The sequence below is a fragment of the Streptomyces sp. WMMC500 genome (assembly GCF_027497195.1).
Lineage (GTDB): Bacteria > Actinomycetota > Actinomycetes > Streptomycetales > Streptomycetaceae > Streptomyces.
In genome coordinates, this window is record NZ_CP114905.1 from 1,497,460 (window position 1) to 1,958,832 (window position 461,373).

At 74.1% G+C, this 461,373-nt stretch carries 391 protein-coding genes and 4 pseudogenes (2 of these 395 cut by a window edge); 173 read left to right on the forward strand and 222 right to left on the reverse strand.

Annotated features, from left to right (window positions below):
* Positions 1-472, forward strand: the 3' portion of a protein-coding gene (locus tag O7599_RS05995) for a tyrosine-protein phosphatase (protein WP_281621049.1). Its footprint begins 254 nt before the window's first position; only the last 472 of its 726 coding nucleotides appear in the window; its start codon lies off the left edge, out of view; it ends in the stop codon at positions 470-472.
* 30 nt (positions 473-502) lie between these two features.
* Here the strand turns inward: O7599_RS05995 and O7599_RS06000 are convergent, their stop codons facing one another.
* Positions 503-811 carry a 4a-hydroxytetrahydrobiopterin dehydratase gene (locus O7599_RS06000; RefSeq protein ID WP_281621050.1) on the reverse strand — a complete coding sequence of 103 codons (309 nt, stop codon included), beginning with the start codon at positions 809-811 and terminating at the stop codon, positions 503-505.
* Positions 812-884: 73 nt separating this feature from the next.
* Between O7599_RS06000 and O7599_RS06005 the strand changes: the two are divergent.
* From O7599_RS06005 to O7599_RS06020, 4 genes and pseudogenes are all read left to right on the forward strand, one after another.
* Positions 885-1,728: pseudogene (locus O7599_RS06005) on the forward strand (helix-turn-helix transcriptional regulator).
* 129 nt (positions 1,729-1,857) lie between these two features.
* Complete coding sequence (locus O7599_RS06010) at positions 1,858-3,288, forward strand: SWIM zinc finger family protein (protein WP_281621051.1); 1,431 nt, start codon at positions 1,858-1,860, stop codon at positions 3,286-3,288.
* A gap of 85 nt (positions 3,289-3,373) precedes the next feature.
* A complete protein-coding gene (locus tag O7599_RS06015; RefSeq protein ID WP_281621052.1) occupies positions 3,374-5,809 on the forward strand; it encodes a DUF6493 family protein in 2,436 nt (811 codons plus the stop codon).
* 166 nt (positions 5,810-5,975) lie between these two features.
* Positions 5,976-8,087 (forward strand): sulfatase-like hydrolase/transferase, encoded by a 2,112-nt coding sequence (locus tag O7599_RS06020; RefSeq protein WP_281621053.1) that lies wholly within the window; start codon positions 5,976-5,978, stop codon positions 8,085-8,087.
* Positions 8,088-8,147: 60 nt separating this feature from the next.
* Here the strand turns inward: O7599_RS06020 and O7599_RS06025 are convergent, their stop codons facing one another.
* The gene (locus tag O7599_RS06025; protein WP_281621054.1) at positions 8,148-8,573 is read right to left on the reverse strand and encodes a hypothetical protein; all 426 of its coding nucleotides are present in this window, start codon (positions 8,571-8,573) and stop codon (positions 8,148-8,150) included.
* A 251-nt stretch (positions 8,574-8,824) separates the two neighbouring features.
* Between O7599_RS06025 and O7599_RS06030 the strand changes: the two genes are divergently transcribed.
* Positions 8,825-9,781: a LysR family transcriptional regulator gene (locus tag O7599_RS06030; RefSeq protein WP_281621055.1), complete on the forward strand. Its 957-nt coding sequence runs from the start codon at positions 8,825-8,827 to the stop codon at positions 9,779-9,781.
* 18 nt (positions 9,782-9,799) lie between these two features.
* Here the strand turns inward: O7599_RS06030 and O7599_RS06035 are convergent, their stop codons facing one another.
* The gene (locus O7599_RS06035) at positions 9,800-12,244 is read right to left on the reverse strand and encodes a phage holin family protein (RefSeq protein ID WP_281621056.1); all 2,445 of its coding nucleotides are present in this window, start codon (positions 12,242-12,244) and stop codon (positions 9,800-9,802) included.
* A 146-nt stretch (positions 12,245-12,390) separates the two neighbouring features.
* On the opposite strand from O7599_RS06035, the gene O7599_RS06040 reads away from it, so the two are divergent.
* Both O7599_RS06040 and O7599_RS06045 read left to right on the forward strand, forming a co-directional pair.
* The gene (locus O7599_RS06040) at positions 12,391-13,173 is read left to right on the forward strand and encodes an MBL fold metallo-hydrolase (RefSeq protein ID WP_281621057.1); all 783 of its coding nucleotides are present in this window, start codon (positions 12,391-12,393) and stop codon (positions 13,171-13,173) included.
* 2 nt (positions 13,174-13,175) lie between these two features.
* Entirely contained in the window at positions 13,176-13,817 is a 642-nt protein-coding gene (locus O7599_RS06045) for a VTT domain-containing protein (RefSeq protein WP_281623286.1), read from the forward strand.
* A gap of 73 nt (positions 13,818-13,890) precedes the next feature.
* Here the strand turns inward: O7599_RS06045 and O7599_RS06050 are convergent, their stop codons facing one another.
* The 3 genes from O7599_RS06050 to O7599_RS06060 all read right to left on the reverse strand — a co-directional run bounded on the left by O7599_RS06050 (position 13,891) and on the right by O7599_RS06060 (position 16,679).
* Positions 13,891-14,922, reverse strand: coding sequence for an MBL fold metallo-hydrolase (locus tag O7599_RS06050; RefSeq protein WP_281621058.1), 1,032 nt, complete (start codon positions 14,920-14,922; stop codon positions 13,891-13,893).
* Positions 14,919-16,226 (reverse strand): aminotransferase class I/II-fold pyridoxal phosphate-dependent enzyme, encoded by a 1,308-nt coding sequence (locus O7599_RS06055; protein WP_281621059.1) that lies wholly within the window; start codon positions 16,224-16,226, stop codon positions 14,919-14,921. The genes O7599_RS06050 and O7599_RS06055 overlap by 4 nt, the downstream gene beginning before the upstream one ends.
* 210 nt (positions 16,227-16,436) lie before the next feature.
* Positions 16,437-16,679: a DUF6158 family protein gene (locus O7599_RS06060; protein ID WP_281621060.1), complete on the reverse strand. Its 243-nt coding sequence runs from the start codon at positions 16,677-16,679 to the stop codon at positions 16,437-16,439.
* A gap of 162 nt (positions 16,680-16,841) precedes the next feature.
* On the opposite strand from O7599_RS06060, the gene O7599_RS06065 reads away from it, so the two are divergent.
* Positions 16,842-17,642 (forward strand): methyltransferase domain-containing protein, encoded by an 801-nt coding sequence (locus O7599_RS06065; RefSeq protein ID WP_281621061.1) that lies wholly within the window; start codon positions 16,842-16,844, stop codon positions 17,640-17,642.
* 78 nt (positions 17,643-17,720) lie between these two features.
* The gene (locus O7599_RS06070; protein ID WP_281621062.1) at positions 17,721-18,068 is read left to right on the forward strand and encodes a VOC family protein; all 348 of its coding nucleotides are present in this window, start codon (positions 17,721-17,723) and stop codon (positions 18,066-18,068) included.
* 21 nt (positions 18,069-18,089) lie between these two features.
* Here the strand turns inward: O7599_RS06070 and O7599_RS06075 are convergent, their stop codons facing one another.
* The 8 genes from O7599_RS06075 to O7599_RS06115 form a co-directional block, all read right to left on the reverse strand.
* Positions 18,090-18,644 carry a GNAT family protein gene (locus O7599_RS06075; RefSeq protein WP_281621063.1) on the reverse strand — a complete coding sequence of 185 codons (555 nt, stop codon included), beginning with the start codon at positions 18,642-18,644 and terminating at the stop codon, positions 18,090-18,092.
* 25 nt (positions 18,645-18,669) lie between these two features.
* A complete protein-coding gene (locus tag O7599_RS06080; protein ID WP_281621064.1) occupies positions 18,670-19,041 on the reverse strand; it encodes a glyoxalase superfamily protein in 372 nt (123 codons plus the stop codon).
* A 7-nt stretch (positions 19,042-19,048) separates the two neighbouring features.
* Positions 19,049-19,621, reverse strand: a complete 573-nt coding sequence (locus O7599_RS06085) for an endonuclease domain-containing protein (protein ID WP_281621065.1) — start codon at positions 19,619-19,621, stop codon at positions 19,049-19,051.
* A 51-nt stretch (positions 19,622-19,672) separates the two neighbouring features.
* Positions 19,673-19,900, reverse strand: coding sequence for a LapA family protein (locus tag O7599_RS06090; RefSeq protein WP_281621066.1), 228 nt, complete (start codon positions 19,898-19,900; stop codon positions 19,673-19,675).
* A gap of 67 nt (positions 19,901-19,967) precedes the next feature.
* Entirely contained in the window at positions 19,968-22,964 is a 2,997-nt protein-coding gene (locus O7599_RS06100) for a prolyl oligopeptidase family serine peptidase (protein WP_348652590.1), read from the reverse strand.
* A gap of 103 nt (positions 22,965-23,067) precedes the next feature.
* The gene (locus O7599_RS06105; protein WP_281621067.1) at positions 23,068-24,474 is read right to left on the reverse strand and encodes a M20/M25/M40 family metallo-hydrolase; all 1,407 of its coding nucleotides are present in this window, start codon (positions 24,472-24,474) and stop codon (positions 23,068-23,070) included.
* On the reverse strand, positions 24,467-25,300 hold the full coding sequence (locus O7599_RS06110) for a M55 family metallopeptidase (protein ID WP_281621068.1): 834 nt from the start codon (positions 25,298-25,300) through the stop codon (positions 24,467-24,469). The genes O7599_RS06105 and O7599_RS06110 overlap by 8 nt, the downstream gene beginning before the upstream one ends.
* 214 nt (positions 25,301-25,514) lie before the next feature.
* Positions 25,515-28,016 (reverse strand): MFS transporter, encoded by a 2,502-nt coding sequence (locus O7599_RS06115; protein ID WP_281621069.1) that lies wholly within the window; start codon positions 28,014-28,016, stop codon positions 25,515-25,517.
* 309 nt (positions 28,017-28,325) lie between these two features.
* Between O7599_RS06115 and O7599_RS06120 the strand changes: the two genes are divergently transcribed.
* Positions 28,326-29,384, forward strand: a complete 1,059-nt coding sequence (locus O7599_RS06120; protein ID WP_281621070.1) for an Rv2578c family radical SAM protein — start codon at positions 28,326-28,328, stop codon at positions 29,382-29,384.
* Positions 29,385-29,466: 82 nt separating this feature from the next.
* Here the strand turns inward: O7599_RS06120 and O7599_RS06125 are convergent, their stop codons facing one another.
* Positions 29,467-30,078 carry a HEAT repeat domain-containing protein gene (locus tag O7599_RS06125; RefSeq protein WP_281621071.1) on the reverse strand — a complete coding sequence of 204 codons (612 nt, stop codon included), beginning with the start codon at positions 30,076-30,078 and terminating at the stop codon, positions 29,467-29,469.
* 506 nt (positions 30,079-30,584) lie between these two features.
* Between O7599_RS06125 and O7599_RS06130 the strand changes: the two genes are divergently transcribed.
* The 9 genes from O7599_RS06130 (at position 30,585) to pssA (ending at position 41,639) form a co-directional block, all read left to right on the forward strand.
* On the forward strand, positions 30,585-32,330 hold the full coding sequence (locus tag O7599_RS06130) for a 3-hydroxybutyryl-CoA dehydrogenase (RefSeq protein ID WP_281623288.1): 1,746 nt from the start codon (positions 30,585-30,587) through the stop codon (positions 32,328-32,330).
* Between the two features lie 80 nt (positions 32,331-32,410).
* Positions 32,411-33,208: a TetR family transcriptional regulator gene (locus tag O7599_RS06135; RefSeq protein ID WP_281621072.1), complete on the forward strand. Its 798-nt coding sequence runs from the start codon at positions 32,411-32,413 to the stop codon at positions 33,206-33,208.
* Between the two features lie 383 nt (positions 33,209-33,591).
* Positions 33,592-35,019, forward strand: a complete 1,428-nt coding sequence (ccrA, locus tag O7599_RS06140) for a crotonyl-CoA carboxylase/reductase (RefSeq protein WP_281621073.1) — start codon at positions 33,592-33,594, stop codon at positions 35,017-35,019.
* Positions 35,019-37,049, forward strand: coding sequence for a protein meaA (locus O7599_RS06145; RefSeq protein ID WP_281621074.1), 2,031 nt, complete (start codon positions 35,019-35,021; stop codon positions 37,047-37,049). Before ccrA ends, O7599_RS06145 begins: the two co-directional genes overlap by 1 nt.
* Before the next feature lie 223 nt (positions 37,050-37,272).
* Positions 37,273-38,247, forward strand: coding sequence for a CoA ester lyase (locus O7599_RS06150; protein ID WP_281621075.1), 975 nt, complete (start codon positions 37,273-37,275; stop codon positions 38,245-38,247).
* A gap of 1 nt (position 38,248) precedes the next feature.
* Complete coding sequence (locus O7599_RS06155) at positions 38,249-38,767, forward strand: MaoC family dehydratase (RefSeq protein ID WP_281621076.1); 519 nt, start codon at positions 38,249-38,251, stop codon at positions 38,765-38,767.
* Positions 38,767-39,984, forward strand: coding sequence for an acyl-CoA dehydrogenase family protein (locus tag O7599_RS06160; protein WP_281621077.1), 1,218 nt, complete (start codon positions 38,767-38,769; stop codon positions 39,982-39,984). Before O7599_RS06155 ends, O7599_RS06160 begins: the two co-directional genes overlap by 1 nt.
* 166 nt (positions 39,985-40,150) lie before the next feature.
* A complete protein-coding gene (locus tag O7599_RS06165; protein ID WP_281621078.1) occupies positions 40,151-40,804 on the forward strand; it encodes a phosphatidylserine decarboxylase in 654 nt (217 codons plus the stop codon).
* Positions 40,791-41,639, forward strand: coding sequence for a CDP-diacylglycerol--serine O-phosphatidyltransferase (gene pssA / locus O7599_RS06170; RefSeq protein ID WP_281621079.1), 849 nt, complete (start codon positions 40,791-40,793; stop codon positions 41,637-41,639). Before O7599_RS06165 ends, pssA begins: the two co-directional genes overlap by 14 nt.
* 85 nt (positions 41,640-41,724) lie before the next feature.
* Here the strand turns inward: pssA and O7599_RS06175 are convergent, their stop codons facing one another.
* Positions 41,725-43,434 carry a M4 family metallopeptidase gene (locus O7599_RS06175; RefSeq protein ID WP_281621080.1) on the reverse strand — a complete coding sequence of 570 codons (1,710 nt, stop codon included), beginning with the start codon at positions 43,432-43,434 and terminating at the stop codon, positions 41,725-41,727.
* A 376-nt stretch (positions 43,435-43,810) separates the two neighbouring features.
* Here O7599_RS06175 and O7599_RS06180 point away from each other — a divergent pair, with 376 nt between their 5' ends.
* On the forward strand, positions 43,811-44,770 hold the full coding sequence (locus O7599_RS06180) for a LysR family transcriptional regulator (protein WP_281621081.1): 960 nt from the start codon (positions 43,811-43,813) through the stop codon (positions 44,768-44,770).
* A 90-nt stretch (positions 44,771-44,860) separates the two neighbouring features.
* On the opposite strand, the gene O7599_RS06185 is transcribed toward O7599_RS06180, so the two are convergent.
* From O7599_RS06185 to O7599_RS06205, 5 genes are all read right to left on the reverse strand, one after another.
* Complete coding sequence (locus O7599_RS06185) at positions 44,861-46,105, reverse strand: ABC transporter substrate-binding protein (protein WP_281621082.1); 1,245 nt, start codon at positions 46,103-46,105, stop codon at positions 44,861-44,863.
* Between the two features lie 37 nt (positions 46,106-46,142).
* On the reverse strand, positions 46,143-47,228 hold the full coding sequence (locus O7599_RS06190) for a branched-chain amino acid ABC transporter permease (RefSeq protein WP_281623289.1): 1,086 nt from the start codon (positions 47,226-47,228) through the stop codon (positions 46,143-46,145).
* Positions 47,229-47,253: 25 nt separating this feature from the next.
* Entirely contained in the window at positions 47,254-48,144 is an 891-nt protein-coding gene (locus O7599_RS06195; protein ID WP_281621083.1) for a branched-chain amino acid ABC transporter permease, read from the reverse strand.
* Positions 48,141-48,959: an ABC transporter ATP-binding protein gene (locus O7599_RS06200; RefSeq protein ID WP_281623290.1), complete on the reverse strand. Its 819-nt coding sequence runs from the start codon at positions 48,957-48,959 to the stop codon at positions 48,141-48,143. The genes O7599_RS06195 and O7599_RS06200 overlap by 4 nt, the downstream gene beginning before the upstream one ends.
* A gap of 122 nt (positions 48,960-49,081) precedes the next feature.
* Positions 49,082-49,936: an ABC transporter ATP-binding protein gene (locus O7599_RS06205; RefSeq protein ID WP_281621084.1), complete on the reverse strand. Its 855-nt coding sequence runs from the start codon at positions 49,934-49,936 to the stop codon at positions 49,082-49,084.
* Between the two features lie 141 nt (positions 49,937-50,077).
* Between O7599_RS06205 and O7599_RS06210 the strand changes: the two genes are divergently transcribed.
* Entirely contained in the window at positions 50,078-51,271 is a 1,194-nt protein-coding gene (locus tag O7599_RS06210) for a helix-turn-helix domain-containing protein (protein ID WP_281621085.1), read from the forward strand.
* Positions 51,272-51,280: 9 nt separating this feature from the next.
* Here O7599_RS06210 and O7599_RS06215 read toward each other — a convergent pair whose 3' ends face one another.
* The 5 genes from O7599_RS06215 to O7599_RS06235 form a co-directional block, all read right to left on the reverse strand.
* A complete protein-coding gene (locus O7599_RS06215; protein ID WP_281623291.1) occupies positions 51,281-52,408 on the reverse strand; it encodes a glycerate kinase in 1,128 nt (375 codons plus the stop codon).
* A 156-nt stretch (positions 52,409-52,564) separates the two neighbouring features.
* A complete protein-coding gene (locus tag O7599_RS06220; RefSeq protein ID WP_281621086.1) occupies positions 52,565-53,050 on the reverse strand; it encodes a methylated-DNA--[protein]-cysteine S-methyltransferase in 486 nt (161 codons plus the stop codon).
* 5 nt (positions 53,051-53,055) lie between these two features.
* The gene (locus tag O7599_RS06225) at positions 53,056-54,555 is read right to left on the reverse strand and encodes an AlkA N-terminal domain-containing protein (RefSeq protein WP_281621087.1); all 1,500 of its coding nucleotides are present in this window, start codon (positions 54,553-54,555) and stop codon (positions 53,056-53,058) included.
* Between the two features lie 348 nt (positions 54,556-54,903).
* Positions 54,904-56,319: an NAD(P)/FAD-dependent oxidoreductase gene (locus O7599_RS06230; protein WP_281621088.1), complete on the reverse strand. Its 1,416-nt coding sequence runs from the start codon at positions 56,317-56,319 to the stop codon at positions 54,904-54,906.
* 32 nt (positions 56,320-56,351) lie between these two features.
* On the reverse strand, positions 56,352-57,212 hold the full coding sequence (locus tag O7599_RS06235; protein WP_281621089.1) for an inositol monophosphatase family protein: 861 nt from the start codon (positions 57,210-57,212) through the stop codon (positions 56,352-56,354).
* A 178-nt stretch (positions 57,213-57,390) separates the two neighbouring features.
* Between O7599_RS06235 and O7599_RS06240 the strand changes: the two genes are divergently transcribed.
* From O7599_RS06240 to O7599_RS06255, 4 genes and pseudogenes are all read left to right on the forward strand, one after another.
* Positions 57,391-58,239, forward strand: coding sequence for a helix-turn-helix transcriptional regulator (locus O7599_RS06240; RefSeq protein ID WP_281621090.1), 849 nt, complete (start codon positions 57,391-57,393; stop codon positions 58,237-58,239).
* Positions 58,223-58,447: a DUF397 domain-containing protein gene (locus O7599_RS06245; protein WP_281621091.1), complete on the forward strand. Its 225-nt coding sequence runs from the start codon at positions 58,223-58,225 to the stop codon at positions 58,445-58,447. The genes O7599_RS06240 and O7599_RS06245 overlap by 17 nt, the downstream gene beginning before the upstream one ends.
* 158 nt (positions 58,448-58,605) lie before the next feature.
* Positions 58,606-59,364: a Sir2 family NAD-dependent protein deacetylase gene (locus tag O7599_RS06250; RefSeq protein WP_281621092.1), complete on the forward strand. Its 759-nt coding sequence runs from the start codon at positions 58,606-58,608 to the stop codon at positions 59,362-59,364.
* A gap of 73 nt (positions 59,365-59,437) precedes the next feature.
* Positions 59,438-60,276 (forward strand): annotated as a pseudogene (locus tag O7599_RS06255) (IS5 family transposase).
* Here the strand turns inward: O7599_RS06255 and O7599_RS06260 are convergent.
* Together O7599_RS06260 and O7599_RS06265 are read right to left on the reverse strand one after the other, a co-directional pair.
* Positions 60,257-60,979 carry a methyltransferase gene (locus O7599_RS06260; protein WP_281621093.1) on the reverse strand — a complete coding sequence of 241 codons (723 nt, stop codon included), beginning with the start codon at positions 60,977-60,979 and terminating at the stop codon, positions 60,257-60,259. The pseudogene O7599_RS06255 and the gene O7599_RS06260 overlap by 20 nt on opposite strands.
* Before the next feature lie 275 nt (positions 60,980-61,254).
* Entirely contained in the window at positions 61,255-61,926 is a 672-nt protein-coding gene (locus O7599_RS06265) for a hypothetical protein (RefSeq protein ID WP_281621094.1), read from the reverse strand.
* 565 nt (positions 61,927-62,491) lie between these two features.
* Between O7599_RS06265 and O7599_RS06270 the strand changes: the two genes are divergently transcribed.
* Positions 62,492-63,214 (forward strand): Sir2 family NAD-dependent protein deacetylase, encoded by a 723-nt coding sequence (locus tag O7599_RS06270; RefSeq protein WP_281621095.1) that lies wholly within the window; start codon positions 62,492-62,494, stop codon positions 63,212-63,214.
* On the opposite strand, the gene O7599_RS06275 is transcribed toward O7599_RS06270, so the two are convergent.
* The 3 genes from O7599_RS06275 to hydA are packed head-to-tail and all read right to left on the reverse strand — an operon-like array spanning position 63,168 to position 67,217.
* On the reverse strand, positions 63,168-64,736 hold the full coding sequence (locus tag O7599_RS06275; RefSeq protein ID WP_281621096.1) for an NCS1 family nucleobase:cation symporter-1: 1,569 nt from the start codon (positions 64,734-64,736) through the stop codon (positions 63,168-63,170). The genes O7599_RS06270 and O7599_RS06275 overlap by 47 nt on opposite strands.
* 10 nt (positions 64,737-64,746) lie before the next feature.
* Entirely contained in the window at positions 64,747-65,766 is a 1,020-nt protein-coding gene (locus O7599_RS06280) for a TIGR03842 family LLM class F420-dependent oxidoreductase (protein ID WP_281621097.1), read from the reverse strand.
* 50 nt (positions 65,767-65,816) lie between these two features.
* The gene (hydA, locus tag O7599_RS06285) at positions 65,817-67,217 is read right to left on the reverse strand and encodes a dihydropyrimidinase (RefSeq protein ID WP_281621098.1); all 1,401 of its coding nucleotides are present in this window, start codon (positions 67,215-67,217) and stop codon (positions 65,817-65,819) included.
* Positions 67,218-67,496: 279 nt separating this feature from the next.
* Here hydA and lanKC point away from each other — a divergent pair, with 279 nt between their 5' ends.
* The 5 genes from lanKC to O7599_RS06310 all read left to right on the forward strand — a co-directional run bounded on the left by lanKC (position 67,497) and on the right by O7599_RS06310 (position 74,806).
* Positions 67,497-70,220, forward strand: a complete 2,724-nt coding sequence (gene lanKC / locus O7599_RS06290) for a class III lanthionine synthetase LanKC (RefSeq protein ID WP_281621099.1) — start codon at positions 67,497-67,499, stop codon at positions 70,218-70,220.
* Positions 70,221-70,242: 22 nt separating this feature from the next.
* Positions 70,243-70,359 carry a SapB/AmfS family lanthipeptide gene (locus O7599_RS06295; protein WP_281621100.1) on the forward strand — a complete coding sequence of 39 codons (117 nt, stop codon included), beginning with the start codon at positions 70,243-70,245 and terminating at the stop codon, positions 70,357-70,359.
* A gap of 470 nt (positions 70,360-70,829) precedes the next feature.
* The gene (locus tag O7599_RS06300; RefSeq protein ID WP_281623292.1) at positions 70,830-72,548 is read left to right on the forward strand and encodes an ABC transporter ATP-binding protein; all 1,719 of its coding nucleotides are present in this window, start codon (positions 70,830-70,832) and stop codon (positions 72,546-72,548) included.
* Positions 72,541-72,708, forward strand: a complete 168-nt coding sequence (locus O7599_RS06305) for a hypothetical protein (RefSeq protein WP_281621101.1) — start codon at positions 72,541-72,543, stop codon at positions 72,706-72,708. The genes O7599_RS06300 and O7599_RS06305 overlap by 8 nt, the downstream gene beginning before the upstream one ends.
* Positions 72,709-72,805: 97 nt before the next feature.
* Complete coding sequence (locus O7599_RS06310) at positions 72,806-74,806, forward strand: ABC transporter ATP-binding protein (RefSeq protein WP_281623293.1); 2,001 nt, start codon at positions 72,806-72,808, stop codon at positions 74,804-74,806.
* An 82-nt stretch (positions 74,807-74,888) separates the two neighbouring features.
* On the opposite strand, the gene O7599_RS06315 is transcribed toward O7599_RS06310, so the two are convergent.
* From O7599_RS06315 to O7599_RS06330, 4 genes are all read right to left on the reverse strand, one after another.
* Positions 74,889-75,464, reverse strand: a complete 576-nt coding sequence (locus tag O7599_RS06315) for a response regulator transcription factor (RefSeq protein ID WP_281621102.1) — start codon at positions 75,462-75,464, stop codon at positions 74,889-74,891.
* Between the two features lie 245 nt (positions 75,465-75,709).
* Positions 75,710-76,939: an aspartate aminotransferase family protein gene (locus O7599_RS06320; protein WP_281623294.1), complete on the reverse strand. Its 1,230-nt coding sequence runs from the start codon at positions 76,937-76,939 to the stop codon at positions 75,710-75,712.
* Between the two features lie 80 nt (positions 76,940-77,019).
* Entirely contained in the window at positions 77,020-77,862 is an 843-nt protein-coding gene (locus tag O7599_RS06325) for a nitrilase-related carbon-nitrogen hydrolase (RefSeq protein WP_281621103.1), read from the reverse strand.
* 130 nt (positions 77,863-77,992) lie between these two features.
* Positions 77,993-79,504 carry a hypothetical protein gene (locus O7599_RS06330; RefSeq protein WP_281621104.1) on the reverse strand — a complete coding sequence of 504 codons (1,512 nt, stop codon included), beginning with the start codon at positions 79,502-79,504 and terminating at the stop codon, positions 77,993-77,995.
* 122 nt (positions 79,505-79,626) lie between these two features.
* Here O7599_RS06330 and O7599_RS06335 point away from each other — a divergent pair, with 122 nt between their 5' ends.
* A complete protein-coding gene (locus O7599_RS06335) occupies positions 79,627-80,370 on the forward strand; it encodes a hypothetical protein (RefSeq protein ID WP_281621105.1) in 744 nt (247 codons plus the stop codon).
* A 144-nt stretch (positions 80,371-80,514) separates the two neighbouring features.
* The gene (locus O7599_RS06340; protein WP_281621106.1) at positions 80,515-81,261 is read left to right on the forward strand and encodes a GntR family transcriptional regulator; all 747 of its coding nucleotides are present in this window, start codon (positions 80,515-80,517) and stop codon (positions 81,259-81,261) included.
* A gap of 18 nt (positions 81,262-81,279) precedes the next feature.
* On the opposite strand, the gene O7599_RS06345 is transcribed toward O7599_RS06340, so the two are convergent.
* Positions 81,280-81,726: a DUF6278 family protein gene (locus O7599_RS06345; protein ID WP_281621107.1), complete on the reverse strand. Its 447-nt coding sequence runs from the start codon at positions 81,724-81,726 to the stop codon at positions 81,280-81,282.
* A 177-nt stretch (positions 81,727-81,903) separates the two neighbouring features.
* Between O7599_RS06345 and O7599_RS06350 the strand changes: the two genes are divergently transcribed.
* Positions 81,904-83,724 (forward strand): SGNH/GDSL hydrolase family protein, encoded by a 1,821-nt coding sequence (locus O7599_RS06350; protein WP_281621108.1) that lies wholly within the window; start codon positions 81,904-81,906, stop codon positions 83,722-83,724.
* A 3-nt stretch (positions 83,725-83,727) separates the two neighbouring features.
* On the opposite strand, the gene O7599_RS06355 is transcribed toward O7599_RS06350, so the two are convergent.
* The 8 genes from O7599_RS06355 to O7599_RS06390 form a co-directional block, all read right to left on the reverse strand.
* The gene (locus O7599_RS06355) at positions 83,728-84,519 is read right to left on the reverse strand and encodes an exodeoxyribonuclease III (protein WP_281623295.1); all 792 of its coding nucleotides are present in this window, start codon (positions 84,517-84,519) and stop codon (positions 83,728-83,730) included.
* Positions 84,520-84,603: 84 nt separating this feature from the next.
* The gene (locus tag O7599_RS06360; protein WP_281621109.1) at positions 84,604-85,248 is read right to left on the reverse strand and encodes an MBL fold metallo-hydrolase; all 645 of its coding nucleotides are present in this window, start codon (positions 85,246-85,248) and stop codon (positions 84,604-84,606) included.
* A 21-nt stretch (positions 85,249-85,269) separates the two neighbouring features.
* Positions 85,270-85,812: a hypothetical protein gene (locus O7599_RS06365; protein ID WP_281621110.1), complete on the reverse strand. Its 543-nt coding sequence runs from the start codon at positions 85,810-85,812 to the stop codon at positions 85,270-85,272.
* Between the two features lie 65 nt (positions 85,813-85,877).
* Positions 85,878-87,002, reverse strand: coding sequence for an ROK family glucokinase (locus O7599_RS06370; RefSeq protein ID WP_281621111.1), 1,125 nt, complete (start codon positions 87,000-87,002; stop codon positions 85,878-85,880).
* Between the two features lie 304 nt (positions 87,003-87,306).
* A complete protein-coding gene (locus tag O7599_RS06375; RefSeq protein ID WP_281621112.1) occupies positions 87,307-88,158 on the reverse strand; it encodes an ATP-binding cassette domain-containing protein in 852 nt (283 codons plus the stop codon).
* Positions 88,155-89,201 carry an ABC transporter permease gene (locus O7599_RS06380; protein WP_281621113.1) on the reverse strand — a complete coding sequence of 349 codons (1,047 nt, stop codon included), beginning with the start codon at positions 89,199-89,201 and terminating at the stop codon, positions 88,155-88,157. The genes O7599_RS06375 and O7599_RS06380 overlap by 4 nt, the downstream gene beginning before the upstream one ends.
* Positions 89,198-90,199 carry a sugar ABC transporter substrate-binding protein gene (locus tag O7599_RS06385; protein WP_281621114.1) on the reverse strand — a complete coding sequence of 334 codons (1,002 nt, stop codon included), beginning with the start codon at positions 90,197-90,199 and terminating at the stop codon, positions 89,198-89,200. Before O7599_RS06385 ends, O7599_RS06380 begins: the two co-directional genes overlap by 4 nt.
* 164 nt (positions 90,200-90,363) lie before the next feature.
* On the reverse strand, positions 90,364-91,128 hold the full coding sequence (locus O7599_RS06390) for a GntR family transcriptional regulator (protein ID WP_281621115.1): 765 nt from the start codon (positions 91,126-91,128) through the stop codon (positions 90,364-90,366).
* 98 nt (positions 91,129-91,226) lie between these two features.
* On the opposite strand from O7599_RS06390, the gene O7599_RS06395 reads away from it, so the two are divergent.
* Positions 91,227-92,234 carry a Gfo/Idh/MocA family oxidoreductase gene (locus O7599_RS06395; protein ID WP_281621116.1) on the forward strand — a complete coding sequence of 336 codons (1,008 nt, stop codon included), beginning with the start codon at positions 91,227-91,229 and terminating at the stop codon, positions 92,232-92,234.
* A 14-nt stretch (positions 92,235-92,248) separates the two neighbouring features.
* On the opposite strand, the gene O7599_RS06400 is transcribed toward O7599_RS06395, so the two are convergent.
* From O7599_RS06400 to O7599_RS06410, 3 genes are all read right to left on the reverse strand, one after another.
* Positions 92,249-93,253, reverse strand: coding sequence for a hypothetical protein (locus O7599_RS06400; RefSeq protein WP_281621117.1), 1,005 nt, complete (start codon positions 93,251-93,253; stop codon positions 92,249-92,251).
* Positions 93,254-93,259: 6 nt separating this feature from the next.
* Positions 93,260-93,880 (reverse strand): 2-dehydro-3-deoxyphosphogluconate aldolase, encoded by a 621-nt coding sequence (locus tag O7599_RS06405; protein ID WP_281621118.1) that lies wholly within the window; start codon positions 93,878-93,880, stop codon positions 93,260-93,262.
* Positions 93,881-93,962: 82 nt separating this feature from the next.
* Complete coding sequence (locus O7599_RS06410) at positions 93,963-94,934, reverse strand: sugar kinase (protein WP_281621119.1); 972 nt, start codon at positions 94,932-94,934, stop codon at positions 93,963-93,965.
* Between the two features lie 247 nt (positions 94,935-95,181).
* Between O7599_RS06410 and O7599_RS06415 the strand changes: the two genes are divergently transcribed.
* On the forward strand, positions 95,182-97,890 hold the full coding sequence (locus tag O7599_RS06415; RefSeq protein WP_281621120.1) for a beta-N-acetylglucosaminidase domain-containing protein: 2,709 nt from the start codon (positions 95,182-95,184) through the stop codon (positions 97,888-97,890).
* Positions 97,891-98,142: 252 nt separating this feature from the next.
* On the opposite strand, the gene alc is transcribed toward O7599_RS06415, so the two are convergent.
* Positions 98,143-99,237, reverse strand: coding sequence for an allantoicase (alc, locus tag O7599_RS06420; protein ID WP_281621121.1), 1,095 nt, complete (start codon positions 99,235-99,237; stop codon positions 98,143-98,145).
* On the reverse strand, positions 99,234-100,619 hold the full coding sequence (gene allB, locus O7599_RS06425) for an allantoinase AllB (protein ID WP_281621122.1): 1,386 nt from the start codon (positions 100,617-100,619) through the stop codon (positions 99,234-99,236). Before allB ends, alc begins: the two co-directional genes overlap by 4 nt.
* A gap of 151 nt (positions 100,620-100,770) precedes the next feature.
* Here allB and O7599_RS06430 point away from each other — a divergent pair, with 151 nt between their 5' ends.
* The 4 genes from O7599_RS06430 to O7599_RS06445 all read left to right on the forward strand — a co-directional run bounded on the left by O7599_RS06430 (position 100,771) and on the right by O7599_RS06445 (position 104,915).
* A complete protein-coding gene (locus O7599_RS06430) occupies positions 100,771-101,568 on the forward strand; it encodes an IclR family transcriptional regulator (protein WP_281621123.1) in 798 nt (265 codons plus the stop codon).
* Positions 101,569-101,631: 63 nt separating this feature from the next.
* Positions 101,632-102,324, forward strand: a complete 693-nt coding sequence (locus O7599_RS06435) for a nucleotidyltransferase family protein (protein ID WP_281621124.1) — start codon at positions 101,632-101,634, stop codon at positions 102,322-102,324.
* A 166-nt stretch (positions 102,325-102,490) separates the two neighbouring features.
* Positions 102,491-104,092, forward strand: coding sequence for a malate synthase A (gene aceB, locus O7599_RS06440; protein ID WP_281621125.1), 1,602 nt, complete (start codon positions 102,491-102,493; stop codon positions 104,090-104,092).
* Positions 104,093-104,156: 64 nt separating this feature from the next.
* A complete protein-coding gene (locus tag O7599_RS06445) occupies positions 104,157-104,915 on the forward strand; it encodes a sugar isomerase domain-containing protein (RefSeq protein WP_281621126.1) in 759 nt (252 codons plus the stop codon).
* Positions 104,916-104,993: 78 nt separating this feature from the next.
* Here the strand turns inward: O7599_RS06445 and O7599_RS06450 are convergent, their stop codons facing one another.
* From O7599_RS06450 to O7599_RS06475, 6 genes are read right to left on the reverse strand one after another with little or no spacing between them, the layout of a single operon-like run.
* A complete protein-coding gene (locus tag O7599_RS06450) occupies positions 104,994-106,370 on the reverse strand; it encodes an 8-oxoguanine deaminase (RefSeq protein WP_281621127.1) in 1,377 nt (458 codons plus the stop codon).
* 41 nt (positions 106,371-106,411) lie between these two features.
* Complete coding sequence (gene pucL, locus O7599_RS06455) at positions 106,412-107,374, reverse strand: factor-independent urate hydroxylase (protein ID WP_281621128.1); 963 nt, start codon at positions 107,372-107,374, stop codon at positions 106,412-106,414.
* Positions 107,375-107,377: 3 nt separating this feature from the next.
* The gene (gene uraH / locus O7599_RS06460) at positions 107,378-107,785 is read right to left on the reverse strand and encodes a hydroxyisourate hydrolase (RefSeq protein ID WP_281621129.1); all 408 of its coding nucleotides are present in this window, start codon (positions 107,783-107,785) and stop codon (positions 107,378-107,380) included.
* A 2-nt stretch (positions 107,786-107,787) separates the two neighbouring features.
* Positions 107,788-108,300, reverse strand: a complete 513-nt coding sequence (gene uraD, locus O7599_RS06465) for a 2-oxo-4-hydroxy-4-carboxy-5-ureidoimidazoline decarboxylase (RefSeq protein WP_281621130.1) — start codon at positions 108,298-108,300, stop codon at positions 107,788-107,790.
* 55 nt (positions 108,301-108,355) lie between these two features.
* Positions 108,356-108,745 carry a helix-turn-helix domain-containing protein gene (locus tag O7599_RS06470; RefSeq protein WP_281621131.1) on the reverse strand — a complete coding sequence of 130 codons (390 nt, stop codon included), beginning with the start codon at positions 108,743-108,745 and terminating at the stop codon, positions 108,356-108,358.
* Positions 108,742-109,014: a hypothetical protein gene (locus O7599_RS06475; protein WP_281621132.1), complete on the reverse strand. Its 273-nt coding sequence runs from the start codon at positions 109,012-109,014 to the stop codon at positions 108,742-108,744. Before O7599_RS06475 ends, O7599_RS06470 begins: the two co-directional genes overlap by 4 nt.
* 121 nt (positions 109,015-109,135) lie before the next feature.
* On the opposite strand from O7599_RS06475, the gene O7599_RS06480 reads away from it, so the two are divergent.
* Both O7599_RS06480 and O7599_RS06485 read left to right on the forward strand, forming a co-directional pair.
* Entirely contained in the window at positions 109,136-110,257 is a 1,122-nt protein-coding gene (locus tag O7599_RS06480; protein WP_281621133.1) for an FAD-dependent monooxygenase, read from the forward strand.
* Between the two features lie 383 nt (positions 110,258-110,640).
* On the forward strand, positions 110,641-111,309 hold the full coding sequence (locus O7599_RS06485; protein ID WP_281621134.1) for a response regulator transcription factor: 669 nt from the start codon (positions 110,641-110,643) through the stop codon (positions 111,307-111,309).
* Positions 111,310-111,426: 117 nt separating this feature from the next.
* On the opposite strand, the gene O7599_RS06490 is transcribed toward O7599_RS06485, so the two are convergent.
* The 3 genes from O7599_RS06490 to O7599_RS06500 all read right to left on the reverse strand — a co-directional run bounded on the left by O7599_RS06490 (position 111,427) and on the right by O7599_RS06500 (position 114,382).
* Entirely contained in the window at positions 111,427-112,089 is a 663-nt protein-coding gene (locus O7599_RS06490; RefSeq protein WP_281621135.1) for a response regulator transcription factor, read from the reverse strand.
* Positions 112,086-113,087, reverse strand: coding sequence for a sensor histidine kinase (locus O7599_RS06495; RefSeq protein ID WP_281621136.1), 1,002 nt, complete (start codon positions 113,085-113,087; stop codon positions 112,086-112,088). Before O7599_RS06495 ends, O7599_RS06490 begins: the two co-directional genes overlap by 4 nt.
* 62 nt (positions 113,088-113,149) lie before the next feature.
* Positions 113,150-114,382: a sensor histidine kinase gene (locus O7599_RS06500; RefSeq protein WP_281621137.1), complete on the reverse strand. Its 1,233-nt coding sequence runs from the start codon at positions 114,380-114,382 to the stop codon at positions 113,150-113,152.
* Positions 114,383-114,576: 194 nt separating this feature from the next.
* Here O7599_RS06500 and O7599_RS06505 point away from each other — a divergent pair, with 194 nt between their 5' ends.
* The 4 genes and pseudogenes from O7599_RS06505 (at position 114,577) to O7599_RS06520 (ending at position 117,475) form a co-directional block, all read left to right on the forward strand.
* Entirely contained in the window at positions 114,577-115,398 is an 822-nt protein-coding gene (locus O7599_RS06505) for a TIM barrel protein (RefSeq protein ID WP_281621138.1), read from the forward strand.
* A 48-nt stretch (positions 115,399-115,446) separates the two neighbouring features.
* The gene (locus O7599_RS06510; protein WP_281621139.1) at positions 115,447-116,370 is read left to right on the forward strand and encodes a 2-hydroxy-3-oxopropionate reductase; all 924 of its coding nucleotides are present in this window, start codon (positions 115,447-115,449) and stop codon (positions 116,368-116,370) included.
* 97 nt (positions 116,371-116,467) lie between these two features.
* Entirely contained in the window at positions 116,468-116,773 is a 306-nt protein-coding gene (locus O7599_RS06515; RefSeq protein ID WP_281621140.1) for a hypothetical protein, read from the forward strand.
* 94 nt (positions 116,774-116,867) lie between these two features.
* A pseudogene (locus O7599_RS06520) lies at positions 116,868-117,475 on the forward strand (alcohol dehydrogenase catalytic domain-containing protein).
* 70 nt (positions 117,476-117,545) lie between these two features.
* Here O7599_RS06520 and gcl read toward each other — a convergent pair.
* Positions 117,546-119,333, reverse strand: coding sequence for a glyoxylate carboligase (gene gcl, locus O7599_RS06525; protein WP_281621141.1), 1,788 nt, complete (start codon positions 119,331-119,333; stop codon positions 117,546-117,548).
* 159 nt (positions 119,334-119,492) lie between these two features.
* Between gcl and O7599_RS06530 the strand changes: the two genes are divergently transcribed.
* The 4 genes from O7599_RS06530 (at position 119,493) to O7599_RS06545 (ending at position 123,732) form a co-directional block, all read left to right on the forward strand.
* The gene (locus O7599_RS06530) at positions 119,493-120,302 is read left to right on the forward strand and encodes a hypothetical protein (RefSeq protein WP_281621142.1); all 810 of its coding nucleotides are present in this window, start codon (positions 119,493-119,495) and stop codon (positions 120,300-120,302) included.
* A 161-nt stretch (positions 120,303-120,463) separates the two neighbouring features.
* The gene (locus tag O7599_RS06535; protein WP_281621143.1) at positions 120,464-121,969 is read left to right on the forward strand and encodes a histidine kinase; all 1,506 of its coding nucleotides are present in this window, start codon (positions 120,464-120,466) and stop codon (positions 121,967-121,969) included.
* A gap of 32 nt (positions 121,970-122,001) precedes the next feature.
* Complete coding sequence (locus O7599_RS06540; RefSeq protein WP_281621144.1) at positions 122,002-122,703, forward strand: response regulator transcription factor; 702 nt, start codon at positions 122,002-122,004, stop codon at positions 122,701-122,703.
* Between the two features lie 24 nt (positions 122,704-122,727).
* Positions 122,728-123,732 (forward strand): MsnO8 family LLM class oxidoreductase, encoded by a 1,005-nt coding sequence (locus O7599_RS06545; protein WP_281621145.1) that lies wholly within the window; start codon positions 122,728-122,730, stop codon positions 123,730-123,732.
* A gap of 8 nt (positions 123,733-123,740) precedes the next feature.
* Here the strand turns inward: O7599_RS06545 and O7599_RS06550 are convergent, their stop codons facing one another.
* From O7599_RS06550 to O7599_RS06560, 3 genes are read right to left on the reverse strand one after another with little or no spacing between them, the layout of a single operon-like run.
* A complete protein-coding gene (locus O7599_RS06550) occupies positions 123,741-124,466 on the reverse strand; it encodes an MBL fold metallo-hydrolase (RefSeq protein ID WP_281621146.1) in 726 nt (241 codons plus the stop codon).
* Positions 124,467-124,494: 28 nt separating this feature from the next.
* Positions 124,495-126,111, reverse strand: coding sequence for an AMP-binding protein (locus O7599_RS06555; RefSeq protein ID WP_281621147.1), 1,617 nt, complete (start codon positions 126,109-126,111; stop codon positions 124,495-124,497).
* On the reverse strand, positions 126,108-127,808 hold the full coding sequence (locus O7599_RS06560; RefSeq protein WP_281621148.1) for an AMP-binding protein: 1,701 nt from the start codon (positions 127,806-127,808) through the stop codon (positions 126,108-126,110). The genes O7599_RS06555 and O7599_RS06560 overlap by 4 nt, the downstream gene beginning before the upstream one ends.
* Before the next feature lie 131 nt (positions 127,809-127,939).
* On the opposite strand from O7599_RS06560, the gene O7599_RS06565 reads away from it, so the two are divergent.
* The gene (locus tag O7599_RS06565) at positions 127,940-128,794 is read left to right on the forward strand and encodes a helix-turn-helix transcriptional regulator (RefSeq protein ID WP_281621149.1); all 855 of its coding nucleotides are present in this window, start codon (positions 127,940-127,942) and stop codon (positions 128,792-128,794) included.
* 37 nt (positions 128,795-128,831) lie between these two features.
* Here the strand turns inward: O7599_RS06565 and O7599_RS06570 are convergent, their stop codons facing one another.
* Entirely contained in the window at positions 128,832-129,182 is a 351-nt protein-coding gene (locus O7599_RS06570) for a VOC family protein (protein WP_281621150.1), read from the reverse strand.
* Positions 129,183-129,428: 246 nt separating this feature from the next.
* Here O7599_RS06570 and O7599_RS06575 point away from each other — a divergent pair, with 246 nt between their 5' ends.
* Positions 129,429-130,595, forward strand: coding sequence for a class I SAM-dependent methyltransferase (locus tag O7599_RS06575; RefSeq protein ID WP_281621151.1), 1,167 nt, complete (start codon positions 129,429-129,431; stop codon positions 130,593-130,595).
* 279 nt (positions 130,596-130,874) lie between these two features.
* Entirely contained in the window at positions 130,875-131,249 is a 375-nt protein-coding gene (locus tag O7599_RS06580) for an SAV_915 family protein (RefSeq protein ID WP_281621152.1), read from the forward strand.
* A 9-nt stretch (positions 131,250-131,258) separates the two neighbouring features.
* Here O7599_RS06580 and O7599_RS06585 read toward each other — a convergent pair whose 3' ends face one another.
* A complete protein-coding gene (locus tag O7599_RS06585) occupies positions 131,259-132,374 on the reverse strand; it encodes a winged helix DNA-binding domain-containing protein (protein WP_281621153.1) in 1,116 nt (371 codons plus the stop codon).
* 124 nt (positions 132,375-132,498) lie between these two features.
* Here O7599_RS06585 and O7599_RS06590 point away from each other — a divergent pair, with 124 nt between their 5' ends.
* Both O7599_RS06590 and O7599_RS06595 read left to right on the forward strand, forming a co-directional pair.
* Positions 132,499-133,593: an endonuclease/exonuclease/phosphatase family protein gene (locus O7599_RS06590; RefSeq protein WP_281621154.1), complete on the forward strand. Its 1,095-nt coding sequence runs from the start codon at positions 132,499-132,501 to the stop codon at positions 133,591-133,593.
* A gap of 22 nt (positions 133,594-133,615) precedes the next feature.
* On the forward strand, positions 133,616-134,155 hold the full coding sequence (locus O7599_RS06595) for a methyltransferase domain-containing protein (RefSeq protein WP_281621155.1): 540 nt from the start codon (positions 133,616-133,618) through the stop codon (positions 134,153-134,155).
* A gap of 7 nt (positions 134,156-134,162) precedes the next feature.
* Here the strand turns inward: O7599_RS06595 and O7599_RS06600 are convergent, their stop codons facing one another.
* The 5 genes from O7599_RS06600 to O7599_RS06620 all read right to left on the reverse strand — a co-directional run bounded on the left by O7599_RS06600 (position 134,163) and on the right by O7599_RS06620 (position 140,739).
* A complete protein-coding gene (locus O7599_RS06600; protein WP_281621156.1) occupies positions 134,163-135,335 on the reverse strand; it encodes an XdhC/CoxI family protein in 1,173 nt (390 codons plus the stop codon).
* Between the two features lie 30 nt (positions 135,336-135,365).
* A complete protein-coding gene (locus tag O7599_RS06605) occupies positions 135,366-136,835 on the reverse strand; it encodes an NCS2 family permease (protein ID WP_281621157.1) in 1,470 nt (489 codons plus the stop codon).
* 135 nt (positions 136,836-136,970) lie between these two features.
* Complete coding sequence (gene pucD / locus O7599_RS06610; protein WP_281621158.1) at positions 136,971-139,361, reverse strand: xanthine dehydrogenase subunit D; 2,391 nt, start codon at positions 139,359-139,361, stop codon at positions 136,971-136,973.
* Positions 139,361-139,840: a (2Fe-2S)-binding protein gene (locus O7599_RS06615; RefSeq protein WP_281621159.1), complete on the reverse strand. Its 480-nt coding sequence runs from the start codon at positions 139,838-139,840 to the stop codon at positions 139,361-139,363. The genes pucD and O7599_RS06615 overlap by 1 nt, the downstream gene beginning before the upstream one ends.
* A complete protein-coding gene (locus O7599_RS06620; RefSeq protein ID WP_281621160.1) occupies positions 139,840-140,739 on the reverse strand; it encodes an FAD binding domain-containing protein in 900 nt (299 codons plus the stop codon). Before O7599_RS06620 ends, O7599_RS06615 begins: the two co-directional genes overlap by 1 nt.
* Positions 140,740-141,012: 273 nt before the next feature.
* Between O7599_RS06620 and O7599_RS06625 the strand changes: the two genes are divergently transcribed.
* Positions 141,013-142,830, forward strand: coding sequence for a PucR family transcriptional regulator (locus O7599_RS06625; RefSeq protein WP_281621161.1), 1,818 nt, complete (start codon positions 141,013-141,015; stop codon positions 142,828-142,830).
* 194 nt (positions 142,831-143,024) lie between these two features.
* Positions 143,025-143,807, forward strand: a complete 783-nt coding sequence (locus O7599_RS06630; RefSeq protein WP_281621162.1) for a hypothetical protein — start codon at positions 143,025-143,027, stop codon at positions 143,805-143,807.
* Between the two features lie 147 nt (positions 143,808-143,954).
* On the opposite strand, the gene O7599_RS06635 is transcribed toward O7599_RS06630, so the two are convergent.
* Positions 143,955-144,857 carry an EamA family transporter gene (locus O7599_RS06635; protein ID WP_281621163.1) on the reverse strand — a complete coding sequence of 301 codons (903 nt, stop codon included), beginning with the start codon at positions 144,855-144,857 and terminating at the stop codon, positions 143,955-143,957.
* 115 nt (positions 144,858-144,972) lie between these two features.
* On the opposite strand from O7599_RS06635, the gene O7599_RS06640 reads away from it, so the two are divergent.
* Complete coding sequence (locus tag O7599_RS06640) at positions 144,973-145,455, forward strand: Lrp/AsnC family transcriptional regulator (protein WP_281621164.1); 483 nt, start codon at positions 144,973-144,975, stop codon at positions 145,453-145,455.
* An 11-nt stretch (positions 145,456-145,466) separates the two neighbouring features.
* The gene (locus O7599_RS06645; protein ID WP_281621165.1) at positions 145,467-146,405 is read left to right on the forward strand and encodes a LysR family transcriptional regulator; all 939 of its coding nucleotides are present in this window, start codon (positions 145,467-145,469) and stop codon (positions 146,403-146,405) included.
* 28 nt (positions 146,406-146,433) lie between these two features.
* Here O7599_RS06645 and O7599_RS06650 read toward each other — a convergent pair whose 3' ends face one another.
* The 3 genes from O7599_RS06650 to O7599_RS06660 are packed head-to-tail and all read right to left on the reverse strand — an operon-like array spanning position 146,434 to position 150,353.
* Entirely contained in the window at positions 146,434-148,452 is a 2,019-nt protein-coding gene (locus tag O7599_RS06650; protein WP_281621166.1) for an FAD-dependent oxidoreductase, read from the reverse strand.
* A 33-nt stretch (positions 148,453-148,485) separates the two neighbouring features.
* Positions 148,486-149,595 carry a Gfo/Idh/MocA family oxidoreductase gene (locus O7599_RS06655; protein WP_281621167.1) on the reverse strand — a complete coding sequence of 370 codons (1,110 nt, stop codon included), beginning with the start codon at positions 149,593-149,595 and terminating at the stop codon, positions 148,486-148,488.
* A complete protein-coding gene (locus O7599_RS06660; protein WP_281621168.1) occupies positions 149,592-150,353 on the reverse strand; it encodes a TIM barrel protein in 762 nt (253 codons plus the stop codon). The genes O7599_RS06655 and O7599_RS06660 overlap by 4 nt, the downstream gene beginning before the upstream one ends.
* A gap of 145 nt (positions 150,354-150,498) precedes the next feature.
* Here O7599_RS06660 and O7599_RS06665 point away from each other — a divergent pair, with 145 nt between their 5' ends.
* Positions 150,499-151,497 (forward strand): LacI family DNA-binding transcriptional regulator, encoded by a 999-nt coding sequence (locus O7599_RS06665; protein ID WP_281621169.1) that lies wholly within the window; start codon positions 150,499-150,501, stop codon positions 151,495-151,497.
* A gap of 155 nt (positions 151,498-151,652) precedes the next feature.
* Positions 151,653-152,624, forward strand: a complete 972-nt coding sequence (locus tag O7599_RS06670; RefSeq protein WP_281621170.1) for an acetylxylan esterase — start codon at positions 151,653-151,655, stop codon at positions 152,622-152,624.
* 8 nt (positions 152,625-152,632) lie between these two features.
* Here O7599_RS06670 and O7599_RS06675 read toward each other — a convergent pair whose 3' ends face one another.
* The gene (locus O7599_RS06675) at positions 152,633-153,223 is read right to left on the reverse strand and encodes a GntR family transcriptional regulator (protein WP_281621171.1); all 591 of its coding nucleotides are present in this window, start codon (positions 153,221-153,223) and stop codon (positions 152,633-152,635) included.
* Between the two features lie 175 nt (positions 153,224-153,398).
* Here O7599_RS06675 and O7599_RS06680 point away from each other — a divergent pair, with 175 nt between their 5' ends.
* The 3 genes from O7599_RS06680 (at position 153,399) to O7599_RS06690 (ending at position 158,675) form a co-directional block, all read left to right on the forward strand.
* Positions 153,399-154,298, forward strand: a complete 900-nt coding sequence (locus tag O7599_RS06680) for a (2Fe-2S)-binding protein (protein ID WP_281621172.1) — start codon at positions 153,399-153,401, stop codon at positions 154,296-154,298.
* A 112-nt stretch (positions 154,299-154,410) separates the two neighbouring features.
* Positions 154,411-155,439 (forward strand): DUF2637 domain-containing protein, encoded by a 1,029-nt coding sequence (locus O7599_RS06685; RefSeq protein WP_281621173.1) that lies wholly within the window; start codon positions 154,411-154,413, stop codon positions 155,437-155,439.
* 92 nt (positions 155,440-155,531) lie between these two features.
* Positions 155,532-158,675 (forward strand): glycoside hydrolase family 38 C-terminal domain-containing protein, encoded by a 3,144-nt coding sequence (locus O7599_RS06690; protein ID WP_281621174.1) that lies wholly within the window; start codon positions 155,532-155,534, stop codon positions 158,673-158,675.
* A 34-nt stretch (positions 158,676-158,709) separates the two neighbouring features.
* Here the strand turns inward: O7599_RS06690 and O7599_RS06695 are convergent, their stop codons facing one another.
* Complete coding sequence (locus O7599_RS06695) at positions 158,710-161,049, reverse strand: protein phosphatase 2C domain-containing protein (protein ID WP_281621175.1); 2,340 nt, start codon at positions 161,047-161,049, stop codon at positions 158,710-158,712.
* A gap of 100 nt (positions 161,050-161,149) precedes the next feature.
* Between O7599_RS06695 and O7599_RS06700 the strand changes: the two genes are divergently transcribed.
* Positions 161,150-162,154 carry a LuxR family transcriptional regulator gene (locus O7599_RS06700; protein ID WP_281623296.1) on the forward strand — a complete coding sequence of 335 codons (1,005 nt, stop codon included), beginning with the start codon at positions 161,150-161,152 and terminating at the stop codon, positions 162,152-162,154.
* A gap of 40 nt (positions 162,155-162,194) precedes the next feature.
* Here the strand turns inward: O7599_RS06700 and rsgA are convergent, their stop codons facing one another.
* Positions 162,195-163,313: a ribosome small subunit-dependent GTPase A gene (gene rsgA, locus O7599_RS06705; RefSeq protein ID WP_281621176.1), complete on the reverse strand. Its 1,119-nt coding sequence runs from the start codon at positions 163,311-163,313 to the stop codon at positions 162,195-162,197.
* 214 nt (positions 163,314-163,527) lie between these two features.
* Between rsgA and polX the strand changes: the two genes are divergently transcribed.
* Entirely contained in the window at positions 163,528-165,360 is a 1,833-nt protein-coding gene (gene polX, locus O7599_RS06710) for a DNA polymerase/3'-5' exonuclease PolX (protein ID WP_281621177.1), read from the forward strand.
* 369 nt (positions 165,361-165,729) lie between these two features.
* Here polX and O7599_RS06715 read toward each other — a convergent pair.
* A pseudogene (locus tag O7599_RS06715) lies at positions 165,730-166,887 on the reverse strand (YihY/virulence factor BrkB family protein); the annotation flags it as partial.
* Between O7599_RS06715 and O7599_RS06720 the strand changes: the two are divergent.
* The 3 genes from O7599_RS06720 (at position 166,870) to O7599_RS06730 (ending at position 171,288) form a co-directional block, all read left to right on the forward strand.
* Positions 166,870-168,531 (forward strand): acyl-CoA dehydrogenase family protein, encoded by a 1,662-nt coding sequence (locus tag O7599_RS06720; protein WP_281621179.1) that lies wholly within the window; start codon positions 166,870-166,872, stop codon positions 168,529-168,531. The pseudogene O7599_RS06715 and the gene O7599_RS06720 overlap by 18 nt on opposite strands.
* A gap of 351 nt (positions 168,532-168,882) precedes the next feature.
* Positions 168,883-170,202, forward strand: coding sequence for a helix-turn-helix domain-containing protein (locus O7599_RS06725; RefSeq protein ID WP_281621180.1), 1,320 nt, complete (start codon positions 168,883-168,885; stop codon positions 170,200-170,202).
* Between the two features lie 54 nt (positions 170,203-170,256).
* Positions 170,257-171,288, forward strand: coding sequence for a peptidylglycine alpha-amidating monooxygenase (locus O7599_RS06730; protein WP_281621181.1), 1,032 nt, complete (start codon positions 170,257-170,259; stop codon positions 171,286-171,288).
* 115 nt (positions 171,289-171,403) lie between these two features.
* Here O7599_RS06730 and O7599_RS06735 read toward each other — a convergent pair whose 3' ends face one another.
* The 3 genes from O7599_RS06735 to O7599_RS06745 all read right to left on the reverse strand — a co-directional run bounded on the left by O7599_RS06735 (position 171,404) and on the right by O7599_RS06745 (position 174,211).
* Entirely contained in the window at positions 171,404-172,213 is an 810-nt protein-coding gene (locus tag O7599_RS06735; protein ID WP_281621182.1) for an ABC transporter ATP-binding protein, read from the reverse strand.
* A 3-nt stretch (positions 172,214-172,216) separates the two neighbouring features.
* The gene (locus O7599_RS06740; protein WP_281621183.1) at positions 172,217-173,236 is read right to left on the reverse strand and encodes an ABC transporter substrate-binding protein; all 1,020 of its coding nucleotides are present in this window, start codon (positions 173,234-173,236) and stop codon (positions 172,217-172,219) included.
* A 93-nt stretch (positions 173,237-173,329) separates the two neighbouring features.
* Positions 173,330-174,211 carry an ABC transporter permease gene (locus O7599_RS06745; RefSeq protein WP_281621184.1) on the reverse strand — a complete coding sequence of 294 codons (882 nt, stop codon included), beginning with the start codon at positions 174,209-174,211 and terminating at the stop codon, positions 173,330-173,332.
* Between the two features lie 330 nt (positions 174,212-174,541).
* On the opposite strand from O7599_RS06745, the gene O7599_RS06750 reads away from it, so the two are divergent.
* From O7599_RS06750 to O7599_RS06770, 5 genes are all read left to right on the forward strand, one after another.
* Positions 174,542-175,102, forward strand: a complete 561-nt coding sequence (locus tag O7599_RS06750; RefSeq protein ID WP_281621185.1) for a GNAT family N-acetyltransferase — start codon at positions 174,542-174,544, stop codon at positions 175,100-175,102.
* A 345-nt stretch (positions 175,103-175,447) separates the two neighbouring features.
* Positions 175,448-177,142, forward strand: a complete 1,695-nt coding sequence (locus O7599_RS06755) for a nitrite/sulfite reductase (protein ID WP_281621186.1) — start codon at positions 175,448-175,450, stop codon at positions 177,140-177,142.
* Positions 177,139-177,321: a hypothetical protein gene (locus tag O7599_RS06760; RefSeq protein WP_281621187.1), complete on the forward strand. Its 183-nt coding sequence runs from the start codon at positions 177,139-177,141 to the stop codon at positions 177,319-177,321. The genes O7599_RS06755 and O7599_RS06760 overlap by 4 nt, the downstream gene beginning before the upstream one ends.
* Positions 177,318-178,022, forward strand: a complete 705-nt coding sequence (locus tag O7599_RS06765; protein ID WP_281621188.1) for a phosphoadenylyl-sulfate reductase — start codon at positions 177,318-177,320, stop codon at positions 178,020-178,022. Before O7599_RS06760 ends, O7599_RS06765 begins: the two co-directional genes overlap by 4 nt.
* Before the next feature lie 64 nt (positions 178,023-178,086).
* Entirely contained in the window at positions 178,087-178,842 is a 756-nt protein-coding gene (locus O7599_RS06770) for a sirohydrochlorin chelatase (RefSeq protein WP_281621189.1), read from the forward strand.
* Positions 178,843-178,863: 21 nt separating this feature from the next.
* Here the strand turns inward: O7599_RS06770 and O7599_RS06775 are convergent, their stop codons facing one another.
* The gene (locus tag O7599_RS06775; protein ID WP_281621190.1) at positions 178,864-179,667 is read right to left on the reverse strand and encodes a pectate lyase; all 804 of its coding nucleotides are present in this window, start codon (positions 179,665-179,667) and stop codon (positions 178,864-178,866) included.
* 365 nt (positions 179,668-180,032) lie between these two features.
* Between O7599_RS06775 and O7599_RS06780 the strand changes: the two genes are divergently transcribed.
* From O7599_RS06780 to O7599_RS06810, 7 genes are all read left to right on the forward strand, one after another.
* Positions 180,033-180,536: a cysteine dioxygenase family protein gene (locus tag O7599_RS06780; protein WP_281621191.1), complete on the forward strand. Its 504-nt coding sequence runs from the start codon at positions 180,033-180,035 to the stop codon at positions 180,534-180,536.
* Positions 180,536-180,943, forward strand: coding sequence for a rhodanese-like domain-containing protein (locus O7599_RS06785; protein ID WP_281621192.1), 408 nt, complete (start codon positions 180,536-180,538; stop codon positions 180,941-180,943). Before O7599_RS06780 ends, O7599_RS06785 begins: the two co-directional genes overlap by 1 nt.
* A 195-nt stretch (positions 180,944-181,138) precedes the next feature.
* Positions 181,139-182,257, forward strand: coding sequence for an ABC transporter substrate-binding protein (locus tag O7599_RS06790; RefSeq protein WP_281621193.1), 1,119 nt, complete (start codon positions 181,139-181,141; stop codon positions 182,255-182,257).
* Between the two features lie 33 nt (positions 182,258-182,290).
* Positions 182,291-183,094 (forward strand): ABC transporter ATP-binding protein, encoded by an 804-nt coding sequence (locus O7599_RS06795; RefSeq protein ID WP_281621194.1) that lies wholly within the window; start codon positions 182,291-182,293, stop codon positions 183,092-183,094.
* Entirely contained in the window at positions 183,081-183,998 is a 918-nt protein-coding gene (locus O7599_RS06800; protein WP_281621195.1) for an ABC transporter permease, read from the forward strand. The genes O7599_RS06795 and O7599_RS06800 overlap by 14 nt, the downstream gene beginning before the upstream one ends.
* Before the next feature lie 250 nt (positions 183,999-184,248).
* Positions 184,249-186,543: an MMPL family transporter gene (locus tag O7599_RS06805; RefSeq protein ID WP_281621196.1), complete on the forward strand. Its 2,295-nt coding sequence runs from the start codon at positions 184,249-184,251 to the stop codon at positions 186,541-186,543.
* Complete coding sequence (locus tag O7599_RS06810) at positions 186,540-187,709, forward strand: lactate 2-monooxygenase (protein WP_281621197.1); 1,170 nt, start codon at positions 186,540-186,542, stop codon at positions 187,707-187,709. The genes O7599_RS06805 and O7599_RS06810 overlap by 4 nt, the downstream gene beginning before the upstream one ends.
* Here the strand turns inward: O7599_RS06810 and O7599_RS06815 are convergent.
* On the reverse strand, positions 187,636-188,559 hold the full coding sequence (locus O7599_RS06815) for a bile acid:sodium symporter family protein (RefSeq protein WP_281621198.1): 924 nt from the start codon (positions 188,557-188,559) through the stop codon (positions 187,636-187,638). The genes O7599_RS06810 and O7599_RS06815 overlap by 74 nt on opposite strands.
* 99 nt (positions 188,560-188,658) lie before the next feature.
* Here O7599_RS06815 and O7599_RS06820 point away from each other — a divergent pair, with 99 nt between their 5' ends.
* The 3 genes from O7599_RS06820 to O7599_RS06830 all read left to right on the forward strand — a co-directional run bounded on the left by O7599_RS06820 (position 188,659) and on the right by O7599_RS06830 (position 191,550).
* Positions 188,659-189,279, forward strand: coding sequence for a LysE family translocator (locus O7599_RS06820; protein ID WP_281621199.1), 621 nt, complete (start codon positions 188,659-188,661; stop codon positions 189,277-189,279).
* A 91-nt stretch (positions 189,280-189,370) separates the two neighbouring features.
* Positions 189,371-190,843 (forward strand): VCBS repeat-containing protein, encoded by a 1,473-nt coding sequence (locus tag O7599_RS06825; protein WP_281621200.1) that lies wholly within the window; start codon positions 189,371-189,373, stop codon positions 190,841-190,843.
* 170 nt (positions 190,844-191,013) lie between these two features.
* Positions 191,014-191,550 carry a DUF1707 and FHA domain-containing protein gene (locus O7599_RS06830; RefSeq protein WP_348652624.1) on the forward strand — a complete coding sequence of 179 codons (537 nt, stop codon included), beginning with the start codon at positions 191,014-191,016 and terminating at the stop codon, positions 191,548-191,550.
* A 108-nt stretch (positions 191,551-191,658) separates the two neighbouring features.
* Here the strand turns inward: O7599_RS06830 and O7599_RS06835 are convergent, their stop codons facing one another.
* Complete coding sequence (locus tag O7599_RS06835; RefSeq protein WP_281621202.1) at positions 191,659-193,260, reverse strand: penicillin-binding transpeptidase domain-containing protein; 1,602 nt, start codon at positions 193,258-193,260, stop codon at positions 191,659-191,661.
* A 156-nt stretch (positions 193,261-193,416) separates the two neighbouring features.
* Between O7599_RS06835 and O7599_RS06840 the strand changes: the two genes are divergently transcribed.
* Complete coding sequence (locus tag O7599_RS06840; RefSeq protein WP_281621203.1) at positions 193,417-195,381, forward strand: ABC transporter ATP-binding protein; 1,965 nt, start codon at positions 193,417-193,419, stop codon at positions 195,379-195,381.
* Between the two features lie 93 nt (positions 195,382-195,474).
* Here the strand turns inward: O7599_RS06840 and O7599_RS06845 are convergent, their stop codons facing one another.
* Together O7599_RS06845 and O7599_RS06850 are read right to left on the reverse strand one after the other, a co-directional pair.
* On the reverse strand, positions 195,475-196,740 hold the full coding sequence (locus O7599_RS06845; RefSeq protein ID WP_281621204.1) for an MFS transporter: 1,266 nt from the start codon (positions 196,738-196,740) through the stop codon (positions 195,475-195,477).
* 69 nt (positions 196,741-196,809) lie between these two features.
* Positions 196,810-197,571, reverse strand: coding sequence for a nucleotidyltransferase domain-containing protein (locus tag O7599_RS06850; protein WP_281621205.1), 762 nt, complete (start codon positions 197,569-197,571; stop codon positions 196,810-196,812).
* A gap of 481 nt (positions 197,572-198,052) precedes the next feature.
* On the opposite strand from O7599_RS06850, the gene erm reads away from it, so the two are divergent.
* Positions 198,053-198,964 carry an ErmE/ErmH/ErmO/ErmR family 23S rRNA (adenine(2058)-N(6))-methyltransferase gene (gene erm / locus O7599_RS06855; protein WP_281621206.1) on the forward strand — a complete coding sequence of 304 codons (912 nt, stop codon included), beginning with the start codon at positions 198,053-198,055 and terminating at the stop codon, positions 198,962-198,964.
* Positions 198,965-199,262: 298 nt separating this feature from the next.
* Here the strand turns inward: erm and O7599_RS06860 are convergent, their stop codons facing one another.
* From O7599_RS06860 to O7599_RS06870, 3 genes are all read right to left on the reverse strand, one after another.
* Positions 199,263-200,027: an exonuclease domain-containing protein gene (locus tag O7599_RS06860; RefSeq protein WP_281621207.1), complete on the reverse strand. Its 765-nt coding sequence runs from the start codon at positions 200,025-200,027 to the stop codon at positions 199,263-199,265.
* A gap of 179 nt (positions 200,028-200,206) precedes the next feature.
* On the reverse strand, positions 200,207-201,469 hold the full coding sequence (locus O7599_RS06865; protein WP_281623297.1) for an SAV2148 family HEPN domain-containing protein: 1,263 nt from the start codon (positions 201,467-201,469) through the stop codon (positions 200,207-200,209).
* Positions 201,470-201,607: 138 nt separating this feature from the next.
* Entirely contained in the window at positions 201,608-202,174 is a 567-nt protein-coding gene (locus tag O7599_RS06870; RefSeq protein WP_281621208.1) for a 3'-5' exonuclease, read from the reverse strand.
* Positions 202,175-202,499: 325 nt separating this feature from the next.
* On the opposite strand from O7599_RS06870, the gene O7599_RS06875 reads away from it, so the two are divergent.
* The 3 genes from O7599_RS06875 to O7599_RS06885 all read left to right on the forward strand — a co-directional run bounded on the left by O7599_RS06875 (position 202,500) and on the right by O7599_RS06885 (position 204,669).
* Positions 202,500-203,150 carry a trypsin-like serine protease gene (locus tag O7599_RS06875; RefSeq protein WP_281623298.1) on the forward strand — a complete coding sequence of 217 codons (651 nt, stop codon included), beginning with the start codon at positions 202,500-202,502 and terminating at the stop codon, positions 203,148-203,150.
* A 283-nt stretch (positions 203,151-203,433) separates the two neighbouring features.
* Positions 203,434-203,658: a DUF397 domain-containing protein gene (locus O7599_RS06880; protein WP_281621209.1), complete on the forward strand. Its 225-nt coding sequence runs from the start codon at positions 203,434-203,436 to the stop codon at positions 203,656-203,658.
* Between the two features lie 60 nt (positions 203,659-203,718).
* Entirely contained in the window at positions 203,719-204,669 is a 951-nt protein-coding gene (locus tag O7599_RS06885) for an aminoglycoside phosphotransferase family protein (RefSeq protein ID WP_281621210.1), read from the forward strand.
* Between the two features lie 84 nt (positions 204,670-204,753).
* On the opposite strand, the gene prcB is transcribed toward O7599_RS06885, so the two are convergent.
* Positions 204,754-205,617, reverse strand: a complete 864-nt coding sequence (prcB, locus tag O7599_RS06890) for a proteasome subunit beta (RefSeq protein ID WP_281623299.1) — start codon at positions 205,615-205,617, stop codon at positions 204,754-204,756.
* Between the two features lie 319 nt (positions 205,618-205,936).
* On the opposite strand from prcB, the gene O7599_RS06895 reads away from it, so the two are divergent.
* The 5 genes from O7599_RS06895 (at position 205,937) to O7599_RS06915 (ending at position 212,425) form a co-directional block, all read left to right on the forward strand.
* Positions 205,937-207,142 (forward strand): hypothetical protein, encoded by a 1,206-nt coding sequence (locus O7599_RS06895; protein WP_281621211.1) that lies wholly within the window; start codon positions 205,937-205,939, stop codon positions 207,140-207,142.
* Positions 207,139-209,202, forward strand: coding sequence for a polysaccharide pyruvyl transferase family protein (locus O7599_RS06900; protein ID WP_281621212.1), 2,064 nt, complete (start codon positions 207,139-207,141; stop codon positions 209,200-209,202). Before O7599_RS06895 ends, O7599_RS06900 begins: the two co-directional genes overlap by 4 nt.
* 205 nt (positions 209,203-209,407) lie before the next feature.
* The gene (locus tag O7599_RS06905; protein WP_281623300.1) at positions 209,408-209,863 is read left to right on the forward strand and encodes a GNAT family N-acetyltransferase; all 456 of its coding nucleotides are present in this window, start codon (positions 209,408-209,410) and stop codon (positions 209,861-209,863) included.
* Between the two features lie 115 nt (positions 209,864-209,978).
* On the forward strand, positions 209,979-211,175 hold the full coding sequence (locus tag O7599_RS06910) for a globin domain-containing protein (RefSeq protein ID WP_281621213.1): 1,197 nt from the start codon (positions 209,979-209,981) through the stop codon (positions 211,173-211,175).
* 707 nt (positions 211,176-211,882) lie between these two features.
* Entirely contained in the window at positions 211,883-212,425 is a 543-nt protein-coding gene (locus O7599_RS06915; RefSeq protein WP_281621214.1) for a DUF5709 domain-containing protein, read from the forward strand.
* A gap of 126 nt (positions 212,426-212,551) precedes the next feature.
* Here the strand turns inward: O7599_RS06915 and O7599_RS06920 are convergent, their stop codons facing one another.
* Positions 212,552-213,328, reverse strand: a complete 777-nt coding sequence (locus tag O7599_RS06920; RefSeq protein ID WP_281623301.1) for a DeoR/GlpR family DNA-binding transcription regulator — start codon at positions 213,326-213,328, stop codon at positions 212,552-212,554.
* A gap of 416 nt (positions 213,329-213,744) precedes the next feature.
* On the opposite strand from O7599_RS06920, the gene O7599_RS06925 reads away from it, so the two are divergent.
* From O7599_RS06925 to O7599_RS06960, 8 genes are all read left to right on the forward strand, one after another.
* Complete coding sequence (locus O7599_RS06925; RefSeq protein ID WP_281621215.1) at positions 213,745-214,821, forward strand: sugar ABC transporter substrate-binding protein; 1,077 nt, start codon at positions 213,745-213,747, stop codon at positions 214,819-214,821.
* A 92-nt stretch (positions 214,822-214,913) separates the two neighbouring features.
* Complete coding sequence (locus O7599_RS06930; RefSeq protein ID WP_281621216.1) at positions 214,914-215,762, forward strand: ATP-binding cassette domain-containing protein; 849 nt, start codon at positions 214,914-214,916, stop codon at positions 215,760-215,762.
* On the forward strand, positions 215,759-217,009 hold the full coding sequence (locus O7599_RS06935) for a sugar ABC transporter permease (RefSeq protein ID WP_281621217.1): 1,251 nt from the start codon (positions 215,759-215,761) through the stop codon (positions 217,007-217,009). The genes O7599_RS06930 and O7599_RS06935 overlap by 4 nt, the downstream gene beginning before the upstream one ends.
* A gap of 4 nt (positions 217,010-217,013) precedes the next feature.
* Entirely contained in the window at positions 217,014-218,576 is a 1,563-nt protein-coding gene (locus O7599_RS06940; RefSeq protein ID WP_281621218.1) for an FGGY-family carbohydrate kinase, read from the forward strand.
* The gene (locus tag O7599_RS06945; RefSeq protein ID WP_281621219.1) at positions 218,573-220,114 is read left to right on the forward strand and encodes an FGGY family carbohydrate kinase; all 1,542 of its coding nucleotides are present in this window, start codon (positions 218,573-218,575) and stop codon (positions 220,112-220,114) included. The genes O7599_RS06940 and O7599_RS06945 overlap by 4 nt, the downstream gene beginning before the upstream one ends.
* A complete protein-coding gene (locus O7599_RS06950; RefSeq protein ID WP_281621220.1) occupies positions 220,111-220,767 on the forward strand; it encodes a histidine phosphatase family protein in 657 nt (218 codons plus the stop codon). Before O7599_RS06945 ends, O7599_RS06950 begins: the two co-directional genes overlap by 4 nt.
* Positions 220,764-221,792: a 2-hydroxyacid dehydrogenase gene (locus tag O7599_RS06955; protein ID WP_281621221.1), complete on the forward strand. Its 1,029-nt coding sequence runs from the start codon at positions 220,764-220,766 to the stop codon at positions 221,790-221,792. Before O7599_RS06950 ends, O7599_RS06955 begins: the two co-directional genes overlap by 4 nt.
* Before the next feature lie 20 nt (positions 221,793-221,812).
* The gene (locus tag O7599_RS06960; protein WP_281621222.1) at positions 221,813-223,006 is read left to right on the forward strand and encodes a hypothetical protein; all 1,194 of its coding nucleotides are present in this window, start codon (positions 221,813-221,815) and stop codon (positions 223,004-223,006) included.
* Between the two features lie 66 nt (positions 223,007-223,072).
* Here the strand turns inward: O7599_RS06960 and msrB are convergent, their stop codons facing one another.
* From msrB to O7599_RS06980, 4 genes are all read right to left on the reverse strand, one after another.
* Positions 223,073-223,492 (reverse strand): peptide-methionine (R)-S-oxide reductase MsrB, encoded by a 420-nt coding sequence (gene msrB, locus O7599_RS06965; RefSeq protein WP_281621223.1) that lies wholly within the window; start codon positions 223,490-223,492, stop codon positions 223,073-223,075.
* 1 nt (position 223,493) lies between these two features.
* Entirely contained in the window at positions 223,494-224,903 is a 1,410-nt protein-coding gene (gene murC / locus O7599_RS06970; RefSeq protein WP_281621224.1) for a UDP-N-acetylmuramate--L-alanine ligase, read from the reverse strand.
* Between the two features lie 129 nt (positions 224,904-225,032).
* Entirely contained in the window at positions 225,033-225,500 is a 468-nt protein-coding gene (locus tag O7599_RS06975) for an indole-3-glycerol phosphate synthase (protein WP_281621225.1), read from the reverse strand.
* A gap of 106 nt (positions 225,501-225,606) precedes the next feature.
* On the reverse strand, positions 225,607-226,374 hold the full coding sequence (locus O7599_RS06980) for a dihydrofolate reductase family protein (protein WP_281621226.1): 768 nt from the start codon (positions 226,372-226,374) through the stop codon (positions 225,607-225,609).
* Between the two features lie 65 nt (positions 226,375-226,439).
* Here O7599_RS06980 and zapE point away from each other — a divergent pair, with 65 nt between their 5' ends.
* From zapE to O7599_RS06995, 3 genes are all read left to right on the forward strand, one after another.
* Positions 226,440-227,594, forward strand: coding sequence for a cell division protein ZapE (gene zapE / locus O7599_RS06985; protein WP_281621227.1), 1,155 nt, complete (start codon positions 226,440-226,442; stop codon positions 227,592-227,594).
* A gap of 103 nt (positions 227,595-227,697) precedes the next feature.
* Positions 227,698-229,059 (forward strand): alkaline phosphatase PhoX, encoded by a 1,362-nt coding sequence (locus tag O7599_RS06990; RefSeq protein WP_281621228.1) that lies wholly within the window; start codon positions 227,698-227,700, stop codon positions 229,057-229,059.
* A gap of 168 nt (positions 229,060-229,227) precedes the next feature.
* A complete protein-coding gene (locus tag O7599_RS06995) occupies positions 229,228-230,136 on the forward strand; it encodes a polysaccharide deacetylase family protein (protein ID WP_281621229.1) in 909 nt (302 codons plus the stop codon).
* Between the two features lie 79 nt (positions 230,137-230,215).
* On the opposite strand, the gene O7599_RS07000 is transcribed toward O7599_RS06995, so the two are convergent.
* Positions 230,216-230,893 carry an AIM24 family protein gene (locus O7599_RS07000; RefSeq protein WP_281621230.1) on the reverse strand — a complete coding sequence of 226 codons (678 nt, stop codon included), beginning with the start codon at positions 230,891-230,893 and terminating at the stop codon, positions 230,216-230,218.
* A gap of 66 nt (positions 230,894-230,959) precedes the next feature.
* Here O7599_RS07000 and O7599_RS07005 point away from each other — a divergent pair, with 66 nt between their 5' ends.
* Positions 230,960-231,733, forward strand: coding sequence for a peptidyl-tRNA hydrolase (locus O7599_RS07005; protein ID WP_281621231.1), 774 nt, complete (start codon positions 230,960-230,962; stop codon positions 231,731-231,733).
* A 44-nt stretch (positions 231,734-231,777) separates the two neighbouring features.
* Here O7599_RS07005 and O7599_RS07010 read toward each other — a convergent pair whose 3' ends face one another.
* Both O7599_RS07010 and O7599_RS07015 read right to left on the reverse strand, forming a co-directional pair.
* Entirely contained in the window at positions 231,778-233,184 is a 1,407-nt protein-coding gene (locus tag O7599_RS07010) for an FAD-dependent oxidoreductase (RefSeq protein WP_281621232.1), read from the reverse strand.
* Positions 233,185-233,225: 41 nt separating this feature from the next.
* The gene (locus O7599_RS07015) at positions 233,226-234,194 is read right to left on the reverse strand and encodes a DUF4349 domain-containing protein (protein ID WP_281621233.1); all 969 of its coding nucleotides are present in this window, start codon (positions 234,192-234,194) and stop codon (positions 233,226-233,228) included.
* Positions 234,195-234,491: 297 nt separating this feature from the next.
* Between O7599_RS07015 and hemG the strand changes: the two genes are divergently transcribed.
* On the forward strand, positions 234,492-236,042 hold the full coding sequence (hemG, locus tag O7599_RS07020) for a protoporphyrinogen oxidase (RefSeq protein WP_281621234.1): 1,551 nt from the start codon (positions 234,492-234,494) through the stop codon (positions 236,040-236,042).
* A complete protein-coding gene (gene hemQ / locus O7599_RS07025; protein WP_281621235.1) occupies positions 236,039-236,785 on the forward strand; it encodes a hydrogen peroxide-dependent heme synthase in 747 nt (248 codons plus the stop codon). Before hemG ends, hemQ begins: the two co-directional genes overlap by 4 nt.
* 19 nt (positions 236,786-236,804) lie before the next feature.
* Here hemQ and O7599_RS07030 read toward each other — a convergent pair whose 3' ends face one another.
* From O7599_RS07030 to hemE, 3 genes are all read right to left on the reverse strand, one after another.
* Entirely contained in the window at positions 236,805-238,430 is a 1,626-nt protein-coding gene (locus tag O7599_RS07030) for an alpha/beta hydrolase (RefSeq protein WP_281621236.1), read from the reverse strand.
* Positions 238,431-238,572: 142 nt separating this feature from the next.
* Entirely contained in the window at positions 238,573-239,307 is a 735-nt protein-coding gene (locus tag O7599_RS07035; RefSeq protein ID WP_281621237.1) for a TIGR04222 domain-containing membrane protein, read from the reverse strand.
* A 112-nt stretch (positions 239,308-239,419) separates the two neighbouring features.
* Entirely contained in the window at positions 239,420-240,427 is a 1,008-nt protein-coding gene (hemE, locus tag O7599_RS07040; RefSeq protein WP_281623302.1) for a uroporphyrinogen decarboxylase, read from the reverse strand.
* A 227-nt stretch (positions 240,428-240,654) separates the two neighbouring features.
* On the opposite strand from hemE, the gene O7599_RS07045 reads away from it, so the two are divergent.
* The 6 genes from O7599_RS07045 to O7599_RS07070 all read left to right on the forward strand — a co-directional run bounded on the left by O7599_RS07045 (position 240,655) and on the right by O7599_RS07070 (position 247,732).
* Positions 240,655-241,350: a DUF3000 domain-containing protein gene (locus O7599_RS07045; protein WP_281621238.1), complete on the forward strand. Its 696-nt coding sequence runs from the start codon at positions 240,655-240,657 to the stop codon at positions 241,348-241,350.
* 175 nt (positions 241,351-241,525) lie between these two features.
* Positions 241,526-242,218 carry a response regulator transcription factor gene (locus O7599_RS07050; protein ID WP_047018647.1) on the forward strand — a complete coding sequence of 231 codons (693 nt, stop codon included), beginning with the start codon at positions 241,526-241,528 and terminating at the stop codon, positions 242,216-242,218.
* A 104-nt stretch (positions 242,219-242,322) separates the two neighbouring features.
* Positions 242,323-243,582: a ribonuclease D gene (locus O7599_RS07055; protein WP_281621239.1), complete on the forward strand. Its 1,260-nt coding sequence runs from the start codon at positions 242,323-242,325 to the stop codon at positions 243,580-243,582.
* A 330-nt stretch (positions 243,583-243,912) separates the two neighbouring features.
* On the forward strand, positions 243,913-245,133 hold the full coding sequence (locus tag O7599_RS07060) for an acetyl-CoA C-acyltransferase (RefSeq protein WP_281621240.1): 1,221 nt from the start codon (positions 243,913-243,915) through the stop codon (positions 245,131-245,133).
* Positions 245,130-247,262, forward strand: a complete 2,133-nt coding sequence (locus O7599_RS07065) for a 3-hydroxyacyl-CoA dehydrogenase NAD-binding domain-containing protein (protein ID WP_281621241.1) — start codon at positions 245,130-245,132, stop codon at positions 247,260-247,262. The genes O7599_RS07060 and O7599_RS07065 overlap by 4 nt, the downstream gene beginning before the upstream one ends.
* Before the next feature lie 77 nt (positions 247,263-247,339).
* Complete coding sequence (locus O7599_RS07070) at positions 247,340-247,732, forward strand: NTP pyrophosphohydrolase (RefSeq protein ID WP_281621242.1); 393 nt, start codon at positions 247,340-247,342, stop codon at positions 247,730-247,732.
* 79 nt (positions 247,733-247,811) lie between these two features.
* Here O7599_RS07070 and O7599_RS07075 read toward each other — a convergent pair whose 3' ends face one another.
* From O7599_RS07075 to O7599_RS07110, 8 genes are all read right to left on the reverse strand, one after another.
* A complete protein-coding gene (locus O7599_RS07075; protein ID WP_281621243.1) occupies positions 247,812-248,597 on the reverse strand; it encodes a hypothetical protein in 786 nt (261 codons plus the stop codon).
* On the reverse strand, positions 248,594-248,932 hold the full coding sequence (locus O7599_RS07080) for a PadR family transcriptional regulator (RefSeq protein ID WP_281621244.1): 339 nt from the start codon (positions 248,930-248,932) through the stop codon (positions 248,594-248,596). The genes O7599_RS07075 and O7599_RS07080 overlap by 4 nt, the downstream gene beginning before the upstream one ends.
* Positions 248,929-249,669: a CPBP family glutamic-type intramembrane protease gene (locus O7599_RS07085; RefSeq protein WP_281621245.1), complete on the reverse strand. Its 741-nt coding sequence runs from the start codon at positions 249,667-249,669 to the stop codon at positions 248,929-248,931. Before O7599_RS07085 ends, O7599_RS07080 begins: the two co-directional genes overlap by 4 nt.
* 168 nt (positions 249,670-249,837) lie before the next feature.
* Positions 249,838-251,793, reverse strand: coding sequence for a 1-deoxy-D-xylulose-5-phosphate synthase (gene dxs / locus O7599_RS07090; protein WP_281621246.1), 1,956 nt, complete (start codon positions 251,791-251,793; stop codon positions 249,838-249,840).
* A 217-nt stretch (positions 251,794-252,010) separates the two neighbouring features.
* Positions 252,011-253,330 (reverse strand): sugar ABC transporter permease, encoded by a 1,320-nt coding sequence (locus tag O7599_RS07095; protein WP_281621247.1) that lies wholly within the window; start codon positions 253,328-253,330, stop codon positions 252,011-252,013.
* On the reverse strand, positions 253,327-254,118 hold the full coding sequence (locus O7599_RS07100; protein WP_281621248.1) for an ATP-binding cassette domain-containing protein: 792 nt from the start codon (positions 254,116-254,118) through the stop codon (positions 253,327-253,329). The genes O7599_RS07095 and O7599_RS07100 overlap by 4 nt, the downstream gene beginning before the upstream one ends.
* A 121-nt stretch (positions 254,119-254,239) precedes the next feature.
* Entirely contained in the window at positions 254,240-255,349 is a 1,110-nt protein-coding gene (locus tag O7599_RS07105) for a sugar ABC transporter substrate-binding protein (protein WP_281621249.1), read from the reverse strand.
* Between the two features lie 130 nt (positions 255,350-255,479).
* A complete protein-coding gene (locus O7599_RS07110) occupies positions 255,480-256,685 on the reverse strand; it encodes an ROK family transcriptional regulator (protein ID WP_281623303.1) in 1,206 nt (401 codons plus the stop codon).
* Between the two features lie 454 nt (positions 256,686-257,139).
* On the opposite strand from O7599_RS07110, the gene O7599_RS07115 reads away from it, so the two are divergent.
* Together O7599_RS07115 and O7599_RS07120 are read left to right on the forward strand one after the other, a co-directional pair.
* Positions 257,140-257,784: a hypothetical protein gene (locus O7599_RS07115; RefSeq protein ID WP_281621250.1), complete on the forward strand. Its 645-nt coding sequence runs from the start codon at positions 257,140-257,142 to the stop codon at positions 257,782-257,784.
* Positions 257,775-258,791, forward strand: coding sequence for a hypothetical protein (locus O7599_RS07120; protein WP_281621251.1), 1,017 nt, complete (start codon positions 257,775-257,777; stop codon positions 258,789-258,791). Before O7599_RS07115 ends, O7599_RS07120 begins: the two co-directional genes overlap by 10 nt.
* A 69-nt stretch (positions 258,792-258,860) precedes the next feature.
* On the opposite strand, the gene O7599_RS07125 is transcribed toward O7599_RS07120, so the two are convergent.
* The 8 genes from O7599_RS07125 to O7599_RS07160 form a co-directional block, all read right to left on the reverse strand.
* Positions 258,861-259,790 (reverse strand): carbohydrate ABC transporter permease, encoded by a 930-nt coding sequence (locus O7599_RS07125; RefSeq protein ID WP_281621252.1) that lies wholly within the window; start codon positions 259,788-259,790, stop codon positions 258,861-258,863.
* Positions 259,791-259,854: 64 nt separating this feature from the next.
* Positions 259,855-260,886: a sugar ABC transporter permease gene (locus O7599_RS07130; protein WP_281621253.1), complete on the reverse strand. Its 1,032-nt coding sequence runs from the start codon at positions 260,884-260,886 to the stop codon at positions 259,855-259,857.
* 44 nt (positions 260,887-260,930) lie between these two features.
* Complete coding sequence (ngcE, locus tag O7599_RS07135; RefSeq protein WP_281621254.1) at positions 260,931-262,352, reverse strand: N-acetylglucosamine/diacetylchitobiose ABC transporter substrate-binding protein; 1,422 nt, start codon at positions 262,350-262,352, stop codon at positions 260,931-260,933.
* A 499-nt stretch (positions 262,353-262,851) separates the two neighbouring features.
* Positions 262,852-263,001: a hypothetical protein gene (locus tag O7599_RS07140; RefSeq protein WP_281621255.1), complete on the reverse strand. Its 150-nt coding sequence runs from the start codon at positions 262,999-263,001 to the stop codon at positions 262,852-262,854.
* A 166-nt stretch (positions 263,002-263,167) separates the two neighbouring features.
* On the reverse strand, positions 263,168-263,326 hold the full coding sequence (locus O7599_RS07145) for a hypothetical protein (protein WP_281621256.1): 159 nt from the start codon (positions 263,324-263,326) through the stop codon (positions 263,168-263,170).
* A gap of 135 nt (positions 263,327-263,461) precedes the next feature.
* A complete protein-coding gene (locus O7599_RS07150) occupies positions 263,462-263,716 on the reverse strand; it encodes a hypothetical protein (RefSeq protein ID WP_281621257.1) in 255 nt (84 codons plus the stop codon).
* Positions 263,717-263,807: 91 nt separating this feature from the next.
* Positions 263,808-264,461: a sulfotransferase family protein gene (locus O7599_RS07155; protein WP_281621258.1), complete on the reverse strand. Its 654-nt coding sequence runs from the start codon at positions 264,459-264,461 to the stop codon at positions 263,808-263,810.
* Between the two features lie 43 nt (positions 264,462-264,504).
* On the reverse strand, positions 264,505-264,864 hold the full coding sequence (locus tag O7599_RS07160) for a 3-oxoacyl-[acyl-carrier-protein] synthase III C-terminal domain-containing protein (RefSeq protein ID WP_281621259.1): 360 nt from the start codon (positions 264,862-264,864) through the stop codon (positions 264,505-264,507).
* A gap of 134 nt (positions 264,865-264,998) precedes the next feature.
* Between O7599_RS07160 and O7599_RS07165 the strand changes: the two genes are divergently transcribed.
* Complete coding sequence (locus O7599_RS07165) at positions 264,999-265,388, forward strand: nuclear transport factor 2 family protein (RefSeq protein WP_281621260.1); 390 nt, start codon at positions 264,999-265,001, stop codon at positions 265,386-265,388.
* A 25-nt stretch (positions 265,389-265,413) separates the two neighbouring features.
* Here O7599_RS07165 and acnA read toward each other — a convergent pair whose 3' ends face one another.
* A complete protein-coding gene (acnA, locus tag O7599_RS07170; RefSeq protein ID WP_281623304.1) occupies positions 265,414-268,128 on the reverse strand; it encodes an aconitate hydratase AcnA in 2,715 nt (904 codons plus the stop codon).
* A 417-nt stretch (positions 268,129-268,545) separates the two neighbouring features.
* On the opposite strand from acnA, the gene O7599_RS07175 reads away from it, so the two are divergent.
* Positions 268,546-268,677, forward strand: coding sequence for a hypothetical protein (locus O7599_RS07175; protein WP_281621261.1), 132 nt, complete (start codon positions 268,546-268,548; stop codon positions 268,675-268,677).
* Positions 268,678-268,742: 65 nt separating this feature from the next.
* Here the strand turns inward: O7599_RS07175 and O7599_RS07180 are convergent, their stop codons facing one another.
* From O7599_RS07180 to O7599_RS07205, 6 genes are all read right to left on the reverse strand, one after another.
* Positions 268,743-269,567, reverse strand: a complete 825-nt coding sequence (locus O7599_RS07180; RefSeq protein ID WP_281621262.1) for an SAM-dependent methyltransferase — start codon at positions 269,565-269,567, stop codon at positions 268,743-268,745.
* Between the two features lie 151 nt (positions 269,568-269,718).
* A complete protein-coding gene (locus O7599_RS07185) occupies positions 269,719-271,344 on the reverse strand; it encodes a hypothetical protein (RefSeq protein WP_281621263.1) in 1,626 nt (541 codons plus the stop codon).
* Positions 271,331-273,373 carry an ATP-binding protein gene (locus O7599_RS07190; RefSeq protein WP_281621264.1) on the reverse strand — a complete coding sequence of 681 codons (2,043 nt, stop codon included), beginning with the start codon at positions 273,371-273,373 and terminating at the stop codon, positions 271,331-271,333. The genes O7599_RS07185 and O7599_RS07190 overlap by 14 nt, the downstream gene beginning before the upstream one ends.
* A 36-nt stretch (positions 273,374-273,409) precedes the next feature.
* Entirely contained in the window at positions 273,410-274,306 is an 897-nt protein-coding gene (locus tag O7599_RS07195; protein ID WP_281621265.1) for a hypothetical protein, read from the reverse strand.
* A 176-nt stretch (positions 274,307-274,482) separates the two neighbouring features.
* The gene (locus O7599_RS07200) at positions 274,483-274,881 is read right to left on the reverse strand and encodes a RidA family protein (RefSeq protein WP_281621266.1); all 399 of its coding nucleotides are present in this window, start codon (positions 274,879-274,881) and stop codon (positions 274,483-274,485) included.
* Between the two features lie 59 nt (positions 274,882-274,940).
* Entirely contained in the window at positions 274,941-276,209 is a 1,269-nt protein-coding gene (locus tag O7599_RS07205) for an acyl-CoA dehydrogenase family protein (protein WP_281621267.1), read from the reverse strand.
* 210 nt (positions 276,210-276,419) lie between these two features.
* On the opposite strand from O7599_RS07205, the gene O7599_RS07210 reads away from it, so the two are divergent.
* Positions 276,420-278,057, forward strand: coding sequence for an AMP-binding protein (locus tag O7599_RS07210; RefSeq protein ID WP_281621268.1), 1,638 nt, complete (start codon positions 276,420-276,422; stop codon positions 278,055-278,057).
* Positions 278,058-278,066: 9 nt separating this feature from the next.
* Positions 278,067-278,906: a PaaX family transcriptional regulator C-terminal domain-containing protein gene (locus O7599_RS07215; protein ID WP_281621269.1), complete on the forward strand. Its 840-nt coding sequence runs from the start codon at positions 278,067-278,069 to the stop codon at positions 278,904-278,906.
* Between the two features lie 62 nt (positions 278,907-278,968).
* Here the strand turns inward: O7599_RS07215 and O7599_RS07220 are convergent, their stop codons facing one another.
* Positions 278,969-280,240, reverse strand: coding sequence for a sigma-70 family RNA polymerase sigma factor (locus O7599_RS07220; protein WP_281621270.1), 1,272 nt, complete (start codon positions 280,238-280,240; stop codon positions 278,969-278,971).
* 7 nt (positions 280,241-280,247) lie between these two features.
* Positions 280,248-280,604 carry a YciI family protein gene (locus O7599_RS07225; RefSeq protein WP_281621271.1) on the reverse strand — a complete coding sequence of 119 codons (357 nt, stop codon included), beginning with the start codon at positions 280,602-280,604 and terminating at the stop codon, positions 280,248-280,250.
* 292 nt (positions 280,605-280,896) lie between these two features.
* Here O7599_RS07225 and O7599_RS07230 point away from each other — a divergent pair, with 292 nt between their 5' ends.
* Complete coding sequence (locus O7599_RS07230; RefSeq protein WP_281621272.1) at positions 280,897-281,724, forward strand: alpha/beta hydrolase; 828 nt, start codon at positions 280,897-280,899, stop codon at positions 281,722-281,724.
* Between the two features lie 68 nt (positions 281,725-281,792).
* Positions 281,793-283,244, forward strand: coding sequence for a catalase (locus tag O7599_RS07235; RefSeq protein ID WP_281621273.1), 1,452 nt, complete (start codon positions 281,793-281,795; stop codon positions 283,242-283,244).
* Positions 283,245-283,301: 57 nt separating this feature from the next.
* On the opposite strand, the gene O7599_RS07240 is transcribed toward O7599_RS07235, so the two are convergent.
* The 10 genes from O7599_RS07240 to O7599_RS07285 all read right to left on the reverse strand — a co-directional run bounded on the left by O7599_RS07240 (position 283,302) and on the right by O7599_RS07285 (position 296,578).
* The gene (locus O7599_RS07240; RefSeq protein ID WP_281623305.1) at positions 283,302-285,611 is read right to left on the reverse strand and encodes a bifunctional salicylyl-CoA 5-hydroxylase/oxidoreductase; all 2,310 of its coding nucleotides are present in this window, start codon (positions 285,609-285,611) and stop codon (positions 283,302-283,304) included.
* Positions 285,612-285,616: 5 nt separating this feature from the next.
* Entirely contained in the window at positions 285,617-286,444 is an 828-nt protein-coding gene (locus O7599_RS07245) for an enoyl-CoA hydratase family protein (protein ID WP_281621274.1), read from the reverse strand.
* A gap of 169 nt (positions 286,445-286,613) precedes the next feature.
* Positions 286,614-287,612, reverse strand: coding sequence for an ornithine carbamoyltransferase (gene argF / locus O7599_RS07250; RefSeq protein WP_281621275.1), 999 nt, complete (start codon positions 287,610-287,612; stop codon positions 286,614-286,616).
* Between the two features lie 40 nt (positions 287,613-287,652).
* On the reverse strand, positions 287,653-288,930 hold the full coding sequence (locus tag O7599_RS07255) for an arginine deiminase (protein WP_281621276.1): 1,278 nt from the start codon (positions 288,928-288,930) through the stop codon (positions 287,653-287,655).
* Between the two features lie 163 nt (positions 288,931-289,093).
* Positions 289,094-291,787 (reverse strand): polynucleotide kinase-phosphatase, encoded by a 2,694-nt coding sequence (locus tag O7599_RS07260; protein WP_281621277.1) that lies wholly within the window; start codon positions 291,785-291,787, stop codon positions 289,094-289,096.
* The gene (locus O7599_RS07265; RefSeq protein WP_281621278.1) at positions 291,787-293,298 is read right to left on the reverse strand and encodes a 3' terminal RNA ribose 2'-O-methyltransferase Hen1; all 1,512 of its coding nucleotides are present in this window, start codon (positions 293,296-293,298) and stop codon (positions 291,787-291,789) included. Before O7599_RS07265 ends, O7599_RS07260 begins: the two co-directional genes overlap by 1 nt.
* Positions 293,299-293,459: 161 nt before the next feature.
* A complete protein-coding gene (mmuM, locus tag O7599_RS07270; RefSeq protein WP_281621279.1) occupies positions 293,460-294,386 on the reverse strand; it encodes a homocysteine S-methyltransferase in 927 nt (308 codons plus the stop codon).
* 8 nt (positions 294,387-294,394) lie between these two features.
* Entirely contained in the window at positions 294,395-294,763 is a 369-nt protein-coding gene (locus O7599_RS07275; protein ID WP_281621280.1) for a nucleotide pyrophosphohydrolase, read from the reverse strand.
* 22 nt (positions 294,764-294,785) lie between these two features.
* Positions 294,786-295,580, reverse strand: coding sequence for an SDR family oxidoreductase (locus O7599_RS07280; protein WP_281621281.1), 795 nt, complete (start codon positions 295,578-295,580; stop codon positions 294,786-294,788).
* 59 nt (positions 295,581-295,639) lie between these two features.
* Entirely contained in the window at positions 295,640-296,578 is a 939-nt protein-coding gene (locus O7599_RS07285; protein ID WP_281621282.1) for a GNAT family N-acetyltransferase, read from the reverse strand.
* Between O7599_RS07285 and O7599_RS07290 the strand changes: the two genes are divergently transcribed.
* Entirely contained in the window at positions 296,577-296,699 is a 123-nt protein-coding gene (locus O7599_RS07290; protein WP_281621283.1) for a hypothetical protein, read from the forward strand. The two genes, O7599_RS07285 and O7599_RS07290, sit on opposite strands and share 2 nt — an antisense overlap.
* A gap of 52 nt (positions 296,700-296,751) precedes the next feature.
* Here the strand turns inward: O7599_RS07290 and O7599_RS07295 are convergent, their stop codons facing one another.
* The 5 genes from O7599_RS07295 to O7599_RS07315 all read right to left on the reverse strand — a co-directional run bounded on the left by O7599_RS07295 (position 296,752) and on the right by O7599_RS07315 (position 302,180).
* Positions 296,752-298,023, reverse strand: coding sequence for an ATP-binding protein (locus O7599_RS07295; RefSeq protein ID WP_281621284.1), 1,272 nt, complete (start codon positions 298,021-298,023; stop codon positions 296,752-296,754).
* 191 nt (positions 298,024-298,214) lie between these two features.
* Complete coding sequence (locus tag O7599_RS07300; RefSeq protein ID WP_281621285.1) at positions 298,215-298,586, reverse strand: cell division protein SepF; 372 nt, start codon at positions 298,584-298,586, stop codon at positions 298,215-298,217.
* Between the two features lie 317 nt (positions 298,587-298,903).
* A complete protein-coding gene (locus O7599_RS07305; RefSeq protein WP_281621286.1) occupies positions 298,904-300,469 on the reverse strand; it encodes an alkaline phosphatase D family protein in 1,566 nt (521 codons plus the stop codon).
* A complete protein-coding gene (locus O7599_RS07310) occupies positions 300,466-301,047 on the reverse strand; it encodes a phosphoesterase (RefSeq protein WP_281621287.1) in 582 nt (193 codons plus the stop codon). The genes O7599_RS07305 and O7599_RS07310 overlap by 4 nt, the downstream gene beginning before the upstream one ends.
* Positions 301,048-301,184: 137 nt before the next feature.
* Positions 301,185-302,180, reverse strand: coding sequence for a helix-turn-helix domain-containing protein (locus O7599_RS07315; protein WP_281621288.1), 996 nt, complete (start codon positions 302,178-302,180; stop codon positions 301,185-301,187).
* A gap of 195 nt (positions 302,181-302,375) precedes the next feature.
* Between O7599_RS07315 and O7599_RS07320 the strand changes: the two genes are divergently transcribed.
* Positions 302,376-303,650: a hypothetical protein gene (locus O7599_RS07320; RefSeq protein ID WP_281621289.1), complete on the forward strand. Its 1,275-nt coding sequence runs from the start codon at positions 302,376-302,378 to the stop codon at positions 303,648-303,650.
* A 46-nt stretch (positions 303,651-303,696) separates the two neighbouring features.
* Positions 303,697-304,521 (forward strand): peptidoglycan DD-metalloendopeptidase family protein, encoded by an 825-nt coding sequence (locus tag O7599_RS07325; RefSeq protein WP_281621290.1) that lies wholly within the window; start codon positions 303,697-303,699, stop codon positions 304,519-304,521.
* A gap of 58 nt (positions 304,522-304,579) precedes the next feature.
* Here O7599_RS07325 and O7599_RS07330 read toward each other — a convergent pair whose 3' ends face one another.
* From O7599_RS07330 to O7599_RS07340, 3 genes are all read right to left on the reverse strand, one after another.
* Positions 304,580-305,326: a hypothetical protein gene (locus tag O7599_RS07330; RefSeq protein ID WP_281621291.1), complete on the reverse strand. Its 747-nt coding sequence runs from the start codon at positions 305,324-305,326 to the stop codon at positions 304,580-304,582.
* Positions 305,327-305,503: 177 nt separating this feature from the next.
* Positions 305,504-306,646: an abortive phage infection protein gene (locus O7599_RS07335; protein ID WP_281621292.1), complete on the reverse strand. Its 1,143-nt coding sequence runs from the start codon at positions 306,644-306,646 to the stop codon at positions 305,504-305,506.
* A gap of 219 nt (positions 306,647-306,865) precedes the next feature.
* The gene (locus tag O7599_RS07340) at positions 306,866-308,269 is read right to left on the reverse strand and encodes a glycerophosphodiester phosphodiesterase family protein (protein ID WP_281621293.1); all 1,404 of its coding nucleotides are present in this window, start codon (positions 308,267-308,269) and stop codon (positions 306,866-306,868) included.
* A gap of 717 nt (positions 308,270-308,986) precedes the next feature.
* On the opposite strand from O7599_RS07340, the gene O7599_RS07345 reads away from it, so the two are divergent.
* The gene (locus O7599_RS07345; protein WP_281621294.1) at positions 308,987-309,376 is read left to right on the forward strand and encodes a hypothetical protein; all 390 of its coding nucleotides are present in this window, start codon (positions 308,987-308,989) and stop codon (positions 309,374-309,376) included.
* A 966-nt stretch (positions 309,377-310,342) separates the two neighbouring features.
* Here O7599_RS07345 and O7599_RS07350 read toward each other — a convergent pair.
* A complete protein-coding gene (locus O7599_RS07350; protein ID WP_281621295.1) occupies positions 310,343-310,948 on the reverse strand; it encodes a TetR/AcrR family transcriptional regulator in 606 nt (201 codons plus the stop codon).
* A 95-nt stretch (positions 310,949-311,043) separates the two neighbouring features.
* Between O7599_RS07350 and O7599_RS07355 the strand changes: the two genes are divergently transcribed.
* Positions 311,044-312,255, forward strand: a complete 1,212-nt coding sequence (locus O7599_RS07355; protein WP_281621296.1) for an MFS transporter — start codon at positions 311,044-311,046, stop codon at positions 312,253-312,255.
* A gap of 37 nt (positions 312,256-312,292) precedes the next feature.
* Here the strand turns inward: O7599_RS07355 and O7599_RS07360 are convergent, their stop codons facing one another.
* The 5 genes from O7599_RS07360 to O7599_RS07380 all read right to left on the reverse strand — a co-directional run bounded on the left by O7599_RS07360 (position 312,293) and on the right by O7599_RS07380 (position 315,546).
* On the reverse strand, positions 312,293-312,730 hold the full coding sequence (locus tag O7599_RS07360; protein WP_281621297.1) for a cupin domain-containing protein: 438 nt from the start codon (positions 312,728-312,730) through the stop codon (positions 312,293-312,295).
* Positions 312,727-313,455 carry a cytidylate kinase family protein gene (locus O7599_RS07365; RefSeq protein WP_281621298.1) on the reverse strand — a complete coding sequence of 243 codons (729 nt, stop codon included), beginning with the start codon at positions 313,453-313,455 and terminating at the stop codon, positions 312,727-312,729. The genes O7599_RS07360 and O7599_RS07365 overlap by 4 nt, the downstream gene beginning before the upstream one ends.
* Before the next feature lie 92 nt (positions 313,456-313,547).
* The gene (locus O7599_RS07370; protein ID WP_281621299.1) at positions 313,548-313,739 is read right to left on the reverse strand and encodes a DUF397 domain-containing protein; all 192 of its coding nucleotides are present in this window, start codon (positions 313,737-313,739) and stop codon (positions 313,548-313,550) included.
* The gene (locus O7599_RS07375) at positions 313,736-314,584 is read right to left on the reverse strand and encodes a helix-turn-helix transcriptional regulator (protein WP_281621300.1); all 849 of its coding nucleotides are present in this window, start codon (positions 314,582-314,584) and stop codon (positions 313,736-313,738) included. Before O7599_RS07375 ends, O7599_RS07370 begins: the two co-directional genes overlap by 4 nt.
* Before the next feature lie 116 nt (positions 314,585-314,700).
* A complete protein-coding gene (locus O7599_RS07380) occupies positions 314,701-315,546 on the reverse strand; it encodes an NAD(P)H-binding protein (protein WP_281621301.1) in 846 nt (281 codons plus the stop codon).
* A gap of 109 nt (positions 315,547-315,655) precedes the next feature.
* Between O7599_RS07380 and O7599_RS07385 the strand changes: the two genes are divergently transcribed.
* Positions 315,656-316,057, forward strand: coding sequence for a helix-turn-helix domain-containing protein (locus tag O7599_RS07385; RefSeq protein WP_281621302.1), 402 nt, complete (start codon positions 315,656-315,658; stop codon positions 316,055-316,057).
* A 181-nt stretch (positions 316,058-316,238) separates the two neighbouring features.
* Here the strand turns inward: O7599_RS07385 and O7599_RS07390 are convergent, their stop codons facing one another.
* The 4 genes from O7599_RS07390 to O7599_RS07405 form a co-directional block, all read right to left on the reverse strand.
* The gene (locus O7599_RS07390) at positions 316,239-317,249 is read right to left on the reverse strand and encodes an alpha/beta hydrolase family protein (protein ID WP_281621303.1); all 1,011 of its coding nucleotides are present in this window, start codon (positions 317,247-317,249) and stop codon (positions 316,239-316,241) included.
* Between the two features lie 103 nt (positions 317,250-317,352).
* Positions 317,353-318,978 (reverse strand): phosphodiester glycosidase family protein, encoded by a 1,626-nt coding sequence (locus O7599_RS07395; RefSeq protein ID WP_281621304.1) that lies wholly within the window; start codon positions 318,976-318,978, stop codon positions 317,353-317,355.
* Between the two features lie 146 nt (positions 318,979-319,124).
* A complete protein-coding gene (locus tag O7599_RS07400) occupies positions 319,125-321,530 on the reverse strand; it encodes a family 43 glycosylhydrolase (protein ID WP_281621305.1) in 2,406 nt (801 codons plus the stop codon).
* A complete protein-coding gene (locus O7599_RS07405) occupies positions 321,527-322,996 on the reverse strand; it encodes a sulfatase-like hydrolase/transferase (protein WP_281621306.1) in 1,470 nt (489 codons plus the stop codon). The genes O7599_RS07400 and O7599_RS07405 overlap by 4 nt, the downstream gene beginning before the upstream one ends.
* 128 nt (positions 322,997-323,124) lie before the next feature.
* Here O7599_RS07405 and O7599_RS07410 point away from each other — a divergent pair, with 128 nt between their 5' ends.
* Positions 323,125-324,282, forward strand: a complete 1,158-nt coding sequence (locus O7599_RS07410; RefSeq protein WP_281621307.1) for a transposase — start codon at positions 323,125-323,127, stop codon at positions 324,280-324,282.
* Between the two features lie 103 nt (positions 324,283-324,385).
* On the opposite strand, the gene O7599_RS07415 is transcribed toward O7599_RS07410, so the two are convergent.
* From O7599_RS07415 to O7599_RS07430, 4 genes are all read right to left on the reverse strand, one after another.
* Positions 324,386-325,393, reverse strand: a complete 1,008-nt coding sequence (locus O7599_RS07415; protein WP_281621308.1) for an aliphatic sulfonate ABC transporter substrate-binding protein — start codon at positions 325,391-325,393, stop codon at positions 324,386-324,388.
* A gap of 102 nt (positions 325,394-325,495) precedes the next feature.
* Entirely contained in the window at positions 325,496-326,284 is a 789-nt protein-coding gene (locus tag O7599_RS07420) for an ABC transporter ATP-binding protein (protein ID WP_281621309.1), read from the reverse strand.
* The gene (locus O7599_RS07425) at positions 326,281-327,093 is read right to left on the reverse strand and encodes an ABC transporter permease (RefSeq protein WP_281621310.1); all 813 of its coding nucleotides are present in this window, start codon (positions 327,091-327,093) and stop codon (positions 326,281-326,283) included. Before O7599_RS07425 ends, O7599_RS07420 begins: the two co-directional genes overlap by 4 nt.
* A 16-nt stretch (positions 327,094-327,109) precedes the next feature.
* Positions 327,110-328,321 (reverse strand): ROK family protein, encoded by a 1,212-nt coding sequence (locus tag O7599_RS07430; protein ID WP_281621311.1) that lies wholly within the window; start codon positions 328,319-328,321, stop codon positions 327,110-327,112.
* A gap of 270 nt (positions 328,322-328,591) precedes the next feature.
* Between O7599_RS07430 and O7599_RS07435 the strand changes: the two genes are divergently transcribed.
* The 3 genes from O7599_RS07435 to katG all read left to right on the forward strand — a co-directional run bounded on the left by O7599_RS07435 (position 328,592) and on the right by katG (position 333,769).
* The gene (locus tag O7599_RS07435) at positions 328,592-329,950 is read left to right on the forward strand and encodes a family 43 glycosylhydrolase (RefSeq protein WP_281621312.1); all 1,359 of its coding nucleotides are present in this window, start codon (positions 328,592-328,594) and stop codon (positions 329,948-329,950) included.
* Between the two features lie 110 nt (positions 329,951-330,060).
* Positions 330,061-331,143 carry a magnesium and cobalt transport protein CorA gene (locus O7599_RS07440; protein ID WP_281623306.1) on the forward strand — a complete coding sequence of 361 codons (1,083 nt, stop codon included), beginning with the start codon at positions 330,061-330,063 and terminating at the stop codon, positions 331,141-331,143.
* Positions 331,144-331,540: 397 nt separating this feature from the next.
* Positions 331,541-333,769 (forward strand): catalase/peroxidase HPI, encoded by a 2,229-nt coding sequence (gene katG / locus O7599_RS07445; protein ID WP_281621313.1) that lies wholly within the window; start codon positions 331,541-331,543, stop codon positions 333,767-333,769.
* Between the two features lie 177 nt (positions 333,770-333,946).
* Here the strand turns inward: katG and O7599_RS07450 are convergent, their stop codons facing one another.
* Together O7599_RS07450 and O7599_RS07455 are read right to left on the reverse strand one after the other, a co-directional pair.
* Positions 333,947-335,116 (reverse strand): hypothetical protein, encoded by a 1,170-nt coding sequence (locus O7599_RS07450; protein WP_281621314.1) that lies wholly within the window; start codon positions 335,114-335,116, stop codon positions 333,947-333,949.
* Entirely contained in the window at positions 335,113-335,661 is a 549-nt protein-coding gene (locus tag O7599_RS07455; RefSeq protein WP_281621315.1) for a SigE family RNA polymerase sigma factor, read from the reverse strand. Before O7599_RS07455 ends, O7599_RS07450 begins: the two co-directional genes overlap by 4 nt.
* A gap of 126 nt (positions 335,662-335,787) precedes the next feature.
* Here O7599_RS07455 and O7599_RS07460 point away from each other — a divergent pair, with 126 nt between their 5' ends.
* Positions 335,788-336,324, forward strand: coding sequence for a hypothetical protein (locus O7599_RS07460; protein ID WP_281621316.1), 537 nt, complete (start codon positions 335,788-335,790; stop codon positions 336,322-336,324).
* Between the two features lie 20 nt (positions 336,325-336,344).
* Here O7599_RS07460 and O7599_RS07465 read toward each other — a convergent pair whose 3' ends face one another.
* Both O7599_RS07465 and O7599_RS07470 read right to left on the reverse strand, forming a co-directional pair.
* Complete coding sequence (locus tag O7599_RS07465) at positions 336,345-336,818, reverse strand: hypothetical protein (RefSeq protein ID WP_281621317.1); 474 nt, start codon at positions 336,816-336,818, stop codon at positions 336,345-336,347.
* A gap of 208 nt (positions 336,819-337,026) precedes the next feature.
* Positions 337,027-337,713, reverse strand: a complete 687-nt coding sequence (locus O7599_RS07470; protein WP_281621318.1) for an SDR family NAD(P)-dependent oxidoreductase — start codon at positions 337,711-337,713, stop codon at positions 337,027-337,029.
* A gap of 104 nt (positions 337,714-337,817) precedes the next feature.
* On the opposite strand from O7599_RS07470, the gene O7599_RS07475 reads away from it, so the two are divergent.
* Together O7599_RS07475 and O7599_RS07480 are read left to right on the forward strand one after the other, a co-directional pair.
* Positions 337,818-338,426, forward strand: coding sequence for a TetR/AcrR family transcriptional regulator (locus tag O7599_RS07475; protein WP_281621319.1), 609 nt, complete (start codon positions 337,818-337,820; stop codon positions 338,424-338,426).
* Between the two features lie 73 nt (positions 338,427-338,499).
* Positions 338,500-338,862 carry a VOC family protein gene (locus tag O7599_RS07480; protein WP_281621320.1) on the forward strand — a complete coding sequence of 121 codons (363 nt, stop codon included), beginning with the start codon at positions 338,500-338,502 and terminating at the stop codon, positions 338,860-338,862.
* A 174-nt stretch (positions 338,863-339,036) separates the two neighbouring features.
* Here O7599_RS07480 and O7599_RS07485 read toward each other — a convergent pair whose 3' ends face one another.
* The 4 genes from O7599_RS07485 to O7599_RS07500 form a co-directional block, all read right to left on the reverse strand.
* Positions 339,037-339,609: a dihydrofolate reductase family protein gene (locus O7599_RS07485; RefSeq protein ID WP_281621321.1), complete on the reverse strand. Its 573-nt coding sequence runs from the start codon at positions 339,607-339,609 to the stop codon at positions 339,037-339,039.
* A gap of 128 nt (positions 339,610-339,737) precedes the next feature.
* A complete protein-coding gene (locus tag O7599_RS07490) occupies positions 339,738-340,835 on the reverse strand; it encodes a chemotaxis protein (protein ID WP_281621322.1) in 1,098 nt (365 codons plus the stop codon).
* Between the two features lie 124 nt (positions 340,836-340,959).
* Complete coding sequence (locus O7599_RS07495) at positions 340,960-341,844, reverse strand: universal stress protein (protein ID WP_281621323.1); 885 nt, start codon at positions 341,842-341,844, stop codon at positions 340,960-340,962.
* Between the two features lie 223 nt (positions 341,845-342,067).
* Complete coding sequence (locus tag O7599_RS07500) at positions 342,068-343,528, reverse strand: glycoside hydrolase family 76 protein (RefSeq protein ID WP_281621324.1); 1,461 nt, start codon at positions 343,526-343,528, stop codon at positions 342,068-342,070.
* Positions 343,529-343,659: 131 nt separating this feature from the next.
* On the opposite strand from O7599_RS07500, the gene O7599_RS07505 reads away from it, so the two are divergent.
* Positions 343,660-345,987 carry an AbfB domain-containing protein gene (locus tag O7599_RS07505; RefSeq protein ID WP_348652591.1) on the forward strand — a complete coding sequence of 776 codons (2,328 nt, stop codon included), beginning with the start codon at positions 343,660-343,662 and terminating at the stop codon, positions 345,985-345,987.
* Between the two features lie 62 nt (positions 345,988-346,049).
* Here O7599_RS07505 and O7599_RS07510 read toward each other — a convergent pair whose 3' ends face one another.
* On the reverse strand, positions 346,050-347,501 hold the full coding sequence (locus O7599_RS07510) for a multicopper oxidase domain-containing protein (protein WP_281621325.1): 1,452 nt from the start codon (positions 347,499-347,501) through the stop codon (positions 346,050-346,052).
* Positions 347,502-348,087: 586 nt separating this feature from the next.
* Positions 348,088-349,017, reverse strand: a complete 930-nt coding sequence (locus O7599_RS07515; protein WP_281621326.1) for a LysR family transcriptional regulator — start codon at positions 349,015-349,017, stop codon at positions 348,088-348,090.
* A 102-nt stretch (positions 349,018-349,119) separates the two neighbouring features.
* Between O7599_RS07515 and O7599_RS07520 the strand changes: the two genes are divergently transcribed.
* Both O7599_RS07520 and O7599_RS07525 read left to right on the forward strand, forming a co-directional pair.
* Positions 349,120-350,271 carry an aldo/keto reductase gene (locus O7599_RS07520; protein WP_281621327.1) on the forward strand — a complete coding sequence of 384 codons (1,152 nt, stop codon included), beginning with the start codon at positions 349,120-349,122 and terminating at the stop codon, positions 350,269-350,271.
* A 254-nt stretch (positions 350,272-350,525) separates the two neighbouring features.
* Positions 350,526-351,200 carry a hypothetical protein gene (locus tag O7599_RS07525; protein ID WP_281621328.1) on the forward strand — a complete coding sequence of 225 codons (675 nt, stop codon included), beginning with the start codon at positions 350,526-350,528 and terminating at the stop codon, positions 351,198-351,200.
* Positions 351,201-351,291: 91 nt separating this feature from the next.
* Here O7599_RS07525 and O7599_RS07530 read toward each other — a convergent pair whose 3' ends face one another.
* Positions 351,292-352,407 carry an N-acetylmuramoyl-L-alanine amidase gene (locus O7599_RS07530; RefSeq protein WP_281621329.1) on the reverse strand — a complete coding sequence of 372 codons (1,116 nt, stop codon included), beginning with the start codon at positions 352,405-352,407 and terminating at the stop codon, positions 351,292-351,294.
* 227 nt (positions 352,408-352,634) lie between these two features.
* On the opposite strand from O7599_RS07530, the gene O7599_RS07535 reads away from it, so the two are divergent.
* The 5 genes from O7599_RS07535 (at position 352,635) to O7599_RS07555 (ending at position 357,411) form a co-directional block, all read left to right on the forward strand.
* Positions 352,635-353,270 (forward strand): XRE family transcriptional regulator, encoded by a 636-nt coding sequence (locus O7599_RS07535; protein WP_281621330.1) that lies wholly within the window; start codon positions 352,635-352,637, stop codon positions 353,268-353,270.
* Between the two features lie 64 nt (positions 353,271-353,334).
* The gene (locus O7599_RS07540) at positions 353,335-354,531 is read left to right on the forward strand and encodes an FAD-binding oxidoreductase (protein WP_281621331.1); all 1,197 of its coding nucleotides are present in this window, start codon (positions 353,335-353,337) and stop codon (positions 354,529-354,531) included.
* On the forward strand, positions 354,518-354,904 hold the full coding sequence (locus O7599_RS07545) for a (2Fe-2S)-binding protein (RefSeq protein WP_348652592.1): 387 nt from the start codon (positions 354,518-354,520) through the stop codon (positions 354,902-354,904). The genes O7599_RS07540 and O7599_RS07545 overlap by 14 nt, the downstream gene beginning before the upstream one ends.
* A gap of 68 nt (positions 354,905-354,972) precedes the next feature.
* Positions 354,973-356,310 (forward strand): FAD-dependent oxidoreductase, encoded by a 1,338-nt coding sequence (locus O7599_RS07550; protein WP_281623308.1) that lies wholly within the window; start codon positions 354,973-354,975, stop codon positions 356,308-356,310.
* Positions 356,311-356,406: 96 nt separating this feature from the next.
* Complete coding sequence (locus O7599_RS07555) at positions 356,407-357,411, forward strand: proline racemase family protein (protein ID WP_281621333.1); 1,005 nt, start codon at positions 356,407-356,409, stop codon at positions 357,409-357,411.
* 64 nt (positions 357,412-357,475) lie between these two features.
* Here the strand turns inward: O7599_RS07555 and O7599_RS07560 are convergent, their stop codons facing one another.
* Positions 357,476-358,063, reverse strand: a complete 588-nt coding sequence (locus tag O7599_RS07560; RefSeq protein WP_281621334.1) for a peptidase inhibitor family I36 protein — start codon at positions 358,061-358,063, stop codon at positions 357,476-357,478.
* A gap of 195 nt (positions 358,064-358,258) precedes the next feature.
* Here O7599_RS07560 and O7599_RS07565 point away from each other — a divergent pair, with 195 nt between their 5' ends.
* The 3 genes from O7599_RS07565 (at position 358,259) to O7599_RS07575 (ending at position 361,223) form a co-directional block, all read left to right on the forward strand.
* Positions 358,259-358,531, forward strand: a complete 273-nt coding sequence (locus O7599_RS07565; RefSeq protein ID WP_281621335.1) for a hypothetical protein — start codon at positions 358,259-358,261, stop codon at positions 358,529-358,531.
* Between the two features lie 82 nt (positions 358,532-358,613).
* On the forward strand, positions 358,614-360,449 hold the full coding sequence (gene recQ / locus O7599_RS07570; protein ID WP_281621336.1) for a DNA helicase RecQ: 1,836 nt from the start codon (positions 358,614-358,616) through the stop codon (positions 360,447-360,449).
* A gap of 96 nt (positions 360,450-360,545) precedes the next feature.
* Positions 360,546-361,223, forward strand: coding sequence for a DUF5666 domain-containing protein (locus O7599_RS07575; RefSeq protein ID WP_281621337.1), 678 nt, complete (start codon positions 360,546-360,548; stop codon positions 361,221-361,223).
* Here the strand turns inward: O7599_RS07575 and O7599_RS07580 are convergent.
* From O7599_RS07580 to O7599_RS07670, 19 genes are all read right to left on the reverse strand, one after another.
* Positions 361,156-362,469 carry a HAMP domain-containing sensor histidine kinase gene (locus tag O7599_RS07580; protein WP_281621338.1) on the reverse strand — a complete coding sequence of 438 codons (1,314 nt, stop codon included), beginning with the start codon at positions 362,467-362,469 and terminating at the stop codon, positions 361,156-361,158. The genes O7599_RS07575 and O7599_RS07580 overlap by 68 nt on opposite strands.
* 19 nt (positions 362,470-362,488) lie before the next feature.
* A complete protein-coding gene (locus O7599_RS07585) occupies positions 362,489-363,148 on the reverse strand; it encodes a response regulator transcription factor (protein WP_281621339.1) in 660 nt (219 codons plus the stop codon).
* Between the two features lie 130 nt (positions 363,149-363,278).
* Entirely contained in the window at positions 363,279-364,214 is a 936-nt protein-coding gene (locus tag O7599_RS07590; RefSeq protein WP_281621340.1) for an aryldialkylphosphatase, read from the reverse strand.
* Positions 364,211-365,146, reverse strand: coding sequence for a shikimate dehydrogenase (locus tag O7599_RS07595; protein WP_281621341.1), 936 nt, complete (start codon positions 365,144-365,146; stop codon positions 364,211-364,213). Before O7599_RS07595 ends, O7599_RS07590 begins: the two co-directional genes overlap by 4 nt.
* Positions 365,143-365,904, reverse strand: coding sequence for a bifunctional 4-hydroxy-2-oxoglutarate aldolase/2-dehydro-3-deoxy-phosphogluconate aldolase (locus tag O7599_RS07600; protein ID WP_281621342.1), 762 nt, complete (start codon positions 365,902-365,904; stop codon positions 365,143-365,145). The genes O7599_RS07595 and O7599_RS07600 overlap by 4 nt, the downstream gene beginning before the upstream one ends.
* Positions 365,901-366,917 (reverse strand): NAD(P)-dependent oxidoreductase, encoded by a 1,017-nt coding sequence (locus tag O7599_RS07605; protein WP_281621343.1) that lies wholly within the window; start codon positions 366,915-366,917, stop codon positions 365,901-365,903. Before O7599_RS07605 ends, O7599_RS07600 begins: the two co-directional genes overlap by 4 nt.
* On the reverse strand, positions 366,914-368,404 hold the full coding sequence (locus tag O7599_RS07610) for an FGGY-family carbohydrate kinase (RefSeq protein ID WP_281621344.1): 1,491 nt from the start codon (positions 368,402-368,404) through the stop codon (positions 366,914-366,916). The genes O7599_RS07605 and O7599_RS07610 overlap by 4 nt, the downstream gene beginning before the upstream one ends.
* A complete protein-coding gene (locus O7599_RS07615) occupies positions 368,401-369,576 on the reverse strand; it encodes an ABC transporter permease (protein ID WP_281621345.1) in 1,176 nt (391 codons plus the stop codon). Before O7599_RS07615 ends, O7599_RS07610 begins: the two co-directional genes overlap by 4 nt.
* Positions 369,573-371,189 carry a sugar ABC transporter ATP-binding protein gene (locus O7599_RS07620; protein ID WP_281621346.1) on the reverse strand — a complete coding sequence of 539 codons (1,617 nt, stop codon included), beginning with the start codon at positions 371,187-371,189 and terminating at the stop codon, positions 369,573-369,575. Before O7599_RS07620 ends, O7599_RS07615 begins: the two co-directional genes overlap by 4 nt.
* 10 nt (positions 371,190-371,199) lie before the next feature.
* On the reverse strand, positions 371,200-372,228 hold the full coding sequence (locus tag O7599_RS07625; RefSeq protein ID WP_281621347.1) for an ABC transporter substrate-binding protein: 1,029 nt from the start codon (positions 372,226-372,228) through the stop codon (positions 371,200-371,202).
* A gap of 2 nt (positions 372,229-372,230) precedes the next feature.
* Positions 372,231-372,854 carry a glucose-6-phosphate isomerase family protein gene (locus tag O7599_RS07630; protein WP_281621348.1) on the reverse strand — a complete coding sequence of 208 codons (624 nt, stop codon included), beginning with the start codon at positions 372,852-372,854 and terminating at the stop codon, positions 372,231-372,233.
* A 214-nt stretch (positions 372,855-373,068) separates the two neighbouring features.
* On the reverse strand, positions 373,069-373,848 hold the full coding sequence (locus O7599_RS07635) for a GntR family transcriptional regulator (protein WP_281621349.1): 780 nt from the start codon (positions 373,846-373,848) through the stop codon (positions 373,069-373,071).
* A gap of 63 nt (positions 373,849-373,911) precedes the next feature.
* Entirely contained in the window at positions 373,912-375,348 is a 1,437-nt protein-coding gene (locus O7599_RS07640; protein WP_281621350.1) for a mucin-5B, read from the reverse strand.
* Positions 375,348-376,316, reverse strand: a complete 969-nt coding sequence (locus tag O7599_RS07645; protein WP_281621351.1) for a substrate-binding domain-containing protein — start codon at positions 376,314-376,316, stop codon at positions 375,348-375,350. Before O7599_RS07645 ends, O7599_RS07640 begins: the two co-directional genes overlap by 1 nt.
* Positions 376,313-377,437, reverse strand: coding sequence for an ABC transporter permease (locus tag O7599_RS07650; RefSeq protein ID WP_281621352.1), 1,125 nt, complete (start codon positions 377,435-377,437; stop codon positions 376,313-376,315). The genes O7599_RS07645 and O7599_RS07650 overlap by 4 nt, the downstream gene beginning before the upstream one ends.
* Positions 377,434-378,981, reverse strand: coding sequence for a sugar ABC transporter ATP-binding protein (locus O7599_RS07655; RefSeq protein ID WP_281621353.1), 1,548 nt, complete (start codon positions 378,979-378,981; stop codon positions 377,434-377,436). Before O7599_RS07655 ends, O7599_RS07650 begins: the two co-directional genes overlap by 4 nt.
* Positions 378,978-380,369, reverse strand: a complete 1,392-nt coding sequence (locus tag O7599_RS07660) for an aldehyde dehydrogenase family protein (RefSeq protein ID WP_281621354.1) — start codon at positions 380,367-380,369, stop codon at positions 378,978-378,980. The genes O7599_RS07655 and O7599_RS07660 overlap by 4 nt, the downstream gene beginning before the upstream one ends.
* Before the next feature lie 597 nt (positions 380,370-380,966).
* A complete protein-coding gene (locus tag O7599_RS07665; RefSeq protein ID WP_281621355.1) occupies positions 380,967-381,404 on the reverse strand; it encodes a TIGR02611 family protein in 438 nt (145 codons plus the stop codon).
* Between the two features lie 448 nt (positions 381,405-381,852).
* On the reverse strand, positions 381,853-383,445 hold the full coding sequence (locus O7599_RS07670; RefSeq protein ID WP_281621356.1) for a helix-turn-helix domain-containing protein: 1,593 nt from the start codon (positions 383,443-383,445) through the stop codon (positions 381,853-381,855).
* A 394-nt stretch (positions 383,446-383,839) separates the two neighbouring features.
* On the opposite strand from O7599_RS07670, the gene O7599_RS07675 reads away from it, so the two are divergent.
* On the forward strand, positions 383,840-384,835 hold the full coding sequence (locus O7599_RS07675; protein WP_281621357.1) for a hypothetical protein: 996 nt from the start codon (positions 383,840-383,842) through the stop codon (positions 384,833-384,835).
* Between the two features lie 60 nt (positions 384,836-384,895).
* Positions 384,896-386,407: a PQQ-dependent sugar dehydrogenase gene (locus O7599_RS07680; RefSeq protein WP_281621358.1), complete on the forward strand. Its 1,512-nt coding sequence runs from the start codon at positions 384,896-384,898 to the stop codon at positions 386,405-386,407.
* Between the two features lie 37 nt (positions 386,408-386,444).
* Here the strand turns inward: O7599_RS07680 and O7599_RS07685 are convergent, their stop codons facing one another.
* Positions 386,445-387,407 carry a hypothetical protein gene (locus tag O7599_RS07685; RefSeq protein ID WP_281621359.1) on the reverse strand — a complete coding sequence of 321 codons (963 nt, stop codon included), beginning with the start codon at positions 387,405-387,407 and terminating at the stop codon, positions 386,445-386,447.
* Positions 387,408-387,744: 337 nt separating this feature from the next.
* Between O7599_RS07685 and O7599_RS07690 the strand changes: the two genes are divergently transcribed.
* A complete protein-coding gene (locus O7599_RS07690) occupies positions 387,745-389,232 on the forward strand; it encodes a vanadium-dependent haloperoxidase (protein ID WP_281621360.1) in 1,488 nt (495 codons plus the stop codon).
* 144 nt (positions 389,233-389,376) lie between these two features.
* On the opposite strand, the gene O7599_RS07695 is transcribed toward O7599_RS07690, so the two are convergent.
* The 11 genes from O7599_RS07695 to O7599_RS07745 all read right to left on the reverse strand — a co-directional run bounded on the left by O7599_RS07695 (position 389,377) and on the right by O7599_RS07745 (position 401,584).
* On the reverse strand, positions 389,377-390,984 hold the full coding sequence (locus O7599_RS07695) for an FAD-dependent monooxygenase (protein WP_281621361.1): 1,608 nt from the start codon (positions 390,982-390,984) through the stop codon (positions 389,377-389,379).
* An 80-nt stretch (positions 390,985-391,064) separates the two neighbouring features.
* Complete coding sequence (locus O7599_RS07700) at positions 391,065-392,828, reverse strand: Na+:solute symporter (protein WP_281621362.1); 1,764 nt, start codon at positions 392,826-392,828, stop codon at positions 391,065-391,067.
* Positions 392,825-393,160, reverse strand: a complete 336-nt coding sequence (locus tag O7599_RS07705; RefSeq protein ID WP_281621363.1) for a DUF485 domain-containing protein — start codon at positions 393,158-393,160, stop codon at positions 392,825-392,827. Before O7599_RS07705 ends, O7599_RS07700 begins: the two co-directional genes overlap by 4 nt.
* 187 nt (positions 393,161-393,347) lie before the next feature.
* Complete coding sequence (locus O7599_RS07710) at positions 393,348-394,049, reverse strand: SDR family oxidoreductase (protein WP_281621364.1); 702 nt, start codon at positions 394,047-394,049, stop codon at positions 393,348-393,350.
* A gap of 45 nt (positions 394,050-394,094) precedes the next feature.
* Positions 394,095-394,880 (reverse strand): 2,3-dihydro-2,3-dihydroxybenzoate dehydrogenase, encoded by a 786-nt coding sequence (locus tag O7599_RS07715; protein ID WP_281623309.1) that lies wholly within the window; start codon positions 394,878-394,880, stop codon positions 394,095-394,097.
* Positions 394,880-396,085 (reverse strand): FAD-dependent monooxygenase, encoded by a 1,206-nt coding sequence (locus O7599_RS07720; protein WP_281621365.1) that lies wholly within the window; start codon positions 396,083-396,085, stop codon positions 394,880-394,882. The genes O7599_RS07715 and O7599_RS07720 overlap by 1 nt, the downstream gene beginning before the upstream one ends.
* Before the next feature lie 10 nt (positions 396,086-396,095).
* Positions 396,096-397,415 (reverse strand): AMP-binding protein, encoded by a 1,320-nt coding sequence (locus O7599_RS07725; protein WP_281621366.1) that lies wholly within the window; start codon positions 397,413-397,415, stop codon positions 396,096-396,098.
* Complete coding sequence (locus tag O7599_RS07730; protein WP_281621367.1) at positions 397,412-398,212, reverse strand: amidohydrolase family protein; 801 nt, start codon at positions 398,210-398,212, stop codon at positions 397,412-397,414. The genes O7599_RS07725 and O7599_RS07730 overlap by 4 nt, the downstream gene beginning before the upstream one ends.
* 11 nt (positions 398,213-398,223) lie before the next feature.
* Complete coding sequence (locus O7599_RS07735) at positions 398,224-399,327, reverse strand: 3-dehydroquinate synthase II (protein WP_281621368.1); 1,104 nt, start codon at positions 399,325-399,327, stop codon at positions 398,224-398,226.
* Between the two features lie 69 nt (positions 399,328-399,396).
* Entirely contained in the window at positions 399,397-400,260 is an 864-nt protein-coding gene (locus O7599_RS07740; RefSeq protein WP_281621369.1) for a 2-amino-3,7-dideoxy-D-threo-hept-6-ulosonate synthase, read from the reverse strand.
* A gap of 16 nt (positions 400,261-400,276) precedes the next feature.
* Positions 400,277-401,584 carry an aspartate kinase gene (locus tag O7599_RS07745; protein WP_348652593.1) on the reverse strand — a complete coding sequence of 436 codons (1,308 nt, stop codon included), beginning with the start codon at positions 401,582-401,584 and terminating at the stop codon, positions 400,277-400,279.
* Between the two features lie 252 nt (positions 401,585-401,836).
* Here O7599_RS07745 and O7599_RS07750 point away from each other — a divergent pair, with 252 nt between their 5' ends.
* Complete coding sequence (locus O7599_RS07750) at positions 401,837-402,967, forward strand: histidine kinase (RefSeq protein ID WP_281621371.1); 1,131 nt, start codon at positions 401,837-401,839, stop codon at positions 402,965-402,967.
* Entirely contained in the window at positions 402,964-403,629 is a 666-nt protein-coding gene (locus O7599_RS07755) for a response regulator transcription factor (RefSeq protein WP_281621372.1), read from the forward strand. Before O7599_RS07750 ends, O7599_RS07755 begins: the two co-directional genes overlap by 4 nt.
* Positions 403,630-403,647: 18 nt before the next feature.
* Here O7599_RS07755 and O7599_RS07760 read toward each other — a convergent pair whose 3' ends face one another.
* Complete coding sequence (locus O7599_RS07760; RefSeq protein ID WP_281621373.1) at positions 403,648-404,538, reverse strand: aromatic prenyltransferase; 891 nt, start codon at positions 404,536-404,538, stop codon at positions 403,648-403,650.
* 243 nt (positions 404,539-404,781) lie between these two features.
* Here O7599_RS07760 and O7599_RS07765 point away from each other — a divergent pair, with 243 nt between their 5' ends.
* A complete protein-coding gene (locus tag O7599_RS07765; protein WP_281621374.1) occupies positions 404,782-407,394 on the forward strand; it encodes a LuxR family transcriptional regulator in 2,613 nt (870 codons plus the stop codon).
* Here the strand turns inward: O7599_RS07765 and O7599_RS07770 are convergent.
* The 4 genes from O7599_RS07770 to O7599_RS07785 all read right to left on the reverse strand — a co-directional run bounded on the left by O7599_RS07770 (position 407,340) and on the right by O7599_RS07785 (position 413,060).
* Complete coding sequence (locus O7599_RS07770; protein ID WP_281621375.1) at positions 407,340-409,430, reverse strand: LuxR family transcriptional regulator; 2,091 nt, start codon at positions 409,428-409,430, stop codon at positions 407,340-407,342. The genes O7599_RS07765 and O7599_RS07770 overlap by 55 nt on opposite strands.
* A 248-nt stretch (positions 409,431-409,678) precedes the next feature.
* Positions 409,679-411,883, reverse strand: coding sequence for an MMPL family transporter (locus tag O7599_RS07775; RefSeq protein ID WP_281621376.1), 2,205 nt, complete (start codon positions 411,881-411,883; stop codon positions 409,679-409,681).
* A gap of 139 nt (positions 411,884-412,022) precedes the next feature.
* A complete protein-coding gene (locus tag O7599_RS07780) occupies positions 412,023-412,499 on the reverse strand; it encodes a DUF6069 family protein (protein ID WP_281621377.1) in 477 nt (158 codons plus the stop codon).
* Positions 412,500-412,661: 162 nt separating this feature from the next.
* On the reverse strand, positions 412,662-413,060 hold the full coding sequence (locus O7599_RS07785) for a DUF6223 family protein (protein ID WP_281621378.1): 399 nt from the start codon (positions 413,058-413,060) through the stop codon (positions 412,662-412,664).
* A 249-nt stretch (positions 413,061-413,309) separates the two neighbouring features.
* On the opposite strand from O7599_RS07785, the gene O7599_RS07790 reads away from it, so the two are divergent.
* A complete protein-coding gene (locus O7599_RS07790) occupies positions 413,310-414,578 on the forward strand; it encodes an MFS transporter (RefSeq protein WP_281621379.1) in 1,269 nt (422 codons plus the stop codon).
* Positions 414,579-414,671: 93 nt separating this feature from the next.
* Here the strand turns inward: O7599_RS07790 and O7599_RS07795 are convergent, their stop codons facing one another.
* Positions 414,672-415,412: a DUF6081 family protein gene (locus O7599_RS07795; RefSeq protein ID WP_281621380.1), complete on the reverse strand. Its 741-nt coding sequence runs from the start codon at positions 415,410-415,412 to the stop codon at positions 414,672-414,674.
* A 189-nt stretch (positions 415,413-415,601) separates the two neighbouring features.
* On the opposite strand from O7599_RS07795, the gene O7599_RS07800 reads away from it, so the two are divergent.
* Entirely contained in the window at positions 415,602-417,083 is a 1,482-nt protein-coding gene (locus tag O7599_RS07800) for an aminopeptidase P family protein (protein WP_281621381.1), read from the forward strand.
* 28 nt (positions 417,084-417,111) lie between these two features.
* Here the strand turns inward: O7599_RS07800 and O7599_RS07805 are convergent, their stop codons facing one another.
* Positions 417,112-417,510: a MerR family transcriptional regulator gene (locus O7599_RS07805; RefSeq protein WP_281621382.1), complete on the reverse strand. Its 399-nt coding sequence runs from the start codon at positions 417,508-417,510 to the stop codon at positions 417,112-417,114.
* A gap of 114 nt (positions 417,511-417,624) precedes the next feature.
* On the opposite strand from O7599_RS07805, the gene O7599_RS07810 reads away from it, so the two are divergent.
* Positions 417,625-417,945 (forward strand): multidrug efflux SMR transporter, encoded by a 321-nt coding sequence (locus tag O7599_RS07810; protein ID WP_281621383.1) that lies wholly within the window; start codon positions 417,625-417,627, stop codon positions 417,943-417,945.
* A gap of 62 nt (positions 417,946-418,007) precedes the next feature.
* Positions 418,008-418,439, forward strand: coding sequence for a multidrug efflux SMR transporter (locus O7599_RS07815; RefSeq protein WP_281621384.1), 432 nt, complete (start codon positions 418,008-418,010; stop codon positions 418,437-418,439).
* On the opposite strand, the gene O7599_RS07820 is transcribed toward O7599_RS07815, so the two are convergent.
* Together O7599_RS07820 and O7599_RS07825 are read right to left on the reverse strand one after the other, a co-directional pair.
* Complete coding sequence (locus tag O7599_RS07820) at positions 418,425-419,159, reverse strand: GntR family transcriptional regulator (RefSeq protein WP_281621385.1); 735 nt, start codon at positions 419,157-419,159, stop codon at positions 418,425-418,427. The two genes, O7599_RS07815 and O7599_RS07820, sit on opposite strands and share 15 nt — an antisense overlap.
* Before the next feature lie 129 nt (positions 419,160-419,288).
* The gene (locus O7599_RS07825; protein ID WP_281623310.1) at positions 419,289-420,152 is read right to left on the reverse strand and encodes a dihydrodipicolinate synthase family protein; all 864 of its coding nucleotides are present in this window, start codon (positions 420,150-420,152) and stop codon (positions 419,289-419,291) included.
* A 390-nt stretch (positions 420,153-420,542) separates the two neighbouring features.
* Between O7599_RS07825 and O7599_RS07830 the strand changes: the two genes are divergently transcribed.
* The gene (locus O7599_RS07830; RefSeq protein WP_281621386.1) at positions 420,543-421,205 is read left to right on the forward strand and encodes an HNH endonuclease family protein; all 663 of its coding nucleotides are present in this window, start codon (positions 420,543-420,545) and stop codon (positions 421,203-421,205) included.
* A gap of 375 nt (positions 421,206-421,580) precedes the next feature.
* Here the strand turns inward: O7599_RS07830 and O7599_RS07835 are convergent, their stop codons facing one another.
* The 4 genes from O7599_RS07835 to O7599_RS07850 form a co-directional block, all read right to left on the reverse strand.
* Entirely contained in the window at positions 421,581-422,126 is a 546-nt protein-coding gene (locus O7599_RS07835; protein WP_281621387.1) for a GNAT family N-acetyltransferase, read from the reverse strand.
* Between the two features lie 91 nt (positions 422,127-422,217).
* Entirely contained in the window at positions 422,218-422,880 is a 663-nt protein-coding gene (locus tag O7599_RS07840) for a response regulator transcription factor (protein WP_281621388.1), read from the reverse strand.
* Positions 422,877-424,325, reverse strand: a complete 1,449-nt coding sequence (locus O7599_RS07845; RefSeq protein ID WP_281621389.1) for a histidine kinase — start codon at positions 424,323-424,325, stop codon at positions 422,877-422,879. Before O7599_RS07845 ends, O7599_RS07840 begins: the two co-directional genes overlap by 4 nt.
* A gap of 68 nt (positions 424,326-424,393) precedes the next feature.
* Entirely contained in the window at positions 424,394-425,893 is a 1,500-nt protein-coding gene (locus O7599_RS07850; protein ID WP_281621390.1) for a glycosyltransferase family 39 protein, read from the reverse strand.
* Positions 425,894-426,309: 416 nt separating this feature from the next.
* Between O7599_RS07850 and O7599_RS07855 the strand changes: the two genes are divergently transcribed.
* From O7599_RS07855 to O7599_RS07870, 4 genes are read left to right on the forward strand one after another with little or no spacing between them, the layout of a single operon-like run.
* Entirely contained in the window at positions 426,310-427,434 is a 1,125-nt protein-coding gene (locus O7599_RS07855; RefSeq protein WP_281621391.1) for a 2-keto-3-deoxygluconate permease, read from the forward strand.
* Positions 427,431-428,705: a four-carbon acid sugar kinase family protein gene (locus tag O7599_RS07860; protein ID WP_281621392.1), complete on the forward strand. Its 1,275-nt coding sequence runs from the start codon at positions 427,431-427,433 to the stop codon at positions 428,703-428,705. The genes O7599_RS07855 and O7599_RS07860 overlap by 4 nt, the downstream gene beginning before the upstream one ends.
* On the forward strand, positions 428,702-429,781 hold the full coding sequence (pdxA, locus tag O7599_RS07865) for a 4-hydroxythreonine-4-phosphate dehydrogenase PdxA (protein WP_281621393.1): 1,080 nt from the start codon (positions 428,702-428,704) through the stop codon (positions 429,779-429,781). The genes O7599_RS07860 and pdxA overlap by 4 nt, the downstream gene beginning before the upstream one ends.
* Positions 429,782-429,790: 9 nt before the next feature.
* On the forward strand, positions 429,791-430,663 hold the full coding sequence (locus tag O7599_RS07870; RefSeq protein ID WP_281621394.1) for a GntR family transcriptional regulator: 873 nt from the start codon (positions 429,791-429,793) through the stop codon (positions 430,661-430,663).
* Positions 430,664-430,686: 23 nt separating this feature from the next.
* Here O7599_RS07870 and O7599_RS07875 read toward each other — a convergent pair whose 3' ends face one another.
* Complete coding sequence (locus O7599_RS07875; protein WP_281621395.1) at positions 430,687-432,042, reverse strand: glutamine synthetase family protein; 1,356 nt, start codon at positions 432,040-432,042, stop codon at positions 430,687-430,689.
* Between the two features lie 209 nt (positions 432,043-432,251).
* On the opposite strand from O7599_RS07875, the gene O7599_RS07880 reads away from it, so the two are divergent.
* From O7599_RS07880 to O7599_RS07895, 4 genes are read left to right on the forward strand one after another with little or no spacing between them, the layout of a single operon-like run.
* A complete protein-coding gene (locus O7599_RS07880; protein WP_281621396.1) occupies positions 432,252-432,656 on the forward strand; it encodes a CU044_2847 family protein in 405 nt (134 codons plus the stop codon).
* On the forward strand, positions 432,653-434,797 hold the full coding sequence (locus O7599_RS07885; protein WP_281621397.1) for a trypsin-like peptidase domain-containing protein: 2,145 nt from the start codon (positions 432,653-432,655) through the stop codon (positions 434,795-434,797). The genes O7599_RS07880 and O7599_RS07885 overlap by 4 nt, the downstream gene beginning before the upstream one ends.
* The gene (locus O7599_RS07890) at positions 434,794-435,744 is read left to right on the forward strand and encodes a MoxR family ATPase (RefSeq protein WP_281621398.1); all 951 of its coding nucleotides are present in this window, start codon (positions 434,794-434,796) and stop codon (positions 435,742-435,744) included. The genes O7599_RS07885 and O7599_RS07890 overlap by 4 nt, the downstream gene beginning before the upstream one ends.
* A gap of 2 nt (positions 435,745-435,746) precedes the next feature.
* Positions 435,747-439,103: an SAV_2336 N-terminal domain-related protein gene (locus O7599_RS07895; RefSeq protein ID WP_281621399.1), complete on the forward strand. Its 3,357-nt coding sequence runs from the start codon at positions 435,747-435,749 to the stop codon at positions 439,101-439,103.
* A gap of 130 nt (positions 439,104-439,233) precedes the next feature.
* Here the strand turns inward: O7599_RS07895 and O7599_RS07900 are convergent, their stop codons facing one another.
* The 4 genes from O7599_RS07900 to O7599_RS07915 all read right to left on the reverse strand — a co-directional run bounded on the left by O7599_RS07900 (position 439,234) and on the right by O7599_RS07915 (position 445,959).
* Positions 439,234-439,977 (reverse strand): chitinase, encoded by a 744-nt coding sequence (locus O7599_RS07900; protein WP_281621400.1) that lies wholly within the window; start codon positions 439,975-439,977, stop codon positions 439,234-439,236.
* Between the two features lie 139 nt (positions 439,978-440,116).
* Entirely contained in the window at positions 440,117-440,839 is a 723-nt protein-coding gene (locus tag O7599_RS07905) for a hypothetical protein (RefSeq protein ID WP_281621401.1), read from the reverse strand.
* Between the two features lie 39 nt (positions 440,840-440,878).
* Positions 440,879-443,125 (reverse strand): hypothetical protein, encoded by a 2,247-nt coding sequence (locus O7599_RS07910; protein ID WP_281621402.1) that lies wholly within the window; start codon positions 443,123-443,125, stop codon positions 440,879-440,881.
* Positions 443,122-445,959 (reverse strand): glycoside hydrolase family 95-like protein, encoded by a 2,838-nt coding sequence (locus O7599_RS07915; protein ID WP_348652594.1) that lies wholly within the window; start codon positions 445,957-445,959, stop codon positions 443,122-443,124. Before O7599_RS07915 ends, O7599_RS07910 begins: the two co-directional genes overlap by 4 nt.
* 405 nt (positions 445,960-446,364) lie before the next feature.
* Between O7599_RS07915 and O7599_RS07920 the strand changes: the two genes are divergently transcribed.
* The gene (locus O7599_RS07920; RefSeq protein ID WP_281621404.1) at positions 446,365-449,655 is read left to right on the forward strand and encodes a S8 family serine peptidase; all 3,291 of its coding nucleotides are present in this window, start codon (positions 446,365-446,367) and stop codon (positions 449,653-449,655) included.
* 79 nt (positions 449,656-449,734) lie between these two features.
* Here O7599_RS07920 and O7599_RS07925 read toward each other — a convergent pair whose 3' ends face one another.
* Positions 449,735-450,847: an ROK family protein gene (locus tag O7599_RS07925; protein WP_281621405.1), complete on the reverse strand. Its 1,113-nt coding sequence runs from the start codon at positions 450,845-450,847 to the stop codon at positions 449,735-449,737.
* A 141-nt stretch (positions 450,848-450,988) separates the two neighbouring features.
* Between O7599_RS07925 and O7599_RS07930 the strand changes: the two genes are divergently transcribed.
* From O7599_RS07930 to O7599_RS07955, 6 genes are all read left to right on the forward strand, one after another.
* Complete coding sequence (locus O7599_RS07930) at positions 450,989-452,287, forward strand: extracellular solute-binding protein (RefSeq protein ID WP_281621406.1); 1,299 nt, start codon at positions 450,989-450,991, stop codon at positions 452,285-452,287.
* A gap of 19 nt (positions 452,288-452,306) precedes the next feature.
* Entirely contained in the window at positions 452,307-453,281 is a 975-nt protein-coding gene (locus O7599_RS07935; RefSeq protein ID WP_281621407.1) for a sugar ABC transporter permease, read from the forward strand.
* Positions 453,281-454,111, forward strand: coding sequence for a carbohydrate ABC transporter permease (locus O7599_RS07940; protein ID WP_281621408.1), 831 nt, complete (start codon positions 453,281-453,283; stop codon positions 454,109-454,111). Before O7599_RS07935 ends, O7599_RS07940 begins: the two co-directional genes overlap by 1 nt.
* A complete protein-coding gene (locus O7599_RS07945; RefSeq protein WP_281621409.1) occupies positions 454,108-455,481 on the forward strand; it encodes a Gfo/Idh/MocA family oxidoreductase in 1,374 nt (457 codons plus the stop codon). The genes O7599_RS07940 and O7599_RS07945 overlap by 4 nt, the downstream gene beginning before the upstream one ends.
* On the forward strand, positions 455,478-458,282 hold the full coding sequence (locus O7599_RS07950; protein ID WP_281621410.1) for a discoidin domain-containing protein: 2,805 nt from the start codon (positions 455,478-455,480) through the stop codon (positions 458,280-458,282). Before O7599_RS07945 ends, O7599_RS07950 begins: the two co-directional genes overlap by 4 nt.
* Before the next feature lie 73 nt (positions 458,283-458,355).
* On the forward strand, positions 458,356-459,540 hold the full coding sequence (locus O7599_RS07955; RefSeq protein WP_281621411.1) for an RICIN domain-containing protein: 1,185 nt from the start codon (positions 458,356-458,358) through the stop codon (positions 459,538-459,540).
* Between the two features lie 86 nt (positions 459,541-459,626).
* Here the strand turns inward: O7599_RS07955 and O7599_RS07960 are convergent, their stop codons facing one another.
* The 3 genes in view from O7599_RS07960 to O7599_RS07970 are tightly spaced (at most 2 nt apart) and all read right to left on the reverse strand, a layout consistent with a single transcriptional unit that may run on beyond the window.
* Entirely contained in the window at positions 459,627-460,352 is a 726-nt protein-coding gene (locus O7599_RS07960) for a DUF2306 domain-containing protein (RefSeq protein WP_281621412.1), read from the reverse strand.
* 2 nt (positions 460,353-460,354) lie between these two features.
* Positions 460,355-461,155 (reverse strand): ABC transporter permease, encoded by an 801-nt coding sequence (locus O7599_RS07965; RefSeq protein ID WP_281621413.1) that lies wholly within the window; start codon positions 461,153-461,155, stop codon positions 460,355-460,357.
* A protein-coding gene (locus O7599_RS07970) for an ATP-binding cassette domain-containing protein (protein ID WP_281621414.1) crosses the window boundary here: on the reverse strand, positions 461,152-461,373 show its final stretch. The gene runs 786 nt beyond the window's last position; only the last 222 of its 1,008 coding nucleotides appear in the window; its start codon lies off the right edge, out of view; the stop codon is at positions 461,152-461,154. Before O7599_RS07970 ends, O7599_RS07965 begins: the two co-directional genes overlap by 4 nt.

Consider the following 461,373-nt stretch of genomic DNA (forward strand, 5'->3'; position numbering starts at 1 on the left):
GCCGGTGGACGAGCTGGCGGGCGACGAGCGGTGGTTCCGGGAGTGGGGGGACGTCGAGGGGACGCCGCTGACCTTCGCCGCGTACCTGGAGCATTTCCCGGAGGTGCCGGCGGCGATCGTCGCCGCGGTCGCCGCGGCGCCGCCCGGCGGCGTCGTGGTGCACTGCGCGGCGGGCCGGGACCGTACCGGCTTCGCGTCGTTCCTGCTGCTGGCGCTCGCCGGCGTGTCCGCGGCGGACATCGCCGCCGACTACCTGCTCAGCGGGCCCAACCACCGGCGCGCCGCGGCGGCGCTCGGGCTCGCCGACGACACGGCGGAGACGGCCGGGATCCAGGCCCGCTCGGGCCGGACCGCCGCGCAGGTCATCGCCGAGACACACGCCGGCTTCGACCCGGCCGCTTATCTGGCCGCGGCCGGTGTGCCGGACGCGACGGTCGCGGCGGCGCGGGAGCGGCTGCTCGCCACGGCGTGAGCCGGCCGGCGGCGGGGCTCCCGGGTCTGCTCAGCTCGCGCCGTGCTCCGGTGCGACCGCCTCCACCCGGCGGGCGAGGTCGAAGTCCAGCTCGGTGACCCGGCCGCCCACGCTGTGGGTGTTGACCGAGAGATCGAGGGTGTTGTAGCCGAGCGTGAGCATCGCGTGGTGCCCGAGTTCCTCCTGGATCCGGGAGACCTCCGCGACCATCGCGGCGGCGGCCGGATGCGAGTCGAAGCGGTACGTACGCGTCAGCAGCTCGCCCTCGGCCACCGACCAGCCCGGCAGCCGGGCCAGCCGGTCCTGGGTGTCCTCGGGGGAAAGCGGTTCGACGGCCATGCGAGGTGCTCCCTTCGCGGCGGGGCGGTTCCCGCCCGACGGTACTCCGCGGCCCTCGGTTACCGTCGATGACATGACGATCCCCGGCCCGCCCGTCACCCCCGCCGCCGACGGCACGCCCCGCACCGGCGACCCGGCCGGCGCCCTGCTGCGAAGCTGGCGGGAGCGCCGCGGGCTGAGCCAACTGGAGCTGGCGCTGCGCGCGGACTCCTCGGCGCGCCACATCAGCTTCGTCGAGACCGGCCGGTCGCGGCCGAGCCGGGCGATGGTGCTCAAGCTCGCCGAGCACCTGGACATGCCGGTACGCGAGCGCAACGCGTTGCTCCTCGCCGCCGGCTACGCGCCGGCCTACCCCGAGACGCCGCTGGACGACCCGGCGCTGGCCGAGCTGCGCCAGGGCGTCGAACAGCTCGTCGCCGCACGAGCCGTTCCCGGCGGTGGTCGTGGACGGGGCGTACAACGTGGTGGCCGCCAACCGCGGCATCCTGCTGGTCCTCGACGAGGTGGCGGAGGAGCTGCTGCGCCCGCCCCTGAACGCGATGCGGCTGACGCTGCACCCCGACGGGCTGGCGAAGAAGATCCTCAACCTGCCGCAGTGGCGGGCCCATCTGCTGCACCAGATGGACCGTCAGCTCTCACTGGTCCGCTCGCCCGCGCTGAAGGAGCTGTACGACGAGGTGGCGGCCTATCCGCTCGCGCCGGAGGCGGGCGCCGAGGAGGTCGAGGAGGTCGGCGGGCGGGCCCCGTTCGCGCTGCCGCTGCGGGTCGCGCACGACGGGCACGTGCTGTCCTTCGTCTCCACCATCTCCACGTTCAACACGCCCATGGACGTGACGGTCTCGGAGCTTGCGCTCGAGACGCTGCTGCCCGCGGACCCGGAGACGACGAAGTACCTGCGCCAGCAGCTCGGCTCCTGACCCGCCGGCCCGCCCCGCCCCGGCGGCACGCCCCCGCGGCACGCACGGCGGGCCCCGGCCGCGGCGGGGGCAGGAGGCGGTGGCCGCGGGCGACGGGAGTGTCAGCCCCCGGGTCTAGAGTTCCGTCCCATGCCCTCAGCCACCGCGACGTACGCCTACCGCGACTCGTCCGCCTTCGACGCCGCCGTGCGCGCCCTCGCCCTGCAGACGAGCGGGGGACGCACCCCGGCCGGAGATGCCGCCCACCCCCGCTTCTTCGACGGGAACCTCACCGAACCCGGGGCCTCCGCCGCCGCGCTGCTCGCCGTCGCCGACGTGGCGGCCGCCCGCTACTACGACCCCCGGCGCACCGGGTCCGCGAGCCTCGATCCCGTGGTCACCGCCGGGGGCGGCGGGCTGCGGTTCGAGTCGTTCTCGGGCTGCTGCGGCGTGCACGCCCGGCTCGACGTGCCCCCGGCCGGACTGGACGGCGGGGACGTCGGCCGCGGCACCACGAACGTCGACGTCAACCTCCCGCTGCGGGACGCCCTCGGGCGGCTGACCGGAGGGGAGCCGCTCGGCCTCACCGTCGGGCCCGACGCGCTCGCCGTCCGGACGGGCGGCGGCCGGATCGTCGAGAAGAAGGTCCCGCTGCCCGACCGCTGGATCCGCGGCTTCGCCGAAACACCGCTGCTCACCTCCCGGTTCGACCTCCGCGCCGAGGTGACCGCGGCCGAGACGCTCCGCTTCCTGCGCACCCTGCCGCGGGCCGGTGCCGGCAACGCCGCCCGCGGCGCGGAGTGGGTCGTCGCCCACGGCGGGCGCCTGCGCAGCACGTCCCGGCCCGCGCCGGGGGCCGTGTGCCTGCCGGGGCCGCAGCGCCTCACCGCGCTGCGCCGCGTGCTGCGGCACGCCCGCGGCCTCCGCCTCTACGGGCCGCCGGTCACCGCCCGCAGCGGCACGCAGGCCGCGGCGTGGGAGATATCCCTCGCGGCCGGCCTGCGGCTGACGCTGACCCTGTCGCCCGAGACGGGCCGGGGGTTCTCCGGCGAGGGGGCGGTGCTGGACGATCTCGCCGGGCCCGACGTCGAGGCCGATGCCGAGCTGCTGTCCGTCCTCCTCGCCTGGGACTCCCAAATCGACACCGCCGGGCTGGCCGCCGAGGCGGGGCTGACGGTCGAGCGGACCCGCGCCGCGCTCACCCGCCTCGGGGTGGACGGCCGGGTGGGCTACGACGCCGCCACGGCCGCGTACTTCCACCGTGAGCTGCCGTTCGTCCCCGGCCGGGCCGAGGACCACAACCCGCGGCTGCGGACCGCGCGCGCGATCGTCGCCGCCGGCGGGGTGCGCCGCCTGGGCCCGGGCCTCGCGGAGGTCACGACCACCGACGGGCGCACGCACCGGGTGCGCGCCGACGCCGGAACCACCCGGGCGGCATCAGCGTGTACCTGCCAGTGGTGGGCCGAGCACCGGGGCCGCCGCGGGCCCTGCAGTCACGCCCTGGCCGTGCGCATCGCCCCGGACGACTCGGTGACCGGAGCGAACACCCCGGACAACACCGAAGCGGGCCACGGCCGCTGACCACCCGACACCTCCGCCCGACACCCCCCGCATCGACCCGCACCATGCACCGACTGCACCGCCGCACAAAGGAGTGCCGCCCCACATGTCCGACCACCCGCTGTTCACGCTCATCGACAGCGGGGACTACCTCGCTGTCCCCGATGCCCTGGCCGCCATGACCGCGGACGAGCGCCGCGCCGCCGTTCCCGAGCTGAAGGCCGCCCGCGCGTCACTCAGCAGGATCAGCCTGTGGACCTACGACGAACCGCGTCGCATCGCCGTCCAGCTCGCCGGCGCCGGGTGCCTCGAGAGCGTCCCGGCCGTCGCCGAGTGGCTGCTCAAGGGCAAGACCCGGGTCGCCTCCATACCGGGCTGGCGGCCCGACGAAGCCCTCGTCGCCTGTCTGTTCGCCGACGGGCCCGGCACCCGCGACACCGACTTCCAGGCCGAGTTGGTCCGCCGGATCGCCGACGGCCGCCTGGACGAGGGCACACTGCCGTACTACCGCCTGGCCGTCGAACTCATCCGGCGCTCCGGCTGCCCCGTCCCGGTCACCGACGCGTTCGTCCTCACGTGGGCACGGAAGGCGGCCAGCCGCTACAACCTGGACACCACTCCGCCGACCTGGGACGAGCGCCCGCTCGCCGTCATCCTCGGGGAAGACCGGTTCCTGCAGCACCTCACCCACCGGCTGTTCGAGATCGACGGGGTGCCGGGCTACGCGAACTCGGGCCCGTACGAGCGCGACGACCCGGACTACTCCTGGCCCGCCGCGCTCGCGGCGCTCGCCGCCGACGGCACCCTCGACGCCGGCCGCCTCCACGACGCCGTGCTCGCTTCGCTGGTCCGGGGCACCGGAGCCGCCGTGGACGTGCGGTTCCGGCTGTGGACGCTGGAGAAGCTCGCACCTTCGGCGGAGGAGTGCGCGCCGTACACGGACGACTACGTCCGTCTGCTGCTCGACGGCCCGTCCACCGTCGCCGCCCACGCCCAGCAGGTGCTCCGCGGGATCCTGGCGCCCGCCGCGGTCGTGGACGTGTCGCGCGACGCGCTGCTGCGCCCCGAGAAGAAGCTGGTCCGGGCCCAACTGGCCTGGCTGGACCAGGTCGTCCGGCGGGAGCCCGCGACCGCGGGCGCCGTGGTCGAGGTACTGACCGAGGCACGGGACTCGCTGGCGGACGCGGCGCTGCGGGAGCGGGTCGAGCGGCTGATCGCCCGTCACCTGCCGCGGAACGCCGAGGCTCCCGCGGCGGCCGCGGTCCCGGAGCGCGAACCCGACGTCGTCCCGCCCCCGCCGCCGAAGGCGGCGCGGCTGGACCGCCCGGTGGCCGACACCCCGGAGGACGTCGCGGCGGAGCTGCGCGTCTGGTGGCGCCGCCACCAGGACGACGGCCCGTTCGAGGACGCCCTGCTGGACCGCCTGGTCCGCCACGCCCACCGGGACCACGGGCAACTCGCGGCGGCGCTGCGGGAGGGGGTCGCCGATCTCCTCGACTGGTTCTCCCAGGCCGGGCACGAGCCGTGGAACCTCCTGGGGGTGGCCGCGGCCGTCTGCGGGGTGCCGTATCCGGGCACCGGGTCGGCGTTCGACACCATGGTGGAAATCCGCGGGCGGGAGCTGGTCGACCGGCTCCGAAACGGCGTCACGACCCCGTTCCTCCTGGCCACCGCCACCCACGACGACGGCACGATAGACCCGGCCGAACTCGTCGCGCGGATCGCCGAGTACGAGCGGCTGGGCGCCGAGCCGGGGCCGGTGGATCTGGCGCAGGCGCTGCTGCGGGCCGTACCGGAGGGCGGTGCGGACGCGCGCGCCGCCGCCGGGTCGCTCGCCTCGCCCGCGGGGCGCCGCCTCGCCGACCGGCTCCGGACGGGCGGAGGGAGCGCGGATCCGGCCGCCTACCCCGAGCCGTTCGCCACCCTGCTGGCCGGGCCCGGCCCCACGGAGGGACGCAGCCCGGTCCACGGGCGGTCGGTGTTCCCCTGCCGTCCGGAGGACCTCCCGTGCGACCCGGACGTCCAGGCCGACTGGGCGTGGTATCTCACGCGCCGCAGCGGGGCCCGCATGGACTGCCGGACCCTGGAGCGGCTTGCGGCGCTGCCCGGCCACAAGGGCGAGGCGATGCACCGCGCCCTGGCCGAGGGACTGAACGAGGACCGCCGTGAGGACCGGGCCGCCGCGGTGGACGCGGTGGTCGTCATGGTCTCGCGCGGGGAGTTGGACCCGGCGGGGCTTGCCGCGGCCCTCGGTGAGCTGACGGTGCCGATGGCCTCTCGCCTCGCGTCCGCGCTCGGCGACGCCTCGGCGGCGGTGGGCGCCAGGGCGGTGTGGCCCGTGGTCTCGGGGCTCCTGCCGCGGCTGCTGCCGTCCGGCGCGGGTCTCCGCGGCCTGAGCGATCTGCTGGCGCTGGCAACGGACCTCGCCCCCCGCGCCGGCGCGGAGGGCGGGATACCCGGCCTGGCGGAGGTGGCGTCCCGGCCGCCGAAGTCCCGCCTGGTGAAGGAGGCACGCCGGCTGCACGGCGTCCTGCCCGGCTGACGCCGGGCCGGGGGCACCGCGGTGCCCCCGGCCGGCGCCCGTGATTACTCCCGTACGCCTTCATATACCTGTCATGCGCCATTGTTTGACGCAGGTATCGCCGGAGTCCGAGGATCAGCGGCATCTGCCGGTCTCCCGATGTGCCGGCGTCCGAAGGGAGTCCGCCTTGGTCGGCCGCCGCGACGTCCTCGCAGGATCGGCACTCACGCTCGGTGCCGGCGCGTTATCGGTCTCGGTCGGCGGGACCCACCCGCGGTCGGCGGCCGCACAGCCCGCCCGGCCCCCGGGCGGCGCCCCGAACGTCATCGTGATCCTCATGGACGACCTGGGCTACGGCGACCTCGGCTGCTACGGCCACCCGCTGATCCGCACCCCGCATCTGGACCGGCTCGCCCGCCAGGGCACCCGCTTCACCCAGGGCTACAGCGGCGCCCCCGTGTGCAGCCCGTCGCGCGCCGCGCTGCTCACCGGCCGCGTGCCCCCGCGCACGGGCATCCCCGACGTGCTGAGCCGGGACGACCCGCACGGGCTGGCCACGCGGGAGCGGACCCTCCCCGAGTACCTGCGCTCCGCGGGTTACGTGACCGCGGCGATCGGCAAGTGGCACCTCGGCCGGCTCGACGAACACCACCCGGCGCGGCACGGCTTCGACTCCTTCTTCGGCGTCGACGCGATGTACACGGCGGACACGTACCCCACCGAGGTCTGGCGCGACGGGGAACCCGTGGAGATCCTGCGCAGCGACGCCGACCTGGCGACGCTCACCCGGCGCTTCACCGACGAGGCCGTCGACGTGATCGACCGCGCCGGGAACCGGCCGTTCTTCCTCTACCTCACCGAGACCATGCCCCACCTGCCGCTCGCCGTCGAGCCGGAGTTCGCGGGCCGCTCCCGCGGCGGCCTCTACGGCGACGCCGTCGAGTCCGTCGACCACCACCTGGGCCGCCTCTTCGACGCGCTGGCCGACCGCGGCCTCGACCGGGACACCCTGATCATCGTGACCAGCGACAACGGCCCCTGGTTCGAGGGCTCGTCCGGCGGGCTGCGCTCGCGGAAGTTCGAGGTCTTCGAGGGCGGCGTGCGGGTGCCGTTCCTCGCCCGCTGGACGGGCACCGTGCCGCGCGGCCGGGAGTCGGACGACGTGGTCTCGTTCCTCGACCTGCTGCCGACCGTGTGCTCCCTCGCCGGCGTCGAACCGGAGCCGGGCGTGGCGCTGGACGGCACCGACCTCACGGCGACGCTGCGCGGCGCCCGGCTGCGGGAGCGCGCGCCGGTGCCGTTCTTCCTCGGCGCGCGGGCCGCGGCCGTACGCGACGGACGGTGGAAGCTGCACGTCCGCCGGCGCGGCTCGGACCAGCGCTATCTGCCGGAGCTGTACGACCTCGACGCGGACCCGCGGGAGTCGGTGAACCTGACGGCCCGGCAGCCGGAAGTGACCGCGCGGCTGCGGGAGTTCCTGACGGCGCTGGAGGAGGACATCGCGCGCGAGCAGCGCCCGCCGGTGGCGCTCGCCGCAGACCTGCCGCTGTTGGCCGGCCGCCCCGCCACCGTACGGGTACGGCTGACACGCGCGCTGCGCCCCGGCGGCGAGCCCGTCGCGGAGGTCACGGTCTCGCTGACGGCGCCCGACGGCTGGGCCACGACGACCGTGCGGCAGGTCGTGGACCTCGACACCGAGCCGGTGCTCGACGTCGAGGTCACCCCGCCCGCCGCGGTCGGCGCCCCCGCGGGGCGGCTGGCGACGTACGAACTGACGCCGCGCGCCGAGGTCGACGGGCGGACGGTGCCGGGCGAGCCGGTGCGGGTGTACGCCGTGCCGCACGGCGACGACGTCGCCCTCGCGCTCGACGCCGGCCCGGCCGGTTCCCCGGTCACCCCCTCCTACCGCGCGCTGACCCCGGACTCCTCCTGGGCGGAGACCGCCGGCTACGGCTGGGCGGGCGGGACCCCGGCGCCCCTGTCCCGCGACCGCGGCGCCCCGGACGTGCTGCGCCGCGACATGGTCAACAACCAGCCGGCGGCGCTGCTCCGGCTGCGCCTGCCCGCGGGCCCGCGCACGATCTCCGTGCTGCGCGGCGACGACGGGTACGCCACCCCCGGGATCGTCGTCGCGGCGGACGGGACCGAGGTGATCGCGCCCGGCCCGCAGGTGCCGGCGGGCGCGTACCAGTGGGAGGAGTTCACCCTCGACGGCGGCGACTCGGGCCGGGTGACCGAACTGCGCGTCAGCGCGCCGGACACTGCGAACTGGAAGATCGTGGCGCTGCTGGTGCGCTGACGGCGCTACGGGCCGCCGCCCCGGCGAGCACCGGGGCGGCGGCCCGTACGTCCTGGGCGGTCAGCGCCCGGACGCGGCCCGTACGCCGCGGAGCAGCCCGTACTGCACGACCGCGAAGCCCAGCACCACCGCGGCCTGCAGCGGGATCCACACGTACCCCGCGGTCGTCGGGTCGAGGACGCCGGCGACGAGGACGACGACGCTCGCCACCGCCCACGCGACGTTGACGTCGACGACCAGCGCCACCAGCCCCGCGGGCGGCACGGGCTTGCGGGCGATCCAGGCGACGTCGAGGGCGTAGACGACGAGCGCCGCGCCGAGTACGAGCAGCAGCCCGCGGTCCACGCCGAGCAGGTCGGAGACGGGGCCGGAGAGCGCCAGGTACACCAGCCCGTTGGCGCCGGTGACGACGGAGTCGAGCCCCAGGCAGCGGCGGAGCGTGATCTGCGGGGCGGTGGCGGCGGTCGGGGAGACGGCTGCGGACATGACGGATCACCCTCCGAACGACATCGAGACAGGTCAGTGCCGGAACTGAGCCGGAACCCGGGCCGGAGTGCGCCGGTCCGGGCCCCGCTACCCCCACGGTGCCCGCCCCGGCCCGCGGCGTCGATTACCACCGGGGTAATGCGGCCGTGCGCGGCGGGCGCGGGCGTCCGACCTGCGGGGCTATTGCGGTGTCGCGTCCCTGGCTCTACGTTTCCCGAAGCGGCCCGCGCCGGGCCGGAGACGAGACGGCGATGGAACTGGAACTGCGGCATCTCAAGCTCGTGCGCACCATCGCCGAGACGGGGAGCCTCACGCGGGCCGGCGGCCGGCTCGGTCTTGCGCAGTCGGCGATCAGCGCGCAGCTCAAGCGCATCGAACGGGCCCTGGGCGGTCCGCTGTTCGTACGCGACCGGGCGGGGGCCCGGCCCACCGCGCTCGGGGAGTTGGTGCTCGACCGGGCGCAGGTGCTGCTGCCCGCGGTGCGGGAGTTGCAGGAGGAGGCGGTGCGGTTCGCCAACGCCTGGGAGGACCTGCACCGGTTCCGGCTCGGGGGTACGCACGGCCCGCTGCTGGGTGCGCTGGTGGACCGGCTGGCGGCGCTGCATCCGGACGAGCCGGTGAGCACGTACACCTCGTGGTCGGTGCAGGAGATCAGCGAGATGGCGTCTTCGGGCCGGCTGGACTTCGCGCTGATCGGGGTCTGCGGCGAGAGCCCGCCGCCGGCCTCGGAGCTCCAGTGGCGGCTCGTGGGCACGGACCCGGTGTACTTCATGCTGGCCGAGGACCACCCGGCGGCGGACGAACCGGAGCTGGAGCTGGGCCGGTTCCGCACGGAGCGGTGGACGACGGTGCCCGGCGAGGGGTGCTTCGGGGACTGCTTCTCCGCGGCGTGTGCGCGGGCCGGGTTCACGCCGACGCCGATCCTGGAGACCGACACCGTCTCGTGCGCCCACCTGGTGCAGGTCGGCCGCGCGGTGGGGCTGTGCCGGGCGACCATGCCGCCGACGCCGGGGATCACCACCGTGCCGATCTCGGGGACGCCGCTGAGCTGGCGGCACCTCATCGGCTGGCACCCGGAGTCGCCGGCGGCGGGCACCGCGCCCGCGGTGGTGATGTACGCGCGGGCGGCGCACGCGGAGGCGGCGCGGCGCAACCCGGTCTACGCGAAGTGGCTGGCCGCGAACCCCGCGTACGGCACCGCCGGCTGACCGGCCGCGCGGCCCGGTTCACCCCGCCTGCCGGCTCCCCGCCACCTGGTCGGCGCGCACCTCGGCCGCCGCCCGGCGCACGACCGGCCCACCGCACTCGCCGATCCACCGGCGCAGCACCCGGTGCACCGACTCCGCGCCCGCCAGTGTCTCCCCCGCCGGCACCGGCGGCGTCAGTCCCTCGGGCCAGAACAGGAACGCCCGGCTCTGCTCGCCGCCGAGGCCGCCGTGCGAGCCGATCTGGTCCTCGAAGGCGTGCACGGTGCCGGTCGCCGGGTCGTACGAGGAGTTGACCATGATGTCCGGAGCGTGCCGGAAGCGGGCGGTGCGCAGCACCGTCTCGGCGGCGCCCGGACCGAAGGGCAGCAGCGGGTCGATGCCGATGACCTTGCCGGTCTCCAGGTGGTGCTCCGCGCCGTCCGCGCCGAGGACCACCGGCCCGTGCTCCTCGGAGCGCACCAGCACGAAGCCCACCCCGGGGTGCTCCGTCAGCGCCGGCAGCAGCGCCGGGTGGCGACGCTCGATCGTCTCCCGGCCGGCGACGCCGGGCAGTTCGGGGAAGGACACCAGCCCCAGGTTCCCGGAGCCGAGCACCACCGGCTCCAGGCCGCGCCGCTCCCTGCCGTCGTGCACGTCCTCGGAGCGCTCCGGCCGGCGCAGCGCGGCACGGGCGGCGGTGCGCGCCTCGGCGCCGCTCCTGGTCCTGCCGGCCCGCCGCGAGACCGGGAGGCCGCAGCCGGCGCGTACCAGATCCTGGAGCGTGAGGCCGTACGTGTCGGCGAACGTGGGGCCGTGGCTCTGGCCGTGGTCCGACAGCAGCACGATGCGGTACGGGCGCGGGGCGTGCTCGGCGGCCTTGGCGACGAGCGCGATCGAGCGGTCGATGCGGCGCAGCACCTGCTGGGCGTCGCGGTGGTGCGGCCCCGTGTAGTGGGCCACTTCGTCGTACGCGACGAGGTCGGCGTACACCGCCGTGCGCCCCGCGAGCATGTCCCCTATGACGGCGGCCACGACGACGTCCCGGGAGACGACGGTGGCGAAGGCGCGGATGAAGGGGTACAGCCCGCCCCGGCCGACCCGCGGAGTCTCCCGGCGCAGCCGGGAGCGCAGCGACTGGAACACCTCGCGGCCGGCCTCGGCGACGAAGGAGGCGAAGGTGCGGGAGGCGTTGGCGGGGTCGGAGAAGTAGGCGAAGTACCCGGCGCGGGAGCGGGTCTTCTTCTTCCGCCGGACCGCCACCGACAGCACCAGGGCGAGTTGCGTGGCGCCGCCGGTGAACAGGTTGCCGCGGCTGGCGGTGTCGCCGGGCGCGCCGGTGGCCAGCAGCCCGCCGGGCACGGCCGGGTCCGAGGCGGCGCGGGCGGCGGCCCGGCGCTCCAGCTCCAGCGCGGTGGAGGGGTGGCTGCAGACCTTCACCTCGCCGGTCTCCTTCTCGTACCAGCGGAAGGCGGGGACGTCCTCGTTGGTGCCGTGCAGGATGCCGAGCTGGCTGGCGCCGGTCTGGCTGGACCAGTCGGTGCGCCAGGGGATGAGCCGGTGGCTGGTGCCGTGCCAGGAGGCGACGGTCTCCATCACCGGCGGCAGCCGGTGCGCGAGCAGCCGCTGGCCGCCGAGGCTGCGCCCGCCGGCGCGCTCGCGCTCCTGCAGCGCGTCGTGCAGCACGTCGTGGCCGACGCCGTCGAGCTGGAGGAAGACGATGCCGGGGGCGGCGTCCGGGGACACCGCAGGGGCACCGCGGCGGTACGCGAGCCGGGCGAGCCGGCGGCGGTAGGCGCCGTCGTCGCGGACGGTGAGCGCGGTGCTGGTGGCCGAGGACGCGGCGGACATCACCGCGGCGACGACGACGGCGGTCTCCGGGTTGGCCTCGCCGCTGCCGGTGGGGTTGAGGCTGAGGGCGATCAGCAGCAGGGAGCCGTTGAGGAAGAAGACGAGCAGGCCGAGCACGAACGCGGGCACCAGCAGCAGGGCCCGCACGAGCACGGGCCACACCAGCGCGGAGAGCACGCCGAAGACGCCGGCGCCGACGGCGGCGGTGACGGCGATGCGGGTGGCGCTGTCGCCGTCGGGCGACTGGAGCCGGAAGTCGGGCAGGGCGCCGGCGAGGATGAGCATGGTGACCGTGCCGACGGCCCACACGACGACGATCCGGCCGAGGCCGCGGGCGGCGGCGCGCCTGCCCTTGCGCGTGGTCGCGGCCCGCAGGGCCGTGAGGCCCGCGCGCGGGTCGGGGTCGGGGTCGGGACCGGGTTCCGGTTCCGTACGGTCCTCGCGATCCGGTTCGGTGCGGTCCGCCCGGTCCCATTCGGTGCGGAAGCGGGCGTCCGCGTCCGTACGCTCCCCGGCGTGCGGCGGCCCGGACCGCGCGTCCGGGCCGGGCCCCGTCCCCTCCCCGGCGTCCTCCCCGGACCCGGGCTCCTCCCCCTGCCCGGTGCCCTCGCCGGGCGCCTTCCGCGGCTCCGCCATGCGCTCTCTCACCTCCGCTCCTGTCGTACCAGCCTTCCACAGCCGGACGGCAGGCGACTTCGCCCGGCCCCGCGGCACCGTACGAGGCACGTGCGACGCCGTACCCTCGGTGGGGCCGGGGCAGGTGGTGGCGGAGGGAGCGGGCGTTGCCGGTGGAGATCACGTGGTGGGGACATGCCACCGCGACCGTGCGGGACTCGGGGGTGCGGGTGCTGACCGACCCGCTGTTCGTACCGCGGCTGATGCACCTGCGGCGGCGCCGCGGCGCGCTGCCGCCGCCCGCGGCCGCCATCGCCGACGTCGTGGTCGTGTCCCACCTGCACTCCGACCACCTCCACCTGCCGTCCCTGGCCCGGCTCGCGCCCGGCACCCGGCTCGTGGTGCCGCACGGGGCGCGGGCCGCCGTGCCCGGTCTCGGGCGGCTCGCCACCTCCCGCGGGCTGCCGGTGACCGAGGTGCGCCCGGGGGACGAGGTCGCCGCGGGGGCGCTGACGATCCGCGCCGTGCCCGCCGCGCACGACGGCCGCCGCTGGCCGTACGGGCCCCGCACCGCGCCCGCGCTGGGCTACGTGATCGAGGGCGAGGCCCGCACCTACTTCGCCGGCGACACCGGGCTCTTCGACGGCATGTCCCGCGCGGTGGGCGCGTGCGACGTGGCGATGCTGCCCGTCGGCGGCTGGGGTCCGTTCCTCGGCCACGGCCACCTCGACCCCGGCCGCGCCGCCGAGGCGCTGGCGGAGCTGGCGCCGCGCGCGGCGGTGCCGGTGCACTACGGCACGTACTGGCCGATCGGCATGGACGCCGTCCGCCCGCACGAGTTCCACGCCCCCGGCCACGACTTCGTCCGGCGGGCGGCGGCGCTGGCACCGCAGGTGGCCGTGCACCGGCTGGGGCACGGCGAGGGCATGCGGCTGGAGGCGGCCCGTTGAGGCTGCCCAACGCGCCGCCCGCGCTGCTCGCCGCCGCCCGGGACGTGGCCCCCGCGCAGCAGGCGGTGGGCTACCCGTCGCTGTTCCTGCTGGTGCTCGTGGGCTCGCTGGTGCCCGTGGTGCCGACGGGCGCCGTGGTCAGCTCCGCCGCCGTCGTCGCGTTCCACCACGAGGCCGCGTACGCGCTGCTGCTGGTGTTCGCCACCGCCTCGATCGCCGCCTTCTTCGGCGACGTCACCCTGTACTGGCTGGGGCAGCGCGGGGTGCGCTCGCGCAACGGCTCGCGCTGGCTCGACCGGCTGCGCGACCGCGTCGCGCCGGAGCAACTGGCGAACGCGCAGCGGAAGCTGGAACGGCACCGGATCTCGGTGCTGGTGCTGTCGCGGCTGCTGCCGGCCGGGCGGATCCCGGTGATGCTGGCGTGCCTGCTGGCGCGGATGCCGCTGCGCACGTTCGTGCGCGGCAACTTCCCCGCCTGTCTGGCGTGGGCGGCCACGTACCAGTTGATCGGCATCCTCGGCGGCTCGCTGTTTCCCGAGCCCTGGCAGGGGGTGGCGGCGGCGGTGCTGCTGACGGTGGTGATCAGCCTGGCGCCGCCGGTGTGGCGCCGGGTGCGCGGCGACGGCCGGGGGCGGGAGGCGTAGCCGGTCGCAGTCGGTACGGCGCCACGCGCCGCGCGCCCGTACTGCCTTCCCGGTTTCCGGCACCCGACCGCCGTCACAGCACCCGCGACGCCCCCACCGGCAGGTCCCACAGCTCGGCCCGCGGCCGGCCGGTGCGCTCCCACGCCGCCCGCACCCGCCGCAGCGGCTCCAGCGGCGGCTCGGCCGACAGCAGGAACGTGCCGAAGTGCATCGGCGCCATCCGCCGCGCGCCGACGTCCCCGCAGGCGCGCACCGCCTCCTCGGGGTCCATGTGCACCGGCCCCAGCATCCAGCGCGGCGAGTACGCGCCGATCGGCAGCAGCGCGAGGGCGATGCCGGGCAGGCGCAGGCCGATCTCCTCGAAGAAGTGGCCGTAGCCGGTGTCGCCGGCGAAGTAGAGGCGCCGGCCCGCGCCGTCGGTGAGGACCCAGCCGCCCCACAGCGAGCGGCAGGTGTCGGTCAGCGTGCGCTTGCTCCAGTGGTGGGCCGGTACGAAGTCGAAGCGCACGGGCCCGCCGGGCGCGGGCAGCTCCGCGGCCTCCCACCAGTCCAGCTCGGTGACCCGGGTGAAGCCGCGGCGGCGGCACCAGCGGGCGAGCCCGGCGGGCACGAACAGCGGGGTGGTGCGGGGCAGTCGCTTCAGGGTGGGGCGGTCGAGGTGGTCGTAGTGGTTGTGGGAGAGGACGACGGCGTCGACGGGCGGCAGGTCCTCCCAGCGCACGCCGACGGGGGTGACGCGGGCGGGGGTGCCGAGGATCCGCCGGGACCACAGCGGGTCGGTGAGGACGGTCAGGCCGCCGATCCGCAGGACCCAACTGGCGTGCCCGGCCCAGGTGACGGCGACGGTGCCGGGGCCCGCCGCGGGCAGCGGCCCGGGCGCGTAGGGCAGGCGGGGGATCTCCCGGAGCGCCCGGGGCGTGGGGCGGAACTGGCGGGTGCGGGCCAGCCGGGTGAGCATGCCGATGCCGGGCAGGGGGGCGTTGAGCCGGTCGGTGAAGGACCGCGGCCAGCGGCGGAGCTCGCCGAGGGGACGCGGTTTCGTGGCGGAGTGCTCGGTCGGCGCGGCGGGACCGGCGGCTCCCGTCCGCTGTGACGGGCTGGTCAACGGCGGCCTCCTGTCAGCTCGGTGAGGGCCGATCCGAGGGATCTCAGCGCGTCGGCCACCTGCGGCCACTCCGCGGGTGCGGGCTCCCGCGGCTCGGCTCCCGGGGCCGTGGGGGTGGCCGGGGCTCCGGGGGCGGGCGCGGCGGGGGTCAGGGTGGTCGCGGCGGCGGCGGGCGGGCGGGCGCGGGCCGAGGCGAGGGCGGCGGCGTGGGCGCCGCCGCCCTCGCCGAGGAGCGGCGCCGTGGCCACCCGCAGCCGCAGCGCGGTCAGGTCGTCGCCGAAGCGCTGCGCGCCGCCGACCGCGCGGGCGCGGGCGCCGGGGCCCAGGGCGCGGACGACGGCGTCCTCCAGGTCCACGGCGTCCACGACGCCGCGGCGGGCCAGCTCCGGGCGCAGTGCTTCGAGGTCCGCGTAGACGTGGTAGCCGGCCTGCGGCGGGCGGACCAGCGCGCCCGCGGCGATCAGCACGTCACGTACGGCCGCGGTGAGCGCCGCGTGCAGCCGGACGCCGGCGGCCAGCCGGCCGGTGACGGCGGGCGGCTCGGCGAGGGCCGCCGCGGCGGCGGCCTCGACGGGCGGGGGCAGGGGCGGCACGGCGGTGCCGAGCACGGCCAGCGCGGTGTCGTGCAGCATGGCGCCCGTGCGCGTGGCGGGAAAGCGGGCGACGGCGGCGGGCCAGCCGGGCGGGGTGAGTGAGCCGCCGAGGTCGGCGAGCACCACGACGTCGTCGGGCAGCATCTCGGCGGGGCTGACGAGCACCGTGGCGTGCGGGTCGTGCAGCGTGTCGCGGTACGTCTCGTCGCTGACGACGAGGAGCCCCTCCCCGGCCGCCGCCTCGCACACCTCGTGCACCAGCTCCGGCGGCGGCACCGTGCCGGTGGGGTCGTCGGCGACGGAGAGGACCAGCAGGCGCGGGTCGCCGCCCTCGGCCCGTACCCGGCGCACGGTCTCCAGCAGCGCCACCGGGTCGGGGGCGCCGCCGGACTCGGCGGTGGTGGGCACGCGGTGCACGGCGTGGCCGAGGATCACCGGCTGCGCCGCGTACCAGGAAGCCGACGGGCGGGGCAGCAGCACCTCGCCGCCGACCGCGGCGACCAGCGCGAGCAGCAGCGCGGGGCCGCCGGGTGCGGCGGTGGTCTGCCCGGGGTCGGTGGCCAGGCCGCGGCGGTGCCAGTAGCCCGCGGCGGCGGCGCGCAGCTCCGGGCCGCCGCCGGGCGGCCCGGGTGCGGCGGCGGCGGAGCGGGCGAAGTCGTCGACGAGTTCCGCGGGAGGTGGCAGACCGGCGTCCGGGACGGCATGCCGCATGCGCCACCTCCCGCCGTCGCGCGCCCGTCGGGCGCTCACAAGAGTGCGAATCCCTCCCACTGTCCCAGATCGCGCGGCGCCCGGGGCGGTGCGCTGCGCGCCTGGTCAGGTGAGGTGTGGTCGGGGCGGGCGCAGGGCGCGCGGTGCGCGCACGGGTTCCGCGGCCGGTCCGTACGGCACGGTCACGCCGCCACCCGTCCGCGGGGTCCCTCAGCCGCGCTCCCGCGCGCCCTCGCGGGTGCGGCCGAGCGCGACGGAGCGCTCGGGGTGCCGGCTCAGGTACTCGCCTTCGAGCTGCGCCATGCGGGTGTTGTGCACGGCGAGCGCCGCCGCCGAGCCGTGCAGCAGCGTGTCGTGGCGGGTGCGGTGGATGTTCTCCAGCTCCTTTATCAGTTGCTGGTCGGTCAGCCGCGCGGGGGCGATTCCGCCCCGGCGCCGGTCGCTCTCGCCCATTTGCGGCTCTCCTTCGGGCCGGCTGTCTCCGTCTCCAGGATCGGGCAATCCCGTTCCCGCTGCTACCCGGGACACGCGCGTACAGTCGTGGAGCCTCCCCGTCCTGTTCGTATTCCGAGACGATACTTCTCGTCATACGAGACCCTGGCTACGCTGCCGCCCATGGCCGTTTACACGCATGGACACCACGACTCGGTGCTGCGCTCGCACCGCTGGCGCACGGCCGCCAACTCGGCGGCGTACCTGACCGGCGAGCTGCGACCCGAGATGCACATCCTCGACCTCGGCTGCGGCCCCGGCACGATCACCGCCGACCTCGCCGGTCTCGTGCCCCGGGGCCGGGTGACGGCCGTGGATGCGCAGGAGGGGATCCTGGCGCAGGCGCGCGCGGCGGCGGCCGACCGGGGCGTGACGAACGCCGAGTTCGCCGTCGCCGACGCCGAGGCGCTGGACTTCCCGGACGACTCGTTCGACGTGGTCCACGCCCACCAGGTGCTCCAGCATCTCGCGCACCCGGTGCGGGCGCTGGCCGAGATGCGCCGGGTGTGCCGCCCCGGCGGGCTCGTCGCCGCCCGGGACGCGGACTACGCCGCCATGACGTGGCACCCCGCCGTACCCGCCCTGGACGACTGGCTGGACACCTACCGCCGCGTGGCCCGCGCCTCGGGCGGCGAGCCGGACGCGGGGCGGCGGCTGCTCGGCTGGGCCCGGGAGGCGGGGTTCGCGGACGTCACGGCCTCGGCGAGCGCGTGGTGCTTCGCGGCGGCGGCGGAGCGCGCGTGGTGGAGCGAGTCGTGGGCGGACCGCACGACGGCGTCGTCGTACGCCCGTCTCGCGGTCGACGGCGGGCATGCGGACGCGGCGGCCCTGGCGCGGATCGCGGCCGGCTGGCGGGAGTGGGGTGTGGCGGACGGCGCGTGGTTCGCGGTGCTGCACGGCGAGGTGCTCTGCCGGGTGCCGTGACGGCGCGGGGGCGCCGGTCCGTACCCGCGCCAACGGCCCCGCGTCGCAACCGGCTTCGCCGCCCCTAGACTCTCCCCCATGGAGATCCTCGGCACCTCACTGCGCATCTGCGTGGACGACCTGGAGTCCGCCGTCGACACGTACGAGAGGCTGACCGGCGAACAGGCGCAGCGCTTCTCGCAGGCGGGCGTCTCCGTCGCCGCCGTCGGCTGCTTCCTGCTGATGACCGGCCCGCCGCAGACCCTCGACGTGCTCCGCAGAATCACCGCGACGCTGGCGGTCAAGGACGTCGCCGAGGCGTACGCGACGCTCCGCTCGGTCGGCGCCGAGATCGTCGCGGGCCCCTCGGAGACGCCGATCGGGCGCAACATGGTCGCGCGCCACCCCGACGGCAGCATCTTCGAGTACGTCGACCGCCGCCGCTGACCGCCGCCCCTTCCGCTTCCGCTACCGCGGGGCGCCCGGGAGGTCGGTCATCTCGGCGGTCAGCGCCCAGCGTTCGTGGTCGCGCCAGGCGCCGTCGATGAACAGGTAGTCGGGCGAGAAGCCCTCCAGCCGGAAGCCCGCGCGCTTGGCCAGCGCGATGGACGCGGCGTTGCCCGGCTGGACGTTGATCTCCAGGCGGTGCAGGCCGAGGTGGGTGAAGGCGTGCCGGACGACGAGGCCGATGCCCTCGGACATGTGGCCGCGGCCGGCGTACGGGACGAAGGCCGCGTACCCGAGGGCGCCGGAGAGGAAGGCGCGGCGCACGATGGCGTTGATGTTGACGAAGCCGGCGAGGGCGCCGGACTCCCGCTCGCAGACGAGGAACCCCTCGGTCTGCGGCTCGGTGAGCCGCTCCAGGTAGGCGCGGTAGTCGGCGGGGGTGGTGGGCGCGGAGAGCCACGGGCGGTGGAGCTCGGCGCTGGCCCGCGCGCGGGCGAGGAACTCCCCCTCGTCCGCGGGGCGCGGGGTGCGGATCGCGGTGCGGGCGCCGGCCGCGATGACATCGTTCTCGGGCACCGGGCGAGTCTACGCCCGGCGCTGGTCAGGGATTCGGCTGGACGAACCGCAGCCTGTTGCCGAAGGGGTCGGTGAGCTCCAGGACCGTGCCGATTTCGGCGTCCTCCTCGAGCCCGGGCTTCAGGTACGGGTAGTCCTTGGCCTTGAGCTCGGCGTGCAGTTCGCCGGCGCCGTCGACCTCCACGTAGGCGGTGGCGCCGGGGCTGGCGTCGCCGTGGTGCTCGCTCAGGTGGAGGGTGAGGTCGCCGCGGGAGACCTGCATGTAGAGCGGGAGGCCGTCGGCGAACCTGTGCTCCCAGTCGACCGTGAAGCCCAGGTAGTCGACGTAGAACTCGCGGGCCTTGGCGATGTCGAAGATGCGGAGGACCGGTACGGTGCGCCGGAAGAGGACAGTCATGTCACCACTATGCCTCCGCCGCCAGCCGGTCGGCGAGACGGCGCATCTCGTCCCCCACCAGGTAGTGGCCGGGCAGCCCGGGGATCTCGACCGGGCGTCCGGTGGGGCGCCGGGGCGGGTGGCGTATGAGGTGGTCGAGGACGCGGGCGGCGAGCGCGGGGTCGTCGGGCGGGTCGCCGAGGACGTAGTGGTAGGCGTTCGGGCGCCAGTGGGGGTAGCGCTCGGTGAGTCCGACGATCAGCGCGGGCGGGCGGCGGCGGTACGAGGCGTACGGCTCGGCGTAGGACGAGGTGCGGCGGCCCTCGGCGACGTTGCACGACTCGCAGAGCAGGCCGCGCACCAGCCCGGAGACGTGGTGGTGGTCGATGACGAGCCGGGCCGGGCTCAGCCCGCAGACCGCGCAGCGGCCGGCCTGCCACCGCCGTATCGCCGCGAGCGCGCCGCCCGCGCCGGCGGAGCGCACCGCGGCGGGTGCGGCGGATGCCGCGGCGGGTGCGGCGGCCCCGCAGGACGGCGCGGCCGGCGGCGTCCACTCGTGACAGGCGGGGACCTCGCGGCCCGGCGGTGGCGTGCTGCTCATGCCCCCGACGCTACGGCCCGGCACTGACATCGGCGGCGCGGACCGCCGGCGTCACCTGCGGCGCTGGAGCGTCCACCCCACGATCATGCCGATCACCGTGACCGCCAGCAGGGCCAGCCACAGCGGCGTGGTGACCTCCCAGAACAGCAGTTGGATACGGGTGCGCCGGGTGTTCTGGAAGATGAAGGCCAGGCCGAGGGCGGCCAGCACGATCGCGACCACCCTGCGGGGCGTCAGCGCGTGCCGGGGGCCGCCCGTACGTACCGAGGTGTGCGCCATGAGCCCAGCCTGTGCCCGCGGGCGCGCGGGCGCCCGGCGGCCGGGGCGTTCGGGCGAACGTTCACTCTCACGCGAGCCCCGGGGTGTCGAGGGTGAGGGTGGCGGCGTCCGCGTCGAGCACGGCGGGGACGCCGAGGGGGACGGTGAGGGCCGGGGCACCGTGGCCGAAGTCCAGGCCCTCCAGCACCGGCACGCCGAGGTCGCCGAGCCGGTCGGCGAGCACGGCGCGGATGTCGTCGTACGGGCCGCAGTCCGCCCACGTGCCGCAGACGACGCCGGCGACGCCGGTCAGCCAGCCGCTGCGGCGGAGCTGGGTGAGGATGCGGTCGAGTCGGTAGTCCGTCTCGTCGGTGTCCTCGATGAGCAGGATGCCGCCGGCGGCGCCGGCGCGGGCGCCGGGGGTGCCGAGGCCGGCGGCCAGCAGGCTGACGCAGCCGCCGAGGGTGACGCCGCGGGCCCGGCCGGGGACGAGGGCGCGGGCGCCGGGGCTGGTCAGGCGCTGCACGGTGGCCGGCTCGAAGAGGGTGCGGCGCAGGTGGTCGCGGGTGGTGTCGTCCGCGGTGAACGTGGTCCACGCGGGCATCGGCCCGTGCAGGGTGGCCACGCCGAGGTGGGTGGCGACGGCCTCGTGGAGGGCGGTGGCGTCGCTGAAGCCGACGTAGACCTTCGGTCCCGCGGCCCGCAGGGCGGCCCAGTCGACGTGGTCGAGCATGCGGTGGGCGCCGTAGCCGCCCCTGCCGGAGAAGACGGCGGCGACCTCCGGGTCGCACCAGGCGCGCGCGAAGTCGCGGGCGCGGGCGGCGTCGTCGGCGGCGAGGTAGGACAGCGCGTCGTGCTCGCCGTACGCGGTGGGGTGGACGTCGACGTCCAGGCCCCAGCCGCGCAGCACCTCGACGCCGGCGTCCAGCTCCTTGCGCGGGAACCCGCCGCTGGGGGCGACGACCGCGACCCGGTCGCCGGGGCGCAGCCGGCGGGGGCGGACGAGCGCGACGGCGGACCCGGTGCCCGGGGCGGACGCGCCGCCCGGGCGGGACGCGCGCCCGGCCGCGGCGGCCGGGGGCACGGGCGCGCCCAGGTCCACGACCTGCACGTCCGGCACCGCGAAGCCGAACGTCTGCGCGTACAGCGACAGCTCGGCCTCCAGCGCCCGCGTCAGGGTGTCGGCGCGCCGGAAGCCGTGGCCCTCGCCCTCGAAGGTGAGGTACGCGTGCGGGACGCCACGGCCCGCGACCGCCTGGAGGAACCGCTCGGCCTGCACCGGCGGGCAGATCACGTCGTCGAGCCCCTGGAGCAGCAGGAACGGCGCGGCGACCCGGTCGGCGTGGTGCACCGGGGAGCGCTCGCGGTAGCGCTGGGGCACCTCGGCGAGCGGGCCGACCAGCGACTCCAGGTAGCGCGACTCGAAGTCGTGCGTTTCGTCCGTGGCCCAGCCGGCGAGATCGAGGATGGGGTAGACGATCGTGCCGCACGCGTACAGCCCTTCGGCGAGCGGCGAGGTGAGGGACGCGGCGGTGGTCCAGCCGCCGGCGCTGCCGCCGCGGATCGCCAGCCGGGCGGGGTCGGCGGTGCCCTCGTCGGCCAGCGCGCGGGCGACGGCGGCGCAGTCCTCGACGTCCACGACGCCCCACTGTTCGCGCAGCCGCTCGCGGTAGGCGCGGCCGTAGCCGGTGGAGCCGCCGTAGTTGACCTCGGCGACGCCGATGCCGCGGGAGGTGAAGTAGGCGATCTCCAGGTCGAGCACGAGCGGTACGTGCCCGGTGGGTCCGCCGTGCGCCCAGATCACGTACGGCGGCAGCTCGCCCTCGGGGCCGGTCAGCTCCGGGTGGCGCGGCGGGTAGACGTGGGCGTGCACCTCGCGGCCCCCGGGTCCCGCGAAGGTGCGGGACACCGGCTCCGGCAGGTAGGCCGGGGCGACGGCGTCCCGGTGGACGTTGCCCGCGACGTGGGCGTACCCCGTGGCGGTGTCCAGCTCGACGACCTCGTACCCGGTGACGGGGCTCGCGGCCAGGCCGAAGACCCGTTCGCCGGCGACGGCGAGCGCCGGCGCCCAGTTCGACCAGGGGCCCGGCACGTCGGCCAGCTCGCCGGTGGCGGGGTCGAGGACGCCGAGGCGGGTGCCGCCGGTGCCGTGCAGGGTGACGACGAGGCCGCTGCCGAGGACCGCGAACCAGCGCAGCCCGACCTTCCACAGCGCGTCGGCGAACTCCTCGGGCAGCGGGCAGAGTTCGACGGCCACCTCGGTGGCCGGGTCGACCCGGTGCAGGTTCCACCAGCCGCTGCGGTCCGTGGCGGCGACGAGGGTGCCGTCCGGCAGCCACTCGGCCTGCGCGACGGACTCCGCCTCGGAGCCCCGCTGGGCGCCGAGCACCGTCGTCACCCCGGCCAGCCGGCCGTCGCCGGTGACGTCCGCGACGCGCAGCTCCGTCCCGTCCCAGGGCATCTGCGGGTGGTCCCAGGCGATCCAGGCGGCCTGCCGGCCGTCCGGGGAGAGCCGGGGGCCGGTGACGAAGCGGTGCCGGTCGTCGGTCAGTTCGCGCACGGCGGCGCGGTCGGCGGACGCCGAGCCGTCCAGGGGCACGGCGGCGAGCACGCGGCGTACGTCGGTGGGAGCCTGCCCGGTGAACTCCTCCAGCACGCACCACACCTCGCCGCGCTCGGGCAGCACGACCGCGTCGCACCAGCGCAGCCCGCCGCCGACGGCGGAGACGGGCGTCAGCGGGCGGGGCTCGCCGCCGCCGTCCGGCTCGTACGCGTACAGCCGCTGGTCGGTGAAGTGGGTGAAGACGATCAGCGGCCCGCCGGTGGCGCGCGGCGCGCCTGCCCAGGGCCTGCCGCCGTACTCGATGACCCGGTTGCGCACGTTCCACGGCGGAGGCAGCACCGACTCCTCGGTGCCGTCCGGGCGCAGCCGCACCAGCGCCCGGCGCCCGCCCTCGCGCGGGCGGGGGGCGGTCCACCACACCTCGTCACCGACGGCGTCCAGATACTCCGGGCGGCCGTCGTGGGTCGCGGCGAGGGCGGCGGTCAGGGGGGAGGGCCAGGTGCCGTACGGGGCGGTGGTCACGGGCGGCGTCGTCTCTTTCCGCTGGTGGTCGAGTGCCGGCGGGCTGGCCGGCGCGCTCGCTGGTCGTTGCTTGCTTCCGCGCGGTGTCCGGGGGTGTGGGCCGTCAGGCCGATCTGAGGAAGTCGTCCAGCACACGCACGCCGAAGTGCAGCGCCTCGACCGGCACCCGCTCGTCCACGCCGTGGAACAGCTCCTGGTAGTCGAAGCCGGCGGGGAGCTTCAGCGGCGAGAAGCCGTAGCCGGTGATGCCGAGGCGGGAGAACTGCTTGGCGTCGGTGCCCCCCGACATGCAGTACGGCACGACGTGCGCGCCGGGGTCGAAGCGCTCCAGGGAGGCGCGCATCGCGGCGTAGACGGGAGCGTCGACGGGGGCGGTGAGCGGCACCTCGCGGTGGCTGAACTCCCAGTCGACGTACGGCCCGGTCAGCTCGTCGAGCGTGCGGGTGAACTCCTCCTCGCCGCCCGCCACCATCCGGCCGTCGACCTGGGCGGTGGCGCTGCCGGGGATGACGTTCACCTTGTAGCCGGCGTCGAGGACGGTGGGGTTGGAGCTGTTGTGCACCGTGGGGGCGACGAGGGCGGCGGCGGGGCCGAGCTTGGCGAGCAGCGCGTCGATGTCGAAGCCCGGGGTGTCCAGCTCGCCGGGCGCGACCTCGATGCCGTACACCGCGGCCGTCTCGACGAGCGCCGCGCGGACGGTGGGGGTCAGCCGGACGGGCCAGCGGTGCTCGCCGATGCGGCCGACGGCGGCGGCCAGCCGGGAGACGGCGTTGTCGGCGTTGACCTTCGAGCCGTGCCCGGCGCGGCCCCGTGCGGTCAGCCGCAGCCAGGCCGTGCCGCGCTCGCCGGCCGCGACGGGGTAGAGGCGCAGGCCGTCGCCGGCGTGGAAGGTGAAGGCGCCGGACTCGCTGATGCCCTCGGTGCAGCCGTCGAAGAGGGCGGCGTGCTCCTCGGCCAGATAACCGGAGCCGTACTCGGCGCTGGCCTCCTCGTCGGCGGTGAAGGCGAGCACGATGTCGCGGCGGGGGCGGACGCCGGCGCGGGCCCAGGCCCGTACGACCGCGAGGACCATGGCGTCCATGTTCTTCATGTCGATGGCGCCGCGGCCCCAGACCACGCCGTCGCGCACCTCGCCGGAGAACGGGTGGACGCTCCAGTCGGCGGGCTCCGCGGGCACCACGTCGAGGTGGCCGTGGACGAGCAGGGCGGCGGCGCCGGGGTCGGTGCCCTCGATGCGGGCCACGACGTTCGTCCGGTCGGGGGCCTTCTCCAGCAGCGTGGGCTCGATGCCGGCGCCGGCGAGCCGCTCCGCGACGTACTCCGCGGCCTGGCGTTCCACGCCGTCGCCGCCGCCGTGGTTCGTGGTGTCGATGCGGATCAGGTCGGAGGTGAAGCGCACCACCTCGTCCAGCGCCGCGTCGTCCGGCCCGTCCGGGCCGGGTCCCCGGGCGGCCGAGCCCTGGGCGGCCGGGGCGTGCGGGGTCGGGGCGTGCGGGGCCGGATCAGCCATACTGCTCCTCCACGGCGGCCGAGACGATCGTGGTGACCGCCTTGAAGCAGCGGATGCCGTCGTACATGGTCTCCGTCGTGTACGCCACGCGCCGCTCGCCGGCCGGTGCCACGCCCGGCACGACGGTGGCCGCGCCGGCCAGATGCTCGGCGTCGAACTCCAGCTCCACCGTGAACGGCCCGCCGCGCACCGGCTCCGTCCGCACCGCGAGCGCCGCGGCCTCGGTGGCCGCCGCCCGGATGTCCGCCGCGGTACGGGCCGGGGTGCGGCACACCGCGGCGTACCGCGAGACGTAGTCCTTGACGGCGACGCCGCGGGCCGCGGGCGCGTACCCCCCGGCGTCCTCGACGGTCTTGTCGTCGCCGGTGACGAGCACCACCGGGACCCCGAACTCGGCGACCACGTGGGCGTTCAGCAGGCCCTCGCTGGCCCGCACGCCGTTGAGCCAGACGCCGGTGAGGGAGTTGGCCAGGTAGGTGTGCGCGAGGACCCCCTCGGCGCCGGCACCCGTGTGATACCCCACGAAGGCGATGCCGTCGACGTCGCCGTGCTGGACGCCCTCGACCATGGACAGCGACTTGTGCCGTCCGGTGAGCATCTGGGCGCGGTCGTCGAGCCGCTCCAGCAGCAGATTGCGCATCGTCCAATGCGCCTCGTTGACCAGCACCTCGTCGGCGCCGCCGGCGAAGAAGCCCTCGATGGCGGCGTTGACGTCGGAGGTGAACATGGGCCGGCAGCGCTCCCACTGCGGGCCGCCGGGCAGCACGTCGGCGGGCCACGTGACGCCGGTGGCCCCCTCCATGTCGGCGCTGATCAAGACCTTCATGCCGAGCCACGGTACGCGGTCGGACGAAGCGGTGAAACCCCTGTGGATACGTACAGAGGTATAGACCACCCCAACTCCCCCGGAACACCCCGCGACCAGCCACTTCGACGGCGGCACCGGCTCTGCGCCGTCCGGTGCAAGCGCGGTCGCGACGACCGGCGCCGAGGCTCCGGCGAGTGGCCCCCGAGCGGTCGCCCGAGCGCCGCGACAGGTCCTAGTCGCCGTGCCCGAGCAGGAGGTCCCGTTCGGTACGGCCGCCGCCCTCCACGCGCAGCACCGTGGCCACCGGCGGGTACCCCGCGGCGATGACGGTGTACTCGCCGGCCGACAGGTCGACGAAGCGGAAGGCGCCGTCCGGTCCTGTGGTTCCGGTGTCGACGACGTTGCCGGCGGCGTCCAGCAGGGTGACCCGGGCCTCCTCCACCGGCCGGCCGCCGTACGCGCGGACCGTGCCGCGCAGCACCGCGCCGCCGGCCAGCTCGACGTCCTGCCGGGTCTCGCGCGCCGCCTGCACGGAGACCGGCAGCGCCGCGGGCCGGAAGCCGTGGGCGGTGGCCGCGAGGGTGTACTCGCCGGCGACCAGCTCGCCGATGGCGTACACGCCGTCGTGGCCGCTGCGCGCGGAGGCGACGACCTCGCCGCGCGCGTCGGTGAGCGTCACGACGACGTTCCCCAGCGGCGTGCCGTCGGCCGCTGCCACGGTGCCGCAGATGCGTCCCGCGCCGCCGAGCACGAGGTCCAGCTCGACCGGCCGGTCCCCGACGGTGACCGTCACGGCCTGCGGCTGGTGTCCGCCGGCGGCGGCCACCAGGACGTACGAGCCGGCGCCCGGCGTGGGCAGCATGTACCGGCCGTCGTCGCGGCTGGCGTCGCGGCCCACCTGGCGGCCGGCGCCGTCGATGAGCGTGAGCGCCGCGCGGGGCACGGTGGTGCCGTCCTGGTGCTGCACGCTGCCGCACACCGGCACGCCGGCGCCCGCCGGGGCGGCGCCCCGGGCCGCGGGCACGGCGTCCACCACCGGGTACTCGTCCGTGGCGGGGCCCGGCCCCGGGAGGTTCTGGGACACCAGTGGTCTCTCCTTCAGCAGGAACGCGAAGACCACGCCGAGGACGAGCACGGGCACCAGGTACAGGAAGATGCCCGGCATCGCCTCGGCGTAGGCGCGGATGTAGCCGTCGCGCAGCTCGGCGTCGAGCGCGTGGACGGCCTCGGGGGTGATCGACTCCGCCTCCGGCAGCTCGGCACCCGGGGGCGGCGGGGGCACGGTGCCTGCCAGTTCACGGGCGAGGCGGTCGAAGAAGACGGTGCCGAAGACGGCCGTGCCGACGGAGCCGCCGATCTGCCGGAAGTAGTTGTGCGCGCTGGTGGCGACGCCGAGGTCGGCGGGGCGCACCGCGTTCTGCACGGCCAGGATGAGCACGGGCAGGACGAGTCCGAGGCCGACGCCGAGGACGCCCATCCAGATGCTGTACGACACCTGCGTGGTGTGCTCGTCCAGGCGGGAGAGCAGCCACATGCCGACCGTGGCGATGGCGCAGCCGAGCACCGGGTAGAGGCGGTAGCGGCCGGTGCGGGTGATGAGCTGGCCGGAGACGATCGAGGCGACGACGGTGCCGATCATCATCGGCAGCATCAGCAGCCCGGACTCGGTGGCGCTGGCGCCGTCGACCATCTGCAGGAAGGTCGGCAGGTAGCTCGCCGCGGCGAACATCGCCACCCCGGTCACCACTCCGACCAGAGAGGTGATGTTGAAGATGCTGTCGCGGAAGAGCCGCAGCGGCAGTACGGGTTCGACGGCGAAGTGCTCGACGACGAGCAGCAGGACGGTGGCGCCGACGGCGCCCGCGCCGAGCGCGAGGATGACGTCGGAGGTCCAGGCGTACTCCAGGCCGCCCCAACTGGTCAGCAGCACCAGGCAGGTGGAGGCGGCGGCGAGGAACAGGGCGCCGAGGACGTCGAGGCGGGGCCGGGCGGTGGGCTTGGGCAGCTTCAGCACCAGGCCGGTCACCAGCAGGGTGACCAGGCCGAAGGGCACGTTGAAGTAGAAGCACCAGCGCCAGGACAGCTCGTCGGTGAAGAACCCGCCGAGCAGCGGTCCGGCGACCGAGGCGAGACCGAAGACGGCGCCGAGCAGGCCCATGTACCGGCCGCGTTCGCGGGAGGGGACGATGTCCGCGATGATCGCCTGCACGCCGATCATGAGGCCGCCCGCGCCCATGCCCTGGACGGCGCGGAACGCGATGAGCTGGTCCATGCTGCGCGAGGCCCCGGCGAGAGCGGAACCGATGACGAACACCACGATGGCGAACTGGAAGACGCCCTTGCGGCCGAAGAGGTCGCCGAGCTTGCCGTAGATGGGCAGCCCGACGGTGGAGGTGAGCAGGTAGGCGGTGATCGCCCAGGACATCCGGTCCAGGCCGTGCAGGTCGCCGACGATCTTCGGCAGGGCGGTGGCGACGATCATCTGCTCCAGCGCGGCGAGGAGCAGCGCGAGCATCAGGGCGAGGAAGACCAGCCGGAGGCGGCGGGGGCTCAGCCCGCCGTGGCCGGCGTCGCCGCGGTGGCCGTCCGGCGTGCCGGGGCCGGCCGGGGGCCGGCCCTTTCCGGTACGTCCCGGCGGCTGCGCCGGCTCCACCGGTCCCGCCGCCCGGCCGGCCGCGGGCACGATGACCGGCTCGTCGTTCACCAGGGTCGTCCCCACGTGCCAGCTCCCCATCGTCCGCCTGCGCCGGACCATTCTCCGCACCGCCCCAGATCCCGGGGCAAATGCGATTCACTCCCCCGCACGGGCGCGCGGCGGCGCGTCAACTCGGCCGCCCCGAGCGCCTGTCGGGCGCTCATCAGCGGCTTTCGCGACGTCCTGGCGGAGCCGGGGGCGTACGGGCGCGGCGCGGAAGACCACTCGAACCGGTGAGGGCGCACGGCGGCCGGTCCGGCGAGGCGCCGATCGGGTCACCCGATCGAGGGACTCGACGCGAAGGGAACATGTGTTCTATTCTCGGTTGCAGATCAACGGGAGGTGCCGATGCGCTGGGACAATCTGACCGATGAGGCCGCCGACGGCGGCGCGGCCGCGGGGGCCGCGCCGCCCGCCCTCTTCGGCACGGCCGCCGTCGTCACCCGCACGTTCGACACCCCGGAGTTCCGCGGCATCACGTTCCACGAGGTGCGGGCGCGCTCGATCGTCAACAGGGTGCCCGGGGCGTCGCGGATGGCCTTCGACTGGACCGTGAACCCGTACCGGGGGTGCAGCCACGCCTGCGTCTACTGCTTCGCGAGGAAGACGCACAGCTATCTGGACCTCGACACCGGCCAGGGCTTCGACTCGCAGATCGTGGTGAAGGTCAACGCCCCGGAGCTGCTGCGCCGCGAGCTGGCGAGCCGCCGGTGGCGCGGGGAGCACATCGCCATGGGCACCAACGTCGACTGCTACCAGCGGGCGGAGGGGCGTTACCGCCTGATGCCCGGCATCCTCGCCGCGCTGCGCGACTTCGCCAACCCGTACTCGATCCTCACCAAGGGCACGCTCATCCTCCGCGACCTGCCGCTGCTCAAGCAGTCCGCCGAGGTCACCCAGGTCGGGGTCGCGGTCTCCGTGGGCTTCCTGGACGACGAGCTGTGGCGGACCGTCGAGCCGGGCACGCCCGCGCCGCAGCGCCGGCTCGACGTGGTGCGCACGCTCGCGGAGCACGGCATCGGCTGCGGGGTGCTGATGGCGCCGGTGATCCCGTTCCTCAGCGACGCACCCGAGCAACTGCGCGCCACGGTGCGGGCGGTGGCGGAGGCGGGCGCCACGTCGGTGACGCCGCTGGTGCTGCATCTGCGCCCGGGCGCGCGCGAGTGGTTCATGGCCTGGCTGGAGCGGCACCACCCGCACCTGGTCCGCCGGTACCGCACGATGTACGCGGGCGGGTCGTACGCGCCGAAGTGGTATCAGCGCCAGATCACCCGGCAGGTGCACGAGTACGCGACGGAGCTGGGCATAGGCCCGTCGGCCCCCGGCATCGCGCGCCGCATCGAGCCGGAGGAGGAGCCGGGCGCGGGGCCGGAGGGCCCGCAGAACACGCAGTTGACGCTGCTCTGAGACCCGGTCGGCGGTGGTACGCCCGGGGCCACGGCCCGCACCGCCGCGCCCGCGGCCGGGTCCGCCCCCGGCGGGCGGCTCCTCACTGCGACGGGGTGCGCGGGCCGATGCGGGTGATCGCCGCCGTGGCCGCGCGCCACAACTGCGGGAAGCCCAGCGCCTCGGAGAGCGCCGGGATCGCGCCCGGGTCGCCCAGCTCGCCCAGCCCTTCCACGCAGGCGATGGCGATCGGCCAGTGGTGCTGCGGCTCGCGCACCAGCCGTTGCAGCGTGCTGATCAACGCGGGCGCCGACTCCGGCGCGCGCAGCCGGACCAGCAGCCGGATGGCGTGCAGCGCGTACGCGGTGCGCAGCGGATTCGTCGCCAGGGCCGCCGCCGCGCGCGCGGTGCGCGGGTCGCCGAGCCGGGCCAGCGCACACGCCGCGCTCTCCGCCCGTACCGGATCGCGGTAGTTGAGCAACAGCACCAGCGTCTCGAACGCCCGCCGGTCCCCCGCCGTGCCCAGCGCGAAGGCCGCCAGCTCCCGGGCCCACAGCGGCTCGCCCGGCAGCTCCAGCACGCGCGCCAGCTCCTCGTGGGCGGTGGTCGTGCGCTGCCGCGCGAGCGCGGTCATGTGCTCGAACCGCGCCCGCGCCGGCGGGTCCTCCAGCCTGCCGCGGATCCGTTCGGTGAGCGCCAGATACTCCTGGTCCATGCCTCGGCCCCCTGCCTCGCCGGCACTCAGGGTACGTGTCCCGCCACCGGTCGGTGACGGGCTCGTGGATCGGGGTTCACTCCATGTGTGCCCCTGCTGCTGGGTACATTCCCTGATTCGCCCCCTGGCGCCCATGGTTACTCACGAGTTAAGCTCGGGGGACGAGCAGCACCCCTGCTCGGGCGGTCTGGTGACGCAGCCGCCGAGAGCTGAAGTCGGTTCGGCAACTGACAGCACGCGCGACGGGCGCCCCGGTGCCCGTGGCGAGGACGCCCGGCCCCGGGACAGGGCCGGCCGCGCCCCGCCGCCGCGCGCCTCCGCCGCCCCGTGCGGCGTCCGCCGCGAGCCGCCCCGTGCCCCGGCCCCGCCGCCGCGCGCGCCCGGCCCTCTCTCCCGCGTCACGACTGGAGTCCCCGATGGACCGCAGCCCTGTCCCCCAGTCCCCCGAGTTCCCCGAGTCCCCCTCTGTTCCCTTCCCCACGGTGGCCGTCGTCGGCCTCGGCACGATGGGCACCGGCCTGTGCGAGGTGCTGGCCCGCGCCGGGCGCGAGGTCGTCGGCATCGACGTCAGCGAGGCCGCCGCCCGCGCCTGCGTCGCCGCGCTGGAGCGCGCCACGGATCGCGCCGTCGCCCGCGGCAAGCTCACCCGGGACGACCGCGCGGGCGTCCTGGCCCGGCTGCGCACGTTCCCCGACCTGCGCGCCGCCGCCGACGCGGACCTGGTCATCGAGGTGGTGCCCGAGTCGTACGAGATCAAGCAGCAGGTCTTCGCGGCGCTGGACGGGATCGTCCGCCCCGACGCGGTGCTCGCCACCGGCACCAACGCGCTGTCCGTCACCCGCCTCGCCGCCTCCTCCGCCCGCCCCGAGCGCGTCCTCGGCCTGCACTTCTTCACCCCGGTCCAGGCGATGCGGCTGGTCGAGGTCGTCTCCTCCGTGCTCACCGAGCCGCCCGCGGTCCAGCGGGTCACCGCGCTGGTGCGGGAGCTGGGCAAGGAGCCCGTCGCGGTGGGCGACCGGCCCGGGTTCATCGCCGACGGCCTGCTCTTCGGCTATCTCAACCAGGCGGCGGCGATGTACGAGTCGCGGTACGCCACCCGCGAGGACATCGACGCGGCGATGAAGCTCGGCTGCGGGCTGCCGATGGGCCCGCTGGAGCTGCTCGACCTGATCGGCGTCGACACCGCGCGTACGGTGCTGGAGGCGATGTACACCGCGTCGCAGGACCGGCTGCACGCCCCCGCGCCCGTCCTCGGCCAGTTGACCGCCGCGGGCCTGACCGGCCGCAAGGCGGGCCGCGGCTTCTACGCGTACGAGGCCCCCGGCAGCGGCACCGTCGTGCCGGACGCCGCCCCGAGCGCGGCCGGCGCGGCGCGGGGCGTGCCGCCGCGGCCGGTCGAGGAGATAGGGATCGCCGGCTCGGGCACGATGGCGAGCGGCATCGCGGAGGTCTGCGCCCGGGCGGGCTACGCGGTCACGCTCGCCGCCCGCGGCGCGGAGAAGGCGGCTGCGGCCAAGGCCCGCGTCGCCGCGTCGCTGGCCCGCTCCGTCGCCAAGGGCCGCCTCGCCGCGGCGGACCGCGACGCCGCGCTGGCCCGGATCTCCGCCGCCGGCGACCTGGGGGCGCTGGCCGGCGCCGGCCTGGTCGTGGAGGCGGTCGCCGAGGACCTGGCGGTCAAGCGGCGGGTGTTCGCCTGCCTGGACGAGGTGGCCCGGCCCGGCGCGGTGCTGGCGACCACCACGTCCTCGCTGCCCGTCATCGCCTGCGCCGCCGCCACCTCGCGCCCCGAGGACGTGGTCGGCATGCACTTCTTCAACCCGGCGCAGGTGATGCGGCTCGTCGAGGTGGTGCGCACGGTCCGTACCGCGGACGACGCGCACGCCACCGTCCGCGAGGTCTGCGCCCAACTGGGCAAGCACGCGGTGGACTGCGGCGACCGGGCCGGCTTCATCGTCAACGCGCTGCTGTTCCCGTACCTGAACAACGCGGTGAAGATGGTCCAGGAGCACTACGCCTCGCTCGACGACATCGACGCCGCGATGAAGCTCGGCGGCGGCTATCCCATGGGCCCGTTCGAGCTGCTGGACGTCGTCGGCCTGGACGTCTCGCTGGCCATCGAGCGGGTGCTGCACCGCGAGTTCCGCGACCCCGGCCTGGCGCCCGCGCCGCTGCTGGAGCACCTGGTCGCCGCGGGCTGTCTCGGCCGCAAGACGGGCCGCGGCTTCCGCGAGTACGCCGCCGCCCGGCGCTGAGCCCCCGCCGGCCGCCCGGGGCCCGCCCTCTCCCCCGAATCGGCGGCGATCGGGGGCCACGCATGGAGTACGTTCCTTACATGTCTCAGCCTGCGAAGCCCAGCCGTTCGAACTCCACCACCCAGCGCCTGAAGATGCGCCGCGACATCGCGGCCGCCGCGATGGAGCTGTTCGCGACCAAGGGCTACGAGGAGACGACGGTCGACGAGATCGCAGCCGCGGCGGGCGTCGCCCGCCGCACCTTCTTCCGGCACTTCCGCTCCAAGGAAGAGGCGATCTTCCCCGACCACGACGACACGCTGGAGCGCGTGAAGGCCGTGCTGGACGCGGCGCCGCCGCACGAGTACCCGCTGGACACCATCTGCCGCGGCATCCGGGAGGTCATGCGGATGTACGCGGCCCAGCCCGCGGTCTCCGTCGAGCGCTACCGCCTGACCCGGGAGGTGCCGACGCTGCGCGAGCGCGAGATCGCCTCGGTCTCCCGCTACGAGCGGCTGTTCACCCGCTATCTCCTGGGCCACTTCGACGAGGGCGCCCACCAGGACGGCGACGACGGCCCGCTGCTCGCCGAGGTGGCGGCCTCCGCGGTGGTCACCGCGCACAACCACGTGCTGCGCCGCTGGCTGCGCGCGGGCGCCGAGGGCGACGTGGAGGGCCAGCTCGACCGGGCCTTCGCGGTGGTACGGGCCCGGTTCACCGGCGTCGGCCAGCCGCACGGGCCGGCGGGCCCGGGCGGCGCGCACGCGGGCGCCGCGGGTGCTCCGGCGGCCCTCACGGCCGGGGGCGACGGCTCGGACGTCCTGGTCGCGGTGGCCCGTACGGACGCGCCGCTGAGCGAGGTCATGCGCACCATCGAGAAGGCGCTGAAGAAGGGCTGACAGGGGTGTAACCCCCCGCCACGGGCTCCCCGTGCCGCCGTCGGCCGGGGAGCCTTCGCGCGTCCTCCACCGCTCATCCGTGCACTCGCTCTGACATCTGAGACAAGTTTTTGGCACCGAGTGCCTTGCGGATAGGCACGCCGTGCCATACGGTACGGGACATCCGGGTGACCGGCGCACGACATCCGAGCGCGCGCCGGCTGTCCCCGCAAGCCCCGGCTCGCGCACCCGGCCCGCGCCTCGTCACAGGCGCCGGGCGCCACCGCGCCCGTACCGCGCACACCGGCGTCACCGCCGGAGCCGAACCGCCGCACGCACACCGCACGGCTCTCACCCCCGACGTCCCTCAAGCGTCCCCGACACGCTTCGCCGGAGGCAGCACCATGAACGAGATACTCGCCGCGATTCAGGCACCCGACAGCACGGCCGCCGACTTCGCCTCCCTGCCCCTGCCCGAGTCCTACCGGGCCGTGACGGTGCACAAGGACGAGACGGAGATGTTCGACGGCCTCACCACCCGGCAGAAGGACCCGCGCAGGTCGCTGCACCTGGACGAGGTCCCGGTGCCGGAACTCGGCCCCGGCGAGGCGCTGGTGGCGGTCATGGCCAGCTCCGTGAACTACAACTCGGTGTGGACGTCGATCTTCGAGCCGCTGTCCACCTTCGCCTTCCTGGAGCGCTACGGCCGCCTCTCCCCGCTCGCCCGCCGCCACGACCTGCCGTACCACGTCATCGGCTCCGACCTCGCCGGCGTGGTGCTGCGCACCGGACCCGGCGTCGCCGCCTGGGCGCCGGGCGACGAGGTGGTGGCGCACTGCCTGTCGGTGGAGCTGGAGAGCGCCGACGGCCACGACGACACGATGCTCGACCCCGAGCAGCGCATCTGGGGCTTCGAGACCAACTTCGGCGGCCTGGCGGAGATCGCGCTGGTGAAGTCCAACCAGCTCATGCCCAAGCCGGCCCACCTGTCCTGGGAGGAGGCCGCGGCGCCCGGGCTGGTCAACTCCACCGCGTACCGCCAGCTCGTCTCCCGCAACGGCGCCGCCATGAAGCAGGGCGACAACGTGCTCATCTGGGGCGCGAGCGGCGGACTCGGCTCGTACGCCACCCAGTTCGCCCTCGCCGGCGGCGCGACGCCGATCTGCGTGGTCTCCAGCCCCGAGAAGGCGGAGATCTGCCGCCGGATGGGCGCCGAGGCGATCATCGACCGCCGCGGCGAGGACTTCCGCTTCTGGCGGGACGAGCACGAGCAGGACCCGCGGGAGTGGAAGCGCTTCGGCAAGCGCATCCGCGAGCTGACCGGCGGCGAGGACGTCGACATCGTCTTCGAGCACCCCGGCCGGGAGACGTTCGGCGCGTCGGTCTACGTCACCCGGAAGGGCGGCACCATCGTCACCTGCGCCTCCACCTCGGGCTTCGTGCACGAGTACGACAACCGCTACCTGTGGATGTCGCTGAAGCGGATCATCGGCTCGCACTTCGCCAACTACCGCGAGGCGTGGGAGGCCAACCGCCTCGTCGACAAGGGCAGGATCCACCCCACCCTGTCCCGGACCTACCCGCTGCACGAGACCGGCCAGGCGGCGTACGACGTGCACCGGAACCTGCACCAGGGCAAGGTCGGCGTGCTGTGCCTGGCTCCCGCCGAGGGCCTGGGCGTCCGCGACGAGGAGAAGCGCGCCGCACACATCGACGCGATCCAGCTCTTCCGCGGCGACCCCCCGCCCGGGCCGCAGCCGCCCGCAGGACGCGGCGGACCCGGCGGGGTGCGCGCGCCGGAGCGTGTCGTCGAGCACGCCGGGAACGTGTGATGGCGGCCAAGGACCGGCCCTGGCTGATGCGCACCTACGCCGGGCACTCCACCGCCGAGGCGTCCAACGAGCTGTACCGGCGCAACCTCGCCAAGGGCCAGACCGGCCTGTCGGTCGCCTTCGACCTGCCCACCCAGACGGGCTACGACCCCGACCACGTCCTCGCCCGCGGCGAGGTCGGCCGCGTCGGGGTGCCCGTCTCGCACCTGGGCGACATGCGCCGGCTCTTCGCGGGCATCCCGCTGGAGCGGACCAACACGTCGATGACCATCAACGCCACCGCGATGTGGCTGCTGGCGCTCTACCAGGTGGTCGCCGAGGAACAGGGCCTGGACGAGGCGGGCGTCGCGCGGCTCGCGGGCACCACGCAGAACGACATCGTCAAGGAGTACCTCTCCCGGGGCACGTACGTCTTCCCGCCCGGTCCTTCACTGCGGCTGACGACCGACACCATCGCGTACACCGTCGACCGGATGCCGAAGTGGAACCCGATCAACATCTGCAGCTACCACCTCCAGGAGGCGGGCGCGACGCCGGTGCAGGAGATCGCGTACGCGATGTCCACCGCGACCGCCGTCCTGGACGCGGTCCGCGACTCCGGCCAGGTGCCGGCGGACAGGATGGGCGACGTCGTCGGCCGGATCTCCTTCTTCGTCAACGCCGGGGTCAGGTTCGTCGAGGAGATGTGCAAGATGCGGGCGTTCACCCGTATCTGGGACACCCTCACCCGCGAGCGCTACGGCATCGAGGACCCCCGGCAGCGCCGCTTCCGCTACGGTGTGCAGGTCAACTCCCTCGGGCTGACGGAGGCCCAGCCGGAGAACAACGTCCAGCGCATCGTGCTGGAGATGCTGGCCGTGACGCTGTCGAAGGACGCCCGGGCCCGCGCCGTGCAGTTGCCCGCCTGGAACGAGGCGCTGGGCCTGCCGCGCCCGTGGGACCAGCAGTGGAGCCTGCGCATCCAGCAGGTGCTGGCGTACGAGAGCGACCTGCTGGAGCACGCGGACCTGTTCGACGGCAGCCACGTGGTGGAGGCGCGGGTGGCCGAGCTGGTGGAGGGCGCGACGGCCGAGATGGCGCACATCGCGCAACTCGGGGGCGCCGTCGCGGCCGTGGAGTCCGGCTATCTCAAGGCGCAGCTCGTGGCCTCGCACGCGGAGCGGCGCGCCCGGATCGAGTCGGGCGAGGAGAAGATCGTCGGCGTCAACTGCCATACGGAGACGGAGCCCAGCCCGCTCACCGCGGACCTGGACACCGCGATCCTGACCGTCGACGCGGACGTCGAGGCACGCGTCGCCGCCGCCCTGCACGAGTGGCGGCTGTCCCGCGACGAGCCGCGCGCGCAGCGGGCGCTGACGGCCCTGAAGGCCGCCGCGGCGGGCACGGCCAACCTCATGCCCGCGTCGCTGGAGTGCGCCCGCGCGGGCGTCACCACCGGGGAGTGGGCGTGGGCGCTGCGCGACGTCTTCGGCGAGTTCCGCGCCCCCACGGGCGTCGGCGGCGCGCCGGTCGCCGTCGCGGCGACCGCGCAGGGCACGGACGGCGAAGCCGCGCTGACCGCCGTACGGGCCCGGGCCGCCGGCACCGCCGCGGAGCTGGGCACCGGCCGGCTGCGGCTGCTCGTCGGCAAGCCGGGCCTCGACGGGCACAGCAACGGCGCCGAGCAGATCGCCGTACGCGCGCGGGACGCCGGCTTCGAAGTCGTCTACCAGGGCATCAGGCTGACGCCCGAGCAGATCGCCACCGCCGCGGTCGCCGAGGACGTGCACTGCGTCGGCCTGTCCATCCTCTCCGGCTCGCACGCCGAACTCGTCCCGGACGTCCTGGACCGGCTGCGCCGGGCGGGCGCCGGAGACGTGCCCGTCGTCGTCGGCGGCATCATCCCGTCGGCGGACGCCGAGGCGCTGCGCGCGGCGGGGGTGGCAGCCGTGTTCACCCCGAAGGACTTCGGGATCACGCAGATCATCGGCCGTATCGTCGGGGAGATCCGGCGTGCGAACAAGCTCGACCCCCAGGAGGTCCCCGCATGAGCCCCGCCCCCAGCCGGCGACCACGGCGCTCGCGCCGCACCGTCCCGGGACCCGCCCGTCCGTCCCCGGAAAGGGCACGGGGCCTGCCGGCCGGCGGGAGGTTCCGGGAACTCACGGACGCCCGCGCGCCGCTGGCAGAGCCGCACGCGCCCCGCGCGGCGGGCCTTCGTATCGTCGGGGAGATCCGGCGTGCGAACAAGCTCGACCCGCAGGAGGTCCCCGCATGAGCCCCGCCCCCAGCCAGTCCGACCGCCTGCGGCCGCGGCGTTCCTGTCTCGCCGTCCCGGGATCCAACCCTCGGTTCCTGGAGAAGGCGCAGGGGCTGCCGGCCGACCAGGTGTTCCTGGACCTGGAGGACGCCTGCGCGCCGCTGGCGAAGCCGGACGCGCGGCACACCGTCGTGAAGTTCCTCAACGAGGGCGACTGGAGCGGCAAGACGCGGGTGGTCCGGGTCAACGACTGGACGACGCACTGGACGTACCGGGACGTCATCACCGTCGTCGAGGGCGCGGGGCCGAACCTGGACTGCGTCATGCTGCCGAAGGTGCAGGACGCCGAGCAGGTCAAGGCCCTCGACCTGCTGCTCACCCAGATCGAGAAGACGATGGGCTTCGAGGTGGGCCGCATCGGCATCGAGGCGCAGATCGAGAACGCCAGGGGGCTGGTGAACGTCGACGACATCGCCGCCGCCTCGCCGCGGCTGGAGACGATCGTCTTCGGGCCCGCCGACTTCATGGCCTCGATCAACATGAAGTCCCTGGTCGTCGGCGAGCAGCCGCCCGGCTACCCGGCCGACGCCTACCACTACATCCTCATGCGGATCCTCATGGCCGCGCGCAGCCACGACCTCCAGGCGATCGACGGCCCGTACCTCCAGATCCGCGACGTCGACGGCTTCCGCGAGGTGGCCGGCCGGGCCGCCGCGCTCGGCTTCGACGGCAAGTGGGTGCTGCACCCGGGCCAGGTGGAGGCCGCCAACGAGATCTTCTCGCCGTCCCAGGAGGACTACGACCACGCCGAGCTGATCCTCGACGCGTACGAGTTCTTCACCTCCGAGGAGGGCGGCAGGAAGGGCTCGGCGATGCTCGGCGACGAGATGATCGACGAGGCGAGCCGCAAGATGGCGCTCGTGGTCTCGGGCAAGGGCCGCGCCGCCGGGATGACCCGCACCACCGTCTTCACCCCGCCGGAGGGCTGACATGCAGTTCGGACGGACCTACGAGGAGTTCGAGCCGGGCGCGGTGTACAAGCACTGGCCGGGCAAGACGGTCACCGAGTACGACGACCATCTCTTCTGCCTGCTGACCATGAACCACCACCCGCTGCACCTCGACGCGCACTACGCCGGCGAGACCACCGACTTCGGTCGCAACGTCGTCGTCGGCAACTACGTGTACTCCCTGCTGCTCGGCATGTCCGTGCCGGACGTCTCGGGCAAGGCGATCGCCAACCTGGAGGTCGAGTCTCTGAAGCACGTCGCGCCCACCTTCCACGGCGACACCGTCTACGGCGAGACGACCGTGCTGGCCAAGTGGCCGTCGAAGTCGAAGGACGACCGCGGCATCGTGCACGTCGAGACCCGCGGCCACAAACAGGACGGCACCCTGGTCTGCGTCTTCCGGCGCAAGGTGATGGTGCCCACGGCGGCGTACGTCCGGGCGCGCGGCGGCGAGCAGCCGGGCCGCCCGGAGCCGGCCGAGCGCGGCGGGGAGCGGTGATGGGGCGGCTGGCGCAGACGGAGGGGCTGACGGAGGTCCAGCGGGAGATCGTCGCCACCGTGCGCGACTTCACCGACAAGGAGATCCTGCCGGTGGCCACGGAGCTGGAGCACCGGGACGAGTATCCCGCGCGGATCGTCGAGGGCCTGAAGGAACTGGGTGTTTTCGGCCTCATGATCCCGGAGGAGTACGGCGGGCTCGGCGAGTCACTGCTCACGTACGCGCTGTGCGTGGAGGAGATCGCCCGCGGCTGGATGAGCGTGTCGGGGATCATCAACACCCACTTCATCGTGGCGTACATGATCAAGCAGCACGGCACTGCGGAGCAGCGGGAGCACTTCCTGCCCCTGATGGCCGCGGGCGAGGTGCGCGGCGCCTTCTCGATGTCGGAGCCCGGGCTCGGCTCGGACGTGGCGGCGATCACGTCCAAGGGCGTACGGGACGGCGAGAGCGGCGACTACCTGCTCACCGGCCAGAAGATGTGGCTGACCAACGGCGGCACGTCGTCGCTGGTCGCGGTGCTCTGCCGGACGGACGAGGGCCTGGGTCCCGACGCGCCCGGGCACCGGTCGATGACGACGTTCCTGGTGGAGAAGGAGCCGGGGTTCGGCACGGTGAACCCGGGCCTGACCATTCCCGGCAAGATCGACAAGATGGGCTACAAGGGCGTCGACACCACCGAGATGATCATGGACGGGCTGCGCGTACCGGCCGACCGGGTGCTCGGCGGCCCGTCGGCGGCGGGCCGGGGCTTCTACCAGATGATGGACGGGGTCGAGGTGGGCCGCGTGAACGTCGCCGCACGGGGCTGCGGCGTCGCCCAGCGCGCCTTCGAGCTGGGCGTCGGCTACGCCCAGCAGCGGCGGACCTTCGGCCGGCAGATCGCCCGCCACCAGGCGATCCAGTTCAAACTGGCCGAGATGGCTACCAAGGTCGAGGCCGCGCATGCGATGATGGTGCGAGCGGCACGCAAAAAGGACACCGGAGAACGTAACGACCTCGAAGCGGGCATGGCGAAATATCTCGCTTCGGAGTACTGCAAGGAAGTCGTGGAAGACGCGTTCCGCATCCACGGCGGCTACGGCTTCTCCAAGGAGTACGAGATCGAGCGCCTCTACCGGGAGGCGCCGATGCTTCTCATTGGTGAAGGCACCGCCGAGATCCAGAAAATGATCATTGGACGGCGACTACTCGAGGAGTACGGGTCCCAGGGTTGACGGACTGCTTCCGGGGCAGGCGGCAGGGGTGGCGTGGCAGCCGGCCACGGGTACCGGCGGGCGAAAGTCCGCTTCGGCTTGCCGAGTTGCCGGTGCCAACCGATAGCATCCCCGACAAGCCGCCGTCCCCCATCACCGCGGCCCCCTCCCGCTACGAAGGTCAAACATGCCCCACAGCCCAGATAACGTTCCGCGCCGCCGGGTCCGTCTGGCGCGCGGCGCATCGCCGTGGCTCCTGCCGACCTTGGCCAGCGCCGCCGTCGGCGTCGCCCGCGCCCGCCGCACCGGGCGCTGGCCCGACCGGCTGGCCGCCGTGCCCCCCGCCGCGCTGGCGGCGGGCATGCTGTGGTTCTTCCGCGACCCCGACCGCGAGATCGCCGAGGGCCGGGTCCTCTCCCCGGCCGACGGCGTGGTGCAGAGCATCATGCCGTGGCCCGACGGACGCACCCGCGTCGCGATCTTCATGAGCCCGCTGAACGTCCACGTGAACCGCGCGCCGCTGGCCGGCACCGTCACCTCCGTGGAGCACGTGCCCGGCGGCTACGTCCCCGCGTTCAACAAGGAGAGCGAGAACAACGAGCGCGTCGTGTGGCATCTGGACACCGAGCTCGGCGACGTCGAGATGGTCCAGATCGCCGGCGCGGTCGCCCGCCGCATCGTGCCGTACGTGACCGGCGGCACCAAGGTCGAGCAGGGCGAGCGCGTGGGGCTGATCCGGTTCGGCTCCCGCGTCGACGTGTACCTGCCGCAGGGCGTGGCGGCCGGCGTGGACGTCGGCCAGGCCACCACGGCGGGGGTGACGCGCCTTGACCGTGACTGATCCGGAGACGAAGGCCGGCTGGGTCCCCGAGGTCGACGAGGACGACGACGACATGCCGCTGTCGACGCGGCTGTCGATCGCCGACACCCTCACGCTGGCCAACGCGACCTGCGGCTTCCTCGCCGTCTACTTCACCACCACCGGCGTGCTCGTCCCGCACCTCATGGGCGAGGACGACGGCGGCATCGCCCGGCACAGCGCCGCCACCGCCGTGATCATGATGCTGCTCGCCTCGGTCTTCGACCTCTTCGACGGCCTGGTGGCGCGCAAGCTGCGCAGCTCGGCGATGGGCGCGGAGCTGGACAACCTCTCCGACCTGATCAGCTTCGGGCTGGCGCCCGCGTACTTCGTGCTGGTCTACGGGATGGTCGCCGACGACGCGCACCAGCGGGTCTCCACGGTGGCCGCGGTCGCGGTGGTGCTGGCGGTGGTGCTGCGGCTTGCCCGGTTCTCCTGCGTCACCGTGCGAGACGGCGTCTTCCAGGGCATGCCGAGCCCCTTCGGGGCGCTCACGGTGATCTCGGTGGTGCTGCTGGAGCTGCCGTTCGTGCCCACGCTGCTGGCGATCGTCGGGGTGGCCTGGCTGATGGTGAGCCGGGTGGAGTACCCCAAGCCGCGCGGCCGGCTCGCGGTGGCCACGCTCGTGTGGATCTTCGTCAGCATGACCTGCCTGGGCGCCTGGGCCTTCGACGCGCCGAACGGGCAACTGCTGCTCCAGACGGGCTGCGCGCTGCAGATAGTGACGGCCGCGACGATCCCGCTCTTCGCCACCGCCCGCCGCGTGAACACCTTCCGCGTCGGCCGCCGCGATGCGCGCGCCGCCGCACAGGGCTGAGCCGCAGACCGGACCGCACCGTCGCGCCCGGGGGGAGGATCCCCCGGGCGCGGCGGCTTTTCCGGCCTGCCCGCCCTGATCGGGGTCAGACGGGCTGCCAGAGCGCGGGGACGTTCGGCGGCTCCCAGCCGGGCAGGGCCGTGTGGGCCTGGCGGCACCGGTAGGTCACGCCGTCGTACGTGACGGTGTCACCGGCCTGGTACGACGCGCCGGCCGCCCAGGTGCCGCCGGGGGCGGAGCCGACGGTCAGGGTGTACGTCACGGTGTGGGCGGTGCTGCCGGTGCCGGTGACCGTGATCGGGTACGTGCCGTCGGCGGTCCCGGCGGCGGCGTCGAGCTTCATGGTCGCCGAGCCGCCGGAGGTCACCGTCGCCGGCGAGAAGGACACCGTGACCCCCTCGGGTGCGCCGGCGGCGGTGAGCGCGACGCTCTGCGGCTCGCCGCCGGTGGTCGTGGTGCTCACCGTGGCCGTGGTGGAGCCGCCGCCCGCCTCCACGCCGCCGGAGGCAGGTGTCAGCGCGAGGGAGAAGTCGGGTGTCTGGCTGCCGCCGCAGTCGGCCTCGCCGGCCGCCGCGGGCACGGCGACGGCGCTCCAGGCGGCCTTGACGGCGTTGCACTCGGCGGCGCCGTAGGTGGTCCTGGCGGCGGTGACGGTCGCCGCGCGGGCGGCCCGGTGGTTCCAGTCGGAGGTCTTCATCAGCAGCCCGCCCATGAAGACCTTCGCGGCCTTCTGGACGCCGATGCCGGTGACGGAGGCGGGGCCGCCGGAGCAGATGGGGCTGTCCGGCTTGCCGCCGCCGGGGCTGGAGCCCTCGGCGAGGAGGTAGAACCAGTGGTTCTGCGGGCCGGCCGCGGCGTGCACCTCGGTGCCGGGGCCGAGCTGGGTGTAGCAGTCGGGGTCGTTGTTGACCAGCGACGGGTGGTACATGTTGCGGATGGGGCGGCTGTCGCCGAAGAAGCCGGCCTTCTCGCCGACGGTGTAGTCGGGCGGGTCGTTCGGGCTGTTGACGTACGCCTCGGTGACGGCGCCGAAGATGTCGCCGGTGGACTCGTTCATGCCGCCGTTCTCGCTGCCCGAGCCGGCGCCGCCGGGCGTGCGGTGGAAGATCTCGTGCCCGTACTCGTGCGCGACGACGTCGATGGACGTGAGCTGGTTGGTGCCGGTCTGGTTGCGGCCGTAGGTGGTCTTGGAGCCGTCGTAGTAGGCGTTGACGACGCTGAGGCCGGCCCGGGCGGGAACGAGGCCGCCGCGGCCGTTCTGGCCGTCGTAGCCGAGCCACTCGTTCAGCATGTCGAACTCCTGCTGGGCCGCGTACATGATGTCGACGCAGGCCGTCTCCAGGTCGTTGGCGCCGCCGTTGCCCCACGGCGGGCTGGTGTACGGGGCGCCGTTCTGGCCGCCGCACTGGAAGCCGCTGCGGTTGGGGTCGGTCATGGCGCTTGCGGCGGTGTCGATCTCGACGGTGCCGTTGTGGTAGCCGTGCCCGGAGGCGTCGCGGACCTGCTCGCGGGTCTCGACGACCGCGCCGGTGCCGGCGTCGACGTAGACCTCGCGCACGCTGGGGGCCCCGGCGGCGGTGCTGCCGGTGACGGTGGACTGCCAGGTCAGCACGCCCTTGCCGCCCTTGATGAGGACGCCGAGCTCGGGTGCCGTGGCCTTCTCCGGCCGGGCGACGCGCGCGATGGCGGTCCGCTCGGCGGCGGCGGCGGAGATCCGGGCGCGCGGGGAGAGCGACAGCTCGGGCGCGGGCGCGGCGGACACGTCGAGGACGCGCCCGCGGCTGTCGGCGAGCACGGTTCTGCCGTATCGGTGCGACGGTGGCGCAGAGTGCTGATACGATTACACCCGTTCCGTCCAGGAGTCCTTGGAAGGCACGAAGCGGGGATTCATCCTGTGGACACGGTTGTTGTTGGCGCTGATCGGACGGACGTCGCCGGGCTCGCACCGGCGTGGGGCCCTGTCAACGGTCCCGCACCGCAGGATCTGCGGTGGATGCGACTTCGGGCGCGGAAGCCAGCCGCGCAGGAGAGCGCGAATCGGTGTGGACGACTGAGTCAACAGACTCGGGTGGTTACGACCGAAAAGTTGACGTCTGTTGCTCCCCCCGGGGAAGTTGTGCCGGTTCGGGGATATCCCACCGGCCCTCATATCCGGGTTATACGCTGCTGGAATGGAGCTGGAGCTGCGGCACCTGCAGGCTGTCTGCCGGATCGCAGAGGCCGGCAGCCTCGCGCGCGCCGCCCGCCTCCTCGGCGTCTCCCAGCCGGCGCTGTCGGCTCAGCTCCGCCGCATCGAGCGGGTGGCCGGCGGCGAGCTGTTCACCCGCACCCCGCGGGGCGTTCTGCCCACGCCGCTGGGCGAGTTCGTCCTGTCCAAGGCGCACCGGGTGCTCGGCGAGATGGAGGCGCTCGCGGCCGGCGCCCGAGCCGCGGCGGCGGCGGGGCCGCTGCGGCTGGGCAGCATCGTGCTCGTGATGCTCGGCGCGCTGGTGCAGGAGCTGGAGGAACTGCTGCCGGGCCGGCAGACGACGGTCGACAGCGAGGACTCGGTCACGGCCCTGACGCGGCTCCTGGGCTCCGGCCACTACGACGCGATCCTCTACGGCGAGGTCAACGACCACCGCACCCCGCTCCCGGCGGGCGTCACGGCCCGCACGCTGGTCGCCGGCGAGCCGTTCTGGATCGCCCTGTCGGCCCGGCACCGGCTCGCGGACCGGGAGCGGCTGGAGCTGGGCGAGCTGGCGGGCGAGCAGTGGATGGCGATGACGAGCCAGGACGACGGCGGCCCCGAGGCCCTGCTGACGGCGTGCGCGGGTGCGGGCTTCACGCCGTCGCTGCGCTACCGCATCGGCGACACGGCGCTGAACCGCCGGCTGATCGCGGCGGGCCGCGCGGTGGCGGTCTTCCAGCCCACGGCCCCCGCGACCGCGGGCGTGGTGCTGCGCCCGCTGGCGGGGGACCCGATCAGGGGCCGCCTGACCCTGGCGTGGCAGCGCCGGGCCGTACCGGTCGAGCAGGCGGGGGTGCTGTACCGGGCGGCGGCGCGGGCGTACGCGGCGGGACTGGCGAACAACCCGCGGTACGGGGCGTGGTGGGCGGAGCACCCGGAGGTGCATCCGGAGCGGACGTGAGCGCCGGCTCCGGATGCGCGGCGGCCGGGCGTCGGCCCGGATGCGCCGTAGCCGGGTGCGGCCGCCGGGGCGCGCGCCCCGCGGCCCGGCTCAGCCTCCGGCGCCCTCCGCGGCATAGTCGGCCGCCGCCGCGGCCGTGAAGGCCTCCTTCGCCACGACCATCCCGCCCTTGGCCTCGTCGTCCGGCCGCAGGATGAAGCTCTCCCGGGTCGACGGCTCGGCCGGGTCGGAGAAGTCGTGGGTGATGCCTAAGCCGGTGTCCATCGAGTCGATGGACAGCAGCGCCTCCGTGACGCCCTCGCGGGTCAGGTTCTTCGCCTCGCAGGCCCGCTTCAGTGCCTCGCCGAACAGGTCGGCCGCGGCCCAGCCGGCGATGACGCCGGTGTCGAGCAGCTCGCCCGGGTACTCCTTCTCGTACGCCGCCGACAGCTCCGCGGGCCCCGGCTCCGCCGAGCCGATGGGCAGGGTGGAGGTGGAGACGTAGAAGTTCTTGAGCAACGCGGGCCCGGCGGCGGTCTCCAGCAACTGCGGGGCGAACGTCGGGTTGGAGCCCACGACCGGCACGTCGAGCCCGGAGGCCGCCGCCACGCCCGCCAGCGACGCGGACTGCCGTGGCCCGGCGCTCATCAGGATCGCCGAGACCTCCGCCTTCGCGAGTGAGGTGACCTGGGCCGTCATGTCCTGGTCGGTCGCCTTGATCTTCTTGCCCACGACGGTGAGCCCGGCCGCCCCGGCCGCGTGCTCGGAGCCGGCCAGCGCGTTCTCGCCGTAGTCGCCCTCGAAGTACACGTGGCCGATCTTGTCGCCCTTATCGACGAACCCCTCCTGGACCAGGAAGTCCACGGCGTTGATCATCTCCACGTCGTACGTGGCGCCGATCTGCCGGATGTTCTCGCTGCCCAGCAGCGTGGCCGACCACGCCTGCGGGATGACCAGCCCCTTGTCCTGGGTGTCGATGCGGTCCTTCACCGCGGCGACGTAGGGCGAGCCGATGAACTGCGGGAAGCCCAGTACCTCCGGCTCCAGCTCGGTGTACGCGGAGACGGCCTTCTGCGGGTCGTAGCCGTGGTCCCGCACGGTCAGCTCCACCTCGCGGCCGCAGACGCCGCCGGCGGCGTTGAGCTCGTCGAAATAGAGCTGCTGCGCCTGCGTCACGCTCTTGCCGAGGGTGGCGTAGACGCCCGTCATGTCGGTGAGCACGCCGAGCGGGATGGTGGTCGCCGTCACACCGTCGTCGACGCGCAGCTCCGAGCCGCCCCCGCCGCCGCCCTCATCCTCGTCGTTCGCCTTGCTGCTGCAGCCCGCCGCGATGAGCGCCAGGGTCGCCGCGATCACGGCGACCGCGGCGGCCGCGGCCGAATGCCGTCGGTGTCTACGTACTGTGCGGTGTGGGTACGGCGTCTTCGGCATCAGAGGGTTCCTTCTTCTCGGGAGTTCTGCGGCGAGGGGCGAGCCGGACCAGGCCGCCGGGCAGGAAGAGCACGACCGCGACGACGGCGGCCCCGTACAGGTAGCGGGACGCCTCTCCGGGGGCGACGCCGCCGCCGGTGGCGGAGACCAGCGGCAGCGACTCGCTGTAGCGGATGAAGACCTGGGGCAGCAGGGAGACGAAGGCGGCGCCCATGACCGCGCCGGCGACCGAGCCGAGCCCGCCGATCACGATCATCGCCAGGTACTCCAGGGAGAGCACGAAGCCGAAGTACTCCGGCACCGTGCGCTGGAAGACCAGCGCAAGCAGCACCCCGGCAAGACCGGCGTACATGGACGACAGCACGAACACCCCGGCGCGCAGCCGCGCCACCGGCACGCCCATGACGCCCGCGGCGATCCGGTGGTCGCGCAGGGCGTTCATCGCCCGCCCGGGCCGGCCGCGCAGCACACCGCGGGCGAAGAGCGCGCCGGCGACGAGCAGGGCGAGGCCCACGTACCACAGCTTCTCGGCGGACTCGAACGGCACGCCCAGCAGCACGTCCTCGTTGTCGTCGAAGCGGTAGCCGAACAGCTCCAGCGGCGGCACGGCACGGCCGTTGTAGCCGCCGGTCACGTCGTCGGCGTTGAACAGCAGGTGCTGCCCGATGAAGATCAGCGCGAGCGTGGCGATGCCGAGGTACGCGCCGCTGAGCCGCCCCGCGATCGGACTCAGCAGCCCGCCGGCGAGCCCCGCGAGCACCACCGCGCCGGCCGCCGCGACCGCGGTGGGCAGCCCGAGGCCCGTGAGCCCCTCCTCGCCGCCGCCGGAGAGCGCGCAGTAGCCGTACGCGCCGACGGCGAGGAAGAAGGCGTGGCCGAGGGAGAGCTGCCCGGTGGCGCCGGTGAGCAGGTTGAGGCCGATGGCGCCGATGGCGGCGGCCATGGCGAACAGCCCGGCCTGGAGCCAGAACCGGTCGAGGTAGAACGGCAGCGCCAGCGCCACGAGCAGGCCGGCGCCGGCCGCGGCGGTCGGCGCATACCGCGGCAACCCGGTGCGCCGGGCGGGGAGCGGCTCAGACACGGGTCAGCTCCCTCGTCCCGAAGAGCCCGGCGGGCCGCGCCAGCAGGACGAGCAGCATCACCAGGTACGGGGCCACGTCGCCGATGCCGCGGCCGAGGAACGACAGCTCGGCCTGATAGCCGGTGGCCATCGCCTCGGTGACGCCGACGATCAGCCCGCCGGCCAGCGCGCCCCCGGTGGAGTCGAGGCCGCCGATGATCGCGGCCGGGAACGCCTTGAACGCGGCGAAGGACGTGCTGCGTTCCAGCCCCGGGGTGGGGAAGACGGTGAGGAAGAGCGCGGCGACGGCGGCCAGCGCGCCGGCCACCGCCCAGGCGGAGAGCGACACGCGCCCGAGCCGTACGCCCATCAGCGCCGCGGCCTCCCGATTCTCGGCGGCGGCCCGCATCGCCACGCCCCAGGAGGTGAAGCGGAAGGCGAGCAGGAAGGCCGTGATGAGCAGGGCGGCGGCGGCCAGCGCGGCGATGCGGGTCTGCGGCACGGTCACCGAGCCGAAGGTGAGAACCGCGTCGCCCCACGGGTCGCCGAGAGTCAGTACGTCGGTGCCGATGAGCCGGGTGAACTCGGTGAGCAGGACGATGTCGACGCCGATGGTGGCGATGGCGAGCACGCTGTGCTCACCGCCGCGGTAGCGGCGGATGACCAGGAACTCCACCAGCGCGCCGACGGTCGCGGCGCTCGCGACGCCGACGGCGAGAGCGGGCCAGAAGCCGATGTGCTCGCTGAGCCGGGCGGCGACGTAGCCGCCGGCGAGAAGGAGGGAGGCGTGGGCGAAGTTGACGACCTCGGTGGCCTTGAAGATGACGACGAAGCCGAGGGCGATGAGGGCGTAGACCGAGCCCGTGGAGAGCCCGCCGATGAGCAGTTCGACGAACGTGCTCATGGGCGCGCCCCCCCGGCGGTCCCGGGCCGCGCCCGCGTTCCGGAGACGCCGCCGTCCTCCGGGGCCGCCTGGCCGAGGTACGCGCGCACCACGTCGGGGTCGCGCTGCACCGCCGCGGGCGTGCCGCCCGCGATGCGGCGGCCGAAGTCGAGCACGGTCACCTCGTCGGCGAGCCGCATGACCACCCCCATGTCGTGTTCCACCAGGACGATCGAGATGCCGAGGCTTTCGCGGATCCCCGCGACCAGCGCGGCGGTGCGCCGCCGTTCCGCCGACGTCATGCCGGCCACCGGCTCGTCGAGTAACAGCAGCCGCGGCTCGGTGCACAGGGCCCGGCCCAGCTCGACGAGCTTCTGCAGCCCGTACGGCAGCGCCCCGGCCGGGTGGTCGAGGTACGGCTCCAGGCCGGTGAACGCGGCGATCTCCCGCACCCGTGCGCCGTGCCGCGCCTCCTCGCGCGCGGCGGACGGCAGCCGCAGCCCGGTGGCGAGGAAGCCGGACTTCGTCAGCCGGTGCCGGCCGAGCATGAGGGTGTCGGAGACGGTGGCGTACGGGGGCAGGGCGAGGTTCTGGAAGGTGCGGGCCACGCCGAAGCCGGCGATGCGGTGCGGGGGGACGCCGGTCAGCTCGTGGCCGCCGAGGCGGACGCTGCCGGAGGTGGCGCGGTAGACGCCGGAGAGCACGTTGAAGCAGGTGGACTTGCCGGCGCCGTTGGGCCCGATGACGGCGTGCACGCTGCCGGCCGGCACGGTGAACGACACGTCGTCCAGCGCGGTGAGCCCGGCGAACCGCACGGTCAGCCCGGTCACGCGCAACTCGGGGACGCCGGGCGCCGCCGGGACCGTGCCGGCCGCGTCCGCCGCAGGCCCGTCGGACCCGAACGGTGGCTCCGGGTGCCGGGAGCCCGGCGGTGGCCTGCGGGATCGGGGAGTCCCCCTCACTCCGGCCACCTCCCCAGCCGCGGTACGGAAGCACTCACGGACTCCGCGTCCTGCGCCGCGGTCTCGTCCACCACGCCCAGGTACCGCCGCCGCACCTCGTCCGACACCGCCAGCTCCGCCGCGGGCCCGCTCAGCGCCACCCGGCCGGTCTCCAGCACGTACGCCGACGACGCCAGCTTCAGGGCGACCGCCGCGTTCTGCTCGACCAGCAGCACCGAGGTGCCCTGCGCGTTGATCTCCCGGATGGTGTCCGCGATCCGGGCCGCGGCCATGGGCGCCAGCCCGAGCGTCGGCTCGTCGAGCAGCAGCAGCCGCGGCTCGGCCATCAGCGCCCGGCCGAGCGCAAGCATCTGCTGCTCGCCGCCCGACAGCAGCCCCGCGCGCTGCTGCGCCCGCTCGCGCAGCACCGGAAAGAGCCCGTGCACACGGGCGAGTGCCGCGGCCCGGCGGTGCGCCCGGGCCCGCGCCCCGTCCCGCTCCGCGCCGCGGGTGCGGCCCCGCGCGCCCCCGCGGGCGCCGAGCGCCCCGGCACGCAGGTTGTCCGCCACCGTCATCCGCGCGAACACCTGCCGTCCCTCGGGCACCTGCACCACCCCGGCCGCGACCACCTCCGCCGCCGCGAGGCCGTCGAGCCGCCGCCGGCCGAACGACACCGACCCGCCCCGCACCGCGCCGCCGTGGAAGGCCAGCGTGCGCGAGACGGCCCGCAGCAGCGTGGACTTGCCCGCGCCGTTGCCGCCCAGCACCGCGACCACGGCGCCCTCCGGCACGTCGACCGAGACGTCGCCCAGTGCCCGCACCGGCCCGTAGCCGGCCGTCACGCCGTCGACCCGAAGGGACGCAGCCGTCATCGGCACCCCTCTCCCTGGAATAGGCGTTACGACAGCACCGGCGCCCGCCGCCGTCCACGTCGGACGGCAGAATCGCTGCCGATGACCACCGGGTATGCCGCCCCGTTGTGCACCGGCACAACGCGCTGCCATCGTGAGCGGATGGCTGCCCGCAGAGCGCGTTCGGACCATGACTGGGCGGTGCTCGCCAGCGCCTCGCAGGCGCTGACGGACCGCGTGCCGCTGCTCGCCGACCGGCTGCTCGACGAACTGGCGGAGAACTCGCCGCACTACGACCTGGCCGTGCCGCGCGACGAGCACTGGGAGCAGATCTGTGTCGCCCTGCGCTACGGCATCGAGGCCATCGCCGCCTCCCGCTCCGCGCCCCGCCGCGACCTCGCGTACGCGCGGGAGCTGGGCCGGCGCCGGGCGGAGCAGGGGCTACCGCTGGAGCTGCTGCACCAGGCGTACCGGCAGGCGGCGTATCTGGTCTGGGACGAGATGCTCGACGTCGTCGCCGGCGACGACCCGGACTCGCTGCCGGTGCTGCTGCGCACGGCCACGCAGATGTGGTCGGGGGTGGACCGGCAGACGGAGACGCTGACCGTCGCCTACCGCGCGACGGAGCGGGAGCTGCAGCGCCGCACGGACGGTCGCGGGCAGGCGCTGCTGGACGCTCTGCTCGACGCGGGCGACGGCGACGCGGACCCGGGCCTGGTGCAGCGCGCGGCGGCGGCGCTGGACCTGCCGGAGACGGGGCGCTACGCGGTGGTGGTGCTGCGCTCGGAACACCACGGCCCGGGCGTGCCGGTGGAGCCCGGCGGCATGCGGTTCTTATGGCGGATGCGTACGGACGTGGAGCTGGCCGTCGTCGACCTCGGCGCCACCGCCTCCCCGACGGATCTCCAGACCGCCCTGCGCGCCCGCTGCCCCGGCCCGGGCGGCATCAGTCCCGTCGTCGGCAGCCTGGCGAAGCTCGGCCACGCCCGCCGCCTGGCGGAGCTCGCCCTCAGCACGGTGAGCCCGGGCGGCGCGGGCGCCATCGTCCGCCTGGCCGAGCGCCTGCCGGCGGCCCTCGTGGTCAGCCGCCCGGAGCTGGCCGCCCTGCTCGTCGCGGAGGTCTTCGGCGAGTTGCTCCGCCTGGAGGCGCCGGACCGGGCGATGCTCCTGGAGACCCTGGAGGCGTGGCTCTCCTGCGGCGGCTCCGCGGGCCGCGCGGCGACGCGGCTCTACTGCCACCGCAACACGGTCTTCAACCGCCTGCGGCGCCTGGAGCAGCTCACGTCGCGCTCGCTGTCACGCCCGCGGGACCTGATCGAGCTGATGCTGGCGCTGGAGGCGTACCGGCGCGGATAGGCCCACGGGTCAGAGACAGTCGCGCGCCAGGGTCTCCGACACCGACTCCAGCAACGGACCCGCATTGCGCATCGACACGCCCAGGTCCGGCTCCAGCGCCGACAGCGCGTACGCCCGCTCGATCCCCGCCGCCCGCAGCGCCGCCTCGTCGATCGACAGCCCGCCGCACACCGCCACCACCCGCTTCCCCGCCGTCCGGGCCGCGGCCGCCACGCCCGCCGGCGCCTTGCCGTGCAGGGTCTGCCGGTCCAGCGACCCCTCCCCCGTGATCACGAGGTCCGCCCGCGCGAGGGCCGCTTCGAAGCCGAGGACGTCGAGCAGCACCTCGATCCCGGGCCGGAAGACCGCGCCGAGGCCGAGGAGCGCGCCGTAGCCGATGCCGCCCGCCGCGCCGGCGCCCGGCTGCCCGGCCAGCTCCACCGCCCGCGGTCCCACGGCCTTGGCCAGCACCCGCACGTAGTTCGCCAGCGCGGAGTCCAGCGCGGCGACGTCCGCGGCGGTCGCGCCCTTCTGCGGGCCGTAGACGGCGGGCGCACCGGTGGGTCCGGTGAGGGGGTTGTCGACGTCGCTGGCGAGGATCAGCTCGACGTCCGCGAACCGGGGGTCGACGCCGCTCAGGTCGGCCCGGGCAAGGCTGGCCAGCGGCCCGCCCCCCGGCCCGACCGCGGCCCCGTCCGCATCGAGGAAGACCGCGCCGAGCGCCGCGAGCATGCCGGCGCCGCCGTCCGTGGTCGCGCTGCCGCCGACGCCGAAGACGACGGTCCGCGCCCCGCCGTCGAGCGCCGCGCGCAGGAGTTCGCCGCTGCCGTACGTGGTGGCGGTGCGCGGCGCGAAGCGGCCGGGGGGCAGCAGTTGCAGTCCGGACGCCTCGGCCATCTCGACGACGGCGGTGCCGTCACGCAGCGCGTACGCCGCGGTGACGGGTTCGCCGAGCGGCCCCGTGACCCGCGCCTCGCGGCGTTCGAAACCGGCGGCCAGCGCCGCGGCCACCGTGCCGTCGCCGCCGTCCGCGACGGGCAGGGCCTCGACGGCGAGGCCCGGCGCGACCCTGCGCAGGCCGGCGGTCACCCGCTGGGCGACCTGTTCCGCGGTGAGCGAGCCCTTGAACTTGTCGGCCGCGATCAGCACCCGGGTCACTGCTCCGTGCGTCACTTGTCACCCCTCGCTCTGGTCCTGGTCACGCCGGTGCGACCCTATCCGGACGGCCGCCGCCTTGCCCATCGCCTGCGTCACCGCGGCCGGGGCCCGGGGCCGGCGCGGCCGACGTCCCCGGGCCCGTACGGCGGCGGGCTCTCAGCCCTCCCGCCGCTCCAGCGCCAGCAACTGCTTCTTGCGGTCGATCCCGCCCCCGTACCCGGTGAGGCTGCCGTCGGCGCCGACGACGCGGTGGCAGGGGACGATGATCCCGACCGGGTTGCGCCCGTTGGCCATGCCGACCGCGCGGGAGGCGGCGGGGTTGCCGACGCGCTCGGCGAGTTCGCCGTAGGAGATCGTCTGCCCGTACGGGATCTGCCGCAGTTGTTCCCACACCCGCTGCTGGAACGGCGTGCCGGCCAGCCGCAGCGGCAGGTCGAAGTCGGTGCGTTCGCCCGCGAAGTACGCCGTGAGCTGCACGTTCGCCGCGGCGAACGGCGCATCCGCGGGGTCGGCGGGGGTGCCGAAGGTCTCTTCTGCGGGCCGGTGGCGCTGGTCTGTCATGTAGAGCCCGGCGAGGTCGTCGTCCTCGGCGACGAGGGTGAGCGGTCCTACGGGGCTGTCGACGGTGGTGTGGGTTCGCATGTCCTTCACTCCGTGGGCATCAGGTTGATCGGGTGGTCACCGGCGGGCGGAGCCGCCCAGAGGTACTGCACGGCGTACGCCCGCCAGGGCCGCCAGGCGGCCGAGTGGCGGACGAGGGCCGCGGGGCTGCCCGGCAGGCCGAGGCCGGCGGCGGCCTTGCGGACGCCGAGGTCGGTGGCCGGGAAGGCGTCGGGGTCGCCGAGGGCGCGCATGGCGACGACCTCGACGGTCCACGGGCCGATGCCGGGCAGTTCGGCGAGCTGCCGGCGGGCCTGTTCCCAGTCGCTGCCGCCGCCGAGGTCGAGGTCGCCGGCGGCGAGGGCGGCGACGAGCGCGGTGAGGGTGGTGCGCCGGGTCTGCGGCATGGCCAGGGCGGCGGGGTCGAGCCCGGCGAGGGCGCCGGGTTCGGGGAAGAGGTGGGTGAGGCCGCCTTCCGCGTCCTCGATCCCGGTCCCGTACGCGGTGACCAGCCGTCCCGCGTGCGTGCGGGCGGCGGCCGTGGAGACCTGCTGGCCGAGCACGGCCCGTACGGCGAACTCGGCGCCGTCCGTGGTACGCGGCACCCGCCGTCCCGGCGCCTTGCGGATCAGCTCGGCGAGCTGGGGGTCGCGGGCGAGCTGCTCGTCGACGGCGACGGGGTCGGCGTCGAGGTCGAGCAGCCGGCGGCAGCGGCTGATGGCGATGGCCAGGTCACGCTGGTCGGTGAGGGCGAGCCGGGCGGAGATGTGGGCCTGCGGACCCGGCTTCGGCGTGAGCGAGGCGATGCCGTGCCCGTACGGGAGCCGCAGCGTGCGCCGGTACGCACCGCCGCGCCACTCCTCGACGCCGGGCACGGCGGTGGCGACGAGGTGGCCGAAGAGGTTGTCGGGTGTCAGCGGCTGCCGGAAGGGCAGCCGGAGGCTGATCACGCCGGGGGCGGTGGTGCCGCCGCCGGCGCGGCTGCGGGCGGCGCGGCGGCGCAGCTCGGTGGGGGCGAGGGCGAAGACCTCCTGGACGGTGTCGTTGAAGGTGCGGATGGAGGAGAAGCCGGCCGCAAAGGCGACGTCGGCCATGGGCAGCGGCGAGGTCTCGATGAGGACGCGCGCGGTCTGCGCGCGCTGGGCGCGGGCGAGCGCGAGCGGCCCGGCGCCGAGCTCGGCCCGGAGCTGCCGTTCGATCTGGCGGGTGCTGTAGCCGAGCCGGGCGGCGAGGCCCGCGACGCCGTCGCGGTCGACGACGCCGTCGGCGATGAGCCGCATGGCGCGGGCGGTCAGATCGGCCCGGTGGTTCCACTCCGGGGAGCCGGGGCTGGTGTCGGGGCGGCACCGCTTGCAGGCGCGGAAGCCGGCTTGCTGGGCGGCGGCGGCGCTGGGGTAGAACCGCATGTTCTGCGGCTTGGGCGGGACGACGGGGCAACTGGGCCGGCAGTAGATGCCGGTGGTCAGCACCCCGGTGAAGAACCAGCCGTCGAAGCGGGCGTCCTTGGACTGGACGGCCCGTACGCAGCGCTCCGTGTCGGTGAACATGACTCCAGAGTGGGGCACCGCGAGCGCGCATGCTAGCGAGAATCCGACATGACCCTACGGCTGCGCTGCGGCCTTGCGGCTTGCCGGTCGCAGGACCCGCGGGACCGGACCCCCGTCAGCGGGACCGCGTCAGCAAGGTCTCACCGCCGGGGGCAGGAACCACGCGGACAACCCTCGCGACCGGCATCCCGTCAGCGGGACCGCGTCAGCACAACCCCACCCGTGCACCACGCACGGACCGGCCAGACCCGCACGACGAGCCACGCGGTCCGCTCGTCCTCGATCTCACGAAAGGTCCCACCGCCGGGGGCAGGAGCTAGGCGGACAACCCCCGCGACCGGTGTCCCGTCAGCGGGATCGCGTCAACGTGCGGAAGACCGCGCGGGCCGCGTTGTGGCCGCCCATCCCGTGCACGCCGGGCCCGGGGTACGTGGACGAGGAGCACAGGAAGACGCGGGGGTGGACCGTGGCCCACGGTACCCGGGCCAGGCGGGGCCGCATCAGGGTCTGCATGCCGGAGAACGCGCCCGCGGCGATGTCGCCGCCGACGTAGTTGGCGTTGCGCGCGGCCAGTTGGGGCGGTCCCGCGGTGGCGCGGGCCAGCACCAGGTCACGGAAGCCGGGCGCGAAGCGCTCCAGTTGCCGTTCGATGACGTCGGTGGCGTCGCCGTCCCAGCCGTTGGGGACGTGCCCGTAGACCCAGAAGGTGTGTTTGCCCTCGGGTGCGCGGGTGCGGTCGACGATGGTGGGCTGGCAGGTGATGAGGAACGGCACGGAGGGGTCGACGCCGTGCACGGCGGCGTCGAGGGCCGCGCCGATCTCGCCCTCGGTGGGTCCGATGTGCACGGTCGTGGCGCGCCGCGCCTCCTCGGAGGTCCACGGCATCGGCCCGTCCAGGGCGTAGTCGATCTTGAACACGGACGGCCCGTAACGGAAGCCGTCGTACGCGCCGCCCAGCCCGGCGATGCGCGCCAGCGCGGTCGGCGAGGTGTCGAAGACGTACGCGCGCGCCGGCGGCAGCTCGTCCAGCCGCTTGACCTCGATCCCGGTGTGGATCTCGCCGCCCAGCTCGCGCAGGTACGCCGCGAGGGCGTCGGAGATGGCCTGCGAGCCGCCGCGGGCCACCGGCCAGCCGACCGCGTGTCCGGCGAGCGCGAACGTGAGCGCCATGGCGGCGGTGATCGGCGTGTGCAGCGGGGCGATGGCGTGCGCGGCGAGGCCCGCGATCATGCCGCGGGCGTGCTCGCCGTGGAAGCGGCGGTTCAGCAGCGACGCGGGCATGGCGAGCTGGCCGAGCCGCAGCAGGGTGACGGGGTCGCGGGGCACCGAGCGCAGCGAGGCGGTGAAGAAGTCCCACGACAGCGTCTCCCACTTGCCGAGGAACGGCTCGACCAGCCGGCGGTAGACGCCCGCGTCGCGGGTGCCGAGCGACGTCGCCGTCTCGCCCACGGAGCGGGAGAGGACCGCCGCGGAGCCGTCGGGGAACGGATGCGCCATGGCCAGTTCGCCGTGCACCCACGTCAGGCCGTGCTCGGCCAGCGGGAGTTCGCCGAAGACCGGGGAGCCGATGCCGAAGGGGTGGGCGGCGGAGCAGGGGTCGTGCCGGAAGCCCGGCAGGGTCAGCTCGGCGGTGCTCGCCCCGCCGCCGATGGTGTCGCGGGCCTCGAAGACCTCGACCGTGAAGCCGCGTCGGGCGAGTTCGACGGCGGCGGTCAGCCCGTTGGGCCCCGCGCCTACGACCACCACGTCGACCAGCGTCGTCATCCGTCTCGCCACTCCCGTCGTCGCTGACTGGGTCAAGGGGCCGCCCCGGGTACGCCTCGGCCTGGTCCGGCCAGCAGGGCAAGGATATGACGCGCCGTCTCCGCGTCCCGCGCCGCGGTGAAGGGAAGGGCGTTGCCGCCGGCCACGCGGAACGGCTCTCCCGCGACCGTGCCGCTGGTGCCGCCCGCCTCGGCGACGAGCAGCAGGCCCGCGGCGTGGTCCCAGGGCTTCTCCCAGGAGAACGCCACTGCGTCGATCTCCCCGCGGGCCACCGACAGGTAGTCGTGGCCGGCGGAGCCGCAGGCCCTGGCCCGTACCCCGGGAACGTCGAGACGGGCCAGGGCGCGCTTCTCGGCGTCGGTGGTGAAGTCGTGGTGGGAGACGGCGACCAGCAGCTCGTGCCCGGGATCGGGCACGCCGGTGTGCAGCTCCTCGCCGCCGACGACGCGCGCGCCGGATCCGCGGCGCGCGACGGCCATGACGTCCTTGGCGGGCAGGTACGTCCAGGAGGCCAGCACCTCACCGCGGTGCGCGAGGGCGACGAGCATGCAGAAACCCGGCTCGCCGTAGACGAACTGCCGGGTGCCGTCGACGGGGTCCACGATCCACACGGGCGCCTCGCCGCGCAGGGCGGCGAGCCGGCCGGGGTCGGCGTGCGCGCCCTCCTCGCCGACGAGCACGGAGCCGGGCAGCAGCGCGGTCAGGTTGCGCTCCAGGTGCAGCTCGGCCTGCCGGTCGGCGACGGTGACCAGGTCGTGCGGGCCGTCCTTCTGCGCGATCTCGTCCGCGCCGAGCTGCCGGAACCGGGGCATGACCTCCTCGGCCGCCGCCTTGCGCACGGCGTCCTCGACCCGGTCGAGGGCGTCGGCGGAGGCCAGGAAATCGTCGATCATATGTCCATCGAACCACGAGCCCGCCTCCGGCGGCGGGGCGGAGCGCTCGGCCGCCTCGGCGCGGTACCCGCGGCACCCGCCTCAGGATGGATAACTGAACGTAGCTGTTCGAGTACATGACGTGTTTACATCGGATAGTCTCGGCACGTCCGCACCAAGGGACCCAGGGGGTAGCACCGTGCCGCAACCGCCACGCGAACTGACGCCGTTTCGCTCGAACAGGGACTTCTACGGAGCCGAGCTGCGACGCCTCCGTACCGAGACCCGCTTATCCCTCGAAGAGCTGTCCGGGCAGGTTCCGGCCAGCCGCGCCCACCTCTCCCGGGTCGAGACCGCCCAGGTGCTGCCGCCGCCCGGACTCTCGGCGTCGCTGGACCAGTTCTTCGACACCGGGGGCCACTTCGCCCGGCTGGACGAACTGGTGCGCCAGTCGCTGGAGATCCACCCCGCACAGTTCCGGCGGCGGATGGAGCTGGAGCGCAGGGCGCGCCTCATCCGGCAGTACGCGGGGATGATCGTGCCTGGCCTGCTGCAGACCGCCGCCTACGCCCGGGCGATCTTCCGCGCCTACAGCCCGGACGCCGCGCCGGAGGAGATCGAGGACAAGGTGGCGGCGCGGCTGAGCCGCCAGGCGCTGCTGCACGCCGATACCCCGCCCGACTACGCGTGCGTCATCGACGAGGCGGTGCTGGTGCGCCCGGTCGGTGGACCCGCCGTGATGCGCGAGCAACTGGCCCGTCTCGCGGACGCCGTGGACACTCCGTCGACCACGGTCCAACTGCTCCCGGGCGCACACGGGGAGCACGCCCTGATGGGCGGCGGGCTCACGCTGCTGACCCTCGACACCGGCCTTCTGGTCGCGTACGAGGAAGGCATCGAAATCGGGACACTGTTCGAAGGCCCGGCGGGCGTCACCGCCCGCCAGCGGGCATACGATCTGGTGAGATCTTACGCGCTGTCTCCCAGTCAGACAGCGGCGTTCATGCGATCGGCGATGGAGGAACTGCCGAATGACCACCACTCCTGACCTCTCCCACGCGGAGTGGGTCAAGTCCAGCTACAGCAACGGTGCCGGGGGCGACTGCGTCGAGTGGGCACCGGCCACCGCGGCCGCCACCGGCGCCGTCCCCGTCCGCGACAGCAAGGACCCGCAGGGGCCCGCGCTCGTCTTCCCGGCGGACGCCTGGACTTCGTTCGTGAACGCGGTCAGGTCCGGCGAACTCCGGCCCGCCTGACGGGACCCGCCTGACGAGGGGCGACACCCAGCGCGGTGGCGTCGTCTCCGCCGCGGGAGGCGCCGTCGCCGCGTCCGGGACCCGCGCACGCACCGGCTGCGGGCGGCACCGGGGAGAACTCGCCGGCCCGGACCGGGTCACCGGCTACCCTGTGCCCCATGGCCACGGCAGCGGAGGGTGACGGGCGGCGTCCGCTGGTGGCGATCCTCAGCGGGGCCGGGATCTCCACCGATTCCGGGATCCCCGACTACCGCGGTCCGAACGGGCTGTGGAGGCGGGACCCCGACGCCGAGAAGCTCGTGACGTACGAGTACTACATGGGTGATCCGGAAATCCGGCGGCGCTCATGGCAGATGCGGCGTAAGAATCGCACGCTCATGGCCCGGCCGAACGCCGCGCACCTGGCCATCGCCGACCTGGAGCGCGCCGGCACCCCCGTGCGTGTCATCACGCAGAACGTGGACGGACTGCACCAGCTCGCCGGGGTGCCGGAGCGCAAAGTGCTGGAGCTGCACGGCTCCGCCCGCAGCGTCGAGTGCACGAACTGCCGTGCCCGCGGCCCCATGGCGGACGCCCTTGCCCGCGTCGAGGCCGGCGAGGAAGATCCGGCGTGCCTGGAGTGCGGCGGTGTCCTCAAGTCCGCCACCGTGATGTTCGGTGAGTCGCTCGACCCCGCGGTTCTCGGAGAGGCCCTCGCCATCGCCAAGGCATCGCAGGTGTTCCTCGCCGTCGGTACCAGTCTTCAGGTCCAGCCGGCCGCCGGCCTCGCGGGAGTCGCCGCCGACCACGGCGCTCGACTCATCATGGTCAACGCCGAGCCCACGCCGTACGACCACCTCGCGGCCGAGGTCGTACGTGAGCCTATCGGCACCGCGCTCCCCAAGCTGTTGGCCAGCTTCGCCAATCCAAGCGCATAACAGCGGCTAACACAATGAGGTGGATTGGGTCTGGTGGCCGTGTCCAGGGCGGGAGTTGAGCGTTCGGTGCGGTGTGGGGACATCGCCGTGGATCGTGTCGGATGAGCTGTGGGGTCGTGTTGAGCCGTTGCTGCCGCAGCGGGCACGGCGCTTACGGTACCCGGGTCGCAGGCCGTTGCCGGACCGGGAGGTGCTGTGCGGGATCCTGTACGTGCTGCACACCGGGATCCAGTGGGAGTACCTGCCGAAGGAGTTGGGCTTCGGCTCGGGTATGACCTGCTGGCGCCGACTGCGGGACTGGAACGAGGCGGGCGTGTGGCAACGGCTACACGAAGTGCTGCTGGCCGAGCTGAACGCGGCCTAGCGGCTGGAATGGTTTCGCTGCGTGGTCGACTCTTCGCACGTCAGGGCGTTAAAAGGGGGAGCCATACGAGCCCCTCCCCGGTCGACCGGGGCCGGGCTGGCTCCAAGAACCACCTGATCACCGACGGGCACGGCACGCCGCTCGCAGTCATTCTCACCGGCGGCAACCGCAACGACGTCACCCAACTGCTGCCGCTACTCGATACGATCCCGCCGGTCCGCGGCCGGGTCGGTCGTCCCCGGCGCAAGCCCGACTCGCTGTTCGCCGACCGCGGCTACGACCACGACGTCTACCGCGACCAGGGCGGTGCCCGCGGCGTCGTGCCGGCCATCGCGCGCCGCGGCACCCGGCACGGCACAGGACTGGGCACCTACCGCTGGGTGGTCGAGCGGACATTCGCCTGGCTACACGGCTTCCGCCGCCTGCGTATCCGCTGGGAACGAAGGGCCGACATCCACGAGGCGTTCCTCAAGCTCGCCTGCTGCCTCATCGCCCATCGTCAGCTCGGCTCGTTGGGTGCCAGCCGTTTCAGGTCAGGCGGAAGGTGAAGTAGTCGACCTGCCAGCCGTCCTTCGTCAATTCCTGTCGGGCGACGATATCCGCCTTGAATTCCTCTTCGGCAATTAGCCGCTTCAAGTAGCCCAGGTCTCCGGAGCTTCCAAAGAAGATCAACATCCGGCCTGTGTTGGTGAGGTGCTGTCTGGCGTTACGGAAGAACGTGGTCATCGCGCGGTAGTTCTCGTCCGTGATGGCGGCCTCAAGCAGGTCTCGCGGAGCGAACCAGCGGAACGGCGGGTCGAAGACAATGAGGTCGAATTTGCCGTAGACATGACTGAATACATCGCTTTGTCGTACTTCAATGCGGTCTGACACGCCGTTGCGCTCGGCGTTTTGCCTTGCTGCCTCGACGGCGATGGGGTTGATGTCGACCGCGACGACGTCTCTGGCTGTCGCCGCGGCCAGGATCGCGTTGACACCACTTCCTGTCCCCATGTCGAGCACCCGGTCTGCTTTACGGACCTCGGCCGTGACGGCCTCGCCCAGGAGATGGGACATGCCGGTGATCGGCTGCACCTCGGGTGGCACCACCAAGATCTTGCCGAGATATTCGAACCTCCTGCCGGAAATCGCCTCGGTCTTCGCTGCCGCGTAGGCGTTCTCATGCCACTGACGGATGTGATCTGCGTGCTCCGCGGTGATTGTGGGAGTGTAGTCGCCAGGCGTGCTGGGACTGCTGTTGACCTGAGCCATGACGGGACCCTATTCGCCTGCCCAACGAGAGAACAGTGAATTGTTCTGCTTCCCTGCCGCCGCGCACGGAAGGCGGCGCAGCTGCCAGCGCGCCGACCCGCTCCAGGACACCCGCCCTCAGATACGCCCCCGGTGCTGGCCGTGCGCTGCCTCAGACACGCAGGGCTGAGCGGACCTGCACATCTCATTGTGTTAGCACCTGTTAGCAGGTGACGAAAATCCCTTGATCACGCTGCGTGGTCAGCGCCTCCCATGTCAAGGGGTGGCCGCGGAACTTACGCAGGAGTTCCTATCGTATACCCCCTAACTCTGTCCCCACACAGGACCATCACCCACTTTAGGGCAAGTGAGTATCGATGTTTCGGATTTCCCTCGACCGTGTAATCGATCCATGCCCGATTTATCACACCGCCGCGGTGGTCCACCTTGACGACGAATAGTAGCTCGGTAAAGCCGTGATCGCCCTTCCCCGATTCACTGCAAGGGCGCGTGATGCGCAGACCCGGCTGGAAGCTTTTATACGAGCCTTCCATGCGGAGGCTGGAACCATTGTCCGGATCGATAAATTTCGGTGGCGAACCTTGTGAGGAAATTATGCCGCTCGTGTTTTCGTTCACCTCCCGCAGCTTGAGGTTGACATCGAGCGGACGCACCGGCGTTTCGTAGCGAATTCGTTGGACAGCTACTTCGCGCCCAGAGGTCGTACACAGGAAGTAGGAGCCGAATGAGCCCACCCAAGGAGATTGCTTCGGTTCCGCTATGGTGATGAGGCCGCCACCAGTCTGGGCACTGAGGATGCCGGTCCCGGAAGGGTACCGCTTAGCGTCGGCAGCCGCAGAAAAGATCACCACAGCGGACAGCGCCACAACTAGCACTCGCCCAACTGGATGGGTGGCCCGCCAATGACGCACCTGAGACACGTATTGACGGGCCATCACATCAATCACCTACCGGTCGTCACAAGCTATCGGGGGATACCCATGCAGACACGACATGGTATGCTACTCATGGAACACACTTCAGCCGGGCGAACTGGTGGAAGTCCGCCTTTACAAAACAGGCCAGGTTTCTCTCCGTGCCACGCTCCCTCGGGACGGTCTAGGCTCCATCCTCGACCCCAACGTCCTACCCCAGCAGATCTCCGACCTACTCAGATTCGTGGGTGCTCTGAGAATCGTCCAACACGACAGCGTTGTTGTGGCCGCTGGCGTGTCAGACCCCGCAATGACCAGCGTCGACACTTTCCACCCACAGCAGTCGCGGCAGAGTGCCCAGATGGCTGGCTACGCCCAACCAAATCTTATCCTGCGGACCCAACCGGACGAGTCCGTCACCCTAGCCGTCCTGGGAACCGGGGCTGACGAGGTCGCGGGCTATCTTGCTCAAGCCCTGATCGCCCAGCACCCCTCCACCAAGTGACGTTCGTGCGTGATTGGACGTGCGCGGTCCAGCACCGGACCGTCGATCAGGATCTGTGGTGGCCGACGGAAGTCCGCAGCGAACAGAGTGCTCATGTGCAGGATGGTCGATGTGTTACATCTGCCAATCGCTTGCAATTCCGGGATCCCTGGTTATCGCGGTCGGAACGGGCTGTGGCGGCGGGACCCCGAAGCCGAGAAGCTTGTGACGTACGAGTACTACATGGGTGATCCGGAAATCCAGCGGCGCTCGTGGCAGATGCGGGGTAAGAATCGCACGCTCATGGCCCGGCCCAACGCCGCGCACCGGGCCGTCGCCGAACTCGCCCGCTCCGGCACCCCGGTGCGGGTGGTCACGCAGAACGTCGACGGGCTGCACCAGCGCGCGGGGCTGCCCGACCGCAAGGTGCTGGAGCTGCACGGCTCGTCCCGTACGGCGGTGTGCACCGCCTGCCCCTGGCGCGGGCCGATGGCCCAGACGCTGGCCCGGGTGGCGGACGGAGAGCCGGATCCGCCGTGCCGGGAGTGCGGCGGGATCCTGAAGTCGGCGACGGTGATGTTCGGGCAGCCGCTCGACCCGGAGGTGCTGGCCACCGCGGTGGCGGTGGCGGAGGCCGCGGAGGTCTTCCTGGCGGTCGGCAGCAGTCTGCAGGTGCAGCCGGCCGCGTCCCTCGCGGGCCGGGCCGCGGCGGCGGGGGCCCGGCTGATCGTCGTCAACGCCGAGCCCACGCCGTACGACCACCTCGCGGCCGAGGTGGTCCGCGAGCCGATCAGCGAGGCGCTGCCGCCTTTGCTGGCCCGGCTGGCCCGGCCGTGACCGCCTTCTCCCGCGCGCCCGCCATCAGCAGGGTGTAGAGCAGCAGGGACGCACCCAGGCCCACCGCCCAGCCGTAGTCCGCCAGCGGCTTCAGCAGCGGGATGAGGCCGTCCTCGGGGTACGGGCCCGACGCGCCCGCGTCCGTGTGCGAACCGCCGACCGCCAGCACCGCGCCCACCGCGAAGGCCAGGACGCCGCGCCAGTTCCAGCCGCCCGCGTACCAGTAGGCGCCGTCCCGGCGGTAGAGGCCGGGGAGGTCGAGCACCGTGCGGCGGACGAGCCAGTAGTCGGCGATCAGGACGCCGGCGACCGCGCCCAGCAGGCCGCCGTAGGTGCCGAGCCAGACGAAGATGTAGATGTCCGGGTTGGCGATCAGTTCCCAGGGGAACATCAGCATGCCCGCGGCGCAGGCGATCAGCGATCCGGTACGGAAGCTGATGGCCCTCGGCGCCAGGTTGGACAGGTCGTACGCGGGACTGACCAGGTTCGCCGCGACGTTCGTGGTCAGGGTGGCGAGCAGGATGACGAACAGGGCGAAGGCGATGCCCAGTTTGGTGTCCATGCGTGCGGCCAGCTCGGCCGGTTCCCAGACCGGCTTGCCGTAGACCGCCTGCGAACCCGACGTGACCAGGACGGACAGCAGCGCGAACGCGGCCATCGTGGTGGGCAGGCCGAGCGACTGGCCCCAGATCTGCGCGCGCTGCCCGGCCCCGAAGCGGGTGAAGTCCGGGATGTTCAGCGACAGGGTCGACCAGAAGCCGATCATGCCCATGAGGGCGGGGAAGAACACCTTCCAGAACTCGGTGCCCCAGCCCAGCTCGGACGGCTCGTCCAGCAGCGGGCCGAAGCCGCCGGCCTGGTCGGCGATCCATATCAGCAGTGCGACCGCGCCCGCGAGCATCAGCGGCGCGGCCCAGTTCTCCAGCTTCTTCACCCCCTCCATGCCGAAGAGGATGATGCCGACCTCGATCAGCCAGAAGAGGACGAAGCACAGCCACTGCGGCCACGGATAGCCGCCCCAGCTCCCGGCCCCGGTCCACCAGTCGGCGCCGATGATCTTCCCGGCCAGGAAGTAGATCGCCTGGCCGCCGATCCACGTCTGGATGCCGAACCAGGCGCAGGCGACGACGCCGCGCAGCAGCGCCGGCAGGTTCGCGCCCACCACGCCGAACGACGAGCGGGCCAGGACGGGGAAGGGGATCCCGTACTTCGGGCCCGCGTGGCCGGTCAGCAGCATAGGCGCGAGCACGATGAGGTTGGCCAGGGTGATGGTGAGGACGGCCTGCTTCCAGTCCATGCCCAGCGCGATGAGGCCGGCGGCCAGCGTCCAGGTCGGCACGTTGACCGCCATGCCGATCCACAGCGCGGCGAAGTTGTACGTGGTCCAGGTGCGCTTCGCGGCCGGGACGGGCATGAGGTCGCCATTGGCGTAAGGGCTGCCGGCGAGGTCGTCGCCGGGGGCGAGTTCCACCCGGCCGTCGGCGGACGAGGGCGGGAACGGTGTCGCGGCGTCGGCGGTCATGGGCCCTCCCTCAGGCCAGCGCCGGGATGACGTGCGTGCCGTACGCGTCGATGGTGGACTCCTTCGCGTCGTGCATCGCGTAGATCGCGAACTGGTGCACGCCCAGCTCCCGCAGCCGGCCGAGCTTCTCCAGGTGCGCCTCGACCGGGCCCAGGATGCAGAAGCGGTCCACGATGTCGTCCGGTACGAAGTCCGTGGACGGGTTCCCGGCGCGGCCGTGGTGGGAGTAGTCGTAGCCCTGGCGCTGCTTGACGTAGGCGGTCAGCGCCTCGGGGACGACGTCGGAGTGCTCGCCGTAGCGGGCGACGAGGTCGGCGACGTGGTTGCCGACCATGCCGCCGAACCAGCGGCACTGCTCGCGCGCGTGCGTCAGCGCCTCGGGGGTGCCGTCCGTGACGTACGCGGGGGCGGCGACGCAGATCGTCAGGTCGTCCGGGTCGCGGCCGGCCTGGGCGGCGGCGGTGCGTACCGCCTTGACCATGAACTCCGTGAGGTACACGTCGGACAGTTGCAGGATGAAGCCGTCCGCGGCCTGCCCGGCGAGCGCCAGCGCCTTCGGCCCGTACGCGGCCATCCACACCGGCAGCCGGCCGTTCTCGACCCACGGCAGCGTCAGCGTCGTGCCGGAGTCGCGGTCGACGACGGCCTCGCGGCCCTCGGCGAGGTCGCGGATGACGCGGATGGCGTCGCCGAGGCGGGCCAGGGTGTTCGGCGGGCGGCCCGCGACGCGCATGGCGGAGTCGCCGCGGCCGATGCCGCAGACGGTGCGGTTGCCGTACATCTCGTTGAGGGTGGCGAAGGCGGAGGCGGTGACCTCCCAGGCGCGGGTGCCGGGGTTGGTGACCATGGGGCCGACGGTGAGCCGCTCGGTGTGCTCCAGGATGCGGCTGTAGATGACGTACGGCTCCTGCCACAGAACGGTGGAGTCGAACGTCCAGCCGTAGCGGAAGCCGTTGCGCTCGGCGCGGCGCATCAGGCCCACGACGGCGGATGCGGGCGGGTCGGTCTGCAGCACGAGTCCGAAATCCACTTCGGCCCCCTTTGGGAACGATGCCGGAGGTGTGGGTCTGGTGGCTGGTTCTAGAGGAACTGGCAGGTGCCGCGCGGGATGTACTGGCCGTGTCCCGCGTGGCCGGTGAACTCGCGCCCGTCGAGGACGGTCTCGCCGCGGGAGAGCACGGTCTCGACGCGGCCGGTGATCTCCTTGCCCTCGTACGCCGAGTAGTCGACGTTCATGTGGTGCGTGGCGGCGGAGAGCGTCTGGCGGGCCCCGGGGTCGTAGATGACGATGTCGGCGTCGGAGCCGGGGGCGATGGTGCCCTTGCGGGGGTAGAGGCCGAACATCCGCGCGGGGGCGGCGCAGGCGATGTCGATCCAGCGGCGGCGGGTCAGGTGCCCGTCGAGCACGGCCTGGTGGAGGAGGTCCATGCGGTTCTCCACGCCCGGCAGCCCGTTGGGGATCTTGGAGAAGTCGCCGCGGCCCAGCTCCTTCTGGTCCGTGAAGCAGAACGGGCAGTGGTCGGTGGAGACGACCTGGAGGTCGTCGGTGCGCAGCCCGCGCCAGAGGGCGGCCTGGTGCTCGCGGGGGCGCAGCGGGGTGGAGCAGACGTACTTGGCGCCCTCGAAGTCCGGTTCCGCGAGGTTGTCGGTGGACAGGAACAGGTACTGCGGGCAGGTCTCGCCGAAGACGGGCAGGCCGGCGTCGCGGGCCTGCGCCAGCTCGGCGACGGCCTCCTCGGCGGAGACGTGCACGACGTACAGCGGGCTGCCGGCGACCCGGGCGAGCTGGATGGCGCGGTGCGTGGCCTCGGCCTCCAGCAGGACCCTGCGCACCTCGCCGTGGTGGCGCGGGTCGGTCCTGCCCGCCTTGAGGGCCTGTTCGACGAGGACGTCGATGGCGATGCCGTTCTCCGCGTGCATCATGATCAGCCCGCCGTTGCCGGCGGCGCGCTGCATGGCGCGGAGGATCTGGCCGTCGTCGCTGTAGAAGACGCCGGGGTAGGCCATGAACAGCTTGAAGGAGGTCACGCCCTCCTCGACCAGCCCGTCCATCTCCTTGAGCGTGTGCTCGTTGACGTCGGAGAGGATCATGTGGAAGGCGTAGTCGATGCTGCACTGGGCGTCGGCCTTGGCGTGCCAGGCGTCCAGGCCCTCGCGCAGCGCGCTGCCCTGCTTCTGGACGGCGAAGTCGACGATGGTCGTCGTGCCGCCCCAGGCGGCGGCGCGGGTGCCCGTCTCGAACGTGTCGGAGGCGAACGTACCGCCGAAGGGCAGCTCCATGTGGGTGTGCGCGTCGACCCCGCCCGGGATGACGTACTTGCCGGTGGCGTCGAGCGTGGCGGCCCCGGCGCGCCAGCCGGCGGCGGCGTCGCTGCCGTGCGCTGCCAGGGCGGTGACGCGGCCGTGCTCGACGAGCACGTCGGCGTGGATCTCGTCGGCGGCGGTGATGACCAGCCCGCCGGTGATGACTGTACGGCTCACGGCCTCTGCTCCCTTCCGGTGACGCGACGTCACCAGGGGTCTACACCCGTAGAGTCGAGCTGCGTGCGAAGACCGTAGAAGCATGGCACCGCGCTCGGCAATACCGCGGCAGCCACCCTTCGGGGCAGCGTGGCGGGGGGCCGTACGCGCCGATCGTGCGCGCCGCACGCCGTACCCGTGCGTACTGCACACCCTGTTCATGACAGCGGTGACTACTGCCGGCGCCCGTCCGGCTGCCATCCTTCCTGAGCGCAGTCAAAGTGACGGCCTTGGGGGGAAATGGACAAGCGATACGAGGCGTTCTGCCTGGCCGACGAGTATTTCTACGAAACTCCGGACCGACTGACAGACGCCGCCGACGCGGCGGCCGGGCACTTTCCCGTCGCCCGCCGCGAGACCCCCGAGGGGTGGATCGACGCGTGGTCCGGCGACTGGCGCCAGTTGCAGCCGCTGGAGGATCGTGACTGGCCGGAGCAGGGCTGGAAGATCCACGTCTCGGCCCGCCTCGACAACGCCGACCGGGTCGGCACGCATATCTGGGATTACTGCGTGCCGCGCGGCATTCCCTTCAAGTTCGTACCGGGAAAACAACTCCTCTATCTCCGCAACTCGAAATACGCCAGCCGCACGATCAGCGGAAAGTTCGCCACGATCTACCCCGGCGACGACGACATGCTGCACGCCGTGTTGCGGGAACTCGGCGGGCAACTCGCCGATGAGGAGGGCCCGTACATCCTCACCGATCTGCGCTGGCGGAACGGGCCGCTGCACGTGCGCTACGGCGGCTTCGCGCCGCGCTACTGCGTCGGCGCCGACGGGGCGCTGGTGCCGGCCGTCGAGGGACCGGACGGCACGCTGATCCCCGACCGCAAGGACCCGGCGTTCAGCGTGCCCGACTGGGTGGAGCTGCCCGGATTCCTCGCGCCGGAACTGGCCGCGCGCAACGCCACGACGACCACCGGCCTGCCGTACCGCATCGAGCGTGCCCTGCACTTCTCCAACGGCGGCGGCGTCTACGCGGGCACCGACCTGCGCGACGGCGCGCAGGTCGTGCTCAAGGAGGCCCGGCCGCACGCCGGGCTCGCCGCCGACGGCGCCGACGCGGTGGCCCGGCTGGAGCGGGAGAAGTCCGCGCTGGAGCGGCTGACCGGGCTGGGCGTCGCGCCGGGCGTCCGCGACTGGTTCGAGCTGGGCGGGCACCGCTTCCTGGTCATGGACTTCCTGCCCGGGCGGACCCTCAACTCCTTCTTCGCCGAGCGGCACCCGCTGCTGGCCGCCCGGCCGGACCCGGCCGAGGTGGCGTCGTACACCCGCTGGGCGGTGCGGGTGCACGGGGCGGTGGAGCGGGCCGTCGCCGCGGTGCACGGGCGGGGGCTGGTCTTCAACGACCTGCACATGTTCAACATCATGGTCGCGCCCGACGAGGACGACCCCTCGGTGGCGCTGGTCGACTTCGAGGCGGCGGCGCCGGTGGCGGCCGGGCCGCGGCAGATCGTGGCGCATCCCGGGTACGTCGCGCCGGCCGACCGCGAGGGCTTCGCGATCGACCGCTACGCGCTGGCCTGCCTGCGGATCGCGCTGTTCCTGCCGATGACGACGCTGCTGGCCGTCGACCGGCGCAAGGCGGCGCACCTGGCCGGGATCGCGGCGGAGCAGTTCCCGGAGCTGCCGGAGGAGTTCCTGCGGGAGGCGGTCGAGGAGATCGCCGGCGGACCGGCCGCGGTCACAGCCGCCGCCGGGGCGTCCCGGGCCGCCACGACGGCGGCGAGATCCGGCGCGAGGGCCGCCGAGCCGCTGTTGCCGGCCGAGCCCCACGACTGGCCGCGCAGCCGCGCGGCCATGGCCCGGGCGCTGGCCACCTCCGCGACCCCCGGGCGCGACGACCGCGTCTTCCCCGGCGACGTCGCCCAGTTCAACGACGGCGGCGGCCTCGGGCTGTCCTTCGGCGCCGCGGGCGTGCTGTACGCACTGGCCGAGGCCGGCGCGCCACGCAGCCAGGCCGGGGAGGAGTGGCTGCTGAAGCAGACCGCGGCACCGCCGCGCGGCACGCCGTTCGGGCTGTACGACGGGCTGCTCGGCGTGGCGTACGTCCTGGAGCGGCTCGGGCACGGCAAGCGGGCCCTCGACCTCACCGCGCAGGTGCTCGCCGAGAACTGGCACAGCCTTGCCTCGCACCTGCACGGCGGGCTCGCCGGCGCCGGGCTGGTGCTCGACCACCTCGCGACCGCCTGCGGCGAGCCGTCCCTGCACGACCACGCCCTGCGCGCCGCGACGCTGCTGACCGAGCGGCTCGCCGCGGCGGACGCCCGGCCGTCCGAGGGCTCGGCCGGTCCGCAGCCGGGCCGGGGCGGCGAGCGCGCCGGTCTGCTGCACGGCTGGACCGGCCCGGCGCTGTTCTTCCTCCGGCTCCATGAGCGCACCGGCGACCCCGCCCTGCTGGACGCCGCCGCCCGCGCGCTCCGCCGCGACCTCGACCGCTGCCGGGTCGACCGCACCGGCGGCCTCGTCGTCGACGAGGGCCACCGCACCATGCCGTACCTCGGCGACGGCAGCGCGGGCATCGCGACCGTGCTCGACGACTACCTCGCGCACCGCGACGACCCGGACCTCGCCGAGGCGCGCACCGCGGTGCTGCCCGCCGTCCGCATGCGCTACTACGCCCAACCCGGCCTGTTCCAGGGGCGGGCCGGGATGCTGCTGCACCTCGCCCGCACCGCGACCCCCGGCGTACGCCCCGGGGATCTCGCCGCCCAGGCCGCCGCGCTCTCCTGGTACGCCCTGCCGTACGGCAACGGGCTCGCCTTCCCCGGCGACCAGATGATGCGGCTGTCCATGGACCTGGCCACCGGAACCGCCGGCTGCCTGCTCGCGCTCGCCGCGGCGCAGCCCGGGAGCGGCGCCGGCCTGCCCTTCCTGTCGCCCGCGCACCGGCGCGGACGCCAGGCGGACCGGCCCCGTGACGGGGCCGGAGCATGTGCACCATCCGGCAAGTCCCAGCAGTAACCGAGCCAACCAAGGAGACATCATGGCGCTTCTCGACCTGCAGGCCCTCGAGGCAGCCGAGCAGACCGGCGGCGGCGACAGCAGCCTGAGCCTGCTGTGCGGCAAGCACAGCTCCCACAGCGTGCTGCTCTGCCTCTGACCCTCCCGCACCGAAGAGGCCCCGGGCGCACACGACGGCGCCCGGGGCCGCGGTCCCCTCGCCGGGTGGCGACGGCCGGCACCGGGGCGTAAGGGACGGACGGGCGACGGCACGGCACTGCGCGGGGAGGCCAGTCGGACGGAGGCGGTGGGAGGGGCGGGGCGCGGGGCGGTCGTACGGACGACGGGACTTCGCGCCGAGCCCGGGCGGACGGCGGCAGCCGAACGCGGGCCGGCACGTACGCGACACGGGGCGGCAGACCCGGGACCGGGACCCCGCACACGGCGGACGGCGGCCGGGTGGCCGGTGACGGCGGGGAGGAGGCGAAGCGCGTGGACGGCGAACCGGAGGGTTCCGCGGGCGGGACGCGGCGGCTGTTCGTACGGGCCGGGCGGCACAGCGGCGCGTACGCCGCCGCACTCTGCCTGGTCACCACCGCCGCCGCGGGCGCGGCGCTGGCCCTGCCCGCGATGCTCGGCGTCGCCCTGGACCGGGTGCTCACCGACTCGCCCGACGCCCCCCGCGCACTCGCCCTGTGCGCCGCACTGACCGCGGCGGTCATCCTGCTGGACGCCGCCGAGACCGTGCTCAACGGCGTCACCACCGCCCGCACCACCGCCTGGCTGCGCCGCCGTCTGCTGGGCGCCGCACTCGCCACCGAGCCGCGGCACGCCGCCGGGCTGGACACCGGCGACCTCGTCACCCGCGCCACCGGGAACGCCGCCCACGCCGGCGCCGCCCCCACCGCCGCCGCCTCCGCGCTCGGCGCGCTCCTCACCCCGGTCGGCGCGCTCGTCGCGCTGGCCGTCATCGATCCCTGGCTCGCCGTCGTCCTCGGCGTCGGCACGCCCGTACTCGTGCTCCTGCTGCGCGCGTTCGTCCGCAGCGCGGGCGACTGCGTGACCCGCTACCAGGAGGCGCAGGCCGCCATCGCCGCACGGCTGGCCGAGGCGCTGGCCGGCGCGCGGACGATCGCCGCCGCGGGCACCGTCGGCCGCGAGCGGAGCCGCGCGCTGGGCCCGTTGCCGGAGCTGAGCCGGCACGGCCACCGGATGTGGCACGTGCAGGGCCGCGCCACCGCGCAGGCGGCCGTCGTCGTGCCGCTGCTGCAACTCGCCGTCGTCGCCGTGGCCGGGCTGCGGCTGGGGGCGGGCCGGCTGAGCGTGGGCGAGTTGCTGGCGGCGGGCCGGTACGCGATGCTCGCCGGCGGCATCGGCGTCCTCGTGGGCCACGTCAACACCCTCGTACGCAGCCGGGCGGCGGCGCGCCGGCTGACCCCGGTGCTGCGGCTGCCCCCGATCCCGTACGGGCCGGACACCGCCCCGGCGCCGGCCGCCGGCGGCCGGCTGGAGCTGCGCGGGGTCACGGTGCGGCGCGGCGGGCGGACCGTGCTGCGCGGGCTGGACCTGACGGTGCCCGCGGGCGCGACGGTCGCGGTGGTGGGGCGCTCGGGTGCCGGCAAGTCGCTGCTCGCCGCGGTGGCGGGGCGGCTCACCGACCCGGACGGGGGCGACGTCCGCCTCGACGGCGTGCCGCTGGCCGGCCTGGCGCGCACGGAGCTGCGGGCGGCGGTGGCGTACGCGTTCGCGCGCCCGGCGCTGCTCGGCGGCACGGTCGCCGAGGCCCTCGCGTACGCCGACGCCCGCACCCCGATCGCGGCCGACCGCGCGGTCGCGGCGGCGCGGGCCGCCGACGCGGACGCGTTCGTACGCGCCCTGCCCGCCGGCTACGCCACCCCCGCCGCGGACGTGCCGCTGTCCGGGGGCGAGCTGCAACGCCTGGGCCTGGCCCGCGCCTTCGCCCGCGACGCGCGGCTGCTGATCATGGATGACGCGCTCTCCGGCCTCGACACCGCCACCGAACTCCGCATCGAGCGGGCGCTGCTGGCGCCCGGCGGCGCGCCGGGGTCCGGGAGCGGTGCGGACGGCCGCCCGCGCTTCGGCGGTGGAGGTGGCGGCGGTGGCGGTACGGACAGTGGTGCCGAGGGGGGTGACGCCGCTCTCCGTACCCGCGTCCGCGCTGCGCGCGGGAGCCGGCTGGTCGTGGCGCACCGGGCGGCCACGGCGGCGCGCGCCGACCTCGTTGCGTGGCTGGACGGCGGCCGGGTCCGCGCTCTGCGTCCACACACGGAGCTGTGCGCCGACCCCGCGTACCGCGCCCTGTGGGACGAGGAGCCGCCCGGTGCGTGAGCGCGACGCCGAGCGCCGCCCCGCCGGGCCGGGCCCGGCTCCGGCCACCTTCCCGGGCGCGGCCACCGGCGCCCCCGGCCCGGCGCCCGCACCCCGCGTCGCGGGTGCCCGTAGCCATGCGTACCGCGCCCGGCAGCACGAGGAGCCCACCGATGCGTAAGCGCACCACCGACCGCCCTGCCACCGCCCCGGCCCCCGGCGCCGCCCCGGCCGCCGCCGCCGCACCCGCCGGTGCGGACCCCGCGCCCGGGCTGCGGGTGCTCGTGCCCGCCGGGCTGCGGTTCCTGCGCCGGCGGCGGCGGGCCGTCGCGGCGGTGGCCGGATGGTCCGCCGTCGAGGCGCTGCAGACCTTTCTGCTCGGGCACGCCCTCGCGCGGGCCGTCGACCGGGGGTTCCTGGCCGACCGCCCCGGGGTGGGCCTCGGCTGGCTCGCCGTCGCTGCGGTGGGCGTCGCGGTCGGCGCCTTCGGGACGCTCCGGGTGTACGGGGCGGTGGCCCGGCTCACCGAGGACCTGCGGGACACCCTCGTCAGGCGGGTCGTCACGGGGTCGCTGGAGCGCGCGGCGGCCCGGGGGCGGGCCGAGGGGCCGGCGGCGGTGTCGCGGCTGACACACCAGGTGGAGATCGCCCGCGACGGCTTCGCGGGTCTGGTGATGGTGACCCGGTCCTTCGTCGTCACGGCCGCCGCCGCGCTGCTGGGGCTGCTGACCCTGGCGCCGCCGCTGCTGCTCGTGGTGCTGCCGCCGCTGGCGGCGGGGCTGGCGGTCTTCGGCTTCTCGCTGCGGCCGCTCTCGCGCTGCCAGCGGGACTTCCTCGCCGCCGACGAGGCGCTGGCCGCCGAGCTGGGCGCGGTGGTGGACGGGCTGCGCGACGTCGTCGCCTGCGGCGGCGAGCGGCGTGCGGGCGCCGCCGTACGGGCCAGGGTCGACGCCGAGTTGCGCGCCTCGACGGCGCTCGCGCGGTGGGGCACGGCGCGGGATGTCGCCGTGGGCGTCGGCGGCCGGCTGCCGGTGGTCGCGCTGCTGCTGGCCGCGCCGTGGCTGCTCTCGCGGGGGGTGACCGCGGGCGCGCTGGTGGGTGCGCTGGCGTATCTGACGCAGGCGCTGCTCCCGGCGCTGCAGTCGCTGGTCTTCGGCCTCGGCGGCACGGGCGCCCGGCTGACGGTGGTGGCGGGCAGGCTGTACGCCGCAGGCCCTCCGGGCGGGACGACCGGAGCCGCTGCGGCCGGCGGCGAGGCTGCGCACCCGCCGACAGACGGCGCGGCCGGGAGCCCGCTGGCGACGGGCAAGCAGTACCGCGCGGGCCCTCCGCACGGCGCGGCCGAGACCGGCGCGCACCGCGGCGACGCCGAGCAGCCCGCGGCCGACGGCGCGGCCGGGAGCCCGCGGTCCCGGGGCGCCGCGGTGGCGCGGGCGGACCGCGCCCCGGCCCCCGGCGCCTCGCTCCCCGGCCCGCCCGCCGCCCCGGCCCTCGCCGGCCCCGCCGCGGGCGGCCCTCCGGCTCCCGGTCCCGGTGTCGTGCTCGAACTGCGGCGGGTGTCGTTCCGCTACGGGCCCCGCTCCGACGCCGTCATCCGCGGGCTCGATCTCGTCGTACGGGACGGGGAGCATCTGGCCGTCGTCGGGCCCAGCGGCATCGGGAAGTCGACGCTGGCGAGCCTGGCCGCCGGGCTCGTGGCGCCCGGGACGGGCGAGGTGCGCCGGGCCGGGCGGCCCCTGCTGCTGCCGCAGGAGGCGTACGTGTTCGGCGGCACCCTCCGCGACAACCTCGCCTATCTGTGCCCCTCCCCCGTCGGCGACGCGGAACTCCACCGCTCCGCGCACGCGGTCGGCGCGGAGCCGCTCGTGGCGCGGCTCGGCGGGCTGGACGCGCGGCTGCGGCCCGCGGAGCTGTCGGCCGGCGAGCGGCAGCTCCTCGCGCTCGCCCGCGCGCACGTCGCGCCGCCCCGGCTCGCGCTGCTCGACGAGGCGACGTGCCACCTCGACCCGGCCGCGGAGGCCCGGGCGGAGCGGGCGTTCGCGCGGCGGCCCGCCAGCACGCTGGTGGTCGTCGCGCACCGCGTCGCGTCGGCCGCGCGGGCGGACCGGGTGCTGGTGCTGGACGGCCGGTCCGCGCTGGCGGGCACGCACCGCGAACTGCTGGCGCGCTCGCCGTTCTACCGTGAGCTGACCGGTGCGGGCGCGGGTACGGGCGCGAGCACCGGCACCGGCGGCGCGACCGCCGGCCACCCGCCCGTCCCGGCGCACCCCGGGACCTGACCCGGCCGCGCCCCACGGCCCCACGGGCCCGAGACCCGGGTCCCCGGTCCCCGTCCGCCCGGCCCGGGCGGACGGGGGCCCGTCAGAGCCAGCCCGCGCTGTCGGCGATGCGGATCGCGTCGACCCGGTTGCGCGCGCCCGTCTTGCGGATCACCGCGGCGAGGTAGTTGCGCACCGTGCCGCCGGCCAGATGCAGGGCGGCCGCGATCTCGGCGACCGGAGCCCCCTCCGCCGCGGCGGCCAGCACGGCCAGCTCCCTGCTGGTCAGCGGCATGTCCGCGGCCCGCAGGAAGTCGCAGGCCAGCGCTTCGTCGATGTACCGGTCGCCCGTCGCGACCCGCCGGATGGCGGCGATCAGCCTCTCCGGGGCCGAGTCCTTGCTGACGAGGCCCCGCACGTCCGCCTGCGAGGCACGCCGCAGCAGCCCCGGCCGCCCCGCCTCGGTGAGGATCACCATCCTTTCCGCGGCGGTGCCCGGAAGCCCGGACCACTCGCCGTCGCCGTCCACCACGCACACCTGCGCCTGCCAGTCGGCCGCCGGTCCGCGCGAGTGGTGCCACGCCGTCGTGAGTACGTCGAGATCCTGTTCTCCTCCCAGCAGTGCGGCCAGCGCGGATCTGATGAGCATCGTGTCGTGTATCAGAAGCACGCGGATCACGGAGCCCCCCCACGTCACCCGGAAACGAGGCCGACGGGGTCACGGTCGGTCCGCTTATGAATACACGGAGACACCGCCGGTTTGCGCGCGTAGTTCCGGACATCGTGGTGCGAGCAGGGCGCACAACCCGGCGGAAGAGCCGACCGCGCGCCCCCCTCTGGTCCCTTGACACCTCGTCGGCCCCGTGAGCGACAAAGGGCCGGCCGCGCGGTGCGCGGCCGGCCCCTGCGTGGTCGGTGCTCCCGTCAGCCGCCGTCCGTTCCGGCGTCGGCGGCGTGCAGGGCCCGTTCGAGGACCGCCGCCCCCTCCTCCGCTTCCGCGACGGTCAGGGACAGGGGCGGCGCGATGCGCAGCGTCTCGCCGAACTTGCCGCGGCCGACGAGCAGTCCGCCGGCGCGGGCGTGCTCCAGCACCGCCGCGGCGTGCCCCGGGGTCGCCAGCTCGATGCCGATCATCAGGCCCCGGCCGCGTACCTCGCGGACCGAGGCAAGGCCCGCCGTGGCGGCCCGCAGCCGCTCGATGAGCAGCCCGCCGACGCGGCGGGCGTTGCCCTGGAGGTCGTGCTCCAGGACGTAGCCGAGGTTGGCCAGGCCCGCGGCCATGGTGACCGGGCTGCCGCCGAACGTGGACAGGGAGTTGGCGTCCAGGCAGTTCATGATCTCGGCGCGGGCTACGACGCCGCCGATGGAGGCGCCGTTGCCGATTCCCTTGGCGAAGGTGAGCATGTCCGGCGGGCCGTTGCCCGCGTGCGCCTGCCAGCCCCAGAAGTGGTCGCCGGTACGGCCCCAGCCGGACTGCACCTCGTCGGTGATCCACAGGATGCCCTCCTCGGCGAGCACCTCGCGGAAGGCGGCGTACAGGCCGTCTGGCGGGGACGTGAAGCCGCCGACGCCCTGGACGGGCTCGGCGATGAGGGCGGCGACGCCGCGGGTCTGGGACAGCATGTCGCGCAGGTCGGCGACGCAGGCGTCGATGAACGCGGCGTCGTCGAGGTGCGCGAAGGGGCCGCTGCCGCGGATGCCGCCGTGGACGTAGAGGGTCTGCAGCGGGGAGAGGCTGGTGGGCGACCAGGCGCGGTTGCCGGTGATGCCGACCGCGGTGAAGGAGCGGCCGTGGTAGCTGTTGCGCATGGCCAGCACCTGGTTCGAGCCGCGGTACGTGCTCGCCAGCAGCAGCGCGGTGTCGTTGGCCTCGGTGCCGGAGGAGGTGAAGAACACCCGCGCGTCGGGGATGCCGGACACCTGCGCGATGCGCTCGGCCAGCTCCACCATGGGGCGGTTGAGGTAGAGGGTGGAGGTGTGCAGGATGCGGCCGGCCTGCTCGGCGACCGCCTTGGTGACCTCCGGGAGGGCGTGGGCGGTCATGGTGGTGAGGATGCCGCCGAAGAAGTCGAGGTAGCGGTTGCCCTCGGCGTCCCAGACGTGCCGGCCCTCGCCGTGGGTGATCTCGATGGGCTCGGCGTAGTAGAGCGCCATCCAGTCGGGCAGGACGGCCCGGTGCCGGGCGAGCAGGCCGCGGTGGACGCCGCCGCCCCCGCCCGCGTTGCTCCCGGCGCTCACGGCTTCACCAGGTCCTCGTACGCGTCCGGGCGGCGGTCCCGGTAGAACGCCCACTGCTGCCGGACCTCCTCGATCATGCCGAAGTCGAGGTCGCGCACCACCAGTTCCTCCTCCTTGTCGCTCGCGACGTCGCCGACGAACTGGCCGCGCGGGTCGACGAAGTAGCTCGTGCCGTAGAAGTCGTTGTCGCCGTACTCCTCGACGCCGACGCGGTTGATGGCGGCGATGAAGTACTCGTTGGCGACGGCCGCGGCGGGCTGCTCCAGTTGCCACAGGTACGCCGACAGGCCGCGAGAGGTGGCCGACGGGTTGTAGACGAGCTGCGCGCCGCCGAGGCCGAGGGCGCGCCAGCCCTCGGGGAAGTGCCGGTCGTAGCAGATGTAGACGCCGACCCTGCCGACGGCGGTGTCGAAGACCGGCCAGCCGAGGTTGCCCGGCTTGAAGTAGTACTTCTCCCAGAAGCCCTTGACCTGCGGGATGTGGTGCTTGCGGTACTTGCCGAGCACCGTCCCGTCCGGGTCGATGACGACCGCGGTGTTGTAGTAGAAGCCCGACTGCTCGACCTCGAAGACGGGGACGACGACGACCATCCCGGTCTCGCGGGCGAGGGCCTGCATCCGCACGACGGTGGGCCCGTCCGGCACGGGCTCGGCCCAGCGGTAGTGCTCGGGCTCCTGCACCTGGCAGAAGTAGGGGGCGTTGAAGACCTCCTGGAAGCCGATGATCGCCGCGCCCTGGGCGGCGGCGGCTCTCGCGTGCTCCTCGTGCTTCGCGATCATCGACTCGGTGTCGCCGGTCCACGTCGCCTGGACGAGTGCGGCGCGTACAACGTTGGCCATGGCTGCTCCTCGGACGGGACGCCGGAGGCTCTACGCACGTAGAAGCCGGGGCGGATCTCTGAACGTAAGTCGCCGCGGGAGCGCTGGCAAGAGCGGCGCACCGAACGGCGGCGGGCCGGGACGGCGGGGGTCAGGCGGAGTCGGGCGCGCCGGGCAGGCCGGCGGAGCGCAGCGCGTGGGCGAGCCGGCGGTGCCGCTGGGCGGGCCCGCGGCGGGCGGCGCGCAGCAACTGCGGCACGAGCCGGCCGGGGTCGGCGCCGGCCAGTTCGACGGCCTCGTCGCTGCCGCGGGTGGCGGCGAAGGCGTCGAGCAGTTCCTCCGACTCCCGGTCGCGGCCGGCGCGGTGGAGGGCGGAGAGGATCGCGGCGAGTTCGGGTACGGGCCGGGCGGCGGCGTGCCGGACGAGCTGGAGCGCCTCGCGCGTACGGCCGGCGGCGGCGAACGCGTCCGCGGCTCCGGTCAGCCGCTCGGGGGGCAGCGCGGCGGCCTCCCACAGGAGGGTCGCCACCTCGGCGGTTCCGACGGTGCGCTCCAGTTCGGCGACGAGGTCGGGCAGCGCCTCGGGCGGGCCCGCCGCGGCGGTGCTCAGCCGGGCGTACGCCTCACCGGTACGGCCCGCGTCACGCAGGGCGGCCACGGTGGCGGCGGTCTCGCCGGCGAGCCGTCGCCCGGCGGCTCGCCGGGCGGCCGCACGGTCGGCTTCCGCCGCGTCCTTTCGCCGCCGCCCGCCGCCCCCGCGCCCGCCCCCGGCCCCGGCCCCGGCGAACCGGGCGCCACGGGGCGGCGGTACGGAAGGCACGGGGGTGGCACCGCCGGCGGACTCGGGGATACCGGCCGCGGGCGGGGCACCCGCCCCCGCGGCATCGGAGCCCGGGAAGCGGGCGCCGCGGGGCGGGGGCGGCACCGCCTCGCCGGCTTCGGCCCCGGACCGCCCGGCGCCGCCGGAGCCCGGCGCAGGACCGGCACCGGCCGCACCCGCGGCACGCTCCGCACCGCTCCCGGCGGCGCCCGGCGGCACGCCCTCGTACGCACCGCCCACTGCGGGCAGCACCGGCGGCGGCGCCGGCGCGGCTCCCGCGAACCGGGCGCCCCGGAGTGCCGCCGGGGGCGGTGCTGCGGGCTCCCGTCCCGCCGCCTGCCGGTCCAGCGCCTCGATCCGGCCGCGCAGCTCCGCGCAGCGGGCGGACGCGCGGGTGGCGTCGTCGCGCACCCAGGCGAGTTCGTCCTCCAGTTGCTGCGCCGTCCAGGGGTCCGGCTCCACCGCCAGGCGGGCGCGCAGCCGCTCGGCGCCGTCCTCCGCCGCGCGGTGCTCCGTGAGCCGGGCGCGGAGCACCGCGGTCAGGGCGGCGCGGTCGGGGCGGCGGGCGTCGTAGGCGGCGACGGCCGCGCGGTGCAGGTCGCGGGCGCGCGGCAGCGCCGCGCCCGCCGCCCGCCGGTCGCCGTGCTCGGCCAGGTCGTGCAGCAGTGATCCGACGACGTCCCACGGGGGCAGCACGGAGCCGTCCAGACAGGCGCGCAGCCCGTCCGGATCGCCGCGGCGAAAGACTCCGTACCAGCCGGTCTCTTCGTCCAGCCATCCCGTGATCTGCCGTAAGAATCGTGCCAGTTCCGCCATTTCCGGCGGCAGTGCTTGTTCCGCCACGGCGGGCATTCGACACCCGGCTTGTTTCGTCCGCGCTACGGGGACTTTGCGGTCGCGGTAACCGGAACGCGAGGGACGGCGGCCTCGAACAACGATACGGACGACCGCTAGCATGCCCCGTCATGAGCGAACCCATCCTCGTCCTCGTCTCGGCCGCCGCCGGCCTCGTGGTCGGCGCCGCACTCGGGTGGTACGCGCGCGGCGCCCTCGGCGGGCGCCGCCACCGGCGCCGGGAGCGCTTCTTCGGGCTGCCGCGCAACTCGGAGGCCCTCGTGGTGGTGAACCGGGACGCCGGCGGCGGGGACTGGAGCGTGGCCAAGCACGACGCGCTCGCCCTGCTGGAGCTGTCCGCGGTGATCAAGTCCTGCGGGGCGCACGCGCAGGTCGTCGCCCAGGACACCGCGCAGCAGGCGTTCGGCGACCGCACCGAGTTCTGCGTGGGCACCCCGATATCCAACCGCCGGATGGCCGCGCACATGCAGTCGCTGCTGCCGGGCGTACGGATCAACACCGACCCCGAGCCGGGCCCCGACCGCGGCGCGTTCGCCGTGGGCACCGAGCGCTACCGGCTGGAGAACGGGGTCAGCGAGCACGTACTCCTCGCCCGGCTGGTCGCCGGGCAGGAGGCCCGGCCGGTGTTCCTCTCCTGCGGCCAGCGCTCGATCACCAACCAGGCGGCGATGCGCTACCTGGTGAAGAACGAGAGCAGGCTGAACCGGAAGTACGGCAGCAGTTCCTTCGTCCTGCTGCTCAAGGTCGTCAACTCGCAGTCGTACGGACCCGATGTGGTGGAACTCGTCGGGGACGTGACCAAGCAGGCGCAGACGACACTCGCCCCGCCGGCGGGGAAGCACGGCAAGTCGTGACCGCGCCCGCATGGCCATCGCGCCCACCCGGCGCGGCCCGGACGCACCCCCGGAGGGCACCGTGACGGCGGTGCCGACCTAGGTACGCATTCGCTCCCTGAGTACCTAGCCTGTCGGGCGAGTTGTGGGAGAGGAGCCTCCGGTATGGGCGACGCCAGGCCGGTGTACCAGCGCATCGCCGACGATCTGCGCGAGCGGATCGACGGCGGCGAGCTGTCTGTGGGGGCGCAGATCCCGTCGCGCTCCCAGCTCAAGCGCGCGTACGCGGCGAGCGACCAGACCGTGGACCGTGCCGTGCGGGTGCTGAAGGCCGCGGGCTACGCCCAGGGGCAGTTCGGCCGCGGCGTGTTCGTCGCCGACCGCACCCCCGTGGGCAGCCTGCTGCGCAGCACCGGCGCGGTCGACTCCCCCTTCGCCGCCCGGCTGGTGCCCGACGGCGTGGCGCTGGCGTGGGAGGCGGTCTCCGCGCCCGTGCCCGCGCCGCGGGAGGTGGCGGGGCGGCTCGGGATCCCGGCGGGCGACCGGGTGATGTGCACGCAGTACGAGTATCTGGCCGACCGCAAACCGGTGCAGTTGGCCGTGAGCTGGGAGCCGCTGGCGCTCACCGACGGCACGGACGTCGTCTTTCCCGAGCGCGGCCCCTACGCCCGGCGCGGCGTGCGCGGCCGGTTCGCGGCGATCGGGATCCGGGTGGTACGGGCCGCGGAGCTGGTCGGCTCGCGGTCGGCGACGACGGCGGAGGCCGAGGCGCTGGGCTGCGCGCCCGGGCAGTGCGTGACGACGGTCGAGCGCACGCACTACGACGAGCACGGCCGGGCGGTGGAGACCTCCGAGGCGGTGGTACGGGCCGACCGCTGGCGGCTGGAGTACGACATCGCCTTCACGGGCTGACGTCCGCCGCGGCGGCCGTCAGCCCTCCGCGACCTCGCCGTACATCTGGGACAGCTCCGGCGCCCCGTTCGCCGCCCACTCCGCACCGATCTCCAGCACGTCCATCTCCCGCCCCGAAGACAGCCGCACCACCGGCGCGCCGTCCTCCGGGTCGAGCGCCCACTGGGCGCCCGGGACCGTCCGCACGATCACCGTGCCCAGGTACAGTCCCGCGTCGCTGCCCAGCCAGGGCGTGACCTCCGGGTCGTCGCGCCAGCCCGGCAGCAGTTGGTCCAGCTCCTCCAGCGACCGCGGGGTGTCGTCCAGCTCGACGCCCGCCGACTCCGCCTGGACCCGCAGCAGTTCGCACTCGCTGAGCAGTTCGGTGACGCCCTCCTGGTCGACCGGCGTGTCCACGTGCGACGTCCGCTGCTCACGCCCGGAGCCGTGCCGCCTGCGCCAGTTGTCGAGGAAGGAGATGTTCATGCCCCCACCCTCGCATCCGGGCAGGCGGCAGCACCACAGGCGCGCGGATCCGATTCGCTCACCAGGTGTTTTCCGGAAGGCCGTCTTGACCGTTCACCCGCGCCTCTCTAGCTTCATTGCGCCCCCCTGAGATAACTGGTCATGTCGAGACGCCGAACCGGGACCCGGAGGGCCGCCTTGCGGATTCGCCTCGTCACCACCGCCACCCTGCTCGCACTCGCCGCCACCGCCGTGCCGGTGGCCGCCCAGACCGCCGAACGGCCCGGCGGGCCTCGGCCGTTGGCCGAACTGTTCGACAACACCGCCGTCAGCGACGACGCCGACCCCGGCGCCGCGGACTTCGACGGCGCCGGCAGCTCCTTCTCCGCCCGGGACCTGGCCGCCGCCGGCTGGACGCCCGGGCGCACCCTGGACATCGACGCCGCCGGGCTGCGGCTGCCGCGCTACGGCGGCGGCGCGCCCGACAACGTCGTCGCCGACGGCCAGTCCGTCGCGCTGCGCGGCAAGGGCGGCCCGGCGGCGTCGGTGTCCCTGCTCGTCGCCGGCTCCTCCCCCGGCGCTCCGGGCGCCGGCGTCTCCGGCACCGGCTCCGTCCGGTACGCGGACGGCAGCTCCAGTCCGTACCGCCTGACCGCGCCGGACTGGCGCTCCGGGCCGCTCACCACCAAGGCGCTGGCCCTGCCGCGACGGGGCACTCCCGAGGGGCCGCTGGCCGAGCCCACCCGGCTGTACGCCGTGTCCGTGCCGGTCACCCGCGGCAAGCGGATCGCCTCGCTCACCCTGCCCGACGACCCGGGCCCCGCGGCCGATCTGCACGTCTTCGCCGTCTCCGTACGCCCCGAGGCCACCGGCTGGACCGGGAGCTGGGCGGCGAGCACCTCCGGCTACACCGCCGTGGGGCCGTGGACCGACCGGACCCTGCGGCTCGTGGTGCACGCCGGCGCGGGCGGCGACCTCACCCGCGTGCGGCTGGCCAACACCTTCGCCGCGGCACCGGTGCGGATCGGGCACGTGACCGTCGCCGTGCAGGGCGAGGGCGCCGCCACCGCCGGCCGGCCGGTGCCGCTGACGTTCGGCGGCCGGACCGGCACCGCGGTGGCCGCCGGTGCCGAGGCGGTCAGCGACCCGGCCCGCTTCACCGTGCCGCCCGGGTCGAACCTGCTGGTCAGCATCCATCTGCCGGAGACGGTCAGCGCCGCCCCGGTGCACGCCCTGGCCATGCAGACCTCGTACATCAGTGCCGAAGGCAGCGGCAACCGCGCCGGCGACGTGGGCGCCGGCGCCTTCACCGGCACCCTCGGCACCTGGCCGTTCCTCACCGGCATCGACGTGCGCGGCGGCCCCGGCTCCGTCGTCACGCTCGGCGACTCCATCACCGACGGGCACAGCTCCGGCACCGGGACGAACCAGCGCTGGCCCGACGTGCTCTCCGCCCGGCTGCGCGCGCAGGACGACGTGCCCCGCTACGGCGTACTCAACCAGGGCATCTCCGCGAACCGCATCGTCACCGACCGGTACAAGGGCGACGGCGTGAGCACCGACGTCGGCGGCGTCAGCGCCCAGCACCGGCTGGAGCGCGACGTGCTGGCGCAGACCTCGGCCCGTACCGTCGTGGTCTTCGAGGGCGTCAACGACGTGCGGGCGGGCACCGGCGCGGAGGAGGTGATCGCCGGGCTGCGCGCCATCTCCGACCGGGCGCGGGAGCGGGGGCTGCGGGTGGTGGCCGCCACCATCGCGCCGTGCGAGGGCTTCGGCGACTGCACCCCGGCCGTCGACGCGCGACGCACCGCGGTCAACGACTTCATCCGGGCCGAGGCGGGCGGGGCCGACGCCGCGTTCGACGCGATGCTCGACTTCGACGCCGTCCTGCGCGACCCGCAGCGCCCCCAGCGGCTGCTGCCGGCGTACGACAGCGGCGACCACCTCCACCCCGGGCCCGCGGGCCTGAAGGCGGCGGCCGACTCGATCGACCTGGGGCTGCTGGTGCCCCGCGGCTAGCGGCTACAGGTCGAGGTCGACGACGACGGGGGCGTGGTCGGACGGGTTCTTGTCCTTGCCCGGCCGCCGCGCCTCCCGGTCGACGTAGGAGTCGGTGACGGCGGCGGTGAACGGCGCGTTGGCGTAGACGTGGTCGATGCGCATGCCCTTGTTCTTCTGGAAGCCGAGCTGGCGGTAGTCCCAGAAGGTGAAGGGGATGTCGTACTTCAGCGCGCGCGGGTAGACCTCGCCGAGCCCGGCGGACTTCTGCAGCTCGACGACCGCCGCGCGCTCGGCCTCGCTGACGTGCGTGTGCCCGTCGAAGAGGGAGATGTCCCAGACGTCCTCGTCCTTGGGCGCCACGTTGTAGTCCCCGAGGAGGGCGTAGGGGCGCTCGCCGGGGGCCTCCTCCGCGGCCATCGCGCGCAGCGCCTCCAGCCAGCGCAGCTTGTACGCGTAGTGGTCGTGCCCGACCTCGCGGCCGTTCGGCACGTACAGCGACCAGACGCGCGCCGGGCCGCACGTCGCGCCGAGGGCGCGGGGCTCGGTGACGCCGTCGTACTGAGGCTGGTCCGGCAGGTCCACGGTGACGTCGGCGAGGCCGATCCTGGAGACGACCGCGACCCCGTTCCACCTGCCGTCGGCGCGGATCGCCGCCTCGTACCCCAGACCGTCCAGCGCGGCGCCCGGGAACGCCTCCTCGGTGCACTTCAGCTCCTGGAAACACACCACGTCGGGCGCGGTCTCCTCAAGCCACTGCAGGATGCGGGGCAGCCGCGGATTGATCCCGTTGACGTTCCACGTAGCGATGCGCACAGCCATGCCGACAACCTACCCCGCCCCACTGACACCGGGCCGGGGAGCCCGTCCCTGCGCACCGGGGAGCGTGCGGGCCGCCCTTCAGAGCGTGAGGCTCGCGCCCCGGTCCAGCCGGATGTGGTCCGCGCCGCCGACGCCCGGCCCGTCCGGGCCCAGCATGCGGTCGTAGAGCCCCCACGCGACGTCGGCGAGCAGCCCGTTGTGGATGTCGACCGCGCGCCGCGGGGCGACGGCGCGGACGTAGTCGATGACCTCGGAGACCTTGTTCCACGGCGCCATCACGGGCACCAGCAGCGTCTCGACGTCGCGCTCCGGCACGGTCAGCGCGTCGCCCGGGTGGAAGACGGCGCCGTCCACGACGTAGCCGACGTTCGTGATCCGGGGGATGTCCGGGTGGATCACGGCGTGCAGTTGACCGTGCACCTCGACCTCGAAGCCGGCGGCGGTGATCACGTCGCCCTCGCCGACGGTGTGCACCCGCCCGGGGAACGCCGCGGCGACCTGTTCCGCCACGCTGCGCAGCGTCCACAGCTCGGCCGCCGGGTTTGCGTCGAGCGCGGCGCGCAGCCGGCCCTCGTCGAAGTGGTCGGGGTGTTCGTGCGTGACGAGCAGGACGTCCGCGCCCACCGCGGCGTCCTCCTCGCTGTAGCCGCCGGGGTCGACGACGAGCACCGCCCCGTCCTTGGCGAGCCGGACGCAGGAGTGGCCCTTCTTCGTCAGTTCCATGATGCCGGTGACAACTCCTCGTCAGTACTCCGCCGTGGACACGGTACGCACCACGAGGTTCTCGGGGTCCGCGGTGTTGACGACGATCGACACGTCGGGAAGCGCGCCCGGCTGGGTGAGCTTCAGCCCCGACCAGTTGCCTTCGGTGAAGTCCCAGCCGGCGGTCTCCGCCTGCGCGGGCGTGACGGGGTTGAAGCCGTCCCGCAGCCGGGGCAGCGGCCGTACGTCCGAGCGCGAGAACGTCACTTCCAGGTACTCGTCCACCGACTGCTGCGGCCCCGTGAAGTCGACGTACAGGGCGCTGTCGTGCAGCGCGTTCTCCTCGTAATAGCTGATGTACTCGGCGCCGCCGGGGACGGGCACCTGGTAGATGCGGCGCAGCAGCCGCGGCGGCCAGCCGGGCTCCATCTCGGTGTAGGCGGCGCGCTCGGCCTTGTCGCGGCCGCTCTCGCGGCTCTGCTGGGTGGAGATCCAGCCGTAGACCAGCGGGATGCCGACGAGCAGGGCGATGGCCAGGTACGCCTTCCAGGAGCGGGCGACGCGGCGTGGGGGGCGCTGGGACATGTGCCCATTGTGTGCGGGCTCGGGGTCGTGGCCGCGTCCGGGGCGCTCGCCGGAGTCCTGCAGAGTCACTTCCCCACCACCTGTGCGAACCGCTCGTACCGCTCGACGCGCCGCCGGTTGGTCCGGCGGAACCTGCGGGCCACCAGCCGGGCCAGGTCGGCGGCGCCGACGAGACCGGCGTCGTTGCCGAGGCGGGCGCGTACTATCCGGGCCTCCGGCCGGTAGCCGCGGCCGGTGAGGCTGCGCGCGAAGGCGTCCTGGGCGGGCTTGATGAGCAGGTCGTCGGCGGCGCTGACGCCGCCGCCGATGACGAAGCACGACGGGTCGAGGGCGGCGGCGAGGTTGGCGATGCCGACGCCGAGCCACTGGCCGATGTCCTGCAGCAGCTCTGTGCACATCGCGTCGCCCTCGCGGGCCAGCTCGGTGATGAGCGGGCCCGTGATGTCGCCGACGTTGCCCTTGACGCGGTCGATGATCCCGTACGCGACCGGGGACTCGGCCGCGGCCAGCTCGCGGGCCTCGCGCACCAGCGCGTTGCCGGAGCTGTACTGCTCCCAGCAGCCGCGGTTGCCGCACGGGCAGCGGTGCCCGCCGGGCACCACCTGCATGTGGCCGAACTCGCCGGCCACCCCGTACTTGCCGCGCTTGACCTGGCCGTCCTCCAGGATGGCACCGCCGATGCCGGTGCCCAGGGTGATCATGACGAGGTAGTCCTCGCCGCGGCCCGCGCCGAAGCGCCACTCCGCCCAGGCGGCGGCGTTGGCGTCGTTGTCGACCATCACGGGGACCCGCAGCCGCTCGGAGAGCGCGTCGCGCAGCGGCTCGTTCCGCCAGGACAGGTGGGGGGCGAAGAGCACCCGGCTGCGGTCGGTGTCGATCCAGCCGGCGGCGCCGATGCCGACGGCGTGCACGTCGTGGCGCTCGGAGAGGTCGAGGACCAGCTCGACGATCACGTCCTCGACGACCTTGGGGCTCTTGGACTTGTCGGGCGTCTCGGTCGTCGCCCGCTCCAGGATGTGCCCGTCGGCGTCGACGACCCCGGCGGCGACCTTGGTGCCGCCGATGTCGATGCCCACGGTGGGCACCCGGGGCGCGGTCAGGTGCGAGCGCCGCTCGCGGTGGCTCACGCTGCGCAGCACGGTGGCGCGGGCGGCGCCGCGGGGCGCTCGCTGCGGCGCGGCGGGGTTCACCGGTTCCCCCCGTCTGTGGCGGCAGTCCGGCGAGAGCCGCCGCCCCAGAGTCCCCGCAAGACGTGGCGGTGCGCCCGGACAGACCACTGCGGGGCACGGAGGTGCTCACTGCGTGCACGTTCGCGCAAGGGGGCGTCCTCTCCCCTGTCGGGTATCGCTGACGGGGGAGATTCTGCCTTACGGGAGCGCGGTGCCGCATGGCGGTCGCGTGCGGGCCACGGCCAAGCGGTCCGCGCCCCTCCGGCCCGCCGCACGACGGCAGGGCAGCCGGGCGGCGGCACGGCGCGGACGTCGAGCACCGGTGTCACTTCGCCTTGCCGACCGGATCGCCGTCCCCCGGGGCCCGCCGTAGCTCGTGGCTGAGCTGCTCCAGCTCGCTGCCGCCGGCCATCTGCCGGGTCAGCTCGTCCAGGGTGATGTCGGCGCGGGCGTGGCTGCCGGCCATGATCCCCCGCTTGAGCAGGATGAACCGGTCGCCGACGAGGTCGGCGTGGTGCGGGTTGTGGGTGATCAGCACGACGCCGAGGCCGTGGTCCCGGGCGGCGGCGACGTACTTCAGCACCACGCCGGACTGCTTGACGCCCAGCGCCGCGGTCGGCTCGTCCAGGACCAGCACCTTGGCGCCGAAGTAGATCGCCCGCGCGATCGCCACCGACTGCCGCTCGCCGCCTGACAGGGTGCCGATGGGCTGGTCCACGTCCCGCAGGTCGATGCCCATGCGCAGCAGCTCGGCGCGGGTGGTGGCGCGCATCTTCGGCACGTCGAGACGGCGCAGCGGGCCGCGGCCCAGCGTCGGCTCGGAGCCGAGGAAGAAATTGCGCCACACGGGCATCAGCGGCACCACGGCGAGGTCCTGGTAGACGGTGGCGATGCCCCGGTCCAGCGCCTCGCGCGGGTTCGACAGCCGGGAGTCGCGGCCCTCGATGCGGAAGCTGCCGGCGTCGTGCTGGTGCAGCCCGGAGATGATCTTGATGAGCGTGGACTTGCCCGCGCCGTTGTCGCCGAGCACGCACGTGATCTCGCCGGCGTGCACCTGCAGGGAGACGCCTTCGAGGGCGCGGATGTTGCCGTAGTACTTGCTGACGTCCGCCAGCTCCACCAGCGGCCGGCCCACCGCGGCCCCGGCGCCGGCCGTGTCGTCCGTGGCCTTCGTCATCTGGCCGCCTCCGCGCGCTTGCGTACCCAGGAGTTGAGGATCGTGGCCAGCAGCAGCATCGCGCCGAGGAAGAACCAGAACCAGTCCGAGTCCCACTGGGCGTAGACGATGCCCTGCTTGGCCATGCCGAAGATCAGCGCGCCGATCGCGGCGCCGATCGCCGACCCGTACCCGCCGGTCAGCAGGCAGCCGCCGATCACCGCCGCGGCGATGTAGTGCAGCTCCAGGCCGCGGCCCTCCGCGGACTGCACCACGCCGGAGAACGAGAACAGCAGGTGCTGCCCGGAGATCCAGGCCGCCAGCGCGACGCCGAGGTAGAGGCCGATCTTGGTGCGGTGCACCGGGACGCCGACCGCGCGGGCCGCGTCCTTGCCGCCGCCGACCGCGAAGATCCAGTTGCCCCAGCGGGTACGCAGCAGGATCCAGGTGGCCAGCGCGACCAGCCCGACCCACCACAGGATCGTCACCCGCAGCTTGAACGAGCCGATGTCGAGGGACGAGGCGAAGAGCACCCGCGCCGACTCGAAGCCCTGCATGTCGTCGATCGCGTTCGTCGAGACCGTGCCCTGGATCCTCTTGGTGAGGCCGATGTTGGCGCCCCACAGCATCAGGTACGTGCCCAGCGTGATGATGAAGCTGGGCAGCCCGGTGCGGACCAGCATGAAGCCGTTGAAGAAGCCGATGGCGAGGGTGACCAGGAGGGAGACGAAGACGCCCACCCAGACGTTGGCGGTCATCTCGTACGCGAACATCGTCGACGTCAGCGCCGCCGAGGTGACCAGCACGCCCGCCGACAGGTCGAACTCGCCGCCGATCATCAGCAGCGCGACGGGCACGGCCATGATGCCGATGGTGGAGGCGGCGTACAGCACGGTGTCGAGGCTGGACAGGAAGCTGTCCGCGACGACCGCGAAGAAGAGGAAGACCGCGACGGCGCCGATCACCGAGCCCAGCTCGGGCCGGCCGAGCAGCCGGTGCAGCGGCGAGGCGTCCAGCAGGCGTTCGTCCGCCGCCTTGGGGTCCGCCGGGAGGGTGGTGGTCATCGGGTGCGGCGCTCCGTGAACTTCTTCAGCGCGGGGGCGTCCTCCTCGGTGACGATGGCGGGACCGGTCAGCACGGTCTGGCCGCCGCCGATGACGTTGCCGTTCGTCTCGTACAGCCACAGCTCGTCCACCGCCAGGTAGCCCTGGAGGTAGGGCTGCTGGTCCACGGCGAAGGTGAGCTGCTTGCTCTCCAGCGCCTCGGCCACGGCCGCGTTCAGGTCGAAGGTCGCGACCTCCGCCTCGCTGCCGGCGGCGTCCTTCGCCTCGACGGCCGAGGCGGCGACGTCGGCGTTGAGGGTGACGACCGAGTCGACGTCCCCGTCCGCCTCCAGCTTCGCCTGGATCCCGGAGAGCACCGCCGGCTTGCTCGCGCCGTCCACGGTCAGGTTCTGCACCGAGCCCGAGAAGGTCTCCTTCACGCCGGCGCAGCGCTGCTCCAGGCCGACGTTGCCCTGCTCGTGGATGACGCAGACGGCCTTCTTGCGGCCGCGTTCGTTGAGCTCCTCGCCGACCGCCTCGCCGGCGACGGACTCCTCCTGGCCGATGTGGCTGAGGGCCCCGTACTCCTCGGAGTACTCCGCGCCGGAGTTGATCGTCACCACCGGGATGCCGGCGTCCACGGCGGCCTGCACCGCGCTCTTCATCGCCTCCGGCTTGGCGAGCGTGACGATGATGCCGTCGACCTTCTTGTCGACGAACGTCTGGACCAGCCGGGCCTGCTCGTCGTCCTTCTCGCTGTTGGCGTAGAGGAACTCGACGTTGTCCTTGTTGGCGGCCTGCTTGGAGCCGCTCTGGACGATGTCCCAGAAGGTGTCGCCGGGCGCGGAGTGGGTGACCATGGCTATCTCCATGCGCGGGGTGTTCACGCCACCGCCGCCGCCCCCGCCACCGTCGTTCTCCTCGGCGTCCTTGCCGCCGGAGTCGCTGCACCCCGCTGCGGCGACCGCCAGCACGGTGGTCATCGCCGCCGCCGCGAACACGCGCGTGCTACGGGCCATACGGCTGCGCGCCATCTGGATACCCGCCTTTCTTCCCAGGTCGTCCCCTGCCGCCCGCGTGGCGGCTGGAGGTGTTCTAGCCGGGGGCGGGGACCGAGTCAATGTCTTGTCCGATCATTCTGACCCGCGGCTACCCGCGAGTCACCCGGTGGGTCCCCGCCGGGTCAGCCCCGGTCGAGCAACTGGAACTCGAAGCTGTAGCGCGAGGCCCGGTACAGGTGCGAACCGAACTCCACCCCGCGCCCCGTGTCGTCGTACGTGAACCGCTCCATCGTCAGCACCGCCGCCCCCTCCTCCTCGCCCAGCCTCTCCGCCTCGGCCGCCGTCGCCGGCCGGGCGCCGACCCGCTGGCGGGCGCTGTGCAGCGCGATGCCGGCGCGGCGCAGCACCCGGTAGAGCCCCGTCGACTCCAGCTCATCGGGGCGCAGCCGGACCAGCTCTGCGGGCAGGTGGTTGCAGAGCACGGCGACCGGCTCGCCGTGGGTCAGCCGCAGCCGGTCGACGCGGACGACGTCCGTGCCCTCGGCGACCCCCAGGGCCGCGGCGACGTCCGCGCTCGCCCGCATCTCGGCCACGCCCAGCACCCGGGTCGCGGGCCGCTGCCCGGCGGCTTCCAGGTCGTCGTACAGGCTGGTCAGACCGAGCGGGCGGCGCACCTGGCTGTGCACGACCTGGGTGCCGATGCCCCGGCGGCGCACGAGCAGCCCCTTGTCGACCAGCGACTGGATGGCCTGCCGCACGGTGGGCCGGGACAGGCCGAGCCGGGCCGCCAGCTCGATCTCGTTGCCGAGCAGGCTGCCGGGGGTCAGCGCCCCCTGCTCGATCGCCGCCTCCAGTTGCTGCGACAACTGGAAGTACAGCGGGACCGGGCTGCTGCGGTCCACACCGAGCCGCAGGGCCGGGACGGGGCCTGTGCCGCGCTTCGTCACGCTCCGGAGCGTAACGGTCGGGCCGGGCCATCGGAAGGCTTCACGTCCGGTTGTCCTGACAATTGACAATTCCGCTGGCCACGGGAGATTTTGAGGCCATGCGCATCGGACTCCTCGGCACCGGCAGGATCGGCGCCTTTCACGCGGGCGCGCTGCGGCGGCACCCGGACGTCACCTCGCTCGTCGTCACCGACGCGGACCCGCGCCGGGCCGCCGAGGTCGCGGCGCGTACGGGCGCGGAGGCGGCCGCCACGCCCGCCGACGCGCTGGCGGCGGGGGTGGACGCCGTGGTGATCGCGGCCGCCACCGCCGCGCACGCGGAGCTGCTGGGCGCGGCGGCGCGGGCCGGGCTGCCGGTGTTCTGCGAGAAGCCGGTCGCCCTCGACCTGGCGGGCACCCGGGCCGCGCTGGCGGAGGTGGCGGCGGCGGGGATCGTGCTGCAGATGGGCTTCATGCGCCGCTTCGACGCCGGCTACGTCGCGGCGCGGGAGGCGGTGCGCGGCGGGCGCCTGGGGCGGCTGCACACCGTGCGGACCGTCACCTCCGACCCGGCACCGCCGCCCCCGGCGTACCTGCCGCTGTCCGGCGGGCTGTACCGGGACTGCGTGATCCACGACGCCGACGCGCTGCGGTGGGTGACGGGCCGTGAGGTCACGGAGGTGTACGCGGCGGGCTCGGACGCGGGCCCGGCGATGTTCCGCGAGGCCGGCGACGTCGACACCGCGACGGCGCTGCTCACCCTGGACGACGGCACGCTGGCCACCGCGACGGCGACCCGCGTGAACGGGGCGGGCTACGACGTGCGGATGGAGCTGGCCGGCGAGCGCGACCAGATCGCGGTGGGCCTGGCCGAGCGGACGCCGCTCACCTCCGTCGAGCCGGGCGCGCCGGCGCCGGGCGGCAAGCCGTGGCAGGGCTTCCTGGAGCGCTTCGGGCCGGCGTACGAGGCGGAGCTGGCGGCGTTCGTCCGGGTGGTCCGCGGCGAGCTGGCCAACCCCTGCGACGGGGTGGAGGCGCTGGCGGCGCTGCACGTGGTGGAGGCGTGCGAGCGCTCCCGCCGGGAGCGCCGCCCGGTGCGGGTGGCGGAGATCGCGGAGGCGCCGTAGGGGCCTTACGGCCCTCAGCGCGCGGCCAGGTCCGCCAGGGCCGCGCGGAGGCGGGCGCGCTCCTCCGGGAGCGGGGACGTGCGGGTGTGGGCCTGCGTCCACGGGGAGACCTCCAGGGTGCCCCGCTCGTCCTCCTCCGCCAGCCGCTGCGTCACCCGGGCGAAGTCGGCGACCGGGTCGCGCTCCCCGTACTGTTCCAGCCGCTCGGCCAGCAGGGCGGCACCGGGGCCGAGGGCGGGGCGGTCGAAGCGCAGGGCGCCGGCGGCGGCCCGCTCGTGCTCCTCGTAGCGGTCCGCCCAGAACGTCCACTCCCAGCCGGGCCACCGGGGCAGCGCGGTCGCCCGGGCCGCGCCCGCGACGTGCTCCAGGGTCCAGCCGCAGACGCGGCGGTGCACGGAGTCGAGGTGCACGCCGCCCTGCGGGATCGTGGGGATCCGGTCCGTCAGCGCGGCGGGCGAGAGCTGGCCGGCCAGCTCGGGGCCGCGGTCGAGCAGGTCTTCCAGGTCGTCGGCGAAGACCGCGTACGCGCGGACGCCGTCACCGCCGCCGTCCGCGACCGTGACGGCCAGCGCGACCTCCTCCGACCCGGGCTCGATGGGCTGCAGCTCGGAGGTCTCCGGCGGCTCCGGCGCGGTCGTCGCCCGGTCGCTGCGCACCAGCGCGGCGTCCACCCCCACGTACGCCGCGAAGTCCTCGAGACCGCCGTACGCCCACCGGACCCGCCACCCGGGCCAGGTCCGGCCCAGCACCGTGAACAGCGCCCGCCGGTGGACCCAGTCCTCCAGGTGCCAGGTGAAGAAGAGCAGCTCGCGCGCGTCGTGGTCGACGAGCGCGGCGCCCTCGCACCATCTCTCGTCCAGCCAGTCGTCCCGTGGGACCTCCCGCTGGGCGGCGATGAAGCGGCCGGCGCTGCCGGGGCCGTCGAGGAGCTGTGCGTCGATGCCGCTCGCGCCCCAGTGGGAGTAGTGCAGCCGCCAGTCGCCGTCGCGTACGAGCACGTAGTTCGCGCGGGCACCCATCGCCGGTCAGGCCGCCGCCAGCCGGGCCAGCAGGTCGGCCGCGCGCTTGGCGACCTCCTCGCGGTCGCCGCCGGACAGCGCCGAGCCCATCCCGACGCCCACCGCGCCCGCGGCGATCCAGTCGGGCGCGTCCGCGATCGAGATCCCGCCGGTGGGCAGCACCGCGGCCTGCGGCAGCGCGGCCCGTACGTCCTTGACCCAGCCCGGCTCGTGCGCCGAGGCCGGGAAGAGCTTCATGACGTCCACGCCCAGCTCCAGCGCGCGCACCACCTCGGTGGGCGTGGCGACGCCGGCGAAGACCGGGATGCCGTAGCGGTGCGCGGTGGCGACCACGCCGGCGTCGAGGTTGGGCGCGACGAGGTAGCGGGCGCCGGCGTCGACGGCCAGCCGCGCCGAGGCGGCGTCCAGCACCGTGCCGGCGCCGATGACCGCCTCCGTGCCGGCCTCGCGGCGCAGCGAGCTGACCAGCTCCAGCGCGAAGGGCGTCGTCAGCGAGATCTCCAGGCTGCTGATCCCGGCCGACAGCAGCGAGTCGGCGGTGGCGGCGGCGCCGTCGTGGGTGTCGCTGCGGACGATGGCGACGACCCGCTGCGCCAGCGCGGCCCGGGTGATCTCCCAGCGGTACACGGTGCTTCCTCCGGCGGTTCTCTCTGGGCGGTGCGCGGTTCTGCGGTGGTGCCCGGCCGTACGTCGCGTACGGGCCGTGCGCTCAGCGGTGCACCGAGTCGCCGCCCGCGGTGAAGGCGGCGAGCGCGCGGTCGCGCGCGGCGGCGGTCGGCAGCCCGTCGGTGTCGGTCACGGTCTGGATGACGAGGGCGGCGACGCAGGCGCCCTCGGCGAGCGCGCGGTCCAGCGGCAGGCCCCGGAGCCGGGCGGACAGGAACCCGGTGGCGAAGGCGTCGCCCGCGCCCACGGGGTCGGCGAGCCGCACGTCGTACGGCGGCTGGTCGACGCGCGCGCCCGCGGCGGTGAGCGCGGTGGCGGTGTGGTCGGCCCGCTTGATCACGACGGTGTCCGTGCGGCCGCGCAGCAGCCGGGCGGCGGCGTCGTCGGCGGGCTCGCCGGTCAGCATCTCCAGCTCGTCGTCGCCGGCGAGCAGCAGGTCCGCCTCGGCGAGCAGCGGGCCCACGACCTCGGCCCACCGCTCGGGGCCGGCGAGCTTGCGGCGGACGTTGGGGTCGAAGGAGACCAGGGCGCCGGCCGCGCGGGCGAGTTCGACGAGCTTGACCGTCGCCTCGGCGGCGGACGGCGACAGGATCGGCGTGATCCCGGAGATGTGCAGCACCCGCACGCCCTCGACGACCTCGGGGCTGATGTGCTCGGGTGCGAGGCGGGAGGCGGCGGAGCCGGCCCGGTAGTACTGCACGTCGATGGCGCGCTGCGGGTGGCTGTCGCGGAGCAGCATGCCGGTGGGCGCGTCGGGGTCGACGTCCGCGTACGAGACGTCCACGCCGTCCGCGCGGAGCTGGGCGAGGACGGCCTCCCCCGCGGGGTCCGCGCCGACGCGGCCGAACCAGCGCGCCCGGTGGCCGAGCCGGGAGAGCCCGGCGGCGACGTTCGACTCGGCGCCGCCGATGGACCGGCGGAAGTTCACGGCGCGCGCCAGCGGCATCCCGGGCTCGGCCAGCATCAGCAGCATGGCCTCGCCGCAGGTCAGTACCTCCGGTGCGGATTCCGCCATCGGTTCCTCCACGGTGGTGGGGCACGTTCGTGCTGCGAACGTTATCCCGATCGGCGCCCGTTCCGGTATGGCGGGGTGCCGGTGCGGACCGGCCCGGGGCCGGTCCGCGGGGGCGGTCGCGGGCGCGCGGGCCGGACGTGAGTCCATGGCGGAGGGCGGGGAAGTCCATTGCCCCCGGGGCGGGTCGGGGCGACGCTCGACGCTGAGTGACGTGTGCACTACACCCCCGAGAGCCCGGAGGTTCCGGATGCTCGTCCCCCGCCCGGCCGTCGTCGGCGCCGCACTCCTGGCCCTGGCGCTCAGCCCGCTCGCCGCCCCGCCGGCCGCCGGCGCGCCACCGCCGCCGGGCAGGACCGGCGACATCAGCCCCACCCCGCGCTCCGTGGCGGCACGCGGCGACAGCGTCACCGTGACCCGCACCGTCACCGTCGTCACCGGGTCCGAGCCCGACGGGCCGGCGCTCGCCGTCGCCGAGCAGGCGCTGCGCGACGCGGGGGCCGAGGACGTACGGCGTGCCGAGACCGCGCCGGCGGAGAGCCGCGGGCTCACCGTCTACCTCGGCGGCCCCGGCGCCAACCCCGCCTCCGCCGCCGCCCTCGACGCCCTCGGCGTCGAAGGACCCGCCGGGCTGCCCGCCGAGGGCTACGTCCTGGCCGCCGGCACCGCGGAGCCGGGCGGCGGCACCCCCGGCGGCGACGGCATCGTGCTGGCCGGCGCCGACGCCACCGGCACGTACTACGCCGCGCAGAGCCTGCGCCAGCTCCTCCCGCACCGCGACTCCCCCGGCACCCGCCTCGCCGGCACCGCCGTGCGCGACTGGCCCGGCACCGGCTGGCGTGGCGCCATCGAGGGCTTCTACGGCGTCCCGTGGTCCCACGCCTCGCGCCTGGACCAGCTCTCGTTCTACGGCGAGCACAAGATGAACATCTACGTCTACTCGCCCAAGGACGACCCGTACCTGCGCGGGCGCTGGCGCGAGCCGTACCCCGAGGACGAACTCGCGCGCATCGCCGAGCTGGTCGAGACCGCCCGCGCGCACCACGTCGAGTTCACCTACGCCCTCTCCCCCGGCCTGTCCGTCTGCTACAGCTCCGACGCGGACGTCCAGGCGCTGAACGACAAGTTCCAGACGCTGTGGGACATCGGCGTCCGCACCTTCGCCGTGCCGCTGGACGACATCAGCTACACCGACTGGAACTGCGCGGCCGACGAGGAGCGCTTCGGCACCGGCGGCGGCGCCGCGGGCGCGGCCCAGGCGCATCTGCTCAACCGCGTCAACCGCGAGTTCGTCCGCACCCACGACGGCGCCGAGCCGCTGCAGATGGTGCCGACGGAGTACTACGACACCACCCCGTCCCCGTACAAGAAGGCGCTCGCCGAGCAGTTGGACGACGACGTGCTGGTGGAGTGGACCGGCGTCGGCGTCGTCGCGCCCGTGATGACCGTCGCGCAGGCGCGCGACGCCCGCGAGGTCTTCGGCCACCCGATCCTGGCCTGGGACAACTACCCGGTCAACGACTACGCGCAGCAGCGGCTGCTGCTCGGCCCGTTGGGCGGCCGGGAGAAGGGCCTGCCGGGCGAGCTGGCCGGGATCACCGCCAACCCCATGAACCAGGCCGCCGCGTCGAAGATCGCGCTGTACACGGTGGCCGACTTCGCCTGGAACGACGCCGCGTACGACCCGCGGACGTCCTGGGCGGGGGCGCTCGCCGAGCTGGCGGGCGGCGACCGGCGCACGACCGCCGCGCTGCGGGCCTTCGCCGACGCCTCGTACGGCTCGGCGCTCAACCCCGGCCAGGCGCCGGAGCTGTCGGCGGCCGTCGCCGCGTACTGGGACGGCGGCGGCGCGGACGCGCTGGACGACGTGCTGCGCGACCTTCAGGCCGCGCCAGGCGTGCTGCGCGACCGGCTGCCGGACCGGGCGTTCGTCGAGGAGGCGGGACCGTGGCTGGACGCCACCCGCGACTGGGGCACCGCCACCCGCACCGCCCTGCGGATGGTCGAGGCCGCCCGCGACGGGGACGGCGACCGCGCCTGGCGGCTGCGGCAGCGGCTGCCGGAACTGGTGGACCGGGCGAAGTCACACGTGTACACGGGCCTCGGCGGACGCGAGGTGCCGGTCGTCGTCGGCGAGGGCGTGCTCGACGCCTTCGTCGCGGACGCCGCCGCCGCGCACGACCGCTCGCTGGGGCTGCCCGCGCGGCCGAAGGGCGCCACGGACCTCGGCACGTACCAGGGCAACACCGTGGACCGGATGACGGACGGCGACGACTCGACGTTCTTCTGGAGCGACGGCGCGCCGGGCGCCGGCTCGTGGGTGAGCGTGGACCTGCACGGCGAGCGGGAGATCGGCGCGGTCACGCTGGCGATGGCCAAGCCCGGCAGCCCGGACGACTACGTCCGCGAAGGCGTGCTGGAGTACTCCGCCGACGGCGAGACGTGGACGGAGCTGGCGGCCTTCTCCGGCACGCCGGACGTCGAGGCGGCGGCGCCGGCGGGCACGCAGGCGCGGTACGTGCGCGCCAGGTCGACGGCGGAGCAGGACAACTGGCTGGTGGTCCGCGAGTTCACCGTCGCCGGCGGCGGTGCGACGACGACGGCCGGCGGCCCGCCGGCGGCCGAGGGCAGCTCCCTGGCCGCCGCCGCGGACGGCGACACCGCCTCCGTCTACCGCGCCGCCCGCGCGCCCGCGGCCGGTGAGGCGCTGGAAATCCGGTTCGCGGAGCCGCGTGCGCCCGGGTCGCTGGTCGTGCTCCGCCCGCAGGGCGCGCCGGAGGCGGGCGCGACGGTTCAGGTACGGAACGAGCCGGCCGGCCCGTGGCGTACGGCGGGCCGGCTGGCCGGCGCGTACACCGAACTCCGCGTGCCCGGCGGGGCGGTGGCCGAGGTCCGGCTGCGGTGGTCGGGCGGCGGAGCCGTGCCGCAGGTCGCGGACGTGGGGGTGACCGGAGGCTGACCGCGTACGGCCCCGGCGGCGGCCCTGTCCGCCGCCGGGGCCGGCGCCCGCGGGCCCCGCGGGGCGGGTGACCACGGGGCCGTGACCACGGGCGTGGCCGCACGGCGCGGGACCATGGGCGCACGCCGGGTAGCCCGCTCCGCGGGCCGTGGCCGCGAGACGCACGCCGCGGCCCGAAGGCGCAGCCTCTCCCGGCCGCGGCGGCACCACCCGCGTACCGCAACCGGCGCGCCGCGCCGCGGCCCGTGCCCCTCAGGCCCCGCCCCGCTCCCCCTCCGGTGCCGGGCTCCCGTGCAGGCGCAGCCGCGAGATCCCCCCGTCCGGGTGGATGTCGATGCGCGCGTGCGTGCCGATCGCCGCCGTGGCCAGGACGAAGCGGTGGTTGGTGTCCGGCTGGAGCCGGGTGCGGGGCAGGATCTCGGTCCAGGCGCCGGCGGCCCCGTCCCGTACCGAGACCGCCGCCCAGCCCGCCGCGTTGCCCTTCAGGTACGCCGTGTCTATCTCCACCGCGCGGATCTCGCCGCGGCCGGCGAGCGCGTAGCGGATCCAGTCGTGGCCGCCGTCCCGGCGGCGCCGCGTCTCCCAGCCGTCGTCCATCTGCCGCGAGCGGCCGGGGCGGATGGTGTTGACGGGCGGGGAGTAGAAGCGGTCCGAGGCGTCCTCGACGCGGCCGCCGTGCTCCAGCGCGACGAGGTCGAAGGTGCCGAGCGCCGCCAGCCACGCCGGGTCCGGGACGACCTCGCCGTGGACGCGCAGCCGCGCGATGCCGCCGTCGGGGTGCTGGCGCAGCCGCAGATGGGTCACGCGCCGTCCGCCGGCGACGGCGAAGCCGTTCGCGGCGTGGCCGCCGACCGCCGTGCGGGGCACCAGTTCGGTCCAGGTGACGCCGGCCGCGAGCAGCGCCTCGGGGGACGGCGCGCCGGGGACCTCCGCACCCTCGACGCTCACGGACTGCGGGTGGTTGCCGCGGAAGTGGGCGGTGTCGACGACGATGCCGCGGACGACGCCGGGGGCGCCGAGGCGTACCAGCGCCCAGTCGTGGTCGCCCGCGGCCGGGTGCGGGGCCTCGGCGGTGGCGCCGCGGCGGCGGCGGGTCTCCCAGCCGTCCATGACCTTGCCCTTGTGGCCGAACGCCGCCGGGTCGAACTCCGCCCGCTCCGGCCGCAGCAGGTTCTCGCGCGGGGCGAAGAACTCGTCGTTCGCGGCGATCACCGCCCCGCCCAGGCGCCGGTCGGCGAGGTCGGGCAGGGCGGCGAAGGCGAAGTCGGCGGCGCGGTAGTCGGCGTAGGGGTCGCCGCCGCCGTACGGGGCGGCGGCGCCGGTGAAGCGGGGGATCTCGGCCGTCATGCGGGCTGTTGCCTCTCGTCCCGGTCGGTGCGGCCGAGGAGCCGGCCGCGGGGTTCGGTGTGGACGCCGCCGTGGTGGACGCGGCGCCCGCGCAGCCAGGTGGCGCGGACGACGCCGTGCAGCCGCCGGCCGGCGTACGCGGTGACGCGGTTCTTGTGCTCCAGGTCCGCCGGATCGACGGTGAAGGCCGCGTCGGGGTCGAGGACGGCGAAGTCCGCGTCGCGGCCGGGCTCGATGGCGCCCTTGGCGGCGAGCCCGGCGAACCGGGCCGGTCCCGCGGCCATCCAGTGGGCGACGTCGGCGAGCCCGTGGCCGCGGCGGCGGGCCTCGGTCCAGACGGCGGGCAGGCCGAGCTGGAGCGAGGAGATCCCGCCCCAGGCGGTGGCGAAGTCGCCGGTCTTCAGCTCGGCGGTGGCCGGCGAGTGGTCGGAGACGACGCAGTCGATCGTGCCGTCGGCGAGGCCGGCCCAGAGCAGATCCCGGTTGGCGGCCTCGCGGATGGGCGGGCAGCACTTGAACTCCGTGGCGCCGTCCGGGATCTCCTCGGCGGTGAGGGTGAGGAAGTGCGGGCAGGTCTCGGCGGTGACGGGCAGGCCGGCGCGGCGGGCGGCGGCCAGGGCGGGCAGGGCGTCGGCGGAGGAGAGGTGGAGGACGTGGACGCGGGTGCCGTGCCGCTCGGCGAGCGCGACGACCCGGGCGACGGCCCGGTTCTCGGCGGCGCGCGGCCGGGAGGCGAGGAAGCCGGCGTAGTCGCGGCCGGGGACCGGCGGGGCGGCGTCGAGCACGTCGGGGTCCTCGGCGTGGACGACGAGCAGCGCCCCGAGCCGGGCGGCCTCGGCGGCGGCGCGCTCCAGGTCCGTACCGGCGAGCCGGGGGAACTCCTCGACGCCGGACGGGGAGAGGAAGCACTTGAAGCCGAAGACGCCGGCGGCGTACAGCGGCGCGAGGTCGGTGGCGTTCCCGGGGACCGCCCCGCCCCAGAACCCGACGTCGACGTGCGCCCGGGGCCCGGCGACCGCCCGCTTGACGGCGAGCGCCGCGGCCGTGGTGGTCGGCGGCAGGCTGTTGAGCGGCATGTCGATCAGGGTGGTGACGCCGCCGGCGGCGGCGGCCCGGGTGGCGGTGGCGAAGCCCTCCCACTCGGTGCGGCCGGGGTCGTTGACGTGGACGTGGGTGTCGACGAGACCCGGCAGCAGCGCGTCGTCGCCGCAGTCCTCGGCGCGGGCGCCGGGCGGCGGGGCCGTGTCGTACGGCAGCACGGCGGCGATCCGGCCGCCGGCGACCGCGACGGCGGCGGGGCGCTCACCCTCCGGGGTGACGACGCGGCGCGAGCGCAGCACCAGTTCGACGTCCGGCACCCGGTCTCCTCTCGGCGGCTCCATACTTCAACGTTCTGTTGAAATGCACTGTCGCCGGGGGTGCCCGCCCCCGTCAAGGGGCAGGCCCGCGGGCGGTTTGGCGGATTCCACATGCTGAAAGCCGGATTCCGGGCCGTTAAGCTGCGCTCACACCCGTACGGAAGGGACCCCGAACGTGCCCCGCAGCCCCGATGAGCCCAGGCCGCCCGCAGGCGGCGGCGTCCAGTCCCTGGAGCGCGCCTTCGACCTGCTGGAGCGGATGGCCGACGCCGGCGGCGAGGTGGGGCTGAGCGAGCTGGCCGGCAGCAGCGGGCTGCCGCTGCCGACCATCCACCGCCTCATGCGCACCCTGGTCGCCACCGGCTCCGTACGCCAGCAGCCCAACCGCCGCTACGCGCTCGGGCCGCGGCTGATCCGGCTCGGCGAGAGCGCGTCCCGGCTGCTGGGCACGTGGGCCCGGCCGCACCTGGCGCGGCTGGTGGAGGAGACCGGCGAGACCGCGAACATGGCGCTGCTCGACGGCGACGAGGTCGTCTACGTCGCACAGGTGCCGTCGAAGCACTCGATGCGCATGTTCACGGAGGTCGGGCGGCGGGTGCTGCCGCACTCGACCGGGGTGGGCAAGGCGTTGCTGGCGCACCTGCCGGACGAGGAGGTACGCGCCCTGCTCGCCCGTACCGGCATGCCGGCGGCCACCGAGAAGACGATCACCTCGCCGGACGTCTTCCTCAAGGCGCTGGCCGCCGTCCGCGCGGACGGCTTCGCGGTGGACGACAACGAGCAGGAGATGGGCGTGCGCTGCCTGGCCGTCGCGGTGCCGGACGCGCCGACGGCGGCGGCGGTCTCGATCTCCGGGCCCGCGGGCCGGGTGACGGAGGCGGCGACGGAGCGGATCGTGCCGGTCCTCAAGGAGGTCGCACGCGAGCTGTCGACGGGCCTGGCGGACGCGACCGCCGGCGCGGCGGCGGACTGAGCCGGCGCCCGTGCCGAACCGCGCCGCCACCCGGCAACACCCCACGCGAAGCGGGCACTTCACATGAACGCGACTGCCGGAACGGCCGGATCTCCCGGCGCGGACTCCGGCCACGGCCTCCCCGGCCACGGCGGCGGCGCCGTCGCCGGGCTGCTGCTCGCGGCGGGCGGCGGGCGGCGGCTCGGCGGGCGGGCCAAGGCCCTGCTGCCGGCCGGGCCGGACGGCCGGCCGCTGGTGGAGCGGGCGGCGGGGGCGCTGCGGGCGGGGGGCTGCGCGCCGGTGCACGTGGTGCTGGGGGCGGCGGAGGAGGCGGTACGGGCCGGGGCGCGGCTGTCCGGCTGCGTGCCGGTGTCGAACCCGGACTGGGCGTCGGGCATGGGCTCGTCGCTGCGCGCCGGCCTGGCGTCGCTGGAGCCGACGGCCGCCGCGGCTGCGGTGGTCCTGCTGGTCGACCAGCCGCGCGTCGGGCCCGCCGCGGTCGCCCGGCTGGCCGCCGCGTACACGGCGCGGGGCGCCGAGCTGGCGGCGGCCACGTACGACGGGGTCCGCGGCCACCCCGTGCTGCTGGGGCGCCGGCACTGGCCGGAGGTCGCGGCGGGCGCGACCGGGGACCGGGGCGCCCGCGACGTGCTGGCCCGCGCGGCGGCCCGCGGCGAGCTGGCGCTGGTGGAGTGCGCCGACGTGGCGGCGCCCGACGACGTCGACACACCGGCGGATCTGGCGTTGCTCGACGGGCCGTGGGCAGGCTGGCACTGAGCGCCACCGTTCCCGTACGGAAAAGCCTCTTGATATCAACAGACCGTTGAACTTCCGGGATAAGGAAACTATTCTCCACAGGCCAGAAGGGTTCGGAACCCGGTTCCGGCCGCCCACGCCACGTTCCGCTGCGCCCGGCACCCCGTGCCGCCAAGGAGTGACAGCCATGTCCGCAGTCGTCGCCGCCGCCGAGCCCGCGCCCCGCCAGGACGAGGTCCTCACCGACGCCGCCCTCGCCTTCCTCGCCGAACTGCACCGCAGGTTCACCCCCCGCCGCGACGAACTCCTCGCCCGCCGCGCCGAACGCCGCGCCGACCTCGCGCGCACCGCGACCCTCGACTTCCTACCCGAGACCGCCGGCGTCCGCGCCGACGACACCTGGCGCGTCGCCCCCGCCCCGCCCGCGCTGGCGGACCGCCGGGTGGAGATCACCGGCCCCACCGACCGCAAGATGACGATCAACGCCCTCAACTCCGGCGCCCGGGTGTGGCTCGCCGACTTCGAGGACGCCTCCGCACCCACCTGGGCGAACGTCATCGAAGGCCAGGCCAGCCTGATCGACGCCTACGAGCGCCGCATCGACTTCACCGACCCCGCCTCCGGCAAGTCCTACGCCCTGCGCCCCGCCGCGGAACTGGCGACCGTCGTCGCCCGGCCGCGCGGCTGGCACCTGGACGAGCGCCACCTCACCGTCGACGGCCGCCCCGTGCCGGGCGCGCTGGTCGACTTCGGGCTGTACTTCTTCCACAACGCCCGGCGGCTGCTCGACCTCGGCAAGGGCCCGTACTTCTACCTGCCGAAGACCGAGTCGCATCTCGAAGCCCGCCTCTGGAACGACGTGTTCGTCTTCGCGCAGGACTACTGCGGCATCCCGCAGGGCACCGTGCGGGCCACCGTCCTGATCGAGACCATCACCGCCGCGTACGAGATGGAGGAGATCCTCTACGAGCTGCGCGACCACGCCTCCGGCCTCAACGCCGGCCGCTGGGACTACCTCTTCTCGATCGTGAAGAACTTCCGCGACGGCGGCGCGAAGTTCGTGCTCCCGGACCGCAACGCGGTGACGATGACGGCCCCGTTCATGCGCGCGTACACCGAACTCCTCGTGCGCACCTGCCACAAGCGCGGCGCGCACGCGATCGGCGGCATGGCCGCCTTCATCCCCTCGCGCCGCGACCCGGAGGTCAACAAGATCGCGTTCGACAAGGTCAAGGCCGACAAGGACCGCGAGGCCGCGGACGGCTTCGACGGCTCGTGGGTCGCGCACCCGGACCTGGTGCCGATCGCCATGGAGTCGTTCGACGCGGTGCTCGGCGAACGGCCGCACCAGAAGGACCGGCTGCGCGAGGACGTGTCCGTGGCCGCCGCCGACCTGATCGCCGTCGACTCGCTGGACGCGAAACCGACGTACCCCGGCCTGGTCAACGCCGTGCAGGTGGGCATCCGTTACATCGAGGCGTGGCTGCGGGGCACGGGCGCGGTGGCCATCTTCAACCTCATGGAGGACGCCGCGACCGCGGAGATCTCCCGCTCGCAGATCTGGCAGTGGATCAACGCCGGCGTCGTCTTCGACGACGGCGAGCGGGTGACCGCGGAGCTGGTGCGGCGGATCGCCGCGGAGGACCTGGCGGAGATCCGCGCCGCGGCGGGGGCGGAGGCGTTCGCGGCGGGCCGCTGGCAGCAGGCGCACGACCTGCTGCTCCAGGTGTCGCTGGACGAGGACTACGCGGACTTCCTGACGCTGCCGGCGTACGAACTCCTGGACTGACGCGCCCCTGTTGCCCGCGGGCCCCCTCTGGCGGAGCGGGGGCGGTACGTGGTCGCATGCTGCCATGACCGACGAGACGACCGGGCACCACTCCCCCGGCCCCGCACGCGCCGCCGTCGCCGGCCGCTTCCGCGGCCTGCTCGACGACCTCGACCGGACCTCCGGGACGGCGGTCGCGGACGCCGCCACGCTGATCCTGGACGCCGTCGCCGCGGGCGGCCTGGTGTACGCGGCCGGGGCGGGCCACTCGCTGGCGATGGTCTGCGAGACGATCTACCGGGCGGGCGGCCTGGCCTGCGTACGACCCGTGTGGGCCCCCGAGATCCTGCCGCTGAACGGGGCCACGGCCAGCACCGCGGCCGAGCGGCGGCCGGGCTCGGGGCTGGCGATGGTGGAGCAGGTGAAGCCGGGCCCCCGGGACGTGGTGGTGGTCTTCTCCACCAGCGGCCGCAACCCGTACCCGGTGGAGATCGCGCAGGAGTGCATGGCGCGCGGGGTGCCGGTGGTCGCGGTGACGTCGATGCCGGCGTCCGCGAGCGCGACGGCCAGGTCCAGCACCCGGCTGGCGGACCACGCCACGGTGGTGCTGGACACGCGCGTACCGCCGGGCGACGTGGTGCACCCGCCGGAGTCGCCGCACACGGCGGCGGTGTCGACGGTGCTGGGGGCGTACGTCTGGGCGCTGCTGCTGGCGGAGCTGGACGAGCAGGCCGCGGCGCGGGGGGTGTCGCTGCCGCGCTGGGTGAGCGCCAACGTCCCGGGCGGGGACGAGGCCAACCGGCTCAACTTCACGCGCTACGGGGGCCGGATCCCCGAGCTGTGAGCCCCCGGACCCGGCCGGGGCCGTCCCCCCGGCCGGGTGTCCTGTGTCCCCCGCCCAGTCCCCCGCCCCGTCCCCTGCTCAGTCTCCCGCCGCCAGCCGCGCCAGCCTTCTCGCCTGCTTTCTCGTCGCCCCCGCCACCGCCTCCTCGTCGACCGTGACCAGCCGGCCCTCCTCCACCACCGGCTCGCCGTCGACCAGCGACAGCGTCACCGGCGCCGGCGCCCCCAGGACCAGCGCCGCCACCGGGTCCGCGACCGACGCGTGGGCCAGGCCGTCGAGTCTCCACAGCACCAGGTCCGCCAGCTTGCCCGGCTCCAGCGAGCCGATCGCGTCCGCGCGGCCGAGGACCTGGGCGCCGCCGTACGTGCCGAGGCGCAGCGCGGTGCGGGCCGTCAGCGCCTTCTCGCGGTGCGCGCCGAGCCTGTTGATCAGCAGCGCGTTGCGCAGCTCGGTGTGCAGCTCGCCGGACTCGTTCGACGCGCTGCCGTCCACGCCGAGGCCGACGGGGACGCCCGCCGCCAGCATGTCGGGGACGCGGGCGATGCCCGCGCCCAGGCGGGCGTTGGACGACGGGCAGTGGGCGACGCCCGTGCCCGTGCGGGCGAAGGCGGCGATGTCGGAGTCGGTCATGTGCACGCAGTGGGCCATCCACACGTCGTCGCCGAGCCAGCCCGTGGACTCGAAGTAGCGCGTCGGCCCCATGCCGAACCGCTCGTGGCAGAACTTCTCCTCCTCCACCGTCTCGCTGCCGTGCGTGTGCAGCCGTACGCCCTTGCGGCGGGCCAGCTCCGCGCCCTGGCGCAGCAGTTCCGTGGAGATGGAGAACGGCGAGCAGGGCGCCGCCGCGACCTGCACCATCGCGTCGTACGACGGGTCGTGGTGGGCGTCGACGACCGCCTCCGTGCCCGCCAGCGCGCCCTCCAGCGTCTCCACCGCGAAGTCCGGCGGCAGGCCGCCGTCCTTCTCGCCCAGGTCCATCGAGCCGCGGGCGAGGGTGAAGCGGACGCCCGTCTCGCGGGCGGCGCGGATGATCGCGCCGGACAGGTCGCCGGCGCCGCGCGGGTACACGTAGTGGTGGTCCGTCGCGGTGGTCACGCCGCCGCGCGCGAGCATCGCCAGCGAGCCCTGCGCCGCGGCGTGGCACATGGGCTCGTCGATGCGCGCCCAGGTCGGGTAGAGGGCGACGAGCCAGTCGAAGAGATTGGCGTCCTGGGCGAGGCCGCGGGTGAGCCACTGGTAGAAGTGGTGGTGGGTGTTGACGAGTCCGGGCGTGGCCAGATGGCCGGTGGCGTCGATCCGGCGCGCCACGCCGGCGAGTCCGGCGGGCGCCGGGCCCGCGCCCACCGACTCGATCCGGTTGTCCGCGACGACGACGTGCCCGGAGGCGTACTCCGTGCCCGCGGCGTCCACGGTGGCGATCGCACAGTTCTCGACGACGGTGCGCCGTGCTGCCATGGGTTCCTCGGCTTCCTGGACCGTCCGGCGGGGGCCGGCGGTCAGAGGTTGGTCATGTCGTCGGGGATCCGGGCGTCCGCGCCGTCGCGCAGGACGGTCGCCTCGATCAGGCCGTAGGGGCGGTCGGCGGCGAAGTAGACGGCGCCGTCGGCGGCGTCGTTCGTCAGCCCGAAGGGCGCCAGGTCGACGCGGAAGTGGTGCTTGTTGGGCAGGGAGAAGCGGATCTCCTCGATCTCCGGGCGGTGTTCCACGACCCGCGCGCCCATGGCGTACAGGCTCTGCTGCAGGGAGAGCGAGTAGGTGTCGGCGAAGGCGGTCTGGATGTGCCGCGCGGTCTGCTCGTACGACTCGTCCCAGGCGGGCCGCGAGCCGGCGGCGCCGGTCCAGCCGTGCCGCCACCAGGCGGAGACCTCGGTGGCGAGGATGCGGTCGCCGTCCTCCCGGAGCGTCGTGTACGCGTCCCGGGCGTAGCCCCGGAACTCCGAGGCGGTGGTGTTCATGACGACCATGTCCTTGAGCCCGCTCATCACCTCGAAGCGCTCGCCGTCCCAGGTGACCTGGGCGACGCGGGTCTCCCGGCCGCGGCGTACGAAGGAGTGCCGGGCGCCGGCGCGGACCCGCGCGTCGATCCGGTCCCAGGCGTACTCCTCGACGCGGACGCGGGCGCGGTGGATCGGCTCCTGGGTGTCGGTGAAGTGCCGGGCGAGGTGGGCGGCGAACGCCTCGGGGGACTCGACGCCGTACCGCTTCGCGAAGGCGAACACGGTGTTCTTGGTGGTGTCGGTGGGGAGCACGTGGGTGTTGGTGCCCGAGTAGTGGACCTCGTCCATGTCGCCGGCGAGGGCGACGGAGACGTTGAGGTCGCGGACGTGGTGCGTGCCGCCGTCGCGGGTGACCTTGACGACGCGGGTCTCGGCCTTGCCGTACTGGTTGCGGCCGAGCACGGCCACGGGCGCGGTGCGGGCGGCCACAGCGGTGCGGGCGGGCTGGGGGCGGTCTGCCATCTGCTAGCTCCCTCGGTATACGGAGTAGCCGAACGGGGTGAGCAGCAGCGGCACGTGGTGGTGCTCGCCGGAGTCGACGGCGAAGACGACCGTCACCTCCGGGAAGAAAGCGCCGCCGTTCGCGCGCGCGGGGGCGTCCTGCCGGTCCTCGGCTCCTGGTTCGCTGAGGTACGGGCCGGTGGCGAAGACCAGCCGTACGTGGGTGGTGCCCGCCGGCAGCGCCGGGAGGTCCCGGACGCGGCCGTCGGCGTCGGTGGCGGAGGCGGCGTGGGCGGTCCAGCCGCCGGCGTCCCCGCCGGTTCCGGCCGTTCCGCCGGCGCTGACCGACAGTTCGACGCGGACCCCGGCCGCGGGGCGGCCGAGGCTGGTGTCGAGGATGTGCGTGGAGACGGACGCGGCGCCGACGCTCATGGTCAGGCTCCTTCTGCTTCGACGAGGCGGGTCAGCCGGATACGGTTGATCTTGCCCAGCTCGCCGCGGGCGATCTCCCGTTCCCGCTCCGGCGCGTTGCCGAGACGCGCGCGCAGTGCGTCGCGCATCCGCTCGGCGGACAGGCCCGTCGCGCAGATGAGGAAGACGTGCCCGAACCGCTCCTGGTACGCGAGGTTCAGCTCCCGCAGCTCCGCCCGCAGCTCCGCCGGCGCCCCCGCCATGCCGCGCTGCTCGCGCGCCGCGGCGGGATCGCCCGGCGCCGGCCGGCCGATGGGCGGGTGCCCGGCCATCGCCTCGGCCAGTCCCGCGTCGTCGAGCGCGGCGAGGGCGGCTGCGGCCGCGGCGTACAGGTCGGCGGGGGCGGCGTAGGGCCGGCCGGCGGCGACGGCCGCGGCCCAGGCGCGGGCCGCGCACACCTCGTGCAGCAGTGCGGCGACGGCCTGCTCACCGGCTGAGTTGAGCCGGGCGAGGCCCGGCGGAACGCGCGAAGTCACAGCCGCAAGCTATGAGCCCCGGCGCATGGCGTCAACAGTTTGTTGAATTTTCGGGTCAGCCGTCCGCCGCCGGCGGGCCCTGCCGGGCTTCCCTGTTCAGGTAGTTGTAGATGGTGAACCTGCTGACGCCCAGCGCGCCGGCCACCGTCTCCACCCCGTGCCGCACGGAGAACGCGCCGCGGGTCTCCAGGACCCGTACGACCTGCTGCTTCGTCCTGCGGTCGAGCTGCGCGAGCGGCACGCCGTGCCGGCGCTCCAGCTCCGCGAGCATGTGGTCCAGCGAGTCCGCCAGATGCGGCAGCCGCACCGCCACCAGCTCGCGGCCCTCCCAGGACAGCACGACGTCGTCGCCCTCCGCCGCCTCCGGCGGAACCAGCTCCCCGCCCATCGCGGCCACCAGCGGCGTGACCGCGGCGACGAACGGGTGGTCCGCGGGCACCGTCATGCGCTGTCCTTCCCCGGCCCCTCCGGCGCCTGGCCGACGACGCTCACCTGCAGCGAGATGCGGGTGGCCCCGGACGCCAGCGATCTGCGCAGCAGCTCGTCCACCGCGTCGAGCACGACCTCCGCGCCGCCCTCCGCGCTGGTGCCGAACGGGCCGACGTCCACGGCGTCGAGCCCCGCCGACTCCACCAGATCCCGGGCCGCCACCGCGTGCGGCGGGGGCTCCTCCAGGTCGAACGGCTCGGTCGTGAACTCCACCCTGAGTCGCATCCGAGCAGCATACGTGCCCGGTCACAGGGCCGGGGCCGGCCGGGCGGCGCCGGGGCCCCGCTCCCAGGTGCCCGGGACAGCGGGTTGCCTAGCGTAGCCGCGTGATTCCGGGAGGTAACCCATGACAAGGACCCCGCGGGTGGCTGTCGCCGGCGCCGGGCTCGGCGGGCTCGCCGCCGCGGCGGCGCTCGTCCGGCAGGGCCTGGAGGTCGCCGTGTACGAACAGCGGCCCCGGCTGCCGGAGGACGAGACGGCGCTGCACCTGGCGCCCAACGGCAGCCGCATCCTCCAGCGCTGGGGCCTGGGCGCGGAGTTGCTCGAACTCGCCGTGCAGCCGGTCGCGCTGGAGTTCCGCGAGTGGAGCGACGGCACGCTGACCTGGCGGCAGCCGCTCGGCAGAATGGGCCCGGGCGCCTTCGCGGCCCCGTACTGCACGCTGCTCACGGACGAGTTGTACGACCTGCTCCTCGCCCGGCTGCCGCAGGAGCGCATCCGGCTCGGCCGCCGGCTGTCCGGCTTCACGGGCCGGGCGGACGGCGTGGAGCTGGAGTTCGCGGACGGGGGCACCGCGACGGCCGACGTGCTGGTGGGCGCCGACGGCGTGCGCTCGCTGGTGCGCTCCCGGCTGATCGGCACGCCCCGGCGCGTCTACCACGGCACCACCGCCTACAGCGGTGCGGTGCAGGCGGACGAGGTGCCGGAGCTGGCCCGCGACCGGGTCACCGTGTGGCTCGGCCCGGAGTCCCGGATGGTGGGCGCGCCGGTGGCCCAGGGCGAGCAGTTCGGCTTCGTCGCCGTGGCGCCGTCCCGGAGCCGTACGGCCCGGCAGCGCCCGGCGAGCGGCCGGCCCACCGCTCTGGCGGCCGACTTCGGCGGCTGGGCGCCGGACGTCAAGGCGATCGCGGCCGCGGCGGGCGGCGTACAGTCCTGGACGCCGTACGACCACGCCCCGCTCAAGCGATGGGGCAGCGGGCGGGTCACGCTCCTCGGCGACGCCGCCCACCCGATGCTCCCGTACCACGGACAGGGCGTCAGCCAGTGCCTGGAGGACGCCGTGGCCCTCGCGCACCACCTGGCCAGGGCCCCCGACCCGACGCTGGCGCTGCGCCGGTACGAGGCGCTGCGGCTGCCGCACACCGCCCGGGTGCAGCTCGGCTCGCGCGCCAACGCCTTCCGGCCGGCCGCCGCACCGGACATCACCTGGGCGCAGGTCTACGACATCGGGGAACACCTGCCGGGCTGACCCCGGCGGCTGCCGCACGTCGCGCACACAGCCGCAGGCGTGCAACGACTCCGGCGCCCCGTCGTGGGGGCGGGGCGCCGGGACGGACGGTCCGGAGGTCGGCACCGGGCCACGGCCGCGAGCGGCCGGCGGGCGGCGGACACGGCGAGCGGTGCGACGGGCCTCGCATCGGCTCCCCGCCCGCCCCCGGCCTCCGCGCGGGCCCGCACGCCGTCCGAGACGGCGCGAGCCCCGCGGAACTCGCGGGCGGTACGCCCCTTCCCCCGTTTCGCGTGGCGGGGGAAGGGGCCCACCTCTGGCCGGAGTTGCACCCCCCGTGACGAAGTGGTGACGCACCGCCGGTATCGTCACGCCCGGAGGGGCCGGGGACGGGGCGTGTACACATGTCGATCCGAGTCGTGGTCGCCGACGACCAGGCGCTGCTGCGCGGAAGTTTCCGGGTGCTGGTCGAGACGGCGCCCGGCCTCAGCGTGGTGGGCGAGGCGGCGACGGGCGCGGAGGCGGTCGGGCTGGCGGCGGCGGAACTGCCGGACGTGGTGCTGATGGACGTACGGATGCCGGAGGTCGACGGCATCGAGGCGACGCGGCAGATCTGCGGCTCCCCCGCGACGGCCGGGGTGCGGGTGGTGATCCTGACGATGTTCGACCTCGACGAGTACGTCTACGGGGCGCTGCGCGCGGGCGCGAGCGGCTTCCTGCTCAAGGACACCCCGCCGGCGGAGCTGCTGCGCGCGATCCGCGTCGTCGCCCGCGGGCAGGCGCTGCTGGCGCCGTCGGTGACGCAGCGCCTGATCCGCCACTTCAGCCGGCTGCCGGAGCCGCTGCCCGACCTGCCGGAAGATCTGACGCGGGTGACGGTGCGGGAGCAGGAGGTGCTGGTGCTGGTGGCCCGCGGCCTGGCGAACGGGGAGATCGCGGACCGGCTGGGGCTGAGCCTGCCGACGGTGAAGTCGCACGTGAGCCATCTGCTGACGAAGCTGGACGCCCGGGACCGCATCCAACTGGTCATCACCGCGTACGAAACCGGCCTGGTGACCCCCTCCCGCCGCTGACGCGCCGGGAGCTCACCCGGGCCGCACGATCACTCCCCCAGCCCCGCCTCCCGCGCCCGCACCATCGCCGCGATCGGTCCTGCACACCCGCAAACCTCTCCCGCCCCCACCACACGATCACTCCCCCAGCCCCGCCTCCCGTGCCCGCAACATCGCGGCGATCCGGTCCTGCACACCCAGCTTCGCGAAGATGTTCGAGATGTGGTTGCGCACCGTCTTCTCCGACAACACCAGCTCCCGCGCGATCCGCCGGTTGTTGTAGCTGCGCGCGATCAGGTCCAGCACCTCCCGCTCCCGCTGCGTCAACTGCGGGAACGCCCGCCCCGCCGGCACCGTGTGCAGCGCCGAGAAGTACCGGCTCAGCCGCTCCGCCACCGCCGGGCTGAAGACCGCGCCGCCCGCCGCCACACACCGCACCGCGCCCAGCAGCTCGGCCCGGGACGCGCCCTTGTCCAGGTAGCCGTACGCGCCCGCGCGCAGCGCCGCGACCACCGCGTCGTCCTCCACCGACGCCGACATCACCAGCACCCGCGGCGACGGCCCGCCGCGGCGCGCGGAGTTGAGCTGCCGCGTCGCCTCCACCCCCGAACAGCCCGGCAGATGGAGGTCCATCAGCACCACGTCAACCCGCGAGTCCGGCTCCGCCAGCGCCGTCAGCGCGTCCTCGCCCGCCCCCGACTCGCCCGCGATCTCCAGGTCCGGCACGTTCTCCAGCGCCACCCGCACCCCGTCCCGGAACACCGGGTGGTCGTCGACGACGTACACCCGCACCGCGCTCATCCCGGCCCTCCCGGCAACAGCGCGCGCACCAGCGTCCCGTGCGGCAGGTCCGTGCGCGGCAGGATCCGCAGCGTGCCGCCCACCTCCTCCGCGCGCCTGGCCATCGACGCGAGGCCCAGTCCCGGCGGGCGCCGCGGCAGCCGTCCGGGGCCGTCGTCGGCGATGTCCAGGCGCAGCGCCGTGGCCGAGGTCCACACCCCGAGCTGGACGGTACGGGCCGCGGCGTGCCGCAGCGCGTTGGTCAGCCCCTCGGCGGCGATGCGGTACGCGGCGACCTCCACCGCCGGGTGCAGCGCGCGCAGCCGCCGCGGCACCCGGGCCCGTACCTCCGTGCCCGTGCCGTCGTGGCGGGCGGCGAGCCGGACCAGCGCGCCGGCGAGCCCGGCCTCGGTCAGGTCGGGGGGCCGCAGGTCGTCGATGACCGAGCGGATCTCGGCGTTGATGCCGGCGGCCGTGCGGGCGGCGTCGGCGACGAGCCGGCGGCCCCGGGACTCGTGGGCGAGCAGGTCGGCCGCCGTCTCCAGCCGCAGCCGGATGCTGGCGAGGTTGCCGCCGAGGCCGTCGTGCAGGTCGCGGCGGAGCCGGTGCCGCTCGGCCTCGCGGGCGGCGACGACCTGGTCGCCGCGGCGGCGCAGTTCCTCGCGCAGCACGAGCGCGGCGACCATCGGGGCGAGTTGGTCCACGTACGTGTCGAGGTCGCAGCCGCGCGGCGGCGCGTAGCAACTGAACACCCCGTAGACCTCGCCCTGGTGCACCAGCGGCCGGCGCACCGCCGGGGCGGCGGCCTCCCCGGCCCGTGCGCGGAGGCTCGCCGCTGCGCCGCGGCGCAGCGTGCGCAGGGCCGCGCCGGCCGCGCCGAGGTGGGCGACCGCCAGTTCGCAGGCCAGCGTGGCCGCCTCGGCCGGCCGCACCTCGTCGCGTGTCCGCGCGGCGAGCACGCGCAACGCGGCCTGGGCGCCCGGCTCGGGGCACTCCCCCGCCAGGGCATGGGTCCCCACCGTGTGTCACCCTCGCTTCCCCCCCGCTGCCTGTGCGCGTCACCGTTCCCCGGGCTCGGGGCTCAGGGTCCCGGCGCGCCCGACCGGACTCCGTCTTCCGGCGCCGGCGCGTACGGCAGCCGGGCCATGACCCGGTAGCCGCCGCCCGCCGTCGGCCCCGCGTCGAGCACCCCGCCGTACATGGCGGCGCGTTCGCGCATGCCGACGAGCCCGTGGCCGCCGGCCGGCTTCGCCGCCCGGTCCCGTACGGCGCGGCCGTCGTCGGTCACCTCGATCCGTACGTCCGTGCCGTCGGCCTCGACATCGACGCGGCAGGCCGCCACCCCGGCGTGCTTGACCACGTTGGTCAGCGACTCCTGCGCGATGCGGTAGACCGACAGGCCCACGCCGGCGGGCACGTCGTCGAGCCCGCTGGTCGTCAGCTCCACCGCGACGCCCGCGGCGCGCACCCGGTCGGCGAGCGTGCCGAGGCCGGCGACGCCCGGCGCCGGGTCCAGGTTCCGCGGGCCCGGGGAGGGGTCCGCGGGGGCGCCGGTGTCGACGCGCAGCAGCCGCAGCATGCCGCGGAGTTCGGCGAGCGCCTCGCGGCTGATGGACTCGATGGCCCGCAGCGACTCGACGACCTCGGCGGGCCGCTCGGCCGCCACGTGGTTGGCCACCGACGCCTTGACGGCGATGAGGCCGATGCTGTGCGTCACGACGTCGTGCAACTCACGGGCCACGCGCAGCCGTTCGCCGGCGACGGCACGCAGCGCCAGGTCCTCCGCGGCCCGGGCGGCGGCCAGCCGCCGGTCCCGTACCAGGCGGCCGGCGACCCAGGCGGCGGCGGGCAGCAGCACGGCGAAGCCGAGCGTCCGTGGGTGGAGGGGTGCGTCGCCGACGAGCCCGGCGGCGGCCAGGCACAGCGGCCCGCCGGCGAGCGCGGCGGCCACGACGGCGGCGGCCAGGTCGCGGCGCGGCCGGGTGAGCGCCACCGGGTAGAGCGTGTACGCGACGGCGGCGAACCCCGCGGCGCCCCAGCCCAGCGGCCACGCCGCCACCGCGACGGCCAGACTCGCGCAGCACGCGGGCAGCGGGGATGAGCGGCGTGCCGCGGGCGGGCCGGCCGAGGCCGCGGCGACGGCGGCGACCAGCCAGCCCGGCGGGTGCCCGCGTGCGGCCACCGGCGCCAGCGCGGTGAGCACCGTCAGGCCCGCGAACCCGGCGGCGGCGAGCAGGTCCGGCGGCACCACCCGGCCGCGCCGCCGCGGTCGGTGGTGCCGGGGTGTGCCTCCGTCGCTTCCGTCGCTGTGCACGGGAGGACCATAGAGGGCACGGGATGCCATGCGCCTCCTCCCCGAGTAGGTCATCCTCACGCACGATAGGCGCGGCAGCACGGTCGGTGACGTTTCCGGGCCTTTTCCGGGCCTTGACAGTGCTCGTACGGAACAGGCAGCCTTTCCGTTATCCAGAATGAGACTTCCGAACTACGGAAGGAGCGCGGACCCTCATGGGCTTCGGCAACCAGCGCTTCACAGTGAACCTGTCGATCCTGTTCACCGAGCTTCCGCTGCTCGACCGCCCGGCCGCGGCGGCGGCGGCCGGCTTCGACGCCGTCGAGCTGTGGTGGCCCTGGCCCGACGCGCCCGTTCCCGACCCGTCGGAGCTGGACGCGCTGCGTACCGCGCTCGACACGGCCGGCACCCGGCTGACCGGCCTCAACTTCTACGCCGGCCGACTGCCCGGGCCCGACCGCGGCGCGCTCTCCGTGCCCGGTGCGGAGTCCGAGCGGTTCCGCGCCAACCTCGACGTGGCCGCCGACTTCGCCGCCGCCACCGGCTGCACCGCGCTCAACGCCCTCTACGGCAACCGCGCCGAGGGCGTCACCGCCGCCGAGCAGGACCTGCTCGCGCTGGAGAACCTGGTGCTCGCCGCCCGCGCGGCGGACCGGGCCGGCGCCGTCCTGCTGATCGAGGCGCTCAACGGGCCGGAGTCCCCGCACTATCCGCTGCTCGATGCTTCGGAGGCGGTCGCGATGGCCGAGAAGGTCGACGCCGCCTCCGGCCTCGGCAACGCCCGCTTCCTGATGGACCTCTACCACCTGTCGATGAACGGCGCGGACCTGGAGCAGGTCATCGACGCCCACGCCGGGCGCACCGGCCACGTGCAGATCGCCGACAACCCGGGCCGCGGCGCCCCCGGCACCGGCACGCTGCCGCTGGCCGCGCTGCTGGACCGGCTGACCGCGGCCGGGTACGACGGTCACGTGGGCCTGGAGTACAAGCCCGGCGACCGGCCGAGCGCCGAGTCCTTCGACTGGCTCCCCCGCTGACCCGCAGCCCCCGCCAGAGCAGCCGCCCGTGAAAGGCAGGACCACCCCATGACCACCAACTCCGCAGCCCAGGGCGCCGGTCGCGACGTCCGGCCCTCGATCGCCTGGATCGGCCTCGGCATCATGGGCTCCCCCATGTCCGAGAACCTGATCGCGGCGGGCTTCCCGGTCACCGGCTACACCCTGGAGCAGGAGAAGCTCGACCGGCTGGCCAAGGCCGGCGGCACGGCCGCCGGTTCGATCGCCGAGGCCGTTGCGGACGCGGACGTGATCGTCACCATGGTCCCCGCGTCGCCGCAGGTCGAGGCCGTCGCGTACGGGCCGGACGGCATCCTGGCGCACGCCCGGCGCGGCGCCCTGCTCATCGACATGTCCTCGATCACCCCGCAGACCTCCGTGGACCTGGCGGAGAACGCCGCCGAGCGCGGCATCCGGGTGCTCGACGCGCCCGTCTCGGGCGGCGAGGCCGGGGCGGTCGAGGCGGTGCTGTCCATCATGGTCGGCGGCGAGCAGGCCGACTTCGAGCGGGCCCGGCCGGTCTTCGAGGCGCTGGGCAGGACGATCGTGCACTGCGGCCCGCACGGCGCCGGCCAGACGGTCAAGGCCGCCAACCAGTTGATCGTCGCGGTCAACATCCAGGCGTGCGCCGAGGCCGTCGTCTTCCTGGAGAAGTCCGGCGTGGACCTGCCGGCGGCGCTCGACGTCCTCGGCGGCGGCCTGGCCGGCTCCACCGTGCTGGCGCGCAAGAAGGACAACTTCCTCACCCGCGACTTCCGGCCCGGCTTCCGCATCGACCTGCACCACAAGGACATGGGCATCGTCACCGACGCCGCCCGGAACGTCGGCGCCGCGCTGCCGGTCGGCGCGGTCGTCGCCCAACTCGTCGCCGCCCTGCGCGAGCAGGGCGACGGCGGCCTGGACCACTCCGCGCTGCTGCGCGGCGTGGAGCGCCTCTCCGGCCACGAGGTCTGAGGCTCGCCGGCTGAGCGGGACCGGCCCCGGGCCGGTGTCGGTACCGTCCACGGGTTGTCTGCGGGGGTGACCGGTGCCACGGTGGCGTTGAGGGGCGATGGCCAAGGACGCGGCACGGCTGCGGGAGAAGGCGCTGCGACTCGGGCGCGGTGTGTTCGACAGCCTGGAGGCCGACCGGCCCACGCAGCTCGCCGCCGCGGCCGAGGCGCACCTGCTGGCCGAGGAGGCGGTCGAGACGTACCGCGCCCTCGCCGGGGAACTGGATTCCCGGGGCGGAGACGCCCGGTTCGACCAGCGCGTCGTCCGGGCCGAAGAACGGCTGCGGGCGATACGAGAGTCGACCCCTGATCGCCACGCCCTCGGCTCAGCCGGCCGAGCCGGGTTGCAACTGACGTTGGCGTGAGGTTCTAGCGTGGTGGGCGCCGGCGTTCGCCGGACGTTGATCGGAGCGATCTCACGCACGGCCGGCTCGGGCCGGAAGGGGAAGGCAGCACGTCATGCGCGCAGTCCGCTATCACCGGTACGGCGGTGTGGAGACCCTGGTGGTCGAAGAGGTGCCGGACCCGCGTCCCGGGCCCGGCGAGATCCGCGTCCGCGTCGCGGCGGCCGGCGTCAACCCCGTCGACTGGAAGGTGCGGTCCGGCGCGGTGCGGCAGATGCTCCCCGTGGATCTGCCGGCGATTCCCGGGCGGGACGCCGCCGGTGTGGTCGACGGGACCGGGGCGGGGGTGCGCGGGGTGCGCGCCGGGGACCGGGTCTTCGGGCTGGGCGGCGTCACGGGCGCGACGGCGGAGCTGGCCGTGCTGTCGGCCTGGGCCCCCGCGCCCACCGCGTGGAGCGACGAGGGGGCCGCCGGCGCCGGTCTGGTGTCCGTGACCGCGCTGGGCGGGCTGAGGGCGCTCGGTCCCCTGCGGGGGCGCACCCTTCTCGTCGAGGGCGCCGCCGGAGGTGTGGGCAGTGCCGCGGTCGAGATCGCCGTCGCCCGGGGCGCCACCGCCGCTACACGCCGCGTGTCGAGCGGACCTACCCGCTCGACCGGATCGCGGAGGCGCACGCACACGCCGAGCGCGGCCACACGCGGGGCAAGATCGTGATCCGCGTCTGAGCGGGTCCGCCACGGCGACGGTCGCCCCCGCCCGGGCGGCGGCGACCAGGCACCCCCCCGCGTTCCGCCGTCAGCTCTTCAGCGGCAGGATGGACGTGGGGGCGTGCCACGGCTCGGTGGCCAGGTCCTCCCACTCGCGGATGTCGCTGATGTCCGCCGTGGTGCTCATGGAGATGTTGGTGATCCGCTCCAGGATCGCCTCCACGACCACCGGCACGCGGTGCTCCGCCGCCAGCTTCTGCGCCTCGGCGAACGCCGCACCCAGCCCGCCCGGTTCGGTGACCCGGATCGCCTTGCAGCCCAGCCCTTCGGCGACCTTGACGTGGTCGACGCCGTAGCCGCCCAGCTCCGGCGAGTTGACGTTCTCGAACTCCAGGTTGACCTGGAAGTTCATGTCCAGGCCCAACTGCGCCTGCCGGATGAGGCCGAGGTAGGAGTTGTTGACGAGCACCTGGACGTACGGGATGCGGTGCTGCGCGCCGACCGCCAGCTCCTCCACCAGGAACTGGAAGTCGTAGTCCCCGGCGAGCCCGACTACCAGCGCCTCCGGGTCGGCCGTCGCGACGCCGAGGGCGGCGGGCACGGTCCACCCGAGGGGACCGGCCTGGCCGCAGTTGATCCAGTGCCGCGGCCGGTAGACGTGGAGCATCTGGGCGCCGGCGATCTGGGAGAGCCCGATGGCCGTGACGTAGCGGGTGTCGGGGCCGAAGGCCTTGTTCATCTCCTCGTAGACCCGCTGCGGCTTCATCGGCACGTCGTCGAAGTGCGTGCGGCGCTGGAGTCGCGCCCTGCGCTCCTGGGTGGCGGCGGCCCAGGCGGCGCGGTCCGGCAGCCGGCCGGCAGCGCGCAGGTCGCGGGCGACCTCGGTGAACTGGCGGAGCGCGGCGCCGGCGTCGGAGGCGATGCCGTAGTCGGGGGCGAAGATCCGGCCGATCTGGGTGGGCTCGACGTCGACGTGGACGAAGGTGCGGCCCTCGGTGTAGACGTCGAGCCGGTAGCCGGTGTGGCGGTTGGCCCAGCGGTTGCCGATGCCGAGGACGAAGTCGGCGGCGAGGAAGTTCTCGTTGCCGTAGCGGTGGGAGGTCTGCAGCCCGACCATGCCGGCGTTGAGCGGGTGGTCGTCGGGGATGGCGCCCCAGCCCATCAGGGTCGGTACGACGGGCGTGCCGGTCAGCTCCGCGAACTCCACCAGCGACGCGCAGGCGTCGGCGCCGATGACGCCGCCGCCGGCGACGATCAGCGGGCGCTCTGCGGCGCACAGCATCGCGACGGCCTTCTCCGCCTGCGCGCGGGTGGCGGCGGGCCGGTGGACGGGCAGCGGCTCGTACGTGTCCGGGTCGAACTCGATCTCGGTGAGCTGGACGTCGGTGGGCAGGTCGACGAGGACCGGCCCGGGGCGGCCCGAGCGCATCAGGTGGAACGCCTGCTGGAAGACGCCGGGCACCTGGGCGGCCTGCAGCACGGTGGTGGCCTTCTTGGTCACGGGGGTGGCGATCGCCGCGATGTCGACGGCCTGGAAGTCCTCCTTGTGCAGCACGGGCGTCGGCGCCTGCCCGGTGACGCACAGGATCGGGACGGAGTCGCCCATCGCCGAGTACAGCCCGGTGATCATGTCGGTGCCCGCGGGGCCCGACGTGCCGATGCACAGGCCGATGTTGCCGGGCCGGGCACGGGTGTACCCCTCGGCCATGTGCGAGGCGCCTTCGACGTGCCGGGCGAGCACGTGGCCGATGCCGCCGGCCGCCCTGAGGGCCGCGTAGAACGGGTTGATCGCCGCCCCCGGGACGCCGAACGCGACCCGGACGCCTTCCTTCTTGAGGATCTCCACCGCCGCGCGCGCGGCTGTCATACGGGGCATCGCGGGCACCTGCTTTTCTCGATTTTCCGTATCCTGGAAGTTCACTTTTGCTATATGGAAGCAATCTAGAAGCGGGGCAAGTCGGCGTCAAGAGCCTGTTTCGTAAGGGATCCTGGGGTGCGGAACCCACCACGCGGCCCCGAACCAGGAGCACTTCTCATGCCAGAGAGCGTGCCGGTGCGCTGCCCGGCCTGCCGGCGCGAGCACGCGTACACCCCGAGCACGTTCCCCTGCGCCTGCGGCGCCCCGCTGACGCTGCCGCTGCTGCGCGGCGGGGTGCCGGTGGAGCTGAAGCACCGCACGTGGCGGGACTCGTGGGTGACGGTGCGCTGCCCCGTCTGCGACCGGCGCGACGAGTGGCCGCGGCCGGAACTCTCCTGCGCCTGCGGCGCGGTGGTGCGGCTGCCGGTGGCCGCCGCGCAGTCCCGCCGCCCCCGGCCCGCGCCGCCCGGCCCGCCGGCCCCGCCGGTCCGGCCCGCGCCGCCGGTCCCGCCCCCCGCACCGCCGGTTCCGCCCGCGGCGGCGTCCGCGCCGCCCGCGCCCGGCGGCGCTCCCCGCCCCGCGGCGGCGCCGCACCGGCCGGCGTTCCGGCCCGTGACGATCCGCAACACCGGCGACGCGGTCACCGCCGCCGCGCAGTACCTGCGCTGGCTGGGCTTCACGGACCTGGTGAAGAACGAGGACCGGCCCGCCTCCGGCATCGACGTGCGCGGCGCCGGGGTGGTCGCCCACGTCGACCCGACGACGACGCCCACGGCGCTGCGGGACGTCGAGTGCGTGTGGCTCAGCGGCCTGAACGCCTCGGCGCTCGCCGTCTTCTTCTCCCTCGCCGGCTACACCCGCGAGGCCCGCACCCGGGCCGACGAGCTGCGCCTCCCGCTGTACGTGATGGACCTCACGGGCACCCCGCAGCCGGTCAACGACCCGGGGGACGAGCTGATCCGCACGGGCGCCGCACGGCGCGCCTGACGGCGCGGCCGGCGGCGGACGAGGCAGGACGAGGGCGGGCGAGGGCGGGGCGAAGACGGACGGGTGACCAAAGTATGCGGTCGGGCCGTCACGGTCGTACGAAGGTCTCGCGCCCTGCGCGGGGGGCGCCGCTCCGGGCGGACGACCGTACATTGGCCGGTATGCCCCGTACCGCCCCCGAGACCCGCGCCGCCGGCACCACCCGGCGCGACCGGCTCGCCGACGTCGGCCTCGTCCTCTTCGCCGGGGCCTTCTCGTTCCTGTCCGCCGACTCGGTGCTGCCCCCGGACGGCGCCGGCGTCTCGGAGAACGTGCTCTTCGCCGAGGCCGTGGCCGCCGGCGTGGCCTGCCTGGCGCTGCTGCTGCGCCGCCGCCTGCCCGTGGCCCTCGCGGTGGCGATGCTCGTCGCCGACTCCTTCGGCCACTTCTTCATCGGCCCGACGCTGGTCGCGCTCTTCACCGTCGCGGCGCACCGCCCGCTGCGTACCACCGGCTGGATCGCGGCCCTCGTCTTCGCCCGGCTCGTCGGGTTCCTCGCCGGCACCCCGGACCCGGAGGATCCGCGGACCGGCGCGGGCGTCGCGTACTTCTCGCTGGTCGCGGCGGCCATGCTCTGGGGCCTCTACCGGCGCTCGCGCCGCCAGCTCGTCGCCTCGCTGCGGGCGCGCGCCGAGCAGGCGGAGGCCGACGCGGCGCTGCGCGCGGAGCAGGCGCAGCGCCGGGCGCGGGAGGAGATCGCGCGGGAGATGCACGACGTGCTGGCGCACCGGCTGTCGCTGCTGAGCGTGCACGCCGGGGCGCTGGAGTTCCATCCGGGCGCCCCGCCGGCGGAGGTCGCCCGGGCGGCGGGCGTGATCCGGGACAGCGCGCACGAGGCGCTCCAGGACCTGCGGGACGTGATCGGCGTGCTGCGCGCCCCCGCGGGTGCGGACACCGGTGCGGGGGCGCTCGCCGGGCGCCCGCAGCCGACGCTGCGGGACGTGGCGCGGCTGGTGGCCGAGGCCGGCGAGGCGGGGATGCGGATCGTGTACGAGCCGGACGTCGGCGAGCCCGAGGCGGTCCCGCCGGCGACGGGGCGCACCGCGTATCGCATCGTGCAGGAGGGGCTGACGAACGCCCGCAAGCACGCCGCGGGCACGAAGGTGACGGTGACGCTTGCCGGGAGTCCGCAGGCGGGCCTGACGGTGGCGGTGAGCAACCCGCTGACGACGGTGGGCGGGGAGGCGGACGCCGCACGCACCGGCGACCGGCCCGCGCCCGGCCGGGTGCACGGCTCCCCGGGCCCGGGGCCGGGCGCGGGTGCCGCCGCGAGCAACCGGCCTGCGCCGGGTGGGCGGGTGGCGGTCTTCGGCGGGCACGGCCTGACCGCGGCGGGCGGGAAGCCGGGCCCCGGCCGGGTCGCGGTGTCCGTCCCCGCGGCGGAGCCGCCCGGCCGCGCCACGGTCGCCGGTACGACCGCACCGGGACCCGGACCGAGCCGCCCGGTGAACGGCTCCGGGACCCTCGCCGCGGCTGCGGCGGACCCCATCCCCGGCGCCGGGCAGGGGCTCATCGGGCTCGCCGAGCGCGCCGCGCTGGCCGGCGGCCGGCTGACGCACACCGCGGAAGCGGACGGCTTCCACCTGCGCGCCTGGCTCCCCTGGGGCCGCCCGTCCCGTACGGAGTGAGCCTCCGGCCCGCCGCCGCTAGGGTGGGGCGCGTGCCCGACCAGACCGCCGACCCCGCCGCCCGGGTCACCGTGCTCCTCGTCGACGACGATCCTCTCGTACGGGCCGGGCTGCGGCTCATGCTCGGCGGGGCCGGCGACATCGACGTGGTGGGCGAGGCCGCCGACGGCAGCGAGGTGCAGGCGCTCGTGGCCGCGCACGCCCCCGACGTCGTGCTCATGGACATCCGCATGCCCCGGCTCGACGGCCTCGCCGCCACGGAGGCGCTGCGGCGGCGCGCCGAACCGCCGGAGGTGCTGGTGCTGACGACGTTCCACACCGACGAGCACGTACTGCGCGCCCTGCGCGCGGGCGCCGCCGGCTTCGTGCTCAAGGACACCCCGCCCCGGGACATCGTCGAGGCCGTGCGCAAGGTCGCCGCCGGCGAGCCCGCGCTGTCGCCGGCGGTGCTCCAGCAGCTCATCGCCCAGGTCTCGGCCGCCGGCACCGAGGGGCGCGGGCCGGCCCGCGAGCGCGCCCGCGGCCGGCTCGCCGCGCTCGGCGACCGCGAGCGGGAGGTCGCCGTGGCGGTCGGCCACGGCCGGTCCAACGCGGAGATCGCCGCCGAGCTGTACATGAGCGTGCCCACCGTGAAGACGCACGTCTCGCGCATCCTCACCAAGCTCGACCTCAACAACCGCGTGCAGATCGCCCTTCTCGTCCACGACGCCGGGGAGTCGGCCCGGGAATCCTGAGCCGTGCGCGGTGTTGTTCAGATCATGGACATCCCGCTCTCCGTGCTCGACCGGTCCCTGCGGCGCAAGGACGAGGACCCGGCCGCCGCGCTGCGCCGCACCGTCGGCTTCGCACGGCAGACGGAGGGGTACGGCTACCGCCGCTTCTGGGTCTCCGAGCACCACAGCGTCCCCGGCGTCGCCGGCTCCGCGCCGACCGTGCTGGCCGCCGCCGTCGCCGCCGCCACGTCCCGGATCCGGGTCGGCACCGGCGGCGTGATGCTGCCCAACCACCGGCCGCTGGTCGTCGCCGAGCAGTTCGGCGTGCTGGCGTCGCTGTTCCCGGACCGGATCGACATGGGCCTCGGCCGCTCGCTGGGCTTCACCGACGGCATCCGGCGCGCGCTGGGCCACGGCACGGCGGACGCGGCGGACTTCGGGGACGCGCTGGCGGAGCTGCTCCGGTGGTTCGAGGGCGGGCAGCAGGCGTATCCGGGGGTGCACGCCGTACCGGCGGAGGGGCTGCGCGTGCCGGCGTACGTGCTGGCCGTCGACGGCGGCGCCGACATCGCCGCCGCGCACGGGCTGCCGCTGGTGATCGGCGCGGGGCGGCGCCCGGAGAAGATGCTGGAGGCGGTCGAGCGCTACCGCGAGGCGTTCACGCCCTCCGCCCGGCAGGCGCGGCCGTACGTGGTCGTGGCGCTCGCCGCCGCGGTGGCCGACTCCGCAGAGGAGGCCGCGGACCTGCTGCTGCCGGAGGCGTGGGCGACGGTCTGGTCGCGCACCCGCGGGGAGTTCCCGCCGCTGGAGCACGCCGCGGAGATACGGGCCCGTACGCTCACCGAGCGCGAGGCCCGCTATCTCGACGAGGCCCGCCGGTCGCAGGTGGCCGGCACCGGTGAGCAGGTGGCCGCCGCGCTGGGCGAGCTGGTCGCCCGCAGCGGCGCCGACGAGTTGCTGGTCTCGCTGCACACCCCCGACGAAGCCGGCCGGCTGGAGTCCTTCCGGCGGCTGGTGGAGCTGAAGATCCCGGCGTCCGCGGGGAGTTGACGCGGGTTCTACAGCTCCACCGCCTCCCCCGGCCGCGGCAGCCGCAGCCGGTGTCCGAGTCCCGCCACCTCGAAAGCGGCGACGAGCGAGTCCGCGCCCTGCGTGACGTGCTCCCAGTGCTCGAAGTGCAGCGGCACCACGTCGTGCGCCCCGAGCGCCGCCGCCGCGGCGGCGGCGTGCTCGCTGGTGAGCGTGGCGGGCGCGGCGCCGGCGAAGAGCACGGCGATGTCCACGGGGCCGAGCCGGGCGGCGATCGTACGGACCACGTCGAGCGAGGCGTTGTCGCCGCTGACGTAGACCGTGGGCAGCCCGTCGCCGGTGAGCACGAAGCCGGTGACCTCGCCGGTCAGGTGCGCGCTGCCGGGCGGGCCGTGCTGCGCGGGCACGGCGGTGACGCGGACGGGGCCGATCGCGTACGACTCCCACGCCGGCAGCGCCCGCACCGGGCCGCCCATCCGCTTCGCGGCCGACACCGTGGACAGCACCAGCGGCGCGGCGGCGGCGCACTCGCGCCCGGCCCGGTCGAGGTGGTCGGCGTGCTGGTCGTGGGAGAGCAGCACCGCGTCGACCGGGCCGAGGTCCGCCGGCGCGAGCGCCGGGCCCGCGGTCTTCACCAGCCGCCGGCCGCCGCCGGGGTACTCGCCCGGCGGGTCGAACGTCGGGTCGGTGAGCAGCCGGACGCCGCCGAGCTGGAGCAGCGCGGTGGGACCGCCGACGTAGTGCAAGATCGTCATGGCGGTGTCAAGCACCTGCCCGCCGCGGCTATTCCGCAGCACTGAACTGCTCCCGCAGCTCGACCTTCCGCACCTTTCCGCTGATCGTCATCGGGAACTCCTCCATGATCCGCAGATGCCGCGGGATCTTGTAGTGCGCGAGCCGGTTCTCGCAGTAGTGGGCCAGCTCGCGCCGGGAGAGCGCGTGCCGCGGGTCGCTGAGGATCACGCAGGCGAGGATCTCCTCGCCGTACGTCTCGTCCGGCACGCCCACGACCTGCACGTCGGCGATCTTGGGGTGGGTGTGCAGGAACTCCTCGATCTCGCGCGGGTAGACGTTCTCGCCGCCCCTTATGATCATGTCCTTGATCCGGCCGACGATCTCCACGCTGCCGTCCTCGCGCATCCGCGCCAGGTCGCCGGTGTGCATCCAGCGGCCGGCGTCGATGACCTCGGCGGTGCGCTCGGGCTGCTCCCAGTAGCCCTGCATGACGCTGTAGCCGCGGGTGCACAGCTCGCCGGTGTCGCCGCGGGACACGGTCACGCCGGTGACCGGGTCGACGACCTTGACCTCGATGTGCGGCAGGACGCGGCCGACGGTGGCGGTGCGGCGCTCCAGGTCGTCCTCGGGCCGGGTCTGGGTGGCGACGGGGGAGGTCTCGGTCATGCCGTAGCAGATGGTCACCTCCGCCATGTGCATCTCGTTGACCACCCGCTTCATCACCTCCACCGGGCAGGGCGAGCCGGCCATGATCCCGGTGCGCAGCGACGTGAGGTCGTAGAGGGCGAAGTCCGGCAGGGCCAGCTCCGCGACGAACATGGTGGGCACCCCGTACAGCGAGGTGCAGCGCTCCTGTTCGACGGCCGCGAGGGTGGCGGCGGGGTCGAAGGAGGAGCCCGGAATGACCATGCAGGCGCCGTGGCTGGTAGCCGCGAGATTGCCCATCACCATGCCGAAGCAGTGGTAGTACGGGACGGGGATGCAGATCCGGTCCTGCTCGGTGTAGCCCAGCGTCTCGCCGACGAAGAAGCCGTTGTTGAGGATGCTGTGGTGCGACAGGGTCGCGCCCTTGGCGAAGCCGGTGGTGCCGGAGGTGTACTGGATGTTGACCGGGTCGTCGCAGGACAGCAGCGCCTCGCGCTCGCGGACCCGCTCCGGGGGCACCGTGCGGCCGGCCTCGATCAGCCGGCCCCAGCCGGCGTGGCCGATGTAGAAGACGTTGCGCAGGGCCGGGCAACTGCCGCGCACCTGCTCGACCATCCGCCGGTAGTCGCTGGACTTGTGCGCCAGCGAGGCGACCAGCAGGGAGATCCCGGACTGGTTGAGGACGTACTCCAGCTCGTGCACCCGGTAGGCGGGGTTGATGGTGACCATCACGGCGCCGATACGGGCCGAGGCGTACTGCACGAACACCCACTCCGGGCAGTTGACCGCCCAGACGCCGACGCGCTCGCCCTTGGCGACGCCGCGCGCGAGCAGCCCGCGGGCCACCTCCTCGACGGCGGCGCCGAACTCCGCGTAGGTCCAGCGGCGCCCGGAGGGCACGTCGACCAGGGCCTCGCGGTCGGGGTGGGCGGCGATGGCGCGGTCCAGGTTGGCACCGATGGTGTCGCCCAGCAGCGCCGTGGTGCCGGTGCCGCCGGTGTAGGACGGCTCTGCGGTCATGTGTGGTCCTCCTCGCGGTACTCGTCGGCGGATCCCGCGGCGGTCGCCTCGCGCAGTTGCACGCGGCGGATCTTGCCGGAGACGGTCTTCGGCAGGTCGGCGAACTCCAGCCGCCGGACGCGCTTGTACGGGGCGAGCACGGCCCGGGAGTGCGCGAAGATCGCCTCCGCCGCGGCGGCGCCCGGCTCCCAGCCGGCGGCGAGCACGACGTACGCCTTGGGCACGGCGAGCCGCAGCGGGTCGGGCGCGGGCACCACGGCGGCCTCGGCGACCGCCTCGTGCTCCAGCAGGGCGCTCTCCAGCTCGAAGGGACTGATCTTGTAGTCGCTGGCCTTGAAGACGTCGTCGCTGCGTCCGATATAGGTGAGGTAGCCCTCGTCGTCGCGGGCGCCGATGTCGCCGGTGCGGTAGTAGCCGTCGGCCATGGCCTCGGCGGTGCGGTCCGGGTCGCCCTCGTAGCCCGTCATCAGGCCCACGGGGCGCGCGGTCAGGTCGAGACAGATCTCGCCCTCGTCGGCGGGTTTGCCGCTGACGGGGTCCAGGAGCACGACGTCGTATCCGGGAGTGGGACGGCCCATGGACCCCAGCTTGACTCGCTGCCCGGGGGAGTTGGCGATCTGAACCGCGGTCTCGGTCTGGCCGAAGCCGTCGCGGACGGTCACCTTCCAGGCCCGCCGGACGGCCTCGATGACCTCGGGGTTGAGGGGCTCACCTGCGGCGACGGCCTCGCGCGGCGGGGTGGCCAGGCCGCTCAGATCGGACTGCACCAGCATCCGCCAGACGGTGGGCGGGGCGCAGAAAGTTGTCACGCCGGCGCGGTCCATGGCGGCCAGCAGGGCGCCGGCGTCGAAGCGCGTGTAGTTGAACAGGAAGACCGTCGCCTCGGCGTTCCAGGGCGCGAAGAGGTTGGACCAGGCGTGCTTGGCCCAGCCGGGTGAGGAGATGTTCAGGTGCACGTCGCCGGGGCGGATGCCGATCCAGTACATCGTCGCCAGGTGGCCGACCGGGTACGAGACGTGGGTGTGCTCGACGAGCTTGGGAAGCGCGGTGGTGCCGGAGGTGAAGTACAGCATCAGGGTGTCGTCGGCGGCCGTCGGGCCGTCGGGCGTGAAGGCGGCGGGGGCCTCGTACGCGTCTTCGTAGGCGAGCCAGCCCTTCCCGCCCCCGCCCTCCGCCCGGTGGGCCCCCTGCCCGCCGACGGAGATGCGGGTGTAGTCGCCGGGCACCTCGGCGAACTTCTCCTCGTCGGCGGCCCGTACGAGCACGTGACGGGCGCCGCCGCGCTCGATGCGGTCGGCGAGGTCGGCCGGGCCGAGGAGCGGCGTGGCGGGGATGACGACGGCGCGCAGCTTCATCGCGGCCAGGGCTGTCTCCCACAACTCGGCCTGGTTGCCGAGCATGACGACGATCCGTTCGCCGGCCCGCACACCCTGCGCGCGCAGCCAGTTCGCGACCCGGTTCGAGCGCTCGCTCATTCGGGTGAAACTCAACTTCGTCTCGCGGCCGTCCTCCTCCACGATGTGGAGCGCTGTGCGGTCGTTGTCCGCGGCGATGGCGTCGAACCAGTCGAGTGCCCAGTTGAACCGCTCCGGCCTGGGCCAGGAGAATCCCGCGCGCGCGGCGGCGTAGTCCTCCCTCTGCCGCAGCAGAAAGTCCCGCGCGGACCGGAAGTCCGCGGTCGGATCGGATGCCGTCACATGTCCTCCTTGTACGGCGGCGGCTCGCTAGCATCGTGCTGCGAGTGACGTACGCCTCACTACCCCCATACGGGGGTGCCCTGCCGCCGGCCACGCCGGCGATCCCCCGTCAGCACCAGGGAGCGAGCGACATGCCGGAGACCGCGGACGCAGCGGAGGTGCGCGGCGCGCTGGCCCGGCTGCGCCGGAGCGGCGGCGTGCCCGTCGCCTTCGGCGGGCTGCTCACGGACGGCGGCCGCAAGCTGCGGATCAGCGAGCTGAGCGGGACGGTGACGCTGTCCCTGCAGGGACTCGGGGTGGCCACGGGCAACGGGCTGGGCGGCAAGGCCATCGCCTTCTCCCGGCCCTGCGCGGTCACCGACTACACCTCGTCCCGCGCCATCAGCCACGAGTACGACGGCCCGGTGGGCACCGAGGGACTGCGCTCGGTGCTGGCGGTGCCCGTCGTCGTACGCGGCCGGGTGCGGGCCGTGCTCTACGGCGCGCTGCGCGACTCGCTTCCGCTGGGCGACCGGTCGCTGACCGCGGCGGTGGAGACGGCGCGCCACCTGGAGCAGACCCTCGCCGTGCGCGACGAGGCCCGCCGGCTGCTCGCCGTCGCCACGCCCACCGCGCAGCGCGCGGCGGACCCCGCGGCCTGGGAGAACGTCCGCACCGCGCACCGCGACCTGCGCACGCTGGCGCCGCGTATAGCCGACGAGAAGCTGCGCGAGGAACTGCTCTCGCTCTGCGACCGGCTGGCGTCCGCGGCCGTCACCGTCGCCCCCGTCTCCTGCGCGGGCCCGGACCGGGCGGTGCTGGCGCCGCGGGAGCTGGACGTGCTGGCGTGCGTGGCGACGGGCGCGACGAACGCGGCGGCGGGCGAGCGGCTGGGGCTGCGGCCGGAGACGGTGAAGAGCTACCTGCGCTCGGCGATGCGCAAGCTCGGCGCGCACACCCGGCTGGAGGCGGTCACCGCCGCGCGCCGCGCGGGGCTGCTCCCCTAGGGGACGTCCGCCCCGGGGGACGCCTGTCCCGGGCACGTCACGCCCGGTGCGCCACGACGTTCACCACCCGCCCGTTGGGGTCGCGGACGAAGAACCGCCGCACGCCCCACTCCTCGTCGGTCAGCGGGTGCACGATCTCCGCGCCCGCCGCCCGCATCGCCTCGTGCGCCGCGTCGACGTCCGCGACCTCGATGCTCATGTCCGGCGTCACCGGCGCGGAGACGTCCCGCTCCATGAAGATCAACTGCGCGGTGGGGTTGTCCGGCGAGGCGAGCGCCATCACCCACCCCAGGTTCATCACCTCCTCGAAGCCCAGCCGCTCGTAGAACGCGCGGCTGTCCTCGAAGGACTCGGTCCTGATGTCGGGTACGACCCGCTTGATGCCCATGCCGCGGAGGCTACCGCCCGACGGTGACAACGCCGTGCCGCACACGTGTGGGCCACACGACGCCGGGCCGCCCGCCGGGGGGCGCCAGGCGGGCGGTCGAGGCGTCGTACAGGCGTCGGGGGGCGCACACGTCCGGCATGCCGCGCACCGCCGTGCGGGGGCGGCGGCCCGCGTGCGTCGGGGGCGCATGGCAGCACGTGCCTCCCCGAGGGCGACGCCGCGGCGCCCGGGCGGGAAGATGAACCCGTGGCCGAACACCCCAACCTGAGCTGGATCGCGGACGGGCGCGCGCGGACCGCCCACTGGTACGCCACGGGCGGCACCCCGCCGCCGCAGCGGGTGGTGCCCGCGGACGACCGGATGTGCGCCGACATCGCGTACCGCCTGGTGTGCGAGGGCACGGCCGTCCTGTGGCAGGGCGACTACCACGGCGGGCGCCAGCTCCTCGCCGCCCTGGGCCGGCGCATCGACCGCCGCTCGGCCCGCCGCGGCCGGCGCCCGGCCGCACCGGCGGGCGGCCGGGCGACCGGACCCGCGGACGCCTTCCACCGGCACCGGCAGGCACAGGGCCACCGGGCGCGCGTCCTCGGCATGCTCCTCGTCCCCCTCGAACCCGGGCCGCAGGGCCCGGCCGTGCCGCTGCGCCGGGCGCCCGACGTGGGCGGGGCGGTGGCCGAGGCGTACGGCCCGGTGACCGAGCCGGGCGCGGTGGCGCTGCGCGAACTGCTCGGCGCGGTGGGGGCGCACGAGTGGCGCCGCAAGGGCGTGGACATACCGGCGCTGGGCGCCCGCGTGCACCCGCACTACGGGGTGTTCTCGCCGGTGCGCGGCGAGTACGTCGACCTCGTGGCCGAGGCCCCGCTGCCGGCGAAGTCGCTCGCGTTCGACGTGGGCACCGGAACCGGCGTGCTCGCGGCGGTGCTGGCGCGCCGCGGGGTGGAGCGCGTCGTGGCCACCGACACGGACCCCCGCGCGCTGGCCTGCGCCCGCGACAACGTCGGCCGGCTGGGCCTGGCCGAGCAGGTCGAGGTGGTGGAGGCGAACCTCTTCCCGCCGGGGCGCGCGCCGCTGGTCGTGTGCAACCCGCCCTGGCTGCCCGCCAAGCCGGCCTCCGGCCTGGAGCACGCCGTCTACGACCCCGGCGGCGGCATGCTGCGCGGCTTCCTCGCCGGCCTCGCGGCGCACCTGGAGCCGGGCGGCGAGGGCTGGCTGGTGCTGTCCGACCTTGCCGAGCACCTGGGGCTGCGCAGCCGCGCGGAGCTGCCGGCGGCGATCGAGGCGGCGGGCCTGCGGGTGGCGGCCCGGCACGACACGCGCCCCCGCCACCGCCGGGCGACGGACACGTCGGACCCGCTGCACGCGGCGCGGGCGGCGGAGGTGACGTCGCTGTGGCGGCTGACGGCGGCCGGGTGAGGGAGCACGCGGCGGCGTGAACGGGCCGGCGCGCACGGGGCGTCGGGCGTACCGGCCGACGGCGGCCCGGTGTACGGGCGGCCCGGGGGTGAACGCGCGGCGAACGGCCGCGGCGACCTCCGGAAAACGGGCTTCTGTCCGGCATGTGGACACCGCGGCACCCGCCCGTGCGGCGTTCCGGCGGCCCCGACCAGTCGGTGTTCCGGGTGGGTCCGGTGGTGCCGTCTCGCATGGCGGAATGCGGGTGACCCGCGGGGCAGGGCCCCGTACCGTCGTATCGTGGACACCTCCGGATCCGCCCTCACGCCACAACGCCGGCCTCAGTTGTACGTTCCCGTGCAGGACGGAGGGACCGGGCTGCGGCTGCGGATGTTCCGCACACCGCTGGGCACGCGCACCGCGGTGGCCTTCACCACGCAGGCCGCGCTGGTCCGCGCGCTCGGGCCGCAGCAGAAGTGGGTACGCCTCGGGGAGCCGGCGCTGCGCGCGCTGACCGCGCCGCTGGGCACCGACCGGATCACCGTCGACCCCCTGCTCACCGCCCGCCGCCCGTACGGCCACCACGCAGGGGCCCAGCCGGAAGGCGAGGCGCGGCCCCGGCAGCGGCGCACACCGCCGCCCGCGTCGGCGGCACCGCAGCCGGCCGCCCACTGACGGGCCCGGTCACCCCCCGCCCGCGTCGGCGATCCGCAGCTCCTGGCGGCTGCCGGGCGCCAGCATCTCCAGCACCCCCGCCGCCTCGGCCTCGACCCCGGGCCGCTCGCCGCGGGTCAGCGGTGCGAACGTCTCCAGGTGCATCGTCGCCGCGCCGTCGTCCCGGGTCACCCGCCACAGTCCGCGGACGAAGCCGTCGACGAGGAAGCCGCCGAAGGCGTGGTCCCGCCGGTAGCCGCGGCGGCGGAACTCGTCCGACACGACGCGGGTGCGGTCCGCGTGCGCGAGCGTGAGGTTGTCGAACTCGCCCAGGAACCGTGCGGGCGCCGGGGTGTCCGCCGCCGGCCGCGGCGCGTCGGGCAGGTCGAACAGCTCGGTGCCGCGCTCGTCGCGGAACGTACGCAGCCGGGGCCGCAGCGCCTCGAAGTGCGGCCGCAGCCGCGTCACTCCGCACCACGCCTGCATGTCCCGTACGGACGCGGGCCCGAAGGCCGCGAGGTAACGCAGCACGAGGGGCGCCACGTCCGGGTCCGCCGCCGGCTCCGCGCCCAGCCAGGACCGGGCGGTGGCGTGCGCGACCTGCCCGCCCCGCCCCCACAGCCCGCGCGGCGGCACCTGCACGAGAGGCAGCAGGATGCGCGCGGCGACCTTCAGCGCGAGCGGGTCGTGCTCGGGCCACTCGCGCCGCAGCTCGTCGCCGATCTCGCGCAGCGAGACGGGGCCGGGCTCGGCGAGCTCCCGGGTCAGCGCCGTCAGCCGGTCGAGGTCGACGCCCTGGAGCCGGCCGCGGAAGGTCCTGAGCTCGCGCTCCAGGGCGGGGGCGCTGAAGGGGCGGAGAGTCAGGGCGTCGGCGGGGGTGTGCAGGTGGACGGTGGAGCGCAGGGTGACGAGCCGCACGACCTCGCGGCTTTCCAGCAGCGCGGACAGCGCGGCCGGGTCGAACCCGCGCAGCCGCGCGGCAAGGGCGTGGTACGGCGGCCGGGGCGCCTGTGCCTGGAGCCCGAGCAGGTGGGCCACGGCGTCGGTGAGGGGCATGTCGACGCGGTCGAGCAAGAGTTGCCGGGCGAGGAGGGCGCGGTTGAGGCGGCGGGTGGAGAGGGTGACGGGCCCGTTGGTCTTCGTCATGACGGCCACGTTACGGCCGATTGCGGCCAGTTCCTGTCCGCAACCCGGAGGTGCGGGGACGTCGGTGCGGGCCGCGGGGCGGGCTGAGGGAGGATCGGGAACGGAGGCGACGACAGGGGTGGGGATGCTCGACGGACAACCCGAGAACGCCGGGGGCGGGAAAGCGGCCGGTGCTCCGCGCGCGGACACGGGCGCGGGCGCCGCCCCGGCGGACGCCGAGATCGCGAAACGCACGGCCGGCACCGCCCGCGGCGGCGCCTCCGCCCGCCACCGGTCGCGCCTGCGGCGGGCGTGCGCCCTGGCCGGAGGGCTGCCCCTGCTGGTCGTCTCGGCCGTGCTCGGGTTCCGGGCCGGCGGGGGCGACGGCGTGACTCCGCTGCCGCAGCTCGCCGCCTTCCTGCCCTGGCTGCTCGTGCCCGGCGGTGCCGGGCTGCTGTTCATGGCGCTCGCCCGCAGCCGGGCCGGCGTCGTGTGGGCGGTCGTCGCCCTCGCCGCCACCGCCTGGTTCGTACGGCCCTACGAGTCCGCCGCCGACCCGCCGTCCTCGCCGCCCAGGGCCGAGTTCCGCCTCCTCACCGCCAACCTCAGGTTCGGCGACGCCACCCCCGCCCTGCGCGCCGCGCTGCGCGCGTACGAGCCGGACATCGCCCTGGTCCAGGAGTGCGACTCCCGGTGCGTCGCCGCCCTGCGCAGCCCGGCGCTGCGGGCCGCGTACCCGTACCGCGTCGTCGACGCCGGCGATCCGGCCGAGGGCTCCGCCGTCCTCAGCAGATACCCGCTGACCGAGGAGCCCGGCGTGCGCGGCACGCTGTCGATGCCCGCGGCCGTCGCTCGCGTCGCCGGCGAGCGGGTGCGGCTGCAGGTCGTGCATCCGATGCCGCCGACGCCCGGGTCGATGGACGCCTGGCGTACCGAGCTGGGGCGGCTGCGGGACGCCGCCGCGGCGCGCGGGGACGCGCCGACCGTCTTCGGCGGCGACTTCAACGCCTCGCAGGACCACGAGGCGTTCCGCGACATCCTGGACACCGGCCTGCGCGACAGCGCCATGCTGCTCGGCCGCTCCCGCACCCCCACCTGGCCGGCGTCGACGACGCCCCTCTTCGGCACCCAGATCGACCACGTCCTGGTGAGCGACCGGCTGAGCCCCGCGGCCATCGAGTTCCCGGAGCTGGCCGGCACCGACCACCGCGCGGTGCTCGTGGACCTGCAGTTGCGCTGAGCCGTGGCCGATACTGGCCCGTGTGGACCGTCACGAGTGGGCCGCCCGGACGCTGTCCGTGCGGCCCGGCGACAGGGTGCTGGAGATCGGCTGCGGGCACGGGGTGACCGCGTCGTACGTCTGCGCGGAGCTGGCCGCCGGGCCGCGGGAGGCACCCGCGCGGTTCACCGGCCTGGACCGGTCCGCGAAGATGACCGCCGCGGCCGGGCGCCGGAACGCCGCCCATGTCGCCGCCGGGCTCGCGGAGTTCAGGACCGGCGCCGTCCCCGCGGTCCCCGCCGCGGAACTCGCCGCCGGGCGGCCCTTCGACGTCGCGTACGCCTTCAACGTGCGGCTGCTGTGGACCGACCCCGCCGCCGCCCGTGCGGTCGCCGGGCTGCTGCGCCCCGGCGGGCGGCTGTCCGTGTTCTTCCAGTTGCCCTCCTGGAGCGCCGCGGCCCACCGCGAGGTCGCCGAACGGGCGGCGCGGACGCTGACCGCCGGCGGGCTCGCGGTGACCGCCGACGCGCAGGACAAGGCCGTCGAGAGCGGCTACGTCACGGCCCGGACCGCGCCCGGCTAGACCCGCCTCAGGCCACGTCCCCGATCCGGCCCGCCGCCCGCCGCTCCCGGTGGATCGGCGTGTGCGCGCCCGTCAGCGGCACCCCCGTGCCGCCCCGCCGCGCCGCGACGATCTCGCCGGCGATGGAGACCGCGACCTCCTCCGGGGAGCGGGCGCCGAGGTCGAGGCCGATCGGCGAGCGCAGGCGCGCGAGTTCGCGTTCGGTGACGCCCGCCTCGCGCAGCCGCCGGTTGCGGTCCAGGTGCGTACGGCGTGAGCCCATCGCGCCGACGTACGCGACGGGCAGCCGCAGCGCCGCCGTGAGCAGCGGCACGTCGAACTTGGGGTCGTGCGTGAGCACGCACAGCACCGTGCGCCCGTCCAGTTCCCCCGCGGCCCGCGCGTCCGCCAGGTACTCGTGCGGCCAGCGCACCGCCACCTCGTCCGCCTCGGGGAAGCGGCGGGCGGTGGCGAAGACCGGGCGGGCGTCGCAGAGGGTGACGTGGTAGCCGAGGAACTTGCCGACGCGGACGAGCGCGTGGGCGAAGTCGATCGCGCCGAAGACGACCATCCGCGGCGCCGGCACGCTCACCTCCACCAGCAGCGTCACCGGCTCCCCGCAGCGCGCGCCCGCCGCGCCGACCTCCACCGTGTCCGTCCGCCCTGCGTCGAGCAGCGCGGCGGCCTCGGCGGCGGCGGTGCGCTCCAGCGCGGTGCCGTCCCAGTCGGGCAGGTCCGGGAGCGGGCCCGCGAGGCGGCCCTCGTACGTGCCGTCGGGGCGTACCAGCAGCGCCTGCCCGACGAGCGCGGCCGGACCGTGGACGACCCGGGCGACCGCCGCGGCCTCCCCGCCGGCGGCGGCGGTCAGCGCCGTGCGGAGCATGCCGTCGGCCGTGACCGGCGTGACGAGGACGTCGATCTCTCCCCCGCAGGTGAGCCCCACCGCGAAGGCGTCCTCGTCGGAGTAACCGAAGGTCTCCAGCACCACGTTCCCGGTCTCGACGGCCTCCCGGCACAGCTCGTACACCGCGCCCTCGACGCAGCCGCCGGACACGCTGCCGACCGCCGTGCCCCCGGCGTCCACCGCCAGCGCGGCGCCCGGGCCGCGCGGCGCCGAGCCGGTGGTGCCCACGACGGTGGCGACGGCGAAGGGGCGTCCCTCCGCGCACCACGGGGCGAGGTCGGCGGCGATGTCCAGCATGCTGATCAGCTCCTCACGAGGCCGCTGGTCCTATTTGACACCCAACCACTGCTCGATCGGATGGAGCGCGAAGAAGACGACGAAGACGGCGGTCAGGACCCACATGAAGGGGCCGGGCTCGCGCCACCTGCCCTGGGCGGCCCTGATCGCCGTGTACGAGATGACGCCGGCGGCGACGCCCGCCGTGATGGAGTACGTGAACGGCATCAGCACGACCGTCAGGAAGACCGGGACGGCCACCCCCCGGTCGGCCCAGTCCACGTGCCGCGCGTTCGCCGCCATCATGGCGCCGATGACGACCAGGGCGGCGGCGGCCACGTTGCCCGGCACGATCTGCGCCAGCGGCGTGAACAGCAGCCCCAGCGCGAACAGCAGCCCGACGACGACGCTCGAAAGACCCGTGCGGGCACCCTCGCCGACGCCGGTCGCCGACTCCACGAACACCGTCTGCCCGGAGGCGCCCGCGGTGCCGCCGACCGCGCCGCCGGCGCCGTCGATGAACAGCGCCCGCGACAGCCCGGGCATCCGGCCCCGCTCGTCGGTGAGCTTCGCCTCGGTGCCGACGCCGATGATGGTGGCCATCGCGTCGAAGAACCCGGCGAGCACCAGGGTGAAGACGATCATGCTGACGGTCATCACGCCGACGTCGCCCCAGCCGCGGAACGACACCTCGCCGAAGAGGCCGAAGTCCGGCGTCGAGGTGACCCCGCCGGCCGGCAGCTCCGGCGCCCGGCCGTTCGCCCACGCCGCGGGCCCGAGGTCGGCGACGGCGTTGACGACGACGGCGGCGACCGTGCCGGCGACGATGCCGATGAGGATGGCACCGGGCACGTTGCGCGCCTGGAGCATGAAGATCAGCAGCAGGGTGAGGCAGAAGACGAGCACGGGCCAGCCGCGGAGCTGGTCGTCGACGCCCAGCGTGACGATCTTCCCCTCGCCGGACTGCACGAAGCCGGCGTTCACCAGGCCGATCAGCGCGATGAACATGCCGATGCCCATGGTGATGGCGTGCTTGAGGGCCAGCGGGATGGCGTTCATGATCATCTCGCGCAGCCCGGTGACGGCCAGCAGCATGATCACGACGCCGTACGCGACACACATGCCCATCGCCTGCGGCCAGGTCATCTGCGGCGCGACCTGGCTGGCGAGCACGCCGGAGACGCTGAGCCCGGCCGCCGCGGCCAGCGGCACCTTGCCGAAGAAGCCCAGCAGCAGGGTGGTGACCGCGGCGGCCAGCGCCGTGGCGGTGATCAGGCCCGACGGGGCGAGCACATGGCCCGCGGCGTCCTCGCCGCCCAGGATCAGCGGGTTGAGCAGCAGGATGTAGGCCATCGCCATGAAGGTGGTGAGCCCGCCGCGCACCTCGCGCGCGACCGTGGAGCCGCGCTTCGATATCTCGAAGTAGCGGTCGAGCCAGGAGGCGGTTTCGGGCGCGGCGGGGCCGGCGGCGGGCTGTGCTGCGGGCGCGGCGCCGGGCCGGCCGACGGAGGACTGGGTCATGCGGTTCTCCCAAGGTTCACAGGGGCACCCGCGGTTGCGGGATTTGGGATGAGGTGGTGCTGCACGACCCGGGGGACGGCCCGAGACGAAGGCGGAGCGGTGAAGGCGGAGCGAGGGTGCCGTGAGGTGTGCCTTTCAGGTGCCGGTGAGGTGCTCGGGGCGTACGGGAGCCTTGGTCAGGGCCAGGCCGGTGGCCTGGCGGATGGCGGCGAGCACCGCCGGGGTGGCCGAGAGCGTGGACGCCTCGCCGACGCCGCGCAGGCCGTACGGCGCGTGCGGGTCGGCCAGTTCGAGCACGTCGACGGGGATGGCCGGGGTGTCGAGGATGGTCGGGATCAGATAGTCGGTGAACGAGGGGTTCCGCACCCGCGCCGTCGCCGGGTCGACCAGGATCTCCTCCATCACCGCCACGCCCAGGCCCTGGGTCGTGCCGCCCTGGATCTGCCCGACGACGGACAGCGGGTTGAGCGCCTTGCCGACGTCCTGGGCGCAGGCCAGCTCGACGACCTTGACCAGGCCGAGTTCGGTGTCGACCTCGACGACCGCGCGGTGCGCGGCGAAGGAGTACTGGACGTGGCCGAAGCCCTGCCCGGTCTCGATGTCGAACGGCTCGGTGGGCCGGTGCCGGAAGGGCAGTTCGACGTCGACGGGCTGCTCGCCGTCGAGCACGTCGGCCAGGTCGGCGAGGACCTCGCCGCCGTCCGTGACCACCTTGCCGCCCTCCAGGAGCAGTTCGGCCGTGGCCCACGCGGGGTGGTACGTGCCGAGCCTGCGCCGGCCGAGGGCGAGGACCTGCTCGCGCACCGCCCGACAGGCGTTCCGCACCGCGCCGCCGGTCATGTACGTCTGCCGGGAGGCGGAGGTGGAGCCGGCGGAGCCGACGCGGGTGTCGGCCGGGGCGATGACCACCCGGGCGACGCCCAGTTCGGTGCGGGCGATCTGCGCCTGTACGGTGACGCCGCCCTGGCCGACCTCGGCCGCCGCGGTGTGCACGGTGACCACCGGCTCGCCGCCGGTGACCTCCAGCCGCACCCTGGCGGTGGAGAAGTCGTCGAAGCCCTCGGAGAAGCCGACGTTCTTGATGCCGACCGCGTAGCCGACGCCGCGGACGACGCCCTCGCCGTGCGTGGTGTTGGAAAGCCCGCCCGGCAGCGCCCGTACGTCCGCGGCGCCGCCGGCGCTCTCCCACTGCCGCTCCGGCGGCAGCGGCCGGGCCTTGACGCGGCGCAGGATCTCCGCCACCGGCGCCGGCGAGTCGACCTCCTGCCCAGTGGGCAGCCGCGAACCCTGTGACATGGCGTTGAGCTGCCGGAACGCCACCGGATCCATCCCGACCGCCGCCGCGAGCCGGTCCATCTGCGCCTCGTAAGCGAAGCACGCCTGGACGGCGCCGAAGCCGCGCATCGCGCCGCAGGGCGGGTTGTTGGTGTAGAGGCCGACGGCCTCGATCTCGACGTCCTCGACGACGTACGGGCCCATGGACAGCGACGCGGCGTTGCCGACGACGGCCGGGGTGGAGGAGGCGTACGCGCCGCCGTCGAGGACGATGCGGCAGCGTGCGTGGGTGATCAGGCCGTCGGCCGTGACGCCGTGCTCGTAGCGGATCCTGGCCGGGTGCCGGTGCACGTGGCCGAAGAAGGACTCGAAGCGGTCGTAGACCATCTTCACCGGCCTGCCGGTGCGCAGCGCCAGCAGGCAGGCGTGGATCTGCATGGACAGGTCCTCGCGCCCGCCGAAGGCGCCGCCGACGCCGGAGAGCGTCATGCGCACCTTGTCCTCCGGCAGCCCGAGCACCGGCGCGATCTGCCGCCGGTCGGCGTGCAGCCACTGGGTGGCGACGTACAGGTCGACGCCGCCGTCCTCCGCGGGCACCGCCAGGCCGGACTCCGGGCCCAGGAACGCCTGGTCCTGCATGCCGAACTCGTACTCGCCGGTGACGATGTGGTCGGCCCGGCGGGCCGCCGCCGCGACGTCCCCGCGGACGACCGGCTGGCGGTGGACGATGTTCGGGTGCGGTACGTGCCGCGCGTGCCCGTCGGCGCGCTCGGGGTGCAGCACCGGCGCGCCGGGCGCCAGCGCGGACTCCTCGTCGGTGACGAGGGGCAACTCCCGCCACTCGACGCGGATCTTCGCCGCGGCCCGGCGGGCGGTCTCGGGGTGGTCGGCGGCGACCAGCGCCACCGGCTCGCCGTGGTGGCGCACCCGGCCGGCGGCCAGCGCCGGGGTGTCGGCGATCTCCAGCCCGTAGTTCTTCTGCTCGGCCGGCAGGTCGTCGTACGTGAGCACGGCGTACACCCCGGCCTGGGCCAGGGCCGCGGAGGTGTCGAGGGAGACGATCTCGGCGTGGGCGTGCGGGGAGCGGAGCGTGTGGCCCCAGATCATGTCCTCGTGCCACAGGTCGGAGGAGTACGCGAACTCGCCGGTGACCTTCAGCGTGCCGTCCGGGCGCAGCTTCGACTCTCCGATGCCGCCGGCGGTCCCGGAACCCCGGGTGAGGCTGGTGGGGATACGGGTGACCTCGGACATCAGACCCCCTCGCCCCGGCGGGCGGCGGCGAGCCGGACCGCGTCGAGGATCTTCTCGTAGCCGGTGCAGCGGCACAGGTTGCCGGACAGGCCCTCGCGGATGTCGTCGTCCGACGGCGCCATCGGCCAGGGGAAGTGCTCCAGCAGGTCGTCCGCGGCGACCACCAGACCCGGGGTGCAGAAGCCGCACTGCACGGCGCCGGCGTCGACGAACGCCTGCTGGACCGCGGAGAGGCCGTCCTGCGCCAGCCCTTCGACCGTGACGACCTCGCGGCCCTCGGCCTGCCCGGCGGCGACCAGGCAGGCGCACACCGGCACGCCGTCGAGGCGTACCGTGCACGAGCCGCACTCCCCCTGCTCGCAGGCGTTCTTCGAGCCCGGCAGGCCCATCCGCTCGCGCAGCACGTACAGCAGGCTCTCGCCCTCCCAGACGTCGTCGGCCTGCTGCTCCCGGCCGTTGACGGTGAACGTCACCCGCATCACGCGGCTCCTTCGCCTCTTGTGGGTCCTGCCGTGCCCCGGCGGTACGACTCCCAGGTCCAGCCGAGCGTGCGGCGCGCCATGACGCCGACCGCGTGGCGGCGGTAGCGCGCGCTGCCGCGCACGTCGTCTATCGGGTTGCACGCGCCCGCCGCCAGCTCGGCGAACTGCCGCGCCAGAGCCGGGGGCAGGTTCCGGCCGCTGTCCCAGAAGCCGCCCTCGGCCAGCGCCGCGTTCAGGAACTCCTCGGCGGCGTCGGCGCGCACGGGCGTGGGCGCGGCCGAGCCGATGCCGGTACGGACGGTGCGGGTGTCGGGGTGCAGCGCGATGCCGAACGCGCACACGGCGATCACCATCGCGTTGCGCGTGCCGACCTTGGAGAACTCCTGCGGCCCGGTGGCCTTCCTGACGTGCACCCACTTGATCAGCTCGTCGGGCGCGAGCGCGTTGCGCTTGACTCCGGTGAAGAACTCGTCGATCGGGATCCGCCTGCTGCCTCGTACGGACTCCACCTCGACCTCCGCGCCCGCGGCCAGCAGCGCCGGGTGCGCGTCGCCGGCCGGGGAGGCGGTGCCGAGGTTGCCGCCGACGCCGCCGCGGTTGCGGATCTGCGGCGAGGCCACGGTGTGCGCCGCCCGCGCAAGACCGGGCAGCGCACCGCCCAGCTCGGCCACGATCCGCGCGTACGGCACGGAGGCCCCCAGCCGCACGCTCTCGGCGCCCGTCTCCCACTCCTGCAACTCGCCGATGCGGTTGAGGTCGAGCAGGTACTCCGGGCGGCGGTGGTCGAAGTTGATCTCGACCATGAGGTCCGTGCCGCCCGCGATCGGTACGGCCGCGGGGTGCTCGGCCTTGGCGGCGAGCGCTTCCGCCCAGCCGGCGGGGCGCAGGAAGTCCATGGATCCTCTCGGCTTTCCCTCGAAAGTGCGGATGCGTTCTTGAGCTGTTGACGGAACGTGGCCCAAGTACACAGAAACGCCGCCGTCCGGGTGCAGTCACGGAAACCATGAAGCAAGGGGCAGGCCAGAACCGGCTTCTTGTAGATTCGAACGAAGGCCGGGGGTATTCCTTCCCCTGTGGGACATCCCTTGCGGGACATCCCACGACGACCGCCAGGCGGCCTGCGCGCACGGACGGGCGGGTCGACGCACGACCGACAGCAAGGGACGCGCATGAGGCTGCGGGCACTCCTGGAATCCGAGGCGCTGGGCCTCAGGCTCCTCGGCGGCGAGGACGAGCTGGACCGCACGGTGCGGGGCGTGATGACCACGGACCTGACGGACCCGAGCCGCTATCTGTCGGGCGGCGAGCTGGTGCTCACCGGGCTCGCCTGGCGGCACGGCCCGCAGGACTCGGAGCCCTTCGTACGGATCCTGGCCGCGGCCGGCGTCGCCGGGCTCGCGGCAGGCGAGGCGGAGCTGTCGGGGGCCGGGGTGCCCGAGGACCTGGTGCGTGCGTGCGCGCGGCACCGGCTGCCGCTGTTCGCGGTGGACGAGAACGTCGCGTTCGCCACCGTCACCGAGCACGTCGTCCGGCAGGTCTCCGGCGAGCGGGCCGGCGATCTGGCGGCCGTGGTCGAGCGGCACCGCCGGCTGATGTCGTCCGGGCCCGCGGGCGGCGGCCCCGACGTCGTCCTCGACCTCCTCGGCTCCGATCTGGACCTGCGTGCGTGGGTGCTCTCCCCCACCGGCCGGCAGATCGCCGGCACCGCGTCCGCGGCGGCCGGCGGCCGGCTGCCCGCCCGGTTGCGGGCACAACTGGCCGGCGAGCACCTCGGGGCGCTGCGCGGCGGCCGGCCGGGGCCGCACCGGGTGACGCTGCCGGTGGCGGGCGGGGCCGTGACGTACTCGCTCTTCCCCGTCGGCGGCGGGCGGGACCTGCGCGAGACGGTGCTGTCCGACTGGCTGCTGGCGGTGGAGGCGGACGCCGGGGAGTGGCCGCCGGAGCGGCTTGACCTGGTGCACGGCGTCACGCAGTTGATCGCCGTGGAGCGGGAGCGGCGCGACGCCGCGCGGGCGGTGCGGCGGCGGCTGGCGCAGGAGGTGCTGGAACTGTTGCAGGCCGGGGCGCAGCCCGGGGAGGTCGCCGCCCGGCTGCGGGTGGCGGTGCCGGTGCTGCTGCCGGGGATCGGGGCGGCCCCGCAGTGGCAGGTGGTGGTGGCGCGGGTCGAGTGGGAGGTCCCGCCCGGGCAGCCGGGGATCGCGGGCGGACCGGTGGCGCAGGCGATGCTGGAGGAACTGCTCGCGGGCTCGGAGAGGGACCGGGCCGACCGGATCGCGGTGGCGCACACCGGCGACGAGGCGGTGGCGCTGGTGCCGCTTCCGGCACCGGCGGCGCCGGCGGCGCGGGCGGAGGCGCCGGGGGCGCCGGCGGCCGGGGGCGCGGTCGGAGGCGGTGACCCGGACGGGCGGCCGGGCAGGGGCGCCGTGGGCGCCGGGCCGGGCCGCGGGCCCGCCGGCGGCCCGGCGGCCGGCGCCGGGGAGCCGGGCGCCGGAAAGCTGAGCGCCGCGGCGCTGCTCGCCGCCGTGCGGGAGCCGCTGGCCCGCGGGCTCGCCGACGACGGCCGGCTCACGCTCGGCGTCAGCGCCGCCGTGCACACCCCGGAAGGGCTGCGCGGCGCCCTGGAGGAGGCCCGGCACGCGCGCCGGGTCGCCGCCGCCCGGCCGGGCCGCGTGTGCGCGGCGGGCCACGAGGAGCTGGCCTCGCACGTGCTGCTGCTGCCCTTCGTCCCCGACGACGTGCGCCGCGCGTTCACCGCCCGGCTGCTGGACCCGCTGCGCGCGTACGACCACCGCCACCGGGCCGGTCTCGTGGAGACGCTGGAGGCGTTCCTCGACTGCGACGGCTCCTGGACCCGCTGCGCCGCCCGCCTCCACCTGCACGTCAACACGCTGCGCTACCGGGTGGGCCGGATCGAGCAGCTCACCGGCCGGGACCTCGCGCGGCTGGAGGACAAGCTCGACTTCTTCCTCGCGCTGCGCATGCGCTGAACGCCGCCGCCCGCGCGGCGCGTTCGTGCGCGCCGCGGCCGGGCCCGGGGCAATGGGTTCGCCAAGATCTTGTGAAGTCGTTCACGCGGACACTTGGCCCAGGGCACACTTCGTGTTGAGATTCGAGTCACACTGGGCTGCGTTGTTCCTTGGCTCGACGGCGCGTTGGGGAGGCAAGAGTGGCGGATACCGCCATGGCACGGTCGGAATCGGCGATCTCGGAGGATCCGCTGGAGCGGGCGATCTGGCGGCTGCGCTCGCGCGGCTGCTGGGACGACGCCGCCGCGCTCCTCGAAGACGCCGCCGGGGCCGACGCCGAGGCGGCGCGGCGGCGCGCGGCGCTGCTCGTCGAGCAGTGCATGTTCACCGCCGCCGGCTGGGAGCGCGCCGAGGACGCGGTGCGCAACGCGGAGGCGCTGTCGACCGACGGGGAGAACCGCGGCGTCACGGCGTGCGAGCGGGGTTACCTGGCGTACGCCTCCACCCTGTTCCAGGAGCGCGACCGCTCCGACGAGGCCCGCGCGGCGCTCGGCCGCGCCGCCGCGCTGCTGCCGCCGACGTCGCCGCACCGGCCGATGCTGGACTTCCGGCGCGGGCTGGTCGCCCAGCATCTGACGAAGAACGCGACGGCGGCGCTGGCGGCGTTCCGCCGCGCCCACGCGGGCGCGCTCGACCAGGGCGACCTGCTGCTGTGCTCGTTCACCTGGCGCCATCTGGCCGCGCTCGCGGCCGACGACGGGGACCTGACGGAGGCGCGGCACGGCTTCCGCGAGTCGCTGCGGCTGCGCGAGGAACTGGGATATCTGGTCGGTACGGCGCCGGCGCTGATGGCGCTGGCCGACGTCGAGCCGGAGGCGGAGGCGGCCCGGCTGCGGGCGGAGGCGACGCGGCTGGTGCGGCTGCTGGACGGGGTGCCGTCGTGGCTGGCGGAGCAGTTGGGCGAGGAGCCGCGGCGGGTCCCGGCGGCGGAGGGCTGACGCGCCTGCGGAGCGACGCGGCGCGGGAGGCCGGCGCGCGGCGGGACGACGCGCCGCGGACGGGTGTCCGGGCCGTGCGGGCCGTGAGTACGGGCGTCTTCCGGCCGGGTTCCGCCGCCCGTACGCGCGGCTACGCGCCCGCCGCCCCTACGCGCGGCTCTGCTCCCGGTGCACCGCGACCCCCGCGACGACCAGCGCGATGCCCGCCGCCTCCGCCGCCCCCGGCACCTGGCCGAGCACCAGCAGGCCCATCAGCGCGGCCGTGGCCGGCAGCAGCGACAGCATCAGCGCGAAGGTCGCCCGCGGCACCCGCGCCATGGCGAGCTGGTCGCACACGTACGGGATCACCGACGAGCACACCCCCACCCCGAACGCCGCCGCCAGCAGCGCCGGCGACGTCGCCACCGCGGCCGCCTCCGCGACGCCCGCGGGCGCCGCGACCACGGCCGCCACCAGCATCGCGGCGCCGAGCCGGCCCACGCCCGACGCGCCGCCGTCCGCCGCGAGCCGGTGGCCGAGGACGACGTAGAGCACGAACAGCGCGCAGTTGCCGAAGGCGAGCGCGAGACCGAGCGGTTCCGCGACCAGGTGCACGTCGGTCAGCAGCGCGACACCGGCGAGCGCCAGCGCCAGCGCGGCGAGGTTCCGCCGGGTCCGTACGCCCGCCGCGGCGAGCACCACGGGCCCCAGGAACTCCACCGCCCCGACGGTCCCCAGCGGCAGTCGTTCGAGGGCGAGGTAGAACGTGCAGTTCATGGTGGCGAGCACGGCGCCCATCGCCACCAGCAGCCGCCGCCCGCGGGGTGTCGCGGCCCGCCAGTCGTGCCACGGCCGCCGCCAGACGGCGAAGACCAGCGCCGCCGAGGCGATGCGCAGCCAGGCGACGCCCAGGACGTCGAGGCGGGCGAAGAGCAGGACGGCGCACGCCGGGCCGAGGTAGTGGAAGACCGCGGAGGAGACGAGGAACGCCGGCGGCGGCACGCGCTCGGCGGCCAGGGCGAGTCGGCCGGCGGGGGCGGCGGCGGGGCTGCGGAGCGGGGAGTCGGCCACGGAGGAATCGTCGCAACGGGCGCCTGCGCGGACCATGACGAACCGGAAAGCATATCGGCCGATCACTTTTCGCTTCGGGGTGTTCTTCGGGCAGTTCCCGTGTGAAAGTGAAGCCGTGGACGCACTCGACCGCTCGATCCTGACCGAACTCGACGCCGACCCCCGGCTGTCGACCGCCGGGCTCGCCCGGCGCACCGGCGTCTCCGTGCCCACCGCCCGGGAGCGGGTGCGGCGGCTGGAGGAGTCCGGGGTGATCCGCGGCTACCGCCTCGACGTCGACCCGGCGGCGCTCGGCTATCCCGTGGCGGCGTTCGTCCGGGTGCGGCCGGGTCCGGGGCAGTTGCCGCGGATCGCCGCGCTGGCGCGGAGCCTGCCGCAGGTCAGCGAGTGCCACCGGATCACCGGCGAGGACTGCTTCCTGCTCAAGGTGCACGCGACGGACCTCCACACCTTCGAGGACGTGCTGGACCGCTTCCTGCTGCACGGCCAGACGACGACGTCGATCGTGCAGTCCACGCCGGTGCCGCCGCGGACGCCGGGGCTCGGCGCGTACGAGGAGGAGAGCCGCGGGGCGACGGGAAGCGGGAGCCGTCGCTAGGGTTGCCGGGCGTGGACCTCGATGCCGTACGCACCTTCGTCGCCGCCGCCGACACCGGCCAGTTCCAGGAGGCCGCGGCCGAGCTGATGCTGAGCCAGCAGGCGGTCTCGAAGCGCGTCGCCGGGCTGGAGAAGAACCTCGGCGTGCGGCTGTTCACGCGTACCGCGCGCGGGGTGAAGCTCACCATCGACGGTCAGGCGTTCCTGCCGCACGCCCGCGCCCTCCTGCGGGCCGCGGACCGGGCGGCGGCCTCGGTGCGGCCCGGGAGCCGGGCGCTGCGCGTGGACGTGGTCGGGCGGCGGGTCGCGACCGCGGGGCTGCTGCGCGACTTCCACCGGGCGCACCCCGAGGTGGAGCTGGACGTCGTCACGATCTACGGCGGCGGTCCCGCCGTGGACGCGGTACGCGACGGCACGATCGACGCGACGTTCCGCACCCTGCCGCCGCCCGGCCGCGAGCTGCCCGGCGACATCGCCGTCGGGTACGTGCAGTACGAGCCGATGCAACTCGTCACCGGCCCCGCGCACGAGTTCGCCGGCGCCCGCTCCCTCGCCCCCCGCCGGCTCGCCGGGCACCGGATCTGGATGCCGGGCAACGCACCGGGCACCGAGTGGGCCGCGTACTACGAGGAGATGGCCGCCGAGTTCGGCTTCGTCATGGACACGGTGGGCCCCGACTTCGGCATCGAGAGCCTGCTCGACACCATCGCCGCGTCCGCGACGGTGGGGACCTTCCTCAGCGAGCGGACCCCGCTCGTCTGGCCCGTCGACCACGACCTGAGCCGCATCCCGCTGCTCGACCCGACCCCGGTCTACCCGCACCTGCTGCACTGGCACACCGACAACGCCCACCCCGCGCTCGCGCTGCTGCGCGAGCACCTCGCCGCCGCGCGCACGCGGCACGCGCCCGGGGACGCCGGCGGAACGTGGGCGCCGGCGTGGTCCCGCTGACCGGCGCCCCGCGCGGTGACCACTGCCGTCAGGCCGGGGTGAAACGCACCGCGTCCGCGATCACGTAGCCGTCGGTGGCGTCGTTGCGTACCCGCACGCTCGCCGCCGTCCCCGCCGCGCACGTGTGCCGCCCCAGCACCACCCACTTCCCGCCGCCCGAGCGCTGGTCGACGGTGTACGTCGTGGTGCCGCCGGCGTGCTCGACGTCCACCGGCACGTTCGTCGCCCGGTTCGCGTGGGCGGTCCACCACAGGGCGACGTCCCAGGAGCCCGCGTCCGGTAGCTCCGGCCGGAAGCGCATCCAGGCCGTCCCCTTGCCGGCGTTGTCGTCGTGCACGTAGTCCGAGCCGTAGTAGCCGGAGGTCGACGTGCTGCTCAGCCAGGTGCCCGCGGAGGTGACGCCGGTGGCGGAGACGTTGTCGACGACGATCTCGCCGGGCTCCGTCGGCGGCCACTGCAGGAGCTGCCCGTCCGCGCGCAGCCGCGCCTGCAGCGCGGCGACCGGCACCTCCTGCACCACCCCGCCGCGGTCGAGGGCCATCCGCGCGGCGGTCGCCGCGGACTGCGCGAGGATCATGAAGACGGGCTCCATGCGGATCGACCCGTACGCGATGTGCGAGGCGGACAGCGCGACGGGCACCAGCAGGTTGGTGCACTGCGCGCGCTTCGGCGTCAGCGCGCGGTAGCTGATCCCGTACGGCGCCGGCACCCCGACCTGCACGTCGCCCTCGTTGCGCGCGACTCCGTCGACGACCACGCGGCGGCAGTTGTGCGAGTCCATCGTGTACGAGGCGAGCCCGACGGAGTCCGCGGCCCGCACCGTGCCGCGGCAGTCGTGCTCGGTCATCACGTACGCGGAGACCATGCGGCGCGCCTCGCGGATGTACAGCAGCGGCGGCCAGCCGCCGTGGCCGGTGAACTCGTCGCGCGGCAGCCCCCAGGCGGCGGTCTGCGCGCGCACGGACTCCGGCAGCCGCGGGTCGTTGGCGAGGAACCACATCAGGCCCTGCTGGTAGTCCACGTGGTCGGCGTGGATGCGGGCGCGCTCGGCGTGGGTGCCGGTCGGATGGCCGAAGTTGCGGCCGATGTGGTCGGTGGAGAACGCGCCGTTGTTGTTGGAGTCGGTCTTGCCGCCGCCCATCGGGTGGGTGGTGTAGAAGGGGCCCCGCCAGCCGGCCTGGACGTAGCGCAGCAGCAGTTCGTAGCGCACGGGGTCGTAGCCGGCGGGCTTCGGGAAGGGGATGCGGTCGGCGGCCTGGGTCAGGCACATGCGGAAGCAGTACGCCTGGATCGCGTCGTCGGCGGTGCCGTTCGGTTCGAGGGGGTCGGCGGAGACGCCGGGCAGCAGGCCGCTGGCGGGGCTGCCGGGGGTGACGTAGGGGTCGACGGGGTGGACGAACTGGTGCTTGTCGCGGTGCTGGACGCCGTTGAGCGTCTCGTCGTACGCGGCGTTCCCCTCGCGTCCGGTGGTGAAGTCGACGCCGGCGCGGAACATCAGGTCGCCCTCGTACGTCGCGTCGACGTACATCCGGCCCGCGTACGCCCGGCCGTCGTCGGTGACGAGCAGGCGGATGCGGCCGCCGCGCCGGTCGACGGAGCGCAGCCGGGCGCCGAGCACCACCGGGACGTCGTGCTCGGCGAGCAGGTCGGCGAAGACCTCGGAGGCGACGTGCGGTTCGAAGGTGTAGCGGGCCGGTGAGTCGTCGGTGACGGGCGTGCCGTGGTACTTGGCGTACACGCGGCGGTAGAACTCCAGGGCCAGGCCGCCGATGGCGGAGGTGTTGCCGGTGTCGGTGGCGCCGAGGCCGCTGGTGGTGAGGCCGCCGATGTGCCGGGTGGGCTCCAGCACCACGGCGGTGCCGCCCATCCGGCGCATCTGCACGGCGGCGATCACCCCGGCCGAGGTGCCGCCGTAGACCACCAGGTCGGCCTGGCCCTGCCCGGGGCCCGCGGCGGCGGCGTACGCCGGGGCGCCCAGGACGGGGAGCGCGAGACCCGCGCCGCCCGCGGCCAGCAAACCACGTCTAGAAAGCGCTTTCTCACCCATGATTCCGGAGTGTGCCCGCGCCGCGACGGGACGTCAACGCATCCGTACGCCCGGATCCCAGCCGTCCGGCAGCGCCGCCGGCACGCTGAAGCCGGCGCCCCCGACGGGCACGAACTCCCCGGATCGCGCGGACGTCTCGACGGCCGCCATGGTCTCCAGCACGTGCTGCGCCAGCTCGCCGGAAGCGCGGTGCGGCTCGCCGGCGGCCAGCGACCGGGCCATGTCCAGGGCACCCATGCCGCGCCCGGCGGTGGCGCCCTTCGCCTCGATCTCCGTCCACTCGTCGGAGCCCGCGGGACGCAGCCGCAGCGTGCCGTCGAAGCGGTTGGGGTCGGGCAGCGCCAGGGTGGCCTCGGTGCCGGTGATCTCCACCCAGCCCTGCCGGTTCAGCGGCGAGTCGAAGCTGACCACCAGCGACGCGGTCGGGCCCGCGGCGTAGTCGAGGAGCGCCGCGACGTGCGTGGGCACCTCCACCGCGAACTCGGTGCCGGCCTTCGGCCCGGAGCCGATCACCCGCGTCTCGCGCCCCTTGCGGGCCACGGCCGCGACCCGCTCCGCCGGGCCGAAGAGCGTGGCCAGGCAGGTGAGGTAGTACGGTCCCACGTCGAACAGCGGCCCGCCGCCGCGCCGGAAGAGGAACTCGGGGCTGGGGTGCCACGACTCCGGGCCGGGGGTCTGCATCAGCGCGAGCCCGCTCAGCGGCGCGCCGATCGCGCCCTCGTCGAGGAGCCGGCGGGCGGTCTGCAGCCCCGCCCCCAGGAACGTGTCCGGTGCGCAGCCGAGCAGCACGCCGGCCTTGGCGGCGCGGGCGACCAGATCGGCGCCGGAGGCGGGATCGAGGGTCAGCGGCTTCTCGTTCCAGACGTGCTTGCCGGCGTCGATCGCCGCCCCGGCCACGTCGTGGTGGGCGGCGGGGACGGTCAGGTTCACGACCAGCTCGACGCCGGGGTGGGCGAGGGCGTCCTCGGTGGTCCCGTGCGCCGGTACGCCGTACGCGGCGGCCTGCGCGGCGGCACGCGCGCCGTCGAGGTCGGCGCAGAACAGCACGCGCAGGTCGGGGAAGGCGGTGAGGTTCGTCAGGTACTGGTCGCTGATCGTGCCGCAGCCGACCACGGCGACACCCAGGGGCTCTCCGGCGGTCATCGGCGCTTCCCTTCCAGCCAGTCGAAGCTCTCGCGGACGGCGGTGAGCATGTCGGTGGCGCAGCGGTCGAGTTCGACGATGTGCCGCCGGGCGTGCGCACCGGCGGCGAGGACGGCCTCGACGGGCATCCGGCCGGCGCCGACCGCGGTCATCGGGTCGTCCTTGGTGACGGGCCCGTCCTTGATGTGCAGGTGCGTGACGCGGTCGCCGAGGCGGCCGAGCAGCGCGGGCACGTCCTGGCCGCCGACCGCCGCCCAGTACGTGTCGACCTCGAACTGCACGGTGGCCTCGGGGGTGCCGAGCCCGTCGAGCAGGTCGGCCAGCACTTCCAGCGCGGGTACGCCGCCGACGTGCTGGGACAGCTCGAACTCGTGGTTGTGGTAGCCGAGCGCGAGGCCGTGTCCCGCGGCACTCTTCGCGGCCTCGGCCAGCTCGCCGGCCACGGCGCGCACCCCGTCGGCGTCGGCGAACCGCTCCGGCGGCAGGTACGGCACGAAGACGGTGTCCGCGCCCACCGTGCGCGCACCCCGGAAGGCGGCGTCGGCCTTCTCGGGCCCGGCGAGCACCGGCGCGTGCACCGAGCCGGCCGCGAGGCCCGCCGCGTCCAGGTCGGCGCGCAGCGCCTCGGGGTCGGTCAGCACGTCGTAGCACTCGACCTGGCGGTAGCCGAAGCCGGCCAGCGCGGCGAACGTGCCGGGGCGGTCGGCGGCGATCTCGTCGCGAACGGTGTAGAGCTGCACGCCCAGGGACGGGCTCATGGTCTCCTCCGGCGGTCGTGGTCGTTTTCGACAATTTTTCGCTCGCTTGTTGACGCTAGAAGCGATGCCGACCTCCGTCAACACCCTTGACAGGGCGGGAAGTAGACGGCCAGGCTGACCGAAGTTTTCGAAAAGGACACCGCTCATGCCGCCCGAACAAGCCACCCTCAGCGACATCGCCGCCCGCGCCGGCGTCTCGGTCTCCACCGTCTCCAAGGTCCTGCACGCCCGCACCGACGTCGCCCCCGCCACCCGCGAGCGGATCGCCCGGCTGCTCGCCGACCACGGGTACCGGCCGTCCCGCGGCGCCGGCGTCGTCGACCTCGTCATCGGCAGCCTCAACAGCCCGTGGGCGGACGCGCTGGTCACCGGTGCGGTCGAGGCCGGCGCGGAGGCCGACTGCCGGATCGTCATCGACAGCGTGCCCGTCAGCGACGACGTCCTGCGGCACACCCTGGAGCGCATCATGGCGCGCGGCAGCGACGGCGTCCTGCTCGTCCACCAGGTGCCGGCGCCGGAGACCCGCGCGCGGCTGGCCGCCAAGCGCATCCCGCTGGTCGCCATCGACCCGCCGGCCGAACCGGGCGCGGGCGTACGCTCCGTGGGCTGTACGAACTGGCAGGGCGGCCTCGCCGTCACCCGCCACCTCATCGAGCTGGGGCACCGCCGCATCGCCACGCTCACCGGCCCGCTGACCATCTGGTCCGCCCGCGCCCGCTTCGACGGCTACCGCACCGCGCTGCTGGAGGCCGGGCTGCCGGTCGACGAGGCGCTGATCCGCAACGCCGACTTCTTCGCGCCCGACGGCCGCGCCGGGGCGCTGGCCCTCCTCGACCTGCCCGAGCCGCCCACGGCGGTGGTCGCCGCGAACGACGGGCAGGCGTTCGGCGTGCTCCAGGCGCTGGCCGAGCGGGGGCTGCGGGCGCCGGCGGACATGAGCGTCACCGGATTCGACGACACCCCGGTCGCCGCGTGGGCGGCGCCCCCGCTGACCACCGTCGTCCAGCCGCTGGAGGCGATGGCGGCGACGGCGTTCCGGATGCTGCGGCTGCACGGCGAGGGCGGCGCGGCGCAGCCCGACCAGGTGGAGCTGGCCACGACGCTGACCGTACGCGCGTCCACGGGCCCGCCGCCGGCCCGCTGAGCACGAGCCGCGCCGCACCCCCCGTCCGCACCCGCCCCGCCTACCGCACCCGCCGCGCCCGCCGCGCCCGCCGCACAGCGCAGCCCCGTACGCGCCGGACCCCGGCATACCCGGCCCGCACCCGCACCGCCGCCACGACCGACTGGAGCATCCGCATGGCCCTGTTCGACATGCCCCTCGCCGAGCTGCGCGACTACCGCCCCGAGCGCGAGGAACCCGCCGACTTCGACGCCTTCTGGACCCGCACCCTCGCCGAGGCGGAGGACGCGGCCGGCGGCCTCGCGCCGGAGTTCCGCCCGTACCCGACGGGCCTGACCGCGGTCGACGTGCACGACGTGACCTTCGCCGGCTGGGGCGGCCACCGGATCTCCGCCTGGCTCGTCCTGCCCCGCGGAGCCGACGGGCCCGTGCCCTGCGTCATGCACCACATCGGCTACGGCGGCGGGCGCGGGCTGCCGCACGACCACCTGTTCTGGCCCGCCGCCGGCCGCGCCGTCTTCGTCGTCGACACCCGCGGCCAGGGCGCCGCCCACCGCAACAACGCCGGCTCCACCCCCGACCCGTACGGCACGGGCAACGCGCAGACGCCCGGCTTCATGACGCGCGGCGTGCTCGACCCCGAGGAGTACTACTACCGGCGCGTCTTCACCGACGCCGTCCGCGCGGTGGACGCGGCCGCCGCGCATCCGGCGGTGGACGGCGACCGGATAGCCGTCAGCGGCGGCAGCCAGGGCGGTGCGATCGCCACCGCGGTCGCGGGGCTGCACCCGGGGGTGCGGGCGGCGATGATCGACGTGCCGTTCCTCAACCACTTCCGCCGGGCGGTCACGATCACCGACAGGAACCCGTACCAGGAGCTGGTCCTGTTCCTGGCGACCCAGCGGGGCGCGGAGGAGCGGGTGTTCCGCACGCTGTCGTACTTCGACGGGCTCAACTTCGCGGCCCGGGCGCGGGTGCCGGCGCTGTACTCGGTGGCGCTGATGGACGAGGTGTGCCCGCCGTCGACGGTCTTCGCGTCGTACAACCACTGGGGCGGGCCGAGGGACATCGAGGTCTACCCGTGGAACGGCCACGAGGGCGGCGGGAACGACCACCAGGTGACCTCGCTGGCCTGGCTGCGGGTGTAGGGACGGGGCTACTCCGGGGCGCCCAGCAGCTCCCGCAGCACCGCCTCGGCCCCCGCCTTGTCCCCCGCGGCCAGCGCGTCGACCAGCGCCTGCCTGCGGGCCTGCGGCGCCGCCGGCGGACGCGCCCTGGCCCGCAGCTCGCCCGCGACGCGGACCAACTGGCGGTTGCCGGAGAGCGCCACCAGCGCCTCGTGGAACTCCGCGTCGTCCGCCGCCAGCCGGCTCAGCGCCACCCAGCGCTCCGGCGGCAGCCCGGACGCCAGCCGGTGCAGCAGCGGTACGAGGAGCAGCGCGCGCACCTCCGCCAGCTCGGCCAGGTCGCGTGCGGTGGGCGCGAGGACCCGGAAGCCGCGGTTCGGCAGCACCTCCACCGCGCCCTCCGCGGCGAGCTGCTGCATGGCCTCGCGCACCGGGGTCGCCGAGACGCCGAACCGCTCGCCGAGCGCGGGCGCGGAGTACACCTCGCCGGGCCGCAGGTCGCCGCCGAGCACCGCGGCCCGCAGCGCGTCGAGCACCTGGCCGCGTACGGAGTGCCGGCGCACCCGTGCCCGGGGGCGGAGTTGGCCCGGTGCCGCCTGCCTGCGCGGCGCGTGCTCCACTGTCTCTCCCGATTCGCGGCCGACGTACGTCCCTGGGCGACGCTCGCGCCCCACCGTAACCCGGAGCCCCTTGCCCGCTCCCCGATCAAGAGGGTTAAGGTTAGCCTTACCTCAACCCGGCCGACGGGTCGAGAACACGCCACGCCCCGCCGAGCCCAGGGTGGTCACCGCACCGATGTCCGCGCCCGCAGTGCCCCAGCCGCTCGACGACGCCCGGATCCCGGCCGTCCGTCCCGCCGGCACCCCGGTCACCGCGGCCTACGCCCGGCTCACCGAGGTCCTGCCGTTCCTGGCCGTCACCGAACTCGGCCCCGCGGACCCCCTGCCCACCGCGCCCGGCTGGGTGGCCGCCGCCGAACTCGCCGCCGGCGGCCCCGCGCTCGACGACTTCCTCGCCTGGGACGCCGCGCAGGTCCGCCGCACGTACGGCGAGGACGCCCGCCCCGACGTGGTCGCCAGCTTCGGCCTGCACCGCTACGCCTGGTCCGCCTGCCTGCTCGTCACCCTCCCCTGGTTCCTGCTGCGCCGCGTGCCCCGCGTCCCGCTGGAGGACGTGGCGCTGCACCGCAACGACGACGGCAGCCGCATGCGCCTCGCCGTCCGCGGCACCGCGTTCGCCTGCCTGCCCGACGACCCCGCCGCCGGCCTGCCCGGCGCCCGCGTGGTCGCCGGCGAGGAGGCGCTGCGGGCCGAGGTGCGGGCGGCCGTGGCCGGGCATCTGGAGCCGGTGCTCGCCGCGTTCGGACCGCGGATGCGGCGCGGGCCGCGGGCGCTGTGGGGGATGGCGACCGACGAGATCGTCGAGGGCCTGTGGTACCTGGGCGAACTCCTGGGCGAGGAGGAGCGCGCGATGGCCGAGACCGGGCGGCTGCTGCCCGGCACCGGCCCGGCCACCGCCCCGTACGCCGGCGGCGCGGCCTTCCGCACCCTCACCGGTCCCGCGGGCCAGTCCCTGGTCACGCGGGACCGGGCGAGCTGCTGCATGTACTACACGCTGCGGCCGGAGGACACCTGCGTCACCTGCCCGCGGACCTGCGACACGGAGCGCGTCGCCCGGCTCGTGGCAAGCTCTTAGCACGTATGCCACCCCTTTGAGTGGCTGATTTCGTTTCCTCCGGAATCGCGCGGCGATTCCGCGAGTATCGGTCCCCGAGTCACCGGTCATCTGGCGAGGCAAGGGACATCCGATGGGATTCAACGGGGTACCGCTGAGCTGGGCACTCCCGGCCGCCGTGCTGCTGCTCGGCGTGCTCGCGGCCGTCGCGGTCGTGGTGCGCGGCCGGCAGAAGGCGGACGAGCCCGCGGACTCCTGGGAGGCCGGCGAGCAGCGCCGCCGCCGCAAGGAGGCGATGTACGGCACGCTCGCGTACGTCCTGCTCTTCTGCTGTGCCGCGGTCGCCGCCGCGCTCTCCTTCCACGGCCTGGTCGGCTTCGGCCGGCAGAACCTGGGGCTGTCCGGCGGCTGGGAGTACCTGGTCCCGTTCGGGCTCGACGGAGCCGCGATGTTCTGCTCCGTCATCGCCGTGCGCGAGGCCAGCAACGGCGACGCGGCGCTCGGCTCCCGGCTGCTGGTGTGGACGTTCGCGGGCGCGGCGGCCTGGTTCAACTGGGTGCACGCGCCGCGCGGTGCCGGCCACGCGGGCGCGCCGCAGTTCTTCGCGGGCATGTCGCTCTCCGCGGCGGTGCTCTTCGACCGGGCGCTGAAGCAGACCCGGCGGGCGGCGCTGCGCGAGCAGGGGCTGGTGCCGCGGCCGCTGCCGCAGATCCGGTTCGTACGCTGGCTGCGTGCGCCGCGGGAGACGTTCCGGGCGTGGTCGCTGATGCTGCTCGAAGGCGTACGCACGCTGGACGAGGCGGTCGACGAGGTGCGCCAGGACAGCAGGGACGAGGCGCGCCGGCGGGCCGAGGAGCGCGAGCAGGCCCGGCTGGAGCGGGCCCGGCTCAAGGCCCTCGGCAAGCACCAGCGCGCGCTGGCCCCCGGCGAGCTGACCGCCGCGCACGCCGAGGCGGTCGGCTCGCCGGGGGCGCCGGCGCCGGCCACGGAGGCGGCGCACCCGCCGCCGCGGTCGCGTCCGGCGCGGGAGACCAGGCAGGCGGTCGGCGCGGGGCAGCAGGCCGGGCCCGGCGCCGCGCCCGTCGGCCGGGACGACGAGCTGACGGCCCCGCTCGACACCCTGGAGAAGAAGCTCAGGGCGATGGAGAACCAGCTCCGCTGACGGATCCGGAGACGATCGAGGTGGTGGGTCCTCTTGCCCGGTCGGCCGCGCGCAGGTTAGGCAGATCACAGCGACGACTGTGAGGAGCCGCGATGCACGACGACCGACTGCTGGCAGAGGGCCGGCTGGACCGCGCACTGCGCCAGTACATCCGCCCCGCCCAGTACACCGAACGCGTCCCCCTGGAGCTGTCGGTGTGGCACCGCCCAGGCGAGCCGGTGCCGGCGGACGAGGCGCTGAAGGTCCCCCCGGAGGAGTACGAGCCCTTCGCCGTCGGCACCCCCTGGGGGCCGCCGTGGTCGACCAGTTGGTTCCGGCTGACCGGCACCGTGCCGACCGGCTGGGCCGGGCGGCGCGTCGAGGCAGTGATCGACCCCGGGTTCGGCGCCGAGATGCCCGGGTTCCAGGCCGAGGGGCTGGTGTACGACGCGGCCGGGGCGCCCGTCAAGGGCGTCCACCCGCGCAACCGCCATGTGCCGATCGCCTCCCCCGCGGCCGGCGGCGAGCCCGTCCGGCTGCTGCTGGAGGCCGCCGCGAACCCCGCGGTGCTCCAGGACTTCACGCCCACCCTGCTCGGCGAGCTGCGCACGGCGGGCGACGCTCCGCTGTACACCTTCCGCTCGGCCGACCTCGCCGTGCTCAACGAGGACGTGTGGCACCTGATCCTCGACATCGAGGTGCTGTCGGAGCTGATGCACGAGCTCCCGGCGGACCGCGGCCGCCGGCACGACATCCTGCACACCCTGGACCGCATGCTCGACGTGCTCGACCTGCACGACGTGCCCGGTACGGCCGCTGCCGCCCGCGAGGTGCTGGCCCCGGCGCTGGCGCGGCCCGCGGCGGCCAGCGCCCACCGCGCGTACGCCACCGGCCACGCGCACATCGACTCGGCCTGGCTGTGGCCGCTGCGCGAGACGGTGCGCAAGGCGTCGCGGACGTTCGCGAACGTCACCGAGCTGGCCTTGTCCGGGGAGTATCCGGAGCTGGTCTTCGCCTGCTCGCAGGCGCAGCAGTACGCCTGGGTCAAGCAGAACCAGCCGCAGATCTACGAGCGCATCCGGACCGCCGTGAGCACCGGCCAGTTCGTCCCGGTCGGCTCGATGTGGGTGGAGTCGGACGCCAACATGCCGGGCGGCGAGGCGCTGGCGCGCCAACTGATCCACGGCAAGCGGTTCTTCGCCGAGGAGTTCGGCGTGGACACCCAGGAGGTGTGGCTGCCGGACTCGTTCGGCTACACCGCGGCGTTCCCGCAGCTCGCGCGGCTGGCGGGGATCCGGTGGTTCCTCACGCAGAAGCTGTCGTGGAACCAGACCAACAAGATGCCGCACCACACCTTCTGGTGGGAGGGCATCGACGGCACCCGGGTCTTCACCCACTTCCCGCCCGTCGACACCTACAACGCCACCATGCACGCCGCGGAACTCTCGCTCGCCGAGCGGAACTTCGCCGACAAGGGCCGGGCGAGCATGTCGCTGGTGCCCTTCGGGTACGGCGACGGGGGCGGCGGGCCGACGCGGGAGATGCTGGAGAAGGCGCGCCGGCTGCGGTCGCTGGAGGGCTCGCCGCGGGTGGAGGTGGCCGGGCCCGCGGAGTTCTTCGCGGCGGCCGAGGAGGAGTACGGGTCGGCGGCGCCGGTGTGGTCCGGGGAGCTGTACCTGGAGTTCCACCGCGGCACGTACACCAGCCAGGCCGACACCAAGCGCGGCAACCGGCGCAGCGAGCACCTGCTGCGCGAGGCGGAGCTGTGGGCGACGGCGGCGGCGCTGGCGGATCCGGCGTACGCGTACCCGTACGAGGAGCTGGACCGGATCTGGAAGACGGTGCTGCTGCACCAGTTCCACGACATCCTGCCGGGGTCGTCGATCGCGTGGGTGCACCGGGAGGCGGCGCAGACGTACGAGGCGGTGCGGGAGGAACTCGCGGGAATCACGGCGGCGGCGGTGGCGGCGCTGGGCGGCTCCGGCACCGGCGCGCCCGGTCTCGCCGTGCTGAACGCGTCCCCGTACGGCCGGGAGGAGGTCGTGGAGGTGGCCGCCGACGAGTCGGCGGCGCTGCCGCCCGAGGCGGTGACGCAGCCGCTGGGCGACAGCCGCCGGCTGGCGCGGGTGAGCGCGCCGGGGCTGGGCGCGGGTACGGCGGGCGCGGCGGCGGCCGGCACCGAGGTGTCGGCGGTTGCCGAGGGCACGGACGTCGTACTGGACAACGGGCTGCTGCGGGTCGTCGTCGACTCCGACGGGCTGGTGTCCTCCGTGCACGACCTGACCGCCGGCCGCGAGGTGCTGGCGCCGGGCGCCCGCGCCAACCTGCTCCAGCTCCACCCCGACCACCCCAACCAGTGGGACGCCTGGGACATCGACAAGTTCTACCGGCGCACCCGCACCGACCTGGTGGCGGCCGAGTCGGTGGAGGTCACCGAGTCGGGGCCGCTGCGCGCGGCGGTGCGGGTGGTGCGTACCACCGGCCGGTCGCGGATCGTGCAGGACATCAGCCTGGCGGTGGACAGCGGGCGGGTGGACTTCACCACCGAGGTCGACTGGCGGGAGGAGGAGAAGGTACTCAAGGCGGCGTTCCCGCTGGACGTGCACGCGGAACGGTCCACGTCCGAGATCCAGTTCGGGCACGTGCACCGGCCGACGCACGCGAACACGAGCTGGGACGCGGCGAAGTTCGAGATCTGCGCGCACCGCTGGCTGCACGTGGGCGAGCCGGGATACGGCGTGGCGGTGCTCAACGACGCCACGTACGGCCACGACGTGACGCGGGAGGCGCACGAGGCGGGCCTCGGCACGACGGTGCGGCTGACGATCCTGCGGGCGCCGAAGTTCCCCGACCCGGAGACGGACCTCGGCGTCCACCGCTACCGCTACGCGCTGCTGCCGGGCGCGGACGTCGGCGCGGCGGTGGCGCAGGGCCTGGCGCTGAACCTGCCGCTGCGCACGGCGCGCACGGCGGCGCGGGCGCCGCTGGTGTCGGTGAGCGACCCGGCGATCACGGTGGAGTCGGTGAAGCCGGCGGAGGACCGCAGCGGGGACGTGGTGGTCCGGGTGTACGAGTCGCGCGGGGGGCGGGCGTCGGGGACCCTGACGACGTCGTTCCGCGCGGCGGACGTCCACGTGACGGATCTGCTGGAGCGGCCCCTCGAGTCGGCGGACGCGGTGGCGGGAGGGGACGGGACCGTGGCGTTGCGCCTGCGCCCGTTCCAGATCCTGACGCTGCGGATGCGGCCCGTACGGTGAGGAACGGGGGCCCGGCCGAGCCGGGCCCCCGGTCTCAGCTCTCCCAGAGGGCGGCGGCGGTGCGGTCGTCGGCGAAGCCCTTGGCGCGCAGTTGGACGTCCGCGAGGAACGCCGCGAGCCCGGGCGGCGCCTCCTGTCCGCGCCACCGCTCCGCCAGCTCGGCCGCCAGCCCGGGCGCGCCGCGCAGCGGCTCGGCGAAGCCGGGGCTGCACAGCAGCAGTACGTCGCCGGGCCTGCCCTCGGAGGCCCGGAAGGCGAAGGGGGCGGGCTCGCCGGGGTCGGGGGTGTCCACGAGCGCGCCGAAGCCGGGCGGCGGTGGCCCGGCGGGGGCAGGGCGCTGGGGCCGGCCGCCGAGGTCGACGGTGAGCCGCGGATCGGCGGGCGCTGCCTCCTCCTGCCCGGGCTCCGCCGGCCGGGACTCCTCCTCCGGAGTGGCAGGCTCCAGGTCCTGCCACTCGCCGTCCCGGAGCCGGAAGAAACCGCCGGGGCCGGTGCCGAAGAACACCCGGGTGCGGCAGGCGGGGTCGCTGGACAGCAGCAGGCAGCGCAGCCCGGCGGTGTACCCGGCGGGATCCACCCCGAACTCCTCCGCCTGCGCGCGCATCAGCCCGTACGTGCGCCCGATCAGCCGGTGCAGCCCGCCCTTCAGCGCGGCGCGCCGCCCGGTCCGTACGTCCTCGGACAACCGCGCCCGGCTCCTGCCGACGGCCTCGCCCATCCACCGCACGAGCGAGTCGGCGGCCCGGTCCGTACGGGCCACGCCGCGCGCGCCGGTGGCGACGGCGACGAGCACGAGCGCGTCGTCACCGCCGCCGAAGCGGGCGGTGAGGAGGGCGTCGCGGCGCTGCTCGCCGCGGTAGCGGGGACTGTCGCCGCGGGTGGCCGCGGTCCGCAGCGTGAACGACCCGTACCGCGCCCCGTCCAGCACGGTGTCGGGCACCAACTCGTGCAGCGCCCCGGGCGCCACCTCGGGCAGCGCGGTGGGCTCCGCCTCGTAGGTGGGCGGCCCCGCACCGACGAAGTCCCCGCCGCGCCGGGCCCAGTCGGCGTCGGTGAGGGTCTCGGTGACGGACACCTGCCGCAGCCGCATGGTGGCGGGCGGAGGATCGGGGTCCTCGGGGCCGGCGGCCGCCGGCGGGGCGGGGGCAGGTCGGCCGGGCACGGGCGCCGCGGGGCCTGCGGGGGTGGGCTCCGCCGCCTCCGGGGAGGGGGGAGCCGTGCGCCGGGTCGGCGCCTCCGGCGCAGCGGACGCGGGCGCCGGCGCGGGGGACTCCGGCGGCGCCGACGGGGCGGGCTCCGCGGGTTCCCGGGACGTGGGCGGCGCGGCTTCGGCCGGAGCAGGTCCTCCGGCGTCCGCGGAGCCGGGCAACGCCGTATCCGCCGGCGCGGGTTCGCCGCCCGCCCGCGGGCGGGTCCGCCCGGCCTCCGCCGGTGCGGGCTCCGCAGGTTCCTCGGTCGCCGGCTCCGGCCACACCGCATCCGCCGCGGCGTCCCACGGGTCGGCCGACGCGGCATCCTCCGGGGCGGGTTCGACGCGTTCCGGCGCGCCGGCAAGCGCCCGGTCCGCCGGGACGGGCTCCGCGGGCTCCCACGGGTCAGGCGGCACGTCGTCCGCCGACGCGGACGCCACCGCCTCCCCCTGGCCCGGCGACCCGTCCGCTTCCGCCGGGGCCGCGGCCACGTCGTCCCGCGATCCGGACGACGCCCCGTCCTCCGGGGCGGGTTCGACGGCTCGGCGGGAGGCGGTCGGCGCCGGGTCCGCGGCTTCCGTCTCGCGGGGCGGGGCGGCTTCCGCCGGGGCGCCGGCCGCGGCGTCCGGCGAGGCGCCCAACGACTCCTGTGCGGTGCCGCTTTCACGGCCCTCCCACGGGGCGCGCTCCTCCCCCGCCGCAGGCTCCACGGACTCCTCGCGGCCCGGCGAGGGCGCGTCCGCCGTGCTCCGGTCCCCGGGCGCCCGCGGGTCGCGGTCCGCCGGCTCCCACCGGTCCTCCCGCAAGCCCGCGAACACGTCGTCCGCCCAGCCCCGGGACGGGGCCGGCGACGTCTCCTCGCGCTCCGTGAAGCCCGGAACCCCCGCCACCGACGGCGCCGAGGCCCCGGAGGCGGGCGGCGGCGGGTAGTCGGGGTCGCTCATCTGGTCGTACGGTTCGGCCGCCGGCCTCCGCACCGCCCGCGGCGCCTTCGCCGCCCCCGGCGGGGCCGGCGGCGCGGGGTCCGCCTCCTCGTCCACCGTCCGGGCCACCGACGCGAAGCGGTCGTCGAGGGTGTCCCCCGCGCGCTGCGGGCCCGTGTCCGGCACCCCCTCCTCGTACAGGTCGTGCCACCACTCGTCCTCGGTGCGGCGATCCCCCGCCGTCTCCCCCTGGCGATCCATGCCCCTATTCTTCCCCGCCGTCCCCCGCCACAAGGGCCGTACCCGCAAGATCACGGCAAGGGCCTTCCACCCGGCCCACCCGTACGGTCAGGATGTGCAGGTGCTCGGTGCCATCGGACTCGACGACGTGCAGGAGTCGGCCTACCGCGCGCTGGTCGCACTCGGCGCCGCCGACGTCCCCGAACTGGCGCGGCGGTTGACGCTGCCGGAGCCGGAGGCGGTGCGGACGCTGCGCCGGCTGGAGCAGCAGGGGCTGGCGGCGCAGTCGTCGGCGCGGCCCGGGCGCTGGGTGGCTGCGCCGCCGACGGTCGCGCTCGGGGCGCTGCTCATCCAGCAGCGGCACGAGCTGGAGCGCGCCGAACTGGCCGCCGCGCTGCTCGCGGAGGAGTACCGCGCGGAGGCCGGCGAGCCGGCCGACGTACACGACCTGGTCGAGGTGGTGACCGGCGCGGGCGCGGTGGCGCACCGGTTCCTGCAACTGCAGCTCGGCGCCGAGCGGGAGGTGTGCGCGCTGGTCACCAGGGAGCCGCTGGCCGTACGCAGCCAGGACAACACCGCGGAGGAGAAGGCCGCGGGCCGCGGCGTGCGGTTCCGGGTCGTGCTGGAGCGCGCGCGGCTGCTGGCCCCCGGCACGGTGGCGGAGGCCGCGGAGGCCCTGCGCCGGAACGAGGAGCTGCGGGTCGCGGACGTGGTGCCGACGAAGCTGGTGATCGCGGACGGCGCGACCGCGATGGTGCCGATGTTCGCCGGGGCCGGCGAGCCCGCCGCGCTCGTGGTGCACGCGAGCGGGCTGCTGGAGTCGCTGACGGGCCTCTTCGAGAGCCTGTGGCGGCAGTCGCTGCCCCTGCGGCTGAACGCCGGCGGCACGGCGGTGGCGGAGCAGGCGCCCGACGGGCCGGACGCGGTGGACCTGCAGATCCTCGGGCTGCTCCTGGCGGGGCTCACCGACGCGAGCGCCGCCAAGCAACTGGACCTGGGGCTGCGGACCGTACAGCGGCGCGTGAAGCGGCTGATGGAGATCGCCGGGGTGCACACGCGGCTGCAGTTGGGCTGGTACGCCCACGAACGCGGCTGGTGCGGGCAGCGGGCCCCGCAGAGTCACTGACCGCACGGGCGGGCCGGCGGGTGCCCGCGCCGCGTGCGTCTCAGCTCCTCCCCTTGCGTGCCCGCGCCTCGCGCTCCGCCGCGTCGCGGCGCTTCCACTCCCGCCGCCGGTCCGCCTGCACCCGCAGGTCCGTGCGCGCGGCGATGCGGGCGTTCTCGCGCTGGAGCCTGCGGTAGCTGTCCAGGCGGCGCGGGTGCAACTCGCCGTTCTCCAGCGCGGCGACGACCGCGCAGCCCGGCTCCGCGGTGTGCGTGCAGTCGTGGAAGCGGCAGTGTGCGGCCAGTTCCTCGATCTCCGCGAAGACCTGCCCCAGACCGTCGTCGGCCTCCCACAGGCCGACGCCGCGCAGGCCCGGGGTGTCGATGAGGACGCCGCCGCCGGGCAGCGGCAGCAGGTCGCGGGAGACCGTCGTGTGCCGGCCCTTGCCGTCCGCGTCGCGAACCTCGTGGACCCGCTGCACGTCCTCGCCGAGCAGGGCGTTGGCCAGCGTGGACTTCCCGGCGCCGGAGGCGCCGAGCAGCACGGAGGTGCCGGTGGACAGCGCGGCGGCCAGCCGCGGGACGCCGGCGCCGGTGGCGGCGCTGACCGCGAGGACGGCGGTGCCGGGCGCGACCTCCGCGGTGTCGTCGACGAGGTGGCCGAGGACGACGGGGTCCTCGACGAGGTCGGCCTTGGTGAGCGCCACCAGCGGCTGCGCGCCACTGGACCACGCGAGCGACAGCAGCCGCTCCAGGCGCGCCGGCTCGATGTCGGCGGCGCGCGTCGCCGCCAGCGAGACGGCGATGACGGCGTGGTCGACGTTGGCGGCGATGACCTGGCCCTCGGAGCGTTTGGACGACGCCGAGCGCAGAAAGGCGGTGCGGCGCGGCAACAGGGCCCGGACGGCGAACCGCTCGCCAGGTTCGAGCGCCGCCCAGTCGCCGGTGCAGGGCAGCCGGGTGAGGTCGGCTGTGCGGCCGGCGGCCCGGTCGGCGGCGGCGAGGCGGGCGGTGGTGGCGCGGACGGGTCCGGCGTCGGTGAGGGCGATGCAGGAGCCGCGGTCCACCCGCGCGATACGGGCGGGGATCAGTCCTTCGGACTCGTACGGCGCGAAGGCGTCGGCGGTGGCCTCATCCCAGCCGTAGACGACCAGGCGGCGGGGTGCGGGGAGGTGTGTCAACGGAGCGACCCTTCAGAAAGGAGCGGGCGTGCGGCTGTCCTGCGGGGACTGCGCCCCTGACGGCGTCGGTCATGGCCCTCACCTCCCTGGTCGATACCGGTCACGTGGTGCGCTGAAAGCGTATGCAGCCGCGCACGTGTCACGCCACGGGTTTTCCCCGCCGCCGGCCGGGGCACCCGCCGCGCTCGTCCGGCGGGGAGCGGCGATCGGCGGCATGCTTGTCGGCACAGGAGCGTCGCCGGACGCCGGCCCGCTGCCGTACCCCCCCTTCCCCGAGCCCCCCGTGCCCCGCGACGTGACCGAGGTGACCGACGTGGCGTCCAACGAGGAGGTCGCCGCGCTCCTTCAGGAGTACGCCGACCTGCTGTCCATCACCGGTGGCGACGCCTTCAAGGCGCGCGCCTACGAGCGCGCCGCCCGCGCCGTCGCCGGCCACTCCGCCGACGTCGCCGGGCTGAACGCCAAGGAGCTGAAGGCGATCCCCGGAGTGGGTGCCTCCATCGCCGGCAAGGTCGGCGAGTATCTGCGCACGGGCCGGGTGGCGGCGATCGACGAGGCCCGCGGACGCATCCCCGCCGGGGTCCGGGAGCTGATCGCGATCCCCGCCCTCGGCCCCAAGCGCGCGCTGGTCCTGTACGAGGAGCTGGGCGTGTCCTCCGTCGACGAGTTGTCCGCGGCGATCGCCGAGCAGCGGCTGCGCGGCCTGAAGGGGTTCGGGCCGAAGAGCGAGGAGAAGCTGCTCCACGGCATCGACCTGCTGCGCGCGAACACCGGCCGGATCCCGGTCGACACGGCGCTGGAGCTGGCCGAGGACATCGTCGCGCGGCTGTCCGCGGTGGCGGGCTGCGAGCGCTGCGCGTACGCGGGCTCGCTGCGCCGGCGCCGCGGGACGGCCGGCGACCTCGACGTGCTCGCCGCCGCGGCCGACTCCGCGCCGCTGATGGCGGCGTTCACCGGGCTGCCGGTGGTCGGCGAGGTCATCGGCGCCGGCGAGACGAAGACGAGCATCCGCACCACCGGCGGCGTCCAGGTCGACCTGCGGGTGGTGCCGCCGGACGCGTGGGGCGCGGCGCTGCAGTACTTCACCGGGTCCAAGCAGCACAACATCCGCCTCCGCGAGAACGCCGTGCGCAAGAAGCTGAAGCTGTCGGAGTACGGGCTCTTCCACGCCCGTAGCGGACGCCGCATCCGGGTCACGACCGAAGAGGACGTCTACGCCCGCCTCGGCCTGCCCTGGATCCCGCCGCCGCTGCGCGAGGACCGCGGCGAGATCGAGGCCGCGGCCCGCGACGAGCTGCCGGAGCCGGTCACGGAGGACGACCTGCGCGGCGACCTGCACACCCACACCGACCTCACCGACGGCATCGACACGCTGGAGGCGATGGTCGACGCCGCCCGGGAGCGCGGCTACGCCTACTACGCGATCACCGACCACGCCCCCGAGCTGCGCATGCAGCGCATGACGAGGGAGAAGATGCTCGCCCAGCGCGAGCGGGTCGCGGAGCTGGACGCGCGCTACCGGCGGGGCAGGGGCGGGCTGCGGCTGCTGCACGGCACGGAGCTGAACATCGCGCCGGACGGCTCGGTCGACTGGCCGGGCGAGTTCCTGGAGACGTTCGACCTGTGCGTGGCCTCGGTGCACTCCCACTTCACCCAGCCGAAGGACGAGATGACCCGGCGCTTCCTCGCGGCCGTCGAGAACCCGCACGTGCACGTCATCGGCCACCCCACCACCCGCAAGGCCGGCAAGCGGCCGGCGGTCGACGCGGACTGGGACGCGATCTTCGCGGCCTGCGCCCGTACGGGCACGGCGCTGGAGGTCAACGCGCACCCGAACCGGCTCGACCTGCCGGACGAGCTGATCCTGCGGGCGCGGAGCCACGGCGTGAAGTTCGCCGTGGACAGCGACGCGCACTCCGTGACGGACCTGGCGAACATGCGCTACGGGGTGGGCATCGCGCAGCGGGGCTGGCTGACGCCGGCGGACGTGATCAATACCTGGCCGCTGGCGAAGCTGCGCCGCTTCCTGCGGGCGAAGGGAACGTGAGGGGCGGGCCGCTCACGTGACCTCGTGCCGCTCGTCCTCCTCCCGCTCCTCCCGTTCCTCCCGCTCTTCCCGCCCCGGCGCCTCCTCCCGCTCCCGCGGCTCCGCGGGCTCCGGCGGCTCGTCCCGCTCCGGCGGCTCCGCGCGCTCCGGCGGCTCGTCCCGCTCCGGCGGCTCCGCGCGCTCCGGCTGGTCCGCGCGCTCCGGCGGGTCCGCGGGCTCCCGCGGCTCGGCCCGCCGTTCCTCCGCCCGGGTCCGGCCGGCCTCCGCCCCCGCCTTGTGGGCCACCGTCTGGTGGGCCACCGTCCCGGCCCGCCGGACCGCCGCCCCGGCCCTTCGGACCCCCGCCCCGGCCCTGCGGCCCGCCGCCCCGGCCCGCCGGGTCTCTTCTCCTGCCTCCTCCTCTTCCTCCGCCCGCTCCGGCTCCGGCTCCCGCGCCCACTCCTCGGCCGAGGCGTCCCCGTCGAGCCCGCGCAGGCGCGCCTGCCGCTCCGAGGAGGCCGCCGCGACCAGCCTGGCCGCCGCCTCCTCCCGGGCGCGGGCCGTCTCGGCGCGGCCCGTGGCGGTGGCGACGGACGGCCAGACGCGGTCGAACGCGGCGTTGACCGCCGCGCCGACCAGCACGGCGAAGGCCGAGACGCCGAACCAGAGCAGCACCGCGACGGGGGCGGCCAGCGACCCGTAGATCGTCGGGCCCTCCACGGCGTTCAGCAGATAGAGCCGCAGCAGCACGCTGCCCAGCAGCCACATGCCGAGCGCGACCAGCGCGCCCGGCAGGTCCTCCCGCCACGGCGAGCGCACGGGGACGGCCGCGTGGTAGAGCGTCGTCAGGAAGATGATCGACAGCAGCACGACGACCGGCCAGTACAGCACCCGGACGGCCGTCTCGCTCCACGGCAGCAACTGCACCACCGCGTCCGGCCCCGCCACCGTCAGCGGCAGCGCGACCACGCCGATGACCAGCGCCACGAGGTACAGCCCGAACGCCAGCAGCCGGGTCCTGACGATGCCGCGGTGGCCTTCGAGCCCGTACATGATGGTGATGGTGTCGATGAAGACGTTCACGGCGCGCGAGCCCGACCACAGCGCGAGCGCGAAGCCGAACGAGATGAGGTCGGGGCGCCCCCCGCGGGTGACGTCGTCGATCAGCGGGCGGACGATCTGGTCGACGCCCTTGGCCGTAAGGACCGTGTCGGAGGCGTCGATGATGTTGCCCCGGATCGTCTCGATGTCGATGAGCCACTGGTCGAAGTAGCCCAGCAGGCCGAGGAGGCCGAGGAGCAGCGGCGGCAGCGACAGGAGGCTGAAGAACGCGGCCTCGGCGGCGAGGCCGATCACGCGGTGCTGCATGCAGGTGTCGACGGTGTCCTTCAGCAGCAGCCAGGCCACCCGGCGCTTGGGGAGGTTCTGGTACACGGCGCGGGCCCGGCGCAGCCGGCCGCGGGGGCCGCCGCGTCCGTCCTGTTCCGCACCCGTTTCCCGTTCTGCTCCCACCTGCCTACCGTAGCTGTCATGGCAGCAGTTACTCATTCGGTGACAAATCAGGCACCGCCCCTGGTCGGCTACGACGTCTACGCCGCGGACGCGGCCCTCACGGAGGCGGTCGAGCGGTACGTCGCGCCCGAGCGGCGCGCCGAGGCGCACGCGGAGCTGACCGCCCTCGGTCTGGCGGCGGGGTCCGCCGAGGCGCAGCGGTGGGGCGTCGAGGCGAACGCCTCGCCGCCGGTCCTGCACACCCACGACCGCTACGGCCACCGAATCGACGAGGTCGCCTTCCACCCCTCCTGGCACCGGCTGCTGGAGCGCGGCGTGGCCGCCGGGCTGACCGACGCCTGGGACCGGCCGGACGGGCACGTGCGGCGGGCCGCGGGGTTCCTGGTGTGGACGCAGGCCGAGGCGGGGCACGGCTGCCCGCTGTCGATGACGCACGCCGCGGTGCCCGCGCTGCGCGCCCAGCCGGAGCTGGCCGCCGTGTGGGAGCCGCTCCTGACCTCGCGGGTGTACGAACCGGGCCTGGCGCCCGTCGCCGGGAAGGCGGGGGCGATCGCCGGGATGGGGATGACGGAGAAGCAGGGCGGCTCGGACGTACGGGCGAACACCACGCGCGCGGAGCCGGCCGGGGACGGCGCCTACGCGCTGACGGGCCACAAGTGGTTCTGCTCGGCGCCGATGTCGGACGCCTTCCTGGTGCTCGCGCAGGCGCCGGCCGGGCCGGCCGGCGCCGGGCCCGGCGGGCCGACCTGCTTCCTGCTGCCGCGGGTGCTGCCGGACGGCAGCCGCAACACCTTCCTGCTGCAGCGGCTGAAGGACAAGCTCGGCAACCGTTCGAACGCCTCCGCGGAGGTCGAGTTCGACGGCACGACGCTCGCCTGGCGGGTCGGCGACGAGGGCCGCGGCATCCCGGCGATCATCGAGATGGTCGCCGCCACCCGGGTCGACTGCGCGACGGCCGCGGCGGCCGTGATGCGGCAGGCGGTCGCGCAGGCGGTGCACCACTGCACGTACCGCGCGGCGTTCGGCGGGGTGCTCGCCGACAAGCCGCTGATGCGCAACGTCCTGGCCGACCTGGCGCTGGAGTCGGAGGCGGCGACGGCGCTGGCGCTGCGGCTGGCGGCGGCGTACGACGCGGACACCGACGAGGAGCGGGCCTTCCTGCGGCTGGCGCTGCCGGCGGCGAAGTACTGGGTGACCAAGCGGTGTACGCCGGTGACGGCCGAGGCGCTGGAGTGCCTGGGCGGCAACGGGTACGTGGAGGAGTCGGGGATGCCGCGGCTGCTGCGCGAGGCCCCGCTGAACTCGATCTGGGAGGGCTCCGGCAACGTACAGGCGCTCGACCTGCTGCGGGCGCTGCGGCGGGAGCCGCGGGCGGTGGACGCCGTGCTCACCGAGATCGGCCGGGCGCGCGGCGCGGACCACCGGCTGGACCGGGCGGTCAAGGCCCTGCTGACGGAGCTGTCCGACCTGGAGGGAGTCGAGACCCGGGCGCGCCGGCTGGCGGAGCGGCTGGCGCTGGTGCTGCAGGGGGCGCTGCTCGTACGGTACGCGCCGGCGGCAGTGGCTGACGCCTTCTGCGCCTCGCGGCTGGGCGGCGAGTGGGGCGCGGCGCTGGGGACGCTGCCGCACGGGCCCGACCTGCGCGCGGTGGTCGACCGGGCCCGGCCGGTGGCGGGCTAGGACCTGTCCGGCGGGCGCGGGGATCGACAGCGGAAGGCCCCTCCCGCAGGGTGGAGAGGTGGCCTTCCGCTGTGGCAGGGCGTCGGAAAGCGGTGCCGCGCCGACTCGGCACCCCCTCCGCTCGTCAACCCCGGGCCACTCAACTCCTCGCGCACGCGCGCACGCAAAGGTTGCACACCGTTGCAACGTAGAAATGCTGCGTGATCGGTTTGGTCCAAGAGGTGGGCGGAGGGGCGGTGACCCGGGCACCATTGACCCCAGGCCGGCCGAACGGGCGGGCCGGCGGGGAGTGTTGTGCCGGAGAGTACGGATACGGGCGGCGGCGGGCGGGGGCCCCGGCAGCGGAGCCGGGTGCGTGGCCCCCGGGCCGGCTGGGGCCGTGCGCTGACCGGTGCGGGCGGGCCGGCGGGCGGCTCGGCGAGCGGCCGCGCGGGCGGGCGTACGGACGGGCGTGCCACCGAGGCGTACGCGCTCCCCCTGCCGAAGCTGCCGGCGGCCGCCGACCGGCCGCGCGAGGTGATCGGCGACTCGTGGCGCCGCGCGGAGGAGAGCGGCCTGGACCGCGAGTGCGGCCGGCCGCGGCGCCAGGTGGGCGTGGCGGAGCTGGAGTGGCGGCGGCGTACGGCGGGTGTAGGCGCCCTGCGCGAGGTGCTGCGCGACGGGCTGATCCCGGCCGAGGACACCGTGCCCGAGCACGTCGTCGTGGTCACCGACGCCGACGGCGTGGTGCTGTGGCGGGACGGGGAGCGCGCGATGCTCAAGGCGGTGAGCCGCATCGGGCTGGCGGAGGGCGCGAGTTGGAGCGAGGACTCCGTCGGCACCAACGGCATCGGCACCGCGCTGGCGACGGGCCACCCCGTGGGCGTCTACGGCGACGAGCACTTCCTGCGCACCTGCCGCCGGTGGAGCTGCGCCGCCGCGCCGCTGACGGACCCGCGCGACGGGCGGCTGCTCGGCGTGGTCAACGTGACCGGCCCGGCGCGCACGATGCCGACGATGTCGCTGGCGTTCGTCACCGCCGTCGGCCGGGTCGCGGAGGGCGAGCTGCGGGACCGGCACTGGACGGCGATGGAGCGGCTGCGGGCCGTCGCCGCGCCCGTCCTCGCGGGTGTCGGCGGCCGGGTGCTGGCCGTGGACGAGCACGGCTGGGCGGCGGCGGCCACCGGGATGGTGCCGCCGGAGCGGGTGGCGCTGCCGAAGTCGCCGGCGGCGGGCCCGTGCGTGCTGCCGGGTCTCGGGCGGTGTGCGCTGGAGCCGCTGCCGGGCGGTGGGTGGCTGGTACGGGTCGAGCCGGAGGGGACCGCGGCGGCGCCGACCCGGGTGGTGCTGGACCTGACCCGGCCGGCGTCGCCGAGCCTGGCGGTGCTGGGCGGCGCGGGGCGCTGGTCGCAGCAGGTGAGCCCGCGGCACGCGGAGTTGCTGTACCTGCTGGCGGTGCACCGCGACGGGTTCAGCTCCACGGCGCTGGCCGACGCGCTCTTCGGCGACCCGGGGCGCACGGTGACGGTACGCGCGGAGCTGTCCCGGCTGCGCCGGAAGCTGGGCGGGCTGCTGGCGCATCGGCCGTATCGTTTCTCCGACGAGGTCGACGTCCAGCTCCTGCTCCCCACCCGGCCCGCCGACCTGCTCCCCCGGTCCACGGCCCCGGCGGTCCTGGCCGCCCGGAGCTGAGTTCGCCCGCGCGGGTTATGATCGCCGGCCCACGCGTCTGCAGGGGAGGAAGCGATGCCCGTCGGGCCCGCGACCGCTGACACCGTCTACGAACCCGTCCCCCTCTGGGCGAAGATCCCGCACGGGATCTGGCTCAGGGAAGCCACCTCCGTGGCCGTCGACTCGGCCGACCGGGTCTACGTCTTCAACCGCGGCAACATGCCGGTGCTCGTCTTCGACCCGGACGGCAACGTTGTCGACATGTGGGGCAACGACACCCCGTACCTCGGCACCGAGCTGTACGAGGACCCCTACGGCAACACCCAGCCGCGCTGGCGCGGCTGCCGCTTCACCCGCCCGCACGCGGTCACCGTCGACCACGAGGACCACCTCTGGCTCGTCGACGACGTCGGCAACAGGATCACCAAGACCGATCGCGCGGGCACCACCCTGCTGACCCTCGGCACCGGCGAGCCCAGCGGCTTCCAGAGCGGCGAGCCCTTCAACCGCCCCACGGACGTGGCGATATGCCCGCGCACGGGCGACGTCTTCGTCAGCGACGGCTACGGCAACTCCCGTGTCCACCACTACGACGCCGCCGGCCGCCACCTCGCCTCCTGGGGCACCCCCGGGACGGACCCGGGCAGCTTCAGCCTCCCGCACGCGCTGACCCTCGCGGACGCCGCCGACGGCGACGGCACCGTCGTCGTCTGCGACCGCGAGAACCACCGCGTCCAGGTCTTCTCCCGCGCCGGCGACTTCCGCACCACCTGGCACGCGCACAAGGCCGTGGCCGTCTGCGCCACGGGCACCGGCCCCGACACCCGCCTCTACGTCGCCGAACAGGGCCCGCCCCCGGTGCAGCACGGCGTCCCCGGCATCGGCCACAAGATCCGCGTCTTCGACACCGCGGGCCGCGAGGTCACCCGCTTCGGCGCGGACCTCCCCGGCGAGTCCCCGGCCAGCTTCAACTGGCTGCACAGCATCGCGGTCGACTCGGCGGGCGACGTGTACGCGGCGGAGGTGTCGTACGTCGAGGTGGGCAGCAAACTGAGCCCGCCGCGCGAGCTGGTGAGCCTCCGCAAGTGGCGCCGCGCCACCGGCTGACGCCGGGCGGGGAAGCGCATCGGAGCGGCAGAGCGCGGCGCGGGACCGCCGGTGACCCGCACCGGCGGTCCCGCGCGACACTGCGCCGAACCCGACCGCGCCGCCCGGCAGGGGGCTAGTGGGCGCCGCCCAGGAGGCCGCGGATGCGGGCCGCCAGGGTTTCGAACTCCGGGGCCGACATGACCTTTCCGTAGTCGCGGGTCCGCGGCAGGTCCACCGGCATCGTCTCGACGATCCGGCCCGGGCGGGCGCTCATGACCTCCACCCGGGTGCCGAGGTAGATCGCCTCCGAGATGGAGTGGGTGACCAGCACGATGGTCGTGCCCGTCTCCCGCCAGATGCGGTTCAGCTCCACGTTCAGGTGCTCCCGCGTCAGCGCGTCCAGCGCGCCGAACGGCTCGTCGAGGAGCAGCACCGGCGGCTCGTGCAGCAGCGCGCGGCACAGGGCCACCCGCTGCTGCATGCCGCCGGACAGCTCGTGCGGCAGGGCGTCCTCGAAGCCCGTCAGGCCCGTCAGCTCGATCAGCTCGTCGGCCCGGCGGGCCGCGGTCTGCTTGTCCATGCCGCGCATCTCGGCCTGGAGCAGGATGTTCTTCCGCGCCCCGCGCCACTGCAGCAGCGCGGCCCGCTGGAACGCGAAGCCGATGTTGCGCTGTGGACGGGTCACCTCCTGGCCCAGCAGGCTGACCTGGCCCGTCGTCGGCAGCACCAGACCGGCGATCATCTTCAGCAGGGTCGACTTGCCGCAGCCCGACGGGCCGAGGATGGAGACGAACTCACCGGGCTCGATCCGCATCGAGACCCCGTCGACCGCCGTGGTGCGACTGCGCTTCGTCGTGAACGTGCACGTCACATCGCGGATGTCGATGCTTGCGGAATCCGCCGCGTCGGTCGCGGCGGACTTCTTCTGTTCGAGCTGCGGCACTGCTCACCCCTTAGCGGCGTACGACGCGTCCCAGTAGTCGGCGGGCTTCATGGCCTCCTTCAGCATCCCGCCCTCCGACAGCAGGTCGATAGTCTCCTGCCACGACTCCTCGGAGTTGACGCCGATGGCGCCGCCGTCGCCCTCCAGCAGCGGCAGCGTGTCCTTGAGCTGGTTGGCGAGCACGTTGTCCGGCGGCGGCTCGGTCGCGGCCTCGGACATGATCTTCACGGCCTCCTCCTGGTTGGCCTCGACCTCCTCCCAGGACTTGGTGGTGGCCCGGACGAACGCCTTGGCCAGCTCCGGGTCGTCGGCCAGCAGCTTGTCGGAGGCGACGATGCCGGTGCCGAGGACGTTCATGCCGAAGTCGGAGAAGAGGATGTAGTCGACCGTCTCGCCGGTGGTGTTCTCGATGGTGGGGCCCTGGTCGTGGAAGAAGCCCATGATCGCGTCGACCTTGCCGGCGGCGAGCTGCGAGATCTTGTCCGCGGGCTGGACGTTGACGACCTTCACCTTCGAGGGGTCGACGTCGTTGGCCTCCAGCCACCCGGGGAAGGTGGCGTACATCGCGTCGCCCGGCGTGCCCGCGACGGTCTTGCCCTCCAGGTCGGCCGGCTCCTTGATGTTCTCGTCGGAGACGAACTGGACGGAGGACGGGCCCTTCTGGAGGTACACGCCGAGGCTCTTGACCCCCATGCCCTCGCCGATGCCGGCCATCAGCGGCGGGGTGTCGGCCCAGCCGAAGTCGGTCTGGTTCTGCGCGACCTGCTGGATGGTGGCGGCGGAGCCGTTGCCGGGCTTGATCTCCAGGTCGATGCCCTCGTCGGCGTAGAAGCCCTTCTCCACGCCGTAGTAGAAGGCGGCGTGCTCACCGTACGGCACCCAGTTGAGGGTCAGCGTGACCTTCTTGCCGTTGCCGTCGCCGCCCGAGTCGCCGCCGTCGTCGTCGTCCGACGTGTCGGGGGCGCAGGCGGCGGCCGCGAGCAGCGCGCTCAGCAGGGTGAGTGTCGCCGCGGTGCGTTTCATGTCGTTGCCTTCCTGGGTGGTCCGGTACTGCGGGATACGGGCCGCGGCGTCAGGGACGCGCACGGGCGGGAGACGGTCGTGCACAGCTCCGGCTCAGGTGGTCGCCATGGTCACGCTGGAGCCCTCGCGGCGGCTGGCGTGCCACGGGATGAGCAGGGACTCGGCGACCTCGATGACGACGAACAGCACCACGCCGATCGCCGACATGAGGATCAGGTCCGCGAACAGCAGCGCCGAGTTCAGGTTGCCGCTGGCCAGCAGCAGGATGTAGCCGAGTCCCTCGCTGGCGCCGACGAACTCGCCGACGACGGCGCCGACCACGGCGAGGGTCACGGCGACCTTCAGCCCCGCCATGAGCTGCGGGAGCGCGCCGGGGAACCGCACCTTGACGAAGACGCTCCACCGGCTGGCGCCCATCGTCGCGGAGAGGTCCAGCAGTTCGGGGTCGGTGTCGCGCAGCCCGGCGACGCCGGAGACCACGACGGGGAAGAAGGCGATCAGCACCGCCAGGATGATCTTCGGGGAGAGCCCGGTGCCGAACCACACGATGAGGATCGGCGCGATCGCGATCTTCGGGATGACCTGGGCGAAGAGGATGATCGGGTAGAGCGAGCGCTCCGCGGTCTTGGAGTAGACGATGAGCACGGCCGAGGCGATGCCGATGAGGGCCGCGAGCAGGAAGCCGATGACCGTCTCGTACAGCGTCACGTAGGTGTGCTCCGCGAGCATCGAGCGGTCTTCCCACATGACCTCGAAGACCGAGCCCGGGGTGGGGACGAGGTAGCGCTCGACCATCTCCCGCGCGGTGACGAACCACCAGACGAGGCCGATCACGGCGAGCACGATGAGGGGCCGCCACACGGCGGAGCCGAAGGCGGCGAGCTGGTTGCCGAGGCGCGCTCCGCGCCGCCCCGTCCGCTCGTGAGCGGTCGGGACGGCGGCGCGCGCCTTGATGTCGTCCTGTGCCGTTGTCACTCGAGATGCATCCAATCGAGGTTGAACACGTGGCCGTCGCCGGGGCAGTTCTGTGCGGCCGGGGAACGGCTCGCGGCTCCCGCCCGGGTGGCGTCCGGGCGGTGACCGTGACCGCCTGTTCCGAAGGCCGTCCTGCGGTCGTGCGGTGGGGCTGGTTGCCAGGTGGTGCCGAGTGGTTCCTGGTGCGGTGCTACGACAGTGGCCAAGGCCACAGAAAGCGCTTGCCATAAGCTACGGGCGGGGCCCACCCGCGGGCAAGGGGTCGTGAGGCAGATTCCTGCACCGCACCCGGGGTCCGCAAGACGGCGGGCGCCGTGGTCTGATTCCCCCGTGGAGAACACCGCACTCACCACCTGGTCACTGGAGCAGACCGCCGGAGACGATCTCAGCCCGGCGGCCGTGCCGGCCGCCGTCGCGGCGGGCGAACTCACCGTCGTGCGCGCGGAGATCCCGTCCCCGGGCTTCAACCGGTATCTCTACGGGGCCGTCGGCGCCGACGTGTCCTGGACGGACCGGCTGGTGTGGGACGAGGAGCGCTGGCGGGCCTTCGTCGAGCAGCCGGGGACCGAGACGTGGGTGGCGTACGAGCGCGGGACACCGGCCGGCTATCTGGAGCTCGAGGGGCAGCCGGACGGGGTGGTGGAGATCACCTACTTCGGTCTGCTGCCCGCCTGCCGCGGCCGGCGCATCGGCGGGCACCTGCTCTCCGTGGGCACGGCGCGCGCCTGGGACCTGGCCGACAGGTGGCCCGCGCGGGCGCCCACGCGCCGGGTGTGGGTGCACACCTGCAGCGACGACGGTCCGCACGCCCTGGACAACTACCGGCGCCGCGGCTTCCGGATCTTCGACGTACGGACCGAGGACACCCGGCCCGGCGGCGCGCGGAAATAGCCCCGTAAACCTCCATGTCCATATAGCAAGACCGGACTGTCCGCATGGCGGACGACTGTGGACGATCCGCGGCACCCCATGCCACGCTCTCTCCATGGATCGAGCTGGAGTCGCCCTGGTGAGTCGGCGTCACGTCGATCTCGGCCGCATGTCCAGCGCCATCTGTCCGGCGGGCTGAGAGTCACAGCACCGCCGACCCCCGCCGCCGCCCAGCCGTCCCCACCGTCGCGGACGCACGCGCGCGCCCCCGGAGAGCCGCCCTGCCGAAGAACCGTTTGCGCAGGTCAACCGGGGTCGTACGCCCTCGCGGCCGGCTCCTCCGCTTGCCTTAAGGACACCCCTGTCATGGCTAACTCCTCCTCGCGCCCCACCGCGGCCGGTCGTCGCAAGGCCGGTCGCCACCGCGGCGAAGGCCAGTGGGCCGCCGGCCACTTCACGCCGCTCAACGGCAACGAGCAGGTCAAGAAGGACGACGACGGTCTCAATGTGCGGACACGCATTGAGACGATCTACTCCAAGCGCGGCTTCGACTCCATCGACCCCGCCGACCTGCGCGGCCGGATGCGGTGGTGGGGCCTGTACACCCAGCGCAAGCCCGGCATCGACGGCGGCAAGACGGCGGTCCTGGAGCCGCACGAGCTGGACGACGAGTACTTCATGCTCCGCGTCCGCGTCGACGGCGGCCGGCTGACGGTCACCCAGTTGCGGACGATCGGCGAGATCTCCCAGGAGTTCGCGCGCGGCACCGCGGACCTCACCGACCGGCAGAACATCCAGTTGCACTGGATCCGGATCGAGGACGTCCCGGAGATCTGGCGCCGGCTGGAGTCGGTCGGGCTGTCCACCACCGAGGCGTGCGGCGACGTCCCGCGCGTCGTCCTCGGCTCTCCCGTCGCCGGCATCGCCGCGGACGAGATCATCGACGGCACCCCGGCCATCGAGGAGATCCAGCGGCGCGTCGTGGGCAACCCCGCCTACTCCAACCTGCCCCGGAAGTTCAAGGGCGCCGTCTCCGGCTCCCGGCAGCTCGACGTGGTGCACGAGATCAACGACGTCGCCTTCGTCGGCGTCGAGCACCCGGAGCTGGGCCCGGGGTTCGACGTCTGGGTCGGCGGCGGCCTGTCCACGAACCCCAGGCTGGGGGAGCGGCTCGGCGCCTGGGTGCCGCTGGAGGACGTACCGGACGTCTTCGAGGGCGTCGTCGCCATCTTCCGCGACTACGGCTACCGCCGGCTGCGCAACCGGGCCCGGCTGAAGTACCTGCTCGCGGACTGGGGCCCGGAAAAGTTCCGCCAGGTGCTCCAGGACGAGTACCTGCTGCGCACCCTCGCCGACGGCCCCGCGCCCGCGGTGCCCGCCGAGCGCTGGCGCGACCACATCGGGGTGCACCGGCAGCACGACGGCCGCTACTACCTGGGCTTCGCCGCCCGCGTCGGCCGCGTCGACGGCGGCACGCTGACGAAGATCGCCGAGCTGGCGGCCCAGCACGGGTCCGACCGGCTCCGTACCACCGTCGAACAGAAGATGCTCATCCTCGACGTCGAGGAGGACCAGGTCGAGCCGCTGCGCGAGGCGCTGGCGGCGCTGGACCTCCAGGTCGAGCCGTCGGCGTTCCGGCGCGGCACGATGGCCTGCACCGGCATCGAGTTCTGCAAGCTGGCGATCGTCGAGACGAAGGCCCGCGGCGCGGCGCTCGTCGACGAGCTGGAGCGGCGGCTGCCCGACTTCGACGAGCCGATCACCGTCAACCTCAACGGCTGCCCGAACTCCTGCGCCCGTATCCAGGTGGCGGACATCGGTCTCAAGGGGCAGCTCGTCACCGACGAGAACGGCGAGCAGGTCGAGGGCTACCAGGTCCACCTCGGTGGCGGCCTCGGCCTGGACCCGGGCTTCGGCCGCAAGGTGCGCGGCCTGAAGGTCACCGCGGAGCAGCTTCCGGACTACGTCGAGCGCGTGCTCACCCGCTACGCCGCCGGCCGCGAGGAGGGCGAGCGGTTCGCCCAGTGGGCCGCGCGCGCCGGCGAGGAGGACCTCAAGTGAGCGGCCGGGCGGCGCCGTTCTACTGCCCGTACTGCGGCGACGAGGACCTGCGCCCCTCGGCGGAGGGACACGGCACGTGGGAGTGCAGGTCCTGCAACCGCGCATTCAAGCTCTCGTTCCTCGGACTGCTGGCCGACGGCCTGCGCTCCGACAGCGATGGAGGGAACCACCACCGATGACGGTCATCGAAGACGCGGATACGGATACCGCGGCGCTTGCCGAGCGGGCCGGCCGCGAACTGGAGGACGCCCCGGCGCTGGAGATCCTGCGCTGGGCGGCGGACACCTTCGGCAAGCGCTTCTGTGTCACCTCGTCCATGCAGGACATGGTCGTCGCGCATCTGGCGTCCCGCGTCCAGCCGGGCGTGGACGTCCTCTTCCTCGACACCGGCTACCACTTCCCCGAGACCATCGGCACCCGCGACGCGGTCGCCGCCGTGATGGACGTGAACGTCGTCTCGCTCACGCCCCGGCAGACGGTCGCGGAGCAGGACGCCGAGTACGGCCCCCGGCTGTACGAGCGCAACCCCGACCTGTGCTGCGCGCTGCGCAAGATGCAGCCGCTGGAGGACGGCCTCGCCGCGTACGACTCCTGGGCCACGGGCCTGCGCCGCGACGAGTCGCCGACGCGCGCGGGCACCCCGGTCGTCGGCTGGGACGCCAAGCGCCGCAAGGTGAAGGTCTCGCCGATCGCCCGCTGGACGGAGGCCGACGTGCAGAGTTACGTCGCCGAGCACGGCGTGCTGACGAACCCGCTGCTGGCCGACGGCTACCCCTCCATCGGCTGCGCGCCGTGCACCCGCCGGGTCGCCCCCGGCGAGGACGCCCGCGCCGGCCGCTGGGCGGGCTTCGCCAAGACCGAGTGCGGCATCAACGTCTGAGCCGGCCCCGGCCGCCGGCCCGGCCCAACCGTTTCCCAACCGGACCGTCCTAGCGTTGCGAGTCATGCATCCCGTACTGCTCATCGTCGCCCACGGCAGCCGCGACCCGCGGCACGCCGCCACCGTCACCGCGCTCGCGGCGCAGGTGGCGGCGGCGCGGCCGCGGGTGCGGGTGGAGACCTGCTATCTGGACCACTGCGCCCCGCCCGTGCCGCGGGCGCTGCGGCGGCTGTACGACGAGGGCGTACGAGAGGTCGTCGCGCTGCCGCTGCTGCTGGCCCGCGCCTTCCACGCCAAGTCCGACATCCCCGCCGTCCTGGACGAGGTGCGGGCCGCCCTGCCGCGGCTGCGCGTGACGCAGGGCGGCGTGCTGGGCCCGGACGCGCTGCTGACGGCGGCGCTGGACCGCCGGATGGCCGAGGCCGGGCTGCACCTGCCCGCGGAGCGGGCCCGCACGGGCGTCGTGCTGGCCGCGGCGGGCTCCTCCGACCCGGAGGCGATCGCGAGCGTCGCCGAGACCGCGCGGGAGTGGCGGCGTACCGCAGGATGGTGCGCCGTGCGGCCCGCGTTCGCCTCCGCGGCACCACCCCGCACCGCCGGCGCCGTCCGCGCGCTGCGCGCGGACGGCGCCGAGCGGGTGGCGGTGGCGCCGTACGTCATCGCCCCCGGCTTCCTGCCCGACCGCATCGTGCGGGGCGCCGCCGAGGCGCGGGCGGACGTGCTCGCGCCGGTGCTGGGCGCGGCGCCGGAGCTGGCGCGGCTGCTGGCGCGGCGGTACGACGAGGCCCGCGCCGGCGAGCGGCTCCCGCTCACCGCCTAGGCGCGGGCCCCGCCGCTTCGCTCACTGATAGGTGATGTCCGACTCCTCGTAGAGGCAGTTGGTGCCGTCCGGGCCGGAGCCGATCTCGTCGGGCTCGTCGCCGGAGTCGTTGCCCTCGTACTTCACGCAGGGCTCGATGTCGCGGTCGTCGTCGCCGATGATCGTGATGTCGTTGAACTCCGCGGTGTCGCCGTAGTTGACGTTGATGCCGGCCAGCCGGTCGCCGGGCGCGGTCACCTCGACGTCGCTCAGGACCACGTGGCGTTCGTACTGGCTGGAGCAGTTGCCGCAGGAGCGGTACAGCGCGCCGAAGTCCTCAACCGCGAAGCCGCTGACGGTCAGCGTGCCGCCGCCGTTGTGCTGCAGCACCTTGTCCTCGGCGCGGCGGGCGCCGCCGCCGGTGACGGTGAAGCGGGAGCCGTTGCCGCCGCGGAAGGTGGCGGCGTCCTCGCCGACGTCCTCCCACCACACGTTCTCCAGGGTGCAACTGCCCTCGCAGTGCACCCCGTCGGCGGCCGGAGAGCCGAGGATGACGTTCTTGAGCGTGGCGCCGTCCTCCAGCTCGAAGAGGGCGCCCTGGTCCTCGCCCTGCCCGCCGCCGCCGAGGTCGCCCTCGCCGTAGAAGCGCTTCATACCGCCGTCGAACTCGCCGCTGACGACCCGTGTCTCGCTGACACCCTCCTGGCCGCTGGGCGTGGGCCAGTCGGCGGCCGACGCCGGCGAGGCCAGCGAGGTGGCGAGTGCCCCGGCGCCGAGGGCCACGGCGCTCACCGCGCCGATGAGCGCGCGCTTCACCGTGCCGCGCTTCCCGTGCTTCCGTGCCATGGAACCTTCCCTTTCTGTGGGGGGCGTTCGCTGGGAGGTCGCCACCGGCGTCCGGAAGGTTGCCGGGCCGTCACGGAATCTTTTAACAAACCCTTCACAATGTTGCGGAATTATGTTGTCAATTCCCTTCGGGGGCAAAGGAATTGCATGTCGCGGGGAATTCTGCAATCGTCCGGTCCATGCCCATCGACCAGCGACTCTTCGCACGTCACCACGTGGATCTGGTGCGTGTCGCGAGCGCGTTGTGTCCGTGCGGCCGTCCTCGGACGGCCGCACCCGGGCGTACGCCGCGGGTGCTTTTCCCACGGGTGCACGCGCACCCGGAAATTCAGCCCGCTCGTACGAATTCCCGGAACGAGGCTCCCATGTCCACGCCACCGGCGCTCTCCCCCGCCGCACCCCCCGCCGCACCGGCGGGCCTGTCCCCCGCCGCCCTCCGCGCGATCGTCCGCGACCTCGCCGGCCGGCCCGACCGCTGGCGCCCGGCCGTCCGCTTCGACGCCGCTGCCCGCTTCCACACCCGCCTGGAGGCGGCCGGCGGCCACGAGGTGTGGCTGCTCACCTGGCTGCCGGGGCAGGGCACCGAGATCCACGACCACGGCGGTGCAGCGGGCGCGTTCACGGTCGTCGCGGGGGTGCTCACCGAGCGCACCTTCCCGGCGCTGCGCGGCGCGCCGCGGGCGCGGGAGCTGACCGCGGGCGGGCTGCGCGCGTTCGGGTCGCGGTACGTCCACGAGGTGGCCAACGCGGGGACCGCGCCGGCCGTCAGCATCCACGCCTACACGCCGGCGCTGTCGGCCATGTCGTTCTACGCGGAGCTGCCCGGCGGCGGCCTGCGGCCGGTCCGTACCGACCCGGTGACGGACTGATGGGCGCCGCCCCCGGCACTCCCGACGCCCCCGGCATCGACGGCGCGCTCGCCGCCGTACGCGCCACGCTGGACCGCGTCACCCCCCGGCAGGCGTACGCCGCCCTCGCCGAAGGTGCCGTGCTCGTGGACACCCGGCCCGAGTTCCAGCGGCGCGCCTCGGGCACCGTGCCCGGCGCGCTGCTGGTGGAGCGCAACCACCTGGAGTGGCGCTGCGATCCCACCAGCGGCGCCGCGGTGGCCGAGGCCACCGGCACTCAGGTGCACTGGATCGTCATGTGTGACGAGGGATACGCCTCGTCGCTGGCCGCCGCCTCCCTCAGGTCGCTCGGGCTGGCCCGGGCGACGGACCTGATCGGCGGCTTCCAGGCGTGGCGGGCGGCCGGGCTGCCGGTCACGCTCCCGTAACGCCTCACCTCCACCTCACCTGCACAAAGGTGTGCAAAGGCACACGAAAACACTGCCCGCATGCCGGGCCGTTCGTCCACGCCTCAAGCACCCCCTTGACCGAGCCGCCCCGATGGGCTTATCCCTACTAAGTCAATAGGGATACTCGGAAAGACGATGCCGATACCCGGAACACCCCGAGAGGATGACCCTCCCGTGTCTGCACCACGCCGCCGCCGCGCGGCCATACGCCTGCTCGCCGGCACCGCCGCCCTGCCCCTGCTCGCCCTGACCGCCTGCGGTTACGGCTCCGACAGCGACGACGAGGGCGACGACGCGGCCCCCGCCGCCCAGGGCGAGAAGGTCGGCGGCCTCGACGAGATCAACATCGGCTTCTTCGGCAACGTGACCCACGCGACCCCCCTGGTCGGCCTCGGCGACGAGGGCCTGATCACGAAGGAGCTGGGCGGCACCGCCGTCAGGCCGCAGGTGTTCAACGCCGGCCCGTCCGCCATCGAGGCGCTCAACGCCGGCTCCGTCGACATGACCTGGATCGGCCCCTCCCCCGCCATCAACGGCTACACCCAGGCGGACGGCCGCAACCTGCGCATCGTCGCGGGCGCCACCTCCGGCGGCGCCTCGCTGGTCGTCAACCCCGACGAGGTCACGTCCCTGGACGACCTGGAGGGCGCCCGGATCGCCACCCCGCAGATCGGCAACACCCAGGACGTGGCCCTGCTCAACTACCTGGCCGGCGAGGGCCTGGAGGTCGACCCGCAGTCGGGCAAGGGCGACGTCTCCGTGATCCGCCAGGACAACAAGGAGATCCCGACCACCTTCCAGCAGGGCGGCCTCGACGGCGCCTGGGTGCCGGAGCCCACCGCCTCCAACCTCGTCGCCAAGGGCGGCGAGGTGCTGCTGAACGAGAAGGAGCTGTGGGAGGGCGGCAAGTTCGTCACCACGCACCTGATCGTCTCGCAGACGTTCCTCGAGGAGCACCCCGACGTGGTCGAGGCCGTCGTCCGCGGCTCGGTGAAGACCAACGCCTGGATCAAGGACCACCCCGACGAGGCCGAGGACCTGGTCAACGCGGGGATCGAGGAGTACGCGGGCAAGCCGCTGCCCGCCGACGTGATCGACCGCGCCTTCGGCGAGATCGAGGTCACCGACGACCCGCTCGCCTCCACCCTCGGCGAGCAGGCCGACCACAGCGTCGCGTCCGGCCTCCTCGACGAGGCGAAGACCGACGGCATCTACGACCTGTCCATCCTCAACAAGGTGCTCGAGAGCGAGGGCCGGCCCGCCGTCGACGACGCCGGGCTCGGCGTCGAGTAGCTCTGCCCGCCTCACCTCCGGGAGGTGCACAACATGTCCACCGCCATCACCGACGACGCCCCGGCCGGCTCCGCGCAGGCCGGGGACGGGCCCGCCGCCCGCATCACGCACGTGTCCAAGACCTTCGGCCGCCCCGGCGCCGGGCTGCTGGCCCTCGACGACGTCACCGTCGACGTCGCGCCCGGCGAGTTCGTCACGCTGCTCGGCGCGTCCGGCTGCGGCAAGTCCACCCTGCTCAACCTGGTCGCCGGCCTCGACGCGCCGAGCGCCGGGACCATCGAGATATCCGGCGGCCAGCGCCCGGCGCTGATGTTCCAGGAGCACGCGCTCTTCCCGTGGCTGACCGCGGGCAGGAACATCGAGCTGGCCCTGAGGATGCGCGGCCTGCCCAAGGCCGAGCGCCGCGGCGAGGCGGAGCGGCTGCTCGAACTCGTCCGGCTGGGCGGCGCGTACGGCAAGCGGGTGCACGAGCTGTCCGGCGGCATGCGCCAGCGCGTCGCGCTGGCCCGCTCGCTCGCCCAGGACAGCAGGCTGCTGCTGATGGACGAGCCGTTCGCCGCGCTCGACGCCATCACCCGCGACGTCCTGCACGACGAGCTGACCCGCATCTGGACGGAGACGCAGGTCTCCGTGCTCTTCGTCACCCACAACGTGCGCGAGGCCGTCAAGCTCGCCCAGCGCGTCATCCTCATGTCCTCCCGCCCCGGCCGCATCGCCCGGGAGTGGACCATCGACATCCCCCAGCCGCGCCGGATCGAGGACACCGACGTGGCAGGCCTCTCGCTGGAGATCACCGAAGAGCTGCGAGGGGAGATCCGCCGCCATGGCAAGCACTGACACCACCGGCACCGCCGCCGGGTCCGGCGCGAAGAACGGGGACTCCGCCGCCGGCCTCGCCGGGCTCGAAGCCGGCCTCGACGCCCTCGACACGCGCACCGCCTCGCGCACCCCGCTGCGCCAGGTGCTGCTGCACAGGGTGCTCCCGCCGATCGTCGCGATCGCCCTCGTGGTCGCCGTCTGGCAGTTGCTGTACGTGCTGGAGGTCAAGCCCGACTACCAGTTGCCGGGCCCGGGCCAGGTCTGGGACGCGCTCGCCGACCAGTGGTACGAGGGCACGCTGTTCGACGTCATCTGGACGAGCCTGTCCCGCGGCGTGCTCGGCTTCCTCATCGCCATCGCCATCGGCACCCCGCTCGGACTGATCGTCGCCAAGGTGCCGTTCGTCCGCGCGGCGATCGGCCCGATCCTCACCGGGCTGCAGTCGCTGCCGTCGGTGGCCTGGGTGCCCGCCGCGATCATCTGGTTCGGCCTCACCCCGTCGATGATCTACGCGGTGGTGCTGCTCGGCGCCGTCCCGTCGATCGCCAACGGGCTGGTCGCCGGCATCGGCCAGATCCCACCGCTCTACCTCCGCGCCGGCCAGGTCATCGGCGCCACCGGCCTGCACGGCGTACGGCACGTCCTGCTGCCCGCCGCGCTGCCCGGCTATCTCGCCGGGCTCAAGCAGGGCTGGGCGTTCTCCTGGCGCTCGCTGATGGCCGCGGAGATCATCGCCACCTCCCCCGACCTCGGCGTGGGCCTGGGCCAGTTGCTGGAGACCGGCCGCGGCTACCAGGACATGGCGATCGTGCTCAACGCGATCCTGCTGATCCTCATCGTCGGTGTCGCCATCGAACTCCTGGTGTTCGGCCCGCTGGAGCGCCGGGTGCTGCGCAACCGGGGGCTGCTCGTGGCTCGCTGAGCGCGAGCCGTTCCCCCGAGACCCCGCCGGGGGCCGTTCCGGGCCCGAGGACAAGGCCCGAAGCGGCCCCCGGCGTTATGCGTGTAAGGGACATGACTCCTCCGCGGTGGGGTTATCCCCCCTTCTTTCGGTGGAGCTGAGTACCACCGGGTTCACCTGCCAGCACGATGGGGACCGCGTCCGCGCTTCTCTAGCGTCGTATCGGCAGGTGGGGGCAGTGTGCCGCCGCCGCGCACGAGGGAGAGCGACGATGGGGGCACCGAGGGCGCCGAGGCATACGAAGCGGCGGCAGGGCGTCGCCGCGGCCGTCGGCGGCTGGAGCGTGACCCACCGCTGGGCCGCGGTGGGTATCTGGGTGTTGTTCGTGGTGCTGGCGACCGTCGCCGGCTCCGCGGCGGGGCGCGCGGACGTCAGCGACAGCGAGGAGGTCCCGGGCGAGACCGGGCGGTCCGCGAAGATCCTCGAAGACGCGGGCGTGGACGAGCCGGTCGGGGAGAGCGTGCTCGTCCAGTCGCAGCAGGGCGCCCCGAAGGCGTCGGCGGCCGAGTTCCGTACGGCCGTCGACGACGTCGTACGGGCCGTGCAGGACACCGGCGAGGTGACGGACGTCGTCTCGCCCTACGACAGCGACACGATCTCCGAGGACGGGCGCTCCGCGCTGGTCCAGTTCCGGATGAAGGGCGACCCGGAGACCGCCGCGGACCGGGTGGAGCCGGTGACCGACGCGGTCGCGAAGGTCCAGGAGAAGCACGAGTCGCAGGGGCTGCTGATCGAGGAGATCGGCGGCGCCAGCATGGAGAAGACCTTCGACGACGCCTTCGGCGAGGACTTCAAGAAGGCCGAGTACTCGGCGGTGCCGATCGCCTTCGGCATCCTGCTGATCGTCTTCGGCGCGTTCGTGGCCGCGCTGCTGCCGGTGGTGCTGGCGATGACGGCGATCGTGGCGACGATGGGCCTGATGGGCGTGGTCAGCCACGTCCAGCCGATGAGCGACGTCGCCGACTCGGTGATGCTGCTGGTGGGTCTGGCCGTCGGCGTCGACTACTGCCTGTTCTACCTGCGCCGCGAGCGCGAGGAGCGGGAGAAGGGCCGGGACGCGCGAACGGCGCTGGAGATCGCCGCCGCCACCTCCGGGCGCGCGGTGCTGGTCTCCGGCATCACCGTCATCGTCGCGATGTGCGGCATGCTCTTCACCGGCCTCGCCGACTTCGAGGCGATGGGCGTGGCGTCGCTGATGGTGGTCGCGGTGGCGATGGTCGGCTCGGTGACCGTGCTGCCGGCGATGCTGTCGCTGCTCGGCGAGCGGGTCGAGAAGGGCAGGGTGCCGTTCCTGGCCCGGCTCAAGCGCGGCCGCTCCAACGCCGGCGGGGAGAGCCGGGTGTGGCGGGCCGTGCTGACGCGGGTGCTGCGCCGGCCGAAGGCGGCGGTGGTCGTGGCCACCGGCGCGCTGGCGGCGATCGCCCTGCCGGCGGTGGGCATGAACACCGCGAACCTCACGCTGGACCAGGAGTTCGGCGACTCGCTGCCGATCGTGCAGACCTACGACCGGATCAACGAGGCGTTCCCCGGCGGCTCCGACCCCGCCGAGGTGGTCGTCAAGGCCGACGACATCAACGCGCCCGAGGTCCGCAGGGCCATCGTCGACTTCGAGGAGCAGGCGCTGGACACGGGCGCGTCCAAGGGCCCGATCGACGTCCAGGTCTACGACGACAGGAACGTGGCCATCATCGAGGTGCCCCTCGTCGGCGGCTCCGACCAGGACAAGGCGGAGAAGAGCCTGGCCCTGCTGCGCGACGACATCCGGCCGGTGACGCTGGAGGCGGTGGACGGCGTCGAGGCGCCGGTCGGCGGCCAGGTCGCGGGAAGCAAGGACTTCAACGACCAGCTCGTCGGCGCGGTGGTGCCGGTCTTCCTCTTCGTGGTGGCCTTCGCCTTCGTGCTGATGCTGATGGCCTTCCGGTCGCTGACGATCGCGATCACCTCGATCCTGCTCAACCTGCTGTCGGTGGGCGCGGCGTACGGCGTGCTGACGATGGTCTTCCAGCACGGCTGGGGCGCGGGTCTCGTCGGCGCCGAGGGCGTCGGGGCGATCGTCGCCTGGCTGCCCCTGTTCCTCTTCGTCATCCTCTTCGGGCTGAGCATGGACTACCACGTGTTCGTGGTCTCCCGCATCAAGGAGGCGCGGGCGCAGGGGCGGAACACCGCGGACGCCATCTCGCACGGTGTGATCACCACCGCGGGCGTGGTGACCAGCGCGGCCGTCATCATGGTCGCGGTGTTCTCGATCTTCGGGACGCTGTCCATGCAGTCCATGAAGCAGATGGGCGTGGGGCTGGCCACGGCGGTGCTGATCGACGCGACGATCATCCGCGGCGTGCTGCTGCCCGCGGTCATGTCGCTGCTCGGCGAGCGCAACTGGCACTTCCCGAAGGCACTGCGCTGGCTGCCCGACCTGGAGAAGGAGGACACGCGGCCGGTACCCACGGGTAGCGTTCCGCCGCCGGTTCCCGCAGACTCTCCGTTGGTCGAAGGGAGCCGCCGATGAACCTGCCGTTCGGCAACTACCAGAACGAGATCTATCTGAACGGACTGGCGGACACGCTGCCGCCGTTCACCACCGACCCCACGGCGCTGGAGCAGTCCGCGCGCGAGCGGCTGGCGGACGGTCCGTTCTGGTACGTCGCGGGCGCGGCCGGCTCGGGCGCCACCGCCCGGGCCAACCGGGAGGCGTTCGACCGGGTCCGCCTCGTCCCGCGCATGCTGACCGGCGCCACCGAGCGGAGCCCGGCCACCACCGTGCTGGGCTCCGCCCTCCCCGCGCCCGTGCTGCTGGCGCCCGTCGGGGTGCAGTCGATCCTGCACCCCGACGGCGAACTGGCCACGGCCCGCGCCGCCGCCGCCCTCGGGATCCCGATGGTGATGTCCACGGCCTCCTCGTACTCCATCGAGGAGGTCGCGGAGGCGAGCGGCGCGGGCCCGCGCTGGTACCAGTTGTACTGGCCGAACGACGACGAGGTGTGCGCCAGCATCCTGGCGCGCGCCCGCGCCGCGGGCTTCACCGCCCTCGTCGTCACCCTCGACACCTGGACCCTGGCCTGGCGCCCGCACGACCTCGACACCGCGTACCTGCCGTTCATCCGCGGCGTCGGCACCGCCGTGGCCTTCTCCGACCCGGCCTTCCGCGCGGGCCTCGCGAAGCCGCCGGAGGAGGACCTCGGGGCGGCGGTGCTGCGGTGGGTGCCGATGTTCACGGGGACGGACCGGACGTGGGACCGGCTGCCGTTCCTGCGGGAGCACTGGGACGGGCCGATCCTCCTCAAGGGCATCCAGCACCCGGACGACGCCCGCCGGGCCGCGGACGCGGGGCTGGACGGCGTCGTCGTCTCCAACCACGGCGGCCGGCAGGTCGACGGCGCCGTCGCGGCGCTCGACATGCTGCCGGAGGTCGCCGAGGCGGTCGGCGACCGCGTCGAGGTGCTCTTCGACTCGGGCGTACGGACCGGGGCCGACGTCCTCAAGGCCCTCGCGCTGGGCGCGCGGGCGGTGCTGTACGGCAGGCCGTACGCCTACGGCCTCGCCCACGGCGGCGAGGAGGGCGTCACGCACGTGCTGCGCAGCCTCCTCGCCGACCTCGACCTCACCCTCGGACTGTCGGGTCACCGCTCGGTGCGGGAGTGGGGCCCGGACGACGTGCGGCGCCGTCCGGGCTGATCGCCCGCAGCGCGTAGCCCGCGGCGGTGGCGGCGACGTAGCTGAGGACGGCGTACACCGCGCCGGGCATGCCCATCGCGGTGCTGTCCAGCAGCGTCGGGCTGATCGCGATGGTCATGGCCAGGCCCACGTTGTGCATGCCGATCTCGAAGCAGCACGCCACGGCCTGCGGGTGCGCGGCGCGCACCAGCCGGGTGGCCCCGTAGCCGACGGCCAGCGAGATCAGCGTGAACAGGAAGGTGATCGGCCCGAGGTCCACGAACGAGTCGGTGATCCGGTCCCGTTCGGCCACGGCCACGCCGACGATCACCAGGAAGAGCCCGAAGAGGGACGCCACCCGCACCGGCCGGTCGATGCGCTCCCGGACCCGCGGGGCCTTGGCCCGGGTGAGCATGCCGAGCCCGACGGGGATCAGCACGATCGCGAACACCTGGAGGATCTTGTCGTAGTTCAGGCCCAGGTCGTCGCGGCCGACGTCGAAGTACTCCAGCGAGAAGTTGACGATCAGCGGCAGGGAGAAGAGCGAGAGCGCGGAGTTGACGGCGGTGAGCGTGATGTTGAGGGCCACGTCGCCGCCGAAGAGCCGGCTGTAGTAGTTGGCGATGGCCCCGCCCGGCGAAGCGGCCAGCAGCATCATCCCCACCGCGTACGCGGGCGCCAGGTCGAAGGCGAGCACCAGCCCGAAGCAGGCGGCGGGCAGCAGCAGCACCTGGCAGACCAGCGCGACGGCGACGGCCCGGGGGTGGTGCTTGACCCGCCGGAAGTCGGCGAGCGTGAGGCCCAGGCCGAGGCCGTACATGATGACGGCGAGGACGACGGGCATCATGACGGTCGTTACCGGTGAGTCCACGCGCACCAGCCTGCTGGGTCGCACGGGGCGCTGTCCATGCCGGAATGGTTGCGATAATTCGATGGCGCCTCCGCTTGTCCCCGGCCCAGGATGGCGCGCATGCTCGCGACTCTCCTCGCCTTCCTCGGGGCCTGCACGCTGATCGCCGCCACCCCGGGGCCCAGCACGGTCCTGATCATCCGCAACTCGATGCACAGCCGCCGCGCCGGGATGATGACCGTCCTCGGCAACGAGACGGGCGTCTTCCTGTGGGGCACGGTCGCCGCGTTCGGCCTCACGGCGCTGCTCGCGGCCTCGCAGGTGGCGTACGACGTGATGCGCTGGGTCGGCGCGGCGGTGCTGGTCTGGTTCGGGGTGCAGGCGCTGCGCGCGGCGCGGCGGGGGGCGGCGGCGGAGTTCGCGGACCGGCCGGGCGCGGAGGTCACGTCGTGGCGCGCGTACCGCTCGGGCCTGCTGCTGAACCTGGCCAACCCGAAGGTGGGCGTCTTCGCGATGTCGTTCCTGCCGCAGTTCGTGCCCGCGTCCGCGCCGCAGTTGGCGACGACGGTGGCGTTCGCGGCGCTGTGGGCGGTGTACGAGGTCGGCTGGTACGCGGTGTACGTGTGGTTCGTGGGGCGGATGAAGGGCCTGCTGTCGCGGGCGGGCGTGCGCAAGCGGCTGGAGCAGGTGTCCGGCACGGTGCTCGTGGCGCTGGGGATCCGGCTGGCCGTGGAGCACTGAGCGGAGCGCGCGTTCGCGCGTACGGGAACGGAACACAGCCCTGATCGGAACGTGATGGGTCCGTGCACTGCACGCCGCAGACTCGTGTGCCATGTACGTGCACTTACTGCCGGGACGGCGCCTCGCCGCGCTCCTGCTTCCGGCCGCGCTGCTGGCCGCGGGCTGCGGGGACGGGAACGACGGTGGGGACCAGGACCGTACGTCTGCCGCCTGCACGTTCGCGTCCGACCGGCCCGGCCGCGCCCCCGACCGGGCCGGCGAACGGGTCAACAGGGACGACGTGGACGGAGACGGGCATGCCGACGCTGTGCTCAACGGCTGGTACCGGAGCCCCAACCGCCCGGGCAGGCCGTTCCGGAACAACCGCTTCGTGCTCCGCGCCGCGGACGGCGGCCCGGACCCGGCGGTCGCCTTCCCGCTCAGCGGCTGCTACCCGCCGCACGGCCCGCTGCCGCAGGTGCCCGTGGGTCACGACTACTCCCTCCAGCTCACCGGCGACCTCGACGACGACGGGTACGCCGACGTCCTCGTCCGCGGCGTACGGGGCCCGGACGGCTCCGACTCCGGGCGGCAGCGCATCCTCTGGGGCGGGCCCGAAGGCCCGTCGGCCGCGACCGACCTGCCCCCGGGCACCGACCCGGCCGCCGGCGTCGGCGACTTCGACGGCGACGGCGCCCTCGATCTGCTGACCCTCGCCGTCTCCGGAGGCGACTACAGACGCCACGCCCAGCCCGCCACCGTGCTGCGCGGCCCGCTGACCCGCGCCGGCGCGAGGCCGCGCTCGGCGGCGGAGCTGGACGTGGGCTTCGACGGCTGGGCGTCGGTCAACGGAGCGCTCGTCGGCGACTTCGACGGCGACGGCCGGGACGACCTGGTCACCAAGGCCACGTACGGCGAGGAGGACGTGCGCTTCGAGGAGGACATGCCGGACGGCGTACTCGACGCCGTGTTCTACCGCGGCACACCCGGCGGACTGCGGCCCGCCGGCGCCGTGCCGGGCCTCACCTCCGGGTCGCCGGGGCGCGGCGACGGCGCCGCTCCGCTGGCGGCCGGCGACTTCGACGACGACGGGACGGACGACATCGTCGCCCGGCATGACGACGAGGACGGCGCCGCCGTCTTCTACGGCAGCCCGGCGGGACCGGGGGCGGGCCGGGAGAGTACCGAGCTGGGTCGTGAGGTCGACCTGGGGTACGTCGTCGGCGACGTGAACGGCGACGGGACGGACGACCTCGCCACGTCCCACTCCAGGAGCGGCGGGGAGGGTGAGGTCACGGTCGCCGTGGGCGGCGCCGACGGTCTCGACGCGGCGGGCGCGCAGGACGTCGTGCCGCAGGACCTGGGGGCGGAGCGCAGAGGGCGCCCGAACGCGGACCACTTCTTCGGCTGGCAGCTCCACCTCGCCGACCTCGACACGGACGGGTACGACGACCTGGTCGTCGCCACGTTCCGCGCGGGCGAGCCCCTGGAGACGGCCGGCTACTGGATCCTGCGGGGCTCGCGGGAGGGCACGTCGGTGGCGGACCGCGACTTCGTCGTGACCGGGGAAGCGGGCCGGGGCTGAACTGCTGCTGAGCGGTCGTCAGCTCACAAGAGCCGCACGGGTGGGGCCGGTGTGTCGATCATTTGTCACGGGTGCGTACGGGAACGGAAGCGTACTGGACACCCACCGCCGCCCGGTCCGACAATTCGAAGGTGTCCGGCTCCGACCACCCCACGTCTTCCGCCTTCCCCGTGTACCCGGCGGGGACCCCGCGCGTCTCCGACGAGGAGCGGGACAGTGCGATCGAGTTGCTGCGCGACGGCGCGGCCGAGGGCAGGCTGTCGCAGGACACGTTCCTGGCCCGGCTGGAGCTGGCCCTCGCCGCCCACTCCCACGAGCAGTTGGCGGCGCTGACCGCCGATCTGCCGCCGCGCGAGGGGCGGTTGACGCGGGCGATCCTCGGCACCGTCTCCAAGGCGTCGTCGCTCGGGGTGCGGGTGAAGCAGGCGTGGCAGGCGGAGCGGCTGCCGCCGCTGATGCTCCCGGCGCCGGGCACGTTCCCGCTGCGCATCGGGCGGGACCCGCGCAACGGGCTGCGGCTGATGGAGGAGACCGTCTCGCGGATGCACGCGGAGCTGCGGTGCGCGAGTGGGGTGTGGCTGCTGCGGGACCTCGGTTCGACGAACGGGACGTTCATCAACGGCCGCCGGCTCACGGGCGAGGCGCCGGTCCGCCCCGGCGACCAGCTCGGCTTCGGCCACACCCGCTACCTGCTGACGGCCCGCTGAGACCCCGGCGCCGGACCGGCCGGACCGGGCGCCGGGCGGGGCAGGGGCACGGGCAGGGCGCGCAGCACCGCCGGGGACGGCCCGTACGGGCCGCGCGCCCACGCGGACTCAGCCCGCCGCCAGCACCTCCTTGACCACCGGCCCCGCCGCGTCGCTGCCGTGACCCCCGGCCGGGACCACCGCCGCGGCGGCCACGTCGCCGCGGTACGCCGTGAACCAACTGTCCGGCCGCTCCTGCCCGCCGACCTCCGCCGAGCCGGTCTTCGCCCCCGCGCCCGCGCCGAGCCCGACGCCCGCGGCCGTGCCGTCGGCGGCCGTCAGCTCCATCATCCCGCGCAGGTCCGCCGCCACGCCCGCGGGCAGCGGCTCCGCGGTGGCCAGGTCGCGGTCGTTGAACGAGCGCGGGAGCAGCACCGGCTGGCGGAACGCACCGGACCGGACGGTGGCGGCGACGGACGCCATGGTCAGCGGGTTCATCTGCACCCTGCCCTGGCCGATGATCGCCGCGGACTTCTCGTCCCCGTCGCCGACGGGCACGCCGCCGTCGAAGGTCGCCACCCCGCTCTGCCAGTCGTCGTCGCCGAGGCCGAACCAGCGGCGGGCGGTGGCGGCCAGCTCGTCGTCGGCCAGCTCGTCGCTGAGCGAGACGAACGCCGTGTTGCAGGACTGCGCGAAGTCCTGCGCGAACGTGGCGTCCTCGTTCGCGGCGCCCTCCGCGTTGCGGAAGGTCATGCCCTGGTCGTGCGCGTAGGTACGGGGGCAGCTCACCGGCGTCTCGGGCGTGACGCCCCCGGCCAGCAGCGCCGCCGACGTGATGATCTTGAACGTGGAGCCGGGCGCCGTCGCCCCCTGGAGCGCGTTGTTGAACTCCCCTCCGCCCTTCGCGTTCGCGACCGCGAGTATCTCGCCGGTGGAGGGCCTGACGGCCACGACGGAGGCCCGGTGGTGGTCCCGCACCGCCTCTTCCGCCGCCCGCTGCACCCCGGCGTCCAGCGTCGTCGGCAGCTTCGCGGGCCTGCCCTTCGAGACCCTGAGCAGCGACCTGACCCGCTGGGCGCCGTCGGTCTGCTCGATCAGCACCTCGATCCCGGGCTCGCCGCGCAGCTTCCCCGCGTACCGCTCGCGCAGTTGCGCGAACACCGGCCCCAGCGACGGGTACTCCTCCTCGCTCAGCGTCCTGCCGTCCGCTCCGACCGCGACCACCTGCGGGGTCTCGCCCTCCCGCGTCACCAGGCGGTGGTTCTCGGCCAGGTCCGGATGCACGACCGAGGACTCCCAGTCGACCAGCGGCTCGCCGGTCGTCCGGCCGCGTACGACCGTCAGCTCGGAGTCGTACGTCCACGTCTTTGCGTGCCCCTCGGCCACGACCCGCGCCGACACCGAGAACGGCACCGTCGCCCCCTTCGCCGCCCCCGGCTCCAGCGCGACCTCGCGCACCCTGGCGTCCGTGAAGTACGCCCCGAGCACCGGCTGCGCCTCGGCGGCGTAGTCCGTGAGCCGGGCGGCGGCGGCAGGGCGGCGGTCGGCCCAGGCGGCGAGGAAGTCACGGGCGGTGGTACGGACCTCGGCCGCGCTGGGCGGCCCGGTCTGCACGTCGTCGCCGTCGTTCCCGCCGGCGAGCGCCTGGTAGATGTTGGTGACACCGAACACGGCCAGCGCGGCCATCCCGGCGAGCACCAGGCATAAGACGGCTTTCGCTCCCGTTCGCATGCGCGTCCCCCCTGCAGTCGAGGCCCCCCACGAACCGACCCCGACTCTACCGGCCGGCTCCGGCCCCCCGCGGTTGCACTGAACCATGGTTGAAGTTCTAGCTTTACGGGGCAGGCCGCCCGCACCCGGCCGCGCACCACGAGACGGGAGAACCCGATGGACATGCAGGCCACCGCCTGGCAGTCGCTGCACAGCACGGTCACCGCGCAGCGGGACAAGCGCCCGCTGTCGCGCGCCGGGCTCGGGCGGATCTGGCGCTTCGCCCAGCCGCACCGGCGGCTGCTGAGATGGTTCCTGCTGCTCAGCGTGGTGACCGCGGCGCTGGCCGTGGCCACGCCGCTGCTCGCCGGCCAGGTCGTGGACGCCATCGTCAACGACGCCGACCGGGGCCGGGTCGTCTCCCTGGCGCTGCTGATCGCCGCCATCGCGGTCGGCGAGGCCGGGTTCGGACTGCTGTCGCGCTGGCTCTCGGCCCGTATCGGCGAAGGGCTCATCCTCCACCTGCGCACCGCCGTCTACGACCACGTGCAGCGCATGCCCGTCGCGTTCTTCACCCGCACCCGCACCGGCGCCCTCGTCAGCCGGCTCAACAACGACGTGCTCGGCGCCCAGCGCGCGTTCAGCAACACCCTCTCCGGCGTCGTCGGCAACCTGGTCACGCTGCTGCTCACGCTCGCCGTCATGCTGCGGCTCTCCTGGCAGATCACCCTCCTCGCGCTCGTGCTGCTGCCCGTCTTCGTGCTGCCCGCGCGCCGCATGGGCGCCCGGCTCGCCCGGCTGCAGCGGGAGGCCGCCGGCCACAACGCCGCGATGGGCACCCAGATGACCGAGCGGTTCTCCGCGGCCGGGGCGACGCTCGTCAAGCTGTACGGACGGCCCGAGCGGGAGTCGGCGGAGTTCCGGCAGCGGGCGGCGCGCGTGCGGGACATCGGGATCCGTACCGCGATGGTGCAGACGCTCTTCGTCACCGCCCTCACCCTCGTCTCCGCGCTCGCCCTCGCGCTCGTCTACGGCCTCGGCGGCTGGTTCGCGCTGCGCGGCACCCTCGACGCCGGCTCCGTCGTGGCCCTCGCCCTGCTCATCACCCGCCTGTACGCGCCGCTGACCTCGCTGGCGGGGGCGCGGGTGGAGGTGATGAGCGCGCTCGTCAGCTTCGAGCGGGTCTTCGAGGTGCTGGACCTGAAGCCCCTGGTCGCCGAGCGGCCGGACGCACGGGAGGTGCCGGAGGGGCCGGTGGCGGTGGAGTTCGACGGCGTGGACTTCGGCTACCCGGCCGCCGACAAGGTGTCGCTGGCCTCGCTGGAGGAGGTCGCGGTGCTGGACACCAAGGCCGGCGCGCAGGTGCTGCACGGGGTGTCGTTCCGCGCGGAGCCCGGGCGGATGGTCGCCCTCGTCGGCTCCTCGGGCGCGGGCAAGTCGACGATCGCGCAGCTCATCCCGCGGCTGTACGACACGGACGGCGGCACGGTCCGCCTCGGCGGCGTGGACGTCCGCGACCTGTCGGCCGCCTCGGTGCGGGCGACGCTGGGCATGGTCACCCAGGACGGGCACCTCTTCCACGAGTCGGTGCGCGAGAACCTGCTGCTGGCGCGGCCGGACGCGAGCGACGCGGACCTGTGGGACGTACTGCGCAAGGCGCGGCTGGACGAGCTGATGGCGGGGCTGCCGGAGGGCCTGGACACCGTCGTCGGCGAGCGCGGCTACCGGCTCTCGGGCGGTGAGCGGCAGCGGCTGACGATCGCCCGGCTGCTGCTGGCGGAGCCGCGCGTGGTCGTCCTGGACGAGGCCACGGCGCACCTGGACTCCACCTCGGAGGCGGCGGTGCAGGAGGCGCTGGCGGAGGCGCTGGCCGGGCGCACGGCGGTGGTCATCGCGCACCGGCTGTCCACGGTGCGGGCCGCGGACCAGATCCTGGTGGTCGAGGAGGGCCGGATCGTGGAGCGGGGCACGCACGCGGAGCTGCTGGCGGCCGGCGGGCGGTACGAGGAGCTGTACCGGACGCAGTTCGCCGAGGACGGCGGGGCCGGCGCGGGCGGCCCGGCTGCGGCGGGCACCGTGTGCCTGGTCGGGGACGGCGGGCAGTGCGGCAAGGGCGGGGAGCTGGTGGCGCAGGAGGCGTAGGACGCGGGCGTACGGGCCCGGGCGCGGGGCGTACCGGGTGCGCCGCCCCCGGCGCCGGCGGCGGCGGCGTGCCGACGGCGGGGCGGGGCGGTGTCAGGCGACCGGGTCCGGTTCCGGGACGGGCGCGCCCGGGAGGTGGCGGCGGGTGCGTACCGGCGAGAAGTACAGCGGCAGCGCCGCCACCACCAGGATCACCGCCCCGGTCCACAGCGCCGCCCGTACGCCCGCCAGCTCGCCGATCACCCCGGACAGCGCCGAGCCGAGCGCGACGGACCCCATGAGCAGGAACCGGAAGGTGGCGTTCATCCGGCCCAGCAGCGCGTCCGGCGTCAGCCCCTGCCGCAGGCTCAGCCCCAGCACGTTGTCGATGCCGGTCTTCACCGACACCAGCGCCATCCCCGCGACCCCCGCCACGCACAGCAGCGGCGGCCGGCTCAGCAGCGGTACGAGCAGCGCCGCCGGCGCGAGCCACAGCCCGGCGATGGCCAGCGTCCACCCGCATCCCCGCCGGGCGGCGAGCGGCCGCGCGAGCCGGGCGCCCACGAAGGTGGCGGTGCCGCAGAACACCCAGTAGACGCCCAGCAGCCAGGCGGGCAGCCCGAGTTGGCGGACGAAGAGCACCGGGACCATGGTGTTGACGGTCTGCGCCCCGAGGTTGGTGCAGGCCGCGGCCAGGGCCAGCGGCCGCAGTTCGCGGCTGCCCAGCACGTGCCGCAGCCCGTCGCGCATCTCGGCGGCCAGCCGGCGGGAGGCCGTCGGCGCCGGCCGCGCGCGGCGCGAGGTGCCGCCGCGGATGCCGGTGAGCGATATGGCCGCGGCGAGGTGGCTGACGGCCTGCGCCGCGACCGCGACCGGCGCCGTCAGCACCTCCACCAGCAGCCCGCCCACCCCGCGCCCGGCGACGCTGCCGACCGCGTACAGGCCGACGACGCCCGCGTTCGCCCGCACCAGCGCCTCCCGCCCGACCACCGCGGGCAGGCAACTGTGCGAGGCGACGTCGAAGAAGACGGTGGCGCAGCCGGCCAGCAGCACGGCCGCGTACAGGTACGGAAGGGTGAGCATGCCGAACCACCAGGCCAGCGGGACGACGGTGAGCAGCACGACCCGCGCCAGGGCGGCGGTCACCAGCACCGGCACACAGCCGAGCCGGTCGACCCACACCCCGGAGGGCAGTCCGATCAGCAGGTACGCACAGGTGCCGAGCGCCGCCAGCAGGCCGATCTGACCGGGGCTCGCGCCGAGACCGAGCGCCAGCAGCGGAAGGGCCAGATGGCCGACCTGGATGCCGATCTGGTCGGCGGCGGTGGCGGCGTACAGCCGTCGGAAGGCGGGCACGCGCCAGGGGGATGCGGATGCCATGGGGGGAGCTTGCCGTGCCGCGCGGGCCTGGCGAAACCGGGGCGCGTCCGTCCCGCCCCGGCGGCCCCGCTACCGGTATGCTCCGCCCTTCGCGCCCGGCGGCGGGGGCGCGGTGTCCGGCCCGGCCAGCAGCGGCAGGACGTCCGCCACCAGCTCCAACTGCAGCCGCAGCGCGTCCCGCGGGGCCGCGCGCAGCACGGCGCGCATCAGGTCGGTGGCGCCGGCGGGGGCCTTGAGGTCGTCCAGGTGGCGCTGGCAGGTGCCGAGGTCGAGGGAGGGGTTGGGCAGGTCGTTGGCCGCCCACAGGGTGCGCATCAGCTCGTTGGTCAGGGCGGCCGCCGCCCACCCCGTCTCCACGGGGTCGCCGCGCTGGCGCACGGCCTGCATCTTGGGTACCGCGTGCGCCCAGAGCCGGGCGTAGTGCGCCTTGACGGGCGCGGGGGTGCGGTAGCCGGCGTGGATGGCCGCGGCGTCGGCCATGAGCCCGGCCACGGCGCCGTCGGGGTCGTGCAGCGGGACGCCGTCGAGGAAGGCGTAGCCCCAGGACTCGTCGCCGACGCGGTCCGGCGCGAAGTGCGAGCGCCACTGCCCGGCGGTGCGGGGCACGAGGTCGACCGGCAGCGGGCGGCGCCGGGACCGCCAGGAGGCGGGGCGCACGGGGTCGAGGGCGGTGACCACGAGCACGTCGAGGTCGGAGTCGGGGCGGCCGGTGCCGCGGGCGAGGGATCCGGACAGCAGAACACCGCGGACGTCGGGGTCCGCGCGCAGTTCGGTCAGCACCACCTCGAGCACCGTGCGGTGCAGGGGGGTGGGAAAGGCAGCGGTGGTCATCTCGCTCCCGGGTCCGGCCAGCGGGAGCGTAGCAGGACCGGCACCGAGCGTGTGGGCCCGGGGCACGGTACGCGGGCCGCGGGGGCGGGAAAACGGAGGTGCGCGGGCGGGGGCGGGCGACTAGGGTGCGTACCGAAGTGCACCCGAGGCAAGGAGACGCCGTGGCCGGCTGCTGCTGCTGCGCGGGCATCGGCGGGATGACCCGTCTGTGCACCGGTGGCCACGCAGGTCTGCGGCGTGCGGGTTTCTTCTCCCTCCTGCCGTATCGCCCCCGCGTGGTCCCGGCGCCCTGACCGGCAGCCCGGGACGGCACTCCCGCTGAGCGACAGCTCGTCGCAGCCCCCGCGATCCGCGCGCCGTGCGCGCGCCCGCCGGGCTTTCCCGTCACGTCCGCGTGCCCCGCCGAGGGCCGACGTACCGCTGCCCGGCCAGGGCCATCCGCCAGTCCAGGAACGCACTTCTTCCGGAAGGACGGCAGGCTGTGGCCCGCTCTCACCGACGCGCGCACGCACGCGCGGATTACGGCACGAACCCTCCCACCGACGCCCGCACGACCACGGGCGGCAACGCCCGTACGAACCGCCGCCGCGGCTCCCCGGCGGAGGGGCGGGGCGACGGCGCCCGGTCCCGCTCCCGGTCCCGCTCCCTGTCCCAGAACTTCCTGGCCGACGCCGCCGTCGCCCGGCGCGTGGCGCGCCTCGCGGCGCCCGGTCCCGGCGGCCGGCTCGTGGTCGAGGTCGGCGCCGGCACCGGGGCGCTGACCGAGGCCCTGGCGCCGCACTGCCGGGAGCTGATCGCCTACGAGATCGACCGCCGGCTGCTGCCCGGGCTCCGCGCCCGGCTCGCCAGGCATCCCCATGTGCGCCTCGTGGGGCAGGACTTCCTCGCCGCGCGCCCGCCGCGGGAGCCGTTCGTCGCCGTGGGCAACGTCCCGTACGCGCGGACCTCCGAGATCGTCGACTGGTGCCTGCGCGCGCCGCGGCTGGAGTCGGCGACGTTCGTCACCCAGCTCGAGTACGCCCGCAAGCGGACCGGGGACTACGGACGTTGGAGCCTGCTGACGGTCCGTACGTGGCCGTGGCACGAGTGGCGGCTGTGCGGGCGGGTGCCGCGGGAGTGCTTCCGGCCGGTGCCCCGGGTGGACTCGGCGGTGCTGCGGATCGAGCGCCGCGGGCGCCCGCTGCTGCCGCGGGGCGAGGAGGCGGCGTACCGCCGGATGGTCGAGGCGGGCTTCGGCGGCGCGGGCGGCACGCTGTACGCCTCCCTGCGCCGCGCGGGCTACCCGACGGCCCGCCTGTCGGCGGCCTTCCGCGCCGCGGCGCTCCCCAAGGACACGGTCGTGGCCTTCGCCACCCCCGCGCAGTGGCTGACGCTGCACAAGACGCTGCGCTGAGGCCCCGGACGGGCGCGCGCGGGGTGACGCGGGGGCGGGTGAGCGGGGCGGTCCCACGGGACCGGCGCCACCAGACCCACGCACGCCGCCGCCTCGGGCCGCGCACGGCAACGGGGCAGCGGCCCCCGAGCACCATGGCGCTCGGGGGCCGCTGCCCCACGCCTTGCGGACCGGGGTGTGCGCCGCGCGCTGGGCGCCGACGCCCGTGCCGCGCCGCGCGGTGCGGTGCAGCGCGGGGCGGTGCAGCGCGGGGCGGGGGGAGCGCCCGGCACTCCCCCCGCCCCGCTCCGCTACGCGGCTACGCCACCGCCCCGTCCGGGCCGAAGCCGCGCTTGGGGACCGGCTCCGCCTCCGGGGCGGTCGCGTCCGCCGCCGGGGCCGTCGTCTCCGCCGCCGGGCCGCGGGACTGGCGGGCCAGCCACTGGCGGTAGCCCTCCGCCCGCTCCGCGTGCCAGCCCTCCTGGCCGCGGTGCAGGTCCCACGCGCCGGCCGACGCCACGTCTCCGTACCGCTCGGCTATCGCCACCGCCAGCCGGACCGCCGCCAGCGCGTCCTCCGCGGCGTCGTGCGCCCGGCCGAGCACCACCCCGTACTCCACACAGACCGCCTCCAGCGTCCTCTTGCCCTCCCGGAACGGATCCACCGTCCTGTCCATCGCGTACGGATCGATCACCGGTCCCTCCTCCCCGCCGCCCAGCCGCTCGCGCATCGAGGCGAGCCCGTGGCGGCGCAACTCCGCGGCCAGCAGCGTCAGGTCGAACGTGGCGTTGTACGCGACGACGGGCACGCCGCGCGCCCAGTGCGCCGCCAGCGCGTCCGCCACCTCGTCCGCGACCTCCGCCGCCGGCCGTCCGTGGATCGTCGCCCGTTCGTCGGTGATCCCGTGGATCGCGGTCGTCTCCGGTGGCACCGGAACGCCGGGGTCGGCCAACCACTCCCGCCTGCGCGCCGGCACGCCGCGGACTGCCTCCACGACGGCGGCGGAGACGATCCGCGCCTCCCCCGGGTCCGTCCCGGTCGTTTCCAGGTCGAAGCCGACCAGCAGCTCCCCGTACCACCCCATGGGCGCCCTCCCTGCTCCGTGGCCAGTGACTCCACACTCTCACTCGCCACTGACATACCGGACCGGAATATTCCGGTTATCGGGGAGCACGCAAGGCGCGTAGACAACGCGTGGACAAGGGGTGCCGGAACGGCCGTGGAGGAGGGCGCGCGAGGGCCGGGAGACCGGGTGCGGACGCGTCAGGAGACCGGGCGCGCGTCCGTCCAGAAGCTCTCGAACTCCTCCCGGTACACCTCGAAGAGCCCCGGCTCGCCGCCGCCCTCGCCGTGCACCAGCTCCCGCCGCGCCGCCCGCAGCACCAGCGCCGGCGCCTCCGCGCCGCGCGCCCGCCGCAGGTACGTCTGCACCACGCCGAGCCCGTCCGGCCGGTCGCCGTTGATCAGGTACGCCGTGAACCGCGGCGTCTCGTCGAAGACCCGGATGTCGAACGCCCCCGCCGGGTCCCCGCCGCTCTGCGGGCGCAGCCTGGACCGTACGCGGCGCATGTGGATGATGTTCGTCTCCACCGCCCGCGCCAGCTCGCCCCGCTTCATGCCCAGTTCGCGCTCCCGCCGGCGCACCGTGCTGCTCGCCGGGTTGAGGAAGAGCAGCCGGATGCGGCAGCCGCTCTCCGCGAGCCGGCCCAGGCGGCGGCCGGAGTAGTTCTGCACCAGCAGGTTGAGCCCGATGCCGATCGCGTCCAGCCGCCGGGCGCCTCCGAAGAGATCCTCCGCGGGCAGCGCGCGCTGCAGCCCGACCCGGTCGGGGTGGACGCCGACCACGTCCGCGTACCGGTCGCCGACCAGGTCCTCCACCGCGTCGACGGGCATCCGGTCCGCTGACGGCGGCTGGTCGTCGGCGCCGAGGAGGCGCAGCAGCCGGCTCGCGGCGCGCTCGGCCTGCGCCAGCACGGTGCCGGACAGGGCGCGGTTGCGGGAGACGACGTTGCGGGCGACCTCCAGCTCGTCGAGCGCCAGTTCCAGGTCGCGCCGGTCGTCGAGGTAGGGCTCGAAGCACGGCCAGTGCTGCACCATCAACTCGCGCAACTGCGGCAGCGTCAGGAAACTGATGACGTTGTCGTCTGCGGGGTCGAGCAGGTAGCCCTTGCGCCGGCTGACCTCCCGCACCGCGACCGCCCGCTGCACCCACTCCTGGCCCGCCGGCCCCGCCGCGGCGACGACCCACTCCTCGCCGTGCACCGGCTCGTAGACGGGCCGCAGCACCGAGGCGACGACGGAGCGCAGCCGCTGCTCGACGACGTTCAGCCAGATGTACGCCCGTCCCGCGCGCGCCGCGCGGGTGCGCACCTCGTCCCAGTCGTCCTCGCCCCAGCCGATCTCCGCGCCGATCTCCATCGGCCGGGCCAGCGACACCGTCCCGGGCGGCGGTGGCGCGCCCGGTGGCGGCTCGGTCGAGCCGCCGCCCCCGCGGCCCTCATCCTCAGGACCGCCTGCCGGGGGCAGCTCAAGACCGCCCGCACCCACGCCCGTACCGCCTTCCGCGCCCAGCTCCACGATCACGGCAGCGTACTGCCACGATCTCCGGGGCGCACCCTGAACGGGTCACGGGTAACCCAACTGCCGTGCGGTGCTTCGCGGTTGTCACCCGGGCGGAGGGCGGACGGCGAGCAGGATCCCCGCGAGCAGCGCGGCGATGTTCCACGCGTCGTCCACGCCACGGTGGTGGGTGCCCTCCAGCTCGCGCCCGGCGTGTGCCAGCGCCTCGGCCATCCCCGGCTCGCGGCCGAGGCCGTGGGCGAGCGCGTAGAGCGTCTTGGCGTTCACGTGCCGCCTGCCGAAGGGGTATGCGACGCCCGCGGCCGTGCACTGCCGTTCGAACTGCCGCCGGTCGTAGTCCCCCCAGCTCGCCCAGACCCGCTGCCGCGACCCGTACTCGCGCCGCAGCAGCGCGCACGCCTCGGCGAACGGGACGCCGGCCGCGACCTGTTCGGGGGTGAGCGTGGTCAGCCGGGTGCAGAAGGCGCTCACCTCGGAGCGCTCGGGCCGCACCAGCACCGACCGCCGCGACACCCGTTCACCGGTGGGCACGTCCAGCTCGCAGAGTCCGATCTCGATGATCTCCGGGGCCATCCCGGCGGGCGGCTCGCCCTCCCAGCAGGTGGCTTCGACGTCGACGACGAGAACGCGGTCGAGGAGTTGCGTGGCCATGCGCACCAGCCAAGCACGGGGCACGCGCGCGCCGCGCGCCGTTTTCCGGGGGCCGGGCGTCGCGCGGGGCGCACTCCGGCGCTTCCATCGCGGCGCGTTATGGGAAGTTGTGATTACCGCGAACCCGCGGTTTCCGGAATCCTGACCCCTGGTACTTCCCTGGCCCTCCACGCGCGGGTCCACCCAGCCCGCGTGCCATCGGAAACGAGGAACCTTGCGAATATCCAGATCGCTCCCCACACTCGTCGCCGCCCTGCTGGCCGCCCTCACCCTGGGCGGCACCGCGGTGGCCGCGGACCACACGTCCGCCCGCGGCGCCACCGACGTGTACGCGGCGGCCCAGGCCCGTACGCCCGAAGGGCCGCCGTCCACGAAGATCATCGGCGGCGGCTACGCCCAGAGCGGCCCGTGGGCCGCGCGGCTGTTCTCCAACGGCCGCCAGACGTGCAGCGCGTCGATCATCGCGCCCACCTGGATCCTCACCGCCAAGCACTGCGTCGGCGGCGGCGGGCTCTCCTTCCGCATCGGCAGCCTCGACCAGACCAGCGGCGGCACCCTCGCCAACGGCGTGCAGACCTACACCCACTCCTCCGACCTGGCGCTGGTCCGGATCGACCGGTCCGTCTCCACCACGTACGCCACGCTCGGCCAGCCCGGCTCGGTGACGGTCGGCCAGAACGTCCAGGTCTACGGGTGGGGCGCCACCTCGCAGTGCGGCTCCGAGATCAACTGCCAGTCCCAGTACCTGAAGGTCGCCAACGTCACCGTCACCGGCGGCTGCGGTGACGCCTACGGCGGCAACGCCATCTGCGCCCGGCGCGGCGACGGCATCACCGCCGGCGGCGACTCCGGCGGGCCGATGATGGCGAACGGCGTCCAGGTCGGCGTCGCGTCCACCAGCGACCGGCAGACCACCACCGCGTACACGAACGTCACGCGGTACCGCTCCTGGATCCAGTCCATCGCCGGTGTCTGAGGCCCACGGGCCGTACGGCACCTGAAGCCGGACGGATGTCCCCGGTTCGTTCGCCGGCACGCCCGAACCCGGCGCATCCGTCCACTCTCCGCCCGCCTGCCCCGCCTGTCCCGCCTGACTGCGCGCGGGGCAGGCGGGCGGACCTCTCGTGGGCGCGGCCGCCTCCTCCCCGTGGCCCCACTCGCAGCGCTCCGCCGCGGCCAACCCGGCCGCGGCGGAGCGCCGCCATGTCCAGGTGCCGATCCCTTGCCGCGTTCCGGCCACGTTCGAAAGACTGGGCGGCATGACCGCATGGAACGACCGGTTCGACCTGAGCGACGCCCGGTGGCGCAAGACCAGTTACAGCGACTCCGACATGACCGCCTGCCTGGAGGTGGCCGACGGCTTCCACGTCACCCTGGTCCCGGTGCGCGACAGCAAGGACCCGCACGGCCCCGCCCTGGTCTTCACCGCGGACGCCTGGGAGGCGTTCGTCGACGGCGTCAAGTCCGGGGACTTCGGGGCGTAACCCCGCGGCCGGCTCCGGGGCACGGCCGGGGTCCGGCGCCCGGCCGGTAGCGTGGGTGCCGTGGACGACCCCGCGCGCTCCCCGGACCTCTTCCCGCCCGGCCTGCCGGTCCTCACCGAGATGCGCCGGCACGCCTCCGGGCGGGCCTGGCTGGCGGAACTGCCTGCCCTGGTGGAGAAGTTGCGTACGCGCTGGTCGCTGCGGTTCGGCGCCCCGTTCCCGGGCGGAAGCTGCTCGTGGGTGGCGCCGGCGCACCTGCCGGACGGCACGGCCGCCGTGTTCAAGGTGACGTGGCCGCACCGCGAGGCCGCGGGTGAGGGCGAGGGCCTGCGGATCTGGGACGGGCGCGGCGCCGTGCGCCTCCTCGGCCACGACCCCGAGCACTACGCCCTGCTCCTGGAGCGGTGCAGGCCGGGCACCGAACTCGGCGCCGCCGACGAGCTGGGCGCCGAACACCGGCTGCGGCTCGGCGCCGGGGTGCTGCGCGAGCTGTGGAGCGCCCCGGTGCCGCGGGACTGCGGTCTGGAGCGGGTGGCGGACGTCTGCGCCGAGTGGGCCGACCTCGTCGAGGAGCGGATGGAGCGGCTGCGCCCCGGGTACGACGCCGGGCTCGTCGCCCACGGCGCGCGGCTGCTGCGCGAACTGCCGGGCGGCGCCGTACGCGAGGTGGTCGTGCACGGCGACTTCAACCCCGGCAACGTCCTGGCCGCGGACCGCCGCCCCTGGCTGGCCATCGACGCCAAGCCGATGACCGGCGACCCGGGCTACGACCCGTTCCCGCTGCTGGAGCAGATCGACGACCCCTTCGCCGCCGCCGACCCGCCGCGCACGGTCGCCGCCCGGCTGGCGCTGCTCGCGGACGAGCTGGGCGAGGACGCGGGGCGGCTGGCGGCGTGGGCGGTGGCCCGGCGGGTGGAGACGGCGCTGTGGAGCGCGGAGCACGGGGATGTGGCGGGCGGCGCGGAGGTGATGGGCGAGGCGCGGCTGCTGGCGGACGTGGCCGGGGTGTAGGGCATCCAGGGAGCCCGGCGGGTCCGGGCGGGCCTGAGGGCTCCCTGGGTACGCGCCGGGCCCCGTCGACGCGGCGGAACCGGCCTACGCCAGCGGTGCGTTCGGCCCGTCCGGGCGGCCGCGGCGGCCCTCCAGCACGGCGAGCGACAGCTCCGACACCCGGGCGTCGTCCAGCCGCCGGCAGCCCTGGGCGGTGACGGTGTAGACGAGCGGGTAGATGCGGCGGGTGGCGTCAGGACCGCCGGTGGCGGTGTCGTCCTCGGCCGCGTCGTAGAGCGCCTGCACGCACATCGTGACGGCGTCGTCCTCGCCCATGCCCTCGCGGTACAGCTTCTTCAGCGCGCCGCGCGCGTACACCGACCCCGAGCCGGTGCCCCCGAAGTCCTTCTCCTCCGCGCGCCCGCCGGTGATGTCGTACGAGTAGATCCGCCCGACCCCGCTGCGCGGATCGTACCCGGCGAAGATCGGCACGACGGCGAGGCCCTGCATGGCGGGGCCGAGGTTGTCGCGGATGAGGGTGCCGAGGCGGTTGGCCTTGCCCTCCAGCGAGAGCGGGACGGTCTCGATCTTCTCGTAGTGCTCCAGCTCCAAACGCAGCAGGCGCACCATTTCCTCGGCCATGCCGGTGGAGCCGGCGATGCCGACGGCGGAGAAGTCGTCGGCCGGGAAGACCTTGTCGAAGTCCCGGTGCGCGATCATGCCGTTGCCGAGGGTGACGCGGCGGTCGGCGGCGAGGAGGACGCCGTCGGCGTAGGAGGCGGCGACGATGGTGGTGCCGTGCGGGATGTCGACCGCGGCGGAGCCGGCGCCGGCCCCGGGGAGCCGGCGGTTGGCGGGGAGCTGTTCGGGGGCGTGGGCGGCGAGGAAGTCCACGAACGACGACGAGCCGGGGGTGAGGAATTCGGGCGGCAGGTGCTCCACGGCGGTTCCCTTCGTCGACTCTTCGATCCGTCCGGCCGTGCGCCTCACGACCGTTCGCCCGGTGGGCTCCGGTGGCCGCGGGGCGCTCCCGGGCGCGTACCGGCCGGGCACCGTCCGACCCTACCCGTACCCCGGCGGCACCCGTCGTGCGCGGCGGTCTGCGCCCGCGACCTGAGCTTCGCGCAGTGTTCATCTCACGTCTGCCATGCGGCCAAATCGGGCGTCGGCGGCTGCGGAACAGTCGCACCCTGTCGCACGAACCGGGAGCACGATGAAGAGTCCGCGATCCAGACCGTCCCGCAGGACGAGGGCAGAACAGGCGCTCGCGCTCGCGGAGTGCGCCCGTGTGTGCACCGGATACCTGGCCGGGCTGACGGCCGAGGAGGACGCCGACGCCCCGCCGCCGCCCAGCGTGGGCCCGGGGCCCGCCCGTACGACCCTGGTGGCGGCGCTCGGCGAGCTGCTCGGCACCGCCCCGCCGCCGCGCCGCGAGGCGGTCGGCGCTGAGCTCTTCGACACCCTGCTGCGGGCCGGCGACCGGGCCGTGGAGGCGGGCGGCGAGCGGGAGCTGATCCTCGCGGTGGAGCTGGCCGACGCGGCGCTGGCGCTTCGCGCCAAGTCCCGCGCCGCGTGGCGGCTGCGCGCGCACGCGCTGGACGCGCTGGGCCACGCGGCGGCGGCGACGGAGGCGTACGAACGGACGCTGGCGCTGGGGAGCACCCACCCGGAGACGCCGGCGCTGCTGTCGATGGCCCGCGAGAAGCGGGAGTGCCTGGCGGCGGCGGTCGCGCTCTTCCCGGCGGACGGCGGGGCGGAGGACCGCGGGGCAGAGGACAACGGGGCAGCGGCCGCCGGCCGGGAGTTCGCCGAGGTCGTCGCGGCCGAGGCGATGCCCGCCGTCGTGCGGGAGGCGTTCACCGCGTACGTCGGGGAGCAGTTGGGCCGGCACGGGGCCGGGGACGCGCGGGTGCGCGAGCTGTCCGGGCTGTACGGGACGTACTGCCGGATCCTCGACCAGGGCCGCATGGCCGATCCGCTGCTCGCCGGCGCCCACCCCGTCGGCGTCGCCGACTTCCGCGGCCTCGTCGCCGGGAAGACCGCCTGCGTCGTCGTCGGACCCGGCCGGTTCGAGGACGCCGGCGACTACGAACTCGTCGTCCGCTGCGACGACTTCCGCGGCGGCGAGCGCGCCGACGTGCACGCCGTCGCCGACCCCGCCTGCGAGTCGTGGCACCGGCCTGCCGGCGTCCGGCTCCTCTTCGCCGACCCGGGCGAGACGTGGCGGGAGGCGGTCCGGCGCGCGGTGCCCGGCGCGCAGGACGGGCTCGGCGACGCCACGCTGCGCCGCCCGCTGCAAGACCCGGCGCTGCTCGGCGACGGTGACTGGGGGCCGGAGACCAGCGCCGCGTTCACCGTGCTGCGGCTGCTGGACCACCTCGACGTCAGCCCGCGGCTCGACGTCCACGGCATCGGCCGGCTGCGGCCGGAGGAGCGCCGCTGGATCGTGTCCCGGGCGAAGGACCGTACGAAGACGAGGACCGCCCTGCGATGACCGCTTCCGTCCCCCGCTCCCCCGCCGCCGCCCCGGCGGCCGTCTCCCCCCGCGCGAGAGCCGGCTCGCTCCCGCCCCAGTCCCGCGGCGGCGCCCGCACCGCCCCCGCGGCGGCGGCCCCCGCCCGCCGCGCACCCCGCGTCGCCTTCTCCTGCCGGGTGGACGCGGCCGACCCCGGCCACGCCGCCGGGCTGCCCGCCCTGCTCCGCAGCCTCGCCCTGGCGAACCCCGGCGTCTGCGAGGACTTCCTGCTCCGCCACGACGGCCTCGCGGACGACCTCCTGGCCGCGGCCCGCCGGCTGCACCCCCGGATCGTCGAACTCCCCGCCGGGGACGGCGCCGTGGCGGCCCACGACACGTACGACGACGTCATAGAACTGCACCCGCGGTGGCTCGTGGCCGCCGACCTCGCCGTCCTCCGCGACCCGTCCGACGAGACCCGGGCCCGCTACGACCTGACCGACGAGCAGTTCTGGCGCGCGTACTGCACCCTGCCCGCCCACCGCCAGCACCCCGACCTGCTCCTCCACTACGGCCCGCCGCTCCTGCGGGTGCGCCCGACCACCGACCTCGCCCGCCGCACGGCCCTCGGGCTGCGCGCGATCGGCGCGTACGAGGAGGCCGTGGAGGCCCTGTCCGCGGCCCGCCCGCAGGCCAACCAGCCGCGTTTCCACGACGCGATGGGCACCGCGCTGATGGCCGTCTCCCGCTACGACGAGGCCGAGACCCACCTCCTGCTCGCCGCCGCGAGCCCCGAGCTGGCGGCGAAGGCGTTCAGCCAGCTCGCCCGGCTGGCCTGGCTGCGCGGCGACGAGGAACGGTCGAGGGCGTACGCGCGCGAGGGACTGGACGCCGAACCGACCAACCGGACCTGCAAGGCGCTGCTCCAGGGCGGCTACGGGCTGCCGGAGTTCGCGGCGCACCGCGGGGAGGCGTCGGTCGTCTCCACGCAGCTCGCGCACGCCGCCGCGTACGCGACCGGCCAGGAGAACGCCGGCGACAAGATCCTGCCCGAGGCCGTCCGGCTCTGCTTCGGCCCGGACGCCTCCGCGCGCCGGTGGCACCCGGTCCCGGTGCACCGGCTCTTCGACGAGGAGGCGCTGGCGGAGGTCAACGCGCGCCGCGGGCTGGTCGTCGGCGGTGGCGGGCTGTTCCTGCCCGACACCTGGCCGAACGGCAACAGCGCGTGGCAGTGGAACGTACCGGACGACCTGCTGGCGCGTATCGACGTGCCGCTGGCGGTCTTCGCGGTCGGCTACAACGTCTTCCCCGGCCAGGCCTACCGCCGCAGCCGCTTCCGGGAGAGCCTCGCGGCGCTGGTGGAGCGGTCGGCGTTCTTCGGGCTGCGCAACCACGGCTCGGTGGAGCGGGTACGCGAACTGCTGCCGGAGCGGCTGCGCGACCGGGTCGTGTACCAGCCCTGCCCCACCACCCTGACCCGGCTGCTTCAGCCGGGCTGGGACGACGCCGCGGTGGAGCGCGCCGACACGGTGCTGGTCAACTGCGCGTACGACAGGGCGGGGATGCGCTTCGGCGACGGCTACCCGCGGTTCCTGGACGCCATGGCGCGGACGGTGCGCGCGCTGCGCGAGCGGGTGGACGTCCGGGTGGCGGCGCACATGACGGCCGACGAGCAGTTCGCGCACGACCTGCGCAGGGAGCACGGGATCGCGCTGCCCGTGGATGCGCTGTACGACCTCGGCAACGACGAGATCCGGGCCGCGTACCGGCGGACCCGGCTGGTGATAGGGATGCGCGGGCACGCGGGGATGGTCCCGTTCGGGTGCGGTACGCCGGTGCTGAGCCTGGTGTCGCATCCGAAGCTGGCGTACTTCCTGGCCGACATAGACCGCCCGGAGTGGGGCGTGCGGGTGGACGACGAGCGGCTCGCGGAGGTGCTGGTGGAGCGCGCGGGGGCGGTGCTGGACGACCACGGGGCGGCGGTGGCGGACGTGCTGGACCGGCAGCGGATGCTGTGGAAGGTGACGAGGGACAACCTGGCGGAGCTGCGGCCGGCGTTGGGGCTGGAGCGGCAGCAGGGAGAGCAGGAAGGGCTGTAGGCGCAGGAGCGGTGCGTGGTGTCGGTCCCGCGTGGGTGTCCGTCCCGCGTGGGTGTCCGTCCCGCGTGGGTGTCCGTCCCGCGTGGGTGTCCGTCCGAGCGTTGTTTCCGGCCCGGGTTACATTCCCGGAGTGAAGACCGGACTGAGGATACGTACAGGAGGCCCCGCCGACGTCCCCGCGGTGCTCGCGCTGCTCGACGACGCGGTGGCGTGGCTGACGGGGCAGGGGCGGACCGGCCAGTGGGGCACGGAGCCGTTCTCGGGCCTGCCGGAGCGGGTGGCGCAGGTGGAGAAGTACGCGGGCACGTACCTGGTGCGGGTCGCGGAGACGGCGGAGGGCCGGGTCGCGGGGGTGTGCGTGCTCGCGGACGAGCCGCAGGAGTACGTACCGGCGGCCGGGGAGCCGGAGTTGTACGTCCGGCTGCTGGTGACGGACCGGGCGCTGCGGGGCGCCGGGGTGGGCGCGGCGCTCGTGGCGGACGCGCGGGCGGAAGCGGTGCGGCGGGGGGTGGGGCTGCTGCGGGTGGACTGCTTCGGGGGCGGGGACGGGGCGCTGGCGGCGCAGTACGAGCGGCTGGGGTTCACGCCGAGCGGCACGTTCACGGTGGAGCGTCCCGGGCGGCCGGTGTGGCCGGGGCGGGTGCTGGAGATCCGGCTGTAAGAGGGCTCCCTCCCCTTGCCGGGCCCCGGGTGGAACAGACATTCGGTGGCGACTTGGGAAACTTGTTCGATGCCGTGTTGAAGAAGTGACCCATGGGTCAGTACCGTGCGTGTGCGTGGATGCAAACGAGCGAATCCGGGCGAGTTTTGCCCGAGTTGAACGCAGAGCCGACCATGTCGCCAAGTACTTCTATTCGCATCTGTTTGCCCGCAATCCGGGTGTCCGCGAGCTGTTCCCCGCGGACATGTCCGAGCAGCGCGACCGTCTCTTCGCCGCACTCACCCTCGTGGTGCAACGCCTGGACGACCCGGACCTGCCGCGCTACCTGACGACGCTGGGACGCGACCACCGCAAGTTCGACGCCCGCCCCGAGCACTACGCGGCGGTCGGCGAGAGCCTCATCGCGGCGCTGCGCTTCGGCCTCCCGAACACCTGGGACGAGGAGACGGAGCAGGCGTGGCTCGGCGCGTACAAGATCCTCTCCGAGGCGATGATCGGCGGCAGCGAAGAGGCGGACAAGCAGCAGGCGCCACGCTGGTGGGACTGCCGGGTCGTGGCCCGCCACCCGGCCGCCCCGGGCGTCACGGTCCTCACCCTCCTCCCGGACCGGACGCTGCCGTACGCGGCGGGGCAGTTCGTGAGCGTCTCGGCGCCGCAGGTGCCGCGGGTGTGGCGTCCGTACTCCATCGGCTGCGCCCCGCGCGCCGACCGTACGATCGACCTGCACGTCAGCCGGGTCGACGGCGGCCTGCTGAGCCCGCTGTTAGTGGACCGGCTGGCCCCGAACGACACCCTCCGCCTGGGCGCCCCGGCGGGCACGGCGGTCCTCCCGAAGCGCGCCGGCCAGCCGGTGACGTTCATCGCGGCCGGCACGGGCTGGGCCCCGATACGGGCGCTGCTGGAGGACATGGTCCGCCGCTGGACCCCGACCACGGCCCGGCTGTTCCTGGTGGCCCGCAGCGCCGCGCACCTCTACGACCCGGAGGCGGTCGAGGCACTGCAGAAGCACCACCCGTGGGTGGACGTCACGGTGATCACACCGGAGCGCACGGAACGCCAGGGCGCGACGGCCCGCCGCCTGGAGGCGGCGCTGTCGGCACACAGGGACTGGCCGAAGCACCGGGTGTACGTGTCGGGCCCGGCGCAGTTCATCTCGGACGTACGGGAGCTGGTGCGGGGGTACGGAACGCCGCCGGAACAGATCGCGCACGACCACGTGCCGCCGCCCGAACGGGCACCGCGGGACCCGGGGCACGCGGGGTGGTTCTTGCACCCGTCGCAGCCGCAATGGATCAACCCGTCGAACCGGTGAGGCCGGGAGGACAGTCCGGAGGCACGCGCGGCTTCGCCACTGCCAAGGGTGAGTTCCCCCTGCCCCCCGCACGCCCGCCCAAGGGTATGCGCCCGCTCTGACAACGCACCGGGGCCACCGACGCTGCGAGCACGCGCGTGGGGAGCGTGTGCCGGGTGCGCGGGTACGGCGCCGGGCGGACGGTGGTTCGTGGTGGTGACAGTGCGGACCTGCGGACCTGCGCGTCCCCGGACGCACGAACCGCTGCCGCGCACGTGCCCGCCGCTGCCGCGCACATGCCCGCACGGCTCCGCACCCCCGCACCGCCGTGCCTCGCCTCGCCACCCCCCGCTTCGCCGGGCTCCCGCACCCCTGCCGCACCCCGCCCCACAACCGCACGCCCCAGACCCGCCGCGCCCCACACCCGCCGCGCCCCACAACCGCACGCCCCACAACCGCACGCCCCACACCCTCCACGCCCCGCACCCGGTCGCGCCCCGCACACCGCCGCCCACGCCCCGCGCAGGCCGCCGCCCCACGCCCCCGCCCACACACACCGACGCCCCCCCATCCCTCCCCGCGCCCGCCCCGCACCGCCCCTCGCGCACCCCACCCCCACGCACCGCCGTGCGTCCGCCCCCCGCCACCCGATCGGGCCGCCCCAGGTGTCCCCGCCTCCCCGCGCCGCGAGTATGACCCCAGCGGGAACTTCTCCACAGGAGGCGCGTGTGACGGGCAGCGACGGCGAAGAAGACAGCGCCGCGGGTGACGAGGTCTATCAGCCCTACGCCTCCGGCGCGCCCGACGACGGGGCTCAGGACGACGAAGGGCTGTTGCCGCCCGAGGACACCCTCGACGGGTTCGTCGACCCCCTCGACGAGGGCTACTCCCCACCCGAGAAGCCGCGCGGCGTCGAGCACGCCGGCGTCACCGCCGCCGAGCAGCGCCGCGGCGAGTCCCTCGACGAGCGCCTCGCCGAGGAGGTCCCCGATCCGCCCGTCCTCCCCGACGACGACGACCTCGGCGACAGCGCCGACACCGACGGCGAGCTGATCGACGACGAGGTCGGCGCCCGCCGCGCCGGGCGCCTCGTGGCCCCGGACGAGGGCGCCCACGAAAACGAGGAGAAGGACATGGTCGCCTCGGACGCCGGTATCAACGGCGCCGCCGCCTCCGCCGAGGAGGCCGCCGTCCACGTCGTCGACGAGGAAGAGGACCGCTCCCCCGACGACCGCTCCCCCGACGACCGCTCCCCCGACGACCTTCCCTGAAACCGAGCACCCCCGGAGCCGAGCACCCCCGGGATCGAGCACCCCGGAGCCGAGACCCGCTTCCCCCCTCGACCTACCGCTCTCAATCCGCCCCGGCCGCCGCCCCTCACCCCACTACCCCACCCCTCACTCCGGGTGGGCCACCACCACCTCCACCCCGTCCGCCTGCAGCGCGTCCAGGTCCGCCGCCGGAATCCCCGAGTCGACGATGACCAGGTCGAAGGCCGTCACCGGGGCGAGTTGGTACAGGCCCCGGCGGCGGAACTTGGTGTGGTCGACCAGGAGGATCTTGCGGGCGCAGGCCTCCATCAGCGCGCGTTTGACCGCCACCGTCTCCTGCGACTGGTGGTAGCAGTGGCCCCGGGTGATCGCCGTCGTGGAGGCGAAGAGGGTGTCGGCGTACAGGCTCGTGACCGCGTCGACCGTACGCAGGCCGAGAAAGGCGTCGTACGCGGGGTAGTACGTGCCTCCCAGGGAGATCAGCTCGATCCCCGGGCTGCCGGCGAGGACCTGGGTGACCGGCACGAAGTTGGTGATGACGGTCAGCGGTGCCTGCTGGGTGAGCAGCCGGGTCAGGGCCAGGGCCGTCGTGCTGTCGTCGATGACGACCGACTGGCCCGACTTGACCAGCGGCAGCGCGGCCCGCGCCAGGGCGTTCTTCTCGGCCGTCATCGCCTGGGTGCGGTGGCGTACGTCGCCGTGGAAGGCCGTCGAGGGCTGGGCGGTGGCGCCGCCGCGGACCTTCCGGAGCCACCCTCTGCTCTGCAGGTGGTCGAGGTCCCGGCGGATGGTCATGGGGGTCACGCCGAGTTCGTCGGCCAACTGCTCGATGCGGACGAAGCCTTCGTCCACGACGCGGCCTTTGATGCGGTCTCTTCGCTCCCGCGGCTTTCGCCCGCTCATGTCGGCCGGCTGCCGGGTCTCTGCCCCCATGGAAACTCCTGTTCTCTTTCTGTGAAGTGAACATTCCCGTATCCGGACGCCGCGCACCGTTCAGGGCATCGTACGAAGCGGATAACGACGCTACTGCCTGCGCTGTCATAGCCCTCCACCGCGACCGCCAGCACGTCGATGTTAACCACCCCTGATCGAGCGAACACTCAAAGGGGTGCGTTGACGGGGTCTCATGTTCGTTTTCTGAGGCCCGTTGACATGAATGAAACATCCGAGTTTCGTGTGCGTCGCCTCACCGACACCCGGCACCGGACACCCGACACCCGGCAATCAGCCATCACCCATCAGCGCCTGACCTCCCGACGCCGCAAACGCGGCACCCAGCGCCCCGCGCCCCGCGCAAGGACACGAGCAAGGAGTGGAACATGAGACGACTGGCCAGTTTTGCTCTCGCCGGCATCCTCGCCACCGGCGCACTGACGGCCTGCGCCGAGGAGCCCGGCAGTGCGGGTGACGACGGCGAGGGCGGCGGCACCGGCGCCGGCAAGGTCGCGTTCCTCATGCCCGACCTGGCCTCCACGCGCTACGAGCAGTACGACGCCCCGCTGTTCGAGAAGCGGATGGGCGAGCTGTGCGACGAGTGCAAGGTCATCTACCAGAACGCCGACAGCGACGCCGCGCTCCAGCAGCAGCAGGCCAACTCCGCCATGGCGCAGGGCGCCAAGGTCATCGTCCTGGACCCGGTGGACTCCGAGTCCGCCGCGACCATCGTGCAGACCGCGCAGTCGCAGGGCGTCAAGGTCATCGCGTACGACCGGCCGATCCCCACCAAGCCCGCCGACTTCTACGTCTCGTTCGACAACGAGGCCATCGGCGAGTCCATCGGCCAGTCGCTCGTCGACCACCTCGACGCGGAGTCCGCCGAGGGCGGCATCCTCCAGGTCAACGGCTCGCCGACGGACGCCGCCGCCGGGCTGATCAAGAAGGGCATCCACAACGCCGTCGACGACAGCGGCTACAAGCTGCTCGCCGAGTACGACACCCCCGACTGGTCGCCGGAGAAGGCGCAGCAGTGGGTGAGCGGCCAGATCTCGCAGTACTCCGGCCGCATCGCGGGCGTGGTCGCCGCCAACGACGGCACCGGCGGCGGTTCGATCGCCGCGTTCAAGGCGGCCGAGACCCAGGTCCCGCCGGTGACCGGCAACGACGCCGAGCTTGCGGCCGTTCAGCGGATCATCGCGGGCGACCAGTACAACACCATCTCCAAGCCGATCAAGACCGTCGCGGAGGCCGCTGCCGAGGTCACGTACGCCTTCATGCAGGGCGAGAAGCCCAAGGCCGACACCCGGCTCTTCGACACGCCGTCCCAGCTCTTCCAGCCGACCGTCGTGACGCAGGAGAACCTCAAGGAGGTCATCTTCGGCCCCGACGGCGTGCTGAAGGCCGAGGACGTCTGCACCCGCGCGTACGCCAAGGACTGCAAGAGCCTCGGGATCAGCTAGCCCCTGCGCAGCCTCCCCACCCGGCCCACCCGGCCCCCACCCGGGCCTCACCCGGGGCCCCACCCGGCGAAACGAAAGGAAAAAGGGTCACGATGACAGCCCCCGCCGCCCCGGCCGCCCCCGCCGCGCCCACCGTGCTGTCCCTGCGCGGCGTCAGCAAGCAGTTCGGCGCCGTCGCCGCGCTCACCGGCATCGACCTCGACGTGGCCGCCGGCGAGGTGGTGGCCGTCGTCGGGGACAACGGGGCCGGCAAGTCCACGCTGGTGAAGATCCTGTCGGGGGTCTACACCCCCGACGGGGGCACCATCTCCTTCCACGACCGGGAGGTCTCCCTCGGCTCCCCGGCCGACGCGCAGGCCATCGGCATCGCCACCGTCTTCCAGGACCTGGCGCTGTGCGAGAACCTCGACGTCAAGGCGAACCTCTTCCTCGGCCAGGAGCTACGGCCCTGGATGCTGGACGACGTCACCATGGAGACCCGCTCCTGGGAGCTGCTGCGCGAGCTGTCGGCCCGTATCCCCACCCTCGACGTGCCGGTGGCCGCCCTCTCCGGCGGCCAGCGGCAGACGGTGGCGATCACGCGGGCGCTGCTGGGCAAGCCCGAGGTGATCCTCCTCGACGAGCCCACTGCCGCGCTCGGCGTGGCGCAGACGGCCGAGGTGCTGAACCTCATCGAGCGGCTCAAGGGCAACGGCCTCGGCGTCGTCATGATCAGCCACAACATGGACGACGTCCGCGCCGTCGCGGACCGGGTGGCCGTGCTCCGGCTCGGCCGCAACAACGGCGTCTTCGACGCCCGCACCGTCACCTCGGAGCAGGTCGTCGCCGCGATCACCGGCGCGGCGGACAACGTGGTCGCGCAGCGCGCCGCACGCCGGGCCGCCGCCGGTGCGGCGGCGCGGCCCGACGCGGCCTCGCAAGAAGAGAAGGAACTGCCGTGACATCCCTGGACACTCCGCTGAGCAAGACCGCCGACCTGCAGGACGAGCGGCTGTCGACGCCCCGGGGCATCGGCGACAGCATCCGCGCCGCCGTCCGCCGGACCCGCGACGGCGACCTGGGCATGCTGCCCGTCGTCGCCGGCATCCTGGTCATCTGGACGATCTTCCAGTCGCTGAACCAGACGTTCCTGTCCAGCACCAACCTGGTGAACCTGACCTTCGAGATGGTGCCGCTCGGCGTCATCGCGCTGGGCATCGTCTGCGTGCTGCTCGTCGGCCAGATCGACCTGTCGGTCGGCTCGGTCAGCGGCGTCTCGGCCGCGGCCACCGCCGTCGTCATGGTCAAGCACGAGCAGCCGATGGTGCTGGCCCTCGCCGTCGCCGTCGCCGGCGGCTGCGTGATCGGCTGGCTCTACGGCCAGATACTCAACCGCTTCGGCGTGCCCAGCTTCGTCGTCACCCTGGGCGGGCTGCTGGCGTTCCTGGGCGTGCAGTTGTGGCTGCTGCGCGACCAGAACGCCATCAACATCCCGTTCGACTCGCCGCTGGTGAAGTTCGCGCAGGTGTGGTTCGTGCCCGAGGCGCTGGCGTACGTCTTCGCGGTCGCGGCGGCCGGCGGCTTCCTCGCCGTGGGCTGGGTACGGGCCCGCAGCCGGCGCCGCGCCGGGCTGTCGTCGGCGTCGATGCAGTGGCTCGGGCTGCAGGCGGGACTGCTGGCCGCGGCGCTGCTGTTCACGGTCTACTACCTGAACCGCACCCGCGGCGTCCCCTGGATGTTCATGCTCTTCGTCAGCCTGGTGCTGATGGTGCACTACGTGCTCACCAAGACGAAGTTCGGCCGGTCCCTGTACGCGGTGGGCGGCAACGCGGAGGCAGCGCGCCGGGCCGGCATCAACGTCCGCGCCGTCTACACCTCCGCGTTCGTCATGTGCTCCGCGCTCGCCGCGACCGGCGGCGTGCTCGCCGCGGCGCGGCTGGCGGCGGCGAACCAGTCCACCGGCACCGCGGACGTCAACCTCAACGCCATCGCCGCCGCGGTCATCGGCGGCACCAGCCTCTTCGGCGGCCGCGGTTCGGCGTTCGCCGCGCTGCTGGGCGTGCTGGTCATCCAGTCGATCTCCAGCGGTCTGACGCTGCTCAACCTCGACTCCTCGTACCGCTTCATCATCACGGGCCTGGTGCTGCTCGTCGCCGTCGCCCTCGACTCCGCGGCCCGCCGCTCGCGACAGGCGCACGGAAGGGGCTGACGACATGGGGGCAGCGGACAGGACCGCGATCGCGATCGACGCCGGCACCACCGTCGTGAAGGTCGTCGGCTACGGCCCGGACGGTGCGGAGCTGACCATCGCCCGGCGCCCGACCCGGGTGACGCGGCCCCGGCCGGGCTGGGCCGAGCAGGACATGACGGAGGTGTGGGACGCGGTGGCCTCCGCCGTACGGGAGGTGGCCGCCGCGCTGCCCGAGCCGCCCGCGTTCGTCGCGGTGACCGGGCAGGGTGACGGGGCCTGGCTGGTCGACGGCGCGGGCCGGCCCACCGGGCCCGCGGTGCTGTGGAACGACGGCCGCGCCGCCGGCGTCGTCGGCGACTGGGAGAGGGACGGGACCGTCGACGAGGCGTTCCGCATCTGCGGCTCGCGGCTGTCCACGGGCATGCCGAACGCCGTGCTGGCGTGGCTGCGCACGCACGACCCGGACCGCGTCGACCGCTCCCGGCACCTGCTGACCTGCGGCGGCTGGCTGTTCTACAAGCTCGCTCGACAGCCCGCCATCGATGAGTCGGAGGCCGCCGCCCCCTTCCTCGACATCGCCGCGCGCACCTGGTCGGACCGCCTCTTCGAGCTGTACGGGGTGGAGTGGGCCCGCGATCTGCTGCCGCCGCTGCGCGACGACGACCACCGCGTCACCCCGCTCGACGCCGCCGCCGGCGCCGAGACCGGGCTGCCCGAGGGAATCCCCGTGGTGCTCGCGCCGTACGACATCTGCGCCACGGCGATCGGCTCCGGGGCGGTCAGCGCGGGCCGCGCGTGCACCATCCTCGGCACCACGCTCTCCACGGAGATCGTCACCGACGCCCCCCCGGACAACGGTGCCGCCGGCCCGGCCGACGGCGCCGCCGGCGCGCCCGTGGGCATCACCGTCCCGCTCGGCGTCCCCGGCCACTACCTGCGCGCCTTCCCCACCATGAGCGGCGGCGACATGCTCGACTGGGGCGCCCGGCTGCTCGGGCTCTCCTCGGCCGCCGAGCTGATGGAGCTGGCCGAGCGCGGGGCGGAGGACACCGCCGGAGTGCGGTTCATGCCGTACCTCTCCCCCGCCGGTGAGCGCGCCCCGTTCTTCGACCCGGCCGCCCGCGGCTCGCTGACCGGCCTGTCGCTGGACAGCGGCCGGGAGGACGTGGCGCGCGCGGTGGTGGAGGGGGTCACCCTGGCCATCCGCGACTGCCTCGCCGCCTCCCCCGCCGCGCCCGGCCTGCTGACGCTCAGCGGCGGCGGCACCCGCAGCGCTTTCTGGATGCGGCTGATCTGCGATGTCACGGGCGTGCCCGTGGCGATCCCCGCCGACACCGAGATCGGCGCCCGCGGCGCGTGGCTGACCGGCGCCGTCGCCACCGGCCGGGAGCCGGACTTCGCGACGGCGGCGGCCCGTCAGGTGCGCATCGCCGCGTCGTACGAACCGGACCCCGCCCGCGCCGCCGACGGCCGCTACGCCGCGTTCCTGCGCCTGCGGGAGCTGCACGAGCCGGTGTGGGCGCTGGGCCGCGAGCGGGCGGCCGGCGCGGACGGACCCGCGCGCTCCGGTGGAGCCGGCGCATGACCGACCCGGCTCCGGACGCCTGGCTCGGCATCGACCTCGGCACCCAGGGCGTCCGCGCGGTGGCCGCCGACTCCGCGGGGCGGTTGCTCGGCGCGGGGACGGCCCCGCTGACCAGCGACCGGCGGGGCGAGCGCCACGAGCAGGATCCTGCCGAGTGGTGGCGCGCGGTCTGCGCCGCGGTCGGGCAGGCCCGCGCCGCGGGCGCCGACCCGCGCCGGATCCGCGCCGTGGCCGTCGACGCCACCTCCGGCACCGTCACCCTGACCGACCGGCACGGGCAGGCCGTCACCCCCGCGCTGATGTACGACGACGGGCGCGCCGCCGCCGAGGCCGTGCGGGTCAACGAGGCCGGCGAGGCGCAGTGGGCCCGGGCCGGCTACCGGCGGATGCAGCGCTCCTGGGGGCTGCCGAAGCTGCGCTGGCTGCTCGACCGGCATCCGCGGGCCGCCGCGGACGGCTGGCGGCTGGCCCACCAGAGCGACGTGGTCAACCGCCGGCTCGTCGGCCACGACGTACCGGCCGACACCAGCAACGCGCTCAAGACCGGCGCCGACGCCGCCACCGTGACCTGGCCCGAGAAGGTCTTCGCCGACCTCGGCGTCCCCGCCGAGGTGCTGCCGCCACTGGTGCCGCCCGGCACCGTACTCGGAGAGGTCTCGGCCGCGGCGGCCGAGGAGACCGGCCTGCGCGCGGGCACCGCGGTGGTCGCCGGGATGACCGACGGCTGCGCTGCCCAACTGGGCTCCGGGGCCACGGCGGTGGGGAGCTGGAACTCCGTCATGGGCACCACGCTGGTGCTCAAGGGCGTGACCGCCGGGCTCGTCCACGACCCGGCGGGCGTCATGTACTCGCACCGCTCGCCCGCGGGCACCTGGCTGCCGGGCGGCGCGTCGAGCGTCGGGGCGGGGCTGGTGGCGCGGGAGTTCGCCGGTGCCGACCTGGACCGGCTGACGGCCGAGGCGGCGGAGCTGCTGCCGACCGGGCTGCTGCGCTATCCGCTGGTCTCGCCCGGGGAGCGGTTCCCGTTCGTCGCCCCGGACGCGACCGCGTTCCGCAGCCGCGAACCGGCGGGCCGCGCCGAGGACTTCGCGGCACTGCTGCAGGGGGCCGCGTACGTCGAGCGGCTCTGCTTCGACTACGCCGACCTGCTCGGCGCGCCCGCCACCGGGGCCGTCGTCCTCACCGGCGGCGCGACCCGCAACCCGGTGTGGAACCAGCTCCGCGCCGACGTCCTGCGCCGCCCGGTGACGCTGCCGCGCCACGCGCAGCCGGCGCTCGGCATGTCCGTCCTGGCAGCCGCGGCCCTCGACGGCGAGGGCACCGGCGAGAGCACCGGCGGGGGCGCGAGCACCGGCGCGGGCGGCGCCCTGGACCGCGCCGCCGCCGCGATGGTCCGGGCCGACCGCACCGTCGAGCCCCGCGACCCGTACAGAGCCGCCCACGACGAGGGCTACGTCCGGCTCGTCGACCTGCTGGCCCGGCGCGGCTGGCTGCCCGAGGTCGTCGCGGCCCACGCACGAGAGAGGACCGCGTCTTGAGCCTCAACGTCATCTTCGTCCGGCACGGGGAGAGCGTCTGGCACGGCGAGAACCGCTACGCCGGCGCCACGGACATCGACCTCACCGACCACGGCCGCGACCAGGCCGCAGCCCTCGCCGACTGGGCGGGGCAGGCGGGTCTCACGGCCGTGTGGTCCTCCCCCATGCTGCGCTGCCGGCAGACGGCGGCGGACAGCGCGGCCCGCGCCGGGCTGCCGCTGCACCTCGACCCGCGGCTGCGCGAGCTGGACTTCGGCGTCGCGGAGGGGCTGACCCGCGCGGAGATGCGCGAGCGGATGCCCGAGGCGGTGGCGTCCTTCGAGGCCGACCCGGTGGCCGGCCACTTCCCCGGCGGGGAGGATCCGGCGGCGGCCGTCGAGCGGTACGCCGACTTCCTCACCGACCTGCGCGCGGAGCACGACGGGGGCGGCAAGGCCCGCGACGGCGAGGGGGGCGACGGCCGGATACTCGTGGTCGCCCACTCCACCGCCATCCGGCTCACCCTGTGCCGGCTGCTCGACCTGCCGCTGCGCGACTACCGCCGCCGGTTCCCCCACCTGGCCAACTGCGCACTCAACGAGCTGGTCCTCGGCGACGGCACCCCCTCGCTGCTGACGCTGAACCGCCCCGTGACCCCCGGAGTCCCCGCGTGACCACCATCCTCGCCGCCGGCGACCACTTCGTCCGCAACGACCTGCTCCGCGACGGCCTCCGCCCGGTCGCGCCCGACGCCGAGATCCGCGAGCTGACCCTGCCCTGGCCCGTCGAGCCGTTCGGGCCGGTGGCCGAGGTCCGGGAGGCGTCGGGGACGGAGGACCAGCTCATCGAGGCGCTGGACGGCGTCGAGGTGTGCGTCACGCAGATGGCTCCGCTGACCGAGCGCATCCTCGCCGCCAGCCCCGCCCTGCGGCTCTTCTGCGTCAGCCGCGGCGGCCCCGTCAACGCCAACCTGGACGCCGCCACCCGCCACGGCGTCGCCGTCACCTACGCCCCTGGCCGCAACGCGACGGCCACCGCCGAGCACACGGTGGCCCTGATGCTGGCCGCCGCGCGCCGGATCCCCGCCACCCACGCGGACCTGGCGGCCGGCACCTGGCGCGGCGACTACTACCGCTACGAGGCCGTCGGCCCGGAGCTGGCGGGCAGCACCGTCGGCATCGTCGGCTACGGCGCCATCGGCTCCCGCGTGGCCCGTATCGCCCGCGGCTTCGGCGCCCGCGTGCTCGTCGCCGATCCCTTCGCCGACGCGGCGGCCGTCGCGCCGGACGAACTGGTCGGGCTGCCCGAGCTGATGAATCGTTCCGCCTTCGTCACCGTGCACGCCCGCGCCACCCCGCAGACCGAGGGGCTGATCTCCCGCGAGCTCATCGGTCTCATGCCCGCCGGCGGCGTCCTCGTCAACTGTGCCCGCGGCTCCCTCGTCGACTACGACGCGGTCTGCGACGCCCTCGACGAAGGCCGGCTCTTCGGCGCCGCGTTCGACGTGTTCCCCGTCGAACCGCTGCCCGCAGACTCGCGACTGCCCCGCACCCCGGGCGTCGTGATGACCCCCCATCTGGCCGGCGCCAGCCGCCAGACCGCGCACAACGCGGTCGGCATGGTGGCCGCCGAGGTCGGCCACCACCTGGCCGGCCGCCCCCTGGTCCACTGCGCGAATCCGGAAGTGCGTAACCGATGAACACGTGGAAAGGAACCCGCATGCGCGGCAAGTTCCGTACGGCCCGAGCGGCCGTCGTCGCCGGCATAGCCGTCCCCGCCCTCCTCCTCACCGCCGCCCCGGCAGGCTTCGCAGCCGCGACCGTACCCGCCGAGGGCACCCCCGTATCGATGCCCCGCCCGCCGAAGCTGCCCACCCACATCGAGGGCGGGGCGTGGCCGACGAGCCACGTCCAGGGCGTGACCGTCGACACCCGACGCGGTTACGTCTACTGGTCGTTCACGCAGATGCTGGTCAAGACCGACCTCGAAGGGAACGTGATCGGCACCGTCGAGGGCCTCACCGGCCACCTCGGCGACATCGACCTCAACGCCCGCGACGGCCGCGTCTACGGGTCCCTCGAATACAAGGCCGAGGAGGCGTTCTACATCGCCGTCTTCGACGTGGACGAGATCGACCGGGTCGGCATGAACGCCGAGACCGACGGCGTGATGACCGCCGTCCACCTCGACGAGGTCGTCCGGGACTTCACCGCCGACATGAACGGCGACGGCGTCTTCGACGGCGACACCGCGGACACCCCCGACCACCGCTACGGCTGCAGCGGCATCGACGGCGTCTCCTTCGGCCCGGAGTTCGGCAAGCGCGGCGGGACGCAGAAGCTGATGGTCGCCTACGGCGTGTACGCGAACACCGAGCGCACGGACAACGACCACCAGGTGGTCCTGGAGTACGACGTGCGCGACTGGCGCCGCTACGAGCGCCCGCTGTCGCAGGCCGACCCGCACCGCAGCGGCCCGAAGCGGTACGGCGGCAAGTACTTCGCGTACACCGGGAACACCACCTACGGCGTGCAGAACCTCCAGTACGACCCCTACACCCGCAACTGGATCATGGCGGTCTACGACGGGGTCAAGGAGGGCTTCCCGAACTACTCGTTCTTCACCGTGGACGGTGCGAAGAAGCCGGTGCGCGGCGAGATCAGGGGCCAGGCCGAGCCCGAGAAGGGCGAGCTGCTGACCCTGCGCGACGCGGGCCTGAACGACCCGGCGACGGGCGTGCGCGGCTGGGAGTTCCACGGCAACTACGGCATCGACGCGCTGGGCGACGGCCGCTACTACGTCGCCGAGGGCCGGGCCGTGGACGACGGCGGCGTGCGCAAGCAGGAGGGTGAGGCCTACCTCTACCGCTGGACCGGCGAGACCCCGACCCCGTTCGAGCGCGTCGAGGACTGACGCGGGGCGCTCGCACGCTTCCCGGGCCCGCATGTATCGGGGGCGGGTCCGGGAGGCCCCGGGCCGTTACCGGCCGGCGGACTCGCCGGCGGGCAGCAGCCGCAGGGAGACGGAGTTGATGCAGTAGCGCTGGTCGGTCGGCGTCGGGTAGCCCTCGCCGGTGAAGACGTGGCCCAGGTGGGAGCCGCAGCGGGCGCAGCGCACCTCGGTACGGACCATGCCCAGCGAGCGGTCCTCGATCAGCTCGACGGCCTCGCTCTGCGCCGGGTCGTAGAAGCTCGGCCAGCCGCAGTGGCTCTCGAACTTCTCCGTGGAGCGGAAGAGCTCCGCGCCGCAGGCGCGGCACTCGTAGACGCCCTCGGCCTTGGTGTCGGTGTACTCGCCGGTGAAGGCGGGCTCGGTGCCCGCCTGCCGCAGGACGCGGTACTCCTCGGGCGACAGCTCCGCGCGCCACTGCTCGTCCGGCTTGTCGACCTCGTATGTCATCTCAGCCCTCCAGTCGGGACAGGATCCGGGGTCCCAGCTCGGTGACGTCCCCTGCCCCCATGGTGAGAACGAGATCACCGGGCTTCGCCATTCCGGCGACGAGGCCGGGGACGGCGGCCATGTCCGGCGCGGGGGTGACGTCGGCGCCGGCGGCGCGGGCCGCGTCGATGATGATGTCGCTGGTCACGCCGGGGATGGGGTCCTCGCGGGCGGGATAGATGCCGAGCACGACGGAGGCGTCGGCGAGCGCGAGCGCGTGGCCCATCTCGGTGCCCAGTTCGCGGGTGCGCGAGAACAGGTGCGGCTGGAAGACGACGAGGATGCGGCCGGAGCGCCCGCCGTGGCCGTCGTCCGCGGCGGCCCGCACGGCTTCCAGGTCGGCGCTCATCTCGGTGGGGTGGTGCGCGTACGTGTCCACGACCCGTACGCCCGCGGCCGTGCCCTTCGGCTGCAGCCGGCGGCCGACGCCGGTGAAGGACGCCAGCGCCGGCGCCAGCTCCGCGGCGGGCACGCCGGCCGCGGCGCCGGCGGCGAGGGCGGCGACGGCGTTGTGGGCGTAGTGGCGGCCGGGGACGGAAACGCCGAAGGTGAGCTTCGCGCCGTCGAGCACCACGGTGACCTCGCTCGTCAGGCCGCGGGGGGTGACGGAGAGCACGCGCGCGTCCGCGTCGGGTGACTCGCCGTAGGTGACGGTGCGCACGCCGCTGCCGGCGAGCCGCCGGGTCAGCTCGCGGGCACCGGGGTGGTCGGCGGAGACGACGAGGGTGCCGCCGGGGACGATGCGGGCGGCGAAGGTCTCGAAGGAGGCGTAGATCTCCTCCAGCGAGGCGTAGGTGGCGTGGTGGTCCAGCTCGACGTTGAGGACGATGGCGACCTCGGGCGCGTACGTGTGGAAGCTGCGGTCGCTCTCGTCCGCCTCGGCGACGAACAGGTCGCCGGTGCCGTGGTGCGCGTTGGAGCCGGGGGCGTCGATGTCGCCACCGATCGCGTACGACGGGTCGCGGCCGAGGGTGCGCAGGGCGACGGCGAGCATCGAGGTGGTCGTGGTCTTGCCGTGGGTGCCGGCGACGGCGATCGGGCGGAGCCCGGCCATGAGGGCGGCGAGGGCGTCCGAGCGGTGCACGACGGGCAGGCCGCGGTCGCGGGCGGCGGCCAGCTCGGGGTTGTCCTCGCGGATGGCCGAGGAGACGACGACGGCGGTGGCGCCGGGGTCCAGGTGCCCGGCGGCGTGACCGAGGTGCACGACGGCGCCCAGCTCGCGGAGCGCGGCGACGGTGCCGGACTCGCGGGCGTCGCTGCCGGCGACGGCGGCGCCGCGCTGGGCGAGGATCTTCGCGATGCCCGACATGCCGGCGCCGCCGATGCCGACGAAGTGCGGACTCTCCAGCGTGGGCGGGATCCCCGGGGTCATGTGGTGCGCTCCTTGGGCTCGGGTGGGACGCGACGATTCTCGCACCCCGCGCCGACATTCCGGGGGCGGGCCGGGCCGGGGCCGCAAGCCGGGCCGGGCGAACCGGGGCGCCCCCGGCCCGGGGGCGGGTCAGCCGTCGTGCGCGAAGAGCTTCAGCACCGGCACGCCGACCTTGTGCCGGGCCCGGGAGGCCCAGTCGCGGTGGAAGAACTCCTCCACCAGGTGCGGCGCGGTGAGCACGATGACCTCGTCGGCGTGCGTCTGCTCGACGACGGACTGGAGCAGGTCCAGGGGGTGCCGGTCGACGATCTCCCCGACCGCCTCGGCGCCCTTCTCGCGCAGCGCCTTCAGGGAGTGCTCCAGCGACAGCTTGGCGGTGGGCAGCGCCTCGTGCCCCTCCGGCTCCTCCGACTCGCGGACCGCGTCCTCCAGCTCTCCGAGGGCTACGTCGTCGAGCGCCCGCAACAGCACTCCCTGGTCTCCGCGGGGTTGCAGCAGCACGACGAAGCTGACGGGCTCCTGACCGTGGAGCGTGGTGACCATCTCCACATCCACGGGTGCGAGCGGCTTCTCGATCATCAGGACGGTGGTGAACACGATGAACGCCCTTCTTCCGCACAGGCACACAGACCACGTCAGAAACGATCCTGCCGACTTAGTCTGCCCCAGCACGGCTAAGCGGAACGCGATATTCCGCAGATTGTCAGAACCGACGGTAACGGGTGAACAGGAAGCCGGCCTCCTCCATGACCGACTCCAGGCCGAGGCCCAGCGGCTCCGCCCGCGGGGCGGCGCCGTGCATGATCCGGGGCGCGTCCCCGAGCGCCACGAGGGGCGCCAGGGTCAGGCACAACTCGTCGAGTACCCCCGCCCGGGCGAAGCCGCCCAGCACGGCGGGACCGCCCTCCGTCAGCAGCCGCCGGTACCCGCGCTCCGCGAGCGCGGCGACGGCCGCCGCCGGGTCGGCGACCGCGCCCTGTCCGGCGACCACGACCTCCACCCCCGCCGCCCGGGCCGCGGCCACCCGCTCCCCGGGCGCCTGCGCACCCGTGAGCAGCAGCGTCGGCACGGCCGGCGCCGTGAACAGCGGCAGCGAGAAGTCCAGGTCGAGCGAGGCGGAGAGCACCGCGACGGGCGGGGTGGGGAGCTGGCCCGCCGCGGCCCTGCGGGCGGCGAAGGCGGCCCGGGCGCGGACCGGCCGGTACCCCTCCAGGCGTACCGTTTCTGCACCCACGACCACCGCGTCTGCCAGCCCGCGCAGCATGCCGAAGACGCGCATGTCCGCCGCGGACGACAGCGGCTGGGAGCGCCCCCCGAAGGACGCGGCGCCGTCGACGGAGCAGACCATGTTGGCCCGCAGCCACACGCCGTCCCCCGCGGGATAGGCATAGGCGTCCGCCAGCTCGTCCAGGGACCACTCGCGGTCGGCGAGCGCGGACGGATCGACGGGCACGGGCAGCAGGCGACGCATAAGCGGCAGTGTGGCATGACGCACTGGTGTACGGCTTGCCGAGGTGGCGACCGTACAGTGAGAACGTGCCCTCCACCTCCGCCTCCACCGCCGACACGCCCGGCGCGTCCACGGCTCCCGGCACGCTGGTCGGCCGCGAGCCGCGCGTCCCCGCCGAGCGGCTGGTCGCCGAGCTGGTGCCGCCGCCGCGCTTCGACGCGGTGCGCTTCTCGACCTACGTTCCGGACCCGGCCCGCCCCGGCCAGGCCGAGGCCGTACGCGCCCTGGCCGCCTTCGCCGCCGGGATCGGCGGCGGCGCCACCGCCGTGGGAGGGCGCCGCCCCTGGTGGCGGCGGGCGCCGAAGGAGCCGGCCGGGCCGCGCGGGGTGTATCTGGACGGCGGCTTCGGCGTCGGCAAGACGCACCTGCTGGCCTCGCTCTGGCACGCCACCCAGGCGGCGCCGGAGCGCAAGGGCTTCTGCACCTTCGTCGAGCTGACGAACCTGGTGGGCGCGCTGGGCTTCCAGCAGACGATACGCACCCTCGGCGGCCACCGGCTGCTGTGCATCGACGAGTTCGAGCTCGACGACCCCGGCGACACCGTGCTGGTCTCCACCCTCCTCGGCAAGCTCGTGGACTCCGGCGTCGCGCTGGCCGCCACCTCCAACACCCTGCCGGGCAAGCTCGGCGAGGGCCGCTTCGCCTCGGCCGACTTCCTGCGCGAGATACAGGGCCTGGCCGCCCGCTTCCGCCCGCTTCGCATCGACGGCGACGACTACCGCCACCGCGGCCTGCCCGCGGCCCCCGCCCCGCTCACCGACGAGGCCGTCACCCGCGCCGCCCGCACCGCCCCCGGCGCCACGCTCGACGCCTTCCCCGACCTCCTCGGCCACCTCGCGCGCGTACACCCCAGCCGCTACGGCGCGCTGACCGACGGCGTACGGACCGTCTGCCTGACCGGCGTGCGGCCGGTGCCCGACGAGGCGACCGCGCTGCGGCTCGTGGTGCTCGCGGACCGGCTGTACGACCGGGAGATACCCGTGCTCGCCTCCGGCGTGCCGTTCGACCGGCTCTTCGGCGACGACATGCTCGCCGGCGGCTACCGCAAGAAGTACTTCCGCGCGATATCCCGGCTCACCGCCCTGGCCCGCGACGCCCGCGGCGGCGTGGACGAACGGGACACCCCCGGCGGCTCCTCGCCCGGCGGCGGCAGCGGCGGCGCGCCGCCCCCACCGGACTAGACCCTTCACACGCCCGCCACCTGGTTCACTTTCGGTTCACCGAGTGGTAGACACGGTCGGGTCACCGTTCTCCTGTCCGTCAGCAGGGAGTTGGTCTTTCCGCATGTCTGCCACGCGACGTCAGGTTCTCGCCCGTACCGGCGCGCTGGGCGCCGGTATCGCCTTCACCGGGAGCGTCTCCGAGCTGTACGCCGGCACCGCCGAGGCGCACGCCCCCCGGGGCGCGGGCTACGGCCCGCTCGTCCCCGACCCCGCCGGCCTCCTGGACCTGCCCGAGGGCTTCCGCTACCGGGTGCTCTCTCGCGAGGGCGACCAACTCCTCTCCGGCGAGGGCGTCGTGCCCGGCAACCACGACGGCATGGCCGCCTTCCGGGCCCGCGGCGGGGACGTGCGGCTCGTCCGCAACCACGAGAACCGCCACAACGCCGCCCACCCCGTCCCCGCCGTCGAGGGCCTGACCTACGACCCCATGGGCATGGGCGGCTGCACCGTGCTGGACGTCGGCCGGGACGGCGCACTGGAGGGCGAGCGCGTCGGCATCGCGGGCACCGCGGTCAACTGCGCCGGCGGGCCCAGCCTCTGGGGCACCTGGCTGACCTGCGAGGAGACCGAGGACAAGGCCGGCACCAACGGCTACACCAAGGACCACGGCTTCATCTTCGAGGTCGACCCCGCGGACCCGCGCGAGAGCGGCGCCGTCCCGCTCACCGCGATGGGCCGCTTCCAGCACGAGGCCGTGGCCTTCGACCCGTCCGACGGCGTCGTCTACGAGACGGAGGACGCCTTCCAGCACCCGTTCGGGCTGTTCTACCGCTTCCTGCCGAAGAAGCCGAAGCGCGGCCCCGGCTCCCTGCGGGCCGGCGGCGAACTCCAGGCGATGCGGGTGCCGGACGTGCCCGACCTGTCGGTGGTCGAGGAGATCGGCACCACGTTCGACGACGTCGAGTGGATCGAGGTGCCCGACCCGCTGGCGGCCGGGACCCCGATCCGCCACCAGGACTTCGGCCGCGCCATGTCGCACGCGCAGAAGCTGGAGGGCTGCTACTGGGGCGGCAACTCGGTGTACTTCGTCTCCAGCTTCGCCAAGTCCTCCGAGGGCTCGGGCGGCGACCACTTCGGCCAGGTGTGGCGCTACACCCCGCGCACCAACGAGCTGAAGCTCGTCATCCGCTTCGGCCCGGACCACGGCGTCGACACCCCCGGCGAGTCCCCGGACAACATCGCCCTGTCGCCGTCGGGCGGGCTGTTCCTCTGCGAGGACGGCGGCGGCGAGCAGCACGTCTACGGCGTCTCGCGGCGCGGCGAGGTCTTCGCGGTGGCGCGCAACCGGCAGAACACGGGCAGCCCGGAGGAGCCGGCGTACGGCGAGTTCGCCGGCGTCACGTTCTCGCCGAACGGCCGGACGATGTACGTGAACTGCTACGCGCCCGGCACCACGTTCGCCGTCACCGGCCCCTGGCGGTAGCCCGGCCCGTACGCACCGAACGCACCGAACGGCCGGCCGCCCGGCCCGGCGCCGGGCGGCCGGTTCCGGCCGGTCGCCCGGGCCGGCGCCGCGGGGCGTGCCCTACCCCGTTCACCCGAGCGCTCGCTTCGGCGCGCGCGCCCCCGGGAGCGCTCTTACGCTCCCCGCATGATCGACTTCCGGCGCCCGCGCCCTGCCCGCGCGGCCCTCGTCGCGCTGCTCGCCCTCTTCCTCCCGGCGTGCGCCGAGCCGTCCGGGCCGGCGGCGCCGGTCGGCGCGCCCGCCGCGCGGGCGCACAGCGACCACCCCGCCACGTACGGAACGCCGCGACCGCCGCGGGAGGCGCGGGGCGCGACGCGCGGCGGCGCGCGGGGGGAGGCGAAGGCGCTCCGCGCGGGGCTCGCGCCGGTGTGGCGGCACGGCGTGCGCCGGGGCGCGGGCCCCAAGCGCGTCGCGCTCACCTTCGACGCCGACATGATGGCCGGCCAGCACGAGCGGGCCGACGCCGGCGAGAGGTTCGACAACCCCGGGCTCATCGCCGCGCTGCGGCAACTGAAGGTGCCCGCCACCGTCTTCATGACCGGCACCTGGGCCGCCCGCTACCCCGGCCAGGCCCGCGCCATCGGCCGCGACCCCCTGTTCGAGGTGGCCAACCACTCCTACAGCCACCACGCCTTCGCCGAGCCCTGCTACGGCCTGCCCCGGATCGACCCCGGGGCCATGCGCGCCGAGGTCGAGCGCACCTTCGCCGAGCTCCGCCGCGCGGGCGTGCCCGCACCCGTCCCGTACTTCCGCTTCCCCGGCGGCTGTTACGACGAGACGGCGCTGCGCGCCCTCGCCCCGACCGGCGTGACCGCCGTGCAGTGGGACGTCTCCAGCGGCGACGCCTTCGCCACCGATCCGGGCGCGGTGGCCCGGGAGGTGCTGACGCGGGTGCGGCCGGGGTCGGTGGTCGTCCTGCACGTCACGCGCAGCGCGGCGCCGGTCACAGAGCAGGCGGTGCGCGAGATCGTGCCGGAGCTGCGCCGGCGCGGCTACGGCTTCGCCCGGGTCTCGGAGCTGATGGCGGCGGGCTGAGCCGCGCACGGGATACGGGCACGGCGTGCCGGAGGGGGGACCGGCCGCGCGCCGCCCCCTCCGCCCCGGCTGCCCCGGGTCACCCGGCGGGCGCCCCCGTGCCGGTCTCGCTCGGCCGCACCACGACGAACCCCTCGCCGTCCAGCCGGAGCTGCATGACCTCGCCGGAGCCGCCGCGGATCATCGACCCGAAGCTCTGCGAGCGGTGCAGCCCCGTCTGGAGCTGCGTGCTCCAGCCGACGACGGCGTCGGTGTCGACGAAGACCGGGTAGCCCTGCGAGACGGGGATGACGATCGGGGTGCCGTCGCAGACCACGCCCAGCCGGCCCTGGCCGGTGAACACGCTGTTGAACAGCCCGCCGCCCGTCATGCCGGCGCCCTTGACCACCTTGATGTCGTACGACAGCGTCGAGTCGAAGCACAGCACGTTGCGCCCGTTGAGGGTGAGGCTGTCGTTCGGCTGGTCGAAGTCCAGGATGAAGCAGTTGGCCGCGCTGAGCGCGAACCAGCACTCCCCCTGCCCCTTCACCGACATGAGCGCCAGGCCCTCGCCGGTGACCGCGCGCTTGAGGAACTGCCCCGCCCCCTGGCCCTTCTTCTCGAACTGCAGATTGCCCCGATAGGCGATCATCGCGCCCTGCCGGGCCAGGCACTCGCCGTTGACGGCGTACTTGATCGACTTGGCGTTCTGCAGAGTCATGCCGGCCTGCGTCGCGGGCTCGGCCATGTTCTCCTTCGCGAACAAATCACTGCGCATACGGGCATGATCCGCCGGAACCCCTCCCTCCGCCAAGCATGTGGCGCCCCTGGCACACTTGATCGTGTGACCGGCGCCGAGACCAGCCCCTTCCCGCACGAGGCGGTGAGCCGCGACGACCTGCCGCAGTTCGTCCTCCCCCTCGTCGTCCGCATCGAACGCGGCAGCCCGCCCACGCGCACCGGCGCGCTCCAGACGGCGGCGCGCGCGGTACTGGTCCTGCTGGCGGACGAGCGCGCGACGGGCGAAGGGCCGTGGGCGCAGGCGGTACGGGACTGGCAGGACGCCCGGATCCGCAAGGTGGTGCGGCGGGCCCGGGGCGCGGAGTGGCGCCGGGCGGAGGCGCTGCCCGGGATCACGGTGACGTCGGCGGGCGGCGGGAACGCGGCGGCCGGCGACGCGGCGGCCGGCGCGGGGGGCGCGGCCGGGGAGGGCGGCGCCGAGGTGCGGGTCTTCCCGCCCGTACCGCTCGACGGCTGGCCCAGGGACCTCGCCCGGCTGCAGGTCTCCGGCACCGACCTGGACGACCCCGAGCCCCCCGCCCCGCCCGCGCCGGACCTCCCGGTGCTGTGGCTGGCGCCCGGACTCGCCATGACCGCGGGCAAGGCCATGGCCCAGGCGGGCCACGGCGCCCAACTCGCCTGGTGGGAGCTGTCCGACGCGGACCGCGCGGCCTGGCGCGCCGCCGGCTTCCCCCTCGCCGTCCGCACACCGCCGCCGGAGCGCTGGGCGGAGCTGGTGGCGAGCGGGCTGCCGGTGGTCAGGGACGCCGGGTACACGGAGATCGCCGCGGGGAGCTGCACGGTCGTCGCCGACCACCCGGCGCTGCGTACCGGCTGACCGGCTGAACCGCTGACGTACCGGCACACGCGCGTGCGGGCCCGTCAGCCGCCGTCGCTCTCCCGCGCGTCCTCGGCGACCGCGGCCGCCGCCTTGCGCGCCGCGACCAGCACCGGGTCCCACACCGGCGAGAACGGCGGCGCGTACCCCAGGTCCAGCGCCGTCATCTGCTCCACCGTCATGCGCGCGGTCAGCGCCACCGCCGCTATGTCCACCCGCTTGCCGGCGCCCTCGCGGCCGACGATCTGCACGCCGAGCAGCCGCCCGGTGCGCCGCTCCGCGAGCATCTTCACGTGCATCGGCGCGGCCCGCGGGTAGTAACCGGCGCGGCTGGTCGACCGGATGGTCACCGTCACGTACTGCAGGCCCACCTCGCGCGCCTGCGCCTCCAGCAGACCCGTACGGGCGATCTCCAGGTCGCACACCTTGCTGACGGCCGTGCCGACGACGCCGGGAAAGGTGCCGAAGCCGCCGCCGACGTTGCGGCCGATGACCTGCCCGTGCTTGTTGGCGTGTGTGCCCAGCGGGATGTACCGCTCGCGCCCCGACACCAGGTCGAGCACCTCGACGCAGTCGCCGCCCGCCCACACGTTCTCCTGCCCCCGCACCCGCATCGCCAGGTCCGTCAGCAGCCCGCCCCACTCGCCCAGCGGCAGCCCCGCGTCCCGCGCGAGCCCGGTCTCCGGGCGCACCCCGAGGCCGAGCACGACCACGTCCGCCGGATACTCGCCCTTCGCCGTGGCCACCCCGCGCACCGCCCCGTCCGTGCCGGTGAGGATCTCGGTGACCTCGGCGCCCGTGACGGTCGCGATGCCGTTGCCGTTCATCGCCTCGTTCACCAGCGCGCCCATGTCGGGGTCGAGGGTGCTCATGGGCTGCTCGGCGCGCTCCAGCACGGTGACGTGGATGCCGCGGTGGCAGAACGCCTCGGCCATCTCCACCCCGATGTACCCGGCGCCGACCACGACCGCGTGCCGCACCTGCTGCTTCTCCAGCCGGTCCAGCAGGTCCTGCCCGTCGTCCAGGCTCTGCACCCCGTGCACCCCGGGGGCGTCGATGCCGGGCAGCGGCGGACGCAGCGGGCGGGCGCCGGTGGCGATCACCAGATGGTCGAAGCCGTGCCAGCGCTCCTGCGCGCCGTCCTCGTCGTCGAGGTCCCGGGTGCGTACGCACTGCCGGTCGAGGTCGATCTCGGTGACCTCGGTGCGCATCCGCAGGTCGATGCCGCGCCGGCGGTGCTCCTCCGGTGAGCGGGCGACGAGCTCGTCCCGCTCGGCGACCTCGCCGCCGACCCAGTACGGAATGCCGCAGGCGGAGTACGACGTGAACCGGCCGCGCTCGAACGCGGTGATCTCCAGCTCGTCCGGCGTCCGCATGCGGCGCGCCTGCGATGCGGCGGACATGCCCGCTGCATCGCCGCCGATGACCACCATCCGCTGCTTGGCCCCCATGACGCTCCCTTTCGTCGCCGTGAGGGACACGCTACGTCTGGTTACTCCGGCTCGCTCCCCTGGGGTCTCGGCTGTCCGGGAAACGGACTGGGCGGCGCGGTGACGTCCCGGCGCGGCAGCCGGCGGCGCAGCCACCGCCAGGCCAGGGCGAGCAGGACGAGGAGCGCGGCGAAGGGCAGCGAAGCGGAGACCGCGATCAGCACCCCGCGCAGACCTGCGACGAAGGCGTCCCAGCCGCCGGCCAGCGCGTCGGCGACGCCGGTGCCGTCGTCCTCGTCCTCCTGCTGCGCCGCGGGCCGGCGCAGCTCCAGGGTGATCGTGCCCAGCGCGGTGCGCTCCTCGCGCGAGGACTGCTGGGCGAGGAGCGCCTCCAGGTCGGCCTGGCGGCTGCTGAGTTCGCCCTCCAGGGTGACGACGTCACCGAGTTTCGTGGCATCGTTCATCAGCCCCCGGATGCGGTCGACGCTCGCGCGCTGGGACCGCACCCGGCTGTCGACGTCCACGACCTGGTCGGTGACGTCCTTCACCCGCACCTCGCGGTCCACGACACGGCCGAGGTCGGCGAGGTCGCCGAGGACGGCGTCGTACTCCTCGGCGGGCACCCGCAGGGTGAGCCGGGCGCGCGCGGGGGCACCGGGCTCCCGGCTGGTGGACTCGTCGCCGACGTAGCCGCCGGCGCCCTCGGCCAGCGAGCGGGCGGTGCCGGCGGCGTCGGCCAGATCCTCGGTGCGCACGGTGATCTCGGCGGTGCGGACGAGCGCCTGGGGCGCGAGCGTGACGCCGTCGGCGGCGGTGGCCCCGCCGCGGGGCGCCGGCGACGCGGCGGAGTCACCGGCGCCGTCGGCGCCCCCTTCGCGCGGCGCCTCCTGCGCCTGGGCATCGCCGACGTCCCGGGCGTAGGCGCTGCCGCCGTCGGAGTCGTCGGAGCCGCCGCTGCAGCCGCCGACGGCGAGCGCGGCGGCCAGCAGCGCGGCGGCGAGGGCGGGTCTGGTGGTGCTGCGTGTCTGCATGTCGAACCCCCCGGGTGTCGGTGTGTGCCGGTTCGACGGGACGGCGGGGGCGGCGGTTTCGGGCGGCGGGTTCCGGAAGGGTCACGATCGGACTGCGGCGGCCGCGGCGCGGGCACCGGGCGTGCGGTGTGGGGATCCGCAGGGCGGCCTGCGGCGGGCCCGGCACGTCCGCGGGCACGGCCTCGCGGTGCCGGAAAGGGCCGTGCCCGGTCTCCCTCCGGGGCCGCGCCCGGGTGCCGGTGCGCGTTGTCCACAGGGCGTCCGGGCTTGTCGGCGGGGTCTGAGACAGTGGCTTCCATGAGCAGCGCACAGCCCGCGGACCCCGGGCCCAGGGTCGTCGTCATCGGCGGTGGCATCGCCGGACTCGCCGCCGCGCACCGGCTGCTGGCCCGCGGCGCGCGGGTCACGGTGCTGGAGGCCGCGTCCCGGCTCGGCGGCAAGCTGCACGCTGGCGAGCTGGCCGGCCTGCCGGCCGACCTCGGCGCGGAGGCGCTGCTCGCCCGCCGCCCGGAGGCCGTCGACCTCGCGCGGGCCGTGGGGCTCGGCGAGGCGCTGCAGCCGGTGGCCGCGGGCGGCGCGGCGCTGTGGACCCGGGGACGGCTGCGCCCGCTGCCGGGCGGCCAGGTGATGGGCGTTCCCGGCGACCTGGAGCGGCTGGCGGCGGCGGAGGTGCTGTCGCCGGAGGGGCTGGCGCGGGCCGGCCGGGAGGCGGAGCTGCCCCCGGCGGAGCCGGGCGAGGACGTGGCGATCGGCGCGTTCGTCGCCCAGCGGCTCGGCGCGGAGGTCACGGACCGGCTGGTGGAGCCGCTGCTGGGCGGCGTGTACGCGGGCGACGCGTACCGGCTGTCGATGCGCGCGGCGGTCCCGCAGTTGTTCGCGGCGCTGCGCGAGGAGCGCACGCTGCTGGGTGCGGCGCGGGCGGTGCAGTCCCGCGGCCCGGCGGCGCCTGCCGCGGGCGCGGCGCCGACGCCGGTGTTCATGGGCATCGAGGGGGGCGTCGGCCGCCTGCCCGCGGCGGTGGCGGACGCGGTGCGGGCGGCGGGCGGCGAGATCGTCCTCGGCGCGGCGGTCGCCGCGCTGGAGACGGCGGAGGGTCTCCCGGGCCCCGCCCCTTCCCCGAACCCCGGGGCCCCCGCGAGGGCTGTACCCTCCGGCCCCGCCGTACCCGGCCCCGCGCGGGCCTCCGTTCCGGCCCCCGCCTCCCCGGGGACCCACCCCGCCCGCTGGCGCGTCCTCGCCGGAGGGCGCACCTACGACGCCGACGCCGTCGTGCTGGCCGTGCCCGCGGGGGCCGCGGCGCGGTTGCTGCGGGGGCTCGCGCCGCGGGCCGCCGCGGAGTTCGACGGCGTGCGGTACGCCTCCATGGCGCTGGTCACCCTCGCCCTCCCCCGCCGGGAGGCGGAGGCGCAGTTGCCCGCCGGAACCGGGTTCCTCGTGCCGCCGGTCGACGGGCGCACGATCAAGGCGTCGACGTTCTCCTCCGCCAAGTGGCGCTGGGCCGGCGACGACGACCTCTTCCTGCTGCGCACCTCCGTCGGCCGCATCGACGACGAGAAGATCCTCGAACGGGACGACGCCGAGCTCGTCGCCGCCTCCCTCGGCGACCTGCGCGCCGCCACCGGGCTCGCCGCGCGTCCCGTCGCCGGCCGCGTCAGCCGGTGGCAGGCCGCCCTCCCGCAGTACGAGGTCGGGCACGACGCGCGCGTCGCGCGCATCCGCGGTGCGCTGCCCGCCGGGCTCGCGGTGTGCGGCGCGCTGTACGAGGGCGTGGGCATCCCCGCCTGCGTCGCGAGCGCGCACCGGGCCGCCGACGAGCTGCTGGGGCGCCCTGGGACAATGGCCGCATGAGTGACGCACCCCCTCCGGCGGCTCCCTCCCCCGCGGCTTCGGCCCGCTCCGCGAACGCCGGCAAGAAGGCCAAGGATCTCAACGAGGTCATCCGTTACACCCTCTGGTCCGTGTTCCGGCTCCGCGACACCCTCCCCGAGGACCGCGCGGGCTACGCGGACGAGGTCACCGAGCTGTTCGAGCAGCTCGCCGCGAAGGACGTCGTCGTGCGCGGCACGTACGACGTGTCGGGGCTGCGGGCCGACGCGGACGTCATGATCTGGTGGCACGCGGAGAGCTCGGACGCGCTGCAGGAGGCGTACAACCTCTTCCGCCGCACCCGCCTGGGCCGCGCCCTCGCCCCGGTCTGGTCGAACATGGCGCTGCACCGGCCCGCCGAGTTCAACAAGTCGCACATCCCGGCGTTCCTGGCGGACGAGACCCCGCGCGCGTACGTGAGCGTGTACCCGTTCGTCCGCTCCTACGAGTGGTACCTGCTGCCCGACGAGGACCGCCGCCGCATGCTCGCCGACCACGGCAAGATGGCCCGCGGCTTCCCGGACGTACGCGCCAACACGGTGCCCTCGTTCTCCCTCGGCGACTACGAGTGGATCCTCGCCTTCGAGGCCGACGAGCTGCACCGCATCGTGGACCTGATGCGCCATCTGCGCGGCTCCGAGGCGCGGCGGCACGTCCGCGAGGAGGTGCCGTTCTACACCGGCCGCCGCAAGCCCGTCGCGGAGCTGGTGGCCTCCCTGGCCTGACGCCAGGCGGGGCCCCGCCTCAGCCGACCGCCGGGCCGCCCGTCCCCGGCGCCACGGACCGCGTCCCGTCCCGCTGCGCCCTCGGCTCCGGACGCGGCGCGCAGTTCGCGTCGCCGGGCGTGCGGCCGGTCAGCAGGTACGTGTCGACGTACGCGTTGACGCAGGCGTTCTCACCCCCGGCGAGCCCGTGCGACCCGGCGTCCTTCTCCGTCACCAGGTCCGCCGAGCCGCCCAGCCGCCGCGCGAGCTCCCGCGCGCCGTCGTACGGCGTGGCCGCGTCGCGCTCGGCGGCGAGCAGGAGCACCGGCGGCAGCTCACCCGCGGCCGTGCGCACGTCGAGGGGCTGCTGCCGCGGGCCGGCCCAGAACGCGCACGGCAGATTCATCCAGGCGTTCTCCCACGTCTCGAACGGCGCCACGCGCGCGAGCCGGCTGTTGTCGCGGTCCCAGGTCTCCCAGTCGGTCGGCCAGGGCGCGTCGTTGCACTCGACGGCGGTGTAGACGGCGTTGCCGTTCTCCTGCGCCGCGTTGTCCGACGGGTCGTCGGCGGCGAACTCCACCAGCGTCCGGGGCTTGCCGTCGAGGTAGTCCGCGAGCGCGCCGGCGGCCGGCGCCCAGTACCCGTCGTTGTACGCCGCCCGCAGGAAGCCCGCCTGCAACTGGGCCGTGCCGATCCGCCCGCCGGCGGGTTCCTTCTCGATCATCTTGCGGGCCCGCCGGTACGCCGCCGCCACCTCCCAGCGGCTGCGGCCGAGGCGGTAGACGTCGTCGTGCCTGGCGACCCACCGCTGCCAGTCGGCCCAGCGCTCCTCGAACGCGGCGGACTGGCGCAGGTTGCTGCCGTACCAGATCTGCCCCGGGTCGGGGTCGACCGGGCTGTCGAAGACCATGCGGCGCACGTGGCCGGGGTAGAGGGCGGCGTACAGGCTGCCGAAGTAGGTGCCGTAGGAGGCGCCGAGGTAGGTGAGCCTGCGCTCGCCGAGCGCGGCGCGCAGCACCTCGAGGTCGCGGGCGTTGTTCAGCGACGTGTAGTGCCGCAGGCCCGCGATCCGGGCGCAGCCGTCGGCGTACGCCCGCGCCTTCTGGATACGGGCGCGCTTCTCGCGCTCCGATGGGTGCTCGGAGGTGTTCGACGGCGCCTTCATGAACTCGTCGGGGTCCTGGCAGGACAGCGCGCCGGAGCGCTCGACGCCGCGCGGGGCGTAGCCGACGAAGTCGTACGCCTCGGCCAGCCGCCGCCACTCCGGGGACCGGCTCAGCAGCGGGAAGTAGGTGCCGGAGGCGCCGGGCCCGCCGGGGTTGAAGACGAGCTTGCCCTGCCGCTCGGCGCGCGGGCCGGTCGCGCCGATGTGGGTGACGGTGAGCCTGAGCTGCCGGCCGCCGGGGCGCGCGTAGTCCATCGGGACGGCGACGGTGCCGCACTCGACGGGCGCCGGCAGCCCCTCCGCCGCCGGGCAGGGGCCGAAGTCGACGCCGGCCCCGGCGGCACGGGCGGCGGCGACGGCGACCCCGCGGGCCTCGGGGCCCTCGGCCGCCCGGGAGACGGGCACGGCGGACCCCGTCCGGGCGGCGTCGGCGGCGGGGGCCGCGGCGAGGCCGGTGAGAGCGAGCGAACCGAGGATTCCGTACAGCACTGCTGCTCTCACGAAAGGCCCTTCCGGCGCGACGAACAGCCGCTCGGTGGCGGCGCGAGCAATGAGGGTGAAAGGAGGGTAAAAGTGATAATTATTGGCCGAGTTGCTGATGTAAAGGACCTCGGCGGGGGTGTCGCAGCGCGTCGGCCGCCGTCTACCGCGCGAGCGCCGCGCGCATCTCCGGGTCGGGCAGCGCCGCGGGCCCGCGCACGGCGAGCCCGGTCAGCGGCGAGTCCGCCTCGTCGAGGGTGGCGAGCAGCCCGCGGCCGTCGGGCGTGGCCCAGCGGGTGTACTCGCCGACCTCCAGCCGGGCTATCGCCAGACAGCCGCACACCAGGATCAGCGGCAGCACGAACCAGCCCGCGATCGGCTCCTCCGCCGGCGCCCGCAGCGCCAGCGCGGCGGTCCCGGCGCCGAGCACCACCACTCCCGCGACCCGTACGTGCCGCACGGCGGCGCGGACGGCGGACCGGATCGGCGCGGGTACCGCGAGCCCGGCCGCGGCGAGGCCGTCGTCGAGGTCACGCAGCGCGTCGGCGGAACAGGCGGCGGCGCGGATGGCCGGAATCGTGCTCTGCCCGCCGGGCCCGGCGGCGGCGATCACGGCGGACTCGACGGGGTCGCGGCCCTCGGACTCCACGACGGTCGCCCAGCCGGTGTGCGCGAGCAGCAGCCGCCGCTCCCGCGCCAGCGACACGAGGGTGACGTCGACGACCCGCTGCGGCCCGCCGGCCAGGAAGGCGGCCTCGTACAGGGTCAGCTCACGCGCCCCGCGGACTCGGGCCGGCTCGGCTTCGGGCTGCGCCGCGGCGACGGAACCGACGAGGACCAGGCGCCCGCACGTCAGCAGCGCTGCCGCCCAGGCGACGAGCGCGAAGCACACCCACATGGCGGTGTTCTACGCGATCGGGGCACGGGGCGCCAGACCTATCTTTCCGAACGCCCCCGTGATAGCGGGGCGTTGCGAACCGGGCCCGCCAGGGACGTACAGGGCGGGAACGTCAGCGGGCCGAGGACTCGTGGACGTACTCCACGAGCCGCGTCAGCGCGTCCGGGTCGGTCGTCGGGAGCACCCCGTGGCCGAGGTTGAACACGTGGCCCGCCAGCCCGGCCGCCGCCCGCAGCACCTCGCCGGCCTTGGCCTCCATCGCCGGGCGCGGCGCGAACAGCACGGCCGGGTCGAGGTTGCCCTGCAGCGCCTTGCCGGGGCCGACGCGGCGTGCCGCCTCGTCCAGCGGCACCCGCCAGTCGACGCCGACGACGTCGGCGCCCGCCTCGCCCATCGCGGTCAGCAGCTCGCCGGTGCCGACGCCGAAGTGGATACGCGGCACCCCGTACTCGGCGACGGCCGCGAAGACCTCCGCGGACGCCGGCAGCACCGCCCGCCGGTAGTCGGCCGGGGCGAGCGCGCCCGCCCAGGAGTCGAAGAGCTGCACCGCGGAGGCGCCGGCCTCGATCTGCACCCGCAGGAAGGCCGCCGTGATGCCCGCGAGCCGGCCGACCAGCTCGGCCCACAGCTCCGGCGCGCCGTACATCATCGCCTTGGTGTGCTCGTGGTTGCGCGACGGGCCGCCCTCGACCAGGTAACTGGCCAGCGTGAACGGCGCGCCGGCGAAGCCGATCAGCGGCGTCGCGCCCAGCTCCGCGGTCAGCCGGCCCACGGCCTCGGTCACGTACGGCACGTCGTCGGGCTCCAGCGGGCGGAGCTGCGCGAGGTCCGCGCGGCTGCGGATCGGCTGGGCGACGACGGGGCCGACGCCCGGCTTGATGTCGAGGTCGACGCCGATGGCCTTCAGCGGCACGACGATGTCGCTGAAGAGGATCGCGGCGTCCACGCCGTGCCGCCGCACGGGCTGCAGCGTGATCTCGGTGACGAGATCCGGCCGCCGGCACGAGTCGAGCATGCCGATGCCCTCGCGCAGGCGCCGGTACTCGGGCAGCGAGCGGCCCGCCTGGCGCATGAACCACACGGGGGTGTGCGGCACGGGCTCGCGCCGGCACGCACGCAGGAACGCGGAGTCGGCGGCCGGTCCCGCAGGGGCGGGGGGCGTCGCCGCGGGGGCGCTCGCCGCAAGGGCGCTCGCCGCGGGAGCGGCACCGGCGCCGGACGCGGCGGAGGGGCGGGGGGCACTGTCGGCACTCACCCCTGCATCCTCGCACGCGCGTGGGAGTCGAGATCCGGCCACCCGGGTGTCCCGCAGCGCTTCTGCGCGCCGCGCCCCCTAGTCTTCCGGGCATGGTTGCGGCTCCTGGACACCTCGTCGACGAACCCGATGGATCCCCGGACGGCCCGCCGGCGGGCGGAGCGCTGCCGCCCCCCTTCCGGCGGGCCGTCGACGCGCTCGGCTCGGCCGCGGTACGCCCCGAGGTGGCGTTGCGGGCGACGCGGGCGCCGCGGGGCATCGCCCCGTTCGCGTACGCCCTGGAGGCGGAGGTCGAGGAGGGTGCGGCGCAGGACGCCGAGCCCGCCGACGGCCGGCTGGTGCTGCTGCACGACCCGGACGGGCAGGACACCTGGCGCGGTACGTTCCGCTTCGTCACGCTGCTGCGCGCGGAGCTGGAGCCGGAGATGGCCGCGGACCCGCTGCTGCCGGAGGTGTGCTGGTCCTGGCTGACCGGCGCGCTCGACACCCGCGGCCTCGGCTACGGCGAGCCCGGTGGCACGGTCACGCGCGCCTCCTCGCACCACTTCGGCGGGCTCGCGGAGCGCGGCACGACGACGAAGATCGAGATCCGGGCGTCCTGGACGCCGCAGCCGTCGCGCGCGGCCGGGGACGGCGCCCCGGACGCGGCGGCGCACCTGGCGGCGTGGGTGGAGATGCTGTGCCAGTGTGCGGGCCTGCCGCCGTCGGCCGCGCCGGCGGCGGCGCAGGAGCCGGACACCGCGCCGATCGTGCCGCTGCCGCAGCGCCGCGGCTCGCGCCGGCGCTGAGCCGCGGCAGTCGATCGCCCATCCGAATTGTCCGTTTTTTCCTCACCAATTCGTGATCATTCTCTAAAGCCTCTCCGGGCTCCTGCCGAAGACGTGAGAGACCTTCCGTACGCGACACGGAACGTCCCGGCTCTCCCAGCCGGCCCCGTCCCCGCACACCGTCTGGAGGGACCTGGTGTCTGTTCTCCTCGAGCAACCCACAAGCCTGGTCGCCTACCGCCCCAACAAGCCCACGGCCATGGTCGTCGTGGCCGACCCCCGCGTACGCTCGACCGTCACCCGCCACCTGTGGGCGCTGGGCGTGCGCGACGTGATCGAGGCGTCGTCCATCGCGGAGGCCCGCCCCCGGATCGCCAACCCCCGCGACATCTGCGTCGCCGACGTCCACCTGCCCGACGGCTCCGGCCTCACCCTGCTCTCCGAGGCGCGCTCCGCGGGCTGGCCCAACGGCCTCGCGCTCTCCGCCGCCGACGACATCGGCGCCGTGCGCAACGCCCTCGCGGGCGGCGTCCGCGGCTACGTCGTCACCGGCACCCGCACCGGCATGGGCCTGCCCACCCGCCCCAACGCCGCGCACATCGGCGCCGCCGCCGGCCGGCTGCACCACCGCCGGCCGCCGGGCTCCCCCGGCGCCGGCGGCAACTCCGGCCCGCCCGGCCACCCGGGCGGCTACCGCGAGCTGTCCGGGCGTGAGGTCGAGGTGCTGCGGCTGGTGGCGGAGGGCCAGTCGAACAAGGCCATCGGCGTCTCGATGGGACTGTCCGCGCTGACCGTCAAGAGCCACCTCGCCCGCATCGCGCGCAAGCTCGGCACGGGCGACCGCGCCGGCATGGTGGCGGTCGCGCTGCGCACCGGCATCATCCACTGAACCGGGCCCGGACACGGCCCTCACCCGGCATCCGCGCAGCGCCCGTCGACGTGACGTTCCGTCGACGGGCGCTGTCGTGCACCACTCACAGATACCCTTGACACGTGACCGACGCCCAAGAGACCGCAGCAGAGGACAGACTCCCCGCACCCGGAGCACCGACTTCCGGAACGGCGCCGGTCCCCCTTCTCGAGCCGCGCGAGGGCATTCCGCCCGTCACCGCGGACCCCGAGGGGCTCGCCGGCGTCGTCCGCGCGTTCGCCGCGGGCAGCGGCCCGGTCGCCATCGACGCGGAGCGCGCCAGCGGCTACCGCTACGGGCAGCGGGCGTACCTCGTGCAGTTGCGCCGGGAGGGCGCGGGCACCGCGCTCATCGACCCGGTGGCCTGCCCGGACCTCTCCGGCCTCGCGGCGGCGATCGGCGATGCCGAATGGGTTCTGCACGCCGCCACCCAGGATCTGCCGTGTCTCGCCGAGATAGGCATGCACCCGGGCACGCTGTTCGACACGGAGCTGGCGGGGCGGCTGGCGGGCTTCCCCCGGGTCGGTCTCGGCGCCATGGTCGAGAACGTCCTCGGGTACGCGCTGGAGAAGGGCCACTCCGCCGTCGACTGGTCGACCCGGCCGCTGCCCGAGCCGTGGCTGCGCTACGCCGCCCTCGACGTCGAGCTGCTCGTGGACCTGCGGGACGCGCTGGTCGGGGAGCTGACGGCGCAGGGGAAGCTGGGGTGGGCCGAGGAGGAGTTCGCGGCGATCGCCGCGGCGCCGCCGCCGGAGCCGCGCCGGGACCCCTGGCGGCGTACGTCGGGCATGCACAAGGTACGGCGCCGGCGCCAGCTCGGCACCGTACGGGAGCTGTGGACGACCCGGGACGGCATCGCGCAGCGGCGCGACGTCTCGCCGGGCAAGGTGCTCGCGGACACCGCCATCGTGGAGGCCGCGCTCGCGATGCCGACGTCCACGCGGGCGCTGGCCGCGCTGCCCGGGTTCGGGCACCGCATGGGCCGGCGGCAGTTGGAGCAGTGGCTCGCCGCCGTGGAGCGCGCCCGCGGGCTGCCCGAGTCCGAGCTGCCGCAGCCGGGGCTGCCGCTGAACGGCCCGCCGCCGCCGCGCGCGTGGGCCGACAAGGACCCGGCCGCCGCCGCGCGGCTGGCGGCGGCGCGGGCGTCGGTGACGGCGCGCGCGGAGGAGCTGGGGCTGCCGCAGGAGAACCTGATCGCGCCGGACACGGTGCGCCGGATCTGCTGGGAGCCGCCGAAGGACCGCTCCGAGGAGTCGGTGGCCGCGGCCCTGACCCACCTGGGCGCCCGTCCCTGGCAGATCGAACAGGTCACGGGGCTCCTCACCGCGGCCGTCCAGGACTGAGCACCCTGCAGCGGGCGGCGCGAGGCCTGACGCCCGGCGAAGCGGTGGAGCGGCGCGCTCCGGGCGCATGCACCCGAACCCGCGCCCGGCGAAGCCGTGGCGCGAGGGTCCCGCCGGCGCCCCTTCCCTCCCGTCCCCTACGGACCCACCCGCCCCGCGCGATACCCGCACCCGGTACGGCCCGCCCGGCGAGGGCAGCGTGGTGTGGGGCACACCTTCCGGTGGGCCCCTGGGCACCGCCTGTTACCCGCGAGTAGCATGGCCCGGAGCCGCGCCGCCCCCGGCGGGGCCGGCACCACGAGAACCCGCACCCCCTCCGGAGGAGAGCCCGTGCCTCGTACCGCAAGGGACGTCGTCTTCGTCGACGGCGTCCGCACCCCGTTCGGCAAGGCGGGCCCCAAGGGCATCTACCACGAGACCCGCGCCGACGACATGGTCGTCAAGTGCATCCGCGAGCTGCTGCGCCGCAACCCCGCCCTCGACCCCGCCGCCGTCGACGACGTGGCCGTCGCCGCCACCACCCAGATCGGCGACCAGGGCCTGACCATCGGGCGCACCGCCGGGATCCTCGCGGGGCTGCCGGCCACCGTGCCCGGGTACTCCATCGACCGGATGTGCGCCGGCGCCATGACCGCCGTGACGACGACCGCCGCCTCCACCGCCTTCGGCGCGTACGACGTCGCCGTGGCCGGCGGCGTCGAGCACATGGGCCGGCACCCGATGGGCGAGGCCGTGGACCCCAACCCGCGGTTCGTCTCCGAGAAGCTCGTCGACGAGTCCGCGCTGTTCATGGGCATGACCGCGGAGAACCTGCACGACCGCTTCCCGCACCTGACCAAGGCCCGCGCCGACGAGTACGCCGTGCACTCGCAGGAGAAGGCCGCCAAGGCGTACGCGAACGGGCGGATCCAGGCCGACCTGGTGCCGATCTCCGTCCGCCGCACCGACGCGGACACCGGCGAGACCGGGTGGGGCCTTGCCACGCAGGACGAGCCGATGCGCCCCGGCACCACGCTGGCGAACCTCGCGACGCTCAAGACCCCCTTCCGCGCCCACGGCCGGGTCACCGCCGGCAACGCCGCCGGGCTCAACGACGGCGCCACCGCCTCCCTGATCGCCGCCGAGGACGTGGCCCGGGAGGCGGGGCTGCCGGTGAAGATGCGGCTCGTGTCGTTCGCCTTCGCCGGGGTGGAGCCCGAGGTGATGGGCATCGGCCCGGTGCCGTCGACCGAGAAGGCGCTCGCCAAGGCGGGCCTCGGCATCGCCGACATCGGCCTGTTCGAGATCAACGAGGCGTTCGCCGTGCAGGTGCTCGCGTTCCTCGACCACTTCGGCCTCGCCGACGACGACCCCCGCGTCAACCAGTACGGCGGTGCCATCGCCTTCGGCCACCCGCTCGCCTCCTCCGGCGTGCGGCTGATGACGCAGTTGGCGCGGCAGTTCGAGGAGCAGCCGCAGGTGCGGTACGGCATCACCACCATGTGCGTCGGCTTCGGCATGGGCGGCACGGTCATCTGGGAGAACCCGCACTTCGAGGGGGCAGGCAAGTGAGCAGCAGCACCGTGGATCTCCTCAGGGCCGCCGCCGGGCGGTTCCCCGACGAGGTCGTCACCCAGGCGCACGTACGCCACCTCGACCTGCCCGCGGACGCGGGCCGGTTCGCGCTGATCACCCTGGACAACGGCTTCGACCACACCAAGCCGACCACCTTCGGCCCGCAGTCGCTCGCGCGTCTCGACGCCGCGCTCGACCAGGTCGGGAAGGAGGCCGCGGACGGCGAGATCGTCGGCGTCGGCGTCACCGGCAAGCCGTTCATCTTCGCCGTCGGGGCCGACCTGAAGGGCGTCGAGGTGCTCGGGGACCGCGCCGAGGCGCTGGCCGTCGGGCGCGGCGGGCACGAGGTGTTCAAGCGGCTGTCCGCCCTGGCCGTGCCGACGTTCGCGTACTACAACGGCGCCGCGATGGGCGGCGGCGTCGAGATCGGCCTGTACTGCACGTACCGCACGGTCTCCCGCGCCGTGCCCGCGTTCTCGCTGCCGGAGGTCTTCCTCGGGCTGGTGCCGGGCTGGGGCGGCTGCACGCTGCTGCCGAACCTGATCGGCGCGGACCGCGCGGTCACCGTCGTGATCGAGAACAGCCTCAACCAGAACCGGCAGCTCAAGGGCAAGCAGGTCTACGACCTGGGCATCGCCGACGCGATCTTCGACGGCGCCGACTTCCTGGAGCAGTCCCTCGCCTGGACCGCCGCCGTCCTCGCCGGCGAACTGGAGGTCGTGCGCCCGGACATCGACCGCGGCGAGGCGTGGGACGCCGCCGTCGAGCGCGGCCGGTCCGTCGCCGACGACAAGGTGCACGGGGCCGCCCCCGCGGCGTACCGCGCGCTGGACATCATGGCCGCGGCGAAGAACGGCGACCTGCGGGAGGGCTTCGCGGCCGAGGACGAGGCGCTGGCCGACCTGATCATGGGCGGCGAGCTGCGGGCCGGGATCTACGCCTTCGACCTCGTGCAGCGGCGCGCCAAGCGGCCCGCCGGGGCGCCGGACAAGAGCCTCGCCCGGCCGGTCACCAAGGTCGGCGTCGTCGGCGCCGGGCTGATGGCCTCGCAGTTGGCGCTGCTGTTCGTCCGCCGGCTGGAGGTGCCCGTGGTGCTCACGGACATCGACCAGGAGCGCGTCGACAAGGGCGTGGCGTGGGTCCACGAGCAGATCGACATGCTGCTGCTGAAGGGCCGGGTGCACCAGGACGCGGCCAACCGGCTCAAGGCGCTGGTCACCGGGTCCCTGGACAAGGCCGCGGCGTTCGCCGACGCGGACTTCGTCATCGAGGCGGTCTTCGAGGAACTCTCCCTCAAGCAGCGGATCTTCGCCGAGCTGGAGGAGGTCGTCCCGGCGGGGGCGATCCTCGCGACGAACACCTCGTCCCTGTCGGTGACCGAGATGGCGGCCGGGCTCAAGCACCCCGAGCGGGTCGTGGGCTTCCACTTCTTCAACCCGGTGGCGGTCCTGCCGCTGCTGGAGATCGTACGGGCCGAGCGCACCGACGACGCCTCGCTGGCCACGGCGTTCGCCGTCGCCAAGAAGCTGAAGAAGTCGGCCGTCCTGGTCAAGGACGCCCCGGCGTTCGTCGTCAACCGCATCCTGACCCGCTTCATGGGCGAGGTGCTGGGCGCGGTGGACGAGGGCACGCCGGTGGAGATCGCGGACCGCGCGCTGGCGCCGCTGGGGCTGCCGATGTCGCCGATCGTGTTGCTGGACCTGGTCGGCCCCGCCGTCGCCCACCACGTCTCGGGCACGCTGGCCGAGGCGTTCCCGGACCGGTTCGCGCAGTCGGCGAACCTGGGCCGGGTCGTGGAGGCGGGCAAGCGGACGCTGTACGTCCATGACTCCGGCAAGCCGGAGCTGGACCCGGAGGTGGCGGCGCTGTTCCAGGTCGGCGACACGGTGCTGACGGAGGAGCAGGTGCGCGACCGGGCGCTGGACGCCATCGCGCAGGAGATCCGGCTGATGCTGGACGAGGGTGTCGTGGCCGAGGCCCAGGACGTCGACCTGTGCCTGATCACCGGCGCGGGCTGGCCGTTCCACCTGGGCGGCATCACGCCGTACCTGGACCGGGCGGGCGTCAGCGAGCGCGTGACCGGCCGCCGGTTCCTGCCGCCGGGCGTGGCGAGCGTCCCTCAGTAGCGCCGCAGAACCGTGCCCCGGCCGCCGGCGGTGGCCGGGGCACGGGCGTGTCGTACGGGCGTGGGAGGCTGGGCGGCATGGACGCACCGCTCCCCCTGCTCGTCGTGGACGCCGCCAACGTCGTCGGGTCGGTGCCCGACGGCTGGTGGCGCGATCGCCGCGGGGCCGCGGAGCGGCTGCGCGACGGGCTCGTGCCGTACGCCTCGGCGGGGGTGGCGGGGCTGCCGGGGCCGGTGGAGGTGGTCCTCGTGGTGGAGGGCGCGGCCCGCGGCGTGGCGGAGGTGCCGGGGGTGCGGGTCGTGGCGGCGGAGGGCAGCGGCGACGACCGGATCGTGACCGTCGTCGCGGAGGCGGCGGAGCGGGACCCGGACCGGCGCGTCCTGGTGGTCACCGCGGACCGCGCCCTGCGCGAGCGCGTCCACCGCCACGGCGCGACCACGGCGGGCCCGCGCACGGTACGGCCCGTCTGACAGCCGCGCCGCGCGCCCCCTCCGTACGGCCGCGGCCCCGCGCCGAAGCCCTGCTCAAGCCTCCCGCCGGACGCCGGGGTCAGCGACCGCCGCGGTTGCGCCAGGCCGCGTAGCCGACGAACGGCAGGGCCACCGCGAGCGCCCCGACGGCACCGCCGAGCAGCGTGCCGGACGCGCTGCTCAGCCCCTCCCCCGCGTCTCCCGCCCGGACCGTCTCGAAGATCACGACCGCCGCCACGGCGAGCGCGACCGCGGCCAGCGCCACGTACAACCGCCAGGTGACGAAGACCTTGCGGGCGGGTGCGGGCGGTACCGCGGCGAGGTCCGCGGCCGGGCCGACGCTGGCCGCGCGCGGGCGCTTGAACCACGCGTACATCACCCAGGTGCCGCACGCCTCCCAGCCGTCCGGCGCGAGCCGCGCCTCGACCTGCGCGCGGTCCCCGAGCACCATCTCCTTGCGGTACTCCCAGCGCTGCGGGCCGCCCCGGTCGCGGCGGCTGAGGAACCGGCCGGCGGCGTCGACGCGGACCAGCTCCCAGCCCTGCTCCCCGTACTCGTTCAGCAGCCGCTCGTCGACGGACGTGCCGGCGCTCCAGCGCCACTCCTCGGCCGCCTCCTCCGGCGGGTCCGCCGGCCCGCCGTCCCCGGCGAGCTGGGCCGCGAAGGCGTCCACCGGGCCGAACTCGGCCTCCGCCGCCGTGCCGGACTCGGCGAGGTACGCCTCGACGTCGGCCACGGTCGCGGCCACCCGGTCCCGCGCCATCCCGGCGGCGCGCAGCCGGGCGGCGAGTTCGCCGGTGTAGCCGGTGCCGGCGCCTGCGCCTGTACCTGCGCCGGCCGGCGGCGGCTCGTGTCGGTGCGTCATGTGACTCCCCCCTTGCCGAGCAGTTCGCGTACGGACTCGTCGAACGCGAGCCACAGCCGGCCCTGTTCGCCGAGGACGGTGCGGCCCTCGGCGGTGAGCTGGTAGTACCGGCGGCCGGGCCCGCGGTCGGTGGCCCGGAACTCCGCCTGGAGCAGGCCGGCTTCCTCCAGCCGGTTGAGGACGGGGTAGAGCGTGCCCCCCTTGATCTGGCCGAGGCCGGCTTCGCCCAGCCGCTTGGCGATCTCGTAGCCGTAGCTCTCGCCGCCGGTGAGGGCGGCGAGCACGAGCAGGTCGAGCACGCCCTTGAGCCAACTGGCACGGCGGTCTGCGGTCACACGCGCTCCGGATGCAGTGCGGGCGGCACGGCCAGCAGGTCCCGGCCGACCGTGACGACGTGGATGAGGACGGGCAGCAGCAGGCTCCCGGTCGCCACGTAGGCGGCGGTGACCACCGCGCTCCAGAGGGCGAACAGCGGGATCTGCTCCGCACCCTGGTAGAGCCCCACCAGGGCGGCGACGGCGACGGCGATGGCCGCGGCGGGGAACACGCCGACGCCCAGGACGTCGGTGCCGAGGGCGATGAGCAGGCCGCGGTAGACGACGTTGGCGCAGATGCCGTCGGTGACCGAGACCGCGACGGCGAGCCGCCGCTCGGCGGGCGTGCGCGGGAGCATGGCCTCGATGGCGGCGAGGCCCGGGATGTTCCTGCCCTCCGCGGAGAGCTTGCGCATGTTCCGCCCGCCGAGGACCACCGAGACGCCGAAGGCCGCGGCGACCGCCAGCGTGACCGCGACGGCGGACGCGGAGTCGGGCAGCGCGAAGCCGACGTCGGCGGCGGCCACGTCGGGCGAGAGGAGCACGGCGGCGACCGCGAGCGCGGCCAGCGGCCACCAGATCGCGATCATCAGCCCGAAGTACCGCGTCAGCGCCCGGTCGTCGGTGTCGCGGCGGCGTTTCAGGTCGGCGTAGAGCCGGCGGCCGAGCCATGGGTCCGCCAGCACGAGGTAGGCGGCGAGCGGCAGGGCCACGGCGAGCCCCGCGGTGGAGAACTCGGGTGAGATCTCGAGAGACATCGGATTCCCCCTTGGTCTGATGACTACCTAGACCATAGAGCGAGCTAGATTGGATAACAACCTATGCGGCGTCACTACTGCCGCGGGGCGCCGGTCTTCCGGACACGGCGAAGGGGCGGCCCGCCGGGCGGGCCGCCCCTTTCCGTGCCGTACGGCCGTACGGTGCGCTCAGTCCGCGGCGACCTCGGACACGGCGCCGTCCCCGCTCCCCTGGGCCGCGATCTCCTCGCCCGCGCGCCGGTCGAGCCGGGCGACGAGGCCGGTGACCTGGCGGGCGATGTCCGGGGCGGTCAGGCCGATGTCCGCCAGCACCTCCTTGCGGGAGGCGTGGTCGAGGAACCGCTCCGGGATGCCGAAGTCGCGCAGCGGGATGTCGATGCCCGCGTCGCGCAGCGCCTGCGCGACGGCGGAGCCGACGCCGCCGCTACGGATGTTGTCCTCGACGGTGACGACCACGCGGTGCCGCTCGGCGAGCGGCGGCAGCGCCTCGTCGACGGGCTTGACCCAGCGCGGGTCGACGACGGTCGTCGTGATGCCCTGCTTGTCGAGCAGCCCGGCGACCTCCAGGCACATCGGCGCCAGCGCGCCGACGGAGACCAGCAGCACGTCGGGGCGCTCCGCGCCCTCGGGGCCGGCCGGCTCGTGGAGCACGTCCATGCCGCCGATCCGGCCGACGGCGGGGACCGCGGGGCCGACGGCGCCCTTGGAGTAGCGCACGACGGTCGGGGCGTCGTCGACGGCGACGGCCTCGCGCAACTGGGCGCGCACCTGGTCGGCGTCGCGCGGCGCGGCGATCCGCAGCCCCGGGACGACCTGGAGGATCGACATGTCCCACATGCCGTTGTGGGACGCGCCGTCGCTGCCCGTGACGCCGGCCCGGTCCAGGACGAACGTCACCCCGCAGCGGTGCAGCGCGACGTCCATCAGCACCTGGTCGAACGCCCGGTTGAGGAAGGTGGCGTAGACGGCGAAGACCGGGTGCACCCCGCCGGTGGCCAGGCCGGCGGCGGAGACCGCGGCGTGCTGCTCGGCGATGCCCACGTCGTAGACCCGGTCGGGGAAGGCGTCGGCGAACTTCTGCAGGCCCACGGGGCGCATCATCGCGGCCGTGATGGCCACGACGTCGGCGCGCTCGCGGCCGATCCGTACCATCTCGTCGGCGAAGACGGAGGTCCAGTCGGCGCCGCCGGCGGCCACCGGCAGCCCGGTGTCCGGGTGGATGACGCCGACCTGGTGGAACTGGTCGGCCTCGTCCTGGCGCGCGGGCAGGTAGCCGCGGCCCTTCTCGGTCAGGCAGTGCACGATGACGGGGCCGCCGAAGCGGCGGGCGCGCTGCAGCGCGGACTCGACGGCGGCGATGTCGTGCCCGTCGATGGGACCGACGTACTTCAGCCCCAGGTCCTCGAACATGCCCTGCGGCGCGATGAAGTCCTTCAGGCCCTTCTTGGCGCCGTGCAGGGTCTCGTACAGCGGCTTGCCGACCACGGGCGTGCGGTCCAGCAGCTCCTTGCCGCGGGCGAGGAAGCGCTCGTAGCCGTCGGTGGTGCGCAGGGTGGCGAGGTGGTCGGCGAGGCCGCCGATGGTGGGCGCGTACGAACGCTCGTTGTCGTTGACGACGATGACAAGGGGGCGGTCCTTGGCGGCGGCGATGTTGTTCAGCGCCTCCCAGGCCATGCCGCCGGTCAGCGCCCCGTCGCCGATGACGGCGACGACGGCGGCGTCCCTGCCCCGTACCTCGTTGGCCTTCGCCAGGCCGTCGGCCCAGCCGAGGACCGTGGAGGCGTGGCTGTTCTCGATCACGTCGTGCTCGGACTCGGCCCGCGAGGGGTAGCCGGACAGGCCGCCCTTCTTCTTGAGCTTGCCGAAGTCCTGGCGGCCGGTGAGGAGCTTGTGCACGTACGACTGGTGACCGGTGTCCCACAGCACCCGGTCGCGGGGCGATTCGAAGACCCGGTGCAGCGCGATGCTCAGCTCCACCACGCCGAGGTTGGGGCCGAGATGGCCGCCGGTGCGGGCGACGGACTCCACGAGGAAGGTGCGGATTTCCGCGGCGAGCCGGTCGAGCTGCTCGGGACCGAGCCGGTCCAGGTCGCGGGGTCCCTTGATACGGGCCAGCAGTGCCACCCGTGCCTCCTTGCTGTCGCAGCCTGCCTTCGGGCCGTACGGTGCCGGGCCCTGGCGCCCACGCGGACGTGCCGGGCCCGAAGCGTTCGGTCGAGTCTAATGTTCCCGATGTCCGGTCGCTGATCCGACAGTGCGATGTATGCCACAGGTCCGCAACAGTTGCGCCCCCGTGCCGGGGTCGGCACGGGGGCGCGGCGGGTGGCGGGCGGGACGCCGGTCAGGCGCGTCCGGCCGTTTTCTGGGTGCGGCGGGAGACGGAGTCGATGACGACGGCCGCCAGCAGCACGGAGCCGGTGATCATGTACTGCACCGGCGCGTCGATGCCCTTGAGCGCCAGGCCCGACTGGATGGACATGATGACCAGCACGCCGAGGAGCGCGGACCAACTGCTGCCGCGCCCGCCGTAGAGGCTGGTGCCGCCGATGACGGCCGCCGCGATGGCGTTCATCAGCAGCGTGCCGCCGCCCGCGCCCTGGTTGGCCGCGGCGATGGTGGAGGCCATGAACAGGCCGCCGACCGCCGCGAGCGTACCGGAGACGGAGAAGACCGCGATCCGCATCAGGTCGACGTTGATGCCCGCCCGGCGGCTGGCCTCGACGCTGCCGCCGAGGGCGAAGACCCGCCGGCCGAAGCCGGTGCGGCGCAGCACGAAGTCCGCGCCGACGACCACGACGAGGAAGATGAGCAGCGCCAGCGGCAGTCCCTTGTACTGGTTCAGCACGTACGCCGGGACGAACGCGAGCACGGCGAGCACGGCCGTACGCATGATGATCTCGCTCAGCGGGCGCGACGGCACCCCGGCCGCCTCGCGCCGCTTCGACCCGAAGTACGCCGCGGCGAAGTAGCCGCCGACGGAGACCGCCGCGAGCCCGTAGGCGGCGGCGACGTCGGTGAAGTAGTACGTGGTGAGCTTGGCGACCACGCCGTCGGAGTCGAGGTTGATGGTGCCGGTGCTGCCGAGGATGTACAGCATCAGGCCCTGCCAGCCGAGCAGGCCGGCGAGGGTCACGACGAGCGGCGGGACGCCGATCCGGGCGAAGAAGAAGCCGTGGAAGGCACCGGTCGCGGTGCCGACGAGGACGGCGAGGATGATCGCCGGGACTTCCGGCATCCCCTCCTGGACGGCCAGCACGGCGAACACCGCGCCGGCGAGCCCGCTGACCGAACCGATCGACAGGTCGATCTCGCCGAGCAGCAGCACGAAGATGATGCCGACGGCTATCAGCCCGGGTCCCGCGATGTCGATGGAGATGTTCGACAGGTTCTGCGCGGACAGGAAGGCGTCGTCCAGACCCTGGAAGATCGCCATGATGATGATCAGGCCGACGATGACCGGGACGGAGCCCAGCTCGCCCCCGCGCATGCGGCGCTTGAACTCGGTCAGATAGCCGGCGAAGCCCTGCTCGCGCACGAGCAGCCGGGGGTCGACGGCGGCGACGGCGCTCTCCGCGACGTCCGGCGCGGAGTGGCCGGGGGCGCTGGACTTCGCGAGGTCGGGCTTCGCGGTGTCGGTGGTCTCGGTCCCCTCGGTGCTCATTTCTCTGCCTCCGCACCCGTGCGCGCCGAGCGGCGCGTCACGGCGTTGTCCGTGGCGCCCGTGATGGCGGCGACGATCTCTTCCTGCGTCGTGGTCGCGACGTCGAAGACGCCGTTGTTGCGGCCGAGGCGCAGCACGGCGACCCGGTCGGCGACGGCCCTGACGTCTTCCATGTTGTGGCTGATCAGCAGCACGGCGTGGTCACGCTCGCGCAGCCGTTCGACGAGGTCGAGCACCTGGGCGGTCTGCTCGACGCCGAGGGCGGCCGTGGGCTCGTCGAGGATGACGAGCTTGGGGTCGCCGAGGAGCGAGCGGGCGATCGCCACCGTCTGCCGCTGGCCGCCGGAGAGTGAGGCGGTGGGGATGCGGACGCTGGGGATGCGGATGGACAGGGTGGTGAGCAGTTCGCGGGAGCGGCGCTCCATCTCGACCTCGTCCAGGACGCCGACGGTGCGGATCTCCTGGCCGAGGAAGAGGTTGCCGACGACGTCCAGGTTGTCGCAGAGCGAGAGGTCCTGGTAGACGGTCGCGATGCCCAGGTTCTGGGCGTCGTGCGGCTTGTGGATGCGAACGGGGCGGCCGCCCCACTCGATGGTGCCTTCGTCGATGGCGTGGACGCCGGCGACGGTCTTGACGAGAGTGGACTTTCCGGCGCCGTTGTCGCCGACCAGGGCGACCACTTCACCGGCGCGGACCTCGAGATCGACGTCGGTGAGTGCCTGGACCGCACCGAACCGCTTCGAGATCCCGCGCAACGCCAGCACGGGCGTAGCGGACACGTGAACCATCTCCTACAGGGGGATAGGCGTGGGCAAGAGGAGGGCCCGGGTGCCCGGAGCCCCGCCGGCAGCGGGAGTTGAGGTGGCGGGTCCCCGGGCACACGGGTGGCTATGTCGCCGGCTCAGCGGCTCACTGCAGACCGATGTCCTTGCAGGCCGAGGCGAACTTGCCCGAGCAGATGTCCTCGATCTTCCACAGGCCGTCCTTGACGACGGTCTCCTTGATGTTGTCCTTGGTCAGCGCGATCGGGTCGATGAGCACGGCGGGCACGCCCTGCTCGGACTCGCTGTCCACGGTGCTGGTCGCCACGGAGTCGACCTTCTCGCCGCGCGCCAGCTTGACCGCCATCTCGGCGGCGGCGTCGGCCTCCGGCTTGTACGGCTTGTAAACGCTCATGTACTGCTCGCCGGTGACGATGCGCTGCACGCCCGCCAGCTCCGCGTCCTGGCCGGTGACCGGCGGCAGCGGGTCGAAGTCGGCGGCCTTCAGGGCGGTGATGGCACCGCCGGCCATGCCGTCGTTGGCGGCGTAGACACCGACGATCTTGTCCTTGCCGACCGAGGAGATGGCGCCCTTCATGTCGGAGTTGGCGTTCTCCGGCTTCCACTCCTTGACGTCGTACTCCTTGCCGACGTCGACCTTGCCGTCGAGGACGGAGTGCGCGCCGTCCTTGAACATCGCGGCGTTCGGGTCGGTGACGGAGCCGTTGAGCATGACGATCTGGCCGTCCCCGGCCTTGTCGCCGAGCGCCTCCAGCAGGGACTCGGCCTGGACCTGGCCCACCTTGTTGTTGTCGAAGGAGGTGTAGCCGCTGATCGGGCCCTCGGCGAGGCGGTCGTACGCGACGACGGGGATGCCGGCGTCGTCCGCGGCCTTCACACCGGAGGCGATCGACTTGTAGTCGACGGCGTCCAGGATCAGGGCATCGACGTCCTGGGTGATCATGGTGTCGACCTGCTGCTGCTGCGTGGTCGCGTCCTGCTTGGCGTTGTTGTAGATGACCTTGGTGCCCGGAGCGAGCTCCTCGATCTTCTTCTCGATCAGCGGCCGGTCGAAGTCCTCGTAGCGCGCGGTCTGGTCCTCCGGCAGGAGGAGACCTATCGTCAACGGCCCGTCGTTCTTCTTGTCACCGCTGTCGGAGTCGTTGTCGGCCTCATCGGCGCTGCCACAGGCCGCGATGCCGACGGTCATGGATACGGCGGCCAGTGCGACTGCCGCACGGCGCAGATAGGTGTGCACGGTCGAACCTCCCTGACGTGGCCGCGCCTTCGCGGCCGAGGTGTGAGGTAGTCAACTCGCCCGTAACCATGCCGTCAAGAAGTAAATGCTTAACGAGACGGAAACGATCCTCTGGTTTCTCTACGTAAACTCATCCCTCCGTGAGAACGGGGGCGAGAACCGGCACCGCGCCGTCAAGGATCGAACGGTCGCCCATCTCGCTCAGCACCAGGGCCAGCGCCCCGAGCACCTCCGCGCGGCTGCCCAGCGCCCCGGAGGCCAGGTCGAGCTGGCGGGCGGCGCTGGGGATCGCGTAGCGCGCGACGGACTCCCCTATGGGCTGCAGGATCAGCTCCCCGGCCTCGGCGAGGTCGCCGCCGAGCACCACCCGGCTGGGGTTGAGCAGGTTGCACAGGCTGGCCACGCCGCTGCCGATGTGCCGGCCGACGTCGGCGATCACCCGCCGGCAGCCGGGGTCGCCGTCCCGGGCGAGCTGCACCATGCGCTCCACGGTCAGCCCGGGCCCGTGGCTGGCCTCCAGCAGGCCCAGGACGTACCGGCCGGCGGTGAAGGTCTCCAGGCAGCCGCGGTTGCCGCAGCGGCAGACCGGTCCCGACTCGTCCAGCGTGATGTGGCCTATCTCACCCGCCGTCCCGCCGGGCCCGCGGTAGAGCTGCCCGTTGATCACCAGGCCGGCGCCGACACCGCTGGCGACCTTGATGTACGCCACGTCCTTCGCGCCCCTGCCGCTGCCCCAGACCAGCTCGCCGAGGGCGCCGAGGTTCGCGTCGTTGTCCACGTACACCGGGACGCCGAGGCGGGACTGGAGGTCGTCGCGCGGGTTGGTGCCCGTCCAGCCCGGCAGGATGGAGGTGGAGCCCAGCACCCCGGTCTCGGTGTCTATCGGCCCGGGCACCCCCAGACCGACGCCGACGACCTTGTCCGCGGGCACGTCCGTGGCCCCCACGAGGCGGCTCACCAGCGCCTCCGCCCGGTCCAGGCCCTGGGTGGCGGAGGCGTCCACGTCGATCGGCTCGGACTCCTCGGCGAGCACCTGGTGCGCCAGGTTGCCCACGGCGACCCGCAGGTGCGTGTGCCCGAAGTCCACCCCGACCACGATCCCGGCGTCCCCGCTCAGCGACACGGCCCGCGCCCGCCGCCCGCCGGCGGAGGTGGGGGTGACGCTGACGGTCCCGCTCTCCTGCAGCTCGCGGACGATGTTGGAGACCGTGGCGGCGGACAGCCCGGTGCTCCGCGCGATCTGCGCCTGCGTGAGCGAACCGGACAGGCGCACGGCGCGCACGACGCGCTCAAGGTTTGCCCGGTGCAGCGAGGACTGCGAGCCCGGAGTCTCCACGGCCATCCACTCCTGGTTCGGCGGGCGACACGACGGCCCCCCACCTCCCGGACCACGCCGATGGGGCCCGGATCGCCTACAACTTGTGAAGTCTAGGCTCGACGGCCATGGTTACCGCCGTCAAGACCTTGACGGCGTGACTATTCCGTAACCCGCACACTTCCACGGTACCGAGCCCACCCGCCCGGGCCGCCCGCCCCGGCCCCCGGCGGAGGGTTCCGGGTCGGCGACCGCCCGCACGGAGCCGCGGGGGCGCCCGACGGGGCGCACGCCTACGTAACGGCTGTGTCGCGAACTGGCGGTAGTCGGTGGTCCGTCCAGGACGTGGCTCGATAACGTTGCCGAAACATCACGCGCGGGGGACGCACGGCCGCTCGGGAGACCCGAACGCACCGAGCCATGACCGGACCGCCCCTGCCGCAGTCAGCCGGACGACGCTGGGAGTTGGTCATCGATGCGGCATCGCACCCTCGGCCGGGCGACGGCCGCAGCCCTCGGCGCGGCGCTACTGCTCTCCGCCTGCGGGGGCTCCGACGACGAAGGCGGAGACGACATCGTAGGGGCGAAGAACAGCAGCTCCGCCTCCCCCGACGGCCCCGCGGTAGAAGAGGACCCCGACGCCCCCGCGTTCGACTTCCCCGGCGACCTCAAGGCCGACGTGGAGCCCGCGGACACCGGGGACGACAAGAAGGACGCGGTGCTGCGCGACCAGGGCTACGCGCTCAGCGCCATGGTGGAGAGCTACGGGCAGCAGAAGGCCACGGCCAACTTCGACCGGTACTGGCAGGACCCGGCCTACACGAACTACGTGAAGGACTTCGAGCGCTTCGCGGACGAGGGCCAGCGCATCGCGGGCACGGGACGGTACTTCAACCGCGAGGTCAGGCAGGTCGAGGACGGCAGCGCGCTCGTCGTGTTCTGCGAGGACCAGGGCGGCGGCTACGTGGTCGACGCGAAGACCGGCGAGCGCATCGGCTCCGGCGACGGCGAGAATTCCGCGGTGCTGCGGCTGTACCGGCAGACGCTCACGCGCACGGACGACGGCACCTGGACGGTGACCGAGTCCGACTGGACGGAGGGGGACGGAACATGTCGGTGAGCAAGGCGGCCGCACGCCGCTCGGGGATCGGGCTCGCGGCCACGCTGAGCGTGACCGCGGTGCTGCTGACCACGCAGCCCGCGTACGCGCAGGGCGGTGGCTGGGGTACCGACGGGGGCGGGGGATCCGACGGCGGTGACGGCATCGACGCGTGGTCCCAGGTCGTGGTCACCACCACCGGCGGCGACTCCTCCGCCCCGCCGATGACGCCCGTCCAGGGCAACTGGACTCCCCCGCCGTGCTGGTACGAGCCGCGCATGAGCGCGGAGGAGATGGCGGAATGGGGGCCCGGCACCTGGACCCACTCGGAGAGCGCGCAGGCCGAATGGATCCGGGAGTGGGAGGAGAAGGACTGGAACCAGGACAAGGACGGCGCCTGGTGGGACGTCGCCTACAACAAGAACATGGACGACGCGTTCGAGTCCTGTGAGATCCTCCAGGGCAACCCGTTCTGGGTGGACCAGGGGGACGTGCCGGAGGACGGCGTGAGCATCAGCCCCGAGACCCTCGCGGAGATCGCCTACAACGCGACCAGGCTGCCCGCCCCGCCGGTGGAGCTGAAGCCGGACCTCGCACTGCAGAAGGTCAACCTTCCGGTGCACGCCTCGTTCCAGAGCGACACGGGGCTGCAGAGGGTGGCGACGACCGCCAGCATCAACCTCCTCGGCGTCCAGTACGCCGCCACCACCGTGGCCACGCCCAAGGAACTGCGGATCGACGCCGGCACCGAGTACGCCGAGCCAGGCTCGTGCACGTACGGCCTCAGCGACGGCGGCGCGGGCGGATACGACGTCAACACCGAGGACGCCGGCTGCAACGTGACGTACCGCAAGTCCTCCGGCGAAGGCACCTACCCGCTGGAGGCCTCGCTCACCTGGGAGGTCCACTGGACCGCCTCGGCAGACCCGGACGGCCCGCCCGAGCAGGGGGACCCGCAGTTGCCCGACGGCCAGTCCTCCGGGACGTACGACGTGACCGTCAAGGAGATCCAGACGGTCGTACGCTGACCGCCGCCGCGCGGCGGCCGGTGCGGTGGGCCCGCACCGGCCGCGCCGCCGCCCGCGGCCCGTCGCGGGCTACTTCACCGCGCCGGCGGTGAGTCCGGACTGCACCTGGCGCTGGAAGATGATGTACACGACGAGGATCGGCAGCGCCGCCATCACCAGCCCCGCGAAGAGCCTGCCGTAGTCGGAGCGGTAGCCGGCCTGGGCGAAGAGCAGTCCGATGCCCTGGGTGAGCACGTAGTCGTCCTCGTTGCCCTGGTTGAGCGCGAAGGGCAGCACGTACTGGTTCCAGTGCCCGAGGAAGTTGAAGATGCCCACGCTGATCAGGCCGGGTTTCGCCATGGGCAGCATCACCTGGAAGAAGATCCGGGTGTGGGAGGCGCCGTCGATCTCCGCGGCCTCGGAGACGGACGAGGGCAGCGTGCGGAAGAACGTGGTCATGAAGAAGATCGTGAACGGCATGGAGTAGGCGATGTACACCATGATCAGCCCGTGCCGGGTGTCGAGCAGCGACAGGTTCTTCATGACGAAGAACAGCGGCACGAGCGCCATCACCACGGGGAAGGCCATGCCGCCGACGAAGGTGAAGTAGACGACGCGCGCGCCCTTGAAGTCGAACCGGGCGAGCACGTACGCCGCCATCGACCCGAAAAGCATGGTCAGCGGCACGGAGATGGCCACGATGACGAGGGAGTTCGCGGCGTACCGGCCGATGCGCGCCCGGCTCCAGGCGTTGGACCAGTTCGCCCAGTCGATGCTGCTGGGCAGCGCCCACGGGTTGGCCAGGATGTCGCCCGAGTCCTTCAGGGCGTTCATCAGGGCCCAGACCAGCGGGCCGGCGGCCAGCACGGTCCACAGGATGAGGAACCCGTGCGAGAAGACGTTGAGTACGGCGCCCTCGATCCGCTTGCGCGGCTCCAGCAGCGGCGACCGCGACGAGTCGTCCGCCTGGTCCGCCGTGTCGAGCGCGGCGGGGCGGTCGGTGGGTTCCGCAGTGGTCATGACCTGGCCTTCCGGATCGTGCTCGGCACTCGATGCTCCGTACTCATCGCTCAGTACTCGTCGCTCAGTACTCGATGCGGTCGCGGCGACGGCCGACGGACAGCGCGGCCACTGCAAGGATCATGGTGAGGATGAAGAGCGCGACGCCCATCGCCGCGCCCCGGCCGGCCTGCAACTGGCCGAAGCCGGTGTTCCAGAGGTAGACGCCGAGCACCATGGTGGAGTCGTCGGGTCCGCCCGGTCCCTGGGTGATGATGTTGACGACGGCGAACGACTCCGCGCCGAGGGCCATGATCCCCATGTACACCCAGCCGGTCTGCACGGTGTCCCGGATGAGCGGCAGGGTGATGCGGAAGAAGGTCGCCGCCCGGCCCGCGCCGTCCAGCAGGGCGGATTCGTAGATCTCCTTGGGGATCTGCCCGATGGCCGCGGAGAACAGGACCACGAAGAAGCCGACCATGGCCCAGCACATCACGATCATCACGGCCCACAGGGCGAACTTCGAGTCCGCCAGCCAGCCGCCGTTCGGCGAGAGCGACGCGGGCAGGACGGGGTCGAGCAGCCCGACGTCGGGCTTGAAGATGTAGCCCCACAGCGCCGCGATCACCGCGATGGACAGCGCCTGCGGAAAGAAGTACACGATCTTGTACGTCTTGGCACCGCGGACCCCGGATACGGCCTCGCCCCCCTTGTGCCGGCCGCCGACGGTGACCATGAAGGCGAAGAACAGCCCGAGGGTGAGCGTCACGAACGGGACGGCGAGGGCGAGGATCAGGTTGTTGCGGACGGCGGCCCAGAAGGTCGAGTCGTCCAGCAGCCTGGAGTAGTTCTCGAACCCCACCATGTTGAAGTCGCTGCTGACGCCGGTCCAGTCGGTGAGCGAGTAGTAGAAGGTCTGGACGAACGGCGAGATGACGAAGACCGCGTACAGCCCGAGAGGGACGGCGAGGAAGCCCGTGACGAACCGGTACTTGACGAAGGTCCGGTACCGCGGAGAGCTGCGGAAGCTCGTCTTCCGAGGCTTCTCCGGCACCGGCTGCCCGGCGGCTTCCCCGGGATCCCCCGCTTTCGTCGCGACACGGCCGTCGTCCGTCATTCCGGCGCCCCCATCTTGCTCGTTCACCGACTGGATCCGCCGCTTCAGTGCTTGTACTTCTTGATGCTGTCGTCCTGGGCCGTCTCGTCGGCGATGCCCTGGATCTTGTCGATGGCCTCGGCGGGCTTGATGCCGCCCTTCATCATGTCTCCCCAGACGAAGACGATCTTCTCCCGGTACGGGGTCGGATACCAGTCGGGGAACCGGGGGTTGAGGAAGTTCTCGCCGGCTCCGTCGAGGAGCCCCACGGCGGTGGTCAGCCCGGTGCCGAGCTGGAGCCCCTCCTCGGAGCCCTCGACGCACGCCAGCGACGACACCAGCTCGGTGAAGCCCGCCGCGGACTTCTTGCTCAGCATGTTCCGCAGGAACTCCATGGCGCCCACCGAGTTCTTACCCTTTGCCGGCACGATGAACGGCTCGCCGGCCTGCGCCCAGATGGTCTCGAACGGCATCGCGTCGGAGCTGTCCAGGTTCGGCGACGGGGAGACGGTCATCTGGAAGTCCGGGGGCGTGGTGTCCTTGGACTCGTTCTCCACCCACGAGCCGTTCGGGATGAAGATGCAGTTGCCGCGCTCGGTCCAGTCGGTCTGGACGTCCGTGTGCGTCTTGCCGGGCGAGTTCTTCAGGACGTAGCCCTTGTCGTACAGCTCGTAGTGCGCCTCCATGACGCTCTTGACCGCGTCGTGCTTCCAGGCGTTGGGTTCGAGGTTGTCGATCGCGTCGAGCACCTCGACGCCGCCGACCTTGCCGATCATCGGCAGCATGCTGAAGCCGAGGTACTGGGGGTAGACGCCGGTGTACGCGAATCCGGCGATGTTCTGCTTCTTCGCGTCCGCGCAGATGGCCAGCATGTCGTCCCAGGTCTTCGGGTACTCCCAGCCGTTGTCGTCCAGCAGCTTCTTGGAGTACCAGAGCCCGAACACCGAGTAGGCGATGTTCATCCGGTAGACCTTCTCGTCACCGTACTGGCCCATTTCGACGGTGCCGTCGCGCAGGGTGTCGCGGACCGTCTTGCTCGGGTCGTCGATGGACGGCGCGTCGAGCAGCGGGGTGAGGTCCGCGAGCTGCCCCTGCGTGATGAGCGCGGGCACGTCCATGGCCTCGTCGCCCGAGTTGTTGATGAGGTCCGGCGGGTCGCCGGCCGCCATCCGGCCCTGGACCTTCGACTGGATCTTCTCCGTCGAGCTGGTCTTCACCTTGCCGAAGCTCTTCTGGTACGCCGTGGCGTCGTCGTCGACGTACTTCGTACCGAAACCGCCGTCGAACATCAGAACTTCGAGTTCGGCGTTCTTGTCCACACCGAGCGGGTTCTTGTCGGTCTTGTCGCCCTTCGCACCGCCGCCGTTGTCGTCGTCGCCACCGCTGGCACACGCCGACAGAGCACTGACGGTGGGGACGGAGATCAGGCCGAGTGCCACGGCCCGCTTGATCAGATCGCGGCGACCGACATGCGAGTTGGATCCCATGCTCAAGTCCTCACTCTCTCCAGGACTCAGGCGGTGTACCGGATCCCCGACGCGAGGTTGCCTCATGGTGCAGGAGCCGATTACCGCTGTCAGCTGTTACGTGAGTGGTGCAGGGTGGTGCGCCGGAGGGTGGGGGTGCCGCCGGGTGCGGACAGGTATAGTCCACTCGGCGCCGCCTGATCAAGATCGAATACAAGGTTCGTCAAGAGTATTTCCCGACTTGAGACCTGCGGGAAACGCACTGCGGCCCCACCCGCACCCGGTCGGCCGGAACCCTCGTCGCGGACGCCCCCGATCGCCATTGGTCCAGCCTTTTGGAGCCCCCGCCCCGCGACCCCGGGCGCCGCCCGGGCCCGCCTGGAATGTCCCGATCGGCGCCAGGGGCGTACGTCCGTGAGCGTGCCCGCGCCGAGGTCCACGCGGCCCCCAGACGTCCCCCACCCGGGTGGCCACCACGACGACGGGACCGGACTCCGGCTTCCGGGGCAACCGACGCCGGCTACCCGGATTCCGCCGGGTGCTCGGAGGCGGGCCCGCCCTGGCGGGCCGCGTTGATGACGGTGAAGGCCAGCAGCGAGGCCAGCGCCATCAGGCCGGCGGCCCACCACAGCCCGGTGGTGTAGCCGTGGACCAGGCGCTCCAGCCGCAACTGCTCGGCCGCTCGGCCGGTCTTCCCGGCGCCGTGGTCGGCGACGTGGGTGGTGGTGGCGCGGGGCGGCGATCGTGTTGAGCAGGGCCGTGCCGATCGCGGCGCCCATCTGCTGGGCGGTGTTGGCGGCGGCGGAGGCGACGCCCGCGTTGCGGGGGTGCACCCGTTAGGTGGCCAGGCTCATCGAGGGCATGAACGCCATGCCCAGGCCCAGGCCGATCAGTGCCTCCGCCGGCAGCACCAGGCCGGCGAAGGAGGAGTCGGCCTCCAGCCGGGTGAGCAGCAGCATGCCTGCGCCGCCGCACAGGTAGGCCGTGCCCAGCACCAGGCGTGCGGGGAAGCGGGCCGGCAGCCGGGAGGGCGATATGGGTGGAACCGGTGATCACGCCCGCCGTCATCGGCAGGAAGGCGAGGCCGGTGACGACCAGCGCGTAGTCCCTGACGACCTGGAAGTAGTAGGTCAGGCACAGGAAGGTGCCGAACAGAGTGAGGAATCCCAGGCCAGGGTGAGGTACACCCCGCCCCGGGTGCGATCGAGGACCACCTGCGGCGGCAGCAGCGGGGCGCGCACTCTCGATTCGAGGAGGACGAAGGCGGTCAGGGATACGGCGGAGGCGGCGAACACCGTCAGGGGCACGGCGTCGGTCCAGCCGTCGGACTCGGCCCGGGTGAAGCCGTACACCAGCGACGCCACCCCGGTCGTGGCCAGCGCCACGCTCGGGAGGTCGAGCGGGGGGATGGCGCACGAGGACGGTGCGGCATACGGGCCCGGGCCCGTATGCCGCTCGCGTCCGGTGCGCCGGAGGTCAGGACGGGTCGTGCGCGGTGCGCTCCGTGTGCTCCTTGACCAAGGAGGCGAACTGCGCCCTGTCGTTGCTGTGCGGGAAGGGCTCCTCGGGTACGGGGACGTCGAGGAACGCGCACAGCGGTGCCCAGCCCTGGCTCACCTCGAAGACGAGGAGACGGTCGTCGTCGATCCCCCGCACGACGGCGTCGTTGTGCTCGGTGAAGACCTTCAGGGCGTGCTCCTTGTCGGCGAACCGGCCGTCGAAGACGCCGTCCCAGACGGTCCGCAGCGACATCTGCCGCAGTTGCTCGTACACCGGGGCGGCGTCCGGCGGGGACGGCTGCATGGCCGCCGCGTAGATGCTGGAGTTGACGCTCTCGTACCAGCCTTCCGGGTCGCGTACGGTGTGGATCACCTTCGTCTGCGGGAAGGCGGCGGCGATCTCCCGCCAGTACCGGGCCCCGGGCCAGTCCACGCTGGACCGGTAGCCGGAGTAGATCAGGGACCAGTCCTTGACCCGGCCTTCGGCCGCCTCCTCCCAGAGGGGGATCTCGTCAGGCTTGTCGAGCATGGCCAGCATGTGGTGGCACGGGCCGAAGCCGAGCTTTTCGAGGGCGAGTTTGAGGGACTTCGTGCCGGTGCGTCCGGCACCGGTGCCCAAGACGTCGAGCATGTCGGGTGTTTCCTTCCGGAGGAGGTGTGGGGGTGAACGCTGCTCACGCACCGGGCAGCAGCATCGCCCAGATCGTGGCGCCGGGGCCGAAGGCGAGGGCGACTCCGTGCTGCCCGGGCGCGAGTGGTCTGGTGGACTGGAGCTGCGCCAGCACGCCGAGCACGGCCTGAGCGGCGATGTTCCCGAACTCACGCATCGTGGCGCGGGAGACGGCCATCGAGGTCTCCGGAAGTTCGAGCGCCTCCTCGACCCGGTCGAGGAGGCGGCGCGTCAGCCCGTCCGGGTGGGTGAACTCGTCGAGGAGCGTGGCCGTGCCCAGGTCCGGGTCTGCCTCGATCCGCGCGACGCGGGACTCGCCACCCTGGCCGGTCGCCTGCGTCGCGTTGTCGAAGACGCGGTACACGTTCCCGCCCTCGCCCTCCCCGTCGTGGTGCCCGACGAAGCGGGCGCCGGCATCGAGCTGGAAGTCGCTGTTCCGGCCGCCGAGGCGCGAGATGACGGCACCCGTCAGCCGGTCGACCTTGTAGCGGTGCTGGTGTGGCGGCCCGAGACGAGCAGGTTGCCGTCCACGTCGAGGGAGACGGCGTTGGCGGGATCTTCGGCGAACGGCGCGTCGGCCGCGCCGAGATAGCCGCGAGCCCCCGGAAGAACCTCTCGGGGTACGCCCGCACCAAGCACTACAACACCAACATCACCATCGACCTGGCGGGCGACGAGGCCGCGGGCACCTGCTCGCTCATCGCCGTTCACCTCCTCGATCCGGCTCATCCCTCGGCGCACGCCGACGCGGGAGCGGTCTACCACTTCCGCTGCGTACGTACGCACACAGGCTGGCTCTTCACTCACGTGCGCGCAGAGATCACCTGGACCGCCGGGGTACCCCTGTTCGCCGGTCTGCCGCCCGGAGACCCCGCGCCCTCCGGGTGAGGGCGCGGGGTCTCGGCCGGGCGGGTCAGTCGCGGATGAGGGAGCGGAGGACGTACTGGAGGATGCCGCCGTTGCGGTAGTAGTCCGCCTCGCCCGGGGTGTCGATGCGTACCACCGCGTCGAACTCGACGCCGGTGTCCGTGGTCACCTTCACCGTCTCCGGGATGGCGCCGTCGTTCAGGGCCGTGATGCCGGTGAAGGCGAAGGTCTCCTCGCCCGTCAGGCCCAGCGACTGCGCCGAGCCGCCCGGGGGGAACTGCAGCGGCAGCACGCCCATGCCGATGAGGTTCGAGCGGTGGATGCGCTCGTACGACTCGGCGATCACCGCGCGGACGCCGAGGAGCGCGGTGCCCTTGGCCGCCCAGTCGCGGGACGAGCCGGAGCCGTACTCCTTGCCCGCCAGGACGACCAGCGGGGTGCCGGCCGCGGCGTAGTTCTGGGCCGCGTCGTAGATGAAGGAGACCGGCGCGTCCGGACGGGTGAAGTCGCGGGTGTAGCCACCCTCGGTGCCGGGGGCGATCTGGTTGCGGAGGCGGATGTTGGCGAAGGTGCCGCGGATCATGACCTCGTGGTTGCCGCGGCGGGAGCCGTAGCTGTTGAAGTCGCGGCGGGTCACGCCGTGCTGGGTGAGGTACTGGCCGGCCGGGGTGTCGGCCTTGATGGCGCCGGCCGGCGAGATGTGGTCGGTGGTGACGGAGTCGCCGAGGAGGGCCAGCACGCGGGCGCCCGCGACGTCCTCGACCGGCGCCGGGTCCATGGCCATGCCGTCGAAGTACGGGGGCTTGCGCACGTAGGTGGACTCGGCGTCCCAGGCGAAGGTGTCGCCCGTCGGGATCGGCAGGGCCTGCCACTGCGCGTCGCCGGCGAAGACGTCCTGGTAGGACTCGGTGAACATCTCCTCGCCGATCGCGGCGGCGACGACCTGCTCGACCTCCTGCTCGCTGGGCCAGATGTCCTTCAGGTAGACCGGCTTGCCCTGCTTGTCCGTGCCCAGCGCGTCGCGCGTGATGTCCACCTTCATCGAGCCCGCGAGCGCGTACGCGACGACCAACGGCGGCGACGCGAGGTAGTTCATCTTGACGTCGGGGTTGATCCGGCCCTCGAAGTTGCGGTTGCCGGAGAGCACCGAGGTGACGGCCAGGTCGTGCTCGTTGACGGCCTTGGAGATCTCCTCCGGCAGCGGGCCGGAGTTGCCGATGCAGGTGGTGCAGCCGTAGCCGACCAGGTTGAAGCCGAGCTTGTCGAGGTACGGGGTGAGGCCGGCCCGGTCGTAGTAGTCCATGACGACCTTGGAACCCGGCGCCAGCGTGGTCTTCACCCACGGCTTGCGGGTGAGGCCCTTCTCCACCGCCTTCTTCGCCAGCAGCGCCGCGCCGACCATGACGGACGGGTTGGAGGTGTTGGTGCAGGAGGTGATGGCGGCGACGGTGACGGCGCCGTGGTCGATCTCGTACGTGGTGCCGTCGGGGGCGGTCACCGGGGTGACGCGGGTCGGCACGCCGTTGGAGGAGGCGGGGGCGTCGGAGGCGGGGAAGGACTCCTTGCCGGGCTCGTCGGCATCGTCGACGTAGTTGCGCACGTCGAGGCGGAACTGCTCGGCGGCCTTCGCCAGCTCGATGCGGTCCTGCGGGCGCTTCGGCCCGGCGAGCGACGGGACGACCGTCGAGAGGTCCAGCTCCAGGTACTCGGAGTACTCCGGCTCGTGCGCCGGGTCGTGCCACAGGCCCTGGGCCTTGGCGTACTCCTCGACCAGCGCGAGCTGCTGCTCGTCACGGCCGGTGAGCTTCAGGTACGTGATCGTCTCGGCGTCGATCGGGAAGATCGCGGCGGTGGAGCCGAACTCCGGCGACATGTTGCCGATCGTCGCCCGGTTGGCCAGCGGGATCTGGGCCACGCCCGCGCCGTAGAACTCGACGAACTTGCCGACGACGCCGTGCTTGCGCAGCATCTCGGTGATGGTCAGCACCAGGTCGGTGGCGGTGGTGCCGGTGGGCAGCTCGCCGGTGAGCTTGAAGCCGACGACGCGCGGGATGAGCATCGAGACGGGCTGGCCGAGCATCGCCGCCTCGGCCTCGATGCCGCCGACGCCCCAGCCGAGCACGCCGAGCCCGTTGACCATGGTGGTGTGGCTGTCGGTGCCGACGAGGGTGTCGGGGTAGGCCTTGCCGTCGCGGACCATGACGACGCGGGCGAGGTGCTCGATGTTCACCTGGTGCACGATGCCGGTGCCGGGCGGGACGACCTTGAACTCGTCGAACGCGGTCTGGCCCCAGCGCAGGAACTGGTAGCGCTCGCGGTTGCGCCCGTACTCCAGCTCCACGTTGACCTGGAAGGAGTCCGGGGTGCCGAACTTGTCCGCGATCACGGAGTGGTCGATGACCAGCTCGGCGGGGGCGAGCGGGTTGATCCGGGCGGCGTCGCCGCCCAGGTCCTTGACGGCCTCGCGCATGGTGGCGAGGTCGACGACGCAGGGGACGCCGGTGAAGTCCTGCATGATCACGCGGGCCGGCGTGAACTGGATCTCCCGGCTCGGCTGCGCCTGGGAGTCCCAGCCGCCCAGGGCCCGGATGTGGTCGGCGGTGATGTTCGCGCCGTCCTCGGTGCGGAGCAGGTTCTCCAGCAGCACCTTCAGGCTGTACGGCAACCGGGCGGCACCGTCCACCTTGTCCAGCCGGAAGATCTCGTACGACTCGCCGCCCACCTGCAGCGTGCTGCGGGCGTCGAAGCTGTTCGCCGACACGACAGTCTCCTTCGTCATTCGCGTTCCACCGCAATCCTGCCGCTACGTCCGAAGCGGGGCGACTTGAGGGTGGCACCTTCGGCAGATATCTCGATGTCGAGATAAACCTTACTCCATGACTCCACCCGGGTGCCCACCCGCGTGCCGCTGTCCCGTCTCCGCCCAGAAGCGCAGGCTCAGTCCTTCCGGGAACCGCCGGGCCCAGGCCCCTCGCATCCTTGCGCACGGGACTGCGGTTCGATAAGCGTGGCGGCCGAGTCCCTGCCGCGAGGGTGAGGGTCACGACGGCGAGAGGAGGGATAAGCCCGATGGTCCCCATGATCACCGCGCTTGTGTCCTCCGGGGGCGCGGACCGCGTCCGACCCCGGAGCGGACGGGCGCCTTGCCTGCCGACCGGTCCGCGACACGGGTGAACTCGTGGCGCTGACGGCCTCGGTGCTGGACGCACACAGGAGGCGGCCGGACCTGGGCAACATCCCGATGGCGAACGCCTTCCGACGCGCCTGGTACGTCACTTTCGAGCGCGTGATCAACATGACCTGGGCCTGATCGAGCACGGCGTGCGGGGTTCCACAGGGGCCCCGCACGCCGTGCCGGCCGGGCCGGCCCGGGGGTCAGGCCGGTTTGCGGGCCACGCCGCCGTACATGGCGATGTGCGAGTTGGGCACCGACTCGCCGATGCCGTCCGGGCGCCAGTGGTGGACCAGCGTCACACCCGGGTCGATCGGCTCCAGGCCGGCGAAGAACCGCTCCGCCTCCGCGCGGTCGCGGATCTGCAGCGGGATGCCCCGCTCGTTGTACTCGCGGCCGACACCCGCGACGCGCTCCGGGTCGGTGTCGCCGGTGAAGACGGTCAGGGCCAGGAAGCTGCCCGGGGCCAGCGCGCGCATGAGCCGGGCGACGATGCCCTGCGGGTCGTGCTCGTCGAGGATGAAGTGGACGATGGCGATGAGCGACAGCGCCACGGGCCGGTCGAGGTCGAGTACCTCGCGCAGTTGGGGGTCGCCGAGGATGGACTCGGGGTCGCGCAGGTCGGCCTGGATGTAGCCGGTCCGGCCCTCCTCGGTGCTCTGCAGCAGGGCGCGGGCGTGGGCGAGGACGATCGGGTCGTTGTCCACGTACACCACCCGGCACTCCGGGGCGACGTCCTGGGCGACCTCGTGGAGGTTCGGCGGTGTCGGTATGCCGGTGCCGATGTCCAGGAACTGCCGTACGCCGTACTCGCGGGCCAGCGTCCTGGTGACCCGGTGCATGAAGACGCGGGTCTGCTTCATGGAGGTCGGCAGGCTGGGCCAGGCCCGTACCGAGGCGTCGCCCGCGGCGCGGTCGGGGGCGAAGTTGTCCTTGCCGCCGAGGAGGTAGTCGTAGACCCGCGCGGAGTGCGGGCGGTCGGTGTACAGGTCGATCTCGGGCTCGCCGTCGCCGGGTAAGGGGGTCATGCGGTGCTGTCGCCTCTCGTGTCCGTGTCCGTGTCCGTGGCCGTGGCCGTGTTCGTGTTCGTGGCCGTGTCGCGTCCGTGTCCCGTCCGAGGTGGCTCTGTGTCGCCGGACGGCTTCGTCACCGTACAAACTCCTTCGTCCTGCGGCCCCGTCACGCCGGGCACGTGCCGTCCGGGCCCTGGAACGTCCGGTACGGCCGCAAGGGGTCCCCGCCCTCCGGGCGGGGGTACTCGATGACCGGGACCGGCTTGCACACCGGCCAGTTGTCCCTCTCCAGGTCGAAGCCGAACTCCCCGCTGGCGCCGCGGACGCAGTCGTGGCAGGAGTCGGCGCCCGTCGCCACCTTCATGTTGGTGATGGTGTTGTAGACGTCGAGCCTCGACGGCAGCCGGTCCGACCCCCGGCCACCGCCCGGCGGCCGCACGTCCTCCAGCGCGGACTCCGTGGCCCGGGCGACGACGACGAAGGCGTCGTGGTGCATGATCGCGTAGCCGTCGTCGAGCGCCTCCCCCGGCAGCCCGCTGACCTTCGCGAACCCGTCCGCGAAGGTGGCGAACCGCTCGCCGGACCCGTCGCCCGCCCGCCACGACGGCGCGTCGGTCGCCGAGGCGCCGACCGTGACGACCCGCGCCTCGGCCATGTCCGCGCGCACCTGGTCCTCCGTCAGCCCCTGGGGCAGGCCCGTCGCGACCCGCAGTATGCGGATCTCGGCGTCGAAGTCGTCGCACTCCGGCTCGTCGGACAACTGCGTGATCAGGTGCGGCAGATCGGAGTCGCGGCCGGCGTAGAAGACGGTGTCCGCCTCCAGCCGGCAGATGCCCCGCACGGCCGACGAGAAGCGGTGCGGCGCGCCGCGGTAGTCGTCGCCCTGGCTGCCGACGAAGTTCCTGTTGCGGTTCTCCAGCTCGTACTCCTCGCCGAACTGGTCGCGCATGTTCTCCTGGGTGTTGGTGACGTAGTTGTCCTCCGTGCGGCTGTCCCAGACGAGGAAGCCGGAGGGCTTGCCGCGACGCTCGCCCGGATGGTCGTCGAGGTACGCGGCGAGGGCGGCGACCGACTCGCTGTTCGACGGCGCGGCCTTGAAGAGCTTGTCCGCGGAGATCTCCGGCGAGCTGAGCACACCGCTGACGGCCGGGATGTCGGCGGCCGAGAGCGCGTCGGCGAGGTCCTGGGTGTCCTGCTCGCTGTTGGGCAGGCCGATCGCGCCGATGAGCGGCGTGTCCGTCTCGACCGGCTCCTTGACGGTCGGCAGTTCGGCCAGCGCGTCGACCGCCGGCCGCCACTGGGACAGGTGCCTGCCGACGTTGGTCAGCAGCAACTGGTAGTTGACGCTGCCGTTCCGGTTGGCCTCGATCTGCGCGGTGAGCACGCCGGCGAGGCTGTGCTCGACGACCTCGGGCGTCATGGCGCTCGACTTCGAGGAGTTGAACGGCAGCATCAGCGCGACCTGGACGTACGACTCCTGGTGCGTGCCCTCCGACTCCTCCCACTGGTCCTGCACCCGCCGGTTCTCCTGCGCCACCTTCCGCACCAGGCCCGCTATCCGCTGGTCCGGCCCGTCCGCGTCCGGCTCGAACGCCGGGGACTCGGCGGTGGCGTCGGCGACGCCGACGCACTCCTCGCCGTTCGCCGACTCCACCAGCCCGTCACCGCACGGGTCGTCGCCGCTCAGCCGGTCCCACCCCAGCAGCCCGGCCACGATGAGGGCCGCGCCGGTCAGCACCGCCAGGATCGCCTTCTCGGCCCGGCCCAGCGGCCTCCGTCTAACCAATGCCATGACCTCTCCCCTCCTCGCCGCCGGCCCCGCCCCCCACGGCCGAGCCCGGCGTGCGCAGGTCCTTGATCGCCGCCGGCCACTCCTGCGACGCGTCGTACAGCGTGCTGTTGCCCGTCGGGTGCTTCAGCGACAGGAAGTCCAGTTCCCGCCCGATCCGGCCGGCCAGGTGCGTGTCGGGTACGGACAGCGGGTCGGCGGCGAACCACACGGCGTGCAGCAGCCGGTTGACGGAGCGCTGGACGGAGTCGCCCTCGAACGTCCCGTCCCGCTCCCCCGAGGCGGTCGACCGGCAGGCGTCGGCCCAGGCGGGGTCCGGCGGGTGCGGGGCGGTCGCGATGTGCCAAAGGTCGACGAGCCAGCGTGCCGCGGGGGCGTCGCGGAAGGTGTCGGCGAGCCACCGTACGGGCTCGTCGGGGCGGCCCGCGGCCAGCGCGTGGTGCCGGGCGGTGGCGGGCTCGCGGCGGCCCTCGTGGTGGGCGCGCAGCAGCTCGTGCAGGTCCGGCCAGGACAGCGGCGGGTCGGTCGCGCCCGCCGGGCGGCGGCGCAGCTCGTGCACGAGCACGGCGCGCAGGAAGTCGTCGGCGACGAACGGCCGGTCGGCCTGCGGCCACTGCTCGGCGCGCAGGTGGCTGCGTACCGCCTCGACGGCGCCGGCCTGGTGGTCCCGCGTCAGGTACGCGCCGGCCAGCGCGCGGGCCGCGGCCGTGTCCTGCGCGACGGACATCAGCACGAGGTACGCGCTGAGCTCCGCGTCGGGGACGAGGGCGTGGAGCATCTGCTCCGTGACGTTCTCCCCGGTCAGCCGCAGCCCCGCCAGCTCGTGCGGCTCGACGCTCGCCGGGTCCTGCGCGGCGTCGAGGGCCTCGTAGAAGATCCGGCAGCCCAGCGGGCTGCCGCCGGTGAACCGGTGCACCGCGCGGGCCACCTCCTGGCGCACGCCGCGCTCCTCGCCGACGCGCATCATCGACAGCAGCTCGTCGCGGTCGAGCGGCGGCAGCGGCAGCGTGACGAGTCCGGCGCCGTACGAACCGCGCACGGGCCGGCTCCAGCCGGCCAGCTCGGGCACGTCGGCGAAGGTCCACCGGGTGGCGCCGCCGAACCGCTCGCCCCGCGGCGCACCGAGCGTGGTGGCGACCACGACGAGCGGGTCCGGCCGGTCGTCGGCGGCGACGCGCCGGGCGAGCAGCAGGTCGAGCAGGTGCCGGCCGGCGGGGGTGTGGACGTTGTCGAGCAGGGCCAGCGGGCGCGGCGCGGCGTTCAGGTGCCGCCATCCGGTGTACGCGGCGCGCAGGTCCTCCAGCAGCGCCTCGACCAGGATGCTCTCGGTGCGGCGGCGGATGTCGTCGCCGAGGTGGAAGGCGCGGGAGAGGGTGGTGAGCGCGTCGACGCCGTCGGCCCGGGTTCTGGGGGCGCCGTCCACGTCCCGGTACCACCGGCGCGTCGCCCGGTTCTCCCGCACGCCCAGGTACCGGTCGGTGAAGAGGTGGACGCTCGCCGCCGCGATGGGCCCGAGGTCGTCCGTGCCCCACCCGTCGATGAGGGCGAGCACGTCGGCGGGCCAGCCGCGGGCCCCGTCCGGGTCCTTCTCCAGGCCGCAGTCGGTGAGCAGCGCGGCGACCCGCTCGCGGGCGCACGCCTGCTCGCCGAGTTCGCCCCGGTGCCAGGCGCTGACGGCCACCAGGCCGGTGAGCAGCCGGGGCAGCCGGAGCCGGCCGTAGCCGGGGCGATGGCCGCTGAGGCCCCGGGCCAGCTCGGTCAGTAACTCGGCGGTGGGCGAGGTGTTGGAGACCGCGGCGTCGTCGTCGGCCGCGCCCGCGCAGTCCACGGCGGCGACGGGGATGCGGTCGGCGTACGCCGACCGCAGCTCCTCCAGCACCGCCGAGCGGCCGCCGCCGTGGCGGCCGTGGAGCAGGACGGCGGGCACCTCGCCGCGCGGCTCCTGCCGTATCGTCTTGTTCCTGGTGTGGTGGAGCCCCACCATGCGGGGCACCAGTTCGTGCAGCACGGCCTCACGTCCGTACAGGGTCAAGCTCCGCTTCCCTCCCGTTGCGGGACGACGTTCCGGCTAGCCCAGCAGGCTGCCGACGTGTCGTGCCGTTTCGAGCAGCAGTTGCCGGCCGGTGGTGTCCGGGGCACTGACCAGCTCGTGTCTGATCCGGTCGTAGAGCGCCTGCAGCCGGCCGGGCCGGTCCTCCTCGGCCGCGCGGCGCATGTCGTCCGCGTCCCGGAGCAGCAAGCGCAGCCGCTCCTCGTCGAGCCCGAGCGCGGGGCCCAGGCCGGCGAGTTGGTCCGCCAGCTCGCCGACGACGCGGACGGTGCTGTTCTGGATGATCGTGACGTCGCCCTGCACGTTGCCGATGGTGACCGGGGGCGGCGGCCGGTCGCGCTCGCTGCGCAGGAACCGGGCGAGGTCCATGCCGGAGTGGCCCCAGTCCAGGCCGCGTTCGGTGAGCTTGACCTGCCCGGTGACCATGTCGCCGGAGAGGCCGTCGTCGGTGACGCCGAGCAGACCGGCCGACCGTAAGGAGCGGGCGGCGGCGAGGACTTCCTCGGCGTCGAGCGCGTCGCCGTGGAAGAAGACGTGGTCGGCGACGAAGAAGTCGCGCAGCAGCAGCACGTCGTCGCCGCGGTGCTCGAACGCCCAGCGCAGCACCGCGTTCTCGGCGTACGCGCGGCGGGCCCCGCGGTCGCGGCGCTCGCGCTCCAGGTGCAGTGCGCGCGCGTGGCCCGCGGGGCGCAGAGAGGTGTCGGCCGGGTTGTGCTCGGGCCACTCGTGGACGTGCACCAGGCCGCGGTCCGCCAGCGCGACGATGACGGCGGTGACGCCGAGCGCCGGCTTGTTCTGCGCCAGTCCGAACGCGGCGGTGCGCACGGGCACGTCCGCGCGGTGACCGGACTCCTGCAGCAACCACAGCAGCAGGCGCGCCTCGTAGCGGCCGAGCTCGGGCCGGCGGTCAGCCATCGGCGCGTAACCTCTGTTCTGCGTGCGGTGGTTGGGGATGCGCACGAATCTACCTACGATGCCCGCCGGTCACCAGTTCGTTGCCCTACGCAGTCGCCGCAATGCGGCCATCTCGTAGCAGGACCGCGACCTGCGGGCGCCGCGCCGCCGCACCGACGCCCCCGGCGGCTGCCCGCCTACGGCAGCACGGCGATCCCGTCCAGCTCCACCAGAGCCTCGGCGTCCCAGAGCCGGGTGACGCCGATCAGCGCCATCGCCGGGTAGGTGTCGCCGGCCAGGCGGCGCCAGACGCGGCCGAGTTCGGCGGCGTGCGCGCGGTAGTCCTCGGGGTCGGCGGCGTAGACGGTGACGCGGGTGAGGTGGGCGGGCTCCCCGGCCGCGGCGGCGAGCGCGGTGAGGAGGTTGCCGAGGGCCTGTGCGAACTGCTCGGGGAGGGTCTCGCCGACGATCCGGCCGGCGCCGTCGAGCGCGGTCTGCCCGGCGAGGAAGACGAGGGTGGAGCCGGTGGCGGTGACGGCGTGGCTGAAGCCGGAGGGCTTGGCGAGGACGGCGGGATTGATGCGGTGGACGGACACGGCGGCTGCGGTTCCCTTCGGTGGGCGGCGACGGGGTGAGGCCCCGGCGGCCTCGGACGTCAGGCTCGGGGTGGGCGGCGGTACAGCTCCTTGGCGATGATGCTCCGCTGCACCTCCGTCGCCCCCTCGTAGATGCGCGGCGCGCGCACCTCGCGGTAGAGGTGCTCCAGCAGATGCCCGGCTTCGAGCGCGCGGGCCCCGTGGATCTGCACCGCCGCGTCGACGGCGGCCTGCGCGGTCTCCGTCGCCAGCAGCTTCGCCATCGCCGCCCGCCGGGCGATGTCCGGCGCGCCCGCGTCGTACGCCGAGGCCGCCGCGTACACCAGCAGCCGCGCCGCCTCGACGCGGGTGGCCGTCTCGGCGAGGGTGTGGGCGACGGTCTGCAGGTCCTTCAGCGGGCCGCCGAACGCCTCCCGCCGCTCGGCGTGGTCCAGCGCCGCGTCGAGCGCCGCCTGGGCCATGCCGACGGCGAACGCGCCGACGGAGGGGCGGAAGAGGTTGAGCGTGGCCATGGCGGTGCGGAAGCCGCCGTCGACCTCGCCGAGCACGTCGGCGGCGGTGACGGGGACGCCGTCGAAGCGGAGCGTGCCGATGGGGTGCGGGCTGAGCATGGCGAGCGGTTCGCCGGTCAGCCCGGGGCGGTCGGCGGGCACGAGGAAGGCGGTCACGCCGCGGGCGCCGGCGGCACGGGAGTCCGCGACGCGGGAGTCGGCGACGCGGGAGTCGGCGACGCGGGAGTCGGCGACGGGTGCAGTGCGGGCGAAGACGGTGGCGAAGTCGGCCTCGGGCGCGTTGGAGATCCACTTCTTCTCGCCGGTCAGCCGCCAGCGCCCCGGCCCGTCCGGCTCGGCGGCCAGCCGCAGCGCCGCCGCGTCGGAGCCCGCCTCCGGCTCGGTCAGCGCGAACGCGGCGACCGCGCGCCCGGCCGTCACCTCCGGCAGCCACCGCTCGCGCTGCGCGGGCGTGCCGGCCTGGACGACGGGGTACGCGCCGAGGCCCTGGAGCGCGAGCGCCGTCTCGGCCTCGGTGCACTCGCGGGCCAGGGACTCGCGCAGCAGGCAGAGGGTGAGCGCGGAGACCGGCCCGGCGGCGGGGAACACCCGGGCCAGCAGGCCGGGTTCGCCGTCGTCGCCGGGGGCGCCGAGGGCGGCGAGGAGGGGCCGGTTGACCCGGCCGGGCGCGCCCGCCGCGGCCAGGGGGCGAAGCCGCCGCGCGGCGAACGCGCGCAGTTCGGCGCACCACGCCTGCAGCCCCGGGTCGAGCGCGAAGGGCTGCGGCTGCCCGGGCTGCCGCTGCTGTCGGTGTTGCTGCGGCTGCTGCTGCGCCATGCGGATGCTCCTTCTTCCCGGCGAGTGCGGTCCCGGGCGTCGCCGGCCGGGCGGGCCGGTGCCGGGCGCGGGGATGGCGTCCGGTGCGTCGCGGGTGCGCGTCCGGTGTGCGGGTACGGGCCGGGCCGGATATCGCGGACTGTTGACTGTCGTCACGCCAACGCTACGCTCCTTGGGGTACCGCAGGGCAGACCTAGGGGGCGTACCGCCATGCAGCTCAAGCCTTCCGCCCATGCCGACACCTTCGCCCGCGACCACCTCCCGCCGCCCGGACAGTGGCCGGACCTGGTCTTCCCGCTCCCCGGCCTGCGCTACCCCGACCGGCTCAACTGCGGCGCGGAGCTGCTCGACGCCACCGTCGAGCGGTTCGGCGCCGGCCGCCCCGCGCTGCACACCGCCACCGGCGAGAAGTGGTCGTACGGCGAACTGCAGCGCCGCACCGACCGGATCGCCCACGTGCTGACCGACGACCTCGGCGTGCTGCCCGGCAACCGGGTGCTGCTGCGCGGGCCCACCACGCCCTGGCTGGTGGCCTGCTGGCTGGCCGTCATGAAGGCGGGCGCGGTCGCCGTCACCGTGCTGGCCGCCCAGCGCGCGGCGGAGTTGCGCGGCATCTGCGAGATCGCGCGGGTCCGGCACGCGCTGTGCGACGCCCGTTCGCTCGACGACCTGGCGCGGGCGGAGGTCGCGGATCTGACGGTGGTCCCGTACGGCGGCGAGGACTCGAGCGACCTTCTGCGCCTCGCCGAGACCAAACCCGACACGTACGCGCCTGTGGAAACCTCCGGCGACGACGTCGCGCTCATCGCCTTCACCTCCGGCACCACCGGGCGGCCCAAGGGCTGCGTCCACTTCCACCGCGACGTGCTGGCCATCGCCGACACCTTCTCCGTGCACGTGCTGAAGCCCGTTCCCGACGACGTGTTCGCGGGCAGCCCGCCGCTGGGCTTCACCTTCGGCCTCGGCGGCCTCGTCGTCTTCCCGATGCGCGCCGGCGCCTCGGCGCTGCTCCTGGAGCAGGCCGGACCCGACCGGCTGCTGCCGGCGGTCGCGGAGCACGGGGTGTCGGTGCTGTTCACCGCCCCGACCGCGTACCGGGCGATGCTCGACAAGCTCGACGCGTACGACGTCGGCTCGCTGCGCCGCTGCGTGTCCGCGGGCGAGAACCTGCCGGCCGCCACGTGGCTGGACTGGCGCGAGCGCACCGGGCTGCGGATCATCAACGGCATCGGCGCGACCGAGATGCTGCACATCTTCATCTCCGCCGCAGACGACGACGCCCGTCCGGGGATGACGGGCGTGCCGGTGCCCGGGTACGAGGCGCGGGTGGTCGACGCGGACGGCGCACCGGTGCCGGACGGGGAGCCGGGGCTGCTGGCGGTGCGCGGTCCCACGGGGTGCCGGTATCTGGCGGACGAGCGGCAGCGCGAGTACGTGCGGGGCGGCTGGAACCTCACCGGCGACACGTATGTCCGCGAGCCCGACGGGTACTTCCGGTACGTGGCGCGCGCGGACGACATGATCATCTCGGCCGGCTACAACATCGCCGGGCCCGAGGTCGAGGACGCCCTGCTGCGCCACCCCGACGTGCGCGAGGCGGCGGTCGTGGGGCGGCCGGACGCGGAGCGGGGCACGGTGGTCGTGGCGTACGCGGTGCTGCGCGAGGGCGTGGCGCGGGGGCCGGAGACGGAGGCGGCGCTGCGGGAGTTCACGAAGGGCGAGATCACCCCGTACAAGTGCCCGAAGGAGATCCTGTTCACCGACGCGCTGCCGCGGACGCCCACGGGCAAGCTCCAGCGCTACCGGCTGCGGGAGGAGCAGGCCGAGCGGGTGGCCGGGAATCGCTAGAGTGATCGAGTGGCAGCCGAACGAACCCCGCGGTCTCTGATCGTCAGCTTCTACGGCGCGTTCGGCCGCGGCGCGGGGCCGGGCGCCGGCTCCGCGCGCGTGCCGGTCGCCGCGCTGATCCGGCTGCTGGGCGCGGTGGGCGTGGACGCGCCGGCGGTGCGCTCCGCGGTCTCGCGGCTCAAGCGGCGCGGGCTGCTGCTGCCCGTACGGCACGAGGGCGAGGCCGCGTACGCCCTGTCGCCCGCCGCCCGCACCCTCCTCGACGACGGCGACCGCCGCATCTACCGCCGGGAGGCGCCCGCGGGCCCGGGCGACTGGCTGCTGGCGGTGTTCTCCGTGCCGGAGTCGGAGCGCCGCAAGCGCCACCTGCTGCGCTCGCGGCTGGCCCGCCTGGGCTTCGGCCAGGCGGCGCCCGGGGTGTGGATCGCACCCGCGCACGTCGCGGAGGAGACCCGGCACACCCTGCGCCGGCTCGAACTCGCCCCGTACGTCGACCTCTTCCGCGGCACCCACGAGGGCTTCACCCCGACGCGGGAGTCGGTGGCGCGGTGGTGGGACCTGCCGGCGACGGCGAAGCTGCACGAGGCGTTCCTGGACGCGCACGAGCCGGTGCTGCGGCGCTGGTCCGCGCCGGCGGCGGCCGGTCAGGACGCCTACCGCGACTACCTCCTCGCCCTCGACGCCTGGCGCCACCTCCCGTACGCCGACCCGGGCCTGCCGCCCGAGGTCCTGCCGCCCGACTGGCCGGGCGGCCGGGCGGCGGAGGTGTTCGCGGCCCTGGACGACCTGCTGCGCGCTCCGGCGGACGGCTACGTGGCGGCGGAACTGGCCGGCGCGGCCCGCCGCTGAGGGGCGCCCGCGGCGAGCGCTCCCGGCCGCCCGCCGACGACCGGACCGCCGCCCGGCGCGTCTCAGCGCAGCCGCTCCCCCGCCCGCTCCAGGTACCTCCGCTCCGCCGCGTTCTCCGTCCGCCGCGCTGCCTCCGCGTACTCCGCCGCCGCCTCGGCCGTCCGCCCGGTGCGGTCCAGCAGATCGGCGCGTACGGCGTGGAAGACGTGATACCCGGCGAGCGGCAGGGCGTCGACCTCCGCCAGCGCCGCCGCCGGGCCGGCCGTCTCGGCGCGGGCGACGGCGCGGTTCAGCGCCACGACCGGGGTGGGGGCGAGGGCCATGAGCTGGTCGTAGAGCTGCACGATCTGCCGCCAGTCGGTGGCCGCCGCGGTGCCGGCGTCGCTGTGGACCGCGTTGACGGCGGCCTGGATCTGGTACGGGCCGGGGCGGTTGCGGCGCAGGCAGCGGCGGACCAGCGCCTGCCCCTCCTCGATGAGCTCCCGGTCCCACAGCCCCCGGTCCTGGTCGGCGAGGAGCACGAGGTTCCCGCCGGCGTCCGTACGGGCGGGCCGCCGCGACTCCGTCAGCAGCATGAGCGCCAGCAGCCCCAGCACCTCCGGCTCGTCCGGCATCAGAGCGGCGAGGAGCCGGCCGAGCCGCACGGCTTCGGCACCGAGGTCCGGGCGGCCCAGCGCGTCGCCGGAGCCGGCGGTGTGGCCCTCGTTGAAGATCAGGTAGATCACGGCGAGCACGGCGCCCAGCCGCTCCGGCAGATCCGCGTCCCGCGGCACGCGGTACGGGATGCGCGCGTCGCGGATCTTGCCCTTCGCCCGGACCAGCCGCTGCGCCATCGTCTTCTCGGGGACGAGGAACGCGCGGGCGAGGTCGGCGGTGGACAGCCCGCCGAGCAGCCGGAGCGTGAGCGCGACCCGGGCGGCGGGGGCGAGCGCCGGGTGGCAGCAGGTGAAGATCAGGCGGAGCCGGTCGTCCTGCACGGGCGCCTCCCCGGCGGCCTCGGCGTCCGCCGCGACCTCGGCGGGATCGTCCGCGTACCGTCCACCGCCGCCCGCGGCGCCGTGGAGCAACGCCGCCTGGGCGTGCCGGTGCTCGCGGGTGGCCTCGCGGCGGAGCCGGTCGAAGGCCCGGTTGCGGGCGGTGGTGATGATCCAGCCGGCCGGGCTGGGCGGCAGCCCGTCCGCCGGCCAGCGGTCCGCGGCGGCGGCGAAGGCGTCCTGGACCGCCTCCTCGGCGACGTCGATGTCGCCGAAGCGGCGGACCAGGACAGCGACCGCGCGCCCGTACTCCCGGCGGAACACCCGGTCGATCTCCCCGGCGGACGGGTGGGACGGCACGCGCGGGTCAGCCTTCGGCCCAGTCGTGGAACGGCCGCACCTCGATCGGCAGCAGCCGCACCGCCGCGGCCTCCTTGCGCGCCCAGAAGAGCGCGGCGTCGAGGTCGGGCACGTCGATGATGCAGAACCCGCCGAGGTGCTCCTTCCCCTCGGCGTACGGACCGTCGGTGGTCAGCACCTCCCCGTCGCGCATCCGCACCACGGTCGACGCCTCTGGCCCGTGCAGCCCCCCGTCGAAGACCCACGCTCCCGCAGCCTTCATCTCGTCCTTCACCGCGCCGAGGTCCCGCATGATCGGGTCCAGCACCTCGGGGGGCGGCGGGTCCCCGACGGGCTGGTGCATGGCAAGCAGGTAGTACGTCATGACGACTCCCCTTCCGCGGCCGGCCCCGTGCCGGCCTCTCCCCCTCTACACGAACGCCCCCCGCCCGTATCGACACCGACGCGCGATTATTCTTCCGGCCCGCGGGCACCCGCACCTCCGGACGCACGCGGCGCGTCGTCAGCCCCGCCCGAATTGCGGGGGTCCGGGGTGGTCGCGAAGATGATTCCGGAATGCCGTACTTCTCCGCGGCTGCGACGTTCTCTCCTCATGTTTCTCCGCATCGCCGGGCGGCGACCCGCTCCCGGCTGCCCCCGGGAAGGGAAATCCGGACATGCCGGTATGCACGACGCGCGACGGTGTCGACATCTTCTACAAGGACTGGGGCCGGGGCCGGCCCGTGGTGTTCATCCACGGCTGGCCGCTGAACGGCGACGCCTGGCAGGACCAGCTCAAGGCCGTCGCCGACGCCGGCTTCCGCGGCATCGCGCACGACCGCCGGGGGCACGGCCGCTCCACGCCCGTCTTCGACGGGTACGACTTCGACACCTTCGCCGACGACCTGAACGACCTGCTCACCGGTCTGGACCTGCGGGACGTCACTCTGGTGGCACATTCGATGGGCGGCGGCGAGCTGGCCCGCTACATCGGCCGCCACGGCACCGGGCGGGTGCGGTCCGCGGTGCTCCTGTCGGCGATCCCGCCGCTGATGCTGCAGGGCCCGGACAATCCCGAGGGCGTGCCGCAGAAGGTCTTCGACGACATGAAGGCCGGGATCCTCAAGGAGCGCTCGCAGTTCTGGAAGGACGCGGCGGCCGGCTTCTTCTCCGCCGACCGCGCGGGCACCAGGGCGACCCAGGGCAACAAGGACGCCTTCTGGTACATGGCGATGGCCGAGACCCTCGAGGGCGGGGTCGCCTGCGTCGACGCCTTCGCGGCCACCGACTTCCACGACGACCTGGGGAAGTTCGACGTGCCCACCCTGATCGTCCACGGCGACGACGACCAGATCGTGCCGATCGACGCCACCGCCCGCAAGACCGTCGAGATCGTCCGGGACGCGGAGCTCAAGGTCTACGAGGGCGGCAGCCACGGCATCGCCCTCGTGCCGGGCGACAAGGAGAAGTTCAACGAGGACCTGCTCGCGTTCCTGCAGAAGTGACGCCGCAGAAGCCGAAGCGGCCGGCACGCCGGCCCGCGTCCGCCCGAAACCCCTACCCGGAGCACGCGATGAGCGACCCGACCAGTACCGACGACAGCGGAACACCCCTCGAAAGCGACCAGTACTCACTCAGCGTCGGCGCGGACGGCCCGATCCTCCTCCAGGACGGCTATCTGATCGAGAAGATGGCGCAGTTCAACCGCGAGCGCGTCCCCGAGCGCGTGGTGCACGCCAAGGGCTCGGGCGCGTACGGCACCTTCCAGGTCACGGGCGACGTCAGCGAGCTGACCCGGGCGGACGTCTTCCAGCCCGGGCGCCGCACCCGCATGCTGGCCCGCTTCTCGACCGTCGCCGGTGAGCAGGGCAGCCCGGACACCTGGCGGGACCCGCGCGGCTTCGCGCTGAAGTTCTACACCCGCGACGGCGTGTACGACATGGTGGGCAACAACACGCCGATCTTCTTCATGCGCGACCCCAGCAAGTTCCAGGACTTCATCCGCTCGCAGAAGCGCACCCTCGACTCGGGCCTGCGCGACAACGACATGCAGTGGGACTACTGGACACTCTCGCCGGAGTCGGCGCACCAGGTGACGTACCTGATGGGCGACCGCGGCATCCCCAAGACGTACCGGCACATGAACGGCTACAGCTCCCACACCTACCTGTGGACCAACGCGGCCGGCGCGCGCACCTGGATCAAGTACCACTTCAAGACCGACCAGGGCGTCGCGTACCTCGGCGACGCCGACGCCGCCGCCCTGGCCGGCGAGGACGCCGACTTCCACCGCCGCGACCTGGCCGAGGCGATCGGCCGCGGCGAGGCGCCGTCGTGGACGCTGTACGTGCAGGCGATCCCGTACGAGGACGCGCCGGACTACCGCTTCAACATCTTCGACGTGACCAAGACCGTCCCGCACGGCGACTACCCGCTGACCGAGGTCGGCCGGATGACGCTCGACGCCAACCCCGAGGACTACTTCGTCCACATCGAACAGGCCGCCTTCGAACCCAGCAACCTCGTTCCCGGCATCGGACCGTCGCCGGACAAGATGCTCCAGGCCCGGCTGTTCTCCTACGCCGACACCCACCGCCACCGCATCGGCACCAACTACGCGCAACTGCCGCCCAACCAGTCGGAGACCGAGGTCCGCTCGTACGCCAAGGACGGCGCGATGCGCTACCACCCGCCGAACGTGGCCCGCCCCTACGCGCCCAACTCCTACGGCGGGCCGACCGCCGACGAGGAGCGCGACAACCACCCGCCGCGCTGGACGGTGGAGACCGCCGAGATGGTCCGCGCCGCCTACACCCTGCACAAGGACGACGACGACTTCACCCAGCCCGGCACGCTGGTGCGCGACGTCCTGGACGACGCCGCGCGCGACCGCCTGGTCGGCAACGTCACCCGGCACCTGCAGAACGGCGTCAGCGACGCCGTCCTGCAGCGCGCCGTCGCCTACTGGCGCAGCATCGACCTGGCCACCGGCGACAGGATCGCCGCCGGCGTCCGCCGGGGCTGACCCCGCGCCAGGGCGGGCCCGCTCCCGTTCCCCGGGGGGCGGGTCCGGGCTCCCCGCTCAGCCGCCGTCCAGCGTCAGCCTCGGCTTCGGCCCGTCGGTACGTCCCGTCGGCGGCCTGCGGCTGCCCGCGCGGTACGGCGCCGGCCACGGCGCGCCGGGGCCGGTGTAGCCCTGTTCCGCGGCGGCGTGCAGCGTCCAGTGGGGGTCGTACAGGTGGGGGCGGGCCAGGGCGCACAGGTCGGCGCGGCCGGCGAGGACCAGGGAGTTGACGTCGTCCCACGAGGAGATCGCGCCGACCGCGATCACCGGTATCCCCAGCTCCGCGCGGATGCGGTCGGCGTACGGGGTCTGGTACGAGCGGCCGAACGCCGGCTGCTCGTCGGAGACGACCTGGCCGGTGGAGACGTCGATCGCGGCCGCGCCGTGGGCGGCGAACGCGCGGGCGATCCCGACCGCGTCGGCGGCGGTGGTGCCGCCCTCCGCCCAGTCGGTGGCGGAGATCCGTACGGTCACGGGGCGGTCGGCCGGCCACGCGGCGCGTACCGCGTCGAAGACCTCCAGCGGGTAGCGAAGCCGTCCTTCGAGGTCGCCGCCGTAGGCGTCGGTGCGGCGGTTGGTCAGCGGGGAGAGGAAGCCGGACAGCAGGTAGCCGTGCGCGCAGTGCAGCTCCAGCAGGTCGAACCCGGCGCGGGCGGCGCGCCGCGCGGCGGCGGCGAACTCCTCGCGGATCTCGTCCATGCCGGCGCGGTCCAGCTCGCGCGGCGTCTGGTTCAGGCCCGCGCGGTACGGCAGCGAGGAGGGGGCGACGACGGGCCAGTTGCCGTCGGTCAGCGGCTCGTCCATGCCCTCCCACATCAGCTTCGTGGAGCCCTTGCGGCCGGAGTGGCCGAGCTGTACGCCGAGGGCGGCGCCGGGGGCGTGGGCGCGGACGAAGTCGACGACGCGGCGCCAGCCGGCCTCCTGCTCGTCCGACCAGAGGCCGGTGCAGCCGGGGGTGATGCGGCCGCGGGGGCTGACGCAGACCATCTCGGTCATCACGAGACCGGCGCCGCCGAGGGCGCGGGCGCCGAGGTGGACGAGGTGGAAGTCGCCGGGCAGGCCGTCCTCGGCGACGTACATGTCCATCGGCGAGCAGACGACGCGGTTGCGCAGGGTGAGGCCGCCGAGGGTGTACGGCGTGAACATCGGCGGCGTGCCCTCCGGCACCCCCGCCTCGCGCTCCACGGCGGCGACGAAGCCGGGGTCGCGCAGCCGCAGGTTGTCGTGGGTGATGCGGCGGCTGCGGGTCAGCAGGTCGAAGGCGAACTGACGCGGCGGGCGGCCCAGATGGCGCGCCAGGTCCTCGAACCACTCGCGGCTGGCGTGCGCGGCGCGCTGCGTGGAGGCGACGACGGGCTTGCGTTCCGCCTCGTACGCGGCGAGCGCGGCCGGCACGTCGGGCTGCTCCCCGAGGCAGGCGGCGAGCGCGAGGGCGTCCTCGACGGCGAGTTTGGTGCCGGAGCCGACGGAGAAGTGGGCGGTGTGGGCGGCGTCCCCGAGGAGGACGACGGCGCCGCCGGTGGGCGGCTCGTACCACCAGCGGTCGTTGACCACCGTGCGGAACGGCGCCCACTGCGAGCGGTTGCCGGTCAGCGGCCGGCCGCCGAGCGCGTCGGCGAAGTACGCGGCGCACCGCTTGGCGGACTCCTCCTCCCCGCACGTGTCGAGGCCGGCGCGCCGCCACACCTCCTCGCGCATCTCGACGATGACGGTGGAGGCCGCCTCCCCCGACGACCCAGCCGACACGGCGTACGGGTAGCCGTGCAACTGCATGACGCCCGCGTCGGTCTCGACGATCTCGAAGCGGAAGGCGTCGAACGCGAAGGGTGCGGAGAGCCACACGTACCGGCAGCGGTGCTCGGCGATCCGGGGGCGGAAGACGCCGGCGTGCGCCTCGCGGGTGGCGCTGTTCACGCCGTCGGCGCCCACGACGAGGGCGTGCGTGCGGGCGAGTTCGGCGGCGGGCGGCGCCTCGGCGCGGAACCGGAGCTCGACGCCGAGGTCCCGGCAGCGCTGCTGGAGCACCGCGAGCAGCCGGCGGCGGCCGAGGGCGGCGAAGCCGTGGCCGCCGGAGCGCTGCACGGTGCCGCGGTGGACGATGTCGATGTCGTCCCAGCGCACGAACTCCCGTTGCAGCGCGGCGTAGACGACGGGGTCGGCGTGCTCGATGCCGCCGAGGGTCTCGTCGGAGAGCACGACGCCGAAGCCGTACGTGGCCTCCGGGGCGTTGCGCTCGTAGACGGTGACCTCGCGAGCGGGGTCGAGCCGTTTGAGGAGCGCGGCGGCGTACAGCCCGCCGGGCCCGCCGCCGATGACCGCGGCCCGCACGGCGCTCAGCGCCCCTGCCACGCCGGGGGCCGCTTGGCCGTGAACGCGGCGTGGAACTCGGCGTAGTCGGCGCTGTTCATCAGCAGCGCCTGCGTGGCGGCGTCCATTTCGACGGCGGCGGCCAGCGGCATGTCCAGCTCGGCGGTGAGCAGCGCTTTGGTCTGCGCGTAGGCGAGCGCGGGCCCGTCGGCCAGCCGACGGGCGAGCGCCGCGGCGGTCTCGTCTGCGCGGCCCTCGTCGGCGAGTTCGCTGACGAGGCCGATGCGTTCGGCCTCGGCGGCGCGTACGGGGTCGCCGAGCATCAGCAGCCGGGTGGCGTGGCCGAGGCCGACGACGCGGGGCAGCAGGTAGGCGGCGCCCATGTCGCCGCCGGAGAGGCCGACGCGGGTGAAGAGGAACGCGAAGCGCGCGGAGTGGTCGGCGACGCGGAAGTCGGCGGCGAGCGCGAGGACGGCTCCGGCGCCGGCGGCGACCCCGTGCACCGCGGCGACCACCGGGAACGGGGCTTCGCGCAGGGCCCGTACGACCTGTCCGGTCATGCGGTTGAAGTCCAGCAGCCGGCCGGTGTCCATGGCCAGGGTCGCGCCGATGATCTCGTCGACGTCGCCGCCCGAGCAGAAGCCCCGGCCGGCGCCGGCGAGGACGAGCGCGCGGGTGCCGCCGGTGCGGGCGAGCTCGGCGACGAGGTCGCGGAGGTCGGCGTACGCCTCGAAGGTCAGCGCGTTGAGCTTCTCGGGGCGGTCGAGCGTGACGGTCACGACGCCGTCGTCGGCGGTGACCCGCAGGTGCTCCCACTGCTCGGTGCGGCCGGCGGATCCGGTGAACGGGCTCATCGTGCGCGGCCCCTGTCTGCAGACGGTGGCGGGCGGTGGCGGTGAGCCGAAGTTATCACTCATACGTGACTGTCGTCACGACCGCGCGATACGCGACCCGGGCGCACGGGTGCCGCGGCACGGCCTCGCGGAGCAGTCCCGCGGACCGGTCCCGGCGAGCGGGCGGGCGTCAGCCCAGGGTGGCGACCATGAGCGCCTTGATGGTGTGCATCCGGTTCTCCGCCTCGTCGAACACGACGGAGTGCTCGGACTCGAAGACCTCGTCGGTGACCTCCAGCGACGTCAGCCCGTGCCGCTCGTGGATCTCGCGGCCGACGGCCGTGCCGAGGTCGTGGAAGGCGGGCAGGCAGTGCAGGAACTTCACGTCCGGGTTGCCGGTGGCGCGCAGCACGTCCGCCGTCACCGCGTACGGGCGCAGCGCCGTGATCCGCTCGTCCCACACCTGCGTGGGCTCCCCCATCGAGACCCACACGTCGGTGGCGACGAAGTCGGCGCCGGCCACCCCCTCCGCGACGTCCGCGGTGAGCGTGATCCGCGCGCCGGAGGCGGCGGCGAGCCGGCGGGCCTCGGCGACGACCGCCGGGTCGGGGCGGTACGCCTCGGGCGCGACGATGCGCACGTCCATGCCGAGGAGGGCGGCGGTGACGAGATAGGAGTTGCCCATGTTGAAGCGGGCGTCGCCGAGGTAGGCGTACGCGATCTCCTCGACCGGCTTGGGGCTGTGCTCGGTCATCGTGAGGACGTCGGCGAGCATCTGGGTGGGGTGCCAGTCGTCGGTCAGGCCGTTGTAGACGGGCACGCCCGCGTACGCGGCCAGCTCCTCGACGGCCGACTGGGCGGTGCCGCGGTACTGGATGGCGTCGTACATCCGCCCCAGCACCCGCGCGGTGTCCTTCACCGACTCCTTGTGGCCGAGCTGCGAGCCGGCCGGGTCGAGATAGGTGGTCGACGCGCCCTGGTCGGCCGCCGCGACCTCGAAGGCGGCGCGGGTGCGCGTCGAGGTCTTCTCGAAGACCAGCGCGACGTTCTTCCCGGTCAGCCGGCGCCGCTCGGCGCCCTCCCGCTTCTCCGCCTTCAGCGCGGCGGCCAGGGAGAGGAGATGGCGCAGCTCCTCGGCGGTGCAGTCCAGCTCCTTGACGAAGTTCCGGCCGGTGAGGTCTGTCGCCATGGTCCCGCACTCCCGAGATTCTATGCGTATGAACGCATCACTATACAGACCGATCGGCGGACGCGGCCCCGGGGGGCTGGACCGGGCCGCGCTCGACGGGACAGCTCATGCACCGCGGCCCGCCGCGCCCGCGGCCCAGCTCGCTGCCGCGGATCTCGATCACCTCGATGCCCTGCTTGCGCAGGTAGGTGTTCGTCGTCGAGTTCCGCTCGTACGCCACCACCACCCCCGGCTCCACCGCCAGCACGTTGCAGCCGTCGTCCCACTGCTCCCGCTCCGCGGCGTGCACGTCCTGCGTCGGGGTCAGCACCCGGATCCCGTCCAGGCCCAGCGCGGCGGCGATGGCGTTGTGCATGTGCTCCGGCGGATGGTCCGTGACCTTCAGGTCGTCGCTGCCCGAGCCGGGCTCGATCGTGTACGAGCGCAGCATGCCCAGGCCCGCGTACTGCGTGAACGTGTCGGCGTCGATCATCGTCATCACCGTGTCGAGGTGCATGAACGCCCGCGCCTTCGGCATGTCCAGCGCGACGATCGTGCGCGCCGAGCCGGCCGCGAACAGCCCGCGCGCCAGCAGCTCCACCGCCTGCGGCGTGGTGCGCTCGCTCATCCCGATGAGCACGGCGCCGTTGCCGATGACCAGCACGTCACCGCCCTCGATGGTCGACGGGTAGTCCTCCTGACCGCCGGACCAGACGTGGAAGGCGCCGGACTGCGGCCCGGCGAACAGCGGATGGTGCTTGTAGATCGCCTCGAAGTGGACCGTCTCGCGCTGCCGCGCCGGCCAGCGCATCGCGTTGATCGACACCCCGTCGTAGACCCAGCAGGACGTGTCGCGGGTGAACAGGTGGTTCGGCAGCGGGCCGAGGAGGAAGTCGTCCGGGTCCATCACGTGGAAGCGCACCGACGCCGGCTCGGCGAACCCGTCCAGGTACTCCCGCTTCGTCATCCCGCCGACCAGCGCCTCGACGAGGGCCGCGGAGTCCAGGGACTCGAACGTGGCGCGGAGCTTCTCGGTGGCCAGCGGCCCGTACTCCTTCTCGTCGAAGACGCGGTCGAGGACGAGCGCCCGCGCCTCGGGGATGTCCAGGCTCTCGGCGAGCAGGTCGCCGAAGAGGTGCACCCGCACGCCGCGGTCGCGCAGCACGTCGGCGAAGCCGTCGTGCTCCTCGCGGGCGCGGCGGACCCACAGCACGTCGTCGAAGAGGAGGGCGTCCTTGTTGCGGGGCGTGAGCCGCTTCAGCTCCATGTCCGGCCGGTGCAGTATCACGCGGCGCAGGCGGCCGGCCTCGGAGTCGACGCGGAAAGAGGGCGCAGGCATGAGATCAGACTGCCACGCGGGGCGAGGCGGGGCAGCGGTTCGGGATCACGGGACGGAGGCGGAGACGGTACGGAGACGGGGGCGCGGGGCGGCGGGCGCGGGGGGCCGGGCGGCGGTGCGGGGTGCGGCGGGCCCGCGGTGGTGGTGCGCGGGCCCGCCCGTCTCACAGCCGCGGGTCCACCGGCTCCGACTCCAGCGCCAGCACCGCGAACACCGCCTCGTGCACCCGCCACAGCGGCTCCCCCGCCGCCAGCCGGTCCAGCGCCTCCAGCCCGAGCGCGTACTCACGCAGTGCGAGGGAGCGCTTGTGGCCGAGGAAGCGGTTCCGCAGCCGGGTCAGGTTCTCCGGGCGGGTGTACTCCGGGCCGTAGATGATCCGCAGGTACTCCCGGCCGCGGCACTTGACCCCCGGCTGTACGAGCCTGCCGTCGCCGTTGCGTACGCACGCCTGCAGCGGCTTGACGACCATGCCCTCGCCGCCGGCCGCCGTCGTCTCCCGCCACCAGGCCACGCCCGCGGCCACCGACTCGTCGTCGCCGGTGTCGACGTACAGCCGGCCGGTGCGCTGGAGCAGGCCGCTCGCGTCGTGCTCCACCAGCCGGTCGAGCAGGGCGAGCTGGGCGTCGTGCGGCTCGGTGGCCAGGTTCCGGCCCTCGGCGGCGAGGAGCTGGAACGGGGCCAGGCGCACGCCGTCGAGGCCGTCGACCGGCCAGCAGTAGCGGCGGTACGCGGCCGAGAACGCCTCGGCGTCGGCGGCCCGCTCGCGCTGGCGGGCGAGGAGGGCGGCGACGGCGGGCTCCGGGTCGCCGTCCCCGGCCGCGGCCGGGGCGGCCTGCGCCGCCTGCGGGGCGGTGCCGGCCAGCCGCGTCCGCGTCGCCTCCAGCGCCGCCAGCGCGCCCGGGAACACCGCCCGCGACGCCGCGCCCACCGCCGCGTACTGCTGCCGCAGCAGCCCGCCCGCCTTCAGCGACCAGGGCAGCAGCTCGGCGTCGAGCAGCAGCCAGTCCGTCCCCAGCTCCTCCCACAGCCCGGCCGCCGTCACCGCCTCGCGGACGCGGGCGAGCACCTGCTCGGTGCGCTCCGCGTCGGAGAAGAACGGGCGGCCCGTACGCGTGTGCAGCGCACCCGTGACGCCCGCCCCCGCGGGCAGGCCGAAGCGCTTCTCCGCGACGCCCGCGTCCCGGCACACCAGCGCCACCGCGCGCGAGCCCATGTGCTTCTCCTCGCACACCACGCGCGCCACGCCGTCCGCGCGGTACGCCGCGAACGCCTCCGCCGGGTGCTCCAGGTGCCCCTCCTCCGCGGAGGTGGCGGTGGGCGCCATCGTCGGCGGCAGGTACAGCAGCAGCCGCGGGTCGACCGCGAAGCGGCTCATGACCTCCAGCGCCGCCGCCGCGTTCTCCTCCCGCACAGCGACGCGGCCGTGCCGGCCGGTCTCCACGACGCGGCGGCCGTGCACGTCCGTGAGGTCCAGCGGGCGGTCGCCGCCCGCGCCGCCCTGCGCCGCGCCGGTGCCGGCCCCCGCCGCGAGGGGCTTGACCGGCTCGTACCAGACGCGCTCGGCCGGCACGTCGACCAGCTCGCGCTCGGGCCAGCGCAGCGCGGTCAGCTTGCCGCCGAAGACGCAGCCGGTGTCGAGGCAGAGGGTGTTGTTGACCCACGACGCCTCCGGCGTCGGGGTGTGGCCGTAGACGACGGCGGCCCGGCCGCGGTACTCCTCGGCCCACGGGTAGCGCACCGGCAGGCCGTACTCGTCGGTCTCGCCCGTCGTGTCGCCGTACAGCGCGAAGGAGCGCACCCGGCCGGAGGTGCGGCCGTGGTACTTCTCCGGCAGGCCGGCGTGGCTGACGACGAGCCGGCCGCCGTCGAGGACGTAGTGGCTGACGAGCCCGTCGACGAACGTCCGCACCCGCTCGCGGAACCCGGGCTCCGCCGCCTCCGCGCGCTCCAACTGCTCGACGGTCTCGGCGAGGCCGTGGGAGACCTTGACGTTGCGGCCGTGCAGGAGCCGGCCGAGCTTGTTCTCGTGGTTGCCGGGCACGCACAGCGCGCTGCCCGCGGCGACCATCCCCATGACGCGGCGCAGCACTCCGGGGCTGTCGGGGCCGCGGTCGACGAGGTCGCCGACGAAGACCGCCGTACGGCCCGCGGGGTGCACCCCGTCCTCGTACCCGAGGCTCGTCAGCAGCGTCTCCAGCTCGCTCGCGCAGCCGTGGACGTCGCCGATGAGGTCGAACGGGCCGGTGAGGTGTGCCAGATCGTTGTAGCGGCGCTCCCGCACGACCCGGGCGGCGTCGACCTCGTCCGTGCCGCGCAGGTGGTGCACGGTGCGGAAGCCCTCGCGCGGCAGCCCGCGCAGGCCGCGGCGCAGCTCGCGGCGCTGCCGCGGGATGACGTGGGCGCCCATGCCGGCGCGGTCGGGGCGGGCGGCGTTGCGCTCGCGGCAGACGCTCTCGGGGACGTCGAGGACGATGGCGACGGGCAGCACGTCGTGCTCGCGGGCGAGCCGGACGAGCTGGCGGCGGGCCTCCGGCTGGACGCTGGTGGCGTCGACGACGGTGAGCCGGCCGGCGGCGAGGCGTTTGCCGGCGATGTAGTGCAGAACGTCGAACGCGTCGCCGGAGGCGGACTGGTCGTTCTCGTCGTCGGCGACCAGACCGCGGCAGAAGTCGGAGGAGAGGACCTCGGTCGGCTTGAAGTGGCGCCGGGCGAAGGTGGACTTGCCGGAGCCGGTGGTGCCGATGAGGACGACGAGGGAGAGGTCGGGGACGCCGAGGCGGCGCGTCGGGGCGGTGTCGGGTGCCGGGGTGGCGTCCGGTGTCGGGGTGGCGTCCGGTGTCGGAGTGGCGTCGCTCATCACGCCTCCTTCGGGGTGTCGGTGCGGCCGGGCGTGCCGGTGCGGCCGGGCGTGCCGGTGCGGTCGCCGGTCCTGGTGAAGACCGCGAGCTGGGTCGGCGGGCCGACCTCCGGGTCGTCCGGGCCCACGCCCGCGTACGCCACGGCGTAGCCGAACCGCGCCGCCACGGGCCCGGCCCAGGCGCGGAACTCCGCCCGGGTCCACTCGAAGCGGTGGTCCGCGTGCCGGACGTGGCCGGCGGGCAGGGACTCCCAGCGCACGTTGTACTCGGAGTTGGGCGTCGTCACGACCACCGTCGCCGGCCGCGCGGAGCCGAAGACGGCGTACTCCAGGGCGGGCAGCCGCGGCGGGTCGACGTGCTCGACGACCTCGCTGAGCACGGCGGCGTCGTAACCCGCGAGCCGGCGGTCGGTGTACGTGAGGGCGCTCTGCAGCAGCGACACGCGCGCGGCCTGCCGCTCGCCCATGCGCTCCAGGCGCAGCCGGCGGGCGGCGGCGGCGAGGGCGCGTACGGACACGTCGACGCCGACGACCTCGGTGAACCGCGGGTCGTTCAGCAGCTCTTTGACCAACTGTCCCTGGCCGCAGCCGAGGTCGAGCACCCGGGCGGCGCCGGCGGCGCGCAGCGCCTCGGCGATCGCGGCGCGGCGCTGCACGGCGAGCGGCACCGGCTTCTCCTCGGTGTCGGTCGTCTCGTCGACGGCGTTGTCCAGCTCCTCCGGCTCGGCGTCGTCGGACTCGGCCAGGCGCGCCAGCTCCAGCCGCTCCAGCGCCTCGCGGGCGAGCGACCACCGGCGGGAGAGGTAGCGGCCGGTGATGAGCCGCTGCTCGGGGTGGTCCTCCAGCCAGCCCTCGCCGGCGCGCAGCAGCTTGTCGACCTCGTCGGGGGCGACGCCGTAGTGCTTGGCGTCGTCGAGCACCGGCAACAGCACGTACAGGTGGCGCAGCGCGTCGGCGAGCCGCACCTCGCCGTCGAGGACGAGGGAGACGTAGCGCGAGTCGCCCCAGTCGGGGAAGGCGGGGTCCAGCGGCACCGGGTCGGCGGTGACCCGCCAGCCCATGGGCGCGAAGAGGCGGCTCACCAGCTCGGGGCCGCCGCGGGCGGCGACGGCGGGCACCTCGATGCGCAGCGGGAGGGGCTGCGCGGCGCGCTCGGGGTGGGTGCGGCTGGAGCCGGTCATCGCGGTCCGGAAGACGCGGCCGAGCGCGACGGCCAGGAGGGAGGACGCGGCGTAGGGCCGGTCGTTGACGTACTGCGCGAGGGCGGAGTCGGGGCTCTTGCCCTTGCCGCCCTTGCCCGTGCCCTTGGCGGCGCGCACCAGGCCGACGGGGTCCACTTCGAGGAGCAGCGCGGCGGTGCAGCGGGCGGGGGTCGCCTCGGGGTAGAAGACGTGGGCCGTGCCGCGGGAGGTGGCGAACTCCTGCGCTTTGCCGGGGTGCTTGTGCAGGAGGAAGCCGAGGTCGGTGGCGGGCGCGGCGTCGGTGCCGGTCGCGGTGATGGTCAGGAACACGTGCGCGAGTATGTCGCGCGCGGCTGGGCGCGGGCCAGCGGGTTTCGGGCGGGGGGAGATCAGTGCTCGCCTGGGAGAGCGGTGCTCACGGCCGAGAGCAGCGCTCACCATGCAGTCGGGTGCTCACAGCGCGGAGCGGTGCTCTCGTGCGAGAGCGGCGGTCACCGCCCCGCGCCGTCCCCGTGCAGCTCCGCCGCCAGGGCGGCGATCGCCTCCGGGCCGACGCGGCAGCAGCCCCCCAGGACGGCCGCGCCCGCGCGCCGCCAACGCACCGCGCTCGTGGCCTCGAACGAGCCGGGGCCGCGCCAGGCACGGGTCTTCGCGTCCCAGCCCTCGCCGCTGTTCGGGTACGCCACCACCGGCTTGCCCGTGACCCGCGCCGCCGTCTCCACCGCGTACGCGACGTCCTCCGGCGCGCAGCAGTTGACGCCCACCGCCGCCACCCGCTCGTCGTCCGCCGCGAGCGCGAAGGCGTCCGCCAGCGGCTCCCCCGCGCGGGTCGCCCCGCCCGCGACCGTGTACGTCAGCCACACCGGCACGCCGAGCCCCGCCGCCGCCCGCAGCAGCGCCGTCGCCTCCGTCGTCCCCGGGACCGTCTCCAGCGCCAGCACGTCCGGCTCCGCCGCGGCCAGCACCTCGAGACGGGGCCGGTGGAAGCGCTCCAGCTCGGCCACGCCCACGCCGTCCCCGTACCGGCCGTGGTACTCCGAGCCGTCCGCCAGCATCGCCCCGTACGGCCCCGCCGACGCCGCCACCCACACCGGCCGCGGCGCCGCGTCCGCCACCCGCCGGGCCAGCGCCACGCTGCTCGTCAGCAGCCGGGCCGCCTCCACGCGGCCGGCGCCCCGGCGCGCGAAGCCCTCGAACGTCGCCTGGTAGCTCGCCGTCAGCAGCACCTCTGCCCCGGCACGTACGTATGCGGTGTGGGCGGCCTCGATCTGCGCCGGGTCCTCGGCGAGGACCCGGGCGGACCACAGCGCGTCGCCGAGGTCGCAGCCCTGCGCTTCGAGCTGGTTCGACAGGCCACCGTCGAGGACCAGCGGCGGGCCGCCGTCCGCGGCCCGCGCGAGCGCCCGGGCGAACGGCACGCGGGGTCTCAACGCCCCGCCCCCGACCCGGGCTCCGCCCCCGGCGCGCTCTCCCCCTGCGGTGCCGGGAACCGCTCCTCGTTGCGCTCGATCTTCGCCGCCAGCGCCGCCAGCGGGTCCACCCCCACCACGGAGCAGAACTGCAGCAGGTACGCCAGGACGTCCGCGACCTCGTCCGTCACCCGGTGCGCCGCCTCAGGATCCGCCATGATCCGCGCGGACTCCTCAGGCGTCAGCCACTGGAAGATCTCCACCAGCTCCGCGGACTCCACGCTCAGTGCCGCCGCCAGGTTCTTGGGAGTGTGGTACTGCTCCCAGTCCCGGGCCGCGGCGAACGCCACGAGCCGCTTCTGCAGTGCCTGCACGTCGTCCGTCATGCGCCCTGTCTACCACCCGCGCCTACTGCACCCAGCGCCGGAATCCCGACTCCGCGTCGAGCGTGTTGCCCGTGATCGTCGCCGCGTCGGCGCCCAGGAGCAGCCGCACCGCGGCCGCCGCCTCGTCCGGCGTGTTCCACCGCCCGCGCGGCAGCGCCCGGCCCACCTGCGCGGCCAGTTCCGCACCCGCCCAACCCGTGTCCGTCGGGCCCGGGTTGACGCAGTTCACGGTGATGCCGCGGTCGACGAGCGCGTCCGAGAGCGTCAGCGTCAACTGCTGGAGCGCTCCCTTCGTGGCGGCGTACGGGACCTCCTGGCTCATCGGCGCCAGATGCTGGCCGGAGGTGAACAGCACGACCCGGCCGCCGCCCCGGTCCGCTCCCGCCGCCGCGTCGTACTGGGCCGCGTACGCCTGCACCAGCAGCAGCGTGGCCCGGACGTTCACCGCCCAGGACAGGTCGAGCTCGGCGGCCGTCAGCCGCTCGAGGTCGTACGTGGAGCTGCGCGCGTGGTTGACCACCAGCGTGTCCACCATCCCGAACCGCTCCCGCGCCGCGGCCAGCAGCGCGGCGGGCGCGTCCGGCTCCGCGAGGTCGGCGTGCTCGTAGGCGAGGCGGTCGCCCTCGCCGCCGAGGGCGGCGACGACGGCGGCGGTGCCGCCGCGGTCGGCGCCCCAGGGCATCTCGTCGTCGTGCGGCGTCCAGCCGTGCGCGCACACCCGCGCGCCGTCGGCCAGCAGCCGGCGGGTGAGGGCGAACCCGATTCCCTGCGCCCGGCTCACGCCGGTGACCAGTGCGGTCCGGCCGTCGAGGGCCATGTGTACTCCGTTTCGCCGTCGTTCGTACGCCACCGGCCCCGCCGGCCCCCGCCGCCGCGTCAGCCGCGGGCGGGCAGGGTGATCTCCCAGGTGTCCACCGCGAAGTACACGACCATGCCGTGGCGCTCGTAGAGCGCCACGGCGCCGGAGTCGTTCGCCGTGTCGACGCCGAGCCCGACGACCTCCCGCCCCCGCCCGGCGAAGGCCGCGAAGGCGTGCCGCAGCAGCAGGCCGCCCAGACCGCGACCGCGCGCGTCGGCCAGGACGCCGAGGGTGGGGATCCAGCCCATCGCCTCGCGGTCGTTGCGCGCCAGGAGGGCGCCCGCGTCGCCGAGGCCGTCGACATGGGCGATCCAGACGAGCGACCAGTCGACGTCCGCGTTGGCGGGGTCGGCCAGCCAGGTCTCGTAGCTCTTCGGCTGGAAGTCGAAGTGCTCGGCCATGGCTTGCTGGAGGAGGTCGTGTGCGATGCGCCGGTCGGGCTCGGCGGTGCAGTCGCGCAGGCGCACGCCGGGCGGCGGGACCGGGGCCGGGTCGGCGGCGGGCGCGACGTCGCGCGTCAGGACGTGGTAGCGGCGCACGACGTGCCAGCCGCGGGCGTCGAGGAGCGCGGTGTCCATGGTGGGTGCGGCTCTGAGCTGGAGGTGGACGACGGCTTCGCGGACGCCGTTTTCGGCGGCCTTCGCCGCCGCCCGCGCCTCCATCCGCTCCAGCAGGCGCAGCCCGGCGTCCTGGTGGCCGGGCAGCACGTAGTGGTCGACGTCGATGCGCTCGGCGTACGATTCGTCCCAGAGCAGCCCGTACGCGACGAGGGTGCCGTCGTCGGCGACGGCCAGCCAGGAGTTCCGCGGGAGGTCGGCCTCGGGGTGCTTGAGGTCCGCCTCGACGGTGTGCAGGTCTGTCTCCGGGCGGCCGACCTCCGCGACGTCCACCTGGTTCAGGAGCGCGCAGATCGAGGGGGCGTCATCGAGCCGCGCGGCGCGCACGGTGAGTGGCATGCACCAACTGTCCGGGGCGCGGCCCGCGGTCCGCAACGCAATTTCGTACCGCCGACCGCCCGCCGACCGCCCGCCTACGGGCGACGGGCAGACGGCCGACGGACTGCTGACGGACGACTGACAGACGACGGAAGACGGCTGACAGATTCTGAAATCTGCCAGCCGTCAGTCACCTACGCCCTACCCCCGCCCCCTCGCCCCTGCTCCGCCCGTGGCCGCAGCGTGACCGCCGTCGCGCACTCCGCCTCCGCCAGCGAGGGGTCGCTGACGGAACCCACCACCCGGATGTGCCCGCGCTCGGCCATCCGCCCGCACAGCGCCACCAGTTCCTTCGCCTGCCGCGCGTCCAGGCACCGGTCGAGCCCGTCCGCCAGCACCGTCAGCACCTGCCGCGCCGGCAGCACCTCAGAGGCCGGGTCCACCGCCAGCACCCCGGGCCCGGTGAGCAGCACGAGCGCCAGCGCGAGGTAGCGCAGTTCCCCGTCGCCCAGTGTCTCGACCGGCGTGCTGCGCCGGCCCGGTTCGCGCAGCAGCACGGCCCGTACCAGACCGGTCCCCGACTGCTCCGTCGTCAGGTCGTGTACCGGCCCCGCGCAGCCGCCGCGCAGGGCCTCCAGCAGGGCCGCGTGCCGGGTGCCGCATTCGTCGCGTACGCGGCGCAGGACCGCCGGGAGGTTGCGGCAGTCCGGGGTGAGTTGGTCGCCGCGGCCGGCCGGCACGGCCCGCGTGGCGCGCATCAGCGCCGGGTGCGGGTCGCAGGGGTAGACGGAGCGGAGTGCGACGACGGCTTGTTCCGCGGCGGCGAGCACGAGCCGTTCCCCGTCGGTGCGGCCCCCGACGCGCAGCGGTAAGAGGGCGGTGCCCAGCCGGTCGTCGGGCAGCGGCGCGCGGGTGACGGGGGTGGGTCCCGCGGTGTGCCAGGTGGCCTGGACGCGGTCGCGTCTGGGGTCGCGCAGCGCGGTGGCGAGGAGGGTGTGGCCGGCGCCGCTGAGGCGTTCGCCGACGATGCGCAGTTCGGGTTCCGCCTGTACGGCGACGTCGAGGCGGACGTCGCCGAGGGGGCCGTGGACGGTGCAGCCGAGGCGGACGCCGCGGCGTCCTGCGGCGTCGGGCCGGGCCTTGTGCGGTACGCACGCCGCGGCGCCCCCGGACACCGGCGCGAAGGCCTCTTCCAGGGTGGCCCCGGCGCCGAGTCTGGCCAGTACGCCGCATGCCTCCAGTGCCGCGGTCTTGCCGCTGCCGCTGCCTCCGGTGAGCAGGGTGAGGGGACCGAGGCCGAGCCGGGTGCCGTGGTGCGATTTGAAGGCGGACAGCCGCAGTTCGCCGATGGTGGCGCGGTCGGCGTGGGGGTGGCGCCCGCTGCCCGTCGTGCGCGGGGTGTCGCGCGTCGGGTCGCGCAGGAGGTCGCGCGGGGCACGGGGAGGGTGCCCGGTGTGGGAGGTCATGCTCCGGGACGCTATTGAGCCCGCCGCCAGCCGAACCGTTCCGGCAGGTGACCTTCGCCCGAACGGGCGAGGCCCCGCGGATCCGCGGGGCCTCGCGCGCAGCGCACGGTAGAGCGGTAAGGAGAGCCGTTCCCGCCGCGGCGAGCCCGCCGGGCGAGGCGGGGCAGGGCAGGGCAGGGCGGGGCGGGGCGTCAGCGGCTTACGGCCGGTTCGACTTCCGTGCCGACGGGGGCGAGCAGGAAGACGTTGCGGTCGACGCGGTGCATGCTGCTCCGGATGCCGAAGGTGACCCCGCTGGCGAAGTCGAGGATGCGCTTGGCCACGTCGATCTCGGCGCCGGTGAGGTCGAGCAGGACGGGGACTTGCGCTATCAGGTACTCGGCCACGCGCCGCGCGTCGGCGAAGACCTGGCAGCGGATGACGACGAACTGCCGCTGGTCGGCGTCGGCTTCGGGGTCGTCGAGGGCTTGGTGCCCGGTCCACGAAGGCCATTCGTTGCCGCGCAGGGGCACGACTTCGGCGAGCCCCCGCCACTGCTCGTCGGTGACGTCATGTCCGGTCAACGTGCCTCCTCGCAGTTCCGCGTGCTCCCGGTACGGCCGTCGCGCGATTCTATCGATGGGCCGAACAGGTGACCGCGCAGGGACACACGGGAATCGGGGTTTTTCCCTCCGGCCCGGCTGAAGGTCTGCCCGGGACCGGCCCAAGGTCTCCCTCGGCCTGCCACAAGTAAATCCGAGGATTGACTTGGGTGTTGGCCGCGGCGGACGATCGGGCGGGGGTCCCCAGGCGGCAACCCGGCCGGGCCCGTACGCCGTGCGGCCGACGGCGTGCGTGACCCGGCCGGGTGCCGACCGCGTCCGCGGTCTGCCGCCCCGCGTCAGTCGCGGCGGTACTGGGCCGGGGAGCCCTTCGTCGCCTCGTCCTCGTAACTGCCGGGCCGGCCGCGGTCGACGTGGAAGGTGGTGAGCGTCGTGACGGGCGAGTCGGGGTCGCGGCGGTCGCCGATCACGCGCATGTGGGCGCTGAAGCGTTCCGGCGTGACCTCGTAGACGTCGTAGCCGTAGCGGTTGCCCTCGAAGTACTTCAGGTGCGGGTTGGCGGCGCCCATGACGGGTCCGTTGGTCTGGTTCCAGTCCGGGGAGTACGCGCCGGAGGTCACGGAGTGCGCGGTGAACTCGGTGCCGACGAGCGGCGATTCGGGGTCGTCGTAGTCGGTGCGGACGTCGTCGACGAAGGCGGAGTGCCAGTCGCCGGTGACGACGACGAGGTCTTCGAGCCCCGCGGCGTGGACGTGGGAGAGGACTTCCCGGCGCTCGGCGAGGAAGCCGTCCCACTGGTCGGTGAACATGTACGGCCCGCCGGGTGAGCCGCGGAGCTGGCTGAGCATGATCGAGTTGGCCCAGACGTGCCAGGCGTCGGGGGCGTTGTCGACCTGGTGCTTGAGCCAGTTCTTCTGCTCGGTGCCGAGGATGGTGCCGTCGGGCAGGTTCTGCGCGGAACGGTGGGAGCGCAGGTCGAGGACGGTGAGCTGGAGGAGTCCGCCCCAGTCGCGGACGCGGTGGATCTCGGGGTCGGGCAGGGCGGAGTCGCCGAAGGAGTCGCGGTGCGGCATGTGTTCGTACCACGCCTGGTAGGCGGCGGCGCGGCGGCGTACGAAGGGGGCGGAGCCGGTGCTTCCGCTGTAGTCGTTGACGACCTCGTGGTCGTCCCAGGTGAGGAACCAGGGGTGGGCGGCGTGGGCGTCGCGGAGTGCGGGGTCGCCCTTGTAGAGGGCGTGGCGCTTGCGGTAGTCGCCGAGGGTGAGGATCTCGGGTCCGTCGTGGTCGCGGACGTGGTCCTCGGGTACGCCGCCGACCTGGCCGTGCTCGTAGATGTAGTCGCCGAGGTGGATGACGAAGTCGACGTTCTCGCGGGCGATGCCGCGGTGGGCGGCGTAGTAGCCGTCGTGGAACGCCTGGCAGTTGGCGGTGGCGAAGCGGACCCGGCCGGCCTTGCGGCCGGGGGCGGTGCGGGTGCGGCCGGTGCGGCTGGTGCGGCCGAGGGCGCTGAAGGCGTAGTAGTACGTGCGGCCGGCGGCGAGGCCCGTGACGGGGACGTGGACGCTGTGGCCGAGGGTGGCGGAGGCGGGCACGGTGCCGCGGGCGACGACGCGGCGCAGCTTGGGGTCTTCGGCGACGGTCCAGCGGACCTCCACGATGTCGGGGAGGTCCTGTTCCGCGGCGAGGGGTTCGGGGGCGAGCCGGGTCCACAGCAGGACCGAGCCGGGCCGGGGGTCGCCGGAGGCGACGCCGAGGGTGAAGGGTGCCCTGTCGTACGCGGCACCGAGCCGCTCGGCGGCGGCGCGGGCCTGGGCGGGGCTGAGGCCGGCGGTGAGCGGCCAGGCGGCGCCGAGGGCGCCGGCGGCGGCCGCGGACTTCAGCAGGGTGCGGCGGTCGACGCTCACGGGCGGCCTCCTGGGCGTACGGCGTTGAGGGTGAGGGTGACGGCGTCGGCGTAGCCGTCGTTGGCGGTGCCGCCGGCGCGGGTGAAGGTGAGCAGGAGGCGGGCGGTGCGGGTGCCGGGCGGTACGGGTGCGGTGGCGGTGCGTTCCAGCAGGGCGGTGCGGCCGGCGCGTTCTTCCGCGGTGACGGGGCCGAGGACGCTGAGGGCGAGGGGGGTGCCGTGGGCGTCGTGGAGTTCGGCGGAGAGCCGGGCGCCGTCCTGCTGGTCGGCGTAGCCGCCGAGCCAGGCGGTGAGGGTGTAGCGGACGCGGCCGGCGTCGACGGCCTTGCGGCCGGTGGGGCCGCCGCGGGGGAGGTCGATGTCCTGGAGGAGTGCGGTGCGGGCGCTGTTGCCGCCGGTGTAGAAGCGGGTGCCGCGGGTGGTGGGGCCGGGGTCGTCGGGGGTGGGGTAGCCGCCGCCGAGGTCGTAGGGGACGAGGGCGGGGGCGCCTTGGGTGAGGCGCCAGCCGTGGACGGTGGTGACGGGCTCCGCGGTGCCTCCGGGCCCGGTCTCCGCGTCGCCGTTGACGACGAGGTTCACGCCTGCCTCCCTGGTGGGTCGGGGTGGGGTGGGGTGTGTGGGGCGCAGGTATCACAGCAGCGGTGGGTGAACCCGCGGAAGACGTACGGCGAATGCCGCCCGGCGCGGGTGCGGCCCGCCGCGCGGGTGGGGACCGGTCAGCCGTCGAGGAGGTGCCGCCCGCGGGCGGTGAGGCGGTGGACGACGTGGGGCCCTGCCCGTTCGCTCTCGGCGAGGCCGGCGCGGCGCAGGACGGTGAGGTGGCCGCTGACGGAGGAGGCGGGCATGCCGAGGCGGGCGGCGAGTCCGCCGGTGGTGGCGGGTGCGGTGGTGGGGGTGAGCGCGGTCAGGACGCGGGCGCGGCTGGTGCCGAGGAGTGCGGCGAGTGCGGTGTCGCGGCGGGGGGCGGGGCGGTCGGTGCCGGGCGGGACGGGGTGGCGGCGTACGGGGTGGACGACGACGGGCGGGAGTCCGGGGTCGGCGATGGCGATGGGGGTGGTGTGGCAGAAGTAGGAGGGGATGAGGCGGATGCCGCGGCCGTGCAGGTGGAGGGTGGAGTCGACGGGGTAGGGGGCGCTGAGTACGGGGTCGGTCCAGGTGAAGGGTTCGAGGGTGGCGAGGACGGCGGGCATGCCGGCTTCGAGGGCTTCGAGTTGGCGGGCGCGGTCGGCGGCGACGGTGGCTTCGATCTCGCTCCAGTCGGGTGCGACGAGCCTGTCGTGGAGGTGGTGGAGGGCGTCGGCGAGGTCGGCGAGCACGGTGCGGTCGCCGGCGGCGAGGCGGCGGGTCCAGGGCGGCAGGGGGCGGTGGCGGGCGGCGAGGCGGATCTCGCGGGCGAGGCGGGTGGCGGGGGTGGCCCGCAGGGTGCGCAGGCCGGCGGTGATGCCGTCCTCGGATTCGACGGGGGTGAGGAAGTCGGGGAAGTAGGTGGCGTCGGCGGGTGCGATGCCGTTGATGAGGCGGCAGGTGCGGCGCAGGTCGTGGTGGCGGAGGCGGTGGCGGGCGCGGCGGTGCCAGGGGCGCAGCCGGGCGGGCAGGAGGGGCCCGGGGGTGTAGGCGACGTGCAGCCCGAGGATCGCCTCCCAGAGCGGGTCGGCGGTGCGCGCGAGCTGGACGTGGCGGAAGTCCCGGTCGTTGAAGTGGACATGAAGCATTCCGGCCATACCCGAGGGTAACCACGCGCCGCCTGCGCTGTCCTGACCCCGGGCGGCCTCGTTCCGGCGGCGGTGGACTCGGGTTTTCGACGGTGGCGGAAAACCCGTGCGGCACGGCGGTGAGGGGGTGCCTACGATGCGTCGCCGCACGGCCAGCACCTTCGCGGACGTCTCCGGAACACGGGAAGGAGCCACATGCGGCGCACACCAACACTGGGCCGGTGGCGCAGGGTTGCGCTGACCGGCGCGATCTGCGCGACCGCCGTCGCGCACCCGGCGTATGCCGGGGCGGCGGGCGGCGAGGCGGGGGCCGGCGGCCCCGCGCCGCCCGCCACCTGGCGGGCCGACCTGTCGGACGTCGACGCGGACGACGTCAACGTCCGGTACGTACGGGGCGATCTGCGGCTGCGCTCGCGGACCGCCGCGCCCGCCTCCCTCGGACCGGTCCCCGGCGAGGGCACCCAGGTCCTCGCCCCGGAGCGGCTCGACCGCCCGGTCAACCGGGTACGGGCCGACCTCGACGCCCGGGTCCCGGCGGGCGCGGAGGCCGTCGCCGACGTCCGCGGCCGGGCGCCGGACGGCGGCTGGACGGAGTGGCTGCCGGCGGGGGCAGGGGAAGGGGACGCGGCCCGGCTGCCGTTCGCGGTCACCGAGGTCCAGGCCCGGCTGACGCTCCGCGCGGGCGGCGGCGGCGCGCCGGCCGTCGAGGCGCTGCGGCTGCGGGCCGACACCGACGCGGCGCCGCGCTCCCGGGCCGGCCTTCGGGGACAGCAAGCGCCGCTGACGTACCGGCTGTTCGCCACCCGCGAGGGCCTGGTGGGCGGCACGACCGCCAACGGCCACGTCATCGTGCCCAACGACCACTTCGTGGCCCTGCCGTCGCGGCGCGGGCTGTCGCCCAAGGGCAGCCACGAGTACTCGGTGCAGGTCTGCGGTCCGGCGCGCTGCGAGACGGCGCCGGTGTGGGACGTGGGGCCGTGGAACACCAGGGACGACTACTGGAGCCCGCCCTCGGTGCGCGAGTCGTGGCGGGATCTGCCGCAGGGCATGCCCGAGGCGCAGGCGGCGTACCAGAACGGGTACAACGGCGGGCTGGACGAGTTCGGCCGCCGGGTCGCGAACCCGGCGGGCATCGACCTCGCCGACGGCACGTTCTACAACGTCGGCCTGAACGACAACGGCTGGGTGGACGTGACGTTCCTGTGGACCGGCGACCAGACCGGCACGCGGTTCCCCACCTGGGGCACCGACGTGCGGGTGCGCCAGGAGTCGAACACCTCCTCCGCGGTGCTGACCACCCTGCCCGGGCCGACGCAGGTGCGGGTGGAGTGCCAGGAGCGCGGCGAGCAGATCACGTACGAGGGCCACACCAACGACGCCTGGGCCTATCTGCCCGACTACGGCGGCTTCATCTCCAACATCTTCATCGACGTCGCCGACGCCTGGCTGCCCGGCGTCCCCGAGTGCTGAACGCGCCACCCCCCACCCCTCCACCCCCACAGAAGGAGGCGACCCGATGCCTCGCAGACCCCCGACCGCCCCGGCCGCCGGCCGTTCCGCACGGCGCACCGCGACCGTCCTCGTCGCGGCGCTGCTGACGCTGCTGGGCCTGACCGCGGCGGCGCCGGCGCAGGCCGACGTACGCCCCGCGCTGGCGCCGAACTTCAAGGCGCCGTTCCCCTGCGGCCAGCAGTGGACGTACAGCCACCACAGCGCCGAGGTGCGCCGCGCGCTGGACTTCATCCGCTCCGACGGCGGCACCACCGGCGGCACGCCGCAGGTCGCCTCCGCGGCGGGCACGGCGACCCGGCACAGCCAGCCGAGCGGCGCCGGCAACTACATCGTCATCGACCACGGCGGCGGCTGGAAGACGTACTACTTCCACCTGGCGTCGTTCTCCGTCGCCAACGGCCAGTCGGTCGCCCAGGGCCAGCAGATCGGCATCACGGGCAGTACCGGCAACTCCTCCGGCGCGCACATCCACTACGAGCAGCTCTACAACGGCGTCGGCCAGGACATCCGCATCAACGGCTCGGCGCTGGCCTATCCGGGCTCGTACGGCCAGTACCACCTGCGCAGCGACAACTGCGGCAACACCAACTTCTCCACCTGGGGCAGCGGCGTGCGGGTCCGCGCGGACGCGTACCTGTCCTCCCCCGTGGTGACGACGCTGTCCGGCCCGACGTCCGTGTTCGTCGAGTGCCAGAAGCAGGGCGACGTGGTCAACGCCGAGGGCTACACGAACGACTGGTGGTCCCGGCTGCGTGACCAGCGCGGGTTCGTCTCCAACATCTACATCGACCATCCGGACGCGAAGCTCCCGGGCGTCCCGCTCTGCTGAGCACCCCGGATCCCGCAGGGGCCGGCGTCCCGCGCCGGCTCCTGCGCCGGGCCCCGCGTCAGCCGGGCGGCGGCTCGTCGCCCTCCCGGCCGCGGCCGGGGCGGTCGCCGCGCCGCCCACGGGCCGCCCTGCCCGCGAGCGCGACCGCGACGGGCGCGACGGCCACCGCGGCGAAGACGCCCGCGAAGACCTCTCCCGGTATGTCCGGTACGGCGTCGGCGTTGCCGGTCGCCAGGACGACGATCACGAAGACGAGGACGCAGCCGACCAGCACGCGGACGGCCGTCAGGCCGCACCCCATGGCCTCGACGAGCTCGGTCTCGTTGCGTTCGGAGGCGTCGACCTTCGCCCGTGCGGCTTCGGTCAGCTCCGGCCGCGGGGTCCAGTCCTCGCCCCGGTGCCTCTCCCACACCTCGCGGATCGCCTGCACCTCGCGGTGGGCCTGCAGCCCGCGGGTGTCGATGACGTTGGGCAGGCTCACCCGGCGGCCGTCGCGGTGGTAGACCACGACGCCCATGACGGGGCGCTTGCGCTCCGCCGACGCGGGCGCGTTGTGCTCCAGTTCGACGGCGACGAGCTCGCGCCACGCCAGCCGCCTGGTGCGCAGCCAGCGGATCGTGAGGCCGTCGTCGTCGACGACGGTCACGCCGCGGACGACGCAGAAGGCGAGCAGGAACAGGCCGAGGCCGGGGACGCAGAACGCGATCGCCACGCCGAAGTGCACACCCGCGCTCAGGACCATCAGCAGACCGAAGAACACGAGCAGGCCGCCGAAGAGGACGCACAGCAGGGCGAGGAAGATCATGGACCCGAGGTGACCCCGGTACGTGCGGACCCGGCCTCCGCTCCCCGCCGCGCCGGCCATCGCGCACCCCGTCCCGTACCGTCCCGACCTGCCCCGCCCGCACCGCCCTTCCGGGCTGTCCGAAGCGTAGAGGGTAGCCGCCGCGCCCGGGAGGGCACCCGGGCGCGGCGCGATCGGCTACGCCCGGGCGGCGCGGGCGTAGCGGGAGGCGAGCGCGTGGTACGCCTCCTTGGGCTCCCAGTGCCAGGGCGACTCCGGGTCGCCGGGGGTGTCCTGGATGGACTTGACCAGGCTGTAGCTGACCATGTCGAGGTCGTGGACCGGATCGTTCGGCCAGTGCCAGCTCTGCGGGAGGACGAACTCGAAGGCGTGCGCCGAGTGCAGGCCCATCGACTCGATGACGTCGTACACGTCCGTGACGTACGCCGCCTGCGTGCGCTCGCTGCGCACCAGCGGTTCCTTCAGCTCCGGCGGCTTCTTGTTGTAATCGATCTTGTACCAGCCCATGCCGCCGTCCGCCGGGGCGCCTTCGTAGGTGCAGCAGCCGAACTCGGCGATCGACAGCGGCTTGCCGAAGCGCAGATAGGTGCGGAGTTCGCTGACGTAGTCCGCGGGGCGCGGGTGGTACGAGTAGTAGTCGATGCCGACGATGTCGAAGAGGCTCCAGTCGACCTCGTCGTGCTGCGCGGCGGCGTAGCTGAGCTGCCCGCCGAACACGGACCGGCCGACGGCGGCGGCGCGGGCGGTGAACTCGTCGAGCTTGCGCTGCATCTCCACGGGGTCGTAGTTGCCGTTCAGGAGGTTGTCGATGCGCTCCAGGACGTCCGCGCCGGGCACGATGCCGGGTACGAAGAGCCAGAACTCGCAGCCGACGCTCAACTCCACGCCGGCGCCCTGGCGGCGCAGTTCCTCGGCGTGCCGGCCGACCTCGGCGAGGTGGTCGAGGATCTCGCCCGGCGGGCGGTCCCCGAGGGTGGGCTCGGCGCGCACGTACAGGCCGCGCTCGGCGGCCTCTTCCGCGGTGGCGGTGAGCCGCCGTACGCCGTCGCCGGTGACCTTCACGGCGTTGGCGTGCAGGCCGTCGCGGATGGCGCGGATGTCGTGGCGCATCCGCGCGGCGCTCCACTTGGTGGCGGGAGTCTCCCCGGCCCCGATGGTGTAGCACACGCTCCGGTACCGCACCCCGCGTCCCCCGTTGCCGGGGCCCCTACCCCGGGGCCCTGCCGCCGCGACCGGCTCCGCCGCCGCCCCGCCGCCCGCCGCGACCGCGGCGGCGGCACCCAGCCCCGCCGCCCCGGCCAGGAACCGCTTCCGGCTCAACCCCCGTGCCTGCACGCCCTGTTCCCGCACCTGCGCCTCCCGTTGCACTCCGTGCACCCCGGCCCGGCCGGGCCGTTCCCAGCACATTAACAGAGTGCACGCTCTAGTAATGAGGGCGACCGAGGCTTGTCGATGAATCGACAGCAGACCGGACGCGGACGGGCGGCACCGGGCTCGTGGCCCTGGTGCCGCCCGTCGGCGTCAAGGCGCCCGCGGGGGTCACCTGCGGACGAGATCCAGTTGCAGGTAGTCCAGGTTGAAGTTCTGGTAGGCGTCCTCGTCCATGCGCACCACCAGTTCGTGCGTGCCCTTCGACAGGTGCAGCCGCTGCAACTGCTGCCGCGTGAACGCCTCGTGGTGCGTGGTGTTGACGATGCCCACCGGGCCGCCGGCCCTGCCGTCCCATTCGAGCGTCACGGTGCCCGCCGGGGAGTACGGGGAGGAGACACGCCCCGAGACGTCGTAGACACCGGACCTGCGCACGGTCACGTCGTACTTCAGCCACTCGCCCGCGCGGATCCAGTTGACCGCGATGGCGCCTTCGAGGTCGCAGATGTCGACGCCCTCGTCGGGGCGGGCCACGGTGCAGCGGTTCGGGTCGAGGTCGTGGTAGCCGACGCCCTCGCCGCCGGGGGCGTAGCCCTCGGCCTGTACGCGCACGGTGCGGTGGCCGTGCTGCCGGTCGTAGCGGTCGAGGTCGCCGCCGTCGCGCCAGTAGTCGAGCGCCTCGACGTTGTCCGTCTGGATCATGCTCGCGGCGTAGTCCTCCACGACCGTCCGCCAGCCGAGGCGCTCGTCGCGCAGGGACGCCTCGTCGGTGTAGCCGACGGCCAGCCCCTTCCACATCGTGTTGATCCACACGCGGCTGTGCTCGCGGATCGCCGCCAGGCTCGCGGGCTGCACCTGCGGGTCGGCGGGGTCGTCGAAGACGATCTCGTACGCGACGGGCTGGCGGCCCGGGAACGTACCGACCGCGTCGGCGTTGGCGTCGTTGAGGATGTGCATGTAGAGGATCTCGGGATCCCTGGCCATGAACTCCGCGGCCTCCGCGACCGTCGGACTGCCCTTGAACAGGCCGTGGTCGACGGTCCCGGTCCGGCGCAGCACCTCGTACATCTGCTCGCGCACCGGCCACCCCTTGTCGAGGTTGACCATCGCGCGGCCCTTGACCGCGCGCATCGCCTCCTCGAAGGTCGGCACGGTGTGGCCGGTCAGCGGCGCCTGCGTGCCGCCGAGGCCCTGCTTCAGCCGGAGGGACCTGACCTGGGCGAGGGTCAGGTCCGAGACCCTGCCGGTGCCGTCGGTGGTGCGGTCGACGGTCTCGTCGTGCATGAGGACCAGGTGGCCGTCGCGCGTGGGACGTACGTCGATCTCGACCACCTCGGCGCCGTCGGCGACCGCGTGCCGGATCGCGGCCAGCGAGTTCTCCGGGGCGTCCCGCCACTGCCCGCGGTGGGCCGCGATCATCAGCGGCGCACCGGGGCCGTGGCGCAGGAGCCGGTCGTGGATCCGGTCGAGGTCGGTGGGCCGGGCCGCCGCGGCGGGGCCGGTGGCCAGCGGGGTGGCGACGGCAACGGCGATCGCCGCGGCCGCGGCGAGGACGTGTCGCGTGAGTCTGATCATGGTGGACCAGTCTCGGCGGGGCGGGCGGCAGCCGTGTGAACTTCGCCGGCGATCCTCCTGAACAGCGCGTTTCCCGGCCACGGGCGGCCGCCGAAGGCGAAACGCGAGACGGCAGGGCCGGGCACTGAAGCCCGTTCATCCGGGAAGTGACGCCAGCGCAGGCTCGCGGGCAGGTCGCGGGCCGTGCTGCCGCAGTGTGAGCGCGGTACGAACGAGGCGGTCCCGCCCGGGGACTATCAGCGGATCATGGACGTGGTGCGGCAGGCGAGGGGCCGGTTCTGCCGCCGGGGGCACTGAGACGGTTCACACCAGCCCCGGTGACCAGCAACTCCAAGATGTCCCGGCTCGCCGCCGTAGGCTCGGGCCAGGTGCTTGGCAGGTCGGCCTTGGGAGGGATCCCGGAACAGGACCGGTAGCGTGCTCGGCATGTGGTTGTTCAGGCGTCGCTCAGCCGACACCAGCCCGGCGGCTGTCAGTGCCGAGGCAGACCGGGACCATGGGCCAGCCGACACAGGTCGGCGCGAGTGCAGCTTCTGTGGCAAGGGCGGCGGTGGGTCAGCGCTCACGGAGCTCCGTGATACGGCCTACGGCAACTTGCACGGGTATCACTGCGGTTCGTGCGAGGAGCTCTACTTCCAGCTCGAATCCCGTCTGACCTACACCCATCCGCGCGGGCATCGCCCCTGGCTGGTGCACGACCCTGGTACGGAACATGTCGTGAAGGCGACCCACGATCCCTTCGGGGCTGTGCACGCCGTAGTCGACGGACTGGAAGGCGGAATCGCCGCCATCCCCCGAGCCGCTGCCAGGATCGCGGCCTTGAAGATCGGAGTCTATGGCGCCGCGGAGCCAACGCCCCACGACTCGCGTGACGAAGCGGTCGCGGAAGTGAGCCGCATGATCGCCGAGGATCTCGCAGCGCATCACGAAACGCTCAAGACGCACCTCAACGGCCGTGAGTACAGCGTCCACACGCTGTCGCTGTACGGCGAGGGGTGCGGGGTGCTGCTCCAACAGGTCACGACGGAAGGTGACTGGCTCCGGCAGTTCTGCTTTCTGATCGACACCGATCACTCGATCCACCCCTACAGGTCCTACGACAGGTGACGGTCAATCGGTTGAGCAGGCCGCCCGCTGTCAGACGATCGTGAGTGTGGCCAGCCCCCGCGATCAGCGCGAGCAACTTCAGGTTGAACAAGGCTCATTGATCCAGGCCGGTGACCGTTCGACCGCCCATCGCCTGCGTCTCGATGGGCAAAAGTCGAGCCGCGTGGGCGTTTAGGAGAATTTCGCGGGCGGATACCGCGAGTTCGCCTCAGCGGCATCCACCGCCCCCCTCGCCTTGCCCCCGGTGGGCTGAGGGCCGAGGCGTGCACACCGAGAGGCAAAGCACAGCCCCGATGAGGCATTTAGTCCGTTTTGACCACGAGGTTACCGCGAGTTACGGCCGCAATCGTCCGCCCGGGACGCGCCTGGGCGGGCCAACTCGCCGGCTGGGGCCGCCGCGCTCCGGTTGCCGCCCCCGTCGGGCGGAGACCTGCCTCGGCCGGGTGCCTTGCGCGGGTGGGACCCGGTCCCCGAGGGCGTTCCCGATCGAGGCAGTCCCGTCGAGGCTGCGGCTCCGCGGCGGTCGGCGGTCGGCCCGGACCCGGCTCCGACGCTCTGGCGCTCACCCCGGGCCCACGGCAATGGCCCTGGACTGCCTCCGGTCTTCGGGCATCACGGCGATGGGCCCGGCCCGCCGGCCTTCGGCCCACCCACGCAGCGGCGCACGCCCGGTGCCGTACCCCCGCACCCGGCCTACGCGCCCAACGCCCGCGCCCACAGCACCGGCGACCCGGGTGCGTCCTCAGAGCAGGCGCATACCCCCGTACCCGCTCCACCCACCCAACGCCTCCCAGCAGCACCGGCGACCGGCACGCTGTCAGAGCGGGCGCATACCCTTGGGTGGGAGTGCGGGGAGATGGGGCTGATGGAGCTGGGCGAGTTCGGCCCCCGCGGTGAGTCGGGGCGGTAGTCCGCTGCTTCGTGTGCTCTTTGGGCTCGTCGCCGGGGTTCCCCTGGGAGTTGGGGTCAGGAAGGACTCCCCGGCGCCGGCCCCAGCGTGCGGACGGCGACGTCGATGGCGGTGGCCAGACACGCGGGGTCATGGCCGGCGCGTTCCCGCACCCGCAACCCCAGAACCGTCGTGAACAGCAGTTCCACCGCCGCGTCCACGTCGAGATCGTCGGCCAACTCCCCCCTGCGCCGCCCGTGGCGCAGAAGCGAGCGCAACGCCTCCCGGGTGACCTCGAAGGCGGCTTCGGTCCGCTCGCTGACCTGGTCGTCGGTGGTGCCGAGTTCGGTGGCGGTGTTGACCACGAAGCAGCCTCGACCGGCCTCGCCGCCGGGCGGGCAGGTGACCAGCCACAGCATCCAGTCCCGGAGTACGTCCCGGATGGGCCGGCTGTCGGCATCCAGCAGTCGCTCGGCCTGAGCGGAGTCCGTGGCCCGGTAGTGGTCGAGCGCGCGCAGGAAGAGCGTGTGCTTGTCGGTGAACGTCCGGTACAGGCTGCTGGGCGTGAGCTTGAGCTCCTCACCCAGATCACGCACCGAGGTGGCGTGGTAGCCGCGTCGCCAGAACAGCTCGGTCGCTCTGACGACGGCGTCCTGCTCGTCGAACTGTCGGGGGCGTGCCATGCCCCGAGTCTACCGAACTTGTGGAGCGATCGCTCCCATACTGGGGTCCACCCCCATACGGGAGCGATCGCTCCCGAACGAGGGAGGAGACCCCGGTGACGACCGCAGAAGAGTCCGCCGCCCCGGCGAGCGCCCCGCCGGCCTCGCACAAGAACCACTGGCTGGCGGTCAGCGCAGTGGCCTTCGGAACGTTCCTGCTGGTGACCGCCGAGCAACTGCCGATCGGCCTGCTGACCTCCGTGGGGTCGGCGATGTCGGTCACCGAGGGGACGGCCGGGTTGATGGTGACGGTGCCCAGCCTGGTCGCCGCGGTCTCGGCACCGCTGGTTCCGGTGCTCGTCGGGGGCCTGGACCGGCGAATTCTGCTGCTCGGACTGATGGGGCTGATGACGCTTGCCAACGTGGCATCGTCCGTGGCTCCGGACTTCGCCGTCCTGGTGTCCTCCCGGGTGCTGGTCGGGGTGGCGATCGGGGGCTTCTGGGCAGTCGCCGGCGGCCTGGCCGTCCGGCTCGTGGCGAGCGAGAACGTGCCGCGCGCAACAGCGGTCATCTTCGGTGGCGTCGGAGCCGCGAACGTCTTCGGCGTCCCGCTCGGCACCCTGGTCGGCGAACTCACCGGCTGGCGGATCGCCTTCGCGTCGATGAGCGCCTTGGCGCTCGTCGTACTCGCCGCCCTGCTGGCCGTGCTGCCGTCCCTCGCCGCCTCCCAGGCCATGCGCCCGCGCCTCCTGGCCGCGCAGTTCCGCAACCCGGCTGTGCGCGTCGGCATCATCGCGACGTTTCTCCTCGTGTTCGGTCACTTCTCGGCCTACACGTTCGTCAGCCCGGCGCTGCAGGAGTTGTCGGGCATAGAGGAGCGCTACGTCGGTCCGCTGCTGTTCGGGTTCGGCGCGGCGGGCATGATCGGCAACTTCGTCGCCGGCGCGGCGCTGGCGCGCAGGGTGCGCCGGAGCGTGCTGGTCATCGCGGTGTCCCTGTCGGTGGCGATGCCGCTCTTTCTGCTGCTGGGCCGGACGACGGTCGGCGGCGCCTGCTTGCTGATCGTCTGGGGTCTGGCCTACGGCGGGGTGTCGGTCGGCCTGCAGACCTGGATGATCAAGGCCGCCCCCCAGGCGGTGGAAGCGGCCTCCTCCCTGTGGGTGGCCGTGTTCAACCTGTCGATCGGCCTCGGCGCGCTGGCGGGCGGCGTCATCGTCGACACGCTCGGCCTCAGGGGGGTTCTGTGGCTCGGCGGCGCCTGCGCGCTGGCGGCAGCGCTGGCGGTCTGGAGCGCCCGCGGCGAGCAGGTCGATGAGGGGGTGGTGTAGGGGTGGGGGCGCCGGATTGAGACAAGAATCCGGCTCGCTATGCGAAGTCGCAGCCGGGGTTGGGGGCGTCCTCCGACAGTGCCGCGCCCTGAGGGAGGACATACAGCACGTCCAGGACGATGGGTGTGGTACCGAGGTTGCGCCCGATGTGGACGTTTTCCGCACCGGAGGGTTCGGTCAACGCGCTTCCGGCGTCGTAGACGCCGTCGGACTTGCACGTGGAGTCGAAGTGGCTGAGCGTGCCCTTCTCGACGAAGCCGTACAGGGTGCCGGCGTGGTAGTGCCAGCCGGTGCTCTGGCCGGCGGGGATGGTGATCTGGCGGAGGATGTAGTCCTTGCCGCCCGCCGTCGTCTGCCAGATCGTCTTCCCCGTCAACCCGGGGCCACTGGGTGTCGCCCCGGCCGTGGCGACACCCGTCAGGGCGGCCGTGGCGGCGACAGCGGCGATCATTCCGACTCGCATGCGCGTGCTCATGTCGACGTCCTTCTCTCCGGAACGGTCCTCGACGAGGCACCGTGTGGGCGGACTTCCCACGTCGGCCGTTGAAGCTGCTTGTTGTACACGATGATGTCGGCGCGGTCGGTGGGGCGGGCCGTGGCGAAGTAGAGCTGCTGGGCGGGGATGTAGCGGTCGCGCCAGGACCGTTCGATGTCGGCGGGTACGGCGGTGGATCCGGCCTGCTGTGCACCGCGGCCGAGGGCGCGGTCCACCGTCTGCTCGAAGGGGACGGACACGAAGATGCGCAGGTCCCACCGGTCGACAAGCTCCGGGCGCAGGAGGAAGACGCCGTCGAAGAGCAGTACGGCGTCCGCGGGTGCGGTTGCGGCCGGCGGGGACGACGGGGCGTCGGTGTCCGCGTCGTAGACCGCGTGCCGGAACCTTCGGTCTCCGCCCGGGCCCAGCGGATCGAGCAGGACCCGGCACAGCGCGGCGCGGTCGTGGGCGTCGTAGTAGCAGCCTTCGGCGGAGTACCGGCCGCGTCGGTAGCGCTGTGCGCGGGGGACGAGGAAGTCGTCGATGGTCGCGCGGATGACGTCGCGGCCCTGCGCGCGCAGGACGACGGCGAGTTCGTCGGCCAGGGTTGTCTTGCCGGAGGCGGGCGGCCCGTCGATGGCGACCCGAAGCGGGTGCGCGGTCGTGAGCGACCTGGTCGCCTCGGCCAGACGGCCGATGAGCTGACCGCGGGTGCCCTGTTCCATTGCCGCCTCTCTCACGGTGGCGTGTTGGCGGGTGGAACCCGGCCCCGTGGCGCCCGGGCGGCCGGGGGGGGGCGGCCGCGCGGGCGGGTGTTTCAGAGTTCGACGGCCTTGGCGTAGGCCACGAAGTCGGCCCAGGCCGCGGGAGTCACGGAGAGCTGACCGCCCTCCCGGTCCTTGCTGTCACGGACGTGAACAGCCTGCGAGCCGACGGCGACCTCGATGCAGTTGTCGCCCTCGCCACCGCTGTAGCTGCTCTTGAACCACTCCGGTCCGATCCTGCTCATACGTCTCCTCGCATCTGCTCCAACAGCTCCACGGTAGCCTCGTGGCCGAGCGCTTGGGAACTGAGCTTCCGGTAGCGCTGCTGGAGCATACCGACATCAGCCAGGTCGCTGATCAAGTTGCTCGACCGCTGCCCCTCGGAGTAGCCAAGCCACTTGTGGTCGTAGGTCTCGGCAAGATAGAAGGGGCCGTCTCCCCCCACGTGTTTCTCCATTCGGCGCGGCATCACCTGGATCTCGACGTTCCGTCGTTCGCCCAGCGTCAAGAGGCGGTCGAGAAGGAGGCGGGTGACCTGCACCCCGCCCATCTGCCGTTCCAGCAGTGCCTGTTCCACGATGAAGCCGAAGTACGTGTTCGGCCTGTCGTCGAGGATGGCCTGCCGCTCCATCCTCGCCGCGACCTGGCGGTCGATTTGTTCCTCGCTCAGCGGCGGCAGTACCGCCTCCGAGACCGCGCGAATGTACGGCTCCGGCTGGAGCAGCCCTGGCACCACCCGGCACTCGTACGCGTACAACGTGACCGCCTCCTGCTCGATCACCGCCCAGTGCCGGAACCGCGACGCCAGCCCCGCCTTCCTCGTCAGGCTCCTCCGCGTCTCCTTCAGCAGTCTCGCCGCCAGCGGGCCCAGCGCATCCTCGGCCAGCCTGTCCAGATCCCTCGGCGGGAACCGCACTCCTCGCTCGATCTTGGAGATGTGGTCGAACGAGTACCCCACGCGCTCGGCCAGCACCTCCTGCGTCAGCCCTGCCTCATCCCGGAGCACCTTCAGCATCGCCCCGAACGTCTTCAGGCTGTCCCCTGCCTCCGCCTCGCCCCCGTACAGGCTGGCGTTGCCGACTTTCCCCATCCCCGGCCACCTCTCATGTCACTGCCGGAACTTCGACACCTCCATAATTACGGACAGTGACGACCCTGGTCCAGTGAGTAACCCGCCCAGCCGACGGTTGTACGGGTTCCGGAGTTTCACCGGAACGCTTCGACGTTGCGGCGGGCCCACCGATCAAAGGCACGGGGTGCGCGGCCGAGGATGCGCTCGACGTCCGGGCTGAGTCGCAGTTCGGCGGCGTTGGGCTCGCCGAGGACGGCCAGCGTGGTCTCGACGACCGGCTCCGGCAGGAACGCGGACATCCGCTCGTGCGCCTCGCCCCGGGTCAGTTCCACGAAACGCACCGGCTCGCCGAGGGCGCCTCCGATCGCCGCGGCCTGCTGCCGCGGCGTGACCGCGGCCGGCCCGTTCAACTCGTACGTATGACCCGCGTGCTCGTCCTTCATGAGGGCCACGGCCGCGACCTCCGCGATATCCGCCGGGTCGATCACCGGGATACCGACGTCACCGAACGGCGCGGCGACGGTCCGCTCGGCGCGTACCGACTCCGCCCAGGCGTAGGCGTTGGACGCGAAGCCGCCGGACCGCAGAATCGTCCAGGCCAGGCCCGACTCGCGCACCGCTTCCTCGATCGAGCGCATGACGCCTCCGTGCGAGGGCGACTCCGGCCTGGTGATCACGCCCTGCGAGGAGAGCAGCACCACCCGCCGGATCCCGGCACCCCTGGCCACGTCGAGGACGGCTCGCGGGTCGAGCCCGTGGCCACCCGCGCCGCCGTCGTGCAGGAACAGGGTGCCGGCCCCTTGGAGGGCGGGCCGCAGGGTCTCCTGCGCGGCCAGGTCGGCCCGCACGTGCCTGGTCCCACCCGGCAGATCCACCGGGGTGATCCCCCTGGACACCGCCGTCACCTGCTGCCCCGCCTCCGCCAGGGCCTGCACCAGCGGCCGGCCGACGTTCCCGGTTGCACCCGTCACCACGATCATGATCAGCTCCCACGTCTTTTCCAGTGGTTTCGTGCGATGACGGCGACGCTAACAACCTCGGTATAGTAGGTACCTAGAAGAAAGTGACTTTCTCGGAGAGGTGGTAGCCATGGCGACCGGGACGAGCCGGCCGACGGCCGACGCCATGACCGACCCGGAGCAAGCCTGTCCGATCTCTCCGGTCGTGGACATCGTGTTCAGCCGGTGGACCACACCGATCCTCTGGTCTCTCCACGCCTTCGGCCGCCAGCGGTTCGTCGAACTGGAGCGGCGTATCAAGGGCATCACCCCCAAGGTGCTCACCCAGCGCCTGCGCCAGTTGGAGCGCGACGGCCTGGTCGTCCGCACCTACCACCCCGAGGTGCCGCCGCGCGTCGAATACGAGATCAGCGATCTCGGCCGCAGCCTCGCGCCGCTCTTCGCCCACCTCTCCGAGTGGGCCGCCACCAACCTCGCGCATGTCGAGCGGGCCCGGCGGGACTACGACGACGCGGGAGCGCCCCGCGGTTGACTCCGGTCGTGATCCGCACGGCCCGGGCGGGCGGAGACGACCGCGGCCACCGTTGATCGATGACCGGTGTGGTGGCGCTGATCCCGGGCGCGTACCAGGCGCGTACCAGGCGCGTACCGGGCGGTGGCGCGGCCGGGCAACGGGCCGCCGTGCCGCGGCCCGTTGCCCCGCGCGCTTGCGGTCAGCGGACCTTCAACGCGCCCAGCAGCATCGGCAGCGAGGCGTGCAACTCCCGCTCCCAGTACGCCCAGCGGTGCGTGCCGGGACCGTAGAGGTTGGTGATCACCTTCTTCGCGCCCACGCGCTTCAGCTCCGCCGCCAGCGCCTTGTTCTGCCGGTTGAAGTCCGCCTCCAGGGCGTCCGTCGCGCCGGGCGGGTCGAGAGGGCCCGCGGTGCCGTCGCCGCAGGAGAGGTAGACCGGCGTCGACTTGAGCTTCTTCGCCAGGTGGTACGGGTCGTGCGCCTGCCAGATGGCGCGCTGGTCGACCGGGTCGCCCCAGACGCGGCGCGGGTCGTCGCCCTGGCCGGCGAAGAAGCCCATGATCCGGTTCACCGACTCGTCGTTGAGCAGCGGGTGTGCGGCGCCGGAGTAGGCGGCGGCGGCGCGGAACATGCCGCGGTGGCGGGCCGCGTACATCAGCGCTCCCTGGCCGCCCATCGACAGGCCCGCGACCACACGGTTCGCACTCGCTCCCCAGTCGCTTTCCAGGAGGCGGCGCAACTCGTCGGTGTGGAAGGTCTCCCAGGCCGGGTCGCCGCCGTCGCCGAAGTTCCACCAGTCGCTGTACCAGCCGTTCCACCCGGCCTCGGGCATGACGACGAGCACGTCTCGCAGGCTGTCGGTCTCCTCGACGTCGGTGGCGGAGGTCCACGAGGTGTAGTCGCCGCAGCAGCCGTGCAGCAGCCACAGAGTGGGCCAGTTCTGCCCGCGGTCGTCCGGGTCCCAGCCGTCGGGGGTGAGCAGGCGTACGGGCACCGTGCGGCCACCGAGGGCCGGGGAGCGTACCGACAAGTCGACCAGGCGCTCCCCCACTTGCGTCACGCCCACGACCTCGGCGTCACCCCGGGGGTTGCCCTTCGCCGCGCCCTCGGGTGCCGCCGCGGCGAGCGACGGGGCGGCCGGGACCAGCGTGAGGAGCACAGCGGAGAGCACGAGCAGCAAGCGGTTTCTCACGGTCAGAACGGGTGCCATGGCGGCTCCTTGGTGGAGAGGGGCGTTCGGACTGTGCTGGGTTCTCGGGGATGTTCCGGCGTCAGCGTCAGCGTCAGCCTCAGCGTCCGCGTCCGCTTCCGCGTCAGCGCCGCCGCGGCAGGATCAGCAGCGCGTCGCCCACCGCCCGCTCCCCCGCCGCGTCGGACGGGTCGTTGATCACCTCGCCGCCCACGGCCATCGTGGTCGACCCACCCCCGTCGAGGTTCACGGCGTCGCGCAGCCCCAACGCGCGGGCGACGTCGGCGCTCTCGGGGATGCTGAGGCCGAGGGAGTCCGTGGCGCGGCCGTCCGCGGTGACGAGCACCGTGCGGCCGGCGGCGTCCACGCCGGCGAGGGTGCGCGGGTTCCGCTTGTGCATCCAGCCGTAGTAGAAGCTCGGGTTGCCCGGCTGGACCATGCCGTCCGCCGCGGGCGTGACGTGCACCCGGCCGTCGCGGACGAGTTCGGGGCCGCCGTTGACGACGGAAGTGCCGCCGGACGTCACGACGGAGCGCCCGCGGTCGTCGCGCAGTCCGTGGCGTATCCGCAGCTTCTCGCCGGTACGCGCGAGGGCCGCCAGCTCGTCGGCGTGCGCGCCCGTCGCCTGGACCGCGCTGCCGCCCGCCGGCAGTGTGCCGCCGCGCGGCGAGCGCACCTCGACGACCCGGCCGCCCGCGTCGAGCACGGCCTCGGTGCCGTCGCCGGCCGGGGTGCGGGCACCGTACTCATCCGTAAAGGCGACGACTTCGTCGTCGTCGGCGCAGGTCACGTCGTGCCGCGGGAGGGCGGTCGGGGTGTCGTCCGCGGTGCCGCCGCAGTTGCGGATGAGGCCCGGTACGCGGTCGATGCCGTCCAGCGGCAGCGTGCCGCCCTCGGCGGTGACGCGGCCGTCCCAGCCGAGCCGGGCGACCCGCGTGCCCCGGGCGGAGTCGCGCAGCACCAGCGCGGGCCGCGTGCCCACGGTCTCGCTGAGCACCCGGCCGTCGTAGACGCCGGCGCCCGCCGGGTCGCCGGGCGCGCCGGCCTTCGGGTCGAGGACGAAGAACCCGGCGTTGACGCCCGCGGTGGCGCGCGCCGCCGTCGCCAGCTCGCTGGTCGTCTCGCGGTTCTCCAGGTCCGGCCCGTACGAGGCGACGAGCCCGCCGCGGAACCGGCGCGGGTCGACGGTCAGCACGTCGACCCGCCACACCCCGCGGACGCCGGGGTCGCCGTCCCAGCCGGTGTACGTGGCGGAGCCCGCGTATCCGGCGGCGACGAGGCGGGCCCGCTCGGCGTTCGCCGCGGCCTGCTCGTCGAATGCACCGACGCGGACGCGCCAGCCGAGGGTGCCGCCCGCGAAGTCGGCGACGGCGGGCGTGGTGACCTCCTCGGCGCGGGCGGTGAAGCCGTCGCCGGTGAGCTTCGCGGCCAGTTCCTCGGCGCTGGCCCGGTCGCGCAGGGCGGCGGGCGGGGCGTCGGGGTCGGGCGAGCCGGTGCCGCCGGGGATGGCCACCTCGACGGTCCAGGGCAGGTCCGGGCTGCCGGCGCCGCGCACGATGCGGGTGAGGGTGACACCGGGTTGCAGCGTCTCGGTGGTCCGCGTCTCGGTCAGGTCCGGGTCACCCAGGGGCAGGGGCAGGGGCTTCGCCGCGGGAGCCGGGGCGGGAGCGGAGGACGCCGACGACGACGGCGCCGCGACCGAGGCGAGGAGCGCCAGGACCGTGCCCGCGCCGAGCAGTTTGCTGTTCACGTGTGCCTCTCGGAGGTGACGTACGGCGGACGTACGAGGCGGCCCCGCCGGCACCAGGGGTGCCGGCGGGGCCGGGTGGACCAGCCTCAGCAACGGTGAGCGTGATCGAGACCGCCGTCAAGACGTCGACGGCAAGTCCCCCGCCGTCACCGGGTCCGGTGCGTGCGTACGTAGTCGAACTTCGCCACCGCCCCTTCCTTGTTCATCGACACCAGCCCGATCCGCAGCCGCTCGTCGCCGGGCAGCGTCCAGACCCCGTTGTGGACCCACGTGCGGCCGTCGCGGCTGGTGGCCGCGCGCACCTCGTGCTCGCCGTCGTCCCCTCTGCCGTCCTGGTGGTACGACAGCCGCAGCCACATCGTGTCGGCGGTGGGGCCGCCGAACATGGGCGCGTTGGCGACGGGCGTCGGCGGCGAGGTGGTGGGCCGCTCGCCCTCCTTCGTGAACTCGCTGACGTCGAGGACCGTGCCGCCGCCGCGGTTCAGCGGCAGCACCGAGTGGGTCACCTTGAAGTACTTGTCGTCGTCGGCGTAGAGGAGCAGTCCGGCCTGCTGGTTGGGCTGGTCCGGGTCGAAGGCGACCTTGGTGGTGACGGTGTAGTCGCCTTCTGGCGCGTCCCGCAGCAGTACGGAGGCGGTGTTGGTGCCGAGGTGCAGTTCGCCGTTCTGCGTCGGCCACACCAGGTCGCCGCCGTCCGCGGTCACGCCGGGCGCCGGGCCGCGCAGCCACTGCCACGGCGAACCGGGCTCGGTGCCGGGCACGGTGCCGGACGCGAACTCGTCGCTGTGGCCGGGCAGCAGCCGGCCCGTGGCGGGCTCGGGTACGCGCTCGGTGACCGGCTCGTAGAGCCGTGCCGCGCCGACGTTGTCGGCCGCCGCACCGCCGCCGCGTGCGGCGGTGCCCACCGCGCCGGACCGGGCGGCGGCCCCGGGCAGGCGGCGCTCCTGCGCGGCGACGGCGTCGCGCAGCCGGTCGCCGCTGACCTCGACGCTCATCCGGCCGCGGCGGATCTCGACGGTGACGTTGTGCCAGGAGTCCCAGTCGTACGACGCGGGCAGCGGCGTCACCTGCTCGCCGAGGCTGCGGCCCCGTACGACGACGTCGGTGACCAGCGCGCCGCGGTCGCGGTCGAGCCAGGCGGTGGTGTGGTTGCGCGGGTCGCGGTAGGCGACGGTCAGGCCCGCCGCCCCGTCCGCGGCGGCCACCCGCAGGTCGGCTTCGGCGCGCAGGTCGCGCGGGGCGGCCTCGTCGCTGACGAGGAACGCCGCCCCGGGGCCGCCCCCGTGGGTCGCGTACGGGCCGGAGTCGGCGTCGTCCGCGAGCGACCAGCCGCCGGTGCCGGCGCCCTCGGCGCGCCAGCCGTCGAGGGAGCCGGAGGCGAAGGTGCCGCCTGCGTCCCAGTCGGTGACCGGGGCGCGCTGCGGGCCCTCGGAGGGGCCGGCGCCGGCGCGTACGACGGGCCAGCCGTCGATCCAGTCGAGCCGGTCCATGAGCATGGGGCGCCGGGTGAGCTGGCGGTCGGGCAGGTCCGGGAAGCGGTCGAGGTCGGGGTTGTCGGCGGGGATGCCGTGGTACATCATCCAGTCCTGGCCGGCGAGGTCGGTGGCCAGCCCGTTGTGGCCGGGGCCGATCCAGCGGTTGCCGTTGGCGCCCAGGACGATGGCGCCCTTGCTGGTCGGCGCCATGAGGTCGACGCCCTCGTCGTCGCGGAACGGTCCCGTGGGGCTGGTGGAGCGGCCGGCCTTGACCTGGTAGCCGCTGTACGCGCCGTCGCAGCAGCCGGCGTCGGAGTAGAAGAGGTAGTAGTAGCCGTCGCGGCGGACGACGAACGCGCCCTCCATGCGCCGGCCCTGGGCGACCTGCGTGACCTCGCCGGTGATACGGGTGCGCTCCGCGTTCATCTCGGCGACGCACAGGATGTCGTAACTGCCCCAGTACAGGTACGTCTTGCCGTCCCGGTCGGTGAACTGGGCCTGGTCGATGCCGCCGGTGGGGCAGCCGCTGGGCGTGGGCAGCACGGTGCCGGTGTCGGTCCACGGTCCGGTCGGGGTGGGTGCGGTGGCGGCGCCGACGGTGTCACGGCCGGGGACGGAGTAGTAGAGGGTGTAGCGGCCGTCGTTGTAGCGGATGTCGGGGGCCCACAGCCGCGAGCCCCGGTGCCAGTCGGGCTGGGTGGCGGGGGTGAAGACCTCGCCGGCGTACTCCCAGGTCGCCAGGTCCGCGGAGCGCAGGATCGGCAGCATCCGCTCGCTCTGCTCGCCGCCGGACTGGAAGACGGGGTTCATGGTGCCGTAGGAGTACCAGTAGCCGTCCTTGCCGCGGATCGTGACGGGGTCGGGGAAGGTGTCGACGACGCCTTCGGTGACCGGGTTGGCGTACGTCCCGGGGGCCGCACTCCCTTCCTGCGCCGAAGCCGAAGCCGGGGCCGCGGCCGTCGCCGGGGCCGGGTCCGGAGCCGGCGCCGGGTCCGCGGCCGTCGCCGACGACAGCGGCAGCAGTCCCGCGAGGAGCGCGCACAGCAGCAGCGCGGTCCGTGTCCACGTCCGTCTCATGCGGAGGTTCCTTCCGGTTCGAATGCGCTGAGGGTCGGGTCGTAGTCGAGGGCGCCGACGTCGTACATCGGCGTCATCCAGTGGTAGAAGTTGTCGCCGCGCTCGCGCAGCAGGTCGTACAGCCGGCGCAGCATCCGGCGGCGTACGGGCAGCATTTCGGGGTGCGCGTAGCGGTTGGTCAGCTCGTGCGGGTCGGCGGCCAGGTCGTACAGCTCGTTGACCGACTCGGGGTTGACGACGAGCTTGTAACGGTCGTCGCGGATCATGCGCTGCGGGTACGGGAAGTGGTGGCCGTGGAACTCGGCGAGCAGCTCCGCGGGCCACTCGGGGCGCTCGCCGCGTACCAGCGGCAGCAGGCTGCGGCTGTCGACGGCGGGCGCGGTGTCGCAGCCGGCGAGGTCCAGGATGGTGGCGGTGCAGTCGGTCAGGGTCACGAACTCGTCCCTGACCTGCGGCCGGGCGCCGGGGACGCGGACGATGCCGGGGATGCGGTAGATGTCCTCGTACATCGCCGGGCCCTTGTCGTGGAGGCGGTGGGCGCCGGTGAACTCGCCGTGGTCGGCGGTGAAGAAGACCGCGGTCTCGTCGGTCAGGCCGAGTTCGTCGAGGCGGGACAGGATGCGGCCGATCTGGCGGTCGATGAGGGTGACGTAGCCCCAGTAGACGGCGATGAGCTTGCGGGTGACCTCGACGGGGATGGTGTCGAAGGTCCAGTGGGCGCTGTAGTTGCGCTGCACTGGCGGCTTGCCCTCGAAGGTCTCGGCGATCGACGGGGGCAGCTCGACCAGTTCCGGGTCGTACATGTCGTAGTACTCGTCGGGCAGCAGGTAGGGCAGGTGCGGGCCGAAGAAGTGGGTGGCGAGGAAGAACGGGCGGCCGGTGGCCGCGTAGGCGTCCAGGTGCTCGATGGCACGGGTGGCGAGGTAGTGCTCGAAGGTGGCCTCGGCGGGCTGGTGGAGCCGGGCGGCCAGCAGGTTGCCGGGGTTGCCGTTGGGGGTGGTGCCGCGGATCGGCTCGGAGATCCGGTACGGCGGCAGCCCCCGCTCGGCGAGGTAGGCGAGGTAGTCGGGGTGGTCGACGGGGTTGTGCCAGCCGGGGAGGTCCGGTCCTTCGAAGCCGTAGGAGGCGGCGTTGCGGTGGGTGCCGCCGTGCCACTTGCCGACGAGACCGAGCTGGTAGTCGCGTTCGGCGAGCGCTCCGGGGAAGGTGAACGCGTCGCTCCGCAGGTCTTCCAGGTAGCCGACGTTGCGCTCGTAGTTGGCGAGCAGCCGGTGGCGGAACGGTGCCTGGCCGGTGAGCAGGCTGGCGCGGGCGGGGGTGCAGATGGCGGTGGGGGTGTAGCACCGGTCGAAGCGGGTGCCGGTGGCCGCCAGCCGGTCGAGGTGGGGGGTCGCGACGTGCGGGTTGCCGTAACAGCCCAGGGTGTCGACGCGGTGCTGGTCGGTCATCAGGAACAGCAGGTTCACTCTTGCCCTTTCGAGGAAGCCCCGGAGTTCGGACCCATGAGGAATCGAAACCTGATCCTGGCGTCGGGGGGTGGCGCAGCGTCATCAGGGTGGGAGGCGTTGTCAGTGGTCGCCGGTAAGTTGCTTGCATGAGGCTGGTGGTGCAAGTCAGGTTGCTGCCGACGCCAGAGGAGGCGTCGGCGCTGCAGCGGACGCTGCACTCCTGCAATGCCGCGGCGAACCGGGCCTCTGCCGTGGCCTACTCGACGGGCAAGCGGTCGCGTAACGACCTGCAGAAGGAGGTGTACGCGGAGCTGAAGGCGGACTTCGGTCTGTCTGCGCAGGCCGCCGTCAGATCGGTGAAGAAGACCGTGGATGCCTACACCACACTCAAGGCCAACGTGCGGGCGGGGAACCTCGGGCCGCGGGGTGCGAAGCGCAGAGTCAGGGCCGAGTCGAAGCCGATCGCCTTCCGCCAGGATGCGGCGCAACCCTACGACGACCGGATCCTGTCCTGGCAGCACGACAGCCGCACGGTCAGTATCTGGACCACCGACGGGCGCCTGAAGGGCCTGCGTTACGTCGGCCATCCGGAGCAGATGGAACTGCTCGTGAAGTACCGCAAAGGCGAGAGTGATCTCGTGCACCGTGACGGGAAGTGGCTTCTCGTCGCGGTTTGCGAGGTGCCCGAGCCTACGGTTTCGGAGCCGAATGGCTGGATCGGTCTGGACCGGGGCATTACGAATCTGGCCACCACCAGTGATGGCACCAACTACCAGGGGCGGCGCCTTGGGCGCTACCGGCGCTGGCAGGCCCGTAAGAGGGCGGAGCTGCAGGCCAGGCAGACCCGCAGCGCGTCCCGGCGGGCCAAGCGGATGGCCCGCCGCGAGACCCGGCATGCCGCCCACGCCAACCACAAGATCAGCAAGGAGATCGTGGCCGTCGCACAACGCACCGGACGCGGTGTCGCCGTCGAAGACCTCGGCGGGATCCGCGAACGGGCACGGCCTTCCCGCGACCAGCGGGCCGCGCTCTCCTCGTGGCCGTTCGACCGGCTCGGCGAGTACCTGGCATACAAGTGCCGTCTGGCAGGTGTGGCGTTTCTCGAAGTCGACGCCTCCTACACATCGCAGCGCTGCCCTCGCTGCGGCCATACCGAGCGCGGCAATCGCCCGACTCGGGATCAGTTTCGTTGTCGTCGGTGCGGGCTCGCTGGCCCGTCCGACCACGTCGCCGGGGTCAACGTGCGTGAACGCGCACGCCTGGCGTGGGGCTTCGTCAACAGTCCCGCACTGCAAGAGACCTAGCACCTCCTCTCTGTGGTGGATGCGACCCGTGGCCGTCCTGTCGTAGGGGGCAGCCGGGAGCGCGAATCGGTGTGAAGACCCGCCGGGCCGTCAAGCCCGCACTTCAGGACCGAGAAGCTGACTTGGCGGACGCCTTCGTGTAGAGGTCGCCGAGGTAGTACTCCGCCGGGTCGGGTGCCTCGTCGAGCTGGCCGGTGCCGACGAAGAACTCGGCGAGGTCGTTCAGCCAGTCGCCGACGGTGCCGTCCTCGGTCTTGGCGACGAGGTCCTTGGTGGCCAGGACCTCCTGGTTGGCGGCGTCGGCCTTGACCTTCTCCTCGTCCAGCTTGAGCATCGCGGCGGTGTCGGCGACGGCCTCGTCGGGGTTCTCGAAGCGCCAGTCGTTGGCCTCCTGGAGCACGCCGATGACCTTGGTGGACAGCTCGGGGTCGACGCCGGTGCCGGCGACGAAGGCGTTGGGGAAGAAGCTGTCCTCGAAGTCGCGGGTGCTGGCGACCTCTTCGAGGTCGGGCACCTTGGCCTTGATCTCGTCGATCATCGGGTACCACAGGCCCGCGCCGTCGATCTGCCCGGAGGAGAAGGCGGAGACGATGGTCGCGGGGTCCATCGGCACCTTCTCCACGTCGTCGATGGACATGCCCTCCTCCTGGAGCGCGAGGTTGAGCGCCATGTCGCCGGAGGTGCCCTCGGGGACGCCGACCTTCTTGCCCTTCAGGCCGGCGAGCGAGGAGATGCCGGGCTGGGCGATGACGCGGTCGGCGTAGCCGAGGGTGTTGACGGCGATGACGTCGGCCTTGCCGGAGGCGGGCAGCCACATGGCGCCTGGGCCGATGTAGCCGAAGTCCAGGTCGCCGGCGCCGAGGGCCTGGATCTGGATGGGGCCGTTGTTGAAGACGGATATCTCGGCGTCGAGACCGGCCTTCTTCCACAGGCCCTGCTTCTCGGCGATCGCGAGGAGGCTCGCGCCGTTGTAGTCGTTGATGTAGCCGAAGCGGACGGTGGAGGCGTCCGCCCCGCCACCGCCGCCGCCGTCGTCGGAGCAGGCGGCTACCGGAAGTGAGATGAGCGCTACCGTGAGTGAGAGGGCGAGGGTACGACGGGTCGCACGCATGGCGGAGGGGTCCTTTCGGGTGTGCTGAGCGGTGCCGAAGTCTGCGGGGATCCAGGGGCGTTCGGGGGTGCGGGGGTACGGGGGTACGGGGGGGGTACGGGGTCAGGCCGCGGCCGGGGCGGTGCCCTGGTGGTAGACGGAGTGCCAGACCTCGTTGCGTATCCGGCCGAACTCGGGTGACAGCCGGATCTCCTCGGTACGGGGGTAGGGCAGCGCGACGTCGACGATCCGGTGGATGCGCCCGGGGCGGGCGGCCATCACCACCACCCGGCTGGCCAGGTAGACCGCCTCGTCGACGTCGTGGGTGATGAACATGACGGTGCGCTTGTCCTGGCTCCAGGTGTCCAGGAGCTGGTCCTGCAACTGCACCCGGGTCAGCGCGTCCAGGGCCCCGAACGGCTCGTCCATCAGCAGCACCTGCGGGTTGACCGCGTACGCGCGGGCGATGGCGCAGCGCTGCTTCATGCCGCCGGACAGCGTCTTGGGCAGCGCGTCGGCGAAGTCGGTGAGGCCGACCAGCTCGATGGCGCTGTCGGCCCGCTTCCTGCGCTCGTCCGCCGGCAGGCCGGCGAGCCGCAGCCCGAACTCGACGTTCCGGCGCACCGTCAGCCAGGGGAAGAGCGCGTACTGCTGGAAGATCACGCCGCGTTCGGGGCCCGGCCCGGTGACGGGGCTGCCGTCGACCAGGACGTCGCCCGAGGTGGGCTCGGCGAGCCCGGCGGCCATGTTGAGCAGCGTGCTCTTGCCGCAGCCGGAGGGGCCGACGACGGTGACGAACTCGCGGTCGGCGATGTCCAGGGACACCCCGTCGAGGGCGGTGAAGTCGGTGCCCTTCATCGGGAAGGTCTTCACGACGTCCCGGAAGGAGATTTTCTCGGTTGTCTCGGTCATCGCCGCTCCTGCCAGCCGGTGAGACGCCGCTCGGCGAGCAGCAGCAGCCGGTCCATGACCAGGCCGAGCACGCCGATGGTGATGAGTCCCACGAAGATGGTGTCGAGGTCGTAGTAGGTCTGTGCGTACTGCATGCGGAAGCCCAGGCCCTCCTGGGCGGCGATCAGCTCCGCCGCCACCACGGTGGCCCAGGCGGCGCCGAGGCCGATGCGCATGCCGACGAGGATGAACGGGGTCGACGCCGGGATGACGACCTTCAGGAAGATGACGCGGTCGGAGGCGCCGAGGACCCGGGCGGCGTTGATGAGGGTGCGGTCGACGTCGACCACGCCCTGGAAGGCGGCGACGACGCAGGACAGGAACGCCGCCAGGAAGATGACGAAGACCTTCGGGGTCTCGCCGATGCCCATCAGCACGATCGCCAGCGGGATGAGCGCCAGCGGCGGGATGGTGCGGAAGAACTGGACGTACGGCTCCAGCAGCCCGCGGGCCGTGGGATACCAGCCCATGAGGAAGCCGACGGGGATCGCCAGCGCGGTGCCGAGCGCGAAGCCGGTGAAGACGCGGCGCAGGCTGGCGAGCAGGTCGTCGGCGAGGGTGCCGTCGGAGATCAGGTCGCCGGCCTTCTGCGCCACGGCGAGCGGCCCCGGCAGGCTCTCGACGTTGAGCGCGGCCAGCACCGCCCAGACGGCCACGCCCGTGGCCAGGGCGATGACGTTCAGGACGAGGGAGCGGACCTGGCCGCGCCGCTCGGTGCGGCGCGCACGCGGCTGGGCGGCCCGCTTGCGGGGTGTGGTGATCACGGCCATACGCACCTCGTTCGTTTCACGCGTCGCACGCGTCGTCCTCGGGATCGGTTTCTGCGGGGTAGTGGGACAGGAGCGGGGATTCGTGCAGCACCAGCGCGATGGCGCCGAGCGCGCCGCCGGTGGCGCCGAGGGTCGCGGGGCGCAGCACCACGCGGTCGCGGGAGGCGGGCATGATGTGCGCGCCGAGCGCCTTCTCGACGGGGCCGGTGAGCGCCTCGCCGGTGCGGGCGAGTTCGCCGCCGATGACGATCACGCCGGGGCCGATCGCGTTGCAGACGGCGGCGAGCACGGTGCCGATGTGGGCGCCGGCGACGGCGAGGACGGCGCGGGCCGCGGCGTCGCCCGCGGACAGCGCGGCGGTGAAGGCGGCGAGGTCGCCGGCGCGTCCGCCCGCGGCGCGGTAGGCGTCGAGTACGGCGCCGACGGAGGCCACGGTCTCCAGACAGCCGGTGCCGCCGCACTCGCAGGGTGCGCCGGCCGGTACGGCGGTGACGTGGCCGAGTTCGCCGGAGAGCCCGAAGGCGCCGCGGTGCAGCGAGCCGCCGACGACGAGGCCGCCGCCGACGCCGTGCGAGACCCGCAGGTAGAGCACGTCGGCGTCGTCGGCGGCGGCGCCCCAGGTGGCTTCGGCGAGCGCGGCGAGGCGGGTGTTGTTGTCGAGCAGTACGGGCACGCCGAAGCTCTTGCGCAGCAGGTCGGAGAGTACGTCGAGGCGCCTGTCGCCGGCGGTGAGGTCGCCGGGGGCGCCGATGGGGCCGACGACGCCGACGCCGACGGCGTCGAGTGCGCCGAGGCGCAGCGCGCCGCCGGTGAGGGTGCCGACGAGCCGTTCGGCGAGCCGTACGCGCTCCTCCCACGCCAGGTCGGGGGCGTGCTGCTCGCTGGCGGTGCCGACGATCTCGTGGGCGACGTTGACGGCCGCGACGTGGACGGCGCGGCGGGCGAAGTCGATGCCGAGTGCCTGCCCGGCGTCGGGGTTGAGGGACAGCTTCTCCACGGGCCGGCCGCGGCGCCGCTCCTCGGCCAGCGGCACGGCGGCGACGACCGCGCCGCTGGCGACGAGGTCGCCGACGATGTCGTAGAGCGTGGTGCGGGACAGCCCGCAGCGGGTCCCGAGTTCGCCGCGGCTGAGGGGCCCGTGCTTGCGCAGCAGGGAGAGCACGAGCTCTTCGTGCTCGCGGCGGAGGCGGGAGAGGGGGCCGGCGGAGGGGTGCATGGCCGACAGCATGGAGACGCCCCGCGTTTTTCGTCAACAGGTCGGAAAAAAGAAACACAGGGCCGCAAGACTCCCGTCACAAAACTCCGTTGCGGCTGCCGCACGATGGGTCGTGCGTGACCTGCGGCGATGGCCGGGGGCGCGGACCCGGCCGGGCGCAGGCGCCGACCGGATTATTTTTCCGACCTGTTGACGAAAATCTTCGGGCGTTCGCATGCTGTGCGCGACGACAGGTCCCGGGGCCGCCGGCGTGCGCGGCACGACGAGGGAGGACGAGAGAAGATGACCCACTCAGCGAGCGGTTCGTCCATCGGCCGGCGGTCCCTGCTGGCGGGCGCCGGCTCCGTGGGCGCGGCGGCGGCGCTGGCGCCCGTACCCGCGTCCGCGGCTCCCGGCACGGCGGGCCCGGCCGGCGGCGGGGGCGGCGAGGGCGGCAACCCGGGGAACTGGCCCGACCCCGAGCCGTACGGCCTGGCCGACACCCGCGCCGACCTCTGGCCCCGCGAGGACAACTCCTTCGTGCTGCCGCTGGAGTTGCGGCCCCGCGACGAGGAGATCGGCCGGGTCTGGATGCGTGACACCTACGTCAACTGCTTCGACGTCGGCGGCCGTCCGCTGTACGTCGCCACCGGCACCAGCCGCGTGCCGGGCCTGGAGACCGCGAGCCCGTGGAACGACGGGATCTTCGTGTGGACGGCCCGCTCCCTGCGCGGGCCCTGGCGGCTTGCCGACACCACCGGGATCCGGCCGGGTGCGGAGAAGGGGAAGGTGTGGTCGCCGGAGTTCGCCGGCGAGAACCGGCCGGGGCGCACCGTCGTCGCGCCGTGGCAGGAGTACTGGCACGACGACATGTTCGGCAAGCGCGCCAACGCCTGGGCGCCGGAGGTGCACTACTTCCGCGGGCGCTGGTACATCGTCGCGTGCATGGGTGACCACTCACGGCTGGTCGGCTCGTTCATGCTGGTGAGCGAGGGTGGGGTGGAGGGCCCGTACCGGCTGGTCGAGGGCAGCCTCGACAAGCCCTTCGGCGACCCGGTCAGGGGCGGCCCGTCGTTCATCGAGCCCGGCGCGTACCACCACATCGACGGCAGCCTGTACAGCGAGGGCGACGACGCCTGGCTGGTCCTCCACAACGACCTGTACGCGAAGTTCCGCGACGACATGGAGGACATCGTCCCGACGACGGCGCTGCCGCGCTTCGCGCAGCAGCGGTACTCCCCCGAGCCGTATCTGGAGGGCGCGTACGTCTTCCGGCACCGCGGGAAGTACTTCCTGCTGCACGCCGCGTGGAACAGGGCCTCGCTCGATCCGTACGGCAGCACGCGGCACGCGTACGAGCCGGGCGGCACCGGCCGCGTGCAGTACCAGTACGACGCGGTGGTGGCCGTCGCCGACCGCTTCGAGGGCCCGTACTCCAGGCGCTGGACCGCGGGCGTGGGCGCCGGGCACAACAACTTCTTCGCCGACGCGGACGGCAGGCTGTGGGCGACGTTCTTCCGCAACCCCAACTTCGGCTACTGGGCGGACCCCGCCCGCATCGCCGACGCCGCCGTCCCCGGCGTCGTGCGGCTGGAGTGGACCGGCGGCGAGGACGGGCGCATCTACGTGCAGCGCCGCCGGGGGCGTGCGGCCGGGCACTGACCGCGCTCCCCCGCTCTCTGCGCCCCGGTGGGTGATCGCCGGGGCGCGTCCGGCGCGCGGCGGACCGGTGGCAGACTGGCACCGGTCCGCCGAAGGAGCCCGCAGTGTCGATGATCAAAAGCCTCCGCCACGTGGTGCGCAGGGCACCCCGGCGCACCGTGGACCTGAGCCACCACGCCCGCTCGCCGCTCGGCAGCGCCGTGGTGAACTGCGTGTCGTATCTGGACGGCGTGCGCCTCCAGCAGGGCAACTGCCCGGCCGCCGAGGCGCTGGGCCACGTGCGCAGGCGCGGGCAGGGCTTCGTGTGGATCGGGCTGCACGAGCCGCGCGAGGAGGAGCTCGCCGGGCTCGCGGACCTGTTCGGGCTGCATCCGCTGGCGGTCGAGGACGCGGTGCACGCGCACCAGCGGCCCAAGGTCGAGCGGTACGACGACACGCTGTTCGCCGTCTTCAAGACCGTGCGCTACGTGGAGCACGCGGAGCTGACCGCGACCAGCGAGGTGGTCGACACCGGCGAGCTGATGGTCTTCGCCGGACCCGACTTCGTGATCACCGTCCGGCACGGGCCGCACGGCTCGCTGGGCCCGCTGCGCGAGACGCTGGAGGCGTCGCCGGAGCAGTTGGCCCAGGGCCCGGCGGCGGTGCTGCACGCGATAGCCGACCACGTCGTCGACGACTACCTCGCGACCGACGCGGTGCAGCGCGACATCGACGACGTGGAGTCCGCCGTCTTCAGCGAGCACGCCCACCGCGGCGACGCGGGCCGGATCTACCAGCTCAAGCGCGAGCTGATGGAGCTGCGCCGGGCCGTCGCCCCACTGGACCGGCCGCTGCAGCGGCTCGCCACCAGCCCCATGCCGCACATCGCGGCAGGGATACGGACGTACTTCCGGGACGTGGCCGACCATCTGCAGCGGATCACCGACCAGATAGCGGCGTACGACACGCTGCTGGACTCCATCCTCCAGGCGCATCTGGCGCAGGTGACCGTGGCGCAGAACGAGGACATGCGGAAGATCACGGCGTGGGCGGCGATCATCGCGATCCCGACCATGGTGTGCGGGGTGTACGGGATGAACTTCGACCACATGCCGGAGCTGGGCTCGGTCTACGGGTATCCGGCGACGCTGCTCGTCATCGCGGTGGCGTGCTCCGTGGTGCACCGGGGCTTCCGCCGCAACGGCTGGCTCTGACCCGCCCCCGCGACGCCCTTTCGCGCCTCCCCGACGGCTCTCCCGCGCGTACACCACCTCTGCGACGAATGTCCGAATCCGTCGGGTACCTGTTGCTCCGATCCGATATGAAGTTGGCGTGCTTCTTGACTTAGAATCTGTCCACCGTAGGATCGGAGACGGCGACAGCCACAGGAAACAGGAAGACCACGTACGGCAGGAGACGAAGACTCCGACATGCGCGTACGCCGCCGTTTCGAACCGCACGGCTGCCCGGAGCCCGGTTCGAGGGTTGCGTCCAGGTGTAAACCGGCCAAACCGCACGGTTCACCCCGGCCTGCCCCGGCGCTTCCGTACTTCCTCCGCCCCGCGGCCCCCGAGCACCGCACCCTCAACCGCATGGTCCGGAAGGATTTTCATGGCCGACAAGCCTGAAGCACACGTCACCGACACCACCCCGGAGGGCGCGACAGGCTGCCCCGTCGCACACGGCCGCGCCCCGCACCCGACCCAGGGCGGCGGCAACCGCCAGTGGTGGCCCGAGCGCCTGAACGTGAAGATCCTCGCCAAGAACCAGCCCGCCTCCAATCCCCTCGGCGAGGACTTCGACTACGCCGAGGCGTTCGCGAGCCTGGACCTGGCGGCGGTCAAGCGGGACATCGCCGAGGTCCTGACGACCTCGCAGGACTGGTGGCCCGCCGACTTCGGCAACTACGGCCCGCTGATCATCCGGATGGCGTGGCACAGCGCCGGCACGTACCGCATCCACGACGGCCGTGGCGGCGCGGGCTCCGGTCAGCAGCGCTTCGCGCCGCTGAACAGTTGGCCGGACAACGGCAACCTCGACAAGGCCCGCCGGCTGCTGTGGCCGGTGAAGCAGAAGTACGGCCAGAGCCTGTCCTGGGCCGACCTGATGATCCTCTCCGGCAACGTCGCACTGGAGACGATGGGCTTTTCGACCTTCGGCTTCGCCGGCGGGCGCGCGGACGTCTGGGAGGCCGAGGAGGACGTCTACTGGGGCCCGGAGACCGAGTGGCTCGGCGACACCCGCTACAGCGGCGACCGCCAGTTGGAGAACCCGCTCGGCGCCGTGCAGATGGGCCTCATCTACGTCAACCCCGAGGGCCCCAACGGCAACCCCGACCCGATCGCCGCGGCCCGCGACATCCGCGAGACCTTCCACCGGATGGCGATGAACGACGAGGAGACCGTCGCCCTCATCGCCGGCGGCCACACCTTCGGCAAGACCCACGGCAACGGCCCCGCCGACGCCGTCGGCCCCGCCCCCGAGGGCGCCCCGATGGAGGCCATGGGCCTGGGCTGGATCAGCACCCACGGCACCGGCAAGGGCGGCGACGCGATCACCAGCGGCCTCGAGGTCACCTGGACCGACACCCCCACCGCCTGGGACAACAGCTTCTTCGAGATCCTCTTCGGCTACGAGTGGGAGCTGTTCAAGAGCCCCGCGGGCGCCCACCAGTGGCGGCCGAAGGACGGCGCCGGCGCGGGCACCGTGCCCGACGCCCACGACCCGTCGAAGCGGCAGGAGCCGCGGATGCTGACGACGGACCTGTCGCTGCGCTTCGACCCGTCGTACGAGCAGATCTCGCGGCGCTTCAAGGACAACCCCGCGGAGTTCGCGGACGCCTTCGCCCGGGCCTGGTTCAAGCTCACCCACCGCGACATGGGCCCGAAGGTGCGCTACCTCGGCCCGGAGGTGCCGGCCGAGAACCTGATCTGGCAGGACCCGCTGCCGGAGGTCACCCACGAGCTGGTCGACGCCGCCGACGTCGCGGCGCTGAAGGCCCGGGTGCTGGAGTCCGGCCTGTCGGTCTCCGAGCTGGTCTCCACGGCGTGGGCGTCGGCGTCGACGTACCGGGGCAGCGACAAGCGCGGCGGCGCCAACGGCGCACGTGTCCGCCTGCAGCCGCAGATCGGCTGGGACGTCAACGAGCCCGACCGCCTGGCGCGTACGCTGCGCACGCTGGAGGGCGTGCAGGAGGAGTTCAACGCGGCGCAGTCCGGCGGCAAGCGGATCTCGCTGGCGGACCTGATCGTCCTCGCCGGCGCGGCGGGCGTGGAGAAGGCGGCCGGGGACGGCGGCGTCGAGGTCCGGGTCCCGTTCGCGCCGGGCCGTGCGGACGCCACCCAGGACGAGACGGACACCGAGTCCTTCGCCGCGCTGGAGCCGACCTCGGACGCCTTCCGCAACTACCTGACGAAGGACCAGCCCCTCCCGGCCGAGTACCTGCTCCTCGACCGCGCCAACCTCCTCACCCTGACCGCGCCGGAGATGACGGTCCTCGTCGGCGGCCTGCGCGTCCTGGGCGCCAACCACCAGCAGTCCCCCCACGGCGCCCTCACCGGGACCCCGGGCACCCTGACGAACGACTTCTTCGTCAACCTGCTCGACCTCGACACCACGTGGACGTCGGCCAACGGCGACGGCCAGCTCTTCGAGGGCCGCGACCGGACCGGCGAGGTCAGGTGGACGGGCACGCGCGCGGACCTGGTCTTCGGCTCGAACTCGGAGCTGCGCGCGGTGGCGGAGGTGTACGCGAGCGACGACGCGAAGGAGAAGTTCGTGCACGACTTCGTCGCGGCGTGGGACAAGGTCATGAACCTGGACCGCTTCGACCTGCGCTGACACTCCCACCCCACCGGGCCGGCCCCTTACGCGGGGGCCGGCCCGCCCCCTTCTCCGGCGCCTTCGACCACCCCCGCAGCCCTACGATGCACGCCGTATCGCACGCGGTTCGGCCGGTGCGGGGACGAGCCCCGCGGCGGGGGCCCGCGGGGCTCTCCGAGGGGCGGCGTGGGTGTGTCAGCGGGGGGTGATCAGGGGGTTCCAGTCCTTGGGGCCGTTGCTGTACCGGGAGCCGGTGAGGGGGATCTTGGTGCGGCCCGTGGTGTCGGTCAGCACCAGTCGTTCGCCCATGTCCTGCGTGCAGTGGGTTTCCGGCCGGCAGTCCCAGCGCACCAAGCGGTCGCTGTCGGCCCAGGCGAGGATCATGCCCCCGTTCGACCCACCGACCGGCCGGTTCGTCCGTGCCTCCTTCACAGTCGCTCTCCAGCCGTCCCCCACGGTGTAGTAGCGCCCGTCCGGGGACGGGCCCGAGGGCGGTGCGTTCAGACCCTCGTACGCGGGGGCCTTCTCGCCCACCCGCCCGTCCAGGTCGTACCAGACCTCCATGGCACCGCCCGGCGGGCTCAGAACCGCCAGCATCGTGCCGTCCCGGCTCCACCGCACGTCGGCACGGCCGGCCCGGATGAGCGCGTCGTCCCTCTCGACTCCCATCGGAAGGTATTCCTTCCGGCCCGAGTCGACGTCGACCAGGTAATAGCCGGTCCTCGCATGGGACGTGAAGAGCGCGGGGTCTTCGATCTCCACGTCCGGGTATCCGCTGTACGTGGTCACAGCCAGCCGCTGTCCGTCCGGCGACCACCGCACCCCGCCCGCCTCGTGCTCCAACGGGATCCACTTCGTCACCTTCCGGGTGGCCAGGTCGAGAATCCCCACCCGGGACGCGGGCAGCGTCTTCTCCAGCACGGCGGCCCGCCGCATCCCGGGGGCGACGTCCACCCAGCCCCAACGCGTCTTCTCGTACCGGCCCGTTCCCGGGTCGTACAGGTTCCAGGTGTAGGTCGTCTGCTCGACCCCGCCCTGCTCCCGGATCGTGCGTTCCGCCTGATAGGCCGACACCGCGACGTCCCCGGCGGCGATCAGATGGCGCGGCGGCGACTCGTCCGGGTACGCGGACACGTCGTCGGGCACCGCCGGCCCCGAGGAGCCCGACCGCTTGTCGTCCGTCAGCACCGGCACCGCCACCCCGCCCGCCAGCAGCGCGAAGGCGGCGGTTGCCACCGTCAGCGTGGTCGCCCGGCGCCGGCGGCGCCGGAGGAGGGCCCGCCCCGCCAGATCCGGGTCGGCCGGGGGCGGTGTCTCCTCGGCCCATTCGCGGAGTGTCTCCCGCAACGTCTGGTCAGCGCTCACTTCCACACCTCCGCGGGCGAGTTGCCGATGTCGGGGCCGCGGGACGCGGCGCCGGGGTCCAGCTCCGGCACCAGCGCGCGGAGCTTGGCCAGGGCCCGGTGTGTCGTGCCGCGGACCGTGCCCACCGAGCAGCCGAGCAGTTCGGCCACCTCACCCTCGGTGCAGTCCTCGAAGTAGCGCAGCACCAGCATGGTGCGCTGACGCCCCGTCAGCCGGCCCAGCGCCCGGCGCACCTGAATCCTCGTCTCGGCGGCGCCGGTGACGTCCTCGCGCGCGGCGGCGTCGGGGAGTTCGGCCACCGTGGTCTCGCGGCGCGTGCGCAGCAGCCGCCACACGCTCACCTGCTGCCGGTAGAGCACCTGCCGCACATACGCCTCGGGGTTCTCCAGCCTCCCCCAGCGCCCTGCCGCCCTCGCCAGCGCCGTCTGCAGCAGGTCCTCCGCGGCGTGGGTGTCGCCGCCGGTCAGGAGGGTCGCCGTGCGCATCAGCACGGGTGAGCGTGCGGCGACGAACTCGCGGAAGCGGCGCTCTTCCTCATCATCCATGGTTCCCCGTGATCGGTCGTCTCCCGGTGGTCCTTCACCTCTTTAGACGCGTGCGCGGTGGCGACCCTATGTCGTGTGCGGCAAAAGAAGTTCGGTGTGCGTTCGGCGGCTTCCTATCCTGGGCGGGTGACCATCGGAGCGCTCGGCTACCGCTACGTCGGGCCGCGGCATCTCCTGCGGGCGGCGGTCGGCGGTCCCGGCGGGTGGCCCGTCACGTCCACGGCCGGTCTCGACACGCTGGCGGACACCTGCGCTGGCGCGGAGTTCGGGGAGCCGATGACGTACGTCGTCGACCTGAACGGCAGTCTGCTGCTGGCCCCCAGGCGCAGCGAGCACGTCGCCTGCGCGCGGGGGGAGAACGTGCTGGCCGCCGGCGAGATCACGCTGATCCGTTCGGGCTCCGGATGGCACGTCGAGGAGGTCACGAACCAGTCGACCGGCTACTGCCCGGACCCGTGCTCGTGGCCGGCGGTGAGCGCCGCTCTGAGAAGGCTCGGCGTACCGCAACCGGCGGGGTTCACCCACGAGTTCGTCTTCCGTCGCTGTCCGCGCTGCCGGGCCACCAATGTCGTGCGGGACGAGGAGTTCTGGTGCGCGGTGTGCGACGAGCCGCTGCCGCGGACCTGGAACTTCGGCACCGGACCGGCGGCCGGCGCGCCGTGAGGGGGCGGCCCCGGGGCGTGCTACGCGGCCATCGCGACCGACGCCCTGGCGACCGGCGTCCTGGCGAGTGCCGGAGCGCGGGGGGTGCGGCGGGTGTCGGCGAAGACGACGGCGCGGAGGACGGCGAAGCGGCCTATGCCCGCGAGGGCGGAGGCGGAGAGGTAGACGGCCTGTTCGGTGGCGACCGAGGGGGACTGCTGCAGGGCGTGGAGGGCCAGGAGGGCGGCGGTGGTGAAGGCGTAGGAGACGGCGACCGTCAGGGCGGACTGGAGGTGGACGCGCCAGCCGCCGCGCTCGCTGCGGAAGGACACCCGGCCGTGCAGCTCGGTGGCGAGCAGCGTCGAGACCACGGTGATCAGCGCGTTGGCGACCAGCATCGACATGACCCCGTCGAGGAGCACGAGCGCGCCGCTGGAGGCCAGTCCGAGGCCGCCACCGCAGACCACGAACCGGGCGAACGCCGCGACGGCCGGGCGGCTGGGAAGCTGGATCACGGGGTCCTCCGATTTCGGGTGTGCACCGCTGTGGCGCTGGCACCCTCGAAGTTACGGATCACGCTGTCTCCGCACGATCGGGGATCCCCCCGGCCTTGGTAGGGGTTACCCCCCCTCCGCCCCTTAGGGCTGGTGTCACCTCCCGGTACCGGTCACGGCCCGAAGCACCTCCCCCATCCGCGCTCCCCACGCGCCGTCACCCTCCTCGCTACCAGCGCAGTTCGCCCTCCTCGTCCGTGAACGTCCCCGTCGGCCCGTCCGCGCCGAGGGTCGCCAGCCGCACCACCGTCCGGGCGCTCTCCTCCGGCGTCCGGCCGCCCCCGAACCCCGCGGTCAGGTCGGTGGCGGTGAACCCGGGCTCGACCGCGTTGAACCTGATGCCCGGCTGGGACTTGGCGTACTGGACGGTGAGCATCGTGGCCGCGGACTTGGACGCGGAGTACAGCGCGGCCGGCAGGTGGAACTCCGGCCGGTCCGGGTTGTTCACCGCCCAGAACGACCCGGCGCTGCTCGACACGGTCACCACCGTCGGGTCGGCGGACTTCCGCAGCAGCGGCAGCGCCGCCTCCGTCACCCGCACGATCCCCACCGCGTTGGTGTCGAAGACCCGCAGCGCCGTGGGCCCGTCCATGACCCCGTACCCCAGGATGCCGGCGTTGTGCACCAGGACGTCGAGCCGTCCGGCGGCCGAACCGATCGCCGCCAGCGCCGCGTTCACCGACGCGTCGTCGGTCACGTCGAGCTGGACGAACCGTGCGCCAAGCGCCGCCGCGGCCTTCCCGCCGCGGTCGGCGTCGCGCGCGCCGAGGTAGACGTCGTGGCCCAGCTCCAGCAGTTGCCTGGCCGTCTCGAACCCTATGCCCTTGTTGGCGCCGGTGATCAGCGTGATGGTCATGCGTCTCCTCGTGGCACGGCGGCAGACTTCCGCATCGATCGCTACAGAAGTGGAACGTAGCACACTTCCGCATCGATCGATGCGGAAGAGGTAGGCTGGGCGGCATGGCGACCGGGAAGAGCGGCCCGATGGGCCGGCCGCGCGGATTCGACGCCGACGAGGCGCTCGAACGCGCCATGCTGACCTTCTGGGAACACGGCTACGAGGGCGCCAGCCTGGCCACGCTGACCAGCGCGATGGGCATCTCCACCACCAGCATGTACACGGCCTTCGGCAACAAGGAGGAACTCTTCCGCAAGGCCCTCGCCCGCTACAGCGAAGGCCCCAGCGCCTACCTGGCCCGCGCCCTGGAGGAACCCACCGCCCGCGAGGTCGCCACCGCGGTCCTCACCGGCGTCATCCGCACCACCACCCGCCCGGCCCACCCCCGCGGCTGCATGGGCGTCCAGGGCGCCCTGGCCGCGGGCGACGCCGGCCGGGACGTCCGCGACCTCCTCGCCGACTGGCGCGGCGCCGCGTACTCCCGCCTCCGCGACCGCTTCGAGCGGGCCGTCGGCGAGGGCGACCTGCCGCCGGAGAGCGACCCGGGCGTGCTGGCCCGCTACGTCGCCACGCTGGCCTTCGGCATCGCCGTCCAGGCCGCGGGCGGCGTCGGCCGCGCGGACCTCCAGAAGATGGCGGACGCCGCTCTGAGCAGCGGCCCCCTCGCCTGAACGCGCCCGTCAGCCCTGCCTCCGCGGGCGGCAGCGGCTACCGTGGCCGTGCCACACAAAGGAGGCCCCCGCCATGGCGCTCAAGCGGATGGACAACGTCCTCATCGTCGTCGACGACCTCGACGCGGTCATCGCGTTCTTCGTCGAACTCGGCATGGAACTGGAGGGCAAGGGTCCGCTCGACTGGCCCGGGGCGGAGCAGGTGATCGGGCTGGAGGACGTCCGGCAGGACGTCGCCATGCTCCGCGTCCCGGGCGGCCACGGGCGAGTGGAGCTGGCGAAGTTCCACCGGCCCCAGGCCCTCACCCCCGAACCGAAGGACGCTCCGGTGAACACGCTCGGCCTCCGGCGCGCCATGTTCGCCGTCGACGACATCGAGGACGTCGTCCGCGGCCCCGAAGGCATCGTGGTCGGGCTCGCCGAGGAACTCGGCTGAGGTCCGCCACACCGTCGCCCGGGGCGACGGTGTGGCGCTTCTTCGGCGGACGGCTCCGACGTCCGTAGCGGCCGATGCCGATCCTGCGGACACCGCCGTTGGTGAAGCCGTCGGCGGTACGGCCCGCGTCACGCGCCCGCGTCCGGGGAGGCGCGGACCGTACACCGCCGGGAGTCAGTGGACGACGTCGAACACGTTCTTCTGCAGGCCGTTGGAGTAGACCTCGTGCTCGACCAGCTTCAGCTTCTGGGTGTCCCTGGACGTGTCGCTGTACAGGCGCTTGCCCGCACCCAGCAGCAGGGGGAAGACCAGCAGGTGGTAGCGGTCGATGAGGCCGGCGTCGGAGAGGCTGTGGTTCAGGTCGGCGCTGCCGTGCACGATGATGGGGCCGCCTTCGGTCTCCTTCAGGGCGGCGACGTCGTCCAGCGAGCGCAGAATGGTGATGTCCCCCCAGTCGGTGACGAGGTCGTCCTCGGCGAGGGTGGTGGACACGACGTACTTCGGCAGGACCCGGTATCTGGCGAACTCGTCCATGCCCGGCCACACCGGGCTGAACGCCTCGTAGCTGCGCCGCCCCAGCATCAGGGCGCCGGACTCCTCCTGCTCCCGGGCCTTGATCTCGTACGCCTCGGGGACGAAGTCGACGTCCTTGAAGGTCCAGCCGGAGTTGCGGTACCCGGGCTCGCCGCCCGGGGCTTCCACGACGCCGTCGAGGGAGACGAAAGCGGTGCTGACAAGAGTGCGCATGAGTCGACAACTCCCGATGAGGTGGTGGCTCGGCGGAGGCGGGCCCTCCGCCGCTTGCGGTCATCCTTTACGACGGCACCGACAGCGGAAAGTCATCGCTCGCCGTGCGGGAAGATCCCCGGGGCCGTTCAGTAGCGCAGCACGGCCGCGATCCGCCCGTGGTCCGCGAGGGCGTCGTCGGGGACGAACGTGACGTCCGCGCCGGTGTCGAGCGCCTTCTCGACGATCTCGTCCACGATGTCGTGGCGGGCCTCCGGGTTGTCGTCCTCGGCGGGGACCAGGTGGTCGTCGCCGGCCGAGCGGACGGTGATGCGGTAGTTCTCCTCGACGACCAGGCGGTGGACGCGGCCGTCGGAGACCTTCGACCACACCTCGTCCACGCCGCCCGCGAAGGCCCGGCGGCCCACGGCGTCGTCCAGGGCGCGGACGGCCGCGTCGGCGTGCCGGCGCGCCTGGGTCTCCAGGGCCGGGGCGACGGCGCGGGCGACCGCGTCCGGGGGGCCCTGGGCCAGGCCGCCGTGGGAGATGTGGACGGCGGTCGCGGCGGCGGTGCCGGCTTCGGCGAGGAGGGCGAGGGCCGCGTCCTCGCCGGTGGCGTAGAGGGGTCTGGGGTCCTTGGCGAGGACGGTGTGCAGGGCCGCGTCGGCGTCGCGCAGGAAGGCGCGGACCTCCTCGTCGCGGAACGTGCTGGGGGTGTCCCCGATCCGCTCCTCGCGCTCCGCGTCCGGGTTCTCCTGGCTTCTGGTCATGGGGAAGCCGCCGGCGGTGGCCTCGGTGACGTCCTGCCCCGAGCCGCTCCAGAGGGTGACGCGGTCGGCGGCCAGGGAGAGCACCCAGTACGGTCGCTGCGCCGCGTAGGCGGCCACCAGGTTGCGGGTGAGGAACGACTCGGCGAGCACGACCCGTTCGGGGACGCGGCGCGGGAGGGCGTACACGTGGTGCTCGGCCACGGTGGCGTAGATGACGAGGCCGTCGAGCGCCCGGGAGAGGTCGGTCTCGTCGGCCGCCGCGGCGAGCTGCGCGCGGACCTCGTCGCGGGCCGCGCGGGTCACCCCGGGGTCGCGGTCGAGCTGCCGATCGGCCTCGGCCAGCACGTTGCGGAGCCGTACGGAGTCCTCGGCGTTCCGGGGCGCCCGCCGGTGCGTGGGCAGCGTGAGCGACACGGCGGGGTACGGGCGCCGCTCGCGCAGCTCCGCGAGCGCCGTGGGGGTGAGCGAGGTGTCCATCGTGCCTCTCCAGGTCCTTCGGCCGTCGGTGCGGCGGGTGTCAGGGCCGGTCAGGGCCGTTCCGGGCCGTTCCGGGCGGGGTTGGTGCGCGCGGGGAGCGCGGGCGGGGCGCGGCCGGGGCCGGTCACGGCCGCTCGCCCGCACCGCGTACGACGGCGACCGGGCAGTGCGCGTGCTGCAGGAGTGCGTGGCTGACCGAGCCGAGGAGCAGCCCGGCGAAGCCGCCGTGGCCGCGGGCGCCGGTGACGAGGAGGCCGGCGTCCTTGCTCGCCTCGATCAGCAGCTCCCTGGCCGAGCCCTCGACGGCGGTGCGCTCGGCCCGTACGCCCGGGTACGCCGTCTCGGCTCCCGCCACCGCCTCGGCGAGCACCCGGTCGCCCTCCGCGGCGGGTCCTTCCGCGGCGGTCCTGGCGGGGTTGCCGGCGCGCGGCGAGTACCGGGTCCAGGCGCTCCATACGTGCATGGCGACGAGGCCGGCGTCCCGCCGGGCGGCCTCGGCGAAGGCGAAGTCGACGGCCGCGGCCCCCGCGGGTGACCCGTCGACCGCGAGCAGCACCGGCCCGCCGGGGCCGGGCCCGCCGCCGCGTACGACGAGCACGGGGCAGTGGCCGTACGCGGACAGGGCGGCCGCCGTGGAGCCCACGAGCAGCCGGACGAACGCGCCGAGGCCGCGGCCGGCGACCACCGCCAACTGCGCGTTCTCTGTCTCCTCGACCAGGACCCGCACCACCTCGCCGGTCACGAGGGCCCCGTCGGCCCGCACGCCGGGCGCCGTCTCCCGGGCGTGCGCCACGGCGTCGGCGACGACCTTCTCGGCCTCGTCGCGCAGCGCGGTGTCGCCCGGGAGCATCGCGGCGGAGCCGGGGTAGGCGCCGAAGGCCGGCCAGAGGAACGCGTGCACGACCCGCAGCCCGCATCCGCGCAGCTTCGCCTCCCGAGCGGCGACCGCGACCGCGTCGAGGCTCGCCGCGGAGCCGTCCACGCCCGCGACGACCGGCGAAGTCTCCATCCCAGCCACGCTCCGTTCCCACCGGCCGTACGCCCGGGGTGCGCTCGCTCCCGCAGTCCTCCCCCGAGCCTGGGTCACCCGCCCGGGACGCACCAGCGCAGCGCCCGCAGTCGGGTGAGCGCCCTCCCGGCGGGCGGGCCGAGGGAGGGCGCACGGGAGGGCGCCGGGACGTTCCGCGCGGGTCCCCGCCCCACCGGGGGGCGGGGCCGGCGCGGCGGTTCTCCTACGGGGCGGCGTTCATCAGGTCCAGCGCGCTCTGCTGGCGGGCCGCGTCCGTCTTGTCCAGCGGGCCGTACCAGCGCAGGCCGTACTGGTCGAGCGCGTTGCGGTCGGCCGCGTGGGCGCGGTCCGCCTGGCGGTCGAGGTAGCCGGTGTACGGGTGGTCGGGCAGGGCGGCGTTGAGATCGGCCAGACCGCGGACGTGGGCGCCCTTGAAGGACGGGCCGTCCGCGCCGCAGTCGCCCGTCTCGCACGGGTCGCGCAGGATGCCGTCGGCGGTGTGCAGGGACGGGGCCGCGGTGGCGGCGTCGGCGAGGCGGCGGGCGGTCGTCAGGAGGGCGTCGTCGCCCGTGGCGCGGTGGAGTTCGGTGAGGGCGCCGAGCAGCACGCCCTGGTTGTACGACCAGACCGGCTGGCCGTTGTTGCGGCAGGTGCCCAGGTCGATGCCGTCGTTGACCAGGCCGGAGCCGTTGATCATGCCGGTGCCCTGGAACCAGGCCCAGCCGTCGCGCGCCCGCTGCAGGTGCACGGTGTCACCCTGGATGCGGTTGTGCAGGGCCGCGTTGAGCTCGATGTAGAGGGAGTTGGAGATGGCGTTCTTGTACGTCTTCGCCTGGCTCCACCACACGCCGCCGCCGCAGGTGCCGTCCCAGTACGCGGCCATGTGGTCGGCGTCTGCGCGGGCGGTGTCCAGGTAGCGGCGCTCCCCCGTCAGGTCGTAGGCGGCGATCCAGGCCAGGCCCCACCAGCCGGTGTCGTCGATGTAGTCGTTGCGGAACTGGCCCTGGTGGGCGCCGAGCTGCTTGTCGTAGGTGGTGGCGATGGCGTACTCGTAGCTGCGCATGCCGCTGACGCGGATGTTGTCGATCACGGCGGTCAGCGCGTTGGCGGAGTTCCACCAGCCGGTGGTGGCGAAGAGTCCGGTGGCGTTGTCGTAGAAGGACATCTGCGCGGTGGCGGCGGCGGTTCTGCGGTCCCAGGCGTTCCAGGTGCTGCGGGCCCAGGGGGTGCAGGCGATGTCCGGGCGGTCGGCGGCCCTGCCGCAGGCGCGCAGCGCGCCGACGCCGCGGGCGGCCCAGTCGTCGACGTTGTACATGCCGGTGCGCCAGCCGCGCTGGCCGGCGGGGACGCTCGTGTCGCCGAGCCGGCTGCCGGAGGCCCAGGTGCGGCCGCCGTCGAAGGAGCGGTCGAGCCAGACCTCGTCGCCGGGGCTGCCGTTGCCGATCGTCGCCCAGCCCATGGCGCTGTCGTCGTCCACGTGCAGCGCGAGGGTGCGGGAGAAGAGGGTGGTGGTGACCGCGGTGCGGTCGCCGGTGGCCTGCGCGGGGTCGCGGGCGTCGCAGTAAACGTTGCAGATCTCTGCGGCCGCGGCCACGGGCTGCGCGGCGGATGCGGGGGTGGGGACGGCGGCCAGGGAGCCGACTGCAAGTGCCGCCGTCGACATAAACGTCGCTAAGCGCTTCATATCTACCACAGTGGAGTCGATGTCATGTTTACGTCAATGACTTCTCCCCCGGGTCTGGACCGACCGCGCCAGAAGTGGTGTCGTACGTCGTGCACCATTTTTATAACGTTGCAGAAGAATCGGAGGATAACGTGCCCACCCCCTTACGGCGACTACGTGTCGCCGCGGCCGCCCTCGTCCTCACCCTGCTCGGCACCGGCCTCACCGCCGCCCAGCCGGCCACCGCCGCCGACTGGACGCCCAAGCCCCCGCCCATGACCACCCCCTGGACCGACGACGTCCCCGTCGACGCCCCGCTGCCCGAGTACCCGCGCCCCCAGCTCACCCGCCCCGACTGGGCCAACCTCAACGGCATCTGGGACTTCGCCGTCACCGGGCGCGACGCCGGGCCGCCGCAGTCCTACGACCAGCAGATCCGCGTCCCGTTCGTCGCGGAGTCGGCCCTGTCCGGCATCCAGCGCCGCATCAGCGAGCACGACAAGCTCTGGTACCAGCGCACCTTCACCGTCCCCGCCGACTGGTCGGGCCGCCGGGTCGTGCTCAACTTCGGCGGCTCCGACTGGGAGACGACCGTCCTCGTCAACGGCCGCCAGGCCGGCCCGCCGCACCGCGGCGGCTTCGACGCCTTCAGCCGCGACATCACCGACCTGCTGACCGCCGGCACCAACACCCTCACCGTCTCGGTGTACGACCCGACCGAGGCCGGCGGGCAGGCGGTCGGCAAGCAGCGCCGCGACCACGACATCGTGCCGCACCCCGGCGGCGGCATCTTCTACACCGCCGCCTCCGGCATCTGGCAGACCGTCTGGCTGGAGCCCGTCGCGCCCGCGCACGTCACCCGGCTCGACCTGGTGCCCGACCTCGGCACCGACTCCCTCGACGTCACCGTCCACGGCGCGGGGCTCGCCGGCCACACGGCGCGCGTCACCGTCCGCGACGGGAACACCGTCGTCGGCACCGCCACCGGACCGGCCGGCGGCGCGTTCTCCGTACCCGTGCCGGATCCGCGGCTGTGGTCGCCTGACGACCCGTTCCTCTACGACGTGACGGCCGAACTCCTCGCCGCCGACGGCACCCCCGTCGACACCGTCGGCAGCTACGCGGGCATGCGCTCCGTCGGCCTCGCCGAGGTCGACGGCGTCCAGCGGCCGGTGCTCAACGGCGAGTTCGTCTTCCAGACCGGCACCCTCGACCAGGGCTACTGGCCGGACGGCATCTACACCGCCCCGACCGACGAGGCGCTCAGGTACGACCTGGAGGCGATGAAGGACCTCGGCTTCAACATGGTCCGCAAGCACATCAAGGTCGAGCCGCAGCGCTGGTTCTACTGGGCCGACCGGCTCGGCCTGCTGGTCTGGCAGGACATGCCGTCGATGGCCACCGGCAGGACCCCGGACGCCGCGGCGCGCGTGCAGTGGGCGGCCGAGTACGACGCCGTCATCGACCAGCACCTCAGCTCCCCCTCGCTGGTGATGTGGGTGAACCAGAACGAGGGCTGGGGGCAGTACGACCAGGCCCGTATCGCCGACGAGGTCAAGGCCCGCGATCCCTCCCGGCTCGTCGACAACATGAGCGGCGTCAACTGCTGCGGCTCCGTGGACGGCGGCAACGGCGACGTCGTGGACCACCACGTCTACGTCGGCCCCGGCAACACCCCGCCGAGCGCCACCCGCGCCGCCGTCCTCGGCGAGTACGGCGGCCTCGGCTACAAGGTCCCCGGCCACGAGTGGTACCCGGGCGGCGGCTTCAGCTACGAGGACCAGCCGAGCCTGGCCGCGCTCAACGACCGCCTCGTCGGGCTGCTCGACACCCAGCGCGAGCACTCCCTGCCCGCCGGTCTCTCGGCGTCGGTCTACACCGAGACCACCGACCTGGAGAACGAGGTCAACGGGCTGCTCACGTACGACAGGCAGGTGGTGAAGGTCGACGCCGCGCGCGTCCGGGCGGCGAACGAGGCGCTGATCGCCGCCTCCCGCGACCCCGCGCCGCCGGTCACGCTGCCCGTCGGCGACCACGTCTCGCTGCGCGTGACGACACCCGGCCACACCGACCGCTACCTGCGCCACACGGACGCCCTCGCCACCACCGAGGTCGTCACCCCGGCCAGCGGCGACCTGCTCAAGCAGGACGCCACGTGGAAGGTCGTCGGCGGCCTGGGCAACCCGGAGTGCTACTCCTTCGAGTCCCGCAACTACCCCGGCGAGTACCTGCGCCACCGCGAGCACCGGGTGCGCCGCGAGGCGGGCGACGGGGTGCTGTTCCGCGAGGACGCCACGTTCTGTCCCGCGCCCGGCGGCGGCGGCGTGCGGCTGTCCTCGGCGAACTTCCCCGGCAGCTTCGTCCGCCACATCAACGCCGAGGTGTGGCTCGCCAAACAGGGGGCGGGCCACCCCTGGGACGACCCCGCCACGTTCACCGAGGACACCACCTGGTCGGTGGAGGCACCCTGGGCCCCCTGAGCCGGCGGGCGACGCCGGCCGCGGGGAACGCTCCCGCGGCCGGCGCACCGGCGGGCCGGCCGTCAGGCGATCTTCATCGTCGCCATCATGCCCATCGCGGAGTGGTCGAGCATGTGGCAGTGGTAGACGTACGAGCCCTTGTGGGTGTCGAACGTCGCCTGGACCCTGACCGTCTCGTTCGGCCGCAGGTTGACGGTGTCCTTCAGCCCCGCCTCGCCCGGGCCCGGCGCCTGGCCGTCCCGCTCCAGGACGCGGAACTGCACCAGGTGCATGTGGAAGTTGTGCCAGGCGATCTGGTTGAGGTTCTGGATGGTCCAGATCTCGCTGGCGCCGAAGCGGATCTGCTGGTCCACCCGGGCGGGGTCGTACAGTTTCTCGTCTATGTACGCCTGCGGGTCCGGCCGGCCGTCCTCGTCCATCCGCAGGGTGACGGTGCGCTCGGCGGTCGGCTGCGGCAGCGGGGGCAGCTCGCGGAGGACGTCCGGGACGCGGCTGCCGTCCTTGGCCGTGCGGACGACGTCGAAGCGCAGCACCTGGCCGACCAGCTCGGGGTTGCCGAAGCCGCCGGTGTTCTTCAGCACGACGCTGCTGCCGACGGCGTAGCGGGAGAAGTCGATGACGACGTCGGCGCGTTCCGCGGCGGACAGCGGGATGGCGGTGGTGCGGTGCGGGCGCGGCAGCAGCCCGCCGTCCGAGCCGATCTGGATCATCTCGCCGCCGTCTTCCAGGCGCAGTTCCATGAAGCGCTGGTTGGAGCAGTTGAGCAGGCGGATGCGGTACTTGCGGGCGGCGACCTGGACGTACGGGTACGCCTTGCCGTTGGCGATCATCGTGGAGCGCTGCCGGTCGCCCATCGTGTAGTGCAGGCCGTTCGCGTCCACGTTGGCGTCGCGGATGGCGATCGGCAGGTCGTACTGCCCGGTGGGCAGCGGCAGGGCGGCCTCGGTCTCGTCGGTGAGGAGGTACTGGCCGGACAGCCCGCGGTAGACGTTCTCGGACTCGATGTGGTGGGCGTGGTCGTGGTACCAGAGCGAGGCGTGCGGCTGGGTGTTGGGGTAGTAGTACGTACGGTCCTCGCCCGGGGCGATGGTCTCCATCGGCTGGCCGTCGTGCTGCGGCTCCACCTCCCCGCCGTGCAGGTGCACCGACGTGGGCACGTCGAGGCGGTTGCGCTGCTGGATGACGACGGGCCGGCCGCGACGCGCCTTGATCAGCGGGCCCGGGAAGGCGCCGTTGAACGTGAGCACCTGCGACTGGATGCCGGGGAGTATCTCCGCGGTCCCCGGTTGCATGGTCATCACGTACACGTCTATGCCGCCGCCCGTGGACACCGGCGACAGCACCGTGGGCAGCGGCATGGGCTGGGTGAAGGGCGCCGCGGCGTTCGCCGCCGGCTCCGCGCCGGCGGGTTCGGCCCCGGCCGGTGCGGTCGCGAGCGGCACCAGCGCCGCTCCGGTCATCCCCGTGCCGGCCGCGGCCACACCCGCGGCGAGCACTCTGCGCCGAGTCACCATGAAAGTCGCCTCCATCGAACTACTGAGAAAACGTGTACGCCCCCGACCGCCCGTGCCACTGCCCTGTGGCGGGGGATCGGGGATGAGGGTCGTGGCGTCCGGCCGGTCCCGAGGCCGTGTCACCCGGGCCGTGGAACGTCCGTGCGGTCACCGGTGCGGACCGGAACCGGGAGCCGTTGGCCCCGGCCCGCAGCGGGTTCAGCGGGATCCGTAGCGGATCTACCTGGAGGTGTGAGCGACTCGCACCTCGCGTCCGCAGTATGGAACGCCGCACTTGGGGACGACTTGATTTTCTGTACAAGGGATGGCGACAAAGCCCGAAGCGGACTGATTTATTCTTCAACGACATGAAGGTGCGGGGCTCCCGGCCGCGGCCGGGAGCGCGTCCGGGAGTCCGCGACCGGGTGACGGTGTCCGGCGGCCGACGGCGTCCTGTGCGCAGGTGAGCGGCCGGGTGAACGGCGCGGGACGCGCGGTCGTCCGCGGGCCGGGCCTCGGCGGGGGCTTGCATCTGCTCGGCATGCGCCGCTCACTTCTTGATGCTCCCCGCCCGCGTAGCGCTTGGGTCGGGCGGGGCGGCGGTGGGTCAGGCGCCCGCCGCGGCCCCGTCCCCGGTCCCGTCGGCGGTCCAGCCCTCGGCGGCGGCGAGGGTGCGGGCCGTGCGGACCAGCGCCGCGAGGGCCGGCGCGTCCTTCCCGCCGCGGTGGATCAGTTGCAGGGACACGGGCGGCAGCGGGTCGGTGACCGTCAACCGGGCGGCGCCGGGCAGCAGGTGCTCGGCGACGGAGCGGGGCAGCAGCATGAAGCCGTCGGCGAGGACGCCGAAGTGGTTGCGCAGCCCGGGGACGGGATTGTGCCAGACGGGGAAGTCCTCGCCGGTGCTGCGGACGGCGGCCAGGACCGCGTCGTGGTAGCCGGGCGCCAGGTCGCGGGCGAGGAAGCGGAAGGTCTCCCCGCGCAGGTCGCGCAGGGCCACCGCGCCGCGGCCGGCGTGCCGGTGGCCGGCGTGCACCACGGCCGCGTACGGCTCGGTGCGCAGCGTCAGCGCCCGGCAGTCCGGCGGGGTCGGCAGGTGGCGGCCGAGCGCGGCGTCGAGGCCGCCGGTGCGCAGGCCGTCGACGAGTTCGGGGTCCCATGCCTCGACCACCTCCACGGTGACCTCCGGGTACGCCTCAGCGAGGGCGGCGAGGAGCAGGGGCGTCTCGGCGTGGGCGGTGGTCGGTCCGTAGCCGACACGCACGGTGCCGGTGGCGGCGCGCGCGGCGCGGCGGGTGACGGCGACGGTGCGCTCCGCCGCGGCCAGGGTCTCCCGCGCGGCGTCGACGAACGCGCGCCCGGCGTTCGTGAGCCGGGTCGGCCGGCGCTCGAAGAGGGCGACCCCCAACTCGCCCTCCAACTGGCGGATCTGCCGGCTGAGCGGGGGCTGGGCGATGTGCAGCCGCTCGGCGGCGGCCTGGAACCCGCCGGTCTCGGCGACGGCGATGACGTAGCGCATCAGGCGCAGGTCCAGCGACATACCTTCACGGTATATCCGCAGACCAAACCGGTCTGTGCATTCTCCCAAGGGCCCGACTTACGCTCCGAGCGGCAAGTGCACCGCAAGCGAGGGGAGTTGGTCATGACGACCGGCGACAGCAGAACGACCGCGACCACCGCGGCCACCGCAGCCGCCGCGGCCACCGGCGCGACCCGGCGCCGCGCGCTCAGGATCACCGGCGGTCTGGCCGCCGCCGCGGCGGCCGGGGCGGCGACCGCCGCCGGCGCGTCGCCCGCCGGGGCGCGCGGGCGGCCCGGCGCCCCCGGACCGCGGGAGCTGATCACCCGGGAGGTGCCCGGCACCGGGGAGCGGCTGCCGGCCGTCGGGCTGGGCACGTTCACCACCTTCGACACCCTCCCGGGCGCGCCCACCGGCCACCTCACCGAAGTCGTCCGGCGGTTCCACGCGGCGGGCGGCCGGGTGCTGGACACCTCCCCGCTCTACGGCGCCGCCGAGGCGAACACCGGCGCCGCGCTGGCAGGGTTCCAGGACCGGATGTTCGTGGCCGACAAGATCTGGTCCACCGGCGACTTCCTGTGGGACGAGGCGCACGCGCTGGCCAGCCTGGAGCGTTCCATGGAACGCCTCGCGCGCGGCCGGCCGCTGGACGTGGTTCAGGTGCACAGCCTGGTGAACGTGGACTGCGTCCTGCCGATGCTGCACGCGTGGAAGGCCGAGGGCCGCATCCGCGCCATCGGTGTCACCCACCACGAGCCGGCGTACTTCGACGTGCTGGCCGACTGGATCGAGCGCGGCGACGTCGACTTCGTCCAGGTGCACTACTCCGTACGCACCCGTGCCGCGGAGCAGCGCGTGCTGCCGGCGGCGGCGGACAACGGCGTCGCGGTGCTGGTGAACATGCCGCTGGAGAAGGGACGGCTGCACCACGTGGTGGGCGGACGCGAGGTGCCGGGCCTCGCGGCGGAGTTCGGCGCGGCCAACTGGGCGCAGTTCTTCCTCAAGTGGGTCCTCGGACACCCCGCCGTCACCGCCGTGCTGCCGGCCACCTCCGACCCGGACCACCTGACGGAGAACGTCGGCGCGATGCGCGGCGAGCTGCCCGACCGCGCGACCCGGCGGCGGATGGTGCGGTACATGGAGAACGTACCGGGCTTCGACGCGCTGCCGACCTCGCCCTGGTACCCGGGCAGGTCCTACCCGGGCCTCGTCACCCGCGCACAGGCGCAGATCCGCGCACGCAGCCCCTGGTGGCCACCGTCGCCCACGACCTGACCCCGGCACACGGAGGACCGGTGGACGGGCGGGTGGCCGGTCGACGTGGGGAGGGGGCGGGCATCTGACACCCCCTCATGTCCTGCCCCGACCTCGTCACCCCCGCACAGGCGCAGATCCGCGGACGCAAGCCCCTGGTGGCCACCGGCGCCGACGACCTGACGCCGGTACTCCGAGGACCCGGCCGGGACCCGTCCCAGTCGCGGGGCGGTACCGTGCGGGCGGGTCGTCGGCGGCGTGGGAGGGCGGGCATCGTGGGGCGTGTGCGGCGGGGCGTGGCCGGGGTCGTGCTGCTGGCCGTCGCCGGGCTGGCCGGGCCGGCCGCGTGCAGCGCGGGCGGCGGCGACGGGGACGCGAAGGGGCCGAGCCCGACGTCCTCGTACGACCCGCTGCCGCGTACGCCCCCGCCGCCGCCGCGCCAGGTGGTACGGAGCAGCGAGGAAGTCTGCGACTTCGCGGAGCCGTTCGAGGCCGGCAAGGTGAAGGCGTACCTGCCCGAAGGCCCCGCCTACGCCGGCCCCGGGCCGCACCCCGCCGTGCTGTTCAAGGACGAGATCCCCGGCGCGGACAGCGAGCCGCCGTATCTGCCCGACGGCTGGGATCCGGCGTTCGACAAGCACGACACCCGGTTGGTGGTCTGCCAGTACGACGACTGGGAGCACCCGAGCCGGACCGTCGGCACCTGCACCTACCTCGGCGGCGCGAACAACACGGGCGACGGCGAGGTCGACGTCCAGAGCGCGCGCTACGTCTACCGGGTCTTCGAGGCCCGCACCGGCGAGCTCGTGACGACGTTCGCCCTCGACGGCACGACGAGCCCCGAGCAGACGTGCCCCGACGAGACCCTCTACCTGTCCTCTCACTTCCAGTTGGTCACGAGTAAGGCCCTCGCCGACAAGCTCCGTCCCCTGGTGACGGGCCGGCGATGAACGCCGGCGACCGCCGCGCCGCCCGCGAGGGGCGTACGCGGCGGTCGCCGTGTCGTTCGGACACGGGATTCCGTGAACCCCGCGCGGGCCGTCAGGACAGCAACTGCTTCCACACCGTCGGGTTCAGCTCCCGGCCCGACGGCGCGCGCCGCCCGCGGCCGCGCAGCGTGTCCACGGCCTTGGCGACCTCGCCGGTCCCGGCGCGCCCGCGCGGGGTGATGAGCGGCCAGATGTCCGAGCCCAGGTAGCCGGTCTCGTCGGCGCGCTTGTGGTACTCCGCCGAGCAGGAGTGCCGCTCGACGCCGCCCACCTCGGCGAGCTTGGCCACGGCCCGCTTCGTGGCCGGGCCGAAGAGCCCGTCTGCCGGCAGCCCGGTGAACCCGCGGGCACGCAGCAGGTGCTGCGCCGCGCGCACCACGGGACCGCTGTCGCCGGGCCGCAGCAGCGGCCAGACGGCGGGCCGCGCCGGCGTCGGGGCGCCGAGCACCCCGGCCACCGCCTCGCGCAGCTCCGGCAGGCGGCCGTAGAGCACCTCACCGGGGCACTCGGTGGAGTTGAAGTCGCGGTGGCCCATGATGTTCTCGACCGGCCGCCCGTACTGGCCGGCGATCCAGGCGACCATCGCGACGAGCGAGTCCCACAGCGCGGCGGGCACGTCGACGTCGGTGTAGAGGCCCTCGTTCTCGATGCCGATGACCTCGCTGTTGTGGCCGCCGACGTTGGCGCCCTGCACGTGCTGGGTGCCGCCGCGCACGACGTCCAGGCTCTCGTGCCGGCCTTCGAGGTGGTATCCGCCGCGGCTGATGGTGAACTGCTGGCCGGTGTCGCCCCAGCCCTGGCCGTCCATGTGGAAGTTCTGGATGGACCGGCAGATTTCCATTGCGTGTTCGAGCGAGTAATCCTCGCTGTTGCCCGGTTCCGCGGTGTGGTGGACGACGATGTACGTGGGCACGTGGTCGAGGACGACGATGTCGATTTCCGGGGGCCGTGCACCCCATTCCGCGGTGGTGTAGATGCGCGGCTCCGGCGCCGCGAGCGAGCGGGCGCCGCGCGCCGCGGCGGGGGCCCCGGCGGGCGCGGACATGGTCGCCGACCTGGGCGCGGCCTGTGCGAGACCCGCCGCGCCGAGCCCGAGCGCGCCGGCCGCGGAGGCGGTCAGTCCGCCGCGCAGCAGGGCGCGGCGGTCGAAACCCGGATGTGCTGCCATCCTGGTCTCCTTCTCCAGTGGGGGGTGGATGTGGGGAAATCATACGGGGTCGAGACATGCACACGACAACCCCTGAGTAACAACGGCCCGTATTTCACGGGTAATTGGGGTCAACTCCCGCGCCAATGGGCCGACCAATGAAAACGACGATACGCGAATAGCGAATAAGCCCGTCGCCGCCTCGCCGGGCGCGGGGTAGCCTCTCGCACGACTGTCGAGGAGGTCCTGTGGTACGGGAAGAGGCAGGCCGGGTACTCGGGGCCAACCTGCGGGCGCTGCGCGCCCGGGCGGGACTCACCCTCTCCGGGCTGGCGCGCTCCTCCGGGATCGCCAAGGGCACGCTGTCCCAACTGGAGTCCGGCGCCGGGAACCCCACCATCGAGACGGTGTTCAGTTTGTCGAACGCCCTGGGGGTTCCGGTGTCGTCGCTGCTCACCGAGCGCGCGGACCCGGACGTGCTGCTGGTGCGCTCGGCGGACCTCGACGTGCTCAGCAGCAACGCCGTCGACCTGCGGATGCTGCGCCGGATGGACCTCACCGACACGGTCGTCGAGCTGTACGACCAGCGGGTGCGCCCCGGCGAGGTCCAGCACTCCGCGGGCCACCCGGGGCGCGAGCACGTCGTCGTCACCTCCGGGCGGCTCCGGGTCGGCCCGCCGGAGGCGCCGTACGAGCTCGGCCCCGGCGACTACGTCTGCTTCCCGGCCGCGGGCCCGCACGTCTACGAGACCGTCGAAGGCCCGGTGCTCTCGGTGCTCATGCTGGAGTACCCGGCCGCCGCGCACCCGGTCCCGCCCGTCGCCTCGTGCGCCGTGCCGGCGCCCCGGCGAAACGCACCACACGCACCCGGAGCGGGGGCTTGACCGCCGATCGGCGCCCTCCATACGCTCGTTGCCGTTCGATTTAATGAACGGAGGTGGGTGGCAGGTGGCGTACGACGTCGTGGCCGTGGGTGCCGGCGTGATCGGCGCGGCCTGCGCCGAGGCGCTGACCGCCGCCGGACTCTCGGTGGCCGTGCTGGACCGCGGCGCGCCCGCGAGCGGCACCACCGCCGCCGGCGAGGGCAACGTCCTGGTCTCCGACAAGGCACCCGGACCCGAGCTGGACCTCGCCCGGCACTCCCGCCGCCGCTGGCCCCACCTGCTCGCCGAGCTGCGCGACCTGCTCGGCCCGCGCCTCGCGGAGGCGGAGTGGGAGGCCAAGGGCGGTCTGGTCGTCGCCACCACGCCGGCGGCGGCCGGCGCGCTGGCGGACTTCGCCGCGGCCCAGCGCGGCGCGGGCGTCCGGGCGGAGCCGGTCGGCCCCGCCGGGGCCGGGGCACTGGAGCCGCACCTGACCGCGGACGTCACGGCCGCCGTGCACTACCCGCAGGACGCCCAGGTGCAGCCGGTGCTCGCGACGACCGCCCTGCTGGCGGCGGTACGGGCCAGGGGCGGGCGGGTACGGGCCGGCGTCACCGCCCTCGGGGTCACGACCGGCGCCGCGGGGGCCGTCACCGGCGTACGCACCGACCGGGGCACCCTGCCGTGCGGCGCGGTCGTCAACGCCTGCGGGCCATGGGCCGGCCGGTTCGCCGCGGCGGCGGGCGCGCCGGTCACGGTGCTGCCGCGGCGCGGCATGGTCCTCGTCACCGCCGCGCTGCCGGCGGGCACGGTGCGGCACAAGGTCTACGACGCCGACTACGTCGGCGCGGTCGCCGGCGGCACCGCGGACCTGCAGACGTCGACCGTCGTGGAGGCGACGCGGGCCGGGACGGTGCTCATCGGCTCCAGCCGGGAGCGGGTCGGCTTCGACGAGACGCTGCGCGTGGCGGTGCTGCGCGAGCTGGCGCGCAAGGCGGTCGGGCTGTTCCCCGTGCTCGCCGGCGTGCCGGTGATCCGCGCGTACGGCGGCTTCCGGCCGTACGTCCCGGACCACCTGCCGGTGATCGGCGAGGACCCGCGCCGGCCCGGGCTCTGGCACGCGACGGGGCACGAGGGCGCGGGCATCGGACTGGCGGCGGGCACGGGGCGGTTGCTGGCGGACCTGCTCACGGGGCGGCCGCCGGAGACGGACGCGGAGCCGTTCCGGGTGGACCGGCCGGGGGTCATCGGGCAGGCGGAGGCGGCGGATGAGGCGGCGTAGGCCGGAGCGCACGTGGGGCGGCGGCGGTGCGGGCGGCGGTGCGCGCGGGAGGCGGGCCGCGGGCTCGCCGGCGGACCCCGCGGCAGGTGCCCGTACGGGGGCTGCCGGGAGGCCGGTGACCGTGCGGGTCGACGGGGAGGAGCTGGTCACCGAGTCCGGGCGGACAGTCGCCGGGCTGCTGCTGGCGCTGGGCCGGGTCTCCTGGCGGACGACCCGCGGCGGCGGCAGGCCGCGCGGCGTCTTCTGCGGCATCGGCGTCTGCCACGACTGCCTCGTCGTCGTCAACGGCGCCCCCGACGTGCGCGCCTGCCAGCGCCTCGTCCGCGACTGCGACGACATCCGCACCCAGAGCGGCGCGGAGCTGCCGGCGTGAGCCGTACCGGCACGGACGACGCGCAGGACGGCACCCGTCTCGCCTCCCCCGGCCCCTTCGGCCCTCTCGTGGTCGTCGGCGGCGGGCCGGCCGGGATGGCCGCCGCCCGGGCCGCGGCCCGGCTCGGCGTCCGCGTCCTGCTCGTCGACTCCAGCGCCGCGCTCGGCGGGCAGTACCACCGGCAGAACTCCCTCGCCGGGCACGACCGGTTCGCGCCGCCGCCCGGCGTGGAGCATCTGCCGCACTCCGTGGTCTGGGCGGTCGAGCCCGTGCCCGGCGGCGGCCACCGGGTGCACCTGCGCACCGGACCCGCCGACGGCCCGGGCCGTACCGGGCGCAGCGTCGAGACCCGCGCGCTGGTGCTGGCCACCGGGGCGTACGACCGGGCGCTGCCGTTTCCCGGCTGGGACCTGCCCGGCGTCTTCACCGCCGGCGCCGCCCAGGCGCTGGCGAAGGGGCAGGGCGTGCGCGTCGGCGAGCGCGTACTGCTGGCCGGCACCGGGCCGTTCCTGCTGCCGGTCGCCGCGTCGCTGACGGCCGCCGGGGCACGGGTGGCCGGAGTGCTGGAGGCCGCGGAGCCCGTGACCGCCTGGCTGCGGCGGCCCGCCGACGTCCTCGCCGGGCGCCGCAAGTTCGGCGAACTCGCCGGCCACGCCGCGCTGCTGGCCCGCCACCGCATCCCGTACCGCCGCCGCGCCACGGTCGTCGCCGCGCACGGCACGGACCGCGTGGAGGCCGTGACCACAGCGCGCCTCGACGCCGGCTGGGGGATCGTGCCGGGGAGCGAGCGGCGGGTGGAGGCCGACGCGGTGTGCGTCGGCTTCGGGTTCGTGCCGCAACTGGAGACGGCCCTCGCCGTCGGCTGCGCGCTCGACGGCGGGTTCGTGGCGGTCGACGCCGCACAGGCCACGTCGGTGCCGGGGGTGTTCGCGGCCGGCGAGCTGACGGGCGTCGGCGGCGCGGGCCCGGCCGCCGCGGAGGGCGAGGTCGCGGGCGTCGCCGCGGCCCGGCTCCTCGGCGCCCGCCCGGCGCCCCCGGCGGCGGCGCTGCGCCGGGTACGGGCCGGGCGCAGGTTCGCCGCCGCGCTGGCGCGGGCGTACCCGGTGCGGGACGGGTGGCGTACCTGGCTGCGCGACGACACCCTCGTGTGCCGCTGCGAGGAGGTCACGTACGGCGAGATGCGCCGCGCGGTGCAGGAGCGCGAAGCGCTCGGGGTACGGGCCGTGAAGCTGGTCGGCCGGGCGGGTCTCGGCCCGTGCCAGGGCCGCGTGTGCGGCCCCAACGTCGCCTGCCTGACGGGCCTGCCGGACGCCGCGGCGTTCGCGCGCCGCCCGATCGCGTCCCCGGTCCGGCTGGGCGAGCTCGCGGAGCCGCCGCCCGCAGGCCCGGCACCGGAACCGCCATGACCCCCGCCGTACCGCCCTACCGCCACGCCGAGGAGAACGCCATGCCGCAAGCCGCCCGGGACAGGACACTCGCCGGCCATCGAGCGGGGGTGTGACGTGCGCGCCTCCCGCTACTTCACGGCCGTCGACTCGCACACCGAGGGCATGCCGACCCGGGTGATCACCGGCGGCGTCGGGGTGGTGCCGGGCGCCACGATGGCCGAGCGCCGCGCGTACTTCGCCGCGCACCTGGACGACGTCCGGCAACTGCTGGTGAACGAGCCGCGCGGCCACGCCGCGATGAGCGGCGCGATCCTGCAGCCGCCGACCCGGCCGGACGCCGACTACGGCGTGCTCTACATCGAGGTCTCCGGCCTGCTGCCGATGTGCGGGCACGGCACGATCGGGGTGGCCTCGGTCCTGGTGGAGACCGGGATGGTCACGGTCACGGAGCCGGTCACGGAGGTCCGGCTGGACACGCCCGCCGGGCTGGTGACCGCCCGGGTGGCGGTCTCGGACGGGCGGGCCGCGTTGGTGACGTTCCGCAACGTGCCGGCGTTCGCGCTGGAACTGGACGCGGCGGTCGAGGTGCCGGGGATCGGGCGGGTCGCGTACGACATGGCGTACGGCGGCAACTTCTACGCCATCCTGCCGGTCGACAGCCTCGGCATCCCCTTCGCGAAGGCGGAGAAGGAGCGGATGCTGACGGCGGGCCTGGCGATCATGGACGCGATCAACGAGCAGAACCGGCCGGTGCATCCGGCCGACCCGGGCATCTCGGGCTGCAAACACGTCCAGTTGACGGCACCGCCGGCGGGCGGCTCCGCGGACGCGCGCAACGCGATGGTCATCCACCCGGGCTGGTTCGACCGCTCCCCCTGCGGCACCGGCACGTCGGCGCGGATGGCGCAGTTGTACGCGCGCGAGGAACTGGCGCTGGGCGCGGACTTCGTCAACGAGTCGCTGCTCGGCACGCTGTTCACGGGCCGCCTGGAGGCGGAGACGACGGTCGGCGACCTGCCCGCGCAGGTCCCGGCGGTGACGGGCCGCGCCTGGATCACGGGCATGTCCCAGTACCTCCTGGACCCCGAAGACCCCTTCCCGGCAGGCTTCACCCTCTAGCCCGGAAGCCCTCCCGCCGCTGCGGGAGGACACCCGGACCGTACGAGGGGCGGGCGACCGTGGTCTAGTCGTTGTGCAGGATGACGTCGTCGATCGCGTTGTTCCAGGTTCCTACGCCGTTCGGTTTCTCTATGAGGCTGAGCTCCGAACGAGGCTGTCGTCCTGCGGCATGGAGAGTGCAACCGCATCCGACGTCATACAGTTCCGAAGGCAAGGTGCGGTTGTTGTAAAAACTGTTCGCCCTGTTCCCGAAACCCACGGAACTCAGGTCGTGCCTTCCGGCCTTGACGAATCGGACCTTTTTCCCGGCATAGTAACGGTCGTCCCAGAGACAGAGGTACCTGCGTTCGCACCCGTCGCCGGCAATCGTCCCCGCCTCGGCGCCCGGAGCATCGAGCCCTTGCTCCTCCAGGTAGTCCTCCTCGTCGTCGTAGCAGCGAAAGCCGCCATCGGCTTGCTCCACACAGGACGTCGCGCCCTGCCAGCCCTCGGAAAGGTCGATGGTCCGACCGTTGTATTCCGCCAGGACTCCGTTGCCGGTATTCGTCTCCGCAACTGCCGCCGGGGGCGAGAGTGCCAAAATCACGGCGGCAGATCCGACCAGTGCCAGCAAGTGAGCTGACGCGCGAAAGCTCGTCTTCTTACCCGTCATCGAATTCCCCACCTTGTGAATCGACCTGCTTCCGGGCGTACTCTGCCAGACCCGCCTGGGCAGGAACCTTGACGGAATCTGACGGGTGACGCACACGTAGCAACGATCGCCGCGGGAGGGCTCCCGGGGCCTCCGTCCTACGGTGCCGGTGGTGGCGCCCGGACCGCCGGCCGCACCGAGGCGAAGGAGAGTGGCATGGCACGGTGGTGGAAGCTCGGCGCGGCGGCGATGGCCGCGGGCACGGCACTGCTGGTCGCGGGGTGCACCGACCCCCCGACCGACTCCAGCGAGATCGTCACCTTCACCGACGGGCACGGCCGCGTGTGCACGGGCTCCGTCGTCGTGGACCGGGAGCAGAGCGAGGGCACCGACTACGAGATCACCGGCCTCGACTGCGAGTACCCGCCCGAGGGCCGGAGGCCAGGCCCCGACACGTACCGCCCCCTGCCGCAGCGGGAGTCCGACTAGCGCAGGCCGGGACCGGCCGTGACGGCCGGCCGGTCCCGAGGTCCCGCCGCGGGATGTCGGTGGCGGGGCATAAACTCGCCCGATGAGTTCCACCGAGGCGCTGCAGGTCCTCAGCAAGGTCTTCGGCTACGAGTCGTTCCGCGAGGGTCAGCAGGAGATCATCGACCATGTCGTGGGCGGCGGCGACGCCCTCGTGCTGATGCCCACCGGCGGCGGCAAGTCGCTGTGCTACCAGATTCCCGCGCTGGTACGGCCGGGCACCGGCGTGGTGATCTCGCCGCTCATCGCGCTCATGCAGGACCAGGTCGACGCGCTCCGCGCCCTCGGGGTACGGGCCGGGTTCCTGAACTCCACGCAGGATCCCGACGAGCGGCGGATGGTGGAGGCCGAGTTCGTCGCGGGCGAGATCGATCTGCTCTACCTGGCGCCCGAGCGGCTGCGGGTGGAGTCCACGATGCGGCTGCTCGACCGGGGGACGATCGCGCTGTTCGCCATCGACGAGGCGCACTGCGTCTCGCAGTGGGGGCACGACTTCCGGCCGGACTACCTGGCGCTGTCCGCGCTCTCCGAGCGCTGGCCGGACGTGCCGCGGATCGCGCTGACCGCGACGGCGACCAAGGCCACGCACGCGGAGATCGCCGCCCGGCTCCGGCTGGAGGAGGCGCGGCACTTCGTGGCGAGCTTCGACCGGCCCAACATCCAGTACCGCATCGTGCCCAAGCGCGAGCCGAAGAAGCAGCTCCTGGAGCTGCTGCGCACCGAGCACGCGGGCGACGCGGGCATCGTCTACTGCCTGTCGCGCAAGTCGGTGGAGGACACGGCGGACTTCCTCGTACGGAACGGGATCGACGCCCTGCCGTACCACGCGGGACTGCCGGCGGCGACCCGCGCCGAGCACCAGTCGCGGTTCCTGCGCGAGGAGGGCATGACGATCGTCGCGACCATCGCGTTCGGCATGGGCATCGACAAGCCCGACGTGCGCTACGTCGCCCATCTCGACCTGCCCAAGTCCGTCGAGGGCTACTACCAGGAGACCGGCCGCGCCGGCCGCGACGGGCTGCCGTCCACCGCGTGGCTGGCGTACGGGCTGCAGGACGTGGTGCAGCAGCGCAAGCTCATCGACGGCTCCGAGGGCGACGACGCGCACCGGCGGCGGGCCGGCGCGCACCTCGACGCGATGCTCGCGCTCTGCGAGAGCGTCGACTGCCGGCGCTCGCAGTTGCTCGCGTACTTCGGCCAGAGCGGGTCCCCGTGCGGCAACTGCGACACGTGCCTCACGCCCCCCGAGTCGTGGGACGGCACGGTCGCCGCGCAGAAGCTGCTGTCCGCGGTGGTGCGGCTGCGGCGCGAGCGGCGGCAGAAGTTCGGCGCCGGGCAGATCGTCGACATCCTGATGGGCCGCAAGACGGCCAAGGTCATCCAGCACGACCACGACTCGCTGTCCGTCTTCGGCGTCGGCTCCGACCTCGCGGAGCACGAGTGGCGCGGTGTCGTACGGCAGTTGCTCGCCAAGGGGCTGCTGGCCGTCGAGGGCGACTACGGCACGCTGGTGCTCACCGAAGAAGCCGACGAGGTGCTGTACCGGGGCCGCAAGGTGCCGCTGCGCAGCGAGCCCAAGCGGGCGGCGAAGGCGGCGAAGACGAAGTCCGGGTCCGGGTCCGGGCGCGCGGAGGCCGTCGAGCTGCCGGCGGAGGCGGCGTCGCTGTTCGAGCGGCTGCGCGCGTGGCGGGGCGCGACCGCGAAGGAGCAGGGGGTGCCCGCGTACGTGATCTTCCACGACGCGACGCTGCGGCAGATCGCCACCGAGCGGCCCGGGTCGCTCGCCTCGCTGGGCTCGGTGAGCGGCGTCGGCGAGAACAAGCTCGCGAAGTACGGCGAGCAGATCCTGGAGGTCGTCGCGGAGGACGACGCCGGCTGAGAACGGGCGGCCCGGCACCGCTTACGGCCGCGTTAGAACGGGCGTCGCATGCTTCCCGTGTTCGCCAAGCACACGCGGGAAGAAGGGACGTCAGCCATGAAACGCAGCCTTGCCGTGACCGGAGGGGTGTTCGCCTGCAGCACCGTGATCGCCGTCGGCGCCACCGCCTACGGACTGTCCGGCGAATCCGGCGGATCGCCCCTCTCCGGCACCTCCCAGGCCCAGCCTGCCGCGGACGCCGCGAGCGACGACGAGGGCAGGGAGCCGAAGCGCTTCCTCGACGAACTGCCCGGCCTGAAGGATCTGGACCCGGGCGAGCTGGCCGACAAGGAGCTGCTGCACTCGGAGAGCGCCGTCGAGGACCGGGAGACCGGCGAGATCACCTACCGCGCCGGCCAGGTCGGCGAGGTGACCGCGGCGTCGGACTCGGCGCTCACGGTGAAGAGCTCGGACGGCGTGAGCTGGAAGTGGACGCTCGACGACGACACCCGGATCCGGGTGGAGGACGACGCGGACGCCGACGCCTCCGCCGTCGAGGTCGGCGACGAGGTCGCCGTGTCCGGCACCCGCGACGGGGACGCGCGGACGGCAGAGCACGTCCTCGACCCGCCGCCGGATCCGGAGAAGATCCGCAAGGAGATCGAGGAGGGTGTGGACGAGCTGCCCGGGAAGCTGCCGGAGTTGCGCGAGAAGGTGCCCGGGGAGCTCAAGGAGAAGCTGCCGGACTCCCTGCGGGAGAGTCTGGGGGAGGGACGGCCGGCCTCGCCGGCGTGAGGCGGGCGTGCGCGGGTGCGGCAGGCAGGGTGACCGTGACGTCGAGGCCGCCCTCCTCCCGCGCCCGCGCCACGCACGTGCCGTCGTGGGCGGCGCAGACGGCGGCCACGATGGACAGCCCGAGTCCGAAGCCGGTCGGTGGGCCCGTACGGTCGGGGACCAGCCGGCGGAACGGCTCGAAGAGCGCGGCGACGTCCTGCTGCGGCACGGCCGGGCCGGTGTTGGCGACGCGCAGCACCGCCGAGCGGCCGTCGCCGTGGGTCTCGACGGTGAGCCGGCCGCCGGGCACGTTGTACCGCACGGCGTTGTCGACCAGGTTGACCGCGAGCCGCTCCAGCAGCACCGGATCCCCGGACAGCCGCGCGGCGCCGAGCCGCCGCTCGGCGGTCGGCCCGGCGGCCTTGTGGCCGCCCTCCGCCTGGGATCCCGTGGTGGACGTCGCCGTCGTCAGCGCCGCCGCGGCCAGTGTGGCGAGGTCCACCTCCTCCCGGGCGGCCACGCCCGCCTGGCTGCGGGCCAGCATCAGCAGCCCGGCGATCAGCCGCTCGTGCCGCTCGGTCGACGCCCGCACCCGCATGGCCATCGCCGTCAGCGACTCCGTCGTGGGGTGGGCCAGCGCCACGTCGATCGCCGCCCGCTGCACCGTCAGCGGCGTGCGCAGCTCGTGCGAGGCGTTGGCGGCGAACCGCCGCTGCGCCTCGAACGCGGCGGCGAGCCGGGACAGCATCGCGTCGAAGGTGTCCGCCAGTTCCTTCAGCTCCCCTCCCCCGCCGTGCAGTCCGATCCGCTCGTCGAGATTGTGCGTGGACAGCCGGCGCGCGGTGGCGGTGATCGCCCGTACGGGCCGCAGCGCCCGCCCCGCCACCACCCAGCCGAGGCCGATCGCCAGCACGGCGGTGATGCCGAGCGCGATGGCGGACTGCACGAGCAGTTGGTCCAGCGCCTCCTCACGCTGCCGCGCCGCCGCCTCGCCGGTCAGCTCCCGCAACAGGTCGAGCCCGTCGCTCAGCCGTTCCCCGGGGGCGGGATCGCCGTCGCCGCCGGTTCCGAACGGGCCCCGCCCGCCCTCCCACGGCTCCGGAAGCGGTCCCAGGTCCGGCGGGCCGCTGCCCCGGCGGTTCAGCCGGCCCGCCACCAGCGCGTACGTGATCGCGAGCAGCGCCACGCCCGCGACCAGGAACAGCCCGCCGTAAAGCGCGGTCAGCCGCAGCCGCAGCGAGCCTCGCAGCGGTGCCCCGCGCCCCACCCCGCTCCTCGACCCCATCTCAGCCGACCCGGTAGCCGGCGCCGGGCACCGTCTCGATCAGCTCGGGCTCGCCGAGTTTGCGGCGCAGCCGGGACAGCGTCACCCGGACGGTGTTGGTGTACGGGTCGGCGTGGGCGTCCCAGACCCTGCGCAGCAGCTCCGTGCCGCTCAACACGGCGCCGTGCGCACCGAGCAACACCCGCAGCACGTCGAACTCCTTGCCCGTCAGCCCCAGTTCCCGGCCGCCGCGGACGGCGGTGCGGCTCGCCGTGTCGAGCGTCAGGTCGCCGCGCACCAGCACCGGCGGCGGCGCGGGGCGCGCCCGTCTGGCCAGCGCGTGGATGCGCGCCGCGAGTTCGGCGAAGTCGAACGGTTTGGCGAGGTAGTCGTCGGCGCCGAGGTCCAGCCCGGCCACCCGGTCACCGACCGTGCCCGCGGCCGTCAGCATCAGTACCCGCGGCCTCGGCCCGGCGCGGCCGGTGATCGCGCGGCACACGTCGTCGCCGTGCACCGCGGGCAGGTCTCGGTCCAGCAGCAGCACGTCGTAGGCGTGCACGGCGAGCAGTTCGAGGGCACGGGCTCCGTCCGGCGCCACGTCCAGCGCCATGCCCTGGGCCCGCAGCCCCTCGGCCAGGATCTCCACCAGATCCGCCGCGTCCTCGGCCAGCAGTACCCGCACGCCGCCTCCCCGTCGCCGTCTTCGCGCTGTCCCCGGGGCGGATCCCCCGGGGACCAAGCCTGACCCGGGAGCCGTAACAGCCGGGTAAGTCCCGGCCGCGGGCGCCGCGGCCGGGCGGCGGGTCCCGCGGTCAACCCGCCCAGTCCAGCAGCCGGGCGGGGTTGGTGACGGTGACCGCGTGCAGGAGTTCCTCGCCGCCCTCGGCCGCGACCCGCGGGAGGAAGCGGCGCGGCAGGTAGTCCAGGCCCGGCATGCCCCCGTACGCGCGGTAGCGGCCGCGGCGGGCGACGTCGCCGCCGAGCAGCAGCCGGTCGGGGCCGGCGCGCTCGGCGGTGGCCAGCAGGCAGCCGAGGACTGTCGAGTCGGGGTGGTTGCGGTGCCGGGCCATGCCGTCGTAGCCGAGGTACGCGCCGGCCGCGCACAGCTCCGCGTGCAGCCCGGGGTCGGGGTTGCGGTCGGCGTGCGCGAGGACGACCCGGTGCGCCGGCACCCCGTGCCCGGCCAGCTCGGCCAGCACCTCGAACGCCGCGCTGCCGTACTCCAGGTGCACCATCACCGGCGCCCCGGTGGCCCGGTGCGCGGCGCCGGCCGCCGCGAGCACCCGGTGCTCGAACGGGGTCACCGACCAGTACCCGACGCCCGCCTTGACGATCCCGGCGCGCACGGCGGGCCGGGCCCGTACCGTCAACTCCTCGTCCGCGTACATGCCGTCGGTCAGCTCGGCGGTGAACAGCGCGGCCAGCCCGGATTCGCGCATCGCGAGCAGCGGGTGGCCCGGCGCGTAGTGCGGCTCGCGGTGGGCGCCGGTGGTGTGCACGACGTGCAGCCCCGCGGCCCGCGCGATGCGGGCGACGGCCGCCGGGTCGCGGCCCAGGCCCACCGGTGTCGCCTCGACCATCGCCGTGAAGCCGGCCGCCCTCAGGTACGCCGCCTCCTGCCCGCTGCGCGCCTCGTCGTCCAGCTCGTCGCCGGGCAGCAGCGGCGAGACCTGGAAGAGGTGCTCGTGGTAGTCGGTCCGGCCGAGCCGGTCGGCGGGCAGGTCGCCGAGGACCGTGCGCACGCTCACCGGACGGCCTCGGCGGCGGCGGAGAGCCGGTCCACGGTCGCGGCGTCCAGGGTCAGGCCGAACACCTCCGCTATCACCTGGGACCAGCCGTGGATGAAGTACCGCCAGCCGTCGACGACGTCGAGGCCGCGCTCGGCGGCCTGGGCGCGGGCCGCGTGCAGGAAGGGCAGCGCGCCGCGGTAGTTGAGTTCCCACGCCACCGCCCCGCGGGGGTAGCGCGCCGCGGGCGACAGCGGCGAGCCGGGCCGGTCCTTGCCGAGGCCGGTGGCGTTGACGACGAGGGTGCCGGGCGGCGCCGCCGCGAGCAGGTCGTCGGCGGGTCCCTCGGTGACGACGGTACGCAGCCGGGCGGGGTCGGCGCCGCCGCGCCGGAGCACGTCGGCCAGCCCGGCGAGCCGGTCGGCGGAGCGGTCGGTGCACACGATCCGGGCGGGGGCGTCGGGGCGGCGGGCGAGGTAGTAGCTGATCGCGGTGCCGGCGCCGCCGGCGCCGAGGCAGAGCAGTTCGCCGCCGGTGGCGGCGAAGTGGGCGGGCGCGAGGAACTCCTCGATGGCCAGGCCGGCGGTCAGCGGGTCCTTGGCGTGCCCGATGAAGCGGCCGTCCCGCTTGGCGGCGGAGGACACCTCGCCGCACAGCCGGGCGAAGTCGTCGAGTTCGTCGAAGAGGTCGGCGGCGGCCCGGTACACGCCTATCTTGTGCGTGGTGATCAGCGCGCCCAGCAGCAGCGGGTCGCGCCGGATCCGCTCGGCCACCGCCCGGTAGCGGGCGGGTTCCGCGTCCGGGGGCAGGTCGAAGCCGACCAGCCGGGCGGTGGGCAGGCCGAGGAGGCGGGACCACTCGGGGAAGATCCGCATGATGGACGACTCGCCGGTGCTGACGCCGACGAAGGCCATGGCCGCCGTGTCCGCGGCGGCGCCGGTCGGTGCGCTCAACGGACGGCCTCCGCGCCCGGACCGGCGGCGCCGCCCGGGCCCGCCGCGCCGGCGGGGGCGGCCGGCTCCGGCCGGGCCTGCGCCAGCGCCGCGGCGAACGCCCGGGCCCGTACGGTCAGCGCCTCCCAGTCCCCGGCGGCGATGTGCGCCGCCGAGCACAGCTCGCCGCCCGCGCCGACCGCCAGCGCGCCGGCGGCGAACCACTCCCCCAGGTTGCCCGCGGAGACCCCGCCGGTGGGCACCAGGGGCACGTCCGGGAACGGGCCGCGCAGCGCGCGCAGATAGCCGGGGCCGCCGAGGGAGGCGGGGAAGACCTTGACCGCGTGCACGCCGAGCGCGGTGGCGGTCATGACCTCGCCGGGGGTCAGGGCGCCGGAGAGCACGGGCAGGCCCGTGTCCAGCATGGCGGCGGCCAGTTCCGCCGTGGTGCCGGGGCTGACCAGGAACGCGGCGCCGGCCTCGGCCGCGGCGGCGGCCTGGGCGGGGGTGAGCACGGTGCCCGCGCCCACCAGCGCCCCGGGGTGGCGGGCGCGCAGCTCGGCGATGACCGCGGGCGCGTCGGGCGTGGAGTACGTGATCTCGATGCCGGTGACGCCGCCTTCGAGGAGCGCCGCCACGGCGGCCAGCGCGCCGTCCGGGGTCGGGGCGCGGAGGACGGCGACGACGCCGGCGCGGCGCAGCCCGGCGAGCGGGGACGGGGGCGCTGCGGCGCCGGTGGCGGGGGCGGCGCCGGCGGCGGGGGTGGGCTGGGTGGTCACGGTGCGCTCTCTTCGGTGGCGGGTACGGGCAGGGGTACGGGGTGCGCGGGCTCGCGGCCCGCGAGCACGTCGAGGACGGCCCGTACGGCACCCGTGCCCATCCGGTCCACCGCCTCGACGGTCTGCGCCCCCAGGTGCGGGGTGAGGACCACCCGGTCGGCGAACTCCGGGGCCAGCAGCGGGCTCTGGGCGGCGGCGCCGCCCTCGCCGGCGAGGGTGTCCGCGGCGTACGCGGCCAGCCTGCCGTCCCGCAGCGCCGCGGCGACCGCGTGCTCGTCGACGAGGTCGGCCCGCGCCGTGTTGACGACGATCAGCCCCGGCCGGGCCCCGGCGAGCCACCGCTCGTCGACCACCCGGGTGCCGCCGGGAGCGTGCAGGCTCACCGCATCGCACCGCCCGGCCAGCTCCGCGAGCGGCGCCCGCCGGACGCCCAGCACCTCGAAGACCACCGGGTCCAGGTACGGGTCGTGCCCCAGCACCTGCGTGCCGAACCCGGCGGCGCGCCGCGCCACCCCCCGCCCGACCCGGCCGAGGCCGACGACGCCGAGCGTGAGGGTGCCCAGCTCCCGGCCGCGGCGCGGCTGCCAGGACCCGGCGCGCACCGCCCGGTCGCCGGCGGCGACGCCGCGCAGCGCGGCGAGCAGCAGCGCGATGCCGAGGTCGGCGACGGCGTCGCTGTTCGCGGCGGGGGTGTTGGTGACGGTGACGCCGCGGCGCGCGGCGGCGGCCAGGTCGACGCTGTCGACCCCGACGCCGTAGCGCGCGACGACCCTGAGCCGCGGCGCGGCGGCCAGGTGCGCGTCGGTGACCGGCGCGGTGCCGGCGATCCAGGCGACGGCCCCCGCCAGCAGCGGGGCCAGCTCGGCGGGGTCGTGGACGGTGGAGCCGCGCACCACGCGCAGCCCGGCGGCGGCGAGTTCGTCCTCCACGGGCGCGGTGCCGCTGCCGAAGGACCGGGACGTCACCAGCACCACGGGTGCCGCACCCTCCCGGCTGTCCGTGCTTCCGCTCATCGCTTCTCCTTCGCGAACCACGGTTCCAGCCGCTCGTACGCCTCCAGGAACAGCGCGTGCCGCCGCCGGTAGCCGGCGTGCCGGCCGGGGTCGGGGGTGAACTCGGCGGTGACCTCGGACAGGTCGCGGGCGACGGCGAAGCCGTCGACGAGGCCCGCGCCGACGCCCGCGGTGACGGCGGCGCCCAGGCTGTTGGCCTCCTCGACGATGCTGCGGCGGCGCACGGTGGCGCCCCAGACGTCGGCGAGGATCTGCAGCCACAGGTCGCTGGCCGCGCCGCCGCCGATGGCGTCCACCCGGTCCACGGGATGCCCGGCCTCACGGAACGCGCCCACGCAGGTGGCCAGGTTGAACGCCACGCCCTCCAGCACCGCCCGGGTCAGGTGCGCTTCCTGGTGGTGGCGGGTGAGGCCGAGGAACGCGCCGGCGGCCGCGGCGTTCCAGTACGGGGAGCGTTCGCCGAGCAGATGGGGCAGGAAGTACAGGCCCGCGGTGTCGGCGTCGGCCGCCGCCGCGAGCAGGTCGGGGAAGCGGTCCCCGCCCTGGCCGGGGCGCAGCACCTCCGCGACCCAGTCCAGCGACGCGCCGCCGGCCTGCATGGTCGCGGTCGGCACGTAGCGGCCGGGCACGACGTGGTCGAAGGTCATGGTGCGCATCCGCGGGTCGTGCAGCGGGCGTTCCGCGGAGAGCGAGACCCAGGAGGACGAGCCGAGGTAGGTGTACGCGCCGTCGGCGGGGTCGATGACGCCGGCGCCCAGCGCGGCCAGCGGGCCGTCGCCGCCGCCGAGGACGACGGGGGTGCCGGCGGCCAGCCCGGTCGCCGCCGCGGCTTCGGGCAGCAGCGGGCCCGCGACGGTGGTCGACGGCACGATCTCGGGGAACAGCGCGGGGTCGACGCCGGCCGCGGCCAGCACCTCGGCGGACCAAGTGCCGGCGGGCTGGTCGTAGGCGTTGGTGCTGGAGGCGTCGGAGCCGTCGGTGGCCAGCACGCCGGTGAGCCGGTGCACGACGTAGTCCTTGGCCAGGCAGACGTGGGCCACCCGGGCGAAGGTCTCCGGCTCGTGGTCGCGTACCCACATCACCTTGGTGAGCGAGTAGGTGGGGTGGAGCTGGTGGCCGAGCAGGCGGTACGCCCGCTCGGCACCGAGCGCGGCGGTCAGCCGGCCGGCCTGCTCCCGGCTGCGGTGGTCGGCCCAGATCAGCGAGGGCCGCACCGGCCGGTACGCGGAGTCGAGCAGGACCGCGCCCATCATCTGGCCGCTGAACCCGACGGCGGCCACCTCCGCGGGCCGTACGCCGGTGTGCTCCAGCAGCCGCCGGGTGGCGGTGCACACCGCCTGCCACCACACCTCGGGGTCCTGCTCGGCGACGCCGCCGGCGCGGAAGTCGGTGCCGTAGTGCTCGGTCAGGGCGGCGACCGGGGTGCCGTCGTCGGCGTGCAGCGAGGCCTTGTCGCCGGTCGTGCCGAGGTCGTGGGCGATGATCATGGTGCCGCTCGTTTCGTCGGGGTCGGCTCACCGGCAGTCTCGTCCCCCGTAGCGCCCGTATCCGGCTGCGCTCCCCCGCCGGCCTGTCCGGTCCGCGCGTCGCCGGAGACCGCCTTGGCCCTGCCGCCGCGGCGCAGGTTGTGGACGTGCTCGGTGGCGACGGCGGCGAGGATCAGCACGCCGATGACGATCTGCAGCCAGAACGGGTCGATGCCCAGCAGCGTGCCGCCGTTGTTGAGCATGCCGACGACCAGCGCGCCGACGAGCGCGCCGAGCGCGCTGCCCTTGGCGCCGAAGAGGCTGGCGCCGCCGATCACGCAGGCGGCGATCGCCTGGAGTTCGTAGCCGTTGCCGGAGGTCGGCACGCCGTTGCCGAGGCGGGAGGCGAGCAGCACGCCGGCCGCCGCGGCGAGGGTGCCGGAGAGCACGTACGCGCTGACGAGCACGCGGCGTACGGGCACGCCCGTCAGCCGCGCGGACTCGGCGCTGGAGCCGACGGCGTAGACGTACTCGCCCCACACCGTGCGCCGCAGCAGCAGCGCGAAGAACACCGTGATGAGCACCATCAGCCAGGTCAGATGGGAGATGCCCAGCAGGCTGCCGCCGCCGAGTTCGGCGAAGCCGTCGGGCAGCGGCTGCACGGTACGGCCGTCGCTGAGCAGCAGGGTCGCGCCGCGGGCCGCGCCCATCATGCCGAGCGTCACGATGAACGGCGGCATCTTGAGGAACGCCACCAGCAGCCCGTTGACGAGCCCGGCGGTGGCGCCGACGAGCAGCGCGAGGAGCACGGCGGCCAGGATGGGCAGACCGCCGCTCGTGTCGTAGACCATCTTGGCGGCGACGATGCCGGACAGGCCGACGACCGAGCCGACCGACAGGTCGATTCCCGCGGTGAGGATGACGATGAGCTGGCCGACCGCGATGATCGCGAAGATGGACACCTGCCGGCCGAGGTTGTCCAGGTTGGTGCCGGTGAGGAACGACTCGGTGGACATGGTCAGGGCGAAGGCCAGCACCAGCAGCACGGGGATGCCACCGGAGGTACGGCCCAGCACCTGGCCCAGGCGGAGGATCTCCCCGTCGGCGGGCTGCCGGGCGGGGCGCCTGCCGAACTGGATGCCCTTGGACGTGCCGCCGGCGGCGGGGGCGGTGGCTCTGGCGAGGTCGGTCATCGGTTCTCCAGGGACGGTGCGGAGGATTCGGCGGCGGGGCCGGGCGGACCGGCCGCGGAGGCGTCGGCGGCGTCGGTGGCGGGCGCCGCGGCCGGATCCGCGCCGGCCGCCGGGCCCACGGGGCTCGCCAGGCGGAGCACCGCCTCCTCGGTGGCCTCCGCGGCGGGCAGCGAGCCCACCAGCCGGCGCTGGCGCACCACTTCGACGCGGTCGCACAGGCCCAGCAGCTCGGGGAGGTAGGAGGAGACGACCACGATCGCCAGGCCGTCCGCGGCCAGTTCGGCGATCACCTGGTAGATGTCGGCCTTGGAGCCGACGTCGACGCCCTTCGTGGGCTCGTCGAGGAGCAGCACCTTGGCGCCGGTGGCCCGCCAGCGGGCGACCAGTGTCTTCTGCTGGTTGCCGCCGGACAGCGAGGAGACGGGGTCGCTCCAGTCGCCGAGCTTGATGCGCAGGCCCGCGGAGGCGGCGGTGACGTGCTCGCGCATCCGGCGGCGGTGCAGCACCCCGAGGGTGCCGGTGCGCGGCAGGCTGGCGATGGCCACGTTCTTCTCGATGCTCAGCCCCGGCAGCAGCCCGGACTCCTTGCGGTCCTCGGGCAACAGCCCCAGTCCGGCCCGGGCGGCGGCACGCGGGGACGTGGCGCTGACGCGGCGGCCGTCGACGAGGATCTCGCCGCCGAGCACGGGGTCGGCGCCGAAGACGGCGCGCAGGAGTTCGGTGCGCCCGGAGCCGAGCAGCCCGGCCAGGCCGACGACCTCGCCGCGGCGTACGGTCAGGTCCACCGGCGCGGGGAAGCCGGCGGGCCTGAGGCCGCGCAGCTCCAGCCGTACGTCGCCGGGCTCCGGGCGCTCGCCGGGGTAGAGGTTCTCGATCCGGCGGCCGACCATCGACTGCACGAGGGAGTCCTCGTCGTAGCCGGACATCGGCCGGGTCTCGACCACCCGGCCGTCGCGCAGCACGGTCACCCGGTCGCCGACGGCGAACATCTCCTCCAGCCGGTGGGTGACGTACAGAACGGAGACGCCCTCGTCCCGCAGCGCGGCGATGCGCGCCAGCAGGGCGTCCGCCTCCTGCGCGGAGAGCGCGGTGGTCGGCTCGTCGAACACGACGAGCCGCGCGTCCTGGCCGAGCACGCGGGCGATCTCGACCAACTGCCGGGTGGCGGTGGTCAGTTCCGACACGCGCGTACGGGGGTCCAGGTCGGTCAGGCCGACGCGGGCCAGCATCTGAGCGGCCTGGGCGCGCTGCCGGCGGCGGTCGACCCAGCCGGCCCGGCCGGGCATCGCGAACATGCTCAGGTTGCTCGCCACGGTCAGCTCGGGCATCAGGCTCAGCTCCTGATACACCACGCCGATGCCGGCGGCGCGCGCCTCCGCGGGGGTGACGTGGGTGCGCATCTGGCGGCCGAGCACCCGGTACGCGCCGCCGTCGCGGGCCACCGCGCCGGTCAGCACCTTGATCAGGGTGGACTTCCCGGCGCCGTTCTCGCCGGCGAGGCAGTGCACCTCGCCCGGCGCGATGTCCAGGTCCACCGCGTCCAGCGCCGTGACGGCGCGATAGCTCTTGCCCACGCCCCGCAGGCTGACCAGGGGGCTCGACTCGGTTGCCATGGCCGGCCCCTCAGCCCTTGGTCTTGGGCGGGTTGAGCAACTGCTCGTACTGCGCGTCGTCCACGGTCGACTTGTCGATGACGACGGCGCCCGGGTCGAGCCGGACCGGCGGGGTGCTGTCGCCCGCGGCCATCGCCGCCTCGACGACGCCCTGGTAGCCGAAGAAGAACGGGTTCTGGACGATGATCGCGTCGATGGAGCCGTCGCGTACGCCGGCGATCTCGGCGGGGTCGGAGTCGAAGGCGACGACGGAGACGCGGTCGCTCGCGTTGCGCTCGGCGACGGCCTTGGCGGCGCCGGTGCCGGAGGTGTTGTTGTCGGCGAAGACCCCGGCCAGGTCGGGCGTCGCGGTGAGGGCGTCGTTGACCTGGGAGACGGCCTTGTTGAGGTCGTTGTCGTTGACGGAGGTCTGGATGATCTCGGCGTCGGGGCACTCGGCGGCCAGGCCGCTCTTGAAGCCGTTGAACCGGTCGACCAGGACCTGCTGCCCGGAGGTCGAGCTCTCGTGGAGGATCTTGCCGTTCTGCTGGCCCTTGTCGGTGAGCAGTTCGCACATGCGCACGCCGGCCTGCTCGCCCGCCTTGACGTTGTCGGTGCCGATGAACCCCTCGGACTCGGTGGTGATCGCGTTGTCGACGGTGATCACCTTGATACCGGCGTCGCGGGCCCGGTCGACCGCGCCGTTGAGCGCGGTGGAGGAGTTCGAGGCCAGCACGATGGCGTCGGCGCCCCGGGAGATGGAGTTCTCCACCAGGCTGACCTGCTCCTCGATGTCGGTCTCCGAGGTCGGCCCGAAGAGCCCGAGGTCGATGCCGAAGTCGTCGCCCGCCTGCTTGGACCCGGCGAGCATCGACTGCCAGAAGTCGGAGTCGGTGGCCTTGGTGATGACGTCGACCTTGGTGCCGCCGACCGCGGCGGCGCCGCCCGACGAGGAGCCGGAGTCGTCGAACGCCGCCTTCCCGGCGGCGACGCCGCCGGCCGCGAAGACGACGGCCAGCGCGGCGGCCACCCCCGAGGAGACGAATCGGATGCGCGCCATGGCTACTCCTGGTTGGTAGGGGACGAGGGGGAGGAGGGCGACGAAGCGGTGAAGGGGACGAGCAGCGGCGGGCCGCCGTCCGGGGCGCGCCGGACGCGGTAGCCCATGCCGTGGTCGAGGACCCAGCCGTAGTCGTGGCCGGCGTTGCCGGGGTAGACGGCCAGGAAGCGGTACGGCTCGTCGCCGGTGTTGACGCTGCGGTGCGCCCAGCCCGGCGGGATGTAGCCGATGGCGCCCGGGGACATGTCGATCCAGTGCGGCCGGTCCCCGTCGAAGAGCAGCAGCCCGCCGGTGCCGGCGAGGCCGAGGTAGATCTCGCCCTGCGGGTTGGGGTGCTGGTGGCCCTTGGTCATGTGGAACTCGCCCGCGACCGTGCCCGGCCGGATCGTGGTGATCGACTGGGGCAGCTCGCCCTCGGCCTCCGGTACGGGCGAGGAGGCGACGTCGTACACGACGGGGTCACCGCCGTCCCGCACCGCGGCGCGCCAGGCGTCGCCGTCGGCGAAGAGGCCGTCGAGGTCGGACATGCGCCGGGTGAGCACCGGGCCCGACGGGCTCATGCCGCCGGCCCGCGGATCGAAGGTGATGCGGCTCGGGTCGAGAGGGGGCGATGCGTACGACGGCACCGTGGCCTCCTGGGGTCGTGCGGGGTACTTCCGGAGGGCGTCAGCGTGATGACCTGGTCATTTGACATCCTGTACGGTCAGGATGTCAAGGGTGCCGACAGCGGCCGATCGGACTCCCCCGCGCACGCGTCGCGGCCGGCCCGCTCGGGGAGAGCGGACCGGCCGCGTGGCGTGGGTCGGGTCCGGGGCGTACGGGGCGTACCGCCCGGGGGCGTCAGTCGGTGACGATCATCAGCGGCCGGGGCGGGGCGCCCGACTGCCGGGACAGCTCCACCTCGAAGCGGCTGCGGTCGCCCCGGTGGAAGGCGACGAAGCTCTCCACCGGACGGCCCTGCTCGCCGACGCTGACGCTGCGCAGCACGAGCACCGGGGCGCCCCGGCTGACGCCGAGGCTGCGGGCCAGCTCCGCGGAGGCCACCGCCGCCTCCACCGAGCGGCGGCCCTGCACCAGCCGCACCCCGAACTTGCCCTCCAGCAGCGCGTACAGCGACTCCTGGGTCAGATCCTCGTCGACAAGACCGGGGGCGACCTCCTGCGGGACGTGAGTGATCGTGAGCACCCACGGCTCCTCCTCGACGAACCGCAGCCGCTCGATGACGATCACCGGATGCCCCGGGGGCACGTCCAGTTCCCCGGCGACCTGTGCGTCCGCCGGCACCACCGCCAGCCGGCGGACCTGGCTGCGCAGGTGGCCGCCGCGGGCGGCCACGTCCTCGTACAGCCCGGTGAGGGACTGGACCAGCCCCTCGGGCGTCTTGGGGTGGGCGACGAAGGTGCCGCGGCCCTTGATCCGCTCGATGACTCCCTCGGACTCCAGCTCGGCCAGCGCCTGGCGGACGACCGTCCGGGAGACCCCGTAGCGTTCGCACAGCTCGTGGTCCCCCGGCAGCCGGTCGCCGGGCCCCAGCTCGCGGCTCTCCATCTCGCCGAGGAGAATCTGCTTGAGCTGGTGGTAGAAGGGGAGCAGCGACGAACGATCGATACTTGACTGCATGTCATGAGAGGATAACAACCCTCTCGGCCCGATCGCCCGCCGCCCGCCCCGCGGGACGTCCGCTCAGTCCGCCGGCACGAACATCTTCAGGTCGGTCAGGCTGGCGCTGCCCTCGTAGACGTTGGTGTAGAGGTCGCCGATCACGAACGAGTCGGGGTAGGCGGAGCCCTGCGGCCACTGGTCCGGCCAGGTCGTGCTGCCGTTGTGGTCGTTCTGCACCAGGTCGCCGTCGAACCGGCCGTCGTACTCCTCCGGCTTGGTGTTGTAGTGCCAGATCGGCACGTCGTTCACGACGAACGGCCGGTGGAAGCGGAGCGTCTGCTCGCCGGCCCGGGCGAAGTTGCCGCTGGCCTCCAGGGTGTAGCCGGTGGCGTCGCGCTCGATGGCGAACGTGTAGTCCTCGTTGGGCATCAGCTCCGGCTGCAGCTCGCCCGCGGAGGAGAGCTGCTGCTCGGCGGCGCCGCCGGAGCAGCTCGACATGAACCACTGCGAGTTCCCGGCGAGCCCGCCGGGGCCCGGGGTCCAGTTGGGCATCCCGCTGATCCACATGTTGACCGTGTTGAAGCTGCTGTCCTTGTAGTCGTAGTACTGCCCGGTCGAGGCGTCGCAGATCCGCCCGCCGGTGCCGCCGCCGACGCGGTCGGGGTGCTGGGCGAAGGAGTCCATCAGCACCTTGCGGCGGTAGTGCCAGAAGTGGTTGTTGCGGGGCGCGGGGTCGGGGAAGTCGACGATCGACATGTAGTGGAAGCCGTTGTAGCCGTACGGGCCCTCGCGGACGTCCTGCCACTCGCAGTACGGCGCCGAGGCGTCGCCCTCCCAGCCGGGGCTGTTCGAGCCCTCGCCCCAGGGGTGCTGCGTCTTGCAGCCCTCCGCGTCGTAGCCGTTGATCCGGCCGTCGTACTCGATGGAGCCGTTGCGCTTGCCGCCGAAGTCCAGCGTCTTGAGCCGGTACTCGACGCGGTACTCGTCGGGCAACTGCTCGGTGGGCCGCAGGATGACGCCGCCGGTGTGGTCGGGGACGTCGAGCCGGGCGACGGGCTCGCCGCCCGCGGTGTCGTTGGTGAGCGACGGCGGCTGCTCGATCTCGCCGTCCTTGTTCCAGTCGCGGGCCGAGAGCGAGGCCGTCAGCCAGCCGCCGTCGCCGACGGGGAACTCCTTGCGGTACGTGTCGAAGGAGCCCATCGCCTCCTCCCAGGCCGGGCCGTAGTCGTTGCGGTACCACTGGCCGTCGTCGTCCATGATCGTGTCGAACGGCTCGGCGTAGGTCTCGCGGGTCCAGGACGCACCGCCCTGGTCCAGCGGGTCGGCGAAGTCCTCCTCGTGCAGGAGTTGCCACTCCACCGCCGCGCCGCCGGCGGCCTCCGGCGCGGCCGAGGCCGTCGCCGAGCCGCCCTGGAGGGCGGGGGTGAGCGCGAGGGCGCCGGCGGCGAGCACGAGGCCGGCGCGGCGGGAGCGGACGGCGAGTCCGCGGGAGCGTGCGGGGGGTGGGGTAGACGTCATCAGAAGTTCCCGTCGGGGTCGTAGTACTTCTTCGCGTTGTCCTCGGTCACCATCGGCGAGGGCACGACGGTGTCCTTCTCGGTCTCCTCTCCGTCGAGGACGGCCAGGGTGCGGTCGAGGCCGAGGCTGCCGATCTCGTCCGCGTCGTTGAGCCCGGTGACCAGGTAGTTGGTGCCGTCGAGGATCGCCTTCACGGCCTCGGTCTGGCCGTCCACACCGGCCAGCACGATGTCCTCGTCGAGCCCGGCGTCCGCGACGGCGCGCTGCGCGCCCAGGCACATCGCGTCGTTCTCGCAGAACACCGCGTCGAGGTCGGAGTGCGCGGCGAGCAGGCCCTCCATGACCTTCAGCCCGCCGTCGGTGGTCCAGTCGCCGAAGTCCGGCGCCTCGACCAGCTCGATGCCGGGCGCGCCGTCGAGGGCCTGCTTCACGCCGTCGGTACGGGCCAGGCCGATGCTGTTGTCCGCGGGGCCGCCCTTGATGATCGCGACCTTGCCGCCGTCGGGCAGCCGCTCCAGCAGGAACTCGCCGTTCTGCCGGCCGATGGCCTCGTTGTCCGGGCCGATCCAGCTCGTGTAGTCGCCGGTCTGGAACTTCCGGTCGACCAGCACGGCCGGCTTGCCCGCGGCCTTGATGGCGTTCAGCACCGCGGGCGCCGACTCCAGCGGCCCGCCGGAGACGATCACGGCGTCCACGCCCTTGGCGAGCAGGTCGTCGACATTGGCGGCGAGCTTGGCGGCGTCGCCGCCGGCGTCGGTGGAGCGGACCTCGACGCCCTTCTTCTTCGCGCGGGCCTCGATCGCCTTGTCCATGCCGTTGAAGTAGGGGCCGCTGAGGGTGAAGTTGGCGACGCCGACGGTGTACGAGCCGTCCCCGCCGGAGCCTGTGGAGTCGTCGGAGCAGCCGGCGAGTGCCGTCGCGGTGAGGAGGCCGGCGGCCAGGGCCGCGGCCGTACGGGTGGAGATCATGTCGTTCCCGCCTTCGTTCGGTCGGTGCCCGCGGCCCCGCCGCGCAGCCGGCCGGCGCGCTGCACGAGGATGACGGCCACGATGATCAGGCCCTTGAGGACCTGCTGCCAGAAGCTCTGCACGTTGTGGAGGTTCAGCAGGTTGTTGATGAGGGCCAGCAGCAGCACGCCCGCGAAGGTGGCGCGGACCGAGCCCTTGCCGCCGGCCAGGCTGGCGCCGCCGATGACGCAGGCGGCGATGGCGTCCAGCTCGAACGCGGTGCCGACGCTGGGCTGCGCGATGCCCACGCGGCTGGCCAGGATGACGCCGGCGAGGCCGGCGCAGGCGCCGCTGATCGTGTACGCGAGCACGAGGTGCCGGCGCACCCCGATGCCCGCGAGGCGTACCGCCTCGGCGTTGCCGCCGATGGCGACGAGCGCCCGTCCCTGCGGGGTGCGGGTGAGGAAGACGCCGCCGAGGAGGAAGACGCCGAGCATGATCAGGGTGGCGACGGGGAAGGGCCCGGCGGTCGCGGAGCCCAGCTCGAAGAAGCTCTCCTTGGTCGGTGCGACGGGTGTCTCGGAGTAGACGAAGGCCAGCCCGCGCACCGTGGTCAGCGCCGCGAGCGTCACCACGAAGGGGGCTATCGCGAACCGGGCCACGAGCGTGCCGTTGACCGCCCCGCAGCCGACGCCGACGGCGACGGCCGCGAGCAGCGCGACCGGGACGGGGAGGTCTTCGGAGAGGCCGGCGGCCATGATGCCGGTCAGCGCGACGACGGAGCCGACGGACAGGTCGATGCCGCCGGTGACGATGACCACGAGCATGCCGTAGGCGAGCAGGCCGGTGGTCACCATCTGTTTCATCAGGTTGGTGAGGTTGGTGTCGCTGAGGAACGCGTCGGTGGTGGAGCCGGCGACGGCGACGAACGCCGCCAGCAGCAGGAGCATCCCGGCCTCGGCGGTGAAGTCCCGGCCGCGCAGCACCAGTCGGGGCAGCCGCCACCGGGACGGGGCGAGGGCCGCGGTCCGCCCGGGCGCGGCGTCGTCCCGGGCCTCCGCCCTGCTCTCGGCGTCCTCGGCTGCCGCCTCAGCCGCCTTCTCGGTCTTCGCGGTCTTCGCCGCCGCGGTGTGCTCGTTCACGCGGCACGCCCGATCGCGTACGCGAGGACGCCGTCCTCGGTGGCGCCCTCCGCCGGCACGTCGGCGACGATCCGGCCCTCGTGCATCACCAGCACGTGATCGCTCGCCCCGATCACCTCCGTGAGGTCGGAGGAGACCAGCAGCACGGCCATCCCGCCGCGGGCCAGTTCGTCGAGCGTCCGGTAGATCTCCGCGCGCGTCGCCACGTCCACTCCCCTGGTCGGCTCGTCGAGCAGCAGCACCCGCGGGCTGGTCAGCAGCCACTTCGCGAGCACGGCTTTCTGCTGGTTGCCCCCGCTGAGCGTCCACACGGGCAGCGCGGCACAGTTGCCGGGCCTGATGTCCAGCCGGCGGACCATGTCCGCGGCCTCCCGGCGCCGCCGCCGCCCGTCGAGCAGCGGGCCGCGGGTCGTCGTGCGCAGGGTGGTCAGGCCGATGTTCTCCGCGGCGCTCAGCCCGAGCACCAGGCCGCTGCGCTGGCGGTCCTCGGTGACCAGGGCGAGCCCGGCGTCGATCGCCGCCCGCGGCCCGGCGAACCGCGCTGACGGCAGCGCGTCCTCGTCGCGTACGGGCAGCGCCCGCACCGACCCCGCCGCCGGCGGCTCGGCGCCGAACACGCACCGCACCAGCTCGCTGCGGCCCGCGCCGACGAGCCCGAACAGCCCCGTGATCCGCCCGGCGTGCAGCCGGAACGACACGTCGCGGAACTCCCCCGGCCGGCTGAGGCCCTCGACCGCCAGCAGCGCCGGGCCCGCCTCGGTGCGCTTCGCCGGGTACAACTGCCCGGTGCTGCGGCCGGCCATGAGCCGGATCAGCCGGTCCTCGTCGGTGTCCGCCGGCACCGTACGGGCGACCACCCGGCCGTCCTTCAGCACGGCGATCGAGTCGGCCAGCTCGCCGATCTCGGCCAGCCGGTGGGACACGTAGACGATCAGCACTCCTTCGTCGCGCAGCCGCCGCACGAGCGCGAAGAGCGCCTGCAGATCGGTGCCCGCCAGCACCGCGGAGGGCTCGTCGAGGATCAGCACCCGGGGCCGGCCCGCCGCCAGCGCCTTGGCGATCTCCACCATCTGCCGCCGGGCGACGCTCAGCCGGCCGGCCCGGGCGCGCGGGTCGACGGCGCCGAAGCCGATGCCCGCCAGGAGGTCGGCCGCGCGCGCGTGCGCGGCGCGCCAGTCGACGAGCCCGCCGAGCCGCCGCGGCAACTGTCCCAGCAGCAGGTTCTCGGTGACCGACAGCTCGGGGACCAGCGTCAGTTCCTGGTGCACGGTGCGGATGCCGTGGGCCCGGGCCGCGTGCGGGGAGCCGAACTCCACGCGCTCGCCGCCCACGTGCAGCTCGCCGGCGCTCATGGGCTCGGCCCCGGCGAGCACCTTGATGAGCGTCGACTTCCCGGCTCCGTTGGCGCCGACGAGGGCGAGCACCTCGCCGGCGTGCCCGACGAGGTCGACGCCGTGGAGCACTTCCGTGCGGCCGTACGACTTGTGCACGTCGCGCATCCGCAGCACCTCGGGCCCGGTCGCGCGCTTCTGGGGGGCACTCATGCGAGCGCCTCCCGCACGATCACGGTCTTCTGCCGGGTGAACTCCCGCGCGGTGTCGTGCAGTCCCTCGCGGCTGCCGCCGGTGTCCCCGGGGCCGCCGAAGGGCAGGTTCTCGGCGCGCAGGGCGGTGGAGCCGTTGATCACGACGCCGCCGACCCGCAGCCGGGCGGCCACCGCGAACGCCCGCTGCAGGTCGCGGGTGTGGACGGCGGCCTGCAGCCCGTACGGGGAGTCGTTGGCCATCCGGACCGCGTCCATCGGGTCGGTGAACCGTGCGACGGGCGCGACCGGGCCGAAGATCTCCTCGGCCAGCGCGGGGCTGTCGTCCGGGACGTCGACCAGCACCGCCGGTTCGTAGAACGCCTTGCTGCGCCACCCGCCGGCCGCCCGCCGCGCGCCGTCGCGGATCAGCGCGGCCACCGCGGTCTCCACCCGCTCGGCGGCCTCCTCGCTGATCAGCGGGCCGACGTCGGTGCCCGGCGCCAACTGGTCGCCGACGGTCAGGCGGATGGTGCGGGCCAGCAGGGCGTCCACGAACTCGTCGTGCACGGCTTCCTGGACGTACACGCGCTTGACGGCGCAGCAGATCTGGCCGTTGCCGCGGGCGAGCCGGCCGAGCACGACGGCCTCGGCGGCGGCGTCGAGGTCCGCGTCGTCGCAGACGATGAGCGCGTCGTTGCCGCCCAGCTCCAGGTGGGTCTTCTTCAGCGTCGCCGCCGCGCGGCGGGCGATCTCGCGGCCGGCCGCGGTGCTGCCGGTGAGGCTGACGGCGGCGATGGACGGGTCGTCGGCGAGCCGGCGGGAGACGTCGGGGCCGCCGGTGAACACCTGGTGCGCCTCCGGCGGGAAGCCGGCCGCGGCGACCAGTTCGGCGACGCGCAGCACGGTCAGCGGGCAGCGCGCCGGGGCCTGGACGACGACGGCGTTGCCGGCGGCGAGCGCGGCGCCGGCCTTGTGGGCGTACAGCTCGACGGGGTAGTTGAACGGCACGAGTGCGGCGATCGGGCCGAGCGGCTCGGTGAGCGTCACGGCGAGGTCGCGCTCCAGGCCGGGTACGGCGTCCAGCGGGATCTGGCGCCCGAACAGCCGGGTGGCCTCCCCGGCGAAGCCGCGGAAGATGCGGGCGGCGGCGGCAAGCTCCTCCGATGTCTGGGCGAGGGGCTTGCCGTTCTCGGCGGCGAGCAGGGCGGCGAGTTCGGCGGTGTGCGCGTCGAGCAGCGCGGCGACCCGAGTGAGCAGCGCGGCCCGCTGGTGGGCGGGCATCGCGGCCATGGCGCGCTGCCCGCGTACCGCCGACTCGGCCACGTGATCGATGTCTTCGGGGGTGAACTGCTTGACCTCACCCAGGTGCTCGCCGGTTCCTGGGTTGCGGACGTGACAGGTGGTCATGGCGGCTCTCCGTGAGGCAGCGGCGGCGTTCGAGATTCCGAACGGCGCGATGCTGGCAACGGCCTGTCAATTTGTCAATCCACCTGACTAATTAACATCCCACGTATTTCCCCAGGTCACGGTGGGAGCGCGCCCGGCCGCCCGCGCGGGGTGCGGGTCCGCGGCCTGGCGGGGACGCGTGGTCACGCCGGGCACGCGGCGGCAGCCGCGGGGGCCGGGGAGAAGCACACGGGACGGGGGGGGACGAACGGGACGCGGGAGCCACCCGGCCGCATACCGGGACCGGTAGGGGCGAGCGGCACGCGGGGCGCGCCTTGCAGGGCTCGCGTGGTCACGCCGGCCGTCCGGCGGCGGCCCGCCGGCACCGGCAGAAGCACACGCGACGGGGCCGAGCGGGGTGCCCGGCCGGCCGCACGCCGGGGCCGGGTGCGGCACGCGCGGCGGGGATGCGCCTCTCCACGGCTCGCGCGGTCACGGCGGACATCCGTCCGCCGGGGAGAAGCACACGGGAGGGGGGCCGCGCGGGACCGCGCTCGTGCCGCGGTCCCGGCTCACCTACCAGGCGTCAGCCCGCCGGGACCTGGGGGCCCTCGGCGGTCAGACCTTCCAGGGCATCTCCAGGCCGAACTCGTACAGATAGATCGCGAGCAGCACGCCGCAGATCACCAGGCCGACGGCCGTCAGGATGGCGTTGCGGCGGCGGACCTTCGGGTCGAGGGCGCGCTGCGCGGCCTCGGTGACCTTCCGCTTGGTCCAGCGAAGGATTATCTGCGCCCACACGAACTCCGTCGCCCAGACGGCCATGCCCGCGAAGATCACCAGCCAGCCGGGTCCCGGCAGCGGCAGCAGGATGATGCCGCCGCCGACTATGGCCAGGCCCACGATGAAGACCCCGACCTGCCAGCTCACGTGCAGCGCGCGCGAGCGCTGGATGAAGTGCGGCGCCCGGGACCCCCACGCCTGGTGCTCCGGAGTGTCCGGTTTCTCCGGCTCGTCCACCTTGGCCACCGGAGCGTCGGTGTCAGTCTTGTCCATCCTCTTGTCCCCCTGATCGCCACGCTCGCCATGCATGGAGACACGTTACGGGGTGAGAGTGCCGGAGCCGTCCACCGGACGGACCGTCATCCGGGGGTCGCCTCCTCCCCAGGGTGTACGACCACTCCCGTGGCCGAGAGGGCGCCCCTCGACCCGCTGTTGCCCAAAGCATGCGGTAGCCGGTTCCCGGCGGACGTCTGCTTCGCACAGCGGAACAGCGTCCGCCTGCGGGAGCGATTCCAGCCGACGGTCAGCGCGACAGCCACGTCCACGGTCGCGCCGGTCTTCACCCACTTCATGCCGTCTCCCCCTCTTCCGGTTCCGCACGGTGCTCTCGCCGCGACCGAACGGGGCCGAGGCTAGGCGCGGCGGGATCCGGCAGACAACGTGCACGGTGCGCAGTCGGGACGGGCCGGCCGGGCACGGTGCACGGATTCTCAGAAGGTTCTCAGGAATCCTTCACGGACGCCGGTCTGCACCCCTCCGCGACGGCGAGGGCCTGGGCGAGGTCGTAGACGCCGAAGCCGCTGGTGAGCAGGTCCCGGTTGAGCAGCACCTCGGCGGTGCGCAGCCGCGCCCTGACGGTGTTGCGGCTGATGCCGAGGCCGCGGGCGGCGCGCTGGGCGTCGGAGTTGGCGGCGACCCAGGCCCGTGCGGTGGTGCGGAGGGTGTCGTCCAGCGGGTGCAGGAAGGCCGCCGCCCAGTCCCTCGCGGGCTGCGAGCGGACCAGATCGCAGAAGGAGGGCGCGGCATCGCCGCCCCCGGCGTCGCCGATGCCGGGGGCGGCGGCCGGGGACGGGTCGGCGAGGGCCAGGGCGAGGTTGAGCAGAGCCCGGGAGACCACCTCGTCGAGGTCGAGGCCGAGGAGGCGCTCCGCGCGCCTGAAGTGGGCCGTGACCGTGTTGCGGCTGACACCCAGGAACCGGGCCGCCCCCGAGCGCGACACGGTCAGCCCGGCCCGCAGAACGTGCACCGTGAGCCGGGGCGCGGCGGCCAGAGGGTGCAGGAACGAGCGTGCCCACGCCACCGCGTCCGGCCGGGGCAGGAGTTGGGCGAGGGGCGACTCGCCGCGATAGGACGCCACCCGGCCTGGCAGGTTCCGGGCCACCGAGAGCGTGTGCCGGGCCTGCTCGTACGCCTGCGCGGTGGCCTCCAGCGCATGCACGGCACTGATGCCCAGGGCGTAGCCGGCGTTGTCGCGTGCCAGCCGGCGCAGCTCCGCGCCCCGGCCGGCCGGGGCGCGGTCGTCGTCGGAGTCCTGGGAGACGAGGCAGATGAGGTGCTCGCGCATGACCGGGCACTGCACCATGAGGTCGCGGTCGTGGTAGCCCGAGGGGTCCTGGAGGTCGAGGGCGAGCCGGTCCCGCTCGGCCGGGGGGCAGTGCAGCAGGTAGACGCGCAGGGTGCGGGTGTCCAGCAGTTCGGGGACGGCGCCGGCGGTCATCCGGCGGGCCAGCTCGGGGTCGCCGGCCAGCAGCGCCTGGAGCACGGCGAAGCGCACCTGCCGGGCTTTGTCCTGGTAGTTGCGGTGCACCGCGGCGGCTTCGTGCAGGCGCAGCAGGAGCAGGGCGGAGCGGGCGGCGTCCGCGGCGAGCCCGGCGGCCTCCCGGGCGGGTGGCGTGGCCCCCGCGACGACCAGCACCGGTCGCGGCGGCCACGGGCTGAGGGCGTCGCCGCCACCTGAGACGGCCGTGCGAGAGCGGGCGGCGGCGGGCTCGGGCTGCGGATCGAGGGCTTCGACACGCACGTGCAGCCCGCCCGCCTCCAGCCCGGCGACCCCGCCCCGGCCCTGGCCGAGCCGGGCGAGCCCGGTCGCCAGCGCGCCGCTCAGCAGGGCACGCGGAAACCCCACGGAGGCGGCGGCCACCGTGCCCGTACTCCAGACGAGCGCGACGTGCGCGTCGATGTGCCCGCGTAACCAGTCGACGATGCGCCGCAGGTCGGGTTCGCCGGGGCGGGCGGCCTGCCGCTGCACCTCGCGGAGGAGTTCCTGGGAGCGGGCGATACGCCAGTACGGATCCCCGACACCTGGTGACTGCATGGCGGCTCCCCTCTGTATCTGTCGGACATCCTGCAGATCTTCTCTGAGAAGCGCACGCCCCGTCGTCGAGATCGACGGGGACCCGGTGATCGCCGTGCGCGAAGGCTGCGCGGGCCGTGCCGGGGTCTTCACTCCGGCGTGTCCGCGCACCGGCCCCCGGCCGCGTTCCGCCGACGGACTGCTACGGGCCCGATGCGAGACCGCGCTGCTGAGCTGCACCGCGGCGGGCCGCCGACCGGGCGGCGGAGCCGCGGCGCGAGTCCGCGCCGCCGGGCGAGCCGCGGGCGTCCACGTTCTTGACGCGCTCACGTCGCGCGGATACGGTCCCCAGCGGGACGCGTAGCAAGCGCTTACCGACTCGTTCGGAGTCCTCCTCGGGGAGGGAGATGACGCAATGCCGAAGCACAGCGGGAGCGGCGCCGCACGGGTCGTCGCGGCCGTCGCGGCGCTGGCACTGACCGCCCTGGCGGCGGGACCGGTGCAGGCGGTGCAGGAGCCGGAGGGACCGGCGGCGACGGGGCGGGGAGCGCCCCGGGTGCTCCCCGCTCTGCTGCCGGACCTCGTCGCGCTCTACGACTTCGGCCATCCGGTCCGCGGCAACCCCGCCCTCGAACGCGACCTGGGCCGCTCCGGCACGGAGATCGCCCTCGTCAACGGCGGCGCCGCGATGCGCGTGCCCGACCGTGCCTTCCCGGGCGCCGGCCGCGCCCTGCAGACCGCCCAGGTCTCCCCCGCCAACGCCGGCAACGACGACTGGAAGGCCGGCCTCCACAGCCCCGGGGGCGTACCGAGCCTGGGGGCGTTCAACGGGGCGAAGGCCGCCACCGTCATGGGCTGGTTCAAGGTGACCGGCGACAACCCCGCCCCCGACTCCCAGACCGCGGACCCGGACGACCGCTACGGCGCCGTCGGCCTGGCCGGCGTGCTCGCCGGCAACTCCGACGGCCACGGCGTACGCGCCCTGCTGGAGCTGATCGAGGTGGACGGCGAGCTGCGGCTCGTGGCGCTCGGCCGCCGGCTCGACGAGGGCGCCTCGCAGACGTTCGCCGCCGCCGGGGACTGGCGCCGGCTGCTGCCGCCGGACGAGTGGGTGTTCCTGGCCGCGACGTTCGACTACACGGACGGCACTATGGCGCTGTTCCGCAACGGCGAGCGCCTCGACGGCTTCTACACCGTCCCCGGCGACCCGTGGCAGGTCTCCGGGCCCGGCGAGCACCGCGCGTCGCCCACGGACCCCGCGGGCATCAAGATCGGCGGGAGCTTCCCGCAGAACACCCTGGAGCGCAATCCCTGCAACTGCCGCATGGACAGCCTGATGTTCCTCGACCGCGAGCTGACCGACCGGCAGGTACGGGCGCAGTACCGGCTGATGGTCTCGAACCGGCCCTGAGCCGCACCCCCGTCCCCGTACAAACCCGCTCGTCGCGCACCCCCAGAACGGAGCCCCGGCATGCCCCTACCCCTCCGCCGAAAGCCCCGCCTCCTCGCCCCCGTACTCGCCGCGGCCGTGGCCGCGACCGCCTTCCTCACCGCCCCCGCCGAGGCCCGTACCGAACCGACCGCGGCCCCGGCCGCCGCGCCCGGGGACGCGATCCTCCCCAAGCCCGTGCCCGCGAAGCTCGGCCTCGTCGTCGAGGAGTACACGCAGTTCCCCAAGTCGGAGCCGACGCCCCCGCCGACCGACCCGCGACTGATGCGGCACGCCCGGATCAACGCGCTCGCCGAACTCCCCGACGGCTCGGGCCGCAAGGCGGTGCCCGACCTCAACGGCAAGCTGTACCTCGTCGAGGACGGCGCACAGCCCCGCGCGTACCTCGACGTCGGCGCCACCTTCGCGCCGCAGTTCTTCTCCGGCCAGGGCCTCGGCCAGGGCTTCGGCTACGCGGCCTTCCACCCCGGCTTCGCCCGCAACGGCATCTTCTACACCGTGCACACCGAGCTGGCCTCCACCACCGACGAGGAGCCGGACCTCACCCCCCAGCCGAACACCGGCTACCACGGCATCATCACCGAGTGGACCGCCGACGACCCGTCCGCCGACACCTTCTCCGGCACCCGCCGCGAGGTGCTGCGGCTCGGCTTCCAGGGCCGCATCCACGGCATCCAGCAGATCGCGTTCAACCCCACCGCCCGCAAGGGCGGCGCCGACTACGGCAAGCTCTACCTCGCCGTCGGCGACGGCGGCACCGGCGTCGACAACACCGAACCGCAGAACCTCGCGCTGCCGCACGGCAAGCTGCTGCGGATCGACCCCCGCGGCACCGACAGCGCCAACGGCGCGTACGGCATCCCCGCCGACAACCCCTTCGCCGACCGCCCCGGCGCCCTCGGCGAGATCTACTCCTACGGCTACCGCGACCCGCACCGCTTCAGTTGGGACACCGGCGGCAGGAACCGGATGTACCTCGGCCACATCGGCCAGCACGCCGTGGAATCCGTCTACGAGGTACGCGCCGGGGACAACTCCGGCTGGAGCGAGCGGGAGGGCCCGTTCGTCTTCGACAAGGACCCGGCCGACCCGTGCGACGCGTACAAGCCGCTGCCGCCCGACGACGACAAGTACGGCTACACCTACCCCGTGGCCGCCTACGACCACGACCCGCCGGCCGACTGGGACTGCACCTCCGACATCGGCCGCGCCGTCTCCGGCGGCTTCGTCTACCGCGGTGACGAACTGCGCAACCTGCGCGGCACGTACGTCTTCGGCGACCTCGTCGACGGCCGCGTCTTCGCCACCAGGGAGGGTGACATGGACCGCGACGCGGCCGAGATGGCCACGATCCATCAGCTCCGGCTCTACGACGCCGCCACCGGCGAGCGCGTCACGGCGCAGGACCTGGCCGGCGACACCCGCGTCGACCTGCGCTTCGGGCAGGACGCGGCGGGCGAGCTGTACCTGCTGGCGAAGGCGAACGGCAAGGTCTGGAAGGTCACCGGCACCCGCGGCCCCGCGCTGCCGTAGCCGGCGGGGAGACCGGCCCGTACGGCGGGCGCGGGCGTCAGTCCGGCGAGCCGGACTCCGCCCGCGCCCGCCGTTCCAGTTCGCGGGCGAACTCCAGCCAGGCGGCGGCGCACGACCGGGCCGCCTCCGCGACGGCCGCGCGCCAGTGCGGGGGCACGGCACCGACCAAGCCGTCCAGGCGGACCAGGTCGTTCGGTGCCAGCACGTGGGCGTCGGCCCAGGCGAGGAACGCCCGGCCGGCCGCCGTGTAGCGGACCGACGGGTCCCGGGCCAGGCCGTCCCGTACCGCGGGCCATCCGGCGGGCGGCTTTCCGGCCGCCGTACGCGGGCGGGGCGGGGCGGGGGCAGTGGGCCGGGGCGCGCCCGGGGCCGCGGGCCGGGGCGGTACGGGGTCGCGGCCCGTGCGCAGGCGGGCGCGCACGTCGTGGGCGGTGCCCACCGAGATGCCGGCCGCCCGGGCGATGGCGCGCAGCGACGCGTCGGGGTGGCGGGCGATCCACCGGCTCGCCCGCAGCCTGCCGGCCGCGGCGTCCAGCGGGCGGATCCGGCCGTCCCGGCCGACCCGGCCGCCGGCGTCCCCGCCCCCGCCCGGAACGAAGAAGCGGCGCCGGATCGCTCCCACCGTCGTCGGGGACAGGCCCGCCGCCGTGGCGACGGCGCGGTCCGACCACTGCCGGTACGTCGCGAGGATGCGGACGGCCGCGGCCTCGCGGTCGTGGAGGGAGAGCGGCAGTCCGCCGCCGGTGAGGTTGCGCTCCACGGCGCGCAGGAAGGCTTCCTTCTCGTCGCCGTCGAAGTACGTGGCGGCGACGCTCGTCTCGCCCCTGAGGCGCGCGGCGTGCACCCGGTGCATGCCGTCCACGACGCGCAGGGTGCCGCGGTGGACGAGCACCGGCGGCAGACCGGACAACGCAGCCAGCAGGTCTACGTGTTCGGGGTCCACCCCGGCGAGCCGGGGCGAGTCGGCGGGCAGCAGCGACGCCACCGGCACCGCGACCACGGCGTAAGGATCCGGATTCCTCCAGCGCGGATATCCGCCCGGCTCCGCCCTCTCCCCGCTGCTCCGCATACGCGCACTCACCCGTCGGACCGTAGGAAGCCGGCAGCCAGGACGCCCGGAAGTCGGAAAGGGCCGCATTCCGGACGGAATTCTTCCCCGCGGAATCCGCGGGGGCAACAACCGTAAATGCTCCAGCATGGGTAGTGCCCACTACCCGATCGAGCAGTGGACCGGGGCTGAGGGCGGGTCTAGCCTCCTTGATCAGTGTGCAACTCCTTACGGAATAGGGCGCGCCCTTTTGCGGATCCACCCCACGTACGAACAAGGAGAACGTCCGGTGGCGACAGTGACACGACTGCGGAACCGGCGCCTGGGATACGCGGTGGCCATCGCCACCGCGGCGGCGCTGACGGGGACCCTGACCAGTGCGGTGCCGGCGTCGTCGCAGGACGACGGCTTCGACATCGACCGTGACAACGTGCTGATGGAAGTCGTGTATCCGAAGTTCCAGCGGGTGTCGCGCGACGAGAGTTCCGGCCGCGCGGTCTCGCTTACCGTGGATCACGCGATGCTCATCGAAATGCCGTGGTTCGACGCCATCGCGCCCTATCACCCCACCGCGAAGGGCATCTTCTCCGACATACCGCGCCGCCCGGAATCCGAGCACACGACGCGCAACCAGAACATCGCGGTCACCTACGCGGCGTTCACGTCGCTGAACGCCCTGCTGCCGGAGTACAAGGACCGGTGGATCGAGATGATGGAGGCGGCGGGCCTCGATCCGAACGCCACCGCGGAGGACCCGGCCACACCCAGCGGCATCGGCATCCTCGCGGCCAAGACGGCGATGGCGGCGCGGCAGGACGACGGCAGCAACCGGGACGGCGGCATGGGCGGCCGCAAGTACCACAAGAAGCCCTACGCGGACTACACCGGCTACCGGCCCGTCAACTCCGTGTACGAGCTGCGCAATCCGTCACGCTGGCAGCCGAACACGTCCTCGACGCGGGACGTCTACAAGAACCAGCAGTTCGCGACCCCGTACTACGGCAGGGTGAAGCCGTTCACGTACGACAGCCCGCGCGAGTTCAAGGTCTCTCCGCCGGTGAACAGCAACCACCACAACCACCGCGCCTACAAGCGCCAGGCGGACGAGGTGCTCAGGGCGTCGGCGAGCCTCACCGACGAGCAGAAGATGGCCGCCGAGCTGTTCAACGACAAGGTGCTTACCTTCGGGCAGTACGCGGGCACCCCGGTGGTGCTGGCGGGCAACCTGAACACCGAGCAGACCGTGCACTACATCACCATGTCCGACGTCGCGTTCGTCGACGTCACCATCGCCACCTGGTACTACAAGCGCAAGTTCGACTCGGTGCGGCCGGGCAGCGCCGTCGATTACCTGTACGGCGACCGGAAGGTGACCGCGTGGGGCGGGCCCGGGCAGGGCACCGTCGACGACATCACCGGCGGCGAGTGGCAGGGCTACCTGGACTCCGTCTCCGCCGACCACCCCGAGTACCCGTCCGCCAGCTCCGCGCTCTGCCTCGCCTTCGCCGCGCAGGTGCGGCAGTTCACCGGCACCGACCAGATCAAGGTCACCGCCGCGTTCCCGAAGGGGTCGTCGCTGGTCGAGCCGGGTGTCACCCCGGCCGCCGACATCACGCTGCAGTGGAACAGTTGGACGGAGTTCGCCGAGGACTGCGGCGAGAGCCGGATCTGGGCGGGCGAGAACTTCCGGTCCTCGGTCGAGGCGGCGGAGCAGTACGCGCCCGAGATCGGCGACATGAGCTACGAGTTCGTCCAGCGGAAGGTGAACGGCGGCTGACCGGAAGCGGAGAAGGACCCGGCGCCGGCCGCCGGCGGGAGACATCCGTCCCGCCGGCGGCCAGCGCCGTCGGCGGTTCCGCCGGCAGCCCGCCGTCCCGGGCCGCAGCCGGGAAGGCCGTACGGGCCCTCCCGGCGGCGGCCGTCAGCGGGCCGGATCCGCGCCCCGGACGCGCCGCACCACCGCGGCCGAGTCCGCGGGCGCCCTGTTGCCGCGCCACGCCACGTGCTGGTCGGGCCGGAGCAGGACGAGGTCCCGCTCCCACAGCTCGCGGGCACGCCGGTCCCGTACCACCGCGTGCCGGACGGGCAGGCCCTGTGCGGCGGCGGTGTCCAGCAGCGGCCCGGCGCGGCCGTCGCCGGCGAAGTCGACGAGGGTGAACTCCTGGGCGAGGAGGTCGAACAGCGGGGTGCCGTCCGCCAGCGGCACGCTGGGCGGACGGCCGCCGGGCCAGGTCGTCGGCGTGTACGCGGCGGGGCTCCAGCCGGGCGCCGCGCCGTCCTCGTGACAGACGACGGGCGAGGCGTCGTAGCGGTAGCCGAGTTCGACGCCGCGGTACTCGTTCTCGCCGCGCTCGGCGTCCAGGAAGCCGGCGACGCCGTCGACCGGGACGCCTTCGCGCAGCAGCGCGCCGGCCCGCATGTGCACGCCGATGTGCCGGTGCGAGGTGCGCATGTTGCGCAGCCCGACGGGGCGGCGGTCGGTCTCGTAGCTGTCCAGCAGCGCGGGACCGCCGGTGTGCCCGACCAGCGCCGCGACCTTCCAGGCCGCGTCCATCGCGTCGCCGATGCCGGTGTTCATCCCGTACGCGCCGGTGGGGAACATGCGGTGCGCGGCGTCACCGGCGAGCAGCACGCGGCCGGCGCGGTAGCGGTCGGCGAGCATGAAGCCGGGGCGCCAGCGGGAGGTCAGCAGCACCTTGTCGATCTTCAGCTCGGTGCCCAGGGTGTCCCGCAGGAACGCCGCCGGATCGGCGGGCGGAGTGGCGAACTCGTCCGGGTGGGCGCCGTTGACGTGCACCGTCCAGGTGTCCCGCTCGTCCTGGGCGATGACGACGTAGCGGAAGGCGAAGTAGTGCCAGAACGGGCCGTGCCGGTGCAGGGACGCCAGGTCGCGGCTCTTGAAGTGCACCATGAACGCGCCGGGCAGCCCGGGGACGCCGAAGCTGTCCTCGCCGATGCCGAGGACGGTGCGGACGCGGCTGGACGCGCCGTCGCAGCCGATCACGTACCGGGACCGGACCCGGATCGGCCGGTCGGTCATGACGTCGTACAGCTTGCTGGTCACGCCCTGGTCGTCCTGGGTGAGGGTGTCGAACCGCAGGCCGGGGCGGAGGTCGATGAGGCCGCTGCGCCGGCAGTGGGCGCGCAGCACCGGCTCCAGCTCGATCTGGGATATCCGCTGGCCGGGTTCGGCCGGCCGGGTGCCGTCGTCGTCCGCGGCGATGCGCCGCCGCTCCTCGTCGACCGAGGGGAGCGCCCAGGTGGTGATCGGCCGGCCGGCCAGCCCGGTGGACCAGATGACGTCCGCGGAGTGCCGGGGCGCGACGCCGGCGGCGCGGATGTCCCCGGCGATGCCGAGTTGCCGGAAGAACTCCATGCTGCGGGAGTTCACGTAGTCCAGTTTGGGGTGGACGGAGGTCTCGAAGTCCCGGTCGGCGAGTACGCACCGCACGCCCAGGCGGGCGAGTGCCAGAGCCGTTGCCATGCCGACCGGGCCGGCGCCCACGACGAGTACCGGTGCTGGTTCCACGGGTGCCTCCCCAGGCGTGTGGGGCAGCACCCGGCCGCCCCACACTGTCTCGGTTGTCGTTCGGTTGTGGCCCGGCAGGCTCAGCGGGCCTCGCTGGGCGTACGTGGCTGGTTGCCGTGGTCGTCAGGGCCGCCGGCGCCGGGGCCCCGGCCGTTCGGGCTCGCGCCGTCCGGACTCCGCCCGTTCGGACCGCCGGCGGGCACGGTCGCCGCGCCACGGGCCGCGCCCTTGCCGGCGCCGGGCGCGAGGCCGCCGGTCAGGGCGCGTACCTGCATCTCGGCGAAGGCCGCGTCGTCGCGCTCCTTGCTGCTGAGCGAGCCGAGCCAGCCGAGCAGGAAGCCGGCCGGCACGGTGATCAGGCCCGGCTCGATGTCGACGAACTTCATGTCGTGGCCGGGGAAGATGGCGTCGTCCGGGCCCGTCACGCCGTTGGAGAAGATCACCAGGAAGAAGAGCAGCGCCGTGCCTCCGTAGACGATCCACTTCAGGCCGGCCGTGTTGAACCGGCGCCAGAACAGGGCGTAGACGACGGCGGGGAGGACCGCGGTGCCGGCGAGGTCGATGGACGTCGGGATGAAGATGTGGGTGCGCACCGGCAGCATCGCCACGCCGACGAGGACGGAGCCGATGCCGATCCGCAGCGTGTTGCGGCGGATGTCCTTCAGCTCGTCGCCCGGGGCCGGTGTGCGGCCGCGTACGACGTTGAGGTCCTTGGTGACACAGGTGACCGCGTTGATGAGCAGGGCGGCGTAGACGCCGACGATCGTCAGCAGGGCGATCGGGGCGAGCACGCCGACCATCACCTGTCCGCCCAGCTCGTCCACGAGTTTGGGCAGGCTGATGTCGCGGTGGGCCTTGATCACGCCGATCCGTTCGGAGCCGAGCACCGCGACGGAGGCGAAGCCGACCACGGACATGCACAGGTAGATGCCGACGACGATCATCGACGCCCAGCCGGCGGAGCGGCGGGCGTCCTTGCCGCTGGTCGTGGCGAAGTTGCGCATGAACAGGAAGGGGATGGCGGCGACGCCGACGGCGACACAGAAGAGCTTGGAGAGGTGGACCAGCCGGTGCTGGCCCTCGCCGAACTCGCGCCCCGGGCCGAGCAGGTCGTAGCCTTCGGGAACGTCCTTGCGGTTCTCCTCGGCCTTGTCGAGGATGTCGAAGACGTTCAGGTTGAACTCGGCCAGGACCAGCAGGGTGAGCACCAGCACGACGGTGAGCGTGAGGATCGCCTTGAACACCAGCAGCCGGGTGACGCCCGGCATGCCGGCCATGTACGCGTACAGGACGGTGACGAGGCCCACGACGAGGACCGACGCGCCCAGCCCCGCGACGTTCTCCAGACCGAACCAGCGGTTGAAGATGAAGGCGATCGCGGCGAGGCTGATGACCGTGAACATCCCGTAGATCAGCAGCGTGACGACCGCCGCCGCCTTTCGCGCCGCGCGTTCCTCCGCGCGCATCGCGAAGATGTCGCCGAGGGTGTGTCCGCCGAGGTTGCGTATGGGCGAGGCGAAGAGCAGCACGCCGAGCACCATCGAGGTGGTGAACGCGGTCAGCAGCATCGCGGCGTCGTAGCCGTTGAGCGCGATATGCCCGGTGATGATGAACAGGGTGGAGTACATGAGCGGCGCGGACGACAGCGCGATGGCGTTCTGTACGGGCCCGATCCGCCGGCCGGCGATGAGGAAGTCGTCGGAGGTGCGCACGCTGTCGCGTACCGCCTTGACGACGAAGTACACGGCGACGGCAACGGCTATCGTCGCGGGAATCGCGATCCCGGGCGCCGCCCAGGTGTTGTCGATGGGCGGCGGCGGGTCGGCGAGGGTCGTGCTGCTCATCGCGGCTCTCCTTCCAGTTCCGCCCGGACCTCGTCGGTCAGGGGATCGAGCCGGTTCGCGGCGTAACGCAGATAACCGGCGCAGACCGCCACCACGACGACGAACGTCAGGAACATGAACAGCAGGCCGACGTTGACGGGCCCGCCTATCTCCTGCCGGAAGAATCCGGGGGCGAAGGCGGCCAGCGCCGACCCGGTGAACCACCATCCGAAGAAGAGAATGCTCGCCCGGATGAGAAACGAATTCGTCTTGCGCTGCAGGGTTTTGAACCCGGCGCTGCCGTGTACGGCGACATAGCGGTCGCCGCCCGCCGGCGAGTCCGTCGAACTCATGACACCTCCTTGACAGGGACGCCTGTGCGAGGACGTCCGGACGTGGCGGTCACACTGCAGTCTCAGGCGTCGTGTGCCCGCGGACATGCCCCATTCACGCGGTCTTTCGACGCGGCCGGGGAATTGGCGTGACGCGCTGCGGATTCACGTGATCCGGGGGCTTCTCCCGCATGCGCGAGGCGCGTCCTCAGATGAGGACGTCGCCGCCGTCGATGTTCAGATTGACGCCGTTGATCGCGCGGTTCTCCAGCAGGAAGGTGATGGCATGGGTGCAGTCGCGCATCGTCACCGGCCGCTTGGTGAGGGCCTTTTCCTGCGCGGCGGCGCGCGCGGCCGGCTTGTCGCTCCAGAAGGGCGTGTCGGCGACGATGCTCGGGTGCAGGGCGTTGACGCGGACCGGCGACAGCTCGCACGCCAGGGTCCGCACCAGGGCGGCGATCCCGCCGTTGGCGGTGGTCACGGTGGTGGAGCCCGGGTACGGGCGGTGGCTGGCCAGCCCGCCGAGCAGGACCGCCGCGCCGTGACCGGGCATCTTGGGGGCGAGCGCGTGCAGGACGGCGGTGTAGCCGGTGAGCTTCACGGTCAGCAGCCGGGTGGCGGCGGCGGGGCGGTAGTCCCGGACGGTGTTCTGGTCCCGGTCCAGGGCGGTGAGCAGCACGTGGTCGACGTGCTCGACGCCGGCCAGCGCGGCGATGGCGGCCTCCGGGTCGGCCAGGTCGAGGGCGAGCCCGCGGGTGCGGCCGCCGATCTCGTCGGCGGCGGCCTTGGTGCGGTCGTCGCCGCGGCCGGTGATGACGACGTCGCTGCCGCGGTCGGCGCAGGTCTGGGCGAAGTGCCGCCCGATGCCCGACGTTCCGCCGATGACGACGACGTGAGTGCGATCCGACACGGTGGTGTGTTCCCTTCCTCGGGGGCGGGGTGTGCGCCGGCGGCGTCACACGTGCAGGGAGGCGCCGCCGTCCACGTACAGGTCGTGCATCGTGACGTGGCCCGCCTGGTCGGACACCAGGTAGGCGACGGCCTCGGCCACGTCCCGCGGCCGGGCGACCTTGTGCAGCGGGATGCCCACGCGGTACTCGGCCGGCATGCCCTCGACGACCTCCCGCAGTTCCGGATCGTCGTCGTGCATGGCGCGCAGCATGGGCGTGTCCGTCGAGCCGGGCGAGACGACGTTGCACCGGATGCCGTAGCCGGACAGCTCCAGTCCCAGGCAGCGGGTGAACTGGGCGGAGGCGGCCTTGGAGGCGGCGTACGCGGCCATCTCGGTACGCGGCACCCCGGCGGCGTTGGACGCCACCGTGACGATCGTGCCGCGCTCGCGGCGGATCATCCGCCGCGCCACCGCGCGCGAGACGTGGAACACGCCGCCGGCGTTGACCGCGAGGGTCTCGGCCCACTGCCGGTCCCGCAGCTCGACGACGCGGCCGGTGTGCATGACGCCGGCGGCGTTGACGAGGATGCCGACGGGCCCGAGTTCGTGCTCGACGCGCGCGACGGCCGCGTCCACCGCCGCGCTGTCGCACACGTCGACGGCGTAGCCGCGCGCCTCCACGCCCTCGGCCGCCAGTTTGGCGACGACCGTGGCGAGCTTGTCCGCGTTGCGGTCGGCCGCCGCGACGTGCGCGCCGGCGCCGGCCAGGGTCGTGGCCACGGCGGCGCCGATGCCCTGCGCCGCGCCGGTGACCAGCGCGACGGTCGACTCGATTCCGGTCAGTTCCATCATGAGCTCCTGCCGGTCATGGCGACTGCCTGCTCGGCGTCGTAGCCGAACAGCCACTGGTGCCGGTCCAGCCCCGGCTCCGCGAGGACGCCGGTGTCGCGGCGCCGCTGCGCGGCGCCGTCGGCCAGGTGGAAGGTCTCGGAGTTGGCGCGGGAACGTCGCTGGATCCGGGTCGTACGGGGCAGGCGGATCCGCTCGTAGCGGCGCACGGCGGCGCGCAGCCCGTCCCGGCCGGAGCCGGGCCCGGCGTCGGTGAGGCAGCGGGCGAGGACGACGGCGTCCTCGATCGCCTGGTTCGCTCCCTGCGCCTGGAACGGGAGCATCGGGTGCGCGGCGTCGCCGATGACGGCCACCCGGCCCCAGCCGAGCCGGTCGATGCTGTCGCGGTCGTGCAGCGCCCATCTGCTCACCGCCCGTGCCGCGTCCAGCAGCCGGACGACGTCCTCGTGCCAGCCCTTGTACGCCGCGCGCAGTCCCTCGGCGTCGCCCCGCGCCGACCAGGACTCGACCTCCCAGGCGGCGGCGGGCACGGTGGCGCCGAAGCTGATCTGCCCGCCGCCCGAGACGGGGTAGCACACGCAGTGCTGGTCCGGCCCCAACCACAGCCGCACCCGCGGCTCGGTGAGCAGGTGGGGCACCCGCTCCGCGGCCACCAGCCCGCGGTAGATCGTCTGTCCCGAGTAGCGCGGCCAGTCGGCGACGAACCACTCGCGCACCGCGGAGTGGATGCCGTCCGCGCCCACCACCGCGTCGGCCGCGACCGTCCGCCCGTCGGCCAGGTGCAGCCGCGCCTCCGCCTCGTCCTGCGTGACGGCGACGAGCCGGGCGCCCAGGTGCAGCCGGTCCCGCGGCAGTCCGGACAGCAGCGCGGCGTGCAGGTCCGCGCGGTGCACGGTGTAGTACGGCGCCCCGAAGCGGCGCAGGCACCTGCCGCCCAGCGGGGTGCGCTGGAGCATCAGCCCGTCGTCCCAGCGCCGCATCTCGATCGCCTCCGGGGCGACCGCGGCGGCGCGCAGCCGGTCACCCAGGCCCAGGCGGTGCAGCAGCCGGGTCGCGTTGGGCGCCAGTTGCACCCCCGCGCCGACCTCGGCCAGGCGTTCCGACTGCTCGTAGACGTGGCAGTCCGCCCCGCCGCGGCGCAGGGCGGCGGCGAAGGCGAGGCCGGCGATCCCGGCGCCGACGACGGCCACCCTCATCTGCGACATGCCTTCCACCTCAGTAGTAGAGGAGCGCTTTGCTCCAGTCCTCGTCGGGGCCGAACAGGCTGCGCGGCTTGACCACGTCGGGCATGTTCGTGAGCGCGTCGCGCGGGATCAGCGACCCCGGCGGCAGCCCGGTGACGTCGGCGTCGACGCCGAACTCGGCGCGTACGGCCGCCGTGAGCGCCCCCTCGGCGGCCACGCGGTGCTCCGGTGGCACCTCGATCTCGATGCGCAGCGACACCGGTTCGGCGCGGGCGCGCCAGAAGTACACCTGGTGGGCGTCCGGGAGGGAGAAGACGACCTCCTCCAGCCGGTGCTGGGTGACCCGCGTGTCGCCGACGCGGTGGCCGAAGGCCGCCCGGCCGAGGACGCGGACGGTGGGCAGGTGCCACCCGCAGTCGCAGTCGTCGTACGAGACCTCGACGTCGTCCTCCAGGTTGTAGCGCAGCAGCGGCATCGCCTCGCGGTACAGCGGGGTGACGACGAGCTGGCCCGCGCCCTCGGCGGCGACGGTGCCGGTCTGCGGGTCGTACACCTCGAACAGCGCCCGGTCCGCCCAGAGGTGCATGCGCCCGTGCGCGCACTCCCCGGCGAGGCTGCCGGTCTCCGTGGAGCCGTACTCCTCGATCACCGGCACCCCCCACAGCCGGCTGATCCGCTCGCGGCGGGCGGTCGTCAGCGGCTCGCCGCCGACGAACAGGGCGCGCAGCGCGGGGAAGTCGGCGCCGGGGCGGTGGCCCGCGGCGGTCGCGGCGGCGGCCCAGATGAGGCACTCGGTCGGCACCGACCAGGTAAGGGTGACGTCCAGGTCGTGCAGGGCGCGCACCACGCGGGCGTACGGCATGGCCAGCGACCGGTTGTCGCCGGGCACGACGGTGGCGCCGTGCAGCCGGGCCGCGGCGTGCGCGAGGTGGCCGGTGAGCAGCAGCGCGTACGGGGTGCGTACAAGGAAGACGTCCGCTGCGGAGATGCCGATCCACTTGCGGGCGAACCGCTCGGCGAGGTCGAGCCAGTCCTCCTGGGTGTAGTAGGAGGGCGTGGGCCGGCCGGCGGTGCCGCTCGACTCGTGGTAGGTCGCCAGGCGTTCCCGGGGCACACCCAGCATGCCGTACGGGTAGTTGTCCCGCAGGTCCTGCTTGGTCGTCAGCGGCAGTCCCGCGAGGTCGGCGGGGGTCGTGGGCAGGGCGGCGGCGGTGGCGAGCCGGGGCCGGTAGAAGGGCGAGCGGGCGGCCCAGGCGACGGTCTGCGGGAGCTGCTTCTCCTGCAGGCCACGCAGTTCCTCCGGGCCGTTCCACTGGCCGATGTGCGGCAGGCTCGCCGGTGCGTCGGTCACGGTTTCTCCTCCCCCAGTAGTCGGTGGGCGTTCTCCCAGGCGATCTGCCGCCACTGCTCGGGCGGAGTGCCGATCGCCGCGAACTTGGCGAGTTCCACGGCCGGGTGCTGCAGCGGGTACTCGGAGCCGAACACCACCCGCGCGGCGCCCAGCCGGTCGATGGCCGCCTCGGCCACGCACGTGTAGCCGCCGGAGGTCTCCAGCAGGATGCGGGGCTCGTCGCGGATCAGGTTGAGGGCGTGGAAGTCGATGTTGCCGATGCCGCTGTGCCCGAGCACGAAGTCCGTCCCCGGGAACCGGCGAGCCAGGGTGACGAGGTCGGCCACGCCCGCGCCGGGGCGGGCGAGGCACACGGTGTAGACGGGGTGGCCGCTGTCGGCGGCCACCTCCACCAGCGCGGCGACGCGCGGGTCGGTGAGCGCGACGCCGTGCACCGCGGGCGAGACCTCCAGGCCGCGGAACTCCGCCGCCCGGTCGCGGTACGCCCCGGGCGGGCGGTGCGGGTTGCCGAACCAGAAGGGCACCAGCCGTCCTCCCCCACCGGCTACGCCCCCATTGGCGGGGGTACCCCCATTGGTGCCCGCGCAGCCGGCCAGCACGGCGTCGTTGTCGGCGTCGGATTCGACGTGCCCGCCGTCGACGAGCTGGCGGGCGAGCGTGTCGAGGTCGACGGTGCCGCCCGCGCAGACCACCGCGCGCGCCACACCGCTGCCGTCCAGCGCCGCCAGCAGCCGGCCGACGGCGCCGGGCCGGGGGGCGAGGCGGACGTGGAAGTCCAGCACGGGCTGTGCGGTCATCGCGGCACCGCTCACTTCTCGATGCAGAACTCGTCGATGGGGTAGCCGACGTGCCGTTGCTCGACGGGCAGACAGCCGAGCACCTTCGTGCCGGCGGTCAGATCGGTGACGTTGAGCACCTCGCCGCCGGGCCCGAGGACCCGTACGTGCCAGTCGTCCTGCACGATGAGGTTGACCCGCACCCCGGACGGCGCGACCACGTCGATCGCGAGCAGCGGCCGCGTCTCGATCTTGACCCGGCCCACCGTGACGACCCGGGACTTGCCCGCGGAGTCGACGGCGAGCACCTTGCCGCCGGAGGACAGTTCGCTGAGGTAGTTGGTGCGGCCCTCTGCGGAGAGCGTGTACGAGTGCAGCGCACCGGCGTTGACGCGGAACGGGCGGGTCGGCATGTACGGCAGCGGGTGGGTTTCGCTGCAGCACAGGATCATGCCGGTGGAGTGCGAGCCGACGAGAATGCCCTCGTCCAGGCGGAAGTTGGTGCACGTGTCCACGCACGCCCGCTCGCCCATGCCGACCCGGCGGATGCCGGTGACCTCCAGCTCCACCAGCGACAGGTCCGCGGCCTTGCTGACCGCGGCGGCCTTCAGTTCCGTGGCCTCGCCGGGCGCCCGGGGCGCGAGCATCACGCCGTCGGAACCGTGTTCGAGGACGCCGAAGACGATCTCCGCCTCCTCCACGTCGGCGACCCGGGTGACGATGCTGCCCTCGGCTCCGGCCGCGGCGGCGAGCACGATCTCCAGCGGGATCTTGGTGGGGTCGCGGAAGTCCAGCAGGCTCCACCGGTCGTGGCGGGCGGCGCGGCAGGCGTCGTCCAGGCTGTCGGCGTCGGTGATCTCGACGTAGCGGCCGAACTCCACACCGGCGTGGGCGAGGGCGAGTTCCGCGGGGTCGCCGTGGCGGGCGGGGTCGACGATGACGAGGTCGGCGGGCTCCAGTTTCTCCGGCAGCGGCCGGCCGAGCGGGAAGAGCACCTTCTTCACCGTCGGGGGCAGCGGCTCCAGGTCGGCGGGGTCGGCGGCCACGATGGCGTCGACCCGCTGGTGGATGGCTTCTTCGACGATGGCCTCCTTGGCCCCGTCGGCGGCACGGATGTCCAGCCAGCACAGCTTCACGGATCTCTCCTCAGAGCGGATGGTCGGCGGGGATCGGGACGTCGTGAGGTGTCGTGCGCGGGGCGGTCGTTACGTCGTGAGGGCGAGCCGCTCTCCTCCGCCGGCCACACCCCCGTGGGCGGGGGTGCCCCCGGTCCCGCCGGTACGGTCCGGGCCGTGCCCGGGTGCGTGCACCAGCCGGGCGATCGATGCGGCCGTCCGCCCGGGCTTCTCGGCCTGGAAGACGTTGCGCCCCATCGCCACCCCGGCCGCGCCGCCGCGCAGCGCGTCGGAGACGAACGACAGGACGGCGCCGGGGTCGGCCGCGCGCGGGCCGCCGGCCACGATCACGGGGATCGGGCAGGCCCGCACCACGTCGGCCATCTCCTCGGGCGTGCCGGCGTAGTCGGTCTTGACGACGTCGGCGCCGAGGTCGGCGGCGAGCAGCGCGGCGTGCGCCACCAGGTCGGGCGCGTGCGCGTCGCCGATCTGCGGCCCGCGGGCGTAGACCATGGCCAGCAGCGGCACGTTCCAGCGGTCGCACTCCCCCGCCACGGCGGCCAGGTCGGCGACCTGCCGGGCCTCCTGGCGGGAGCCCAGGTTGACGTGCACGCTCACGGCGTCGGCGCCCGCGCGCAGCGCCTCCTCGACGTGCGCCACCAGGTACTTGGCGTCCGGGTCCGGAGCGTGCCGGGTGCTCGCGTTCAGGTGCAGGATCAGCGACATGCCGCCGAACCAGCCGTGGTCCAGGTGGCGCAGGGTGCCCTTGTGCAGCACGACGGCGTCGACGCCGGTGCCGGCCAGCTCGCCCAGCAGCGGGTCCAGCTCGCCGGGGCGCAGCGGTCCGTCGGTGACCGAGTGGTCGAGCGGGACGACGAACAGCCGTTCGTCACCCTGCCGGAAGAGGCGTCGCAGGCGCAGCCCGCGGCCGAACGGAGCGTTGAGTACAGCCACTTGTGTCCTGCCTCTCTCAAACGGCGGCGGAGCGGCCGGGGGCGGCGGGCGCCGGGTCGTCCGGCGGCGGCCCGGCGAGCTCGAACTGGCGGTGCAGGGTCTCCACGGCGTCGACCGTGCGCTCCCGCGGCACGATCACGGACAGCCGGGTCTGGGAGGTGGAGATCCAGCTCGTGGGGATCCCCGCGGCGGCCAGCGCCGCCATCAGCCGGGCCGCGTACTCGGGCCGGCTGAGCAAGCCCATCCCGACGACGGAGACCTTGCCGACGTCGGTGTCGAAGTGCACGCCGCCGCCGAAGGACGCCGCGACCTCGTGCAGCGGCCCGCGTACCCGGTCGGCTTCGCTGCGGCGGATCGTGAAGCCCATCCGGAACTCGTTCTCGTACGGGCCCGACCTGGCCACCAGGTCCACGACGGTCCCCCGCGCGGCCAGCACCTCGAACACGTCGGGGGCGAGGTCGCGGCGGCTGTCGCGGCAGTGCACGAGCACCCGCGCGACATCGGTGTCGTGGGTGACCGCGACGACCGCCCGCCGGGTCTCCAGCGGGCGGTCGTCCTGCCGCTCGGCGACCGTCGTCCCGGGCGCCTGCGACGACACGTTCCTCACGCGCACTTCGACCCCTTCCATGGCGGCCAGCTCGATACAGCGGGTGTGCAGGACCCGGGCGCCCGCGAACGCCATCTCCGCCATCACGCCGGGGTCCACCCACGGCAGGCAGCGGGCGGCGGGCAGCACGCGGGGGTCGGCGCTGAACACGCCGTCCACGTCGGTGTAGATCTCGCACCGCGCCGCGCGCAGCCGCGCCGCGAGCGCCACGGCGGTGGTGTCGGAGCCGCCGCGGCCGAGGGTGGCGACGTCGCCCGCGCGGTCGACGCCCTGGAACCCGGTGACCACGGCCACCCGCCCGCCCGCCAGCGCCGCACGTACCCGCTCGGCGCCGATGCCGGAGACGAGCGCATCGCCGTGCCTGTCCGTGGTGCGGATCCCCGCCTGCGCGCCGGTCAGCGAGACCGCCGGCACGCCCATGGCGCCCAGCGTCAGGGCCATGACCGCCGCCGACTCCGCCTCGCCCACGGCCAGCAACTGATCGAGCTCCCGGGACGCGGCCGGGGCGCCGACGTCGGCGGCCAGCCGCAGCAGTTCGTCGGTACGGCCGCCGCGGGCGGAGACGACCACGGCCACCGACGGGGCGCGCCGCCACGCCGCCTCGATGCGCAGGGCGGCGAGGCGGACACGGTCGAGTGTCTGCAACGAGGTACCGCCGTATTTCTGGACGAGCACAGCCACAGCCGTTTCACCGCCTTCGTCGACCCGATATGGCACGACAGTAAGCGCGGCTTTCTTCCCGGCCCACTACTCGCCCGGGTAGTGCCCCCGAATTCAGTGGGTCACGCCATGGCGGGCGGGCGTTACCGCGAACACGCGATGGCGGCAGCGGGCGTACGGTATTCGGGCCGCGGAATTCGTGGGCTGCCGCGGCCGCCGTACCGCCCGTGAAACTACTGTGTGCGCGGTAGTCGGATACTCCTCCGCAAGCAGTACTCGGATGCCGCGAACTGCCGTTATGGTGCTCGTATGAGCGCACGGCTGTCCAAGGTCTGGGCCCGGGTCAGGAGCTTGGTGATCGCGGTCTGCGTGGCGGCCGTGCTCCTGATCACCGCACTGGCCGGGGACCACGACGCCTCGAAGCTCGACCTGCTCGGCTACGGGCTGCTGCTGGCGAGCGGCCTGGCGCTGGCCGGCACCGCGCGGGCCCCCGTGCCGATCCTCGCCGTGACCGCGATGTGCGTGGTGGGCTACAACGCCGCGGGCTTCGACGTGCCCGCCGTCGCCTACCTGTTCGCCGTCTACGCCGCCGTACGCTCCGGGCACCGGATCGTCACGGTCGCGGTGAGCGTGGGGCTGGTGCTCACCCTCCCGTACGCCGTGATGGCCGCTCCCGGCGACGGCCCCTCGGACGCCTTCGCGCAGGCCCGCGGCGTGCTCGAACTCGCCTGGCTGATCGCCGCCGGCGCCGCCGGCGAGGCGCTGCGGCAGGCCGAGCGGCGGGCGGACGAGGCCGAGCGGACCCGCGAGGAGACCGCGCGGCTGCGCGCCAGCGAGGAGCGGCTCCACATAGCGCGGGAGTTGCACGACTCGCTCACCCACCAGATCTCCATCATCAAGGTGCAGTCCGAGGTGGCCGTCCACCTCGCCCGCAAGCGCGGCGAGGACGTCCCCGAGTCGCTGCTCGCGATCCAGGAGGCCGGCCGGGAGGCGACCAGGGAGCTGCGCGCGACGCTGGAGACACTGCGCGACGAGGGCGGTCAGGACCCGGCGCACGGGCTCGACCGGGTGCCGGAGCTGGTGGAGCGCACCCACGGCATAGGGCTGCACACGACGCTCACGATCGAGGGGCAGCGCCACGAGGTGCCCGAGGCGGTGGACCGTACCGCCTACCGGATCGTGCAGGAGTCGCTGACCAACACCGCCCGACACGCCGCGGCCTCCTCCGCCTCGATCCGTATTTCCTACCTCCCCGGCGCCCTCGCCATCCGCGTCGACGACGACGGGACGGCGCGGGCGGGCGCGGCACCCGAGCCCGGCGTCGGCCTGCTGGGGATGCGCGAGCGCGTCACCGCCCTCGGCGGCAGCCTGCGCGCCGAGCCGCGGAACGAGGGCGGCTTCACCGTGCAGGCCGAACTCCCGGTGGCGAGGATCCCGTGATCCGTGTGCTCATGCTCGACGACCAGCCGCTGCTGCGCAGCGGGTTCCGCGCGCTGCTCGACGCCGAGGACGACATCGAGGTCGTGGCGGAGGCCGGAGACGGCAAGGAGGGCCTGGCACTGGCCCGGGAGCATCTGCCGGACCTCGCGCTCGTGGACCTGTCGATGCCGGTGATGGACGGCATCGAGACGACGCGGCAGATCGCCGCGGACCCGGCGCTGGCCCGCGTCCACGTCGTGATCCTGACCAACTACGGCCTGGACGAGAACGTGTTCAACGCGCTGCGCGCGGGCGCGGCCGGGTTCCTGGTCAAGGACATCCTGCCGGAGGACCTGCTGCACGCCGTACGGGTGGCGGCACGCGGGGACGCGCTGCTGGCACCGTCGATCACGCGGAGGCTGATCAACAAGTACGTGTCCCAGCCGCCGCTGGACCCGTCGGCGGTCCGCGGCCTGGAGGAGCTGACCAACCGGGAGCGCGAGTCCGTCGCGCTGGCCGCGCAGGGCCTGTCCAACGAGGAGATCGCCGACCGCATGGTGATCAGCCCGCTGACCGCGAAGACGCACATCAACCGGGCGATGTTCAAGCTGCACGCGCGCGACCGCGCCCAACTGGTGGTCGTCGCCTACGAGTCGGGGCTCGTGACCCCGCGCGGCCGGTGACGCGCGGGCGTCGGCCGGTCAGATGAAGTCCATCATCCCGGGCTTCCAGCGGTAGTGCGACTCCAGCTTGTAGTACTCGCCCCCGGGCGCGACGGCAACGCCGTAGACGAACTTGCGGTCGCCGTCGCCGGCGGGGACCCCGCGGACGAACCGCTCGATCTCCGGCTCCACCCGGACCGGCAGCGCGGCCAGGTCCGAGGTGGTCACGGCGTAGCAGATCCGCTCGACCCGCGGCGAGTCCCAGTTGAGGGTGACGTACAGGCCGAACGCCTCCCGGCCGAGCCTCAGCATGTGCTCGCTCGGCCGCGCCATGCCCAGCTCGTGGAGCGTCTCCGTGATCGTGTCCGGCTCGAAGAGGTGCGGGGGCACGTCGTTGAAGTACACGTTGAGGGTGCGGTGGTGGTAGTCGACGCCGACGACGCCCACGCGGTCGGCGAGTCCGTGGCGTTCGAAAAGGCCGTCGTGCGCGGCCAGGGCCGGCGGCATGGCCGGCAGGTCGGCGAACGTCGCGACCTTCTGGAGGTCGTCGGGGGTGAAGAACGCGTAGACCTTCTTGAAGCCGCCGGCGACGCCGAAGTCGACGCCGTGGCCGGCGACCCGGCTGCGCCCCTGCACCTGCCCGAGCACGGCGCCGACGGGGTGGTCCGTCGGCGCGGTGAGGCCGGCGGCGAGCGCGACGGCGTACGGGTCGCGCTGCCCGGGGTGGGTCGTGAAGCGGCAGTCCAGCTCGCCGGCGTGCCGCAGGCTTGTCGCGACGCGAAAGGCGACGACGGTCGCGTCGTGCCCGAAGGCGTCCGCGTACGCGGCGAGGACCGGTCGTACCGTCCCGGGCGCGCACGGCACGCCGAGCGTACGGGCCGACCGCTCGATGACCGCGTACAGTTCGTCCATCCCGGCGGTTTCGGACATGCGAACCCCTTGCTCGGCGAGGAATGTATTGCGATACGTGTCGGGGGCGCCGCGAATGCGCGCTTACCGGTACGGAAAAACTAGTCGCGTGTGCGTTGCCCTGCCCACTACCCGGACGGGTAGTGGGGCCTACCCGAGTTGTCGTGGCGTATTTCATTGACCCGCCATTGCCGCTCGATGACCCTTGACGGCAAGGCTCATGGCTCGGGTTCGAGGATTCTCCACGGCACCGCGGGGGCGATCATGGCACCACTCGTAGGGCGTGCGGGCACGCTGTCCGTGCTGGGCGGGCATCTGGACGCCGCGGCGGCGGGCACCGGCGGCTGCGTCGTCCTCGAAGGGCCGCTGCGCATCGGCCGGAGCCGGCTGCTGCGGGCCACCGCGCACGAAGGCGCGGAGCGCGGGCTGACCGTGGTCGCCGGGCGGGCCGGTCCGAATGGGGGCACCCCCGCCGACGAGGGTGTAGCCGGTGGGGGAGGACAGCCGCTGCCCGTCCACCTGTTGCTGAACTATCTGCGGCGGGTGCTGGCGGCCGATGTGGACGTGGACGACCTGGTACGGCCGGACGGCAACCCGTTCCGGCTCATGGACCAGGTCAGCGAACTGGTGGAGGTCGCGGCCCGCAGGCATCCCGTGGTGGTACTCCTGGACGACGTGCACCGGGTGGACGACGTGGGCGGGCTGGCGCTGCTGGGCCTGGTGCAGTCGCTCGCCGGGTCGCCGGTGCTGTGGCTGATGACGCGGCGTTCCGTGGCGGCGCGGTCGCTCGCCCAGCACGCCGTCGACCGGCTGATCGACGGGACGGCGGAACGGCTCCACCTCGGCGCCCTGGACGACGAGGCGGTGGCGGAGCTGTGCACGGGGCTGCTGGGCGCCAAGCCGGACGCCTCCGTGCTGGACTGGGCGGCCCGCTGCGGGGGCAATCCGTGGCTGCTGGCGAGGGTGCTCGACGCGCTGGTCACGGCGGGGCGGGTGGTGTTCGTGGACGGTACGGCCGCGGCGCTGGGCGAGCGGCTGCCCGACGACGTGCTCGGCGTCGTCCGGAGACTGCTCGACGAGCTGCCGGCGGCGGTCGGCCGGCTGCTGCTGGCCGGCGCGGGCATCGGGGCGACGTTCACCGCCGCGCAGGCGGCGGCGCCCGGCGGGCCAGGGCCGACGCCGGTGGCGGGGGCTCCGGTGGCGGGCGTGGACGAGGCGGTACGCGCGGGGCTGCTGCAACGGCACGGGGAGGAGCTGGCGTTCGCCCACGGGGTGATCGCGGAGGCGCTGCGGCACCCGGCGCTCCGCCGGCCGGAGCCGTCCGGGGCCCCGGCGCCGGCGCCGTCCGCGGCGGCGCTCCCGGCAGCGGCCCAGAGCGCCCCGCCCGGTGCGTACCGCGAACACCCCCGGCACGTACCGGAGGAGGACCCCTTTGGTGCGCCGCCGCCGGCGGCGGCCGTGTGCGGCTGCGGGGGCGCGGTGGCGCGGGCCGTGAAGGCACTCACGGACCGCTCCGGCGCCGCGCCGCCCACCCTCGGCCGGGCGCTGCGGCTGCTCGAAGGCGCCGGGCGTACCGCCGAGGCCGGACGGCTCGCGGACATCGCCGTTCGCTCCGGGGTCGACCCGGCGGACCTGGCGAAGGCCGGCTCCGCCCCCGCACCACCGGGGACGCCGGCGAACGGCGCGCGCTGCGAGGTGTGTGCGCGCCCGCTGTGGACGTGGCTGGCCCGCGCTCTCGTCGCCGCCGACGCCTTCGCGGAGGCCGCCGCGGTCTGCGACGCCGTACGGCAGGAGGCCGCGGCGCACGGCGGGCCGTGGGCCGCGGGGCTGTGGCACGGCCACCGCGCCGAACTGCTGGCGGCCGCGGGCCGGCTGGAGGAGGCGCGGGCAGAGGCCGAGGCGGCGCTGGGCCTGGCCGACCGGACGCCCCCGGAGGATCTCCTGCCCGCGCGGCTGGCGCTGGCCCGGATCAGCATGCACTGCGGTGATCTCGCCACCGCCAGCCAGCAGTTGCGCATGGCGGAGCGGCCCGGCGGCGGCGCGGCGACCGCCGTGAAGCCGCAACTCGACTGGGCGCTGGCGCGCTTCCACGCGGCCAGCGGGCGGGCCGCGATGGCGGTCCGCTCGCTGCTCGACGCCGGGCAGGGTGCGGCCCGGGACCCGCTGCTGTTCATCGAGGCCCCGACGGCGGCGGCGACGCTCGTACGACTGGCCGGGCAGACGGGGCTCGGCGAGGAGGCCGTGCAGGCGGCCGGGTTCGCCCGGCGGCTCGCCGCGGCCAACCCGGACGTGACGTCCCTGGCCGCCGGCGCCGCCCACGCGGACGGCGTCCTGCGCGACGACCCGGACGCCCTCCGGCGGGCCGCCGAGATGTACCGGCTCGCCGGCCGTCCGCTGGCGGCCGGCGGCGCGTTGGAGGACGCGGCCCGCAGCGAGCACGGGGCCGGCCACGGGGACGGCGCCGCGCGGCTCCTCACGGCGGCGGCGGACCTGTATCTGGAGTGCGGCGCGCAGCGCGACACGGTCCGGGTGCAGCGCAGGCTGCGCCGCCTCGGCGTGCCGCACGCGCGCGCCGCGCTGGGCCCGCAGCGGCCCAAGTCGGGCTGGGAGAGCCTGACGGGCGCGGAGCTGCGGGTGGTACGGGCCATCGTCGACGGCAGGACGAACAGGGAGGCGGCCGGCGTGCTCTTCCTGTCACCGCACACCGTCGACAGCCATCTGCGGCGGGTCTTCGCCAAGCTCGACATCAACAGCCGCGTCGAGCTGACCAAGCAGTTCCTGGCGCACGAGGCGGCCGCGCCCGAGGGCACGGCCGCCTCCGGTCAGCTCGCCGCCGCGGGACCCGCCGAGCTCCCCTTGTCGTCGGCGATCGAGTAGATCGCCGCGGCGCCGGAGTACGTGGCGGCCTCGCGGGCGAGTTCGACGCGGGTGCCGATGCCCAGCTTCTTGTAGATCTTCCTCAGGTGGTAGTTGACGGTGTGCGCCGAGAGATGGACGCGCCGGGCGATCTGCCGGTTCGTCATCCCGACGCTGACCAGATAGGCGATGCGCCGTTCCATGTCCGAGAGCACCGCCCAGCAGGAGTTGGGCTGGTGCCCGGCGGTGCCGTCGGCGACCACCGCAGCGGGGTCGGGCGTGCCGGTGACCGCCCGCGGCCTGCGCGCGGGGGACTGCGCGGCGTGCAGCCTGGCGAGCTCCTCGGTGGCCAGGGCGATCGAGACGGGGTCGGGCGACTGCGCGACGATGTGCGCGAGCCCCGAGGCGTCGCGCTCGGCGAGCGCGTTGGCGTGCAGTGCGCTCAGGCTGACGACGGCGATGCCGGGATTGTCCCCGGCCAGGCCGTTGACGGTGTCGAGCACGGTGCGCTTCAGGCCCTCGTCGTCGGTGTCGAGCGCGAGCCGGACGAGGAACGCGGCGGCGGCCGGGTCCTCGACGTACAGCCCGCGCTCCGCCGGGAGCCGGGCGTACGTACCGGACAGCAGGGCGACGCCCGCGCGGGGCCCCTCCCTTCTGACCGCGAGCCGCACCTCCGTCCAGGCGTACCGCGGCGAGCGGTGCATTTCCCGGCCGTGCGCGGGATCGGCGCGGGCCCGCTCCAGGTGGCCGGTCGCCGTGGGCAGGTCTCCGGTGTAGAGGGACACAGCGGCCAGGACGGTGTACGCGAGCGGCAGTAGCGCCGGGACGGCGTTCTGCTCGCTCGCCGCGGTGACCAGTTCCGCGTGCCGGCGGGCGTCCCGGAACCGGCCTGCCGCCAGGAACAGTCTGGCCCGCAGCGCGGCCGGCGCGGCGTGCCAGACGTCGGTGGACAGCTCGTAGAGACCTGCCTCGGCCTCGTCGACCAGCGTCTCGGCCTCGTCGAACTCGCGCAGGTCGGTCAGCTTGGCGGCCAGTTCGAGGCGGAAGTGCAGTCGCCACAGGGGGTCGGCGCCGCCGCCGTACCGCACCGCGGCGCGGCCCAGCCTGACGCCCTCGGCCAGCTCACCGGCCCGCCAGCTCAGGTGGGACAGCGCCGTCAGGGCCATCAGCGAGGCGACGTCGGCCGGCTCGTCCGTCCGTCGCCACAGGATCTCCCGGGCCCGCGTCCCGGCCTCCTCCTCCCGGCCCAGCAGCAGGTCCCCGAGGAGAGCCGACGCCTCGGCGTCGAGCCGGTCGTCTTCGGGAACTCCGGGGTCGGCCAGGGTGCGCCGGGCGAGATCGGCGCCGACGGCCACCTTTCCTTTCATGATCAGCCCGTGTGCCCGGGAATGGGGGCCGCCGTCGCCCTCCGCCACCACGGGGCCCCGATCCAGGTACTCAGGTACCCAGGATATTCGGTCTGCTTCCTCCGTACCCCTGCCGAGATGGTGCATCGCCTCGCGCTGCAATGCACCGCGCGCGGGGGCTGGAATGGCGGCGACCGCGCCGCGCATGAGGAAGTCGCTGCGGAATACGAATTGACGCTCCGTCGCCTCGACGAAGCCCGCGGACATCGCCTCGTCCAGCGGTGCGAGCAGGGTGGCGAGCGGCCGGTTCAGCATCCTGGAGACGTCCTCCAGAAGGAACGACCTGCCCTGCAGCGCGGCGATCTTCAACAACTCCTGACAGCCGGGGTTCAGCTCACCCAGCCGCAGCTTCACGAACTTCGGCACACAGCGCGCAGTACGCGACTCCGTGAGCCGAACCGTACCTTCGCGCAGCGCTATCAGACCCTCGTCGACCAGCCCGTACGCCAGCTCCGCCAGCAACTGGCTGTTCTCACCGGCCGCCGCCGCAAGACCGCGCAACTCGTCGTCCAGATCGCCACCGAGCAGCTCGCTCAGAAAGCGCTCGTTCGCCTCGACATGCAACGGCCCCGGCGGCGGGCGCCCGTAAGGTCCGGCGTCGGCGGGTATCGTCTCCGGCTTCCACGTCCCCTTCTTCGACCACGTTGTCATATTGTCCCCGACTATCCAGGTATACACCGTTACTTACCAGTCGTTACAGTGCCCTCCTCTCGACTCGCATTCAACTCGATTTTCAACCCGTGCTCTTGGCCTGGACTTGGCGCTGACTTGGCGACGAAATCGGGGAGATGAGTTTTCCGCTTACCGGAAAAAATGGCGCGCGGGAATTCCGGAAAAGCCCATGCCGATGCGGGGAATCCCGACTCCGGGATTCCCCGCCCGGGGGCTCATGGATAAATTCAGACCTTGGCCTCTTCCCCGACCTCGGCCGGCGGCGGCGAGGTCGTCTCCGGCGCCCGGCGGCCGGGCATCCACCAGTTGGTCTTGCCGCACAGCTCCATCACCGCGGGCACGAGGATCATCCGCACGATGGTGGCGTCGATGAACACGGCGACGGCCATGCCGAGGCCGATCTGCTTGACGGACACGTCGTGGCCGAGCAGGGAGGTGGTGAAGACGGCGATCATGATGGCCGCGGCGGCGGTGATGACCTTGGCGGTCCGCGCCAGGCCGCGGGTGACGGCCGTCCTGGTGTCCCCGGTGCGTTCGTACTCCTCGCGGACCCGCGAGATCAGGAAGACCTCGTAGTCCATCGACAGGCCGAAGAGCACCGGGAACATCATCATCGGCACCCACGTCGTGACGGGCATGTCGGTCGGGAACCCGAGGGCCGAGCCCAGCCAGCCCCACTGCACCACGGCCACCAGCACGCCGTACGCGGCGCCGATCGACAGCAGGTTCATCACGGCGGCCTGCAGGGCGATCGTCACCGACCGCACGAGCGCGACCAGCAGCACCAGGGACAGCACGATGACGACCGCGATCATGAACGGCAGCCGCGAGCTCGTCTCCTCGGCGAAGTCGATCGCCCCCGCGTTCGGGCCGCCGACCTGGACTGCGTTGCCGCCGGGCGCGTCCGGCAGCACGTCGTCGCGGAGTTCGTGCACGAGGTCCGCGGTCTTCTCGTCCTGGTAGCCGGTCTCCGGGAACGCCATGAAGGTGGCGGCCTCGCCGTCCTCGCTGACCCGCGGCTGCGTGACGTGGGCGATGCCGTCGGTGCCCGCGACCGCGTCCACGGCCGGGCGCAGATCGCCGCCGGTGGAGTCCGTCTCGGCGGCGAAGATCAGCGGTGCGCCGTAGCCCGGGCCGAAGCCCTCGGAGACGATCTCGTACGAGGTGTAGCTGCTCCGGTCGCGCGGCTGGACGCTCGCGTCCGGCAGGCTGAGCCGCATCGACAGGGCCGGCGCGGCGAGCAGCAGCAGCCCCGCGACCGCCAGCACCGCGGCGGCCAGCGGCCGGCGCTGCACGACGCCCGCCCAGCGCTCCGCCGGGGTGCGGCGTTCGGCCTCGGGGGCGCCGGCGGCGGCGCCCCGGGCCGTACGGCGGGGCAGCCGCAGCGAGTTGATCTTATGCCCGGTGAAGCCCAGGAAGGCCGGCAGCAGGGTCACCGCGGCGACCATCGTCACCAGCACCGTCAGCGACGCGGCGACGGCCACGCCGGTCATCAGCCGCTGCCCCATGGTGACCAGCCCGAGCAGCGCGATCACCACGGTCGTGCCGGCGAAGAGCACGGCGCGCCCCGCCGTCGTGATGGCGCCTACCGTGGCGTCCTCGGGACTCTCCCCGTTCTGCAGCTTCTCCTTGTAGCGGGTCACGATGAACAGCGCGTAGTCGATGCCCACGCCGAGCCCGATGAGCGCGGAAACCAGGACGGTGAAGTCCGGCGAGGGGACGATGTGCCCGACAAGCTTCATGAGGGCGATGCCGCCGAGGATCGCCATGAGCGCGGTGACGATCGGCAGCCCCATCGCCACCAGCGAGCCGAAGGAGATGAACAGGATCACCGCAGCGGCCAGCACGCCCACGCTCTCGGCGGGGCCCTGCTTGGGCGTCTCTGCCTTCTCCGCCTTGTCGCCGCCGAGCCCCAGCGTCACGCCGTCGCCGTTGGCGTCCTTGACCGTGGTCACCAGGGGCTTGACCTCGTCCTTCGTCGCCTCCTTGTCGGTGAGCGGGATCGTCGTACGGGCGATGCGGCGGTCGTCGGTGACCAGTTGGTCGTCGTCGTACGGCGAGATCACGGGACCGGTGACCGGCGCGTCGGCGAGGTCGGCGACGACCTGCTCCACCTTCTGGCGTACGGCCGGGTCGTCGATGCCCGCGTCCGCCTTGATCGCGAGCGTCAGGGTGTCGCCCTGCTCCTCGGGGAAGTGCTTCTCCATCAGGGCCTGCGCCCTGGCCGACCCGGAGTCCCCGCCGGAGAAGTCGTTGTCGGGGTCGGCGGCGAGGCCGAAGCCGGCGACGGCCACAGCGATCACGCCAGCGATCCAGACCAGCAGAACCAGGCGGCGGCGCCGGTGACAGTACCGGGCCAGCCTCGCCAGAGCGCCGTCCGGGCGGGCGGTCTCGGTCGACATCATCGTCTCCTCGGGTCTCGTGCGGTGCACCCCTCATCCTCGGGACGGGGATCACCGGAGTCGACGTACAGACGCAGGCACTCCGCGGGCCGCACTACCGCGGGCGCGGTACTCCTCTTGCAGTACATGTCAAAGAAGCGGTCGTCGGAGGGCGGTGTCCGGCTGCGGATCAGAGGAAGGAGAGCCGGCGCGCGACGACGGGGATGATGACGGCGCCGGCCAGGAGGTGCGTGCAGACCAGCACCGCCTGGGTGGTGCCGGCGGTGTGCGGCGCGAGGCCGGGACCCGCGAGGGACAGGATCGTGAAGGTCCCCGCGCACACCGCGAAGACGCGTGCGGGGCGGCCGGTGCCGCGGACCGCGCGCCGGGCGAGGTGGTCCAGGAGCACGGCGAGTGCGATGCCGAGGAGCGACCAGAGCACCACGCTCCGCGCGACGCCGCCCACCGGGATGGCCACGGCCTCGTCCTCCCCGACCCCGGCCGCGACCATCTCGACGCCGGCGCCGCGGGCCAGGAGCGTGAACGACTCCGCCACCACCGCCGCAGCAAGGGTGGCCAGGACGGCGACGAGCCAGACCGGTCGCGCGGCCAGCCAGGCGGCCAGCGGCGACGACGGGGAGCGGGACTGGGGGGCGGTCGCGGCCATGGCGCAGCCTCCTGTTCCGGCGCAGGGGGTGGGGACCTTCCGTACGGTAGGACGGCGGCTGCACGATGCCCATCGGGAAGTGGTCAGTTGAGCGCCGCCTTGACAGACGAGAGGCGGCTCCGGCGGACGCGTCCGCCGGAGCCGCCTGTCCGCCGTGGGGGGCTAGGCGGACACCGCGCGTCGGGCGCGGGCCAGTGCCAGGCCGCCGAGGGCCAGCCCGACCAGTCCGAGCAGGAGGGCCACGATCGCGCCGCCCCGGCCGGAGCCGGAGCCGACGTCGTCGGAGCCGGCGAGCGCCACCACGCCGATGACGACACCGACCGCCGACGCCACCACCGATGCCAGCGGCCCACCGAGGCCGGAGCCGAGCTTGCGCGCCAGCGCGAGCCCGGCGAGTACCACGCCGATCAGCGCCAGGATCGTCGCGGCCATCGCCGGGCCCCGGCCGGAGCCGTCGTCGCTCTCGGCCGCGACCGGGACGTGCGCGGCCGCCGGCGCCGCGCACACGAGGATGCCGAGCACCGCGGCCGCGGCGGCGGTGAACAGGTGACGGACGGACATCGGGGACCCCTTCGGTCGCACGGCGGTTGGCGGCGTCAGCGTACGAACCGGCCGGGCCGCGGGTCGTCCTGCAGACGCGGCCGGTTTGGGCTACCGCCACCGCGGTAGCGGGTCCGGGCGACGTCTGCGGCCGTGGCATCCGGCTACCGCAGCCGCAGCATCGCGCGCCCGCGGGCCGGCGCGGGGTTTCTCCGAATGGCGTCGAAACGCCCTGGAACTCCCCCACTACCGCGGCGTTAGCGTGCGGCAATGGCTTCCAAGGTGAGTTCTTCTCCGCCGGCGCGGGGCACGGGGTGGCTGCTGTGCCTGATGTTCGCCACCTTCGTCATCGGCACCGACGACTTCGTCATCGCAGGCGTGCTCCCGGACATCGCCGCCGACCTGGACGTGAGCGAGGCCGCCGCCGGCCAGTTGGTGACGGTCTTCTCGGTCACCTTCGCGGTCGCGGCGCCCGTACTCGCCGTGCTCACCGCACGGCTGCCCCGCAAGACCCTGATCGTCGGCGGCCTTTCGGCCTTCGCGGTGGCCAACACCGCCACCGCGCTGGCCCCGAACTACGCGACGCTGATGGGAGCGCGCGTGCTGACCGCGCTGATCGCGGCGACCGTCTCCCCCGCGGCCTTCGCCGCGGCGGCGCGGCTGGCGGCGCCCGAGCGGATGGGCCGGGCCATCGGCACGGTCGCGGCGGGGCTGACGCTCTCGCTCTTCACGGCCGTGCCGGCGGGCACGCTGCTGGGCGACGCCTTCGGCTGGCGGTCGACCTTCGTGGCGGTCGCGGTGGCCACCGCGCTGGTAGCGGCGGCGAGTTCCGCGGCGCTGCCCCGGCTGTCCGGCGCCCCGCAGCTCGGCGTGCGGGGGCAGTTGCGGATCCTGGGCCGCCCGGCGGTCCTGCTCTGCGCGACGGGCACCGTGGTCTGCGCCGGTAGCGGCCTGATGATCTACACCTACGTCGCGCCCCTGACCCGGGATCTCACCGGCCGGGGCGGCGGTGTCCTCGCGCTGTTCATCGCCGTGGTCGGCGTCGCCGGGGCGATGGGCACCGGCGCGGGCGCGCTGCTGACGGACCGCTGGGGGCCGGACCGTACGCTGCGCGCGTCGATCGCCGGCGTCGTGGCCGCGACCGCGCTGCTGGCGGTGACCGGGGCGACGGGACGCGCGGCGCCGGTGTGGCTGGTGGCCCTCAACCTGGCGGTGTGGGGGTGCGCGGCCTGGAGCTTCACCCCGCCGACGAACACCCGGATCCTGCAACTGGCGGGCGAGGCCGGCACGGAGGCGGTCGCGCTCAACACCAGCGGGCTCTACGTGGGCGTCGCGCTGGCCGGCGCGGGCGGCGGCGTAGCGCTGGCCGTCTCCGACGGCACCGGCGTCGCGGTCACGGCGACCGCGGTGGGGCTGGTCGCGTACGGGGTGACGGCGCTGGCGATCCGCCGCTACCCGGCGGGTGGCCCGGCCGCGGAGGGGCCGGCGCCGGCCCCCGCGCACGTGCCCCTCCGCCCGCGGGCGGAGGAAATACCGTGAACGCGGGATGAGCCCGCGGGCCCGGACCGGGGTACGGTCGGTGCACCGGCTGTCCCCGGCCCTCCGGCGTCGACGGCATCCCCGCGTCCGCGTTCAGCGGTCGCTCGCCGTGACCCGCCACGGGCCCCACCACCCGGTCGCGCCCTGCCCGCGCTCCCGCTCCGCGCGGGAGTAGCGGGCGAGGTCGCGGGCCGAGAACAGGCCCATCCCCACGTGGAAGCCGGCGACCGGCACCGGCGTCCGCGCCCAGTAAGCGGGCCGCCCGTCGACATACCACTCCACCTCGGACGTCCCGGCCCGGTAGCCGACCGAGTAGCGGTGCGCCTGCCCGGGCTCGGTGGGCACGTTCATGACGACACGGTGGACATAGTGCTCGTCGGGCCGGCTCACGCCGGGGATCACCAGTCGCTCGACGAGCGCGTACACCGTGTCGTTGGTGGCGGCGGCGTTGATGACGACGCCGGTTTCCAGGTCGAAGAGGTTGACGGTGCCGAAGGCGTCGACCAGGTCGTACGGGATCTGCCCATAGGTCCGCACCGCCATCTCCACCTCGAACGTCAGCCGCCCGGTCGGCGGCACGTCGAACCGCCGCACCGACCGGTACATCAGCTTCGCGTTGTTGCGCCGCGGGTCGGTGTCGTGGAAGCGGCTGAACGGGTTGACGGTCGCCGTCAGCCGCCCGTTCCCGGTGCTGACCCGCGCGTTGTCGTCCCGGTACTCGTGCCGTACGCCCCCGGCCCCCGTCATCTCCATGACCCGCCAGCGGGCCGGGTCGAGGTCGCCGCGGGTGAAGTCGTCGTAGATCCAGTTGCTCGCCACGGATGCGGAAGTCATGAGGCTCACCCTCGTCTCGCCCACGCGGCCCGCAACATCCCGGATTCACGCGGTCGGGCCGGATTTCCGACGCCAATTGCCGCCGGGCAGGGGCGTGTAGACCATGTAACATAGCAATGTGCAATTTTATTACCCGAGTTGCACACCCGCGTCCGGCACCCTCCTCCCCCGCCCGCCAGGAGCCGCCCGATGGACAAGCCCTCCGCCCGCCTGCACACCGGCAGCCACGACCTGGACGTCTCCGCGGCCCTGCGGACGTTCATGAGCAGCGCGTGGGCGCCCAGCCCGCTGCCGTCCGGCATCCGCGTCCCGGGCTACGCCGCGCTCGCCGGCCGCCGCGCGCGGCTGTCCGCGCGCTTCCCCGGCGAGCGGCTGGTGCTGCCGGCGGGAGCGCTCAAGGTCCGCTCCAACGACTGCGATCACCGCTTCCGCCCGCACAGCGCGTACGCCTGGCTCACCGGCCTGACCGGCGAGGACCAGGCCGGACACGTCCTCGTACTGGAGCCCGCCGGGGCCGAGGGGCACGAGGCCGTGCTGTACGTGCGCCCGCGCTCGGACCGGGACACCGACGAGTTCTACCGGGACCGGCGCTACGGCGAGTTCTGGGTCAGGCGCCGCCCCGACCTCGGCGAGGCCGCGGAACTGACCGGGCTGGACTGCCGGGACCTCGACGACCTGGACAAGCTCGCCGCCGGGCCCCGGCCGCCGGCCCGGGTGCTCTCCGGGCTGGACGCCGGCGTCGACGGCCTCTTCGACCGCGGCCCGCACGGCGCCGCCGAGCCGGACCGGGACGCAGAACTCGGCACGTACCTCGCGGAGTTGCGGCTGATCAAGGACGAGTGGGAGACCGGGCAGCTCCAGCTCGCGGTCGACCACACCGCGGCCGGCTTCGAGGACGTCGTACGGGCCCTGCCCGCGGCCCTGCGCCACCCGCGCGGTGAACGCTGGATCGAGGGCGTCTTCGCCACCCGCGCCCGCGCCGAGGGCAACGGCACGGGCTACGAGACGATCGCCGCGTCCGGCGAACACGCCTGCGTGCTGCACTGGACCCGCAACGACGGCCCGCTCGACCCGGCGCGGCTGCTGCTCCTGGACGCCGGGGTGGAGACCGACACCCTCTACACCGCCGACGTCACCCGCACCCTCCCGCTGTCCGGGCGCTTCTCGCGCGTCCAGCGGCAGGTGTACGAGCTCGTCCTCGCCGCCCAGAACGCCGGCATCGCCGCCCTCAGGCCCGGCGCCCGCTTCCGCGACTTCCACCGGGCGGCCATGGCGGTGATCGCCGAAGGTCTCCACGACTGGGGCGTGCTGCGCGTCACGCCGGAGCAGGCGCTCGCGCCCGACAGCGGGCTGTACCGGCGCTACACCCTGTGCAGCAGCGGGCACATGCTCGGCCTGGACGTGCACGACTGTGCCAAGGCACGGGCGAGCGCCTATCTCGACGGGGTGCTGGAGGCGGGACAGGTCCTCACCGTGGAGCCCGGGCTCTACCTCCAGCCCGACGACGAGACACTCCCACTGGAACTGCGCGGCATCGGCGTGCGGATCGAGGACGACCTCGTGATCACCGAGGACGGCGCCCGGCTGATGTCGGACGCGCTGCCGCGCGACCCCGACGCCGTCGAGGAGTGGATGGGGACACTGCTCGACGGTGGCCGCCGGGCGGCCTGAACGGCGGGACGGCCGCGGCCGTCCCCCGTCAACGGGGCCGGGGACGCCCGTGACCGGCCACGGTGCCCCGCTGTTCCCGGCCGAACAGGGCGGTTTCGTTGCGGAGCGCCTCCAGGGTGGCCAGCTCGCGATCGATGTCGCGCCGCTTGGCCCGAAGACGCTCGGCCTCCTGCGCGAGCAACCGCTCCATCTCGCCGTTGCGCTCCTCGGGCGGCGCCTCCAGGCAGGGAAGCAGTTCGTTGATCGTGGCGCTGCCCAGGCCGGCCGCGAAGAGGTGCTGGATCATGACGACCCGTTCGGTCATGGAGCTGTCGAAGTCGCGCCACCCGCCCGGGGTGCGCTGCGAGCGGATGAGTCCCTGCTCCTCGTAGTACCGCAGGGACCGGGTGCTGACACCGCTCGCGTCCGCGAGCTCACCGATGCGCATGCGACCTCCTTGCGCCGTCCGCCGGCTTCCCATTCTTGCAGTTGACACCGGTGTGAAGTGCCACGGTTCCGGGGCCGCACCCACCGGAGGTGCGGGGACGAAGGGACATCCGCCATGCACTGGCTCTACCTCGGCATCGCCGTCGTCTTCGAGATCGCCGTCGCCGTTTCCGCCGGGCGGGCCCAGGGGTTCACCCGGCCCGCCTGGACCACCGCCACCCTGGTCAGCGGCGGCGCCGCCACCTATCTCCTCAGCCGGGCGCTGCTGACCTTCGACGTCGGCGTCGGCTACGCCGTGTGGACCTCCGCGGCCGGCATCGGGATCGTCGTCCTCGGCGCCCTCGTCTTCGGCCAGCGCCTCGACGGGCGCAGGCTCCTCGGCATCGCCGCCGTCATCGCCGGCGTCGCCGGCCTCCAGCTCAGCGGGGCGGCGTGACCGCAGGACGCCCACCCCGCACCCCACCGTCCGGCCCCACCGTGCACGAGGAAGGCACCCGCATGTCCGGCGACACCGCCACCACCCGCACCAGCGGCACCAGCGGCACCACCCGAACCAACGGCACCACCCGCACCGGCGGCACCACCCGCGGCGACCGGGCGCGCGCCTGGCTCGTCCTCCTCCTCGCCGGCGCCTTCGAGGTCGGCTACGCCCTCTCGGTGGGCGGGAGCGAGGGCTTCACCGTGCTCTCCTGGTCGCTCGTCGCGGTCGTCTTCTTCCTGCTGACGCTCTTCGCCCTGAGCCTCGCCCTGCGCACCATCGACGTGGGCATCGGCTACGCCGTCTGGGCCGGAATCGGCGCCGTCGGAGCCGCCCTGCTCGGCCCCGTCTTCTTCGACGAGACGCTCACCCCGGTCAGGACCTTCTGGCTCGGCGTGATCATCGCCGGCCTGGTCTGGCTCAAGCTCTCCGACCGCTCAGGGGAGGGCTGACGGCCGGCCCTGACCCTCGCCGAGCCGCAGCGCGCCGGCCTTCTGCGCGGCGCCGCGCCGCCCGGCCGCCCACAGGGTGCGGACGTGTCCGAGGTGGCGGGCCATCAACTCCTGTGCGGCGGCGGCGTCGCCGGCGATCATCAGGTCGAGCAGCGTGATGTGCTCCTGTGCGGACTCGACGAGCACGCCGGCGCGGTCGAGGTCCGTCAGCCCGTACAGCCGGGAGCGGTTGCGCAGTTCGGCGACGACCGTGACCAGGTGCTCGTTGCCGGCGAGCGCGAGCAGGCCGAGGTGGAAGCGGCGGTCGGCTTCGAGATAGCCGATGAGGTCGTGGTCGCGGGTGGCCTTGACGATGTCCTCGGCGAGGGGGCGGAGCGCCTCCAACTGCTCCGCCGTGGCGACCTCGGTCACCCGGCCCACGGTGGGGACCTCGATCAGCTCGCGGATCTCCGTGTAGTCGTCGAGGTCGCCCTCGGTCATCTCGGTGACGCGGAAACCCTTGTTGCGTACCGCCTCGACCAGGCCCTCGCGGGCGAGGTCGAGCATGGCCTCGCGCACGGGCGTCGCCGAGACGCCGAACTCCGCGGCCAGCGCGGGCGCGGAGTAGATGACGCCGGGCTGCAGCTCCCCCGCGATCAGCGCGGCCCGCAGGGCGTTGGCGACCTGGTCGCGCAGGTGCTTCTGCACCGAGATGAGCTTGCCCCGCTTCGCCTCAGCCATGGTGGTCCCTCCGCGGGCGGCAGGGGCTCGATGCGCGATGTGACATTTTTGCATGGTACTTCGCCCGCCGGCCCGTCCGCCCCGGCGACCGAGGGCCGGGACGAAGGGCCGGAAGGCCGTCGGCGGCGGTCAGGCCAGGCCCTCGGCGAGCAGCTTCTCCGTGAGGCTCCGGACGCTCGCCGCCTGTTCGTCCGTCAGCGGCGAGCGCGGCGGGCGGCAGGGGCCGCCGTGCAGCCCGGCGACGTCCATGGACAGCTTGATCGCCTGGACGAACTGCGGCTTGGAGTCCCAGCGGAGCAGGGGGTGCAGGGCCCGGTAGAGCGGCTTGGCCACCGCCAGGTCGCCGCCGGTGGCGGCGCGGTAGAGGGCGGCGCAGGCGCCGGGCAGCGCGTTGGGGAAGCCGGCGATCCAGCCGACGGCGCCGGCGACGGCCAGCTCCAGCAGCACGTCGTCCGCGCCGGCGAGCAGGTCGAGTCCGGGCGCCAGCTCGGCCAGTTCGTACGCGCGGCGGACGTCGCCGGTGAACTCCTTGACGGCGACGATGCTCTCCTCTCCGTGCAGGGCGGCGAGCAGCGCGGGGGTGAGGTCGGTGCGGGTGTCGTACGGGTTGTTGTACGCGACCACCGGCAGGCCGGCCTTCGCCACCTCGGCGTAGTGTGCGCGCACCGCCGCCTCGTCCGACCGGTAGGCGGTGGGCGGCAGCAGCAGCACCGAGCCGACGCCGGCCTCCGCCGCCCGCTCGGCCCAGCCGCGGGCCTCGGCGCTGCCGTACGCCGCGGCGCCCGCCATGACCCGGTCGCCGTCGCCGGCCGCGGTCACCGCCGTGTGCACCAGACGGATGCGCTCGTCCTCGGTGAGGGTCTGGTACTCGCCCAGGGAGCCGTTGGTCACGACCCCGTCGCAGCCGGCGTCGAGGAGCCGGCGGACGTGCGCGGCGTAGGCGTCGTAGTCCACGGTGAGGTCGGCGCGCAGCGGGAGCGCGGTGGCGACCATGAGGCCGCGCCAGGGGCGGGACCGTTCCTGGGGGGCAGAGGTCATGGAGTCCTCCGGGTGAGTCGCGGCATGCGGGCGGGGGCCGCGCCTGGGCGCAACCCCCGGGAACAGTACAATGTCACATACTTTTGCGCCAGTTGCCGGGTGATACGGGCCCGGGGCGGCCGGCTCGCGAGGGGGCGGGCGGGGACTCTTCAGCCCCGCGGGAGCCGCTGCCAAGGGGGCGTACGCCGGAGTTCCTGAGGGCGCGAGCGCTGTGCATGAGCACGACATGTCATGGGCATGTCTATTCGCGTAGACGGCCGGCGCGGGTGTTCGAACCCGCGTCAACCGTAGGGCAGTTCGGATGACCCCGCTCGGTCGCAGATGCTCCCCCTCACTCCGGAGGCCGTGTTGCTCAGATCCCCGGCGATATCCAAGCGCGGCTGGACGGCCGCGCTCGCCCTCCTGGCCCTCGCCCTCGGTGTCGCGCTCGGCGCGGCGCCGCCGGCGGCGGCGTTTCCGCCCGACGTACCGCCCAAGGCGCAGGTGCAGGCCGAACTCAACAGCCTGACCGTGGCCGCGGAAGGCTCGATGACCGGCTACTCCCGCGACAAGTTCCCCCACTGGACCACGGTCTCCGGCACCTGCAACACCCGCGAGACGGTCCTCAGGCGCGACGGCACCAACGTGTCCACCGGCGCCGACTGCTACCCCACCTCCGGCTCCTGGTACAGCTACTTCGACGGCGTCACCCGCAGCTCGCCGTCGCAGATCTCCATCGACCACGTCGTGGCCCTGGCCGAGGCCTGGCGCTCCGGCGCCAGTTCGTGGACCACCACACGCCGCCAGCAGTTCGCCAACGACATCACCGGCCCGCAGCTCATCGCGGTGACCACCGAGGTCAACAGCTCCAAGGGCGACCGCGACCCGGCCGACTGGAAGCCCCCGCGCACCGCCTCCTGGTGCGGATACGCCAAGTTCTGGATCCACACCAAGTACCGCTGGAACCTGAAGATCGACTCAGCGGAGAAGTCCGCGGCACAGAGCATGCTCAGCCGCTGCTCGTACTAGCAACACCGGCACGGCGCCGGGGCACCTCCGCCACAGCCGGGGGTGCCCCGTGCGAGTCCGCGCTCGGCAGCCGTGCCCGGGCCGGGTCCGGTCAGCCGAGCGCGCGCATCACCATACGTACGAGTCCCGTGACACCCCGGCCGATCCACCCGAACAGGCCCCATCCCGCGGCCACGTCGGCGCCGCCCGCGGCCACGTCCGCCCGGGCGGACCCGGCGCGGCACGCCGGGCAGGAACGGGGCCAACGGCGCTTGCGCGCACCGCACTTGCGACATGTCGCCACGAACTCGATCTCCCCGCCTCGGCCGGCTCCGGCCCACACTACACAGCCCCGCCCGGGCCACCTCTCCGCAGACCGGGAAGGTGCCGCGGGCCTCAGGAACCGCCCGGCACCCGGCCCGCGGCCGGGGTGTCCGGACGCTCGCCCCCGGCGGTCAGGTCGCGCCGGAACCACGTGCCCGGCTTGCCGCCGAGGTGCTCGGGGGCGGCCGGGCCGACGGCGACGAACCCGGCTTTGACCAGCACCCTCCGGGACGCGACGTTCCCGTGGGTCGTGGCCGCCCGCAGCGTGCGCAGCCCGTACGTGCCCGCCGCCAGCCGGCACAGGTCCCCGACGGTGGCGGTCGCCAGGCCGCGCCCCGCGGCATGCTCCGCGACCCGGTAGCCGAGTTCGGCCGCACGGTCCTCGATGTCCACCAGGTTGAACCTGCCGAGCACCGAGCCGTCCTCGTCGACAAGGACGTGGAAGGCGCAGACACCGGCCTCCTGCTCCGCCAGCAGGGCGTCGAACCGGTCGGGGAACCGGTCGAAGAAGGCGTCGCCGCGGTCGGGGACCGAGGCCGCGAACCAGGCCCGGTTCGCCAGCTCGAAGGCCAGGACCGCGGGGGCGTGACCGGCACGCAGCCGCTCCAGCTCGGGCATGGCCCGACCCTAACCCGGGCGCCCGCACGCGGTCCCCTGGTTTTCCGCCGCCCGGACCGGCCCTGCCTGCGCACGGACCCCGCACCGCCCGTCAGCCGGCCGGCTGTACGAGGCGGCTCTCGTAGGCGAAGATCGCGGCCTGGGTGCGGTCGCGCAGCCCCAGCTTCTCCAGTATGCGGCCCACATGGGTCTTCACGGTGGACTCGGCCACGACGAGGTGCGCCGCGATCTCGGCGTTGGACAGGCCCTGGGCGATGAGGGCGAGGACCTCGGTCTCGCGGCCGGTGAGACCGGCGATCCGGGCTTCCGCCGGGAGGTTCAGCACCGGCTTGCGCTGCGCGAAGGCGGTGATCAGGCGCTTGGTGACGGTGGGCGCGAGCAGGGCGTCGCCGGCGGCGACGACGCGGACGCCCTCGGCGAGCTGGCGGGCGGAGGCGTCCTTGAGGAGGAAGCCGCTGGCACCGGCGCGCAGAGCGTCGTAGACGTACTCGTCGAGGTTGTACGTGGTGAGGATCAGGACCTTGGTGCCGAGGCCGGATCCGGCGATCTCGCGGGTCGCCTCCAGCCCGTTGACCTCCGGCATCCGGATGTCCATGAGCACGACGTCGGGGGCGAGCAGGCGTACCCGGTCCACGGCCTCGCGGCCGTCGGCGGCCTCGCCGACGACCTCGATGCCGGGCTGGGCGTTGAGCAGCACGGTGAACCCCTCGCGCACCATGGACTGATCGTCGGTGATGAGCACCCGGATGGTCATGTGCCGACGGCCTTCTCCCGGACGCCGGCGGCGGGTTCTGCCGCGGTGTCGGCCGCGGGGTCGGCGGCCGTGTCGGTCACGGGATCGGTCACGGGGTCGTCGGTGAGGAGCAGCACCGCCACCTCGTAGCCGCCGTCCGGGGTTTCGCCCGCGGTCATCCGGCCGCCCAGCATCGCGACCCGCTCGCGCATCCCGGCGACGCCCTGTCCGGCGCCGGGCGACGGCGTCCGCTCCCCGGTCGGCGGGCCGTTGACGATCCGCAGGGCCAGGCCGCCCAGGACGTAGGACAGCTCGACCTCGGCGGGGGCGCCGGGGGCGTGGCGCAGGGCGTTGCTCAGGGCCTCCTGGACGATGCGGTACGCCGACAGCTCGACGCCCTGCGGGAGTTCACGCCGGGCGCCGGTGACGGTCATGCCGACGGCCAGGCCCGCGTCCCGGACGTTGCCGAGCAGCCGGTCCAGGTCGGCGAGGGTGGGCTGGGGCGCGGACGGGGCCTCGTAGTCCTCGGTGCGTACGACGCCGAGGACGCGCCGGAGTTCGGCGAGCGCGGCGATGGCGTTCTCGCGGATGGTCGCGAAGGACGCGGTCAGTTCGGGGGGCGGGTTCTCCACCCGGTACGGGGCGGCCTCCGCCTGGATCGCGATGACGGACATGTGGTGTGCCACGACGTCGTGCAGTTCGTGGGCGATGGAGGTGCGCTTCTCCAGCCGGGTGCGCCGGGAGCGCTCCTCGGCGGTGAGCGCGCCGCTGGCCTCGGCGCGCCGGCTGGCCGCCGTCCAGCCGCGCAGCGAGACGGCGACGGCGACGACGACGGCCGAGGCGGCGGCCATCTCCGTGACGTTCGCGGCCCCGCTGTGGTGCGCACTCGTCCAGAGGGCGACCACACCGGTCAGGTACGTGAGGAGCCACATCGCGACGGCGGTGCCGATGCTGTTGCGCAGCACGGCCATCGTCAGTACGGCCAGGTGCGAGAAGAACGTCGCCTCGGCCCAGGGCCAGTCGTACATCGCGCCGGAGAAGGCCGCGGTGGCGAAGCACATCAGCATGGACAGCCACCAGGCGCCGACGGGCCTGAAGAGGGCCAGCAGCAGCGGGATCGCGGCGGCGCATCCGACGGGCACGCCCACATGACCGCCGTCGTACGCGTACTCGTCGTTCCCGTACCATCCGCTGCCCAGGCCGAAGAGATAGCCGGCGAGGACGGTGACCGCCAGGTGCGGCAGCCAGACGACCACGCGCCTGACGGCGGGGTGGATGCGCCTCACCACCGGTGGGTGCGACGGCAGCGCGGGGAGCGGCGTCAGGGCGAACGCGTCCCGGAAGAGTTCGCGGCGCGTCGCACGCGTCCGGTGTGCGGCCCGGCCCAGCAGCCGCAGGCCCTCCCGGATGACGTCGAACTCGCCGCGGACGCGGGGGGCTTTCCCAGTGGACTCGGTCACCCGCACACCGTACGGGCGCGCGGACCTCGGCGGCGTCCTTCCCGGTGCGGATCCGGGTGCGTCCTCCTCAGGTACTACGCCGGGTCGCAGCGGCCGGGCCGGGCGAAGACGGACACGCGGGCCCCGTGGACCTCCGTGGTGCCGCAGAGGCGGAAGTGCGCCCGCAGGACGTCCCGTTTCACCTCTTCCCGGGCGGCCTGGTCGACCGGCTCGCCGGCCGGGTCGCGCAGCGCGACGATCCGGTCGGCCGCGAGCATCCGGGCGCGGATGTCCGCGGCGGGGAGTTCGACCCCGTAGAGGGTGTCGGACCCGCGCGGATCCGTCCGTACCGCGAGGTCGACCAGGCCCGTGTACGCCGCGGGGTCGGCCACCTGCCAGATGCGGCGCCTGCCGGGCATGTAGAGCAGTCCGTCGCCGGGCCGTCCGTGGGCGTCGACGGCGCGGGCGACGGCACCCAGGTCGTCTCGGCGGCTCTCCGGGCCGCGCAGGTGCTGCCCGACCGGAACCAGCGCCACCGCCACGGCCGCGGCGGCGACGACGGCGAGCGGCAGCCGGTGGCGCCGGCCGTGCCAGAGGTGGTCCAGCGCCGCGCCGAGGAGCAGCGCGAGGCCGGCCTGCGCGTACACGACGTAGCGGTCGACGTAGAGCGGGAGGATCGCGGAGAACAGCAGCAGGACCCCGCCGGGCAGGACCAGCAGCGGCAGCGCGAGGGCCCGCAGCCGCCGCGCACCCGCCGGGAGGAGGGCGGCGCTGAGGAGGCCGACGAGGACGGGGACGACGTAGCCGAGGAGCGCGGCGGCGCCGGGCGGGCCGATCCAGGCGACCTGCTCCGACTGCCGCGAGCTGACCACGACGAGCGGGGCCAGCGCCGCCGCCACCCCGACCGCCGCCCCCGTCCAGGCCCGCCCGTCCCCGCGGGAGTACGGCGGGACGAGGAGGGTGACCCCGTGGGCGGCGACGGCGAGCACCGCGAACTCGTGCAGCAGGCAACCGGACAGCGCCACCGCCCCGTAGCCGAGCCAGAGCCGGGGCGCACGCTCGTCGCGGGCGCGTACGAAGAGCCAGGTCGCCCAGGTGACGGCCGCGCAGACCAGCGCGTACGAGCGGCCTTCCTGCCCGTAGCGCTGCACCGCGGGCAGCAGCGCGAAGACCAGGCCCGCGAGCAGCCCGGCCCGGGGCCCGGCCAGCCTGCCGCCGAGCAGCGCGACGCCGGCCGCCGCGGCGGACATGGCGAGCAGCGAGGGCAGCCGCAGGACGGCCAGGCTGTCGCCGAACACGCCGAACACCGCGTGCATCAGCAGGTAGTACGCGCCGTGCACCGCGTCCGCGCTGCCGAGCGTGCGGAGGAGTTCGGGGAGGGTGCGCCGCGCCACGTCGTATGTGGCGGCCTCGTCGCGCCACATCGACCCCTGCCGGGTGAGCCCCCACAGCCCCACGACGAGGGTGACCACCGCGGGGATCAGGGCGAACCGCCGCGACGGACGGGCGGACGGGGCAGGCCCGGAGCCGTGTGGCCGGCGGGGGGCGGTGAGGGCGGGCCGGCGGGCGGGGGCGTCGGGCTCGGTGAGCGCCATGGGCGGTCTCCTGTAGGCGGGGCGGCACCCGCGCCGCCGGGCCCCGCGGCCCTCGGCGGATCCCCACCCCGGCGGTTCAGGGCAGGGGGCGGTAGGGCTGCGGCGGCACAGGGGATGCGGGCCGGGCGTCGTGGAGGGGGACGGCGGCCGGCGAGCGGCCCCTCAGGCAACGGGGGCAGCCGGCTCCGCGCGTCTTTCGGCACTGACTGTCGGGTTTCGCTCGCCACAACCTAGGACGGCCGGCACCCCGGGCACGTCCCCCTCGGTGCGGAACCCCGCGGGTCCGCCTCAGGTGCCATTCCCCCACGAAAGCACGGGTGCTTCCGCTTCCCGGTCCGGTGTGGCATCTTGTACGTACAACAGATACGTACAAGTGCGGCGCTCGCGCCGTGACTGATGCCGACGAGGAGGTTGGCGTGAGCGGTCCGGACAAGTCCAGGATCCCCCTGTTCGCCACGATGCAGCGCATACCTGGTGGACTGATGCTGATCCCGCTGATCCTCGGCGCGGTCTTCGGCACCTTCGCCCCGGGGGCCCTCGGGATCGGCAGCTTCACCACCGCGCTCTTCGAGGACAGCGCCCTTCCGCTCATCGCCCTGCTGATCTTCGCGACCGGCACCCAGGTCTCCACCCGCACCGGCGGCCCGATCCTCGCCCACGCGGGCACGGTGCTGGTGATGAAGAGCCTGATCCCGGCCACGCTGGTGGTGCTGATCGGGCTCGGCGTCGGGCTCGACGGCCTTCTCGGCGTCTCGCTGCTCGCGCTGCTGGCCTCGATGGACAACAGCAACGGCGGCCTGTGGCTGGCCTTCTCCGGACAGTACGGCGACGAGCGGGACCGGGGAGCCTACGTCGCCAGCGCCGTCAACGACGGGCCCTTCCTGACGCTGCTCTTCCTCGGCGCCTCCGGCCTCGGCGACATCCCGTTCCTCGCCCTGCTCGGTGCCATCGTCCCGTTCCTGCTGGGCGTGCTGGTGGGCAACGTCGACGCCGAGTGGCGCAAGGTCGTCGAGCCGGTGCCGAACATCGTCATCCCGTTCTTCGCGTTCTCGCTCGGCACCGGCATCGACCTCGGCGACATCGTCACCGGCGGGGTGACCGGCCTGGCCCTCGGCCTGATCATCGCGCCGTTCACGGGCTTCCTGGTCTACCTCGGCTACCGCTACGTCCTGCGGCGCGGCTCCATGTCCGGCATCGGCTTCGCCGCGGGCACCACCGCGGGCAACGCCATCGCCACCCCGGCCGTCGTGGCCGCCGCGGACCCCCGCTTCGAGGAGTACGTCGGCACCGCCACCGCGCAGGTCGCGGCGTCGGCCCTGGTCACGGCGATCATCGCACCGCTGCTCGCGGCGTACGCGCTGAAGCGGACGGGAGCTCTGCGGCAGCCGGACGCCCCGGCGGCGCCAGGGCCCGCGGAGGAGGCCGTAAAGGGGGCCGCCGACGGGACCGCGGACGGACGCGCCGACGGGACCGCGGACCGCACCGAGCCCCAACGGGAGCGGGAGCAGGAGCGGCAGCGCGAGCAGGAGCAGCGGGCATGACGTACGAGGTGGTGATCGTCGCCGACGACCTCACCGGCGCCGGCGACACCGCCGTGCAGTTCGCCCGGGCCGGCTGGCCGACCCTGCTCCGGCTGGGCGGTGAGGAGCCCGGTGGATCCGCCGGGAGGGACGGCGACGTCCCGGTGGTGGCGGTCACGACGGACTCCCGGGCCCGCCCGGACGCCGAAGCGGCCGACCTGGTGCGGCAGGCGACCGCCGGGCTGCCGCACCGCGGCGTGACCCACCTCTTCAAGAAGGTGGACTCGACGCTGCGCGGGCCGGTCCGCGCCGAGATCGACGCCATGCTGGACGTCCTCGCCCCCGGTACGGTCGCGCTCGTCTGCCCCGCCTTTCCCGCCGTGGGCCGCACCGTCGTGGACGGCGTCCTGCTGGTCGACGGCCGCCCGGTCAGCGAGACCGCGGCGGGCCGGGACCCGGTGACGCCCGTGACGACCAGTCATCTGCCGACCCTGCTCGACGCGCCGCTCGTACGCCTCGATCCGCGGGGGACGCCGGCCTCCTGGGCCGCGGAGGTCCGCGCGGCGGACAGCCCGATCGTCGTGCTCGACGCCGCGAACGACGAGGACCTGGACCGGATCGCCCGCACGGTCGCGCACCTCGGCGAGCGGGCCCTGGCCGTCGGCTCCGCGGGGCTGGCGGGCCCACTCGCCGTCCGCTGGCGACCGCGGGAGGCGGAAGCACCGGACACCCGCCCGCACCCGGAGCCCGCGCCGGCCGGCGACACGGCGGGCACCGCCCTCGTGGTGGTGACGAGCCTGCACGACGCCTCCCGCGCGCAGGCCGACGCCCTCGCCGCCCACCGCGCCGAGCGCCTCCAGCCCACCGGTCGGGACCTCACCGACGACGCCGCGTGGGCCGTGTTCCTCGCCCGGGTACGGACGTCGGCGGCCGGCCACCCGCCCGCGCTGCTGCTGAGCACCCCCGACGCGACCACCGCGGCGGCCGGCCCCGAACTGGTCGCCCGCCGCCTCTCGGACGCCGCCGCGCACGCGATGGCCGCCGGTACCGTCACCGGCCTGGTCGCCACCGGGGGCGACGGCGCCCGCGCGGTCCTGGAGCGCCTCGGCGGAACCGGCATCAAGCTGTACGACACCGTCGAGCCGGGGGTGCCCCTGGGCGTCGTCGTCGGCGGACCGGCGGCCGGGCTGCCGGTCGCCACCAAGGCCGGGGGCTTCGGCAGCCCCGGCGTACTGATCAAGGCCGCGGAAGCGGTGCGGACGAAGAAGACGAAGAAGAGGAGTCACCGGTGAACGACACGCAGGTGCCCACGCTGGCCCTCACCCTGGGCGACGTGGCCGGAATCGGACCGGAGATCACGGCCCGTACCCTGCTGCACCACGACGAGCTGCGCGGCATCTGCCGCCCGGTCGTGATCGGAGACGCCGACGCCGTCCGCGCGGCCGTGACGCTGACAGGCGAGGACCCCGCCGCGGTACGCGTCGTCGACTCGCCCCGCGACGCCCGGAACGAGCCGGGGACCATCGACCTCGTGCAGGACGGACCGTCCCTGGGCACGGTGCCGTACGGCGAACTCAGCGCGGCGGCCGGCGACGGCTCGGCGCGCTTCGTCAAGCGGGCCTGCGCGCTGGCCCGGGACGGACTCGTCGACGGCATCGTCACCGCGCCGCTGAACAAGGCCGCCATGCACGCAGGTGGCCACTTCTGGCCCGGGCACACCGAGCTGCTGGCGCACGAGTTCGGCGTCGAGAACTTCAGCCTGGTGCTCTCCGCGGGCGAGTTGTACTTCTTCCACCTCACCACCCACGTGTCGCTCACCGAGGCCATCGCCGGGGTCAGCCCCGCGCGCACCGACAACGTGCTGCGCCTGGTGGGCTCGTTCGCCCACGCCCTCGGCCGGCCCGGCGAGCCGATCGGCGTCGCCGGGCTCAACCCGCACGCGGGCGAGAACCGTCTCTTCGGCGACGAGGACGCCGACGTGCTGGCGCCGGCGGTCGAGCGGGCGCGGGCCGCGGGCGTCAACGCGGTCGGGCCGCTGCCCGCCGACGCGCTCATCCCGGCCGCGGTCAGGGGCAAGTGGAAGTTCGTGGTCGTCTGCTACCACGACCAGGGGCACGCCCCCTTCAAGGCGGTGTACGGCGACGACGGCGTGAACATCACCGTCGGCCTGCCCGTGGTCCGGGTCTCCGTCGACCACGGCACCGCGTTCGACATCGCGGGCAAGGGCGTCGCCCGGGAGGCGAGCCTGGTGCTGGCCACCCGGCGCGCCGCCGAACTGGCGCCGGGCTGGGACCGGGTGTGGCAGACCGCACGGGCGGGCGAGGCGGCCGCGGCGGCCGCCGTGGAGCGCCCGGACAGGGCCTCGTAGACTCCGGCGATGGCAGTCGACAGAAGTGACCCGCGGCCGCTGCACCGGCAGGTCGCCCAGTCCCTGCGCCAGCAGATCCTGGGCCACGACCTGCCGCCGGGGGCGCCCCTGCCGAGCGAGGCCGAGCTGTGCGCCGCGTTCGGCGTGGGGCGCAGCGTCGTGCGCCAGGCGGTGGCGGGGCTGGCCGCCGACGGCCTGGTCATCCGCCGGCAGGGCCGGCCGACGCTGGTGGCGTCGCCCGCCGAGTACCGGCGGCTGGTGCAGCGGGCGACCGGGCTGTCCGACCAGTTCGCCGTCGCCGGGCAGGAGTTGCGCACGGTCGTCCGCTCCCTGCGCCCCGACTCCCCGCCGCCGCGCGCGCAGGCGTTCCTGCACACGGCCGACGCGCTGCGCCTCGAACGCCTCCGCCTCGTCGCCGGCGACCCGCTGGCGTACGTACGCACCTGGCTGCCGGCCGCGAAGGTCCCGGGGCTCCGCGACGAGGACCTGACCGACGCCTCGCTGCACCGGCTGCTCACCCGGAACTACGGGCTGCGGCCGGTCAGCGGCAGGCGGCAGGTCCGCGCGGTCGCCGCCGACGACATGCTCGCGGAGGCCCTGCGCACCGAGCCGGGCGGGCCGCTGCTGATGCTCGAAGGCGAGACCACCGACCAGCACGGGAACGCGCTGGAGTGGTTCACCACCTGGCACCGCGCCGACCGCGTCGTCTTCGACATCGACGTGTCCGAGACCTCGGAGACCGTCAGGCTGAGCCCGCTCGACGCCGCCGGCGCCGAGGCCCCGGGGCCCGCGCCGGAGACCCCCGGCACGGCGCCGCCGGCACCGGCCGACCTGGACCGGGCCCGCGAACTCGCCGACGAGCTGCGGCGCCTGCTCGGCTGACCGGCCCGGGGGGCCCGCCGGGATCAGTACCGCCGGCGAGTGGCTTCGACGGTCTCGGCACGGGAACGGCCGGCGAAGAGCCCGTCCTCCGCTTCGCGTACGGCGAGCAGGGCGTCGAAGAGGTGGTCCCCCATCGCCTTGCGCAGCACCACCGAGCCCTTGAGGTGCCGGACCGCGTCCGCCAGGGCCGCCGGCAGCCGCACGATGCCGCGCCGCTGAAGTTCACCGGGGTCGGCGCGGGCCGGGTCGTCGGTGAACTCCGCCGGCAGCCGCAGCGCGTCCTCGTACCCCGCCAGGCCCGCGGCGATGACCGAGCCCGCCACCAGGTACGGATTCGCCGCCTGGTCGAAGCACTTGACCTCGGCGTTGGCGCGCTCGGCCGCCTCGCCCACCGGCCCGGTGACGAAGCGCAGCGCCGCCTCCCGGTTCTCCCAGCCCCAGCAGCGGTAGACGCCGGCCCACGTGGACGGCGCCAGCCGCAGATAGCTGGCGGGGGAAGGGCAGCCGACCGCGGTCAGGGCGGGCAGCGAACGCAGCACGCCGGCGAGGAACGCCTCGCCCTCCGGCGTCATGCCGCGCGGCCCCGTACCGCCGTGCATCAGGTTCTGCTCGCCGCGCCACAGGCTCAGGTGTACGTGCCCGCCGTTGCCGATGCCCGTGGGCTCCGGCAGGGGGGCGAAGGAGGCCCGCAGGCCGTGGGCGTGGGAGACGGTGCGCACGGTGTGCCGGACCAGGACGGCGGTGTCGGCGGCGCCCAGCGGGTCCTCGGCGGCGGTCGAGACCTCGAACTGCCCCGGTTCGTACTCCGGGTGGATCTGGAGGACGTCGACACCCTGCGCGGTGAGCGCGTCGACGACGTCGAGGAGGTACGCCCCGGAGTCCGCCAGCCGGGCCAGCCCGTACGCCGGGCCGTCACCGGGGCCGCCGGGGCCGACGCTCCACTCCGTCTCGAACCCCATCCGCAGGCTCAGTCCCAGGCCGGCCGCCGCCCCCACCATGCGGTGGACGAAGGACCGGTGGCACCCCGGGTACGGTTCGCCGTCCTGGCCGTACCGGTCCGCCGGCGCCCACGCCCAGCCCGGCTGCGCGGCCAGGACGGTGAGCCGGTCCGGATCCGGCAGCAGGAGCAGGTCGCCGACCGGGCCGCCGAAGCCGCCGGTGCGGGCCGTCGAGTCGTCCACCAGGAACGTGTCGAACACCGGGGACATGCCCACGCCGTGGACCGCGAGCCGGGGCAGGCGGCCGAGCGGCACGGCCTTGACCCGGCCGATGCCCGCGTTGTCGACCCAGCTCAGTGCGACGAGGCGCACCCCCGCCTCGGACATGCCGGCCATCGCCCGGTCCACCCGTGCCGCTCTGTCCGCCGTGCGCGCAGTCATGCCCTCATGATCGACCGGGCGGGTCGCCGATTCTCCCGCCACCCCACGGCGGACGCGGCGACCACCCGATTGCCCCGTGGCCGCCGCCGGGCACCGGCGCGCGCGGCGCCGGCCCCGGGCACCGCGACCCGGGCGCGTACCCGGGGCGATGCCGCCCTGTTGCCGAAGTTCGCTTCCCGGAGGGCGACTTGTCCACGAGAATACGACCTGTGACCACATCGTCCGACTTCGAACTCGACGACGGGACTCCCGTCCGGTTCCTGCTCTCCCCCGCCGAGGGCGCCGCGGTGCCCTCGCAACAGGGCGACACGCCCGACGGCATGGGGAGGGCCGTTCCGGTCGGCGCCGCCGGCCGGGCCGTCGCCGCGTTGTCCGCCGGGGCGCTGCGCGGCACGCTGAAGCCGCTCGGGCCGCTCCTGCAAGGGGTGCACGACGCCGTCACCGCCACGCCGCAGCCGCCCTCCGACATCACCGTCACCCTGGGCGTTCAGGTCGGACAGGACCTCCGGCTCGGCATCGTGGGCGGCACGGCCCAGGCCCATCTCACGGTCACCGCGTGCTGGCGGCCGGACGAGGCCGGGGGCGGCCCGGCCCCCGGGGGGAGTGACGGGTGAGGTGGTTCGGATCCGCGTGGGACCCGGCCGACGATCCGGTCCACCACGTCGTGACCGTGCTGCAGGCCGATGGCCCGGAGCCGGCGGGCGCGGGTGTCGTCCTCGGTGACGACACGGTGCTGACCTGCGCGCACGTCGTCAATGCCGCGCTCGGCCGGCCCATGGTCGAATCCCGCCCGCCGCGGTCCGCGGAGCTCTCGGTGAAGGTCCGCGACGCCACACGCACCCGGCAGTTCACCGCCCGGGTCGCGCACTGGATCCCGCCGCGCACCCGCGACGGCGACCCCGTGCCCGAGGAGGACGACGAGTGGTTCGGGGACCTCGCCCTGCTGCGGGTCGACGGCCCCGCGGGCGGCCTGCCCGCCGCACCGGACAGAGCGCCGATGGCCGTGGGGCAGGAGGTGAGCGCCTGGCACGGCGGCGGCCGGCCCGCCTCGGTCGCCCGCCTCACCGTCGCCGCGCTGCACGGCTCCCGGGGGTATCTCGACGGCGAGCCGACCGGCATGGCCGTCGCCGTCGGCTACAGCGGGGGGCCGCTGTGGTGCCGGCGCCAGGAGGCCGTCGTGGGCCTGGTCGTCGCCCACTTCATGCCGCCCCGGGACCACCGCACGGGCGGCCCGCTGCCGCACAGCCCGCAGCACCTCATCCGGCGCAGTTGGTCCATCCCCTGGCAGCGGATCGAGGCCGAACTGCGCCCGCTGGGCGTGCTGGACGCCGTACCGCAGCCCTCCCCCGGGCTCGACGACCCGGCCTTCCTGCTGCTGACCAACGTCGTCGCGAACACGCTGCCCTCGTCCAGCTCCCGCACCGCGGCCGGCAAGCGGCTGGCCCAGACCTGCGGCGTCGGGTACGGAAGCGACATCACCCCGCCCGAGCCGGAGGACTTCGCCGCGTTCGCCCTGACGCATCCGCGGGCGCTCGCGGCCCTGTCCGGCATGCTGCGGCGGGACAGCCCCGGCGCCGCCGACCACGTGCTGGCGGCGGGGAGCCTGTCCCGTACGCCCAGGCTGCTGTCCCCGCAGGAGTACGCCGAGATGCGCAGGAGCCTGCGGGGCATGGACGCGGCGGTGGTCGCGCGGCTGCCCGAGGCGATGCGCGCCGCTCTGCCCCATCTGGCGTCCCTGCCCGGCGGCGACACGGTGGACGCACTGCTGGACAAGCTGGAGATGTTCCCCGGCGACGGCCACTCGGACGGCGGGGAGCGCAGGGTCCCGGCGCTGCTGCGCGTCATGGAGTACCTCGGCGTGCTGTGCCCCGGCCCCCGGCGGGCCCAGTTACGGCTGTGGGCGGACGGTGTCGCGCAGCGGCTGGGCATCCCGCGCGGGGCACTCGGCGAACGCCGGTCGGACGCCGAGGCGTGGCTGCGCTCGCTGCGCGACCGCTCCGCGCGGGTGCGCGTCCTGGTGCAGGTGACGCGGGCGGAACAGGGCGGGCACAGGCTGCGCCTGTGGTGCGACGAGGGGGACGGGCCCCGGCAGGTGTCGGCATCCGGCGTCAGGGCGTACTCGGCGTCGGAGGCCGCGCGCGAGGTGCTGCGCGTCCTGGACACCCTCACCCCGCCGGTGGCGGACGAGCGGCCGCCGCTGGTGGAGGTGATCGTGGACCGCGCCGGGCTCAACCTGCCCGTGGACGAGTGGGAGGCCCGCGACCCGGACGAGATCCTGCCCGGTGCGCTCGGGGTGGAGTTCCCGCTCGTGGTGCACTGCCCGGAACTCCTGCGCCGGCACGGTCGCTTCACGGCCCACTGGCGCAGCAGGTGGAGCAGGCTGGACTCGGGCAAGACGTTCGTCGTCTCGGAGCCCATGGACCGGGACGTGATCTACTCACGGCTGGTCAACAAGCTGGACACCGTCCGCGTCGCCGTCGATCTGCCGCCCGGGCGCCGGGACGGGATCGTGCAGACGTGCCTCGTCCTGGGCATACCGGTGGTGGTGTGGGATCGGGGCCGGGACGGAGCGTCACACGTGACCAAGCACATGTCCGCCGTCGCCACGCGCGAGTTGCCGGACGGCGTGCGCGACTACCGCGCGAACGCCAAGGCAAGTCCTCCGGAGTTTCCCGGCCGCCCGGTGCTGGCCTGGGCCGACGCCGACCACGCCGTGCCCCGGCTGCACCTCACAGAGCCCCAGGAGAATTCATGAAGCCTGCCCCCGAGGCCGACTGGCGCCTGTTCCTGGGCGACGGCGTTCCCCGCGTCGTCACCCTCCCCCAGGCGCCGCCGTGGCGCCGCTTCGCCCCGGCGCGCCCGCAGCTTCCGGAACTGCCGTACCTGATCGAGCGGCGGCACTCCGACGTCGTCAACGCGGCCCTGTACCTGCGCCGTCCGCTGCTCGTGACGGGTCCCGCGGGGACCGGGAAGTCGTCGCTGGCGCGCGCCGTCGCACACGAACTGCGCCTCGGCGAGCTGCTGCGCTGGCCGGTCAACAGCCGCTCGACCGTCAAGGACGCCCTCTACCAGTACGACGCGATCGGCCGGTTGCGCGAGACGACGCTGAGCCGGGACCGCGGCGAGAGCGAGCCGTCCATCGGCACGTTCATCCGGCTCGGCCCGCTGGGGACCGCGCTGGTGCCGTCGGCGACCCCCCGGGCCCTGCTCATCGACGAGATGGACAAGGGAGACGTCGACCTGCCCAACGACCTCCTGACCGTGTTCGAGGAGGGCCTCTTCAGCATCCCGGAGCTGACCAGGCTCCCGGAGCACATGGCCGAGGTGGAGGTGCAGACGTACGACCACAGGGGCTCGGTGGTGATCCCTCAGGGACGCGTCCAGTGCGTCGAGTTCCCGGTGATCGTCATCACCAGCAACGGAGAGCGCGACTTTCCGCCCGCGTTCCTGCGGCGCTGCGTCCGGCTCGACCTGCCCGTGCCCGACGAGGAGCGGCTGCGCGCCATCGTCGCCGCCCACCTGGGCGACGCCGCCCTGCGTGAGGCGGACGACCTGATCGAGACCTTCCTGCGGCGCCGCGCGCCGGGCGAACTGGCCACCGACCAGTTGCTCAACGCCGTGTTCCTGCGCGTCGGCGGCGTCGACCTCGACGCGGAGGGTCTGCTGGACGCGGTGCTGCACCAGTTGACCGGGGCGATGTAGCCGTGCCCGGCGGTGGGGAGCGGCTCGCCGAGGCGCTGCGGGTGCTCACGGCCTGCGGCTGCGAACTCGACGCGGACCAGGTGCTCGACGTGCTGTGGCTGGCGTCCCGCCTGCCCGCGAGCGCGCAGGCGCCGCTCCACCGGACGCCGGGCGCGACCGCCGGGCCGCCCGCCCAGCCGCCGCCCGCGGCGGAGCCGGATCCGGCCGCCGCCGACCGCCCCGTGCCCGAGCCCGACGACCCGGGGCTGCCCGACCTGACCGTACCGGCGCTGTACGCGGCGGCGCGCCAGTCCGCCGCGGCCACCGCGGAACCCCGGCCGGCGGGGCGGCCCGAGGAACCGCGCAAGGCCATGCCGGTACGGGCTCCCGAGCACAAGGCGCTCTCCGATGAGCTGGAACTGGGCCGCGCGCTGCGGCCGCTCAGGCGCCGGCAGGACAGCACCCACCGCTACGAGGTCGACGAGGAGCGGACGGCGGAGGAACTCGCCGAGACCGGCCTGGCCGACGTCGTGGAACGCCCGGTGCGCGAGCGCTGGCTGAACCTGATCCTGCTGGTCGACGACTGCCTGTCGATGCTGCTGTGGCACCGTCTCGGAGCCGAGCTGCGCACCCTGCTCGAACGGCTCGGCGCGTTCGCGACCACCCGCGTCCTCGGCCTCGACACCCGGGCGCGCCAACCCGCACTGCACGCCCGGCCGTTCCAGCAGAGCAGCATGAAGCTGCCGTTGAGCAGCGTGAACGACCCCTCGGGCCGGAGCCTCGTGCTGGTCGTCAGCGACGGCATGGGCGTCGCCTGGCGGACCGGCGCCATGCACGGGCTGCTCGCGAAGCAGGCGGCGAGCGGGCCGGTCGCGGTGCTGCACACCCTGCCGCCCGACATCTGGGAGTCGTCCGGAATCGCCGCGGAACGCTGGCAGGTCACCACCCGCCGGATCGGCGGCGCCAACACCTCCTGGACGGTCTCCGACCCGGTGCTGCCGCCCGGGCTCGTCGACTTCGACGGGTACGCCGTCCCCGTGCTGGAGCCGACTCCCGGCGCCCTGCGCGCGTGGGCCCATCTGCTCGCCTCCCCGGGTACCACCGCGGAGCTTCCGCTGCTCAGCCGGCCGAGCCGGCACGGCTCCGTCATCCCCGCCCGGCTCGCCGGCAGCGCCCAGCACTTCCGGGACGCGGCCACGCCCGAGGCGTACCGCCTGGCCGCCCATCTCGCCGCGGTGGCCCCGCTGTCGGTGCCGGTGATGCGGCTCGTGCAGACCGCCGTGCCGTGGCCGGCGACCACCTCGCACCTGGCCGAGGTGTTCCTCGGCGGGCTGATGCGGCCGCACCCCTCGCCGGTGCCCGGCCCGCTGCCCGCGAAGCACCGCGTCTTCGACTTCTCCGACGCGTCGAAGACGGTGCTCCTCGACGCGGTTCCGCAGGCCGAACTGCTGCGCACGAGTCGCCGCATCGGCCGCCGGCTCGAACAGCTCGCGGGCAGCTCACCGGAGTTTCCCGCCTGGCTCACGCACCCGGACGGCTTCGCCGACCTGCCGGCCTCGCACCATCCGTTCACCCACGTCGAGCGGCGGCTGCTCAGCCGGCTCGGCGTGTCGGTCGGGGAGCCGCTGCCCGGCACGGCACCCGGACCGGACGACGCCGACGGCACCGACTGGGGGCCGCTCACGGACGCCGACCCCCGGGAGGTCGGCCCGTACCGGATCACCGGCCGCCGCCGCGGCCGCCGCACCGTGGTCTACCGGGCGTTCGGCCCGCGCGGCACGCCCGCCGTGATCCGCATGCCGCGCCCCGACCTGCCGGCCGTGCACGCCCGGCTGATCGAGGTGGAGGCCGAGGTGCTCGGGCGGTTGCAGGGACAGCACGCCCCCAAACTGCTCGCCACCGGGCTGGACGACTCCCCGCCGTGGCTGGCGATGACGCCCGTCGCGGACGGCGACACCGGCGACAACCCGCCGCTGCTCCTTGAGGAGATCTTCGCGCAGGCCATGGCCGAGAGCGTCGCCCCCTTCGACATCCTGAGGGGCCTGCTCGTCTCCTGGTACCTGGCGAGCGCACTCGTCCAGTGCCACGCCAACGGGCTGGTCCTCGCCGACCTCAGCGCCGACCGCGTCTTCGTCCTGCGCCGCGACGTGGTCCTCGGCGACCTGTCCGACTGCGTCGTGGACGGCGAGTACCCGGAGTCCGGCCCGGCCCCGACCCGTGCGGACAACGTCCGCGCCCTCGGGGAGCTGCTCCAGATGATCGGCAGCAAGGCGGGCGTGGAACTCCCGGGCCTGCCGGAGGGGATGCACCTCTGGCAGGGCGGCACCTGGGAGAGCCTGCGGCTGCTCGTGCTGCGCTGCCTCGACCCGGATCCGGCGGCGCGCCCCGCCGCGAGCGAGGTCGCCGACCTCCTCGCCCGGTACGTCGCCCAGGCCCGGCTCGGCCAGGACACGGCCCCGGCACCGGTCCTCCCGCCGCGGCCGGCCCCCGCGCCGCTGACGCCGCCTCCCGTACGCGTTCCCTCGCCGGACCGGCTCGGGCCGCGCCTGCCGCGATTCGGGCAGGGCCGCCGGACGATGCAGGAACGCCTCGAACGGCTGCGGGTGCCGCTGAGCCGGAGCAGGCGGATCACCCTGGTCGGCGCGTATCACTACAGCGGCCGGGCCACGACCACCGTCGCCCTCGGCTCGCTCCTCGCCGCGGTGCGGGGCGAACCGGTCCTGGCGCTCGACGGAGCGGCCACCGACGGCTCGCTCCACGCCTACGTCCGGGGCCGCGGCGAGGCGCGCCTGCGCGACCTGGCGCTGCTGCCGGCAGACCCGACCTATCCGCAGATCAGCGCACTGACCACGGAACTGGACTCGGGTCTCGAGATCGTCGCCCACAGGGACGGCTACATCTCGCCGAACCCCGCCCACGCGTACGAGTACGACCAGGTCCTGGCGCACGTCGCGCCGCACTATCCCTTCGTGCTCACCGACTGGAGTCTGCTGCGCCTCGACCGGGCCGCGGACTTCGTCCTGAACCGGACCGACCGGCTCGTCCTCTGCTGCGGTACGGCCGACTGGTTCATCGACGCGGCCGCACGCTCCCTGGCCGCGCTGCGCGAGGGCGGGCACGAGGACCTGGCGCGCGAGGTGATCGTCGTCGCCACGCGGATCGAACAGCCCTCCAGCCGCGACGTCAGCGCCAGGATCGCCCAGCGACTGGGCGTCGACCGGGACCAGGTGGTGCAGGTCCCGTTCGACGGCTCGCTCCGCTCGGGGGGCTTCGGCCTGACCAGGCTCCGGGTGGCGACGACGGACGCCTTCCTCCGCCTCGCCGAACTGATCGTGGGACCCGGCGACGGTGACCCGGGCCCACCGGAGGACCCGCGGTGACGGTACGCCGGGCCGCACTCCGGGGAGTCCGGTCGCACCGGTGCCGCGGGCGCCACACCTGCCTCCAGTGGGGGGTGGGGTTGCAGGCAGATGACGGCGCCCGCGCCGCGGGGGTACCGCGGGTCGTCGTCTAGCAGCTCAGGTTGCCACCGGGGGAGACACCGAGGATCTGCGTGAACTGCGTGTACTTGTTGATGCGGCTCTGCACCTGGGCGGGGTTGCCGCCGTTGCACTCCAGGGCGCCGTTGATCGAGCGGATGGACTCACCGAAGCCGGCGCCGCTGGTCATCGCCCGGTGCCCGGACATGGTGCCGGGGCCGGACTGCGTCATCCAGTACCACAGGCCGGTCTTCCACGCGACGGCCGCGTTCCGCTCCACCTGCCAGGGGTCGTTCAGCAGGTTGATGCCCAGCGCGTCGCCGGCGGCCTTGTAGTTGAAGTTCCAACTGAGCTGGATGGGACCGCGGCCGTAGTACGCGGCCTGACCCGCGGGGCAGCCGTAGGGCTGGCTCCAGTCACAGTAGTGCGGCCAGTTGGCCTGGTTCTGCTCGACGATGTGGACGAGGCCGCCCGTCTCGTGGCTGACGTTGGCGAGGAAGGCCGCGGCCTCCCGCCGCTGGGTCGTCGCGTCGCCGGTGGTCGCGAAGGCGGGGTAGGCGCTCATGGCGGTGGTGAGGCCGCTGTACGTGTAGAACGAGTTCCGGCCCGGGAACATCTGGTTGAACTGCGCCTCGCTGACGACGAAGGCCGCCGCCGCGTCCCGGTCGCGGGACTCGTCGGCGGTCGCGGTGACGGGGACGACCACGGCGAGAGCCGACGCCAGGGCGGCTGTCGCGAATAACGCCTTGAGCTTTGTTCCGAGTTTCCTCAGCATCCGATCGCTCCTCGTGGGGGGTGCCCGGCGGGTCGCACCGGCCATGGATTGACGGTACACAGTCAAGCACCATTGGTCTGCACCAAGCAAGGTGCAGACCAATGGCATCCCGGAGCGGGGACGAGGACCGGCCATCCGCTCAGTCGACGTCTCCATACGACGTCCCGACCTTCAGGGCGTCCACGTAGTGGTCCACCGAGTTGGCGTCGGCGCCGTAGACACCCCACTTCGGGTGGTTCTCGCTGTCGAAGGTCCGGCAGGCCCAGCGCTGGGTGCCGTCGCTGAACGTCTGCTTGGCACCGTTGATCCACAGCTCGACCCAGCCGCCGCGGGTCTGGTCGGACAGGTGCAGGCCGACGACGATGTGGTTCCAGGTGTTCGCGGAGACGGACCGCGACCAGATCGTGTGCACGGTGCCGCCGGGCTGTCGCTGGATCATCGTGAGCCTGCCGCCCACCATCTTGAGCACGACCGGCCAGTTCTGCTGGTGGTTGCCGTAGGACTTCCACTGGAAGACCGCGTTGTTGTCGACCGTGCTGGAGAGCCTGCTGCTCCAGCCCAGGTAGCGGGTGCTGCCGTTGGTGAACGTGTAGTCGTCGCCGTTCACCGCGATGCCGCGGCTCTCGCAGCGCTCCAGGCCCGACGGCTTGCGGTAGCGCCACACCCTGCCCCGCGCGGAGTCGTCCACCGCGGTCACGCCGCCGGGCGCGGCGCAGTTGCTGCCGATGTGGGCGAAGACCCCGGTGCCCCGGGAGGCGTCGCCGTCCCAGATCACCGTGGCCTGCGCCGGTCCGGCCGGCAGGGTCACGGCGGCCACCGCCGCCGTGCAGACCGCTGCCAGTGCCGTGCGCATGTGCTTCATACGGGCCTCCTGTTCCGGTCGGTGGGGGTGGGACGTCCGTCAGGGCAGGCCCCAGGAGGGGGCCTCCCCGACGGCCGGGACGTCCCGCGGCTCGAACCGCGGCCGTTCGCCGCGGCGGGTCACCAGGGCCGTACGGCCGCGGCGCAGCGCGACGGCGATGGTGCCGTCGCCGCGGTCGCGGTAGGGCAGCCGGGAGCCGGTCGCCTTGTCGCGGACGTCGAGGGCGCCGTCGATGCCGTGCCGCAGCACCAGCGGCTCGCCCGCCTCGCTCGCGACGGCGACCCAGTCGGTACGGCCCCGCGACCGGGAGGCGTCGACGAGGAAGGCTCCCTGCGTACGGACCCGGGAGAGCGAGGCGTCCGGCCAGTCCGGCGGCACGGCGGGGAAGACCCCGACCACGCCGCCGTGGCTCCGGACGACCATGTCGAGCAGCGACTGGCCCGCGCTGACGGGGCTCTCCAGGGCGAAGTTGGAGCCCTCCCGGTACATGGTGTTCGGCGTCAGGGCGCAGTTGTCCACCACGTTGCCGTCGAGGTAGAAGCGCAGGTGGGCCAGGGCCGCCGCGCCGTTGCCGAAGAGGGTCTCCATGGAGGCGGCGGTGGCGTAGCTGTAGCCGTGCCAGCGCACCTGCATGGAGGTCCAGTGGTCGAAGGTGCGCCGCTCCAGCCTCTCCTGCAGCGGGTAGAGCCACAGCAGGTGGGAGAAGTGGCGGTGGGACTCGGCGAGGGGCACGCCGTCGCCGATCATGACGCCGTTCTCGCCCTCGTGGTATGGGACGAGGCGGGCGAGGACGTCGCGCCACCGCGCCTCGTGCGGGTCGTCCAGGCGCAGTCGCCTCGCCGCGGCCAGCAGGGCCGTGCACCCCCACCTCAGCAGCGACAGGTCGTAGGTGCAGTCGGCGGCGTTCGCGTACTCGGGCGAACGCGTCTCGGGCAGGTGCAGCCTGCCGTCCGCGCCCTCGGTGAGGAAGCGGGCGTGGTGGTGCACGGCCTTGGTGAGCACCGGGTGGATGACGTGCCGCAGCACCTCGTCGTCCATGTGGTGCCGGTAGGTGACCCAGGTGTTGTGCAGCGCCCAGATGAGGTTGCCGGTGTGGTCGTTGGGGTTGATCCCGGGGCGGCCGACGTAGCGGGGGCCGGAGCGCAGCTTCCAGTCGCCGGGGTGGCAGAGCGCGTACGTCTCGCCGTCGCGCAGGTCCGGCCAGATGTTGGTCTCCAGGTTCTCGTGGAAGCGGGCGAAGGTGGGGGTGATGGCGTCCAGTTCGCGGTGGTTGGAGCCGTCGGCCAGCGGATAGGTGACCTGGACGTTGGTGTTCCACCAGATGTTGGTCCAGCCGTTGCCCGACTCGGGGAACCAGGGCCCGAAGACGGGCGTGACCGGGCCGCCCGCGCGGGTGGCGCAGGCCAGCTTGTAGAGCTGGATCCAGTAGAAGCGCTGCACCTTCTTGTCCGGTACGGAGACCAGGCTGCGCCGGTAGAAGGCGTGCCACCACCGGCGGTGCCGGGCGATGTCGCGGTCGGGGGAGCCGTCGAGGGCTTCGGTGACCGCACGGACCGCCTGCTCGCGGCCGGTCGAGTCCGGGTGTCCGTACGCGACGGACGCCGCCAGCAGACGGCGCGTACCGAAGCGCACCTCGCGCCAGGCGGTGGTGTAGCCGCCGCCCGCGTGCAGCGGCTGCTCGACCAGGCCGGGGGCGACGGCGGGGTCCGGGTTCGCGGTGTACTCCGGCGGGAGCCGGATGGTGCGGGTCGTACGGGACGGCAGCGGGGTGAAGCCCCAGGCCGCGGACTCCTCGCCCGCGGTGGGTTCGAGCCGGACGAGCAGCACGTCGCGGTGGTTCAGGATCAGGGCGCTGAACCGCGCGCCGCCCCGAGTGGTGGTGATCGTGCCGGACAGCTCCGCGCCGGCGAGGTCGAGCCGCCAGTCCACGGCCGTGAGGGCGCCGGCGAAGGTGAGGGTGAGGAAGCCGACGCCGAGGCGCGAGTAGCCGATCGCGGCCTCCCACTGGCCGCGCTGGTCCTGCACCAGACCGTTGTTGATCATGATGCGCAGGACGTTCGGGTCGTCCGGCTTCCGGTAGAGGTGCGCGGCCAGGTAGCCGTTGCCGAGGAACGGGCCTTCCTGCCAACTGGTGGGAATGCGCTTCCAGATCATCGCGGCGTCGTCGAGCAGGTCCCCGTGCACGTCGCGGTGGTGCGGGCGGCTGGCCCACGCCACCGGCGAGCCCGCCGCGAGGACGGCACCCGAGGTGCCCGCGACGAAGGCCCGGCGGTTGAGCGGTGTCATGGCTTCGGCCTTTCCAGGGAGACGGCGAACAGGTGCACCTGCGGACGGGTGGTCACCGGGAGGGTGAGGGTGCGCAACTCCCTGGCGGGGTCGAGGGCGGTCACGGTCGCGAAGATGCCGACCTTGGTGGAGTTCGGGCCGCTCGCGCCGTGCCGGCGGGTGGTGCGCAGCACCTCCGTGTTGCCGGGCAGAGGTTGCCTGCCCCAGTCGGTGAGCGCGAACTCCAGCTCTGCGGTGGAGCCGTCGGCGTAGCCGGCGACCAGCCGGGCGGCGGTGAGGTCGCCGCCGCTCGCGGCGCCCATCAGGTGGACTCCGGCGTAGCGGCCGGGCGGGACGGTGAGCCGGCTGCCGTTGCCGGTGACGTTGTTGGCCGCCCCGTTCCCGTAGGCCGGGAAGGTGAAGCGCAGCCCCTCCCACAAGAGGTCGCCGGGCGGCGGCAGTTGCTCGGCCGGGTAGGTGAAGCCGGAGCCGTCGAAGTCGCCGTCGGCCATGGCGGTCTCGTACGAGACGCCGTCGTTGTCGGCGTGGCCGGACAGGTCGACGGGGACGGTCTCGCCGGGCGGCGGCACGGCCTTCAGGCCCCACGGGTCCGCGGGCCGGCTGATCGGCACCGGCGCGATCTCGAAGCGCCGGGTGTCGCGGCGGCGGATGAGCGCCTCGCCGTGCCGCGGCAGGTCGAGTTCGATGGTCTCCTCCCCCGCCGGTCCTTCACCCGCCGGGCGCCAGCGGGCGCCGTCGACCTCGACGGGGCCGGTGATCCCGTGGCGCACCCGGCACGGTTCGCCGGCCAGGCTGCGCACCCGTATCCAGCGGGTGGCGCCGCCCTCCCGTACCGCGGAGACCTCGAAGGCGCCCTCGGTACGGAAGTCGTGCACCACCGCGTCCGCCCAGTCCGCGGGCACCGCGGGGAAGACGCGGATCACGCCGCCCCAGCTCTGCACCAGCATGTCGTGGAGGGACTGGGCGGCGGACAGGGGCGTCTCGATGACCGGGCCGCCGCCCTCCTTGTACATGGTGTTGGGCTTGATGAAGCCCTGGGCCATCAGCTCGTCGAGGTAGTGCAGGCTGTCGTCGCCGCGGCCCATGCCGGCGGCGAGGGAGGCGGCGCCGGTGAAGCTGTAGCCCTGGAGGGCGCCGGTGAAGCCGATCCAGTGGTTCAGCGACTTCTCGATCAGCTCGCGCTTGTCCGGCTGCTCCCAGGTGATCTCGTACAGCGGGTAGACCTGCAGCAGGTGGGAGTAGTGGCGGTGCGACCTGGCGAACGGCACGCCCGCGCCGACCATGTAGCCGTTCTCGTCCACGGCGTAGTCGGCGAGCCGGGCGAGCACGTCGCGCCAGCGGGGGGCGAGTGCGTCGTCGGTGCCGAGCCGCTCGGCGGCGGCGAGCAGGGCGGTGCAGCCCCAGCGCAGCAGCGCCAGGTCGTACGTGCAGTCCGGGGCGCCGCCGTACTCGGGCGAGAAGGTGGTCGGCAGGTGGAGGCGGCCGTCCGCACCCTCGGTGAGGAAGTGCAGGTAGTAGTTGACCGAGCGGCGCAGCAGCGGGAAGAGGACGTCGCGCAGCACGTCGTCGTCCATGGAGTGCCGGTAGGACAGCCAGACGTTGTGCAGCGCCCAGGTGAGGTTGCCGATCTCGGGCTCGCCCTGTCCGGGGATGCCGACCTGGGCGCCGCGCGCGAAGATGTCGGTGCTGCGGGAGACTCCGGCCGAGTCGTGCCGGAACTGCGGCGGCACGTGGTCGATGAGGACCTGCCGGTGCTCGTCCACGGTGCGGGTGAGCGCGTCGAGTTCGGGGTGGTTGGAGCCGTTGATCAGCCAGTACTCGAGCTGGACGTTGAGGTTCCACCAGGCGTTGGGCCAGCCGGTGGGCTGCAGCCACGGGCCGGTGGTGGCCATCACGGGTGCGCCCTCACGGGTGGCTGAGGCGATCTTGTAGAGCTGGATCCAGTAGAAGCTCTGCAGCCGCTGGTCGGGGACGGAGAGGAAGCTCCTGGGGTAGAAGCCGTGCCACCACTCCAGGTGGGATCTGCGCAGCAGGCTCGGCGGGCGGGCGCGGGCGGCGCGCAGGTTCTCGACCGCGCGGGTCTCGGCGGTCTCGTCCGGGTGCGAGTGGGCGACGGTGACGTACAGGTGGCGCGCGCCGTCGCGCTCGGTCTCGGCGTGGGCGGTCACGTACTGGCCGCCGGCCAGCAGCGGCTGCACGACGAGGTCGACGTCGCCGTGGGACGTCCGCCGGGAGTCCGGGTTGGGGACGTACGACGGGTCGGGGTTGGTGCGCTGGCGCGGACTGACCGACGGCTCGGGCGTGAACGTCCACGCCGCCTTCCGCTCGCCGCGGCTCGGCTCCAGGCTCACGACCATGACCGGGCGTTCGGCGTGCACGTACGCGCGCAGCCCGATGGTCCCGAGGGTGGTGGTGATCCGGCCGGTCAGCTCCGCGTCCCACAGGCTCAGGCGCCAGTCGACGCCGGTGACGGTGCCCTGCGGGGTCAGCGTCAGGAAGCCGATGGGCAGCCGGCACAGGCCGTACTTGGCGTCGAGTTCGGGGCGGTGGTCCTGCACCTCGCTGTGCTGGACGTCGAACCGGACCTCGTTCGTGAACTGCGGGAGGCAGACCGTGGACGCGAGGAATCCGTTGCCGAGGAACGGGCCTTCGTACCACTGGCGCGGGGGCCGTCCCCAGACGAGGTCCTGGCCCTTCAGGAACCGGGCCCACGCGCCGCCGCGGCGCATCCCGTCGCGGACGGGCGGGAGTCCGGCGTGGTCGGCCGCGGAGTCGGCCCCTGCGGCGGCCGGGGCGGCGGCGCCCAAGGCGGCCGAGGCACCCGTCGCGGTCACAGCTCCGAGGAATGTGCGCCTGGACGAGGAGGATTCGGGCATCCATGCCGCCTCTCTGCGCCGATACATGGGACGACCCGAAGAATCAGGGATGTTGCATGTTCCCGTCAACCCATGAGCGAGGGATTGATCGGAGGACTGACGTGACGTGGCCGGCTCCGGAGAGGTCGGGCCGCTCTCGACGACCGCTTTGTCCGAGTTGATCAGGACCTGAACATTGACGAGTTCTGATCCGGCGTCGAGTCTTCCGATGTCTGCGGTGCGCTGGGATCATCTGGCCAATTGGTCCATACCTTTGGGAGGTCATCCGTGCACCATCCCCTTCGGACATTAGTCGCAGGCGGCACAAGGCCAGCCCTGCATGTACATGCCACACGCAGGTCAGCCCGTCTCCTGCTCGCCGCCGTGCTCGCCGCCCCGCTCGCCGTGGCCGCGCCGAGTGCCGCGGCGCCGCCGTCGCCGCTGGCGGCGCAGGAACCCGAGCGCACAGTTTCGGCCACGTCCGTCACGCTCATCACCGGCGACACGGTCCACCTCAGCCGTGCCCCCGACGGCACCGAGAGCACCGTGGTCGCCCCCGGCCCCGGCCGCGAGGACGTCACGTTCGTCTCGCGCACCGACGCCGACGGGCACCGGCACGTCGTGCCCACCGACGCGGGCGCGCTCGTCGAGGCCGGCCGGCTCGACCCCCGGCTCTTCGACGTCGACCAGCTCGTCGAGTTCGGCTACACGGACGCCCGGCGGGACACCATCCCGCTGATCGTCTCCGGTTCGGAAGGCTCCCCCTCGGCCCCTCGGGGGGCGGAGCGGACCCGGACGCTGCCGAGCATCGACGGTGCCGCGCTGACCGCGGACAAGGACAGCGCGGCCACGTTCTGGAAGTCGCTGGCCGGTGAGCGCCCGGAGCGGACGTTCGCCGCGCCCGGCGTCCGGAAGGTGTGGCTGAACGGCAGGTCGAAGGTCGCCGACGAGCAGTCCAACGCGCAGATCGGCGTCCCGGCCGCGCGCGCGGCCGGCTACGACGGCAGCGGCGTCACCGTCGCCGTCCTGGACACCGGTGTCGACACCGCCCACCCTGACCTGGCGGGCGTCGTCACCGAGACCCGGGACTTCACCGGCAGCCCCGACGGGGTCAAGGACAACGTCGGACACGGCACCCACGTCGCCTCGATCGTCGCCGGCACCGGCGCGCAGAGCGCCGCCAACGAGGGCGTCGCCCCCGGGGCGGACGTCATCGCGGGCAAGGTCTGCGGTACGCGGTTCTGCGAGGACGCGGCGATCATCGCCGGGATGGAGTGGGCCGCGGGCAAGGCCGACATCGTCAACCTCAGCCTGGGCACGGACGGGGGCGCCCCCGTCTCGCACCCGCTGGCACAGGCCGCCGAGTCCCTGACGGCCGAGACCGGCACGCTCTTCGTCGCCGCGTCCGGCAACAGCGGCTCCTCCTACACGGTCAGCGCACCCGCCTCCGCGAACGCCGCCCTCGCGGTGGGCAGTGTCGGCCGTACCGACGCGCTGAGCTCGTTCTCCAGCGAGGGTCCGCGGACCGGCGACGACGCGGTCAAGCCGGACATCGCCGCGCCCGGCGAGGACATCGTCGCGGCCCGCGCGACGGGCACGTCGATGGGTGCGCCGGTGGACGAGCACTACACCGCCGCCTCCGGTACGTCGATGGCCTCCCCGCACGTCGCCGGGACGGCGGCGCTGCTGGCCCAGGCCCGGCCCGACTGGCAGGCCGACAGGCTGAAGGCCGCGCTGGTCGGCAGCAGCGCGCCGGGGCAGGACCTCGGCGCGTTCGGCGCCGGCGCCGGCCGCGTCGACGCCGCCCGGGCGGTGACCCAGACGGTGTTCGCGAACTCCGCCGTGAGCTTCGAGAGCGTCGCCTGGCCGCACGACTCCGCCCCGGCGCAGACGGAGACGGTGACGTACCGCAACGAGGGCGACGCCCCCGTCACCCTGGACCTCGCCGTCTCCGGCTCCGACGCCGTCAGCGCCGAGCCCGCGACGCTCACCGTGCCGGCCGGCGGCACCGCCGAGGCCACCGTCACGCTCGACCCGGCCGGGCTCCCCACGGTGGGCGGCGCGATCGGCGCGCACCTCACCGCGGCGGCCGAGGGCGTCTCCGTGCGCACGGCGGTCGGGGTCACCGCGGAGCCCGAGTCGTACGACGTGACCGTCACGGTCCTGGACCGCAACGGTGAGCCCGCGGACTCCTCGCTCCACCAGTCCCTGGACTTCTACGGCCACACCCTGCCCGGCGACTGGGCCGTCGACGCGGACATCGTCGACGGCGTCGCCAAGGTCCGGCTGCCGAAGGGCGACTACTCCTACACGGGATACGTCAGCACCGCGGCGGACGCCGGGCCGAACACGACGATGCACGTCGGCCCCAAGATCACCGTCGAGAAGGACACGGCGCTCACGCTCGACTCCCGCGGCGGCAACCTGGTCCGCCCCTCGGTGGCGGACCGTCCGGACGCCGTGCACAAGTCGACCAGCTTCGAGCTGGACCTCGACTTCGCGGGCCGCGGGCTGAACGCCCCGGTGATCGCAGAGGGCGACGAGGAGCTGTACGTCGTGCCGGCGGCCAACGACGCCGCGGACGTCCGGATCCGCGCGGGCGTGTCCACCGTCTACGGCCCGCCCGAGGGCGAGGCGCGGCAGGACCAGTACTACCTGACCGACACGCTGCCCGAGAACGTGATCCCCGCGGATCTGCAGCGGGAGTGGCGGACCGCGGAGCTGGGGCGGCGGAAGGTGGAGTTCACCTCGCAGGGTCTCGCCAGCGACGCCGAACTGGCCCGGCTGCCGGTCTACTCCCCGAGCCTGGGCTTCCGCTTCGGCCTCTATCACACGGTGTCCGCGCCGAGCACCCGCACCGACTACCTGAGCCCGGAGGCCACCTGGTCGTCGATCATGACCTTCCAGCGGCCCGCCGGGCAGCCCCGGCAGGCTCCGTACGGCGAGGAGTGGGTCGAGACGGGCAAGCCGGTGGCCGGCAAGTCCCTGCCGGAGACGTGGAACGGGGCGTCGGTGGCCCCCCGGCTGGACGCCGGCATCCAGATGGGCGTCTACCGCTTCGGCAGCGACCTGCAGACCATCGTGCCGATGTTCTCGCCGTCGGGTCCGGGGTCGTACAACTTCGCCCCGCACCAGAGCATCACCGCCACCGGCGACACCAGCCTCCAACTGGAGGGCTACGACCCGGTGTCCACCGGCGCGCCGGGGCTCGGCGGCTTCGGCGGGCTTCCGGCGGAGTCCTCCCGCTACACCCTGCGGGCGTCGGCGACGCGCGCGGACGCGCTGAAGTGGTACGAGAACAGCACGAAGACGGAGGCCACCTGGGAGTTCACCTCCTCCGCAGAGGACCCGACCATCCTGCCGCTGATGTTCTTCGACACCACCGGCGACTTCGACGGCCTCAACCGCGCCCGCAGCGGCCCCGCCGTCCTGTCGGTCGACGTGCAGCGCCAGGGGCACCCGGCGGACGCGCCGGCGGTCGAGAAGGTCACGGCCGAGTTCTCGACGGACGACGGCGCCACCTGGCGGCGCGCCCCGGTCGCGCAGGTCGGCGGCGAGTGGAAGGCGCTCGTGGTCAACCCGCGCGAGGGCTTCGTCTCGCTGCGCCTGTCCGCCGCCGACGCGGCGGGTGACACGCACAGTTCGACGGTGATACGGGCCTACGGGATCCGCTGACCCGCACCGCGGGCGAGGGCCGGGGCGACACCGCCCCGGCCCATCGCCCGGCCCGTCCACCAGCCCTTCGCCCGGCACCTCAGCCCGCGACTTCGAACAGCCGCCGCTCCACCGCGTCCAGCGCCAGCCGCACCCCGCCCAGCGCCACCGCCTCGTCCCCCAGCGTGGACGCGGCGACCGGGACGGGGAACAGGCACAGGTCGGCCAGCCGCCGCCGCAGCGGCTCCGTCAGCAGGTCGCCCGCCCGGGACAGCCCGCCGCCGACCGCGACGAGCTGCGGGTCGGTGATCAGGACGAGCGCGGCGACGCCCTGCACCATCTCGTCGGCGAACTTCTCCAGCGCCGCCTGCGCCTTGGGGTCCTCCTCGCGTACGGCGCCGAACAGCGCCTCCGCGTCGCCGAACCGCTCCAGCAGCCGGCCGGGGGCGGTGTCCCAGCGGGAGCTGGCCAGGACGCCGATCTCGCCGGCCGCGCCGTGCTCGCCCGCGTACGGGCGCCCGTCGATGAGGAGGGCGGCGGCGATGCGGCGGCCGGCGTGCACGTAGACGACGTTGCGGGCGTCGGCGGCGATGCCGCGCCAGTGCTCGGCCAGCGCGGCGAGCCGGGCGTCGTTGCCCGCGCTCACCTCGGCGCCGAACGCCTCGGCCAGCGCCGTCGCCAGGTCCGTACCCGCCCAGTTGGGCAGCCGCCCGCTGATCGCCACCCGGCCGCCGCTGTCGACGATGCCCGTGGTGCCCACGCCGACCGCCTGGACCTCGCCGGCCGACAGCCCGGCGCCGCGCAGCGCGCGGTTGCCCAGCGCGCGGGTGGCCGCGAGGCGCTGGGCGGGCGTCAGCTCGGGCGTGACCGCGGTACGCCGCACGCCGAGCACCTCGCCGCGCAGGTCGGCGACCACGGCGAGCGCCTTGTGCACGCCTATGTCGAAGCCGAGCACGCAGCCGGCCTCCGCCCGGAAGCGGTAGCGCTTGGCCGGCCGGCCCACCGTCCGCACGCCGTCGGTGGCGGGCGCGATCTCGGCGGCCCAGCCCTGGCCGACCAGGCCGGTCAGGGCGTTCTCCACGGTGGCCCGGGCGGACCCGGTGACCTTCACGAGTTCGGTCAGGGTTGCGCTGCGGGTCTCGTACAGAGCGCGCAGTACGGCGGCTGCGTTGAGCCGGCGGAGCAAGGAGGAGTCCCCACCTGCAAGCGTCACGAGTCCGTTCGACCCCCTTGACTGGAACACGATACGGGCGCACCATCAGGCTGCGTTATTTCAGAAGGTACCAAAAATATTCCCGGGCGCGTCACCGTCTGTGCCCCATGCTGATGCGAGGGCATCGTGAACCTGAGAAGCGTGCGTACAGCCGTCCCCACCACCGCCGCCGCCGCGGCCGTCCTGCTCGCGGGCGCGTGCTCGCCCGCCGGCAGCGACTCCGGCTCCGGCGACTCCGCGGACGGTAAGAAGGAGATCACGTTCCTCACCTTCGAGACCCCCAACCTCGATGCCGAGTACTGGGACGACGCTATCGCGCGGGCCGAGGAGAAGGTCCCGGGCGTGGCGGTGAAGAAGCTGGTGGCGCCGTCGGTGGACCGCACCGGGTACGCCAAGCAACTGCTGGCCTCCGGCCAGTTCCCGGACGTGATGATCGCCGTCTCCCCGGTCGGCTTCGCCGAGGCGGGCGAACTGGCGGCCTGGACCGACGAGGAGCTGAAGCCGTTCACCTTCCCGCAGTCCAACCCGATCGGCGGGAAGGTCTACCAACTGCCGTACAACACCCAGCCCACGCCGCTCGTCTACTACAACAAGAAGCTCTTCGCGGAGGCCGGCGTCGAGACCCCGCCGAAGACCTACAAGGAGCTGCTCGACGTCTCCGCCAGGCTCAAGGACGCGGGCGTCAACCCGTTCGTCGTGGGCGGCGGCGGCAAGGACGCCTTCGCCGCCTCCTACCTGTGGACCGCGCTGGTGGGCACCGACGTCTACAAGAAGACCCCCGACTGGATGGCCGAACGCCGCGCGGACGAGGCGGAGTTCGCCGACCCGGACTTCACCGGCGCCACGGAGAAGTTCGCCGAGCTGGTGGAGAAGGGCTACGTCGACAAGTCCGGCCTGTCCCGCGACTACGCCAACACCGAGAAGGCGTTCCTGTCCGGCAAGGGCGCCATGTACCCCATGGGCACCTGGTTCGCCACCGCCGCCGACAAGAGCGAACTCAAGGACGACATCGGCGTCTTCGCCTTCCCCACCGACGACGGCTCCCCTGCCGTCCCCTCGTACACCGGCGGCGGCATGTCGGTGTCGGCCAAGTCCGATCACCTGAAGGAGGCGAAGGCGTTCGCCCTCGCCTTCCAGGAGGACAAGGCCAACCTCGACGCCGTGGTGAAGGCCGACGGCGCGATCATCGCGATGGACGGCTACACCCCGCCCGCCGACATGGGCCCGGTCTACACCGAGAGCCTCGGGGTCTACGAGGACGCGCTCGCCGAGGACGGCATCGTCAACGCCTTCCTCGTCGAGACGGGCGACGACTCGCTGCTGCCGGGTGTGGTGGAGAAGGCGTACGCCCTGGCCCAGGACATCATCGCCGGCCGCAAGGACGGCGCGGAGGCCGCCTCGGCGCTCGACGACGAGTGGGCCAAGGCGGACACCCAGTAAGACCGGAAGGCAACCCCTGATGACCACCGTCAAGGTACGGGGCGGCGCCGCACCGCGCGCCGCCCACGCCCCCTCGACCCCGGCCCCACCTCACCCGGCCGGGGCGCCGGGCCGCCGGAGCCGGCGGCAGGCAGTGCTGCACTTCGCCGGCTTCGGCGCGCCCGGGCTGCTCGTCTACGCCTGCTTCGTGCTCGCCCCCATCGCCCTCAGCTTCGGCTACAGCCTCACCAACGCCAACCAGTTCGCCCCCGAGACCCGCTTCACCGGTCTGGACAACTACACCCGGCTGCTCACCGACGACGCCTTCCTCACCACCCTGCGGGTCACGTCGGTGCTCACGCTCATCATCGTGATCGTCCCCAACGTGCTGGGGCTGGCCATCGCGGTCCTGCTGGACCGCCGCGGCTGGCTCTACAACACGCTGCGCAGCGTCTTCTTCGTCCCCGTCGTGCTGAGCTCGGTGGTGGTCTCCGTCGTCTGGTCGACGCTGCTGACCGACGACGGCCTGATCAACAACGTGCTGCGCTCGCTGGGCGTGGACAGCCCGCCGGGCTGGCTCTCCGACCCGGACCTGGCGCTGTACTCGGTCGGGTTCGTGATCAGTTGGCAGATGCTCGGCTTCTGCGCGGTCGTCTACCTCGCCGGGCTCCAGGGCGTGCCGAACGAACTCCAGGAGGCCGCCGTCATGGACGGCGCGAGTCCCTGGCTGCGCTTCCGCAAGGTCACCTGGCCGATGCTCGCGCCGGCGCTGACCATCAACACGGTGATGCTGCTGATCACCGGCTTCAAGACGTACGACCACATCCAGGTGATGACCAACGGCGGCCCGGGCACGGGCACGACCGCCACCGTCGCCTTCTCCATCGTCCAGACCGGCTTCACCGCCAACCGCAGCGGCGAGGCCAGCGCCATGGCGATCATCATGCTGGTGATCGTGGCCGTGGCCTCCGCCGTCGCACTGCGCGTCCTGCAGCGCAGGGAGGTGCACCTGTGATGCGGAACGAACGCGCCCCGTGGCTGCGGCCGGTCGTCGCCCTCGTCGTCACCGCGGTGTTCTTCCTGCCGCTGTACCTCGTGCTGGCCAACGTCTTCAAGCAGGGCGAGGACATCGCCGACTCGCCGGCCGCGCCGCCCTGGCCGCCGACGCTGGACAACCTCGCGGACGCGGTGAACCGGCCGGACGACCTGTTCCTCAACGGGCTCGTCAACAGCGTCACCATCACCCTGCTGTCGATCGTGATCCTGACCGTCGTCTCCGCGATGCTCGGCCACTACCTGGCCCGCAGCCGCGGCCGCGCCGCCCGTGTGGCCATGCTCGTGCTGCTCGCGGGGCTGATGATCCCGCCGCAGGTGATCCTCGTCCCGGTCACGGACATGCTGCAACTGACGAACATGATGGCCACCGTCCAGGGGATCGTCGCCTTCAACGTCGGCTACTACGTGCCGTTCGGCGTCTTCGTCTTCTCCGGCTTCATCCGCACCGTGCCGCTGGAGCTGGAGGAGTCCGCGGGGCTCGACGGCGCGGGGCGCTGGCGCACGTTCTGGCTGGTGGTCTTCCCGCTGCTGCGGCCCGCCACCGCCAGCGTGCTGATCTTCCTCGGGGTGTGGATCTGGAACGACTTCCTCAACCCGCTGATCATCCTCGGCCCGGCCGGCGGCACCACCGTCACCGTCGGCGTCTACCGCGCCATCGGCGAGCACCAGGCCGACTACGGCCAGATGTTCGGGCTGATGTTCCTGGCCGCCCTGCCCGTCCTGATCTTCTACCTCGCCCTCCAGAGGCACTTCGTCAAGGGCCTCACCGGAGGTGCCGTCAAGGGATGACCGTGACCGAGAGCTCCACCGCCACCGCATCCGCGAGCACGCCCACCACCGTCTTCAGCAACCTGCGCGACCACCCGGGCCGGCCGCTGGACCGCCCGCTCACCCTCGCCGTCGCCGGCGCGGGCGCGCGCGGCAGCGGATACGCCACCCTGGCCGCCGCCGGCGACGTCCCGGTGTCGGTCACCGCGGTCGCGGAGCCGCGGGCCCCCCGCCGGGCGGACTTCGCCGAGCGCCACGGGGTGCCGCTCGACCGCCGGTACGCCGACTGGCGCGAGCTGGCCGCCGCCCCGCGGCTCGCCGACACCGTGTTCATCACCCTCCAGGACGCCGAGCACGTCGCGGCCGTCGAGGCGTTCGCGGCGCGCGGCTACGACATCCTGCTGGAGAAGCCGATGGCCACCAGCGTCGAGGAGTGCGACCTCATCGCCGAGGCCGCCGAGTCGGCGGGGGTGTCGCTGACCGTCTGCCACGTCATGCGCTACGCGCCGTACACCCGCCGGCTCAAGGCCCTGCTGGACTCCGGCCGGATCGGCGACCTGATCAGCGTCGAGCACCTGGAGCCCATCGGCTACTGGCACTACGCCCACTCGTTCGTCCGCGGCAACTGGCGGCGCCAGGACACCTCCAGCTTCCTGCTGCTCACCAAGTCCTGCCACGACATCGACTGGCTGTCCCACATCACCGGGCGGCCCGTGCGCGCCGTCTCCTCCTTCGGCTCCCTCAGCCACTTCCGCCCCGAGCGCGCGCCGGCCGGCGCCGGCGAGCGGTGCGTGTCGTGCGCCGTCGAGCGGGACTGCCCGTACTCGGCGCTCAAGCTCTACCCGGTCGGCCTGCGCGAGGGCGGCGTCAAGCGGTACTTCACCCGCATCGCCGCCGACGAGCTGACCGAGACGGCGGTCGCCGAGGCGCTCGCCGAGGGCCCGTACGGGCGCTGCGTCTACGCCTGCGACAACGACGTGGTCGACCACCAGCAGGTGACCATCGAGTACGCGGGCGGCGTCACGGCCGCCCTGACCCTGACGGCGTTCACCCCGCAGGAGAACAGGCACACCAAGCTGTTCGGCACCCACGGCCAGATCACCGGCGACGGCCGGCACATCGAGGTCTACGACTTCGTCACCGACGAACGCACCGTCATCGACACCGACAACGGCGGCTCCACCGCCGCCGAAGGCCACGGCGGGGGCGACGCGGGCCTCATCGACGCCTTCGTCCGCGCCCACCACCGGGGCCGCCCCGAACTGCTGCTGACCGGAGCGCGGGAGAGCCGCGACACCCACCGCGTGGTGTTCGCCGCCGAGCACGCCCGGCGCACCGGAACGGTCGTACGGCTGACGCCCACATCCGACGCAGAGGAGCCAGCACAGTGAGACTTCCCAGACGGGCCCGCACCGGGCTCGTATGCCTGCTCGCCACCGCCACGGTCGGCACCGCCCAGCTCGCCGGGCCCGCCGCCGCGGAGCCGCCCGCCCAGCCGAGGGGATCGGAGGCGGAGTGGGCCGAGATCCGCTCGCTGATCGGCGCCATCGACGACTCCTACACGGAACCGCCGTCGCTGAACGCGGTGGTGACCAACGGCTACACCGCCGGCCTGCTGCTCGGCAACGGCGACCTCGCCGTCACCTCCGACGCCCGCAACCGCGCCCAGACCCTCTACCTGGCCAAGTCCGACTTCTGGCACACCGGCGACGGCCAGCGTCACCTCGGCAAGCTCACCATCAAGAGCCCCGAGGACGCGGGGGCCACCCTGGCCACGGCCAAGGACACGCTGGAGTGCACCGCCGCCTGCGCCGTCGACGGCGACCCGGAGACCCGCTGGGTGTCGCAGACCAACGCGAGCGCCGCCGCCCCGCAGTGGATCACCGTCGACCTCGGTGCCGCCCGGCGCGTCGACCGCTGGGGCGTGCGCCACAACGGCTACCAGGGCCGCGCGGACAACTTCCAGAAGCTCAACACCCAGGACTTCGCCCTGCAGAAGAGCGACGACGGCAGGACCTGGACCGACGTCGACACGGTCGCCGGCAACACCGCCGAGGAGACCGACCGGCAGGTGGCCGCCTTCACCGCGCGCTACGTCCGGCTGAACATCACCCGGGCCGTGCGCAACGCCGACGACCCGAACCAGAAGGCGTACATCCGCGACCTCAGGCTGTTCGACGGCGACACCGACCTGCTGGCGCCCGGCGACGGCGGCAGCGACCCGGAGTACCACCAGAAGCAGGACGTCCTCAACGCCGAGGTACGCGGCACCCAGACCATGGCGGACCAGCCGGTGCAGACCCGCACCTGGACCGCGGACGGCGAGAACCTCCTCGTCACCGAGATCTGGACGGACGAGGACGCCGAGCGGATGCCGCTGCAGATCGACCTGAACCTGCCGGCCGGCACCGTCGGCACCGCGGGCGGCGGCCAGGTCTGGGCCACCCGCACCACCGGCAGCGACACCAGCACCGACTGGGTGTCCAGGGCCGCGGCGTCCGCCAAGGTGGAGGGCTCGCCCACGCCCGTCACCGCCGCCACCCCGGCGAGCGACCTCGCCCGGCTCTCCTTCGACCTGCTGCCCGGCCGCCGCGTGCGGCTCGTCACCTCCGTCCACGGCAACGGCACGTACGCCAACACCACCCCGGTGTCCGCGTTCACCGACCAGGCCGTCGAGCGGGTGCGGGACATCGGCGGCAAGGGGATCGACGCCGAGCGGGCCGCGCACCGGGACTGGTGGAAGCGGTACTGGCTGAAGTCCTACGTCGACACCGGCGACGCCACGCTCAACAAGTACTACTACGGCGCCCTGTACGCGGTCGGCTCCGCCAGCCGCGCGGGCAACGTGCCGCCCGGCACGTACTCGCCCTGGCGCACCGCCGACTTCGTCAACCTGAGGAACGGCTACTACCTCAACTACAACACCGAGTCCCAGTACTACGGCGCCTACTCCGCCAACCGCCCGGAGCTGGCCGAGCCGTACTACCGCCTCATCCGGGCCGAGCTGCCGTACTCGCGCAACCGCACCCACGAGGCCGGCTACGAGGGCACCACGTTCCGGCGCAGCGTCCTGCCGTTCAACATGACCCGCTCCGGTCCCGCCGAGACGCCGGTGGCCCCGGTCAAGGACCCCGACAAGCTGCCGAGCGACCAGCAGACCAACGGCACCTTCGCCGCGCTGCCCTTCCTCTGGCACTACGAGTACACCGGCGACACGAAGTTCTTCCGCGAGGTGACGTACCCCTTCCTCAAGGAACTCGGTGCGTTCTGGGCCGACTTCGTCGTCAAGGGCGAGGACGGGAAGTACGACGTGCTGCACAGCGGGGTCAACGAGGGCGGCGACGACGTCAACTCCGTCTACGACCTCGGCTACATCCGCCGCGTCATGACCGCCCTCATCGACGGCAGCAAGACCCTGGGCGTGGACGCCGGGCTGCGGCCGAAGTGGCAGGAGGTGCTGGACAACCTCACCCCGTACCCGACCGGGCAGCGCGACGGCCTCGACGTCATCCTGCTGGCCGAGAAGATCGAGAACCCGATCAAGGGCAACGCGCTGCTCAACAAGAACGACCAGCCGATCAACCTGGAGGGCGTCGTCCACCCCAGCGACAACCTCGCCATCGGCGGCGACCCGGAGCAACTGCGCCTTGTACGCAACACGCTCGCCTGGGTCGACCCGTTCCTGCCCGGCTCGCGCGGCTCCTCCGGCAACGGCTTCCCGAAGACGTTCACCATCGCGGCGCGGGCCGGCTGGGACGCCGAGGACCTGATCCACAAGTTCACGACCGTCATCGAGGACCTGTGGCGGCCCAACCTCACCGTGCGGCAGTTCGGCGGCGGTCAGGAGACCTCGGGCGCGCTGGAGGCGGTCAACTCGATGATGCTCCAGACGTACCAGGGCGTCACCCGGATCTTCCCGAACTGGCCGGAGGCCCGGGACGCCGAGTTCAACCGGCTGCGCGCCAAGGGCGCCTTCGTCCTGTCCGCGGAGCAGCGCCGCGGCACCGTCCGCGGCGTGGAGGTGACCAGCGACCGGGGCAACGACTTCAGCCTCGCCAGCCCGTGGGGCGACAGGTCCGTGCGGGTGGTGGACGACCGCGGCCGGCGGGTCGACGTCGAGGAGGACGACGGCGTGATCTCGTTCCCCACCCGGGCCGGCAAGACGTACCACATCAGCGCACGAGGCCGGTGAGCCACCGCGGGGGGCCGCCACCGGCCCCCCGCTCCACCGGCTGACTCCTTCACCCCCACCCAGGGAGGATCAGATGAAGCGCAGACGCACCACGGCCGCGGCGGCCGTCCTCACGGCCGCCGGGCTGACGGCGGGCGGGTTGACGCTCGGCTCGCCCACGGCGCAGGCGGAGGTCAACGTCTCCGGCAGCCAGCTCGTGAGCCCGGCGTCGAACCGCTGCCTGACCGTCGCCGGCGAGAGCACCGCCAACGGCGCCCAGGCCACCGTCTGGGACTGCAACGGCAAGACGCACCAGAAGTGGACCCACACCTCGGCGAACGAGCTGCGCGTCTACAGCGGCTCGACGACCAAGTGCCTGGACATCCACGAGAGCGGCACCACCCCCGGCACCCGGGTGCAGACCTACTCGTGCTCGGGCAACGCCAACCAGAAGTGGACGCTCAGCGCGGGCGGCGCGTTCCGCAACCCCGCCTCCGGCCTCTGCCTGGACGTGCACGGCGGCGGCAACAGCCCCAACGGCACGCCCGTGGAGCTGTGGACGTGCCGCAAGGGCGCCACGAACCAGTTCTGGATGCCCCGCAACGGCGGGGTGCTCCCGTCCGGCGTCTACTTCCAGGACACCGGCTCGATCCAGGGCTGGAACAACCATCCGACGGACCCGCAGAAGCAGGGCGTCATACGGAACGTCGGCAGCCCCGCGTACAAGGGCGGCAACGCCATCGAGGCGCAGCAGACGTACGTCAACGAAGGAGGCGGCTACCACTCCGAGAACGTCCAGCACCACGCCCAGGTGGTGGGCCAGGACCGGTACTACGGCCAGGCCGTCCACATCCCGTCGAACTGGCGCTTCCACAACCAGAACGTCACCTTCCAGCAGTGGTCGCCGGAGGAGCCGTCCGGCCCGTGGGAGCTGATGTTCATCCAGAACGACGAGCTGCGCTACGGCGGCTCGGGCGGCTTCAGCGGCTCCATCGCCAAGATCACCGATCTGCGCGGCTCGTGGATCCGCATCGTCACCCGGATCAAGTTCCACGCGACCGACGGGGCGCTGGAGATCTGGGTCAACGGCACGAAGCGCGTCAGCAGGACCGGCATCCCGGTGCTCCCCAAGACGGCGCACTCCGTCCGCTGGTCCTCGGGCATCTACTGCACCGCCTGGCGCGACCAGCAGCCGGCGGGCGGGACGGTGCTGTCGGTCTACCACGACCAGGCACGCATCGCGAACTCCTACGCCCTGGCGGAACCCGCCAACTGGTGACCCTGACCCCGGCCGGGGTGGCGCCGCCCGCCGCCCCGGCCGGACCGGCCGGCCGGACCGGCGGGCCGGCCGGCCACCGCTCCCGGTCACGCTCTCCCGCCCGCGGCGCCGCGGCGTGCGTCGCGGCGCCTGATCATCAGCTCCACCACGGCCAGGTTGACGACCCAGCCCAGGACCTGCCCGACCGGGATCAGGTCCGTCGCCGCATCCCCCGCCGAGCCGTCCGTCCCCGCGTCCCGGAACGGTGCCCCGGCGATCAGCAGCAGCGGGACGGCGGCGCGGGCGGTGACGGCCAGAAACGTCAGCGCGTAGTTGCGCATCATCCAGCGGCGGTGGGTCTCGAACTCCCCCGCACGGGCCGCCCGGTAGGCGAGCCAGCCGGTGAGCAGCCAGCCCACCGCCGGGACGGTCAGGCCGATCTGGGTGACCGTACGGCCGGAGAGGAGGGCCACCGGGACGGCGGTCACGGCCGCGGGCAGCACGCCGCCGAGCAGGTAGGTCCGGCCGATCGCGCGGTGCACGCGGCGGCGGGCCCGGATCGCGGGGACGAACTGCGGCGGGCCGAGCACCAGGGCGACGAAGGCGGTGAAGACGTGCCCGGCGAGCAGGCCGCGGTGCAGGCCGCCGCCCACGTCGAGGCGGCTGCCGGCGAGGCCGAGCGGCAGGTAGGGGACGACGAGCACCGGGCCGGCGGCCGAGGCGACGGCGAGCAGGACCCAGACCCGGCGGGAGCGCGCGCCGGACGGCGAAGGGCGCCGTGCCGGGCCGGGGGTGCGCGTCCCGCCGGGGAGCCCGTGACCGGGATCGTGCACCGTCAGCCGGACCTGACTTCGCTGCGCAGCACGCGGACCGCGCCGAGCGCCGCGGGCAGGGCCACCCAGACGAGGGTCGCGGTCAGCACCTGGAGCCAGTCCTCGCCGGTGAGCCCGTGGTCGTACAACTGGCTCAGGGCGAGGTTGAAGTCGATCCACGAGCCGGCGTCCTCCAGCGCGGGCACGGCGTTGAACAGCACGCTGGAGAGGTTCGGCAGCACGAAGAAGGCGACGATCGCGGGGGCGCTGACCAGCAGCAGCATGCCGAACGCGAAGCCCATCATCAGCCCGGCCAGCAGGACCACGCTGATGTCGAGGAACCCGCCCGCGCCGAAGGACCAACTGCCGTCGCCGTCGCGCAGGGTCGTGCCGAGGAGGTTGCCGACGGCGGCCGAGGAGAAGGTGATGCCGAGGACCAGCACGCCCAGCAGCAGCGTGGCGCCGGCCTTGGCGAGCAGGACCCGCTTGCGGTCGGGCTCCAGGGTGAAGGTGACGAGCCCGGTGCGCTGGCTCCACTCCGTGGTGACGGTGAGGATGCCCACGACGGGCAGCAGGAGTTTCTGCGGGGTCTGGGTGAAGTTGACGAACTCCTCGTACGTCAGGTCCTTCGGGTCGGCGACGACCACCATGACGGCGACCACCACCGGCGTGACGGCGAGGATGGCGACGAGCAGCCACGTGCCCGCCCGGGTGTCGCGCAGCTTGCGCAACTCGGTGCGCAGCAGCCGGCCGAACGGGATGCCGGTGCGCTCCGCTTCGGACCCCGGGGGACGGCGGCTGTCGGTGAGGTGGGGTGTCGTCATCGTCGCGTTCCGTCCTTCGTCTTCGCGGTGCCGTCCGTCCTGCCTGCGCCGCCCTTCGCCCTGGCCTTCCCGGCCGGCTTCTCCCGGGAGTGGTCGGCGGTCAGGCTCAGGAACATCTCCTCCAGGCCCGTCTGGCCCGCGTCGCGCAGCTCGACGACCTCCACTCCGGCCTGGGCCGCGGTGCGCGAGATCCGCTCGGTGGGCTCCCGGGTGAGGAA

Bases quoted from the DNA above. Each gene is read 5' to 3' on its own strand.
- O7599_RS07195 (WP_281621265.1), bottom strand. From the start codon at position 274,306: ATGGCTGACCGCCGGCCCGAGCTCGGCCGCTACGAGGCGCGCCTGCTG.
- O7599_RS07765 (WP_281621374.1), top strand. From the start codon at position 404,782: ATGGCACCACTCGTAGGGCGTGCGGGCACGCTGTCCGTGCTGGGCGGG.
- O7599_RS07730 (WP_281621367.1), bottom strand. From the start codon at position 398,212: ATGACCGCACAGCCCGTGCTGGACTTCCACGTCCGCCTCGCCCCCCGG.
- O7599_RS06605 (WP_281621157.1), bottom strand. From the start codon at position 136,835: ATGACCCAGTCCTCCGTCGGCCGGCCCGGCGCCGCGCCCGCAGCACAG.
- O7599_RS06995 (WP_281621229.1), top strand. From the start codon at position 229,228: ATGATCGACTTCCGGCGCCCGCGCCCTGCCCGCGCGGCCCTCGTCGCG.
- O7599_RS07225 (WP_281621271.1), bottom strand. From the start codon at position 280,604: ATGACGTACTACCTGCTTGCCATGCACCAGCCCGTCGGGGACCCGCCG.
- O7599_RS07900 (WP_281621400.1), bottom strand. From the start codon at position 439,977: ATGCTGAGGAAACTCGGAACAAAGCTCAAGGCGTTATTCGCGACAGCC.
- O7599_RS07720 (WP_281621365.1), bottom strand. From the start codon at position 396,085: ATGTCGCAGATGAGGGTGGCCGTCGTCGGCGCCGGGATCGCCGGCCTC.
- O7599_RS06670 (WP_281621170.1), top strand. From the start codon at position 151,653: ATGGCCCTGTTCGACATGCCCCTCGCCGAGCTGCGCGACTACCGCCCC.
- O7599_RS06825 (WP_281621200.1), top strand. From the start codon at position 189,371: ATGTACGTGCACTTACTGCCGGGACGGCGCCTCGCCGCGCTCCTGCTT.
- argF (WP_281621275.1), bottom strand. From the start codon at position 287,612: ATGGCGACAGACCTCACCGGCCGGAACTTCGTCAAGGAGCTGGACTGC.
- katG (WP_281621313.1), top strand. From the start codon at position 331,541: ATGGCCGACAAGCCTGAAGCACACGTCACCGACACCACCCCGGAGGGC.
- O7599_RS06840 (WP_281621203.1), top strand. From the start codon at position 193,417: ATGGACATGCAGGCCACCGCCTGGCAGTCGCTGCACAGCACGGTCACC.
- O7599_RS07860 (WP_281621392.1), top strand. From the start codon at position 427,431: ATGACGTACGAGGTGGTGATCGTCGCCGACGACCTCACCGGCGCCGGC.
- O7599_RS07820 (WP_281621385.1), bottom strand. From the start codon at position 419,159: ATGGCTGAGGCGAAGCGGGGCAAGCTCATCTCGGTGCAGAAGCACCTG.
- O7599_RS06435 (WP_281621124.1), top strand. From the start codon at position 101,632: ATGAACGCGACTGCCGGAACGGCCGGATCTCCCGGCGCGGACTCCGGC.
- O7599_RS07610 (WP_281621344.1), bottom strand. From the start codon at position 368,404: ATGATCATCGCCCACGACCTCGGCACGACCGGCGACAAGGCCTCGCTG.
- O7599_RS06195 (WP_281621083.1), bottom strand. From the start codon at position 48,144: ATGAGCACGTTCGTCGAACTGCTCATCGGCGGGCTCTCCACGGGCTCG.
- O7599_RS07430 (WP_281621311.1), bottom strand. From the start codon at position 328,321: ATGCTGTCGGCCATGCACCCCTCCGCCGGCCCCCTCTCCCGCCTCCGC.
- O7599_RS07255 (WP_281621276.1), bottom strand. From the start codon at position 288,930: ATGCCTGCGCCCTCTTTCCGCGTCGACTCCGAGGCCGGCCGCCTGCGC.
- ngcE (WP_281621254.1), bottom strand. From the start codon at position 262,352: ATGGGATCCAACTCGCATGTCGGTCGCCGCGATCTGATCAAGCGGGCC.
- O7599_RS07490 (WP_281621322.1), bottom strand. From the start codon at position 340,835: ATGGACACCTCGCTCACCCCCACGGCGCTCGCGGAGCTGCGCGAGCGG.
- O7599_RS07475 (WP_281621319.1), top strand. From the start codon at position 337,818: ATGGCGACCGGGAAGAGCGGCCCGATGGGCCGGCCGCGCGGATTCGAC.
- O7599_RS06470 (WP_281621131.1), bottom strand. From the start codon at position 108,745: ATGACGGTGCCCGCGGACCACCCGTTCGTCGCCGCGGTCACGCCGCTG.
- O7599_RS07120 (WP_281621251.1), top strand. From the start codon at position 257,775: ATGTCGGTGAGCAAGGCGGCCGCACGCCGCTCGGGGATCGGGCTCGCG.
- O7599_RS07680 (WP_281621358.1), top strand. From the start codon at position 384,896: ATGCCCCTACCCCTCCGCCGAAAGCCCCGCCTCCTCGCCCCCGTACTC.
- O7599_RS06615 (WP_281621159.1), bottom strand. From the start codon at position 139,840: ATGCGGGTGACGTTCACCGTCAACGGCCGGGAGCAGCAGGCCGACGAC.
- O7599_RS06570 (WP_281621150.1), bottom strand. From the start codon at position 129,182: ATGGGCATCAAGCGGGTCGTACCCGACATCAGGACCGAGTCCTTCGAG.
- allB (WP_281621122.1), bottom strand. From the start codon at position 100,619: ATGGAGCCGCCGAGAGGAGACCGGGTGCCGGACGTCGAACTGGTGCTG.
- O7599_RS07375 (WP_281621300.1), bottom strand. From the start codon at position 314,584: ATGGGGAAAGTCGGCAACGCCAGCCTGTACGGGGGCGAGGCGGAGGCA.
- O7599_RS06940 (WP_281621218.1), top strand. From the start codon at position 217,014: ATGGGGGCAGCGGACAGGACCGCGATCGCGATCGACGCCGGCACCACC.
- O7599_RS06400 (WP_281621117.1), bottom strand. From the start codon at position 93,253: ATGGGTGCCCGCGCGAACTACGTGCTCGTACGCGACGGCGACTGGCGG.
- O7599_RS07770 (WP_281621375.1), bottom strand. From the start codon at position 409,430: ATGACAACGTGGTCGAAGAAGGGGACGTGGAAGCCGGAGACGATACCC.
- O7599_RS06165 (WP_281621078.1), top strand. From the start codon at position 40,151: ATGCCCCACAGCCCAGATAACGTTCCGCGCCGCCGGGTCCGTCTGGCG.
- O7599_RS06450 (WP_281621127.1), bottom strand. From the start codon at position 106,370: ATGGCAGCACGGCGCACCGTCGTCGAGAACTGTGCGATCGCCACCGTG.
- O7599_RS07205 (WP_281621267.1), bottom strand. From the start codon at position 276,209: ATGGCGCAGCAGCAGCCGCAGCAACACCGACAGCAGCGGCAGCCCGGG.
- O7599_RS06800 (WP_281621195.1), top strand. From the start codon at position 183,081: ATGGCAAGCACTGACACCACCGGCACCGCCGCCGGGTCCGGCGCGAAG.
- O7599_RS07620 (WP_281621346.1), bottom strand. From the start codon at position 371,189: ATGGCAACCGAGTCGAGCCCCCTGGTCAGCCTGCGGGGCGTGGGCAAG.
- O7599_RS07675 (WP_281621357.1), top strand. From the start codon at position 383,840: ATGCCGAAGCACAGCGGGAGCGGCGCCGCACGGGTCGTCGCGGCCGTC.
- O7599_RS07965 (WP_281621413.1), bottom strand. From the start codon at position 461,155: ATGACGACACCCCACCTCACCGACAGCCGCCGTCCCCCGGGGTCCGAA.
- O7599_RS06325 (WP_281621103.1), bottom strand. From the start codon at position 77,862: ATGGCCAACGTTGTACGCGCCGCACTCGTCCAGGCGACGTGGACCGGC.
- O7599_RS06600 (WP_281621156.1), bottom strand. From the start codon at position 135,335: ATGCTGGACATCGCCGCCGACCTCGCCCCGTGGTGCGCGGAGGGACGC.
- O7599_RS06585 (WP_281621153.1), bottom strand. From the start codon at position 132,374: ATGACGAAGACCAACGGGCCCGTCACCCTCTCCACCCGCCGCCTCAAC.
- O7599_RS07235 (WP_281621273.1), top strand. From the start codon at position 281,793: ATGAGCGACCCGACCAGTACCGACGACAGCGGAACACCCCTCGAAAGC.
- pucD (WP_281621158.1), bottom strand. From the start codon at position 139,361: ATGTCCGAGGTCACCCGTATCCCCACCAGCCTCACCCGGGGTTCCGGG.
- O7599_RS06110 (WP_281621068.1), bottom strand. From the start codon at position 25,300: ATGAAGGTCTTGATCAGCGCCGACATGGAGGGGGCCACCGGCGTCACG.
- O7599_RS06270 (WP_281621095.1), top strand. From the start codon at position 62,492: ATGTGCAGGATGGTCGATGTGTTACATCTGCCAATCGCTTGCAATTCC.
- hemG (WP_281621234.1), top strand. From the start codon at position 234,492: ATGAGCAGCGCACAGCCCGCGGACCCCGGGCCCAGGGTCGTCGTCATC.
- O7599_RS07500 (WP_281621324.1), bottom strand. From the start codon at position 343,528: ATGAAGCGCTTAGCGACGTTTATGTCGACGGCGGCACTTGCAGTCGGC.
- O7599_RS06070 (WP_281621062.1), top strand. From the start codon at position 17,721: ATGGAGATCCTCGGCACCTCACTGCGCATCTGCGTGGACGACCTGGAG.
- pucL (WP_281621128.1), bottom strand. From the start codon at position 107,374: ATGGCAGACCGCCCCCAGCCCGCCCGCACCGCTGTGGCCGCCCGCACC.
- O7599_RS06505 (WP_281621138.1), top strand. From the start codon at position 114,577: ATGGGCTTCGGCAACCAGCGCTTCACAGTGAACCTGTCGATCCTGTTC.
- O7599_RS06620 (WP_281621160.1), bottom strand. From the start codon at position 140,739: ATGGACTTCCTGCGCCCCGCCGGCTGGGCGGAAGCGCTCGCCGCCAAG.
- O7599_RS06395 (WP_281621116.1), top strand. From the start codon at position 91,227: ATGCGCATCGGACTCCTCGGCACCGGCAGGATCGGCGCCTTTCACGCG.
- murC (WP_281621224.1), bottom strand. From the start codon at position 224,903: ATGACCCCGGGGATCCCGCCCACGCTGGAGAGTCCGCACTTCGTCGGC.
- O7599_RS06960 (WP_281621222.1), top strand. From the start codon at position 221,813: ATGCGCGGCAAGTTCCGTACGGCCCGAGCGGCCGTCGTCGCCGGCATA.
- O7599_RS07825 (WP_281623310.1), bottom strand. From the start codon at position 420,152: ATGGTCGCCACCGCGCTCCCGCTGCGCGCCGACCTCACCGTGGACTAC.
- O7599_RS07850 (WP_281621390.1), bottom strand. From the start codon at position 425,893: ATGGCGCTCACCGAGCCCGACGCCCCCGCCCGCCGGCCCGCCCTCACC.
- gcl (WP_281621141.1), bottom strand. From the start codon at position 119,333: ATGCCCCGTATGACAGCCGCGCGCGCGGCGGTGGAGATCCTCAAGAAG.
- O7599_RS06385 (WP_281621114.1), bottom strand. From the start codon at position 90,199: ATGGCCCGTAGCACGCGCGTGTTCGCGGCGGCGGCGATGACCACCGTG.
- O7599_RS07350 (WP_281621295.1), bottom strand. From the start codon at position 310,948: ATGGCACGCCCCCGACAGTTCGACGAGCAGGACGCCGTCGTCAGAGCG.
- O7599_RS06125 (WP_281621071.1), bottom strand. From the start codon at position 30,078: ATGGACCAGGAGTATCTGGCGCTCACCGAACGGATCCGCGGCAGGCTG.
- O7599_RS07455 (WP_281621315.1), bottom strand. From the start codon at position 335,661: ATGGATGATGAGGAAGAGCGCCGCTTCCGCGAGTTCGTCGCCGCACGC.
- O7599_RS06655 (WP_281621167.1), bottom strand. From the start codon at position 149,595: ATGACCGCCGGAGAGCCCCTGGGTGTCGCCGTGGTCGGCTGCGGCACG.
- O7599_RS07365 (WP_281621298.1), bottom strand. From the start codon at position 313,455: ATGGAACAGGGCACCCGCGGTCAGCTCATCGGCCGTCTGGCCGAGGCG.
- O7599_RS06030 (WP_281621055.1), top strand. From the start codon at position 8,825: ATGGAACTGGAACTGCGGCATCTCAAGCTCGTGCGCACCATCGCCGAG.
- O7599_RS06475 (WP_281621132.1), bottom strand. From the start codon at position 109,014: ATGCGACTCAGGGTGGAGTTCACGACCGAGCCGTTCGACCTGGAGGAG.
- O7599_RS07435 (WP_281621312.1), top strand. From the start codon at position 328,592: ATGACCCACTCAGCGAGCGGTTCGTCCATCGGCCGGCGGTCCCTGCTG.
- O7599_RS06155 (WP_281621076.1), top strand. From the start codon at position 38,249: ATGCAGTTCGGACGGACCTACGAGGAGTTCGAGCCGGGCGCGGTGTAC.
- O7599_RS06115 (WP_281621069.1), bottom strand. From the start codon at position 28,016: ATGGGGAGCTGGCACGTGGGGACGACCCTGGTGAACGACGAGCCGGTC.
- O7599_RS07180 (WP_281621262.1), bottom strand. From the start codon at position 269,567: ATGACCCCCTTACCCGGCGACGGCGAGCCCGAGATCGACCTGTACACC.
- O7599_RS07660 (WP_281621354.1), bottom strand. From the start codon at position 380,369: ATGACCACCTGTCACGTCCGCAACCCAGGAACCGGCGAGCACCTGGGT.
- O7599_RS07905 (WP_281621401.1), bottom strand. From the start codon at position 440,839: ATGAAGCACATGCGCACGGCACTGGCAGCGGTCTGCACGGCGGCGGTG.
- O7599_RS07605 (WP_281621343.1), bottom strand. From the start codon at position 366,917: ATGAGCGGAAGCACGGACAGCCGGGAGGGTGCGGCACCCGTGGTGCTG.
- O7599_RS07790 (WP_281621379.1), top strand. From the start codon at position 413,310: ATGGCTTCCAAGGTGAGTTCTTCTCCGCCGGCGCGGGGCACGGGGTGG.
- O7599_RS06740 (WP_281621183.1), bottom strand. From the start codon at position 173,236: ATGAAACGCACCGCGGCGACACTCACCCTGCTGAGCGCGCTGCTCGCG.
- O7599_RS06765 (WP_281621188.1), top strand. From the start codon at position 177,318: ATGACGGTCATCGAAGACGCGGATACGGATACCGCGGCGCTTGCCGAG.
- O7599_RS07440 (WP_281623306.1), top strand. From the start codon at position 330,061: ATGATCAAAAGCCTCCGCCACGTGGTGCGCAGGGCACCCCGGCGCACC.
- O7599_RS07890 (WP_281621398.1), top strand. From the start codon at position 434,794: ATGAAGCCTGCCCCCGAGGCCGACTGGCGCCTGTTCCTGGGCGACGGC.
- O7599_RS06510 (WP_281621139.1), top strand. From the start codon at position 115,447: ATGACCACCAACTCCGCAGCCCAGGGCGCCGGTCGCGACGTCCGGCCC.
- O7599_RS07515 (WP_281621326.1), bottom strand. From the start codon at position 349,017: ATGTCGCTGGACCTGCGCCTGATGCGCTACGTCATCGCCGTCGCCGAG.
- O7599_RS06055 (WP_281621059.1), bottom strand. From the start codon at position 16,226: ATGCGGCATGCCGTCCCGGACGCCGGTCTGCCACCTCCCGCGGAACTC.
- O7599_RS07000 (WP_281621230.1), bottom strand. From the start codon at position 230,893: ATGCGCAGTGATTTGTTCGCGAAGGAGAACATGGCCGAGCCCGCGACG.
- O7599_RS06880 (WP_281621209.1), top strand. From the start codon at position 203,434: ATGACCGCATGGAACGACCGGTTCGACCTGAGCGACGCCCGGTGGCGC.
- O7599_RS06010 (WP_281621051.1), top strand. From the start codon at position 1,858: ATGCCCTCAGCCACCGCGACGTACGCCTACCGCGACTCGTCCGCCTTC.
- O7599_RS07420 (WP_281621309.1), bottom strand. From the start codon at position 326,284: ATGACCGAGACAACCGAGAAAATCTCCTTCCGGGACGTCGTGAAGACC.
- O7599_RS06225 (WP_281621087.1), bottom strand. From the start codon at position 54,555: ATGTTCACCGACACGGAGCGCTGCGTACGGGCCGTCCAGTCCAAGGAC.
- O7599_RS07575 (WP_281621337.1), top strand. From the start codon at position 360,546: ATGAAACGCAGCCTTGCCGTGACCGGAGGGGTGTTCGCCTGCAGCACC.
- O7599_RS07385 (WP_281621302.1), top strand. From the start codon at position 315,656: ATGGCGACCGGGACGAGCCGGCCGACGGCCGACGCCATGACCGACCCG.
- O7599_RS07370 (WP_281621299.1), bottom strand. From the start codon at position 313,739: ATGAGCAGGATCGGACCGGAGTGGTTCAAGAGCAGCTACAGCGGTGGC.
- O7599_RS06980 (WP_281621226.1), bottom strand. From the start codon at position 226,374: ATGCGTCGCCTGCTGCCCGTGCCCGTCGATCCGTCCGCGCTCGCCGAC.
- O7599_RS06150 (WP_281621075.1), top strand. From the start codon at position 37,273: ATGAGCCCCGCCCCCAGCCAGTCCGACCGCCTGCGGCCGCGGCGTTCC.
- O7599_RS06260 (WP_281621093.1), bottom strand. From the start codon at position 60,979: ATGGCTCAGGTCAACAGCAGTCCCAGCACGCCTGGCGACTACACTCCC.
- O7599_RS06850 (WP_281621205.1), bottom strand. From the start codon at position 197,571: ATGACCACCGCTGCCTTTCCCACCCCCCTGCACCGCACGGTGCTCGAG.
- O7599_RS06445 (WP_281621126.1), top strand. From the start codon at position 104,157: ATGACCGACGAGACGACCGGGCACCACTCCCCCGGCCCCGCACGCGCC.
- O7599_RS07085 (WP_281621245.1), bottom strand. From the start codon at position 249,669: ATGTCTCTCGAGATCTCACCCGAGTTCTCCACCGCGGGGCTCGCCGTG.
- O7599_RS06590 (WP_281621154.1), top strand. From the start codon at position 132,499: ATGCTCGACGGACAACCCGAGAACGCCGGGGGCGGGAAAGCGGCCGGT.
- O7599_RS06135 (WP_281621072.1), top strand. From the start codon at position 32,411: ATGTCTCAGCCTGCGAAGCCCAGCCGTTCGAACTCCACCACCCAGCGC.
- O7599_RS07130 (WP_281621253.1), bottom strand. From the start codon at position 260,886: ATGACGGACGACGGCCGTGTCGCGACGAAAGCGGGGGATCCCGGGGAA.
- O7599_RS07875 (WP_281621395.1), bottom strand. From the start codon at position 432,042: ATGACTGCGCGCACGGCGGACAGAGCGGCACGGGTGGACCGGGCGATG.
- hemQ (WP_281621235.1), top strand. From the start codon at position 236,039: ATGAGTGACGCACCCCCTCCGGCGGCTCCCTCCCCCGCGGCTTCGGCC.
- O7599_RS06025 (WP_281621054.1), bottom strand. From the start codon at position 8,573: ATGTCCGCAGCCGTCTCCCCGACCGCCGCCACCGCCCCGCAGATCACG.
- O7599_RS06990 (WP_281621228.1), top strand. From the start codon at position 227,698: ATGTCTGCCACGCGACGTCAGGTTCTCGCCCGTACCGGCGCGCTGGGC.
- O7599_RS06295 (WP_281621100.1), top strand. From the start codon at position 70,243: ATGGCGCTTCTCGACCTGCAGGCCCTCGAGGCAGCCGAGCAGACCGGC.
- O7599_RS06920 (WP_281623301.1), bottom strand. From the start codon at position 213,328: ATGAGCGGGCGAAAGCCGCGGGAGCGAAGAGACCGCATCAAAGGCCGC.
- O7599_RS06650 (WP_281621166.1), bottom strand. From the start codon at position 148,452: ATGGGTGAGAAAGCGCTTTCTAGACGTGGTTTGCTGGCCGCGGGCGGC.
- O7599_RS06080 (WP_281621064.1), bottom strand. From the start codon at position 19,041: ATGACTGTCCTCTTCCGGCGCACCGTACCGGTCCTCCGCATCTTCGAC.
- O7599_RS06230 (WP_281621088.1), bottom strand. From the start codon at position 56,319: ATGACGACGCTGGTCGACGTGGTGGTCGTAGGCGCGGGGCCCAACGGG.
- O7599_RS06490 (WP_281621135.1), bottom strand. From the start codon at position 112,089: ATGAGCGCGGTGCGGGTGTACGTCGTCGACGACCACCCGGTGTTCCGG.
- lanKC (WP_281621099.1), top strand. From the start codon at position 67,497: ATGGACAAGCGATACGAGGCGTTCTGCCTGGCCGACGAGTATTTCTAC.
- O7599_RS06945 (WP_281621219.1), top strand. From the start codon at position 218,573: ATGACCGACCCGGCTCCGGACGCCTGGCTCGGCATCGACCTCGGCACC.
- O7599_RS06730 (WP_281621181.1), top strand. From the start codon at position 170,257: ATGCCCGTCGGGCCCGCGACCGCTGACACCGTCTACGAACCCGTCCCC.
- O7599_RS07470 (WP_281621318.1), bottom strand. From the start codon at position 337,713: ATGACCATCACGCTGATCACCGGCGCCAACAAGGGCATAGGGTTCGAG.
- O7599_RS07010 (WP_281621232.1), bottom strand. From the start codon at position 233,184: ATGGGGGCCAAGCAGCGGATGGTGGTCATCGGCGGCGATGCAGCGGGC.
- O7599_RS06515 (WP_281621140.1), top strand. From the start codon at position 116,468: ATGGCCAAGGACGCGGCACGGCTGCGGGAGAAGGCGCTGCGACTCGGG.
- O7599_RS07125 (WP_281621252.1), bottom strand. From the start codon at position 259,790: ATGACCACTGCGGAACCCACCGACCGCCCCGCCGCGCTCGACACGGCG.
- O7599_RS07665 (WP_281621355.1), bottom strand. From the start codon at position 381,404: ATGGACAAGACTGACACCGACGCTCCGGTGGCCAAGGTGGACGAGCCG.
- msrB (WP_281621223.1), bottom strand. From the start codon at position 223,492: ATGACATACGAGGTCGACAAGCCGGACGAGCAGTGGCGCGCGGAGCTG.
- O7599_RS07295 (WP_281621284.1), bottom strand. From the start codon at position 298,023: ATGACCTCCCACACCGGGCACCCTCCCCGTGCCCCGCGCGACCTCCTG.
- O7599_RS07425 (WP_281621310.1), bottom strand. From the start codon at position 327,093: ATGGCCGTGATCACCACACCCCGCAAGCGGGCCGCCCAGCCGCGTGCG.
- O7599_RS07870 (WP_281621394.1), top strand. From the start codon at position 429,791: ATGGCAGTCGACAGAAGTGACCCGCGGCCGCTGCACCGGCAGGTCGCC.
- O7599_RS07415 (WP_281621308.1), bottom strand. From the start codon at position 325,393: ATGCGTGCGACCCGTCGTACCCTCGCCCTCTCACTCACGGTAGCGCTC.
- O7599_RS07045 (WP_281621238.1), top strand. From the start codon at position 240,655: ATGGTTGCGGCTCCTGGACACCTCGTCGACGAACCCGATGGATCCCCG.
- O7599_RS07210 (WP_281621268.1), top strand. From the start codon at position 276,420: ATGCAGCTCAAGCCTTCCGCCCATGCCGACACCTTCGCCCGCGACCAC.
- O7599_RS07955 (WP_281621411.1), top strand. From the start codon at position 458,356: ATGAAGCGCAGACGCACCACGGCCGCGGCGGCCGTCCTCACGGCCGCC.
- O7599_RS06795 (WP_281621194.1), top strand. From the start codon at position 182,291: ATGTCCACCGCCATCACCGACGACGCCCCGGCCGGCTCCGCGCAGGCC.
- O7599_RS06835 (WP_281621202.1), bottom strand. From the start codon at position 193,260: ATGCGAACGGGAGCGAAAGCCGTCTTATGCCTGGTGCTCGCCGGGATG.
- O7599_RS06250 (WP_281621092.1), top strand. From the start codon at position 58,606: ATGGCCACGGCAGCGGAGGGTGACGGGCGGCGTCCGCTGGTGGCGATC.
- polX (WP_281621177.1), top strand. From the start codon at position 163,528: ATGCTTGTCGGCACAGGAGCGTCGCCGGACGCCGGCCCGCTGCCGTAC.
- O7599_RS07785 (WP_281621378.1), bottom strand. From the start codon at position 413,060: ATGTCCGTCCGTCACCTGTTCACCGCCGCCGCGGCCGCGGTGCTCGGC.
- O7599_RS06545 (WP_281621145.1), top strand. From the start codon at position 122,728: ATGGACATCCCGCTCTCCGTGCTCGACCGGTCCCTGCGGCGCAAGGAC.
- O7599_RS07280 (WP_281621281.1), bottom strand. From the start codon at position 295,580: ATGGCCCTCGACGGCCGGACCGCACTGGTCACCGGCGTGAGCCGGGCG.
- O7599_RS06780 (WP_281621191.1), top strand. From the start codon at position 180,033: ATGTCCACGCCACCGGCGCTCTCCCCCGCCGCACCCCCCGCCGCACCG.
- O7599_RS07700 (WP_281621362.1), bottom strand. From the start codon at position 392,828: ATGAGCAGCACGACCCTCGCCGACCCGCCGCCGCCCATCGACAACACC.
- O7599_RS06660 (WP_281621168.1), bottom strand. From the start codon at position 150,353: ATGAGCCCGTCCCTGGGCGTGCAGCTCTACACCGTTCGCGACGAGATC.
- O7599_RS06380 (WP_281621113.1), bottom strand. From the start codon at position 89,201: ATGACCACCACCCTCCCGGCGGACCCCAAGGCGGCGGACGAACGCCTG.
- O7599_RS06415 (WP_281621120.1), top strand. From the start codon at position 95,182: ATGCTCGTCCCCCGCCCGGCCGTCGTCGGCGCCGCACTCCTGGCCCTG.
- O7599_RS06860 (WP_281621207.1), bottom strand. From the start codon at position 200,027: ATGGGGTGGTACGGGGAGCTGCTGGTCGGCTTCGACCTGGAAACGACC.
- O7599_RS07275 (WP_281621280.1), bottom strand. From the start codon at position 294,763: ATGACGGACGACGTGCAGGCACTGCAGAAGCGGCTCGTGGCGTTCGCC.
- O7599_RS07245 (WP_281621274.1), bottom strand. From the start codon at position 286,444: ATGAGCCCGTTCACCGGATCCGCCGGCCGCACCGAGCAGTGGGAGCAC.
- O7599_RS06120 (WP_281621070.1), top strand. From the start codon at position 28,326: ATGCGCTGGGACAATCTGACCGATGAGGCCGCCGACGGCGGCGCGGCC.
- O7599_RS06630 (WP_281621162.1), top strand. From the start codon at position 143,025: ATGGCACGGTCGGAATCGGCGATCTCGGAGGATCCGCTGGAGCGGGCG.
- O7599_RS07410 (WP_281621307.1), top strand. From the start codon at position 323,125: ATGAGGCTGGTGGTGCAAGTCAGGTTGCTGCCGACGCCAGAGGAGGCG.
- O7599_RS07760 (WP_281621373.1), bottom strand. From the start codon at position 404,538: ATGTCCGAAACCGCCGGGATGGACGAACTGTACGCGGTCATCGAGCGG.
- uraH (WP_281621129.1), bottom strand. From the start codon at position 107,785: ATGAGCGTCGGCGCCGCGTCCGTCTCCACGCACATCCTCGACACCAGC.
- O7599_RS06625 (WP_281621161.1), top strand. From the start codon at position 141,013: ATGAGGCTGCGGGCACTCCTGGAATCCGAGGCGCTGGGCCTCAGGCTC.
- O7599_RS06275 (WP_281621096.1), bottom strand. From the start codon at position 64,736: ATGACCGCCGACGCCGCGACACCGTTCCCGCCCTCGTCCGCCGACGGC.
- O7599_RS06085 (WP_281621065.1), bottom strand. From the start codon at position 19,621: ATGAGCAGCACGCCACCGCCGGGCCGCGAGGTCCCCGCCTGTCACGAG.
- O7599_RS07615 (WP_281621345.1), bottom strand. From the start codon at position 369,576: ATGACCGACCTCGCCAGAGCCACCGCCCCCGCCGCCGGCGGCACGTCC.
- recQ (WP_281621336.1), top strand. From the start codon at position 358,614: ATGAGTTCCACCGAGGCGCTGCAGGTCCTCAGCAAGGTCTTCGGCTAC.
- O7599_RS07400 (WP_281621305.1), bottom strand. From the start codon at position 321,530: ATGAGACGGACGTGGACACGGACCGCGCTGCTGCTGTGCGCGCTCCTC.
- O7599_RS07645 (WP_281621351.1), bottom strand. From the start codon at position 376,316: ATGATCTCCACCCGTACGGCCGCGGCCCTGGCCGCCGGCCTCCTCACC.
- O7599_RS06770 (WP_281621189.1), top strand. From the start codon at position 178,087: ATGCATCCCGTACTGCTCATCGTCGCCCACGGCAGCCGCGACCCGCGG.
- O7599_RS06685 (WP_281621173.1), top strand. From the start codon at position 154,411: ATGGGATTCAACGGGGTACCGCTGAGCTGGGCACTCCCGGCCGCCGTG.
- O7599_RS06925 (WP_281621215.1), top strand. From the start codon at position 213,745: ATGAGACGACTGGCCAGTTTTGCTCTCGCCGGCATCCTCGCCACCGGC.
- O7599_RS07940 (WP_281621408.1), top strand. From the start codon at position 453,281: ATGCGGAACGAACGCGCCCCGTGGCTGCGGCCGGTCGTCGCCCTCGTC.
- O7599_RS07115 (WP_281621250.1), top strand. From the start codon at position 257,140: ATGCGGCATCGCACCCTCGGCCGGGCGACGGCCGCAGCCCTCGGCGCG.
- O7599_RS06340 (WP_281621106.1), top strand. From the start codon at position 80,515: ATGGGCGACGCCAGGCCGGTGTACCAGCGCATCGCCGACGATCTGCGC.
- O7599_RS06105 (WP_281621067.1), bottom strand. From the start codon at position 24,474: ATGGCTGATCCGGCCCCGCACGCCCCGACCCCGCACGCCCCGGCCGCC.
- O7599_RS07075 (WP_281621243.1), bottom strand. From the start codon at position 248,597: ATGACGCACCGACACGAGCCGCCGCCGGCCGGCGCAGGTACAGGCGCA.
- O7599_RS06130 (WP_281623288.1), top strand. From the start codon at position 30,585: ATGGGCACCGGCCTGTGCGAGGTGCTGGCCCGCGCCGGGCGCGAGGTC.
- O7599_RS07495 (WP_281621323.1), bottom strand. From the start codon at position 341,844: ATGGAGACTTCGCCGGTCGTCGCGGGCGTGGACGGCTCCGCGGCGAGC.
- O7599_RS06820 (WP_281621199.1), top strand. From the start codon at position 188,659: ATGCTCGCGACTCTCCTCGCCTTCCTCGGGGCCTGCACGCTGATCGCC.
- O7599_RS07070 (WP_281621242.1), top strand. From the start codon at position 247,340: ATGGACGCACCGCTCCCCCTGCTCGTCGTGGACGCCGCCAACGTCGTC.
- O7599_RS07780 (WP_281621377.1), bottom strand. From the start codon at position 412,499: ATGGCCGCGACCGCCCCCCAGTCCCGCTCCCCGTCGTCGCCGCTGGCC.
- O7599_RS07095 (WP_281621247.1), bottom strand. From the start codon at position 253,330: ATGAGCACCGAGGGGACCGAGACCACCGACACCGCGAAGCCCGACCTC.
- O7599_RS07185 (WP_281621263.1), bottom strand. From the start codon at position 271,344: ATGGCATTGGTTAGACGGAGGCCGCTGGGCCGGGCCGAGAAGGCGATC.
- O7599_RS06375 (WP_281621112.1), bottom strand. From the start codon at position 88,158: ATGACGAAGGCCACGGACGACACGGCCGGCGCCGGGGCCGCGGTGGGC.
- O7599_RS07510 (WP_281621325.1), bottom strand. From the start codon at position 347,501: ATGGTGACTCGGCGCAGAGTGCTCGCCGCGGGTGTGGCCGCGGCCGGC.
- O7599_RS07715 (WP_281623309.1), bottom strand. From the start codon at position 394,880: ATGGAACTGACCGGAATCGAGTCGACCGTCGCGCTGGTCACCGGCGCG.
- O7599_RS07750 (WP_281621371.1), top strand. From the start codon at position 401,837: ATGAGCGCACGGCTGTCCAAGGTCTGGGCCCGGGTCAGGAGCTTGGTG.
- O7599_RS06145 (WP_281621074.1), top strand. From the start codon at position 35,019: ATGGCGGCCAAGGACCGGCCCTGGCTGATGCGCACCTACGCCGGGCAC.
- O7599_RS07840 (WP_281621388.1), bottom strand. From the start codon at position 422,880: ATGACCATCCGGGTGCTCATCACCGACGATCAGTCCATGGTGCGCGAG.
- O7599_RS06220 (WP_281621086.1), bottom strand. From the start codon at position 53,050: ATGCGAACCCACACCACCGTCGACAGCCCCGTAGGACCGCTCACCCTC.
- O7599_RS07805 (WP_281621382.1), bottom strand. From the start codon at position 417,510: ATGCGCATCGGTGAGCTCGCGGACGCGAGCGGTGTCAGCACCCGGTCC.
- O7599_RS06565 (WP_281621149.1), top strand. From the start codon at position 127,940: ATGCCGGAGACCGCGGACGCAGCGGAGGTGCGCGGCGCGCTGGCCCGG.
- O7599_RS07625 (WP_281621347.1), bottom strand. From the start codon at position 372,228: ATGGCGCGCATCCGATTCGTCTCCTCGGGGGTGGCCGCCGCGCTGGCC.
- O7599_RS06755 (WP_281621186.1), top strand. From the start codon at position 175,448: ATGGCTAACTCCTCCTCGCGCCCCACCGCGGCCGGTCGTCGCAAGGCC.
- O7599_RS07485 (WP_281621321.1), bottom strand. From the start codon at position 339,609: ATGCGCACTCTTGTCAGCACCGCTTTCGTCTCCCTCGACGGCGTCGTG.
- O7599_RS06410 (WP_281621119.1), bottom strand. From the start codon at position 94,934: ATGGCGGAATCCGCACCGGAGGTACTGACCTGCGGCGAGGCCATGCTG.
- O7599_RS06015 (WP_281621052.1), top strand. From the start codon at position 3,374: ATGTCCGACCACCCGCTGTTCACGCTCATCGACAGCGGGGACTACCTC.
- O7599_RS07810 (WP_281621383.1), top strand. From the start codon at position 417,625: ATGCACTGGCTCTACCTCGGCATCGCCGTCGTCTTCGAGATCGCCGTC.
- O7599_RS06235 (WP_281621089.1), bottom strand. From the start codon at position 57,212: ATGATCGACGATTTCCTGGCCTCCGCCGACGCCCTCGACCGGGTCGAG.
- O7599_RS07155 (WP_281621258.1), bottom strand. From the start codon at position 264,461: ATGCTCGACGTCTTGGGCACCGGTGCCGGACGCACCGGCACGAAGTCC.
- O7599_RS07565 (WP_281621335.1), top strand. From the start codon at position 358,259: ATGGCACGGTGGTGGAAGCTCGGCGCGGCGGCGATGGCCGCGGGCACG.
- O7599_RS07545 (WP_348652592.1), top strand. From the start codon at position 354,518: ATGAGGCGGCGTAGGCCGGAGCGCACGTGGGGCGGCGGCGGTGCGGGC.
- O7599_RS06035 (WP_281621056.1), bottom strand. From the start codon at position 12,244: ATGGCGGAGCCGCGGAAGGCGCCCGGCGAGGGCACCGGGCAGGGGGAG.
- O7599_RS06160 (WP_281621077.1), top strand. From the start codon at position 38,767: ATGGGGCGGCTGGCGCAGACGGAGGGGCTGACGGAGGTCCAGCGGGAG.
- O7599_RS07910 (WP_281621402.1), bottom strand. From the start codon at position 443,125: ATGACACCGCTCAACCGCCGGGCCTTCGTCGCGGGCACCTCGGGTGCC.
- O7599_RS07795 (WP_281621380.1), bottom strand. From the start codon at position 415,412: ATGACTTCCGCATCCGTGGCGAGCAACTGGATCTACGACGACTTCACC.
- O7599_RS06320 (WP_281623294.1), bottom strand. From the start codon at position 76,939: ATGGCGCTCTACTACGCCGAGCCCATCGAGATCACCCACGGCGAGGGC.
- O7599_RS07315 (WP_281621288.1), bottom strand. From the start codon at position 302,180: ATGCTTCATGTCCACTTCAACGACCGGGACTTCCGCCACGTCCAGCTC.
- O7599_RS07325 (WP_281621290.1), top strand. From the start codon at position 303,697: ATGCCTCGCAGACCCCCGACCGCCCCGGCCGCCGGCCGTTCCGCACGG.
- O7599_RS06665 (WP_281621169.1), top strand. From the start codon at position 150,499: ATGCCGCCCGAACAAGCCACCCTCAGCGACATCGCCGCCCGCGCCGGC.
- O7599_RS06480 (WP_281621133.1), top strand. From the start codon at position 109,136: ATGACAAGGACCCCGCGGGTGGCTGTCGCCGGCGCCGGGCTCGGCGGG.
- O7599_RS07670 (WP_281621356.1), bottom strand. From the start codon at position 383,445: ATGCAGTCACCAGGTGTCGGGGATCCGTACTGGCGTATCGCCCGCTCC.
- O7599_RS07360 (WP_281621297.1), bottom strand. From the start codon at position 312,730: ATGAGCACGCGCATGCGAGTCGGAATGATCGCCGCTGTCGCCGCCACG.
- O7599_RS06775 (WP_281621190.1), bottom strand. From the start codon at position 179,667: ATGGCACGGAAGCACGGGAAGCGCGGCACGGTGAAGCGCGCGCTCATC.
- ccrA (WP_281621073.1), top strand. From the start codon at position 33,592: ATGAACGAGATACTCGCCGCGATTCAGGCACCCGACAGCACGGCCGCC.
- O7599_RS06690 (WP_281621174.1), top strand. From the start codon at position 155,532: ATGCACGACGACCGACTGCTGGCAGAGGGCCGGCTGGACCGCGCACTG.
- O7599_RS07100 (WP_281621248.1), bottom strand. From the start codon at position 254,118: ATGGTTCACGTGTCCGCTACGCCCGTGCTGGCGTTGCGCGGGATCTCG.
- O7599_RS07800 (WP_281621381.1), top strand. From the start codon at position 415,602: ATGGACAAGCCCTCCGCCCGCCTGCACACCGGCAGCCACGACCTGGAC.
- O7599_RS07835 (WP_281621387.1), bottom strand. From the start codon at position 422,126: ATGCCCGAGCTGGAGCGGCTGCGTGCCGGTCACGCCCCCGCGGTCCTG.
- O7599_RS07520 (WP_281621327.1), top strand. From the start codon at position 349,120: ATGACGACCGGCGACAGCAGAACGACCGCGACCACCGCGGCCACCGCA.
- O7599_RS07035 (WP_281621237.1), bottom strand. From the start codon at position 239,307: ATGTGGGTGTGCTTCGCGCTCGTCGCCTGGGCGGCAGCGCTGCTGACG.
- O7599_RS06065 (WP_281621061.1), top strand. From the start codon at position 16,842: ATGGCCGTTTACACGCATGGACACCACGACTCGGTGCTGCGCTCGCAC.
- O7599_RS07330 (WP_281621291.1), bottom strand. From the start codon at position 305,326: ATGATCTTCCTCGCCCTGCTGTGCGTCCTCTTCGGCGGCCTGCTCGTG.
- O7599_RS07390 (WP_281621303.1), bottom strand. From the start codon at position 317,249: ATGGCACCCGTTCTGACCGTGAGAAACCGCTTGCTGCTCGTGCTCTCC.
- alc (WP_281621121.1), bottom strand. From the start codon at position 99,237: ATGACGGCCGAGATCCCCCGCTTCACCGGCGCCGCCGCCCCGTACGGC.
- O7599_RS06000 (WP_281621050.1), bottom strand. From the start codon at position 811: ATGGCCGTCGAACCGCTTTCCCCCGAGGACACCCAGGACCGGCTGGCC.
- O7599_RS06530 (WP_281621142.1), top strand. From the start codon at position 119,493: ATGCCAGAGAGCGTGCCGGTGCGCTGCCCGGCCTGCCGGCGCGAGCAC.
- O7599_RS07935 (WP_281621407.1), top strand. From the start codon at position 452,307: ATGACCACCGTCAAGGTACGGGGCGGCGCCGCACCGCGCGCCGCCCAC.
- O7599_RS07285 (WP_281621282.1), bottom strand. From the start codon at position 296,578: ATGCCACTCACCGTGCGCGCCGCGCGGCTCGATGACGCCCCCTCGATC.
- O7599_RS06930 (WP_281621216.1), top strand. From the start codon at position 214,914: ATGACAGCCCCCGCCGCCCCGGCCGCCCCCGCCGCGCCCACCGTGCTG.
- O7599_RS06245 (WP_281621091.1), top strand. From the start codon at position 58,223: ATGACCACCACTCCTGACCTCTCCCACGCGGAGTGGGTCAAGTCCAGC.
- O7599_RS07320 (WP_281621289.1), top strand. From the start codon at position 302,376: ATGCGGCGCACACCAACACTGGGCCGGTGGCGCAGGGTTGCGCTGACC.
- O7599_RS06205 (WP_281621084.1), bottom strand. From the start codon at position 49,936: ATGACGGCTGCGTCCCTTCGGGTCGACGGCGTGACGGCCGGCTACGGG.
- O7599_RS07560 (WP_281621334.1), bottom strand. From the start codon at position 358,063: ATGACGGGTAAGAAGACGAGCTTTCGCGCGTCAGCTCACTTGCTGGCA.
- O7599_RS07380 (WP_281621301.1), bottom strand. From the start codon at position 315,546: ATGATCGTGGTGACGGGTGCAACCGGGAACGTCGGCCGGCCGCTGGTG.
- O7599_RS06180 (WP_281621081.1), top strand. From the start codon at position 43,811: ATGGAGCTGGAGCTGCGGCACCTGCAGGCTGTCTGCCGGATCGCAGAG.
- O7599_RS06090 (WP_281621066.1), bottom strand. From the start codon at position 19,900: ATGGCGCACACCTCGGTACGTACGGGCGGCCCCCGGCACGCGCTGACG.
- O7599_RS06870 (WP_281621208.1), bottom strand. From the start codon at position 202,174: ATGGCCACGCAACTCCTCGACCGCGTTCTCGTCGTCGACGTCGAAGCC.
- O7599_RS06485 (WP_281621134.1), top strand. From the start codon at position 110,641: ATGTCGATCCGAGTCGTGGTCGCCGACGACCAGGCGCTGCTGCGCGGA.
- O7599_RS06720 (WP_281621179.1), top strand. From the start codon at position 166,870: ATGGCAGCAGTTACTCATTCGGTGACAAATCAGGCACCGCCCCTGGTC.
- O7599_RS06810 (WP_281621197.1), top strand. From the start codon at position 186,540: ATGAACCTGCCGTTCGGCAACTACCAGAACGAGATCTATCTGAACGGA.
- O7599_RS07290 (WP_281621283.1), top strand. From the start codon at position 296,577: ATGCACCAACTGTCCGGGGCGCGGCCCGCGGTCCGCAACGCAATTTCG.
- O7599_RS06335 (WP_281621105.1), top strand. From the start codon at position 79,627: ATGAGCGAACCCATCCTCGTCCTCGTCTCGGCCGCCGCCGGCCTCGTG.
- O7599_RS06300 (WP_281623292.1), top strand. From the start codon at position 70,830: ATGCTCGGCGTCGCCCTGGACCGGGTGCTCACCGACTCGCCCGACGCC.
- O7599_RS06060 (WP_281621060.1), bottom strand. From the start codon at position 16,679: ATGGGCGAGAGCGACCGGCGCCGGGGCGGAATCGCCCCCGCGCGGCTG.
- O7599_RS07815 (WP_281621384.1), top strand. From the start codon at position 418,008: ATGTCCGGCGACACCGCCACCACCCGCACCAGCGGCACCAGCGGCACC.
- O7599_RS07230 (WP_281621272.1), top strand. From the start codon at position 280,897: ATGCCGGTATGCACGACGCGCGACGGTGTCGACATCTTCTACAAGGAC.
- O7599_RS07480 (WP_281621320.1), top strand. From the start codon at position 338,500: ATGGCGCTCAAGCGGATGGACAACGTCCTCATCGTCGTCGACGACCTC.
- O7599_RS07640 (WP_281621350.1), bottom strand. From the start codon at position 375,348: ATGACGTCTACCCCACCCCCCGCACGCTCCCGCGGACTCGCCGTCCGC.
- aceB (WP_281621125.1), top strand. From the start codon at position 102,491: ATGTCCGCAGTCGTCGCCGCCGCCGAGCCCGCGCCCCGCCAGGACGAG.
- O7599_RS06345 (WP_281621107.1), bottom strand. From the start codon at position 81,726: ATGAACATCTCCTTCCTCGACAACTGGCGCAGGCGGCACGGCTCCGGG.
- O7599_RS07945 (WP_281621409.1), top strand. From the start codon at position 454,108: ATGACCGTGACCGAGAGCTCCACCGCCACCGCATCCGCGAGCACGCCC.
- O7599_RS06535 (WP_281621143.1), top strand. From the start codon at position 120,464: ATGCCCCGTACCGCCCCCGAGACCCGCGCCGCCGGCACCACCCGGCGC.
- O7599_RS07530 (WP_281621329.1), bottom strand. From the start codon at position 352,407: ATGGCAGCACATCCGGGTTTCGACCGCCGCGCCCTGCTGCGCGGCGGA.
- O7599_RS06555 (WP_281621147.1), bottom strand. From the start codon at position 126,111: ATGACCGCAGAGCCGTCCTACACCGGCGGCACCGGCACCACGGCGCTG.
- O7599_RS07635 (WP_281621349.1), bottom strand. From the start codon at position 373,848: ATGCAGTCAAGTATCGATCGTTCGTCGCTGCTCCCCTTCTACCACCAG.
- O7599_RS07705 (WP_281621363.1), bottom strand. From the start codon at position 393,160: ATGAGTTCGACGGACTCGCCGGCGGGCGGCGACCGCTATGTCGCCGTA.
- O7599_RS06845 (WP_281621204.1), bottom strand. From the start codon at position 196,740: ATGGCATCCGCATCCCCCTGGCGCGTGCCCGCCTTCCGACGGCTGTAC.
- O7599_RS07260 (WP_281621277.1), bottom strand. From the start codon at position 291,787: ATGAGCGACGCCACTCCGACACCGGACGCCACCCCGACACCGGACGCC.
- O7599_RS06785 (WP_281621192.1), top strand. From the start codon at position 180,536: ATGGGCGCCGCCCCCGGCACTCCCGACGCCCCCGGCATCGACGGCGCG.
- O7599_RS07655 (WP_281621353.1), bottom strand. From the start codon at position 378,981: ATGAGTGCCCCCCAGAAGCGCGCGACCGGGCCCGAGGTGCTGCGGATG.
- O7599_RS06550 (WP_281621146.1), bottom strand. From the start codon at position 124,466: ATGACGATCTTGCACTACGTCGGCGGTCCCACCGCGCTGCTCCAGCTC.
- O7599_RS06695 (WP_281621175.1), bottom strand. From the start codon at position 161,049: ATGGATCGCCAGGGGGAGACGGCGGGGGATCGCCGCACCGAGGACGAG.
- O7599_RS06680 (WP_281621172.1), top strand. From the start codon at position 153,399: ATGTCCGCGCCCGCAGTGCCCCAGCCGCTCGACGACGCCCGGATCCCG.
- O7599_RS07340 (WP_281621293.1), bottom strand. From the start codon at position 308,269: ATGATCAGACTCACGCGACACGTCCTCGCCGCGGCCGCGGCGATCGCC.
- O7599_RS06210 (WP_281621085.1), top strand. From the start codon at position 50,078: ATGGCTGCCCGCAGAGCGCGTTCGGACCATGACTGGGCGGTGCTCGCC.
- O7599_RS06900 (WP_281621212.1), top strand. From the start codon at position 207,139: ATGACCGCTTCCGTCCCCCGCTCCCCCGCCGCCGCCCCGGCGGCCGTC.
- O7599_RS06805 (WP_281621196.1), top strand. From the start codon at position 184,249: ATGGGGGCACCGAGGGCGCCGAGGCATACGAAGCGGCGGCAGGGCGTC.
- O7599_RS06365 (WP_281621110.1), bottom strand. From the start codon at position 85,812: ATGTCCCAGCGCCCCCCACGCCGCGTCGCCCGCTCCTGGAAGGCGTAC.
- O7599_RS06360 (WP_281621109.1), bottom strand. From the start codon at position 85,248: ATGGAACTGACGAAGAAGGGCCACTCCTGCGTCCGGCTCGCCAAGGAC.
- O7599_RS07015 (WP_281621233.1), bottom strand. From the start codon at position 234,194: ATGCAGACACGCAGCACCACCAGACCCGCCCTCGCCGCCGCGCTGCTG.